Origin of the sequence: Limnohabitans curvus (assembly GCF_003063475.1) — a bacterium.
Classification (GTDB): Bacteria; Pseudomonadota; Gammaproteobacteria; order Burkholderiales; family Burkholderiaceae_C; genus Limnohabitans; species Limnohabitans curvus.
The window spans coordinates 227411-671430 of sequence record NZ_NESP01000001.1 but is presented as its reverse complement, the minus strand read 5'-3'; the positions used below and the strand labels follow the sequence as shown (position 1 = coordinate 671430).

Annotated in this window: 456 protein-coding genes, 10 tRNA genes, 1 other RNA gene, 5 pseudogenes and 3 riboswitches (2 of these 475 running past the window's edge); of the genes and pseudogenes, 240 read left to right on the top strand and 232 right to left on the bottom strand. The window is 55.4% G+C overall.

Annotation, left to right across the window (positions count from 1 at the left end; translation table 11 throughout):
• Positions 1-458, top strand: the end of a protein-coding gene (mutY, locus tag B9Z44_RS03280) for an A/G-specific adenine glycosylase (RefSeq protein ID WP_108401702.1). 592 nt of this gene lie to the left of the window's left edge; the window shows 458 of its 1050 coding nt (coding positions 593-1050); the start codon falls outside the window, past its left edge; the stop codon is at positions 456-458.
• Here mutY and rapZ read toward each other — a convergent pair.
• The 3 genes from rapZ to B9Z44_RS03265 are packed head-to-tail and all read right to left on the bottom strand — an operon-like array spanning position 455 to position 3896.
• Positions 455-1333 carry an RNase adapter RapZ gene (gene rapZ / locus B9Z44_RS03275; protein WP_108401701.1) on the bottom strand — a complete coding sequence of 293 codons (879 nt, stop codon included), beginning with the start codon at positions 1331-1333 and terminating at the stop codon, positions 455-457. The genes mutY and rapZ overlap by 4 nt on opposite strands.
• Positions 1330-3003: a DNA repair protein RecN gene (gene recN, locus B9Z44_RS03270; RefSeq protein WP_108401700.1), complete on the bottom strand. Its 1674-nt coding sequence runs from the start codon at positions 3001-3003 to the stop codon at positions 1330-1332. The genes rapZ and recN overlap by 4 nt, the downstream gene beginning before the upstream one ends.
• On the bottom strand, positions 3000-3896 hold the full coding sequence (locus B9Z44_RS03265; protein WP_108357941.1) for an NAD kinase: 897 nt from the start codon (positions 3894-3896) through the stop codon (positions 3000-3002). Before B9Z44_RS03265 ends, recN begins: the two co-directional genes overlap by 4 nt.
• A 39-nt stretch (positions 3897-3935) precedes the next feature.
• Here B9Z44_RS03265 and hrcA point away from each other — a divergent pair, with 39 nt between their 5' ends.
• Positions 3936-4937: a heat-inducible transcriptional repressor HrcA gene (hrcA, locus tag B9Z44_RS03260; RefSeq protein WP_108358446.1), complete on the top strand. Its 1002-nt coding sequence runs from the start codon at positions 3936-3938 to the stop codon at positions 4935-4937.
• 5 nt (positions 4938-4942) lie between these two features.
• Here hrcA and B9Z44_RS03255 read toward each other — a convergent pair whose 3' ends face one another.
• Positions 4943-5884: a DMT family transporter gene (locus tag B9Z44_RS03255; protein ID WP_108401699.1), complete on the bottom strand. Its 942-nt coding sequence runs from the start codon at positions 5882-5884 to the stop codon at positions 4943-4945.
• Between the two features lie 47 nt (positions 5885-5931).
• On the opposite strand from B9Z44_RS03255, the gene B9Z44_RS03250 reads away from it, so the two are divergent.
• The 7 genes from B9Z44_RS03250 (at position 5932) to greB (ending at position 9723) form a co-directional block, all read left to right on the top strand.
• Positions 5932-6008, top strand: a tRNA-Ile gene (locus B9Z44_RS03250).
• A 31-nt stretch (positions 6009-6039) separates the two neighbouring features.
• Positions 6040-6116: transfer RNA gene (locus B9Z44_RS03245), tRNA-Arg, on the top strand.
• Between the two features lie 195 nt (positions 6117-6311).
• Complete coding sequence (locus B9Z44_RS03240; protein ID WP_146179003.1) at positions 6312-6878, top strand: hypothetical protein; 567 nt, start codon at positions 6312-6314, stop codon at positions 6876-6878.
• Positions 6879-7007: 129 nt separating this feature from the next.
• Complete coding sequence (locus B9Z44_RS03235; RefSeq protein WP_108358445.1) at positions 7008-7985, top strand: tripartite tricarboxylate transporter substrate binding protein; 978 nt, start codon at positions 7008-7010, stop codon at positions 7983-7985.
• A 14-nt stretch (positions 7986-7999) separates the two neighbouring features.
• Positions 8000-8701 carry a molybdate ABC transporter substrate-binding protein gene (locus tag B9Z44_RS03230; protein WP_108357938.1) on the top strand — a complete coding sequence of 234 codons (702 nt, stop codon included), beginning with the start codon at positions 8000-8002 and terminating at the stop codon, positions 8699-8701.
• Positions 8702-8711: 10 nt separating this feature from the next.
• Positions 8712-9143: a hypothetical protein gene (locus B9Z44_RS03225; protein ID WP_108357937.1), complete on the top strand. Its 432-nt coding sequence runs from the start codon at positions 8712-8714 to the stop codon at positions 9141-9143.
• Between the two features lie 13 nt (positions 9144-9156).
• The gene (gene greB, locus B9Z44_RS03220) at positions 9157-9723 is read left to right on the top strand and encodes a transcription elongation factor GreB (RefSeq protein WP_108357936.1); all 567 of its coding nucleotides are present in this window, start codon (positions 9157-9159) and stop codon (positions 9721-9723) included.
• 3 nt (positions 9724-9726) lie between these two features.
• On the opposite strand, the gene B9Z44_RS03215 is transcribed toward greB, so the two are convergent.
• From B9Z44_RS03215 to B9Z44_RS03200, 4 genes are all read right to left on the bottom strand, one after another.
• On the bottom strand, positions 9727-11991 hold the full coding sequence (locus tag B9Z44_RS03215; RefSeq protein ID WP_108357935.1) for a RelA/SpoT family protein: 2265 nt from the start codon (positions 11989-11991) through the stop codon (positions 9727-9729).
• Positions 11992-12060: 69 nt separating this feature from the next.
• Positions 12061-12264, bottom strand: coding sequence for a DNA-directed RNA polymerase subunit omega (rpoZ, locus tag B9Z44_RS03210; protein ID WP_104798901.1), 204 nt, complete (start codon positions 12262-12264; stop codon positions 12061-12063).
• A gap of 16 nt (positions 12265-12280) precedes the next feature.
• The gene (gmk, locus tag B9Z44_RS03205) at positions 12281-12904 is read right to left on the bottom strand and encodes a guanylate kinase (RefSeq protein ID WP_108357934.1); all 624 of its coding nucleotides are present in this window, start codon (positions 12902-12904) and stop codon (positions 12281-12283) included.
• Positions 12904-13815 (bottom strand): YicC/YloC family endoribonuclease, encoded by a 912-nt coding sequence (locus B9Z44_RS03200; protein WP_108357933.1) that lies wholly within the window; start codon positions 13813-13815, stop codon positions 12904-12906. The genes gmk and B9Z44_RS03200 overlap by 1 nt, the downstream gene beginning before the upstream one ends.
• Positions 13816-13954: 139 nt before the next feature.
• Between B9Z44_RS03200 and rph the strand changes: the two genes are divergently transcribed.
• From rph to B9Z44_RS03170, 6 genes are all read left to right on the top strand, one after another.
• The gene (gene rph, locus B9Z44_RS03195) at positions 13955-14689 is read left to right on the top strand and encodes a ribonuclease PH (RefSeq protein WP_108402788.1); all 735 of its coding nucleotides are present in this window, start codon (positions 13955-13957) and stop codon (positions 14687-14689) included.
• Positions 14690-14711: 22 nt separating this feature from the next.
• Positions 14712-15329 (top strand): RdgB/HAM1 family non-canonical purine NTP pyrophosphatase, encoded by a 618-nt coding sequence (gene rdgB / locus B9Z44_RS03190; RefSeq protein ID WP_108401698.1) that lies wholly within the window; start codon positions 14712-14714, stop codon positions 15327-15329.
• 10 nt (positions 15330-15339) lie between these two features.
• A complete protein-coding gene (hemW, locus tag B9Z44_RS03185) occupies positions 15340-16554 on the top strand; it encodes a radical SAM family heme chaperone HemW (protein WP_108401697.1) in 1215 nt (404 codons plus the stop codon).
• A 51-nt stretch (positions 16555-16605) separates the two neighbouring features.
• Positions 16606-16695 (top strand) — tRNA-Ser (locus tag B9Z44_RS03180).
• A gap of 69 nt (positions 16696-16764) precedes the next feature.
• Positions 16765-17661 carry a recombination-associated protein RdgC gene (locus B9Z44_RS03175; RefSeq protein ID WP_108357931.1) on the top strand — a complete coding sequence of 299 codons (897 nt, stop codon included), beginning with the start codon at positions 16765-16767 and terminating at the stop codon, positions 17659-17661.
• 16 nt (positions 17662-17677) lie between these two features.
• The gene (locus B9Z44_RS03170) at positions 17678-17992 is read left to right on the top strand and encodes a DUF5710 domain-containing protein (protein ID WP_108357930.1); all 315 of its coding nucleotides are present in this window, start codon (positions 17678-17680) and stop codon (positions 17990-17992) included.
• 47 nt (positions 17993-18039) lie between these two features.
• On the opposite strand, the gene B9Z44_RS03165 is transcribed toward B9Z44_RS03170, so the two are convergent.
• The 8 genes from B9Z44_RS03165 to B9Z44_RS03130 form a co-directional block, all read right to left on the bottom strand.
• Positions 18040-18423, bottom strand: coding sequence for a hypothetical protein (locus B9Z44_RS03165; RefSeq protein WP_108357929.1), 384 nt, complete (start codon positions 18421-18423; stop codon positions 18040-18042).
• A gap of 117 nt (positions 18424-18540) precedes the next feature.
• Positions 18541-19854, bottom strand: coding sequence for a citrate synthase (locus tag B9Z44_RS03160; protein ID WP_108357928.1), 1314 nt, complete (start codon positions 19852-19854; stop codon positions 18541-18543).
• Positions 19855-19892: 38 nt separating this feature from the next.
• Positions 19893-20216, bottom strand: coding sequence for an FAD assembly factor SdhE (locus tag B9Z44_RS03155; protein ID WP_108357927.1), 324 nt, complete (start codon positions 20214-20216; stop codon positions 19893-19895).
• 31 nt (positions 20217-20247) lie between these two features.
• Positions 20248-20952, bottom strand: coding sequence for a succinate dehydrogenase iron-sulfur subunit (locus B9Z44_RS03150; protein WP_108357926.1), 705 nt, complete (start codon positions 20950-20952; stop codon positions 20248-20250).
• A gap of 13 nt (positions 20953-20965) precedes the next feature.
• Positions 20966-22762 carry a succinate dehydrogenase flavoprotein subunit gene (gene sdhA / locus B9Z44_RS03145; RefSeq protein WP_108357925.1) on the bottom strand — a complete coding sequence of 599 codons (1797 nt, stop codon included), beginning with the start codon at positions 22760-22762 and terminating at the stop codon, positions 20966-20968.
• Between the two features lie 3 nt (positions 22763-22765).
• Positions 22766-23131 (bottom strand): succinate dehydrogenase, hydrophobic membrane anchor protein, encoded by a 366-nt coding sequence (sdhD, locus tag B9Z44_RS03140; protein WP_108357924.1) that lies wholly within the window; start codon positions 23129-23131, stop codon positions 22766-22768.
• Between the two features lie 18 nt (positions 23132-23149).
• The gene (gene sdhC, locus B9Z44_RS03135; protein WP_108357923.1) at positions 23150-23581 is read right to left on the bottom strand and encodes a succinate dehydrogenase, cytochrome b556 subunit; all 432 of its coding nucleotides are present in this window, start codon (positions 23579-23581) and stop codon (positions 23150-23152) included.
• 85 nt (positions 23582-23666) lie between these two features.
• Positions 23667-24476 carry a GntR family transcriptional regulator gene (locus B9Z44_RS03130; RefSeq protein ID WP_108357922.1) on the bottom strand — a complete coding sequence of 270 codons (810 nt, stop codon included), beginning with the start codon at positions 24474-24476 and terminating at the stop codon, positions 23667-23669.
• A gap of 144 nt (positions 24477-24620) precedes the next feature.
• On the opposite strand from B9Z44_RS03130, the gene B9Z44_RS03125 reads away from it, so the two are divergent.
• From B9Z44_RS03125 to acnB, 4 genes are read left to right on the top strand one after another with little or no spacing between them, the layout of a single operon-like run.
• Positions 24621-25607, top strand: a complete 987-nt coding sequence (locus B9Z44_RS03125; RefSeq protein WP_108357921.1) for a malate dehydrogenase — start codon at positions 24621-24623, stop codon at positions 25605-25607.
• 19 nt (positions 25608-25626) lie between these two features.
• Positions 25627-26607 carry an HpcH/HpaI aldolase/citrate lyase family protein gene (locus B9Z44_RS03120; RefSeq protein ID WP_108357920.1) on the top strand — a complete coding sequence of 327 codons (981 nt, stop codon included), beginning with the start codon at positions 25627-25629 and terminating at the stop codon, positions 26605-26607.
• A gap of 12 nt (positions 26608-26619) precedes the next feature.
• Positions 26620-27183, top strand: a complete 564-nt coding sequence (locus B9Z44_RS03115) for a hypothetical protein (RefSeq protein ID WP_108358442.1) — start codon at positions 26620-26622, stop codon at positions 27181-27183.
• Positions 27184-27218: 35 nt separating this feature from the next.
• Positions 27219-29810 (top strand): bifunctional aconitate hydratase 2/2-methylisocitrate dehydratase, encoded by a 2592-nt coding sequence (acnB, locus tag B9Z44_RS03110; RefSeq protein ID WP_108357919.1) that lies wholly within the window; start codon positions 27219-27221, stop codon positions 29808-29810.
• A gap of 98 nt (positions 29811-29908) precedes the next feature.
• Here the strand turns inward: acnB and trhP are convergent, their stop codons facing one another.
• Both trhP and B9Z44_RS03100 read right to left on the bottom strand, forming a co-directional pair.
• A complete protein-coding gene (trhP, locus tag B9Z44_RS03105) occupies positions 29909-31276 on the bottom strand; it encodes a prephenate-dependent tRNA uridine(34) hydroxylase TrhP (RefSeq protein ID WP_108401696.1) in 1368 nt (455 codons plus the stop codon).
• A 33-nt stretch (positions 31277-31309) separates the two neighbouring features.
• Positions 31310-32284 carry a Bug family tripartite tricarboxylate transporter substrate binding protein gene (locus tag B9Z44_RS03100; protein WP_108402787.1) on the bottom strand — a complete coding sequence of 325 codons (975 nt, stop codon included), beginning with the start codon at positions 32282-32284 and terminating at the stop codon, positions 31310-31312.
• Positions 32285-32375: 91 nt separating this feature from the next.
• Here B9Z44_RS03100 and B9Z44_RS03095 point away from each other — a divergent pair, with 91 nt between their 5' ends.
• A complete protein-coding gene (locus B9Z44_RS03095; RefSeq protein ID WP_108401695.1) occupies positions 32376-33596 on the top strand; it encodes an FAD-dependent monooxygenase in 1221 nt (406 codons plus the stop codon).
• 6 nt (positions 33597-33602) lie between these two features.
• Here the strand turns inward: B9Z44_RS03095 and B9Z44_RS03090 are convergent, their stop codons facing one another.
• The 3 genes from B9Z44_RS03090 to B9Z44_RS03080 are packed head-to-tail and all read right to left on the bottom strand — an operon-like array spanning position 33603 to position 36042.
• Complete coding sequence (locus tag B9Z44_RS03090) at positions 33603-33908, bottom strand: YkgJ family cysteine cluster protein (protein ID WP_108401694.1); 306 nt, start codon at positions 33906-33908, stop codon at positions 33603-33605.
• Complete coding sequence (gene argF, locus B9Z44_RS03085) at positions 33908-34849, bottom strand: ornithine carbamoyltransferase (protein ID WP_108357914.1); 942 nt, start codon at positions 34847-34849, stop codon at positions 33908-33910. The genes B9Z44_RS03090 and argF overlap by 1 nt, the downstream gene beginning before the upstream one ends.
• Positions 34846-36042: an aspartate aminotransferase family protein gene (locus tag B9Z44_RS03080; protein WP_108401693.1), complete on the bottom strand. Its 1197-nt coding sequence runs from the start codon at positions 36040-36042 to the stop codon at positions 34846-34848. Before B9Z44_RS03080 ends, argF begins: the two co-directional genes overlap by 4 nt.
• Before the next feature lie 196 nt (positions 36043-36238).
• Here B9Z44_RS03080 and B9Z44_RS03075 point away from each other — a divergent pair, with 196 nt between their 5' ends.
• Positions 36239-36559: a DUF3579 domain-containing protein gene (locus B9Z44_RS03075; protein WP_108357913.1), complete on the top strand. Its 321-nt coding sequence runs from the start codon at positions 36239-36241 to the stop codon at positions 36557-36559.
• 106 nt (positions 36560-36665) lie between these two features.
• Here B9Z44_RS03075 and rpsT read toward each other — a convergent pair whose 3' ends face one another.
• Positions 36666-36965: a 30S ribosomal protein S20 gene (gene rpsT, locus B9Z44_RS03070; RefSeq protein ID WP_104801021.1), complete on the bottom strand. Its 300-nt coding sequence runs from the start codon at positions 36963-36965 to the stop codon at positions 36666-36668.
• A gap of 118 nt (positions 36966-37083) precedes the next feature.
• Between rpsT and murJ the strand changes: the two genes are divergently transcribed.
• Together murJ and B9Z44_RS03060 are read left to right on the top strand one after the other, a co-directional pair.
• Positions 37084-38649 (top strand): murein biosynthesis integral membrane protein MurJ, encoded by a 1566-nt coding sequence (murJ, locus tag B9Z44_RS03065; RefSeq protein ID WP_108357912.1) that lies wholly within the window; start codon positions 37084-37086, stop codon positions 38647-38649.
• 26 nt (positions 38650-38675) lie between these two features.
• A pseudogene (locus tag B9Z44_RS03060) lies at positions 38676-39395 on the top strand (SirB1 family protein); the annotation flags it as partial.
• 51 nt (positions 39396-39446) lie between these two features.
• On the opposite strand, the gene purM reads toward B9Z44_RS03060, so the two are convergent.
• A complete protein-coding gene (purM, locus tag B9Z44_RS03055) occupies positions 39447-40475 on the bottom strand; it encodes a phosphoribosylformylglycinamidine cyclo-ligase (protein WP_108401692.1) in 1029 nt (342 codons plus the stop codon).
• Between the two features lie 82 nt (positions 40476-40557).
• Between purM and B9Z44_RS03050 the strand changes: the two genes are divergently transcribed.
• The 8 genes from B9Z44_RS03050 to B9Z44_RS03015 all read left to right on the top strand — a co-directional run bounded on the left by B9Z44_RS03050 (position 40558) and on the right by B9Z44_RS03015 (position 47133).
• Entirely contained in the window at positions 40558-41631 is a 1074-nt protein-coding gene (locus tag B9Z44_RS03050; protein WP_108357909.1) for an AI-2E family transporter, read from the top strand.
• 6 nt (positions 41632-41637) lie between these two features.
• Positions 41638-42324, top strand: coding sequence for a DnaA regulatory inactivator Hda (hda, locus tag B9Z44_RS03045; RefSeq protein WP_108357908.1), 687 nt, complete (start codon positions 41638-41640; stop codon positions 42322-42324).
• The gene (locus tag B9Z44_RS03040) at positions 42324-42995 is read left to right on the top strand and encodes a histidinol-phosphatase (protein ID WP_108357907.1); all 672 of its coding nucleotides are present in this window, start codon (positions 42324-42326) and stop codon (positions 42993-42995) included. The genes hda and B9Z44_RS03040 overlap by 1 nt, the downstream gene beginning before the upstream one ends.
• A complete protein-coding gene (gene pcnB / locus B9Z44_RS03035) occupies positions 42992-44539 on the top strand; it encodes a polynucleotide adenylyltransferase PcnB (RefSeq protein ID WP_108357906.1) in 1548 nt (515 codons plus the stop codon). Before B9Z44_RS03040 ends, pcnB begins: the two co-directional genes overlap by 4 nt.
• 14 nt (positions 44540-44553) lie before the next feature.
• The gene (folK, locus tag B9Z44_RS03030) at positions 44554-45039 is read left to right on the top strand and encodes a 2-amino-4-hydroxy-6-hydroxymethyldihydropteridine diphosphokinase (protein WP_108357905.1); all 486 of its coding nucleotides are present in this window, start codon (positions 44554-44556) and stop codon (positions 45037-45039) included.
• A complete protein-coding gene (locus tag B9Z44_RS03025) occupies positions 45036-45398 on the top strand; it encodes a DMT family protein (protein ID WP_108357904.1) in 363 nt (120 codons plus the stop codon). The genes folK and B9Z44_RS03025 overlap by 4 nt, the downstream gene beginning before the upstream one ends.
• A 63-nt stretch (positions 45399-45461) precedes the next feature.
• Complete coding sequence (locus tag B9Z44_RS03020) at positions 45462-46109, top strand: DUF47 domain-containing protein (protein WP_108357903.1); 648 nt, start codon at positions 45462-45464, stop codon at positions 46107-46109.
• 13 nt (positions 46110-46122) lie between these two features.
• Positions 46123-47133: an inorganic phosphate transporter gene (locus B9Z44_RS03015; RefSeq protein WP_108357902.1), complete on the top strand. Its 1011-nt coding sequence runs from the start codon at positions 46123-46125 to the stop codon at positions 47131-47133.
• Here the strand turns inward: B9Z44_RS03015 and B9Z44_RS03010 are convergent, their stop codons facing one another.
• Positions 47134-47580, bottom strand: coding sequence for a TM2 domain-containing protein (locus tag B9Z44_RS03010; protein WP_108357901.1), 447 nt, complete (start codon positions 47578-47580; stop codon positions 47134-47136).
• Between the two features lie 107 nt (positions 47581-47687).
• Here B9Z44_RS03010 and rpsP point away from each other — a divergent pair, with 107 nt between their 5' ends.
• The 6 genes from rpsP (at position 47688) to B9Z44_RS02980 (ending at position 51524) form a co-directional block, all read left to right on the top strand.
• On the top strand, positions 47688-47942 hold the full coding sequence (gene rpsP / locus B9Z44_RS03005; protein WP_108358439.1) for a 30S ribosomal protein S16: 255 nt from the start codon (positions 47688-47690) through the stop codon (positions 47940-47942).
• An 18-nt stretch (positions 47943-47960) separates the two neighbouring features.
• Positions 47961-48524: a ribosome maturation factor RimM gene (gene rimM, locus B9Z44_RS03000; protein WP_108358438.1), complete on the top strand. Its 564-nt coding sequence runs from the start codon at positions 47961-47963 to the stop codon at positions 48522-48524.
• A gap of 23 nt (positions 48525-48547) precedes the next feature.
• Positions 48548-49309, top strand: coding sequence for a tRNA (guanosine(37)-N1)-methyltransferase TrmD (gene trmD / locus B9Z44_RS02995; RefSeq protein ID WP_108401691.1), 762 nt, complete (start codon positions 48548-48550; stop codon positions 49307-49309).
• A gap of 91 nt (positions 49310-49400) precedes the next feature.
• The gene (gene rplS / locus B9Z44_RS02990; RefSeq protein ID WP_108282983.1) at positions 49401-49796 is read left to right on the top strand and encodes a 50S ribosomal protein L19; all 396 of its coding nucleotides are present in this window, start codon (positions 49401-49403) and stop codon (positions 49794-49796) included.
• 57 nt (positions 49797-49853) lie between these two features.
• Complete coding sequence (locus tag B9Z44_RS02985) at positions 49854-50528, top strand: CoA pyrophosphatase (RefSeq protein WP_199220164.1); 675 nt, start codon at positions 49854-49856, stop codon at positions 50526-50528.
• 39 nt (positions 50529-50567) lie between these two features.
• A complete protein-coding gene (locus B9Z44_RS02980) occupies positions 50568-51524 on the top strand; it encodes a CobD/CbiB family protein (protein WP_108357898.1) in 957 nt (318 codons plus the stop codon).
• Positions 51525-51549: 25 nt separating this feature from the next.
• Here B9Z44_RS02980 and rsgA read toward each other — a convergent pair whose 3' ends face one another.
• Together rsgA and B9Z44_RS02970 are read right to left on the bottom strand one after the other, a co-directional pair.
• Positions 51550-52437 (bottom strand): ribosome small subunit-dependent GTPase A, encoded by an 888-nt coding sequence (gene rsgA, locus B9Z44_RS02975; RefSeq protein ID WP_108357897.1) that lies wholly within the window; start codon positions 52435-52437, stop codon positions 51550-51552.
• Complete coding sequence (locus B9Z44_RS02970) at positions 52434-53690, bottom strand: M48 family metallopeptidase (RefSeq protein ID WP_108402786.1); 1257 nt, start codon at positions 53688-53690, stop codon at positions 52434-52436. The genes rsgA and B9Z44_RS02970 overlap by 4 nt, the downstream gene beginning before the upstream one ends.
• Before the next feature lie 71 nt (positions 53691-53761).
• Here B9Z44_RS02970 and orn point away from each other — a divergent pair, with 71 nt between their 5' ends.
• Positions 53762-54352: an oligoribonuclease gene (gene orn / locus B9Z44_RS02965; RefSeq protein WP_108401690.1), complete on the top strand. Its 591-nt coding sequence runs from the start codon at positions 53762-53764 to the stop codon at positions 54350-54352.
• A gap of 216 nt (positions 54353-54568) precedes the next feature.
• Positions 54569-56509, top strand: a complete 1941-nt coding sequence (locus B9Z44_RS02960; RefSeq protein WP_108401689.1) for a DEAD/DEAH box helicase — start codon at positions 54569-54571, stop codon at positions 56507-56509.
• Between the two features lie 125 nt (positions 56510-56634).
• On the opposite strand, the gene B9Z44_RS02955 is transcribed toward B9Z44_RS02960, so the two are convergent.
• Genes B9Z44_RS02955 through B9Z44_RS02945 form a run of 4 tightly spaced genes read right to left on the bottom strand, consistent with a single transcriptional unit; the run spans position 56635 to position 58221 of the window.
• Positions 56635-57234, bottom strand: coding sequence for a 2-hydroxychromene-2-carboxylate isomerase (locus tag B9Z44_RS02955; protein ID WP_108357894.1), 600 nt, complete (start codon positions 57232-57234; stop codon positions 56635-56637).
• A 19-nt stretch (positions 57235-57253) separates the two neighbouring features.
• On the bottom strand, positions 57254-57388 hold the full coding sequence (locus tag B9Z44_RS15400) for a hypothetical protein (protein WP_281258791.1): 135 nt from the start codon (positions 57386-57388) through the stop codon (positions 57254-57256).
• A 4-nt stretch (positions 57389-57392) separates the two neighbouring features.
• A complete protein-coding gene (locus B9Z44_RS02950) occupies positions 57393-57608 on the bottom strand; it encodes a SlyX family protein (protein ID WP_108357893.1) in 216 nt (71 codons plus the stop codon).
• A gap of 13 nt (positions 57609-57621) precedes the next feature.
• Positions 57622-58221: a hypothetical protein gene (locus B9Z44_RS02945; protein WP_108357892.1), complete on the bottom strand. Its 600-nt coding sequence runs from the start codon at positions 58219-58221 to the stop codon at positions 57622-57624.
• 97 nt (positions 58222-58318) lie between these two features.
• On the opposite strand from B9Z44_RS02945, the gene B9Z44_RS15150 reads away from it, so the two are divergent.
• Positions 58319-58489 (top strand): hypothetical protein, encoded by a 171-nt coding sequence (locus B9Z44_RS15150; RefSeq protein ID WP_170108465.1) that lies wholly within the window; start codon positions 58319-58321, stop codon positions 58487-58489.
• Between the two features lie 87 nt (positions 58490-58576).
• Here the strand turns inward: B9Z44_RS15150 and minE are convergent, their stop codons facing one another.
• Genes minE through minC form a run of 3 tightly spaced genes read right to left on the bottom strand, consistent with a single transcriptional unit; the run spans position 58577 to position 60434 of the window.
• Positions 58577-58828, bottom strand: coding sequence for a cell division topological specificity factor MinE (gene minE, locus B9Z44_RS02940; RefSeq protein WP_108357891.1), 252 nt, complete (start codon positions 58826-58828; stop codon positions 58577-58579).
• Between the two features lie 3 nt (positions 58829-58831).
• Entirely contained in the window at positions 58832-59647 is an 816-nt protein-coding gene (gene minD / locus B9Z44_RS02935) for a septum site-determining protein MinD (protein WP_108357890.1), read from the bottom strand.
• A gap of 40 nt (positions 59648-59687) precedes the next feature.
• Complete coding sequence (gene minC, locus B9Z44_RS02930; protein WP_108401688.1) at positions 59688-60434, bottom strand: septum site-determining protein MinC; 747 nt, start codon at positions 60432-60434, stop codon at positions 59688-59690.
• Positions 60435-60601: 167 nt separating this feature from the next.
• On the opposite strand from minC, the gene B9Z44_RS02925 reads away from it, so the two are divergent.
• Together B9Z44_RS02925 and B9Z44_RS02920 are read left to right on the top strand one after the other, a co-directional pair.
• Positions 60602-62647, top strand: a complete 2046-nt coding sequence (locus B9Z44_RS02925; protein WP_211308679.1) for a TonB-dependent receptor plug domain-containing protein — start codon at positions 60602-60604, stop codon at positions 62645-62647.
• The gene (locus B9Z44_RS02920) at positions 62644-63501 is read left to right on the top strand and encodes an alpha/beta hydrolase (protein WP_108401686.1); all 858 of its coding nucleotides are present in this window, start codon (positions 62644-62646) and stop codon (positions 63499-63501) included. Before B9Z44_RS02925 ends, B9Z44_RS02920 begins: the two co-directional genes overlap by 4 nt.
• A gap of 100 nt (positions 63502-63601) precedes the next feature.
• Here the strand turns inward: B9Z44_RS02920 and B9Z44_RS02915 are convergent, their stop codons facing one another.
• Positions 63602-64579, bottom strand: a complete 978-nt coding sequence (locus tag B9Z44_RS02915; RefSeq protein ID WP_108401685.1) for a GMP reductase — start codon at positions 64577-64579, stop codon at positions 63602-63604.
• Between the two features lie 148 nt (positions 64580-64727).
• Here B9Z44_RS02915 and B9Z44_RS02910 point away from each other — a divergent pair, with 148 nt between their 5' ends.
• Positions 64728-67139 (top strand): UvrD-helicase domain-containing protein, encoded by a 2412-nt coding sequence (locus B9Z44_RS02910; RefSeq protein WP_108401684.1) that lies wholly within the window; start codon positions 64728-64730, stop codon positions 67137-67139.
• A gap of 6 nt (positions 67140-67145) precedes the next feature.
• Here the strand turns inward: B9Z44_RS02910 and B9Z44_RS02905 are convergent, their stop codons facing one another.
• Both B9Z44_RS02905 and B9Z44_RS02900 read right to left on the bottom strand, forming a co-directional pair.
• Entirely contained in the window at positions 67146-67922 is a 777-nt protein-coding gene (locus B9Z44_RS02905; RefSeq protein WP_108357884.1) for a BPSS1780 family membrane protein, read from the bottom strand.
• Between the two features lie 3 nt (positions 67923-67925).
• Positions 67926-68888, bottom strand: coding sequence for a homoserine kinase (locus B9Z44_RS02900; RefSeq protein ID WP_108401683.1), 963 nt, complete (start codon positions 68886-68888; stop codon positions 67926-67928).
• A 351-nt stretch (positions 68889-69239) separates the two neighbouring features.
• On the opposite strand from B9Z44_RS02900, the gene polA reads away from it, so the two are divergent.
• Positions 69240-72032, top strand: coding sequence for a DNA polymerase I (gene polA, locus B9Z44_RS02895; RefSeq protein ID WP_108401682.1), 2793 nt, complete (start codon positions 69240-69242; stop codon positions 72030-72032).
• 116 nt (positions 72033-72148) lie between these two features.
• On the opposite strand, the gene B9Z44_RS02890 is transcribed toward polA, so the two are convergent.
• The 3 genes from B9Z44_RS02890 to B9Z44_RS02880 form a co-directional block, all read right to left on the bottom strand.
• Positions 72149-72802, bottom strand: coding sequence for a GIY-YIG nuclease family protein (locus B9Z44_RS02890; protein ID WP_146180582.1), 654 nt, complete (start codon positions 72800-72802; stop codon positions 72149-72151).
• A 109-nt stretch (positions 72803-72911) separates the two neighbouring features.
• Complete coding sequence (locus tag B9Z44_RS02885; RefSeq protein ID WP_245912754.1) at positions 72912-73103, bottom strand: hypothetical protein; 192 nt, start codon at positions 73101-73103, stop codon at positions 72912-72914.
• 62 nt (positions 73104-73165) lie between these two features.
• Positions 73166-73807, bottom strand: a complete 642-nt coding sequence (locus B9Z44_RS02880; RefSeq protein WP_108401679.1) for a nucleotidyltransferase domain-containing protein — start codon at positions 73805-73807, stop codon at positions 73166-73168.
• Between the two features lie 17 nt (positions 73808-73824).
• Here B9Z44_RS02880 and B9Z44_RS15455 point away from each other — a divergent pair, with 17 nt between their 5' ends.
• Positions 73825-74019 (top strand): hypothetical protein, encoded by a 195-nt coding sequence (locus B9Z44_RS15455; RefSeq protein ID WP_425437144.1) that lies wholly within the window; start codon positions 73825-73827, stop codon positions 74017-74019.
• Here the strand turns inward: B9Z44_RS15455 and B9Z44_RS02870 are convergent.
• Complete coding sequence (locus B9Z44_RS02870) at positions 74016-74456, bottom strand: MarR family winged helix-turn-helix transcriptional regulator (RefSeq protein ID WP_108401678.1); 441 nt, start codon at positions 74454-74456, stop codon at positions 74016-74018. The genes B9Z44_RS15455 and B9Z44_RS02870 overlap by 4 nt on opposite strands.
• 126 nt (positions 74457-74582) lie before the next feature.
• Between B9Z44_RS02870 and B9Z44_RS02865 the strand changes: the two genes are divergently transcribed.
• Positions 74583-76493 carry an FAD-dependent monooxygenase gene (locus B9Z44_RS02865; protein WP_108401677.1) on the top strand — a complete coding sequence of 637 codons (1911 nt, stop codon included), beginning with the start codon at positions 74583-74585 and terminating at the stop codon, positions 76491-76493.
• Positions 76494-76575: 82 nt separating this feature from the next.
• Positions 76576-77379, top strand: coding sequence for a ZIP family metal transporter (locus B9Z44_RS02860; RefSeq protein ID WP_108401676.1), 804 nt, complete (start codon positions 76576-76578; stop codon positions 77377-77379).
• 2 nt (positions 77380-77381) lie between these two features.
• Here the strand turns inward: B9Z44_RS02860 and B9Z44_RS02855 are convergent, their stop codons facing one another.
• Genes B9Z44_RS02855 through B9Z44_RS02845 form a run of 3 tightly spaced genes read right to left on the bottom strand, consistent with a single transcriptional unit; the run spans position 77382 to position 80287 of the window.
• Positions 77382-78239, bottom strand: coding sequence for a sulfurtransferase (locus B9Z44_RS02855; RefSeq protein WP_108402785.1), 858 nt, complete (start codon positions 78237-78239; stop codon positions 77382-77384).
• An 11-nt stretch (positions 78240-78250) separates the two neighbouring features.
• A complete protein-coding gene (locus B9Z44_RS02850; protein ID WP_108401675.1) occupies positions 78251-79147 on the bottom strand; it encodes a DMT family transporter in 897 nt (298 codons plus the stop codon).
• 9 nt (positions 79148-79156) lie between these two features.
• Positions 79157-80287, bottom strand: a complete 1131-nt coding sequence (locus tag B9Z44_RS02845) for an aromatic ring-hydroxylating oxygenase subunit alpha (protein ID WP_108401674.1) — start codon at positions 80285-80287, stop codon at positions 79157-79159.
• 167 nt (positions 80288-80454) lie between these two features.
• On the opposite strand from B9Z44_RS02845, the gene B9Z44_RS02840 reads away from it, so the two are divergent.
• The 4 genes from B9Z44_RS02840 to B9Z44_RS02825 all read left to right on the top strand — a co-directional run bounded on the left by B9Z44_RS02840 (position 80455) and on the right by B9Z44_RS02825 (position 84748).
• Complete coding sequence (locus tag B9Z44_RS02840) at positions 80455-80700, top strand: exodeoxyribonuclease VII small subunit (RefSeq protein ID WP_108357874.1); 246 nt, start codon at positions 80455-80457, stop codon at positions 80698-80700.
• On the top strand, positions 80685-81629 hold the full coding sequence (locus B9Z44_RS02835) for a polyprenyl synthetase family protein (RefSeq protein ID WP_425437142.1): 945 nt from the start codon (positions 80685-80687) through the stop codon (positions 81627-81629). Before B9Z44_RS02840 ends, B9Z44_RS02835 begins: the two co-directional genes overlap by 16 nt.
• Before the next feature lie 6 nt (positions 81630-81635).
• Complete coding sequence (gene dxs, locus B9Z44_RS02830; RefSeq protein ID WP_108357873.1) at positions 81636-83492, top strand: 1-deoxy-D-xylulose-5-phosphate synthase; 1857 nt, start codon at positions 81636-81638, stop codon at positions 83490-83492.
• A 176-nt stretch (positions 83493-83668) separates the two neighbouring features.
• Positions 83669-84748: a TRAP transporter substrate-binding protein gene (locus B9Z44_RS02825; protein WP_108401673.1), complete on the top strand. Its 1080-nt coding sequence runs from the start codon at positions 83669-83671 to the stop codon at positions 84746-84748.
• Positions 84749-84821: 73 nt separating this feature from the next.
• Here B9Z44_RS02825 and B9Z44_RS02820 read toward each other — a convergent pair whose 3' ends face one another.
• From B9Z44_RS02820 to B9Z44_RS02805, 4 genes are all read right to left on the bottom strand, one after another.
• Positions 84822-85337, bottom strand: coding sequence for a hypothetical protein (locus B9Z44_RS02820; RefSeq protein ID WP_108401672.1), 516 nt, complete (start codon positions 85335-85337; stop codon positions 84822-84824).
• Positions 85338-85410: 73 nt separating this feature from the next.
• Positions 85411-86931: a TRAP transporter large permease gene (locus B9Z44_RS02815; protein WP_108357870.1), complete on the bottom strand. Its 1521-nt coding sequence runs from the start codon at positions 86929-86931 to the stop codon at positions 85411-85413.
• A 12-nt stretch (positions 86932-86943) separates the two neighbouring features.
• Positions 86944-87483, bottom strand: coding sequence for a TRAP transporter small permease subunit (locus B9Z44_RS02810; RefSeq protein ID WP_108401671.1), 540 nt, complete (start codon positions 87481-87483; stop codon positions 86944-86946).
• 117 nt (positions 87484-87600) lie between these two features.
• Positions 87601-88722, bottom strand: coding sequence for a substrate-binding domain-containing protein (locus B9Z44_RS02805; RefSeq protein WP_370444560.1), 1122 nt, complete (start codon positions 88720-88722; stop codon positions 87601-87603).
• Between the two features lie 61 nt (positions 88723-88783).
• On the opposite strand from B9Z44_RS02805, the gene B9Z44_RS02800 reads away from it, so the two are divergent.
• The 4 genes from B9Z44_RS02800 to B9Z44_RS02785 are packed head-to-tail and all read left to right on the top strand — an operon-like array spanning position 88784 to position 91311.
• Positions 88784-89521: an ABC transporter permease gene (locus tag B9Z44_RS02800; protein ID WP_108357867.1), complete on the top strand. Its 738-nt coding sequence runs from the start codon at positions 88784-88786 to the stop codon at positions 89519-89521.
• Entirely contained in the window at positions 89518-90219 is a 702-nt protein-coding gene (locus tag B9Z44_RS02795) for an ATP-binding cassette domain-containing protein (RefSeq protein ID WP_108401670.1), read from the top strand. The genes B9Z44_RS02800 and B9Z44_RS02795 overlap by 4 nt, the downstream gene beginning before the upstream one ends.
• On the top strand, positions 90216-91037 hold the full coding sequence (locus B9Z44_RS02790; RefSeq protein WP_108401669.1) for an ABC transporter substrate-binding protein: 822 nt from the start codon (positions 90216-90218) through the stop codon (positions 91035-91037). The genes B9Z44_RS02795 and B9Z44_RS02790 overlap by 4 nt, the downstream gene beginning before the upstream one ends.
• A 28-nt stretch (positions 91038-91065) precedes the next feature.
• Positions 91066-91311 carry an oxidoreductase-like domain-containing protein gene (locus B9Z44_RS02785; RefSeq protein WP_108401668.1) on the top strand — a complete coding sequence of 82 codons (246 nt, stop codon included), beginning with the start codon at positions 91066-91068 and terminating at the stop codon, positions 91309-91311.
• A gap of 16 nt (positions 91312-91327) precedes the next feature.
• Here B9Z44_RS02785 and B9Z44_RS02780 read toward each other — a convergent pair whose 3' ends face one another.
• The 12 genes from B9Z44_RS02780 to gyrA form a co-directional block, all read right to left on the bottom strand.
• The gene (locus tag B9Z44_RS02780) at positions 91328-91675 is read right to left on the bottom strand and encodes a ComEA family DNA-binding protein (protein WP_233246809.1); all 348 of its coding nucleotides are present in this window, start codon (positions 91673-91675) and stop codon (positions 91328-91330) included.
• Positions 91676-91684: 9 nt separating this feature from the next.
• Positions 91685-92683: an ADP-glyceromanno-heptose 6-epimerase gene (gene rfaD / locus B9Z44_RS02775; protein ID WP_108401667.1), complete on the bottom strand. Its 999-nt coding sequence runs from the start codon at positions 92681-92683 to the stop codon at positions 91685-91687.
• A gap of 26 nt (positions 92684-92709) precedes the next feature.
• Positions 92710-93642 (bottom strand): D-glycero-beta-D-manno-heptose-7-phosphate kinase, encoded by a 933-nt coding sequence (rfaE1, locus tag B9Z44_RS02770; protein ID WP_108401666.1) that lies wholly within the window; start codon positions 93640-93642, stop codon positions 92710-92712.
• Entirely contained in the window at positions 93639-94790 is a 1152-nt protein-coding gene (gene lapB, locus B9Z44_RS02765; RefSeq protein WP_108401665.1) for a lipopolysaccharide assembly protein LapB, read from the bottom strand. The genes rfaE1 and lapB overlap by 4 nt, the downstream gene beginning before the upstream one ends.
• A complete protein-coding gene (locus B9Z44_RS02760) occupies positions 94780-95079 on the bottom strand; it encodes a lipopolysaccharide assembly protein LapA domain-containing protein (RefSeq protein ID WP_211308678.1) in 300 nt (99 codons plus the stop codon). The genes lapB and B9Z44_RS02760 overlap by 11 nt, the downstream gene beginning before the upstream one ends.
• Positions 95080-95139: 60 nt before the next feature.
• The gene (locus B9Z44_RS02755; protein ID WP_108357859.1) at positions 95140-95457 is read right to left on the bottom strand and encodes an integration host factor subunit beta; all 318 of its coding nucleotides are present in this window, start codon (positions 95455-95457) and stop codon (positions 95140-95142) included.
• The gene (gene rpsA / locus B9Z44_RS02750; protein WP_108357858.1) at positions 95457-97136 is read right to left on the bottom strand and encodes a 30S ribosomal protein S1; all 1680 of its coding nucleotides are present in this window, start codon (positions 97134-97136) and stop codon (positions 95457-95459) included. The genes B9Z44_RS02755 and rpsA overlap by 1 nt, the downstream gene beginning before the upstream one ends.
• A gap of 188 nt (positions 97137-97324) precedes the next feature.
• Positions 97325-99316 carry a bifunctional 3-phosphoshikimate 1-carboxyvinyltransferase/cytidylate kinase gene (locus B9Z44_RS02745; protein WP_108401663.1) on the bottom strand — a complete coding sequence of 664 codons (1992 nt, stop codon included), beginning with the start codon at positions 99314-99316 and terminating at the stop codon, positions 97325-97327.
• Complete coding sequence (locus B9Z44_RS02740) at positions 99317-100216, bottom strand: prephenate dehydrogenase (RefSeq protein WP_108357856.1); 900 nt, start codon at positions 100214-100216, stop codon at positions 99317-99319.
• The gene (pheA, locus tag B9Z44_RS02735; RefSeq protein WP_108357855.1) at positions 100213-101313 is read right to left on the bottom strand and encodes a prephenate dehydratase; all 1101 of its coding nucleotides are present in this window, start codon (positions 101311-101313) and stop codon (positions 100213-100215) included. Before pheA ends, B9Z44_RS02740 begins: the two co-directional genes overlap by 4 nt.
• 7 nt (positions 101314-101320) lie before the next feature.
• Complete coding sequence (serC, locus tag B9Z44_RS02730) at positions 101321-102427, bottom strand: 3-phosphoserine/phosphohydroxythreonine transaminase (protein WP_108401662.1); 1107 nt, start codon at positions 102425-102427, stop codon at positions 101321-101323.
• A 7-nt stretch (positions 102428-102434) separates the two neighbouring features.
• Positions 102435-105122: a DNA gyrase subunit A gene (gyrA, locus tag B9Z44_RS02725; RefSeq protein ID WP_108401661.1), complete on the bottom strand. Its 2688-nt coding sequence runs from the start codon at positions 105120-105122 to the stop codon at positions 102435-102437.
• 216 nt (positions 105123-105338) lie between these two features.
• Between gyrA and ompA the strand changes: the two genes are divergently transcribed.
• From ompA to B9Z44_RS02690, 7 genes are all read left to right on the top strand, one after another.
• Entirely contained in the window at positions 105339-105923 is a 585-nt protein-coding gene (ompA, locus tag B9Z44_RS02720) for an outer membrane protein OmpA (protein WP_108357852.1), read from the top strand.
• Positions 105924-105992: 69 nt separating this feature from the next.
• Positions 105993-106712 carry a bifunctional 2-polyprenyl-6-hydroxyphenol methylase/3-demethylubiquinol 3-O-methyltransferase UbiG gene (gene ubiG / locus B9Z44_RS02715; RefSeq protein WP_108401660.1) on the top strand — a complete coding sequence of 240 codons (720 nt, stop codon included), beginning with the start codon at positions 105993-105995 and terminating at the stop codon, positions 106710-106712.
• Positions 106712-107377, top strand: a complete 666-nt coding sequence (locus tag B9Z44_RS02710) for an HAD-IA family hydrolase (protein WP_108357850.1) — start codon at positions 106712-106714, stop codon at positions 107375-107377. Before ubiG ends, B9Z44_RS02710 begins: the two co-directional genes overlap by 1 nt.
• 12 nt (positions 107378-107389) lie before the next feature.
• Positions 107390-107764: a transfer-messenger RNA gene (gene ssrA / locus B9Z44_RS02705) on the top strand.
• 605 nt (positions 107765-108369) lie between these two features.
• Positions 108370-109326, top strand: a complete 957-nt coding sequence (locus B9Z44_RS02700; protein WP_108401659.1) for a PDDEXK family nuclease — start codon at positions 108370-108372, stop codon at positions 109324-109326.
• Positions 109327-109679: 353 nt separating this feature from the next.
• On the top strand, positions 109680-110444 hold the full coding sequence (locus B9Z44_RS02695) for a Hachiman antiphage defense system protein HamA (protein WP_108401658.1): 765 nt from the start codon (positions 109680-109682) through the stop codon (positions 110442-110444).
• Complete coding sequence (locus tag B9Z44_RS02690) at positions 110444-113962, top strand: DEAD/DEAH box helicase (protein ID WP_108401657.1); 3519 nt, start codon at positions 110444-110446, stop codon at positions 113960-113962. The genes B9Z44_RS02695 and B9Z44_RS02690 overlap by 1 nt, the downstream gene beginning before the upstream one ends.
• A 274-nt stretch (positions 113963-114236) precedes the next feature.
• Here B9Z44_RS02690 and B9Z44_RS02685 read toward each other — a convergent pair whose 3' ends face one another.
• From B9Z44_RS02685 to B9Z44_RS02660, 6 genes are all read right to left on the bottom strand, one after another.
• A complete protein-coding gene (locus B9Z44_RS02685; RefSeq protein ID WP_003049965.1) occupies positions 114237-117152 on the bottom strand; it encodes a Tn3-like element IS1071 family transposase in 2916 nt (971 codons plus the stop codon).
• A gap of 496 nt (positions 117153-117648) precedes the next feature.
• Complete coding sequence (locus tag B9Z44_RS02680; RefSeq protein WP_108401656.1) at positions 117649-118041, bottom strand: tautomerase family protein; 393 nt, start codon at positions 118039-118041, stop codon at positions 117649-117651.
• A gap of 45 nt (positions 118042-118086) precedes the next feature.
• Entirely contained in the window at positions 118087-118503 is a 417-nt protein-coding gene (locus B9Z44_RS02675; protein ID WP_108401655.1) for a MarR family winged helix-turn-helix transcriptional regulator, read from the bottom strand.
• Positions 118504-118579: 76 nt separating this feature from the next.
• Positions 118580-119335: a DUF2971 domain-containing protein gene (locus tag B9Z44_RS02670; protein WP_146180581.1), complete on the bottom strand. Its 756-nt coding sequence runs from the start codon at positions 119333-119335 to the stop codon at positions 118580-118582.
• Between the two features lie 35 nt (positions 119336-119370).
• A complete protein-coding gene (locus tag B9Z44_RS02665; protein WP_108401653.1) occupies positions 119371-120204 on the bottom strand; it encodes a nucleotidyl transferase AbiEii/AbiGii toxin family protein in 834 nt (277 codons plus the stop codon).
• Positions 120201-120803: a type IV toxin-antitoxin system AbiEi family antitoxin domain-containing protein gene (locus B9Z44_RS02660; protein ID WP_108401652.1), complete on the bottom strand. Its 603-nt coding sequence runs from the start codon at positions 120801-120803 to the stop codon at positions 120201-120203. Before B9Z44_RS02660 ends, B9Z44_RS02665 begins: the two co-directional genes overlap by 4 nt.
• A 195-nt stretch (positions 120804-120998) precedes the next feature.
• Here B9Z44_RS02660 and B9Z44_RS02655 point away from each other — a divergent pair, with 195 nt between their 5' ends.
• The 10 genes from B9Z44_RS02655 (at position 120999) to B9Z44_RS02605 (ending at position 128773) form a co-directional block, all read left to right on the top strand.
• On the top strand, positions 120999-121271 hold the full coding sequence (locus tag B9Z44_RS02655) for a helix-turn-helix transcriptional regulator (protein ID WP_108401651.1): 273 nt from the start codon (positions 120999-121001) through the stop codon (positions 121269-121271).
• 10 nt (positions 121272-121281) lie between these two features.
• Positions 121282-121767: a hypothetical protein gene (locus tag B9Z44_RS02650; RefSeq protein WP_146180580.1), complete on the top strand. Its 486-nt coding sequence runs from the start codon at positions 121282-121284 to the stop codon at positions 121765-121767.
• Positions 121768-121803: 36 nt separating this feature from the next.
• The gene (locus B9Z44_RS02645; RefSeq protein ID WP_108401649.1) at positions 121804-122514 is read left to right on the top strand and encodes a hypothetical protein; all 711 of its coding nucleotides are present in this window, start codon (positions 121804-121806) and stop codon (positions 122512-122514) included.
• 18 nt (positions 122515-122532) lie between these two features.
• Complete coding sequence (locus B9Z44_RS02640; RefSeq protein ID WP_211308677.1) at positions 122533-122976, top strand: DUF6511 domain-containing protein; 444 nt, start codon at positions 122533-122535, stop codon at positions 122974-122976.
• 106 nt (positions 122977-123082) lie between these two features.
• The gene (locus B9Z44_RS02635; RefSeq protein ID WP_108360354.1) at positions 123083-123388 is read left to right on the top strand and encodes a hypothetical protein; all 306 of its coding nucleotides are present in this window, start codon (positions 123083-123085) and stop codon (positions 123386-123388) included.
• Positions 123381-125699, top strand: a complete 2319-nt coding sequence (locus B9Z44_RS02630) for a phage/plasmid primase, P4 family (protein ID WP_108401646.1) — start codon at positions 123381-123383, stop codon at positions 125697-125699. The genes B9Z44_RS02635 and B9Z44_RS02630 overlap by 8 nt, the downstream gene beginning before the upstream one ends.
• A gap of 188 nt (positions 125700-125887) precedes the next feature.
• Positions 125888-126124, top strand: a complete 237-nt coding sequence (locus B9Z44_RS02625) for a hypothetical protein (RefSeq protein ID WP_108401645.1) — start codon at positions 125888-125890, stop codon at positions 126122-126124.
• Positions 126084-126521: a DUF6362 family protein gene (locus B9Z44_RS02620; protein ID WP_245912753.1), complete on the top strand. Its 438-nt coding sequence runs from the start codon at positions 126084-126086 to the stop codon at positions 126519-126521. Before B9Z44_RS02625 ends, B9Z44_RS02620 begins: the two co-directional genes overlap by 41 nt.
• A 666-nt stretch (positions 126522-127187) precedes the next feature.
• Complete coding sequence (locus B9Z44_RS02610; protein ID WP_108401642.1) at positions 127188-128435, top strand: site-specific DNA-methyltransferase; 1248 nt, start codon at positions 127188-127190, stop codon at positions 128433-128435.
• Positions 128436-128461: 26 nt separating this feature from the next.
• On the top strand, positions 128462-128773 hold the full coding sequence (locus tag B9Z44_RS02605) for an HU family DNA-binding protein (RefSeq protein ID WP_281258815.1): 312 nt from the start codon (positions 128462-128464) through the stop codon (positions 128771-128773).
• A 214-nt stretch (positions 128774-128987) separates the two neighbouring features.
• Here the strand turns inward: B9Z44_RS02605 and B9Z44_RS02600 are convergent, their stop codons facing one another.
• The 3 genes from B9Z44_RS02600 to B9Z44_RS02590 form a co-directional block, all read right to left on the bottom strand.
• A complete protein-coding gene (locus B9Z44_RS02600; protein WP_108401641.1) occupies positions 128988-129347 on the bottom strand; it encodes a hypothetical protein in 360 nt (119 codons plus the stop codon).
• Positions 129348-129354: 7 nt separating this feature from the next.
• Positions 129355-129846: a DUF3489 domain-containing protein gene (locus B9Z44_RS02595; protein ID WP_108402782.1), complete on the bottom strand. Its 492-nt coding sequence runs from the start codon at positions 129844-129846 to the stop codon at positions 129355-129357.
• A gap of 109 nt (positions 129847-129955) precedes the next feature.
• Positions 129956-130171 carry a DUF6900 domain-containing protein gene (locus tag B9Z44_RS02590; protein WP_108401640.1) on the bottom strand — a complete coding sequence of 72 codons (216 nt, stop codon included), beginning with the start codon at positions 130169-130171 and terminating at the stop codon, positions 129956-129958.
• Between the two features lie 171 nt (positions 130172-130342).
• On the opposite strand from B9Z44_RS02590, the gene B9Z44_RS02585 reads away from it, so the two are divergent.
• From B9Z44_RS02585 to B9Z44_RS02480, 19 genes are all read left to right on the top strand, one after another.
• Positions 130343-130894, top strand: coding sequence for an elements of external origin (locus B9Z44_RS02585; RefSeq protein WP_245912752.1), 552 nt, complete (start codon positions 130343-130345; stop codon positions 130892-130894).
• A gap of 11 nt (positions 130895-130905) precedes the next feature.
• Complete coding sequence (locus B9Z44_RS02580; RefSeq protein ID WP_108402780.1) at positions 130906-133050, top strand: phage terminase large subunit family protein; 2145 nt, start codon at positions 130906-130908, stop codon at positions 133048-133050.
• A complete protein-coding gene (locus B9Z44_RS02575; protein WP_108401639.1) occupies positions 133050-133259 on the top strand; it encodes a phage head-tail joining protein in 210 nt (69 codons plus the stop codon). Before B9Z44_RS02580 ends, B9Z44_RS02575 begins: the two co-directional genes overlap by 1 nt.
• A complete protein-coding gene (locus tag B9Z44_RS02570) occupies positions 133259-134767 on the top strand; it encodes a phage portal protein (RefSeq protein WP_108401638.1) in 1509 nt (502 codons plus the stop codon). The genes B9Z44_RS02575 and B9Z44_RS02570 overlap by 1 nt, the downstream gene beginning before the upstream one ends.
• Positions 134768-134800: 33 nt before the next feature.
• Positions 134801-136237: a S49 family peptidase gene (locus B9Z44_RS02565; RefSeq protein WP_211308676.1), complete on the top strand. Its 1437-nt coding sequence runs from the start codon at positions 134801-134803 to the stop codon at positions 136235-136237.
• Positions 136238-136246: 9 nt separating this feature from the next.
• The gene (locus tag B9Z44_RS02560; protein WP_108360338.1) at positions 136247-136624 is read left to right on the top strand and encodes a head decoration protein; all 378 of its coding nucleotides are present in this window, start codon (positions 136247-136249) and stop codon (positions 136622-136624) included.
• A gap of 3 nt (positions 136625-136627) precedes the next feature.
• Entirely contained in the window at positions 136628-137632 is a 1005-nt protein-coding gene (locus B9Z44_RS02555) for a major capsid protein (protein WP_108360337.1), read from the top strand.
• Between the two features lie 11 nt (positions 137633-137643).
• Positions 137644-137964, top strand: a complete 321-nt coding sequence (locus B9Z44_RS02550; RefSeq protein ID WP_108401636.1) for a head-tail joining protein — start codon at positions 137644-137646, stop codon at positions 137962-137964.
• Between the two features lie 2 nt (positions 137965-137966).
• Positions 137967-138614: a DUF6441 family protein gene (locus tag B9Z44_RS02545; RefSeq protein WP_245912751.1), complete on the top strand. Its 648-nt coding sequence runs from the start codon at positions 137967-137969 to the stop codon at positions 138612-138614.
• Between the two features lie 29 nt (positions 138615-138643).
• Positions 138644-139093 carry an acyl-CoA transferase gene (locus B9Z44_RS02540; RefSeq protein WP_108401635.1) on the top strand — a complete coding sequence of 150 codons (450 nt, stop codon included), beginning with the start codon at positions 138644-138646 and terminating at the stop codon, positions 139091-139093.
• Between the two features lie 25 nt (positions 139094-139118).
• A complete protein-coding gene (locus tag B9Z44_RS15145; RefSeq protein ID WP_170108463.1) occupies positions 139119-140063 on the top strand; it encodes a phage tail tube protein in 945 nt (314 codons plus the stop codon).
• Between the two features lie 23 nt (positions 140064-140086).
• On the top strand, positions 140087-140437 hold the full coding sequence (locus tag B9Z44_RS02525; protein WP_108401632.1) for a hypothetical protein: 351 nt from the start codon (positions 140087-140089) through the stop codon (positions 140435-140437).
• Positions 140438-140592: 155 nt separating this feature from the next.
• Entirely contained in the window at positions 140593-140757 is a 165-nt protein-coding gene (locus B9Z44_RS15140; RefSeq protein WP_170108462.1) for a DUF7697 family protein, read from the top strand.
• 1 nt (position 140758) lies between these two features.
• Positions 140759-143380: a phage tail tape measure C-terminal domain-containing protein gene (locus B9Z44_RS02515; RefSeq protein WP_108401630.1), complete on the top strand. Its 2622-nt coding sequence runs from the start codon at positions 140759-140761 to the stop codon at positions 143378-143380.
• Positions 143377-143865 (top strand): hypothetical protein, encoded by a 489-nt coding sequence (locus B9Z44_RS02510; RefSeq protein WP_146180578.1) that lies wholly within the window; start codon positions 143377-143379, stop codon positions 143863-143865. Before B9Z44_RS02515 ends, B9Z44_RS02510 begins: the two co-directional genes overlap by 4 nt.
• Positions 143866-143896: 31 nt before the next feature.
• Positions 143897-146527 (top strand): hypothetical protein, encoded by a 2631-nt coding sequence (locus B9Z44_RS15025; RefSeq protein ID WP_146180577.1) that lies wholly within the window; start codon positions 143897-143899, stop codon positions 146525-146527.
• Positions 146528-146552: 25 nt separating this feature from the next.
• Complete coding sequence (locus B9Z44_RS02490) at positions 146553-147152, top strand: hypothetical protein (RefSeq protein ID WP_108401625.1); 600 nt, start codon at positions 146553-146555, stop codon at positions 147150-147152.
• Positions 147153-147163: 11 nt separating this feature from the next.
• On the top strand, positions 147164-148006 hold the full coding sequence (locus B9Z44_RS02485; RefSeq protein ID WP_108401624.1) for a hypothetical protein: 843 nt from the start codon (positions 147164-147166) through the stop codon (positions 148004-148006).
• A complete protein-coding gene (locus B9Z44_RS02480) occupies positions 148003-148614 on the top strand; it encodes a hypothetical protein (protein WP_108401623.1) in 612 nt (203 codons plus the stop codon). The genes B9Z44_RS02485 and B9Z44_RS02480 overlap by 4 nt, the downstream gene beginning before the upstream one ends.
• Positions 148615-148981: 367 nt before the next feature.
• On the opposite strand, the gene B9Z44_RS02470 is transcribed toward B9Z44_RS02480, so the two are convergent.
• The 15 genes from B9Z44_RS02470 to B9Z44_RS02400 all read right to left on the bottom strand — a co-directional run bounded on the left by B9Z44_RS02470 (position 148982) and on the right by B9Z44_RS02400 (position 160215).
• Positions 148982-149110 (bottom strand): DUF2789 family protein, encoded by a 129-nt coding sequence (locus B9Z44_RS02470; RefSeq protein WP_108401621.1) that lies wholly within the window; start codon positions 149108-149110, stop codon positions 148982-148984.
• Positions 149111-149386: 276 nt separating this feature from the next.
• Positions 149387-151768: a heavy metal translocating P-type ATPase gene (locus B9Z44_RS02465; RefSeq protein ID WP_108401620.1), complete on the bottom strand. Its 2382-nt coding sequence runs from the start codon at positions 151766-151768 to the stop codon at positions 149387-149389.
• Between the two features lie 19 nt (positions 151769-151787).
• Complete coding sequence (locus B9Z44_RS02460; RefSeq protein WP_108401619.1) at positions 151788-152288, bottom strand: TPM domain-containing protein; 501 nt, start codon at positions 152286-152288, stop codon at positions 151788-151790.
• 2 nt (positions 152289-152290) lie between these two features.
• Positions 152291-153151 (bottom strand): TPM domain-containing protein, encoded by an 861-nt coding sequence (locus tag B9Z44_RS02455; protein ID WP_245912749.1) that lies wholly within the window; start codon positions 153149-153151, stop codon positions 152291-152293.
• On the bottom strand, positions 153148-153780 hold the full coding sequence (locus B9Z44_RS02450; protein WP_108401618.1) for a LemA family protein: 633 nt from the start codon (positions 153778-153780) through the stop codon (positions 153148-153150). Before B9Z44_RS02450 ends, B9Z44_RS02455 begins: the two co-directional genes overlap by 4 nt.
• Before the next feature lie 34 nt (positions 153781-153814).
• Complete coding sequence (locus B9Z44_RS02445) at positions 153815-154108, bottom strand: heavy-metal-associated domain-containing protein (RefSeq protein WP_108402777.1); 294 nt, start codon at positions 154106-154108, stop codon at positions 153815-153817.
• A gap of 57 nt (positions 154109-154165) precedes the next feature.
• Positions 154166-154822: a methyltransferase family protein gene (locus B9Z44_RS02440; protein WP_108401617.1), complete on the bottom strand. Its 657-nt coding sequence runs from the start codon at positions 154820-154822 to the stop codon at positions 154166-154168.
• On the bottom strand, positions 154819-155088 hold the full coding sequence (locus B9Z44_RS02435; protein WP_108401616.1) for a DUF2933 domain-containing protein: 270 nt from the start codon (positions 155086-155088) through the stop codon (positions 154819-154821). Before B9Z44_RS02435 ends, B9Z44_RS02440 begins: the two co-directional genes overlap by 4 nt.
• 24 nt (positions 155089-155112) lie before the next feature.
• Positions 155113-155556, bottom strand: coding sequence for a hypothetical protein (locus B9Z44_RS02430; RefSeq protein ID WP_108402776.1), 444 nt, complete (start codon positions 155554-155556; stop codon positions 155113-155115).
• 87 nt (positions 155557-155643) lie between these two features.
• Positions 155644-155988: a copper-binding protein gene (locus B9Z44_RS02425; RefSeq protein WP_108401615.1), complete on the bottom strand. Its 345-nt coding sequence runs from the start codon at positions 155986-155988 to the stop codon at positions 155644-155646.
• A 7-nt stretch (positions 155989-155995) separates the two neighbouring features.
• Positions 155996-156478 carry a DUF411 domain-containing protein gene (locus B9Z44_RS02420; protein WP_245912748.1) on the bottom strand — a complete coding sequence of 161 codons (483 nt, stop codon included), beginning with the start codon at positions 156476-156478 and terminating at the stop codon, positions 155996-155998.
• A 26-nt stretch (positions 156479-156504) separates the two neighbouring features.
• Entirely contained in the window at positions 156505-156993 is a 489-nt protein-coding gene (locus B9Z44_RS02415; protein ID WP_108401614.1) for a cupredoxin domain-containing protein, read from the bottom strand.
• 27 nt (positions 156994-157020) lie between these two features.
• On the bottom strand, positions 157021-158433 hold the full coding sequence (locus B9Z44_RS02410) for a multicopper oxidase family protein (RefSeq protein WP_108402774.1): 1413 nt from the start codon (positions 158431-158433) through the stop codon (positions 157021-157023).
• Between the two features lie 16 nt (positions 158434-158449).
• Complete coding sequence (locus B9Z44_RS02405) at positions 158450-159883, bottom strand: TolC family protein (RefSeq protein WP_108401613.1); 1434 nt, start codon at positions 159881-159883, stop codon at positions 158450-158452.
• Complete coding sequence (locus B9Z44_RS02400; RefSeq protein ID WP_108401612.1) at positions 159880-160215, bottom strand: hypothetical protein; 336 nt, start codon at positions 160213-160215, stop codon at positions 159880-159882. Before B9Z44_RS02400 ends, B9Z44_RS02405 begins: the two co-directional genes overlap by 4 nt.
• 284 nt (positions 160216-160499) lie before the next feature.
• On the opposite strand from B9Z44_RS02400, the gene tnpA reads away from it, so the two are divergent.
• From tnpA to B9Z44_RS02385, 3 genes are all read left to right on the top strand, one after another.
• Positions 160500-160874 (top strand): IS66-like element accessory protein TnpA, encoded by a 375-nt coding sequence (gene tnpA / locus B9Z44_RS02395; RefSeq protein WP_146180576.1) that lies wholly within the window; start codon positions 160500-160502, stop codon positions 160872-160874.
• Positions 160875-161142: 268 nt separating this feature from the next.
• Positions 161143-161826 (top strand): heavy metal response regulator transcription factor, encoded by a 684-nt coding sequence (locus B9Z44_RS02390; protein WP_108401610.1) that lies wholly within the window; start codon positions 161143-161145, stop codon positions 161824-161826.
• Complete coding sequence (locus tag B9Z44_RS02385) at positions 161827-163221, top strand: heavy metal sensor histidine kinase (RefSeq protein WP_108401609.1); 1395 nt, start codon at positions 161827-161829, stop codon at positions 163219-163221.
• A 47-nt stretch (positions 163222-163268) separates the two neighbouring features.
• Here the strand turns inward: B9Z44_RS02385 and B9Z44_RS15330 are convergent.
• Positions 163269-163415 (bottom strand): annotated as a pseudogene (locus tag B9Z44_RS15330) (YnfA family protein); the annotation flags it as partial.
• Here B9Z44_RS15330 and B9Z44_RS02375 point away from each other — a divergent pair.
• Positions 163381-163878, top strand: a complete 498-nt coding sequence (locus tag B9Z44_RS02375) for an ankyrin repeat domain-containing protein (protein WP_108401607.1) — start codon at positions 163381-163383, stop codon at positions 163876-163878. The pseudogene B9Z44_RS15330 and the gene B9Z44_RS02375 overlap by 35 nt on opposite strands.
• A 223-nt stretch (positions 163879-164101) precedes the next feature.
• Positions 164102-165231 (top strand): IS3 family transposase gene (locus B9Z44_RS02370; RefSeq protein WP_369910052.1). Its coding sequence is split into 2 segments (ribosomal slippage): positions 164102-164363 and positions 164363-165231, totalling 1131 coding nucleotides; the frame shifts between segments, so codons are not numbered across the junction.
• 210 nt (positions 165232-165441) lie between these two features.
• On the opposite strand, the pseudogene B9Z44_RS15325 reads toward B9Z44_RS02370, so the two are convergent.
• From B9Z44_RS15325 to B9Z44_RS15250, 6 genes and pseudogenes are all read right to left on the bottom strand, one after another.
• A pseudogene (locus B9Z44_RS15325) lies at positions 165442-165630 on the bottom strand (YkvA family protein); the annotation flags it as partial.
• Between the two features lie 15 nt (positions 165631-165645).
• Positions 165646-165951, bottom strand: a complete 306-nt coding sequence (locus tag B9Z44_RS02360) for a TMEM165/GDT1 family protein (protein ID WP_211308675.1) — start codon at positions 165949-165951, stop codon at positions 165646-165648.
• Positions 165911-166083, bottom strand: a riboswitch (yybP-ykoY riboswitch). Its footprint overlaps the gene before it by 41 nt.
• A 144-nt stretch (positions 166084-166227) precedes the next feature.
• On the bottom strand, positions 166228-166638 hold the full coding sequence (locus tag B9Z44_RS02355) for a hypothetical protein (RefSeq protein ID WP_108401605.1): 411 nt from the start codon (positions 166636-166638) through the stop codon (positions 166228-166230).
• On the bottom strand, positions 166635-167969 hold the full coding sequence (locus tag B9Z44_RS02350) for a recombinase family protein (RefSeq protein WP_342748889.1): 1335 nt from the start codon (positions 167967-167969) through the stop codon (positions 166635-166637). The genes B9Z44_RS02355 and B9Z44_RS02350 overlap by 4 nt, the downstream gene beginning before the upstream one ends.
• On the bottom strand, positions 167956-168453 hold the full coding sequence (locus B9Z44_RS02345; RefSeq protein ID WP_108401603.1) for a DUF2924 domain-containing protein: 498 nt from the start codon (positions 168451-168453) through the stop codon (positions 167956-167958). Before B9Z44_RS02345 ends, B9Z44_RS02350 begins: the two co-directional genes overlap by 14 nt.
• Positions 168450-168689: a hypothetical protein gene (locus B9Z44_RS15250; protein WP_146180575.1), complete on the bottom strand. Its 240-nt coding sequence runs from the start codon at positions 168687-168689 to the stop codon at positions 168450-168452. The genes B9Z44_RS02345 and B9Z44_RS15250 overlap by 4 nt, the downstream gene beginning before the upstream one ends.
• Before the next feature lie 290 nt (positions 168690-168979).
• Between B9Z44_RS15250 and B9Z44_RS02335 the strand changes: the two genes are divergently transcribed.
• The 4 genes from B9Z44_RS02335 to B9Z44_RS02320 all read left to right on the top strand — a co-directional run bounded on the left by B9Z44_RS02335 (position 168980) and on the right by B9Z44_RS02320 (position 173005).
• A complete protein-coding gene (locus B9Z44_RS02335; RefSeq protein WP_245912747.1) occupies positions 168980-170221 on the top strand; it encodes a hypothetical protein in 1242 nt (413 codons plus the stop codon).
• A gap of 10 nt (positions 170222-170231) precedes the next feature.
• On the top strand, positions 170232-171212 hold the full coding sequence (locus tag B9Z44_RS02330) for a hypothetical protein (RefSeq protein ID WP_108401601.1): 981 nt from the start codon (positions 170232-170234) through the stop codon (positions 171210-171212).
• A 96-nt stretch (positions 171213-171308) separates the two neighbouring features.
• A complete protein-coding gene (locus tag B9Z44_RS02325) occupies positions 171309-171749 on the top strand; it encodes a helix-turn-helix domain-containing protein (RefSeq protein ID WP_108401600.1) in 441 nt (146 codons plus the stop codon).
• Complete coding sequence (locus B9Z44_RS02320; RefSeq protein WP_108401599.1) at positions 171746-173005, top strand: HipA domain-containing protein; 1260 nt, start codon at positions 171746-171748, stop codon at positions 173003-173005. The genes B9Z44_RS02325 and B9Z44_RS02320 overlap by 4 nt, the downstream gene beginning before the upstream one ends.
• Positions 173006-173250: 245 nt before the next feature.
• Here B9Z44_RS02320 and cadR read toward each other — a convergent pair whose 3' ends face one another.
• The gene (gene cadR / locus B9Z44_RS02315; protein WP_108401598.1) at positions 173251-173700 is read right to left on the bottom strand and encodes a Cd(II)/Pb(II)-responsive transcriptional regulator; all 450 of its coding nucleotides are present in this window, start codon (positions 173698-173700) and stop codon (positions 173251-173253) included.
• Positions 173701-173797: 97 nt separating this feature from the next.
• On the opposite strand from cadR, the gene B9Z44_RS02310 reads away from it, so the two are divergent.
• From B9Z44_RS02310 to B9Z44_RS15020, 3 genes are all read left to right on the top strand, one after another.
• Positions 173798-176026 carry a heavy metal translocating P-type ATPase gene (locus tag B9Z44_RS02310; RefSeq protein ID WP_108401597.1) on the top strand — a complete coding sequence of 743 codons (2229 nt, stop codon included), beginning with the start codon at positions 173798-173800 and terminating at the stop codon, positions 176024-176026.
• A 61-nt stretch (positions 176027-176087) separates the two neighbouring features.
• The gene (czcI, locus tag B9Z44_RS02305) at positions 176088-176459 is read left to right on the top strand and encodes a cation efflux protein, CzcI family (RefSeq protein WP_104801837.1); all 372 of its coding nucleotides are present in this window, start codon (positions 176088-176090) and stop codon (positions 176457-176459) included.
• A gap of 136 nt (positions 176460-176595) precedes the next feature.
• A complete protein-coding gene (locus tag B9Z44_RS15020; RefSeq protein ID WP_146180574.1) occupies positions 176596-177339 on the top strand; it encodes a TolC family protein in 744 nt (247 codons plus the stop codon).
• On the opposite strand, the gene B9Z44_RS02295 is transcribed toward B9Z44_RS15020, so the two are convergent.
• A protein-coding gene (locus B9Z44_RS02295; RefSeq protein ID WP_369910052.1) for an IS3 family transposase occupies positions 177336-178465 on the bottom strand; the annotation gives its coding sequence in 2 pieces (ribosomal slippage) (positions 177336-178204 and positions 178204-178465; 1131 coding nt in all). The genes B9Z44_RS15020 and B9Z44_RS02295 overlap by 4 nt on opposite strands.
• A gap of 69 nt (positions 178466-178534) precedes the next feature.
• On the opposite strand from B9Z44_RS02295, the pseudogene tssF reads away from it, so the two are divergent.
• From tssF to B9Z44_RS02280, 3 genes and pseudogenes are all read left to right on the top strand, one after another.
• Positions 178535-179485 (top strand): annotated as a pseudogene (tssF, locus tag B9Z44_RS02290) (type VI secretion system baseplate subunit TssF); the annotation flags it as partial.
• Positions 179482-180531, top strand: coding sequence for a type VI secretion system baseplate subunit TssG (tssG, locus tag B9Z44_RS02285; RefSeq protein ID WP_211308674.1), 1050 nt, complete (start codon positions 179482-179484; stop codon positions 180529-180531). The pseudogene tssF and the gene tssG, both read left to right, overlap by 4 nt.
• Positions 180532-180537: 6 nt before the next feature.
• The gene (locus tag B9Z44_RS02280; RefSeq protein WP_108401595.1) at positions 180538-181605 is read left to right on the top strand and encodes a type VI secretion system protein TssA; all 1068 of its coding nucleotides are present in this window, start codon (positions 180538-180540) and stop codon (positions 181603-181605) included.
• On the opposite strand, the gene B9Z44_RS02275 is transcribed toward B9Z44_RS02280, so the two are convergent.
• The 4 genes from B9Z44_RS02275 to B9Z44_RS02260 all read right to left on the bottom strand — a co-directional run bounded on the left by B9Z44_RS02275 (position 181565) and on the right by B9Z44_RS02260 (position 186078).
• Entirely contained in the window at positions 181565-183799 is a 2235-nt protein-coding gene (locus B9Z44_RS02275) for an OsmC domain/YcaO domain-containing protein (RefSeq protein ID WP_108401594.1), read from the bottom strand. The two genes, B9Z44_RS02280 and B9Z44_RS02275, sit on opposite strands and share 41 nt — an antisense overlap.
• Positions 183800-183961: 162 nt before the next feature.
• Entirely contained in the window at positions 183962-184840 is an 879-nt protein-coding gene (locus B9Z44_RS02270) for a pirin family protein (RefSeq protein WP_108401593.1), read from the bottom strand.
• A 73-nt stretch (positions 184841-184913) separates the two neighbouring features.
• A complete protein-coding gene (locus tag B9Z44_RS02265; protein WP_108401592.1) occupies positions 184914-185516 on the bottom strand; it encodes a histidine phosphatase family protein in 603 nt (200 codons plus the stop codon).
• Positions 185517-185559: 43 nt separating this feature from the next.
• Positions 185560-186078, bottom strand: coding sequence for a DUF2878 domain-containing protein (locus tag B9Z44_RS02260; protein WP_170108460.1), 519 nt, complete (start codon positions 186076-186078; stop codon positions 185560-185562).
• A 167-nt stretch (positions 186079-186245) separates the two neighbouring features.
• On the opposite strand from B9Z44_RS02260, the gene B9Z44_RS02255 reads away from it, so the two are divergent.
• Complete coding sequence (locus B9Z44_RS02255; protein WP_108360030.1) at positions 186246-186482, top strand: DUF2789 domain-containing protein; 237 nt, start codon at positions 186246-186248, stop codon at positions 186480-186482.
• Positions 186483-186492: 10 nt separating this feature from the next.
• Here B9Z44_RS02255 and B9Z44_RS02250 read toward each other — a convergent pair whose 3' ends face one another.
• Positions 186493-187275: an IclR family transcriptional regulator domain-containing protein gene (locus B9Z44_RS02250; protein ID WP_233246948.1), complete on the bottom strand. Its 783-nt coding sequence runs from the start codon at positions 187273-187275 to the stop codon at positions 186493-186495.
• A 138-nt stretch (positions 187276-187413) separates the two neighbouring features.
• Between B9Z44_RS02250 and pobA the strand changes: the two genes are divergently transcribed.
• From pobA to B9Z44_RS02230, 4 genes are all read left to right on the top strand, one after another.
• Positions 187414-188598 (top strand): 4-hydroxybenzoate 3-monooxygenase, encoded by a 1185-nt coding sequence (gene pobA, locus B9Z44_RS02245; protein WP_108360028.1) that lies wholly within the window; start codon positions 187414-187416, stop codon positions 188596-188598.
• 180 nt (positions 188599-188778) lie between these two features.
• On the top strand, positions 188779-189294 hold the full coding sequence (locus tag B9Z44_RS02240) for a TRAP transporter small permease (RefSeq protein ID WP_108360027.1): 516 nt from the start codon (positions 188779-188781) through the stop codon (positions 189292-189294).
• Positions 189291-190613: a TRAP transporter large permease gene (locus B9Z44_RS02235; protein ID WP_108360026.1), complete on the top strand. Its 1323-nt coding sequence runs from the start codon at positions 189291-189293 to the stop codon at positions 190611-190613. The genes B9Z44_RS02240 and B9Z44_RS02235 overlap by 4 nt, the downstream gene beginning before the upstream one ends.
• Before the next feature lie 19 nt (positions 190614-190632).
• Positions 190633-191667 (top strand): TRAP transporter substrate-binding protein, encoded by a 1035-nt coding sequence (locus tag B9Z44_RS02230; RefSeq protein ID WP_108360025.1) that lies wholly within the window; start codon positions 190633-190635, stop codon positions 191665-191667.
• A 63-nt stretch (positions 191668-191730) separates the two neighbouring features.
• On the opposite strand, the gene B9Z44_RS02225 is transcribed toward B9Z44_RS02230, so the two are convergent.
• The 6 genes from B9Z44_RS02225 to queE are packed head-to-tail and all read right to left on the bottom strand — an operon-like array spanning position 191731 to position 195863.
• The gene (locus tag B9Z44_RS02225) at positions 191731-193005 is read right to left on the bottom strand and encodes an Hsp70 family protein (RefSeq protein WP_108401590.1); all 1275 of its coding nucleotides are present in this window, start codon (positions 193003-193005) and stop codon (positions 191731-191733) included.
• Positions 193006-193013: 8 nt separating this feature from the next.
• Positions 193014-193724: a YebC/PmpR family DNA-binding transcriptional regulator gene (locus B9Z44_RS02220; RefSeq protein WP_108360023.1), complete on the bottom strand. Its 711-nt coding sequence runs from the start codon at positions 193722-193724 to the stop codon at positions 193014-193016.
• A 33-nt stretch (positions 193725-193757) separates the two neighbouring features.
• A complete protein-coding gene (locus tag B9Z44_RS02215; RefSeq protein ID WP_108360022.1) occupies positions 193758-194162 on the bottom strand; it encodes an RNA-binding S4 domain-containing protein in 405 nt (134 codons plus the stop codon).
• On the bottom strand, positions 194162-194857 hold the full coding sequence (locus tag B9Z44_RS02210; RefSeq protein WP_108360021.1) for a haloacid dehalogenase type II: 696 nt from the start codon (positions 194855-194857) through the stop codon (positions 194162-194164). Before B9Z44_RS02210 ends, B9Z44_RS02215 begins: the two co-directional genes overlap by 1 nt.
• Before the next feature lie 2 nt (positions 194858-194859).
• Complete coding sequence (locus B9Z44_RS02205) at positions 194860-195231, bottom strand: 6-pyruvoyl trahydropterin synthase family protein (RefSeq protein WP_108401589.1); 372 nt, start codon at positions 195229-195231, stop codon at positions 194860-194862.
• Positions 195228-195863: a 7-carboxy-7-deazaguanine synthase gene (gene queE / locus B9Z44_RS02200; protein ID WP_108360019.1), complete on the bottom strand. Its 636-nt coding sequence runs from the start codon at positions 195861-195863 to the stop codon at positions 195228-195230. The genes B9Z44_RS02205 and queE overlap by 4 nt, the downstream gene beginning before the upstream one ends.
• A gap of 94 nt (positions 195864-195957) precedes the next feature.
• Between queE and B9Z44_RS02195 the strand changes: the two genes are divergently transcribed.
• Entirely contained in the window at positions 195958-196605 is a 648-nt protein-coding gene (locus B9Z44_RS02195; protein WP_108401588.1) for a trimeric intracellular cation channel family protein, read from the top strand.
• A 58-nt stretch (positions 196606-196663) separates the two neighbouring features.
• Here B9Z44_RS02195 and B9Z44_RS02190 read toward each other — a convergent pair whose 3' ends face one another.
• The 13 genes from B9Z44_RS02190 to B9Z44_RS02130 all read right to left on the bottom strand — a co-directional run bounded on the left by B9Z44_RS02190 (position 196664) and on the right by B9Z44_RS02130 (position 209580).
• Positions 196664-197755, bottom strand: coding sequence for an SMP-30/gluconolactonase/LRE family protein (locus B9Z44_RS02190; protein ID WP_370444604.1), 1092 nt, complete (start codon positions 197753-197755; stop codon positions 196664-196666).
• Between the two features lie 58 nt (positions 197756-197813).
• Positions 197814-198692, bottom strand: coding sequence for a 2-hydroxy-3-oxopropionate reductase (locus B9Z44_RS02185; RefSeq protein WP_108401587.1), 879 nt, complete (start codon positions 198690-198692; stop codon positions 197814-197816).
• A 22-nt stretch (positions 198693-198714) separates the two neighbouring features.
• A complete protein-coding gene (locus tag B9Z44_RS02180; RefSeq protein WP_108401586.1) occupies positions 198715-199653 on the bottom strand; it encodes a 2-hydroxyacid dehydrogenase in 939 nt (312 codons plus the stop codon).
• Between the two features lie 16 nt (positions 199654-199669).
• Positions 199670-200632: a Bug family tripartite tricarboxylate transporter substrate binding protein gene (locus B9Z44_RS02175; protein WP_108402770.1), complete on the bottom strand. Its 963-nt coding sequence runs from the start codon at positions 200630-200632 to the stop codon at positions 199670-199672.
• A gap of 32 nt (positions 200633-200664) precedes the next feature.
• Complete coding sequence (locus B9Z44_RS02170) at positions 200665-201453, bottom strand: HpcH/HpaI aldolase family protein (protein WP_108401585.1); 789 nt, start codon at positions 201451-201453, stop codon at positions 200665-200667.
• A 20-nt stretch (positions 201454-201473) separates the two neighbouring features.
• Positions 201474-202805 (bottom strand): glucarate dehydratase, encoded by a 1332-nt coding sequence (gene gudD, locus B9Z44_RS02165; protein ID WP_108401584.1) that lies wholly within the window; start codon positions 202803-202805, stop codon positions 201474-201476.
• Between the two features lie 25 nt (positions 202806-202830).
• The gene (locus B9Z44_RS02160; protein WP_108401583.1) at positions 202831-203793 is read right to left on the bottom strand and encodes a Bug family tripartite tricarboxylate transporter substrate binding protein; all 963 of its coding nucleotides are present in this window, start codon (positions 203791-203793) and stop codon (positions 202831-202833) included.
• Positions 203794-203832: 39 nt separating this feature from the next.
• Positions 203833-204825, bottom strand: coding sequence for an SMP-30/gluconolactonase/LRE family protein (locus B9Z44_RS02155; protein ID WP_108401582.1), 993 nt, complete (start codon positions 204823-204825; stop codon positions 203833-203835).
• Positions 204826-204829: 4 nt separating this feature from the next.
• Positions 204830-206113: a TRAP transporter large permease gene (locus B9Z44_RS02150; RefSeq protein WP_108360010.1), complete on the bottom strand. Its 1284-nt coding sequence runs from the start codon at positions 206111-206113 to the stop codon at positions 204830-204832.
• Complete coding sequence (locus B9Z44_RS02145) at positions 206104-206592, bottom strand: TRAP transporter small permease (RefSeq protein ID WP_108360009.1); 489 nt, start codon at positions 206590-206592, stop codon at positions 206104-206106. The genes B9Z44_RS02150 and B9Z44_RS02145 overlap by 10 nt, the downstream gene beginning before the upstream one ends.
• Before the next feature lie 9 nt (positions 206593-206601).
• The gene (locus B9Z44_RS02140; protein WP_108360008.1) at positions 206602-207582 is read right to left on the bottom strand and encodes a TRAP transporter substrate-binding protein; all 981 of its coding nucleotides are present in this window, start codon (positions 207580-207582) and stop codon (positions 206602-206604) included.
• A gap of 26 nt (positions 207583-207608) precedes the next feature.
• Entirely contained in the window at positions 207609-208418 is an 810-nt protein-coding gene (locus B9Z44_RS02135; protein WP_108401581.1) for an NAD-dependent epimerase/dehydratase family protein, read from the bottom strand.
• Positions 208419-208530: 112 nt separating this feature from the next.
• Positions 208531-209580: a LacI family DNA-binding transcriptional regulator gene (locus tag B9Z44_RS02130; RefSeq protein WP_108401580.1), complete on the bottom strand. Its 1050-nt coding sequence runs from the start codon at positions 209578-209580 to the stop codon at positions 208531-208533.
• 98 nt (positions 209581-209678) lie between these two features.
• Here B9Z44_RS02130 and garD point away from each other — a divergent pair, with 98 nt between their 5' ends.
• From garD to B9Z44_RS02115, 3 genes are read left to right on the top strand one after another with little or no spacing between them, the layout of a single operon-like run.
• On the top strand, positions 209679-211223 hold the full coding sequence (gene garD, locus B9Z44_RS02125) for a galactarate dehydratase (protein WP_211308673.1): 1545 nt from the start codon (positions 209679-209681) through the stop codon (positions 211221-211223).
• 24 nt (positions 211224-211247) lie between these two features.
• Positions 211248-212228 carry a Bug family tripartite tricarboxylate transporter substrate binding protein gene (locus B9Z44_RS02120; RefSeq protein ID WP_108401578.1) on the top strand — a complete coding sequence of 327 codons (981 nt, stop codon included), beginning with the start codon at positions 211248-211250 and terminating at the stop codon, positions 212226-212228.
• Positions 212229-212274: 46 nt separating this feature from the next.
• Positions 212275-212916 carry a glutathione S-transferase gene (locus B9Z44_RS02115; RefSeq protein ID WP_245912744.1) on the top strand — a complete coding sequence of 214 codons (642 nt, stop codon included), beginning with the start codon at positions 212275-212277 and terminating at the stop codon, positions 212914-212916.
• On the opposite strand, the gene B9Z44_RS02110 is transcribed toward B9Z44_RS02115, so the two are convergent.
• Positions 212913-213779, bottom strand: a complete 867-nt coding sequence (locus B9Z44_RS02110) for an alpha/beta fold hydrolase (RefSeq protein WP_108401576.1) — start codon at positions 213777-213779, stop codon at positions 212913-212915. The genes B9Z44_RS02115 and B9Z44_RS02110 overlap by 4 nt on opposite strands.
• A gap of 25 nt (positions 213780-213804) precedes the next feature.
• Between B9Z44_RS02110 and B9Z44_RS02105 the strand changes: the two genes are divergently transcribed.
• From B9Z44_RS02105 to ntrC, 10 genes are all read left to right on the top strand, one after another.
• Positions 213805-214548: a pseudouridine synthase gene (locus B9Z44_RS02105; RefSeq protein WP_108402769.1), complete on the top strand. Its 744-nt coding sequence runs from the start codon at positions 213805-213807 to the stop codon at positions 214546-214548.
• A 125-nt stretch (positions 214549-214673) separates the two neighbouring features.
• Complete coding sequence (locus B9Z44_RS02100; RefSeq protein ID WP_425437137.1) at positions 214674-215657, top strand: YVTN family beta-propeller repeat protein; 984 nt, start codon at positions 214674-214676, stop codon at positions 215655-215657.
• Between the two features lie 8 nt (positions 215658-215665).
• Positions 215666-216439, top strand: a complete 774-nt coding sequence (locus B9Z44_RS02095; RefSeq protein WP_108402768.1) for a polysaccharide deacetylase family protein — start codon at positions 215666-215668, stop codon at positions 216437-216439.
• Entirely contained in the window at positions 216427-217440 is a 1014-nt protein-coding gene (locus tag B9Z44_RS02090; RefSeq protein WP_108401575.1) for a sterol desaturase family protein, read from the top strand. Before B9Z44_RS02095 ends, B9Z44_RS02090 begins: the two co-directional genes overlap by 13 nt.
• Before the next feature lie 34 nt (positions 217441-217474).
• Entirely contained in the window at positions 217475-218344 is an 870-nt protein-coding gene (locus tag B9Z44_RS02085; protein WP_245912743.1) for an EI24 domain-containing protein, read from the top strand.
• A complete protein-coding gene (locus B9Z44_RS02080; RefSeq protein ID WP_108359998.1) occupies positions 218310-219164 on the top strand; it encodes a competence/damage-inducible protein A in 855 nt (284 codons plus the stop codon). Before B9Z44_RS02085 ends, B9Z44_RS02080 begins: the two co-directional genes overlap by 35 nt.
• Before the next feature lie 226 nt (positions 219165-219390).
• Positions 219391-220806 carry a type I glutamate--ammonia ligase gene (gene glnA / locus B9Z44_RS02075; RefSeq protein ID WP_108401574.1) on the top strand — a complete coding sequence of 472 codons (1416 nt, stop codon included), beginning with the start codon at positions 219391-219393 and terminating at the stop codon, positions 220804-220806.
• Between the two features lie 71 nt (positions 220807-220877).
• Positions 220878-221405, top strand: coding sequence for a hypothetical protein (locus tag B9Z44_RS02070; RefSeq protein ID WP_108401573.1), 528 nt, complete (start codon positions 220878-220880; stop codon positions 221403-221405).
• A complete protein-coding gene (gene glnL / locus B9Z44_RS02065) occupies positions 221402-222475 on the top strand; it encodes a nitrogen regulation protein NR(II) (protein ID WP_108359995.1) in 1074 nt (357 codons plus the stop codon). The genes B9Z44_RS02070 and glnL overlap by 4 nt, the downstream gene beginning before the upstream one ends.
• Positions 222476-222516: 41 nt before the next feature.
• Entirely contained in the window at positions 222517-224052 is a 1536-nt protein-coding gene (gene ntrC / locus B9Z44_RS02060; protein WP_108360052.1) for a nitrogen regulation protein NR(I), read from the top strand.
• A gap of 19 nt (positions 224053-224071) precedes the next feature.
• Here ntrC and xth read toward each other — a convergent pair whose 3' ends face one another.
• Genes xth through B9Z44_RS02045 form a run of 3 tightly spaced genes read right to left on the bottom strand, consistent with a single transcriptional unit; the run spans position 224072 to position 226228 of the window.
• Positions 224072-224836, bottom strand: a complete 765-nt coding sequence (gene xth / locus B9Z44_RS02055; RefSeq protein ID WP_108401572.1) for an exodeoxyribonuclease III — start codon at positions 224834-224836, stop codon at positions 224072-224074.
• Between the two features lie 47 nt (positions 224837-224883).
• Positions 224884-225372 carry a dihydrofolate reductase gene (locus tag B9Z44_RS02050; RefSeq protein WP_108359993.1) on the bottom strand — a complete coding sequence of 163 codons (489 nt, stop codon included), beginning with the start codon at positions 225370-225372 and terminating at the stop codon, positions 224884-224886.
• A gap of 16 nt (positions 225373-225388) precedes the next feature.
• The gene (locus tag B9Z44_RS02045) at positions 225389-226228 is read right to left on the bottom strand and encodes a thymidylate synthase (protein ID WP_211308718.1); all 840 of its coding nucleotides are present in this window, start codon (positions 226226-226228) and stop codon (positions 225389-225391) included.
• 147 nt (positions 226229-226375) lie between these two features.
• Between B9Z44_RS02045 and B9Z44_RS02040 the strand changes: the two genes are divergently transcribed.
• From B9Z44_RS02040 to B9Z44_RS02030, 3 genes are read left to right on the top strand one after another with little or no spacing between them, the layout of a single operon-like run.
• Positions 226376-227320: a helix-turn-helix domain-containing protein gene (locus B9Z44_RS02040; protein ID WP_108401570.1), complete on the top strand. Its 945-nt coding sequence runs from the start codon at positions 226376-226378 to the stop codon at positions 227318-227320.
• A gap of 35 nt (positions 227321-227355) precedes the next feature.
• Positions 227356-227709, top strand: coding sequence for a bactofilin family protein (locus B9Z44_RS02035; RefSeq protein WP_211308672.1), 354 nt, complete (start codon positions 227356-227358; stop codon positions 227707-227709).
• The gene (locus B9Z44_RS02030; RefSeq protein WP_108401569.1) at positions 227693-228373 is read left to right on the top strand and encodes a response regulator transcription factor; all 681 of its coding nucleotides are present in this window, start codon (positions 227693-227695) and stop codon (positions 228371-228373) included. Before B9Z44_RS02035 ends, B9Z44_RS02030 begins: the two co-directional genes overlap by 17 nt.
• On the opposite strand, the gene B9Z44_RS02025 is transcribed toward B9Z44_RS02030, so the two are convergent.
• Positions 228344-229768: an FAD-binding oxidoreductase gene (locus B9Z44_RS02025; RefSeq protein WP_108401568.1), complete on the bottom strand. Its 1425-nt coding sequence runs from the start codon at positions 229766-229768 to the stop codon at positions 228344-228346. The two genes, B9Z44_RS02030 and B9Z44_RS02025, sit on opposite strands and share 30 nt — an antisense overlap.
• Before the next feature lie 8 nt (positions 229769-229776).
• Positions 229777-230193, bottom strand: coding sequence for a DUF2069 domain-containing protein (locus B9Z44_RS02020; protein ID WP_108359987.1), 417 nt, complete (start codon positions 230191-230193; stop codon positions 229777-229779).
• A 22-nt stretch (positions 230194-230215) separates the two neighbouring features.
• Between B9Z44_RS02020 and B9Z44_RS02015 the strand changes: the two genes are divergently transcribed.
• The gene (locus B9Z44_RS02015; RefSeq protein WP_233246945.1) at positions 230216-231436 is read left to right on the top strand and encodes a YihY family inner membrane protein; all 1221 of its coding nucleotides are present in this window, start codon (positions 230216-230218) and stop codon (positions 231434-231436) included.
• A gap of 16 nt (positions 231437-231452) precedes the next feature.
• Here the strand turns inward: B9Z44_RS02015 and B9Z44_RS02010 are convergent, their stop codons facing one another.
• On the bottom strand, positions 231453-232292 hold the full coding sequence (locus tag B9Z44_RS02010; protein WP_108401567.1) for an alpha/beta fold hydrolase: 840 nt from the start codon (positions 232290-232292) through the stop codon (positions 231453-231455).
• Positions 232293-232304: 12 nt separating this feature from the next.
• Entirely contained in the window at positions 232305-233630 is a 1326-nt protein-coding gene (locus B9Z44_RS02005) for an O-acetylhomoserine aminocarboxypropyltransferase (protein ID WP_108401566.1), read from the bottom strand.
• Between the two features lie 77 nt (positions 233631-233707).
• Between B9Z44_RS02005 and B9Z44_RS02000 the strand changes: the two genes are divergently transcribed.
• From B9Z44_RS02000 to B9Z44_RS01990, 3 genes are read left to right on the top strand one after another with little or no spacing between them, the layout of a single operon-like run.
• Positions 233708-234175 (top strand): CBS domain-containing protein, encoded by a 468-nt coding sequence (locus B9Z44_RS02000; RefSeq protein WP_108359983.1) that lies wholly within the window; start codon positions 233708-233710, stop codon positions 234173-234175.
• 36 nt (positions 234176-234211) lie between these two features.
• A complete protein-coding gene (gene aroC, locus B9Z44_RS01995) occupies positions 234212-235312 on the top strand; it encodes a chorismate synthase (protein ID WP_108359982.1) in 1101 nt (366 codons plus the stop codon).
• Positions 235313-235333: 21 nt separating this feature from the next.
• Positions 235334-236536, top strand: coding sequence for an MFS transporter (locus B9Z44_RS01990; protein ID WP_108401565.1), 1203 nt, complete (start codon positions 235334-235336; stop codon positions 236534-236536).
• Positions 236537-236545: 9 nt separating this feature from the next.
• On the opposite strand, the gene B9Z44_RS01985 is transcribed toward B9Z44_RS01990, so the two are convergent.
• The 19 genes from B9Z44_RS01985 to B9Z44_RS01895 all read right to left on the bottom strand — a co-directional run bounded on the left by B9Z44_RS01985 (position 236546) and on the right by B9Z44_RS01895 (position 251272).
• Positions 236546-237574 carry an acyltransferase family protein gene (locus B9Z44_RS01985; RefSeq protein WP_170108458.1) on the bottom strand — a complete coding sequence of 343 codons (1029 nt, stop codon included), beginning with the start codon at positions 237572-237574 and terminating at the stop codon, positions 236546-236548.
• A 36-nt stretch (positions 237575-237610) separates the two neighbouring features.
• Positions 237611-238579 carry a cell envelope integrity protein TolA gene (gene tolA, locus B9Z44_RS01980; protein WP_108401563.1) on the bottom strand — a complete coding sequence of 323 codons (969 nt, stop codon included), beginning with the start codon at positions 238577-238579 and terminating at the stop codon, positions 237611-237613.
• 10 nt (positions 238580-238589) lie between these two features.
• The gene (locus B9Z44_RS01975; RefSeq protein ID WP_108359978.1) at positions 238590-239021 is read right to left on the bottom strand and encodes a biopolymer transporter ExbD; all 432 of its coding nucleotides are present in this window, start codon (positions 239019-239021) and stop codon (positions 238590-238592) included.
• 15 nt (positions 239022-239036) lie between these two features.
• Complete coding sequence (gene tolQ / locus B9Z44_RS01970; protein WP_108359977.1) at positions 239037-239723, bottom strand: protein TolQ; 687 nt, start codon at positions 239721-239723, stop codon at positions 239037-239039.
• Entirely contained in the window at positions 239720-240118 is a 399-nt protein-coding gene (gene ybgC / locus B9Z44_RS01965; protein WP_108359976.1) for a tol-pal system-associated acyl-CoA thioesterase, read from the bottom strand. Before ybgC ends, tolQ begins: the two co-directional genes overlap by 4 nt.
• Before the next feature lie 3 nt (positions 240119-240121).
• Entirely contained in the window at positions 240122-241306 is a 1185-nt protein-coding gene (locus B9Z44_RS01960; RefSeq protein ID WP_108360051.1) for a pyridoxal phosphate-dependent aminotransferase, read from the bottom strand.
• The gene (nusB, locus tag B9Z44_RS01955) at positions 241306-241830 is read right to left on the bottom strand and encodes a transcription antitermination factor NusB (protein ID WP_108359975.1); all 525 of its coding nucleotides are present in this window, start codon (positions 241828-241830) and stop codon (positions 241306-241308) included. Before nusB ends, B9Z44_RS01960 begins: the two co-directional genes overlap by 1 nt.
• Entirely contained in the window at positions 241827-242300 is a 474-nt protein-coding gene (ribH, locus tag B9Z44_RS01950) for a 6,7-dimethyl-8-ribityllumazine synthase (protein WP_108401562.1), read from the bottom strand. Before ribH ends, nusB begins: the two co-directional genes overlap by 4 nt.
• Positions 242301-242321: 21 nt before the next feature.
• A complete protein-coding gene (gene ribBA, locus B9Z44_RS01945; RefSeq protein WP_108401561.1) occupies positions 242322-243467 on the bottom strand; it encodes a bifunctional 3,4-dihydroxy-2-butanone-4-phosphate synthase/GTP cyclohydrolase II in 1146 nt (381 codons plus the stop codon).
• A complete protein-coding gene (locus B9Z44_RS01940; RefSeq protein WP_108359972.1) occupies positions 243464-244144 on the bottom strand; it encodes a riboflavin synthase in 681 nt (226 codons plus the stop codon). The genes ribBA and B9Z44_RS01940 overlap by 4 nt, the downstream gene beginning before the upstream one ends.
• A gap of 30 nt (positions 244145-244174) precedes the next feature.
• Positions 244175-245278 carry a bifunctional diaminohydroxyphosphoribosylaminopyrimidine deaminase/5-amino-6-(5-phosphoribosylamino)uracil reductase RibD gene (gene ribD, locus B9Z44_RS01935; protein WP_108401560.1) on the bottom strand — a complete coding sequence of 368 codons (1104 nt, stop codon included), beginning with the start codon at positions 245276-245278 and terminating at the stop codon, positions 244175-244177.
• A gap of 51 nt (positions 245279-245329) precedes the next feature.
• Positions 245330-245740, bottom strand: coding sequence for a type IV pilin protein (locus B9Z44_RS01930; protein WP_108359970.1), 411 nt, complete (start codon positions 245738-245740; stop codon positions 245330-245332).
• Between the two features lie 7 nt (positions 245741-245747).
• Positions 245748-246386, bottom strand: coding sequence for a pilus assembly PilX family protein (locus B9Z44_RS01925; RefSeq protein ID WP_108401559.1), 639 nt, complete (start codon positions 246384-246386; stop codon positions 245748-245750).
• Positions 246383-247135, bottom strand: a complete 753-nt coding sequence (locus tag B9Z44_RS01920) for a PilW family protein (RefSeq protein WP_108401558.1) — start codon at positions 247133-247135, stop codon at positions 246383-246385. The genes B9Z44_RS01925 and B9Z44_RS01920 overlap by 4 nt, the downstream gene beginning before the upstream one ends.
• On the bottom strand, positions 247132-247632 hold the full coding sequence (gene pilV, locus B9Z44_RS01915; RefSeq protein ID WP_108401557.1) for a type IV pilus modification protein PilV: 501 nt from the start codon (positions 247630-247632) through the stop codon (positions 247132-247134). Before pilV ends, B9Z44_RS01920 begins: the two co-directional genes overlap by 4 nt.
• Positions 247623-248144 carry a pilus assembly FimT family protein gene (locus B9Z44_RS01910; protein WP_108360050.1) on the bottom strand — a complete coding sequence of 174 codons (522 nt, stop codon included), beginning with the start codon at positions 248142-248144 and terminating at the stop codon, positions 247623-247625. Before B9Z44_RS01910 ends, pilV begins: the two co-directional genes overlap by 10 nt.
• Before the next feature lie 53 nt (positions 248145-248197).
• Complete coding sequence (gene nrdR / locus B9Z44_RS01905) at positions 248198-248647, bottom strand: transcriptional regulator NrdR (RefSeq protein ID WP_108359966.1); 450 nt, start codon at positions 248645-248647, stop codon at positions 248198-248200.
• Between the two features lie 369 nt (positions 248648-249016).
• Entirely contained in the window at positions 249017-250261 is a 1245-nt protein-coding gene (gene glyA / locus B9Z44_RS01900; RefSeq protein WP_108359965.1) for a serine hydroxymethyltransferase, read from the bottom strand.
• Positions 250262-250288: 27 nt separating this feature from the next.
• A riboswitch (ZMP/ZTP riboswitch) is annotated at positions 250289-250418 on the bottom strand.
• Positions 250419-250447: 29 nt separating this feature from the next.
• Complete coding sequence (locus B9Z44_RS01895) at positions 250448-251272, bottom strand: lytic transglycosylase domain-containing protein (protein ID WP_108401556.1); 825 nt, start codon at positions 251270-251272, stop codon at positions 250448-250450.
• Between the two features lie 89 nt (positions 251273-251361).
• On the opposite strand from B9Z44_RS01895, the gene B9Z44_RS01890 reads away from it, so the two are divergent.
• Entirely contained in the window at positions 251362-254133 is a 2772-nt protein-coding gene (locus B9Z44_RS01890) for a DUF349 domain-containing protein (protein WP_108401555.1), read from the top strand.
• Between the two features lie 109 nt (positions 254134-254242).
• Here B9Z44_RS01890 and B9Z44_RS01885 read toward each other — a convergent pair whose 3' ends face one another.
• From B9Z44_RS01885 to B9Z44_RS01870, 4 genes are read right to left on the bottom strand one after another with little or no spacing between them, the layout of a single operon-like run.
• Positions 254243-255061 (bottom strand): UDP-2,3-diacylglucosamine diphosphatase, encoded by an 819-nt coding sequence (locus tag B9Z44_RS01885; protein WP_108401554.1) that lies wholly within the window; start codon positions 255059-255061, stop codon positions 254243-254245.
• A 6-nt stretch (positions 255062-255067) separates the two neighbouring features.
• Positions 255068-255574 (bottom strand): peptidylprolyl isomerase, encoded by a 507-nt coding sequence (locus B9Z44_RS01880; protein WP_108359961.1) that lies wholly within the window; start codon positions 255572-255574, stop codon positions 255068-255070.
• 36 nt (positions 255575-255610) lie between these two features.
• The gene (locus tag B9Z44_RS01875) at positions 255611-256213 is read right to left on the bottom strand and encodes a peptidylprolyl isomerase (protein WP_108359960.1); all 603 of its coding nucleotides are present in this window, start codon (positions 256211-256213) and stop codon (positions 255611-255613) included.
• Positions 256210-256860 (bottom strand): tetratricopeptide repeat protein, encoded by a 651-nt coding sequence (locus B9Z44_RS01870; protein WP_108401553.1) that lies wholly within the window; start codon positions 256858-256860, stop codon positions 256210-256212. The genes B9Z44_RS01875 and B9Z44_RS01870 overlap by 4 nt, the downstream gene beginning before the upstream one ends.
• A 102-nt stretch (positions 256861-256962) precedes the next feature.
• On the opposite strand from B9Z44_RS01870, the gene cysS reads away from it, so the two are divergent.
• From cysS to B9Z44_RS01835, 9 genes are all read left to right on the top strand, one after another.
• Entirely contained in the window at positions 256963-258336 is a 1374-nt protein-coding gene (gene cysS, locus B9Z44_RS01865; RefSeq protein ID WP_108401552.1) for a cysteine--tRNA ligase, read from the top strand.
• A gap of 6 nt (positions 258337-258342) precedes the next feature.
• Positions 258343-258984, top strand: a complete 642-nt coding sequence (locus B9Z44_RS01860) for a DNA-3-methyladenine glycosylase family protein (protein ID WP_245912742.1) — start codon at positions 258343-258345, stop codon at positions 258982-258984.
• A gap of 21 nt (positions 258985-259005) precedes the next feature.
• On the top strand, positions 259006-259980 hold the full coding sequence (locus B9Z44_RS01855; RefSeq protein WP_108359957.1) for an acetyl-CoA carboxylase carboxyltransferase subunit alpha: 975 nt from the start codon (positions 259006-259008) through the stop codon (positions 259978-259980).
• Positions 259946-260911 (top strand): tRNA lysidine(34) synthetase TilS, encoded by a 966-nt coding sequence (tilS, locus tag B9Z44_RS01850; protein WP_108401551.1) that lies wholly within the window; start codon positions 259946-259948, stop codon positions 260909-260911. Before B9Z44_RS01855 ends, tilS begins: the two co-directional genes overlap by 35 nt.
• 35 nt (positions 260912-260946) lie before the next feature.
• Complete coding sequence (locus B9Z44_RS01845) at positions 260947-262215, top strand: aspartate kinase (protein WP_108359955.1); 1269 nt, start codon at positions 260947-260949, stop codon at positions 262213-262215.
• A 24-nt stretch (positions 262216-262239) separates the two neighbouring features.
• Positions 262240-262332: transfer RNA gene (locus tag B9Z44_RS01840), tRNA-Ser, on the top strand.
• Positions 262333-262509: 177 nt separating this feature from the next.
• Positions 262510-262743 (top strand): hypothetical protein, encoded by a 234-nt coding sequence (locus B9Z44_RS15015; RefSeq protein ID WP_146180573.1) that lies wholly within the window; start codon positions 262510-262512, stop codon positions 262741-262743.
• A 62-nt stretch (positions 262744-262805) separates the two neighbouring features.
• Positions 262806-262994, top strand: coding sequence for a S8 family serine peptidase (locus B9Z44_RS15450; protein ID WP_425437136.1), 189 nt, complete (start codon positions 262806-262808; stop codon positions 262992-262994).
• 152 nt (positions 262995-263146) lie between these two features.
• Positions 263147-264547 (top strand): EAL domain-containing protein, encoded by a 1401-nt coding sequence (locus tag B9Z44_RS01835; protein WP_108401550.1) that lies wholly within the window; start codon positions 263147-263149, stop codon positions 264545-264547.
• 18 nt (positions 264548-264565) lie between these two features.
• Here B9Z44_RS01835 and B9Z44_RS01830 read toward each other — a convergent pair whose 3' ends face one another.
• The 6 genes from B9Z44_RS01830 to B9Z44_RS01800 all read right to left on the bottom strand — a co-directional run bounded on the left by B9Z44_RS01830 (position 264566) and on the right by B9Z44_RS01800 (position 271739).
• Positions 264566-264877 (bottom strand): hypothetical protein, encoded by a 312-nt coding sequence (locus tag B9Z44_RS01830; protein WP_108359947.1) that lies wholly within the window; start codon positions 264875-264877, stop codon positions 264566-264568.
• Between the two features lie 146 nt (positions 264878-265023).
• On the bottom strand, positions 265024-266103 hold the full coding sequence (locus B9Z44_RS01825) for a S8 family serine peptidase (protein ID WP_108359946.1): 1080 nt from the start codon (positions 266101-266103) through the stop codon (positions 265024-265026).
• A 554-nt stretch (positions 266104-266657) separates the two neighbouring features.
• Positions 266658-268898, bottom strand: a complete 2241-nt coding sequence (locus B9Z44_RS01815) for a CHASE2 domain-containing protein (protein ID WP_108401549.1) — start codon at positions 268896-268898, stop codon at positions 266658-266660.
• Positions 268895-270193, bottom strand: coding sequence for a FecR family protein (locus B9Z44_RS01810; protein ID WP_108401548.1), 1299 nt, complete (start codon positions 270191-270193; stop codon positions 268895-268897). Before B9Z44_RS01810 ends, B9Z44_RS01815 begins: the two co-directional genes overlap by 4 nt.
• Positions 270186-270893 carry a response regulator transcription factor gene (locus B9Z44_RS01805; RefSeq protein ID WP_108401547.1) on the bottom strand — a complete coding sequence of 236 codons (708 nt, stop codon included), beginning with the start codon at positions 270891-270893 and terminating at the stop codon, positions 270186-270188. The genes B9Z44_RS01810 and B9Z44_RS01805 overlap by 8 nt, the downstream gene beginning before the upstream one ends.
• Positions 270894-270902: 9 nt before the next feature.
• Positions 270903-271739, bottom strand: coding sequence for a shikimate dehydrogenase (locus B9Z44_RS01800; RefSeq protein ID WP_108401546.1), 837 nt, complete (start codon positions 271737-271739; stop codon positions 270903-270905).
• Positions 271740-272006: 267 nt separating this feature from the next.
• On the opposite strand from B9Z44_RS01800, the gene B9Z44_RS01795 reads away from it, so the two are divergent.
• From B9Z44_RS01795 to B9Z44_RS01780, 4 genes are read left to right on the top strand one after another with little or no spacing between them, the layout of a single operon-like run.
• A complete protein-coding gene (locus B9Z44_RS01795) occupies positions 272007-272378 on the top strand; it encodes a bactofilin family protein (protein ID WP_108359940.1) in 372 nt (123 codons plus the stop codon).
• A gap of 15 nt (positions 272379-272393) precedes the next feature.
• The gene (locus tag B9Z44_RS01790; RefSeq protein ID WP_108359939.1) at positions 272394-273434 is read left to right on the top strand and encodes a M23 family metallopeptidase; all 1041 of its coding nucleotides are present in this window, start codon (positions 272394-272396) and stop codon (positions 273432-273434) included.
• Positions 273403-273894 (top strand): bactofilin family protein, encoded by a 492-nt coding sequence (locus B9Z44_RS01785; RefSeq protein WP_108359938.1) that lies wholly within the window; start codon positions 273403-273405, stop codon positions 273892-273894. Before B9Z44_RS01790 ends, B9Z44_RS01785 begins: the two co-directional genes overlap by 32 nt.
• A 32-nt stretch (positions 273895-273926) precedes the next feature.
• The gene (locus tag B9Z44_RS01780) at positions 273927-274625 is read left to right on the top strand and encodes a helix-turn-helix domain-containing protein (protein WP_108401545.1); all 699 of its coding nucleotides are present in this window, start codon (positions 273927-273929) and stop codon (positions 274623-274625) included.
• A gap of 45 nt (positions 274626-274670) precedes the next feature.
• Here B9Z44_RS01780 and hemH read toward each other — a convergent pair whose 3' ends face one another.
• On the bottom strand, positions 274671-275768 hold the full coding sequence (gene hemH / locus B9Z44_RS01775) for a ferrochelatase (protein WP_211308670.1): 1098 nt from the start codon (positions 275766-275768) through the stop codon (positions 274671-274673).
• 21 nt (positions 275769-275789) lie between these two features.
• On the opposite strand from hemH, the gene B9Z44_RS01770 reads away from it, so the two are divergent.
• Complete coding sequence (locus B9Z44_RS01770; RefSeq protein ID WP_108401544.1) at positions 275790-276485, top strand: HAD family hydrolase; 696 nt, start codon at positions 275790-275792, stop codon at positions 276483-276485.
• On the opposite strand, the gene hpnE is transcribed toward B9Z44_RS01770, so the two are convergent.
• From hpnE to B9Z44_RS01755, 3 genes are read right to left on the bottom strand one after another with little or no spacing between them, the layout of a single operon-like run.
• Entirely contained in the window at positions 276426-277712 is a 1287-nt protein-coding gene (hpnE, locus tag B9Z44_RS01765) for a hydroxysqualene dehydroxylase HpnE (RefSeq protein WP_108401543.1), read from the bottom strand. The two genes, B9Z44_RS01770 and hpnE, sit on opposite strands and share 60 nt — an antisense overlap.
• An 18-nt stretch (positions 277713-277730) precedes the next feature.
• A complete protein-coding gene (hpnD, locus tag B9Z44_RS01760) occupies positions 277731-278570 on the bottom strand; it encodes a presqualene diphosphate synthase HpnD (RefSeq protein ID WP_108359934.1) in 840 nt (279 codons plus the stop codon).
• A gap of 47 nt (positions 278571-278617) precedes the next feature.
• A complete protein-coding gene (locus B9Z44_RS01755; protein WP_108401542.1) occupies positions 278618-279397 on the bottom strand; it encodes a squalene/phytoene synthase family protein in 780 nt (259 codons plus the stop codon).
• Between the two features lie 95 nt (positions 279398-279492).
• Between B9Z44_RS01755 and B9Z44_RS01750 the strand changes: the two genes are divergently transcribed.
• From B9Z44_RS01750 to B9Z44_RS01700, 11 genes are all read left to right on the top strand, one after another.
• The gene (locus B9Z44_RS01750; protein WP_108401541.1) at positions 279493-280584 is read left to right on the top strand and encodes an efflux RND transporter periplasmic adaptor subunit; all 1092 of its coding nucleotides are present in this window, start codon (positions 279493-279495) and stop codon (positions 280582-280584) included.
• A gap of 7 nt (positions 280585-280591) precedes the next feature.
• Complete coding sequence (locus B9Z44_RS01745; protein WP_108401540.1) at positions 280592-283711, top strand: efflux RND transporter permease subunit; 3120 nt, start codon at positions 280592-280594, stop codon at positions 283709-283711.
• 52 nt (positions 283712-283763) lie between these two features.
• A tRNA-Leu gene (locus B9Z44_RS01740) sits at positions 283764-283850 on the top strand.
• Between the two features lie 61 nt (positions 283851-283911).
• The gene (gene tig / locus B9Z44_RS01735) at positions 283912-285222 is read left to right on the top strand and encodes a trigger factor (protein WP_108401539.1); all 1311 of its coding nucleotides are present in this window, start codon (positions 283912-283914) and stop codon (positions 285220-285222) included.
• Between the two features lie 20 nt (positions 285223-285242).
• Positions 285243-285851: an ATP-dependent Clp endopeptidase proteolytic subunit ClpP gene (gene clpP / locus B9Z44_RS01730; protein WP_108359930.1), complete on the top strand. Its 609-nt coding sequence runs from the start codon at positions 285243-285245 to the stop codon at positions 285849-285851.
• Between the two features lie 35 nt (positions 285852-285886).
• Positions 285887-287152, top strand: coding sequence for an ATP-dependent Clp protease ATP-binding subunit ClpX (gene clpX, locus B9Z44_RS01725; protein ID WP_108359929.1), 1266 nt, complete (start codon positions 285887-285889; stop codon positions 287150-287152).
• A 56-nt stretch (positions 287153-287208) separates the two neighbouring features.
• Positions 287209-289626, top strand: coding sequence for an endopeptidase La (lon, locus tag B9Z44_RS01720; RefSeq protein WP_108359928.1), 2418 nt, complete (start codon positions 287209-287211; stop codon positions 289624-289626).
• A gap of 57 nt (positions 289627-289683) precedes the next feature.
• Positions 289684-289759 (top strand) — tRNA-Gly (locus B9Z44_RS01715).
• 49 nt (positions 289760-289808) lie between these two features.
• A tRNA-Cys gene (locus B9Z44_RS01710) sits at positions 289809-289882 on the top strand.
• Between the two features lie 138 nt (positions 289883-290020).
• Entirely contained in the window at positions 290021-291412 is a 1392-nt protein-coding gene (locus tag B9Z44_RS01705) for a site-specific integrase (protein WP_108401538.1), read from the top strand.
• A gap of 15 nt (positions 291413-291427) precedes the next feature.
• A complete protein-coding gene (locus B9Z44_RS01700; RefSeq protein WP_108401537.1) occupies positions 291428-291922 on the top strand; it encodes a hypothetical protein in 495 nt (164 codons plus the stop codon).
• A gap of 337 nt (positions 291923-292259) precedes the next feature.
• On the opposite strand, the gene B9Z44_RS01695 is transcribed toward B9Z44_RS01700, so the two are convergent.
• Positions 292260-292988 (bottom strand): IclR family transcriptional regulator, encoded by a 729-nt coding sequence (locus tag B9Z44_RS01695; protein ID WP_281258785.1) that lies wholly within the window; start codon positions 292986-292988, stop codon positions 292260-292262.
• 238 nt (positions 292989-293226) lie between these two features.
• Between B9Z44_RS01695 and B9Z44_RS01690 the strand changes: the two genes are divergently transcribed.
• The 4 genes from B9Z44_RS01690 to B9Z44_RS01675 are packed head-to-tail and all read left to right on the top strand — an operon-like array spanning position 293227 to position 297267.
• A complete protein-coding gene (locus B9Z44_RS01690; protein WP_108401536.1) occupies positions 293227-294501 on the top strand; it encodes a Rieske 2Fe-2S domain-containing protein in 1275 nt (424 codons plus the stop codon).
• Positions 294502-294526: 25 nt separating this feature from the next.
• Positions 294527-295504 carry a Bug family tripartite tricarboxylate transporter substrate binding protein gene (locus B9Z44_RS01685; protein ID WP_108402764.1) on the top strand — a complete coding sequence of 326 codons (978 nt, stop codon included), beginning with the start codon at positions 294527-294529 and terminating at the stop codon, positions 295502-295504.
• 7 nt (positions 295505-295511) lie between these two features.
• The gene (locus tag B9Z44_RS01680; RefSeq protein WP_245912740.1) at positions 295512-296282 is read left to right on the top strand and encodes an SDR family NAD(P)-dependent oxidoreductase; all 771 of its coding nucleotides are present in this window, start codon (positions 295512-295514) and stop codon (positions 296280-296282) included.
• A gap of 19 nt (positions 296283-296301) precedes the next feature.
• The gene (locus tag B9Z44_RS01675; RefSeq protein WP_108401534.1) at positions 296302-297267 is read left to right on the top strand and encodes a PDR/VanB family oxidoreductase; all 966 of its coding nucleotides are present in this window, start codon (positions 296302-296304) and stop codon (positions 297265-297267) included.
• Between the two features lie 374 nt (positions 297268-297641).
• Here the strand turns inward: B9Z44_RS01675 and B9Z44_RS01670 are convergent, their stop codons facing one another.
• A complete protein-coding gene (locus B9Z44_RS01670) occupies positions 297642-298415 on the bottom strand; it encodes an IclR family transcriptional regulator domain-containing protein (RefSeq protein WP_108401533.1) in 774 nt (257 codons plus the stop codon).
• A gap of 113 nt (positions 298416-298528) precedes the next feature.
• Between B9Z44_RS01670 and B9Z44_RS01665 the strand changes: the two genes are divergently transcribed.
• The 5 genes from B9Z44_RS01665 to B9Z44_RS01645 are packed head-to-tail and all read left to right on the top strand — an operon-like array spanning position 298529 to position 303199.
• Positions 298529-299494 (top strand): Bug family tripartite tricarboxylate transporter substrate binding protein, encoded by a 966-nt coding sequence (locus B9Z44_RS01665; protein WP_108401532.1) that lies wholly within the window; start codon positions 298529-298531, stop codon positions 299492-299494.
• Positions 299495-299506: 12 nt separating this feature from the next.
• Positions 299507-300745, top strand: coding sequence for an aromatic ring-hydroxylating dioxygenase subunit alpha (locus B9Z44_RS01660; protein ID WP_108401531.1), 1239 nt, complete (start codon positions 299507-299509; stop codon positions 300743-300745).
• A gap of 8 nt (positions 300746-300753) precedes the next feature.
• Positions 300754-301227: an aromatic-ring-hydroxylating dioxygenase subunit beta gene (locus B9Z44_RS01655; RefSeq protein ID WP_108401530.1), complete on the top strand. Its 474-nt coding sequence runs from the start codon at positions 300754-300756 to the stop codon at positions 301225-301227.
• Positions 301227-302201: a PdxA family dehydrogenase gene (locus B9Z44_RS01650; RefSeq protein WP_108401529.1), complete on the top strand. Its 975-nt coding sequence runs from the start codon at positions 301227-301229 to the stop codon at positions 302199-302201. The genes B9Z44_RS01655 and B9Z44_RS01650 overlap by 1 nt, the downstream gene beginning before the upstream one ends.
• Positions 302198-303199 carry a 2Fe-2S iron-sulfur cluster-binding protein gene (locus B9Z44_RS01645; protein WP_108401528.1) on the top strand — a complete coding sequence of 334 codons (1002 nt, stop codon included), beginning with the start codon at positions 302198-302200 and terminating at the stop codon, positions 303197-303199. The genes B9Z44_RS01650 and B9Z44_RS01645 overlap by 4 nt, the downstream gene beginning before the upstream one ends.
• Before the next feature lie 92 nt (positions 303200-303291).
• On the opposite strand, the gene B9Z44_RS01640 is transcribed toward B9Z44_RS01645, so the two are convergent.
• Positions 303292-303864 (bottom strand): tyrosine-type recombinase/integrase, encoded by a 573-nt coding sequence (locus B9Z44_RS01640; protein ID WP_108401527.1) that lies wholly within the window; start codon positions 303862-303864, stop codon positions 303292-303294.
• Positions 303865-304461: 597 nt separating this feature from the next.
• On the opposite strand from B9Z44_RS01640, the gene B9Z44_RS01635 reads away from it, so the two are divergent.
• From B9Z44_RS01635 to B9Z44_RS01625, 3 genes are all read left to right on the top strand, one after another.
• Entirely contained in the window at positions 304462-306936 is a 2475-nt protein-coding gene (locus tag B9Z44_RS01635) for a YecA family protein (protein WP_108401526.1), read from the top strand.
• Between the two features lie 337 nt (positions 306937-307273).
• Positions 307274-307600 (top strand): DUF6876 family protein, encoded by a 327-nt coding sequence (locus tag B9Z44_RS01630; protein WP_108401525.1) that lies wholly within the window; start codon positions 307274-307276, stop codon positions 307598-307600.
• Between the two features lie 37 nt (positions 307601-307637).
• Positions 307638-308779, top strand: a protein-coding gene (locus B9Z44_RS01625) for an IS3 family transposase (protein ID WP_211308669.1) whose coding sequence is annotated in 2 segments (ribosomal slippage) — positions 307638-307884 and positions 307884-308779 — 1143 coding nt in all. Because the reading frame shifts where the segments join, the coding sequence is not laid out codon by codon here.
• A 7-nt stretch (positions 308780-308786) separates the two neighbouring features.
• Here B9Z44_RS01625 and B9Z44_RS15445 read toward each other — a convergent pair.
• Positions 308787-309062, bottom strand: a complete 276-nt coding sequence (locus B9Z44_RS15445) for a tyrosine-type recombinase/integrase (protein WP_425437192.1) — start codon at positions 309060-309062, stop codon at positions 308787-308789.
• Between the two features lie 104 nt (positions 309063-309166).
• The gene (locus tag B9Z44_RS01615) at positions 309167-309850 is read right to left on the bottom strand and encodes a GntR family transcriptional regulator (protein WP_108401522.1); all 684 of its coding nucleotides are present in this window, start codon (positions 309848-309850) and stop codon (positions 309167-309169) included.
• A gap of 153 nt (positions 309851-310003) precedes the next feature.
• Between B9Z44_RS01615 and B9Z44_RS01610 the strand changes: the two genes are divergently transcribed.
• From B9Z44_RS01610 to B9Z44_RS01560, 11 genes are all read left to right on the top strand, one after another.
• Entirely contained in the window at positions 310004-311467 is a 1464-nt protein-coding gene (locus tag B9Z44_RS01610) for an NAD-dependent succinate-semialdehyde dehydrogenase (RefSeq protein WP_108401521.1), read from the top strand.
• 38 nt (positions 311468-311505) lie between these two features.
• Positions 311506-312315, top strand: coding sequence for an HpcH/HpaI aldolase family protein (locus B9Z44_RS01605; RefSeq protein WP_108402763.1), 810 nt, complete (start codon positions 311506-311508; stop codon positions 312313-312315).
• A 38-nt stretch (positions 312316-312353) separates the two neighbouring features.
• Positions 312354-313535 (top strand): acyl-CoA dehydrogenase family protein, encoded by a 1182-nt coding sequence (locus B9Z44_RS01600; RefSeq protein ID WP_108401520.1) that lies wholly within the window; start codon positions 312354-312356, stop codon positions 313533-313535.
• Between the two features lie 11 nt (positions 313536-313546).
• Complete coding sequence (locus tag B9Z44_RS01595; RefSeq protein ID WP_108401519.1) at positions 313547-315313, top strand: FAD-binding protein; 1767 nt, start codon at positions 313547-313549, stop codon at positions 315311-315313.
• A gap of 29 nt (positions 315314-315342) precedes the next feature.
• Positions 315343-316596, top strand: a complete 1254-nt coding sequence (locus tag B9Z44_RS01590; RefSeq protein WP_245912739.1) for a CaiB/BaiF CoA transferase family protein — start codon at positions 315343-315345, stop codon at positions 316594-316596.
• A gap of 4 nt (positions 316597-316600) precedes the next feature.
• The gene (locus B9Z44_RS01585) at positions 316601-318286 is read left to right on the top strand and encodes a GMC family oxidoreductase (protein ID WP_108401518.1); all 1686 of its coding nucleotides are present in this window, start codon (positions 316601-316603) and stop codon (positions 318284-318286) included.
• A gap of 8 nt (positions 318287-318294) precedes the next feature.
• The gene (locus B9Z44_RS01580) at positions 318295-319194 is read left to right on the top strand and encodes an AEC family transporter (protein ID WP_170108454.1); all 900 of its coding nucleotides are present in this window, start codon (positions 318295-318297) and stop codon (positions 319192-319194) included.
• Between the two features lie 174 nt (positions 319195-319368).
• Positions 319369-320349 carry a Bug family tripartite tricarboxylate transporter substrate binding protein gene (locus B9Z44_RS01575; RefSeq protein ID WP_108401516.1) on the top strand — a complete coding sequence of 327 codons (981 nt, stop codon included), beginning with the start codon at positions 319369-319371 and terminating at the stop codon, positions 320347-320349.
• 72 nt (positions 320350-320421) lie between these two features.
• Positions 320422-321390 carry a sialic acid TRAP transporter substrate-binding protein SiaP gene (locus B9Z44_RS01570; protein WP_108401515.1) on the top strand — a complete coding sequence of 323 codons (969 nt, stop codon included), beginning with the start codon at positions 320422-320424 and terminating at the stop codon, positions 321388-321390.
• A gap of 85 nt (positions 321391-321475) precedes the next feature.
• A complete protein-coding gene (locus B9Z44_RS01565; protein WP_108401514.1) occupies positions 321476-322054 on the top strand; it encodes a TRAP transporter small permease in 579 nt (192 codons plus the stop codon).
• A 3-nt stretch (positions 322055-322057) separates the two neighbouring features.
• Positions 322058-323464, top strand: a complete 1407-nt coding sequence (locus tag B9Z44_RS01560; RefSeq protein WP_108401513.1) for a TRAP transporter large permease — start codon at positions 322058-322060, stop codon at positions 323462-323464.
• A 457-nt stretch (positions 323465-323921) separates the two neighbouring features.
• Here B9Z44_RS01560 and B9Z44_RS01555 read toward each other — a convergent pair whose 3' ends face one another.
• The 3 genes from B9Z44_RS01555 to B9Z44_RS01545 are packed head-to-tail and all read right to left on the bottom strand — an operon-like array spanning position 323922 to position 324879.
• On the bottom strand, positions 323922-324323 hold the full coding sequence (locus tag B9Z44_RS01555) for a hypothetical protein (RefSeq protein WP_108401512.1): 402 nt from the start codon (positions 324321-324323) through the stop codon (positions 323922-323924).
• The gene (locus B9Z44_RS01550) at positions 324320-324616 is read right to left on the bottom strand and encodes a DUF1330 domain-containing protein (RefSeq protein WP_108359926.1); all 297 of its coding nucleotides are present in this window, start codon (positions 324614-324616) and stop codon (positions 324320-324322) included. Before B9Z44_RS01550 ends, B9Z44_RS01555 begins: the two co-directional genes overlap by 4 nt.
• A gap of 11 nt (positions 324617-324627) precedes the next feature.
• Entirely contained in the window at positions 324628-324879 is a 252-nt protein-coding gene (locus B9Z44_RS01545) for a DUF3297 family protein (RefSeq protein ID WP_108360046.1), read from the bottom strand.
• Positions 324880-324926: 47 nt separating this feature from the next.
• Here B9Z44_RS01545 and B9Z44_RS01540 point away from each other — a divergent pair, with 47 nt between their 5' ends.
• Positions 324927-325382 (top strand): hypothetical protein, encoded by a 456-nt coding sequence (locus B9Z44_RS01540; protein ID WP_108401511.1) that lies wholly within the window; start codon positions 324927-324929, stop codon positions 325380-325382.
• A gap of 132 nt (positions 325383-325514) precedes the next feature.
• On the opposite strand, the gene B9Z44_RS01535 is transcribed toward B9Z44_RS01540, so the two are convergent.
• Complete coding sequence (locus B9Z44_RS01535) at positions 325515-326084, bottom strand: twin-arginine translocation signal domain-containing protein (RefSeq protein WP_233246952.1); 570 nt, start codon at positions 326082-326084, stop codon at positions 325515-325517.
• 163 nt (positions 326085-326247) lie between these two features.
• Here B9Z44_RS01535 and B9Z44_RS01530 point away from each other — a divergent pair, with 163 nt between their 5' ends.
• Entirely contained in the window at positions 326248-328176 is a 1929-nt protein-coding gene (locus B9Z44_RS01530; RefSeq protein WP_245912738.1) for a B12-binding domain-containing radical SAM protein, read from the top strand.
• Here B9Z44_RS01530 and mgtA read toward each other — a convergent pair.
• Complete coding sequence (gene mgtA, locus B9Z44_RS01525) at positions 328170-330743, bottom strand: magnesium-translocating P-type ATPase (RefSeq protein ID WP_108401509.1); 2574 nt, start codon at positions 330741-330743, stop codon at positions 328170-328172. The genes B9Z44_RS01530 and mgtA overlap by 7 nt on opposite strands.
• Positions 330744-330822: 79 nt before the next feature.
• On the opposite strand from mgtA, the gene B9Z44_RS01520 reads away from it, so the two are divergent.
• Positions 330823-330898 (top strand) — tRNA-Gly (locus tag B9Z44_RS01520).
• 63 nt (positions 330899-330961) lie between these two features.
• Complete coding sequence (locus B9Z44_RS01515) at positions 330962-331888, top strand: DUF535 family protein (RefSeq protein ID WP_108359923.1); 927 nt, start codon at positions 330962-330964, stop codon at positions 331886-331888.
• Between the two features lie 24 nt (positions 331889-331912).
• Here the strand turns inward: B9Z44_RS01515 and B9Z44_RS15245 are convergent, their stop codons facing one another.
• On the bottom strand, positions 331913-332290 hold the full coding sequence (locus B9Z44_RS15245) for a hypothetical protein (RefSeq protein WP_211308667.1): 378 nt from the start codon (positions 332288-332290) through the stop codon (positions 331913-331915).
• A 153-nt stretch (positions 332291-332443) separates the two neighbouring features.
• On the opposite strand from B9Z44_RS15245, the gene B9Z44_RS01505 reads away from it, so the two are divergent.
• Together B9Z44_RS01505 and B9Z44_RS01500 are read left to right on the top strand one after the other, a co-directional pair.
• Positions 332444-332533, top strand: a tRNA-Leu gene (locus B9Z44_RS01505).
• A gap of 28 nt (positions 332534-332561) precedes the next feature.
• Positions 332562-333191 (top strand): DUF6806 family protein, encoded by a 630-nt coding sequence (locus tag B9Z44_RS01500; protein WP_108359922.1) that lies wholly within the window; start codon positions 332562-332564, stop codon positions 333189-333191.
• 101 nt (positions 333192-333292) lie between these two features.
• Here the strand turns inward: B9Z44_RS01500 and B9Z44_RS01495 are convergent, their stop codons facing one another.
• Together B9Z44_RS01495 and B9Z44_RS01490 are read right to left on the bottom strand one after the other, a co-directional pair.
• A complete protein-coding gene (locus B9Z44_RS01495) occupies positions 333293-334843 on the bottom strand; it encodes a fumarate hydratase (RefSeq protein WP_108401508.1) in 1551 nt (516 codons plus the stop codon).
• A 144-nt stretch (positions 334844-334987) separates the two neighbouring features.
• The gene (locus B9Z44_RS01490) at positions 334988-335299 is read right to left on the bottom strand and encodes a c-type cytochrome (RefSeq protein WP_108359920.1); all 312 of its coding nucleotides are present in this window, start codon (positions 335297-335299) and stop codon (positions 334988-334990) included.
• Positions 335300-335478: 179 nt separating this feature from the next.
• On the opposite strand from B9Z44_RS01490, the gene ilvD reads away from it, so the two are divergent.
• The 6 genes from ilvD (at position 335479) to B9Z44_RS01460 (ending at position 342986) form a co-directional block, all read left to right on the top strand.
• Positions 335479-337335: a dihydroxy-acid dehydratase gene (gene ilvD / locus B9Z44_RS01485; RefSeq protein ID WP_108401507.1), complete on the top strand. Its 1857-nt coding sequence runs from the start codon at positions 335479-335481 to the stop codon at positions 337333-337335.
• 18 nt (positions 337336-337353) lie between these two features.
• Positions 337354-338169 carry a prolipoprotein diacylglyceryl transferase gene (lgt, locus tag B9Z44_RS01480; RefSeq protein WP_108359918.1) on the top strand — a complete coding sequence of 272 codons (816 nt, stop codon included), beginning with the start codon at positions 337354-337356 and terminating at the stop codon, positions 338167-338169.
• Positions 338170-338286: 117 nt separating this feature from the next.
• Positions 338287-338955, top strand: coding sequence for a GntR family transcriptional regulator (locus B9Z44_RS01475; RefSeq protein WP_108359917.1), 669 nt, complete (start codon positions 338287-338289; stop codon positions 338953-338955).
• 14 nt (positions 338956-338969) lie between these two features.
• Positions 338970-340412 carry a malonyl-CoA decarboxylase gene (locus B9Z44_RS01470; RefSeq protein ID WP_370444602.1) on the top strand — a complete coding sequence of 481 codons (1443 nt, stop codon included), beginning with the start codon at positions 338970-338972 and terminating at the stop codon, positions 340410-340412.
• Positions 340413-340444: 32 nt separating this feature from the next.
• Positions 340445-341437, top strand: coding sequence for a Bug family tripartite tricarboxylate transporter substrate binding protein (locus tag B9Z44_RS01465; RefSeq protein ID WP_108359915.1), 993 nt, complete (start codon positions 340445-340447; stop codon positions 341435-341437).
• Positions 341438-341450: 13 nt separating this feature from the next.
• Complete coding sequence (locus tag B9Z44_RS01460) at positions 341451-342986, top strand: malonate--CoA ligase (protein WP_108359914.1); 1536 nt, start codon at positions 341451-341453, stop codon at positions 342984-342986.
• 177 nt (positions 342987-343163) lie between these two features.
• On the opposite strand, the gene cphA is transcribed toward B9Z44_RS01460, so the two are convergent.
• Together cphA and B9Z44_RS01450 are read right to left on the bottom strand one after the other, a co-directional pair.
• Entirely contained in the window at positions 343164-345746 is a 2583-nt protein-coding gene (cphA, locus tag B9Z44_RS01455; protein ID WP_108401506.1) for a cyanophycin synthetase, read from the bottom strand.
• On the bottom strand, positions 345746-347959 hold the full coding sequence (locus tag B9Z44_RS01450) for a cyanophycin synthetase (RefSeq protein WP_108359912.1): 2214 nt from the start codon (positions 347957-347959) through the stop codon (positions 345746-345748). Before B9Z44_RS01450 ends, cphA begins: the two co-directional genes overlap by 1 nt.
• 195 nt (positions 347960-348154) lie before the next feature.
• Here B9Z44_RS01450 and B9Z44_RS01445 point away from each other — a divergent pair, with 195 nt between their 5' ends.
• Together B9Z44_RS01445 and B9Z44_RS01440 are read left to right on the top strand one after the other, a co-directional pair.
• The gene (locus B9Z44_RS01445; protein ID WP_108359911.1) at positions 348155-350440 is read left to right on the top strand and encodes a cyanophycin metabolism-associated ABC transporter; all 2286 of its coding nucleotides are present in this window, start codon (positions 348155-348157) and stop codon (positions 350438-350440) included.
• Entirely contained in the window at positions 350437-350916 is a 480-nt protein-coding gene (locus B9Z44_RS01440) for a cyanophycin metabolism-associated DUF1854 family protein (protein WP_108359910.1), read from the top strand. The genes B9Z44_RS01445 and B9Z44_RS01440 overlap by 4 nt, the downstream gene beginning before the upstream one ends.
• 17 nt (positions 350917-350933) lie before the next feature.
• On the opposite strand, the gene B9Z44_RS01435 is transcribed toward B9Z44_RS01440, so the two are convergent.
• The 15 genes from B9Z44_RS01435 to B9Z44_RS01365 all read right to left on the bottom strand — a co-directional run bounded on the left by B9Z44_RS01435 (position 350934) and on the right by B9Z44_RS01365 (position 367011).
• The gene (locus B9Z44_RS01435) at positions 350934-352583 is read right to left on the bottom strand and encodes a phosphoethanolamine transferase (RefSeq protein WP_108402759.1); all 1650 of its coding nucleotides are present in this window, start codon (positions 352581-352583) and stop codon (positions 350934-350936) included.
• Between the two features lie 33 nt (positions 352584-352616).
• Complete coding sequence (locus B9Z44_RS01430; RefSeq protein ID WP_108359909.1) at positions 352617-353981, bottom strand: MBL fold metallo-hydrolase RNA specificity domain-containing protein; 1365 nt, start codon at positions 353979-353981, stop codon at positions 352617-352619.
• Positions 353982-354027: 46 nt separating this feature from the next.
• Positions 354028-355167 (bottom strand): molecular chaperone DnaJ, encoded by a 1140-nt coding sequence (dnaJ, locus tag B9Z44_RS01425; protein WP_108359908.1) that lies wholly within the window; start codon positions 355165-355167, stop codon positions 354028-354030.
• Positions 355168-355269: 102 nt separating this feature from the next.
• Positions 355270-357216, bottom strand: a complete 1947-nt coding sequence (gene dnaK / locus B9Z44_RS01420) for a molecular chaperone DnaK (RefSeq protein WP_108359907.1) — start codon at positions 357214-357216, stop codon at positions 355270-355272.
• 71 nt (positions 357217-357287) lie between these two features.
• Entirely contained in the window at positions 357288-357866 is a 579-nt protein-coding gene (gene grpE, locus B9Z44_RS01415) for a nucleotide exchange factor GrpE (protein ID WP_108401505.1), read from the bottom strand.
• Positions 357867-358019: 153 nt separating this feature from the next.
• Positions 358020-358370, bottom strand: a complete 351-nt coding sequence (locus B9Z44_RS01410; RefSeq protein ID WP_108359905.1) for an FKBP-type peptidyl-prolyl cis-trans isomerase — start codon at positions 358368-358370, stop codon at positions 358020-358022.
• A 118-nt stretch (positions 358371-358488) separates the two neighbouring features.
• The gene (locus B9Z44_RS01405; protein ID WP_108359904.1) at positions 358489-359676 is read right to left on the bottom strand and encodes an ABC transporter substrate-binding protein; all 1188 of its coding nucleotides are present in this window, start codon (positions 359674-359676) and stop codon (positions 358489-358491) included.
• Positions 359677-359745: 69 nt separating this feature from the next.
• A complete protein-coding gene (locus B9Z44_RS01400; protein ID WP_108360499.1) occupies positions 359746-360450 on the bottom strand; it encodes an ABC transporter ATP-binding protein in 705 nt (234 codons plus the stop codon).
• A complete protein-coding gene (locus B9Z44_RS01395; protein WP_108401504.1) occupies positions 360447-361175 on the bottom strand; it encodes an ABC transporter ATP-binding protein in 729 nt (242 codons plus the stop codon). The genes B9Z44_RS01400 and B9Z44_RS01395 overlap by 4 nt, the downstream gene beginning before the upstream one ends.
• A gap of 60 nt (positions 361176-361235) precedes the next feature.
• A complete protein-coding gene (locus B9Z44_RS01390) occupies positions 361236-362216 on the bottom strand; it encodes a branched-chain amino acid ABC transporter permease (protein WP_108401503.1) in 981 nt (326 codons plus the stop codon).
• An 18-nt stretch (positions 362217-362234) separates the two neighbouring features.
• Positions 362235-363086 carry a branched-chain amino acid ABC transporter permease gene (locus tag B9Z44_RS01385; protein WP_108358871.1) on the bottom strand — a complete coding sequence of 284 codons (852 nt, stop codon included), beginning with the start codon at positions 363084-363086 and terminating at the stop codon, positions 362235-362237.
• A gap of 38 nt (positions 363087-363124) precedes the next feature.
• Entirely contained in the window at positions 363125-363943 is an 819-nt protein-coding gene (locus tag B9Z44_RS01380) for an SDR family NAD(P)-dependent oxidoreductase (RefSeq protein ID WP_233246868.1), read from the bottom strand.
• A gap of 189 nt (positions 363944-364132) precedes the next feature.
• Positions 364133-364471 (bottom strand): NIPSNAP family protein, encoded by a 339-nt coding sequence (locus B9Z44_RS01375; RefSeq protein WP_108358870.1) that lies wholly within the window; start codon positions 364469-364471, stop codon positions 364133-364135.
• Entirely contained in the window at positions 364468-366174 is a 1707-nt protein-coding gene (locus tag B9Z44_RS01370; RefSeq protein ID WP_108401502.1) for an FAD-dependent oxidoreductase, read from the bottom strand. The genes B9Z44_RS01375 and B9Z44_RS01370 overlap by 4 nt, the downstream gene beginning before the upstream one ends.
• A gap of 18 nt (positions 366175-366192) precedes the next feature.
• Complete coding sequence (locus tag B9Z44_RS01365) at positions 366193-367011, bottom strand: SDR family NAD(P)-dependent oxidoreductase (RefSeq protein ID WP_108358868.1); 819 nt, start codon at positions 367009-367011, stop codon at positions 366193-366195.
• Between the two features lie 111 nt (positions 367012-367122).
• On the opposite strand from B9Z44_RS01365, the gene B9Z44_RS01360 reads away from it, so the two are divergent.
• The gene (locus B9Z44_RS01360) at positions 367123-368025 is read left to right on the top strand and encodes a helix-turn-helix domain-containing protein (protein WP_108358867.1); all 903 of its coding nucleotides are present in this window, start codon (positions 367123-367125) and stop codon (positions 368023-368025) included.
• A gap of 3 nt (positions 368026-368028) precedes the next feature.
• Here B9Z44_RS01360 and B9Z44_RS01355 read toward each other — a convergent pair whose 3' ends face one another.
• On the bottom strand, positions 368029-368535 hold the full coding sequence (locus tag B9Z44_RS01355; protein ID WP_108358866.1) for a MarR family winged helix-turn-helix transcriptional regulator: 507 nt from the start codon (positions 368533-368535) through the stop codon (positions 368029-368031).
• A gap of 139 nt (positions 368536-368674) precedes the next feature.
• Here B9Z44_RS01355 and badH point away from each other — a divergent pair, with 139 nt between their 5' ends.
• The 14 genes from badH to arfB are packed head-to-tail and all read left to right on the top strand — an operon-like array spanning position 368675 to position 383749.
• Entirely contained in the window at positions 368675-369442 is a 768-nt protein-coding gene (badH, locus tag B9Z44_RS01350; protein WP_108402758.1) for a 2-hydroxycyclohexanecarboxyl-CoA dehydrogenase, read from the top strand.
• 32 nt (positions 369443-369474) lie between these two features.
• Entirely contained in the window at positions 369475-370257 is a 783-nt protein-coding gene (gene badI / locus B9Z44_RS01345) for a 2-ketocyclohexanecarboxyl-CoA hydrolase (RefSeq protein WP_108358865.1), read from the top strand.
• Between the two features lie 24 nt (positions 370258-370281).
• The gene (gene aliB, locus B9Z44_RS01340; RefSeq protein ID WP_108358864.1) at positions 370282-371439 is read left to right on the top strand and encodes a cyclohexanecarboxyl-CoA dehydrogenase; all 1158 of its coding nucleotides are present in this window, start codon (positions 370282-370284) and stop codon (positions 371437-371439) included.
• Positions 371440-371489: 50 nt separating this feature from the next.
• On the top strand, positions 371490-373133 hold the full coding sequence (gene aliA, locus B9Z44_RS01335) for a cyclohexanecarboxylate-CoA ligase (protein WP_108401501.1): 1644 nt from the start codon (positions 371490-371492) through the stop codon (positions 373131-373133).
• Between the two features lie 17 nt (positions 373134-373150).
• Positions 373151-373927, top strand: a complete 777-nt coding sequence (locus B9Z44_RS01330) for an enoyl-CoA hydratase (RefSeq protein ID WP_108401500.1) — start codon at positions 373151-373153, stop codon at positions 373925-373927.
• Positions 373928-373958: 31 nt separating this feature from the next.
• Positions 373959-375122 (top strand): acyl-CoA dehydrogenase family protein, encoded by a 1164-nt coding sequence (locus tag B9Z44_RS01325; protein ID WP_108358862.1) that lies wholly within the window; start codon positions 373959-373961, stop codon positions 375120-375122.
• Between the two features lie 34 nt (positions 375123-375156).
• Positions 375157-376344 (top strand): acyl-CoA dehydrogenase, encoded by a 1188-nt coding sequence (locus tag B9Z44_RS01320; RefSeq protein ID WP_108358861.1) that lies wholly within the window; start codon positions 375157-375159, stop codon positions 376342-376344.
• Positions 376345-376353: 9 nt separating this feature from the next.
• Positions 376354-377103: an electron transfer flavoprotein subunit beta/FixA family protein gene (locus B9Z44_RS01315; RefSeq protein ID WP_108359096.1), complete on the top strand. Its 750-nt coding sequence runs from the start codon at positions 376354-376356 to the stop codon at positions 377101-377103.
• A 36-nt stretch (positions 377104-377139) separates the two neighbouring features.
• Positions 377140-378072, top strand: coding sequence for an electron transfer flavoprotein subunit alpha/FixB family protein (locus B9Z44_RS01310; RefSeq protein ID WP_108401499.1), 933 nt, complete (start codon positions 377140-377142; stop codon positions 378070-378072).
• Positions 378073-378080: 8 nt separating this feature from the next.
• A complete protein-coding gene (locus B9Z44_RS01305) occupies positions 378081-380138 on the top strand; it encodes a 3-hydroxyacyl-CoA dehydrogenase NAD-binding domain-containing protein (RefSeq protein WP_199220191.1) in 2058 nt (685 codons plus the stop codon).
• 12 nt (positions 380139-380150) lie between these two features.
• A complete protein-coding gene (pcaF, locus tag B9Z44_RS01300) occupies positions 380151-381353 on the top strand; it encodes a 3-oxoadipyl-CoA thiolase (RefSeq protein WP_108358858.1) in 1203 nt (400 codons plus the stop codon).
• 47 nt (positions 381354-381400) lie between these two features.
• Positions 381401-382387: a Bug family tripartite tricarboxylate transporter substrate binding protein gene (locus B9Z44_RS01295; RefSeq protein WP_108358857.1), complete on the top strand. Its 987-nt coding sequence runs from the start codon at positions 381401-381403 to the stop codon at positions 382385-382387.
• Between the two features lie 12 nt (positions 382388-382399).
• A complete protein-coding gene (locus tag B9Z44_RS01290) occupies positions 382400-383350 on the top strand; it encodes an AEC family transporter (RefSeq protein WP_108401498.1) in 951 nt (316 codons plus the stop codon).
• 9 nt (positions 383351-383359) lie between these two features.
• Complete coding sequence (gene arfB, locus B9Z44_RS01285; RefSeq protein WP_108358855.1) at positions 383360-383749, top strand: alternative ribosome rescue aminoacyl-tRNA hydrolase ArfB; 390 nt, start codon at positions 383360-383362, stop codon at positions 383747-383749.
• 13 nt (positions 383750-383762) lie between these two features.
• On the opposite strand, the gene B9Z44_RS01280 is transcribed toward arfB, so the two are convergent.
• Both B9Z44_RS01280 and selD read right to left on the bottom strand, forming a co-directional pair.
• The gene (locus tag B9Z44_RS01280; RefSeq protein WP_108358911.1) at positions 383763-384104 is read right to left on the bottom strand and encodes a zinc ribbon domain-containing protein YjdM; all 342 of its coding nucleotides are present in this window, start codon (positions 384102-384104) and stop codon (positions 383763-383765) included.
• Positions 384105-384162: 58 nt separating this feature from the next.
• Positions 384163-385239, bottom strand: a complete 1077-nt coding sequence (gene selD, locus B9Z44_RS01275) for a selenide, water dikinase SelD (protein ID WP_108358854.1) — start codon at positions 385237-385239, stop codon at positions 384163-384165.
• A 111-nt stretch (positions 385240-385350) separates the two neighbouring features.
• Between selD and B9Z44_RS01270 the strand changes: the two genes are divergently transcribed.
• The 4 genes from B9Z44_RS01270 to B9Z44_RS15130 all read left to right on the top strand — a co-directional run bounded on the left by B9Z44_RS01270 (position 385351) and on the right by B9Z44_RS15130 (position 387727).
• Positions 385351-385764 carry a hypothetical protein gene (locus tag B9Z44_RS01270; protein WP_146180572.1) on the top strand — a complete coding sequence of 138 codons (414 nt, stop codon included), beginning with the start codon at positions 385351-385353 and terminating at the stop codon, positions 385762-385764.
• Complete coding sequence (locus B9Z44_RS01265; protein ID WP_108401496.1) at positions 385761-386690, top strand: CapA family protein; 930 nt, start codon at positions 385761-385763, stop codon at positions 386688-386690. Before B9Z44_RS01270 ends, B9Z44_RS01265 begins: the two co-directional genes overlap by 4 nt.
• A 106-nt stretch (positions 386691-386796) precedes the next feature.
• Positions 386797-387447, top strand: a complete 651-nt coding sequence (locus B9Z44_RS01260) for a Crp/Fnr family transcriptional regulator (RefSeq protein ID WP_170108453.1) — start codon at positions 386797-386799, stop codon at positions 387445-387447.
• Between the two features lie 124 nt (positions 387448-387571).
• Entirely contained in the window at positions 387572-387727 is a 156-nt protein-coding gene (locus B9Z44_RS15130) for a hypothetical protein (RefSeq protein WP_158268544.1), read from the top strand.
• A 52-nt stretch (positions 387728-387779) separates the two neighbouring features.
• Here B9Z44_RS15130 and B9Z44_RS01255 read toward each other — a convergent pair whose 3' ends face one another.
• Complete coding sequence (locus B9Z44_RS01255; RefSeq protein ID WP_108401494.1) at positions 387780-388310, bottom strand: porin family protein; 531 nt, start codon at positions 388308-388310, stop codon at positions 387780-387782.
• 251 nt (positions 388311-388561) lie between these two features.
• Between B9Z44_RS01255 and B9Z44_RS01250 the strand changes: the two genes are divergently transcribed.
• Positions 388562-388996 (top strand): Hsp20/alpha crystallin family protein, encoded by a 435-nt coding sequence (locus B9Z44_RS01250; RefSeq protein WP_108358848.1) that lies wholly within the window; start codon positions 388562-388564, stop codon positions 388994-388996.
• A gap of 79 nt (positions 388997-389075) precedes the next feature.
• Positions 389076-389537 carry a CBS domain-containing protein gene (locus B9Z44_RS01245; protein ID WP_108401493.1) on the top strand — a complete coding sequence of 154 codons (462 nt, stop codon included), beginning with the start codon at positions 389076-389078 and terminating at the stop codon, positions 389535-389537.
• A 20-nt stretch (positions 389538-389557) separates the two neighbouring features.
• Here the strand turns inward: B9Z44_RS01245 and B9Z44_RS01240 are convergent, their stop codons facing one another.
• On the bottom strand, positions 389558-390289 hold the full coding sequence (locus tag B9Z44_RS01240; RefSeq protein ID WP_211308717.1) for a class I SAM-dependent methyltransferase: 732 nt from the start codon (positions 390287-390289) through the stop codon (positions 389558-389560).
• Between the two features lie 445 nt (positions 390290-390734).
• On the opposite strand from B9Z44_RS01240, the gene B9Z44_RS01235 reads away from it, so the two are divergent.
• Positions 390735-391265 carry a hypothetical protein gene (locus B9Z44_RS01235; protein ID WP_211308666.1) on the top strand — a complete coding sequence of 177 codons (531 nt, stop codon included), beginning with the start codon at positions 390735-390737 and terminating at the stop codon, positions 391263-391265.
• A 1-nt stretch (position 391266) separates the two neighbouring features.
• Here B9Z44_RS01235 and B9Z44_RS01230 read toward each other — a convergent pair whose 3' ends face one another.
• The 24 genes from B9Z44_RS01230 to B9Z44_RS01120 form a co-directional block, all read right to left on the bottom strand.
• Positions 391267-391620, bottom strand: a complete 354-nt coding sequence (locus B9Z44_RS01230; protein ID WP_108401492.1) for a Mor transcription activator family protein — start codon at positions 391618-391620, stop codon at positions 391267-391269.
• Positions 391617-391919, bottom strand: coding sequence for a hypothetical protein (locus B9Z44_RS01225; protein ID WP_108401491.1), 303 nt, complete (start codon positions 391917-391919; stop codon positions 391617-391619). The genes B9Z44_RS01230 and B9Z44_RS01225 overlap by 4 nt, the downstream gene beginning before the upstream one ends.
• A gap of 148 nt (positions 391920-392067) precedes the next feature.
• Complete coding sequence (locus B9Z44_RS01220) at positions 392068-392391, bottom strand: hypothetical protein (RefSeq protein ID WP_108401490.1); 324 nt, start codon at positions 392389-392391, stop codon at positions 392068-392070.
• A gap of 2 nt (positions 392392-392393) precedes the next feature.
• Positions 392394-393332: a hypothetical protein gene (locus B9Z44_RS01215; RefSeq protein WP_108401489.1), complete on the bottom strand. Its 939-nt coding sequence runs from the start codon at positions 393330-393332 to the stop codon at positions 392394-392396.
• Positions 393333-393383: 51 nt separating this feature from the next.
• Positions 393384-393671, bottom strand: coding sequence for a hypothetical protein (locus tag B9Z44_RS01210; RefSeq protein ID WP_108401488.1), 288 nt, complete (start codon positions 393669-393671; stop codon positions 393384-393386).
• Positions 393661-394200 (bottom strand): terminase small subunit, encoded by a 540-nt coding sequence (locus B9Z44_RS01205; RefSeq protein WP_108401487.1) that lies wholly within the window; start codon positions 394198-394200, stop codon positions 393661-393663. Before B9Z44_RS01205 ends, B9Z44_RS01210 begins: the two co-directional genes overlap by 11 nt.
• Before the next feature lie 177 nt (positions 394201-394377).
• Positions 394378-394626, bottom strand: coding sequence for a helix-turn-helix domain-containing protein (locus B9Z44_RS01200; RefSeq protein WP_146180570.1), 249 nt, complete (start codon positions 394624-394626; stop codon positions 394378-394380).
• An 8-nt stretch (positions 394627-394634) separates the two neighbouring features.
• Positions 394635-395483, bottom strand: a complete 849-nt coding sequence (locus tag B9Z44_RS01195; protein WP_108401485.1) for a YdaU family protein — start codon at positions 395481-395483, stop codon at positions 394635-394637.
• Positions 395480-395719 carry a hypothetical protein gene (locus B9Z44_RS15010; protein WP_146180569.1) on the bottom strand — a complete coding sequence of 80 codons (240 nt, stop codon included), beginning with the start codon at positions 395717-395719 and terminating at the stop codon, positions 395480-395482. Before B9Z44_RS15010 ends, B9Z44_RS01195 begins: the two co-directional genes overlap by 4 nt.
• Before the next feature lie 11 nt (positions 395720-395730).
• A complete protein-coding gene (locus B9Z44_RS01190) occupies positions 395731-395976 on the bottom strand; it encodes a hypothetical protein (RefSeq protein ID WP_108401484.1) in 246 nt (81 codons plus the stop codon).
• A gap of 123 nt (positions 395977-396099) precedes the next feature.
• Entirely contained in the window at positions 396100-396669 is a 570-nt protein-coding gene (locus tag B9Z44_RS01185) for a hypothetical protein (protein WP_146180568.1), read from the bottom strand.
• 90 nt (positions 396670-396759) lie between these two features.
• Positions 396760-397011 (bottom strand): hypothetical protein, encoded by a 252-nt coding sequence (locus tag B9Z44_RS01180; protein ID WP_108401482.1) that lies wholly within the window; start codon positions 397009-397011, stop codon positions 396760-396762.
• Between the two features lie 26 nt (positions 397012-397037).
• Entirely contained in the window at positions 397038-398003 is a 966-nt protein-coding gene (locus B9Z44_RS01175; protein WP_108401481.1) for a tyrosine-type recombinase/integrase, read from the bottom strand.
• Positions 398004-398140: 137 nt separating this feature from the next.
• Positions 398141-398216, bottom strand: a tRNA-Asn gene (locus B9Z44_RS01170).
• Positions 398217-398250: 34 nt separating this feature from the next.
• A complete protein-coding gene (locus B9Z44_RS01165) occupies positions 398251-400350 on the bottom strand; it encodes a TonB-dependent siderophore receptor (protein ID WP_170108452.1) in 2100 nt (699 codons plus the stop codon).
• Between the two features lie 81 nt (positions 400351-400431).
• On the bottom strand, positions 400432-402576 hold the full coding sequence (locus B9Z44_RS01160; protein WP_108401479.1) for a TonB-dependent siderophore receptor: 2145 nt from the start codon (positions 402574-402576) through the stop codon (positions 400432-400434).
• A gap of 71 nt (positions 402577-402647) precedes the next feature.
• Positions 402648-402750: riboswitch (TPP riboswitch) on the bottom strand.
• Positions 402751-402773: 23 nt separating this feature from the next.
• Positions 402774-403814, bottom strand: a complete 1041-nt coding sequence (locus B9Z44_RS01155; RefSeq protein ID WP_245912737.1) for an NAD(P)/FAD-dependent oxidoreductase — start codon at positions 403812-403814, stop codon at positions 402774-402776.
• Between the two features lie 20 nt (positions 403815-403834).
• Entirely contained in the window at positions 403835-404161 is a 327-nt protein-coding gene (fdxA, locus tag B9Z44_RS01150; protein WP_108283995.1) for a ferredoxin FdxA, read from the bottom strand.
• Positions 404162-404260: 99 nt separating this feature from the next.
• Positions 404261-405559: a sulfate adenylyltransferase subunit 1 gene (locus B9Z44_RS01145; protein ID WP_108401477.1), complete on the bottom strand. Its 1299-nt coding sequence runs from the start codon at positions 405557-405559 to the stop codon at positions 404261-404263.
• A gap of 13 nt (positions 405560-405572) precedes the next feature.
• Entirely contained in the window at positions 405573-406502 is a 930-nt protein-coding gene (gene cysD / locus B9Z44_RS01140) for a sulfate adenylyltransferase subunit CysD (protein WP_108401476.1), read from the bottom strand.
• A 22-nt stretch (positions 406503-406524) separates the two neighbouring features.
• A complete protein-coding gene (locus tag B9Z44_RS01135; protein ID WP_108401475.1) occupies positions 406525-407280 on the bottom strand; it encodes a phosphoadenylyl-sulfate reductase in 756 nt (251 codons plus the stop codon).
• Between the two features lie 12 nt (positions 407281-407292).
• Complete coding sequence (locus tag B9Z44_RS01130; protein WP_108401474.1) at positions 407293-407664, bottom strand: DUF934 domain-containing protein; 372 nt, start codon at positions 407662-407664, stop codon at positions 407293-407295.
• Between the two features lie 24 nt (positions 407665-407688).
• Entirely contained in the window at positions 407689-409473 is a 1785-nt protein-coding gene (locus tag B9Z44_RS01125; RefSeq protein ID WP_108401473.1) for a nitrite/sulfite reductase, read from the bottom strand.
• A gap of 21 nt (positions 409474-409494) precedes the next feature.
• Positions 409495-410286: a sulfite exporter TauE/SafE family protein gene (locus tag B9Z44_RS01120; protein WP_108358838.1), complete on the bottom strand. Its 792-nt coding sequence runs from the start codon at positions 410284-410286 to the stop codon at positions 409495-409497.
• Positions 410287-410483: 197 nt separating this feature from the next.
• On the opposite strand from B9Z44_RS01120, the gene B9Z44_RS01115 reads away from it, so the two are divergent.
• Positions 410484-412715 (top strand): NADP-dependent isocitrate dehydrogenase, encoded by a 2232-nt coding sequence (locus B9Z44_RS01115; protein WP_108401472.1) that lies wholly within the window; start codon positions 410484-410486, stop codon positions 412713-412715.
• Between the two features lie 37 nt (positions 412716-412752).
• On the opposite strand, the gene B9Z44_RS01110 is transcribed toward B9Z44_RS01115, so the two are convergent.
• Genes B9Z44_RS01110 through B9Z44_RS01085 form a run of 6 tightly spaced genes read right to left on the bottom strand, consistent with a single transcriptional unit; the run spans position 412753 to position 417084 of the window.
• A complete protein-coding gene (locus tag B9Z44_RS01110) occupies positions 412753-414306 on the bottom strand; it encodes a cryptochrome/photolyase family protein (RefSeq protein ID WP_108401471.1) in 1554 nt (517 codons plus the stop codon).
• A 12-nt stretch (positions 414307-414318) separates the two neighbouring features.
• On the bottom strand, positions 414319-415905 hold the full coding sequence (locus tag B9Z44_RS01105) for a cryptochrome/deoxyribodipyrimidine photo-lyase family protein (protein WP_108401470.1): 1587 nt from the start codon (positions 415903-415905) through the stop codon (positions 414319-414321).
• A complete protein-coding gene (locus tag B9Z44_RS01100; protein WP_108401469.1) occupies positions 415902-416069 on the bottom strand; it encodes a DUF2256 domain-containing protein in 168 nt (55 codons plus the stop codon). The genes B9Z44_RS01105 and B9Z44_RS01100 overlap by 4 nt, the downstream gene beginning before the upstream one ends.
• Complete coding sequence (locus B9Z44_RS01095) at positions 416041-416388, bottom strand: hypothetical protein (RefSeq protein WP_108401468.1); 348 nt, start codon at positions 416386-416388, stop codon at positions 416041-416043. Before B9Z44_RS01095 ends, B9Z44_RS01100 begins: the two co-directional genes overlap by 29 nt.
• Positions 416385-416687, bottom strand: coding sequence for a 4a-hydroxytetrahydrobiopterin dehydratase (locus B9Z44_RS01090; protein ID WP_108401467.1), 303 nt, complete (start codon positions 416685-416687; stop codon positions 416385-416387). Before B9Z44_RS01090 ends, B9Z44_RS01095 begins: the two co-directional genes overlap by 4 nt.
• Positions 416688-416721: 34 nt before the next feature.
• A complete protein-coding gene (locus B9Z44_RS01085; RefSeq protein ID WP_108401466.1) occupies positions 416722-417084 on the bottom strand; it encodes a DUF2237 family protein in 363 nt (120 codons plus the stop codon).
• Between the two features lie 147 nt (positions 417085-417231).
• On the opposite strand from B9Z44_RS01085, the gene B9Z44_RS01080 reads away from it, so the two are divergent.
• Positions 417232-417990, top strand: coding sequence for a hypothetical protein (locus tag B9Z44_RS01080; protein ID WP_108401465.1), 759 nt, complete (start codon positions 417232-417234; stop codon positions 417988-417990).
• Here B9Z44_RS01080 and B9Z44_RS01075 read toward each other — a convergent pair.
• Positions 417987-418997, bottom strand: coding sequence for a MerR family transcriptional regulator (locus B9Z44_RS01075; protein WP_108358829.1), 1011 nt, complete (start codon positions 418995-418997; stop codon positions 417987-417989). The genes B9Z44_RS01080 and B9Z44_RS01075 overlap by 4 nt on opposite strands.
• A 118-nt stretch (positions 418998-419115) precedes the next feature.
• Here B9Z44_RS01075 and B9Z44_RS01070 point away from each other — a divergent pair, with 118 nt between their 5' ends.
• The 5 genes and pseudogenes from B9Z44_RS01070 to B9Z44_RS15440 form a co-directional block, all read left to right on the top strand.
• A complete protein-coding gene (locus B9Z44_RS01070) occupies positions 419116-419628 on the top strand; it encodes an RrF2 family transcriptional regulator (RefSeq protein ID WP_108401464.1) in 513 nt (170 codons plus the stop codon).
• A gap of 24 nt (positions 419629-419652) precedes the next feature.
• Positions 419653-419940: a TIGR03643 family protein gene (locus B9Z44_RS01065; protein ID WP_108401463.1), complete on the top strand. Its 288-nt coding sequence runs from the start codon at positions 419653-419655 to the stop codon at positions 419938-419940.
• A gap of 16 nt (positions 419941-419956) precedes the next feature.
• Positions 419957-420136: a hypothetical protein gene (locus B9Z44_RS01060; RefSeq protein ID WP_108358826.1), complete on the top strand. Its 180-nt coding sequence runs from the start codon at positions 419957-419959 to the stop codon at positions 420134-420136.
• Between the two features lie 19 nt (positions 420137-420155).
• A complete protein-coding gene (locus tag B9Z44_RS01055; RefSeq protein ID WP_108401462.1) occupies positions 420156-420536 on the top strand; it encodes a DUF2236 domain-containing protein in 381 nt (126 codons plus the stop codon).
• A pseudogene (locus B9Z44_RS15440) lies at positions 420529-421125 on the top strand (winged helix-turn-helix domain-containing protein); the annotation flags it as partial. The gene B9Z44_RS01055 and the pseudogene B9Z44_RS15440, both read left to right, overlap by 8 nt.
• Positions 421126-421205: 80 nt before the next feature.
• Here B9Z44_RS15440 and arsB read toward each other — a convergent pair.
• From arsB to B9Z44_RS01030, 4 genes are read right to left on the bottom strand one after another with little or no spacing between them, the layout of a single operon-like run.
• Positions 421206-422240, bottom strand: coding sequence for an ACR3 family arsenite efflux transporter (arsB, locus tag B9Z44_RS01045; RefSeq protein WP_108358823.1), 1035 nt, complete (start codon positions 422238-422240; stop codon positions 421206-421208).
• Positions 422237-422749, bottom strand: coding sequence for an arsenate reductase ArsC (locus tag B9Z44_RS01040; protein WP_108358822.1), 513 nt, complete (start codon positions 422747-422749; stop codon positions 422237-422239). Before B9Z44_RS01040 ends, arsB begins: the two co-directional genes overlap by 4 nt.
• 47 nt (positions 422750-422796) lie before the next feature.
• On the bottom strand, positions 422797-423306 hold the full coding sequence (locus B9Z44_RS01035; protein ID WP_199220189.1) for a DUF6428 family protein: 510 nt from the start codon (positions 423304-423306) through the stop codon (positions 422797-422799).
• Positions 423307-423324: 18 nt separating this feature from the next.
• Positions 423325-423666: an ArsR/SmtB family transcription factor gene (locus tag B9Z44_RS01030; RefSeq protein ID WP_425437128.1), complete on the bottom strand. Its 342-nt coding sequence runs from the start codon at positions 423664-423666 to the stop codon at positions 423325-423327.
• A gap of 108 nt (positions 423667-423774) precedes the next feature.
• Between B9Z44_RS01030 and pstS the strand changes: the two genes are divergently transcribed.
• The 7 genes from pstS to phoR all read left to right on the top strand — a co-directional run bounded on the left by pstS (position 423775) and on the right by phoR (position 430345).
• Complete coding sequence (gene pstS / locus B9Z44_RS01025; RefSeq protein WP_108401460.1) at positions 423775-424806, top strand: phosphate ABC transporter substrate-binding protein PstS; 1032 nt, start codon at positions 423775-423777, stop codon at positions 424804-424806.
• A 99-nt stretch (positions 424807-424905) separates the two neighbouring features.
• Entirely contained in the window at positions 424906-425898 is a 993-nt protein-coding gene (pstC, locus tag B9Z44_RS01020) for a phosphate ABC transporter permease subunit PstC (protein ID WP_211308665.1), read from the top strand.
• A gap of 9 nt (positions 425899-425907) precedes the next feature.
• Positions 425908-426762, top strand: a complete 855-nt coding sequence (gene pstA, locus B9Z44_RS01015) for a phosphate ABC transporter permease PstA (protein ID WP_108401458.1) — start codon at positions 425908-425910, stop codon at positions 426760-426762.
• Between the two features lie 18 nt (positions 426763-426780).
• Complete coding sequence (pstB, locus tag B9Z44_RS01010; RefSeq protein WP_108401457.1) at positions 426781-427557, top strand: phosphate ABC transporter ATP-binding protein PstB; 777 nt, start codon at positions 426781-426783, stop codon at positions 427555-427557.
• Positions 427558-427571: 14 nt separating this feature from the next.
• The gene (gene phoU, locus B9Z44_RS01005; protein WP_104797256.1) at positions 427572-428273 is read left to right on the top strand and encodes a phosphate signaling complex protein PhoU; all 702 of its coding nucleotides are present in this window, start codon (positions 427572-427574) and stop codon (positions 428271-428273) included.
• A 17-nt stretch (positions 428274-428290) separates the two neighbouring features.
• Positions 428291-428977 carry a phosphate regulon transcriptional regulator PhoB gene (phoB, locus tag B9Z44_RS01000; protein ID WP_108401456.1) on the top strand — a complete coding sequence of 229 codons (687 nt, stop codon included), beginning with the start codon at positions 428291-428293 and terminating at the stop codon, positions 428975-428977.
• Between the two features lie 18 nt (positions 428978-428995).
• Positions 428996-430345, top strand: coding sequence for a phosphate regulon sensor histidine kinase PhoR (gene phoR / locus B9Z44_RS00995; RefSeq protein ID WP_245912736.1), 1350 nt, complete (start codon positions 428996-428998; stop codon positions 430343-430345).
• A 226-nt stretch (positions 430346-430571) separates the two neighbouring features.
• Here phoR and B9Z44_RS00985 read toward each other — a convergent pair whose 3' ends face one another.
• From B9Z44_RS00985 to ppk2, 4 genes are all read right to left on the bottom strand, one after another.
• The gene (locus B9Z44_RS00985; RefSeq protein WP_211308664.1) at positions 430572-431843 is read right to left on the bottom strand and encodes a CorA family divalent cation transporter; all 1272 of its coding nucleotides are present in this window, start codon (positions 431841-431843) and stop codon (positions 430572-430574) included.
• A 119-nt stretch (positions 431844-431962) separates the two neighbouring features.
• A complete protein-coding gene (locus B9Z44_RS00980; RefSeq protein WP_108402753.1) occupies positions 431963-432661 on the bottom strand; it encodes a hypothetical protein in 699 nt (232 codons plus the stop codon).
• A 24-nt stretch (positions 432662-432685) separates the two neighbouring features.
• Positions 432686-433081: a diacylglycerol kinase gene (locus B9Z44_RS00975; RefSeq protein WP_108401453.1), complete on the bottom strand. Its 396-nt coding sequence runs from the start codon at positions 433079-433081 to the stop codon at positions 432686-432688.
• Between the two features lie 57 nt (positions 433082-433138).
• A complete protein-coding gene (gene ppk2, locus B9Z44_RS00970; RefSeq protein ID WP_211308662.1) occupies positions 433139-434023 on the bottom strand; it encodes a polyphosphate kinase 2 in 885 nt (294 codons plus the stop codon).
• Positions 434024-434179: 156 nt separating this feature from the next.
• Between ppk2 and B9Z44_RS00965 the strand changes: the two genes are divergently transcribed.
• Genes B9Z44_RS00965 through B9Z44_RS00955 form a run of 3 tightly spaced genes read left to right on the top strand, consistent with a single transcriptional unit; the run spans position 434180 to position 437868 of the window.
• Positions 434180-435031 (top strand): TRAP transporter TatT component family protein, encoded by an 852-nt coding sequence (locus tag B9Z44_RS00965; RefSeq protein WP_245912735.1) that lies wholly within the window; start codon positions 434180-434182, stop codon positions 435029-435031.
• 9 nt (positions 435032-435040) lie between these two features.
• The gene (locus B9Z44_RS00960) at positions 435041-436066 is read left to right on the top strand and encodes a TRAP transporter substrate-binding protein (RefSeq protein WP_108401451.1); all 1026 of its coding nucleotides are present in this window, start codon (positions 435041-435043) and stop codon (positions 436064-436066) included.
• On the top strand, positions 436063-437868 hold the full coding sequence (locus tag B9Z44_RS00955; protein ID WP_108401450.1) for a TRAP transporter large permease: 1806 nt from the start codon (positions 436063-436065) through the stop codon (positions 437866-437868). The genes B9Z44_RS00960 and B9Z44_RS00955 overlap by 4 nt, the downstream gene beginning before the upstream one ends.
• On the opposite strand, the gene B9Z44_RS00950 is transcribed toward B9Z44_RS00955, so the two are convergent.
• A complete protein-coding gene (locus tag B9Z44_RS00950; RefSeq protein ID WP_170108451.1) occupies positions 437858-438601 on the bottom strand; it encodes a lysophospholipid acyltransferase family protein in 744 nt (247 codons plus the stop codon). The two genes, B9Z44_RS00955 and B9Z44_RS00950, sit on opposite strands and share 11 nt — an antisense overlap.
• Positions 438602-438743: 142 nt before the next feature.
• On the opposite strand from B9Z44_RS00950, the gene B9Z44_RS00945 reads away from it, so the two are divergent.
• The 6 genes from B9Z44_RS00945 to lplT all read left to right on the top strand — a co-directional run.
• Complete coding sequence (locus B9Z44_RS00945) at positions 438744-439592, top strand: GNAT family N-acetyltransferase (protein WP_108401448.1); 849 nt, start codon at positions 438744-438746, stop codon at positions 439590-439592.
• Positions 439592-440362 (top strand): UDP-2,3-diacylglucosamine diphosphatase, encoded by a 771-nt coding sequence (locus B9Z44_RS00940; RefSeq protein WP_108401447.1) that lies wholly within the window; start codon positions 439592-439594, stop codon positions 440360-440362. Before B9Z44_RS00945 ends, B9Z44_RS00940 begins: the two co-directional genes overlap by 1 nt.
• Positions 440359-441426 (top strand): glycosyltransferase family 4 protein, encoded by a 1068-nt coding sequence (locus B9Z44_RS00935; RefSeq protein WP_108401446.1) that lies wholly within the window; start codon positions 440359-440361, stop codon positions 441424-441426. Before B9Z44_RS00940 ends, B9Z44_RS00935 begins: the two co-directional genes overlap by 4 nt.
• Positions 441423-441806 (top strand): hypothetical protein, encoded by a 384-nt coding sequence (locus B9Z44_RS00930; protein ID WP_108401445.1) that lies wholly within the window; start codon positions 441423-441425, stop codon positions 441804-441806. Before B9Z44_RS00935 ends, B9Z44_RS00930 begins: the two co-directional genes overlap by 4 nt.
• Positions 441807-441933: 127 nt before the next feature.
• The gene (locus tag B9Z44_RS00925) at positions 441934-443355 is read left to right on the top strand and encodes a UDP-glucose dehydrogenase family protein (protein WP_108401444.1); all 1422 of its coding nucleotides are present in this window, start codon (positions 441934-441936) and stop codon (positions 443353-443355) included.
• Positions 443348-444020 carry the 5' portion of a lysophospholipid transporter LplT gene (lplT, locus tag B9Z44_RS00920; protein ID WP_108401443.1) on the top strand. 533 nt of this gene lie beyond the right edge of the window, so the window shows 673 of its 1206 coding nt (coding positions 1-673); the start codon lies at positions 443348-443350; its stop codon lies off the right edge, out of view. Before B9Z44_RS00925 ends, lplT begins: the two co-directional genes overlap by 8 nt.

Below are 444020 nucleotides of genomic sequence, written 5' to 3'. Positions count from 1 at the left end.
GTACGCCTAAAAAACCGCAATGTGGGCAATGCCCCGTGGCAGATGCTTGCATGGCCAAGGCGCAAGGTCAGCCCGAAGCGTATCCCGTCAAAACACGCAAACTCAAACGCACGTCAGAGCAGTTGTGGTTGTTGCACGCCGTCACACGCGATGGTGATGTGTGGCTGATGCAGCGCCCACAAAAGGGTGTGTGGGCGGGTTTGTATTGCTTGCCGGTGTTTGAAAGCTTTGACACCTTGCTGGCTGCTTTGCCAGCCAAGTACCACGCGCAGTTGCAGGAGGGCGGGGTGTTCAAACATGTGCTGACGCACAAAGATTTGCATTTGCATCCGGTGCAGCTGAACTTACCCAATACCGTGAAATTGGGTGCTGCGATGGGTGAGGGGCAGTGGGTGGCAGGTGTCGATTGGCCCGCATTGGGGCTGCCCGCGCCTATTCGTAAACTGCTAACGCGTTAAGGCGCAACATCTAATTCGCGGTGACGTTTGAGCGTGACCCACTCAGCGGCAAATCGCTTGGATAGCAACTCCACCAAATACACCGAACGGTGTTGCCCGCCCGTACAACCAATGGCCACCGTCACATAGCTGCGGTGGTCTTGGTTGAGGTCAGGCAGCCAAGTGTTCATGAAATCGGTGATCTGGCTCGCCATTTTTTCTACCGCGCCGTGCTCGGCCAACCAATCGGCCACGGGGGCGTCGCGTCCAGTGAGCGGACGCAAGGCAGGTTCGTAGTGCGGGTTGGGCAGCATGCGCACGTCAAACACATAGTCGGCATGCACGGGGATGCCGCGTTTGAAGGCGAAAGATTCAAACATCAAGGTCAGCTGTGTGGCAGGCGCCGAGATGAGCGACTTGATATAGCCCTGCAACTTGCTGCTGCGCAACAAGCTGGTGTCGATGATGTGTGATTCCTCGCGCAACTCAGACAACAGCTCGCGTTCTAGCTCAATGGCTTCGACCAAATCGCGCTGCTGGTCACGAATCACGTCTTGTCCGTCTTGACGCGACAGCGGGTGACGGCGACGCGTTTCAGAAAAACGGTGTACCAAAATTTCAGTGGTGGCATCCAAGAACAGCAAGCGTACATCCACATCCATCAGGCGCAAATGGGCCAGCTGCGCAGGCACCAAAGGCAATGAGCTGGCGCTGCGCACATCCATCGCAATGGCGACTTTGCCGATGCTTTGTTGCTCTTCCAGCTGAACAAAGGGCAGCAGCAACTCAGGCGGCAGGTTGTCCACGCAGTAGTAGCCTGCGTCTTCCAGTGCGTTCAGGGCCACGGACTTGCCCGAGCCCGACATGCCTGTGATGAGCACCAGTTCTTGTTTCATTGTTTGCCAGTCTTTGCAGAAGTTTGAAGCATTTCACGTGCGTGGGCGAGGGTGGTGTCTGACACCTTTTCGCCGCCCAGCATGCGTGCAATTTCGTTCACGCGTGCATCGTCACTGAGGGCGGTCACTTGACTGGATGTGCCTTGTGCATCGCTGTGTTTGGAGACCACCAAGTGGTGGTCGGCACAGGCGGCGACTTGCGGCAAGTGGGTCACGGCCAGCACTTGGCGGTCAATGCCGAGTTGTTTCATCAACCGGCCCACGGTCTCGGCCACAGCGCCGCCCACGCCTGAATCGACTTCGTCAAAGATGAGGGTTTGCGCCGTGCCTAGTTCGCTGGTCGTCACGGCAATGGCCAAGGCAATGCGCGACAGCTCACCACCCGAAGCCACTTTGCCCACGGGGCGCGGTGTGCTGCCGGGGTGGCCTGCCACCAAGAAGGTGATGCCCTCTAGGCCGCTGGCCGTAGGTTGCTCAGTTTTTTCCAACTGCACCTCAAAGCGGCCGCCTTGCATGCCCAAGCCTTGCATAGCTTGGGTGATGGCGGTGGCTAGCTTGGGCGCAGCTTGTGTGCGAGCTTGCGAAACCTTGCGGGCTTGCGTTTGATACGCCGCTGCGGCTTTGGCTTCTGTGGCCTCAAGGGCTTCGAGGTCTGTGGCGGCATCGAGCTGCGTCAAACGGGTTTTCCACTCAAGGTACAGCGCAGGCAGTTCTTGCGGTGTGCGCTTGAAGCGACGCGCCAAAGACATCCACAGCGACATGCGGTCGTCCAGTGTTTGCAATCGCGCAGGGTCGAGCTCGGTGCGGCTCAAATAGGCGTTGAGCGAATGCGCCACATCGCCCGCTTGTGCAAGGCTAGAGGCCAGCACGTCCACCAGCGCGGTGAATTCGGGCTCCACATCGGTCTGGTCTTGCAGCGTGTCTTGGGCTTTGGTCAACAGGCGTAGTGCGCCGCTGTCGTCGTCTTCTAAGGCTTGGATGGCTGCCTGCGCGGCATCCATCAAGGCTCGTGCGTTCGAGAGGCGGGTGTGCTGGCTGTTGAGCTCATCCCACTCGTCTGCGGCGGGCGCAAGCTTGTCGACCTCGGCAATTTGCCACAGCAAACGCTCGCGCTCTTCTTGCAGTGTGGCCTGCGCGGTGCGCGCCTCGTGCAGGGCTTGGGTGGCTTGGCGCCATTGCGTCCAAGTTTGTGTCAGGCCCTGCAGGTTCACACCGGCATAAGCGTCGAGCAAGCCGCGTACTGCCTCGGGGCGGGTCAGGCTTTGCCACGCGTGTTGACCGTGGATGTCCAGAACCATGTCTCCCAAAGCGCGCAGCTGGGTGGCGGTGGCGGGACTGCCGTTGATCCATGCCCGGCTTTTGCCTTGCGCGTCAATGGTGCGTTTGAGCAGCAGGGGGTCAGTGGCAGTGATGTCAGCAAAACCTTCGTCGTCTAGCCATTGCAAGATGTCGGATCTGGTGTCGAACTCAGCGCAAATCTCGGCACGGGCGGCACCTTCGCGCACCACGCTGCTTTCAGCACGTGCGCCCAGCACCAGTTGCAAGGCGTCAATCAAAATCGATTTGCCAGCACCGGTCTCGCCGGTGAGCGCAGAAAAACCGCTCGACAAGTCGAGATCCAGCTCGCGCACGATCACAAAATCGCGCAAAACGATGTGCTGCAGACTCATGCCACACCCTCGTTCCAGTGCAGTTTTTGACGCAAGGTGTCGTAATAGCTCCAGCCGCGTGGGTGCAAAAAGGTGGCGTGGTAGTTGGAGCGCTTCACCGTGATGCGGTCGCCAATCAGCAGTGATGCGAGTGACTGCATGTCAAAGTTAGCACTGGCGTCACGGCCAGCCACCAGGTCAATCGTCACCTCGCCGGTGTCGGACAGCACGATGGGGCGGTTGGACAGTGTGTGCGGTGCAATCGGTGCCATGACCCAGGCCGGCAAGGACGGGTGCAGCAGCGGGCCGCCGACGGATAGAGAGTAAGCGGTAGAGCCTGTGGGCGTTGCAATGATGACGCCGTCAGCGCGCTGGTTCGCCACAAACCGGCCATCAATGGCGACGCGTACTTCCAGCATGCCGCTGGTGGCGCCACGGTTGACCACCACGTCGTTCAGGGCCAAGGCATTGAACACGCAATGGCCATCGCGCCATACCTTGGCGCGCATCAATGCGCGGCGGTCTTCCTCATAGCCGCCGCCCAGCATGGCGGTCAGTGTGTTTTTGACTTCATTCAAAGGAATGTCAGTGATGAAGCCCAAGCGACCTTGGTTGATACCAATGAGCGGTACGTTGTGTGGTGCCAGTTGGCGGGCGTAGCCCAGCATGGTGCCGTCGCCACCCAGCACAATGGCCAAGTCGCAAGATGTGCCAATTTCTTCGATGCCCATCACCGTGTAGCCACTCAGGCCCGAGCCGGCTGCTGTGTCATGCTCTAGGATGACTTCACAGCCCAGCGTGTGCAAGAACTGCGCAATTTCCTCTAGGGTTTTGCGGGAAGATGGGTTAGCGCTTGAACCCGAGTTCAAGTGGTATTTCCCAAGCAAGGCAATCTGACGAAACTTCGATTTCATAGGCAAATTACATCACTAAAATTCGACAACAGGATGACCATGCTAGACGATCGCGCCAAGTTATTGCTCAAAGCGCTGGTAGAGCGCTACATCGCTGACGGGCAACCCGTCGGATCGCGCACGTTGTCTCGCGCCACGGGCATCGAGTTGTCGCCCGCGACCATCCGCAATGTGATGTCGGATTTGGAGGAGTTGGGCCTCATTGCCAGCCCCCACACCTCAGCAGGGCGCATTCCCACGGCGCTGGGCTATCGCCTGTTTGTGGACACCATGCTCACCGCTGAGCGCAGCCACATGCAAACCCCGACGTTGGCCCCAGATCAGCCGCAAAAAGTGATCGCCAATGCCGCACATCTGCTGTCTGATTTGTCGCATTTTGTGGGGGTGGTGATTGCGCCGCGCCGCAGCTCGGTGTTTCGCCACATTGAGTTTTTACGTCTGTCGGACCGGCGTTTGTTGGTCATCATCGTGTCGCCCGAGGGCGATGTGCAGAACCGCGTGCTGTTCACCGAAACCGACTACTCGGCCTCGCAGTTGGTGGAAGCATCTAACTATTTGAACCACCATTTCGCGGGCATGGCGATTGAGCAGGTGCGCGAAAAACTCTTGGCCGAGGTGGAATCACTGCGGGGCGAAATTGCCACCTTGATGCAAGCCGCGGTGCAGGTAAGCACCGAGGCCTTGACCCAAGCGCAAGACAATGTGGTGGTCAGTGGCGAACGTAATTTGCTGTCGGTGAGTGACTTTTCCAGCGACATGGGCAACCTGCGCCGTGCTTTTGATTTGTTTGAACAAAAAGCACAGCTGGTGCGTTTGCTCGATAGCTCCGCTCAGGCCGAAGGTGTCCGTATTTACATCGGCGGCGAAAGCAAAATCGTGCCGATGGAAGAGCTGTCGGTGGTGAGCGCTCCCTACGAGGTAGACGGCCTCGTGGTGGGTACGCTGGGCGTCATAGGCCCCACGCGCATGGCTTACGACCGGATGATTCAAATTGTGGACATCACGTCCAAGTTGGTGAGCAACGCCCTCAGCCACAAATAGGGCGTTTAAGTTTTTGGCAAACGTACGCCAAACAAAATACCGCAAGTCACCAGGGCAAGACCTGCAATCAAGTTGAGGCTCATCGGTTCATTCAAAAACACCACCGCCCCCAGTGCTGACAAGCCCGGCACCAGCGCCGTGATCATGGTGGAGCGCACGGGGCCATAGTGACGAATCATCACGTTAAAGGTGATGCCTGAAATCACGACAGAACCTACGCCTTGGAATATGGCTTGAAACAACATCTCAGAAACAGGGGCTGTGTCTAAGTGTGTAGGCACCCAGCCTGCGTAAGCGGCCAAACCATAAACCGGCACAAAGCCCACGCAAGAAAAAGCCGTGATGGCGATGGTGGCGCGCACGGGCTCTAGCGCATGGCGGCGTACCAGCACGCTGTAGCAAGCCCAGCAAAAGGCTGCCGACATAAACATCACATCACCTTTCCAAACCTCGCCGCCATCCAATGCTTTGAGCAAACTTGTACCGCCCACCAACATATCGCCCAACACAATGCAAGCCAAGCCCATGGCGCGTGCGCGGGTGATGTGATCGTGTAGCACCACGAGGGCCAAGAGTGATGTCCACAGTGGCAAGCTGCCAGGCATCAGTACAGAAGCGTGTGCTGCAGGCGCAAAGAAAAAACCAGAATAAACCAACATTGCATAAAGCATGCTGCCGAAAAGCCCAGCCAAGACCGTGATGCGCAAGGGCAGTGGTGACAAACCCATCAGCGAACCCACGCGGTCACCCGAATGGCGCTGCGAACGCATCAGCCACCAGCCCCAAGGGAGCAGCACGCATCCCGCGCCGATGATGCGCAGAAAACCAATGTCGAGGGGAAGCAGGTGATGCGCAGCAGAGGCGCGCGCCACGACGATGAACGATGACCAAATCAACACCGTCACCACCGCTGCGGTGAGCCCGAGAGCTCTAGGAGAGAGTTTCATTTGAAGAATGATAGTTTGCATAGCCCCTACAATCTGTCGCTTCGGTTGGGGCGTTAGCTCAGTTGGTTAGAGCAGAGGACTCATAATCCTTTGGTCCACGGTTCAAGTCCGTGACGCCCTACCAAATATCTGTGATATACTTTCGGTTTTCCAGAGCGGCTGTAGCTCAGCTGGATAGAGTACTTGGCTACGAACCAAGGGGTCGTGGGTTCGATTCCTGCCAGCCGCACCAAACGTGAAGTCCTAGAACAGTAATGTTCTAGGACTTTTTCGTTTTTGCAGCTCTTTATGCCGATCTCGCTTGGTGGACATCCGGTGACCGTTTGGTAATTTATTTTCCTTGGGTCGAATTTATATTCATTAGGAATAAGCCAACTGCAAGCTTGGCATATCAATATGACGAAAATTTCTGAAAGAAGGAATTGTCGTGACTTATAAAAACCGGTTTTTCATTGTCTGTACCACGGCAATCGTTTATTTCGTTTTGTATCAAGTTAATTTGATACTGTTTAGCTCGCTCAATTACTCCCACCGAGTGGATTGGGTGTTTTTGCCAAGTGGCTTGCGGTTAACGTTTGTACTTTTATTTGCGCTGGACGGTGCCATCGGCATCATGCTTGCGTCGACCTTATTGACATATTTTCTATATTTCGATGGCAGCTATCTGAACCTTTTGATCGGTGGCTCGCTTGCTGGTTTTGCGCCTTTCATTGCACGGCAAATTGCGATCGATTACTTCAGACTCGATAAAAATTTGTTGAACTTGCGCGCTTTAGGGTTTTTCAAGATATCTGTTTTGTTTGCCATCATCAGTCCGTTGATTCATCAACTTTGGTATTTTTGGATTGGGCGGACCGAGAACTTTCTAACCAGCACCGCCGTGATGATGGTGGGCGATTGGTTTGGAACGGTCTTGGTTTTGGCTTGCTTTGGGCTGATGCTTCCCTGGCTGAAACCAGCCTTAACGTTGATCAAACCGAAGGCGATTGAATAGGCGGATGCCTCATTTTTTGTGTCCGAGGTCGATCGCGATTGCTTTACGTGACTGTGGTTTTTGGCGTTTTCTTCTTTAATGTGTTTGGAAGTGCGAGTCACTTCACAAAAACAAACAGGAGACGTCAGTATGAAAACCATTCGCACGCTGTTCAAGGTCGGTGTGACCTTCGCTTCGTTCTTCGCCACGTTCGCTGGACACGCCCAGCAAGGCTATCCAAACCGCCCCGTCAAAATCATCGTGCCGTTTGCCGCCAGTGGACCGGCTGACAACTACGCACGTTTCATGGCGCAGCGTTTGCAAGACGCCTTAGGGCAGCCTTTTGTGGTGGATAACCGACCTGGTGCAGGGTCAATCATTGGTACCGACGCTGCAGCCAAGGCACCTGCGGATGGTTATACCTTGTTGATGATGTCCAACGCACAAACGGTGAATGAGTCTTTGATTCCGAATAAGCCTTACAACTTGGTCAAAGATTTTGCGCCGATTGCCCCGATTAATTATTCCGATTTGGTCTTGGTGGTCAACCCCAACGTACAGGCCAACTCCTTGCAAGATCTCATCAAACTTGCGCGTGCGAATCCCGGCAAGATGAACTATGCCTCCTCGGGCAACGGCACGCCGTATCACATGGCGGGCGAGCTGTTCAAGTACATGGCCAATGTGCAAATGACGCATATTCCCTACAAGGGCAGTGCCGCTGCGCGAACCGATGTGTTGTCAGGCCAAGTCGACATGATGTTTGACGCGGTCACCACCATGTCTGAAAACATCAAAGCTGGCAAAGTACGCGGACTCGCCACCACGGGGCGTGTACGTTCTGCTGTCACACCTGAACTTCCGACGATGAGTGACGACGGGGTCCCCAAATACGAAGCCGTGATTTGGCTCGGCATGATGGCGCCTGTGGGCACGCCAGAGGCCATCGTGACCAAGCTCAACGCTGAAATCAACAAAATTGTGAACACGCCGGAGGTCAAAGTAACTTGGGCCAAGCAAGGAGCTGTGCCCATGTCGATGTCGGCCCCCGTCTTTGCGAAATATGTCACTGAGGATGTGGCGAAGTGGGCCACGATTGTGAAAGTTTCTGGCGCGAAAGCCGATTGATTCAAGGACGACACATGGAACTGCATATTTTGAGCGGCGGTGCTGCTGCCAGTTTGGTCAATTCGTTGAAGGCTGACTTTGAAGCAGCGCACGGCTGTCAAATTCACGGCACGTTCAGTGCGGTGGGGGCGATGAAAGAGAAGCTGCTCAACGGTGAGCGTTGCGATTTGCTGATCTTGACGCAATCTTTGATGGACGGTTTGATGGCTTCCGGGGAAGTTCGTCCTGGCACTCTGCGTGATCTGGGCGTGGTGAAAACCGGCATTGCGGTTAAGCACGGTAGCCCGCACCCAGCCATTGCCACGCGTGCAGATTTGCAAGCAGCCTTTCGCGCTGCCGAAGGGATTTACTTTCCTGATCCCCAACTCGCAACAGCGGGCATTCACTTTTTCAAAGTGTTGCAAACTTTGGGGTTGGATGTGGAGTTGGCTGATCGGTTTCATACCTTTCCAAATGGCACTACGGCCATGCATGCCATGGCGCAGGCCAAGGGTGCGCATGTGATGGGCAGCACGCAGGTCACAGAAATCAAATACACCCCCGGTATCGATTTGGTTGGGGTGTTGCCCCAAGAGTTTGAATTGGCCACCATGTATGTGTTGGGAATTCCCACGCGTGCGTGTGAGCCCGCACTGGCGCAACAGTTGGCTGATGTGTTGGCCAGTCACGAAACTCGTACCTTGCGCACATCGAGTGGGTTCGAGTTGAGAGACTAAAATTGGCATCATGAAATACCATGCCTCACCCTTATTGTTCTGTATCGCTGCCGTGTTGGCTGGCTGTGCTACGCCGTTGGCCAAGCCTGCGTTTTACCCAAACGCCCATTACCAATATGTGGGCCCAGCCCAAGCCCAGGCTGACACACAAGCGTGCGCCAATTTAGCGCAACAGTCGGATGTGGGTGCTGTGAACAAGGTCGACGCAGGCCGCGCAGCTGCCGCGGGTGCTGCCGGCGTGGGCACAGCAGGCGTTGTGGGCTCGTTGCTCAGTGGCCATAAACCTGATTTGAAAAATATTGCTGCGGGTGCGGCTGCCATTGGTGCGGGTGGCGCCGCCGCCACGGCCGCAGGCCAGTCGGTGGGAGGGAGCAGTTTGTATCGCCAGTTTGTGCAGCAATGTTTGGCTGAACGAGGCTACCAAGTAATTGGGTGGCATTGATTTTTAGCACACCATGAGTCAGGCGTTCACGCGCGAAACCGATGCGGATGATGACGACGACATCACCTTGCCCCCATTGCCTGCAGGCAGCAAGAACTACATCACGCCGCAGGGCTATGCGGTCCTTCGCGCCGAGTTGTTTGAATTGATCGACAACGAACGTCCACGCATGGTTGAAATCGTGCATTGGGCCGCCAGCAACGGTGACCGCTCAGAAAACGGTGATTACCACTACGGCAAAAAACGTTTGCGTGAAATTGACCGTCGTATTCGTTTTCTGACCAAGCGTCTAGAGATCGCGGAAGTCACCGATCCCAGTGTTCATCATGGCAGTGACCAAGTGTTCTTTGGTGCCACTGTCACGTATGTGGATGAGGCCGATGTCGAGCGCACTGTCACCATCCTCGGCATTGACGAGGCGGATAGTTTGAAAGCTCAAGTGACTTGGGTGTCGCCCATCGCACGTGCGTTGCTCAAAGCGCGCGAAGGCGATGTGGTGAAGTTGGTCACGCCGGTAGGTGTGCAAGACGTCGAGGTGGTCGAGGTGCGCTATCCGGCACCAGCCCCTGCGCAAGCTTAAAGCTTAGGCCTCGCGCCCCACGCCAGACACCACGCGTTGCGCTTGCAACACCGACGGCACACGGCGTAGATTGCCCAAAACGGTTTCTAGGTGCGCCTTGTCGCGCACCGTGAAGATAAAGCGTAAATCCGTCGCTTCTTGACCGCTCACCTCATCGGCCATCAATACGTGGGTAATGTCAGCTTCGGCACTGGTGATGGCTGAAGCCACGCGAGCCAGCACACCTTTGCCGTTGCTCACCGTCACCACCACAGCGACTTCAAATGTACGCGTGGGCTCATCTGCCCATTCGACGGCAATGAAGCGTTCGCTGTCTTTGTACTTCAAGCGCTGCGCCACGCCGCATTGGTCGGTGTGTACCACCAAGCCTTCGCCACGTCCCAAGTAGCCCACGATGGCGTCGCCTGGTACGGGGCGACAGCAGGTGGCGTATTGCACGGAAGCGTTTTCGCTGCCATCCACCGTCACGCTGCCTTGCGACACGTTCTCGTGCGCGGTGAAGCGCTCGCGGCTCAGTAGCAAGGCATCAGGCTTGAGGCCTGTGTCTGAGAGCAAGGTGGCCAGACGTTTGGCCACGATGCTGGCCACGCGCTTGCCCAAGCCAATGTCTGTTAACAATTCGGCCTGTGTTTTGCTGCCTGTGAAGTGCAGCAGCTTGTCCCACAGAGACGAATGTTCACCATCGCGGGCTGGCATTTTTTCAATGCCTTCGGCGCGGAGGGCTTGCGCCAATAGTTTCTCACCCAAGCCTTGTGACTCGGAATGGGCCATGGTCTTGAGGTGATGGCGAATCTTTGATCGAGCACGGCCCGTGCGAACAAAGCCCAGCCAAGCGGGGTTGGGCGAAGCGACTGCAGAGGTGATGACTTCGACGATGTCACCACTGCGTAGCTCGGTACGCAGCGGTACTTGTTCGCCGTTGACCTTGCCTGCCATGGTGCGGTCGCCCACATCGCTGTGCACGGCATAAGCAAAGTCGACGATGGTGGCGCCGCGTGGCATCGCCATGATCTTGCTTTTCGGCGTGAACACATAGACGGCGTCTGGGAACAAGTCGACTTTTACGTGATCCCAAAACTCGGTGGCGTCGCGCGTTTCGTCTTGGATGTCCAGCAATGATTGCAGCCACTTGTTGCCCAAGTTGGCATTGGCTTCGTTGCTAGCGCCTTTGTCTTTGTAGAGCCAGTGGGCAGCCACGCCTGTTTCAGCCACCAAGTGCATGGCTTCGGTGCGCATTTGAAACTCCACGTTCAAACCCGATGGCCCGACGATGGTGGTGTGCAGCGACTGGTAGCCGTTGAGTTTGGCAATGGCGATGTGGTCTTTGAACTTGCCCGGCACCGGTTTGTAGATCTGGTGCAGCACCCCCAAGGCGGTGTAGCAGTCAATGACTTCGGGCAGGATGAGGCGAAAACCGTAGATGTCAGTCACCTGCGCAAAGCTCAGGTGCTTGCCATCCATCTTTTTGTAAATGGAATACAGCGTTTTTTCGCGGCCCGAGATGCGCACCTTCAGGCCTGCTTTGGCGAAAGAGGCCTCTACTTCTTGCTCCACCTTTTGCATCAAATCGCGGCGACGGTGGCGGGCTTTTTGAATGGCTTTGCTCAGCACCTTATGGCGCCAAGGCCAGAGGTGTTGAAACGCCAGTTCTTGCAGTTCGCGGTAGGTTTGGTTCAAGCCCAAACGGTGGGCGATGGGGGCGTAAATTTCGAGCGTTTCGTTCGAGATGCGGCCCCACTTGGCACGAGGCATATCGCCCATGGTGCGCATGTTGTGGCTGCGGTCAGCCAGCTTGATGAGGATGACGCGCACATCGCGCGCCATGGCCAACAGCATCTTGCGGAATGACTCGGCTTGGTTCTCTTCGCGGGTGTTGAACTCCAGCTTGTCGAGCTTGGTCAGGCCATCCACCAAATCGGCCACTTGGATACCAAAGCGTTCGATCAAATCGGTTTTGGTGATGCCGCAGTCTTCCATCGCGTCGTGCAGCAGTGCGGCCGACAGGGCTTGTGCATCGAGCTTCCATTCCGCGCATTGCGCGGCCACGGCGATGGGGTGGGTGATGTAGGGCTCGCCGCTGTTGCGCAGCTGGCCCAAATGGGCTTCGTCGGCATAGCGGTAAGCGCGGCGCACCATGTCTAGGCCTTCTGCATTGAGGTAGCCTAGTTTTTCCGTCAACGCAGCAAAGCTCGCCGCTGCCGCATTGGCTGCAGCCGCGCTTCCAGATAGGGAAGCGGGGGGCTTTAACGTGGATTGGGTAACGCTCATACTGTTTACTTTACTCCCAATAAAAAAGCACCGACGCTGCGGTGCTTTTCAGATGGGGAAGACCCCGATTTAGCCGGGTACTTTTTTCAGCATCTCGATGCCGATTTGGCCAGCAGCGATTTCGCGCAAGGCAGTCACGCCTGGCTTGTTTTTGCTTTCAACCTTGGGTGTGTGACCTTGGCTGAGCATGCGAGCGCGGTAAGTGGCGCACAGCACCAACTGAAAGCGGTTAGGGATCTGCTCGAGGCAATCTTCAACAGTGATGCGGGCCATGTGGGTACTCCAGAATTCAGGTGATGTTCAGGGCTTGAAAGATATCAGCCCGAGCCCGGCGCTGTGCCAGGTATTTGAGGCGCTGTGCATGAACGATCGCTTTCAGGTCGAACAAGGCAGTCTCAAACAATTCGTTGATTATAACGTAGTCAAATTCTTTGGCCTGTGCCATCTCGTCTGCGGCGTTTTGCAGGCGCAGGTCAATGATGTCGGGGGCGTCTTCGCCACGGTTGTGCAGGCGAGACTTCAGCTCTTCCCAGCTGGGCGGCAAGATGAAGATCAGCACCGCGTTGGCAAACAGCTTCTTCACTTGAATGGCGCCTTGGAAGTCGATTTCCAAAATCACGTCTGCGCCTTGGGCAATGCGGTCTTCAATGGCTTTGCGCGAGGTGCCATAGCGTTGGCCGTGCACATTGGCCCATTCCAAAAACGCGTTCGATTCAACCATTTGGTCGAATTCAGGCAGCGATACAAAGAAGTATTCGCGGCCATGCTTTTCTTGGCCACGGGGTTGGCGCGTGGTGTGCGATACGGAGGGGCGCACTTTGGCGTCTAGCTCCATCAAGGCTTTGACGAGGCTCGATTTGCCAGCCCCGCTGGGGGCCGCGACCACAAAGAGGTTGCCGGGGAAGTTGTCCATTATTCGATGTTCTGTACTTGTTCGCGGAGTTGTTCGATGAGCACTTTCATGTCCACCGAAATACGGGTCATTTCCATGGTGGCTGACTTCGAGCCCAAGGTGTTGGCCTCGCGGTGCAACTCTTGAATCAGGAAGTCCAAACGCTTGCCCACACCTTCGGCCTTGCCGCCTTTGGCTAGCAAGTCGTCCATCTCGTCAAAGTGCGACACCAAACGGGTCAGCTCTTCGGCCACGTCAATGCGAATGGCAAAGGATGTGGCTTCGGTCAACGCGCGGTCTTGCGCGGCTTCGGGCAGGGCCGTGCCTTCGGTCAAGGCCATGGCTTCGCGCCAACGCTCTAAGAAGCGCAAGCGTTGTTGTTCGACCAGCTGGGGCACCAGCGGCGCGGCCTGTGTGGCCAGCACGCGCAATTGGCCAATGCGTTCGCGCAGGGTTTGGGCCAAACGTGCGCCTTCGCGTTCGCGGGCGTCGCTCAGTTGGGTCAGGGTGGTTTGGGCCAGCTTGAGCACCGCAGGGCCAATGTCGGCGGGCGCAGCAGATTGGGCCGTGGCCAAGCGCAGCACATCGGCCACCGACAGGCCATTGGCTTTGGGCAAGTGAGCGTGTATCAGCTCTTGCAGGCCCAGCAGGCGTTGCAGCAGGGCAGGGGTGGGCTCGGCAAAGCTGGTGTCAGCCGTGCTTTCAATGTTGGCGCGCACCTCGACTTTGCCGCGTTTGAGGTGTTTGGTCACCAGCTCGCGCATGGCCGCTTCGTGCTGGCGCAGCTCTTCGGGCATCTTGAATGTCAGGTCCAGAAAGCGGCTGTTGACCGAGCGAATCTCTAGCCCCAAGCGCAGGGCTGGGCTGTTGGCGGTGTCAGAAGTCAGCTCGGTTTGCGCACTGGCATAACCGGTCATGCTGTAAATGGGCATGGGGTGGCGTTTCGTATCAAAGACGAGATTATCTCAGGCTCTCAGCCGCACTTTTGGACGCGGGCAGGGGCTATGCAGATTGGCCGACAATTGACGGTTTACCGAACCCCTTAAACGCTTGATTCAAAGCTATAAAAAAATGACCAGCACCTTGCCCGCCTCTCGCCACACCCGTGCTGCCGACCAACTGCGCCCCGTGCGCATCACCCGTCACTTCACCATGCATGCCGAAGGCTCGGTGCTGATTGAGTTTGGCCACACCAAGGTGCTGTGCACCGCCTCCGTGGAAGAAAAAGTGCCTGGCCACAAAAAAGGCTCAGGCGAAGGCTGGGTCACCGCTGAATACGGCATGTTGCCCCGCGCCACCCACACCCGCAGCGACCGCGAAGCCGCACGCGGCAAGCAATCAGGCCGTACCCAAGAAATTCAGCGTCTCATTGGCCGCTCCATGCGCGCGGTGTTTGATCTGAAGAAGCTCGGCGAGCGTACCATCCATTTGGACTGCGACGTGTTGCAAGCCGACGGCGGCACACGCACCGCCAGCATCACCGGCGCGTTTGTGGCCGCGCAAGACGCGGTGAATAAGCTGATTGCCGCAGGCAAACTGACCGAGAGCCCCATCACCCAAGGCGTGGCCGCGATTTCGGTGGGCATGTTGGGCGATTTGCCCTTGCTCGATTTGGAATACACCGAAGACTCCACCTGCGACACCGACATGAACGTGGTCATGACCAGCGCAGGCCACTATGTGGAAGTGCAGGGCACCGCCGAAGGCCTGCCTTTCACCCGCGATCAAATGAACGCCTTGTTGGCCTTGGCCGAAAAAGGCGTGCGCGAACTCATCGCCATGCAGCAAGAAGCCTTGCAATCTTGATTCATCACCTCGGCTGAAATCTATGACATCGGCGTTGAAAAAAATCGTTCTGGCTTCCAACAACCAAGGCAAGCTCGCCGAGTTGCAAGCCATGTTTGCGCCGCTTGGCGTTGAGCTGGTGCGCCAAGGCGATTTGCACATTGGCGAAGCCGAAGAGCCGTTTCACACTTTCGTTGAAAACGCTTTGGCCAAAGCCCGCCACGCAGCGCGTGAGAGCGGCTTGCCCGCCGTGGCTGACGACGCTGGTCTGTGCGTCGACGCCTTTGGCGGCCTGCCCGGCGTGCAAACCGCCTACTACGCCACCCAGTTTGGCTACGAAAAAAGCGACGACAACAACGTGCGCGCCTTGCTGGAGCAAATGGCCAACATCGACAACCGCCGCGCAGCCTTGGTCAGCACTCTTGTGGCCGTGCGCCACCCTGACGACCCCGAACCACTCATCGCAGTGGGCCGCGCCGTGGGGGAAATCACGCGTGCGCCAGTGGGCGCCAATGGCTTTGGGTTCGATCCCATCATGTTCATCCCGCGCTTTGGCAAAACCTTTGCAGAGCTGCCCATCGATGTGAAAAACGCCAACAGCCACCGCGGCCAAGCCGCGCAGCAAATGCTGGCGCTCATGCGTGAGCGTTGGTTTGCTTAAAGCTTCTTTGATGACCCAAGACATTCAACACCTCATGCGCCCCGGCACGCTGTCTTTGAACAGCTTGCCACCGCTCTCGCTGTACGTGCATTTGCCGTGGTGCCTGAAGAAGTGCCCGTACTGCGACTTCAATTCGCACGAGCTCAACAGCAGCGTGGGCGGCGAACTGCCCGAGCAGCGCTACCTCGATGCCTTGTGCGCCGACCTAGAGCAGAGCTTGCCGCTTATTTGGGGCCGCAGTGTGCACAGCATCTTCATTGGGGGTGGCACGCCCAGCTTGTTTTCACCTGCTGCGATTGAGCGCCTCATCAGCGACATGCGTGCGCGTTTGCGTCTAGAGGCCGATTGTGAAATCACGCTAGAGGCCAACCCCGGCACATTTGAAAAAGATCGCTTCCGCGCCTTCCGCGCCGCAGGCGTCACTCGCTTGTCGGTGGGCGTGCAAAGCTTCAACGACCAACATTTGCAGGCTTTAGGCCGCGTACACAACCGCGCCCAAGCCATTGCGGCGATAGAAGAAGCGCGTGATGCGTTTGACACCTTCAACCTCGACCTGATGTACGCCTTGCCCGGCCAAACGCTGGCGCAGTTGGACGAAGATCTCGACATGGCTTTGTCTTTGCAGCCCCCGCATTTGTCGGTCTACCACCTCACCATCGAGCCCAACACCGTGTTTGCCAAATTCCCGCCCCAGGTGCCGGAAGACGACGACGCCTACGCCATGCTCGACCGCATCACCGAGCGCACCGCCGCCGTGGGCCTGCACCGCTATGAAGTGTCGGCCTACGCCAAAGACAACCACCGCTGCTGGCACAACACCAACTACTGGCAGTTTGGCGACTATTTGGGCATTGGTGCAGGCGCCCACAGCAAACTCAGCTTTGCCCACCGCGTGTTGCGCCAAGTGCGCAACCGCGACCCGCGCCTGTTCATGGACCACGCACTAGACAGCAGCCGCGCAGACCGCGCCGTGGCCCAAAGCACCGAGGTGGCACGCGCCGAACTGCCGTTTGAGTTCATGCTCAACGCCCTGCGCCTGCGCCATGGCTTCTCGCTGGCCGACTTCACCGACCGTACGGGCTTGCCCGTGACCGCCATTCAGGCCGCGTTAACTGAGGCCGAGGCCAAAGGCCTCATCACGCGGGACTTTCAGCGCGTGGTGCCCACCGAGCGTGGCTTTGATTTCTTGAGCGATTTGCAATCTTTGTTTTTGCCAGAAGCTTGAACTCGGAAAACCGCCCAAAGAACCATTACAATCTCGCCTGAATTTCAACTAGGAAGCTTGGCAGAGCGGTTGAATGCACCGGTCTTGAAAACCGGCGAGGGTGTGAGCCCTCCGTGAGTTCGAATCTCACAGCTTCCGCCAGTTTTAAAAACCAACTCATTGCAGTTGGTTTTTTTATTTCTGCAGTCGTAGAAAACATAAAGGCAGCCCGTGTTCAAAAACGTGATGGTGTATCGAATCGGCGAGGGCTGGAGCCCTAGCCTTGAGCAAATCGAACAGGCGCTAGACGCCGAGCGTTTTGTGCCTTGTGGTGCGAGCCAAGAAAAAGCCATCGGCTGGGTGGAACCACGTGGCGAAGCGCATGGACTATTGGTTGAGGCGGTGAGTGGTCAGCGTATTTTGAAACTCAAAATCGAGACCAAAGGCGTGCCCGGTTCGGTGGTCACCCGCAAGGCCAAAGAGCGCGGCGCGGTGATTGAAGCAACTGAAGGCCGCAAGCCCGGCAAGAAGGAGATGAAGGAAATCAAAGAAGACGTGAAGATGTCTTTGATGCCCATGGCCTTCAGCAAAGAGTCATCGGTGCTGGTGTGGATTGACCCCGCCACCAATCTGATGGTGATGGACGCAGGCAGCCAAGCCAAAGCGGACGAGGTGGTCACCATGCTGATCAAATCATTCGCGGGTTTGAGTCTGACTTTGATCAACACACAAATGTCGCCTCAGTCGGCGATGGCTTCGTGGTTGATCACCCAAGAGTCACCCGCGGCATTTAGCGTGGACCGCGAATGCGAGTTGAAAGCGGCTGATGAATCGAAGTCAGTCGTGCGCTACGTGCGCCACCCGCTGGATACCGACGAGGTGAAGCACCATGTGGAAGGCGGCAAGCTGCCCACGCGCTTGGCGCTGACTTGGGAGGGACGTGTGTCGTTCTCGTTGACTGAGGCCATGCACCTGAAAAAAATCACGTTTTTAGAAGGTGTGTTTGAAGGCACTTCTGCCGAAAAAGATGAGGGCTTTGACGCTGACGTGGCCATTGCCACGGGCGAGCTGAGTCAGTTGCTGCCCGATTTGCTCGAGGCATTGGGCGGCGAGATGGCGCTGGGCTAAACGCCAGTGGTGTGTGATGCGAATTAACCTTGTCACCCCATTTGCCGAGAAGGATGCGGCCAAGGCGCTAGGTGCGCGTTGGGATGCGGCCAGAAAGTGCTGGTACATCGTGGACGTGGATGACCTGACGCCCTTCATGCGTTGGATCCCAAATTTAGATGCAGCTCAAGATACGGGCGCTGCAGCGGCCACAAACCCCAAAGCAAGCGCCAAGGCTGCGGTGGTTAAGACAAAGCCCCCTGTGACTTCTAAGCCCGCCGTAGAGGTGCCACATTGCGGTTGCCACGTGTTGCCCTGGGAGCATTGCGAACATTCGCTGGCGAAGCACTAAACAAGCGCTGAAGCTTAGGCTTAAATACGCAATGGTGTTTGTGCTTTTCAGTCGGTAATCAACTCAGCGTTTAAACGACGCGCGCGGTGGTCGACGTAGTAGCCACCAAACTCGGTGTAGCGCAGCACGTGTTGTTGGCATTTGCTACAGGCGTTCACATCGCAGCGGTTGTAGGGGAAAAACTTCAATGCCACAGGCGCATCGGCTGATTCGTAGCGGGTGCCGTTTGGGTGCTGTTCTTCGAATGTGGGTTCATAGACATCGGGGTCGCGCAGGGTGGCCACCAGCGTCATTTGCTGTGCGGGCCAAGCGGTGTCGTTGACGCTTTCCCAGCCTGCGCAGTGTTGCAGGCTGCATTGGCAAGGGTTGTGGGGTTGGCTGGCCAGCTGGCGCAGGGCCTCGGGCGTGTTTAGAAACGGAACAGAACTCATAGCGGCAGAGCCTACCACTGCGCCGCCGTGTGAAAGCTTCTAAAACAAAAAAGCCCTGCACTGCAGGGCTTTTTGCTGTCGCGCACGAGTGTCGAGTCGCGACTAGGCTGTGTGCAATTACTTGCGCTTGGCCAATGGCTCCACGTTGCGGTGTGCATCGCCAGTGAACAATTGACGTGGACGGCCGATTTTGTACTCAGGGTCACTGATCATTTCGTTCAACTGAGCAATCCAGCCCACAGTGCGTGCCAAGGCGAAGATACCGGTGAACAAGTTCACGGGAATGCCGATGGCGCGTTGCACGATGCCAGAGTAGAAGTCGACGTTGGGGTAGAGCTTGCGGCTGACGAAGTATTCGTCTTCCAATGCGATCTTTTCCAAAGCCTTGGCCAGCTTGAACAAGGGGTCGTTCTCGAGGCCGAGTTCTTTCAACACTTCGTCGCAAGTTTCTTGCATCAACTTGGCGCGTGGGTCATAGTTTTTGTAAACGCGGTGACCGAAGCCCATGAGCTTGACGCCAGAGTTCTTGTCTTTGACCAGTTCCATGAACTCGCCGACTTTAGAAATGCCACCCATTTTTTGGATGTCTTCCAACATGTTCAAGCAAGCTTCGTTTGCGCCGCCGTGTGCTGGGCCCCACAAGCAAGCCACACCTGCAGCGATGGCTGCGAAGGGGTTGGTGCCTGAAGAACCGCACAAACGCACAGTCGATGTCGAAGCATTCTGCTCGTGGTCTGCGTGCAAAGTGAAGATGCGGTCCATGGCGCGCTCGAGCACGGGGTTGACCACGTATTCTTCGCATGGTGTACCGAACATCATGCGCAAGAAGTTACCTGCATAGCTCAGGTTGTTTTGTGGGTACATGTAAGGCTGGCCCACGCCGTATTTGTAGGCCATGGCTACCAAGGTTGGCATCTTGGCGATCAAACGGATGGCAGCGATTTCGCGGTGCTCTGGGTTGTTGATGTCGGTGCTGTCGTGATAGAACGCAGACAAAGCGCCCACCAAGCCAGTCAACACAGCCATCGGGTGAGCATCACGGCGGAAGCCACGCAAGAAGAATTGCATTTGCTCGTTGACCATGGTGTGGTTGGTCACGGTGTGCTCGAACTCGGCTTTTTGTGCGGCGTTGGGCAGTTCGCCCTTTAACAACAAGTAGCAAGTTTCGAGGTAGTCGCAGTTGGTGGCGAGTTGTTCGATGGGGTAGCCGCGGTACAGCAACTCACCTTTGTCGCCGTCGATGTACGTGATGGCCGATTGGCAAGACGCGGTCGACAAAAAGCCTGGGTCATAGGTGAACATGCCAGTTTGGCCGTACAACTTACGGATGTCGATGACGTCAGGACCGACGCTGCCGCTGTAGACGGGCATGTCGATGCTGGGGCTGCCGTTGCTGAACGACAGAGTGGCTTTGTTATCTGCAAGTTTCATGGTGATTCCTAAATGTCTTTTTAAAAGCGGTGTTCGGTTCAGTGTCTCAACATACTCAGCACTTCGAGTGCTTCTTCTGTCAGGGGTTTGTCTGGCAATTCTTTGCGTTGCAACAAGATGTCGAGCAAGTCGTTGTCAGACAAATCCATCAATTCATACATGCCTCTGGCGTGGCTCACAGTTAAGCGAGATTCATGCCGCTCGAAAAACTTTTTGATGAACAAATCGTTTTCGAGCAGGCCGCGCCGGCTACGCCAGTGCAGCTTGCTGAGGGCCCGTTCGCCAAGCGCTTGCTTGCCGTCTAAGCCGTCCAGCGTCGGGTCACCGACTGAGGTGTCGCGAAATGGTGCGTCCGCGTCCATCTTGGTGCTCCGTGTGATGTTTTGCCGCGCCTTAGATGGCGCGACGAACCATCAATTCTTTGATCTTGCCGATGGCCTTGGTGGGGTTCAAACCCTTGGGGCACACGTCGACGCAGTTCATGATGGTGTGGCAACGGAACAGACGGTAAGGGTCTTCTAAGTTGTCCAAACGGCCAGCGGTGTCTTCGTCGCGGCTATCGGCAATGAAGCGATAGGCTTGCAACAAACCGGCTGGGCCCACGAACTTGTCGGGGTTCCACCAGAACGAGGGGCAGCTGGTGGAGCAGCTGGCGCACAAGATGCACTCGTACAAGCCGTTCAACTCATCGCGCTCTTCTGGCGACTGCAGGCGCTCTTTGTCAGGCACTTGTGTGTCGTTGACCAAGTAGGGCTTGATGGAGTGGTATTGCTTGAAGAACTGGGTCATGTCCACGATCAAGTCGCGGATGACAGGCAGACCTGGCAGCGGTTTCAACACAATCACGCCGGGGAGGGTGCGCATGTTGGTCAAGCAGGCCAAACCGTTTTTGCCGTTGATGTTCATCGCGTCTGAACCGCACACGCCTTCACGGCATGAACGACGGAACGAAATGGTGGGGTCGACGGCTTTGAGTTTCATCAAAGCATCCAAGAGCATGCGCTCATTGCCATCCAATTCGACCTCGATGGTCTGCATGTAGGGCTTGGCGTCGGTGTCTGGGTCGTAGCGATAGATTTGGAACGTGCGTTTTGTCATGGTGTTTACCTGATCAGAAAGTACGGGTCTGCAGCGGGATGCTGTCGACAGTCAATGGCTTCATTTGCACGGGCTTGTAAGTCAGCTTGTTGCCTTCTTTGTGCCACAGGGTGTGCTTGTGCCAGTCTTGGTCGTTACGGCCGTTTGGATGCTCTGGGGTGTCGCCGTAATCGTTCACGGTGTGAGCGCCACGACTTTCGTGACGCGCAGCAGCGGACACGATGGTGGCTTGTGCGGCTTCGATCAAGTTTTCAACTTCCAGCGCTTCGATGCGTGCGGTGTTGAAGACTTTGGAGTTGTCTTTCAAGCCAATGTTGTTCACACGCTCGCGCAAGGCAGCGATTTGCTTGACGCCTTCGTCCATCAACGCCTGTGTGCGGAACACGCTGGCGTGTGACTGCATGGTGTTGCGGATGTCGTTGGCCACGTCTTGGGCGTATTCGCCAGTCTGGTTGGCTTCCAAACGAGCCAAACGCGCCAAGGTCACGTCAGCCGCGTTGGCTGGCAGAGGCTTGTGCTCTTTGTTCTTTTGGTTGAACTCAACAATGTGGTTGCCAGCTGCGCGGCCAAACACCAACAAGTCGAGCAAGGAGTTGGTGCCCAAGCGGTTGGCGCCGTGCACCGACACGCAAGAGCATTCGCCCACAGCGTACAAACCATTCACCACCACGCTTTCGTTGTTGGCGTTTTGCGTGACCACTTGACCATTGATGTTGGTCGGGATGCCGCCCATTTGGTAATGGATGGTGGGGATCACGGGGATGGGCTCTTTGGTGATGTCGACGTTGGCAAAGTTGTGGCCAATTTCGAACACCGAAGGCAAACGCTTCATGATGGTGTCAGCGCCCAAGTGGGTCATGTCGAGGTTGATGTAGTCCTTGTTAGGACCGCAGCCGCGACCTTCTTTGATCTCTTGGTCCATGCAGCGTGACACGTAGTCGCGTGGGGCCAAGTCTTTGTAGGCAGGGGCATAACGTTCCATGAAGCGCTCGCCATTGCAGTTACGCAAGATCGCGCCTTCGCCACGGCAACCTTCGGTCAACAACACGCCAGCACCGGCCACGCCAGTGGGGTGGAATTGCCAGAATTCCATGTCTTCCAAGGGGATGCCAGCGCGTGCGGCCATGCCCAAACCGTCGCCGGTGTTGATGAACGCGTTGGTCGATGCTGCAAAGATGCGGCCTGCACCACCGGTAGCCAACATCACTGTTTTGGCTTCCATGATGTAGAGCTCGCCTGTTTCCATTTCGAGGGCAGTCACGCCCACCACATCACCCGCGTCATCGCGAATCAGGTCGAGGGCCATCCACTCCACGAAGAAGCTGGTTTTGGCTTTGACGTTTTGTTGGTACAGCGTGTGCAACATGGCGTGCCCGGTGCGGTCAGCGGCAGCACACGCGCGCTCCACGGCCTTTTCGCCGTAGTTGGCGGTGTGGCCGCCGAAGGGGCGTTGGTAAATGGTGCCGTCAGGGTTGCGGTCGAAAGGCATGCCCATGTGCTCCAAGTCGTACACGACTTTGGGGGCTTCACGGCACATGTATTCGATCGCGTCTTGGTCGCCGAGCCAGTCGGAGCCTTTGACGGTGTCGTAGAAGTGGTAGTGCCAGTTGTCTTCGTTCATGTTGCCCAAAGAGGCGCCAATGCCGCCTTGCGCCGCCACCGTGTGTGAACGTGTGGGGAACACTTTAGACAAAACAGCCACGTTCAAACCTGCGCGAGCAAGTTGCAACGAAGCGCGCATGCCAGAGCCACCGGCACCGACGATGACCACGTCAAACTTGCGACGAGGGATAGAGCTTTTAACGGTCATGACTTAGAGCCTCCAGAGAACCTGAATGGCCCAGCCGAGACACGACACCAGCCAAACCAAAGTGAATACTTGCAGAACCAAGCGCAAACCCACGGGCTTGACGTAGTCCATCCAAATGTCGCGAACACCCACCCACACATGGATGGCCAACGCGATGAATACAGAGAAGGTCAAAGCCTTCATGAATTGGGTGCTGAAAATACCAGCCCATTTGTCATAGCTGATGTCGCCGCTGGTCAACAGCACTTGGCCCAAAACAGCCAAGGTGAACAAAACCATCAAAACACCGGTGATGCGCTGGGCGAGCCAGTCACGCAGACCGTAGTGCGCGCCCACGACGACGCGCTTGGAACCGTAATTCACGGACATGTTGTTGCTCCTAGGAAATCAGTAAAGGCCAAACAGCTTGGCACCCAAAGCGGCAGTCAGACCGAGGCTCACCACCAAGGTGAACACAGCGGAAGACTTGCCGAATTCTTTGGTCACCGCGTGGCAAACGTCCATGTAGACGTGGCGCACGCCAGCGATCAAATGGTGCAAGTAAGCCCAGATCAGACCTAACACCACAACTTTCACCAACACAGCAGGCACGAAGCCCAGACCAACGTTGAACGCGGCGCTGAATTTAGCGAAAGAAATCTCGGAAGACACAGAGGTGTCAAACATCCAAACGATGAGCGGCAACAGCAAAAACATGATCAAGCCGCTGATGCGGTGCAAGATCGACACAATGCCAGCCGCGGGGAGGCGGTAGGACGGCAGGTCAGTCAAGGCGTTGATGTTGCGGAACTCAGGCCGCTTTTTGGCAAGCTGGGTCATGTGGGGTCTTTCTTCGGGTTTATCTGCAAGTCAAAACAACTTTTCATTCTATTTCACTTCACCAAACTGACATGAGGGTTTCATGTCAGCTCAAAGCATTACGGTAGTGATGCGTGTCAGTTCTATAGAGACCGCGCCGCAATTCCATGGGGGTGTCGTTGTAGGTGTACGCCACACGCTCCACGCTCAGCAATGGCGCGGTGATCGGGACATTGAGTAGCTCGGCTTGCTCACTGTCTGGGTTGACAGCGCGGATGTTTTCGTCGGCCCGAACCATGCGTACGCCGAACTCAGTTTCGAACAGGGCGTACATCGGACCGTTGTAATTACTTAAGCGTTCGGCAGTCAGGCCTTTGAAGGGCGCGCCGGGTAACCACAGCTCTTCCAAAATGGTGGGCACGCCGGCATAAGCCAGCACGCGGCGCACTTGCAGCACGGGGTCGCCGCTGCGCAGGCTCAGGGCGCGGGCAATGTCGGCGCTGGCACGCAGGCGCTTGCAGTCGATGATGGTGCGCTCGGCAGGGCCTTCGCTTTGGGTGTCGCCGTTGTCGGGCTGCAGCTTCAAGAAGCGGTATTGCACTTGCTGTTCGGCATGGGTGGCCACAAAGGTGCCTTTGCCTTGGCGGCGCACCACCAAATTCTCGGCAGACAACTCGTCAATGGCTTTGCGCACTGTGCCTTGGCTGACGCGAAAGCGGGCGGCCAAATCCATCTCGCTGGGGATGGATTCACCGGGCTTCCACTCGCCCGATTGGAGGCTTTGCAGAATCAGCCCTTTGATTTGCTGATACAGCGGGCTGAAAGCGGGGGTCAAACCCAGCGCGCCCAATGCATCGCCAGCGGCGAGCTGCGATTGGGCGTTGGTGGTGTAGGGATGCGCTGGGTTGGATGCCATGTGTTTGTCATCTAGACGCAGTAGCGTCAGTTCTTTGTCAAGCTCGTATCATATCTTCTATAAGACATAAGACAGACCGTTTGCTGGTTTTCGCGGGTAAACTCTGTCATCAAATTTTTTTCATCACTACTTGGAGTTTTTCCCATGAGCAAGAAGCCTGTTCGCGTTGCCGTCACTGGTGCAGCTGGTCAAATTGGTTACGCACTGTTGTTCCGTATCGCCTCTGGCGAAATGTTGGGCAAAGACCAACCTGTCATCTTGCAATTGCTGGAAGTGCCAGTTGAAGGCCCACAAAAAGCCCTGCGCGGCGTGATGATGGAACTCGAAGATTGCGCGTTCCCCTTGTTGGTCGGCATGGAAGCCCATGGCGATCCCATGACTGCATTCAAAGACGTCGACTACGCTTTGTTGGTCGGTTCACGTCCACGCGGCCCAGGCATGGAGCGCGCTGAATTGCTCGCCATCAACGGCGCCATCTTCACCGCTCAAGGCAAGGCCCTGAACGCTGTGGCTTCACGCGACGTGAAAGTTTTGGTCGTGGGCAACCCCGCCAACACCAACGCTTACATCGCCATGAAAGCAGCGCCTGACCTCAAGCCAGGCAACTTCACCGCCATGCTGCGTTTGGACCACAACCGCGCTGCGTCACAAATCGCTGCCAAGACTGGCAAAGCCGTGGCCGACATCGAAAAATTGTGCGTGTGGGGCAACCACTCGCCCACGATGTACGCCGACTACCGCTTCGCCACCATCAAGGGCGAGTCTGTCAAGACCATGATCAATGACCAAGAGTGGAACGCCAACGTGTTCTTGCCAACCGTGGGCAAGCGTGGTGCCGCCATCATTGAAGCCCGTGGCTTGTCTTCGGCTGCCTCGGCTGCCAACGCCGCCATCGACCACATGCGCGATTGGGCTTTGGGCACCAACGGCAAGTGGGTGACCATGGGTATCCCATCACAAGGCTGGTACGGCATTCCAAAAGACGTCATGTTCGGTTTCCCCGTGACCTGCGAAAACGGCCAATACAAAGTGGTCGAAGGTTTGGAAATTGACGCATTCAGCCAATCTTGCATCGACAAGACGCTGAAAGAGTTGACCGACGAGCAGGCTGGCGTTGCCCACTTGATCTAATTCTCAACAGAGAAATAGAGTGAGCCATCCGCGCGACGTTCTGCTGGGAGCACAGGCCTCGGGGGTATCCCTTCCGGTCTGTGACCACTACAGCGGTGTCGAAGCGCGGATGCGCAAAAGCTTGCAGCTGCAAGCCGAAATGACGCAAGAGTTTGGAACCTGCGTCTTTGATGTGACCCTTGATTGTGAAGACGGTGCCCCCGTGGGCGGCGAGGCAGAGCATGCCGCGCTGGTCACCGAGTTGGCATTGAGTGCCGCACCCGAAGCCCGTGTGGCTGTGCGTGTGCACCCCGTGGATCACCCCAGTTTTCAAGCAGACATTGCCACGATTGCGGGCAAAGCTGCGAACCGCTTGACGCACATCATGGTGCCCAAGGTTGAGTCAGTGGCCGATGTGCAACTGGCCGAACAAGCCTTGGCTCAAGCGGGCGCCAAAGATTTGGCCTTGCATGTGTTGATTGAGTCTCCCGCTGCGGTGCACCGCGCGTTTGACATTGCCGCGCATCCGCGCGTGCAGTCGCTCAGTTTTGGTTTGATGGACTTTGTGTCGGCTCACGGTGGTGCGATTCCTGCACACGGTATGGGGGCACAAGGTCAATTCACCCACCCCCTGGTGGTGCGTGCCAAGCTGGAGATTGCCAGTGCCTGCCATGCCCACGGCAAAGTGCCCTCGCACTGTGTGGTGACCGAATTCAACGACACCGCCGCCATGCGCGCTGCAGCCCAGCGTGCTGCGCACGAATTTGGCTACACCCGCATGTGGAGCATTCACCCCGCGCAAATTCGCCCCATTCTTGAGGCCATGGCCCCAGATGCCGCCGCCATTGAAGTGGCCAGCGAAATTGTGTTGGCTGCGCGTGCTGCTCAGTGGGCGCCCATCAGCCACAAAGGTCAGTTGCATGACCGCGCGAGTTACCGCTTCTTTTGGCAAGTGTTGGAACGCGCGCACAGCACGGGCTGTAGCCTTCCCGCCGAAGTCCAGTTATTCTTCAAGGATTAACCGGAGATGCTCATGCAAAAGTTGATTACCGCTGTGGTTTCATTCACTTTATCGGGCTTGGCCTTGGCGGCCACGCCTGTTGACACAGCACACGCGAAAAAGAAGGCGCCAACCAAACAAGCGGTGAAGCCAGTGGCTGCGAAATCAAACACACACATTGCAAAAGCGGCGCCCTTGGTTGCCGCTGTGCCTGTCGTGGCGATGGCCGTTGCAGATCCCAAACAGCAAGACATCATTGCCGATCTGGTACACACCGGTCGCATGGTGTGTGAGCTGGGTAACTTTGTGACCGTGACACCTGACCCCGAATCGTCCACGCGTTTCATCGTGCAGATGAAAAAGAACACCTACCGCATGTCACCGGTGGAAACGACCACAGGTGCGGTGCGTTTGGAAGACGCACAAGCCGGTGCCATGTGGTTGCAGTTGCAGAACAAGTCGATGTTGATGAACAGCAAACTCGGCCAACGCATGGCCGATGAATGCCAAAGCCCCAACCAAATGGCGGTCGCCGAAGCAATGAGGCTGGCCCCGCCGCCCAGCTTGCTGGACGCCCCAACTTTCGCGAAAAAATAACCCCTCAATTTTGATTTGATAGACCGGAGAAAACCATGTTGAAAGCCTACCGTGAACACGTAGCCGAGCGCGCAGCGCTGGGTATCCCACCACTGCCTTTGGATGCCAAGCAAACGGCTGAATTGATCGAGCTGATCAAGAACCCACCTGCAGGCGAAGACGCAGCGTTGATGGACTTGTTGACCCACCGCGTGCCACCCGGCGTGGACGATGCGGCCAAAGTCAAAGCCTCTTTCTTGGCCGCTGTGGCACACGGTGAAGTCAAGGTTGGCTTGATCTCTAAGTCCAAAGCCACTGAGTTGTTGGGCACCATGGTGGGTGGCTACAACGTGCACCCCCTGATCGAATTGCTCGACGATGCCGAAGTGGCTGCTGTGGCCGGTGAAGCCTTGAAGAAAACTTTGTTGATGTTTGACTTCTTCAACGACGTCGCCGACAAAGCCAAGGCTGGCAACGCCAAAGCCAAAGAAGTCATGCAAAGCTGGGCCGAAGGCGAGTGGTTCACCACACGTCCTGAAGTCGAAAAGAAAATCACCGTCACCGTGTTCAAGGTGCCCGGCGAAACCAACACCGACGACTTGTCTCCCGCGCCTGACGCCTGGAGCCGCCCAGACATTCCATTGCACTACTTGGCAATGTTGAAGAACACCCGCGAAGGCGCAGCGTTCAAGCCTGAAGAAGACGGCAAGCGCGGCCCCATGCAGTTCATCGAAGACCTGAAGAAAAAAGGCCATTTGGTGGCTTATGTGGGCGACGTGGTGGGTACCGGCTCTAGCCGCAAATCAGCCACCAACAGCGTGATCTGGGCCACAGGCCAAGACATTCCCTTCGTGCCAAACAAGCGCTTCGGTGGCGTGACTTTGGGCGGCAAAATTGCCCCCATCTTCTTCAACACCCAAGAAGACTCTGGTGCTTTGCCCATCGAAGTCGATGTGACCCAACTCGAAATGGGTGACGTCATCGACATCTTGCCCTACGACGGCAAGATCGTGAAAAACGGCGCCACTGTGACTGAGTTCAAACTCAAGAGCGATGTGTTGTTTGACGAAGTGCGTGCCGGTGGCCGTATCAACTTGATCATCGGCCGCAGCTTGACCGCCAAGGCTCGTGAGTTCTTGGGCTTGCCAGCGTCTACCTTGTTCCGTTTGCCCACAGCGCCTATCGCCACCAAAGCTGGTTTCACATTGGCTCAGAAGATGGTGGGTCGTGCGGTGGGTTTGCCAGAAGGCCAAGGCGTTCGCCCAGGCACTTACTGCGAGCCCAAGATGACCACCGTGGGTTCACAAGACACCACAGGCCCGATGACACGCGACGAGTTGAAAGACTTGGCTTGCTTGGGCTTCTCGGCTGACATGGTCATGCAATCGTTCTGCCACACAGCGGCTTACCCCAAGTCTGTGGACGTCAAGACGCACCGTGAATTGCCAGCATTCATCAGCAACCGTGGCGGCGTGGCTTTGCGTCCAGGCGACGGTGTGATTCACTCTTGGTTGAACCGTTTGTTGTTGCCTGACACCGTCGGTACAGGTGGCGACTCACACACACGTTTCCCCATCGGTATCAGCTTCCCAGCCGGTTCAGGTTTGGTGGCGTTCGGTGCGGCCACTGGCGTGATGCCTTTGGACATGCCTGAGTCCATCTTGGTTCGCTTCAAAGGCGAAATGCAACCTGGCGTGACCTTGCGCGACCTGGTGCACGCGATTCCTTTGTACGCGATCAAGAAAGGTTTGTTGACCGTGGCCAAGGCCGGCAAGATCAACGAATTCTCTGGCCGCATCTTGGAAATCGAAGGCTTGCCAAACCTCAAAGTGGAACAAGCGTTTGAATTGTCTGACGCGTCCGCTGAGCGTTCTGCCGCAGGTTGCTCGATCAAGCTCAACAAAGAGCCAGTGGCTGAGTACCTCAAGTCCAACGTGGTTCTGATGAAGAACATGATTGCTGACGGCTACGCTGACGCACGCACTTTGGCTCGCCGTATCGAGAAGGTTGAAGCATGGTTGGCAGCGCCAACGCTGCTCGAAGCCGACAAAGATGCTGAGTACGCACACATCATCGACATCGATTTGGCCGACATCAAAGAGCCCATCGTGTGCTGCCCGAACGACCCAGATGACGCCAAGTTCTTGTCTGAAGTCTCTGGCACCAAGATCGACGAAGCCTTCATCGGTTCTTGCATGACCAACATCGGTCACTTCCGCGCAGCTGCCAAGTTGCTCGGCGGCCAACGCGACATCCCCGTCAAGCTGTGGGTTGCACCACCGACCAAGATGGATGAGAGCGAACTGATCAAAGAAGGTCACTACGCTGCGTTCGGCACAGCCGGTGCACGTACAGAAATGCCAGGCTGCTCGTTGTGCATGGGTAACCAAGCGCAAGTGCGTGAAGGCGCGACGGTGGTGTCTACCTCCACACGTAATTTCCCCAACCGTTTGGGCAAGAACACCAACGTGTACTTGGCTTCTGCTGAGTTGGCTGCCATCACATCCAAGATGGGCAAGTTCCCAACCGTGGCCGAATACCACGAAGCCATGGGTGTGGTGAACAGCGACGGCGCAGCCATCTACAAGTACTTGAACTTCAACCAGATCGACGAGTACGTTGAAACTGCCAAAGGCGTGACAGCGTAAGCTGCCTGCGTCTTCACCCAGCACCTCGGTGCTTGGGTGACAAAATAAAACCCCGCAAAGCGTGAGCCTTGCGGGGTTTTGTTTTGGGGCGATGCGGTTTAGAACATGCGTGCCAACAAACCACCTTCAACAGGACCATCGACAGGAATCCACACATGCGTGGGGCTACCTGCGGCCACGTCGATGGACGCGCCGTTTTTGTCTTTCATCTGCTCCAGCTTGACCTTGCGGTTGCCGCTGGGGTGAATGATCTCGATCGTGTCGCCGACTGAGAATTTGTTTTTGGTTTCAATCTCAGCCCAACCATTTGCCACGCCACGCACTTCACCCACAAACTGGCTGCGGTGTGCAATGGAGTGGCCGGTTTCGTAGTTTTGGTAGTCGTTGGCAGGGCGGCGGTCCATCAAGCCGGCGGTGTAGCCACGGTTGGCCAAGCCTTCGAGTTCGGTGATGAGCTCGGGGTTGAACGGGCGGCCTGCCACAGCATCGTCAATCGCGCGGCGATAGACCTGTGCGGTGCGGCTCACGTAGTAGAGCGACTTGGTGCGGCCTTCAACCTTGAGTGAGTCCACGCCAATTTTGGTGAGGCGCTCCACGTATTCGACAGCACGCAAGTCTTTGCTGTTCATGATGTAGGTGCCGTGCTCGTCTTCCATGATGGGCATGAGCTGGCCGGGGCGGCCTTTTTCTTCGAGCAAGTAAATGTTGTCTGCGGCAGGGTGGCGCTCGCCGTTGCCGCATGACGAGAAGCTGGACTCGGCTTCTTGTTGTGACTTGGCAAAGTCAAAGTCGCCTTGCATCTGAACAGCCATGGCTTCGCCCGTGTTGGGGTCGGTGGCGCTGGCTTGTGTGCCGTATTCCCAGCGACAGGCGTTGGTGCAAGTGCCTTGGTTGGGGTCGCGACGGTTGAAGTAGCCGGACAACAAGCAGCGGCCTGAGTAGGCAATGCACAGTGCACCGTGCACAAACACTTCCAACTCCATATCGGGGCACTCTTGGCGGATTTTTTCAATCTCGTCAAAGCTAAGCTCGCGTGACAGGATGATGCGCTTCACGCCCACGTTTTGCCAAAACTTCACCGCAGCCCAGTTGACCGTGTTGGCTTGCACCGAGAGGTGAATGTCCACCTCGGGCCACTTCTCGCGCACCATCATGATCAGGCCAGGGTCGGCCATGATGAGCGCATCGGGCTTCATGGCGATGATGGGTTCGATGTCACGCAAGTAGGTTCGCACCTTGTCGTTGTGCGGCAGCAAGTTGCTGGTCAAAAAGAACTTCTTGCCGCGTGCGTGAGCTTCGGCAATGCCGATGCCAATTTGCTCAAGGCGGAACTCGTTGTTGCGCGCGCGCAAGCTGTAACGGGGTTGGCCGGCATACACGGCGTCTGCGCCGAAGTCATAAGCTGCGCGCATTTTGTCGAGCGAACCTGCGGGGAGCAGGAGCTCGGGGGCTTTGAGTGTGGTCATAGGTAGTTGCTGCTTACAGGGCAGCTAAGAAAATCATTCAGGGTCGATTTTCGCATCCCGCACGACTTTTGCCCAACGTGGGGCTTCTGCCTTGATGAGTGCCGCAAATTGCTCGGGCGTGCCGCCACCCACTTCATTGCCTTGGCTCAAGATTTTTTCTTTCACCTCGGCCGTTTGCAGGGCTTGGTTGCACACCGTGTTGAGCTGCTTGACCAACTCAGGCGCCATGCCTTTGGGGCCAATCAAGCCTTGCCAGTTGAGCACTTCAACTTCAGGGAAGCCTTGTTCGGCCATCGTTGGCAAGCTGGGCAACAAGGGCGAGCGTTTTTTGCTGGTGATGGCCAATGCGCGCATGCGGCCACCTTGGATGGAGGGCATGGCGGCATACATCTGCTCAAACATCATGTGGACTTGGCCGCCCATCAAATCGGTGGCTGCGGCAGAGCCGCTTTTGTAGGGGGCATGAATCATGTCGATGCCGGCCGCGTGCTCAAACAAAGCACCGCTCAAATGGTGAGAGCCACCAATGCCGCCCGAGCCATAGCTGAGTTTGCCGGGAGATGCTTTGGCGGCGGCCACGAGGTCTTTCACCGTTTTGTAGGGCGAGTCGTTGCGCACCATCAAGATGAGGGGACCGCGCTCAATCAGGCAAATGGGGGTGAGGTCGTTCAGCGGGTCGAAGTTAAGCTTTTTGAACAAGGCCTGGTTGACAGCCAAGGGCGCGAAGTTGCCCATGCCCAAGGTGTAGCCATCGGGCTTGCCGCGAGCAATGGCTTCGGTGCCAATGTTGCCGCCTGCACCCGCTTTGTTGTCGATGATGATGGGTTGACCCAAGATGGTGCCCATGGCTTTGGCCACTTGGCGTGAGCGGCTGTCGGCGTTGCCGCCTGCAGCGTAGGGACAAATCCATAGGATGGTTTTGCTGGGGTTGGGGTACTTGTCTTGGGCCAGTGAGAAGGTGGACACGAGACTCAAGCCTGTGGCTTGCAGCAGTTGACGGCGTTGCATGGTGGTGGCCTCCTTGATTTTTTGAGATGCCACAAATCATAGGCTGACTTGCTAACTTTTTGCGGCCTGCAGGCATAGCACAATCACGTATATGAATCGAAATGTGTTGATTGCTGGTGGCGGGATTGCAGGCATGGCTGCGGGCTTTGCCGCTGCACGTGCAGGGTGGCGTGCCACGGTGTTTGAGCGAGCGCACGCGTTTTCGGAAGTTGGCGCTGGCGTGCAGCTAGGGCCCAACGTGACACGCATTTTGCAAGCATGGGGTTTGGGCGATGCACTTAAGCAAGTGGCGGCGTTTCCTGCGGGTTTACGTGCGCGCAGTATGAACACGGGTGAGGTGTTGGCGACCTTTCCTCTGAAAGATGCGGTGAGCAACTACGGTGCGCCCTACGTGACCCTCCACCGTGCTGACTTGCACGGCTTGTTGTTGCAAGCTGCTGCGCGTGAAGGCGTGCAAGTGCACAGCGATTCGGTGGTTCAGCGTGTGCACCAAACCCCAGATAGCGTCATGTTTGATGTGATGCAACACGGCCAGCTTCAACACCATCACGGCCCAGCAGCGGTGGCCGCCGATGGCGTGTGGAGCCCATTGCGTCAACAGTTGCTGGGTGATGGTTTGCCAGTTTTTACGGGGCACATCGCTTACCGCGCACTGGTGGCACAAGCCGACTTGCCCTTGCATTTGCGTAGCCAAGACGTGTTGGTGTGGATGGGCTCACAAGCCCATGTGGTGAGCTACCCCGTGCGCGGCGGCGATTACCTGAACGTGGTGTGTTTGGCCGAGGGGCGTTTGTTAGACGACGATGCCAATGACTTGCAGGCCTTGCAAACATGGAATGCGCAAAAGTCAGAAGCGCAAACCTTGGTCGAGCTGCACCACGCATTGCGCGGCGCGTGTGCGCCGCTGACTGACTTGATGGCTGCTTGCAGCGACTGGCGTTTGTGGCCCTTGTGCGGCAGGCCAGCCATGCAAGGCTCGCATCAGCATGCACAAGGGCGCGTTGCTTTGGTGGGTGATGCGGCCCACCCCATGCTGCCGTATTTGGCGCAAGGCGCAGGCATGGCGATTGAGGATGCCGCTGAGCTGGCTTTGCAGTTGGACCATGCCACGGCAGAAGATGTGTCTGAACGACTGCAGCAGTTCGCCCAAGCCCGTTGGCAACGCAACGCACGCGTGCAGGCGAGGGCCGTGCGCAACGGTCAAATTTTTCATGCCACGGGGCCGATGCGCCTAGGCCGCGACATGGGCTTGCGCCTGATGGGCGCGCGTTTGATGGATGTGCCGTGGTTGTATGGCTATGACCGCAACTAATATGAGTTAGTCAAGCGCAGGCAAACCTTGGCGCATCCGCGCTCGCTGGCACGCATCGCTGCCTTCTTCAAACTCTCGGCAAGGGGAGGGGCGCCATTCGTAAATGCCGCAGGTGGCTTTTTCGCCCACTTTGCCGCTCAGTGCTGCGCAGCGTGGGGGTGAATAGTCGGTGCCGCGCATGCGGCATAGGGTGGATGTGAGTTCTTGGCCCAAGCCTGTGGGCACAGAGCCACCATGCGTGTCCATTTCTTCCACGCTGAAATCGACCCGAAAACTGGCGCAGCACGCGCCGCAGCTGGTGCAGGCGGACATCACTGACGTCCGAGCAGCAGGTACTCCATGAGTGCTTTTTGCACGTGCATGCGGTTTTCGGCTTCATCCCACACCACGCTTTGTGGGCCGTCGATCACATCGGCCGACACTTCTTCGCCACGGTGTGCAGGCAAGCAGTGCATGAAGAGGGCGTTGGGTTTGGCCACGGCCATCATCTCGCTGTCGACACACCAATCGGCGAATGCTTTTTTGCGCGCTTCGTTTTCAGCTTCATAGCCCATGCTGGTCCACACGTCGGTGGTGACCAGGTCTGCGCCTTCGCAGGCTTGCATGGGGTTGGCAAATACTTTGTAGCAATCGGTGTTTTTCAGGCCCGCAATGGCGGGGTTCACCTCGTAGCCACTGGGCGTGCTGACGTGGACGGTGAAGCCCAGCATGTCTGCGGCTTGCAGCCAAGTATTGGCCATGTTGTTGCCGTCGCCCACCCAAGCCACTACTTTGCCTTTGAGGCATTCGAGCGGATGGACTGTCAAGCCGCGGTGTTCGACGAAGGTGAACAAATCCGCCATGATTTGGCAGGGGTGAAACTCGTTGGTCAATCCGTTGATGACGGGTACGCGTGAGTTGGCAGCAAAGCTGCTGATCTTGTCTTGGCCGTAGGTGCGAATCATCACCAAGTCGGTCATGCGGCTGATGACTTTGGCGCTGTCTTCAATCGGCTCAGAGCGGCCCAGTTGGCTGTCGCCCGTGGTGAGGTGTACCACTGAGCCGCCCAGCTGATACATGCCTGCCTCAAAGCTCACGCGGGTGCGTGTGGAGGCTTTTTCAAAAATCATGGCCAGCGTACGGTCAGCCAGCGTGTGGTGCTTTTCGTAGGCTTTGAATTTCTTTTTGATGAGCGCCGCACGCTGGAACACGTAGGCGTATTCGTCCGCCGACAAATCAGTGAATTGCAGGTAATGTTTCAGCGCTTGGGTCATGGGGCTTCTGCCAAGAATGTTTGGATGAGCGGCACGAGGATGGCGACCACTTCGTCAGCCTCTGCCTCGGTGATGATGAGCGGTGGCACCAAACGCACCACGCTGTCGGCGGTGACGCTAAGCAACAAGCCCGCATCAAGTGCGCGTTGCATCAGCACGCCGCATGGACGGTCGAGGTCAATGCCAATCATCAGGCCTTGGCCGCGAATTTCTTTCACGCCCTTCACGCCATCGAGTTCGCGATGCAGGGCCGCATGCAAATGCGCGCCAACCTTGAGCACGTTGTCGAGCAGCTTGTCTTCTTCCATGATGCGAATGGTTTCTACCCCGGCGCGCATGGCCAAGGGGTTGCCGCCAAAGGTGGTGCCGTGGTTGCCGGGTTGAAAAATGTGAGCTGCTTTGGGGCCTGCTACCACTGCGCCAACCGGCACGCCAGAGCCCAAACCTTTGGCTAAGGGCATCACGTCAGGCACGATGCCTGACCATTGGTGTGCAAACCATTTGCCGGTACGGCCCATGCCGCATTGCACTTCGTCAATCATCAAAAGCCAATCGCGTTTGTCGCAGAGTTGGCGGACTTGTTGGAGGTAGTCCGTATTCATCGGCTTGACGCCACCTTCACCTTGAATGGTTTCAAAGAACACGGCCGCCACATTGGGGTTGCCTTCGGTGGCTTTTTTCAAGGCCTCGATGTTGTTGACGGGCACGCGGATGTAGCCCTCCATCATGGGGCCAAAGCCTTCTTTGATTTTTTCGTTGCCGGTGGCCGCGAGGGTCGCCAATGAGCGGCCATGAAAGGCTTTTTCGTAAACCACGATTTCAGGCTTCTCAATGCCCTTCATGTGGCCAAACTTGCGTGCCAATTTGATGGCGGCTTCGTTGGCTTCCAAACCGCTGTTGCAGAAGAACGCGTTGGTCATGCCTGACAGCTCGACCAACTTGGCTGCCAGTGCTTCTTGCAGGGGGATGTGGTAGTAGTTGCAGCTGTGGATCATCTTGCCCACCTGGTCTTGCAAGGCAGGGGTGAGCTGGGGGTGGGCGTGGCCCAAGGTGTTGACGGCGATGCCAGCCAAGGCGTCAAGGTAGGCCTTGCCGTTGGTGTCCCACACGCGCAAACCTCGGCCATGCGTCAAAGCCACGGGCAAACGGCCGTAGGTGTTCATGCAATGGGGGGATGCTGCGGGCGTGGTCATGTCAACTCCAAAAATAAAAACGACTCAACGAAGGTTGAGCCGTTGACATGAGATTTTAGAGGCAGTGATGTGACAAATCAGTTGCAGCTTGATGTTCACGAAAATGCCACAAGTCTTATATAAGATAGAATACCAGTCACCCGAGCGACTGAGGGAGATCCCCCTTCGCCACGTCACCGTTTTCAGCCTCTACCCGATGGTTTCACACTCCGCCAAAGAAGTTTTTATTCTGGGTTTGACCCAAGAAGGACGCACGTTCCGCCCCAGCGACTGGGCCGAACGTTTGGCGGGCGTGATGAGCCAGTTCCGTCCGGGTGGCGCCACCCCCGGCAGCCATTTGAGCTATTCCCCTTGGTGTGTACCCAACACGCTGGACGGCAACAAATGCGTCATTGTTCACACCGATTTGCGCGACGAAGAGCCCATGGCCTGGAACTTCGTGATGAACTTCGCCAAGGACAACAACTTGCAAGTCGTGGAAGCCTGCTTGTTACCTGAGCACCCACCTGCTGCTTAACAACAAAAAACCCGCTCAAGAGCGGGTTTTTGCTTTTTCTTTGCTGACAGCGCACCCGTTACAAACGGCGGGCTGAACGTTCAGCCCGGGCTGGTTGCCTAATAAATTAGGCGGCGAGTGCCAAGGCTTTCACCTTGGTTGACAAGCGGCTCTTATCGCGAGCTGCTTTGTTTTTGTGGAAGATGCCTTTGTCAGCAATCGTGTCCACAACGGCTTGCATCTTGGCAAACAGTTCGGTAGCTTTGGTTTTGTCGCCAGCGATGACAGCTTTCTCGACGTTCTTCACCGCAGTGCGGTACTTCGAGCGCAACGAGGTGTTGGCAGCGTTGATTTTGATGTCCTGACGGACGCGTTTACGGCCTGATGCCAGGCGTGGGTTCTTTTTCTTGGGTTTGGCTGAAGCCATGATAATTTCCTTACGTGTCTGAGGATGATGTCAGCAAAGCCGACGATTGTAGCAAATCCCAAAACTGGGGCCGAAGCCCGCCCGAAAGGCCAGCCAAGGCCTCGCTACACTCCAAAGCGTGTCACTGTTCAAATCTGCCTCCATCGTCTCGGGCTTGACCCTGGTTTCCCGCATCACAGGCCTGATGCGCGAACTGCTGATTGCCTCGACTTTCGGGGCCAGCGCCCTGACCGACGCCTTCAATGTGGCGTTTCGCATCCCCAATTTATTCCGCCGCCTGTTTGCCGAAGGCGCGTTCAGCCAAGCTTTTGTGCCGGTGCTGGCCGCCAGTCGCCAGCAGCACGGCGACGAAGCGACGCATGTGCTGGTGAATCAAGTGGCCACGCTGCTGATTTGGGCTTTGCTCTTAACCAGTGTGCTGGGCGTAGCTGGCGCGCCGTTGTTGGTGTGGGCCATGGCCAGTGGTTTGAAGCAGTCGCCCGAGGGTTTTGAGGTGGCAGTGGTGATGACGCGCTTTATGTTCCCGTACATCGCCTTCATGTCGCTGGTGGCCTTGGCCGCTGGGGTGCTCAACACGTGGAAGCGTTTTGCCGTGCCTGCGGCCACGCCCGTGCTGTTGAACGTGGCCATGATCGCTGCGGCTTGGTGGGGTGGTCCGTGGTTTGGCACTTTAGGTGTGCCCCCGATTTATGCCTTGGCTGTGGGTGTGATGCTGGGCGGCGTGGCCCAGCTCAGTGTGCAGTTGTTGGCGTTGCGCCGTTTGGGCATGTTGCCCCGCGTAGGCCTGAGCTGGCGTGCCGTGCGCGAAGCTTGGGGCGCCGAAGGCCCCAAGCGCATCTTGCAGCTCATGGCCCCCGCTTTGCTGGGCGTGAGCGTGGCGCAGATTTCCTTACTCATCAACACACAAATTGCCTCGCAGTTGGCCCCGGGCAGCGTGAGCTGGCTGAGCTACGCCGACCGCTTGATGGAGTTTCCTACCGCCTTGTTGGGCGTGGCTTTGGGCGTGGTGCTGATGCCCCAGCTCTCGGCGGCCAAAGCGGCCAACGACACGGCCAAATATTCAGACATGCTTGATTGGGGCCTGCGTTTGGTGGTGGTCTTGGCGTTGCCGTGTGCCTTGGCCTTGTTGGTGTTTTCTAAAGCCTTGGTGGCCGTGCTCTACAACTACGGTGCTTTTAGCGCGCACGATGTGCAGCAAACCACGCTGGCGCTGATGGGCTATGGCGTGGGCTTGTTGGGTTTGGTGGCCGTCAAAGTGTTGGCCCCTGGTTTCTACGCCAGCCAAGACATTCGCACGCCGGTGCGTATTGCGGTGGCAGTGCTGGTGATTACCCAGTTGTTCAACGTGGCGTTGGTGCCCTTTTTGGCGCATGCGGGTTTGGCCTTGTCCATCGGCTTGGGCGCGTTGGTCAACGCAGCTTGGCTGCTGTGGGGTTTGCGAAAAAATGGAACGTATGTGATGAGCGCAGGCTGGACGCGCTTTGTGTTGCAAGTGTTGGTGGCGTGTGCGGTTCTGGGCGCTTGGCTGTGCTGGTCGGCACAATATTGGGATTGGACCGCCTTGCACGCCACGCCGCTGCTGCGCGTGGGCTTGATGACGGGTGTGCTGGCTGTGAGTGCGCTGCTTTACTTCGCCACACTCACCATCACTGGCTTGAAGTTGCGTGCGTTGTTGCGTCGATAAGCCAAAACAAAGAAGGGGACTGAGCCATGGATTTCAAACTCGAAGTACCCACCGCCTTGGAATACTTTGCCTCGTTGGTGCAAAGCGACGAACAGTTCCCCTTGCTCGAAGCCGCCACCAGCTTGGCCCAAGACGAATACCCAGAGCTAGACATTCAAGAGGTGCTGGACCTGGTGGACCAGCTCAGCAGTCGTCTCAAACAACGCTTGCCTGCTGATGCAGGGGCTTTACAAAAGCTGCGCTTGCTCAACAAGTTCTTCTTTGACGAGCTCGGCTTTAGCGGCAACCTCAACAACTATTACGACCCCGACAACAGCTACTTGCATGTCATGTTGCGCACACGCCGTGGCATTCCCATCAGCTTGGCGGTGTTGTGGTTAGAGCTGGCGCAAAGCATTGGGTTGCGTGCGCAAGGCGTGGGCTTCCCGGGGCATTTTTTGGTGAAAGTGCGTTTGCCTTTCCCCAACGAAGGGCAGGTGGTGATTGACCCGTTCACGGGTGAGTCGCTCAGCAAAGAAGAGCTGTCAGAGCGCTTGGTGCCACTGCATGCTGAGTCGGGCTTGTTGCGCGATGGCCATGTGTCGGACGAGTTGCTTAAGCACTATTTACGCGCCGCCACGCCGCGCGAAATCGTGGCGCGCATGTTGCGCAATTTGGAGGAGGTGTACACCTCGCACCAAGACCCAGAACGGTTGTTGTTGGTGCGGCAGCGGCTGATGGTGTTGTTGCCGCAAGTGCATGACGAAGAAGAATAAAAAAAGCACCCGAAGGTGCTTTTTTTATTGGGGCAAGGCGGTTTAAGCCACCACCACCGCAGCGCCGTCGCCACGCTCAGCAATCACGCCAATCGTGTGAACTTGCTCGCCGTGAGCGCGCAACACATCCGCACAAGCAGAGGCGTGGGCAGCGTCAATCACCACCACCATGCCAATGCCGTTGTTGAAGGTGCGGTTCATCTCGATGTCGTCGATGCCCGCTGTGCTTTGCAACCAAGCAAACAGCTCGGTTTGCGGCCAGCTGCCTTTGGTCAGATGAGCGGCCGTGCCTTCGGGCAACACGCGTGGGATGTTTTCCAGCAAGCCGCCACCGGTGATGTGGGCCAGCGCCTTGATCGGTGTTTCGGCCAAAGCGGCCAGCACGCTCTTCACATACAAGCGGGTAGGGGCCATGATCGCTTCTTTGAACGGCTTGCCGTCCAAGGTGGCGGGTGCGTTTGCACCTGCACGGTCAATCACCTTGCGCACCAACGAAAAACCGTTGGAGTGCACGCCAGCCGAAGCCAAGCCCAACACCACATCACCTGGCGTGACGTTTTGGCCGGTCAAGATTTTGGATTTTTCCACCGCACCCACCGCAAAGCCGGCGAGGTCGTATTCGCCATCGGGGTACATGCCGGGCATTTCAGCGGTTTCGCCGCCAATCAAGGCACAGCCTGACAGCTCGCAACCTTTGGCAATGCCACCCACCACTGCCGCGGCGGTGTCGATGTGCAATTTGCCGCAGGCAAAGTAGTCGAGGAAGAACAGGGGTTCAGCGCCTTGCACCAACACGTCGTTCACGCTCATGGCGACCAAGTCGATGCCGACGGTGTCGTGCATTTGCCATTCAAACGCCAGTTTGAGCTTGGTGCCCACGCCGTCGGTGCCGCTGACCAGCACGGGCTCTTTGTAGCGTTTGGGCACTTCAAACAAGGCACCAAAACCGCCGATGCCAGCCAACACGCCCTCGCGCATGGTTTTCTTGGCCAAGGGTTTGATACGTTCGACCAAGGCATCGCCTGCGACGATGTCGACGCCGGCGTCTTTGTAGGAGAGGGGTTTGTTCATAGTGAGGAGGTGCTGGGGCGTGCAGAAGATGCGCGCCGATAGAATCGAAGCTTAATTTTAAAGCCATCACCCGTCCCGCTGTATGCAATTCACTCCCGCTCAACAACAAGCCTTGGCTTGGACCGGCCTTTCGGGCGTGGTTGCGCTTGTGTTGTGGCTCTTGGGCCCTGTGTTGATGCCCTTTGTGGTGGCCGCCGTGCTGGCTTATGTGTTGAGCCCTTTGGTGCGCAGCCTGCAGCGTGCCTGCGGCGGGCGTTTACCCCGTTTGGTGGCGGTGGTGTTGGTCGAAGTGCTGTTTTTGTTGCTGTTGGTGGCTTTGTTCACCTTGTTGATTCCTATCTTGGCCAACGAGCTGCCACGCATGCGTGACCAGTTGCCAGTATTGGTCGAACGCCTGCAAACTGACATTGCGCCTTGGCTGCAAGCCAAAGGCATTCCTGTCATGTTGGACAGTGCCAGCATCAAGGCCTTTGTGCTGCAAACCTTCAGCACCTCATTTGACGATGGTTTCAAACAAGCCCTGACCTCGCTGCGCATTGGCGGCAGCGTGGCTCTTGCGGTGGTGGGTAACTTGGTGTTGATTCCCGTCGTGCTGTTTTATTTGTTGGTCGATTGGCAACGCTTTGTGCGCCACGTGGAGGCTTTGGTGCCCATGCCCGCACGCGATGCTTACGACAGCTTTGTGAATGAATGCGACGAAGTGCTGGGTCAATACCTGCGCGGCCAGTTGTCGGTCATGGCGTTGTTGGCGGTGTACTACAGCGTTGCTTTGTGGGCCTTTGGTTTGGAGCTGGCGTTCCCGATTGGCGTGTTCACCGGCTTGGCGGTGTTTGTGCCGTATGTGGGTTATGGCGTGGGTTTGGCCTTGGCCATTCTGGCGGGTGTGCTTCAGTTTGCGCCCAGCGAGGCGCTGTTGATGGTGGCGGTGGTGTACGGCTTAGGTCAGCTCATCGAGAGCTTTGTGCTCACCCCTCGCTTGGTGGGCGAACGCATTGGCCTGCACCCCTTGCATGTGATTTTTGCTTTGATGGCCTTTGGCCAGTTGTTTGGTTTTGTGGGCGTGTTGGTGGCCTTGCCTGCCAGCGCGGTGTTGCTGGTGGCGATTCGCCGCTTGCGCGCGCAGTACCAAGCCAGCGCCTTGTACCGTGGTGTTTGAGTGCAGATGAAGCAAATCGCGCTCGACATTGGTTTGGCCCCCGGCCCAACACTCAAAAACTTTTTCGCAGGTCCAAACCTTGCTGCCTTGCAGCATTTGCAACTGTGGGTGGGTAACGACAAACGCTCACCCGTGCCTACGTATGTGTGGGGCGAGGGCGGCAGCGGCAAAACCCATTTGCTGCGCGCCGCACAAGCCAGTTTGCGCGACCAAGGCTGCCCCGTGGGCTGGATGGATGCCACGGTAGCTGAGCCGACTGCTTTCAATGACGCTTGGCGTGTGGTCATCTTGGACGATGTACACCTTTACACCGCTGTGCAGCAGCACGCTGCATTCAACTGGTTTGTGAATGCCACCACACCCAGCGATGGCCAGCAGCGTTGGGTGTTGGCTGCAGGCAGCGTGCCCCCCAGTGACTTAGGCTTACGCGAAGACTTGCGCACCCGTTTGGGCTGGGGTCATATTTTTCAATTGCAGGTGCTCAGCGAGCCTGAGCGCCGTGCCGTGTTGCGACAACAGGCCGATGACCGCGGTGTGTTCTTGAGCGATGAGGTGATGGACTTCATGCTCAACCGTTTCAGTCGCGACCTCAGCAGCCTCATTCAACTCCTCGACCAACTCGATGGCTACGCCTTGCAAACGCAACGCGCCATCACCATCCCTTTGATCAAAGCCATGCTGGAAGCCATGTGATGAAACTCGCCTTATTTGACCTCGACCACACTTTGTTGCCGATTGACTCTGACCAATCGTGGGGCGAATTCACTGTGCGTTTGGGCTGGCATGCGCGTGACACATTCATCCAACGCAATGACGAGTTTTATGCCCACTACCAAGCGGGCACGTTGGATATTCATGAGTACGTCCGCTTTGCCGCTGAAGCCTTTTGCCAGCGCGGTCCAGAAGTGGCAGCCGATGCCCATGCGCAATTCATGCGCGACGTGGTTCAGCCGGCCATTCGCCCCGAGGCGCTGGCCTTGGTGCAAAAACACCGCGATGCAGGCGAGCGCGTCATCATCATCACCGCCACCAATGAGTTTGTGACCCGTCCGATTGCCAAAGCCTTTGGCGTAGACGACTTGATTGCGGTGGAACTGGTGCGTGACGCCAACGGCTGGTTTACCAACGAAATCAGCGGTGTGCCCACCCTGCGCGAAGGCAAAGTGCAACGTCTGCAACAATGGCTCATACGCGAAGGCTTGGACTGGGCTGATGTAGACACCACGTTCTACAGCGATTCCCGCAACGATTTGCCCCTGTTGGAGCGCGTCAACCACCCCGTGGCGACCAACCCCGACGACACACTGCGCGCCGTGGCCCTAGAAAAGGGCTGGCCGATTTTGGAACTCTTCCCAAAACAATGATCAAACAATTCATCAACAAGCTGATGGGCAAAGCACCCGTTAGCAGCAAGACCAGTTTGGGCAAACGCCATGTGGTGCCTGCCAAAGTGCACGGCATCAACGTCGACTGGGTCGACGAGCGTGCCTTGAACGTGGTGCGCACCCTGCAAGACCGTGGTTTTGAGGCCTATATCGTGGGTGGTGCTGTGCGCGATTTGCTGTTGGGCTTGAAGCCCAAAGACTTCGACGTGGCCACCAATGCCACACCCGAGCAGGTCAAAGCAGCGTTCCGCCGTGCTTTCATCATTGGCCGACGCTTTCGCATCGTGCACGTGGTGTACGGCCGAGGTCGCGAGCATGAGGTGATTGAGGTGTCCACTTTCCGTGCGCACCTTGACAACGCCGACGCCGAACAAGTCAAAGGCAACGAACGCAGCAGCAAGCAAGAGCTGGCGAATATGAAGCACGCAGTCGATGCCAGCGGCCGCGTATTGCGCGACAACGTGTGGGGCCCGCAAGACCAAGACGCGGCACGCCGCGATTTCACCATCAACGCCATGTATTACGACCCCGAAACGGGCAACGTGATTGACTACCACGGCGGCATTGCCGATGCGAAGAAAAAAGTCATCCGCATGATTGGCGACCCCGCTTTGCGCTACCGCGAAGATCCCGTACGCGTCATTCGCGCGGTGCGTTTTGCAGCCAAACTTGCAGGTTTGGGCTTCAAGATGGAAGCCAAAACGGCTGCGCCTTTGAAGCGTGCCGCCAAGCTGCTGGCCGATGTGCCGCAAAGCCGCTTGTTTGATGAAATGCTCAAGCTTTTGCAAACCGGCCATGCGCTGGCCAGCATTGAGCAGCTCAAGCAGCACGGGTTGGCCAAAGGTATTTACCCCTTGCTCGACATCGTGGTCGAGCGTGCCAACGAACAGTTTGTCACCACTGCGCTGAATGACACCGACCGCCGCGTGGGCGAGGGCAAGCCTGTGGCGCCTAGCTTCTTGTTGGCTTGTGTGTTGTGGTCGGATGTGCGCGAGACTTGGGCGCATCGCAGCGTCAAACAGCCCTCATTCCCAGCGCTGCAAGACGCGATTGACGAAGTGTTTGACTCCCGCATTGGCGATGTGTCGGGTCGCGGCAAGCTCGGCGCAGACATGCGCGAGATTTGGATGATGCAACCCCGTTTTGAAAAACGCACGGGCAGCGGCCCTTGGACCTTGGTGGACCAAGCGCGTTTCCGTGCCGGCTTTGACTTCATGCGCTTGCGCGCCGATGTGGGCGAGGTGGACGAAGCCTTGTCGGATTGGTGGCAAGAATTCAGCATTGCCAGTGACAGCGAGCGCGAAGACCTGCTGCAGCAAGTGCGCCAAGAACAACAAAAAGCCCAGCGTGCGCCCCGCGTGCATTCGGTGCGTCGCGCGCCAAAGCCTGAGGGCGAAGACCCACGTTTCCGCGAGGTTGAGCCCGAAGGTGAAGAGGGCGCCGCCGCATCGCCAGCTAAAAAACGCCGCCGTCGCCGTCGCAAACCAGGTGGTGAGGTCGACAGCGCACCTGCCGCCGAGTAAACGGAGCCTTCGCCATGTCAACGTCCCCCGTCATGGCGTGCGTGGCCCTTGGCGCCAATTTGGGCGATGCAGTGGCCACCGTGCAGCAAGCCTTGCGCGATGTGGCGGGTTTGCCCGGAACGCAACTCCTCAAAGCCTCGTCGCTGTACCGCAGCGCTCCATACGAGGCCCAAGGCCCAGACTTCATCAACGCTGTCGCATTGATACAAACGCAGCTTGGCCCGCTGGCGTTGTTACATGCCCTGCAAGCGCTCGAGCTGCAAAGCGGCCGTGAGCGCCCCTACAAGAATGCACCGCGCACACTGGATTTGGATGTGATCTTTTACGGCGATGTGTCGCTAGAGAGCCCAGAGCTGACCTTGCCGCACCCTCGGTGGCAAGAGCGCGCATTTGTGCTGCAACCTTTGGCTGAAGTTTGGCCCGAACGTGTGAGCGCCTTGCAATTGGCTGCCGTGCAAGACCAAGCCATTCAGCACATCAATCCGCAGGATTTACCATGAACTTTTCTGCCATCCCTTTGGCTTTGCAAGCGGTGTTGTTGCTGATTGCGGCCAATGTGTTTATGACGTTTGCTTGGTACGGACATCTCAAGAGTCTGGCCAACTCACCTTGGTACACCGCTGCTTTGGTGAGCTGGGGCATTGCGCTGATGGAGTATTTACTCCAAGTGCCTGCCAATCGAATTGGTTTTCATGAGGCTGGGTTAGAAGTCGGACAACTGAAAATCATTCAAGAAGTGATCACCTTGGCGGTGTTTGTACCGTTTTCAGTCTTTTTCTTGAACGAACCACTCAAGTTGGATTATGTTTGGGCTGGTTTGTGCATGGTGGGGGCGGTGTATTTCGTCTTTCGCGGGTGAGACGCGATTACACTTTGTCCCGTCATCTAACTGTCATAAATAAGTCATCCACAGGAGCTCCAAATGCTATTTGGAAAGTTGTTGCCCACTGAAGGCAATTTTTTCGTCATGTTCAACCAGCATGCAGATCGCATCGTAGAAGCTGCACATGCTTTCTCAAGCTTGGTCGCTAATTACAACGACCCCATCTTGCGTGACAAATACAACCAAGAAGTGGACAACGCCGAACGCGGTGCAGACCGTGTCACGCACGAGTGCAATGTGGCCATCCACAAGACCTTCATCACGCCCATTGATCGCGAGCAAATCCACTCCTTGATCAACACCATGGACGATGTGGCTGACTTGATTCAAGACACCGCCGAAACCATGGCTTTGTATGACGTGCGCGTCATGAACGAAGAGATCGTGCGTTTGACCGACTTGAGCGTGAAGTGCTGCGAGCGCTTGCGCGATGCCGTGTACATGTTGGAAAAAATCTCCGACCACGCCACCGCCGAAGCCGCGTTGAAGACCTGCGAAGAAATCGACAAGCTCGAATCAGATGCTGACCGTGTGATGCGCAGCGCCATGAGCAAGTTGTTCCGCGAAGAGCCCGATGTGCGTGAAGTGCTCAAGCTCAAAGCCATTTATCAGTTGTTGGAAACCATCACTGACAAGTGCGAAGACGTGGCCAACTTGATCGAGGGCATCGTCCTCGAGAACTCTTAATCACGAGTCCCGTATGGAAACCGTACAAACCGCCTTTTGGGTGGTCGCCTTGTTGGTCGTGTTAGCCCTCATGTTCGATTTCATGAACGGCTTTCACGATGCAGCGAACTCCATTGCCACGGTGGTTTCCACCGGTGTCTTGAAGCCCGCTCAGGCGGTGCTGTTCGCGGCCTTTTTTAACTTCGTGGCGATTTTTATTTTCCACCTCAGCGTTGCTGCTACGGTGGGCAAAGGCATTGTGCAGCCAGGCATTGTGGACACGCATGTGGTGTTTGGTGCCTTGTTGGGCGCCATCACTTGGAACGTCATCACTTGGTATTACGGCATCCCCAGTAGCTCGTCGCACGCCTTGATTGGCGGCATTTCGGGCGCTGTGATTGCCAAGGCTGGTACCAGCGCCTTGGTGGCGGCTGGTATTTTGAAGACGGTAGCCTTTATCTTTGTGTCGCCTTTGCTGGGCTTCACATTGGGCTCGCTCATGATGGTGGCTGTGGCTTGGATTTTCCGAAGCTTCCGCCCTTCGCGTGTGGACAAATGGTTCCGTCGTTTGCAGCTGATTTCTGCTGGTGCTTACAGCTTGGGTCACGGCGGTAACGACGCGCAAAAAACCATTGGCATCATTTGGATGTTGCTTTTGGCCACTGGCTACGCTTCGGCTGAAGATAAATCACCACCTAGCTGGACCATCGTGAGTTGCTACATGGCGATTGGCTTGGGCACCATGTTTGGTGGCTGGCGCATTGTGAAAACCATGGGCCAAAAGATCACCAAGCTCAAGCCCGTGGGCGGCTTTTGTGCTGAAACCGGCGGCGCCATGACCTTGTTCTTGGCAACGGCTTTGGGTATTCCAGTGTCTACGACGCACACCATCACCGGTGCCATCGTGGGCGTGGGATCTACGCAGCGTGCCAGTGCCGTGCGCTGGGGCGTGGCGGGCGGCATTGTGTGGGCGTGGATTTTGACCATTCCTGCCAGCGCGTTTGTGGCTGGCGTGGCTTACTGGATCAGTCTGCAGCTTTTCTAATCACTCAGACAGCTTTCGCGCCTCCTCGATTTGGTATTCGAAGTAGCGCTGAAAGCTAAACACGATGCTCGACATGAGTACCGTGGTGCCAATCAATAAGGCAAGTGCAACCGCACCGATGGTCAACCAATTGGTTTGACCAGCCGGTGCGTCGTTGTTTTCGGTTGCGTTGAAACGTGCATTCCAAGCCTCCGGCGTCATCAAACCATAAACGATGGCGTTCAAGGCGCAGGCCGCAAATGTGAAGCCTGCAATAGGGATGAGCCACCAGCTCAGCATGTCGTCCAAGCCGTATGCCTGCACGCGCTCAATGCCGTAGAACCCCAGGGCAGTAGGGATAGGCAGCAGCCAGCCCAAGGTGTCCCAGAGACCAAACAGGTAAAAACGGTGAAGCCCAAAAGGGCCGCCCAAGAAGGCCAACCAGGCCGCGATGGTTTTGTTTTTCATGGCTTGAGTGTAGAGCGCTATAATGACAGGCTTTTCAGCGTGTCGCAGGCCGGGTGGCTTAGCGCGTGTCTCAAACGTTGAAAAAAATTCCACCCGAAGGATTCATCATGGTCGTCATCCGACTTTCACGCGGCGGTTCTAAAGCCCGTCCGTTTTTTAACATTGTTGTAGCCGACAAGCGCGATCGTCGCGACGGCCGCTTCATCGAGCGCATTGGTTTTTACAACCCAATCGCCAAAGGCCAAGCAGAAACCTTGCGCGTTGCGCAAGACCGTTTGACTCATTGGACCAGCGTGGGCGCTCAATGCTCTCCTACGGTGATCCGTTTGATCAAGCAAGCTGCTAAAACAACTGCTGCTTAATTGAACAAAGGCACTGCCATGACGCTGGACCTTGAGTCCGCAGAACTTCCTGCGGACGCCATCGAAGTCGGGCGCATTGCAGATGCTTGGGGCATCAAAGGCTGGTTCAAGGTCTTGCCCTATAGCGCTTCTCCGGAAGCGCTTTTTTCTTCCAAGCGTTGGTTTTTACAACCCGCTGAACGTGGTGCCAAAACCTTCTCTGGCACCGTGCTTCTGAAAATCAAAGAAGCCAAAGAACATTCAGACTCTGTGGTGGCCACGTCAGTCGCGGTGCCAGACCGCAATACCGCAGAACTGCTCAAAGGCGCACGCATTTTTGTCTCGCGTGCCAGCTTTCCTACCCCCGAAACAGACGAGTACTACTGGGTCGACCTGATTGGCCTTGATGTGGTCAACCGTGAAGGCGTGGCCTTAGGCGCTGTGCGCGAGTTGCTGCACACCGGCCCACAAACCGTGTTGGTGCTTGCTTACGAGGAAGAGGGCAAAGCCAAAGAGCGCATGATTCCGTTTGTGTCGGCCTACATCGACACCGTGGACTTGGCAGGGCGCCGCATCACCGCCGATTGGCAATCCGATTACTGACGTGATCAGCCCAAGGCCTAGCCGTGCGCTTTGACATCATCACTCTGTTTCCCGAGCTGTTTGAGCCGTTTTTAAAAATCGGCATCACACGTCGCGCCTATGAGGCGGGCCTCGTGGACGTACGCTTGTGGAACCCCCGCGATTACGCCGAAGGCAACTACCGCCGCGTTGACGACCGCCCCTTTGGCGGCGGCCCCGGCATGGTCATGATGGCTGAGCCCTTGACGGCCTGCTTAACGGCCATTCGTGCTGACCGTGGCCAAGACCGCGATGTCGCCCCGCTGGTATTTTTCTCCCCTATTGGTGAAACCTTGCGCCATGCTGCTGTGCAGCGCTGGTCTGATAGCCAAGGCGCGGTGTTGCTGTGTGGCCGCTATGAGGGCATAGACCAGCGTTTCATTGACACGTACGTGGATTTGCAAATCAGCCTAGGCGATTTCGTGTTGTCGGGCGGTGAGCTGGCTGCCATGACTCTGCTTGATTCTGTGGCGCGCTTGCAGCCCGGTGTGCTGAACGACGAGGGCAGCCATCAATTAGACAGTTTCAACCCGGCCTTAGACGGCTTGCTCGATTGCCCGCATTACACCCGTCCCGAGCAGTGGGAGGGGCAGGGCGTACCGGCTGAACTGATGTCAGGCCACCACGTCAATATTGAGCGTTGGCGCCGCGACCAGCGTTTGCGGTTGACCGCCCGTCTGCGGCCTGAGCTGATTGATGCTGCCCGCGCGGCCGCCAAGCTGACACCGCAAGACGAGGCTATTTTGAAGGCTCAAAACTCGCTATAATTGTGGGCTTTTCGATCCTCTGGTCGGCCGCTTTGGGCAATGTGTCCCGAAGCCTTTTGTGTAGCGCGATCAAGATCTTTTAGAGGAAAACATGAACCTGATCCAAACTCTCGAGGCAGAAGAAATTGCTCGCCTCGGCAAAACAATCCCCGAATTCGCACCTGGCGACACAGTCATTGTGAGCGTCAACGTGGTTGAAGGTACACGCAAGCGTGTGCAGGCCTACGAAGGTGTGGTGATTGCTAAGCGTAACCGTGGCCTCAACAGCGGCTTCACAGTGCGTAAGATCTCTAGCGGCGAAGGCGTGGAGCGTACGTTCCAAACTTACAGCCCATTGATCGCTAGCATCGAAGTCAAGCGTCGCGGTGATGTGCGTCGTGCCAAGTTGTACTACTTGCGCGACCGTAGCGGTAAGTCTGCTCGTATCAAAGAAAAATTGGTCAGCAAGTCGGCCGCAGCTTCTAAAGCCGCAGCAGCCGCTCAATAAGCAGGTCACCCCTTGCTTAGAAGCCACCCCAAGTGAAAGCTTGCGGTGGCTTTTCTTATGTCTAAACCTCTCATTTTTGATCCTCAGCAAGTGCCCGTGTTCCAAGTGGACACGCACTTGGCGGCTGTGCCTGCGCAGCACCTCACGCCAGCTGCGTTGCAGGCGCGTTTTGCGAATCCCCCTTTGTGGCAGCCCGAGCTGGTGCGTGAGCGCAAGTTTTTAGACCGCGCACCTGCCCAAGCTGCAGTTTTGCTGGGCCTTGTCATGCGAGATGAACCCACGGTGCTCTTGACCCAGCGCCCGTCCCACATGTCCACACACGCGGGTCAAATTGCTTTTGCGGGTGGCAAAAGCGACGAGGCAGACGTGGATGCAGCCGCGACCGCTTTGCGTGAAGCGCATGAAGAAGTTGGCCTGGACGCGCGCCATGTCCAAGTGCTGGGCGTGTTGCCCGAGTACGTGACCGGCTCGGCCTTTCATGTGACGCCTGTGGTGGCCTTGATTTCCCCCAACATGGCGCTGCAACTCAATGCCCACGAAGTGGCCGATGCGTTTGAAGTGCCCTTGGCCTTTTTGATGAACCCAGCCCACCATCGCTGGCACCGTTACGAGTTTGAGGGCGTGACGCGTGAATGGCTGTCTATGCCTTACCAAGACGGCGAGCAGCTGCGTTTTGTCTGGGGTGCGACGGCAGGGATGTTGCGTAATTTTTACCGTTTTCTGCGTGCCTGATGCCGCTGAACGACGTGCACGGGCCGCTATCATCACGATATGAGTTTTCTTTCCCTGCTCCTCGCCCTGTTGATTGAACAAGCCCGCCCTTTGATGCCCGGTAATTGGGTGCATCGCACCGTGCGCGCGTGGGTGACTTGGATCAGCCAGACGCTGGATGCAGGGCACCCCCGCTTGGCATGGACCACGTGGTCCTTGGCGGTCGGGCTGCCTGCTGTCATCGCCACGGTGGTGCATTGGCTATTGATTGCGTTGTTTGGTTGGCCTGTAGCGATGATCTGGAGCATTGCGGTGCTCTATGCCACCTTGGGCTTTCGCCAGTTCAGCCACCACTTCACGGACATCCGTGATGCCTTGGATGTGGGCGATGAGCGCTTGGCTCGGGAATTGTTGGCTGAATGGCAGCACGTCGAAGTGGGGAGCTTGCCCCGCAGCGAATTGCTGCGCCATGTGATTGAACACTCGGTGCTCTCGGCGCATCACCATGTCTTTGGCGTGTTGAGTTGGTTCTCTGTGTTGGCTGCTTTGGGTTTTGGCCCCGCCGGTGCGGTGGTTTACCGTATGAGCGAGATGGTGTCACGTGTTTGGTTGGCATCGCCCAAGCCGTCCAAAGGCTGGGTGAGTGACACCTTGCAAGCTGCCGCGCGCAGTGCATGGCGCCGTGTCGATTGGTTGCCTGCGCGCTTGACCGCGGTGGCATTTGCGGTGGTCGGTAACTTTGAAGAAGCCATCGATTGTTGGCGCAACCATGCCCAACGTTTCCCAGATGACAACGACGGCGTGGTGCTGGCTGCCACCGCTGGCGCGTTGAATGTGCGATTGGGCGGTGAAGCTTTGCGTGCAGACGACAGCGACGAGACCCAAGACAGCGAAAGCACTCCGGGCCGTGCGCCAGAGATGGCGCATCTGCCCAGCGTGGTGGGTTTGGTCTGGCGCAGCGTGGTGCTGTGGATGGTGTTGCTGGCCTTGCTGACCTTGGCCCGATTGTTGGGTTGAGGTTTGGGCTAACCCAAGACGGGTTTCAGTAATTCACAGGCTGTGTGAGCTCGGCAAACAACATGCCGTACAGCTTGTAGCGCGAGGGGCTGATGGCGCCTGACGCCACCGCGTCTTGCACCCCGCACGAAGGCTCGTGCAAATGCGTGCAGTTGTAAAACTTGCAGTTGGTCACATGCGGTTTGAAGTCGGGCATGTAGGCTGCCAACTGCATGGCATCGATGTGATGCACCCCAAATTCTTGAAAGCCAGGTGAGTCAATCAACCCTGTTTTGCGCTCCGCATCCACCCAATGCCACGTGGTGGATGTGGTGGTGTGTTTGCCTGAGTTGAGAGCTTGCGAAATTTCAGCGGTAGCAACATTGGCGTTGGGAACCAAGGCGTTGATGAGCGTGCTTTTGCCTGTGCCTGAGGGGCCAAGCACCAAGGTGGTTTTGTCTTTCAAACGCTCGGGCAGGTCACCCAAGTCGCCTGTTTTAAACGCACCTTGAAGCACGGTGTAACCCATCTTCACGTAGGGTTCTAAGCGAGCAAAGGCGCGCGCATGCAGCTCGGTTAAATCGCGCTTGTTGAGCACGATGATGGGCGTGATGTGTTCTGCCTCAGCGGCGATCAAAGCGCGCGTGAGTTGCATTTCTGAGAACTCAGGCTCCGCCGCGAGCAAGATGAGCACTTGGTCTAAATTGGCTGCAAACGATTTGGTGCGAATCTCATCTTGTCGGTAAAACAAGTTGTGGCGTGGCTCTACTTTCTCGATGGTGCCTTCGTCGGTGCTGGCCAACCATTGCACGCGGTCGCCCACCACCACTTGGCTCTTCTTGCCACGCGGGTGGCAAATGCGGCGTTCGCCATCGGGTGTTTCCACCACGCAGTGTCGTCCGTGGCTGGCCACCACTAAGCCGCTTTGCTTCATGCGGCCATGCGCGCCAAACGCTGTGAGGCGGGCGGGTGCGAGTAGTAAAACGCCACATACCAAGGGTCTGGCGTGAGGGTCGACGCGTTGTCTTGGTAGAGCTTGAGCAGGGCGCTGGCGAGCGATTTGCCATCGCTGTTGGCCACGGCATACGCATCAGCTTCAAACTCAAATTTGCGCGAACGGTGTGCGGACAAGGGCGACACAAAGAAAGTGAACAAAGGCAACACCAACATGAACAGCAACAAGGCCAATGCGCTGTTGTTGCCATTCAAGTTAGGCATCACACCCAAGCCTGTGTAAAACCAAACTTGCTGAGACACCCAGCCCAGCAAAGCGAGGCCGGCGAGGCTGGTGGCAAAGCTGGTGGCCATCATTTTCAAAATGTGGCGGTGTTTGAAGTGGCCCAATTCGTGGGCGAGCACGGCTTCCATTTCATCGCCATTCAATTTGGCCAGCAACGTGTCGAAAAACACCACGCGCTTGGCGGCACCGAAGCCCGTGAAAAACGCATTCGAGTGGGCAGAGCGGCGGCTGCCGTCCATCACAAAAAAACCTTTGGCGGTGAAGCCTGAGCGTTTCATCAACGCGGTGACACGCTCTTTGAGCGTGGCGTCTTCCAGTGGGGTGAATTTGTTGAACAAAGGCATGATGACGTTGGGGGCAATCCACATCACAAACAGTTGGTACACCACCAAGGCGGCCCAGGTGTAGAGCCACCACAGCGCGCCGCCCGCCTGCATGAGCCACAACACCAACCAGAGAATGGGCAAGCCCAACACCATGCCCACCAACAAGCCTTTGAGCATGTCGCTCACCCACAGCTTTGGCGTGGTGTGGTTAAAACCAAAACGCTGCTCAATGCCGAAGGTTTGGTACAGCGACAAGGGCAGGCCAATCAAGCCACCAATCAAGGTGAAGCTCACCACTAAAGCCACATGTTGGCCCATGCCTTCGCCCATCCAATCTAGCGTGACTTGGTTGAGCAGGTCTAAGCCGCCGAGCAATGTCCAAGCCATCAAGGTGATGGCGTCTAGCCCCAAGTCCATCACCCCCACGCGTGCTTTGGCCAGTGTGTAGTCAGCTGCTTTTTGATGTGCGTCTAAGCTGATGGTGTGTGCAAATGCTGCAGGCACTTGCGCGCGGTGTTGCGCCACGTGACGCACTTGACGGCCGCTGAGCCAGAGTTTGGTGAGCAGGTTGGCCACCAGCAGGGCCGCCAGCGTCAAGGTCATCGCGAGAGAGGGGTTCATCATGGTGCAGGAGTTTAGATGAAGCGGTGCAACTGAAATTGCCTTTGGCGTGATGGGCGACAATCTGCCCCATGTCTGAAGTTGCTACCACTCCTGTTACCCCTGTCGTTCCCAAACTCGCCAAGTCAGACTTGAACTTGGTTTGGCTTGATTGCGAAATGTCTGGCCTTGACCCCGAGCGCGAGCGCTTGCTAGAGATTGCGGTCATCGTGACCAACCCCGATTTGTCGGTGCGCATTGAAGGCCCAGTGTTTGTGATTCACCAAAGCGACGAGTTGCTGGGCAAGATGGACGCATGGAATAAGGGCACCCACGGCAAGAGCGGCTTGATTGACAAAGTCAAAGCCTCCACCGTGACCGAGGAGCAAGCGCAAGAGCAACTCATTGCCTTCATGAAGCACTACGTGTCCAAGGGGGCCTCGCCCATGTGCGGCAACACCATTGGCCAAGACCGCCGCTTCTTGAACAAATACATGCCCAAGCTCGAAGCGTGGTTCCACTACCGCAACGTGGATGTGAGCACGCTCAAGGAGCTGTCACGCCGCTGGAAGCCTGAGGTCTTGAATGCCTTTAAAAAGGCTCAAAAGCACACGGCGCTGGCCGATGTGCATGAATCCATCGACGAGATGATTCACTACCGTGAACACTTTCTGAAACTGTGATTAGGTAAAAACCCGAATCCGTGCCATAATCGGGGTCTTCGCTACAAAGCCGTAGCGAATTTGTACATCTCCCTTCATTCACCGGGCTCGCTAAATGGGCCCCAAGCACTGAATAACCCCTAGCGGGTCAGAGCAGGTTCCGTTTGATGGTTGATGTTTTTTAACCTAGAACGGAGCAGCCGCACAACTTGCGGCGCTCACGTGCGAGAAAAAATCATGACTGACACTTTAAATGTGACAGGCGAATTTACGCCTGCCGAAACTATTTCTATTCCCGCTCAAGAAGCGGTTTCTACTGAGGGCGTTCACACACCCGAAGTCGCTCACGCTGAAGCTGATGCACCTCAAGTCGACGTGCCAGTTGATGTTCCTAATGGCTTCGTTGAACTGGGCTTGGCCCCTGAACTGGTGCAAGCCGTGGCCGACCTCGGCTACACACAGCCCACCACGGTTCAACTGAAGACCATTCCTTTGGCTTTGCCAAACGACAACGCCGATGCCAAGGCCGGCTTCATTGACTTGATGGTGTCTAGCCAAACAGGTAGCGGCAAAACAGCTGCTTTCTTGTTGCCCGTGTTGCACACCTTGATTCAACAACAAGCCCAAGCCGAAGCCGCTGACAAAGCGGCGTGGGACAAGCTCGTGGCTGATGCTGCGGCCAATGGCGAAGAGCCACCTAAGCGCGCCAAGCGCAAAGACCCAACCAACACACGCAACTTCAAAGCCCCAACCCCCGGCGCCTTGATCGTTTGCCCAACCCGCGAATTGGCACAACAGGTGGCACATGACGCCATCGACTTGGTCAAGCATTGCCGTGGTTTGCGTGTGGCCAACGTGGTGGGCGGCATGCCTTACCAGTTGCAAATCGCCAAGTTGCAAAACGCTGATTTGGTCGTGGCCACACCAGGTCGTTTGCTCGACCTGCAACGCTCCATGCAAATCAAGTTGGACAAAGTCCAATTCTTGGTGGTGGACGAAGCCGACCGCATGTTGGACCTCGGTTTCTCGGATGACTTGGCTGAAATCAACCAGCTCACCATCGACCGCAAGCAAACCATGATGTTCAGCGCCACATTTGCGCCGCGCATTCAACAGTTGGCCACACGCGTCATGCGTCAACCCCAACGCGTGCAAATCGACTCGCCTCAAGAAAAGCACAGCAACATTCGCCAAGTGCTGCATTGGGCGGACAACGCGCAACACAAGCGCCGTTTGTTAGACCACCTCTTGCGTGACACCACCATCAACCAAGCCATCATCTTCGCCAGCACCCAAATCGAGTGCGACGGCTTGGCCAATGACTTGCAACAAGAAGGCTTCTCCGCTGTGGCATTGCACGGCGCGTTGAGCCAAGGCTTGCGTAACCGCCGCTTGATGGCTTTGCGCCAAGGTCAAGTGCAGTTCTTGGTGGCCACCGACGTGGCTGCGCGCGGCATTGACGTGCCCACCATCACGCACGTGTTCAACTTTGGCTTGCCTATGAAGTCTGAGGATTACACCCACCGCATTGGCCGTACCGGTCGTGCTGGCCGTGATGGCTTGGCGATCACTTTGGCTGAATTCCGCGACAAGCGCAAAATTTATGACATCGAAGCCTACACACGCCAGCAGTTCACGGCTGAAGTGATTCCAGGCATGGAGCCCACACAACGCGTTGAACAACGTGGCGGTGCTGGCCGTGACTACGACCGCAAAGGCGGCGGCAAGTTTGGCGGCGGCGGTGGTCGTGGCGGCTTCGGCGGCGGCAACAAGTTTGGCGGCGGCGGTGGACGCTTTGAAGGCAATGGCCAAGGTCGCTTCGAGCCACGTGCAGAAGGTCGTTTCGAAGGTCGCTCTGAAAACCGTTTCGAAGGCCGTCAAGACAACAACCGTTTTGATGCACCTCGTGGCAACTCATTCGAGCCACGTCAAGGCGCCCCACGTGGCAACTTTGGCGAAGGCCAAGGTGCACCTCGCGGCAACTTCGGTGCCCCACGTAGCTTTGAAGACCGCGCACCTCGCAGCTTTGATGACCGTGCCCCAGCACGTGCCCCACGCGCCCCGTTTGAAGCAGGTCGTACACCGTTCGACAAACCAGCTCGTCCAGCTGCTGGCAAGTCGTTTGGTGGCGGTTTTGACGCCAAAAAACGTGCACCTAAGCCACGTACACCCCGTTAATTAGATGGTTTCACAGCTTTCGCTGTGAGCCCCTAACGGCATTCAGCCACCGCGTTGCGCCTTGTGTGCAACTTCGGTGGCTGAATTGTTTGTGGGTCTTGTTGGAGCACTGACTGGGTTTTGATTTAGCCCTTGAGCTTTTCCGCCACAAAGTCCAAACGGTCTTGGCCCCAGAACATCTCGCCGTCGATCACATAAGTGGGGGCACCAAACACTTGGGCATCCATTGCGCTTTGGGTGTAGCTGTCATAGCGAGCTTGCACTTCTGGTGCATTGGATAGCATCAAGCACACCGCATCCAGTTGGTGTTCGCTCAGCAAGACTGCTAGCGTTGCAGGATCGGCAATGTCACGTTCTTCGTGCCATACGGCCGACAACACAGCACCGGTGATGGCCAAGGCAGCATCCGCGCCGTGGTGCATGTCCACCGCAATGATGAGCTTGGCAGCAGGGTCACCCGCAACAGGAAAAAACTTAGGGTGCAGGTTGAGTGGCAAGTTGAGGGCTTGGCTAAAGCGCGTCAGTTCCACCAAGCGATACGCTTGACGCTGTGGCGCACGTTTGCCCAATGGCAAGCCCCCCGAGATGGGAAACACCTTGCCTAAGTCCATGGGTAGTACACGCACCGTGGCGCCTGCCGTTTTGGCGATTTGCACAAAACGTTGGTGACCCAAATAAGTCCAAGGGCTTTGTGGTGCCAAGTAGTAATCGACGGTTTTTGACATAGATGTCTCCTTTAGAAATTCAGATGAACACGATAGATAGCATGGCTGCGTCATCAATCAGGTTGATGACGGCATAAGCACTCAGCCGATAAAGCACCGAGAGCGCCAATTCGCGTAATTCGATGGGTGAAAGTTCTTGCACAGCCTCAGTCATGTGTTCAGTAATGGGGTGGCAACTCATCGCGCAAGCTTTGAAAGCCGCCGCTGCCACCATCTGGCGTTTGCTGGCGCAGTTGGCTGACCTCACGGATGAGAGCCTCAATTTGCTGCTGCTGTTGAAAGATGGTTTGGTTGAGTTGCTCCACCAAGTCTTCGGTAAAGCTGGCCTTGATTTCTAGGTCCATCAAGCGTTTGTCAATGTCGGCGTGTTGCATGTGTGCTTGCGTGTTATTCGTTTGTTTGATTGATTTCAGCCAACTGGGCGCGTAAATGTTCGAGCTCTTGTTTGTAGCTTTCGGCGTCACCAAAGTCCACAAAACCGGTGTAGTACGGGTGGGCTGCCATGATTTTTCGGGCATGCTTGATAGGGCACCAATACTGCTCGGTGCGTGCTACCACCTCGCGGCCATAGGCCATCAGACCGTTGCCATAGGAGCAATAGGCACAGTTGATTTTTTCAATCAAGTTCAGATAAGCCAAATGCGCGCGGTCGTACACAAAGTAATCGCTGCGCTTGACGCGGGAAATGCCGTAGGCTCTAAAACAAATCTGTTGATAGACCGTGATGAAAAGATCCAGCAGCAGCATGGGAAACAGCACCGAGTAAATCACAGGGGCCGTTAGCACACTCAGCAGGTTGGCTGACAGCATGTAAGGCAAGATGCCCGTTTTGAAGCGACGTTGCTGTTCCAGCACCTCATGCTCAAAACGAACGCGCGTTTCCTCAAAATCGGCTTGTAATTCAGCGCGCTTGCGCTTCATTTCCTGCTCAATTTCTAGCTCCATTTGCTGGATGCGAGCCAATAATTCGCTGATTTTTGGGTTCATAAATCACCTTCTTTGAGAGGATTATGAGTGGTTACATGCGAAAATACATCGAACCTGTGGCCTAATTAGGGGCTGTAACTTTTTATCTGGAAATTTCATGGGAAACAAAATCGTCACTGAAGCCGACCGCCAACGCGCACCAAAACCAATCCCCCTGCCAGGCACGATGCTGCGCACCGGTGGTCGTGGTCAACGTGTGAGTCTTGAGCGCGGTGTTGCGACACGTAGCAAAAAGAACCCTGGCAAGCGTTCAAACAAAGGCGGTTAATCCCCCTTTTGCTTGTGAAAGCCAAACAAAAAGCGACCCTCGGGTCGCTTTTTGTTTTGGCGGAGACTTCAACCGTTCATTCGCCATTCACTCGGGTAATTCGATTTTCACTTCGAGTACTTCGAGGTTGTCATGACGCTCCAGATTGACCTTGATGTCATCAGGATTAATCTTCACGTATTTAGAGAGTACGGCCACCAAATCACGCTGCAAAGCGGGCAGGTAGTCGGGCTGCGGGTTGCGGCCCGTGCGTTCGTGGGTGAGGATGAACTGCAAACGCTCTTTGGCAACGTTCGCTGTTTTTTTCTTCTCACCGAGTAAGAGAGAGAGCAACGACATGGCTTACTTCCCGCCAAAAATACGTTTGAACAAACCTGGCTTGACATGCTCGGTAAAGCGCATGGGCACGTCTTCGCCCAAGAAGCGGCTGATCACGTCTTTGTAGGCTTCGGACACATCTGTGTTTTCCAAATGAACCGCAGGCAAGCCTTGGTTCGATGCGGTCAACACGGTTTCTGACTCGGGGATCACACCGATCAAAGGAATGCGCAAGATGTCTTGGATGTCTTCGAGCGACAGCATATGGCCTTCTTCCACGCGGCTAGGGTTGTAGCGTGTGATGAGCAGGTGTTCTTTGATGGGGGTGTCGCCATCAATCGCACGTTTGGTTTTGCTGCTGAGCATGCCCAAGATGCGGTCTGAGTCACGTACCGAAGACACTTCGGGATTGGTGACCACCAACGCTTCGTCTGCAAAGTGCATGGCCATCATGGCGCCTACTTCGATGCCGGCAGGTGAGTCGCACACGATGTAGTCGAACTTCATACCTTTGAGTTCGTTCAAGACGCGCTCTACGCCGTCTTGTGACAGGGCATCTTTGTCGCGTGTTTGTGAGGCTGCCAACACAAATAAGTTGTCGCACTGTTTGTCTTTGATCAGCGCTTGGTTCAGCGTGGCTTCACCGTTGATGACGTTGATGAAGTCATACACCACGCGACGCTCGCAACCCATGATGAGATCGAGGTTACGCAAGCCGACGTCAAAGTCGATGACCACCGTTTTGAAGCCGCGCAACGCGAGGCCAGAGGAAAAACTGGCGCTGGTTGTGGTCTTGCCCACGCCGCCCTTGCCAGAAGTCACCACCACGATTTTTGTCATGAAGAAAGCCTTAGGTTGTTCTAAAAATTAATTCGCAATTTTACAGTGCTTGCATCACCAACTTATCGCCTTGAAGGCTGATTTGCGCGGCTTTGCCAGCCACATCCGCAGGCAACGGTGCGTCGCCGCTGGTGCGGTAGGTGCCAGCAATCGAGATCAACTCGGCCTCAAGGCACGAGGTGAAGATGCGCGCTTGTTCGTCGCCGCGTGCGCCTGCAATGGCTTTGCCACGCAGCGGGGCGTAGACGTGGATGTGGCCATCGGCCATGATTTCCGCACCTGGGTTGACCATGGCCAACACAATGAGGTCACGCCCCTTGGCATACACGTGCTGGCCAGAGCGCAGCGGCTTATCGATGACCATCGCTGCGCCACTGCCGGTTTGCACCTCGCGCACCACCTCGACTTCGCGAATCACTTCTTGCACCACGGTTTCAACGCGAGGGGCGGCAGGGGCTTGAATGCTCAAGTCGCTCGCTTCAAACAAGCCAGCTTTGCGTGCATTAGCTAATTGGTGTTCATTTGCACCACGTACCGCCACTGGCAGCATTTGGTGCGTGCGCAGCATCAGGCAAACCGAAGGGAGATCAAGCTGGTTGTTGGGGTCTTCCAACACGCTCAAGTCGATGACGACCGGGTCGTTGTCGAAGAAGCCGGGGGTGGTGCCCAAGCGACGGGCCATATCGGCTTGCAAGGCTGATGTGTCAGAGGTTTTGAGGAGAAAAGACACCAAGGGCAAGGAGGCACTTTTGATTTCGTAGGCGTGTGGCGCAGCAGCTTGGCTCATGGAACTTGCAGGAAAAATAAAACCTGAACTTTACACGGCAAGGGTATTGATACCTCGGTAAACTTTTTGATATGTATCCATCGACCTTTTATCGCGTGCTTTTCGTGCCTTTCGCGCTAAGTGCTACGGCTGTTTGGGCTCAACAAGCAGCGGCACCAGCAGCAGATATGGGGCGCGTTGAAATCACCAGTGGCCGTGACAACGACACGCAACAGCGCCGTGAGTCAACCGCCAGCAAAATCGTGATTGGTCGGGAAGAAATCGAACGTCAAGGCGACGCCAATCTAGGCGAAATTTTGAAACGCATGCCTGGCATCACCTTGGGTGGTGCGCCTGGACGCGGCGGCGGCATTCGCATGCGTGGCTTGAGTCAGGGTTACACACAAATTTTGTTGGATGGTCAACGCGTGCCGCCAGGCTTCTCGGTGGAGTCACTCACGCCTGAGATGATTGAGCGCGTCGAAATTTACCGCGCGCCTACCGCAGAAACGGGTGCACAAGCGATTGCAGGCACCATCAACATCATCACGCGTGAAGGCCGACGCGGTATGCCCACCGAGTTGAAAGTTGGCTCCTCATTTCAAGGTGGCTATGCATCGCCCACTGCCTCGTTGGTGAAGTACCACGATGCGGAGCAGTGGACAGCAAATTACACACTGTCGGTCAATCGCTATGCGGCGCCGGACCAAAGTGAAAACGACTTTACCAATGACGTCACGACGCGCCATCGTGTCAGCAACAGTCATTACGAGCGAGAAGGAATGAATGCAACGGCACGTTTGCAGCTTAAGGGTGACCCCGGTGAAACCTTCACGCTCATGCCGTTTGTTGCGCTTTCACAAGGCCGAACGCCTGGTTCTATACAGATTGATCAAACCTTACCCAGCGTGTCGTCAAGCAGTGCGGCAACAGAAAATAAAAACCATTTTGCGGTGGGGCGCTTGAATGGGCAATGGCGACGTAAGCTCTCTGCTGACAGCAGCATGGAGTGGAAGTTCAACGTTGGGGGTTGGAATAGCCACAACGAATATGCGCAAACTGTGGCAACGCCAACAGCCTATCTTCCCTACGTTTTAGAAAATTCACATGTGCAGGACCGTTCTGCCAATATCAGTGGCAAATACACCAATGTCATGGGTGGCGGGCACCAGTGGGTGAGTGGTACGGAACTCGAGTCTGTGCGACGAACGCAGGCGGTGGCTGGGCAATATCGAAACCAAACAGGTGATACAGACTACAAAGCCAACTCTTTGCGTTACGCCATGTACTCGCAAGACGAATGGCAACTCACGCCGCATTGGGCGACACATTTAGGTGCGCGCTATGAAGGGTTGATGACCGAAGGCAGCACGGCCGATGGCGATGTCTCTAATCGCAACAGCGTGTTTACGCCTTTGTTGCACGCCATGTGGAGGCCGGACCCAGACAGTCGAGACCAAGTGCGTATGAGCCTCACGCGTAGCTTTAAAACGCCGACGATGCCCATGTTGCTTGCGCGCCGCACGTACACCCGTGATGCTGAAAATACAAGGACGAATCCGGATGTCATGGGCAATCCGAACCTCAAACCAGAAATTGCGACAGGCCTAGATGTTGCGATTGAACGCTACTTGCCACAAGGCGGGGTGTTGAGCGCGAGTGCATTCCACCGTCGTGTGCAAAATTTGATTCGTTATGTGACACCAGATCAGCGAGATAGTTTGGGACGTTATGTGTCCAGCCCACAAAACATCAGCGAAGCCATCACCGAAGGCGTGGAGTTAGAAGCCAAGTTCCGCATGGACCAATGGATCGCGGATGCCCCACATGTGGACCTGCGCAGCAATGTGAGCTTTTACCGATCACGTGTACTGAGCATTGATGGCCCCAATAACCGGCTTGACCAGCAACCCGACATGACGGCTAACCTAGGCGCTGACTACCGACTCAAAGCCGTGCCACTGACTGTTGGCGGTAACCTCAACTACAACCCCGGCTACACCACGCGTTTAAGTGCGGAGCAGTTGACAACAATTTCGCAAAAGCGCGTGATGGATGTGTATGGTTTGTGGCGTGTCGATGGCAGCACGGCATGGCGCTTGACCTTGAGCAATCTCAATCCACGCAACTACAACACGAGCAGTGTGTACAGCAGTGCTGGCGTTGTTGAAAACAGCAGCACCCAAAACCGCAGCTGGACCAATGTACAAATTCTTCTCGAGAAAAAACTATGACGCAACGCGACGGCGCTTGGTATGACCGCATGTACAACAACCGCGCCTTAGTGCCTGAGCACGCAGCGCACTTTACCTATTGGCGCGAAACGTCGGCGCAGGTGCGTGCCACGCAGCGTTGCTTTCAAGACGTGGCCTATGGTCGTGGTTTGAATGAAACCTTAGATATTTTTCCCAGCGATACGGCCAATGAAAAAGCCCCCGTGGTGGTGTTCATCCATGGTGGCTTTTGGCGTGCATTAGACAAGTCTGACCATTCGTTCATCGCGCCAACTTTTACCGCACAAGGTGCGCATGTGGTGGTGCCCAACTATGCCTTGTGCCCCGCGGTGACGGTGTCTGACATTGCCCTGCAAATGGTCAAGTGCGTGGCTTGGGTGTGGCGCAACATCCATCGCTTCGGGGGGGACCCCAGCCGCATCACCTTGATGGGGCACTCTGCGGGAGGGCAGTTGGTCGCCCAGCTGTTGGCTTGCGACTGGCATGCTTATGCGGCTGATTTACCGCCACACTTGGTGACCAAAGCTTTGTCGATTTCGGGTTTGTACGAGTTGGAGTCGGTGCGCGCGACGCCGTACCTCAAAGACAGTTTGCGTCTGACCGAGCAAGAAGCAGTACGAAACAGCCCCGCATGGATGCCTGCGCCTCAACAAGCCACTCTTTACAGCGTGGTCGGTGACATTGAGAGCGAAGAGTTCTTGCGGCACAACCTCTTGATTCAACAGTCATGGGGCAAAGATCGTGTGCCCGTGGCCGAAGCTTTAGACGGCTTGCAGCACTTCAGCATCGTTGAAGCGTTGACGCAACCCGGCCACCGCTTGCATACGCTGGCGCTGGAGTTGTTGAACAAGTAAAACGCGTCAACACCAAGCGGCGTAAACGCAATAAAAAAGCCTGTCATGCATGAAGCAGACAGGCTTTTTTGCTTGGCCAAATTTGACCGAAGCGCGTGGTTTACATCAACAGATGCTCGCCCGCGTTGTCACCGCCCAAGATGACGTAGTTCACCTTGCGCACGTCCATCAGCTTGGTGCCGCCGGAATAGCTGATCGAGCTTTGCACGTCTTGCTCCATTTCAATGAGCGTGTTGGCCAACTTGCCTTTGACGGGCTCAAGGATGCGCTTGCCTTCGACGTGCTTGTATTCGCCTTTGTTGAAGTCAGACGCTGAGCCGTAATACTCTTTGAACAGCTCACCGTTGACTTCCACCGTTTTGCCGGGTGACTCTTCGTGGCCTGCAAACAGCGAACCAATCATCACCATGCTTGCGCCAAAGCGCACGCTCTTGGCGATGTCGCCGTGGCTGCGGATGCCGCCGTCAGCAATGATGGGCTTGGTGGCCACGCGGGCACACCACTTGAGCGCTGACAACTGCCAGCCGCCTGTGCCAAAACCCGTTTTGAGCTTGGTGATACACACCTTGCCAGGACCCACGCCCACTTTGGTCGCGTCAGCGCCCCAGTTTTCGAGGTCGATCACGGCCTCTGGTGTGGCCACGTTGCCCGCGATCACAAAGCTCTTAGGCAACTTGGCCTTGATGTAGCCGATCATGTCGCGCACGCTGTCGGCGTGTCCATGGGCGATGTCGATGGTGATGTATTCGGGTGTCAAACCCGCCGCAGCCAGTGTGTCCACGGTTTCGCGGTCAGGGGCTTTCACGCCCAAAGAGATCGAGGCGTACACACCCTTGGCGTGCATGTCTTTCACGAATTGGACGTTGTCCAAATCGAAGCGGTGCATCACGTAGAAGTAGTTGTTTTGCGCCATCCACAAGCAGATGCTTTCATCCACCACGGTCTTCATGTTGGCGGGCACGACGGGCAAGCGGAACTTGCGGCCACCGAGTTCAACACCTGCATCACACTCTGAGCGGCTTTCCACGCGGCACTTGCGTGGCAGCAACAAGATGTTGTCGTAATCAAAAATTTCCATATCCCAAGCTCCAGAAAATAACGTTCGAAGATTGAGCGCTTGGCTTGGCCGGTTTTTTCAGGCGCTTCATGTGCAAAAGGCAGGCCAAAAAAAACCGAGCGCAAGAATCTTGGGCCCGGTGGCTGATTCTAAACCCTAAAATTGACGCATGCATTTTTCACCCGATACCTCCCCCTTGCTCCAAGGCCTCAACAACGAACAAGCGGCGGCGGTGACGTTGCCTCAGGCGCATGCCCTGATCTTGGCGGGGGCAGGGTCGGGTAAGACGCGGGTGCTGACCACGCGCATCGCGTGGCTCATGCAAACCGGGCAGGTGTCGCCGGGCGGCATCTTGGCGGTGACGTTTACCAACAAGGCCGCCAAAGAAATGCTCACACGTTTGTCGGCCATGTTGCCTGTGAGTGTGCGCGGCATGTGGGTGGGCACGTTTCACGGGCTGTGCAACCGCTTTTTGCGGGCGCACTGGAAGCTGGCCAACTTGCCTCAGTCCTTTCAAATCTTGGACACCCAAGACCAGCTCAGTGCTATCAAGCGCTTGAGCAAACAGTTCAACGTGGATGACGAGCGTTTTCCACCCAAAGAAACCATGCGCTTCATCGCCGGTTGCAAAGAAGACGGCTTGCGCCCCAAAGACGTGGTGGCTCGCGACCCCGACGACCGCAAACGTGTAGAGCTCTACGAGTTGTACGAAGCCCAATGCCAACGCGAAGGTGTGGTGGATTTTGGTGAGCTCATGTTGCGCTCGTACGAGTTGCTGCGCGACAACGACCCACTGCGCGAACACTACCGCCGCCGCTTTCAGCACATTTTGGTGGATGAGTTTCAAGACACCAACAAGCTGCAATACGCGTGGCTCAAACAACTCGCAGGCCCTGTGGACCAAGGCGGTGGGGCCATCTTGGCCGTGGGTGACGATGACCAAAGCATTTACGCCTTCCGTGGCGCACGCGTGGGCAATATGGCCGACTTTGTGCGCGAGTACAACGTGATGCACCAAATCAAGCTCGAGCAAAACTACCGCAGCTTCAGCAACATCTTGGACAGTGCCAACCATCTGATCAGCCACAACAAAGGCCGCTTGGGTAAAAACCTGCACACCACGCAGGGCGCAGGCGAGCCCGTGCGTGTGTATGAATCCCCCACCGACTTTGCCGAAGCGCAATGGATGGTGGAGGAGATGAAGCAACTGTTGCGCGATGGCCAAAATGGTGATGGCACAAATGGCGTGCAACACCGCAGCGAAATTGCCGTGCTCTACCGCAGCAACGCACAAAGCCGTGTGATCGAAACCGCGCTCTTTAACGCCGCCATGCCGTACCGCGTGTACGGTGGTTTGCGCTTCTTTGAGCGCGCTGAAATCAAACACGCCTTGGCTTATCTGCGCTTGTTAGAAAACCCACGCGACGACACCAGCTTCATGCGCGTGGTCAACTTCCCGCCGCGTGGCATTGGCGCGCGCAGCATCGAACAGCTCCAAGACGCCTCGCGTGCCATGGGCTGCGCCATGAGCGATGCCGTCACGGCGGTGGCTGGCAAAGCTGGCGCCAACCTCAGCGCTTTTGTGGCCAAGATTGATGTGCTGCGCGAGCAAACACAGGGGCAAAATCTGCGCCAAATCATTGAGCTGTTGCTTGACCACTCAGGCTTGATCACCCACTACCAAGCTGAGCGCGAAGGCCAAGACCGCATTGAAAACTTGCAGGAATTGGTCAACGCTGCCGAGAGCTTTGTCACGCAAGAAGGCTTTGGCCGCGATGCCGTGGCCCTGCCGATTGACGAGCACGGTCAGCCTTTGGCGACAGACGCAACCGCGATGCCGAGCGAAGGCGAACTTACACGCCAAGCTGCACCCCAAACCATGATCAACGCCGACACCGGCGAAACCTTGTCGCCCTTGGCCGCTTTCCTCACGCACGCCGCGTTGGAGTCGGGCGACAACCAAGCCCAAGCGGGTCAAGACGCGATTCAGTTGATGACCGTGCATGCATCCAAAGGCTTGGAGTTTGACTGCGTGTTTATCACGGGCATGGAAGAGGGCTTGTTTCCCCACGAAAACTCGATGAACGATTTTGATGGTCTCGAAGAAGAACGCCGCCTGATGTATGTGGCCATCACGCGTGCGCGCAAGCGTTTGTACCTGAGCCATTCGCAAACCCGCATGTTGCATGGCCAAACGCGTTACAACTTGAAAAGTCGTTTCTTCGAAGAGCTGCCAGAGCACACGATGAAGTGGATCACGCCTGCGCGTTCAGCCTTTGCCGATGCCATGCCTTCGCGCCGCGATGCATGGCAGAACAACAACGGCTGGCAAAACAACGCATGGGGTGGCGGTGCGGCTACGGCCGTAGCGCCCAAGCCCGTGCCTCAGCGTGCAGCGCCTGTGACCAGTGGTCCTAACGCATGGGTGCGCAGCGGTGTGCAGGTGTTCCACACCAAGTTTGGCGAGGGTGCGGTGATCAGCATCGAAGGGGTGGGCGACGATGCTCGTGCACAAGTGAACTTCCCGCGTCACGGCACCAAGTGGCTGGCGCTGAGTGTGGCCAAGCTCACACAGGTGTGACGTACCTTACGCGTAAATCACGTCCGACGTGAAGCAGTCTTTGAAGCTGTAATACGTCGAGCAAAAAAACATGGCCGCCAGCATCAACATGGCGGGTAGCAAGGCCATGGCGGCAAAGTCGTTGTCGCCAAATGCGCCAGAGATCAGCGTGATGGCCAAGGTGGTACCCAAGAAGATGAAGGACCACATGAGTCCAAACACCAAAAAGGCGCGCCAGTTGCTTAGGCAGGCCACGGTGCTGAAGAACATGCTTTTCACCACAGGGACAGCGTGCCAATGTGTCAGTGCGGGCGCGTGCCAAAACACCATCGACAAAGGCAAATACAACATGAGCGAAAGCCACATGGCATTTTGAAACTCAGGTTTCATCAAGGTGTCCATCTCCAGCGAGCCGCCGACCAAGTACAACTTGGCAAAGTCACCGCCGTCGACCAGTGCGGACAAACCCATCACGCCGATGAAGCCCAAGGCGTAGAAAACGCCCAGCACCAACATGTTGCGTTTGCCGTCTTTACCCGTTGTGAAGCCTGCGGCCAAGATAAAAGGCATGGGAAATTTACCCAACTCCACCTCGCGCGTGGCTGCCATCAATCCCAGCGAAGCAGCGGGCAGCAACATCAAAGCCAAAAACCCGCCCAGCACTGGCACGATGGAGAGGATTGACATGCTGGCCATGAACATGAAGAACAAGCCGCTGAGTGCGAGGGGCTGCTTCCAAAAAGCGCGAATGCCTTGGCGCACCCAGAGTGAGCCAGTTTTTGCGGGGACAACGTTGAGTTTCATAGCTCAGAGTGTGACAGGGTGTGCCACACGTTGGCGCAACACACGCTCAAAGTGTGTCGGGTCGTGGGGTTGCAACATGCTGGCTTCGCGCGGCAGGTGGAAGTCCCACAGGCGCGATGTCCAAAAACGCAAAGCGCCCGCTCGCAACATGGGGTTGAGCAGTTGGCGCTCAGCTGGTGTGAAAGAGCGCACGCTTTGATAAGCGGCTATGAACGCCTTGGCTTTGGCCGCATCGTGTGTGCCATCGACGTGGGTGATGCACCAGTCGTTCAAACACACGGCCACGTCAAACAGCCAAGTGTCGACACCTGCAAAATAAAAATCGAAGAAGCCGCTCAGCTCGGGCGCTTCTGGGCTGCCATCAAACATCACGTTGTCGCGGAACAGGTCGGCGTGGATAGGGCCACGGGGCAGGGCGGCGTAGGCCGACGATGCGGCAATGTGGTTTTGGTGAGCCAGCTCGGTTTGAATCAGCGCGGCTTGTGATGCGTCCAAATACGGCAGCACCACAGGCACGGTCTCGTTCCACCAAGGTAGGCCACGCAAGTTGGGCTGCTGGCGGTTGTAGTCGCGGCCAGCTAGGTGCATGCGGGCCAGCATGTCGCCCACAGCGGCGCAGTGGGCGGCTGTAGGGCTGAGTTCGCTTTTGCCGCGCAAGCGGTTGACCACCGCAGCAGGCTTGCCTTCAACGGTGAGCAAGATATCGCCGTCTTGGTTAGACATGGGGTCTGGCACAGGAATACCGCCTTGTGCCAAGTGTTTCATCAGGTACAGATAAAACGGCAGTTGCTCGTGCGTGAGGCGCTCAAACAGCGTGAGCACGTATTGGCCTTCGCTGCTGGTGAGAAAGTAATTGGTGTTCTCAATGCCGCCTTGGATGCCTTTGAGTTCGACCAACTCGCCAAGCTTGAGTTGAGTGAGCAGTTCTTGCGCGGAGGACTCTGAAACTTCGGTGAAAACTGCCATGACTGCCAAGGGGTTAAAAAGTTCGCACATTGTAGTTGGCGGGCTTTGCTTCTTTTTGCTGGGCTCGCTTGGAGGTTGAGGGATGAGCGGGTTCCTCATGCTGGGGCACCAGAAATCGTCACCCGCTCATCCCTCAACCCCCAAGACTACGGCCTGCAGTGTTGTGGCTCCGCTGTCGCGATGGCCACATCACTTCGTGCTGCAGCAGACGTGCCAAAACCTATGCCGCAGACTGGGCGTGTCTGGTGGGCGTCGCCATGATTTCTGGTACGCCAGCATGAAGCAGCGACGCCCACCAGTCGCGCCCAGCGAGCCCAGCCAAAAAACACACACAAGGCACAATCACAACCTATGAGTGAATCCAAAACATTGCTGCTGGTCGACGGCTCCAGCTACCTCTACCGCGCCTTTCATGCCATGCCCGACCTGCGTGCTGTGCCCGGCGACCCAACGAGCGCCGCCACAGGCGCCATTCGCGGCATGATCAACATGATGCAGGCCCTGCGCAAAGAAGTGCCCACCCAATTGGCCGCTTGCGTGTTTGACGCCAAAGGCCCCACCTTCCGCGACGAGATGTACCCTGCGTACAAAGCCAACCGCTCGCCCATGCCTGACGACTTGCGCGCGCAAATCGAGCCCATCCACGCCATGGTGCGCATGTTGGGCTGGACCGTGCTCGATGTGCCTGGCGTGGAGGCCGACGACGTGATTGCCACCTTGGCCGTGACCGCGGCCCAGCAAGGCGTGACGGTGGTGGTGTCGAGTGGCGACAAAGACTTGAGCCAGTTGGTGAACGAACACATCACCATCATGGACACCATGAACGGCAAAAAGCGCGATGTGGCGGGCGTGACCGCCGAGTTTGGCGTGCCGCCTTCGCTGATGATTGACTACCAAACCTTGGTGGGCGACACGGTAGACAACGTGCCCGGCGTGCATAAGGTTGGCCCTAAAACCGCAGCCAAGTGGCTGATGGAATACGGCTCGCTCGACAACTTGCTGCAAAACGCCAGCGCCATCAAAGGCGTGGCCGGTGAGAACTTGCGCCAAGCCGTGGATTGGCTGCCCACAGGCCGCCAGCTGGTGACCATGAAAACCGATTGCGATTTGTCTGCCTACGTGCCCAACTTGCCTGCACTCGATGCGCTGCACTTGGCTGAGCCCGACAAGCCCGCCCTCAAAACGTTTTACGAAACCTATGGTTTTAAAGGCTTGGCCCGCGCCATCAGTGAAGGCACAGATACGCTGACATCGGCACCGGCTGGTGCCGCGCCTAAGCCGAAGTTTGAACCCAACTTGGGCTTGTTTGACGAACCCGAGCCCACCGTCTCGGCAGTCAGCGACAAAGCCTATGACTGCGTGCTGACGTGGGAAGCCTTTGACGTGTGGCTGGCCAAACTGCAAGCGGCAGAGTTGGTGGCGTTTGACACCGAAACTACCTCACTCGACGCCATGCGCGCCGAGATTGTGGGCTTGAGTTTTTCGGTCAAGCCGGGCGAGGCGTGCTACATCCCGCTCACCCACAGCTATGGCGATGCGCCCACCCAATTGCCCATCGACGAGGTGCTGGCCAAGCTCAAACCTTGGTTTGAAAACCCAGCCATCCACAAGGTGGGGCAGCACATCAAATACGACCGCCATGTGATGGCCAATCACGGCATTGAGGTGAAGGGCTACGCCCACGACACCATGCTGCAAAGCTATGTGCTGGAAGTGCACAAGCCTCATGGCCTGGCCAGCTTGGCCGAGCGTCATGTGGGCCGCAAAGGCTTGAGTTACGAAGACTTGTGCGGCAAAGGCGCGCACCAAATTCCGTTCTCGCAAGTGGACGTGGCGCGTGCCACCGAATACTCGTGCGAAGACTCCGACATGACGTTAGACGTGCACCAAGTGTTGTGGCCGCGCTTGCAAGCCGACGACAAACTGCGCTTTATTTATGAACTGGAAATTGATAGCAGCGAAGCGCTGTACCGCATCGAGCGCAACGGCGTGTTGATCGACGCGGCCACACTGGCCGCACAAAGCCACGCGCTGGGTCAACGCATCGTGCAGCTAGAAACCGAGGCGTATGAAATAGCTGGCCAACCATTTAACTTGGCTAGCCCTAAGCAACTGGGTGAAATCTTCTTTGACAAACTGGGCTTGCCCGTCATCAAAAAAACTGCCACGGGTGCACGCAGCACCGACGAAGAAGTGCTGGAGAAATTGGCCGAAGACTACCCACTGCCTGCCAAAATTTTGGAGCATCGCAGTCTTAGCAAACTCAAAGGCACCTACACCGACAAACTCGCGCTGATGGCCTTGCCACGCACAGGCCGCGTGCACACGCACTATGCGCAAGCCGTGGCCGTGACGGGCCGCTTGTCCAGCAACGATCCCAACTTGCAGAACATCCCCATTCGCACCGCTGAAGGCCGCAAAGTGCGCGAAGCATTTGTGGCCCCTGCGGGCTGCGTGATAGCCAGCGCCGACTACAGCCAGATCGAGTTGCGCATCATGGCGCACATCAGTGGCGACGAGGCTTTGGTCAAAGCCTTTCACGAAGGCTTAGACGTACACCGTGCCACCGCTGCCGAAGTGTTTGGCGTGGCCGTGGGCGACGTGAGCACCGAGCAGCGCCGCTATGCCAAGGTCATTAACTTTGGCCTCATCTACGGCATGAGCGCATTTGGTTTGGCCAAAGCGCTGGGCATCGACAACAGCGCAGCCAAGAACTACATCATCCGTTACTTTGAACGCTTCGCAGGCGTCAAGCGCTACATGGACGACACACGCGAACAAGCCAAAGCACAAGGCTATGTCGAAACCGTGTTTGGCCGCCGCTTGTACCTGCCCGAAATCAATAGCCCCAACGGCCCACGCCGCGCAGGCGCAGAGCGCGCCGCCATCAACGCGCCCATGCAAGGCACAGCCGCCGACCTGATTAAGTTGAGCATGGTGGCCGTGCAAAAAGCCATTGACCAGCAACAACGCCAAACCAAAGTCATCATGCAGGTGCACGATGAACTGGTGTTTGAAGTGCCCGAGTCAGAAGTGGAATGGGTCCGCACCGAAGTGCCACGCCTAATGGCTGACGTGGCGCAGCTGAAAGTGCCGTTGTTGGCTGAGGTGGGGGTGGGGCCGAACTGGGACAAGGCGCATTGAGATGACTGCAATCTGACTGTTTACCCATCGAGAGAGATTCGATTAAGACCTGATTTAGGCTGATTGCGGTCAATCAGATGGGTGAGATTAAATGGTCCACAAGCTCGAAACAGTTCTTACTCCTCATCGCCGTGAAATTCTTCGTAAAGGTCTGCCAAGGATTGGCCATTGATGGACCAATAAAACTTTGAGGCCACACCCCGGCCAACGATTTCAGGCATGAGCTTCAGTGATACGCGCTGCAAGGAGGACTCCTCGCCTTGGTAAATCACCGTGTGCGGCCCGGCAATCGTTGCGGTCGTGACACCATCCCTGAACGTAATGACGTCGCCGACCTTTAAGCCAATGGCTAAATAGTCAATCTTTGGACGCATCTTGCGCTTGTCCTTGGCTGCGGATTCAAGTGCTTCAGGATCTGTTTTGGCCTCAGCCTGTGCCTCAACCTGAGCCGTCACCACTTTGCCTTGGTGCAACAACTCCAGAATGGCAACGACCTGACTGGGTTTGGTTCTGAAAAACTCACGCGAAGGATTGATACGGTCAGGAGCAAACGCAAAGTGAAGTGCCTGCTCGACCTTTCTCGCGTCCGGAACATTGCAGGCATAGACGCAATCGAAGGGAAGTGGAACCGCACTGCTGCTGCCCAGGCTTGCGATGCGTTCGCCTGCATCCGAGGCCCGCGTCATGCCAATCTTGACGATACCGGGCATTGCCGGATTCGTAAGTACGTAGACTGTCTGAAGATCCTGCTGTGCGTTCGCTTCGTCCATTTTTATTCCTTCGGCATTCTCCAGCGTATTGTCGCAGCTCAAAAGTGAGCTCTACGTGCCGCTCACACTGATCTTTAATTGATGCAAGTCCGCAATTTCAGCCTACTCTTTACGATGCTTTTGTCATCGCCAATACATTAGCAATCAGCTCCGTCACCAATGCAAACAGTTGTGCAATCTGCGATTCCTCAATTTCTAAATAGCCTTCGTATTCAGCCAAGTTGCGTTTTTGGTGGGCCATGTCCAATGCACGCCATTGGTGTGCGGGCCAGTTCAGTGTGTGGGTGAGGCACTGAAACACGGTGTAGCGGTTTTCACTTCGGTAGCCGTCCCATCGCAGTGCGGCTAGGGCAGCGGCGTGGTTCAGCTTTGAGTTGGCCTATTCGAGCCAAGTTCTCCAGAGCGTTGGGTGGCATGCACATCTCCAATCAAAGGCAGCGTGGGCTGCGCCAAGATGCGGTTCACAAAAGAGTCCGGCTCTGCCAAACGCTTGGCGTATTCGCTAGGCGTGTAGCAGGTCGGATTTATTTTGCGGCCCAACAAGGTTTCGATTGGAAGTAACAGTTGAAGAATGTCACTCAGCACCAAGCCATCACCCACTATCAACACATCTACATCGCTGTTGGCGGTGTCGGTCCCTTTGGACACAGAGCCAAAGATGAAAGCGGTGCTGATGTTTGCGGCCATCGGTTGCAAGGCTTGCAGCACCAACGGTGCAGCGCCCATGGTTTTGCGGGTGAGGGCAACCAGCTCTTCGTAAACAGGGCTTTGCGGGTTGGCCTGAAAACAGCGCAGGTTGCCCACGCGTGTGGACTGCACCAGTTGCGACTCTTCTAAGCGGTTGAGCTCGCGCTGTAGCGACGCGCTGCCAAGTGCCGTGAGACGGCGTAACTCACTCAGGTGATAGCTGCCCCGGGCTGGCCAAACAGCCAAGGCAATAGGCGTGTTTGGCTGTCGCTGAACAGGGATGAGGCGATAGACATGGCTAGATATTAGCATGATCATGCTAATTATTGGCTTGATTGGACCGGGGATGGTTTCTAGAATGGGTTCACCAGCCCACCCATGCTGCCGATGCACCCGATCAGTCAGCCGTGCAGGCGGCTTTCTTGTTTGGTTTGCTGGGCTATTTTGCGGGCACGGTGGGGCAGTGGTTTGACCGCTTGGCCGGCATTATTTTTTGCGGCCTTGGCGCACGTTTGATTTTTATTTCTTAGGCCGCGTCGGCCGACTTGTCATGCCACACCACTTGGCGGGCCAGCTTGATGAAGCGCTCTTGCTCGGCTTGGCTCAAGGGATGAAGAATGTCAGCTTGCAGTTCGTGCACGATGGGCTGTAGGGCCAAATAAATCTTATTTCCTTTCGCTGTCAATGACAGCTCACGCGATCTGCGGTCTTGCTCGCTCACCACACGGCGTACCCAGCCCTTGGTGTCTAAACGCTCAATCACACCGCCAATCGTGGCGCGGTCGTAGCCAATGATTTCGGCCACGGTGGCTTGGTCGACATGCGGGTTGTTGGCGATGGCGTCTAGCGCGGCGTATTGCACCGAGGTCAGGTCATAGCCCGCGGCTTGTGTGCGCTGCGCAAAGATTTGAGTGGATTGCTGTTGCAGGCGACGTATCAAGTGCCCCGCCATGTCGTGGATGACCATGCCTGTGTCTCCGTGTAAATACCAATATGGTAATCATACATACCATATTGACGGATATTAGTAAGTACAGTTATCATTTGCTCAGTGCCGAGATTTCGGTGTTACTTAAATCATTGGAGACAAGACATGCAGTTCTACAAAAATGGATTCAGAGGCGGTAGCCCAGACATCAAGCCAGCCGCGCCCAACCGACGTAATCGGGGCATCAATGAGCCCTTGCCCGAAAAAGTGGATGTGCTGATTTCTGGCACTGGGCCAGCAGGCTTGTGCTTGGCGGCTCAGTTGTCTCAGTTCCCAGAGATCGAAACGATGATTACCGAGCGCATGCCCAGCAACATCATCAAGGGCAAGGCCGACGGCATCAACACACGCACCATGGAAATGTTCCAAGCGTTTGGGTTTGCCGACAAGGTCAAGCGCGAAACCTATTGGGTCAATCAAACAGCATTCTGGATGCCCGATCCCAAGAACCCAGAGCACATCAAACGCGTGGGCCGCGTGCAAGACGTGGCTGACGACAGCTCGGAAATGCCGCACATCTTGATCAACCAAGCGCGACTGCACGAGTTGTTTTTGGAGGTGATGAAAAACTCTCCCTCACGACTCGAGCCCGACTACAGCTGGGAAGTGGTGGGTTTGACGATTGATCCCACCACCGATGACCATCCTGTGACCGTCACCCTGCGCGACGCCAGCGGCGTGAACTGGGGTGCCACACGCACTGTGCGCGCCAACTATGTGGTGGGCTGCGATGGTGCGCACTCGGCCGTTCGCAAAGCGATTGGTGGCGAGCTGCACGGCGATGCAGCGCACCAAGCGTGGGGCGTGATGGACATCTTGGCCAACACGGATTTTCCCGATGTGCGCCAGAAGTGTTTGATTTCGTCTGCTACCGAAGGCAACGTGCTCATCTTGCCGCGCGAAGGTGGCTATGTGTTTCGCATGTATGTCGAGCTGGACAAACTTCGCCCCGACGAAAAAGCCGCACACCGAAAGTTCACCCAAGACGACATGATTGCCGCCGCCAATCGGATCATCAAGCCGTACTCGATTGACGTGAAAGAAGTGGTCTGGTGGTCGATCTATGACATTGGCCACAGCATCACCGATCGCTTTGACGATGTGCCCGAGGGCGTGGACCGCGATCCGCGCGTGTTTACCGCAGGCGATGCCTGTCATACACACTCACCCAAAGCGGGTCAGGGCATGAACGTGTCGATGCAAGACACATTCAATCTCGGCTGGAAGCTGGTGCATGTGCTGCAAGGTCGCGCCAACCCCAGCCTGCTGCGCAGCTATTCCAAAGAGCGTTTGACCGAAGCCAAACGACTGGTAGAGACCGATCACAAATGGTCGCGCGTGATGTCGGCACCGACCACGCAGGCGGAACGTGATGGCACGGAAGAGCCACGCATCATTCGCCAGTTCAAAGACAACTTAGAGTTCACCGGCGGCACCGCCGTGAAGTACGACACGTCTTATCTGTTCGCCGCCAGCACGCACCAGGCCTTGGCCAAAGGCGAAGAGATTGGCCGCCGTTTTCACTCAGCGCCTGTGGTGCGTGTGTCAGACGCCAAGCAAATGCAGCTGGGCCATGTGGCAGAGGCCGATGCACGCTGGCGCATCTATGCGTTTGCAGCTCAATCGGATAGCTCTAACCCAGGCTCAGCCATTCACAAACTGGCAGACTGGCTAGAAACCAATCCCAACTCGCCTATCGTCAAGCACACGCGCAAGGGTGAGGACATTGACACGGTGATTGATTTCCGTGCTGTGTTCCAACAAACCTTTGACCAGCTGGCCTACGAGAACATGCCTTCTCTGCTGAAGCCAAAAACGGGCAAGCTGGGGTTGCAAGACCACGAGAAAGTGTTCTGTGTCGATCACAAGGGCGTGGGTGACATCTTTGCCATGCGTGGTATCAACCGTGAGAAGGGCTGCATGGTCGTGGTTCGTCCCGATCAGTACGTGGCGCACGTTTTGCCGCTGGATGGCGTTGATGAATTGGCGGCTTATTTCGCGGGTGTCTTCCGATAATCTGTGTGCTTGATCAACCTGTGCCCAGCCCTGACAAACTCAGGTCGCTGGGCCTAGGCATTTCGCGCAGGATAATCAGCCCATGACCTTGATCTCAATTCTTGTTGGCACCTTAGTCGCTGGTATGGGCAGTGTGTGGCTGGCTGCCTTGTTGGCTTATGCACTGCTGTCGCGTTTTACCCAGCATTTGTTGAGTCTTGCGGCGGGTGCTTTGCTGGCAACGGCGTTCACACGCTTGTTGCCAGAGGCTTTTGAGCAAGCCATGCAGTCCGGTGTATCGGCGCAAGCTTTGTTTGCGGCACTGCTGGTGGGCTTGGTGTTTTTCTTTTTGCTCGACAAGGCCGAGCTCTGGCACCACGGGCACGAACATGGGCAAGACCATGACCACAGCGAACATGTACACCACACACACGACCACCATCACAGTCACAGCCACCAAAGCGGTGGTTGGGCGGTGTTGTTGGGCGACAGCGTGCACGCGTTTGGCGATGGTATTTTGATTGCGGCTGCTTTTGTGGCCGACCCACGTTTGGGTATTGCCGCAGCTTTGGCTGTGATGGCCCATGAGGTGCCGCACCATGTGGGCGACTTGGTGGTGTTGCGCCAAACGCTCAACGACCCACGCGCTGCGTTGTTCAAACTCACGCTGGCTGGTGGCGTGACGGCGATTGGTGGTGTGATGGGCTATTTGCTCGTGGGCGCGTTGCACGAGTACTTGCCGTTCTTCTTGGTGGTGGCCGCCAGCAGCTTTATTTATGTCGCGCTGGCAGATTTGATTCCACAATTGCAAAAGCGCCTCTCACCTAAAGAGACGGCGGCCCAAGTGACTTGGCTGTTTGCAGGCATTGCCTTGGTCGCCGCTTTAGGCGAGTGGGCGCAGCACTAGGTTCAAGATTTTTCGCAGGGCAGGCCGGGTGTGTTGCACCACTCGCTCCAGCTGCCCGCATACAAGGCCGTGCGCCCTAAGCCTGCCACTTCCATGGCCAGCACATTGGGCACAGCGCTCACGCCGCTGCCGCAGTGGTGCACCACTGTTTCAGGCTTAGCGCTGCCGAGCAAGGCTGTGAATTCAGTTCGTAATTCATCCGCATTTTTGAAAAAACCATCGGCGTTGAGGTTGTTGTTGAACGGACGGTTCAATGCGCCCGGGATGTGGCCGGCCACAGGATCGAGTGGCTCCACTTCGCCGCGGTAGCGCGGTGCACCGCGTGCATCGATGAGGGTTTGCGTGCCATCGTTCAGATGTGCAGAAACGGCAGCGGTCGTGACCAACTTCACCAAAGGTTCGCGCAATGCAAAGTTGCCTGGCGCGTGCGCCGCTTCTGCGCCAGACGCCAGCGCGCCGCTTGCGTTCATCCAGGCTTGCAAGCCGCCATCCAGCACAGCCACTGCGTCGTGTCCGCACCACTTGAGCATCCACCACAAGCGACCGCAGTAGTTCATGCCGTTGCGGTCGTACACCACCACTTGGGTGTCTTGGTTCACGCCCACGCTTTGTAACCATGCCGCGAAAACTTCGCGTTGGGGAAGTGGATGTCGTCCCCCGTTGACTCGCAGTGCGGGGTCATGTGTTGCGAGGTGTTTGTCTAAATCCGCGTGTTGTGCACCCGCGATGTGTTGTTCTACATACTGGGCATAGCCCGCAGGTGGGTTCATCAAATCAAAGGTGCAGTCCAAGACCAAGAGCGGTGCGCCGCTGGTTTGCATGCTTTGAAGTTGAGCGACAGAAATGAGGGTGGTGAACATGGTGATTTCCTTCAATGCTCTTCAGCAGGTGCGTTGGGTGCAGCGCGCGCGCGCAACAAGGTGGCGGCCATGCCGCTGACCACGATGAGGGCCATGCCAGCCCAGCCGATGAGGGGGATATCGTCCCCAAACAGCAGCAAGCTGTAGAGTGCGGCAAACACAATGCCCGAGTACTGCAAGTTGGCCACCACCAAGGTGGCGCCCTTGCTGTAGGCACGTGTCATGCACAGTTGACCCAGCGACGCAAACACACCCACAGGCAGCAGCCAAACCGCATGCTGCCAATGCCATTCGGACACACCGGCAAAGCCCATGCCGACAAGCCCCGCGAGGGTGGTGCCGATCGCAAAGTAAAACACAGTGCGCGTTTCGGGCTCACCGATGCGGCCCAAGGCCATCACTTGCATGTAAGCAAAAGCAGCGGCAAAGCCTGACATCAAACCAATGAGCCCCGCGAAGATTTGGTTTTGTTCGACGGTGGGACGCAACATCATCACCACGCCAGCGAAGCCTGCAATCACGCTCAAAGCCAACGGGCCTTGTGACCAAGGACTTTTATCTTCTTGCGGTTTCCAATTGATCAGTGCGCCGCCCACCAAGAAGGCTGCAATCCACACGCTGCTCATGTAATTGAGTGTCATGGCGGTGGCCAGTGGCAGTTTGGCAATGGCATAAAACCATGCGCTGAGCGACAACACCCCAATGGTGGAGCGCCACACGTGCATGCTGGTGTATTGCGTGCGCAGTGATACCTTTTGTTGTTTGGCGATGATGGCTAAAAACACCACGCCCACCACGCCGCGGTAGAACACCAGTTCAGCTGAATTGAAGTGCTCCGAACCAAACTTGACGCAAACGCCCATGGTGGCAAAGAAGGCTGCGCCCAGCAGCATCCACAAGGCTTGCATGCGGTGGCCTTAGGGGCTTGTGAAATTGAGTTTGCCGCGGTACCACTCGTGGAAGTGCTGCATGCCGTCTTCCATGGGGCTTTGGTAGGGGCCGACCTCGTTGTCGCCGCGTTGCATCAGGGCCTTGCGGCCAGCGTCCATGCGCTCGGCAATTTCGTCGTCCTCAATGCACGTTTCCATGTAGGCAGCTTGCTGGGCTTCGACGAATTCACGCTCGAAAGCGACGATTTCTTCCGGGTAATAAAACTCCACCCTGTTCAGTGTCTTGGTTGGGCTGATGGGGTGCAGTGTGGAGACTGTCAATACATGCGGGTACCACTCCACCATGATGTGGGGGTAGTAGGTGAGCCAAATGGCACCGCGCTCGGGCAGTTCGCCGTTGCGGTACTTCAGCAGCATGTCGTGCCATGTTTGATAGGTAGGCGACCCCGGTTTGCCAAAGCCTTCCGACACGCCCACGGTTTGCACCGAGTAGTTCTCTTTGAACTCCCAGCTCAGGTCATCGCACGTGACGAACTGACCGAGGCCTGGGTGGAAGGGACCTACGTGGTAGTCCTCAAGGTAGACCTCAATGAAGGTTTTCCAGTTGTAGTTGCATTCGTGCAGCTCCACGCGGTCAAGGGCGAAGCCTGTGAAGTCCAAGGCCGCGCGAGGGCCCATGTTGGCCAAGTCGGCTTCAATGTCCACGCCGTTGTCTTCAAACAGCAAGCCATTCCACTCGCGCAACTTGTAGTTGTTCAGGTTCAAGCACGGGTCGTGCGAAAAGTGGGGGGCGCCCAGCAATTCGCCTGAAGGGGCGTACGTCCAGCGGTGCAAGGGGCATACGATGTTGCCGCCCGCCGAGCCTGGGGCTTGGGTGTTCAAAGAGCCACGACCTTTGAGCATCACTGCTTGGCGGTGGCGGCACACGTTCGATACCAGTTCTACGCCTTTGGCCGAGCGCACGAGCGCACGCCCTTCGCCTTCGTGGGGCAAAGCGTAGTAGTCGCCCACATTGGGCACGGCAAGCTGGTGGCCCACATAACGGGGCCCGAGCTGAAAGATGGTCTCCAGTTCGCGCTGAAAAAGCGCCTCGTCAAAATAACTGGTAACTGGTAGTTGGCTGTGAGCCTGCTGCAGTTGAAGACTTAAATCAGACATGGGTGACCTGACCTAAAGACTCCCCACAGGGAGGTAAGTGGACAAAAATAAATCGGCCCGAAGGTCGATTGAAGGATGCCCATTGTACCCAAGGGGGCAAACTTTGCCCCGCGTGCAGCCTAAAATGGCAGGCTATTTGACCCACCTCAACACTGGATTGCGCACATATGCCCAAAGCAAAAATCACCCCAAGCAGCGCAGACACTGCGCCCGCCAGCTATGAGGCGGCTTTGAAAGAGCTAGAGGGCTTGGTGCAGCAAATGGAATCCGGCCAGTTGCCTTTGGCTGACTTGTTGTCAGGCTACCAACGCGGTGCTGAACTTTTGGGTTATTGCCGTGCTCAGTTGGACGCGGTCGAACAACAAATCAAAGTGCTTGACAACGGTGCTTTGAAAGCATGGACACCCACGTGAGCGCCTCCATGCCCCATGACATGACATCCACCGAACTCGACCAATGGAGCAACCACTGGTTAGCCGTCGTAGAAGAAGCTTTATCTGGCTGGATCAGCCCGCAAGCCCCTGCCGGCTTGGGCGACGCCATGCGCTATGCCGTGCTCGATGGCGGCAAACGTCTGCGCCCCCTGCTGGTGCTGGCGGCGCGTGAGGCAGTGGCCCACGGTTCAAAAGATGCGGCGTTAGATGAAGCGGCTTTGCGGGCCGCGTGTGCGGTGGAATTGATTCACGCCTACTCGCTGGTACACGACGACATGCCTTGCATGGACAACGATGTGCTGCGTCGTGGCAAACCCACCGTGCATGTGCAGTTTGGCGAAGCCCAAGCCTTGCTCGCGGGAGATGCTTTGCAGGCTTTGGCGTTTGAATTTCTCACGCCTGAGTCTTCAGCCATTCCCGATGGCGTACAAGCGCGTTTGTGTCGTTTGCTCGCCACCTCGGCAGGGCATGCAGGCATGGCCGGTGGCCAAGCCATTGACTTAGCCAGCGTGGGCGTGGCTTTGAACGAAGATCAGTTGCGTCAGATGCACCGCCTGAAAACTGGGGCCTTGTTAGAAGGCAGTGTCATGATGGGCGCGGCCTGCGGAGAGACCACACCACAAGCATTGAGCGGCCTCAAACGCTATGGTCAAGCCTTGGGCTTGGCCTTTCAGGTGGTGGACGATATTTTGGATGTCATCGCCGATTCAGCCACGCTTGGTAAAACCGCAGGCAAAGACGCTGCGAACGACAAACCCACCTATGTGTCCTTGTTGGGTTTGGAAGAAGCAAAGTCATATGCGCAGTCGTTGCTGCGCGAGGCGTTAGACGCCTTGCGCAGCACAGGCTTGACGCACACCCACACGCTGGCCGCCTTGGCTGAGCGTGTGGTGAACCGGAACACGTGAACCACCATGCCTAATTTGTTGCAAACCATCAACTCGCCTGCTGACCTGCGGGCTGTGCCGCGCCACCAGTTGCCTGCGCTGGCCGATGAGCTGCGTTCGTACCTGATTCAAAGCGTGGCCAAAACAGGAGGCCATCTCAGCTCCAACCTCGGCACAGTCGAGTTGACCGTGGCGCTGCACTATGTGTTCAACACCCCGCACGACCGCATCGTGTGGGACGTGGGCCACCAAACTTACCCCCACAAAATTCTGACCGGCCGCCGCGACCAAATGGGTACGCTGCGCCAACGCCACGGCCTGAGCGGTTTTCCTCGCCGTGACGAAAGCGAGTACGACGCCTTTGGCACCGCCCACTCGTCCACCAGCATTTCGGCCGCCTTGGGCATGGCCATTGCTGCACAACAAAAAGGCGAGCAGCGCCACGCCATTGCCGTCATTGGCGACGGCGCGATGACGGCAGGCATGGCCTTTGAGGCGCTGAATAACGGCGGTGTGTCTACGTCTAAGTTGCTCGTCATCTTGAACGACAACGACATGTCGATCAGCCCGCCCGTGGGCGCGCTCAACCGCTACTTGGCGCAGCTGATGAGTGGCAAGTTTTACTCGGCCGCCAAAGAGGTGGGCAAGCAAGTGCTCAAAGGCGCGCCACCTTTGTTTGAACTGGCCAAGCGTTTTGAAGAACACGCCAAAGGCATGGTGGTGCCCGCCACTTTGTTTGAAAAATTTGGCTTCAACTACATCGGCCCGATTGATGGCCATGACCTTGAGTCGCTCATTCCCACGCTGGAAAACATCAAGCACCTAGAAGGCCCACAGTTCCTGCATGTGGTGACCAAAAAAGGCCAAGGCTACAAACTGGCCGAGGCTGATCCCGTGGCCTACCACGGCCCGGGCAAGTTTGACCCCGCGGTCGGCTTGGTGCCCAGCACCGGCGTGTCCAAAACCACCTTCACCCAAGTGTTTGGCCAGTGGCTGTGCGACATGGCCGAGCACGACCCCTTGTTGGTGGGCATCACGCCCGCCATGCGTGAAGGCTCGGGCATGGTCGAGTTTCACAAACGCTTTCCTGAGCGTTACCACGACGTGGGCATTGCCGAGCAACATGCCGTCACGTTTGCCGCTGGCTTGGCGTGCGAGGGCGTCAAGCCCGTGGTGGCGATTTACTCCACCTTTTTGCAACGCGCCTACGACCAAGTGATTCACGATGTGGCGCTGCAAAAGTTGCCCATGGTGTTGGCGCTCGACCGCGCAGGCATTGTGGGTGCCGATGGCGCCACGCACGCGGGCTTGTACGACATTGCGTTCATGCGTTGCATTCCCAACGTCAGCATGGCGTGCCCTGCGGACGAAAACGAATGTCGTCAGCTCCTGACGACCGCTTACCAACAAGACCATTGCGTGGCCGTGCGTTACCCGCGTGGTGCAGGTGCAGGCGTGCCTGTACAGCCAGGCCTCCAGGCCTTACCGTTTGGCAAAGGCGAAGTGCGCCGCGAAGGCAAGCGCATTGCCATCCTCGCATTTGGCACGCTGCTCTATCCCGCGCTGCAAGCGGGTGAAGTGCTCAATGCCACGGTGGTGAACATGCGTTGGGCCAAGCCACTTGACACTGAGTTGCTTGCCCAAATTGTTGCCACGCACGATGCTTTGGTGACTGTGGAAGAGGGCGCTGTCATGGGCGGTGCAGGCTCTGCAGTGCTCGAAGCTTTGCAAGACCTGCAACAACCCAAACCCGTGTTGGTGTTGGGCATTGGCGATGTGTTCACCGAACATGGTGACCCAGTTAAGTTGTTGGCCGAGTTGGGTTTGGATGCTGCGGGCATTCAAGCGTCCATCGAAAAGCGTTTCTCAGCGCTTTTGAATTAACTTTCAGTTGAAGTAATTTCAAGCCCTCTGAAGAATTTTGAAATACAAGTTCTTCGGGGGTAAACCCGCGCATAAGAGCCCTTCACCAACTGCATACAATGCCCCACCGCTGAAGCTTGGCATTTTTAAAAGTGCGGCTTAACAGGATTTGTTTTAACAACTCATGGGAGTCTTTCATGGACCGTCGTTCCGTTATTAAAAACGCTGGCATTGCAGGTATCTTGGCTGCCGGTGCAGCCCCAGCAGTGCACGCACAAGCTGCTATCCGTTGGCGCTTGGCCTCGAGCTTCCCTAAGTCGCTCGACACCATCCACGGTGCTGCTGACACATTCGCCAAGGCTGTCAAAGCCATGTCGGGTGGCAAGTTCGAAATCTCGGTGCACGCAGCTGGCGAAATCATGCCTGCGTTTGGCGTGGTCGATGGCGTGCAACAAGGCTCCGTTGAAATGGCTCACACAGCCCCTTACTACTTCTTTGGTAAGGACGAAACATTTGCTTTGGGTTGTGCCATTCCTTTCGGTTTGAACAGCCGTCAAATGACTGCTTGGATGTACGAAGGCAACGGCTTGAAGCTGATGCGCGAGTTCTACGCCAAGTACAACATCGTGAACTTCCCAGGCGGCAACACAGGCGCTCAAATGGGTGGTTGGTTCCGCAAAGAAATCAAATCGTTGAATGATTTGAAGGGCTTGAAGTTCCGTATCGGTGGCTTCGGCGGCAAAGTGTTGGAGCGTTTGGGCGTTGTGCCACAAAACATTCCTGGTGGCGATATCTACCCAGCGTTGGAAAAAGGCACCATCGACTCAGCCGAGTGGATTGGCCCTTATGACGATTTGAAATTGGGCTTCAGCAAAGTGGCGCCTTTCTACTACTACCCAGGTTTCTGGGAAGGTGGCCCAGAGTTGGACTTCTTCATCAACGACAAAGCATTCGCTGCCCTGTCGCCTGAGAACAAGGCCATCGTGGAAGCCGCTGCTGCCATGGCGCACACCGACATGCAAGCCAAGTACGACGCACGTAACCCCGCTGCTTTGAAGCAGTTGGTGGGCTCTGGCACCAAGTTGCGCGAGTTCCCGAAAGACGTGATGGCTGCTGCCTTCAAAGAATCCATGGCTTTCTACGACGAAATCAGTGCCAAGAACCCCAACTGGAAAAAGGTCTACACCGACTACGCGAAGTTCCGTGGCGATTCCAACCTGTGGTTCCAATTCACGGAAGCCAAGTTCGACTCGTTCATGCAAAAGCAAAAGCTGTAATTCAGCCTTTATGCAGGAACAAAAAAACCGCGCTACGGCGCGGTTTTTTTATGGGCGTTTGCTTTAAGTCTTTTTAAAACTCGCGAAACGCCGCCAGCTCTGCACTCAGGCGTTCGCATTCGGCTTGCACCTGTGGGCTGCTGATGTAGAAAACGGCAAATTTGCCCATCAAGGTGCGCACATAAAAGCGTGGTGCCATGAACCATTCCAAGCCACGGATACGGATGAGCTTGGCATAGGCCAGCTCGTCGTAGCTCATGTGCTTGTCCCAAATCCAGGTTTGGTGAATGCCTTTGGCATCGAGTCGTGCACGGCTGTGCATGACATGCCACGTGGTCCAGGCGAGCAGGGCCCAACCCAGCACAAACCAACCCGCATTGCGCAAGCCATTGACGCTGGTGTCGCCGCCAAATTTTCCTTGTTGCCACAGGGTCAGCAGCCAGTAACCTGACCCGACCAAGGTGGTCCAGGTGATGGCTTGAAACCAGCGCGAGAAAGCTGGACCTTCAATGCCATCGTCGATGGAGGGGTGAAACACAAAGGGTGTTGGGCCTAATGCCGGGGTGGTAGTTTGTTCGGAGGTGGTCATCGGATAGGTGTGATGTGACTGGCAAGAAAAAGCCCCTCAGGCGTACCGGAGGGGCTGGTCGTCGTTGGAGACTTTATTTTTTGAACAAGTCTTCCATGCGCTTTTGCTCTTCGGCGGCACTTTCGCCTGCCGCAGGCTTGGCACCATCGAGTTTGAGTTCAGCTTCTGGCACCTCTTGCTCGGTGGGCATTTCAATGACCACTTTGTCGAGGTCGACCTTTTCTTCTTTGTCCAAGAACATGGTCACTGTCTCGGGCACGAAGATCACGATCACCACCAAGACCACTTGCATGATCACCCAAGGAATGGCGCCCATGTAAATGTCGTTGGACTTGACAGGTTTTTCGATGCGGCCTTCTTTGAACAGCGTGTCCGCAATGCCACGCAGATAGAACAGCGCAAAGCCGAATGGCGGATGCATGAAGCTGGTCTGCATGTTCACGCACAGCAGCACGCCGAACCACACCATGTCGATGCCCATCTTCTCAGCAACTGGGCCGAGCATGGGCAAGATGATGAAGGCGATTTCAAAGAAGTCTAAGAAGAAGGCCAAGAAGAAGATGAAGATGTTGACCACAATCAAGAAGCCCACCACGCCGCCAGGCAAACCTGTCAGCAAGTGTTCGACCCACTTGGCGCCGTCCACACCTTGGAACACCATAGAGAACACGCGTGAACCAATCAAGATGAACACAACCATCGCGGTGAGGCGCATGGTGCTGTGCATGGCTTCCCAAATCAGGTCTTTGTCCAAACGGTTATGAATGGCAGCCAAGATCAAGGCGCCCACGCAACCCATGGCACCGGCTTCGGTGGGGGTGGCGATGGCGGTGTTGATGCCTGGCAAACCGCCCATCGAGCCCAAGACCGCGAAGATCAAGAAGGCTGAAGGAATGATGCCGCGCAAGCACTTCATCCACAGGTGGAAGCCGTCGGCTGTGCGCGCTTCTTTAGGAATGCCTGGCACGTGATCGGGCTTGATCAGACCGAGGGCAAAGGTGTAGAGCGCGAAGATGCCGACTTGCAAAATCGATGGGCCCCAAGCGCCTTTGTACATGTCGCCCACAGAACGGCCGAGCTGGTCAGCCATCACCACCAACACGAGTGAAGGTGGCACCAGCTGGGTGATGGTGCCCGAGGCCGCCAGCACGCCGGTGGCGTAGCGCATGTTGTAGCCGTAGCGAATCATCACGGGCAGTGAAATCAAGGCCATGGCAATCACCTGGCCAGCCACCGTGCCGGTGATAGCGCCCAAGATGAAGCCCACGATGATGACCGAGTAGCCCAAGCCACCGCGCACGGTGCCAAACAGCTGGCCCATGGAGTCGAGCATGTCTTCGGCGAGGCCACACTTTTCAAGGATGGCACCCATGAAGGTGAAGAAGGGGATGGCCAGCAACAAGTCGTTGCTGAGAATGCCAAAAATGTTCAACGGCAAGTTGGACATGAAGCTCACAGGGAACCAGTCCATGCTGATGGCGAACAGGCCACAAGCCAAGCCCAAAAACGCCAGCGAGAACGCGACGGGGAAGCCAATCAACATCGTCAGCACAAGGCCGGCGAACATGATGGGTGCGAAGTTTTCCATTTGCATGATCGTGAGTCCTTATTGCACTGGCTTTTCGTAGTGCGTGTCCATTTCAAACTTGCCTTGCAAGTAAGCCACGCGCTTGATGATTTCACTCAAACCTTGCAGGAACATCCAAGCAAAGCCCAAGGGAAGGAGGAGCATGGCAGGCCAACGAATCAGGCCGCCTGCGTTGCTAGACATTTCGTTGGTGACGAGCATCTTGAGAAACAGAGGAAAGCTCAACCAAGCCAACATGCCCATCACGGGAAGCAAGAACACCACCAAGCCAAACAAGTCCACGTAGACGGGGGCGTTGTGTTTGAGCTTGCCGTAGAACAAGTCCACGCGCACGTGTTCGTTGAGTTTGAGCACCAAGGGTGCGCCCAACATGACTGTGGCGGCGAACAAGTACCACTGAATTTCGAGCCAGCCGTTTGAGCTGATGTCAAAGCCGTAACGGATGAATGCATTGCCTGCCGAGATGACAGCGGCAGCCAATACGCCGAATGCCGCCAAGTGACCAAACTGTTCACTGATGCGGTCAACGCCTAATGCAAATTTAAGAAGTTTTGACACTGAGTGCCTCCATTTTTTGCCAACCCGTGATGGTAACAAGACAAACGCTTGGCATGTCTTTGCTGAGTTGAAGTTTTCAGGAGACGCTTGAAATTAGTTCAGGTCAAACACAGGGTATTAACTAGTTTTCTTTGCCCGTTTAAAGGTCCACCAAGGCAGTTGTTGTCGCAGTGATTGCACTTGGCCGCTGTCTTGGGCTTGGTAGCCGGGGAGGGTGTTGAGTGCTGCGTGCCATGTTGCGTCTTGCAGCAAGTCCCGCAGGGCTTGCGTGGCGGGCGTGTCGAGGGCCGATTTGAGGCATACCAAATGAAACTGCTCCTGCACCAAAGGTACAAAACCGAGGCCCCGTGCGCGGGCCGTACTTTCGATGCCTAGGCCTACATCGCAGCGGCCGGACGCTATGGCCTCGGCCAAGGCCGTGTGTGAGGGCTCTTCATCTGGCCAGTTGTTCAAATCGGCATTGGTGAGCTGGTCTTTGGCCAATAAATCGTCCAACAGCACGCGGGTGCCCGTGCCGGGGCTGCGCTGCACAAAAATGGCTCGGCTGATCGCCACGTCAGTCAAATTGTGGAGCTGTTTGGGATTGCCGCTGGCGGTCATGAGACCTTGGGTGCGTGTGGCAAAGCCAATGATTTTGTGCAAACCCGGTTGCAGCAAATCGCGGTAAGCCTGGGCGGTGTGTGAATCTTGGTGGGGTTGCACTTGGGTGTGAAACCCTGCCAATGTGCAGCGCCCTTCGTTCAGGGCGCGAATGGCGTCCACGCTGCCGCAAAAGCGAATGTCTAGGTGCAAGCCCGAGCTGGCAGCTTGTTCCCGTAATCGGGGCAGCGCATCGTCGTGGCTGGCATAGAGCGTGAGCACATGGGCTTCGGGGTCAAACGCCACAGCAAAGGTGCGCTCCAGGTCGGCCCGCAGCGCTTCGAGCTGCGGGGCCAAACGGGCTTGGGTGAGGCGCTCAGCCCACATGAGCTTGTCGCCAAACTCGGTCAAGCGGGCCGATTGGCCTTTTTCCCAAATGATGAGTTCGTGGCCCAGCACTTCTTCCCAGCGTTTGAGTTCCCCCCACACATGTCGGTAAGACAAATCCATTTGTCGTGCGGCTGCTGAAATAGACCCTTGCTCTGCCACGGCCTTCAACAAGGCCATGAGCGGATGGCTGAGCAATGTCGCCTCTGGACTGACATGACTTTCGGCGTCGTTGCGGTGGCTGAGGGTGTAGTGAAGGTGAACGCTATGCACAACAGGACATATGGTGGGGTTTTAGGTAGCTGACTACGATAACTGAAGTTTTTATTCTTTTATGACCACGTTCACCGATACCACCCTGACGGCGCTCCACTTACTCACCGAACTTGACCCCTTGCTCTGGTCCATCGTGGGCCGCTCCCTCTGGGTGAGTGTGCTGGCAACGGCTATGGCGTGCAGTTTGGGCGTGGTGCTGGGCGCTTGGTTGGGCGTGGCGCGGTTTGCCGGGCGTGATGTGTTGTTGACCGTGTTGAACACCCTGCTGGCGCTGCCCTCGGTGGTGGTGGGCTTGCTGGTGTATTTGCTGCTTTCGCGCACAGGCCCGTTGGGCGGCTTGGGCTGGTTGTTCAGCCTCAAGGCCATGGTGCTGGCTCAAGCGGTGTTGGTGCTGCCTGTGGTGACGGCGCTGACGCGCCAATGTGTGGAGGATGCCGAGCGCAACCACGGCGAACAGCTGCAGTCTTTGGGGGCCAAGCCTTGGCTGCGCAGTGTGTTGCTGGCGTGGGACGAGCGTTACACCTTGCTCACGGTGCTGATTGCCGCCTTTGGCCGTGCCATTTCTGAAGTGGGTGCGGTGATGGTGGTGGGCGGCAACATTGAGGGCTTCACGCGGGTGATGACCACCGCCATTGCATTGGAAACCAGCAAGGGCGATTTGCCCTTGGCCTTGGCTTTGGGGCTGGTGCTGATGAGTGTGGTGCTGTTGCTGAATGTGTGCATTTCGGCGTTGCGTCGTTGGCGACAGCGCATGGACGGCTCTGGCACGGACCCTGTGCAAGGGGTGTTGGTATGAGCGCTGTTTTGAACCTGCGCGATGTATCGGTGCAGTTCGGTGCGCATTTGGCTTTGCAGGGCGTCAACGTGTCGATGCAAGCGGGCGAACGCGTGGCTTTGGTGGGAGCGAACGGCAGCGGAAAAAGCACGCTGCTGCGTGTGGCGCATGGTTTGCTCAAGGTGTCGCACGGACACGTGTCGGTGGCGACTGATGTGACCCAAGCCATGGCGTTTCAGCGCCCGCACATGTTGCGCAGTTCGGTGCTGCGCTTTGTGGTGTGGGGTTTGTGGCTGCAAGGCACGCCTTGGCGTGACGCGCATGTGCGAGCCATGCAGGCGCTAGAGCGCGTGGGCTTGCAAGATATAGCGCAGCGTTCAGCACGCACTTTGTCTGGTGGGCAGCAGCAACGTTTGGCGCTGGCCCGTGCGTGGGCTTTGCAGCCCAATTTTGTGTTGCTAGACGAACCCACGTCTAGCCTTGACCCTCACGCCAAACGCGAGGTCGAGCGCTTGCTGGCCGAGTGGGTGGCTGCAGCAGAAGTGAGCTTGCTGTTCAGCAGCCACAACCTGGGTCAAGTCAAACGCTTGGCCACCCGCGTGATTTATTTGGAGGCGGGTCGCGTGTTGGCTGACCTGCCTGTGGATGCATTTTTCAATCAACCTTTGGGTGAGAGTCACCCCGAGGCGCATTTGTTTTTAAAGGGAGAGTTGGGATGACACGACGCACACATTTGTTCTCGTTGGCCAGTTTGTTGGCTGTGGTTTTGACCGTGGGCAGCAGCGTTGCGCGGGCGCAAGCCCCCAGCATCGTGATGGCATCCACCACCTCCACCGAGCAATCGGGGTTGTTTGCCCACTTGTTACCTGCGTTCAAACAGGCGTCTGGCATTGACATCAAAGTGGTGGCTTTGGGTACGGGCCAAGCTTTGGACACAGGCCGTCGCGGTGATGCGGACGTGCTGTTTGTGCATGACCAAGCCGCCGAAGAAAAGTTTGTGGCAGAAGGCTTTGGCGTCAAACGTTACCCCGTGATGTATAACGACTTTGTGTTGGTTGGTCCTGCCAATGACCCTGCCAAAGTGCGTGGCAAAGACATCGTCTCGGCCTTGCAAAAGGTGGCGACTACGCAAGCCGGTTTTGTGTCGCGTGGCGACAAGAGCGGTACACATGCGGCTGAGTTGCGTTACTGGAAAGTCGCAGGCTTAGACAACAAAGGTGCTGGTTACAAAGAGTGCGGTTGCGGCATGGGCCCGGCTTTGAACATTGCCTCATCCACCGGTGCGTATGCGCTGACCGACCGCGGCACATGGTTGAACTTCAAGAATCGCCAAGACTTGCAAGTCTTGGTCGAGGGCGACAACCGCTTGTTCAACCAATATGGCGTGATGGTGGTCAACCCCGCCAAGCACCCCCATGTCAAGGCTGACTTGGCGCAGAAGTTTGTGGACTGGGTGATCTCGCCAGCAGGCCAATCGTCCATCAGCGCCTACAAAATTGGCGGTGAACAACTGTTCTTCTCGAACGCCAACAAATAGGCGTTGGCAGTGCGGCTAGGATTCGGGCATGAGCATCGAATCTTTAGCCGACATGCCTTTGAGCGATGGCCCAAGTGCGCAGGCCTTGTTCGCGAAGGCGCAAGCGCTCGCCTCGCAATGTGGTGTGAGCTTACGCACACCGCCATCTGAGCCCACCACGTGCTGTGGACGCGGCTGTAACGGCTGTGTATGGGAAGGGTTCTTTGCGGCGGCTACGTTCTGGCGCGAAGATGCGTTAGCGCTTTTGCAAGCTGCGCAATGGCCATCACGTTGATGTCATTGGGCTCTGTTTAGGGCTTGGCGCGGAATGCTTGGCCGTTGACAGTCAAGCCTTGTTCTGAAAAATGCAGGGCTTTGTTTTGGCGAATACCTGAGACGCGTTGCATCAGGTCGGACCAGTCTTTGAACGACCCCTGTGTGCGGGCGCTCAGCACCTTGGCGCTGAGCGCCGGGCCCATGCCTTTGACACTGTCTAACTCGGCCTCGTTGGCTTGGTTGATGTCTAGTGCCAGAACTGCGTCACAGAACATCAGCGCTACAACACTACTCAATAAGCCGCGCACAACACCACGCCACTTGCATCGCTTTAGCGCTTTGAACACCGCGCAAAAACCGAAGTTGTGATGCGGGGTGTTCATGGCGAGTGCTTATTTGCTCAAAGTCGCCATGTATTGCGTCACACCGCTTTGCACGTCGGCAAACGGGTGGTCACAGCCGCTGGCGCGCAGGTTGGTGAGGTCGGCCTGCGTGTAGCACTGGTATTTGCCACGCAGCGCATCGGGGAAGGGCACGTATTCAATCAAGCCCGCTTTGGCAGCACCTGCCAAATCAAGAGCGGCTTCACCTTTTTTAGCGCGCATCGCGTTGACCACCGACAAGGCCACATCGTTGAACGGCTGTGCGCGGCCTGAGCCGAGGTTGAAGATGCCAGATTTATCTGGGTTGTCTAAGAACCACAGGTTCACGGCCACCACGTCGTCGATGAAGACGAAGTCGCGCATTTGTGCGCCTTGGGCGTACCCGCCGTATTCACCAAACAACTTCACTTTGCCTTCAGCATTGAATTGGTTGAACTGGTGAAACGCCACGCTGGCCATGCGGCCTTTGTGCTGCTCGCGCGGGCCGTACACATTGAAGTAGCGAAAGCCCACCACTTGGCGCTTGAACTTCTTGAAGTTGTTATTGCATTCCAAACGCATGCGTTGGTCAAACAGCAACTTGGAGTAGCCGTACACATTGAGTGGCAGTTCGTACTCGGGCGACTCCACAAAGGTGTCGCTACCGCCGTAGGTGGCAGCGGATGAGGCGTAGAGCAAACGAGTGCCGCTTTGTTGGCAGGCGTTGAACAAACCACACGACAGGGTGTAGTTGTTGTCCATCATGTACTTGCCATCACTCTCCATGGTGTCGCTGCAAGCGCCTTCGTGGAACACGGCTTCGACTTTACCGAAGGCGTTTTCGGCAAAGAGTTCATAGAACACATCTTTGTCGAGGTAGTCGGCAATCTTTAAGTCAGCGATGTTGCGAAACTTGTCACCTTCAGTGAGGTCATCGACCGCAATGATGTTGGTGATGCCGCGGGCGTTCAGGCCCTTGATGATGTTGCTGCCGATAAAACCAGCGGCGCCTGTGACGACGATTTTCATAAATTCTCCTGATTCACTAAGGCTGTTTAGGCCATCAATTCTTCGTAGCTGACGGTGGCTGTACCAAACTTGCCCACCACCACGCCGCCCGCCTTGTTGGCCAATGGCATCGCATCGCGCAGGCTTAGACCCGCAGCGACCAAGGTAGCCAGAGTGGCAATCACGGTGTCGCCCGCGCCGGTCACATCAAACACTTCGCGCGCTTGGGCTGACACGCTCAACTCGCCTTGTGCATCAAACAAAGTCATGCCTTCTTCGCTGCGGGTGAGCAGCAGGGCGTCGAGCTTGAGTTCTTGGCGCAGGGCGTGGGCTTTTTGCTTCAGCTCGGCCTCGCTGGCCCACTTACCAATGACTTGTTCCAGCTCGGCGCGGTTGGGTGTGATGCAGGTCGCGCCTGCGTAACGCGAGTAGTCGCTGCCTTTGGGGTCAATCAGCACGGCTTTGCCAGCGGCGCGGGCTGCTGCAATCATTTGCGACACATGGGCCAAGCCACCTTTGCCGTAGTCGGAGAACAGCACCACGTTGTGGGCGGGCAGCAGTTGTAGAAATTGGTCGGTCTGCGAGGCCAGCACTTCGTTTTGTGGCGTGTTCTCAAAGTCCACGCGCAGCAGTTGTTGTTGACGGCCAATCACGCGCAGCTTGACGGTAGTTTTGAGCAGGCTGTCACGGCCCAAATGCGGCGCAATGCCGGTCTTGGCGACTAAGTCTTCCAGCAAGTGGCTGGCGTCATCGTCGCCCACGACAGACAAGAGCGAGGCTTTGGCACCCACGCTCACCACGTTGTAGGCCACGTTGGCGCAACCGCCCAAGCGATTTTCTTCGCGCGTGATGCGCACGACAGGCACGGGAGCTTCGGGGCTGATACGGTCAACCGCGCCATACCAATAGCGGTCGAGCATCACATCGCCGACGACCAAGACGTGGGCTTGGCTGAGTTGTTGTTTGGTGATGGTGGTCATAGTTCCTCCACGCGTCGAGCGGGGTAGCTGTCCCAGGCTTGGCAGCCAGGACATTGCCAAAAGTGTTGGGTGGCTTCAAAACCGCAAGCCGCGCAACGGTAACGTTGCAGTGGTTTGGCTGCACGCTCCAGCGCACGTTGCACCTGCGGGTGAAATTCTTCATGTTCGAATTTTTCGTTGGCAATCCACTGCGTGGCAGCAACCAACGAAGGTTCGCGCTCCAAGTGTTTGGCAAACAGACCGCCGGTATTGGTTTCGCCTTGCGCACGGCGCAGCGTGACGATGGCGTTGAGTACATCCAGCGAGGCGGTTTTGGTGTAGCTGGTTTCCAGCAAAGCCAAGGCCTTGGGCATGCAATTCAAGGTTTGAGCCAAAGCCGCGAGTTTGGGGGCCACCAAGGGCAAGGACGAGGGCACTTGCTCGGCCAAGTTGTCCAGCGTGGCATAGGCTTCGGATGCACGGTCAGTTTGTTCGAACGCTTTGGCCAACGCGATGCGCGCACGTGCATTTTGTGGCGCTGCGTCAGTGGCTTGTTTCAACAAGACGATCACTTGGGCGGCGTGTTGCGTCACGTCAAGGCTTTCAGCCTCTTCGCACAGGTAATGCGCCAAGCGACCTTGAAAACTGCCTTGGCCGCTGTTGCCCAATTTCTTGGCAATGACAGAGGCTTTGGCCCAATCACGTGAGCGCTCGTAAATGCTCAGCAAAGCCAAGTGCGCTTGTGCTTGGTGGGCCGTGCCTTCGAGTTTGGTCAGGGCGTCTTCTGCGCGGTCGAGCAAGCCTGCCTTGAGGTAATCCAAGGCAAGGGCGTGTTGGGCGCGGTCATGATCAGCTTGGCTTAAGTCACCTCGTGACAGCAAGTGCTGGTGCACGCGCACGGCACGCTCGTATTCGCCACGGCGGCGGAAGAGGTTACCCAAGGCAAAGTGCAGCTCTGACGTGTCGGGGTCGTGTTGCACGGCCTCGATGAATGCGTCGATGGCTTGGTCTTGCTGCTCGTTGAGCAAGTGGTTCAAGCCTTTGAAATACGCTTTTGGGGTTTGGCGGTTTTCAAGGCGCAGCTGGCGCAAGTCCATGCGCGAGGCCACCCAGCCCAAGATGAAGGCGAGGGGCAAGCCCAGCAAAATCCAGCTGAGGTCAAATTCCATGTGTGGGGTCCGCAGAAGAGGTGGCTGAAGGCGTGTTGTCGGGTGTCGACGGTGTGGCCAATTTGGCCAAGCGTCGGTGCTTCCACCAGCGCGGCACCATGCCAATCACGCCCACCGCCACGCCCATGACGAAGACGGTCAGCAACACCAACACCAACGGCGCGTTCCACGTGGTGCCAAAAAAGAAATGGACCACGGCATCGTGTTGGTTGTTCAGCGCAAAAGCGAACAGGGTAAAAAAAATGGCTGCTTTCAGTAACAACTGAAGCAGCCACATGAGGTTTTTCAAGTTAGCTCCTCTGTGACGAGGACCATTTTAGCCTTGCGGCTCCTTGAAATCACATCGAACTTAACCTTTGGGTGCAGACCCCGCCAACAATTCCTGGGTGCGTGTGTCCACTGCTTCGCGCAGGGCTTTGCCCGGCTTGAAATGGGGCACGCGTTTTTCAGGAATCGCCACGCTTTCGCCGGAACGCGGGTTGCGTCCCATGCGAGGCGGGCGACGGTTGATCGAAAAACTGCCAAAGCCCCGCAACTCAATGCGGTGCCCGCGCACCAGCGCGTCGCTCATCGCGTCAAGAAGCGTCTTGACAGCGAACTCGGCGTCGCGGTGCGTGAGCTGCCCAAAGCGGGCAGCCAGCTCTTCGACCAGGTCTGAACGGGTCATCAGTTGTTGTCGAGCTTAGCGCGCAACAAAGCGCCCAGGCTGGTGGTGCCAGCGTTTTCGCTCTTCGACTGTTGTGACAAGGAAGCCATGGCTTCTTGTTGGTCCACAGCGTCTTTGGCTTTGATAGACAACTGGATGTTGCGGGTCTTGCGATCCACGTTCACCACCACAGCAGTCACTTCGTCGCCGACTTTCAACACGTGGCTCGCATCTTCCACGCGGTCGCGTGAAATTTCGCTGACGCGCAAGTAGCCGACGATGTCTTCGCCGAGGTCGATTTCAGCGCCCTTGGCATCCACAGTCTTGACCTTACCGGTAACGGTTTGGCCTTTGTCGTTGATCGACACGAAGGTGGTGAAGGGGTCTGAGTCGAGTTGTTTGATACCCAAGCTGATGCGCTCGCGGTCCACGTCCACAGCCAAGACCAAAGCCTCAACTTCTTGACCCTTCTTGTATTCGCGCACGGCGTTTTCGCCGGTTTCGTTCCAAGACAAGTCAGACAAGTGAACCAAACCGTCGATGCCGGCAGCCAAGCCCACGAACACGCCGAAGTCGGTGATCGATTTGATGGGGCCCTTCACGCGGTCGCCGCGCTTGGTGTTTTGAGCGAAGTCTTGCCAAGGGTTAGCTTTGCATTGCTTCATGCCCAAGCTGATGCGGCGCTTGTCTTCGTCGATCTCGAGGACCATGACTTCGACTTCGTCGCCCAAGGACACGATCTTGGAAGGAGCGACGTTCTTGTTGGTCCAGTCCATTTCAGAGACGTGCACCAAGCCTTCGATGCCGGGTTCGAGTTCCACAAACGCGCCGTAGTCGGCGATGTTGGTGATCTTGCCGAACAGGCGAGTGCTTTGTGGGTAGCGGCGGTTGACACCCATCCAAGGATCGTCGCCCATTTGCTTGAGGCCCAAGGACACGCGGTTTTTCTCGGTGTCGAACTTGAGGATCTTGGCCGTGATTTCTTGACCCGCTGTGACCACCTCAGATGGGTGACGCACACGACGCCATGCCATGTCGGTGATGTGCAACAGGCCGTCGATGCCGCCCAAGTCCACGAATGCACCGTATTCGGTGATGTTCTTGACCACGCCGTTGACGATAGAGCCTTCTTTCAAAGTCTCCATCAACTTGGCGCGCTCTTCGCCCATCGAAGCTTCCACCACAGCGCGGCGTGACAACACGACGTTGTTGCGCTTGCGGTCGAGCTTGATGACTTTGAATTCCATGGTCTTGTTCTCGTAAGGAGACAAGTCTTTGATCGGACGTGTGTCGATCAATGAACCAGGCAAGAAGGCGCGGATGCCGTTGACCAACACGGTCAAGCCACCCTTGACTTTGCCGCTGGTCGTGCCAGTGACAAATTCGCCAGATTCCAGAGCTTTTTCCAAGCTCATCCACGATGCCAAACGCTTGGCAGTGTCGCGGCTCAAAATGGTGTCGCCGTAGCCGTTTTCAACGCTACCGATCGCAACTGACACGAAGTCACCCGCTTGGACTTCGAGCTCGCCCTTGTCGTTTTTGAATTCTTCGATTGGCACATAAGCTTCGGACTTGAGGCCAGCGTTCACGACGACGTGGTTGTGTTCGATACGAACCACTTCAGCGGTGATCACTTCACCTGTGCGCATTTCGGAGCGCTTCAGGGATTCTTCAAATAGGGCGGCAAAAGATTCAGACATTTATTTCCTTTGTCTTATCACGGGAAAGAGGGCAGCACGATTGCTGCGCCACATGAGGCCTGCGATAAGCGGTGGTGTGTGGCGTGAGCCACGGGTTAAGTTTTAGATCCGTTGGGCCAGTGCGCCAATGCAGCGCGAGAGGAGCCAAACGGGCCAAGGGCGCAGCCCTGTCAAAGAACTTTGCAGCTCTATAAAAAGGGTTGCTTTGCTTGCCACCACGTCAACACTTGGTCTACCGAAGCTTCGATAGAGAGCGAAGAGTTGTCGAGTTGGAAAGCATCTTGTGCCGCTTTCAAGGGTGCCACGCTGCGCGATGAATCGCGTGCGTCGCGTGCCTCTAAATCGGCGCGAAGACTGTCGAGTGTAGTCGAAATACCCTTTGAAATCAATTGCTTATGACGACGCTCGGCGCGCTGCGCGGCGCTGGCGGTCAAAAACACTTTCAAAGGCGCATCAGGGAAGATGACGGTGCCCATGTCACGGCCATCGGCCAAGAGGCCAGGCAGGCGCTGGAAGCTGTGCTGCAAAGCCACCAAAGCAGTACGAACAGCAGGTAAAACAGACACTTTAGAAGCATTCATGCCTGCTTGTTCGGTGCGAATGGCGTCGCTCACGTCTTCGTTACCCAACCACACGGTGTCGCCTTCAAAGCGCACGGGCAGGGTGCGGGCGAGGTCGGAAATGCGGGCTTCGTCGTTGGCTTCTAGCGACAGACCAGCTTTCAGCGCTGCATAGGCGGTCACGCGGTAGAGCGCACCTGAATCGAGGTAGTGGTAGCCCAAGGTCTGTGCCACGCGGCTGGCCAAGGTGCCCTTGCCCGAAGCGGTGGGGCCATCGATGCAAATGACAGGAATGTCTTGGGCGTTGGCGTGGGCGACCGAGAACAAGGCCTCAAAGTAATCGGGAAAAGTTTTGGCCACACACTTGGGATCTTCAATGCGAACCGGCACTTGGTCTGCATTGAAAGCAGCGAGCGAGAAGCACATGGCGACGCGGTGGTCGTCGTAGGTGTGGATGCTGGCGGCTTTCCATTCTTTGGATGGGAGCGGGTAAACCGTGATCCAGTCCGGGCCTTCTTCCACTGTCGCCCCGAGCTTGCGGCATTCAGTCGCCATGGCCACGATGCGGTCGGTTTCTTTCACACGCCAGCTGGCAATGTTGCGCAGCGTGGTGGGGCCGTCGGCATACAGGGCCATCACGGCCAAGGTCATGGCGGCATCGGGGATGTGGTTGCAGTCGAGAGTGATGCCTTTGAGTGGCCAAGCGCCACGCTTGATTTCAAGCCAATTGGGGCCGCTGGTGATCTTTGCGCCCATTTGTGCGGCGGCGTCCATGAAACGGATGTCACCTTGGATCGAGTCTGCGCCCACGCCTTGAATGCGGATGCCGTCACCCTCAGCGATGGCACCCAACGCGATGAAGTAGCTGGCTGAAGAAGCATCCGCTTCGACGTGAATCGTGCCCGGCGACTGGTAGCGACTGCCTGCCGGAATCACAAAACGCTCCCAGCCCTGGCGCTCGATGGCGATGCCGTAGCGTGCCAGCAGGTTCAAGGTGATCTCGATGTAGGGCTTGCTGATGAGTTCGCCCACCACTTCAATGGTGATGGCGCGGTTTTGCGCTGCCAGCGGCAAGGCCATCAGCAACGCTGTCAGAAATTGGCTCGACACATCGCCACGCACGGGGATGGGCTTGTCCAGTTGCAGTGCTGGGTTGCCGATGTGCAGGGGCGGGTAGCCCTCGTTGCCAAGGTAATCGATGGCGCAGCCCAGTTCGCGCAGGGCGTCCACCAAATCGCCGATGGGGCGCTCGTGCATGCGGGGCACGCCCTTGAGCGTGAAGTCGCCCCCTTGAACTGCCAGCGCTGCCGTGAGCGGGCGCATGGCCGTGCCGGCGTTGCCCATGAAAAATTCGATGGCCTCGGTGGGCCATGTGCGTCCGCCCAGACCGGTGATGGTCACGGTGGTGCCTTGCACGTCGACGCCGCAGCCGAGTTGACGCAGTGCGGCCAACATCACACGGGTGTCGTCGGAGTCGAGCAAGTCGTGGACCACGGTGGTGCCTTGGCACAGCGCCGAGAGCAACAACACGCGGTTCGAAATGCTTTTAGAGCCGGGCAGGGTGACGGTGCCAGAGGCGCCTTGCAGCGCGGGGAGGTCGAGGAAGGCGGTGGAGAACATCTATTTGTCTTCAGAAGCTGTGTTGCAAGCGTTGCCCGCTTGCAGCGTCCAAGCCGAGCGCACATCGCTGGCTTGTTGAATCAGGTGTTGCAAGGCTGCGGTGTCGCCTTGCTTCAAGGCGGTTTCAAACTGGTCAAGTGCCGTGCGAAAGTGTGCCACTTGGGTGAGCACTTCTGCATGGTTGGCACTCAAGATGTCGCGCCACACCGATGCGTCGCTGGCGGCGATGCGTGAGAAGTCTCTGAACCCTGGCCCAGCCATGTCCAAGAAGGCCGCACCCTGCGGCTGCGCCATGAGCGCATTGACGGCGGCAAAAGCCAGCATGTGTGGCAAGTGGCTGACGGCTGCAAACGTGGCGTCATGCGCCTCGGGCGTCATGGTGCTCACGTGGCTGCCCACCGCTGTCCACACGTCGTGCGCGGCTTGTAAACGATGGATGCCTGTTTTGGTAAGTGGCGTGAGGATGGTGCGGCGCTCTTGGTACAGCGTGCGTTCAGCGTGTTCGATGCCAGCTACTTCTTTGCCCGCAATCGGGTGGGCTGGCACAAAGCAACTCAGACGTTCGCCCAAGGTGGCTTGTGCGGCGGCAATCACATCGCATTTGGTGGAGCCCACGTCCATCAACAAGGTATTGGTTTGCAGCACATCGCGCATGGCGGCAAAGCTGCTGTGCATGGCACCCACGGGCACGGCGAGTAAGACAAGGTCTGCGCCTTGCACGGCTTCAGCCACACTGGCGCAGGCTTGGTCGATGACTTTGAGTTCAACCGCGCGTTGGCGGGTTTTGTCGGAGGCGCTGAAGCCAACGATGGTTTGCACCAAGTCTGCTTCGCGTAAGGCGAGCGCGAACGAGCCGCCCATCAGGCCACAGCCGATGAGGGCAAGCCGCTGAAACTTCATTCTGAGACGGGGTAAGAACCCAAGACTTTGTAAAACGCGCACAAGCCTTGCAGCTCTTGCAGCGCTGCCGCCACATGGGGCTGACTGACGTGGCCTTGGATGTCGATGTAGAAGTAGTACTCCCACTGACCCGATTTGGCGGGGCGTGACTCAAAGCGCGTCATGGACACGCCGTTGTTTTTGAGCGGCACCAACAAGTCGTGCACGGCACCCGGGCGGTTGGGCACCGACACCACCAAGCTGGTGCAGTCGTTGCCCGATGCGGGGGGCGTGGCCAAGGTTTGCGGCAGCGCGATGACGGCAAAGCGCGTGCGGTTGTAGGCCTCGTCTTGAATGGCATGGTGCACGATGTGCAAGCCAAACTGGCTGGCCGCACGCTCGCTGGCCAAGGCGGCCCATGTGGGGTTGGTGGCCGCCAAGCGCGCGCCTTCGGCATTGCTGGCCACGGCACGGCGTTCGACGTGCGGCAAGTGTTGCGACAACCAGCCTTGGCATTGGGCCAAGGCTTGCGGGTGGGCCATGACCACTTCGATGCCTGCGTCTGAGTTGATTTGACGCATCAAGTTGTGGCGCACCAGCAGGCTGACTTCGCCCACCACATGCACGGGCGAGCGCAAGAACAAATCGAGCGAGCGGGCCACCACGCCTTCGGTGGAGTTTTCCATGCCGACCACGCCGTATTGGGCTGTGCCTGCGGCGGTGGCGTGGAAGACTTCGTCGAAGTTGGCGCAGTAAATCAGGTTGGCGGCGCTGCCAAAAAACTCGATGGCGGCTTGTTCGCAAAACGTGCCTTGCGGCCCAAGCACCGCCACACGCTGGGGTGCTTCAAGGGCTAAACAAGCCGACATGATTTCGCGCCAGATGGACGCAATGTGCTCGTTCTTCAACGGACCTGGGTTGGCTTGGGTGATCTTGTCGATCACTTGTGCCACGCGGTCGGGGCGGAAGAAGGGTGAGCCTTCGGCGCGTTTGATTTCGCCGACTTGTTCTGCCACTTTGGCGCGGTCGTTGACCAGCTGCAGCAGTTGTTTGTCGAGCGCGTCGATTTGCACGCGCAACGCGCCGAGGGCGTCAGACTGAATGGGTTGTTGGCTCATGACGGTTTTAAGCTTGTGTTTTTTCAAACGCTTGCATGTAGCTCACCAGCGCTTGCACGCCTTCGATGGGCATGGCGTTGTAGATACTGGCGCGCATGCCGCCCACCGACTTGTGGCCTTTGAGTTGCAACAAACCTGCGGCTTTGGCGCCGGTCAAGAACGCGTCGTTGCGCGACTCGTCGGCCAAGAAGAAAGGCACGTTCATGCGCGAGCGGCAGTCGTGCGCGACCTTGTTGCTGTAGAAACTGGAGCTGTCTAAGAATTCATACAACAGCTTGGCTTTGGCGATGTTGCGCTGCTCCATGGCCGCCACACCACCTTGGCGCTTCAGCCACTGGAAGGTTAGGCCTGCCATGTAGATGCTGTACGTGGGCGGCGTGTTGTACATCGAGCCGTTGTCGGCCACGGTTTTGTAATTGAAGGCGCTGGGGCAAACTTTGAGCGCGTGGCCCAACAAGTCTTCGCGCACCACCACCAGCGTGACGCCAGCGGGGCCAATGTTCTTTTGTGCGCCACCAAAGGCCACGCCGACTCGTGCCCAATCGACGCTGCGCGACAGCACATGGGACGAGAAGTCGATCACCAGCGGTGCGTCAGAGCCCAAGGCTTTGAGGTCGGGCAGGGTGTGAAACTCCACGCCGTGGATGGTTTCGTTGGTGCACACATGCACGTATTGCGCGCCAGGGCTGAGCTGCCATTGCGCGGGGGCGGGCAGGGTGGTGAAGTGGGTGTCAGCACCGGTGGCGGCCAAATGCGGTGTGCAGTATTTGGCTGCTTCTTTGTACGACTTCTCGCTCCAACTGCCCGTCACCACCACATCGACGGTTTCGCCGCGTGAGAGGTTCAAGGGCACGATCGCGTTTTCAGCCAAGCCACCCCCTTGCATGAACAAGATTTTGAAATTGGCGGGCACAGCCAACAGCTCGCGCAGATCGGCTTCGGCTTGTTCGTAAATGCTGATGAACTCTTTGCCGCGATGGCTCATTTCCATCACGCCCATGCCCGAGGGACGGCCCTGAGCATCAGGCCAGTTGGTCATCTCAGAGGCCGCTTGCTGCAACACCTCCAGCGGCATCGCCGCTGGACCTGCAGAGAAGTTAAAGGGGCGGTTCATGCCTGAATCAACCTTCGTTGGGTGCGTCTGTGCCGCCTTCAACGCTGCCGTCTTCTGCGCCTTCGCTGAAGTGCGCGTTGGCATCGTTTTCGACAATGCGTTGCAAGCCGCTGAGCTTGGCGCCTTCGTCCAAACCAATCAAGGTCACGCCTTGTGTGGCGCGGCCCATTTCCCGAATTTCGGCCACTCGGGTACGCACCAACACGCCGGTGTCGGTGATGAGCATGATTTCGTCGTCGGCTTGCACCAAGGTGGCCGCCACAACTTTGCCGTTGCGTTCAGACTGCTGGATGGCAATCATGCCTTTGGTGCCACGGCCGTGGCGGGTGTATTCGCTGATGTTGGTACGCTTGCCGTAGCCGTTTTCGGTGGCGGTCAACACGCTGGCGCGTGCAATGCTATCGTCAACCACAGTGTTGGGATCTTCTTGCTCAGACACCAACATGGCGATGACGCTTTGTGATTCTTCAATCATCATGCCGCGCACACCGCGGGCGCTGCGACCCAAGGGACGCACGTCGTTTTCGTCAAAGCGCACGGCTTTGCCGCCATCGCTGAACAACATCACATCGTGTTTGCCATCGGTCAGGGCTGCGCCAATCAAGAAATCACCTTCGTCCAAGTTGACGGCGATGATGCCGCCCTTGCGTGGGTTGTTGAATTCGTCCAGCGAGGTCTTCTTGACCGTGCCCATGGAGGTGGCCATGAACACAAATTGGTCTTCAGGGAAGGTGCGTGCTGCGCCGGTGAGGGCCAAGACCACGTTGATTTTTTCGCCCTCTTGCAAGGGGAACATGTTGACGATGGGGCGACCGCGTGAACCGCGTGAACCCGCAGGCACTTCCCACACCTTGAGCCAGTACAAACGGCCACGGTTGGAGAAGCACAGCAAATAGTCGTGCGTGTTGGCGATGAAGAGCTGGTCCACCCAATCGTCTTCTTTGGTTGCCGTGGCTTGCTTGCCGCGACCGCCGCGTTTTTGCGCGCGGTACTCTGACAAAGGTTGGCTCTTGATGTAGCCGCTGTGGCTGAGCGTGACCACCATGTCGGTGGGGGTGATCAGGTCTTCGGTGCCCAAGTCTTGGGCGTTGTGCTCAATCACGCTGCGGCGTGCGCCAAGCTTGCTTTGGCCGAATTCGTTTTTCACCACTGTTAGCTCGTCACCAATGATGGTGGACACGCGCTCTGGCTTGGCCAAGATGTCGAGCAAGTCGTCGATCTCGGCCATCACGTCTTTGTATTCGTTGACGATCTTGTCTTGCTCAAGACCCGTCAAGCGTTGCAGACGCATCTGCAAAATTTCTTGGGCTTGGGTGTCGCTCAAACGGTACAGACCATCGCTGCCCATGCCGAATTCTTTTTCCAAGCCATCGGGACGGTAGTCGTCGGCGTTGATCACGCCGCCATCTGCACGGCTACGGGTGAGCATCTCGCGCACCAGTTGGCTGTCCCAAGACTTGGTCATCAACTCGGCCTTGGCCACAGGGGGCGTAGGCGCGTTGCGGATGATGCGGATGAACTCGTCGATGTTGGCCAAAGCCACGGCCAAACCTTCCAGCACATGGCCGCGCTCGCGGGCTTTGCGCAGGGTGAAGATGGTGCGGCGTGTGACCACTTCGCGGCGGTGACCCAAGAACACCGCAATCAAATCGCGCAAATTGCACAACTTGGGCTGGCCATCAATCAAGGCCACCATGTTGATACCGAAGGTATCTTGCAGCTGGGTTTGTTTGTACAGGTTGTTCAACACCACCTCAGGCACTGCGCCGCGCTTGAGTTCAATCACCAAACGCATGCCCGATTTATCGGATTCGTCTTGGATGTGGCTGATGTCTTCAATCTTCTTCTCGTGAACCAACTCGGCCATGCGTTCTTGCAAGGTCTTTTTGTTCACTTGGTAAGGCAGCTCGTCCACGATGATGGACTGGCGCTGGCCTTTGTCGATGTCTTCAAAGTGGCACTTGGCGCGCATGACCACGCGGCCACGGCCTGTGCGGTAACCGTCTTTGACGCCGCTAATGCCGTAAATAATACCGGCGGTCGGGAAGTCTGGCGCAGGGATGATTTCCATCAACTCATCGATGGTGGCTTCTGGGTTGCGCAACATGTGCAAACAGGCGTCCACCACTTCATTCAAGTTGTGCGGCGGGATGTTGGTGGCCATACCCACGGCAATGCCGGAGGATCCGTTGACCAGCAAGTTAGGAATCCGGCTTGGCAACACCAACGGTTCTTTTTCAGAGCCGTCGTAGTTAGGGCCGAAATCGACAGTTTCTTTGTCGATGTCGCTCAACATTTCGTGAGCGATTTTGGACAAGCGGATTTCCGTGTAACGCATGGCCGCCGCGTTGTCGCCGTCGACCGAGCCGAAGTTACCTTGGCCGTCTACCAACATGTGGCGCAACGAAAAGTCTTGGGCCATGCGAACGATGGTGTCGTACACCGCGCTGTCGCCGTGCGGATGGTATTTACCAATCACGTCACCCACGATACGGGCTGACTTCTTATAAGGACGGTTCCAGTCGTTATTGAGCTCGTGCATCGCGAACAGGACGCGGCGGTGTACTGGCTTTAAGCCGTCACGCGCATCGGGGAGGGCGCGGCCCACAATCACGCTCATGGCGTAATCTAGGTAGCTGCGACGCATCTCCTCTTCTAGGCTGATGGGCAAGGTTTCTTTGGCGAACTGGGTCATGAAAGAGGCCGTAAAGCAGGAAACCGAACATTTTAGGCTGATAAGTCGACCTCCCACTTGTGGCAGCCATGCAACAGCTTTCTGTTTACCTTGTTATGAGTAGAAGTAGTGTGTTTGGGTTATGGCACAATATTTCCAAGCGTCATAGGTAAAAGTACCTGGACTGCCTGAATTCGCAGAGTGGTCTGCGGCTTATAAATCCCTCAGAGGTGAATCATGAAAAACTTGAAGAACTTGGCAGCTTTTGTTGCTACCGCTGCTTTGGCAACTGCTGCTATGGCTCAAAACGTTGACAACTGGCGTAACGCTTCAGGCGACGTGTGGAAAAACTCCACAGGTTTGTGCTGGCGCGATGCCAACTGGACTCCAGCCACTGCCGCTCCTGGCTGTGATGGTGCTGTTGCTGCTACGCCAGCTACCGCTCCTGCTGCTCCTGTTGCTGCCGCTTCTAAAGTGACATACGCCGCCGACGCATTCTTTGACTTTGACAAGTCTGTGTTGAAGCCAGCTGGCAAGGCTAAGTTGGATGACTTGGTTGCTAAAGTCAAAGGTATCAATTTGGAAGTCATCATCGCTGTGGGTCATACTGACTCTATCGGTACAGACGCTTACAACCAAAAATTGTCAGTGCGTCGCGCTGAGTCTGTGAAGGCTTACTTGATCTCTAAAGGCATCGAGAAGAACCGCATCTACACCGAAGGTAAAGGCGAGAAGCAACCTGTTGCTAGCAACAAGACCAAAGAAGGTCGCGCTAAGAACCGTCGCGTTGAGATCGAAGTTGTGGGCACCCGCAAAAACTGATCTAACCTGATCTAAAAAAGAAACCCCGCCTCGGCGGGGTTTCTTTTTGCTTGAACGACAATACATGCCATGCAAACCTCTGCCACTCATACCAACGTTGATCAGGCCGAATTGGCCAAATTTTCAGATCTCGCCCACCGTTGGTGGGACCCTGAAAGTGAATTTCGTCCATTGCACCAAATCAATCCCCTCCGTCTAGAGTGGATCAACAGCATTGCTCCGTTACAAGGCAAAAAAGTGCTGGATGTGGGGTGTGGGGGCGGCATTTTGACCGACGCCATGGCGCGTTCGGGTGCTCAAGCTTTGGGCATTGATTTGGCGACCAAGTCACTCAAGGTGGCGCAGTTGCATGCTTTGGAAGCGCAAACGCCCAACGTGCAATACCGTGAAGTGGCCGTGGAGGCTTTGGCTGCCGAACAACCAGCAAGCTTTGATGTGGTGACCTGCATGGAAATGCTGGAACACGTGCCAGATCCATCGTCTATCGTGCGTGCCTGTGCGCGGTTGGTCAAACCCGGTGGCTATGTGTTTTTCTCGACACTCAACCGCAACGCTAAATCATTTTTGTTTGCCATCGTCGGGGCCGAGTATGTGTTGAACATGTTGCCTCGCGGCACACATGAGTACGCCAAGTTCATCCGTCCCAGCGAGCTGGCGCGTGATTGCCGCGAAGCTGGCCTTGAGTGGCAACACACCCGAGGCATGGAATACAACCCACTGACTCGCCGTTACTGGTTGAGCGCTGACACCAGCGTCAACTACTTGGTTGCCACACAAAGGCCTCTGTGATGCTGAAGAATATTCGTGCAGTGCTGTTCGATTTGGACGGCACTTTGATTGATAGTGCCCCAGACCTGGGCGCTGCTGCCGACAAAATGCGCACAGACCGTGGCATGCCCTCGCTGCCCTACGAGTTGTACCGTCCATTGGCTGGTGCTGGCGCACGTGGCATGCTCAAAGTGGCGTTTGACATGACGCCTGAGCATCAAGACTTCATGGTCATGCGCGAAGAGTTCTTCGCCAACTACGAAACAGCCATGACGGTTCGCACTTATGTGTTTGACGGCGTGGATGATTTGATCGAGCACATCCAGTTGCGCCAAATGCCTTGGGGCGTAGTGACCAACAAAATGGCACGCTTTACCGACCCGCTTACACAGGCCATGCCTTTGTTCGCCAGCGCACGTGCCATCGTGAGTGGCGACACCACACCGCACCCTAAGCCACATCCTGAACCACTGTTTGAAGCCGCACGTCGCTTGGGGCTCCCACCAGAAGTGTGTTTGTATGTGGGTGACGACGAGCGTGACATTGCTGCGGGTCGTGCCGCAGGCATGCCCACAGTGGCCGCCACCTACGGTTATTTGGGCGAAAAGACCGATATCAGCACGTGGGGTGCCGATTTACGCATAGATTCTCCAAATAAGCTCTTGCAATTGCTGGCAGAGGCCTAAAATAGGAGACTTGGGGCTGCACTGGTTTCGACATGGGTTCGGACGCGTGGCAGGGCATGTCGAGGTTCTGATCCTCGTTAATCTTCGGAAAAAAAACTAACTGCAAACGACGAACGTTTCGCACTCGCCGCTTAATCCGGTGAGCCTTGCAACAGTTGGCCGATAGGCTGGGTTAGGGGGTCGCAAGACTTCCTAGCTGCAAGGGAAAACATATGGGCTGGCATCACCTCGGGTACCTTGAGGTGGTGTGAGAAAAAAGGGTACTGGCTGGGTGCGTAGCGTGTCGCTGCGCGACGCACACGGCGAGACTCAAATCAGACGACTACACATGTAGAACTGTACGAAAAAGGCTTGTGGACGCGGGTTCAAATCCCGCCAGCTCCACCATACACGGGGGACAGAACTTTCTCTGTCCCCCTTTTTCTTTGCTTCAAAGCCCTGTATTTGCGGGCTTTCGGCTCATTGCTTGTGGACACACTCGGTCACGTTTCCGTGGTTTCTGGTCGTTACAGGTGAATTTCTCTCTCTTTTCTCTTCAAGCTTGTGGACGTGTCCATGAGCTGAGTCCAGCATTTATGCGGGTTTGAGTTGACGAGTTTGACCTTCTGATTGGTCGGGCAAAGGGGACTTAAAGGCAAGATAGAGAAATTTTTGGACTAAGATTTTTAGGCGAGGTTTCGACCTAAATCCGAGGTTGGACTTCGTGGTGCGCATGACCGCTTAGCAGCGATTGGAGCCGATGAGTTCTGCTAGGCGTCCTTACGCTGATTTCCCGAAAGCGGGCGTTGTGCGCGGCGACCGGTGCTGGTCTGTTTGGCGCCTGTGCGAGGTATAGAGGTCGTAGTACTTCTGCGACCCAGCAGGCGCCGCGCCACCGACCGCTTCCTCATAACCTAGACTAGTGGTCTCGAACTAGAGCGGGCGTCCAGAGGAACTGAGAAAGCCTTCGGCCCATAAAACCTCCTTCGCGTTCCGCCGCCTTAAACTAAAGCATGGCCGACGCGTATCACTATCCCCCAGAGCTTCTATCCCTTCTGGTCGACACTGTTCCTCTTCTCTGCAGAAGCAAGAACGATGTCATCGTTTTTTTCAGAGGTGCGGGCTCACCAGAAAATCTCCTGAAGCCTCTCGTAGATCAGCTTCGAGCTGATGCAAAGTCGTTAAACAAGTATCAGATTGCTCGAACGGTGATCGAGGGATTGAATGCCCGAGGTGATTCCACACTCGCACCTCGCCGTGAGGTCATCAAACGAGTGGTGGAGTTCGAAGACTTCACATCTTGTTGGCCCGAGGATCAACTTAAGGCAAAGGGCGCCGTCTCAGAGGTACGCCGCATCGTAAATGTCAAAGACTCGTTTACGCGCATGAAACAGGAGCGCGACAACGAGAAGTCAGAAGCGCTTGCGGCTGCGCAGGTAGCGCGTGCTGCTGCTCTCTCGCGCAAAAAGGCGATAGGGGAACTACGAGACCAGCTTTTCGCGCTGTTTGCGATGGACGATAAGCCACAGGTACGTGGAAAACAACTCGAACTTGTGCTCAATGGTCTGTTTCGCGCCTACGGCGTACTAGTGCACGAGGACTTCAAGAGACGAGACCCCGATTCAAGCACCGTTCTTGAACAGATCGACGGCGTTATCGTCTTGGATGGCACCATCCATCTTGTCGAAATGAAGTGGCTGAAAGATCCGGTGGGTATTGCAGACTTCTCGCCGCATTTAGTACGGCTTTTTGGTAGAGCCAGTGCAAGTGGGATATTCATCTCAAACAGCGATTTCACACAGCCTGTACTTAAGGAATGTGCGAATGCTCTGAACCAGCGAACGATGTTTCTTTGTTCGCTACAGGAAATTGTTATGCTTCTGCAAAACGAAGCCGATCTACTCGCCTTGCTTCGAAAAAAGTCGCAAGCTGCTGTTGTTGCAAAACAGCCGTTCCTTCGGGTCGTCTAGCGGTAAAGCCAAACTCGCTCAAGCGGCGCGCCAAGGGCAGGCCACCGAGTCCCGCTTTGCTCGAGCACTGAACTGCCGTTTCTCCGCCTGAGAATCGTCCGCTTCTGGCCGGGTCCTGGATTCCCAAGGGGGGCAGCAAGGTGCCGTTGGCCGGCAGGACCACCATGCTGAGCAGCATTGCATCCAAACTGCGAAGCTGAGTCCGAAGTCCCGGACTTCTGGTAGGTTATAAATGGTTCCCTTAGCCCCTCTGAGCGGTGGCATGGGCCCCGCCGTCATAGTTCATCCGCGCTGAGATCGGTCTAGCTGGCCGCGCGGGTGTGAGTATGTTCCGTAGTTGAAGGATATATCGCATGACGCGTTTCGCCGAATGGTGCACGGAGGTCGTTGTTGGGTGCAGTGCGCCGCATAGCCACACGATGCTGACCGCAGATGCATCGAAGTTTGATGCGTCGGTCGCCATCATGGCAGATGTGATGCCAGATCATTTTTTGCCGCCAAGCCGGCTGGCCGAGATGTTCGCTCGCCTGCAGCGGCACGAAGTTGCGGAGTTAATTAAGAACAGGCTGCCGGAAAGCGCGCAGCTCAAGTCTGGCGATCTCGGCGAGGTGTTGTGCACTACTTTCGTCCGTGAGAAGACGCCGTTTACGCTGGGCATCAACCGTCTTCAGTTCAAAGACCACCGAAACATGTCGATGCGGGGCGACGACATGTTGGGTTTTAACTTGAACCCCGTGACCGGCAAGCTCACTTTGCTGAAGGCGGAGTCCAAGAGCAATGCAACCATGCCTGCTGCCACCGTCGCGAAGGCACGAGAGGCGCTGTCTGGCTATGGCGAGCTGCCGTCGCCTCATTCAATGGGATTCGTTGCAGACCGGCTGACAAACCCTGCTGACAAGCCCTTGCGGGACGCAATCGACGACGCCCAGTTGAAGAAGTCGCTGAAGCCCAGCGATGTTACGCACATGCTATTCGCCTTCACGGGCAACGACACGACCACTCTGTTGCAATCCAACTTGAGCGGCTATGCCGGGGGCTCGGTCCAGCACTATGTCGGGCTACGGGTCGCTGAGCATCAGAAGTTCATCAAAGCCGTCTTCGCGGCCGCGGGGGCCTGATGGCATCGACATTGGAGGAACTGCGCTCCAACATTCGTGAAGCGGTTGGGGCGGGTTACCGTCAACAGTTGCTGGCCAGGGGACAGGCGCGCGGCATGATTTGGCGCACGGGGGAACTGCCTATAGATGCGCCGAATTTCAGCCCGCTCCTTTCGGAAGACCTTCTCTCGTTCGGCTACTCTCTGCTACTCCATGGCCTGCGGTATCTGGATCTGGGCGGCGACTTTGAGACTGCGCGCCAAGCCTTCGAGATTGCGGCGGAGTCGATCGAGGCGGTCGTCGCGCGAGGGCAGTTGGACGAGACGCGAGACTTCCACCGTCTAGTTGCAGGAAGCGCCTACCACCTGGGGCGGTTCTCGGCGCGCGCGTACTCACTCCTCAGGGCTGACTTCGAGCAGGCCAACCTGTCGGTTACTGAGCGATGCCTCGCACAACTGGTGCTGCGGGATCTTGCTGGGGTAAACCGCGCAGTCGCTGGCTGGTTTGAGTCGGGCGCGGGTTCCGACGAAAACATCGTTGGCGCGCTGGATCCCCGTTTCGAAGTAGACGGTCAGGGGGCGTCTCTGGAAGACGGCGAAGGTATAGCTGAGGCCCTCATGCTTGGCTTAGAAGGCAACTTCATGTCGGCAATGTCTCAGACGCTGCTCGCTCTGGAGCGGGGCGAACAGCATCTCATCGGCGAAGCACAGGCGCGTCTCAGGCAGGGTCTCTCCGTTGCAGGGGACATGAACTTCGTCAGCCAGTGGTGGGTTCATCGCTTGGCGCTTTACATCGTTGACAGCCTCTGGTCGAGCAGCTTTCACGCGATCCTGCCCATGTCCGGCCCTGATGGTGCAGTCATCGGCGATTGGGCATCGTTGCGAAAACTGTTCATCACCTCACTGCTTTGCCGAGGTCGGTCGGAGATTGAGCTCTGGCCGTCCCAAATTGAAGCGGCAAAGCGTGTGCTGGAGTACGACGCCAATCTTGTGCTGTCACTGCCCACAAGCGCGGGAAAGACGCGCATCGCAGAGCTGTGCATCCTCGCGTGCGTGGCGGCAGGCAAGCGAGTCGTTTTCGTCACGCCTTTGCGTGCGCTGTCCGCACAAACAGAGGTCTCGCTGCGCCGCACGTTTAGCGCGCTCGGCAAAAGCGTCTCAAGCCTCTATGGCAGCATTGGTGCCAGTAGTAGCGATGTCGACACGCTCAGGTCGCGCGACATCGTGGTGTCGACGCCCGAGAAGCTCGATTTCGCCCTTCGGGCCGACCCGACGCTCTTGGACAACGTGGGGTTGGTGGTCCTCGACGAAGGCCACATGATCGGGCTCGGCGAGCGCGAGGTACGCTACGAAGCACAGATTCAGCGGCTGCTTCGAAGGCCTGACGCAGCTTCCCGGCGCATCGTCTGCCTTTCCGCCATCCTGCCTGATGGTGACCAACTCGCTGACTTCACCGCGTGGCTCACCGCCGACCGGCCCGACGGCCTGATCAAGAACGGTTGGCGCCCGACTCGGCTTCGATTTGGTGAGGTTGACTGGAACCAAGAGACCAAGGTCGCGCAGCTGAACGTGGTGGTTGGGGACGAGCATCCGTTCATTCCCAAGTTTGTCGTCGGAAAGAGGACGTCCAATCGTGCAAACGCTGCTATCGTCCCCGGATCGCAGACCGACCTGTGCATTTTTACGGCGTGGCGTCTGATTGAAGATGGTCAGTCTGTGCTTGTATTCTGCCCGATTCGCGTGTCGGTTATGCCGTTCGCCAACCGCATCATCAAGCTAAGCCAAGGGGGTCTGCTCCCGCCGATCATGATGCCTCCGGCCGACGCTATCGCGTCCGCATTGGCCGTCGGTGCTGAGTGGTTCGGCTCGGATCACGATATCTTGAAGTGCCTTCGCATGGGCGTGGCTGTCCACCATGGCGAGTTGCCAACCCAGTTCCGCAAGGAAGTGGAGCACTTACTCAGGGAAGGCATTTTGAAGCTCACGGTGTCGTCACCGACCCTCGCCCAGGGGCTCAACTTGGCGGCCACCAGCCTCATCTTTCACGGGCATTCCAGGCACGGTGAGGCGATCGATGAGTCCGAGTTCCGAAATGTCGTCGGTCGCGCTGGCCGCGCGTATGTCGACATCGAAGGGTTGGTGCTCTACCCGATGTTCGACGAGCACGAGAAGCGGCGAGATGCCTGGAAGCGTCTGATCCGCGGCGACAAACAACGTGAGATGGAGAGCGGAATCTTCCGACTGCTTTACTGGCTACTGGATCGCATGGCCAGGAAGCTTGGGACCAGGGACGTCGATTCCTTGCTTACGTATGTGGCAGGTCAGGGCGCGTGGAGCTTTGCGGCGTTGCCCGGGGAGCGAAAAAGATTAGCAGACGCCGCGGTTGAGGACTGGCCGCGACATCTCACCAGCCTGGACACTGCCATATTCAGCTTGCTTGGAGACGCGCAAGTTGCTGATGAAGATCTCGAGTCAAAGATTGATGAGGTGCTAACGTCATCGCTGCTGATGCGCCGGCTCGCGCGACAGAGTGAAGGTGTTCAAAGGGCGCTGCTTTCTGGCTTGAAGGCCAGAGCGAAGTTGATCTGGACCGTTTCCACTGCGGCGCAACGGCGCGGTTATTTCCTCGCCGGCGTCGGGTTTGAAACGGGGAGAATGCTGGATGAGAAGGCCGATGAGCTTGAGTTCTTGTTGCTCATGGCGAATACCGCTGTAGACGGCGGTAAAGCCGATGAAGCTGTGAAGGCGATCATCGCTTTCGCCGAGATTGCCTTCGAAATCTCCCCGTTCAAGCCGAAGTCGTTGCCGCTAGATTGGCGAAAGTTTCTGGATCAATGGCTGAGGGGAGCGCCAGTTCACGAGTTGGGGGATGACGACGCCGACGATGCGATATCCCTCATCGAGCATGCATTCGTTTACAACTTGCCGTGGGCGATGGAAGCCGTGAGGGTCCGTGCGCAGGCCCATATGACTGTTGTGGATCCATTCGACCCAGACATCGACCTGCTGCCGAATCTGGGCAGCGGCAGCGCTGTAGCTGCAGTCGAGACGGGAACGTTGTCCATTCCGGCTGCGGTGCTGATCAAGGCCGGCTTCGCGTCGAGGCTTGGCGCCATCAACGCAGTGGTTTTTACGGCCGCGGATTTCGACGACGCCCAGGGCCTGCGCGCTTGGCTTGCCTCAGACGCTGTGCTGGCTTGGAGCGCCACTCCCACCTGGCCGACCGATAACTCGCACGAGTTGTGGAAGGAGTTCACTGCCCCGCATGGAGCAGGTAACGTAGCACCGTGGACTACGACGGGCTACACCGGACCGGTCCAGTGGAGCGGTGAAGTACCGATGCCGCCCGGGATGCCCCTGCGTATTGCCGGCTCCGGACCGAAGGCCGGCGTGATTTACAGCAGCGACTACCGAGAGTTGGGCAGAGTTCGCTATCACTTCAATCAGAAGGCCGTCGGCCTCACAGTGGCAACGTCGAACGGTGCAGCAGACCAGATCATGTTCGAATACATCGGACCGAATGACCTGATTCAGTCCTGATGTACCCGCGCCGGATCTAGACATTGGTGCTCGCAGCCATCAAGGAGCCGCGAGTAGCTGAGCCTCAACGGCACCATTTGTCCTAGTTTCTCTTGCATTATTCTTGCGCTGGTGCGGCTAGACCTTAATACGGGGTCTCCTCGTTTTCAGTGCAATAAGTGACGGTACGAAAAGCTAGCACTGGCGCGGAGGTGGTGTTGGTAGATCGTTGATTTCATTGACTTTCCTGTTCACTTTCAAATCTGCGATTCGTGGCGTCAAACCGTGGTCGGTTTCATCCATTGGTGCCAGTTATCGATGCATTTGGCCGCGAAGGCAGGATTTGGTCAGCATAGCGGTCAACCGGGAAGCGAAACACACCCCGCAAGTTGATGCTCTCCAGCCTGGTGGGCGCAATCTTCCCGATCAGTTCCGGTGGAATGACCTGGCGGCGGTTCGACCAGCGATCCAGGACCGCCTGCATCTGTGAGGTATTCCACGCCATCACGATGTTGGCCATCAGGCTCAACGCATCGGCCACAGCCTGCATTTCATCGACACGTTTGGCCTGCGCCGGGCTGATCCGGCCGGTATAAATGGCGCGCTTGAGGGCGTTAACAGCCTCGCCCCGATTGAGCACCCGGCGCAACTCGTTCCTGAAAGCGTCCTTGACAAAGTAGTCAGCCAAAAACGCCGTACGCAGCAACCGCCCCAATTGCACGCCAGCCTCATAGATTGGATCGCCCTGGGCGGCAGAACCGAACCGCGCAAGAGCTGCCACCGCACTGGCATGTCCGCTCATGACCGAGGCTGCCAGGTGCACCAGACTATCCCAATGCTTTTCGATCAAAGCGACGTCGACATTGGCTTCGCACACCGCAGCGATTTCTGCGGGCACTTTGGTGCCGCGTGGCACAAAGAGGTGGCGCTGTTTGAGTTCCTTCAACCGCGGGCAAAGATCAAAACCAAGCAAACGGGCATGTGACATGGCAAAGTCGGTGTAGCCATGGGTATCCACAGCAAGCTGGCTGGTCTCCAGCTTTTCTTGGCGGATGACACCTTCAATGGCCACGCCCGCCTGGCGCTCATTGAGCACAAAGGGCTGCGCATGGAAGATGCCCCACCGGTCTTTTACATGGGAGTAGATTCCAATGGAAGGTGTGTTGCGCCGAGGATCAAGCCGGGCTTGCCACACCCGTTTGGTGGTCTCCATGCTCATCATGTCAGAAGATGCCAAATCGGACCGCCCCCAGGTGGCGGCAATCGGGTGTCGCTGCATGAATTCCAGCACAGCCTGGCAGGCCTGGCTCAGACGCCGTTCGTCCCGCGCCCAGCGCATGGCCTGGCGAATGCTGGTGGCAGACAATTGCGGAATCATGCGCGCGCATTCGACCGCAGTCAGACTGGTGCCGTGGGCCATGATGCCGGCATAGACCATCAGCAGCTCGTCGGTAGAGCGCGGCTCACGTCCGAGCATGATCCAGCTAAAGCGCACCTGGGCGTCAACGGCCAGAATCACTTCCGGCAATTGAACCTCACCGATGCGGTGATCCAAAGCCGCGCGCAGCTTGGTCACTTCTGGGTCTTCGTCCTCTGCGGGCAATGGCGACAAATGGAGTTCATCATCCACGCGCAGTACGCCACTGCGGGCTGCAGCGGCCACCGCATCGACACCGGCAGTTACTCTGGCCAGCAAAGGCTTCAAGAAAGTGGCAGCCTTGCTGGGTAACGATAGACGGGCATAGTGTTTCTTGGACTCTGCCTGCCAACGCTCGTCCGTGAAGAACAAGCGCGCACGACCCCGAAAGCTCAGGCTGTGCTCAATCCAGACCGAGCCATTGCGCACCGCGCGGCGCAGGGCAAACAGGGTGGCCACCTCCAACGCCTGAAACGCCCGTTCCCGGTCTGGGCTGGAGATCGAAACCTGCCAGATCATTCCCAGACTTGGTGCCACCACTTCAACTGGCAGCTTTCTGGATCCTTTGAGATATAAAGCTTGCAGCTTGGCAAGGTACTCGATGGCAGGATGCTCGCCGGTGGCCTGCCAGGGCAGCTTTGCAATGGCGACGAGCAACGACCGCACGGGGCGAATTCCATCAATCAATCCCTCGCGGACCAGGGAGGCCCTGCTCGGTGGTTTGCGTTTCTGGGTTTCGGTGATCAAGGCTTCAAGACGGGCACGCAACTCAGCATCTGGCACCGCACCTTGCGCGCTCAAGGCAACAAGTTCGCCGAGCAGCGTTTTGTACATTGCGGCCCAATTGACGGTAGCGGGGACATCGGCGGCAGCCTGACGCCACAGATCGGCGATCCGGCGCTGCACCATAAGGATCAACTGGTCTGTGGTGGTGAACAGGCAATACCGAAGAAAGCATGCGACCTCCACGGTGCGCGCTGGCTCTTTGATCTTGGCTCCGGCTGAGGGCGGCCTGGAGACAAGTCGGCGCGCGTAGCGGCGCAAGATGAGATCGGGGATGTCTGCCAGGTGCTTATGAACGTCCAGCGTGTAAAGCAGGTCGATGCGCTCCAGTACCTCGCTGATTTGGCGGGTTGAGTGTTTCGCCGGTGCAGCCCATAGCCAACTCTGCTGGGTTTGTCCATCTGGGCGCAGCTCTGAAACTGAGGCTCGCCAGCGATCAAGTGTTGCTGGATCAACGCTGGCGGCGATGGCGGTGCCTGTTTCAACTTCAAGCTGGGCAAGTGCCGCCGCAATCAGTGTCCGAATTGCCCGCTCGTGCACGATCACCAGCTTGTTCTTGTACAGCCATTGACGCGCCCGCACGAGTAGCTGATCGCGGTCGGCGCAGCGCGCCACTTCGTCGCGCAGTTCACGTACCAGTGAGCGGCGCTGGTGCTCGCTCATCCACTGGAATCCAAGGACCGTGCAGGCTACTTGTTGGTGATCGAATAGCGTGCGCCCGCGTTCATACATGGCTCTCAGCGAGGCGACTTCTGGTGCTGCAATGCCAAGCTCGTTGCCAAGGTGGCGCCACAAGGCTACTGGAATTACCCGAAAGGCACCGAGCAAACGCCCACTCATGCGCAGGAAACCAATATGGAGCGCCAGACCAAGCTTGTGGGAATCACCTCGGCGTGCATTGATTGCGTCGCGCTCGGCACCATCGAAGGTGAAAAATGCCTTCATCTCGAAGTCGCTGATATCGCGGGGGAGCCCACGCATCCCCAAAAACGTTGTGTGCCAACCCTGCATCGTGAACCTCAAAAGTGGGAGGCCACCATACCCGTTTACAAAGCGAACAGGAAAGTCAATGAAATCAACGGTCTACCCAGACCACCCCCGCGCCAGTGCTAGCTTTGCGTACCGTCACTTATTGCACTGAAAACGAGGAGACCCCAATACGAGCGCTGAAGACGTAGCGCATAAGACCACCGCTTGTAGGGGCGCAACCGACCGCTTCCTGGTGGCGAACTCGTGAATGCAGTCGTTTAGAGCAAACATCACGTCCAACCATAGCCGACAGATTGGGCTGCTGTTGAAGGAACAGCAGCCGGTCAACGCTACCTTGCTCGAATGACCGCTAGCCGTTGCGGACCCATCGATGTGATCGATAGCGAATGGCTGTAATCAGCCTATTGCAGCCTTTTAGGCGAGTGAGCTGGAGACAGGTTTAGTCTGATCGCCATTATTGGAATTCCAACGGTGAATGTCTCTGAAGGGTTGAAAAATGGTTATCTAAATTAAGTCGTCATCCGTGGTGATAACGGTACTCCTGAGTGAGTCCACTGAACCCATAGGACGTAGCCCTCACATCCTGCACATAGATGTAACTTTCATTGTGCAAGTCACCAAGTAGCGTCGAAAAGGCATCAAACGCTTCCCGGATGTACTGAGCTTTTTCAGCTTTGGTGTTGGTTTCGTCGGTTACTTTGATATCAAAGTAAATACTGCTCTTGCCATGCTCCGCCAACGACTTGCCCGCAACAATCCAGTCTTCCGGGTGGACGTACTCTATGGCTATCGCGGTGACCTCCGGGTCCTTGCGCAAAATTCTGCTGGTAAGCTCCAAGAGGATTTTCGAGATACTCTTTGTCATCTCCTTTGACCGCTGGCCGCTGACTTTTACATTCAAGATTGGCATATGGACTCCTTTAATTAGCTATGCAACTATGTAAACAAAAAATGCTCATTCAAGGCCTGAACGAACACTACGAATCTTCGACACTGTTTCTCCAAATTCAGCCTCGCCCAGAAGCTTTTTGAGCTTGCTGGTCACTGTCCCGCTTGCCTTATTTAATGCAGCATGGATGGCAATGGCATTCTTTGTAGGTTGGATACAGACTTCTCGTCCATCTCCATCGCGCCCACGTCGCTCAATGAGCCCCTTCGTTTGCAGGAAGTCCAATGCGCGTGTCGCGGTAGGTCTGGCTATGGAGAGTTCATCTGCAAGTTCGCGCTGAAGCAATCCAGGTTTGGCAAGTATCACCCGCAGCATGAACGCTTGCGGCGGAGATACCCCAAACATCGAAAATGCTTCCGTCCATTCACGCTCAAGGCGACGAGCCAAAGCGGCGGTGTTGAAATATAAGCAATGATCAAACATCGTAGATAGAATACTTGATTTTGATTAGCTATGCAACTACTTGTTAATTCACCAATACCGTCATTTTTTAATACAGTTAACGCGGATATAGGAGAACCAAATCTGACTGTTGGCTCTTGGCCAAGAATGAGTGCATACGAAAACTTCCGTTCCCCATGAAACTAGGTGATTCAGTAAGCATGCTTAGGACGAAGTCTGCGGCGTTTGTTCCGAAGGTTTTCCATTGCTCATTGGAGATGAGGGTTGAGCGCGATACAGGTAGTTTTTTAAACCCATCAATCGAGCGAATCGCTTTAATCGCTGAGGATGACAAGCTGGAATTTAGCCATGGACTCAGCGACACGCTGCGAATGCACGATTGATTGATTGGTATATCGATGACTGCGCATTCTTCGTGCTGTGATTCATAAATGGCTCGAAATTCGCCCTCTGGTTTAAATCCAGATCTTTTGAGAAAGGGAAGACGGGGAACGGTGAATTCTCGTTTTTTTGCTTCGTTCAATGTGAGGTATTCGACTGTGTCGACAGAAATGCCGATTTGCTGGTTAAGAGCATTCAAAAGCTCTGCACGATCGAAGACGATACAAACTCCGGCAGGACCTTTCGAGAAAACATGCCAGTGGTGATATGTCTCAGGGACTTGTGAAAAACAAAGAGCAAGTAGCGTCGTTAGATTCTTTCGCGCTTTGTATTGCGACATGAAATATGCATCGTTGCGGTCATCCCAAGTTTTGGGATCTAGCAGCGTAATTTTCCTTGTGGAAAGCATGTGCAGCAATGCAGGAAGGTCGGTATAGCGCCTAAGATAATTGGGTACTTTGCTTGCCGCCATTGATTCACCTTGTCGATTTGATATGTAGCGAATCCTCAAAGAGGAGATAGTTTGATTTTTAGAAACTCAACTACCGTGTTTAAGTCTGGTGCATGCAGTTGATTTTTCCTGATGAACGCTTCCCATTGCTTGGTCTTTTGCGCATCTTGACCAAAGCTTGCCGTCAATCCAACTGGAGTGGTTTGGGGCGTTTGTGTATTGCGACGTGCGAATGTTGCGTCAATGGCTTCAGTGAGTACTGCTGAATCAAGCTCTGCGGAATTAAAGATGACCCACATGTCAAAGTAATCTTTGAGCCTTGTATTGACCATACCCAAAGAGACGATGGCTTCATACTTTTCCGCCACGACTGTGTATCTTGGATAGATTCGTAACTTTGGTGCGGGTAGACCTTCGAGCATTACAGGGTAGTCTGCATGTTCAGGTGCTGGAGTGACTGCATCCCCGTAGCCTATGTCGATTTGAACGGGGCATCGTGCTGAGTCAACGTGCCCGATTAAAGTAACTCTCAGGCCGGAGTAGTTGGCTTCTTTTCTGATTTCAGCGACCTTGATGCTGCCAATGTCAAATTGAATTCCGTCATCGCATTCAATGCCGCACATTTCTTGAAATGTGGCGAGTACCAGCGGCTCTTCGGCAAGACCAAACCCGAGCAAGTCGATGTCGCGGGTCGGTCTCATCGGGACATCAAACCACATGTCAAAGAGCAGTGCGCCTTTGAGCAAGAAGTTGTCCTTGTTGGTGGAGACGCTAAGACGATAGAGCATGCGCTCAAGCCCATATCGCGTTAGAACAAGCGAAAAGTCCTGATTCTCGGCCTTGGCTTTTGCGAGCAAGCGAGCGCGAACGGCAGCAGGTGAGTAGTTCATGAGGCAAGTGCTTCTAGGTAGGGGCGCATTACATTTTGTACACGGCACAGCTTGCTGAAGTGCCAAAGCTCATCCATCGTCACGCGCTTGGACGTCCAAGCTTCCTTTAGTGCCTCAAGTGCAACGTCCAGCCCAATTTTGTTCCTGAATTTAAAGCAATCTGCGATCGTTTTGGGAATGCTGGTGATCTTTATCTCAACGCCATCAATTTTCTGTTTCGTGACTCCGGCAGTCATTGTTTCCCCGCCGAAGCGAACGACATGTAGCGGTGGGTAAGACATTTTCGGAATGCGGTCCTTGTTGCCCACGGCAATCCACACCTCATGCGGGGCTTGTGTGGTCAGTCCGTGAAACGACAGGGCTGACAGCAGGCAGACGAGCGTTTTAGGGTGCTTGCTTGTTATTTCCGCAAGGCTTGAGAACTCAGTCTCTTTGCGTTGAGGTGTGGCATAGAGCCCACGGCTTACTTGATGAACGATTCCTTGCTTGGCTAGTCGGGCTAGATACACGCGTGAATAGCCACGTGCCACGGCGTCACTTGGGCGCAGTAGAGCACGACGTTTGATCAGACTAGCTATAGAGGATTGGCGGATCGTCATGGAAAGAATTATCACATAACGTCGGTATTTGTCAATAAATACCGACGTTATGTGACTTTCTTAAAAAGGAAGACCGGCACTACCCCAATGGCGAACTGGAGTTTTCGCATAAGTTCACCAATCAGTTCCTTATCAGTTCTCCATTGATTTCCTGAAATAGAGCCGTTGTCCCTCTACTAAATCAAAGGAGTAAATATGCGGTCTGCAACACCTGCCCGAACCGGGCGTACTTCCCCTCTCGGCATCCCTGGTCAAGAAGCTCTGCCTGCCGAGCGAATGGTCTTCACAGAAGCTGATCTGGCTTCTCGTTGGGGCATGAGTCCCAAAACCCTGCAACGCTGGCGTACTGAAGGTCGTGGTCCTCACTACCTGAAGCTTGGCAAGCGCGTGACCTACACCGTTAATGCGATTGAGGCGTACGAGAACTTCGTGCAACACATTTCGACTTCACAACGTGTCGCAAGCTGAGGAGCCAAACATGAACCACCTCCAACTCCACCAGGCCGCTTTGCCGGACCTCTCGGCCAACCAAATCAGCCGACTCCCCAAAGACCAACTGGCTCAGTTCAGCCATGCGGTGCAAGAACTCCATGACTGGAGTATCCAGATGCGTGGGCGTATTAACCGTGGGCTTGAACAGCGCTACGACGAGCAAATCCGACAAGCCAATAGCTTTGGTGAGGAGGAGTCTGCACGTTTCCGTATTGACGACGGGGACTTGCAGATTGATGTCTCGCAAGCAAAAGAGATCGTCTGGGATCAGGAGCACCTCACTCAAATCGCCGACCGCATGGTCGCAGCCGGGGACCGCGTGCAGGACTTCATGGAAGTTCACTTGTCAGTGTCCGAGGAGGACTATGCCAAGTGGCACCCATTACTGCGAGCAGCTTTCCAGCCCGCACGCCAAGAGCTTGTCATCGAGCCTCAATTCAAGATTCATTGGGTCGGCGAAGTCCAGCTCTGAATCTACCCCTCATTCACACATTCATTGGATTTACACATGTACCCAGAACAACACACCCAAAACGCTCCCAGCAGCTGGAATGATTTCAACGACGCCGAAGCCCAACAAAGTGGCTTTGACCTGATCCCCAAAGGCACCCAAGCTGTGATGCGCATGACCATCAAACCCGGTGGCTATGACGAGCCCGAGCGCGGATGGACGGGTGGTTACGCAACTGCTTCACATGAAACAGGCGCCGTTTTCCTGTCGTGTGAGTTTGTTGTGCTGCACGGCCAGTTCGCCAAACGCAAGATCTGGAGCAATGTTGGCTTGCACTCCAATAAGGGACCTACGTGGGGACAAATGGGGCGCAGCTTTATCAAGGCGGTGCTCAACAGCTCGCGCAACATCCACCCGGATGACAACTCACCTGAGGCGGCGCATGCGCGACAAATCCGAGGTTTTTCAGATCTAGATGGCGTGGAGTTCCCGGCACGCATTGGTGTTGAAAAAGACGGCAAGGGTGAGTTGCGCAACATCATCCGCATGGTGATTGAGCCTGATCACAAGGACTACTCCGATTTGATCTTGGCCAAAGCGCAGGCGATTGCTGGCCCTAGTGGTTCAAACGGAGGTGCCCCCGCTGCGGCGGTTCCTGTGTCGCATATTCCTCCTGCCAATTTGCCGCCATCGAATTACCCGCCCACGGGGTACTCAACCCAAACGCGTGTGCCAAGCACGCAGGGACGTCCTTCATGGGCTCAGTGAGTCAAGTTGTGACACATGGTGAGCAAACGCGCAGTCATGAAGTGTTGGGTGTGCGCACGGCAGGCCAGAGGCTTTGGACATACGGACATTCGATTCAAGGTCGGACGTGCCGCACGCTATCCCGTCGATTGGGTGTTTTGCTCGCAGCGTTGCCAGCGGTGTTTTCACAAACTCTACGAAGCGAGCGTGCGTTTGCTCAACCGTGGCGATGTACGCATCTCGGTGAAGGAGGGCGATGTGATTGATCCTTCCGAAGCTGAGATGGCCGCCATGCGTCGTTGCCTCAAACCCTTGGGCGAGGCAGCGAACGAAGTGGGCATGGACCGCGCGCTGAGTACTTACTCACAGGAGGAGGCCTTGCTCTTGATCAACGCTGTGGTCACCACCTATGTCGAAGCGATGGTGCAAGCGCATGAAGCGAGCAAGTACCCGCCCTTACGGATGCTTGGCCACGAGTCCTAGGCTAGACCTAGATCTAAGCCCCAGACGCAGTAAGAGCTGCTGCGTCTTATTCAATTTTCAAACCTGATGCTGACCACTGCGGTGGTTGGTAGGGAGAGCTTTTGCCATGACAAATCAAACACCACGAAATTCACACACCAACTCAAACTCCTTCGAGACCATGCTCTCGTCTGAGCAAGCTGCCATCGCGTTCAACCTGCCTTTTTACTTTTTCCGCAATCCCTATAAGCGCAAGAAGCTTCAGATCCCGCATTACTACATCAACAAGCTGGTGCGCTATCGCCTCAACGAGTTGCGGGTGTGGCATGCACAACTAGGTGAGCTACTGGCGGCGCAAGCAAAGGAGGCACAGGACCAACTGGCGTCTGAGCCATCTCGCCACTCTCAAGGAGGCGAGGCTGCACATGCTTGATTTCAATGACCCTGCCCAAGAGGCGTTTCGTAAAACGATTCCATCTAAAACGGATAGCTCGCGCGAGAAAGACGACATCCGACAAGCTTTGCTTGAGCACTTGAGCACACTCATTGCTGAGATTTGGCCAGCAGGCAAACGCCGCAACACCAAGTACTTGGTGGGCGATGTGATGGGCGGACCAGGTGACAGTTTGGAGTTGCTGCTCTCAGGCCCCAAGGCAGGACTGTGGACTGACCGCGCAACAGGTGAGGGTGGTGACATCTTCGATCTGATTGCGCGTCACTACCAGCTCAACATCCAGACCCATTTCCCCGATGTGCTCAAACGAGCCAAGGGCTTACTTGGGCGAGTGGATTCACTGCCGCAACGCCCCCCAAGTAAAGACAAAGTCAAAACACCTGCAGTCGATGAACTTGGACCTGCCACTGCTAAGTGGGACTACCAAGATGCATCAGGCAAGCTGATTGCGGTGGTCTACCGCTACGACCCCGAGCCCGGTAAGAAAGAGTTTCGCCCGTGGGATGTGAAGCGTCGCAAGATGGCTCCCCCTGACCCGCGTCCCTTGTTCAACCAGCCCGGTATCTCGTACTCAGAGCGAATCGTTCTGGTCGAAGGTGAGAAGTGCGCCCAAGCGCTGATTGAGTTGGGCGTGTGCGCCACGACTGCCATGCACGGTGCTAATGCGCCCGTGGATAAAACTGACTGGACACCACTTGCTGGCAAGCATGTGCTCATCTGGCCTGACCGCGACAAGCCTGGTTGGGACTATGCGGACCGTGCGTCACAAGCCATCCTGCTCGCGGGGGCACTCAGCTGCGCAATCCTCCAACCCCCTGAGGAAAAACCTGAAGGTTGGGATGTGGCCGATGCGCGCGTCGAAGGGTTTGATGTCGCTGGTTTTATCGCGGCGGGCGACCGCATGCCTGTTGTGCGTCAAGCCGACGAGAACATGGCAACAGACATCGTGGATGGACTGGACTACACCACTGAAGATGGCTTGGCCATGGCGTTTACGCGCCAGTTTGGTGAGGACTGGCGGTTTTGTTCACCATGGGGCAAATGGTTGGTGTGGAATGGCGTGCGCTGGAACATCGACAAGTCGCTCTACGTGCATCACCTGAGTCGAACGGTTTGTCGTGCCGCGTCCTATAAAGCAGACACGCCAAGACTCAAGTCCCGCTTGGCTGGCTCGAGCACCATGTCTGCGATTGAACGCATTGTTCGCACTGACCCACGTCACAGTGCGACCGTTGAGGAGTGGGATGCCGATCCTTGGTTGCTCAATACGCCTGGTGGAATCATTGACCTCAGGCGTGGCGGAATGGGGCCACACAGGCGCGATCGACGCATGACCAAGGTCACCACAGCCACACCCAAAGGTGAAAGCCCCGTGTGGGCTAATTTCCTTGAGAACGTCACAGGGGGCGACAAAGAGTTGCAGCTGTACTTGCAACGCGTGGTGGGCTACTGCCTCACGGGCGATATCAGCACGCACGCCTTGTTCTTCCTGTACGGCACAGGGGCTAACGGCAAGTCCGTGTTCGTCAATGTCATCTCAACCATCTTGGGTGATTACGCGGCCAACGCTCCCATGGACACGTTCATGGAAACACGCTCAGACCGTCACCCAACAGACCTCGCGGGCTTACGTGGTGCACGTTTCGTCTCGGCTACAGAAACCGAGCAGGGCAGGCGTTGGAACGAATCCAAGATCAAAGCCATCACAGGTGGTGACTTGGTGACGGCTCGACTGATGCACCAAGACTTCTTCACCTACCCGCCTCAGTTCAAGCTCTTGATTGCGGGCAACCACAAGCCAGCCATTCGAAACATCGATGAGGCGATGCGTCGTCGCATGCACTTGATCCCTTTCACGATCACGGTGCCTCCTGAGAAACGTGACCCCTTGCTCACGGAGAAGTTGCTCTCTGAGCGCGACGGCATCTTGGCTTGGGCGCTACAGGGTTGTTTGCTCTGGCAGCAGATCGGGCTCAAGCAACCTCTCTCGGTGACCAGTGCCACGGATGAGTATTTCGAGGGCGAAGACGCCATGGGGCGTTGGATGGATGAGCGCTGCAAGCTTGGAGCCAATGACAAAGCGCTGACGGTGACTCTCTTCAACGATTGGAAGCAATGGGCCGAGATGAGCGGTGAGTTCGTGGGCACTCAACGCCGTTTTTCTGATGCGCTCATCACGCGACGTTTCGACAAGTGGCGCAACTCCATGGGCGTTCGGGGCTTTGCGGGTATTGACATCAAACAGCCCACGAATTTCCCGAATCGCAGCTACCCCTACAACGATAACTAGGAGATAAAAATGAAACTAAGGAATTCAAAAATAGGTACTTTGACACTTGCGACACTACTTAACAGTAGTTCTCTACGCGTACGTACATACGCGCATAAAGAGAAGAAATGTTTTAAAACGTCAAATGCGTCATTTGACGCATTTGCCTCCCCATCGGCACATGGATATTTCACGATTGGAGGTGTTCAATGAACATTCCCCAACCGCACTATCCATCGCCCCTTGGGCGCATTCAAGCCAACCCCATGGATGTTGAAGCCACCAAGCGCCAAGGATGGCGAGAGCAACACATCTTGGTCATCTCTGAGCAAGACACACGTCTGAACTTTTTGGAGCGTCAACTCATTCGCAGCATTGGTGAGCGGCTCTACGGCCAATCACACCATGCCTCACCAAACTCACCCAAGAGAGGCCAGCATGGATGAGGTGTGGACGATTGATGTTGTGGCCGAGCGTTTCACGGAAGCGGCACGCACTGCGAGGCGACTGCCTCGAGTGACGGTGCAAGGCTACGTGAGCACTTGGCCTGTGGTCGCGCAAAGTGAACTCGAGGCATATCCCGATCGCGACAAGTTGTATCGATTGCCGCCACCTAGTCCCAAGGACGTGGACCTGATGCTTGAGGTCATGCAGTGGGTACAAGTCTTGGAGTTGGATGAGCGGCACTTGGTGTGGATGCGCGCCAAGCGGTACGACTGGCGAGAGATCGGTAAGCGCTTTGGCTGCGACCGCACCACAGCGTGGAGACGTTGGAAGAGGGACATTCAAGTCGTGACCGACAAGCTCAACGCCAAAGCAAAACCATCTGCGAACCGTTTGTGAGGGTTCTAGCGTGATTTGACGTGAGTAAGCGGCGCAGTTGAATGGGGAGAGGAAATGCGCGGCTTTTGAGCCCAAATCACGCTGCAACATTTCAGCGTTTTGAAGCTACATTTCTGTCTATGGTCGCGGCAGTTGTGAGTCAAGTGAACCCACACAGTGACCGTAAGTGGCTAAGTGAGAAAGAGTAAGTGACTCGTAGCGCGTGACCTCACGAATCCATGCGCCATCTCAGGCACAAAACGCCCAACCACTGGCGTCGATCAAGCCAAGTTACCCCCAACTTCCTGAATTCACGGGTCCTTCCTGGCGATAAACCTATGCGGGGGGCAAAGGCGCGAGATTTCGCTACCGACAGCCCTAAATTCGGGGTACGCAGTACGCACCGGGTACGCACCCAGTGCTCTTCTCAAATGATTTGAACGTCACCTAGCTTGACGTAGTGGTCGAGCTTATCGAGTGGCATGAACACGCTGTGCTCAGCATCTTTCTGGACTTCGAGTTGGCCGTCCTTGGCGGGGCCTGTGACCTCGTAAGTCCCTGCGACTAGTGGTGCAAAGCCTGCATCGCTTCCATCTTTATTTTTCTGACGGGCTAAGACCCCGTTTATGACTTTGATTCGCACTGCAGCTTTTCGTTGTTGTTTGTGAAATTTTACCCAAGGCCCCTATGACACCCGAGATTCGAATGATCGCGGTCGATACGCTCATCCCGTACGCCCGCAATGCCCGCACGCACAACGATGCGCAGGTCGCACAAATCGCAGCATCCATCGCCGAGTACGGCTGGACCAACCCCATCCTCACAGACGGTGAGCGGGGCGTCATTGCAGGCCACGGTCGATTGATGGCAGCCAGAAAGCTTGGCCTTAACGAGGTGCCAGTCATCGAGCTGGCCCACCTGACCCCTGAGCAAAAAAAGGCGTACATCTTGGCCGACAACCGCATTGCGGAAAACGCAGGTTGGGACCAAGAGCTTTTGAAGCTCGAGCTGGCTGAGTTGCAAGCAGCCGACTACGACCTCTCTCTCATGGGGTTTACGGATGACGAGATTGACGAGTTGCTCAATCCGCAAGATGAAGGCGGTGGTTTAACCGAGGATGATGCAATCCCAGAACCACCAGTAGATCCTGTTTCCAGACCTGGGGACTTGTGGATTCTCGGCAACCACCGCCTTCTTTGTGGTGACTCCACGGTGCTCTCGGATGTTGAGCGCCTCATGGATGGCCAGCTCGCAGATATGGCCTTCACAGACCCGCCCTACAACGTGGACTACGGCAACAGCGCCAAAGACAAGATGCGCGGCAAAGATCGTCGAATCTTGAACGATGCTTTGGGCGATGGGTTCTACAAGTTCTTGTACGACGCTTGCCTGAACCTGCTGATCATGACCAAGGGCGCGTGCTACGTGTGCATGAGCTCATCTGAGCTCCACACCTTGCAAAAAGCTTGGCTCGATGCGGGTGGTAAGTGGTCGACCTTTGTGATTTGGGCTAAGAACTCGTTCACGTTAGGACGTGCTGACTATCAGCGCCAATACGAGCCCATCCTCTACGGTTGGAAGCAGGGCTCAGATCATTTCTGGTGCGGTGACCGCGATCAGGCTGATGTTTGGTTTTACAACAAGCCCCGCGTCAATGACCTGCATCCCACGATGAAACCAGTGGAGCTGGTTGAGCGCGCCGTGAAGAACTCATCCAAGAGCCGAGACATCGTGCTCGACTTGTTCGGTGGCTCTGGCACCACAGCAATTGCTTGTGAAAAAACCAACCGACACGCCCGACTCATGGAGTTGGATCCCAAGTTCGTTGATGTGATCGTCAAGCGTTGGGAGGACTTCACGGGCAAGAAGGCAGTCCTTCACCGTGCAGATACGGCAGAGCTTGATACGCCTCAAGTTCTTGTCGAAAACCCTTGAGCGAGTTGACACATGGCCGTGTCAGAATCTCGACCGTTCATCAAAAGGAGAAAAAATTGAACAAGACTGAATTGATCGAGGCGTTGGCCCACGAAACCGAAATGTCAAAGGCCGCTGCTGGTCGTGCAATCGATGCATTGCTTGAAATCATCACCAAGTCTGTTGCTAAGAAGCAAGATGTCCAGTTGATTGGCTTTGGTACTTTCAAGGCCACCAAGCGTGCTGCACGTACGGGTCGTAACCCACGTACTGGCGAAGCATTGAAGATCGCTGCTGCCAATGTGCCTAAGTTCACACCTGGTGCAGCTTTCAAAGCAGCATTGAACAAGAAGAAGTAATCACTTCTCTTGTGCATCGCTCAAGGCGGCAAAGGTTCAGACCTTGCCGCCTTTTCTTTTTACAGCGCTATTGTTTGTGCATGCAATAAGACTTTTGGTGCAACTCTTTCGGTGTATTGCGTTTTGATTTCGTGTACGGTTTTCATGTTGTTTCTCCGTTTGCGTTGCGATGACTCTATGAACGCTCTACCTTGGGCAGAAGTAAAGCGATTCATCAGCCCAGACGTGCGAGGTAGCGAACGCTGTCTCCTCCGGATGGATCGATGAACAAGTAGGGCCTACCGGGTGCACGCACCATCACGCACAACCTGCCATCCCAGTATTCGCCCCCTTTGCCTTTCAGCCAGTCGCGAGATTTGCCTAAGTTCAATTTAAAGCCATCAAATTCTTCGGGATCCATATCCCGAATCTCGGTCACATAGACCGCCTCGACACCGCAAGCAGCAATGTCTTCGATATCTGTGGGCTTACGACCAAAGGGCAGTGGGATGCTGAGCTTTTGAACCTGCAATTCGCGATCATCGAAGTTGATGGTGATGGGCTTGGATTCAATGGTGATGGTGATGGGGTTCATGAGGTCCTCAAACGGTTGTGGTGGTGATGCGGTATTTACGTTCTTGACCATCTGTTTTGTCGGATGCGATGTTCAAGCCCAGTTTCTTTTTCAAAGCCCCGGCCATCGCGCCACGAACCGTGTGCGCTTGCCAGCCAGTGACTTCGACCAGTTGATTCAAGGTGGCTCCATCGGGGCGCTTGAGCAACTCAATCATTTGGGCTTGCTTGCTGTTTTCTCGTGTGCGAGGTGTTGTGGGATTCGCTGGCGCATCGGTGGTATCTGCCGTTGGCGCGTTGACTGCCCCCTTGCGTGGCACACCGAGCGCGTCGTAGCCCTCGGCTGCAATCAACCAGTTGCTGGCGCTCTTGGTGATGAGTGCGCGGTTGAACAATCCGTCGAGCACTTTCTGGCGCGCGCCGCCCTTGATGTTCTCGGGGAACCATTCAATCTTGCCAGCCGTGTGTTGGTGGGCGTGGGCAAGGATGGCTTGCTGGGTGGCTGTGAGTTGTGTGGTCATGTCTTTCATTCCTTTTTCAAATCTTTATCAGTGAGGTGCGTTATGAACGCTTCTATTTCCGATCGAGTCAAGCGAGTTGTGAATCTCTTGCTTGAACTCCTTGTGCTCTTTAAGCCTTCTTTGTCTTCTCCTTCAAAGCCGCCTGAACCCCTGCCTCAAACGCAGACTTCAGAGCCGACTCAATCGCCCAAACCGAAACGTCGTGGAAGTCCAAGCAGTCGCGGTTCTGTGTCTGCAGGGTCTGGACAAAAAAGTGTTTCAAAGCTATCTGCTCCAAAAGCGAAGAGGGCGCGGTGATCGCGTTAGTCGTGGTGTGGTGGTTCATCAATCGCTCCAAAAAAGTTAATCAAATGCGTTAGCGCATGTACGTATGAACGCTCTGTTCGTGAACAAGATCAAGTTGTTCTTTAAGTCAGACTGAACCACTTGGACATGAGTGCGCACTGGCACGCTTTAGTACGCTTATTCACCCGCACGCACTCACAGGACCTCATTCATGAGCCAAAACATGTCCATGCGCGCTTATGCCCGCTACCGTGGAATCTCCGAAGGCGCTGTGCGCAAAGCCATCAACTCAGGACGCATCACGGCCAATGCAGATGGCTCCATTGATGTGGACCGGGCAAACGATGAGTGGCGGCGCAACACCGATGCCGCTCAGCAACGCGGCGAACAACGCCCCGTACCCAACGAGGCGATTGCCAGCGTTCGGGAGACGTTAGGGGATTCATCTGGGGCGCAATCGCCTGCAGCGGGTGGCACCACCTTGCTGCAAGCGCGCACCGCCAACGAGGTACTCAAAGCTCAGACCAACAAGGTGCGTCTGGCGCGCCTGAAGGGCGACTTGGTGGACCGATCCCAAGCGGTGGCCCATGTCTACAAATTAGCGCGCACACAGCGCGATGCGTGGCTGAACTGGCCCGCTCGTGTCTCTGCACAGCTAGCGTCTGACTTGAACGTCGATGCTCACCAAATGCACCAGGTCTTGGAGAAGGCGGTGCGTGAGCATTTGCTCGACTTAGGTGACATGGCGGTGCGAATCGATTGAGGAACACCAATGTGTTTGAACACTACGACGGAATTGATACCATCGCTGAGGCATGGCGCGAGGGACTCACCCCCGACCCATTACTAAGTGTTTCTGAATGGGCTGACCAGTACCGCTTCTTGTCGGGTAAGTCAGCTTCTGAGCCTGGCCGCTGGCGCACGAGCCGCACGCCGTATCTCAAGGAGATCATGGATTGCCTTTCGCCCACCTCACCCGTGGAGCGTGTGGTGTTCATGAAGGGCGCTCAAGTGGGCGGTACCGAGTGCGGTAACAACTGGATTGGCTATGTGATTCACATGGCACCAGGCCCCATGATGGCCGTAGCCCCCACGGTGGAGATGGCCAAACGAAACTCCAAGCAGCGGATTGACCCGCTGATTGAAGAGAGCGAAACACTCTCAGCCCTCATCGCACCTGCGCGTGCCCGTGACTCGGGCAACACCATCCTTGCCAAGGAGTTCCGAGGTGGGGTGTTGGTCCTCACAGGGGCGAACAGCGCGGTAGGCCTGCGCTCCATGCCTGTGCGCTACCTCTTCTTGGACGAGGTGGATGGATACCCCGGTGACGTGGAAGGTGAGGGTGACGCCATCTCGCTGGCGGAGGCTCGTACCCGTACGTTTGCCCGCCGCAAGATTTTGATTGTGTCGACCCCGACCATCTCTGGTGCTTCTCGCATCGAGCGGGAGTTTGAGCAATCGGACCAACGCCACTTCATGGTGCCATGCCCCCACTGCAGGCATGAGCAACGCTTGCAGTTTGAGCGTTTGATTTGGGAGAAGGGCCAGCCGGACTCAGTGCGGTACCTTTGCACAGGATGCGAAGAGCCCATCTACGAACACGCCAAGACCCAAATGTTGGAGCTTGGGCGCTGGGTGGCAACCATTCCTGGTAACGGTCGCACGGCTGGTTTTCATCTGTCTAGTCTGTACAGCCCGGTGGGTTGGCGCAGTTGGGTAGAGATTGCACAGGCGTGGGAGCTGGCGCAAGGGTCAGCAACCGCATTGAAGGCTTTTAAGAACACCGAGCTGGGTGAGACTTGGGTCGAGCAAGGCGAAACGCCTGAGTGGGAGCGCTTGCTTGAGCGACGTGAGTCGTACCGCATGGGCACGGTGCCCTATGGCGCACTCCTGCTTGCAGGTGGCATCGACATTCAAAAAGACCGTATCGAAGTCTCCATCTGGGGCTTTGGTCGGGAGAAGCGCTCTTGGCTCATCGAGCACCGGGTGCTCGAAGGCGATACCGCCCGAGATGATGTCTGGCTGCGTTTGGGGCTCATGCTCCAAGAGAGCTGGACGCACATCAGTGGTGTGCCGATGCGCTTGGTGCGCATGGGGCTTGATACCGGCTATGCAACCCAAGAGGCTTATGCCTTTGTGCGTCGCCAGCATGACCCGCGCTTGTTGCCGATGAAGGGTGTGGCGCGTGGTGCAGCGTTGGTTGGTTTGCCTACTGCTGTGGACATGACTACCAATGGCAGGCGTCTGCGCCGAGGCCTGCGTGTCTATGCGGTGGTGGGTGGCATTGCCAAGTTGGAATTCTTCAACAACCTGCGCAAAACGATTGAGGTCACCGAAGACGGCGAGATTGTGTTCCCCAACGGGTACGTCCATTTGCCGCAAGTCGATGCCGAGTACGTCCAGCAACTGTGTTCAGAACAACTGGTCACGCGGCGTGACCGCAATGGCTTCTCGTTTCGCGAGTGGCAAAAAGTGCGTGAGCGTAACGAGGCCTTGGACTGTTACGTGTACGCACGTGCCGCTGCCAGTCTGGCGGGCTTAGACCGCTTTGAGGAACGTCACTGGTTGGAGCTTGAGCGCCAACTTGGCATTCCGCTGAGCGCTGAGCCACCGGAGTTGCGCATGGACGGACTGTTCCCAGTGCGTCCAGGTTTTGAAACGCCTGAGTTCTTGCAAGGAATTCAAGGTGTGCGGCCACCCAACGGTGACGTGGACTTTGTGGAAGCAGAGCCCAAGGTCGAAGTCCATGCCGAAGAGGAGGTGGACGAACTTGTGGACGACGTTCCATGGCGCAGCCCGCCAGCATTGCCAAACCCTTCAACGCCCACAACTCTCCCAGCCACCCCCGTCGGTGGCTTTTTTATGAACAAAGTCCCCCAGCTCGGCAGGAGGGTCATTCGCAGTAACTGGATGAAGTGATGACGAGCTATACCGAACAACACCTTCAGGCTTTGCGAGAGGCCTTGGCCAGCGGCGAGCATCGCGTGACGTATGACGGCAAGAGTGTCGAGTACCGAAGCGTGACCGACCTCAAGGCGGCCATTGCCGAAGTGGAGTCGAAGATCGCACGTGCAGCAGGTAAGCGCAAGTCGCGCCAGATTCGCATCACAACGTCTAAGGAGTTGTGATGGGCTGGATCAACACCATCAAACGCCGGATGTTTGGCAACACCCCGGTCTATGACGGAACAGGGATGGGGCGACGCGCACTGAAATGGAATCCGGGCAATCCGGGTGCTGTCTCAGCGCTGGCGCTTACCCAAGACCAGTTGCGCACCAAGAGCCGTGACCTTGTGCGTCGCAACGCTTGGGCCGCTGCAGGCATTGATGCCTTTGTGGCCAACGCGATTGGCACGGGCATCAAGCCGCAAAGCATGATTCAAGACCCACCCCAGCGCGAGGCAGTGCATGCCTTGTGGTGGAGTTGGTGTGAGGATGCCGATGCGGCGGGGTTGACAGACTTTTATGGCCTTCAAGGCTTGGCCACACGCGCCATGCTCGAAGGTGGTGAGGCGTTTGTGCGCATGCGCTACCGAAGAGCGGAAGACAACCTGTCGGTGGCTTTTCAGCTCCAAGTGCTCGAAGCAGAACACTTGCCCATCAGCTTGAATCAAGACTTGCCCAACGGCAATGTGATTCGAGCGGGCATTGAGTTTGATCTCTTGGGCCGACGCGTCGCGTACCACCTGTATCGCGCGCACCCTAATGACGGAATGCTTGCGCCTATGTCTGGTACCGGGAGTCTTGATCTGGTCCGGGTGGATGCGGCTGAAATCGTGCATCTGTACCGACCACTTCGACCGGGACAGATTCGGGGTGAGCCTTGGCTGGCAAGAGCGTTGGTCAAGCTCAATGAGCTGGACCAGTACGACGATGCTGAGCTGGTGCGCAAGAAAACGGCTGCCATGTTTGCAGGCTTCATCACCCGCATGGCCCCTGAGGACAACCTCATGGGCGAGGGTGATGCCGATGAAAGCGGTGTGGCCTTGGCAGGCATGGAACCCGGAACATTGCAGATCTTGGAGCCTGGTGAGGACATCAAGTTCTCTGCACCAGCAGATGTGGGTTCGAGCTATGCCGAGTTCATGCGTCAGCAGTTCAGAGCAGTGGCCGCAGCCATGGGCATCACGTTTGAGATGCTCACGGGCGACTTGACCCAAGTGAACTACTCATCCATCCGTGCAGGTTTGTTGGAGTTTCGGCGTCGTTGTGAGACCTTGCAGCACGGCGTGATCGTGCATCAGTTGTGTCGCCCGATCTGGCGCGCATGGATGCAGCAAGCCGTGCTCGAAGGCAAGCTCGATTTGCCCAACTACCGAACCAAAGCGCGCGAGTACCAAGCGGCCAAGTGGATCCCACAGGGCTGGCAATGGGTGGATCCCGAGAAAGAGTTCAAGGCCATGCAGTTGGCCATCCGCTCAGGGTTGATGAGCCGCTCAGAAGCTATTTCGTCCTACGGATACGACGCGGAATCCATCGACCGGGAGATTGCCGCAGACAACGCACGCGCCGACTCGCTGGGCTTGGTGCTCGACACCGACCCTCGCTTGGTCGCGCGCAACGGAGCTACCAACCAAGTGGCACCCACCTACCCACCAGATGTGCCTGATGCGCCGCTGGTGGACCAAGAAACCTAGACACGGTTTTTCATCTCTTAACTCAGAGGTCCTATGACAAATCTTCCGACGATGCCATATCTGGCTTCGCGGGTTTTTGGCACGCCTTTGCTCATTCATCCCCGCAAGCTTGAGGTCATCCTCTCGGTGGTGGGGTCACGAATGGGCATGGTCGTTCCAGAAACCTCAGCGCAGCAGTTAGCTCAATTTTCACCACCCGAGCGCGTGATGCGCACAGACCTTCAAGCGCCCAATATCGCGGTGATCAGTGTGCTTGGAACCCTGGTGCGACGCACGGGAGCCATGGACGCGGCATCGGGTTTGACGAGCTACGCCTCCATCAGCGCGCAAATCAATGCAGCGATCAACGATCCCAATGTGGATGCGGTGCTGCTTGATATTGACTCGCCTGGTGGTGAGGCGGGCGGGGCGTTCGATCTGGCCGATGAGATCGTGAGTGCGCGAAGCTCCAAACCGATCTGGGCTCTGGCCAATGATGATGCTTTCTCTGCAGCGTACGCAATTGCCTGCAGTGCTGAGCGCATCTATCTGACGCGCACAGGTGGTGTGGGCTCCATCGGCGTGATTGCACTGCACGTGGACCAGACGCAGCGCGATGCGCTCGATGGCTACCGATACACGGCCATCTACGCAGGTGACCGCAAAAACGACCTATCGCCGCACTTACCACTCTCCAACGAAGCGTCTACGGCGCTGCAAACGGAAGTGGATCGGCTCTACGAGATGTTTGTCTCGACGGTCGCGAGAAACCGAGGGTTGGATGCGCAGGTCGTGCGAGACACGCAAGCCGGACTCTTCTACGCGGGTGACGCGATTGAGGCTGGGTTTGCTGATGCCATTGGCACGGCAGACGACGCCTTGCGCGCGCTGGCTATGGAAGTTCAACAACGCAAATCTGCCATCGCGCGATCGTTTGGATCGGGGCGCGAGATGGAAGTCTCACTTCCCGATCCAGTTCTTTCCAAGGAGAAATTGATGTCGCAAACATCGCCGCCTGCATCTACCGCTTCGACAGAAGCTGTCCCTGTCACTTCCACCGTTGTGGTTCCTGGGGATGCAAATCCCCAAGAGCCTCATCAGGCCCCACATCAAGAGGTTGAGTTACCTGCTGGCGCTGGTGAACCAACGCAAGAGACCCCTGAGGTTAAGCCCGCTGTTGCCGCAGCATCTGCAGCCAGTCATGACATCCGTAAAGCCAGTGCCAACGTGCTGGCCGTGGCCGAGATGTGCTTGTTGGCTGGTAAGTCAGACATGACATTGTCTGCGCTGGAGCGTGGCTTGAGTGTGGAGCAAGTTCGCAATGAGCTGTTGGCCGCCAAAGCGTCCGATAGCCCCGAGATCAGCTCTCACATCTTGCCGCAAGCCGGTACCCAAACGACGACCAAGCCTGAGCAAAGCCCTGTGGTAATCGCTGCACAGCAGCGTGCCCAAAAACTCGCGGCCAATCGTCCTTCTTACAAATCCAACTAGGAGTTTTAAATGTCGGTTCTCACCAATGAGTTGACCTTGGGCGACTTGCTCAAGTATGAGGAAGAGTCCCTCTATTCCCGCGACCAAGTCACAGTCGCTGCAGGCCAGAACTTGCGCATCGGCACGGTCCTCGGACGCGTTGATGCCAACGGCAAGGTCAAAGCACTCGACCCCGCTGCCACCGATGGCACGCAAATCGCCACGGCTGTTTTGTTGCAGTCCGTGGATGCCACCACAGGCGACAAGTCCAGCGGCATCGCTGCGACACGCCAAGCCATCGTCGCGCACCACGCCCTCGTGTGGCCCGTCGCCATCACCGCCGAAGAAAAAGCGACTGCCACTGCGCAGCTCGAAGCCGTCGGCATTCTCGTTCGTCAAGGAGTCTAAGCAATGAACAATCCTTTCCAGTCCCCCGCGTTCTCAATGACCGCATTGACCGCCGCGATCAACATCTTGCCCAATCAGTTCGGCAAGATTGAACAGATCAACCTCATGCCTGCCAAGCCTGTGCGTTTTCGCCAGATTGCCATTGAAGAGCGTGATGGCGTGTTGAACCTCTTGCCCACATTGCCTGTGGGTGCCCCCGGTACGGTGGGCCAGCGCAGCCGTCGCAAGTTGCGTTCGTTCATGATTCCTCACATCCCACACGACGATGTGGTGTTACCCGAGGAAATTCAAGGTCTGCGCGCTTTTGGTTCTGAGACAGACACCGAGACCGTGGCCAATGTGATGACCGATCACTTGCAGTCCATGCGCAACAAGCATGCGATCACTTTGGAGCACTTGCGCATGGGCGCTCTCAAAGGCGTCATCTTGGATGCGGATGGTTCCGTGCTGTACGACTTGTTTGAAGAGTTCCAGATCACGCCTGCCGTGTTCAATTTCGAACTCAACAAGAAGGACACGGACGTCAAGAAAAAGTGTCTGGACCTGAAGCGCTACTTTGAGCTCAACCTCAAAGGCGAGTACATGACCAATGTGCGTGTGCTGGTGTCTTCGGACTTCTTCGATGCGCTCACCAGTCACCCCAATGTGATCCGTGCATATCAGCTCACCCAAGAGAGCGCCATGTTGCGCACGGACCAACGCTCTGGTTTCACCTTTGCAGGTGTGACCTTTGAAGAGTACTTGGGCCAAGCGACGGACATGTCGGGCAATCTGCGCCGCTTCATTGAGCCCGGCGAAGGTCAGGCGTTCCCTGAGGGCACGCTCGATACCTTTGCCACGTACTTCGCACCCGCCGACTTCAATGAGACGGTCAACACATTGGGCCAGCCGCTGTATGCCAAGCAAGAGCCGCGTGACTTCGGTCGCGGTACGGACTTGCACACGCAGAGCAACCCGTTGCCCATGTGCCATCGTCCGAGCTTGTTGGTCAAAGTCTTAGCCAGCTGAGGGGGTAGTTGATGAGTCGAGATCCTTTCGTTCAGCTCATCTCTCGGTTGTTTCTTCGCTTGGGGACCCCCGCTGTGTACATCACACAAGCGGGGGTCTCCCTCGATGTGCGAGTGATCGCCAAAGCGCCCGATGCAGTTCAAAACTTCGGTCAAACCCATCTGGTGGTTGATACCCAGCGTTTTGAGTTGATGGCATCCGAGGTCAAACAGCCAAGAGAAGGGGACCGATTGGTGTTGGGTGGGACGCGCTATGTCCTTCATGGGGAGCCGCTCATTGACCGTGAGCGGCTCGTCTGGACGGTGAGTGCGTCTATCTGGCCGGAGGATTGACCGTGTCTTCACGACTCGTTGCTGCGCTCAGTGGCAATCTGCAAAAACTCATGGCCGCTGAACTCAAAGCGGCCAGACATGCGGTGACCACAGGTGTGCGTGACGCCACCGAGGGCCTCAAAGGTGAGCTGCGCAGTCAGATCACTGGTGCAGGTCTTGGCGCGCGCCTTGCCAATACGTGGCGAGGTGAGGTGTATCCCAAGGGGCGTGAGAGTCTGGGCGCTGCAGGTTTGGTTTACAGCCGAGCGCCTGTGGTTGTGGCTGCCCATGACGAGGGAGCGTTGATTCGATCGAAGAACGGGTTTTGGCTCTCCATTCCATTGCCTGCGGCTGGCACGGGTCCACGCGGCAAACGCATCACACCGGGGCTTTGGGAGCGCATACGCGGCCAGAGACTTCGATTTGTCTACCGAGCGGGTAAGCCGTCACTCTTGGTGGCGGACAACCAACGTGCAAAAGCAGGCAAGCGGGGTGGTTTCACAAGCGCTTCTGCTTCGGCGCAGCAGTCGGGCAAGGGGCTGGTCAGTGTGCCGATTTTTTTGTTGGTGCCTCAGGCTCAGCTTAAGAAGAAGTTCGATATCAATTCAGCCGTTCAACGCTGGGAATCCCAGCTCATACAAAACGTTATCTCCAACTGGCCCGATGAATGAGGGCAGGAGTTGATTTACAGGAGCAGGCCATGGGCCTGTTTTTTATGTCCAAACGTGAAGAAGCCGTCGGGGCTTTGTTTCAGTTGTTGGGGCAGTTGCCCCTTGGTGGCAATGTCCCTAAGCGCAACAGTGCGCTGCCCGAGCGCATGACAGAGCACGCCATGGTGGTGCTGCGTGATGGCGACATGAATGAAGTCGAGGTGATGCTCTCGCCACTGACCTATCAGTGGGAGCACTCAGCCAATCTGGAGGTGTACGTGAGTCACCCCGATGGCGCGGAGCGAGACGCACGCATGGATGCGTTGCTCAAGCAGTTTTCTGCACTTGTCAGGGCAGACCGAACTTTGGGCGGCGTTGTGGAGTTCATCGAAATTCATCCCCCGAAGTTCGAAGACGTCGCACCCGATGGTGCGGTGGGCATCAAGGCCTGCACCTTGGATGTGGTGATGCATTACGCAAGCAGCGATCCGCTGGCTTGAATCTTTTTGAAACTGGAGAATAACTATGGCCCGTGCCTATGGCGCAAATGCCAGCTTGCTGGCTGCATTCGAACCTTCCTACGGAACGCACCCCAGTGGCACGACCGAGTACTGGAAGCTCCCCTTTGTGTCCACCTCATTGGGGTCTGAACAAGGCCTTATTGCCAATGACCTGATTGGACTAGGACGAGACCCTAGCGCACCCATTCGCGATGTCATCAAGGTCGAGGGCGACATGGTGGTCCCGATCGACTTGCGCAATTTTGGCTTGTGGCTCAAGGCGTTGCTGGGAGCTCCTGTTTCTACAGGCGATGTGGATTATCAGCACACCTTTGGGTCGGGGCAGCCTGTCTTGCCAAGTCTTGCGCTTGAGACGGGCTTGCCTGATATCCCGGCGTACTTTGAGTCGTCGGGCGTGATGGTCAACTCCGTTCAGGTCAAGTTCGCGCGCTCAGGTGCAGCGGATGCGACTCTGGGTTTGATCGCGCAAGGGGAAGTCAAGCAACTGGTGACAGTGGATGCAACGCCGCAAGCCTTAGGCATCACGCGGTTTAACCAGTTCCAAGGTTCGATCAAAAAGAATGGACAGGCGCTTGGCAACGTGGTCGCGGCGCAGCTCACCTATTCAAACAACCTAGCCCGCATAGAAACCATTCGTTCTGACGGAAAAATCGAAGGGGCTGATCCAACGGTTGCCAGTCTGACCGGAAACCTTGAGGTTCGGTTTGCGGACACCGACCTCATCGATGCGGCGACCAACAACGCACCGCTTGAGTTGACGTTCAGCTACGTCATTGATGCCACGAAGAGTTTGACCTTCATCGCGCATGAGGTGTACCTGCCAAAGCCCAAGCTCTCCATCTCTGGGCCTGGTGGCATTCAGGCCACCTTCAACTGGCAAGCCGCCAAGAACACCGCCGCAGGTCGGATGTTCACGGTCATTCTTCATAACGACGTGGCTAGCTATTGAGCCACTCCAAGAGATTCATTTCCATGCTGAAACTCAACTTAAAACGTGAGCCGTATTGGCTCGACTTGAACCATGGCGTACGCGTCAAGGTCAAACCCGCCACCACGGCGCTGGTCATGGCTGCGCGCCATGCGGCATCTGTCATCGATGGCAAAGACCATGCAGCAGCGGGGCAACGCACCGCGACGTTGATCACCGAACTTGCCAAGTTAGCAGTGCTCGCTTGGGAAGGTGTGGGTGATGAAAAGGGTAAGGCCACACCTGTGACCTCAGAGGGCATTGAAGCCTTGATGGAGCTGTGGCCTGTGGCCGATGCATTTGAACGTGAGTATCTGGCAGCGCTTTATTTGCTGGATGCAGAAAAAAACGTCTGAAGGCTCGCACCGAATGGCACTTCGGTGGCGGGCCCATGTACTGCAAAGCGTGCCCGACAACCTGCCCTGAGTGTCCGTACCGATTGAATGCGCCTCAGACCGAAGAAGGCTGGCAGGCGCTGTCGGTACTTGAAGTCTGTGCGGCTCAGCTTCGCATGGCTCAAAACACAGTCATTGGATTGGACTTCAACGCATGGAGGCATGCCAGTGAGGTTTTGGATGCTGATGTCAGTGCTATGTCGCAGCTTTTCCCAGCGATTGAAGCTGGTATCACGGCAGCCATGAATTCTTCAAGCAACGTATCAACAGCAGGTAACTGACATGGCTGAACGCAATCTCGCAATTCGACTCTCGGTGGTGGATGGCGGCAAGGTCAAGGCTGAGTTGTCTGATGTGGGCGAAGCCGGGGAGAAATCCCTCAAGCGTATTGAATCAGCTTCCCACCCCGCATCGTCGGGTTTACAGATCGTCTCCAAAGCTGCCAACGATGCATTCGCCCAAATGGAGGATGCAACGTCGCGTCTTGGCATGCTCGGTACCGTGCTGGGCAAACTCGGGCCCGCAGGTTTGATCGCTGGAGCATCCATCGCAGCCGCAGGCTACGGTATGCACCAGTTGATCGTGCCCGTGGCTGAGGTGGGCGAAGAACTTAACAAGTTGTCTCAAAAAACGGCTGTGTCCGTGGAGGCTTTGTCTGCGCTGCTATATGCGTCCGAGTTGTCGGACGTGAGCACGGAGAGTTTGACCAAGGCCTTGAAGTTCTTGTCGACCGCCATGTTTGACGCGAAAGTCAAAGGCGGCGAGGGCAGCGCAGCGTTACGCGCGTTTGGCATCTCTGCTGTGGATGCGCATAACCAGATTCGCCCGACTGAAGAAGTCTTGCTTGATCTGGCTGACAAGTTCTCTGCCATGCCTGACAGCGCCGAAAAGGCAGCATTGGCTGTGAAGCTTTTTGGCAAGAATGGTTTGGACATGATCCCGATGCTCAACCAAGGGCGTGAGGGCATTACGGCCATGATGGAAGAGGCCAAGCGCTTAGGTTTGGTGATGTCGGCAGATGCAGCCCGTGCATCAGAAGAGTTCAACGACAACCTCAAGCGACTGCACGCGGTCAACGAAGGTGTGCAGCGCCAAATTGGTTCAGCCTTCATTCCAATCTTGGCTGACCTGACTGAGCATCTCTTCATTGCTAAGACGGAGACTGGCGGTTTTAGCAGTGAGCTCATTGCTATCAGCAACAACCGCCAGCAAGTCCTCAACTACCTTGAAGACGTTGCCAAGGGGCTGGGCTTCATCGCCGAATCGGCAGTGCTGGCCAAGCGGGTGATCTCTCAGCCATTCGACAGTTTGTCGGTTGTGAGCAAGGACGTAGAGACTTGGATGAAGAGCGACATGCTGCGTTCGATGAAGTCCATGGGCTACAACGAACAGCAGATTGATGCAGAGATTGCCAAGCTGCAAAGCGCCCGTGACAAGTTTGTCGAATCTGCCAATGACCGGCTGGCACGTATCAATGAGAACCCGGGCTATGTGAACTCCATTGAGAAGTTCTTCGACGAGCAACGTAGAACCGTTCGGGTGATGGGACAGAAGTTTGTCCTTGATACAGCTGAGCAAGCTGCACAGGTCCAAAAGATCTATGACGAGTTCTTGCCAAAGATGCCCAGAAAGGCCCCCACGGGGATGGACCTCTCGGGTTTCGATAAGAACAACGAGGGCTTGCAATTCTTAAAGCAACTCGAGCAACGCTCACTGCGTGTGACGGGGGGTGAAGCCGCTGAGCTCAGAGCCAAAGCGCTGGACTTGGAGAAGAAGGGCTATGCGGGTGTTCGGGCTGAGGCCGAGAAGTACATCCAGGTCATTGAGGCCATGGAGAAACAAAAGGTCTCGGACAAGAAGTTCGATGAGTACGAGAAAGAGCTCCAAAAGGTCTATCAGATCACCGAAGGCTACATCGGCAACAACCGACTCAAACAAGAGGAGCTGGTACTCAAGCGTCAGATGCTTGATGTGGGTGAGGTCGAACGCGCGGGCATGCAAGTGCGCTTCGATTTGGAGAAAGCGGCCTACGCTGCGCGTAAGCAAGCGGATCAAATCACTGATCCGGGGCTTAAGGCCGAAGCCATCGAACTCATCAACCACGCGCTTTCTCGCCAGTTACCTGTGATTGTGGATTTGGCCCGTGCCAATGCGGAGTACCAACGCAGCTTTGATTACGGCATGCGCTCATCTGTTCGCAGCTATGTGGAAGATTCCACCAACGCTGCCAAGCAAGCTGAGCGGGCGGTGACTTCTGCTTTCAAGGGCATGGAGGATGCGCTGGTTCAGTTCGTGACCACGGGCAAGCTCGACTTCAGTAGCTTGGCCAACTCCATCATTGCTGACTTGGTGCGCATTCAGATCCAGCGCATGGTCACTTTGCCATTGGCTGGCTGGTTGGGAGGTTTTGGTTCAACACCTACGCCTGCACCCGGCGGCAGCATCGTTCCAATCGGGGCGACTGACCTAGTGAATCCCTTGGTCGCAGTGGCGCACACGGGTGGCTTGATTGGTTCGGACAGTTTGGCTTCTCGGTCTGTTGGGCTTCACAACTTCGCAGGTGCCACCCGCTATCACACAGGTGGTTTGGTCGATGGTGAGGTGCCCATCATTGCCCAGCCTGGCGAGGCTGTGTTCACGCCGGGGCAGATGCGCGCGCTGGGTGGGGCTCTCAATACCAAAAACCAACCCCAAGTGCGTGTTGCTGTGAACGTGATCAACAACGCTTCGGGCGTTGATGCACGAGTGCAGTCCTCACAACAAGCGGATGGTTCCATGCGTCTAGACATCATCGTTGAGCAAATTGAAGCCCGCATGTCCCGATCGATTGGTCAGGGCACGGGTATCGCGCCAACGCTTGAGCGTCGCTATGGCCTCAACCCTGCCGCAGGAGCAATGCGATGACCAGTAGTTATCCACAGTTCCCGGTGGAGAGGATCCCACTTCCTTCGGTGGATGGTTACACCATTTCACCCGGTGAGGCTGTCATTCGTACGGATATGGAATCGGGCGCAGCTAGATCGCGGCGACGGTTTAGTCAAACACCTGCGCGGGTGAGTGTTCGCTGGAACCTGCGGCCCCTGATCTATGCAATTTTTGAATCTTGGTTCAAGCACGAAATCCTTGATGGCGCTGAGTGGTTCGAGTTGCCATTGCTTGCGGGCATTGGCATGGCCACGACACAAGCGCGTTTTACGAAGGCCTATCAAGCCAAGCTGGTGCGGCGCAACCAATGGGAAGTCAGCGGTGAGCTGGAGATCCGAAATCGTCCTGTCCTGACCCGTGACGCGCTTGGAGTTCTTGTGAACTCTGACTTTGAAGCCTTGGAGCTTTCTATCGACTCGCTCGAATACCTCGTCCAACACCAACTGCCCTCAGAACCCTGGTAACTCAGGTCTGGGGGCTTTCTTTTGAGCCCCCATGAACCTGCAAGAACGCTTAGAAGCCACAGTCAACAAGGCCGAGGTCGATGTGTCTTTGTTACACCAAGTGGTGCACGGAGACAGCCAGACGGATGTTGTCACCGAGGGTGGTCTTGTCAAAACGGTGGCCAAGGCCATCCATCAGGTTGAACTTGATTTGGTGGCGTCCCGCACAGAGCTCACAGCTCAGGTGGGGGAGGCCACAAGGCAAGCTGGCATTTCCACGAGCAGTGCCAATCTCTCTACTTCCAAAGCAGCGGACGCGGCAGCAACGCTGACAGAGGTCAAGGCTAGGGCAGATGCGGCAACCAGTGCCGTGGTGATTCCCACCAAGACGTGGGTGGGAAACGGGACTCAGACAGACTTCGCGCTTGACTATGCGGTGGGTCATCCCGGTGCATTGCAAGTCACTGTGGCCAGTGTGTTGCAAACACCCGTGGATGCCTATTCGCTTTTTGATTCCAGAACGCTGAGGTTTGTGACAGCCCCCTTGAATGGGGTGAGCATCACCGCGCGGATGCTGGATAAAGAGAGCCAGACCGGTGCCGCCGCAGCTATGGATTGGGCGACCAAGACCACGGGGCCTGTGCAGGGCTCTGAGTATTCGGCGAAATACCAAGCGCAGGCAGCGGCCAGCAGTGCAAGCGCATCTAGTGCTTCAGCTTCTGCGGCTGCAACGAGTGCTTCAGCCTCTGCAACTTCCGCCTCCACATCTAGTACCAAAGCCAGTGACGCGGCTACGTCTGCGGGCAATGCAGCAGCTTTAGCTGCAACTGCAACGACACAAGCCAGTGCGGCTACTGGTTCTGCCAATAGTGCGGCTACATCAGCCACTGCTGCTGCCAGCTCCGCGACCACTGCAGCGTTTAAAGCCACCGATGCATCTAGCAGTGCATCGAATGCTTCGAGTTCAGCGAGTGCAGCTGCGACGAGTGCCAATACCGCGCAAGACTGGGCGACCAAAACAAGTGCGCCTGTCAGTGGCACTGATTACTCGGCCAAGTATTACGCCCAGTCCATCACGGCATCTGCGGCAACTGCCAGTCAAAAAGCGAGTGATGCGGCGACGAGTGCCACGGCTGCGGCAGGCTCGGCCACTACTTCTACGACCAAAGCCTCAGAGAGTGCTGCTTCCGCTGGTAGTGCGGCATCGTCAGCGACAACGGCAACGACGCAGGCCACTGCGGCGGCGACATCTGCCACCAACGCAGCATCTTCTGCAAGTGCTGCCTCAGGTTCTGCAAGTACTGCCAGTACCAAAGCAAGTGAAGCGTCTGCAAGTGCCACGGCTGCTGCAAGCTCTGCAACCAATGCAGGTTCTAGTGCAACGAGCGCTGCTGCATCCGCGAGTGCGGCAACAGGTTCTGCGACGATGGCAACGACCAAGGCCTCGGAGGCTTTGGCCAGTGCAAATGCTTCGGCATCCTCTGCGAGTGCTGCTTCAACCAGCGCAACAAGTGCAGCGAGTTCTCTGTCTTCCGCTCAAACGCAAGCCACCAAAGCAGCGGATTGGGCGGAGAAGACAGCGACCACGGTTGACGGAACGGGTTACTCAGCCAAGTACTGGGCAGCGCAAGCGGCAGGTTCTGCCGCAGCGGTGACCACCAACACCATCATTCCTGCTGAGACTTTCACGGGCAATGGTGTGGCGACGGACTTCGCGATCACTCGCGGAGTTTCTTATCCCGGTGCTTTGTTGGTCACGGTCGCGGGAGTGCAACAAGCACCAGTGGATGCGTACACCACGCCCACAACGACCACGCTTCGATTCAGCTCAGCGCCGGGCAATGGTGTTCTCATCAGTGTTCGGTATTTGGATAAAGAAGCTCAGTCGGGTGCCGCTGCTGCACAAGAGTGGGCAACGAAGACGACTGGCACGGTCTCAGGCTCGACGGAGTACTCAGCGAAATACCACGCAGGCGCAGCCGCTGCGAGTAGTGCTGTGGCAACCCAAAAGGCATCGGATGCTTCTGGGTCTGCGACTTCTGCTGCAGCCTCAGCCACGACGGCCACGACCAAGGCATCTGACGCTTCTGCTTCTGCCACTGCGGCTGCGAGCTCGGCGACAACAGCCACTACCAAAGCAGTTGAAGCAGCGGCGTCGGCAACGAGTGCCGCCTCGTCTGCGTCTGCTGCTGCGACTTCCGCAACCGCATCAGCTGCCTCTGCTGCAACGGCGACGACCAAAGCTTCTGATGCAGCAACGTCTGCGGCGACAGCCATAACTAAGGCAACAGAGGCCAGTAGCTCCGCAACTGGTGCTGCAAGTTCAGCAAGTGCAGCGAGTACGTCTGCTTCTCAGGCATCGACCTCGGCCACCAATGCTGCAACAAGTGCCACTGCTTCTTCCACCTCGGCAACCAATGCCCAGACCTATGCCACGCAGGCACAAGCTGCGGCAGCCAGTGCGCAAGGTTCGAGCGTTGCGCCGCAGGTGTTCACTGGAAACGGCAGTGCCACTGACTTTTCCCTCACCACGGCAGCGGCGAGTGTGACCAAGCTCATGGTGACCGTGGCCAATGTCATTCAAGACTCGTTGGACGCGTATGTGTTGGTCAATAGCGGTGCCACCTTGAGATTCACCTCTGCGCCCTTAAACGGGGTACGCATTGTTGTTCGTTATCTGTAGCGCATTCATTTGAAAGGAGGCCTGTGTGCCTATTACCCAAATTCCACCCGAGGGCCTGAAAGACTCGGGTGTATCTGCAGGAACCTATGGGTCTGCTTCGCAAATTCCCGTGGTGACGGTCAACAGCAAAGGCCAAGTGACCTCAGCAGGAACAGCAGCGCTGGACTTGTCGACCAAGATCAACAAGGCAGGCGACACGATGACAGGAACGTTGTCTGTTCCGCGTCTACAAGTCGCCTCCACGGCGAACTACATCGACATGGTCGATACGGACTGGGGCACGCGTTCGTTTCATCACAACCAGGGGCTCATGGGATTTTTGAAATCCGATGGCAACTGGGACATGTACATGAACAACGGTGGCCAGATGTGGACGGCTAACTACGGCTGGTTGCATGACTGCTTTTTCAGCAACGTGAGCAACTGCGTTCGCGTGAATAACAACCCATCTTCTGGTTGGCAAGGTGCCCCCAATTGCCAAATCACTGATAACTGTTACAACTGCGGGGATCAAGCTCCGTACAACTACTACAACTTGATCACCTTGTTTGATAACGGTGGCAACTTGCGGCTCGGCGCCTATGGGACTCGGTACAACTGCAATTGCGATTGCAATTGCTGCTAAGAGGTGAAAACATGAAACTTCACCTGACAACAAAAAACACACCCTTTGCGCTGGATGTCACCTTAGATGGTTCAGTGCTCTCGTTTCGAATTCGAAATGTCATGCAGCGAGAGTTTGTGGGTGATCCAACACAAGACCATGACAGCGGTGGCAAGTTCTTTGATGAATCACTGATCACCGAGTGGCGGGGAGATTGGGGTATTTTTGATGAAGGCGCCTACCAGCGCTCTCTGGACTTGGAAAAGCTCAAATCACATGCTGAGTTTGGCGACCATGCTTCTTTCATGTTGTACGCCCCCAAGGGCTGGGCATCAGAGGGTGCGCGTGAAAGTCTCTTTGATCACACGCCCAATCTGTATGTCGCTACCTTGGCGAGCAAGATGGATGCGCAGGCTTATCACGCCACAGTTGTTCAGGCTCACCCAATTGGCCACATCTTGGTGCCATTCAAAACATCGGAATTCACAGACTGGCTGCTTGGTTTCAATGTGTTCGATCCTGCGCTCGTCAAAACAGAAGGGGACTTGGATACCGAGCCTTGTGTGACATTGGCTTTGGCACGCATGGAGTCTTTACCTGTGGTTCGGTTCACACCCAGTGTTGAATCGGGTGAGGGGCTGATTGTCAATTTCAGACTGGAAGAGTCAGATGGCCAGCCCATTACCCATCACGAAGCGGAGATCTATTTGGATTCAACCGCTGGTTTCTTGCGCGACCGTCGCGTGATGACTGTTGAAGGGGCGGGTAGCACTGTTTTCAAAACAGATGGTCTGAGCTCTGGCGCCGAAGTCAAGATCAAAGTCGGCTTCAAGTACTTCAGTGGTACGGATGACTTGGTTGTGAGCGTCCCATGATCCTTGACCTTTTCCCTATTAAAACAGGGATCTGGTCACTTGGAATGGATGCGGCGTTTGATCAGGGGCTCTATGAAGAGCTCTTGCAATTGAACGCGAGCATGCAAACAGGCGATCAGATCTGGGAACGCAAGGACCACAACATCTTTGACGGACATTCACCGCGCTGCCAGACGTTGCAGACGGTAGTTTTGTCCAAGGTGCAGGAACTGCTTGGCCCAAGCGGGCGATTGATTCATGTGCAAGGGCGAGAGGTTGTTCGTTCTAGCGGCGTCGAAATCATGCCGCACAACGACGAAGACGAATGTGATGTGCAGGCCATCTACTTTCCGTTCGGCCCCGAGCTTGACGCGTCGCTTGGCTTGATGCCGCAGATCAATCAGTTCGCACCCAATGGCTTCGCCATTTGTAACCCCGCCTGGCGCTCGTCCGGGTTTGCTGGGTTGCTCATGCCTTGGGAGTCTCCATCCAAGTTCTGGATCAAACCTCATCGCGGTCTGTTGATCGCCTTTGATGCCAGAGCGATTCATTTTCAGAAACCCTACTTTGGGGAGCAACCGTTCATGAACATTCTTTTCAATATCAAAGTGGAGCGCATCCATGGCTGAGTTCCGTATCTATGTGATCAAGCCAGACGGCGCAGAAGACTCGCTGGTCTACAACAACCAGACTTCGAGTCTTGTTTGGAGCAATGGTCAGTCGGTCGTTCCAGTCAAAGCACGCGCTTGGCGTGATGCGACGGTTGTTGCCAAAGATCAACCTGGTCGCAAAGGTAATGTCCGAGTGCTCAAGATCAGCCTTGGCCTGCTTTGCAATTACGCCTGCACTTACTGCTCACAACGGTTTGTGCCGCATGCCGATCAAACGAATCCAGAAAATGTTGATGCATTTCTTCACTCTCTTGTCGATGCGCTGATTGAACCTCCAGAGCGCATTGAGTTTTGGGGAGGCGAACCACTGGTTTACTGGAAGACCTTAAAACCGCTGGCTGAGCGCTTGAGGGCGTTGACTGTGATTGTCCAAAAATCTTTGTATTTCATTTATATCAGAGGGCAAACCTAGCTGAAGAAAGAGCTCCGAAAATCGGTGGTAATTTGAATTCATTTCATGGTTCCCATTTTCTCAAATCATTCATAGGGCGTATCTATCTAAACCCACAAGGTTGCTTGAGAGTAAGAGATCATTATGTTTGTGCGTGGCTGTTACAAAGATGATGCGTAGATTATATTTTTGTAACCTAAGGGGCCAGTACCAGCTTGACTGAACTCAGCTCCATGTGTGCAGAGAGGCGGGCATAATCGTTAATGAAAGAGAACACCATTTTCGCCGGTGCGTCTAATGAGGTTATCGCTTCGCAATGGAAACGATAGAGGCCCACCGTCAATTACTACGCCTCAAGCGAAGAGCGTTCCCGATCACAGATGCCGAACTGAAGCTCATAGCAAGAGCTGCGATTAACGGAGACAGCAGCCACCCAGTCCAAGGGTACAAAACTCCAGCTGCAACAGGAATCCCCATTCCGTTGTAAAGAAAGGCGAACATCAAGTTTTGCTTCATGTTGCGCACAGTATCTTGTGAAAGCTTTCGAGCGACGGCAATACCGCGCAAGTCGCCCTTCACGAGGGTTACCTGAGCGCTGTTCATAGCAACGTCAGTACCAGTTCCCATAGCTATACCAACATCAGCCTTAGCTAGTGCAGGTGCGTCATTGATTCCATCGCCTGCCATTGCTACGACGCGCCCTTGCTTTTGCAGCTGCTCCACCAGCGCAAGCTTGTCAGCTGGCTTGACTTCTCCATGTACCTCGTCAATTCCAAGCCGAGCGCCAACGGAGCGAGCTGTGGTCAGACCATCGCCTGTTGCCATGACAATGCGCAGACCTGCCGCCTTCAGAGTTGCCAAGGCCTCAGGCGTGCTTGCCTTAATTGGATCAGACACTGCCAATAATCCCATCAACTGTCCATCGATGGCCAGATGCATCACGCTAGCCCCCTCTGCGCGAAGCGCCTCTGCCTGTGTTACCAATGAATGAACAGACACGCCAAGCTGATCCATCAAGGCTGTATTGCCTAATGCCAGCTGCCGACCGCCTACTTGACCACGCACTCCGATACCAGATCCCGACTCGAAGTTCTCGGGTTTCTCTAAAGACAAATTGCGTTCATGCGCAGCTCTAACGATGGCATCCGCCAGTGGATGCTCACTGCCTTGGTCTAAGCTGGCCGCAAGTCTTAGTACTTCGACGTCATCGAAACCTGATGCTGCGATAGCGCGGTCGAAAGCTGGCTTGCCTTCCGTTAGCGTTCCAGTCTTATCGATGATCAGAGTATCAATTTTTCTCAAGTTCTCAATGGCTGCTGCATCTCGAAAAAGCACCCCATGTGTCGCCCCACGACCAGTGGCGACCATGATAGACATTGGTGTGGCTAGACCTAAAGCGCAGGGGCAAGCGATGATCAAAACAGCCACAGCATTTATCAAGCCGTAGACCCAGCTTGGTTCTGGGCCGAAAACCCCCCACCCCAAAAATGTTAGGACTGATAAAGAAACAACAGCCATCACGAACCAGCCCGCCACGAGGTCAGCCATACGTTGCATAGGAGCCTTGGAGCGCTGTGCTTGAGCAACCATTTGTACGATCTGCGCCAACATAGTGGCCGAGCCGACCTTTTCTGATTGCATGACGAGTGCACCGTTGGTATTCAACGTCGCACCAATCACCTTATCACCAACTCGCTTAGATACTGGCACCGGTTCACCAGTCAGCATAGCCTCATCCACGGCGCTGCCGCCCTCCATGACTACACCATCTACTGGTACTTTTTCACCTGGACGGATGCGCAATAAATCGCCAACATGAACATGGGTCAACGGCACGTCCTCTTCAGTTCCATCGGGTTTGATTCGACGGGCGGTCTTGGGAGCAAGACCGAGGAGTGACTTAATGGCGGCAGAAGTTTGTGATCGTGCCTTTAGCTCTAGGACCTGACCTAAAAGGGTAAGAGAGATGATGACCGCCGTTGCTTCAAAATAGACGGCGACTCGTCCCATTGAGATGAATGATTCTGGAAAAACCTGAGGAGTGACCGTTGCGACCACGCTGTACATAAATGCAGCGCCGGTTCCTAAGCCAATCAGAGTCCACATGTTCGGACTGCGGTTCACAACGGATTGGAATCCGCGAGAGAAAAACGGCCATCCTGCCCATAACACTATTGGCAGTGAGAGCGCCATTTCTACCCAGCTTTGCACTGACATATCGAACCAGTTCAGCCGGTGACCTACCATCGCCAAAAATGTCACGATGACTGTCAGAGGAAGCGTCCACCAGAAGCGCCGCTGAAAGTCCTGTAGTTCTGGGTTTTCATCCTCCTCCAACTCGGGTATCAACGGCTCTAGCGTCATTCCACACTTAGGGCAATTGCCAGGATGGTCTTGCCGAATTTCAGGATGCATAGGACAGGTGTAGATCGCTCCTGCAGCCGTTGGTGATGGATTCACATTTTTAGTGTGCTCTCCCATGTACTGCATAGGATTTGCATCAAACTTTGTTTTGCATTTGGTACTGCAAAAATAAAATGTACCTCCCATGTGTGCTGAATGGTGTTTTGAATCTTCAGTGACTGTCATTCCACATACAGGGTCTTTCAAACTAGCAGACTCGAGGCTGCTGACGCTTGGATCTCGCTGTGAGTTCCCATGATCATGTGAGTGAATGTGGTCATGCGAATATCCGTGCTCGTCGTGTTGATGTGTGCTCATAATATTCTTGAAAAAGGTGTTAGGTCAGCATGACGGGGGCGTCAGATAGTTCGTTGGCAGACTTATCTTTTGAAGGAAAGTGATGGCCGATCACGCTAGCGAGCGCTTCAATTCCTTTCAACGCACCTTTCTCAAATTCAGACTTTGCAAAATTACTCTGCATGTCCTGACAAATGGTTAACCATGATTTCTCACCCGCCTTGGCATGAATGCCTCTGTCTGCAACGATCTCAACTGCGTGGTCTGCAAGTAAGACGTAAATCAATACGCCGTTGTTGCGTTCGGTGTCCCAGACTCGCATTTGAGAGAAGACTTCAATGGCGCGTTCGCGCGATGATTGACCTTTTAATAAATGAAGACTATTCAGGCTACCTTCTATGGCGAAACGAATCTCACCGTCATGAAGCTGTTCACTTTCATGAATGGCATTTTCTATTGCGTAAAGAGTTTTTTGGCTAAAGGCGCGACGCGTTTGCCAATCAGTGAAGAGCAAATGCTCAAGGATGCGTTTTGCATTCATAGTTACCACCTTCCCGAGGCGCCGCCACCGCCGAAACCGCCACCACCTCCTCGGAATCCCCCTCCGCCCGAACCATGTCGACCCGCTCCTGACATCCCGCCTAAGCCATGCAACACCGTTGCTGCGCCAATCAGAGTGGCGAACATGGCCGTAACACCTGCAAAAATGGAGAGGAGCAAGGAACCGACCACCAACCATGCAAGTCCTGTTACTACAGCGCCGGTGATCAGCGATCCACTAATTTTTCCGAACATATTACGTAGTACGCCACCAAGGCTTAACGACAATATGAACAGAAAAGGTAAGAATTGTCTAATGTTCGGGTCGCTACTTCTAGATTGCTTTTGCGGGGGCGGCAACGGCTCACCATCAACAACTCCAATAATTTGCTCAACTCCCGATTGAAGTCCGCCATAGAAATCTCCCTGCTTGAAACGGGGCACAATAAACTCAGTAATGATGCGTTTACTGACAATGTCTGAGAGTGCGCCTTCAAGGCCATAACCTACTTCAATACGCAACGTACGGTCATCCTTGGCTACTACCAAAACAACTCCGTCGTCCACCTTTTGTCGCCCCAGCTTCCATTGCTCAGCAACCCGCAGAGCATATTGCTCAATGCCTTCTGGTTGTGTTGTTGGAATTATCAGAACAGCCAATTGACTGCCATTTCGTGCTTCGAAAGCAGTCAGTAACTGTTCGAGTGTGGATTTTTGCTCTGTCGTAAGCGTACCTGTTTGATCGGTCACATGACCTACCAGAGGCGGTACTGCCACCTGTGCATTTGAAATACACGGAACGATTAGCGCAAGTGTGAGTCCGATGGCAGCGCACCAGCGCTTCATTGCGCCTTTAAAGATCATTTATTGACACCAGGTGCGGTGCTCAGAGGTGGAACAGGCGCATTGTCGAAACTCACAGCAGGCGGTTTAGAAATTTCTTTCTCGTTTTCGACTGTGAAATTAGCTTTCTCTTTGTAACCAAAAACCATAGCAGTAAGGTTCGATGGAAAGGACCGTACTGTCACGTTGTATTCCTGTACCGATTTGATATACCGATTACGCGCGACTGTGATGCGATTTTCTGTTCCTTCCAACTGCGCCTGCAGATCTCTGAATGCTTGGTTCGCTTTTAAATTTGGGTAGCTTTCTGACACAACCAATAAACGCGACAGCGCTCCAGTTAATTGACCTTGCGCCTGCTGAAACTTTTGAAACGCTGCGGGGTCATTGATCAGTTCAGGAGTAGCCTGAACAGACGTGGCCTTGGATCTCGCCTCAACAACCTTAGTAAGTGTGTCTTGCTCAAACTTAGTTTCTCCTTTGACGGTGCTTACTAAATTAGGAACTAGATCAGATCGACGTTGGTATTGATTCAATACTTCCGCCCAACTGGCTTTGATTTGCTCGTCTGTTGTCTGGAAAGTGTTATAGCCACAGCCTGTCAAGCTAAGAGACACGACAGACATAATCAGGATTAAAAGTTTGCGCATTTTGTTCCCTTGAAGTAAACGAGAAGTATCCGACTTAGCCGCAGCAACAGCCGCCGCCTTTAGTTGTCTGACGGCTATGGAAAGCACCACTCTGAATCGGCTGCTCAGACACCACATCTGTTGCGATAGTGGCTGTGTAGTCTTCTTTCGCCAGGGCAGCAATCAATAGCTCACCTCTAACTTGCAAGTCGCCATCTACACGAGCACGTCCGTTTGCAAGATCTACCTCCACATGGTCAACACCAGGAACGGCACCTAATGCTTGTTTGACATGCTTTACGCATTTTCCACAAGTCATGCCTTCGATTTTCAATTCAAGGGTGTTCATTTGCGCCTCCTTCGGAGTTGGATAGATGTTGCTGAACAATAGGCAGGTCGACAGGTTCTAGGGTTTTGATGCAGAAGTTGGCTGGCTGAGATATGGGAAAAAACGTGGTGTTTTTTCCGCATAACGTTCATAGATTTCACCAAATTGAGTTCGCATCTCAGCCTCCTCAGTTACCGCCAGACGACCATACATAAGCAGCAAAATTGGGAACATGGCGAGGGTCAACAATGTGGGCCATTGCAGGAGGAATCCAAGCAAAATCATGACGAAAGCAACATATTGGGGATGTCGAATGCGCGCATAAGGCCCCGCAGTTGCAAGAGAGTTTCGACGTTGGGCGTGATAAAGCACATTCCATGCGGCTGATAACAAGTAGAAGCCATATCCGAGGAAGATGTAACTAGCAATATGTAGGGCCCCAAAGTGGGGATCTCCTTTTTCACCAAGTAGCGTAGACCACAAGTGGCCTGAGTTGTGTGACAGTAGATCAAGACTAGGGAAGCGAGTTTGCAGCCAACCTGACAACAAATAAATCGTCAGGGGAAATCCATACATTTCAACAAACAAGGCTACAACAAATGCAGCAAACGCCCCGAAGGTTCGCCAGTCTCGTCCAGTATTTGGTTTAAAGAAACTGAAGGCAAACATGATGAAGATCGCCGAATTCAGGATTACCAATGACCATAGGCCGTAAGCTGATTCTGTATGGCTCATGATGGCTCTCCTGATTTCTTAGAGTCTGAATTATTTTGTGCATCCGAATTGTTGTGACCATGATGATGGCCATGCCCTCCATGCATGAAAACATGCATCAATGGACAAGCCAGCAACAGTAAAAACGGCAATGCACCCACGACGTGCGCCAAATGTTCTGTTAACAAAAAGTAAGCTGCTACACCGCCGATAACCAACAGTCCGATGGCGTAGCGTGAAGACCAATAGCTAGGTGGGGAGTCTTGCCCCTCGTGTTGGTGTGTCATGAAAACTCCCCTGTGTTGAACGGATTACTTAACTGGTGCGGAAGGCGTACGATCAATCATCATTTGCATCATGGACTCCATCATGTCCATTCGCTTTTCCATCATTTGTTGGCGATCGGCCATATTGCCGGTCATAGCCTTGCCGCCTTGCATGCCGCCCATTTCCTTCATCATGCCCATGCCATCCTGCATCATCTTCATATGTTCAGCCATCAATGCTTGACGCTCCTCTGGCGTTTTGGCAGATGCCATCTTTTCATGCATCGCTTGCATGGCTTTCATTTGCTTATCCATCGATGACATCTTGTCAGCACTCATGGAATTGGAGGGCGATTTCTTGATAGTTACAGCGGGTGAAGCTATCCCCGCTGGGTGGTGATCTTTATGCTCATCGGCGTTTTGAGCCATCGACGCCATCGAGGCGGTAGCCACACAAAGTCCAATTAGAGAGTTGCGAATGTTGAGCATGATTTTCTCCTTACCAAGTTTGAAAATAGCCACTTGCGCAAACCTGTTGATTGCTTAGGTAGCACCACACGTCGATCAAACGTGTTCTTACTGAACTGGCTGGATGTCAGTAACGATCATCTTGCCACCTTCATTGATCACCACAAACTTAATTTTTTCGCCCGGCTTGATGCTGGTCAATAAACTCTTATCTTTAGCAGTAAATACCATTGTCATTCCCGGCATATCCATATGTTTGATTTCGCCGTGTTTGATCGTGACCTTGCCAGTTTCGAGATCAATTTTCTTGACCTCCCCGTCGGTTAAAGACGGCGTCATTTGCGACATGTTCATCTTGCTGTGATCCATGGCAGCTTGGGAAAAACTGCTTAAGGGAAGAACCGCACCAATGGTCAACAGTGAAATTGCAATTTTCGTTTGAATGTTTTTCATATTTTCCTCATGAGTAAGAGTTAAAAACTTTTGATGATCCGTCTTTTTGGATTAGCAAGACTTGATACGCGTCGCGCCTTGCGCCGTAGACAGTACCGTCCATTCCAGGAGATCCGATAGGCATACCCGGAACGGCAAGACCTAACGCTTGTGGTTTTTCTTTGAGTAAACGTTGAATGTCTACGGCTGGCACATGCCCCTCAATCACATATCCACCGACCAGAGCCGTATGACATGAAGCGAACTTTTGAGGCATACCCAGCTGAGCCCGCGCTGCGTTGTTACCTTGATCGTGTACTTTCAAAGAAAAATTATTCTTTTCTAAATGAGCAATCCAGTCTTTGCAGCAGCCACAGTTAGGGTCTTTCCAGACTTGTATAGCTATAGCGTTTGGGCTGGCTGCAATGGCAATTGAGGACGAGCACATTGAAGTTATCCCCAACAATAGCAACCGCCTCATTGAATTTTTTGAACTGTTTTTTTTAGTCATTTCAGAAGCCCTTTCCTGTAATGAAATTACTTCTTGCCAACCTTAATCGCACCCTTCATCCCAGCTTCGTAGTGACCTGGCATCAAGCAGGCAAAATTTACGGTTCCAGTCTTCGTGAATTGCCAAACGATTTCGCCTTGCTGTCCTGGAGATAGTGTCACTTTGCTAGGTTCGTCATGTTCCATATCGGGGAATTTTTTCATCTGCTCCAGATGCTCAAGCAATTCCTTTTGCGTTCCTAAACTCAATTCATGTTTAACTTGACCATTGTTTTTGACGATGAAGCGCACTGTTTCACCCTGCTTCACTTGAATATCAGCAGGCGTGTAGCGCATGTTGTCCGTCATAACGACAGTTACGGTGCGATTTGCTTTTGAAACTACTCCGGGTTTTCCGATCGCCGTTTCTTCGTTGTCGTGGCTATGTCCGCCCGCATGATTACCTCCAGCAAAAGCAGCTCCAGAAAGGAACAGTGCTGAAAGTGCAATAAATTTATGAATGGTTGTGTATTTCATCTGCTTTCTCCGGTTTCAATTTTCAAACTAGTGGTCTTTGTGTGAAGTGGGCTTACGCACCTGAACTTCCGTGGGTTGGGCCGATTTCTGAATACGCGGCATAGATTGCCCGCCTTCGGCTTTGAACCGAGCTGGCTCAGTCAGTGGTCCGCTGTATTCATGCGCCACAGTACCTTTAGGGTGCTTGTACCAACCTGGGTCTTTATAGTCACCAGGCTTTTGATCTTTGCGTACCTTCAAAACACTGAACATCCCGCCCATCTCAACAGATCCAAAGGGGCCCTCACCGGTCATCATTGGTGCAGTGTTGTCTGGAATAGGCATCTCCATTTCTGTCATATCTGCCATGCCTCTCTCCCCCATGACCATATAGTCAGGGATCAGTTTGTTGATCTTTTTTGCGATGCCAGTGTGATCGACCCCTATCAAGGTAGGTACGGCGTGCCCCATGGCGTTCATTGTGTGGTGGCTCTTGTGGCAGTGAAATGCCCAATCGCCTTCCTCGTCAGCGACGAACTCAATCTGTCGCATCTGTCCGACGGCAATGTCCGTCGTAACCTCTGGCCAACGAGTACTTTTTGGGGTGGGTCCCCCATCTGTGCCTGTGATAGTAAATTCATGACCATGTACGTGAATCGGATGATTTGTCATCGTCAGATTTCCAACACGAATTCGCACCTTGTCGTTTAAGCGCACGTTGAGCGTGTCAATGCCTGGGAATATTCGACTGTTCCATGACCAAAGGTTGAAATCAAGCATGGTCATGATCTTGGGGGTGTAGCTTCCAGGGTCAATGTCGTAGGCGTTGAGCAAAAAGCAGAAGTCCCGCTGTACTTCGTCAATCAAGGGGTTCTTTTCCTTTGGGTGGGTGACCCAAAAGCCCATCATCCCCATGGCCATCTGCACCATTTCATCGGCATGAGGGTGATACATGAACGTGCCCGGACGTCTGGCTACAAACTCGTAAACGAAGGTCTTTCCCGGTGCGATTGCGGGTTGATTCAGGCCTGCTACACCATCCATACCATTGGGCAGTCGCTGACCATGCCAATGTATGCTGGTGTGTTCAGGTAGTTTGTTCGTAACAAAAATCCGAATACGATCACCTTCGACCACTTCGATAGTTGGCCCAGGACTTTGTCCGTTGTAACCCCACAGGTGCGCCTTGAATCCTGGTGCCATCTCGCGCACCACCGGCTCCGCAACTAAATGGAACTCCTTGACTCCTTGGTTCATGCGCCAGGGCAAAGTCCAGCCATTGAGTGTGACGACTGGGTTATAAGGCCGACCACTGCTCGGCACTAAAGGCGCCATGGTTTGAGGAGATGTCTGGATAACAGGCTCTGGCAAAGCTGCCATGGCGACTCGACTCACGGCAGTGGCCGCTACAGCGCCACCCGCAATGCCTGCATATTTGAAAAACTCTCTTCTGGATGTCATTACATGGTCCTTTGAATCAATGACCAGCGCCACCAGCGCTTGGCGCGCTGGTTGTTACGGACAGTGAAGTGTTGGTGGGGCGGCCAATCAATGAGGCCTGAAGAGCAGCATCTGCCAACCAGAATTGCTGCTCAGAGTTGATTGCTGCTATCACTGTATTAATTTGGTCACGGGAATCAGCCAATAACTCAAATACTCCAATGATCATTCCGTTGTAACGAAGCTGGTTTTCTTCCGAAATAACCCTTCGCAGAGGTACTACTTCCTCGCGGTAATGCCGAGCTATTTCATATGAAGTTCGGTAGGCAGAATAACTCTCACGCAGGCTTGAACCTGCGGACCGAATCGTCGCTTCTAGCTGATTAGCTGCAGAGATGGTTCGAGCGTTCCATGCATCTCTCTGCATACCACCCCAATCGAAGATGGGCAATCGAATACCAATTTCATAACCACGAGGATCTGATCGGGTGCCTGTTGCATTGTCTATCTTGGTATTGCGACGAGCGGTCAACTCGATATCTGTAAAACTTGTGACATTGCTCAACCCTTGTGACTTCGCCGCTCCTTCCAAAGAGGTCTGGGCAAGTCTAATGTCAATTCTAGACTTGGTCGCTATTTTCCCCACAGCGCTAGGGTCAAGTGCTTGTTTTGGCAAATCAGGCAAGCGCTCTGGTAGCTGAAGCACTTGTGCTTGCGACTCATTCAAACCAAGTAACCGCACCAGCTCCTCTCGTGTTGATGTGGCCTGATGACTGGCTGTTGCCAACCGTGTGGCTGCGTCAGCGTAGAAGGCTTGCTCACGGGCTCGACTGATTCTGTTGAAGTTGCCCACCGACTGCATTCGACGTGCCAATTCAGCACTGGCCTCGGCACTCTCAAGAACCTGTTTTGCGTAGGCTAGAGATTGTTGGGCCGCGACTGCCCGCACCCAAGCTTGTCGTACGCGAGTGACATGATCAACTACTTCGCTGGTTAGGCGTAATTGGGATTGCTCAATACGACGCTCTGCAATTCCTTGGCGAGCGGGTATGGTCAGCACATCAAGGAGCCCAAAGGAAAGTGCGCGGCTTAACTCCAATTCATCACCCGCGACCATCCGCTCAAAGCTGAAAATTGGGTTGGAGATCCGCCCGCTTTGGGCCGCATCCGCTGATTCATACCATCCTTGTGCCAGTAGCGCTTGCAAAGAGTAGCTGTTTACCAAAGCAAGTTGGACGGCCTCTTTCTGTTTTACTGGAGCTGATAACAACTTTGCCGCAACCTCATTTCGCTTTGCGTGATCTTCAGCACTGCGAGCCAAAGCAAGTTGGCCGTCCGTAAACTCGGATGCTTCTTCATTTACCCGTTTGAGATTTTGCTCAACACTGACGCTCGCGCATCCAGCCAAAACAGCTACGGTTATTAGTGAAACGGCTAGTTTGATGCGTCGGGAGGATCTAGCGAGCTTCATGGCTTTCCTTCTTCATGATGACCAGAGTGGCTATCGGTTGATACAGGTGCCATATTCTTTATTTCGTCCAAGGAGGCTTCTTTGGCGTACGCACGCCAGCCTCCAATTTGTCCCACGCGGTCGTTGGCTTCGCGCCAAGACAGCACTTTTTGATCGGAATAGGACTTGTACCCGCTGATCGCAGATTGATAATGCAAGTTAGTAGGCAATGGGCCTCGGCCTGCCTCAGCAGTACTTACTGCGCCAGTCTGCGCCGAGGATATGGTCGCTAGCAAAGCCAGCGACCATAAAAACAACGATCTGGTGTTTTTCAATTCAATCGCGACATTCATAGCATCAGTGCCTTTCGTATTTCACGTGAGTAATTTTGAAGTTTTGTGCCTGACAAAAATCCGTCCAAAAGATTACATATTTGTTATCTTCATGTCAGGTAAGTAGTGTCCCAACGTTTTTCAGAGGAGCGAGAGCTGTTGAGGCTCAAATTCTGAATCTGTGTAGGATGTGTGTGGCGTAAGTAGTTGATTTATTGGGGTTGTTTCGTATCCGTCCGGCGAACCCATCTTGAGGATGTTTTGAGAAGCGGGCATCGTCGCCACGATGGAGGATCGTGGAGACGATGGAACAGTTTTCAATCGGAGCGCGGCCAGGCCGACGCGAGTACAGCAAAGAGTTCAAGGCGGAGCTGCTGGCCAAGTGCCAAGAGCCCGGTGCCAGCATCGGAGGGGTGGCGATCGCGCACGGCCTGCACCCGAACATGCTGCACCGCTGGATGCGGGAGGCCCGACTGGCACGAGCGCTGAGTTGCCGCGCGGATGCCGAGCCGCCTGCGGCGTTCGTGCCCATACCGCTGGCCGCAGTCATCACGCCGTGTGGCAGTGAGCCACCGGTGACAGAAGCGGTGCAGCTGAGGCTGCAGCGCGGCGAGGTGGTGGTGAACCTGCAATGCCCCCTGTCGCAGTGCGGGGCCTTGCTGCGCGAGATCCTGCGGTGACGCAACGACGAAAAGTGCTCAGGGGCAGGAACGCCATGAGTTGAGAGAAAACAAGCTTGCCTTGGTTCATGGCGGTCCTTTGCGTGAAGACGCAAAAGACCATAAGTCATGGAATCGACTTTCAAATCGAGACCAAACTGAAATGCCAAAAACTCAAGGTGAATCATTAACTTACGACATCCTGATGTGAAAACGTTGGGACACTACTGATGTCAGGTGCAAAAAAATTGTCACACTACAGGCTTGAAATGCTGAGGAGCGAAATAAAGTGAAGATTCTGATCGTCGAAGATGAACCTAAGACTGGCGAATACCTGAGACAAGGCTTACGAGAAGCTGGCTTTGTTGTGGATCTGGCGCAAACTGGAATAGATGGCCTACATTTGGCTGAGCAAGGTGACTACGAGTTAGTGATACTCGATGTGATGCTGCCAGGTATCAACGGATGGCAAGTGTTGGAGGCCTTGCGTCAGCGAGGCTTGAAAATGCCAGCTATGTTTCTGACGGCGAGGGATCAAGTTGAAGACAGGGTCAAAGGGCTAGAGCTAGGGGCCGATGACTATATTGTCAAACCGTTCTCTTTTGCAGAGTTGTTGGCGCGTGTTCGCGCCATCTTACGGAGAGGCAAAAGTGGATCTGAAAATACGACTCTGGGGGTGGCCGACTTGGAATTAGATTTGCTGCGCCGGAGAGTTACGCGAGCTGGCAAGCGAATTGACTTAACCGCAAAGGAGTTCGGATTGCTTGAACTCCTGATGCGAAGACAGGGAGAGGTTTTACCTAGATCCCTGATTGCCTCTCAAGTGTGGGACATGAATTTCGACAGCGACACTAATGTTATTGAAGTTGCCATGCGTCGTTTGCGTGTGAAAATTGATGAAGGACAAGAAGTTAAGCTGATTCAAACAGTGCGAGGGATGGGCTACGTAATAGAAGTTCCGGAGACCCATTAAATGTTCAGAAGCCTTTCACTGACAAGTCGTCTAACCATTTTCTTCACGTTGGTTGCAGCGGCAGTCGTTATGGGCCTCGGATGGCTATTAATGAGTGCAGCAGATCGACACTTTTTAGACCTTGATCGTGTTGCTTTGACCGATAAAAGGCAACTTATTGAAGGCATTCTTTCAGACGTGAATTCTGCGGAGGATGCACGCAGGCGACTTGGTGAATCGTTGAATCATCATCATGGGCTTCTTACTTTCATTAGAAGCTCAAGCGGCAAAACGTTATATCAATCTGATGGATTTAATCCTCCCGAAAAATCTCTGCAACATGCTCATACGAAAGACGGGCAAGAATTAAAAACTTGGAGAGATAAAACCACTGAATTTCACGCTGTTGAATTTCAAGCTAAGGCCAAATACGTTCAAGATGAAGATTTCGTGATTTTCTTGGCGATTGATGCCGAGCACCATCAGGAATTTATGAATGAACTAGAACGAAATTTAGCAATGTACGCTGTCTTGGCGACGGTTGTAAGTGGCTTTCTAGGCTGGATCGCGGCTCATCAAGGATTGGCACCACTGCGCGCGATGAAGGCGAGGGCAGCAGAAGTCACTGGCCAACAACTGCAAGAACGCATGCCTGAAGAAGCAGTCCCGATTGAGATGGCAGATTTGGCTCGTGAACTCAATCAAATGCTAGACAGGTTGCAGAATGACTTTCAACGTTTGTCAGAGTTCTCTTCTGATCTGGCTCACGAATTACGTACTCCGATCAGTAACCTGCTCACGCAAACGCAGGTGACGCTGTCAACTAAACGAGATGTAACTACTTACCGTGACGTTTTGGCTTCAAACGCGGAAGAGTTGCAGCGCTTGGGTCGGATTGTGTCCGACATGCTCTTTTTGGCAAAAACTGAGCGCAGTGTTGAATTGCCGCATAAGGAAAAATTTTCAGCCACGACCGAAATTTTGTCTCTGTGCGAATTTTACGAGGCTTTAGCTGAGGAGAAGCATATTTCTCTTTCAACGCATGGGGATAGGGAAATTCTGGGGGATCGGCTGATGTTCCGTCGCGCTATAAGCAATTTACTTTCAAACGCATTACGACACACTCCTGAAGGCGGAGTTGTGACGGTGTCAGTTGTTGATATGGGCTCTATCACAGAGGTAAGGGTTGAAAACACAGGGTCGGAGATCGATCCTCAAGTGCTTCCCCGTTTGTTTGACAGATTCTTTCGGGCTGATCCCGCACGTTCTCACCCCGAATCTGATGGCGCTGGGTTGGGTTTAGCAATCACAAAAGCCATTGCTGAAGTTCATGGGGGTACCGCGACGGTCACGTCAAATCACGGCAGAACAAGGTTTTCCCTTCAGTTTCCACATTTAATGAATGACGTCGGTTGAGCGTATTTGCCAATAATGGATCGAAGGTGGTTACATGCCAAGTGGGTTCCGTCGACCGCCCAAAACCAAATAATGGCCGTACAAATGTAGACCCCGCCATAGGCAGCATACACACGACCGGATGCAGCCTCATGCAGAGTTAAAACCATAGCTTTCTTGATGGGATGGACAAAGACAATGAGCGAAGCTACTGATCAAGATTTCGAAGATGATCCGCTGGACTTATCAAAATATCCATACCTTGGTGCGCCAGACGCACTCGTCATCGCCGCCAGCGACGGGAACGGGAGACTGGTGGATCACTTGCTTAAATCAGGGCATGACATCAATTTTCGTGATGACGAGGGACGCACTGCTTTATACGTAGCAGTTGATGAGACCTACTATGGACTGGCCATTTATCTGCTTGAACATGGCGCAGACCCAAACATTCCAGACAACGAGGGGGACTTCCCTCTAGATATCGCCAAGTACTCGCACCTTTACAGACGAAGTAACGATACAGAAATGGTCGACGCATTAATGAAGGCTGGAGGAAAGTGCAAGGATGGCCCGTCAGCCAGGGAGCCCCTTGATGACAAGATCTATGATGGATTTGCACACGCCAGCGCAATGAAGACCCTTTTTTCCCTGATCGATAAAGCGAAGAAGGATTAGATTCCCATCGATCCAGAAGTATTACCGACCGCACAAACGACAAAATGCCCGGCCTGTCCTAAGACAAGCCGGGCTTCTGTTTAAGGTTCAATTGCTGATTGTTTTTGGTACCACCGCTGCACCTCGAGGAGCATCAGAGTGGTTTGGGCAGCGTCTGACCTGCCCCCTCTGAGCCGTACCAAATCGATGGAACTAAGTTCGCTAATTTTGGAGAATGGCGGATATGAAGACCACACGATTTACCGACGAGCAGATCATCGGATTCCTCAAGCAAGCTGAAGCAGGCATGTCCATCAAGGACATTTGCCGCTCTGGCGGCTTTAGCCAGCCGACCTTTTACAAGTGGCGCTCGCGCTTTGGCGGCATGGAAGCCTCCGATGCGGCCAAGCTGCGCGACCTGGAAGCTGAGAACAACAAGCTCAAGAAACTGCTGGCCGAAGCGCACCTGGACATCCATGCGCTCAAAAGCGTCTTCGGCGTAAAGCGCTAGCCCCGCAGGTCAAACGCGAGGCCATCACCCAGATGATCCAGACCCATCTTCTGTCTGAGCGCCACGCGTGCTGCCTTGTGGGGCTAAGCCGAGACAGTTTTCGCCACCCGCCTAAGCGTGATGCGCTCACGCAGGCGCTGGGCGAACGTATCGTGGACATTGCCCACGTACGCCGAAGATTTGGCTACCGCCGCATCCACGATCTGCTGCGCCCGGAGTTTCCGGGCGTCAACCACAAGCGGATCTACCGCTTGTACAAAGATGCCAACTTGGCCGTAAGAAGGCGCAAGAAGGCCAAGCGCCCACCGTGTGAGCGGGTGCCCTTGCAACTGGCGCAAAAGGTCAACGATGTTTGGAGCATGGATTTCGTCTCGGACAGCTTGTCCAATGGCAGGCGCATCAAGTGCCTGACTGTGGCCGATGACTTCAGCCACGAGTGCGTGGACATTGCCGTGGACTACGGGATCTCGGGGCAATACGTGACACGCTTGCTCGACCAAGCGGCCACCTTCAGAGGCTACCCACTGGCCGTGAGAACGGACAACGGTCCAGAGTTCACAAGCCGGGCCTTTATGGCTTGGGCCACAGCACATGGCGTGCGGCACATCTTGACCCAGCCGGGCAGGCCGATGCAAAACGGCTACATCGAGAGTTTCAACGGCAAGTTTCGAGATGAATGCTTGAACGAGCAGTGGTTCTTGAGCTTGCCCCAAGCCAGGCAGTGCATTGCCGATTGGCGCCAGGACTACAACGAAGTCAGGCCCCACAGCAGCCTGGGCCGGATTCCACCGGCTCAGTTCGCGCAGCAGCAAAGGATTCAAACCAATGCCGCTGCAAATCTCAACCCTCAAGTTTTGGATTAACCTTGAACCCTTGGACTACTTCCGATTGATTGGTACGGCCAGAGGGGGCAGGTCACGTCCTTGCTCAACTGAGCGCAACTCACCGCCCCCGCATCTCCAGCGGTAAGAGATAGAGCGTCGGCGGGGGGGCTTGCAGCTCCTGCGGGAGCATCGGAAACTGTGGGCACACTCCCGGCACTGATTGGGGCGCTGCTGCACACCCCGACAGGGATCAAGATAACCCAGCACAGGAATAAAGTCTGGAATGAGGTCGATAGGACTCAGTGCATACGCCACCACAAACATACCCAAAAACTTTATCAATTTAGGCGTGCGGGGATGTTTTTCAGCGAACCATAGGGTCACGCTGTCTCTTTTGATTTTCTTTGCCCAAACTCGAATGGCCTGTAGAAATCTCATTGCCGATACCTAAACTTAGAACCCAAAACCTGAGCCAGCACCTAGCAATGTAGCGATACCCAACACAGCGAAAACACCAGCAGCAATGGAGTGAACAAGTCGCATTGGAATTCTGTCAGCGAGCTTATCGCCCACGAAGACAGCAGGTACATCCGCAATCAACATACCAAGCGTAGTTACAATTACAACCAACAGAGGTGTTGAATAGTGCGCTGCCATTGCCACTGTTGCGATTTGAGTTTTGTCACAACACCAGTAGAGACGAGAAGGGATTCCATAAAAGCTCCAAGGCTGGATCAAAGACAAATGACCACGACGCATCTCCAGCCTTATGGAGGCATCATGGTCAAAGGTCTTGCCAGGCTTTGGGCTGTTTACGCCATGACCGTATGGTCAAGTGTGTTGACGTAAGCCTCTTCAAAATGAGAGCGGCTACTCCCCAGTGACGCTGATAATCTTAACATCCAAGTCATCAGAAGCGCTGAGTACCAATCAGGTACCAGTTCGAATTAGGCCGCCCATGTACGCCCCGCAATCTCGAGGTCCGGATTACGCAAAGCACTGGGGCCGTTAGGTTTTATCTAATCTTGTCGAGTTCTAGTTGAACTGTTTCTGCCAAAGATCGGGCAGCGCATTTCGCGTAAACCACATCATGTTTACCTCCTGTGAATGCTTACCTTCCAAAATACGCTTAACAAGCAATGGATCTAAAAGCGTGATGCGTAGTAGCTCATTGACGGTGCTTGGATTGAGTCCTTCCAACTGGGCGATCTCGGTGCCACTCTTTACCTCACCAGCATCTAACAACCGCTGCCAGTAAAACGCCCGCGCTAACCCTTGCAGCAAAGGAATATTAATGCTGAAGTCGACAGCGTTGTCAGGAGTGCTTCCTCCGGCGAATTCAAGATCTTCCAGAATAGTTTTCCGACCTGGCCGACGTTTGAGCTTGAGCGAAATACGCGTTGTGATACGCAAAGGTGCTTCGGCCGTGGGAGTCATTTCGCTCATGCCAACATCTCCATTTCCAGTCGCTCAGCACCCACCGTTTTGGGTTTCATCGTCTCGAGCAATGGCAACCATCCTTCGGTGCGCCAGTTGATCGCAATCGAATCTTCTTCCAAGGTAACCCGCTCAACTAGGCTGCGAATGATGTTGCGTTTGATTTGATCAAAGAAGGTATCCCAGATATTGGCAGTTCGCTGCAAGATAAGCACCACAGCTTGAGGCTCTGGAATACCGGGGTTGAGTGCTTGGATCTGATGCCAATAGTTGTTGAGCATCGTTCCCGATCGCAAAAAATCAAGAACCTGTTCGGTCACCGCGTTCTCCACCAAATCGGCGGGTTGGTTTGGAATGTCGCTGTGACATGCACCAGAATTCACCTTTTTGTTGTGCACGTAGTAACGGTAAACCTTCCCCGATTTCTTCTGTGTTGCCACAGGTAGGTACAAATCTCCCTCTGGGCTGTAGATCAGGCCTCGTAGCAAGAATTCCGCTTGAGCCTTCTGCGACCAAGCCGACCTGGTGTTTTCTTCGCCGTCTTTTGTCATCAGTTTTTGAACATACTCCCAAGCAGCTTGATCGATCAAAGGTTCATGTGCACCCGCAAAGAATTGACCCTTGTGCTGCAGTTGGCCCAGATACACCCGGTTGTGCAGGACCTTGTAGAGCGCCTGCTTGCAAAAATGGCGTCCCGTCTTGGTCAAGATTTTTTGGTCCTTCATGTCTTTGACCATCAGTGTTGTGGAGTGGGTGCGTCTGTACGTGTCAAAGATCCACTTCACCGTCGCAGCTTCTTGTGGATCGACCAGCAATAAGCGGTTTTCAACCCGGTAGCCCAGAGGCACGGGCCCACCCATCCAGATGCCTTTGCGCTTGGATGCGGCGATCTTGTCGCGGATGCGCTCGCCGGTCACTTCACGTTCGAACTGAGCAAATGACAGCAGCATGTTGAGCATTAGCCGACCGGTGGAGGTGGCTGAGTTGATCTGCTGAGTGACCGAGCTAAAGCTGACCTGGTGCTTGTCAAAGACCTCCACCATCTTGGCAAAGTCAGCAAGCGAGCGAGACAGTCGGTCAATTTTGTAGACCACGATCATGTCCACCTTGCCTGCCTTGATGTCGGCCAGCAGGCGCTTCAAGCCGGGGCGCTCCATGTTGCCACCGGAGTAACCGGGATCTTCGTAGGTGTCTTGAACCGCAACCCAGCCTTCAGCGCGTTGGCTCATGACAAAGGACAGACCTGACTCGCGCTGCGCATCAATGGAGTTGAAAGACTGGTCCAGCCGTTCATCGGAGGAGACGCGGCAGTACACCGCACATCGTTTAAATGACGCCATGGTCATACAGCCCCTTGGATTTGAGGCCAAAAAAGGCCGGGCCGGACCACTGGGTTCCGGTGATGGTTTTGGCAATGGCAGACAGGCTGCGATAAATCTGGCCGTTGTACTCATAGCGGCCATCGGCCAGTACCTGCACCCGGTACTCTTTGCCATCAAACTCGCGCACCAGCATGGCACCGGGCATGGCCACGGCTTTGGCTGGGGTTTTGCTCTTGATCGATGAGAACTGTTGACCGTAGTTGGCCAACATATCACGGGTGGACTGAGGCAGGCTACCGAAGGTCAACTCCTGCAACCGGTATGCCAGCCGTGATGTCATGAATTTGCGATTGGGGTGAATTGGCCTGCGCGGGAAATGGTGATCCCACAGTTTCCAAAGCTCAGGCATCTTCATCTCATGCAAGGCTGTGACCTCGCTTTGAATGGCGTTGAGTTGGTCGATGCTGCGCTGCTCGCGCGGGGTGATGGATCGTGGCTTCATTGGCGAACTCCTTGTTCTGTAGACGGGTTCGTATTGACGCTCTGCCAGGCATGGAAGTCCACAAACTCATCTCTGTCAGTGGCGTAAAGCCGACTTTTATTTGCTTTAGTCAGTAACGCGTGTTGACTAACTGCTCCATGAGCCATCAGATTGCTGATCTGTTGCAGGGAGAGGTAGCCACTTTTCTCGGACCGCTTGCCGAGGGGCTTTGTGGATGGGTTTTGGGGTTGGGTCATGGATAGGCACTTATTGCAAAAACTGTCCATGAATCGTAAGAACGACCCCATTAAAAAGTAACGTGTTTTAGCGGCCCAAAGGGGGACAACTCTTTCTAAGGTCGCATGGTTGTTAGCTTTTTGGTAGGCCTGCCTGATGGAATCAGGCCTCTGTTGATGGTTTTGACAGATTTCCCAAATGCTGTATATTTATCCAGCAAACATGACATTTACCCATCAAAGCTCAAGTCCTCAAGGCCCTGAGTTGGGACGCCTCATTGCCGAAATAAAAACGATTAAAGGAGACAACTGTGAGCAAAATACAAAATTACGCAGACATTCTGATAAATCTTCCCATTGACGAGACGCTCAAAACGTTCTTGGAGAAGCACGCGCTGCCGTTGCCAGAGGGGTGGAGCTGGCAAGACAACACTTACACGTCACGCACACTGGTCAAGCTCATCCAGAGCTATCTAGATACGGTTAAGCGTGACCGCATCATTGCGGGCTTGCATGCAAGTTCAACACTTGCACACCCACTGGGAAAGCAGGCCATGTTTCAAGCAACCCATGACAAGCCCAGTGAGTTAGTCGGACTGATTGGTTGCAAAAACGATTTGCATCGCTCCTTCTGGCTCTACGTTAACCACCCCGCATTGTTTGAGGCTGCAGCTGAGATTGAATATTTGGACCAGCACAGCCAGCAGGCCCAACAGCATGATCTGGGGCTACGACGCGAGGTCAATCGTGACGAGCGTTCGATCACTGACTTCTGCGACGCGATCAAAGTCTTCTACCAACGCGAGTTAGGTTGTGGCGAGGTGTGTGTGGTCAATGTGCTGGATCGTTCGCAAGGTACTCAGTTGATCACGATTCACGCCAAAGATCTCGCTACTGCGCGTCTGGAGTTCGAGGGCTCTCAGTTGCAGCGCCGAGTGGGTAGTCCAAACATTCACATGGTGTTGGAGTACTCACAGATCACAGGCGTTGTAAGAACCATCATCAGGGGCGGGGCGAAATATCACGCCATGCTGTGTGAGGCTTTTGCCGCGCATATGTTGGGCGTCAGTGCCGAAGCCCAGCGCATTCAACGCCCAGTGTTGGATCTCTCAAGACTTCGCTTAGGGTTGCAAATTCCACAGGCATTCGAGGATGGTTTTGTGGGTTTGCAAGTTAAGAGCTTGCACTTGTTGAGCCCTTGTGAGCGGCTGAAAATTGAATGCTCGGCCAGTGGCTCAACAGACCGTCAATGTGTGACGGATTTGATTGGCGCGTACTTCCAAAATGAAAACCCACTCAGCCGTGGCTGGGAGATTCACGCTGCGACGCTGAATTTGTTCATGGCTCCAACACAGGGAAAGTCACGGTGTCCGCTCGTGAGCGTAGAGGTGACCAGCAAAGGACGTTTGAATTTACACAAGTTCGATGAGAAGCTGCGCACCCAGCTCGAGGGCTACCTTGTTCATCTTGCAATTCTTGAGCCTAAGCAGGCGCTTAACTTTCATGAAGCGGGGACAAAGGGGAATAGCCAGCCAATGAGCCTTTTCGAGTGAAGGAGATCAGATGCCTGCGAATAAAAAGGCGATGGCTTTGGCTTCGTTGCTCCTGACCCGTGGCGGGTATTCCTACGAGCGTTCTATTCCTAAAACGCAAGTTAATGGACTGAAGATCCTTATCGAGCTCAAGGCGGTGGTGCCAGGACCGTTGGATTCACGTTACGCGAGTTGTTCGTTTTGTGGCTTGCATCGAGGCCCTGTTTTTCGGTGCGATGGTGAGATGCATGTTCAATGCCCAGACTGCGGTCCTTACAAGGTAGATTTATCTGAGCAACGTAACTGGGCAATTGATACCGAATGGATGATCAGAAAACTCCGAGCTGCATTGAACATGCCTGCGCACATTGCTGTGCAAAAACTTCACGAAGGGGTGTGGCAGATCGGTGTCTACAAGAAACGAGCAGTCTTGCTGGCTCAACGGATTGAGCTTGTTGTGGCGAACGCGTTGCATCTGTTTCACGGTAAAACACTTCGTCCAGACAGTTGGGTGATCACGCCAAGGCCTCTGGGTCGAACCTCATCGGACCCACTCTCAGGCACCGCGATCTGGTGGCATCTTGAAGATCGCTTTGCGATTCACGGGAATGGGCTGCGGCTCGTGGGTGAGGGGAGCGATGAACTCAATCTTGCTGTACAACCCAAATCAGCTGCGGTGCATGGGCCGTTTTCTGAAACCTTTGAATGGGTTCATTTGCCAGATTGGTCGAGTGAGCCTGTTCGATTGACCGCGGCGCAAGCGGCAATATTTGCCGTGCTCTGGCGGTACCAAGGGCAGCCGCAGTCAGCTGAGATGATCATGAGCAAGGCGCATCTGTCTAGTGACAAGCTCATTGATGTGTTCAAGGTGAAGGCCGCGAACAAGGGCGATCCTTTGTACGAAGGGCCTATGTATGCGTATCAGTCCCTTGTTGTTCGAAGCCGTCGCTTAGGCATGTATTCCTTGGGAGCCATTTCAGTTAATTTTGACCCCTTGGGGGCAAAAAACTAAGTAATTCAGATGATTTGGCGAAATTTGACCTCATGGGGATAGATTATTGCGCAAACAGAGTTTTTATGACATGATGTGACCTCATGAGGTCAAAAAATGAGAATAGAAGAATCCCAACTCAGTAGGTTAGCCAAGGCTTTGGAGTCTGAGCGCAAACGTCAAAAGCTTTCTCGAGAGGAGGCTGCGTCAGTTTGCGGCGTCAGTGCTTCGTTCATTCGTGATGTTGAGGCGAATCCAGAAAACTGCAGTCTTGGAAAACTCGTAAAACTTATCAGTGGACTGGGGCTCAGTCTGAATGTCGCTGGGTTGCCTCAAATCGAAGAGCTAGAGAAGGAACGATTGCAGAAAGCTCAGAAGTTGGGTTTACATATTGAAACGAATCCCAAAACTCGCGCGGGGTTAGGTCTGCATATGATTCATCCGAGTAAGCGATCTGATTTTGGTGTGTCTGATGATCAAGTCGTAAACCCCAGAGGCCTTCGACAAGCGCTAGGCTTAGGCATTGCTTCTTTGGGTAAGGGTGGTGGTAAATCATGATTCGCTTACGTGTATGGGCGAATGCTCAGCCAATGGGGTGGTTTGGTCATGAAGCCGCACAGTATTTTTTCCAGTACGACGAACAATGGATTAAGGATGAGGCCGCATTTCCATTGGCGCCTCAATTTGAATTGCGATTGGAGCCCCACAGAGGGGATGCCATAAAAACGTTCTTTGCCAATTTATTGCCCGAGGGAACGCCGCTTGATGAAGTCCTGAATCAAATCCAGCTTCGCGATGCCAATACCTTTGAAATTATTGGAGAAATGGGTGCTGATCTACCAGGCGTGTTGTCTGTCCTGCCAGAGGGTAAGGAGCCAGACACTCAGCAAAAATACAGTGAGCTGTCCAAAGAAGAATTAAGTCAACGAGTCCAAGCGCGTGCCCAAAAGAAACCGCTGTTGACTTCCAATGAACAAACTCGCATGTCACTGGCTGGTGCGCAAGACAAAGTCGGGTTGCGGTACGACGGCAAGCGAGATCGCCTTTACGACAGTGTTGGGGGCTCGCCCACAACACACATCGCAAAACCAGACTCGAGGTTAGAGAAGTATCAACCTAGTGCAATCAACGAGTACCTCTGCATGAAGTTGGCTCATGAAATGAGACTTTCGGTGCCGCGCGTTGATTTGATACAGGTGCCTGAGACACTTTATGTTGTGGAGCGATATGACCGCGCTGTTGTCAAAGGAGAGATCGTTTGCTTGCATCAAATTGATGCATGCCAGCTTTTAGGTGTGGGCGCTGATTGGAAATACGAGAGACAAGGTGGCTTGGTTAGTCTCAAAAAAATCGTGGATGCGTTTCGCGGCTTGATGCTTTCAGGTAAAGACTTGTTGTCAGTCCAGAGATGGGTCATGTTCAATTACTTGATTGGCAACAGTGATGCGCACGCCAAAAACATTTCATTGATGGTCAATAGCCAAGGCTATGAACTGGCGCCTTTTTATGACCTTCTGTGCGTGCAAGCCTATGGTGACAACGATTTGGCTCTGTTCATCGGGGATGAGAGTACCTACGATGCTGTTGGCTCTCACTCGTGGGAGGCTTTTTGTGAGGACTGTGGATTCGGTTTCAAACCGACGATGCGGCAGTTTAGAAAAATGGCCGAAGATATCGGAAAGTCTTGGGATAAAACTGTAGCCACTGCTATCAGTCAACATCAAATTAACGAATCGGAGAAGGCGCTTGTTGAGCGAATAGGTGCTGTTATTGATGCAAACAGCAAAGCTGCTCTTTCGATGACCGCAGCTTAAATCAACTCATCTTTTTTCTAAGCCCAGTCAGGCATGCCTGATTGGGCTTTTTCTTTGCCGCATCGCTCTCTAATCCTTGTCATTTCAGGCCTTGGCTAATTTAGAGCTATTTTCGCAAGCTGGTCTGATAAGATTTTTGGGGATGAGCAGCTACTTATTCCAGTTAAGTTGACTACTGAGTCCGGTAATGTGACCAGCCAGTACAGTGCTGTTGACCAAAATTACTAACGGGTCGTTCTCAAGTTTTATGCGTGTGTTCCAGAAATATGTCCGGCAATGCTTTTGAGAGCAGCAGATTTGCGTGGAGGCACAGACAGCTCAGCAAGAATGCCGCATTGATTTGTCTCTTTGGATTCTGTGCAAGTTTGTCTCAGCTCTTTAAGTTGACGCTCTAATGCTTTTAGTTCTTTAATCCTTGACGCAACGTGCGCTATGTGTGCGTCTACCAATTCATTGACGCCCGCGCAGTCTCCTTGTGGTGCATCCTTGAACGTCAATAAGGTGCGAATTTCGTTCAACGTCATATCTAGGCTTCGACAGTGGCGAATGAACGAAAGCCGTGTGGCGTGATCAGGGCTATAAACTCGGTAGTTGCCCTCCGTGCGAACCGTCTCAGGCAACAACCCTTCGCGCTCGTAATATCGAATCGTTTCCACCTGCGTATGAGTGGTTTTGGCTAATTCACCGATCTTCATCGTGGTTTTTCTCAACTAATTTGAAGACTTGTATTTTAAGTGGTTGACTCTGTAGCGGCTATAGGGTTTTTAATATAGGCAACTAGGAGTAATCGTCATGTCAGCCACTGAGCAAGTTCAGCCATCTAAAACTCAAACTTCCTGCGGATGCGGGACTGCTTGCGACACCACGCCTGTCACTTTTGAACAGACCAGTCCCGTTATTTCAAATCTTGATGGACAGAGGTTTCGCATTGCCAACATGGACTGCGCCTCAGAGGAATCAGAAATTCGCCATGCGCTGACAAATGTTGAAGGTATTCAAAGTCTGCGTTTCAATCTGACCGCTCGAGAGTTGACGATTGCGGCTGATGAACAGGTCGTTATAGAAGCGGTTAACGCCATTCGCAAGGTAGGCTTTAAGCCAGAGCCTTTAAATAGTGACAACGCAAATGATGGCAACGTTGTATCTCACAGCTTTTGGGCGTCATGGGGAAAATTGATTTGTGCATTGGCACTGTCTTTGGCCGCTGAGGGCCTGGCATTTGCCCTCCCTGATTACTTGCCAACAAAGATACTAGGCATGGCGCTTGCCGCTGGTGCAATCGCCTTGGCTGGGTTTTCTGTTTACGGCAAAGGTGTATCGGCTCTGATGCAGGCACGCTTGAACATGAACGCCCTGATGACGGTGGCTGTCACAGGTGCCTTCTTGATTGGGCAATGGCCTGAAGCCGCCATGGTGATGGCGCTGTATGCGATTGCAGAAGCCATTGAGGCCCGCGCAGTTGACCGTGCTCGTAATGCCATCAAAAGCCTTTTGGCACTTGCACCAGAGCAAGCCGAAGTTCTCCAAGCTGACGGTCAATGGCTGCAATGCCCCGTCAAAACCATTGAAGTAGGGGCGACTGTGCGTGTGCGTCCAGGTGAGCGCATTGCCCTTGATGGTGTTGTCACGTCGGGCATCAGTGCCGTCAATCAAGCCCCTGTCACTGGCGAAAGTCTTCCTGTTGATAAAGCAGCTGGTGATGAAGTCTATGCAGGCACCATCAATCAGTCGGGTGCGCTAGAAATTCGGGTCACTGCTTTGGCTTCGGACAGCACCTTAACTCGCATCATTCACGCCGTTGAGCAAGCTCAGGCTTCACGTGCGCCAACTCAACGGTTCGTCGATCAATTTGCGACCATTTACACCCCTGCGGTTTTTGTTTTAGCTGTTGCGGTTGCGGTGCTGATGCCTTGGCTCATGGATTGGACTTGGATGCAAGCACTCTACAAAGCCTTGGTACTTTTGGTCATTGCTTGCCCTTGTGCCTTGGTAATCTCCACGCCTGTCACTGTGGTCAGCGGTTTGGCAGCAGCGGCACGCCGTGGCATTTTGATTAAAGGCGGCGTTTATCTTGAAGAGGCCCGAAGCATCAAGGTGGTGGCATTAGACAAAACGGGAACGATCACACAAGGTAAACCCAAATTGGTAGCGTTTGAACCCATCGATACAAGCCTAGACCCCGCAATGATTCAATGCATCGCGAAAAGTCTTGCTGCTCGTTCAGATCATCCCGTGTCTAAAGCCATTGCCGAAGGTCTCACAGCAGATCTGAAAGACGTCAGCGATTTCCAAGCCGTTGTAGGACGAGGTGTTCAAGGTGTGATTGACACGCATAACTATGCGTTAGCCAATCACCGTTGGATTGAAGAGCGCGACCAATGCTCTGCTGAACTAGAAGCTCGCCTCAAAATTCATGAAGAAGCAGGACAAACCGTCACCATATTGACCAATGCCAATCGGGTGATGGCTTTGTGCGCTGTGGCTGACACGATTAAACCGTCATCTACACAAGCAGTGGCTGAGTTAAAAGCGATGGGCGTAACTCCCGTGATGTTGACTGGTGACAACATTGCCACGGCTCATACAGTAGCAGCCCAAGCAGGAATTGATGAGGTCAGAGGCAACCTTTTGCCAGAAGACAAACTAGAAGCGATTGCTGAGTTGCAGAAAAGATTTGGTGTCACTGCCATGACGGGTGACGGAATTAACGACGCACCAGCCTTGGCAAAAGCCAATATCGGTTTTGCGATGGGAGGCGCTGGCACACATACAGCGATGGAAGCGGCTGATGTGGTTGTGATGAACGATGACTTACGTCGCTTACCTGAGACCATTCACTTGTCTAAGAAAACACATGCCGTGCTTTGGCAAAACATCACATTGGCTCTAGGCATCAAGGCGGTGTTTTTGGCTCTGGCAATTTTTGGTGATGCATCCATGTGGATGGCAGTGTTTGCCGACATGGGGGCAAGTCTGTTGGTTGTCTTCAACGGTTTACGTTTGTTGAAAACCCCAAAGTGACTATGTTTATTCAGGGCGTAACTAACCTTCACTTTATTCTTTGCTGATAGACTCTAAAACAATGCAACGCTGGATAGTCATTCTTTTGCTGGTATTTACACCGCTGCAGCTCTCTTGGGCTGCAGTGAGTGGTTATTGCCAGCACGAAAGCAATACCAGCTCCCAAGCACAACATCCCGGTCATCACGAGCATGAGCACAAGTCTGGCGACTCCGCGTCCGATTCAAAAGTGCCCACCTCAAAGATGAACAATCTCGACGGTACTGATACAGATTGCGCCAGTTGCCACGCCGGTTGTTGTGCAGCACTGATTGTTCAAACTGAAATACCTTCATCCCAAGTGCCTCAGCACATGACGGCAACCCAAACCGAACTCTTCTTTCGTTCTGCTATCGAACGACCAGAACGACCTCAGTGGAACCACCTCGCCTGATCGGTGAGGTTTGTTCAATCCATCGCTTTAGCCTATTTCATAAGAACTGAACCTCAGTTCTGAAGTGGCTGCGCATGTCGATGCAGCGTCTTTACCGATCTCCAAGTCATGGTTTTTAACGACCTAGGAGAGTCGAATGTATCGAAGAGAAAAATGGAATTACAAAAGGCAGCTGTGTGCAGTAGCAGCCTTTTCAGTATGCAGTGTCATTAATGTATTTGCGCAAAATACCAATCAGCCAAGGCAAATTCAAAGCGTCAAAGATATTTTTGATGCCACTTGGTTACGTCAACCTGAAGCGCAAGCTTTAGAGTCACGGCAGCAAGCCTTGCAAGCTCAAAAGCGAGCGGCGGCAGCATTAACGCCAGAACCCGCAGCGGTAGAGCTGAACTCAAAATCTGATCAGTGGAACAGAAATTTGGGGGCACGGGAGGAACAAATCGCAATCGCAGTTCCGATGTGGTTACCTGGCGAACGAAGCAAAAGCTCTGCGCTTGCAGAAGCTCAAGCCAACGCTTTAGAGTATCAAATCAAAGCCAATCAACTGCGTGTAGCTGGAAAAATTCGAGAAGATTGGTGGAATTTACACCGTGCTCGCATTGAGCAAGAAGTCACTGCGGATCAATTGACCAATGCGCGACGCTTGGCTGATGATGTCGCAAAACGTGTGAAAGCAGGTGATTTAGCTCAATCGGATCAACACCAAGCCGAAGGTGCCGCTGCAGTGGCTGAATCTGCGTATGCCATGGCTCAAGCCAATTTAGAACTTGCTATTCAAATCATCCAATCATCGATTGGGGCAACAAGTTTCTCAATGCTGGTGACCTGCCCCCTCTGGCCGTACCAATCAATCGGAAGTAGTCCAAGGGTTCAAGGTTAATCCAAAACTTGAGGGTTGAGATTTGCAGCGGCATTGGTTTGAATCCTTTGCTGCTGCGCGAACTGAGCCGGTGGAATCCGGCCCAGGCTGCTGTGGGGCCTGACTTCGTTGTAGTCCTGGCGCCAATCGGCAATGCACTGCCTGGCTTGGGGCAAGCTCAAGAACCACTGCTCGTTCAAGCATTCATCTCGAAACTTGCCGTTGAAACTCTCGATGTAGCCGTTTTGCATCGGCCTGCCCGGCTGGGTCAAGATGTGCCGCACGCCATGTGCTGTGGCCCAAGCCATAAAGGCCCGGCTTGTGAACTCTGGACCGTTGTCCGTTCTCACGGCCAGTGGGTAGCCTCTGAAGGTGGCCGCTTGGTCGAGCAAGCGTGTCACGTATTGCCCCGAGATCCCGTAGTCCACGGCAATGTCCACGCACTCGTGGCTGAAGTCATCGGCCACAGTCAGGCACTTGATGCGCCTGCCATTGGACAAGCTGTCCGAGACGAAATCCATGCTCCAAACATCGTTGACCTTTTGCGCCAGTTGCAAGGGCACCCGCTCACACGGTGGGCGCTTGGCCTTCTTGCGCCTTCTTACGGCCAAGTTGGCATCTTTGTACAAGCGGTAGATCCGCTTGTGGTTGACGCCCGGAAACTCCGGGCGCAGCAGATCGTGGATGCGGCGGTAGCCAAATCTTCGGCGTACGTGGGCAATGTCCACGATACGTTCGCCCAGCGCCTGCGTGAGCGCATCACGCTTAGGCGGGTGGCGAAAACTGTCTCGGCTTAGCCCCACAAGGCAGCACGCGTGGCGCTCAGACAGAAGATGGGTCTGGATCATCTGGGTGATGGCCTCGCGTTTGACCTGCGGGGCTAGCGCTTTACGCCGAAGACGCTTTTGAGCGCATGGATGTCCAGGTGCGCTTCGGCCAGCAGTTTCTTGAGCTTGTTGTTCTCAGCTTCCAGGTCGCGCAGCTTGGCCGCATCGGAGGCTTCCATGCCGCCAAAGCGCGAGCGCCACTTGTAAAAGGTCGGCTGGCTAAAGCCGCCAGAGCGGCAAATGTCCTTGATGGACATGCCTGCTTCAGCTTGCTTGAGGAATCCGATGATCTGCTCGTCGGTAAATCGTGTGGTCTTCATATCCGCCATTCTCCAAAATTAGCGAACTTAGTTCCATCGATTTGGTACGGCTCAGAGGGGGCAGGTCATGATAAAGATCAATTCGCACTTTTTTGCACGCCCGTGATTAATCTGTTCCAACACCGTACAGATCGCATTGAAGTGGTGTCTGGTCAACCCGAATTCCATTTGGTGCCTGACAAATCAAGGCCTTTAGATTACGAAGTGTTCAGCGTTTCTGAGCTGGCGGGGCAAGTGGCCGGATCAACCGAGTCCAAAATATTCCGGCCCATGTATCAAACGCTCAACCAAGACGAAGGAAATCACGGTCGGTATTTTTCAGTTCGTCGAGAGCAGCGCATGGCTTCGGATTCTTCAAGAAAATACGGGACACGCACCCCTTATGTGGGCACAGAGCTGTTTCTCAGCCTAGTGGACCAGCATGAGGCACCGTATAGCCAAGAGTTGCGATACCTCTCGGTTCAGGCGCTTTTGACCAATCGTGACTTGCCTCGACTGGTTCCTCGGAATGGATATTCTGATTTAACGGTTGTGGACTCCGTGCCTGTGTGTGCTGTCGGGTTGATCCGTCCACCCTCTGCGCCGAAAGCGCCTTTTGCACAAGGTGAGTTAGCTTGGCGTTTGATTCGCCAGCTTGGGTTTAACTATTTGCCGTTGTCCGACATGCCTCACCGCGAAGGTGCACAAGCTTTGCGTGACATGCTTCGGCTGTTTGTGAATTCAGATGACTTGATTTCAAGCAAACACATTGATAGTTTGATCGGCAGTCAAGTGCGTCCTGTGACACGACGCCTCCCTGGCGCAGGTCCGCTGGTGTATGGCCGCGGCATGGAGTGCCATCTCAGTGTCGATGAAGACGGTTTTAGCGGCGTCAGTCCTTATCTTTTTGGCTTGGTGCTTGAGCACTATTTGGCACGACATGTCTCTATCAACACGTTCACGCAAACCAAACTTGAGTCCATGCAGCGCGGTCAAATTTGTATGTGGCCCGTTCGCATGGGTACCCGAGGGGGCGCATGATGCCGTCCTTTGACAAGTCTTCTCAGCCAAAAGATGTGATGTTGCTGGAGGCGCAACAACAGCCATGGCGACATGGCTTTTTGACACTGATGCGCATGTTGGATGCACATGCCAAAGATGCCCCTCACATTGGGCAAAGCCAAAGGCCTCAGCAAGATAATTTTCGATTAGGGCAGCAAGCCAGTCTTGCTTTTGCCCCTCGCGAAATTGCGCGTGTGGTCGAAAAAAATGGAACGCCACACATTTATCTCTTTGGTCTGGGCATGTTGGGACCGAATGGCGCACTGCCCATTCACTACACAGAGCAAGTGCGTGAACGGACCGAGGCGCGCCGTGACCAAACCTTAGCCAATTTTCTTGACATCTTTCATCACAGATCGTTCACCCATCTCTACCGCGCATGGGCGCAAAGCCAAGCGGCGGCAGGGCTGGATCGGGTTGAAGATGAAGCCTTCACCAACTATGTAGCCCGTTTGACGGGCGATGAACCAAGCGAGCTAAGACATAGCCCATTACCGCCCCATGCCAGATGGGCCAGTGCTGCGCACCGTGTACGTGGCCCGCGTGACCCTGAGGGTTTGGTCAGTTCCCTCAAGCGCTTCTTTGGCGTTCCCGTCAAATTGGATGAGTACCGATTGCAATGGATGCCTATTGAGCCGCAAGACAGGTGTCAATTGGGGATGTCCAATGAGTCTGCCATGCTAGGTTTGGGCGCGATGGTAGGTGAGAAGGTGCCTGATCGCCAAACACGATTTTGCTTGACCATCGGCCCATTGAATATGGATGCTTATTTGCGTCTAACTCCTCAAGGCTCTGCCAGCGGTAAAGACTTACCAGCCTTGGTTGAGCTGGTACGTTCTTTCATCGGTTTCGAATACGTATGGGAAGTTGAACTTTTGATTCGGAGCGATACGGCACCCGCAAGCACCTTGGGTGGTGGGACGCAGCTGGGGTGGTCCACTTGGATGGACCAACAAAAAACAACCACAACCAAAGCCATTACGGGCATGGTGCTAGAGCCAGAGAATTACGTGCTGAGCCACTGACAAATCATGACCTCATTCAAACAACTTTTGCAAACCATCATGGGCAGTGAAAAAAACATGGTGGACATTCAGATACCCCCCGAGTGGTTAGACCCTATCAATGCACAAGAGCCATGTGGTCCATCGTTAGATTACGACACTGAGTTTGCAGTTTTACAAACACGGCTAGCCCCTAAGGCCGATGTGCAATATGGAGATTTTTCTGCGCAACCACCAACGTTGGATTGGAAAGATATAGAGCGCGACAGTCGCCGATTGCTTTTACGAAGCAAAGACATTTCGGTGTTTATATGGTTCATGCGCGCACGTTGTCATGTGGCGGGGGCTATCGGCTTGTTGGAGGGGGTACTGGGCTTGCAGCAAGTGCTTGAAAAATTCGAGCAGCATGTTCATCCTCAACCCCACATTGAAGGCATGCATGACCCCGCCGTGAGAGCCAATGCCATAGAAGCCTTGTGTGACCCTGAGGGCCTACTGGGGGATATTCGTGATGTGGTGATTTCTGCATCCACCGCGTTGCGCCTTACCGTACGTGATGTGGAGCGCGCATTTGCATTACCAACGCCTGCTTATGCACTTGACACAGATATGGTTCACCGTCAGATTGAAGATTTGTATCAGAGCAAAGACACAACATTGTTGGCCCTAGTCGGTTGTACTCAAAGTATTGCACAAATCAACGCATGGGCGCAGCGCCATTTGAAAGAAGACGCTCCGAATCTTCAGCCAATTTTGAAGCTATTGCGTGTCTTGTTGCCTCAGAGTCAGAGACATACACAGGTTGAGCCCACACCCAGCCCTGTGTATCTCACGCCACAACAAAATCAGCCCCATACAGCGCTCATTCTGGAATCAAGCCCTGTCAGTCATGCATTGCCAGCTTTGAGTAACGCAGACCAACGTGAACAAATTCGACGCTCTTTAATCCAGGTGCGTGAATGGATTGAACGTAACGAACCCAGCAGTCCTGTTGCTGTTTTGCTCAAACAAGCTGAACGCATGTGGGGCAAACGGTTTTCTGAAGTGGCTCACATCATTCCGTCAGATCTTTTGCAGGCTTGGGATCAAGATTAAAAGCCTTGAATTTGGCGCGCGCCAGATGTAATTTCTTGTAGCTGTTGATCAAGCGGTGGTGCCTGTCAAGCCCTTCTAGTTTCATGCTGGTTGGCGTTAAACCGAAGAAACGCACGGTGCCATCCACAGATCCCATGACGGCGTCCATCCGGGTGTTGCCAAACATCCGGCGGAAATTGGCTGCATAGGCTTCCTGTTCTAGGTCTGGATCAAGCTGCACTTCCAACACCACGTTCAGAGCTTGGTAAAACAGTTTGCGTTCCACCGTGTTGTCGTTGTATTGCAGGAAGGCGCCTACAAGTTCTTGGGCTTCTTCAAATTGCTTCAAGGCGAGATGAATCAGCAGCTTCAACTCAAGCACGGTCAGCTGGCCCCAATCCGTGTTCTCATCAAACTCGATGCCGATCAACGTGGCAATGTCAGAGTACTCGTCCAGCTCGTTGTTCTCTAGTCGATCCAGCAGCGCAGACAAGTTGGCATCGTCCAAGCGGTGTAAGTTCAAAATATCAGCGCGGAACAACAAGGCTTTGTTGGTGTTGTCCCAGATCAAGTCTTCAACCGGATACACCTCTGAATAACCCGGCACCAAAATTCGGCAGGCGATGGTGCCCAACTGGTCATGCACTGCGGTGTAGACCTCTTTGCCCATGTCTTCGAGAATGCCAAACAAGGTCGAGGCTTCTTCTGCATTGGAGTTTTGACCTTGGCCAGAAAAATCCCACTCTACAAATTCGAAATCCGCTTTGGCACTGAAAAAGCGCCACGACACGATGCCACTCGAATCAATGAAGTGCTCCACAAAATTGTTGGGCTCGGTGACCGCATTGCTCTCAAATGTGGGCGGTGGCAAATCGTTCAGACCTTCAAAACTGCGCCCTTGTAGCAGCTCGGTGAGACTGCGCTCCAGTGCCACTTCAAAGCTGGGGTGTGCGCCGAACGACGCAAACACCCCGCCTGTGCGTGGATTCATCAAGGTGACGCACATCACGGGGTAGGTGCCGCCCAGTGAAGCGTCTTTGACCAATACCGGGAAGCCCTGTTCTTCCAGACCTTGAATGCCAGCCAAGATGCTGGGGTATTTGGCCAACACGTTTGCCGGCACGTCGGGCAAGCAAATTTCACCTTCCAAGATTTCACGCTTGACGGCGCGTTCGAAAATTTCGGACAAGCATTGCACCTGCGCTTCGGCCAGCGTGTTGCCCGCGCTCATGCCGTTGCTGACGAACAAGTTTTCGATCAGGTTGGATGGGAAGTACACCACCTCGCCATCTGACTGGCGCACGTAGGGCAGGGCGCAGATGCCACGTTGCGTGTTGCCAGAGTTGGTGTCGATCAGGTGCGAGCCACGCAGCTCGCCATCGGGGTTGTAGATGTTGAGGCAGTACGTATCCAGAATTTCTTTGGGCAGCGCATCCTTCTTGTTTGGCTTGAACCAACGCTCATTCGGGTAATGCACAAATTCTGAATTGGCAATGTCCTCGCCCCAAAAGGCACCCGCATAGAAATGGTTGTTGTTGAGCCGCTCGATGTATTCGCCCAGTGCGGACGCCAATGCGCTTTCTTTGGTTGAGCCCTTGCCGTTGGTAAAGCACATCGGCGAGTGCGCATCGCGGACATGGAGTGACCACACATTTGGAATGATGTTGCGCCACGATGCAATTTCAATCTTGATGCCCAAGTCCGCCAAGAGGCCTGACATGTTGGAGATGGTTTGCTCAAGAGGCAGGTCTTTCCCCGCGATGTAGGTGCTGGTGTCAGATGTGTGTTTCAGCGTCAGCAACGACTGTGCATCTGCATCCAAGTTCTCGACTTCTTCAATGACAAATTCAGGCCCTGCTTGCACCACTTTTTTGACCGTGCAGCGATCAATCGAATTCAAAATACCGCGGCGGTCCACCTCTTGGATGTCTGGCGGCAGCTCAACTTGAATCTTGAAAATCTGTTGGTAACGGTTCTCGGGGTCGACGATGTTGTTTTGCGAGAGACGAATGTTTTCGGTCGAGATATTGCGTGTGACGCAATACAGCTTCACAAAATAGGCCGCACACAAAGCCGATGAGGCTAAAAAATAATCGAAGGGGCCAGGTGCCGAACCATCGCCTTTGTAGCGAATGGGTTGGTCGGCGACCACTGTGAAGTCATCGAACTTGGCTTCTAGGCGAAGCTTGTCGAGAAAGTTGACCTTGATTTCCATGGGGGGTATTTGAAAAATAGTACTCAAAATGATGTGGCAGTCATCATTCGCCACCACGCAGGTACCCAGTATATAAAGCCGGACCCAAACAGCGATGGGTTGAGCAAGAACTGCATGCAACCCAATCACCCCACTGGAGGTTCAGATAAGCGCTGCCTATGCTCAGGCTTTTTCGCCCAAACGCCCATCGCGGAAGTCGCTCAAGGCTTGGTAAATCTCATCTTTTGAATTCATCACAAACGGACCGTATTGAACGATGGGCTCTTTGAGGGGTTTGCCGGAGATCAGAATCAGCTTGGCATCGGCACTGGCTTCGATGACCACGCTATCGGCCTGTGTTGTATTCGCCAAAATGGCCATGCGTTGCACGGGGACGGTTTGGCCGCCAATGGTGACTTCGCCACGGTACACATACAAAAATGCGTTGTGATCGGCTGGCAGCGTTTGCTCAAAGCGTGCGCCTTGGGGCATGTGCACATCCAGGTACAGCGGCTGGGTGATCTCACGGGTCACGGCACCCTGCACGCCGTGGCTGGCCCCGGCAATGACCGTCACTTCCACGCCGGCTGGCGTTTGCAGCTTGGGCAGCTGATCGTTTTGAAAATCGCGGTACCAAGGCGCGTTCATCTTTTCGGTGCTGTGCAGGTTCAACCAGAGCTGAAAGCCCTCCATCACGCCTTCTTCCTGTTGTGGAATCTCGGAGTGAATCACACCTTTGCCAGCAGTCATCCATTGCACGCCGCCGTTCTGCAGCAAGCCTTCGTGGCCGGCGCTGTCACGGTGCAACATGCGCCCGGCAATCATGTAGGTGACGGTTTCAAAGCCTCGGTGAGGGTGGTCAGGGAAGCCGGCGATGTAGTCATCGGGCTTGTCGCTGCCAAATGCATCGAGCATCAGAAAAGGGTCAAGTCGGTGCTGTAAGTCTTGCGTGAGCACACGGTTGAGCTTGACGCCTGCGCCGTCTGAGGTGGCCTGGCCTGTGACCAAACGTTCGACGGTACGAGAGACGGTCACTGCGTGTGTGGGGGTGCTGTTTGACATGGTGGACGGCCTTTGAAAATTGGATGAGCCTGTGCGGCTGCTTGGTCATAGTTTATTCATCACAGTCTGCTACTCATCCGTCGGTGGGTCTTGGGATGAGCTTATAAGAAACCATCTTTCCGCTCGCATTGACCTTGGCCAACACCAAATCACCAGAGGCGATGTTCTCACCCATGAACTCATAAATATTCACATGGTGAGTCACCAATATGAGTGCCTTGGCCCCTTTTGTTTTGACTTTTTCAGAGATGAAGCGCTCAAGCGCTTGCGTTGTGTCCTTGGCTTTGCGCATGTCATCAAAGAACGAGGCCAATGACGCTTCCACTTTGAAGCTGTCAAATTTCAAAAGTTCAGCGGTGTCTTTGCAGCGGCACCAAGCACTTGAATGCACCTCGGCCGCTTTGATGCCTTGTCTTCTTAACCAGTCGCCAATGGCCGCAGCGTGTTGGCGGCCTTCGGCACTGAGATTGCGCTGAGTTTTGCAGTCGTCTAGTGTGTAATTGCTAGGGTCTCCAATACCAGGGGCTCTGGTGTGTCGCATCAACAGGACGTAATCAGATGATTGCAGTTTTTCTGACAAGTCGCTGGCGTGCGAGCACAGAGATGCCAGTAAACACATGCCACTGACGATGATTTTTTTCCAGCGCATACCGTTTCCTATGTGGGTGTTATTCATGACCTGTACGTCAATGACCGTGTGACATTTCCCAATGGAAACCTCATTTGGTATTGGCTATTTTTTGGGCCATCAGGACCATCGCAGGCAAGGCGAGCATCCATGTGAATGCCAGCACAGATACATGGATGATCGAAATTTCGAATGACGCAGCGCCCAACTTTGTGCCTGCGTAATAAGAGAGTGGACCAAAAATTAATCCAACGAGCGCAGAAACAAGCAATGCCCTTACTTTCAAGAAAGCCAGGGAGACGTTCAAAGTCATGGCAAACATCACCCAAAGTGCCCATAGCCAAAACGGGCTGAGAGCCCCGAGTGACCAGCCGTAAAAATGGATCACTGAAAAATATTGCAACAGCGTGTCTATGGCGATGCCCATCACAAGCACGCCACTGGCGAGCTTCACTTCTTGCCAAGGGTGTTCAACGTAGAAGAGGTGGGCACATGCGAGTGCCATGCAAAAGACAAGCGCAGCTATTTCCATTCCTTGACCAACACTTGCGACACACGCCCACCAAGCGACTTGAAAACCGAGGGCATTTATTAGATATAGACGATGCATGCCAAATTCTAGAAAGACTTCGCGAGTTCTTCTGTCGCGTTTGAAATAAGGGTTCGCATCGCTCCGTGAGCGATTGCCGTTGCGTGGTACGTGCGCTAACCCCTGGCAGTGAAACCTGAGTTGCTGTACAAAGGACTCCTTCATTCTTCATACGACAAGGTGACTTTATGGACAACGCCATTCACCGTTTCAGTGAACTCTTTGCGCAACTGGGCTTGGCCAATGATGCGAAAAGCATTGCCAGTTTTTTGATAGAAAAAGCGCCGCTGCCTGGACACATCAGTCTGCCGGATGCGCCTTTTTGGTCTCATGCGCAGGCCTCTTTCCTGCGGGAAGCATTGGCTGACAACGCGGATTGGGCTGAGCTGGTGGATCAGCTGAATGAGGCTCTGCGCGCACCCTAAACGAGCAAGTTCAAATCAAAGGCCTGAGTGCTTGCGCTGTTTGTTGCAGCAAGGGCAGCCAGCGTGTCACCAAATCTGGCGCATGCGAGGTGGTGTGGCTGCGCACCAAGTTCAAGGCGGCGATGGTGTCGCCGCGTTCGTTGCGCAGAGGTACAGCCAAGGCTTCGACGCCTAGTTCATGCTCTTGGTCTGCGGCGCAATAGTCTTGCTTGGCAATTTGTTTCAGTTTTTTCACCAAGTCTTTCGGCTGGGTGGCCGTGTTGGCCGTCAATCGGCTCAAGGGGTTGGCTTTCATCCACGTTTGCAGTTGTGCCGGTGCCAGGTTAGCCAACAGTACCTGTCCGGTGGAGGTGGCGTGTGCGGGGAGTCGTGTGCCAACGTGTAGGCCGTAGGCCAAGACGTTGTGGCTGGCTTTGGTGGGCAAGTCCGGCCCTTGCCAGATCCCCCGTGCCACGATGATCACGGCATCGTTTTGCAGCACTGCGACCGAGCAAGAGAGCTGTGTGGCCAAGCTCAACTGATGCAAGGTGGGCTGCACCGTCCGCGGTAAGCGTGCGCCTGACAGATAGCTACCTGCAAAACCCAGCACCTTGGCTGATAGCCAGTAATACTGACCATCGGTTTCTAAGTACCCCAGGTGCGTCAGTGTGAGCAAATGCCGGCGTGCAGCGGCACGTGTGAGACCCGTGCGCTGCGCGGTCAAGGTGGCGTTGAGGCGTTGACGTTCTGTGTCGAAGCTTTCCAAAACGGCCATGCCTCGGGCCATGCCTTCAATCCAGTCGGCTTTGTTCATGGTGTTTGGGGTAGATGTAGGTTGCGCGATCATCGTGCATCTATTCTATTCATCGCGCAGGATTCCGTTTTGGGATTTGCGCTAGATCAAACGGGCCTTTAATCTCACGGCACTTCTAAACTCACAAGGATTTGAGACATGCGTACACAAGTGGTGATTGTTGGTGCAGGCCCATCGGGCTTGTTGTTGGGCCAGCTCCTGCACAAGGCGGGCGTGGATGCCGTGATTCTGGAGCGCCAAAGCCCAGACTATGTGTTGGGCCGTATCCGTGCCGGTGTGCTGGAGCAAGTGACCTTGGACGTGTTGGCGCAAGCCGGCGTGGACCAACGCATGAACAAAGAAGGCTTGGTGCATACTGGCTTTGATTTGTTGTTCAAAGGCGAGCGCCACCGCATTGACTTGTCGGGCCTCACGGGTGGGCAAAAAGTGATGGTTTATGGCCAAACCGAAGTGACCCGCGATTTGATGGATGCGCGTCAAGCGGCAGGCTTGACCACCATCTACGAAGCGGACGATGTGCAGATTCACGACTTCGACAGCGACCACCCCAGCGTGAGCTACAGCAAGAACGGTAAAACCCAGACCATCAGCTGCGACTTCATTGCCGGCTGCGATGGCTTCCACGGCGTGTGCCGTGCCAGCGTGCCGCGCAAATCCATTCAAGAGTTTGAGAAGGTCTATCCCTTCGGCTGGTTGGGCGTGTTGTCAGACACACCGCCTGTGCACGAAGAGCTGATTTATGCCAACAGCCCCCGTGGCTTTGCCTTGTGCTCACAGCGCAGCCTCACACGCAGCCGCTATTACTTGCAAGTGCCACTGACCGACAAGGTAGAGCAGTGGAGTGACGACGCATTTTGGGGTGAGTTGCGCAACCGCTTAGACCCAGAAGCGCGTGAGAACTTGGTGACTGGCACTAGCATTGAGAAGAGCATTGCACCGCTGCGTAGCTTTGTGACTGAACCTATGCGCTTTGGCACTTTGTTTTTGGCTGGTGATGCGGCCCACATCGTGCCACCTACAGGCGCCAAGGGTTTGAACTTGGCCGCTACCGATGTGAAGTATTTGTCAGATGCGCTCATTGAGGCGTGTGTCGAAAAATCACACGCAGGCATCGACCATTACTCCACGCGCTGTCTGGCGCGCATTTGGCGCGCCGAGCGCTTCTCGTGGTGGTTCACCAGCTTGATGCACCGCTTTCCTGATCAAGGTGAGATTGGTCAGAAGTTTCAAGAAGCTGAGTTGGACTACCTGATCCACAGTGAGGCAGGTTCGCGCACGGTGGCTGAAAACTATGTGGGTTTGCCGCTGAATTTTGGCGAATAAAGCCCCTTGAGCTAGGCGATGACAACTTTTGTTGTCGTCGCCTTTTTCTATTTCTAGTTATTTCTCGTCGTAAGTCATAACAGAATTGCATATCTGCTAGATTCTGTTTGTGATGCTGGAAGTCTGAATCCGTCGAGAAAATTAGCAAGCAAAATCAGAAGATCCAACAGAGGAGCATTTATGAATGAAAACAAGACGCCAACCCATGGCGTCGATCGTGTCTTGCAGCGCTTGTGCGATGCCAGCGCCACCATTGGTGGTGTTGTGCTGGTCGCCATTGCCTGTGTGACGGTCGTCAGCGTGATTGGTCGCGCCTTCTTCTCGCATCCCATCTTGGGTGACGTGGAGTTGGTTCAGTTGGGTTGTGCGGTGGTGGTGGCGTCGTTCTTGCCCTACACACAATTTCGCAACGCCAACATCATTGTGGATTTTTTCACCTCCAACGTGTCTGAGAACACCCAAACCAAACTCGATGCGTTTGGCACCTTGCTCTACACCTTGGTCATGGCCTTGGTTGCTTGGCGCGTGGCCGTGGGTGGTGTGGATATCCGCGCCTCCCAAGAAACGTCCATGCTGATGGCGTTGCCACTGTGGATTCCCTATATGTTGATGGTGCCAGGCTTGGTGCTGTGCTCGGTGATTGGGTTTGTTCAAACCCTGCAACACCTGGGTCTGATTGCGAAGGAAGAAGTATGAGCACGATGAGTATTGGTTTAGCCATGTTTGGCGCCATGTTGGTGCTGATGGCCGTTCGCGTGCCGATTGCGATTTCTATGTTTGTGCCAGGCGCGTTGGGCTACATGGCCTTGTCCGGCTGGTTGCCTTTGATGTCGCACCTCAAGGGCGCTGTTTACAGCCGTGTGTCGATTTACGACTTGTCGGTCATTCCTTTGTTCATGCTGATGGGCGCGTTCGCCGTGCACGGCGGCTTGTCCAAAGCCTTGTTTGACTTTGCCAACGCTTTGCTGGGTCGTTTCAAAGGCGGTATGGCCATGGCCGGGGTTTTGGCATGTGCCGCGTTTGGTTCGATCTCGGGTTCGACTGTGGCCACTACCGCCACGATTGCGCAAGTGGCGTACCCTGAGATGCGCCGCATCAACTACTCGGGTCGACTCGCGACTGCTGCGTTGGCCACGGGCGGCACGATGGGTGTGTTGTTGCCACCGTCTGTCACGTTGATGGTCTATGCCATCTTGACTGAACAGAACATCACCAAGATGTTCTTGGCTGCTTACATCCCAGCGTTGCTGGCGGCTGTGGGCTACCTGATCGCCATTGCGGTGATCGTTCGCATTCACCCCGACCAAGCGCCTCAAGCCAAAGCAGCCACAGCCAGTGAGCTGATGACCACAGCCCTGAACGTGTGGCCCATTGCTGCCATCTTCTTGGTGGTGTTCGGCGGCATCTACGGCGGTGTGTTCACGGCGACCGAGGGTGCGGCCATTGGTAACGTGCTGACATTTGCCATCACCTTGCTGCGCCGTGAGATGACGTTTGACAAACTGGTGGCCTCCATTCGCACCACTGCGCAGACCAGCGGCATGATCTTCTTGATCTTCATCGGTGCAGACATGATCAACGCCTCCTTGGCCTTGTCCCAGCTGCCCGCGCAGTTGGCCGACATGGTGGGTCACTTGCAGATCTCACCGTTGGTGGTGATGGCTGGCATCATGATTTTCTACATCATCCTCGGCTGTGTGATGGATGAGATGTCCATGATCTTGTTGACCGTGCCGACCTTGTTCCCCGTGATTTTGGGCATGGACTTCTTTGGTTTGAATCCTTCTGACAAGGCCTTGTGGTTTGGTATCCTGATCCTCACCGTGTGTGAGATCGGCATGATCTTCCCGCCTGTGGGTTTGAACGTGTACATCATGAATGGCTTGGCCAAAGATGTGCCCATGGTCGAGACCTACAAAGGTGTTGTACCGTTCCTCATCACAGACGGCATTCGTTTGGCGTTACTGATTGCGTTCCCTGCCATCTCGTTGTGGCTGGTGCACGCGCTGACTTAATTTTTAACTGGAGACAAAAATGAAAACTCGTTTTCTTAAAGTAGCCGCTGCTGCGTTGACCGCCGTCGCGCTCAGCCCCGCTGCCATGGCCCAAGATGTGACACTCAAAGTGCATCATTTCTTGCCTGCTTCGTCATTTGCACAAACCTTGTTCATTCAACCTTGGTGCGACAAGATCGCCAAAGAGTCGAACAACAAGATGAAGTGCCAAATTTATCCATCCATGCAACTCGGTGGTTCGCCCCCTCAGTTGTTTGAACAAGCACGTGATGGCGTGGCCGACGTGATTTGGACCTTGCCTGGCTACACCGCTGGTCGCTTCCCATCCATCGAAGTGTTTGAATTGCCCTTCATGATGCAAAGCCCAGAAGCCACTAGTAAAGCACTCTGGGACTATGTGGACCAATACGCCAAACCTGAATTCAAAGACGTCAAGCCTCTGGCTTTCCACGTCCACGCTGATGGCGTGTTTCACATGACCAACAAGCCCATCCGCACAGCGGCTGACTTGAAAGGCATGAAACTGCGCGCTCCCACACGCATGACGACCAAGTTCCTTGGCTTGTTGGGTGCTACTCCTGTGCCTATGCCAGTTCCTCAAGTGGGTGACGCACTCTCCAAAGGCGTCATTGATGGTGCGGCGCTGCCTTACGAAGTGATGCCTGCCATGAAGATTCAAGAGCTGGTGAAATTCCACTCGGAAACTGACCCTGCTGAACCTGCGTTCTACACGTCAACGTTCATCTTTGCGATGAACCAAGCCAAGTACGACTCTTTGTCGCCTGAGCTGAAAAAAGTGATTGACCGCAACAGCGGCCAATCGTTGTCGGGCATTGCTGGCAAAGCGTTCTTGCAAGCTGACATCGAAGGCAAGAAGCTCACCACCAAGAACACCACCAACGTGATTCCAAAAGCTGAATTGGAAAATTGGAAAAAGTTGGGTCAACCCCTCGCCGATGCTTGGGTGGCTGACATGAACGCCAAAGGCCAAAACGGCAAACAAATGCTCGAAGGTGCGAAGGCATTGATTGCCAAGCACGCTGCAGGCAAGTAAAGCGTTTCTCGCATGAAAAAAGGGCCGCAATTGCGGCCCTTTTTTCGTCTGTTCGGTTGGTGTTCAGTGACGGCTGTACACCAAGCCCGAAGCCACGCCGCCAAACAAATCGCCTTCTACCAATGGCACGCCCGCAAACTCAGTTTGCAGCGCTTGTTGAAATGTACGCAGCGCCGATGAGCCCCCCGTGAGGTAAATGGCATCAGGTTTTCCGTGTGTGAGTCCTGCGCGTTGCACGCACGCACGTGCGCACGCGACCGTGTTGGCCAGCAGCTGCGCCAAGTGTGCGTGTAGGTCGGATGTGCGCAGGGCGGAGGCCAAGCCTGTTTCGACATATGACAAGTCAATGCGTGTGTCGTGGTCGGTTTGTGAGCAACGAATTTTGGCTTGCTCCACATCGTGGGCCATGTGGTGACCGTAGCGCTCGGTCAGCACGCGCATCAGTCGGTCATGCAAGCGCACATCGCTGTAATTGACTTGCAAGGCTTTGGCTTGCGCCATGGCCTTGGGTTGGTATTGCCAGTTGATCAAGTGCCAGGTGGACAAATCAAAAAACACGCGGTTGGGCACTTCTCGGTTTTGCGGGCCCATGTGGCCGTAGCCCAGCAAGGGCATGAGTTGGCCGAGGCTGAGTTTTTGGTCAAAGTCTGTGCCGCCAATGTGAATGCCCGTCGTTGCCAACACATCGTCAGCACGGTTGGCTTGGTGCATGCGCTCAGGCCCTAGGCGCACCACGGTGAAGTCAGACGTGCCACCCCCAATGTCAGCCACCAGCACGGTGGTTTCGCGTGTGAGGCGTTGTTCGTAATCCAACGCAGCAGCGATGGGTTCGAGTTGAAACGAGACGTCGGTAAAGCCAACGCTTTCAGCCGCGTGGCGTAGTGAGGCTTCGGCTTGTGCATCACGTGTCGCATCGTCATCCACAAAATGCACGGGGCGGCCCATCACCACGCGTGTGGGGGCCACGCCTAAGTGACGGGTGGCACGTTCACGCAAAGTGGCCAGATACGTGGTGATGATGTCTTGGAAGCTCACCAGCTGGTTGTTGATGAGCGTGGTCTCCATCAGCAGCGGGCTGCCCAGCAGGCTTTTGAGCGAGCGCATCAAGCGTCCCTCGGTGCCTTCTAGGTAGTGCGTGATGGCTTCGCGGCCAAAGTGGGTGCTGTTTTCTTCGGCGTTGTAAAACACGGCCGTCGGCATGGCCAGCGCATCTCCCTCCAAGGGGATGGGTTGGGCTTTTCCTTGTGGCTCAGCCCAAGCGATGGCCGAGTTGGATGTGCCGAAGTCAATGCCTAAAGTGCCGAGCTTGCCTTGCTGCGCTTGCGTGATCACTGTCATGTATGAAGTTAACCCAGCAGCCCCACGTAGACGTTTTGGACATCGTCGTTGTCGTCGATGGCAGAAAGGAAGGCTTCGACTTCTTCTAAAGCTGCGGCGCTCAGGTTCGCTGGGTCAACGGGGTTTTTGGGTTTGTAGCCCAGCTTGGCTGACAACACATTGAAGCCGTGCGCGGGCAGGGCGCGGCTCACGAGGTCGAGGTCAGCGGGGTCGGTGATGAACACCGAGGTGCCTTCGTCGCCCGCTTCAAAGTCTTGCGCACCGGCTTCGATGGCGGCCATTTCGGCATCGGCATCGGGGGCGGTGGGTTCAGCTTCAATCAGACCAATGTGGTCAAAGTCCCATGACACTGAGCCTGATGTGCCGAGCTGGCCTTTGCGAAACAACACACGCATTTCGGGCGCGGTGCGGTTGACGTTGTCGGTCAAACACTCGACCATCACCGCCACTTGGTGTGGCGCGTAGCCTTCGTAAATCACGCGTTCAAACTGCACAGATTCACCTGTCAAGCCAGCCCCTTTTTTGATCGCGCGATCCAGCGTGTCTTTTGGCATAGACACTTTGCGGGCCTGCTCCATCACCATGCGCAGGCGTGCGTTGGCTGCGGGGTCTGCACCGTTGCGTGCCGCGACCATGATGTCCTTGGCCAGTTTGCTAAAAACGCGGCCCTTGGCGTTGGCGGCTAAGTCTTTGCCTTTGGCTTTCCATTGAGCGCCCATGTGTGTGTTCCTTTATGTTGTGTATTGATGTGTTTAGGTGTCGGTACTCGCGCTCCAGCGCTCGTTCCATGCGTGTTCGATTTGGCGACGGTCGCGCTTGGTGGGGCGGCCGTGCTCAATGCTGTGTGCAGGCTCTGCCGCCATGCGGTTTTGTTCAGCAAGCTTTGCGCGCAAAGCCATGCTCTCAGCTGTTTCTTCGTACAACAGTTGCGCCACGGGCGCAGAGCCACGTGCAGCGCTGATGCCTTTGACTTGAACAGTTTTGGTGATGTTGCCTTGGCGCACGGTGAGGGTGTCTCCCACTTTCACTTCGCGAGCAGGCTTGACGTCTTGGCCATTGATTTGCACGCGGTGTTTGGTCACTTCATCACACGCGAGGCTGCGTGTTTTGTAGAAGCGTGCGGCCCACAGCCACTTGTCGATGCGCAGGCTGTCCATCAGTGGTTGAACACGTCCAGCACGCGCGTCAGGTCGTGGCCGGTGTAGCTGGGGTGGGGGCCGATGGCTTCAAAGGGCAGCTGTTGGCGGTTCACCCACAGCGTGGTGAAGCCAAACCAAGTGGCACCCAAGGCGTCCCAGCCGTTGCTGGACACAAACAAAATATCTTGCTTCTCAGCGGGAATGGTTTGATGTACCAAGCCGTAGGCCTCGGGCGAAGTTTTGAACAGGCGAATGGGGTCCACCGAGATGACGTGGTCAATCAAATCTGTCATGCCTGCACTCGATACCGCCGTGCTGAGCATCTCAGGGCTGCCGTTCGACAAAATAGCCGTGGTGATGCCACGCTCTTTCAGGCTTTGCAACACACCCAAGTTCTCAGCAAAAGGCGTGAGCTTGGCGTATTGGCCCATCAACGCGTCCACATGTTCCGGCTTGGCATCGAGCTTGAAGCGTTCGAGTGTGTAGAGCAAGGCGCTGCGCGTGATGTTCCAAAACGATTGGTAGTAGCGGCTGCCTTCCGCGCGGTGCGGGTCAGACATCGTGATGAGCCGCGTGTAGTCAATCTGCTTGTCGCGCCACAGCACCGAGATGGCCGCACCTTGGCCGGGGTACAGCTGCTCGGCCAAAGCGCCAATCGAATACACATCGAACAGCGTGCCATAGGCATCGAATACCACCGCTTGGATAGACATGTTCAGTCCTCGTTGGGCAGCAAGCAGCAGGTGTCGCCGCTGGCGGGGCGCTCAATCTTGATGCAGTGGATGTTGGGCAACGTCGCTTTGAGGTCGTTGTAGATGAAGGCGCACAGGTTCTCGAGCGTGGCGGGGCCAATGCCTGGTACTTCGTCAAGGAAATGGTGGTCGAGCTTTTCGCGCACTTTCTCGACTTCTTGGCGCAGAAATGCGAGGTCCATCATCATGCCGGACTCAGGGTCAGGCTTGCCTGCAATGGTCACTTCGGCGTGGTAGGTGTGGCCGTGGATGCGCAGGCTGCCTTCCGAATCAATTTTGCGGCGCAAGGTATGGGCAGCTTCAAAATAGAAGCGCTGGCTAAGTTCATATTTCATCGGATGCCAATCAACTTATGGGTTTGCACGCTCAAACGCCAGCGCGGGTGCGCTTGGCAATAGGCCACGGCCGCAGCGGTGTTGGCTGCTGCGTTGGGCCCATCCATGGGCTGTAAATAAAAATTTTCAAAATTCAAAGATTCATACAGCGCGGGCTCGGCACCCACTTGTGGAAACACCAGCTTGAGTTCTTGGCCTGCTTCCACCACACGCTGGCTACCAGCCTTGGGGCTCATGCACAGCCAGTCAATGCCTTTGGGCGGTTGCACCGTGCCGTTGGTTTCCACCGCAATGGTGAAGTGAAGGGCGTGCAGGGCATCGACCAAGGCCTCGTCCACTTGCAGCAAGGGCTCGCCACCCGTCAGCACCACAAAGCGGTGCGCCGTGTCAGTGGCTGGCCAAAAGCTGGCAATGGCGGCGGCCAAGGCTTGGGCGCTGTCAAACTTGCCGCCGTGTGTGCCATCGGTGCCCACAAAGTCGGTATCGCAGAACTGGCAAATGGCCGAGCTGCGGTCAACTTCCCTGCCACTCCACAGGTTGCAGCCGGCAAAACGGCAAAACACGGCAGGTTGCCCGGCATTGGCGCCTTCACCTTGCAAGGTGTAGAACATTTCTTTCACGCTGTACGTCATGCCGCTATTTTCGCAGCAAGTGACGTGTCCCCCTAAAACGGCGATTGAAGGTGCGACACTTACCGTTTTGGTTGGCTAAATAGGGACTTAGGCGATGGACGTCTTGACGACGCAAACCCTCTCAGGGGTGCAAACAAGCATTGAAATTGCAGGCACGGTGGCCTTCGCCCTGTCTGGGGTGATGGAAGCTGCCCGCAAAAAGCTAGATGCCGTGGGCGTGTGTGCTGTGGCCAGTGTGGCGGCTTTTGGCGGCGGCACGCTGCGCGATGTGCTGCTGGACCGTCGCCCTTTGTTTTGGATTGAGCAGTCTTGGTATTTGTGGTCTGTGCTGGGTTTGTGCATTGCGGCCATGGTGTTGATGCGCGCCAAGCATTTCAAACCTACCGAGAAATCCATGCAATGGCCCGATGCTTTGGGGCTGGGCCTGTTTGCGGCCAGCGGTACGCAAATCGCGTTGGGTCTGCAAATGCCTGCGCTCATCGCTGTGCTGATGGGGGTCATCACTGCCACTTTTGGCGGCGTGTTGCGCGACATCGTGTGCAACGAAATCCCGACGGCCTTTCACGACCATCACCCCTACGCTGTGTGTGCGTTTGCCGGTGGTTGGGTGGTGGTGGTCTTGCATTACTTGGGCTTTTACCCCAATGCCGTGGTCGCCATTGGCGCGGCTACCGTCACGCTGTTGCGCTTAGCTGCCTTGCAGTTTGAATGGCGTTTGCCAACTTGGAAGATTGAAGACTGAGCGAGCGCGTTCTCCACAAAAAAACCCGCACTTGGCGGGTTTTTTAAGTTAAGGACGATTACACCGCGCCATGTGCTTCTACATACAAGGCATAAACCGAGTGGCTGCTTGTCATATACAAGCGGTTGCGCTTGGGGCCACCAAAGGTCAAATTGGCGCATCGCTCTGGCAGCTTGATGAACCCAATGGCTTTGCCTTGTGGGTTGAAAATCATCACACCATCTAAATCTTGCGATTTGGCTTTCAATTCGTAAACTTTGCGCACACCGTTGTCCGTAGGCTCAGCTTGTAATGCGCCATTGCTACCCCAGCCGCACCACAGGTTGCCATCGCGATCGATTCTGAAGCCATCCAATGCCCCTTGATCAGCTGCGTCAATTACTTTTGTTTTGTTGGATACGCTGCCATCAGCGTTGATATCAAAGCTCCAAATGCTACGGTTGGGCGTTCCTTTCCATTCGACCACATAGAGTTTTTTCTCGTCGGGAGAGAACGCTAACCCGTTCGGGTTGACGATGTCGGTGATCATTGCCGTCAACTTGCCGTCAGTACCAATGCGATACACATTGGTACTTGCTTGCTCGGACTTCGCACGGGAGCCCTCCCATTCGCCGTTGATACCAAAGAGTGGATCCGTGAACCAGATGGTGTCATCCGACTTCACCACAATGTCGTTGGGCGCGTTCAAGCGTTTGCCTTCAAAGCTGTCAGCCAAAACGGTAATTTTTCCATTCAGCTCAGTGCGTGTGACGCGACGTGTGATTGAGTGCTCGCATGTCAGCAAACGACCTTGTCGATCAAATGTGTTTCCATTGGCGTAGTTCGCTTTTTCACGAAAAACGGTGGTCTTTCCTGTTGCCTCATCAAACTTCATGATTCGGTTATTAGGAATGTCGCTAAACAACAGATAGCCGCCTTTGGCGTAATACGCCGGACCTTCAGCCCAGCGAAATCCCGTCGCAACTTGTTCAACAGAGCTGCTGTAGATGCGATATTTCGCAAAGCTCGGGTCTAGGATTTGAATGGCCGGATCTGGGTAGCGTTGGTTTGGCGTGAAGCCAAACGATTGCGCACCTGCCGCAGCGCTCATCACAGCTAGGCTGCTTCCCGCAGCCGTCTTGAGAAATTGACGACGTTCAATGTTCTTCATCTGTTGCATGGACTTGTCTCCTTGTTGTTCTCTGTTTGCGGCAACCGGCCGTACGGTATTACTTGCTGGCCACTTCGTGTGCGGCCATCAACTCCAGCGACTTCACCAAGGCCGAGTGGTCCAGTTGGCCCCAACCATTCGAGGCACACGCTTGCATGAGCTGTGCGGCCGATGCGGTTTGTGGCAGTGACACGCCAATGGCTTTGGCACCGTTGAGGGCCAAGGCCAAATCCTTTTGATGCAAGGCAATGCGAAAGCCAGGGTCAAACGTGCGTTTGATCATGCGTTCGCCATGCACTTCCAAAATGCGGCTGGATGCAAAGCCACCCATCAACGCGGCACGCACCTTGGCGGGGTCAGCACCGGCTTTGCTGGCAAACAGCAAGGCTTCGCCAACGGCGGCAATGTTCAAGGCCACGATGATTTGGTTGGCCACTTTGGTGGTTTGCCCGTCGCCATTGCCACCCACCAGCGTGATGTTTTTGCCCATCAATTCAAACAAAGGCTTGACGGTGTTGAACGTGGTTTCTGAGCCGCCCACCATGATGGTGAGGCTGGCGGCCTTCGCACCCACTTCGCCACCTGACACGGGTGCATCGAGGTATTCGCAGCCGAGGGCATTGATTTTTTGCGCAAAGGTTTTGGTGTCCATGGGCGAGATGGAGCTCATGTCCACCACGATCTTGCCTTGGCTCAAACCTTCGGCCACACCGTCTTTGCCAAACAGCACAGCGTCCACATCGGGTGTGTCGGGCAGCATCAAAAAGATGATGTCTGCATGGCGTGCCACGTCGGCGTTGGTGGCGCACACTTGTGCGGCACTGAGTGCCTCGGGCACTTTGCTGCGGGTGCGTACAAACATTTCGTGCCCAGCGGTGAGCAGGTGCTGCGCCATCGGTGTGCCCATGATGCCTAGGCCAATAAATCCAATTTTCATTTTTCTCTTTCTATGAGTTGTTTTAAGCTGCAGAAATTAAGCAACCGGCTTTGAAGAAACTGGTCAAGTTGTCAAACACGCGATCCGCCATGGCTTGTCGTGTTTGTTGTGTTGCGCTGGCGATGTGAGGAAGCATCACAATGTTTTCAAGATGCATCAATCTTTCCGGCACATGGGGTTCATTGGCAAAAACGTCGAGGCCGGCACCTGCAATTGTTTTTTTCTCGAGCGCCTCCATCAGCGCGATTTCGTCGACCACCGAGCCTCGCGCAACGTTGATGAGAAATCCTTGTGGACCCAGTGCCGACAGCACGTCGGCGTTGATCAAATGTTTTGTTTCTGCACCACCTGCTGTGATGACGATCAAAAAGTCGGACCACTTGGCCAATTCAAGGAGTGACGGTACATGCGCCCAAGTGACATCGGTCACAGGGTTGCGGGCGTGGTAACGAATTTCCATGTCAAACCCGGTGGCACGTTTGGCAATGGTTCGGCCAATGCGGCCCATCCCCACAATGCCCAGCTTGGCACCGCTGACTTTGAAGCCTAAGGGAAATGTGGTGTGGGTCCATTTTTGATCGCGAACAAAACGATCGGCCGCACTCAGGCCTCTGCCAATGTCCAGCATCAAACCAAAGGCGGTGTCGGCCACGCAGTCGTTGAGCACATCGGGGGTGTATCCCACCGCGATGCCACGCGCCTTGGCATACGCCACATCAATTTTGTCTAAGCCGACGCCAAAATTAGAAATCACACGCACGTGTGGCAGGCGATCAATCAAGTCATTGGACACGCCACTGGCCGCTGAGCTGACGAGGCCTGTGATGCTGGCCGCGTGGTCTGCCAAGAGTGCTTGCGCTGCCTCTGGGTTGGCAGGCCAGGTCAAAAGTTCGTAGGACTGCGCCAGTCTGGATTCCAGGGGACCAGGGAGTCGACCTACGTTGAGAAGTTTGGTTTTCATGTGTTGTGCCTGAAGATCAGTCGGCGGTGATGCCACGTTCTTTGATCACGGCGCTGTAGCGCTTGCGATCGTTGTCGATGAGTTTGCTGAAGTCAGCTGGTGTCGTGGCTTTGGGGATGCCGCCTAGATCAATCAAGCGATTCTTCACCTCGGGCGTCTCAATGATTTCTCGAACATCTACAGAAATTTTTTCCAGAATGGCTGCGGGGGTTCCCGCAGGTGCAACCAAGCCAATCCAGCTGATCGAGTTGAAACCCGGAATGCTGCCTTCGGCCAAGCTCGGCACATCCGGTAAGGCGCTCACACGCTGCTCGCTGGTGACGGCTAGGGCGCGGAGTTTGCCCGCTTTGATGTGGCCACTGGCTTCTAAAACAGTCATGAAAGAGAGTTGAACGTTGCCAGCCAACAAGTCGGTGATGGCCGGTCCGCCACCTCGGTAGGGCACGTGAACAATGAAAGTGCCAGTGGCATCTTTGAACATTTCTGCGGCCAAGTGCGGGCCGCCACCTGCGCCAGAACTGCTGTAGTTCAATTTGCCGGGTTGATTTTTTGCGAGTGCAATAAATTCTTTGGCTGATTTCGCCGGGACCGAAGGGTTGACCATCATCGCCAACGGCAATTCAGCCACCAATGAAATCGGCGCAAATGCTTTGTCTGGGTCGTAAGGCAGTTTTTTGTACAGCGCCGGGTTAATGGCTTGTGTGCCCAAGTTCCCCATGAGAAGGGTGTAGCCATCCGGTTTTGCTTTGGCAACAAAATCTGCGCCCACTTGTCCTGCCGCACCACCTTTGTTGTCGATGACGACAGACTGGCCCCATTTCAGACTTAACTTTTGTCCCACGATGCGGGCACCTGTGTCGGTGCCACCGCCAGGTGGGAAGGGAACCACGATGGTGACGGGTTTGTCGGGCCAAGCAAAAGCTGGCGCCGCACACAACACCGTCAAAGCCAGCGCAACCAAGGAACGTGAATAGGACATCATGATTTGATCTTTGTGATGTGGCCTAAGCCTCAGTAGCCGCCGCTTGCTTGGGGTGGTTGTGTGGTGCGCATTTTTGAAATGACTTGTTGCGCACCTGCAGCCATCAAGCGTGCATCCGAACTGACGGTGACGAATTGAAAACCTTTGGCGATGCGCTTGAGCGCAGACTCTGGCGTGCCGTTGTGAATGCCCGCCACCACGCCGTGCGCTTTGGCTCGCGCCAAGATGTGGTCCACCGCTTCGGCGGCTTTGGGGTCGAGGTCGTCAAAGGTGGGGTTGCAGCCCAAGGCCAAGGACAGGTCGGAGGGGCCGATGTAAATCGCATCCAACCCTTCCACCGACAAAATGTCGTCCAAGTTGTCGAGCGCGGCTGCGGTTTCAATCATGGCGAAGGTGACGATGGTGTCGTTGGCGTGCTTGGGGTAGTCAGCACCACCGTAGAGCAAGGCGCGCACAGGGCCAAAGCTGCGGGTGCCTTGGGGCGCGTAGTGGGTGTAGGCCACCAATTTTTGAGCGTCTTCTTTGGTGTTGACCATGGGGCAAATCACACCGTAGGCGCCTGCGTCTAAGGTCTTCATCAAGATGCCGGGCTCCAACCAAGGCACGCGCACCACAGGCACGGTGGCGGTGGTGGAGATGGCTTGCAACATGGTGACCATGGCTGGGTAGTCGACCACGCCGTGTTGCAAATCGATGGTCAGGGAATCCCAGCCTTGGTGGGCCATGGTTTCAGCGGAAAAGCTGTTGGGGATGGCGAGCCAGCCATTGACGACGGCTCCGCCTGCTTGCCAAATTTCTCGGATTTTGTTGGGGCGCATAAATGTCAGGGGTGAAGTTTTTATCGAACCATGCATGGGCGCTTGTGGTCAAACGTCCAGCCGGGGATGAGGTATTGCATGGCCATGGCGTCGTCGCGCGCGCCCAATCCGTGTTGCAAATAGAGCTGATGGGCTTTTTCAACTTCTGCCATGTCCAGCTCAACGCCTAAGCCAGGCTTTTTGGGCACTTCCACATGGCCGTTGATGATTTGCAAAGGCTCTTTGGTCAGGCCTTGGCCGTCTTGCCAAATCCAGTGGGTGTCGATGGCGGTGACTTTGCCGGGCGCTGCTGCTGCCACGTGGGTGAACATGGCGAGCGACACGTCGAAATGGTTGTTGGAGTGAGAGCCCCAAGTCAGACCCCAATCCCGGCAGGTTTGGGCCACGCGCACTGAGCCTGCCATGGTCCAGAAATGCGGGTCAGCCAAGGGAATGTCCACGCTTTGCAGCGAGAGCGAGTGCACCATTTGTCGCCAGTCGGTGGCCACCATGTTGGTGGCGGTGGGCAAGCCAGTTTCGCGGCGGAACTCGGCCATCACTTCGCGGCCACTGAAGCCTTCTTCTGCACCGCAGGGGTCTTCGGCATAAGCCACCACGCCGCGCATGTCGCGCATCAAACGCACGGCGTCTTTCAGCAGCCAGCCGCCGTTGGGGTCGAGCGTGACGCGTGCTTGTGGGAAGCGTTGGTGCAAGGCGGTGACGGCTTCAATCTCAGCCTCGCCCGCGAGCACGCCGCCTTTGAGTTTGAAGTCGTTGAAGCCATATTTTTCTCGTGCGGCTTCGGCCAAACGGACCACCGATTCGGGGGTCATGGCCTTTTCGTTGCGCAAGCGGAACCACGCGTTGTCAGCCTCGTGTTCGGTGCGATACGGCAGGTCGGTTTGGGTGCGGTCGCCGATGAAAAACAAATAGCCCAACATCTCCACCGAGCTGCGTTGTTGACCTTCGCCCAAGAGCGCGGCCACAGGCACGTTCAGGTGTTGGCCAAGCAAATCGAGCATGGCAGATTCAACAGCCGTCACGGCATGGATGGTGGTGCGCAAATCGAACGTTTGCAGGCCACGCCCGCCTGCATCGCGGTCTGCGAAGCGAGTGCGTAGGGTGTTCAGCACCGCTTGCACATTGCCAATGCTTTGGCCTACCACCAACTCGGTGGCGTCTTCCAATGTGGCGCGAATTTTTTCGCCGCCTGGCACTTCGCCAATGCCCGTACGTCCGGCGTTGTCGGTGAGGATGAGCAGGTTGCGTGTGAAGAAGGCACCGTGTGCGCCTGAGAGGTTCATCAACATGCTGTCATGTCCCGCAACGGGGATGACACGCAACTGTGTGATGACGGGAGAGGTGTGAGGCATGGCGTGAGGTCTAAGAGTGACCGACTTAGTCGGCTTTGATGTTGCGGGTTTCGATGAGCTTTTTCCAGCGTGCGAATTCAGCCGCTTGGTACGCGGTGAATTGCTCAGGCGTATTCGCCACGATTTCGAAGCCTAAATCCAGTAACTTGGTTTTGATTTGCGGGTCGTTCAAGCCAGCCACGATGGCGGCGTGCAGTTTGGCCTTGATGTCCGCAGGCAAACCTTTGGGGGCTGCAATGGCTTGCCATGAATACACATTGGCTTCTTTGATGCCCAGCTCTTCAAGCGATGGCACATTGGGTAACAGGGGCGAACGCTTGGCGCTGGTGATGGAGAGTGGGCGCAACTTGCCTGCCAAGATTTGCGGCATGGCGGTGTTGATGTTCATGAACGACGAGTCCACTTGGCTCCCTAGCAAATCGGTCATCACAGGGCCACCGCCTTTGTAGGGCACGTGGATGCCTGTGGTGCCGGTTTGCAGCCAAAACAACTCAGCGGTGAGGTGGTCGCTGCTGCCGTTGCCAGACGAGGCGAACGTCATTTTGTTGGGATTGGCTTTGAGAAAGGCAATCACATCGGCCATGGATTTGTGCGGCGAGTTGGCGGGCACCACCAACACATTGGGCGCTTGCACGGCAATGCTGATGTAGTCGAAGTCTTTCAACGCGTCATAGGGCACTTTGGCTAACAGATGCGGTGCAATCACATAAGGACCAAGGGACGACACCAACAGCGTGTGGCCATCAGCAGGGGCGCGTGCCACAAAGCCTGCGCCAATCGTGCCGGTGGCACCGGCTTTGTTGTCGGTGATGAAACTGCCGCCCAGTTTTTCTTGCAGCTTGGGTGCCAAGGTGCGCGCAATCAAATCGGTGGCGCCACCGGGTGGAAAGGGCACCACCAAGGTGACGGGTTTGTCAGGCCAAGCGTGTGCCGCGCCCATGAACAAGGCACTGGTCAGCATGGCTAAGAGCAGATGGCGTTTTTTCATTCTGTGTCTCCTCATTGGTATTTGTGTCACGTTTGGTGCTTAGGCTGCACCGCGTGTGTTGGTGTAAATGGCATACAGCGAATGGCTGCTGGCCATGAACAGTCGGTTGTGCTTGTCGCCGCCAAAGCACAGGTTGGCGCAGCGCTCGGGAAGATGGATGTGGCCAATGGCTGTGCCGTCGGGTGCGAAGACGCGCACGCCATCCAGTTCTTCGGGTTTTGCGTGTGCCGAGCCGTCGCTGCCCCAGCCGCACCAAATGTTGCCGTCGATGTCGACCGCGATGCCATCCAGCGCACCTGGACCCTGGGCATCAATGGCCAAACGCTTGTTGGACAAACTGCCTTGTGCATTCACGTCATACGCCCACACTTTGCGATGTGGCTTGGCACGGCTTTCCACCAAATACAACACCGACTCGTCGGGTGAGAAGGCCAAGCCATTGGGGCCTTGCACATCCGTCAACACCTGTTGCAATTGACCATCGCTGGGGTGGATGCGGTACAGCGCATGCGGCAACTCGGCTATCGCTGCGTCGCCTTCCCAGTCACCTGAAATGCCAAAGGGCGGGTCTGTGAACCACACCGCACCATTGCGTTGGCACACGATGTCGTTGGGCGAGTTCAAAGGTTTGCCGTCGAACGCATCGGCCAGCACGGTAATGGCCCCGTTGTATTCGGTGCGTGTGATGCGGCGTGTTTGGTGTTCGCAGGTGAGCAAGCGTCCTTGCGCATCACGTGCCAAACCATTGGCGTTGTGCGAGGGCTTGCGAAACTCGCTCACGTGGCCCGAGGCATCGTCCCACCGCAAGATGCGGTTGTTGGGAATGTCGGATACCAACAGACAGCGACCATCGCCAAACCACACGGGGCCTTCAGCCCAACGCATGCCCGTGGCCAGTTGCTCGACGCTGGCACTGAACAAGCGGAGTTTTAAAAAGCGCTCATCCAACACTTCAACGCGTGGGTCTGGATAGCGTGCGTTGACTTGAAAGGCAATGGCAGGTCCCAAAGCCGTGGCAGGTCTGTCAGTCATGGTGTTATTTCAAAATCAAATTGGGCAACCACATGGAGAACGCAGGCACATAGGTGACCAACATCAACGCAGCAATCAGACCGCCGTAGAACGGCCAAATGGTTTTCATCACCGTGCCCACCGACACTTCACCAATCGTGCAACCCACAAATTGGGTCGTACCCACGGGGGGGGTGTTCAAGCCCAAAGCGCAGTTGATGAGCATGACGATGCCGAATTGCTCGGTGCTCATGCCCATTTGTTGACAGATGGGCAAGAAGATGGGCGTGCAAATCAAAATCGTGGCCGCCATGTCGAGGAAGGTGCCCAGCACAAACAAGATGACGTTCACGCACAAGAAGATGACCCAAGGCGTGGCACTGATGCTCGACAGCATTTGTCCTGTCAATTCGGCTACGCCGTACAAGCCAATCAAGTAGCCAAACATGGAGCTGATACCAATCAGCAGCAGTACCGCGCCGGTACTTTTGACCGCTTTGGCTGCGGCTTTCAAAAACTGTTCACGGGTGAGCTTTTTGTACACCATCGTGGCCAAGAACAACGCCCAAATCACCGCCACAGAGGCTGACTCAGTCGCCGTGAACGCGCCCGACAAAATGCCCACGATGATGATGACCACCACCAACAGGCCTGGCAACGACTGCGCAAACGAATGTCCCACCACGGCCCAACCTGGGAAGGTGCCAGCAGGGTAGCCGCGCTTCACGGCCACGGCATAAGCCGCCACTAAGTTACAAATGGTTAACACAATGGCTGGCACGATGCCCGCCAAAATCAAGGCTGCAATGCTCACCTTACCGCTGGCAGCCAGCGTGAAGATGATGAGGTTGTGGCTGGTGGGCATCAAGGCGCCCACCAAGGACGCATGCGTGGTCACGTTGACCGCGTAGTCGGCGTCGTAGCCCTCTTTTTTCATTTGCGGAATCAGTACTGCGCCCATGGCTGATACGTCAGCGACAGGTGAGCCTGACACGCCACCAAACAAGGTGCAGGCGAGCACGTTGCTCATGCCCAAACCACCGCGTACATGACCTGCCAGCGATTTGGCGAAATCCACAATCTTGTCGGCGATGCCGCCGTACATCATGATTTCACCGGCAAAGATGAAGAAGGGAATCGCGAGGAACGAGAACGGGTTCATGCCCGAAATCATTTGTTGAAAACCCACCGCTAACGGTAGACCTTCAAACAACAAGGTTGCCAAAGACGACAAACCAATCGAGAACGCCACGGGCACGCCCAGCAGCAACAGCAGCGTGAAGCTCACGCACAAAATGGTCAATGCCATGATGGCTCCACCTCTTCACCGCGAATCAAAGCAATGATGTGTTCAATAGAAAACAAGGCAATCAACACGCCGGCCATGGCAGGCGGGACGTATTTGAAAGCCTCGGACAAGCCGAGGGTTGGGATTTTGTAATCCCACACGCTTTGTGCCAGCACGGCACAGTTGTAGGCCATCACCACGCCAAAGCCTAAAACGAGGACGTGGATGAGCAGCTCCATCTTCAGGCGCACGGCATCGGGCACGAGCACCAACAAAGATTCCAAGCCAATGTGGCCCGCATCGCGCACACCCACGGCCATGCCCAGCATGGTCACGTAGAGCACGAGCAACACGGCACCACTCTCGGCCCAAGTGGGCGTGTCGTTGAGCACATAGCGGCCAATGACTTGGTAGAGCACCGCGGCAATCAGCAGCACGAGACCGCCGACGCCGACCTTCAAACAAAGCCGCGCAAGGGCGGCACAAAAGCGTGTGTACATGGAGGGCTTTTATTTAACAGCGTTGATGCGTTTGACCATGTCTTGCAGCTTGGGGTCTTTCAAGAACTTGTCATACACAGGCTTCATCGCGGCTTGGAAGGGGGCTTTGTCCACGTCCACAATTTCAGCGCCGCCAGCTTTGACGATGGCCAATGATTTGGCTTCACGCTCGTCCCACAGCTTGCGCATGTAAGTTACAGACTCTTTGGCGGCGGCACGAATTTGTTTTTGCTCGTCAGCAGACAGCGTGTCCCACACCTTCTTAGAGAAGAGCAAGATTTCTGGCGCCATCGAGTGCTCGGTCTTGTTGTAGTACTTGGCGACTTCAAAGTGACGTGAGCTCTCATACGAGGGATAGTTGTTTTCCGCGGCATCGACCAAGCCGGTTTTCAGCGCGGTGTACACCTCGCCATAAGGCATCGGTGTGGCGTTGGCGCCCATGGCTTCGAGCAGGGACACCCACAAATCGCTTTGTTGCACGCGCACCTTCAAGCCTTTGGCATCGGCCAAAGTTTTGATGGGCTTTTTCACGGTGTAAATCGAGCGTGCGCCAGAGTCGTAAAACGCCAAGCCGATAAAGCCTTGGGCTTCGCAGTCTTTCAAGATTTCTTCACCAATCGCACCGTCCAGCACTTTACGCATGTGGTCGGTCGAGCGGAACAAGAAGGGCATGGTGGGCACCATGGTGGCGGCACAAATGTTGTTCATGGGCGCCACGTTCACGCGTGCCATGGCGATGGCGCCGAGCTTGGTTTGTTCAATCGTGTCTTTTTCGTTGCCGAGAGCAGACTTCGAGAACACCTTGATGCTGTGTTTGCCATTGCTGGATTTGTTCAGTATCTCGCCCATATGGCGCACGGCTTGCACGGTGGGGTAGTCGTCTGGGTGAATGTCAGATGAGCGGAATTCGGTGGCGTGTGCACCAAAAGCAAACAGCGAGGCGGCCGCCGTGGCTACCAAGGTCTTGAGCAAATTCGAACGTGCGTTCATGGGTGTCTCCTGTTGTGGTTAGAAATTTAAAAAGGACCGGCTTTGACAAAACCACCGCCTTGGTAAATCACGGCGGGGTCATTCAAATCGAGGGTGAGTTGCTTGGCTTCTACGGCAGCGCGGAATGGCTCAGAGCTGTCGAGCGGGCGGTAGCCAATGTGTTTGGCGGGGGTGTTGTCCCACCACACGTGGTGGTTGTCGGACATGCCGTAAATCACGCTGTAGCCGACGACGGGTGAGTTCAGGCTAGAGATGACCAAGCGCTCCAAGTCGTCGAAGCTCATCCAAGTGGCGAGCATGCGGCGGTCTTTGGGCTCTGCGAATGAAGAGCCAATGCGCAGGCACACGGTTTCAATGCCATAGCGGTCGAAGTAAAAGCGGGCGAGGTTTTCACCAAAGGCTTTGCTCAGGCCGTAGTACCCATCGGGGCGCACGGGCATGGTGGCATCGACCACTTCGTCTTGACGGTAAAAACCAGTGACGTGGTTGGAGCTGGCAAACACGATGCGGCGCGTGCCGTGGGTGCGGGCGGCTTCGTACAGGTTGTAGGCGCCAATGATGTTGGCTTGCACGATGTCGTCAAACGGTTGTTCGGTCGAGATCCCGCCCAAATGCACCACCGCATCCACGCCTTCGAGCAGCTTGAACACAGCAGGGCGGTCTTGCAAAGGGACGGGCATGATTTCTTCGCCAGCATGGGCAGTGCCCAAATCGCCCAAATCGCTGACACGCAGCACATCGCAACGTGCTTTCAGACGTGGGCGCAAGACGCGTCCGAGGCCACCGGCGGCCCCTGTCAACAGCAGGCGTGAGTACATGTGTGAGGAGGAGGCCATAGAGGTGACGTGAAGTTTGGGTTATATGAGATTTGCTTTTGGGTTCAATTTGGTAGCGCTACCAAATTGAGTGAACGGATGTTAGCCACGGTAAAACGGGCCGTCAATGCTTTTACGTCAGGGTTTTCGCTAGGGCTGTGCTGTCGCGCTCGATGATGGAAAAGCCCACATCCACAATGCGCGGATCCACCGTGCGGCCCTCGGCACGGTCCATCAAAAAGCGTGCTGCGAGCGTGCCAATTTGCCCGCCATTGATGCGCACGGTGGTGAGCGCAGGCACCATGTCGGCCACAAACGGCACATCGCCAAATCCCATCACGGCGATGTCGTCTGGCACGGTCAAACCACGAGCGCGAGCTTCGGTCATCACCCCCAAAGCCAGCAGGTCGGAGCTGCAAAAAACGGCTTGCGAATCTGGGGCTTCAGCCAATATGCGAGCCATGGCTTCGCGGCCACTTTTGAGTGAGCGCGAGGCGCCCACATTGGCGACAAACACAGGGGGCAAACCCAGTTGCGCCACGGTCTCTTGAAAGGCGACGGTGCGGCGGTCGGCGCGCTCATCTTCGGCGCGCACGATGGCAAATTTTGTGTAGCCTTTTCGGATCAGAAATTGGGCCACTTCACGGCCAATGTCCGAGTGAGAGAAGCCAATCAGCATGTCAATCGGTGTGGGGGTCAAGTCCCAGGTTTCGACCACCGGAATGCCCGAGGCCAGCAAGCGCGTGCGCGCCTTGCCTGGCGGCAAGATGCCGGTGATGAAAATGCCGTCGGGTCGGCGACCAATGATGGCTTCGAGCAGCAGCTCTTCGCGCTCGGCGGAGTAGCCCGATTGGCCCAGCATCAGTTGGTAGCCCGCATCAAACAAGGTGCCGTTCAAAGACTCGATGGTTTCCATGAACACCGACACCACCGTGCTGGGCACCACGGCTGCAATCAGGCGGCTGCGCGAAGAGGCCAAGCCACCTGCCATGCGGTTGGGCACGTAGCCGGTGCGTTGCACGGCCTCTTGCACCTTGCGCAACACATCGGGCGAGACTTGGTTGGGCGTGTTGATGGCCCGTGACGCCGTGATGGGGGCCACGCCCGCGAGCATGGCCACATCGCGCAGGGTGATGGCACCGCTGCTGCGGCGTGAGCGTTTGGGCTGTTCTTTGTCGGTCATGAAATTCTTTGGCGTGTCTACTTGCACGTTCGATTATGGTACCGCTATCATTGCGTTTGTAAAGGCTTTGAACCTGAGCCGAATGATAGGAGACCTTGATGACCCCACTCACCATCCGCATGCAGCCTCGAGACAACGTGGCGATTGTGGCCAACCACGGTGGTTTGCCCGCAGGCACCCTGTTGCCAGATGGCCTGTGCTTGCGTGACGCTGTGCCCCAAGGGCACAAGGTGGCGTTGGTCGATATTCCTGCGAACGGTGCGGTGCTGCGCTATGGCATTGCGATTGGCTATGCCTTGAAAGACATTCCTGCGGGCAGCTGGGTGCATGAGCGTTTGCTCCAAATGCCTTCCGCTCGCGAGTTGGACAACTTGCCTATGGCTACTGTGAAGCCTGAACCTTTGCCGCCGCTGGAAGGCTACACCTTCGAGGGCTACCGCAATGCCGATGGCTCGGTGGGTACGCGCAACATCTTGGCCATCACCACCACCGTGCAATGTGTGTCGGGCGTGGTTGAGTTTGCCGTGGCGCGCATCAAGGCCGAGTTGTTGCCCAAGTTTCCCCATGTGGATGACGTGGTGGGCCTTGAACACACCTATGGCTGTGGTGTGGCCATTGATGCCGATGGCGCAGAAATTCCCATTCGCACCCTGCGCAACATCAGCCTCAACCCCAACTTTGGCGGTGAGGTGATGGTGGTGAGTTTGGGCTGCGAAAAGCTGCAGCCCGAGCGCTTGATGCCACCCGGTGCCATCCCTATCAATGACCAACGTGGCGAAGCACTCGATGTGGTGTGTCTGCAAGACGATGCACATGTGGGCTTCATGTCCATGATCGACGACATCATGCAAACCGCCACGCGCCATCTCGAACGCCTGAACTTGCGCCGCCGCGAAACCGTGCCTGCCAGCGAACTGGTGGTGGGCGTGCAGTGCGGGGGCAGCGACGCGTTTTCGGGCGTGACGGCCAACCCTGCCGTGGGCTACTGCACCGATTTGTTGGTGCGTGCGGGCGCGAGCGTGATGTTCTCCGAGGTGACCGAAGTGCGCGACGGCATTGACCAACTCACCTCACGCGCGACCACACCTGAAGTGGCTGAGGCCATGATTCGCGAAATGGCTTGGTACGACGCTTACCTGGCACGTGGCCGCGCAGACCGCAGTGCCAACACCACGCCGGGTAACAAAAAAGGTGGCTTGTCCAACATCGTGGAAAAAGCCATGGGCTCGATCGTCAAGTCGGGCTCTGCGCCGATTTCGGGCGTGTTGTCGCCGGGTGAAAAGCTCAAACAAAAAGGCCTGATTTATGCGGCCACGCCTGCCAGTGATTTCATTTGCGGCACGCTGCAATTGGCCGCAGGCATGAACTTGCATGTGTTCACCACGGGGCGCGGCACACCTTATGGTTTGGCTGAAGTGCCTGTCATCAAAGTGGCCACACGCACAGACCTGGCCCGCCGTTGGCATGACCTGATGGATGTGAACGCCGGCACCATTGCCGATGGCACCAAGACGATTGAAGAGGTGGGCACTGAGCTGTTTCAGCTCATGCTCGATGTGGCCAGTGGCCGCAAAAAAACCTGGGCTGAACATTGGAAGTTGCACAACGCCTTGGTGTTGTTCAACCCCGCGCCTGTGACCTGAAGACAAAAACGAAGGAGACAAAACATGACACACACCACATCAAATCGTCGGCATTGGCTGGGCGCTCTGGGCTTGCTGCTTGGCAGTTGGTGCTTGGGCGTCAGTGCGCAAAGCTGGCCGAGCGGGCCCATCAAAATCATCGTGCCGTACCCGCCCGGTGGCTCGTCCGACATCATTGCGCGGGCCATCAGCCAGCCTCTGTCGGATGCGCTGAAGCAAACGGTGGTGGTTGAAAACCGTCCTGGCGCCAATGGCAACCTAGGCGCAGACGCTGTGGCCAAGTCCAAGCCCGATGGCTTGACGCTGTTGCTCTGCGACACGGGTGCTTTGGCCATCAGCCCCTCGGTGTACACCAAGCTCGCGTTTGATCCTTCCACCGACTTGCGCGGCGTCAGCATGTTGGCGTACTCACCGCACATGCTGGTGGTGCATCCGTCTGTGCCTGCGAATAATTTGCAAGAGTTGGTGGCCTTGTCCAAGAAAACGCCCATCAACTTTGCGGTGACGGCCATGGGCAGTGCGCCACATTTGGCGGGCGTGGCCGTGCAACGTGCCAGTGGTGCGTCATGGGTGTACATCCCTTACAAAGGTGGCGTGCAAGCTGTGACCGACACCATGGCGGGGCAAACCCAAGTGGTGATGAACGGTATGTTGGCCACCTTGCCGCATGTGCAAAGTGGCAAGCTCAAAGTGTTGGGCATTTCCAAAGGTTCGCGCATGCCCTTGGTGGGCCATATCCCCACCTTGGCGGAGCAAGGTTTGACAGGCTTTGAGTCGGGAACCTGGCAAGGTGTGTTGGTGAATGCCGCCACACCCAAACCGATCGTGGAGAAACTCCATGCCGAGTTGGTGAAGGTCATTCGCAGCCCCGAAATTCGCAGCCGCCTCACGGGCCAAGGCGCGGAAGTGGTGACCATGCGTCCCGACGAACAAGATGCGTTCTTCAAACAAGAGCGCTCGCGTTGGCAAAAAGTGGTGATGGAAGAGGGCATTCGTCTCGACTAAAGCCACCCCGGTGTCCGTGCTGACGCCAAGCTGCAACAATCTTGGCGTGATTCCCGTTCTCTATTCCTTCCGCCGCTGCCCCTACGCCATGCGCGCACGCTTGGCTTTGCGTGTGAGTGGTGTCGCCTATGAACACCGCGAAGTGGCGTTGAAAGCCAAGCCCGCCGACATGTTGGTGGCCTCGCCCAAAGGCACGGTGCCTGTGTTGTGTTTGCCAGCGGGCGAGGTGTTAGAGCAGAGCTTAGACATCATGCGCTGGGCGTTGCTGCAAAACGATGCCGAGGCTTGGTTGCCCAACTCGCCTGACGAATGGACATTCACCAACGCGGGCATTGCTTTGAACGATGGTGACTTCAAAGCCCATTTAGACCGCTACAAATATCCGCAACGTTTTGGCTTGATTGATGGCTTGCAGCACCGCGCACAAGGTGCCGAGGTCTTGATGCGGTGGCAAGTGCATTTGCAAACGCATGCGTTTTTGTCTGGCGACCGATGGGGCTTGCTAGATGCGTGCGTGGCCCCTTTTGTGCGCCAGTTTGCACGCACAGACCGTGCGTGGTTTGATGCACAGCCTTGGTCTCAGTTGGCGCAGTGGCTGGTGGCATTTGAAAACTCAGAGGCGTTTGCTGCCGTGATGCACAAGCACCCGCTGTGGGCGTCGTCGCAGCTTGAACGCTTGCCTGCTTAGCCAGCAGCTTTCAAAAAATCCATCACCAACTGCCACTGTGCAGGCACGTTCAACGCAGGCGCATGGCCGCAGCCCGCAATCTCCTCCGAACGCAACAAGCCTTTGGCGCCCGGGCCGCGCGTGTGCATGGTTTGGATGGTGTCTGGCGAAATTAAATCTGAGTTGGCCCCGCGCATCACCATCACGGGGATGTTCAGCGCGTCGTATTCGTTCCACATGGGGTACTCAGGCACTTCGCGGAAAAACTGTTGGGTGATGTTGGGGTCGTAGTGCGGCGTCACGCGGCCATCGGGCAGGCGGCGGGTCGAGGTTTCGGCGAGGTGAGTCCACTGCGCATCGGTTTGAAAGCCAAATGGTGCATAGGCTTGGCGGAAGAAGGCTTCCAACTCGGGCACCGTATCAAATGCAGGCGGTTGACCTGCGTAGGCTTTGATGCGGTCTACCGCCACGGCTGAAATTTCAGGGGCGATGTCGTTCAGCACCAAGCTGCGAATGCGGCCTTTGAAGGCGGGCACTTCTAACGCCGCAGCGCACACCAAACCCAAAGCGCCGCCCATCGAGGTGCCAATCCAGTGGGCTTGGGTGATGTGCAGCGCATCCATCAAGTCCAGCGTGATGCGGGCGTAGGTGGCAAAGCTGTAGTCGTTTTTGGGGGCGTGGCCCCACTGGCTCAGGCCTCGGCCAATGGTGTCGGGGCAAATCACGCGGTAGTCAGCGCTCAGCTGCTCGGCCAGCGCATCAAAATCGCGGCCTGTGCGTGCCAAGCCGTGCCAGGCAATGACCACGGGCAGCGAGGTGTCGCCCCACGCGGTGTAGTGGATGTTGAAGCCGTGGCATTGCAAATAGTGTGAGCTGGGTTTCATGGTGAGTTCAGTTTACGATTGCCCCATGCAATTGCAAGATATTTTGTATTCCCAAGGTTTTGGCACGCGCCGTATTTGCGCAGGTCTCATTCAACAAGGTTATGTGCAGGTCGATTTGGGCGAGGGCTTGGTCACCTGTGACGATGCACTGGAAGACATCGACGAGCACGAAGGCCTACCGTATTCCGTGCAAGGCGTGCTGTGGCCGTATCACGCCAAAGCCTACGTGCTGCTGCACAAGCCTGCGGGCTACGAGTGTTCGCACAAGCCTTCGGCGTGGCCCAGTCTGTACACCTTGCTGCCTCCCGCGCTGCGCCAACGCCCACAAAAAAGCGCGGTCCAAGGCGTGCAAGCGGTGGGGCGCTTGGACCAAGACACCACGGGCATGTTGGTGCTGACCGACGATGGCCCGCTGATTCACCGCATGAGTTCGCCTCGTCACCATGTGCCCAAGGTGTACGAGGTGACCACGGACGACCCGCTGGACGACAAACAAGTGCAACGCCTGCTCGACGGCGTGGTGCTGGACGATTCACCCAAGCCCGTCAAAGCCGCGGCGTGTGTGGCGGTGGCCGAGCACCACTTGCGCCTGACCCTGACCGAGGGCAAGTACCACCAAGTCAAACGCATGTTGGCGGCGGTGGGCAACAAGGTGGTGGGGCTGCACCGTTCTCAAATTGGCGCCATGCCATTGCCTGCAGATTTGGCGCCGGGCCAGTGGCGTTGGATCAGCGAAGACGAGCTGAAGCTGCTAGCTACAAACGCTTAATTTTTCCCCGCGTTCGTGGCTTGTTTGCGTTGGGTCAAACGGATTTCGTTTGAATTGACGCCCTTGGCATGTGTGGGCAAGGTCCTGCTCGTTACACTGGACGCAGATTTTTCAAGGTGTTTTTTGTGTTTTTGATTCAACGTTTGACGCTGGCTTTGGCCAGTGCGCTGCTGTTGGCAGCAGCCCCTGTCGCGCAGGCTGGCAACCCCATTTTTGTGCTGAACTCGCAAGATGCGAATGTGAGCGTGATTGACTCTGCGACGTGGAAAGAAACCCGTCGCATTGCCACCGGCAAAGAGCCGCACCACATCTACCTGACCCCCGATGAAAAATCGGTCATCGTGGCGAACGCGGGTGGCGACTCACTCACCTTCATCGACCCACGCACCGCTGACGTGCAACGCGTGGTGCGTGGCACCTTAGACCCGTACCAACTCCGTTTCTCGCCCGACATGAAATGGTTTGTCACGGTGGCCAACCGTTTGAACCACATCGACATTTACCGCTGGGATGGCAAAGAGCTGACGCTGGCCAAGCGCATCCCTTCCAGCAAAACGCCTAGCCACATTTGGATTGACACCAAAAGCACCACCGCTTACGCCACCATGCAAGACAGCAACGAGTTGGTGGCGGTCGATCTGGCCACGCAAACCTTGAAGTGGCGAGTCAAAACAGGCGAAATGCCTGCGGACGTGTTTGGAACGCCCGATGACAAACACCTGTTGGTCGGCCTCACGGGGGGTGACCATGTGGAGGTGTATGACGTCACCGGCCCACAAGCCAAGCTGGTGAAAAACATTCCCACCGGTGAAGGCGCACATGCCTTCCGTGCGCTGGGTGATGGCCGCCATGTGTTTGTGGGCAACCGCGTGGCCAACACGGTCAACAAGATTGACTACACCAAGCTCGAATCCGTGGCGCAGTTCAAAGCCCCAGGTGGCCCAGACTGCATGGAAGTGACAGCCGATGGCAAATTGCTGTTGGTCTCTTCGCGTTGGATTAAAAAGGTCAGCGTGATTGATATCGCCACAGGCCAACTGGTGCGTCAAGTCAAAGTGGGCAAATCGCCCCACGGCATTTGGACCCTAGACCACGCCAAGCGGTATTGATGATGCACATGCGTTGCTTAAGTTTTGGTTTCCTCGCCTCACTGAGCATCGCTGTACACGTGGCCCACGCGGCTGCGCCTTGCAGCAAGCCGCTTTACCTCACGTTTGATACCGGCCACATGGGCGTGGCCCCGCTGATTGCGGAGGTGCTGAACCGTCAAAACGTCAAAGTTACCTTTTTCGCAGCCAACGAGCCCACCAAAGAGGGCGATGGTTCGCTGGGCGACCATTGGGCACCTTGGTGGAAGGCCCGTGGCGCCGAAGGCCACGCCTTTGCTTCGCACACGTTTGACCATGTGTATTGGCGTTCTGACTTGCCGCGTGGCAGCTGGCAGATGCGCCCCACAGCTGGCGCTAGCAAGGGCCAAACCGAGGTGTGGACCAGCCAACGCTATTGCGACCAGTTGCAACTCGCCAACACGCGCCTTGAGCAAATCACGGGCGTCAAGCCCCTGCCTTTGTTTCGCGCACCTGGCGGTAAAACATCCCCCTCGCTATTGACCGCGGCCAAGCAATGCGGCTTTGCCCACGTCGGATGGGCCGATGCCGGCTTTTTGGGCGATGAGTTGCCCAGTGACAAATACCCCAATGCGCTGCTGCAACACCGAGCGTTGAGCAACATCCGTTCGGGTGACATCTTGATGGCGCACCTGGGCATTTGGTCGCGCCAAGACCCGTGGGCCCCTGCGGTGCTAGAGCCCTTGATTGAAGGCCTCAAAGCCAAAGGGTTTTGTTTCGCGACGCTCAAAGACCATCCACAATTCAAAACATGGACGCGTTAATCGACCTCTTTGCCAACACCCAAGCTGCTTTGTATGAAGACGTGATGCAGCCCATCGCGTTCGCGGTAGGCCTGGGTAACCGCTTGGAAGATGTGTTCGACGGCACAGGCTGGTTGCTGGTGGGCTTGCTTCAAATTGCCGTCATGTTGCTGGTCATTGGCCCCTTGCAACGCTGGCGTCCCGTGGAGGCGGTGACGAACAAGCGCGCCGTTTACACCGATGTGATTTACACCCTCATTCACCGTTTGGGTTTGTTCCGCATCGTTTTGTTTTTGTCGATCGAGCCTGTGCTGGACACGCTCATGGGCGCGTTGCGCGTGCAAGGCGTGGGCACTTTTCATTTGGAAGACCTTTGGCCGGGCGTGACCGATGGCCCGTTCACCAGCTTTGTGATTTATTTGGTGGTGTTTGACTTTGTCAATTACTGGTTGCACCGCGCCCAACACCAATGGCACTGGTGGTGGGCCTTGCACGCGGTGCACCACTCGCAGCGCCAGATGACGCAGTGGACTGACAACCGCAACCACTTGTTAGATGACTTGATCGGCGCCGTCATCTGGGTGTGCATCGCGCAGCTCATTGGCATTGCGCCCACGCAGTTTGTGGCGGTGGTGGCCATCACGCAGCTGTTTGAAAACCTTCAGCATGCCAATTTGCGTGTGACTTTTGGTAAGTGGGGTGAGCGCTTGTGGGTCAGCCCAAGGTTTCATCGTCTACACCACGCGATTGGTTTAGGGCATGAGTCCAAGCTGAAGCCAGTGGTGAGTGCCGCAGGTGAAGCGACCCGCGTAGGGGCCGCATTAGGCGGGCACAACTTTGGCGTCCTTCTGCCTTGGTGGGATGTGATGTTTGGCACCGCCAACTTCGATATGCGCTTCGAGCCCACGGGCATTCGCGACCAAGTGGAGCAGGGCGTGGATTACGGCGAAGGTTTCTGGTCGCAACAGCGATTGGGTATCAAACGCCTCATGCAGGCTTTGGGTTTTTCATCTGCACGTTAAATAGCTGCGGTATGCTTTTGGCATGCGTTTGTTTTTGGATTCTTTTTGGCGCGCACTGGCTTACTGCCTGATGCCGCGCGTGATCACCCTCTCTTTGCTGCCTCTCGCCATGCTCTTGGTGTTGTCGGTGAGTTGGGGGTATTTCTATTGGGCGCCCACACAAGAGTGGGTGCGCGAGATGCTGGCCTCTTGGCAAGTGCTGCAAAGCATGATGGATTGGCTGCAGGACAACGGTGCGGGTGAATTGCAAGCGGTGATGGTGCCGTTGGTGGTGATTTTTGCCATCACGCCTGCTTTGGTGGTGGTGTCTTTGTTGGCGGTGTCTTTGATGATGACGCCCGCGTTGGTGAATTTGGTGGTCCACCGTCGCTTTGAACACCTGGCGCTCAAGCATGGCGGCACCAACCTCACCAGCTTGGCTTGGACCTTGGGGTCTACTGTCATTGCGTTGTTGGCCATGCTGATTTCCTTGCCTTTGTGGGTGGTGCCGCCTTTGATGTTCATCGTGCCGCCGCTCATTTGGGGCTGGCTCAGCTATCGCATCATGGTGTACGACGCACTGATGTCGCATGCCAGCCGTGACGAGCGTTTGGCGCTTGGTCGCAAACACCGGGTTTGGCTGCTGTTGATCGGTGTGTTGACCGGCTACATGGGCGCGCTGCCCAGCTTGGTGTGGGCTTCTGGTGCTTTGTTTGCTGCTGCATTCTTGGTTCTGATTCCCTTGGCCATTTGGATTTATGCCTTGGTGTTTGCCTTTACCTCGCTGTGGTTTGCACATTACAGCTTGGGTGCGTTAGAAGCCCTGCGGGCGGAGTCGGACACTGTGGTGATGGGGGCCTCGGTGCCGCTACCCACGGTAGCATCGGCGGATGACTCACACACACCACAACTCCCCAGCGCCTAAAGCCCGACCTGAGTTCGGCCTCATCATCGTTGGCGACGAAATTCTTTCGGGCAAGCGTGCCGACAAGCACATGCCCAAAGCCATTGAGTTGCTAAATGCCCGTGGCCTGTCGCTCGACTGGGCGGATTACGTGGGCGATTCGCCTGAGCGCATCACCCGGACCTTGGCTCGCGCGTTTGAAAGCAACAGCATTGTGTTTTCCTGCGGCGGTATTGGTGCAACGCCTGACGACCACACACGCCAATGCGCAGGCAAAGCCCTGGGCCTTGACATCGTGCTGCACCCCGAAGCTGAAGCCCTGATTCGTGAACGCATGCAAGACACCGCCAAAGAGCAGGGCGTGCCGTATGAGCCTGATCGCCATGACAACGTGCATCGCCTCAACATGGGCGTGTTCCCCGTGGGCGCACGCATCATTCCCAATCCGTACAACAAAATCCCAGGCTTTACCTGCCAAGGTGCAGGCGGTGGCGTGGTGCACTTTGTGCCGGGCTTTCCGGTCATGGCTTGGCCCATGATGGAATGGGTGCTCGACACCTATTACCCGCATTTGTTTCAGAAGGCGGCTTGGATTGAAAAATCCATCGTCATCTACGGTTCCATGGAGGCCACGCTGACCCCCCTCATGGAGACCTTGGAGCGGGACCATCCGGGCGTCAAAGTGTTCAGCTTGCCGAGCGTGGACCACCCCGAGCATGGCCGACACATCGAGTTGGGCGTGAAAGGCTCGCCAGACCATGTGGCACTGGCGTACCCAGCCATGTTGTCAGGTCTCCAAACCTTTGGTTTGAAATTCGGCCCCGAATTGGTGCGCGAGTAACGTTGAACCATTTTGGTGCAAAATTGCACCAAAATAGAGCGTTCTGTTTTTCGGGGTTTAGCGCTTGGAATGCGCTTTTGCGGCCAATTTGATTCAATCTCGGTGCAAAATAGGCGCCTTGACGGTGAAGCCGGTGGCGGTCGCTGTGACGCATATGTTGGCACAGAAACTGCATCCTCAACCTCGAAACACTTTTTAACCCAACCTACCCTAGCAGGAGAACTTGATGGCCAAGACCGTCGCAGACGTAATGAAAATGGTGAAAGAGAACGAAGTTAAATTCGTTGACTTCCGTTTCACCGATACCCGTGGCAAGTGGCAGCACATCACTGCGCCCGTGTCGCAGTTTGACGAAAGCAAGTTCGAAGAAGGTCAAGCGTTTGACGGTTCTTCTATTGCTGGTTGGAAAGGCATTGAAGCCTCTGACATGTTGTTGATGCCTGATCCAAGCAGCGCCATCATCGACCCCTTCTTTGAAGAAATCACTTTGGTTTTGATCTGCGACGTGATCGAACCTACAGACGGCAAAGCTTACGAGCGTGACCCACGTTCGATCGCCAAGCGCGCTGAGTCTTTCCTCAAGCAATCTGGCGTGGGCGATACCGCTTACTTCGGTCCAGAGCCAGAATTCTTCTTGTTCGACGAAGTGCGTTGGAGCACTGAGCCCAACAACACGTTCTACGCCATCAACGAATACGAAGCCCCTTGGAACAGCGGCGAGAAAATCGAAGGCGGTAACCGTGGTCACCGCAACCGCGTCAAAGGCGGCTACTTCCCAGTGCCTCCCGTCGACAGCACACACGACATGCGCAGCGAAATGTCGTTGTTGCTCGAGTCCGTGGGCATCCCCGTCGAAGTGCACCACCACGAAGTGGCGGGCGCTGGTCAATGCGAAATCGGCACCAAGTTCTCTACTTTGGTCGAGCGCGCTGACTGGACATTGCTGCAAAAGTACGTGATCCACAACGTGGCCAACGCTTACGGCAAAACTGCCACGTTCATGCCTAAGCCTTACGCTGGCGACAACGGTTCGGGCATGCACGTTCACCAGTCCATCTGGAAAGACGGCAAGAACTTGTTCGCAGGCACTGGCTACGCTGGTTTGTCTGACTTGGCGCTGTACTACATCGGCGGCATCATCAAGCACGCCCGTGCTTTGAACGCCATCACCAACCCAGGTACCAACAGCTACAAGCGTTTGGTGCCTCACTTCGAAGCCCCCGTGAAATTGGCTTACTCGGCCAAGAACCGCTCTGCTTCGATCCGCATCCCCAACGTCGCCAGCGACAAGGGCCGCCGCGTGGAAGCGCGCTTCCCAGATCCATTGTGCAACCCTTACCTCGGCTTCGCAGCCTTGTTGATGGCTGGCTTGGACGGCATCGAGAACAAGATTCACCCAGGCGAAGCAGCGACCAAAGACTTGTACCACCTCCCTCCAGAGGAAGACAAGTTGGTGCCAACCGTGTGCTCTAGCTTGGACCAAGCTTTGGAAGCCCTCGATGCAGACCGCGCCTTCTTGACCAAAGGCGGCGTGTTCACCGACTCGTGGATTGACGCTTACATCGAATTGAAGATGCAAGAAGTGACCCGCAGCCGCGTGGAAGTGTCTCCTGTCGAATACGACATGTACTACTCGCTGTAATTCGTTGCAACGGCAAGTGCAATAAGAGGACGGCGCAAGCCGTCCTTTTTTGTTTCAACCAACACTTTTTCATGCGCCCACTTTTGTCCCTCCTCATTCGTGATCTTGCTTTGTTCAGCATCTGCTTGGTTGCGTGGCCAGCCGAGGCGACGTCTGAGCCGCAACGCATTTACCGTTGTGGCAATGCGTACACCAACCAGCCAGATCCAGCACTCAATTGCAAACCTTTGGCTGGCGGCAGCGTGACCGTGATCGAGGGCACGCGTGTGCAAGGCTCGCAAGCGGCGTCGCCTAGCGTGAGCAATGCTTCAACAGCCGTCAAAGTGGATGCCGCTGACCAGCGCCAACGGGACACACAGGCCCAAGCGGTGCTGCAAGCTGAATTACAAAAAGCGCAGAAGCAACATGCTGAGTTGCTGCGCGAGTGGAACAACGGCGAGCCCGAGCGGCGCGCCGATGAGTTTCGCCAACCCCAAAAATACCAAGATCGCTTGACACAACTGCGTGTTGCCTTGCAACGTGTGGAAGCCGATGTGGCGGGCTTGCAGCGCGAACTCTCACGCCAGCCCATGGCGTCACAAACGGGGGGCAAGCCATGACGTCTGTTTCTAAATTTCAACCCAATTACGCACAAGCCTTTGATTTGTTGGCGACTTTGGTCGCTGTTGTGCGCACCGATGGCGTAGTGGTGTTTGCCAATGCCGCACTCGAAGATGTGATGGGCGTATCGCGGCGAACCATCGAAGGGTCTGCGTTGGCAGGTTATTTCAGTGAAACGCAGTCGTTTCAAAACGCCTTGCAAGGTGCGCAGACCAACGCCTTTGCCACCATGCGTTATGACGCTCATTTGCGCCGCCCGCTGCAAGACCCCATGCCAGTCCACGTGATCGTGGCCCCCACGGATGTGGCGGGAGAAGTGCTGGTGGAGTTGTTGCCCCTAGAGCAGCAAACCCGCCAAGACCGCGAGGAACGCTTGATTGACCAAGCCCAAGCCAACAAAGAGCTGATTCGCAATTTGGCTCACGAGATCAAAAACCCTTTGGGTGGCATCCGTGGCGCAGCGCAGTTGCTGCAAATGGAGGTTGAAAGCAAAGACCTCATTGAATACACCCAAGTCATCATCCACGAAGCAGACCGCTTGCAAGTGTTGGTGGACCGTCTGCTGGCACCGCATCGCCGCCCGCATGTGGTGGGCGACGTCAACATCCACGAGGTGTGCGAGCGCGTGCGAAGCCTGATCTTGGCTGAGTTCCCCAAAGGTCTGCGCATGGTGCGCGACTACGACACGTCCATCCCCGAGTTTCGTGGTGACCGTGAGCAGCTCATTCAAGCGGTGCTCAACATCGTGCACAACGCTGCCCAAGCGCTGGCTGAGCGGGTGGCCGAGGGCGATGCAGAGATTGTTTTGCGCACCCGCATCAACCGACAAGTCACTTTTGGCAAACAACGCTATCGGTTGGCACTGGAATTGCATGTGATAGACAACGGGCCCGGCATTCCGGAAGAAATCAAGGACAGGTTATTTTTCCCCTTGGTTTCTGGTCGAGATGGCGGTTCGGGCCTTGGGCTGAATTTGGCACAAACATTTGTGCAGCAGCACCATGGCTTGATTGAGTGTGACAGTGTGCCGGGGCGAACAGATTTCAAAATTCTGATCCCGCTACCCTGAAGCCTCGCGTGGCCTCTAACTTAGAAACAGAAAGTGCCGAGATGAAATCGATTTGGATTGTGGACGACGACCAGTCAATTCGCTTCGTGCTGGAAAAAGCGCTGTTGCGCGAGAACCTGCCCACCCGCAGCTTCACCAGCCCCCGCGAGGTGCTGCAAGCGCTCGACTCGGTGAGCGAGGAGGACGGCCCGCAGATTTTGGTCAGTGACATTCGAATGCCTGGTGGTTCGGGCTTGGACTTGCTGACCAAGGTTAAGGAACGTTTGCCTGCGTTGCCCGTCATCATCATGACGGCCTTTTCAGATTTGGACAGCGCGGTGTCGGCCTTTCAAGGCGGTGCGTTTGAGTACTTGCCCAAGCCCTTTGACTTGCCCAAAGCGGTGGAGCTGATTCGCCGCGCCTTGGACGAAAGCCAACGCGAACAAGCGCAAACCGAGCAACAAGACGCCACGCCTGAGATGCTGGGCCAAGCGCCCGCCATGCAAGACGTGTTTCGTGCCATTGGCCGCTTGAGCCAAAGCAATGTGACGGTGATGATCACCGGCGAGAGCGGCTCTGGCAAAGAGCTGGTCGCACGCGCCTTGCACAAACACTCGCCACGTGGCGATGCGGGCAACAAAGGCCCATTCGTCGCGATCAACACGGCGGCGATTCCGAAAGATTTGCTGGAGAGCGAACTCTTCGGGCACGAACGTGGTGCATTCACCGGTGCGCAAACCACACGCCGTGGCCGCTTTGAGCAGGCCGAGGGCGGCACCTTGTTCCTTGATGAAATCGGCGACATGCCGTTTGATTTGCAAACCCGCTTGCTGCGTGTGTTGAGTGACGGCACGTACTACCGCGTGGGCGGCCACAACGCCATCAAAGCCAATGTGCGTGTGATTGCAGCGACGCATCAAGACTTGGAAAAACGCGTCAAAGACGGTGTGTTCCGCGAAGACTTGTTTCACCGCTTGAACGTGATTCGTTTGCGTTTGCCTGCTTTGCGCGAACGCCGCGAAGACATCCCCACGCTGACGCGCCACTTTTTGCAGCAGAGCGCACAACAATTGGGCGTGGAGCCCAAGCGCATTTCTGAATCTGCACAAACAGTGCTCAACCAGTTCTCGTTTCCCGGCAACGTGCGTCAGCTTGAAAACATTTGCCATTGGCTGACCGTGATGGCCCCTGCGCAAGTGATTGAGCCCAAAGACTTGCCACCTGAAGTGACCTTGTCTGCCGATGCGTTGGCAGCGTTGAGTCACACAGGGCAAGACACATCGGGTTTCAGTGCGCCTGTGGCTCAAGAGCTCAGCCATGCCGCACCTGTGGCGCATGCATCAGGGGAGGGCACGGCACCGGTGGTGCTCAACATGCCTGGTGCCGATTGGGAGCAGGGCTTAGAAGCCGAAGCCATGAGCTTGCTCGTGGCGGGCCGCACGGATGTGTGGGATGTGTTGGTCAACCGCTTTGAAGCACGGTTGATTCAAACCGCCTTGGTCAACACGCGGGGCCGTCGCATTGAGGCGGCGCAAAAGCTGGGCATTGGCCGCAACACCATCACGCGAAAAATTCAAGAGCTAGGCTTGGACGACTAAGAAACGTCCACGCGCGTGATCAGCCCAGCGTCACGATGACAGGCACGTGGTCGCTGGGGCGCTCGTTTTTGCGCGGCGCCTTGTCAATCACGCAGGCTTGAGTCGACGCTTTCAAGGCATCGCTGACCAAGATGTGGTCAATTCGCAGACCGCGGTTGCGACGGAACGCAAACTCGCGGTAGTCCCACCAGCTGTAGCTTTTCTCAGCTTGTTCAAACAATCGGAAGGCATCGTGTGTGCCCAGGTCAATCAAGGCTTGGAAGTGGTCGCGCTCTTCCACGGTGCAGTGGATGGTGTCTTTCAAGGCCACAGGGTCCCACACATCGCGGTCATCGACGGTGATGTTGAAGTCGCCCATCAATACCAACTTCGGGTGTTGTTTGAGTTCTTCGCGCAGCCAGTTTTGCAAGGCCTCAAGCCAACGCATTTTGTAAACAAACTTGTCGCTGTCAGGCGCTTGGCCGTTGGGGAAGTACGCGCCAACCACGCGCACGCCGTCGACCGTGCCTGCAATCACGCGGGCCATGTCGTCTTCAAAGCCGGGGATGTTTTTCACCACATCGGTGGCTTCGCTGCGCGAAAGTAGGGCGACGCCGTTGTAGGTTTTCTGGCCGAAAAATGCGACCTTGTAACCTGCGGCCTCAATGGCCTCATGCGGAAATTTGTCGTCTGTGGTTTTGGTTTCTTGCAGCACCAAAACATCGACGGGGTTGGCCGCCAACCAGTCCAGCACTTGCGGTAAGCGCACGGTGAGTGAGTTGACATTCCAGGTGGCGAGTTGCATGTGTGTGTGTTCTTTTGAGGTCAAGCGCAGCCCAAGCGGCGCGTGGCTTAACGGGTGCGAGCGAGGGTCACCAAGCTGTAGGTCAAGCCGTTGGCAGCCACGTGCGTGGTGCGTGCGGTTTCGTGCCAGTTGGCATCGAAGGTGGGGGCAAAGGCATCGCCTTCAAAGTCGGCATCGATTTCGGTGATGACTGCGCGAGAGGCCAAAGGCATGGCCTGTGCGTAGACCTCAGCGCCGCCAATCACCCACGCTTCAGCGTCCGCAGGGCAGTGCTGCACGGCTTCTTCGATGGAGTGAGCCACGACGGCGCCGTCGGCCTGCCAATCGGTTTGCCGTGTCACCACAATGTTGGTGCGGCCAGGTAGGGGGCGAAATTTAGGGGGCAAGGATTCCCACGTTTTGCGTCCCATCACCACGGGTTGCCCGAGTGTGGTTTGTTTGAAGTGGGCCAAGTCCTCAGGCAAGTGCCAAGGCAGGGTGTTGTCTTTGCCAATCACGCCGTTGCGCGCGCGCGCAAAAATCAAATTCAAAGCCATGCTTTAACCGCCGCGTTCACACCGCCACAGGGGCTTTGATGGCCCCGTGGCATTGGTAGTCCAACACCTCGAAATCTTCAAACTGGTAGTCGAAGATGGAGTCGGGTTTGCGCTTGATGTGCAGCGTGGGGTAGGCAAACGGTTCGCGGCTGAGTTGCAGCGCCACTTGCTCGTGGTGGTTGCTGTAGATGTGGCAGTCGCCGCCGGTCCAGATGAAGTCGCCCACATCCAAGTCGCACTGTTGGGCCACCATGTGGGTGAGCAGGGCATAGCTCGCGATGTTGAATGGCACACCCAAAAAGATGTCGGCGCTGCGTTGGTACAGCTGGCAGCTGAGCTTGGCTTTTTCGCCCGGGTTTTGCGCAGGCGCAACGTAGAACTGGAAGAACGCATGGCAAGGCATGAGGGCCATCTTGTCGAGCTCAGCCACGTTCCACGCACTCACGATGATGCGGCGGCTGTCGGGGTTGCTTTTGAGCGTGTCCATCACTTGCTGAATTTGGTCGATGTGGCCACCATCGGGCGTGGGCCAGCTGCGCCATTGCACGCCGTACACGGGACCGAGGTCGCCGTCTTCACGGGCCCATTCGTCCCAGATGGAGACGTTGCGTTCTTTGAGCCAGTTGTTGTTGCTTGAACCCGTCAGAAACCACAGCAGCTCTTGGATGATGGAGCGCAGGTGAACCTTTTTGGTCGTCACCAGTGGAAAACCCTCATTCAGGTCAAACCGCATTTGGTAGCCAAACACGCTTTTGGTCCCCGTGCCCGTGCGGTCGGTCTTGGCGACACCGTGGCTATCCACGTGTTGCATGAAATCTTCGTATTGACGGCGAATGGGGCGCATAGGGTAATTCAGTAAAAAACTCCACAGAGTTTAAATGGGTGAAGTCTTAATTGAGGTTAGTATTAAAGTTTTATACGCCAGCTGGCGTATTGACGACAGTTATACGCGCAGCGACAGTACCCTATTAATTTTTGATAAATTGTGACAAAACTGTCAATCATGACAACGAATCAACCCACAGAAACCAAGCGCAGTGTGTACGACACCTGTGATCCCCAGTACCTGCGTGCTTTGCGCGAGGCTGCAGGAATGGACTTGTTCGTACTAGCGCGCATTTCTTGTTTGTCGGTTGCTCAGCTGCGTCAGCTTGAGACCGATGCCAGCGACGGCTTCTTTTACTCTGATGCCATCAAGCGCCAAGCGTACAAAAGGTTGTTGATGATTTTGGGGGCTGAGCCGCCCACCGTGGAACTGCCCGAAGCCTTGCGCGATGCAACCCAAGTTGGTGATGCGCATTTGAGCACCTTGGACCAAATTGTGGCTATGAGTAAGCAGCCTTCGTTGCAACGCTCATCGTCAGACCTTGTGCGCGCCGGACTCGCCAAGTTGAATGTGCACAAACAGGCGCTGGGTGCGCTGGTGTTGTTGGTCATCGCCGTACTTTTGTTTCTTTTCAACAATCCCCAAAATTCGGGTCAGGCAGCGGCGACGCAGGCCACGCCTTCGCCAGTTCAACCTGTGCCAATTTCTTCTGCTGCAGAGCTGCCGCTCGCCGTGGTGGTGCCTGTGGCTCCCACGCCAGTGCCCTCAGCTTCTGCACCCGCGGCAGCTGCCGCTCCAAGCGCAGTCGTTCAGGCGGGAGCGTGCGCGTATTCCAGTGAGGCCATGCCACAGTTGACCCCATTTACGGCTCACAAAGAAGGCCGCTATGTCTACTTGGTGAGCACTGCAAATGCCGAGATTTGCGTGGTGGATGGCAATAAGCAAGCCACAGTTTTGCAGCTCAAAGCGGGTGAAAATCGTAGCGTTTACGGTGTCGCACCATGGCAAGTGTCGAGCGCGCATTTGCAAAAGCTTCAGATTTATTTCCAAGGCGGGCGCGTGTCCTTGCCTGATGCGGCAGTCAACCATGTGAAGTTGGTTGAGATTCCTGTCGCGCGATAAACCCCATGTTCAAAAGTATGAAGTTTAGGCAGCCTGTGTCAGGGGCCTCCACGGAAAGAACCATCATTGGCCAGTCGGCGGTGGTGGTGGGCAACATCGTGTCGCAGGAGTTGGTTCAACTCAAAGGCCACGTGGTTGGCAACATTGATGTGAACGGCAGCCCAAACGCTCAACTGTCCGTGCTTTCGCAAGCCCACGTTGAAGGTGACATCAGTGCGCAACAAGCGGTGGTGAATGGGGTGGTCACAGGCAACATCGAATCGACAGGGCGTGTCGAGCTGCACGCTGGCGCTGATGTCAAAGGCAATATTTCCTACGCCACCATGGCGATTGAGCATGGGGCAAAGCTGTACGGAATGATGAGTAACACCCATGCCAAACAGCACTGACACTTTGCAGTTCTTAGGACATGTCATCGTGATTGATGATGATGATGCGTCTGTGCGGCGCAGCTTGTCGACGATGCTGGAGCGCGTCGGTTACGAGGTGCGCTTATACGACTGCGCTGATACCTTTTTACTGAACCCAGTGGTGCCTTCGCCGGCTGTGATTTTGTTGGACATGCGCATGCCTGGCACAACGGGTGTGGGTTTGCAAACGCAACTTAAAACATTGGCACAACATGTTCCAGTGATTTTTGTCAGCGGCGATAGCCGTCCAGAAGAAATCATTATTGCGATGAAGCAGGGTGCGGTGGACTTTTTGCTCAAACCGTTCACGGCACAAGCCATGATGGATGCGATTCAGCGCGCCATGCACATGTCTGAGCAAGCGGTGGTCAATGCTGACAAAAACATGCAAGTGTCTGAGCGTTTAAAACGCCTGACACCGCGTGAAATGGAGGTTTGCCATTGGATGGTACGCGGGTATTCCAACCAGCAAATTTCCATCATTGATGGCGGTGCGTCTGCCACGATCAAACTGCACCGCGCCCGTGTGATGGACAAAATGGCCGCACGCACCTTGCCCGAATTGATTGACATGCTGATTGGCATGGATATCCCAGCGCCTCAGCGCCAAGCCTCAACGAACCACACGACCCGGGTTGAGTAAGCCCTGTGGGTCAAGTGCGCGCTTGATGTGTTGCATCAAGGCCAAGGCCACGGGGTCTTTGTAGTCGGGCAAGCTATCAACCTTCATACTGCCCACGCCGTGTTCGGCTGAGATGGAGCCGCCAAAGCGCTTCACCGATTGATAGACCCATGTGTTCACGCGGTCTTCGTTGTCGCGCAGAAATGCCTTGGTGTCGCAGTGCTCAGGTGCTTGCACGTTGTAGTGCAAATTGCCGTCGCCCAAGTGGCCAAAGTTGACCAAGCGAATGCCTGGAATTTCGCGCATGAGCAAGGCATCAGTTGCTTCGACAAAATTTGGAATCGACGAGATGGGCACCGAAATGTCGTGTTTGATGTTCAAGCCTTCTTCGGCTTGTGCCAGCGTGATGCTTTCTCGGATGTGCCACAGGTTGCGTGCTTGGCTCAAGCTTTCAGCCACCACGGCATCGCTGACACAGCCGTCTTCAAAAGCGAGTCCGAGCAAGTGCTCAAACCGTTCGCGAGCGTGGGCCTCAGATTCGGAATCTGAGTTTTCCAGCAAGACGCAGTAGGGCGTGTCTTGCCACAAAGGCACGCGCAGGTGTGGGTAGTGCTTGTCAACCAAGTGCAGGGCGAATTGGCCCATCATTTCAAACCCAGTGAGGCCCGCGCCCAAATGTTGGTGCGCCAAACCCAGCAGCTTGACCGCGCAAGCCACCGAGGGCACGGCCGCCCACGCGGTGAGGCTGACCGCGGGCATGGGGTAGAGCTTCATGGTGGCCGCCGTGATGATGCCTAGCGTGCCTTCGCTGCCAATCATGAGGTTGCGTAAGTCATAGCCTGTGTTGTCCTTGCGCAGGCCGCTCAAACTGTGCATGACCTCGCCTTGTGCCGTGACCACCTCTAGCCCCAAGCACAGCTCGCGTGCATTGCCGTAGCGCAGGACTTGTGTGCCGCCAGCGTTGGTGGCCAAGTTGCCACCAATCGTGCAACTGCCTTCGGCGCCCAAACTCAAGGGAAACAAAAACCCAGCTTGCTCAGCCGCTTGTTGCAGATTTTGCAAAACACATCCTGCTTCGACGGTGAGGGTGAGGTTGTCGGTGTCTACCGCGCGCACCGCGTTCATGCGCTGCAAACTCAGCAGCACTTGTGTGCCGGTGTCGTCTGGGATACCGCCGACCACCAAGCCTGTGTTGCCGCCTTGCGGCACGATGGATACGCCTGCTTTGGCACAGGCTTTGACCACCTCTGCCACTTCTTGTGTCTTGCTGGGGCGAACCACGGCCAAAGCTTTGCCGCGTGTGCGCTTGCGCCAGTCTTGTTCGTAGGCCGACAAGTCGCCCTCGGTCAATACATGGGCTTCGCCTAGAAGCTCGCGCAGGTGAGTCAACAAATCAAGCGAAGCGGCGTTGGGCATGACGGGCCTTACGTGTTGGGCTGTTCGATCAATGGGTTTTCTTTGGCGTGTTTTAACCGCAGGCGTACATGCAGGGCACACGCCACAAACAACACGACGCACAAAAATACCTCAACCATGGCAAAGTAGTTGCTGGGTGCGGCATCTCCCCACGCACGCACCACACCTTCTGTGAAGTACAGCCAAATCAGCAGGCTCAACCAGCGGTAGGTGTACATGCGATTTTTCAGCAAACCCGTGAGTGGAAAACACAGTGGCAGCACTTTGAGGGCCAGCAGCGTGCCGCCAGGTCGCAAGGGTGCGAGCCACAGCTCCCAAGCCAAGCCGAGCACGATGAGGCCCATCAAACTGCTCACAGCCATGAGGCGAGTGAACGTCACGTGACGGTGCGAATTTTCTTGGGGGGCGAGGGTGGAGTTGTGCATAGAAAGTGGGATGATTCAGCCCATGATTGTCCTGCAAGTCCATAACTTTTTTGAACGCCTCGCCCGATTCCCTTGGCGCAACACCGCACGCACTTTGCGCCAACGTTTTCGTGAAGACCGATTGGGCCAAACGGCTGGCAGTTTGACCTTCACCACCACCATTGCTTTGGTGCCGATGGTGACAGTGGCGCTGGCTGTGTTGACGGCCTTTCCTTTGTTTGGAGATTTCCAAACCGTACTGCAAAAACGTCTGGTTGAGAGTTTGGTGCCCGACAATATTTCACGCCAAGTGCTGGGCTACCTGACCATGTTCGCTAGCAAAGCCAGTCGTTTGGGGGCGGCAGGTGTCACCGCGTTGTTGCTGTCAGCCTTGGCCTTGGTCTTCACGATTGATCGCACGCTTAACGCGATTTGGCGGGTGCGTAAGCGTCGTCCGTTGGTGCACAGCATGTTGTTGTATTGGACGGCGATCACCTTAGGGCCCCTGCTCATGGGTGCGAGCTTGGTGATGATGTCTCAGTTTGTCGCGGCTTCGCGGGGGGTGGTGCCGGATGGTGTGGGCAACTTACGTTGGTTGTTCAGCACCTTAGAGTTTTTGCTTTTGGCTTGGGCGGTGAGTGCGCTTTACCGCTTTGTGCCTTACACCCAAGTGCGCTGGAGTCATGCGTTGGTGGGGGGCGTGTGGGTGGCGGCTGCGACTGAAATTGCCCGCAAAGTGTTGGCCTATTACTTTGGTCAGATGCCCACCTACTCGATGGTGTACGGCGCATTTGCGACGGTGCCAATTTTGTTGGTGTGGATTTATTTGGCTTGGTCCATTGTGTTGATTGGTGCGGTGTTCGTAGCCAACTTGCCCAGTTTGCTCGGCGGCATTTCGCGCGACGGCCGCAGCGTGGGCTGGCGTTTTCAGTTGGCCTTGGAAGTGTTGCAGCGCTTGCAGCTTGCGCGTCAAACCGACGACCATGGCGCGAGCATGACCACCTTGTGTGAAGACCTCGCCCTTGACCCTTTGCAAATCGAAGACGTGTTGGCCACTTTGGTGGATTTGGATTGGATTGCGCGTTTGAGCGAATCTGTCGATGCCAGACAAACCCATGTCAAAGAAGCCCGCTACGTGATGTTGGCGGATCCGCATCGCACACCGCTGGCACCGTTGATGGAGCGTTTGCTCTTGGTGCGCAGCCCTGAATCGCAAGGGCTGTGGATGAAATGGCAAGACTTGCGCCTGTGCGATGTGCTTTGATGCGGCGCAATTCGCGTCAAGTGGTCAAGCCTAAAAACGTTTTCAGGGCAGCCAAGGTTTCTTCGGGGGACTCGCTCATTTGATGATGCCCCATGGGGACTTTCACCACGCTGAATGTTTTGCCCTTAGCCTTGGCTTGGTCGATCAAACTCTTGGCGGCGCGTGGTGGGGTCATCTGGTCGCTTTCACCCAACACAAACAGCACGGGGCAGGTCACGTCGGTCATGGCTTCTAAACCATTGGCGTAGCTGTCACAAGCGACAAAACCACGGTGAAAGATATTGACCTGTGTGTTGCTGGCCAACACGCGTCGGCCCAACGCCATGGACGCACCGTACACCCAGGTCCCGGGGCCAAGCGCAGATGGCGGTGCCGCCAGCGTGGCGCGTGAAAACACATTCACCATCTGCAGCGCTTTCATAGGCTCGTTCAACGAAGCCTCAATCAAAGCGGGCGACACTTTCATGGGGAAGGCGGTGCCGACCAGCGCCAAGTGCGTGATGCGTTCTTTCAAACGCGCTGCGGCTTCAAGCGCGATCAACGAGCCCCAGCTGTGCCCCACCAAGCCTGCTTGGCGTACACCCGCCGCATCCAATAACGCTTCGATGAATTGCGCCGCTTCTTCGACGCTGGCGGGTGCCTCGCCACCGCTGCGTCCATGACCAGGCAAGTCAACGGCCAGGACATTGAAGCCGTGGTGCGCGAGGTAGCGTGTTTGCAAAATCCACACGCTGTGGTCGTTGAGCACGCCGTGGATGAACACCAGAGTGGGTTTGTTTGCATCAAACGCTTTGCCGCCTGTGTAGGCGTAGGCTTCGTAGGTTTGGCCCGCTGAGTTTTGGAGAGCGAATTTCATGTGGCTTGGTCCTCACGCCTGGCTGGCTTTGCTGCCCGCTTTTTCAGCAGCCTTCAAGGCGCGCTTCAAATCGTCAATCAAATCATTGGCATCTTCGAGTCCGATGGACAAGCGAATGGTGCCCGGGCCAATGCCTGCACCTGTCAATGCTTCGTCGCTCATGCGGAAGTGGGTGGTGCTGGCGGGGTGAATCACCAAGCTGCGGCAGTCGCCCACGTTGGCGAGGTGGCTGAAAATTTGCAGGGCTTCGATGAACGCCTTGCCTTGCGCGCGCGAGCCTTGAATGTCAAAGCTAAACACCGAGCCCGCACCGCGTGCGCCAAAACGCAACAGCTTCTCAGCCAGCGCGTGGCTGGGGTGACTCTCGATGAGTGGGTGGCCCACGCGGCTGACCAGCGGATGGCTGGCCAAGAACTGCACCACTTTTTCGGTGTTGGCCATGTGGCGGTCCATGCGCAGCGAGAGTGTTTCAATGCCTTGCAAAATCAGCCACGCACTATGCGGGCTCATGCAGGCGCCGAAGTCGCGCAGGCCTTCGCGGCGCGCGCGCAGCAAGAATGCACCAACTGTGCTTTCTTCGCTGAACACCATGTTGTGAAAGCCTTCGTAGCTTTGCGTCAGCTCTGGGAATTTGCCGCTTTTCTCCCAATCAAAACTGCCGCCATCCACCACTACACCGCCAATCACGGTGCCGTGGCCGCTGAGAAACTTGGTGGCCGAGTGGTACACCAAATCAGCCCCCAGATCAAAGGGTTTGACCAAGTAGGGCGTGGTGAGCGTGCTGTCCACCAACAGTGGCACACCCGCTTCATGGGCGATGGCGGAGAGGGTGGGAATGTCCAGCACATCCAAGCCAGGGTTGCCTACCGTCTCGCCAAAAAACAATTTGGTGTTGGGGCGCACGGCAGCGCGCCAGGCGTCGATGTCGTTGGGTTTGACAAAGGTGGTCTCAATGCCAAAGCGGCTGAGTGTGTAGTGCAGCAGATTGTGTGAACCACCATACAACGCCGTGCTGGCCACGATGTGCGAGCCCGCACCCATGAGCGTGGCAATCGTCAAATGCAAGGCCGCTTGTCCGCTGGCGGTGGTGATGGCGCCAATGCCACCTTCGAGCGCTGCCACGCGCTGCTCTAAGACCGCGTTGGTGGGGTTGCTGATGCGGCTGTACACATGGCCTGCGCGTTCTAGGTTGAACAGCGATGCGGCGTGGTCGCTGGACTCAAACACAAACGAGGTGGTGAGGTGAATGGGCACGGCGCGTGCGCCTGTGGCGGGGTCGGGTGCGGCGCCTGCGTGCAAGGCGAGCGTGTCAAAACTGGGATCGTTGTAGCCGGGCATGGTTTCCTCGGGTGTTTTGTCAGATTTCTTTGGGTCATTGTGGGCTATATTTCATGCTTCAGCGGAGGAGACAAACCATGAAAGTCAGCGATATCTTGCGAGTCAAAGACCAAGGCGGCGGCACCTTGTTCACCATCGACCCCATGGAGCCACTGGCTTTGGCCGTCAGCATCATGGCTGAAAAGGACATGGGCTCACTCTTGGTCATGGAACACGGCGACTTGGTGGGTTTGTTGACCTTTCGCGAGGTGATTCAAGCCCTCCACCGCAATGGCGGCGCGTTGGGTGACTTCACCGTTCGCAGCGCCATGGATGACCATCCGCTCACATGCTCGCCCGAAACCGCCATTGACGATGTGCGCCGCATGATGCTTGAGAGCCACGCGCGTTACATGCCCGTCATTGGCAATCGCCAACTGCAAGGTGTCATCAGCTTTTACGACGTGGCCAAGTCGGTGGTGGACAGCCAAAACTTTGAGAACAAGATGCTCAAGGCCTACATCAAAGACTGGCCCAGCGGCACGCCAGACCCAGACGACAAGTAAGCAGGGGCACTCGTGGTGGTGGGATAATCTCACCCCATGAGCGGCAATACCTTCGGAACCCTTTTCAGCGTCACCAACTTTGGTGAATCCCACGGCCCAGCCATTGGCTGCGTGATTGATGGCTGCCCTCCGGGCATGTCACTGTGCGAGGCAGACATCCAACACGATTTGGACCGTCGTCGCCCCGGCACCAGCCGCCATGTGACCCAACGCAACGAACCCGACCAAGTGCAAATCTTGTCTGGCGTGTACGAAGGCAAAACCACGGGTACCCCCATTGCCCTGTTGATTCAGAACACGGATCAGCGCAGCAAAGACTACGGCAACATTTTGCAAACCTTCCGCCCGGGGCACGCGGACTACACCTATTTCCAAAAGTTCGGCATTCGCGACCCGCGCGGTGGTGGTCGTTCTTCGGCACGTTTGACCGCACCCACCGTGGCTGCGGGTGCGGTGGCCAAGAAGTGGCTCAAAGAAAAATACGGCACCACGTTTCACGGCTGCATGACACAAATCGGCGAGTTGCCCATTCCCTTTGAGAGTTGGGACCACGTAGGCCACAACCCGTTTTACGCCCCTTGCGCTGATGTGCAAGCCTTTGAAGACTACATGGACAGCCTGCGCAAAGCGGGTGACTCGTGCGGCGCACGCATTCGCGTGGTGGCCACGGGCATGCCTGTGGGCTTGGGTCAACCGATTTACGACCGCTTGGATGCCAACATTGCTTACGCCATGATGGGCCTCAACGCCGTCAAAGGCGTGGAGATTGGCGCTGGTTTTGCCAGCGTGGCGCAACGTGGCACCACGCACGGCGACTCGCTCACACCTGAAGGCTTCCGCACCAACAACTCAGGTGGTGTGCTGGGCGGCATCAGCACCGGTCAAGACCTAGAGGTGAGCATTGCCATCAAGCCCACCAGCTCCATCTTGAGCCCGCGTGACTCGATTGACCAAAACAGCCAACCCACCGAGGTGGTGACCAAGGGCCGTCACGACCCTTGCGTGGGCATTCGCGCCACACCGATTGCCGAGGCTTTGTTGGCCTTGGTGGTGATGGACCACGCCCTGTTGCACCGTGCCCAATGTGGCGATGTGCAGGTGGCAATGCCGGCCATCCCCGGCCATATTGGTGCTTGATACATTGCACGTAGGTTTGCTTTGACATCTCCCACTTCAGAAGCGCGTTCGAGTAACGCGCTTTCTCGTTTTCAGCTCTTTCCTTTTGCGGCGTTGTCCGCCAGCTACTTCGCGCACATCGGGTTTTTCAACCCGTACTTGCCGCTGTGGCTCAAGGACTTAGGCTTCTCCATCACCATCATTGGTTTGCTCACCGCGGTGCAAGCGGCCACGCGTGTGCTGGCGCCGTATGGCTGGGGTTGGCTGAGCGACCACACCGGCGAACGTGTGAGGCTGTTGCGTTTCTGCGCGGGGGCTGCGCTCATTTGCTCTGCGGGTTTGCTGGTCGAAGGCAGTGTGGTGTGGATTGCTGTGGTGCTGTTGCTGATGTTCATTCACACCAGCGCCATGATGCCGATGAGTGAGGCCGCCTTGGCGCATTTGGTCAGCACCGACCAAGGCTTTGATTCACGTCGCTATGGCCGTGTGCGCTTGTGGGGGTCGTTGGGATTCTTAGTCACGGTGTTTGTGGCGGGCGCATGGTTTGAAGTGCAGGGCATGCAGAGTTTTCCGGCATGGTCGGTGGGCTCCTTGGTGTTGCTCAACTTGAGTGTGTGGTGGCTGCCCAACCGCAAAGAAGCGGTGCACCACGGCGAGGTGCGTCTCTCCGTCATGCCCGTGTTGCGCCAACGCAAGGTGCAGTGGTTTTTTGCCACGGTGTTTTTCCATGTGCTATCGCACATCGGCATCTATGTGTTTTTCTCGCTTTACCTTGATGAGCTGGGCTACAGCAAAACCATGATTGGTGTGTTGTGGGCGGTGTCGGTGGCAGCTGAAATTGTGTGGTTCTTCACGCAAAGCCGTTGGTTGCCCAAGTTCAGCTTGTCGATGTGGATGTTCATCTGCGCGGCGGCGATGGTGCTGCGCATGGCGCTCACCACATGGGCTGCAGAGTGGCTATGGGCATTGCTTTTTGCTCAGGTTTTGCATGCGCTCACGTTTGCCACGCAGCACACGGCGTGCATTGCTTTGTTGTCCCATCACTTTCCGGGGCGCTTACGGGGCAGGGGGCAGGCCTTGTACGCCTCAATCGGCTATGGCGTGCCAGGGGTGTTGGGTGCGTTAGGCGGCGGGGCTTTGAGTGATGTTTTGGGGCTGTCGTCTGTTTATGCCGTATCGATTGCGACGGCTGTGTTGGCCTGTGTGTGTGCATGGCAATGCACACGGCAACATGCCAAGCCTTAACTCGACGCGTTAGTGAGCGAAGCGTAAAAAGACTTCTTTGGATTTTTGCGATACCCAATGGTGGATCGGTACTTCGGCTTTTTCATGCAGAAATAAGCCAACGCCAACGCAGCACAACCAAGCAAAACTCGTCAGTGCGAAGGCCATATCTGGGTCATAGAAATGACTCTTATTCCACATGGCACTGAACAGCACGATGACCCCAAAGTGCGTCAAAAACAGCACATAAGCGCTGTTCGACAAGCGGTGGACCACCCGTTTCATTGGGGTCCAGTGCACCAGACCTTTGGGTTTGATCACCAACCAAACGGCGGTGACCAAGGCCAGCGTGAGGCGTGTGCGGTATTCGAACCACAAAGCACCAACAGCGAGCAAGGCTGTGATCCAAAACACCTGGGCGTCAAAAGTTGAACGTTTGGCCCATGCTGCCAACACGCCCAGACCATAGGCGGCGAAGTAATAGATGGCCCAGATGTCCAGTTTATCGACGCGGTTGAATTGCCACATCGATGCAATGCACAGCAACGCGATGCCGATGGATAAAGGTTTGCAGTTGTCTGTTTGTAGGGCGTGACAAAGCAGAATCAAGGAGGCATAAAGCTGGAAATCTACCGCCACATACCAAGCGCCGCTGGAGAGTGCTTCAAAACCAAGCAAGTCGTGGGCTAAGAAGGCATGGGCTAAAAATTGCCAAGCGGCGGGCTCGTTGGGTAACCAGTTGGCATGGATGGTCTCGCGCGACACAGCCACGGCCAAGCTGATCAGTGCCAACGCCAAAATATAGAACGGCACCAGACGCAGGTAGCGCTTCACGATGCTGACGACAGGGTGCTTGATGGGCTTGTTCATCACCGATTGCGCCGCCAAATAACCGCCGACCACCAAGAACACTTGCACGGCTATGCGTGCGTAGCGGTACAGCCATTCCATCAACGCTGGCCAAGCCAGGTTCATGGTGTCGGCCATCGGGCCGTAGGCCGAAAAGTGATGCCACACAATCAGTTGTGCAGCGACCACTTTGAGGACGTCAACAGTCAAGGAGCGTTCTAACAAACCAATTTATCCGTGTGTGGTTTAGTCGTTAGGACGGAAGACCAGCAACAGTGGCGAGTGCACACGGCCATCGGTGTCGCGCGGCAAGATTTCGGTCTTGTCGATGGCTTTGAGCACCGCGTTGTCCCAAGCTGAATTACCGCTGGACTTGGTGAGCTTGCGGCTCACGATGGTGCCGTCCGGTGCGCAGCGCACTTCCACTTCTGCCGCGGCGTTGCCTGACACAGAGCTGGGGTCAAACGTGATGTTGGGTTTGACGCGTGCGCGGATGCGACCGCCGTAGCTGTCAGACGGGCCTGAGGACTTCATGGCTGTGCCCGTGGCGTTTTCGCTACCGCTGGCGCCCGCCAGACCTGCGATGCGCTTCATGTTTTCTTTGCGGATGGCTTCTAGCTTTTTGGCTTCTTCAGCCGAAGCCTTGCTGTCTTTTTGTTCAGCTTGCTTCTTCGCTTCTTTTTCTTTACGTTCTTTCTCGGCTCGCTCTTTTTCTTTTTCCTTCTCTTGACGCTCTTTGTCCTTGCGCTCTTCTTCTTTCTTGGCTTCTAGTTTGCGCTTGTCTTCGTCGAGCTTGGCCTTGGCTTTTTTCTCGACTTCTTTTTTCAGCTCTTCTTTGCGGCGCTCTTCGGCACGCACGGCATCTTGAAGTTTTTTCTCTTCTTCGACTTTTCGTTTTTTCGCCAATGCAATTTCAGCATCACGGTTGGGAGCCGGTGGCTCAGGGGCTTTCACCACAGGTTTTGGCGCGGGTTCAGGTTTGGGCGCAGGCGGCGGGGGCGGTGCGTCGACCTCCACCAGCTTAGGCGCAGCCGCCATGGGCACGGCGGACCACAACTCGGCCTCCACCGACAAACTGTTGTCTTGTTTCCACTGAATGCCTGCCGTGAGTGCGACGATCAGCAAGGCATGAACGACCAAGGCTGCGCCCACTGAGCGGCCCGTGCCCTCCGGTGGCGGCGGTGCGAATTCAAGATGCTTGGGCAATGCGCTCATGGTTCAAAAATCAATCCACCAACTGAACCGACAGGCCCACGCGCTGCACGCCTGCGCGTTGCAGCGTGTCCATGGCCTTGACCACGGTTTCGTATTTGATGGTGCGGTCAGCAGTGATGACCACGGGGCCTTGTGAAGTTTCACCTTGCAGCTCTTGCACATCGCGGGCCAAGCCTTTGAGGGTAGAGCTGACCGACTTGTTCACTGTGCCCGTGCTTTTGACGGTGATGCGTTCTTCTTTGCTGATTTCGACGTGAATCACTTGGTCAGGCACGGTGGCGGCTTTGCCCACGCTGGGCAAATCAATCACGCTGGGCGAGATGAGCGGTGCGGTCACCATGAAGATGATGAGCAAGACCAACATCACGTCAATGAACGGCACCATGTTGATGTCGTTCATGGCGCGGCGGCCGCGTCCTGAGCGAGGGGCGATAGAAGCCATGCTGCGTCTTTCGGTTTAGTGGGTCATCGTGCTGGCGCTGTTGCGCTGCAAGATGTTGCTGAACTCTTCGATGAAGGTTTCCAACTTGATGGACACGCGGTCAATGTCGCGTGAGAAGCGGTTGTAGGCCAATACAGCAGGAATCGCAGCAAACAAACCAATGGCCGTGGCCACCAGTGCTTCGGCAATGCCGGGGGCCACTTTGGCCAAGGTCACTTGCTGCATACCAGCCAAACCTGTGAAGGCGTGCATGATGCCCCACACCGTGCCGAACAAGCCGACATAGGGAGACACCGAGCCCACAGAGGCCAGCATCGACAAGTTGGATTCAATGGCATCCATCTCACGTTGGTAGCTGGCGCGCATGGCGCGGCGTGCGCCGTCCATCAAAGCGCTGCTGTCGTTGATGCGGCGTTCGCGGAGTTTTTGGTACTCGCGCATGCCGCTGGCGAAGATGCGTTCCATGGGGCCAGAGGTTTTGGCGTTTTGAGCAGCCGCAGCAAACAGTTCGTTCAAGCTGGTGCCCGACCAAAAGTCGCGCTCGAACTCGTCGTTGAGTTCTTTGATGCGTTTGATCGAGCCGATCTTGCGAAAGATGGCGGCCCAACTCACGATGGAGACGCCCATCAGCATCAGCACCACAACTTGTACAACCCAACTGGCGTTGAGCAACAAATGAACGATGGAAAAGTCTTGTGTCATGTCAGGCGTTCCAATACAGAAGAGGGGATTCTCGCAGGCTTCATGGCGGCAGCATCGACCCAGCCGATACGGATGGTGCCTTCGCAAAGTAAAGTTTCGCCCAGCCATGCTTGTTGGGCAATGACGAGGCTGGCTCGACCACCTTCGGCCAAGGTGGCGGTGACGCGCAGTTGGTCGTCGAGCTTGGCGGGACGGTGGTATTTGATGGTGGTTTCACTCACCACAAACATGCCGCCGGTTTCCTCGCGCAGCGCGTGTTGGCCAATGCCAAGCGCGCGCAGCCACTCGGTGCGTGCGCGCTCGAAGAACTTGAGGTAGTTGGCATAAAACACAATGCCACCGGCATCTGTGTCTTCCCAATACACCCGAATGGGGTGTTCAAAAACGGTGCTCATGGTTTAGCCCAGAATTTTTTGTAAACGCCCAATCGCAGCTTGTAACTCAGGCAGCGAGCGGGCGGTGGAGAAACGTACAAAGCGAGACGTGTTGGCATGGCCAAAGTCGCGACCAGGGGTGATGGCGAGGTTGGCTTTATTCATCACTTCAAACGCAAAGTCCCAGCTGCCTTTGACGCCCAGTTTGTTGGCGGCTTGTGTGCAATCGGCCCATGCGTAAAACGCGCCATCGGGCATGACGGGCACGTTCAGGCCTAGTGCATTGAGCGCGGGCACAAAGTAGTCACGGCGGGCTTTGAACTCAGCACGACGTCGTTCGTACTCGGCCATGCTCTCAGCTTCAAAGCAAGCGAGTGCGGCGTGTTGGGCCACGGTGCTGGCACAAATGAACAAGTTTTGTGCCAAGCGCTCCACCACGGGCACGAGCGCATCAGGCACCACCAACCAGCCCAAACGCCAGCCCGTCATGTTGAAGTATTTGCTGAAGCTGTTGATGCTGATGATTTGGTCATCTAGCCCCAGCGCCGATTGGCCAAACTGTTCGTCGTAACTGAGGCCCAAATAAATTTCGTCAATCAGCGTGGTGCCGCCGCGTTGCGACACCTCGTTGTGAATGGCGCGCAACTCATCGGGATGAATCGAGGTGCCTGTGGGGTTGGACGGTGAAGCCAGTAACACACCACGTGTCTGTGCAGTCCAGTTTGCACGCACTTGTTCAGCGCTGAGTTGAAAGCGCTCAGCTGCGGTGGTTGGCACCAACACCGCACGTCCTTCTGCGGCGCTCACAAAGTGGCGGTTGCAGGGGTAGCTCGGGTCCGGCATCAGCACTTCGTCGCCAGCTTCAATCAAAGCTAAGCAAGCCAGTTGCAAAGCAGCAGATGCACCGGCTGTGATGACGATACGACGCGCAGGCACGTTCACGCCAAAACGTGTGCTGTACCAAGCGCTGATGCGTTCGCGCAATTCTGGAATGCCTAGTGCGGGTGTGTACTGCGTCACGCCGTCGTGTACCGCACGTGCCGCGGCTTCTTGTACCAAAGGTGGCGCTGTGAAATCGGGCTCACCGATGTTCAGAAAAATCATGGGCGCATCGGTGTGCGCCACTAAAGCGGCACGCTCGGCGGCGGCCTTAGCCACCTCCATCACATAGAAAGGCTCAATGCGTTGTGCGCGCTGGGCAATCTTCATCATCCCTCGCGCAGCTTGCCTTTGGCGCGGTCAGACTCGACTTCGAGTGCGCGCAGTTTGGGGGCCAAGCCGTTGAGCACGCCGTTGACGTACTTGTGACCATCGGTGCCGCCGAAGGACTTGGCAAGTTCGATGTATTCGTTCAGCACCACGCGCCATGGCACGTCGATGCAGTGTTGAAACTCATACGCGCCCATCCACATCACCGCGTGTTCGATGGGGGAGATTTCGTCGAGCTTGCGATCAAGCAAGGGCTCAATCAACGCATCCAAAATTTCGCGTTGTTCGATGCAGCCGTACAGCAGGGCGTCGTAATGCACCGAGTCAGATTTGTGAAAACCGCTCAAGTCACGGGTGAACATGTCAATGTCAGCCGCTTCGTTGTTACCCACTAAGAATTGGTAGAGGCCTTGCAGTGCAAATTCACGCGAGCGGCTGCGGCCAGATTTGGCTGCGCTTTTGGTGGTGCCGTTGCTGGCAGTTTTGCGTGGGGCCTTGTCGCCCGCGGTGTGGGTGTCGCTCATGCCAAGCTCTCCAACAACAAAGCCATTTCGACGGCCACGCGAGCGGCGTCACGGCCTTTGTCGGTTTGACGCGCCACCGCTTGTGGCATGTCTTCGGTGGTGAGGATGGCGTTGGCAATCGGCACGTGGTAGTCCATGCCCACACGGGTCACGCCTGCGCCCGATTCGTTGGCCACCAACTCAAAGTGGTAAGTCTCGCCACGGATGATGCAGCCCAGTGCGATGAGGGCGCTGAACGGTTCTGGGTCTTCAATTTGCGCGAGCGCAGCCAAGGCCAAGGGCACTTCGAGTGCGCCCGGCACATGCACGTGGGTGATGCGGTCATCGCTCACGCCCATGGCTTTGAGTTCAGCGATGCAAGCAGCAGCCAGTGCGTTGGTGATATCTTCGTTGAAGCGCGCCTGGACGATGCCAATTTTCAAAGCGCTGCCGTCGAGCGTGGTGGTGGAGCCGAGGTTGGAGACAAACATGGTTTTTATTCTTCGTTGGTTTTATTCTTTGGACAGGTAGCCCGTGATTTCAAGTCCGTAGCCCGTCATGCTGGGCATGCGGCGTGGGTTGCCCATGAGACGCATTTTGTGCACGCCGCAGTCACGCAAGATTTGCGCGCCCACGCCGTAGCTGCGCAGGTCCATGCGGCCGCGTTCGGGGCCGTGGGCGGAACGGGCGGTGCCGTCAAATTGATTGAGCAACTGTTGGCCGCTTTCGCCGCAGTTGAGCAACACGACCACGCCTGTGCCTTGGGAAGCGATACGCGCCAAGGCTGCATCTAACCCCCATGAGTGCATGACGCGGTTGGGTTCGAGTGCGTCGAGCACCGAGAGTGGCTCATGCACGCGGGCTAACACTTCGGCATCTGCGCTCCAAGTGCCTTTGACGAGGGCCATGTGGACATCGCCGCTGGTCATGTCTTTGTAGGCGTTGGCGGTGAACTCGCCGTGCGCGGTCTGCATGGTGCGCGAGCTGACTTTGTGAACGAGTGATTCGTTGCGGCTGCGGTAGGCAATGAGGTCAGCGATGGTGCCGATCTTCAAGCCGTGTTCGGCGGCGAAGATTTGCAAATCAGGCAAGCGGGCCATGGTGCCGTCGTCTTTCATGATTTCGCAAATCACGGAAGAGGGCGAGCAGCCCGCCATCGCGGCCAAGTCGCAACCGGCTTCGGTGTGGCCCGCGCGCATGAGTACGCCGCCATCCACCGCTTGCAGGGGGAACACGTGGCCGGGTTGCACCAAGTCGGTGGGCTGGGTGGCTTTGGCTACGGCCACTTCGATGGTGCGCGAACGGTCAGCGGCAGAGATGCCGGTGGTCACACCTTCAGCAGCTTCGATCGACACGGTGAAGGCCGTGCTGTAGACCGTGCCGTTGCGGGCAGCCATGGGCGGCAGCTTCAAGTATTCGCAGCGCTCGCGCGTGAGCGTGAGGCAAATCAAGCCACGGCCAAAACGGGCCATGAAGTTGATGGCTTCGGGGGTGACGTGGTCAGACGCCAGCACCAAATCGCCTTCGTTCTCGCGGTCTTCTTCGTCGACCAAGATCACGATGCGACCGGCCTTCATGTCGGCCACGATGTCTTCGACGGGGGAGATAGAAACAGGGGAAGCGACGGGGGCTTGGCCCGATGCGTTGGCAGTGCTCATGCGTTGGCTTTCAATGCGGCAGCGTCACCCAGCGTTGCGTCGACACGCAACATGCGTTCAACGTAGCGGGCAACGGTGTCAATTTCGAGGTTCACTGTGCTACCGGTTTTGAGCGAACCCAAAGCGGTGTTTTCAACAGTGTGAGGAATGAGGTTGATGCTGACTTCAGAACCGCGCAAGCCCAGTGGGCCGTCCGCGTTGAAGAAGTCTTGCACGCGGTTCACGGTCAGGCTCACCCCGTTGATGGTGATGGAGCCCTTGTAGGCCAAATACTTGGCGAGGTCAGTAGGGGCCATGATGCGCAGCTCCCAGCTTTCGCCGATTTGCGCAAAGTGGCTCACGTGCCCTGTGCCATCCACATGGCCCGACACGATGTGGCCACCTAAGCGGTCGTGGGCGCGCAACGCTTTTTCAAGGTTGACGCGGCCAAGCTCGCTTAAGCCACTGGTGCGAGCCAGTGATTCCACAGAGATGTCGATGGTGAAGGTGTGTGTGTCGAGATCGAAGCTGGTAACGGTCATACAAGCGCCGTTGAGCGCGATGCTGTCCCCCAGTGTGACGTCGTCGAGATACCCAGCAGGCGCTTCAATGATGAGACGCTTGCCGTGGTTTAAAGAGCTACCCAGGTCGTGGACAGCGGTGATGCGCCCCACGCCGGTGATGATTCCGGTGAACATGGGCGATATTTTCGCAGGTTTACACCCCGCTTACCGGCTCAGGCGCGCCAATATCCTTAAATCAGGACCGATTTGTGTCACTTCGTGAAACGCGAGGGCTTTTGCATCGTCCAAAGTCGTGAAAGGCCCTAAATTTGTCATGCCTCGGCCTTGGCCCATCAGTTTGGGCGCGAGGTAGGTGAGCAGCTCGTCTACCAAGCCTTCGCGCAACAAAGAGCCGTTGAGTTTGTGGCCGGCTTCTACGTGGACTTCGTTGATTTGCTTTTGGCCAAGGTCTTGGAGCATGGCCGCAAGGTCCACCTTGCCAGACGCATTGGGCAGGCACACCACTTGGGCGCCTTTGGCTTCAAGGGCTTGGCGGCGTTCCATGTCGTCTAGGGCGCAGTAAATCCAGACGGGGCGTTGTGGCTTGAATAGTTTGGCATTCAAAGGCGTTTCGAGTTGGCTGTCCATCACCACCAAAGCGGGCTGGCGTGGGGTAGGCACAGCACGCACATCGAGTTGCGGGTCGTCTTCCAGCACAGTGCCGATGCCCGTGAGCACGGCACATGCCCGGGCGCGCCATGCGTGGCCATCGTCACGTGCGGGGTGGGAGGTAATCCACTGGCTCACACCGTTGTTGAGAGCTGTTTGGCCATCAAGCGATGCCGCGACTTTCATCCGCACCCACGGTGTGCCGTGTGTCATGCGTTTGAAAAAGCCAATGTTGAGCTCGTGGGCCTCTGCGCCTAGCAAGCCCACATCCACTTGCATGCCTGCGGCGCGCAAACGTGCCACGCCTTGGCCTGCTACTTGTGGGTTGGGGTCACCTTCGGCCACCACCACGCGGGCCAAGCCTGCGTGGATGAGTGCGTCGCAACATGGTCCGGTGCGGCCTTGGTGGCTGCAGGGTTCAAGCGTCACATACGCTGTGGCGCCTTTGACATCGTTGTTTTTGGCTTGTGCATCGCGCAAGGCCATGACTTCGGCATGGGCTTCTCCTGCGCGTTGTGTGTGGCCGCTGCCCAGCACGGCACCGTCAGCGCCAACCATGACGCAGCCCACGCGGGGGTTGGGTGAGGTCAAGAACAAAGCCTCGCGCGCCAGGGCCAAGGCGCTCGTCATGTGGGGGGTGTCGTGCTCAGAAAAACTCATGGCGCAATTATGAATGGCGAGACCTGCAGTTCATGTGGCCATGGCGAAGGCCTATCGACTCCAGCACTGCGCCGCAGTTTGGCTGGCACCTTGCACGTTGCGCACGCCTAGGTGGTTCACTGTCAAAGTGCCGCAGACATCAGCGGCTTGAACACTCAAAGGTGTGGCGCTGAGGGTGTAACTTTGTGCCGTACTGGTGACGCTCATCTTGTATCGCTGACCTTCAATTTGCAACACGCTGATGGGAACTTCGGCTGCTGAGGGGTAGTTTCCATTCGCACTGGCCGCGCGCTCAAACCAATGCGCAGCTTGCAACAACGATGCGCGCGCTTGGGCGCGTTGGCTGCGCAAAATCAAACTTTGGTAACTGGGCCATGCGATGCTGGTGAGTGCGGCGATGCAGGCGAGCGTGATGAGCAGCTCAATGAGGGTGAAGCCCTGTGACGGTCGCGCGCGTGTCATGGTGTGTTCAGTCGTGTAGCAGGTGCCAGCTCCGCCACTGACCTGTGGTGGCGGTGTCGTCGCGTGTCCAAACGGCTTGCAACACGATGTTGCTGGACGTCACGCCGTTGGCGAGGGCTGTGATGCGATAGATGAAGCCGCTGGCGTTGGCTTGCGGAAAAATCTCGACCCAATACCAAGCCGCGTTCTCGCCATCGGGCGTGTCGTTGGCGCTGACGGTCATGGCTGTGGCCGTTTGTGTTTTCCAATAGCTTGCTTTGGTGGCGTTGACCTCTAACGTATTGGGGGCGCAAATGCCCGCGCTGCATGTGCTGATGCCTAGGCGCTGGCGCAGCGTGTCGTACTCAGACATCGAGGCAGGAAAGAAGACATGTGTTTGCGTGGTGTTGCCCATGGTGTGGCGCAAGTTGAGCGCCACTTCACCACTGCCACTTGTTGCATTTGTGGTGCCGATGATGTCAGCCAAGGCTGTGGCTAATACGGCTTGGGCTTTGTGTTGGGTGCGCAGTTGGTCTGCCTCTGCGTTGAGCAACTGCTCATTCACCCACAGGTTGCGCAAGGCCAGCAGCGTGGCGATGCTGGCGAGTGCGAGCATCGCCATTAAGGTGGGCAAGGCAAAACCGCTGTCATGTGTTTGGCGCTTCATGGCATGACGCTTTCTCGGTTGCGCAGTGCCATGATCCGTCGAAATACCCGTCGCGCGCGTCCATCTGCCGCCAGCACTTCGCCTTGGCAGCCTTTGTGACGGGGGTTGGGTTTTGTTTGGTTAATTGGGTGAATGCTGGCGACGCGCACACAAACTTCAATCGCCAGTACTTGCGACATGGCAGTGATTTCGTTGGCGCTTTTCCACTGAATGGTTTGTCGACTGGGGTTTGCTTCGGCGTAGCGGAGCTGAAAATCTTCGATGCCTTCGGCGAGTGCCTGGTAGGTGCTGTTGTTGAGATTCAGGTCTTTGCAGCTCAGCTCTTTGTTGGTGTTGAGCTTGTAGTCGTTACGCACGGTGCTGTGCGTGCTTCCTGTGTTGCCCTGGCAGTCTGTGGCATCTACCGCATGCCAATGCCCCAGAGTGATGCTCTCCACAGAGGTGCTGCCGTTGATGCCGCCTAGCGCGGGCTCGCCAACCTCTTCGCTTGTAGAAACATCGATGGTGATCTGCCCATCATTGCTGCTGGTCAGCTTCAGATACGCAGCCCCCGCCATGTAAGCTTGCTCGCGCACGTTGCGCAAGGCCACGCGAGCATTGGCGTGAACGGCATCGGCAGCGGCCATGGATGCCCAGGTTTGTTTGCTGGCCCCGTATGCCGCAATGGCTGCGGCGACGACCCCGAGTCCCAATGCAATGCCAATCAACAGTTCAGGCAAGGTGTGGCCCTGCTGCGCGGGGGCGTTCATCGTGTGGGCCTTATGAAAAGACGCCAACAGCTCATTTGTGCGGGGCAGGGTGGGGTGCCTGCTGCTGCATCGGTGCGATAGGTCTCTGTTGCGTCACGCCAAGCAATGGCGATGCCCCACCAGTTGCTCAGACCCGTTAAGGCAAAGACCGTTGCATCGCCTTCCGGAAGTTGACTGTTTAAGTTGGCTTGGAGTTGCTGCATGTCCCATTGCGCAAGCTCTGGGCGGCTGCACGCTGTGGCTGCGCAGTCAGGACCTGCATTGCTCGTGAGCGCGCCCCATGCTTTGGCATACATCGCATTTTGCGGGGCATTGAGCTGCATGCGCTCGGCCACATCGTCGGCGATGCCCATCGCGACCGAACGCATGAGTTGCTGTCGTTGCAGCGCCAAGGCTTGTTGGTGCATCCACAACAAGCCCAAGATGCCAAGCACTAAGACCAGCAGTGCTGCCATCGCTTCCATCAAGGCGAACCCTTGTATGCGCTTTAGCTGCATGACTCACCTGATTGCCAACGCAAGCGGCTGGCACTGCTCAAACACAGGGTGTTGGCGATGTTGAGGGCGATTTGTCGTGACTTGATGACCCAACGGTCGCCCACGGTGCCGAGGTCCCCGCGTTGGCTGATGTCGATGGGGTCTGACTTGGTAAATGTCACTTGCAGCGGCGTTGAGTTCTGCGACGTTTGCAACACGGTTTGGCTTGATTTCACGCGCAGTTCCCAGCCACAGCTCCAATCATTGTTGGCAGATGTGACCCAGGTGCAATCGCGCAAACGTGCGAGTTGCAAGGTTTCTCCGCGCTGCATGGCGCGAAGGCGGGCGCTTTGTAAATCGTTCACAAGTTGGTCACGCGTGGCCTCGACACGGCTGCGTTCTTGAAAGCGCTGCCAGTTGGGCACGGCCAATGCGGCGGTGACGGCCATGATGGCTAGGCACGCCAGCAGCTCAACGAGGCTAAACCCTCGCAGGTTAGGGCGTTGGAAAAATAAAAAACCCAGCGTTTGCATGGCGCAAATGCTAGGTTTTGAAGTGGTATCAGCGCATGGCTGAGACTCGAAAACTACTTGCGAACTTCGTCCACCAAGCTCTTGAAATCGTCGATGTCTTCAAAACTGCGGTACACGCTAGCAAAGCGGATGTAGGCGACTTTGTCGAGTTTTTTGAGTTCGCGCATCACCAACTCACCAATGCGGGTGGAGGGCACTTCGCGTTGGCCGAGGCTGAGTAGTTTTTCTTCAATGCGTTCGATGGCGTTGTCGACCTGTTCGGTGCTGACAGGGCGTTTGCGCAGGGCGAGGCCCATGGATTCGAGGAGTTTGTTGCGCTTGTAGTCGATGCGGCGACCGTCTTTTTTGACGATGTTGGGGAAGCTGACGTCGGGGCGTTCGTAGGTGGTGTAACGCTTTTCACAGGCGCCGCATTGGCGACGGCGGCGAATGGAGTCGCCGTCTTCGGACATGCGGGTCTCAACGACTTGGGTTTCTAGGTGGCCGCAGAAGGGACATTTCATTTTTTGTGCTCTCTTTTGCTTTTGTACTTTTTGCTGGGCTCGCTGAGGGTATTTGGTATTGGCCGCTTCCTCATGCTGGAGTAGCAGAAATCGTCAGCGGCCAATACCAAACACCCTCAGTCTGCGTCGTGCTTTGCTTCGCTCGCACATTTCACTCGGGTCATTCGTGCATCGACAAAGAGGAAATGCTCGAGAGAAACATTTCAAACCAAAACAGCGCGGGTTGCAGGTGCGGCGGGCGATGATTTCTGGTACCCCAGCATGAAGAGCCCGCCGCACCTGCAACCCGTGCCCTCTCCGGAGAGAAATCCTTACAACCGCAAACAAACAAAAAACCCCCGTCACGAATGAGCGGGGGTTGGCAAAAAGTTACTTGTAAACAGGGAACTTAGAAGTCAGCGCATGCACCTTGGCACGCACCGCCGCAATGTTGGCTTCGTCGTGTGGGTTGTCCAACACGTCAGCAATCAAGTTGGCCGTGATGCGGGCTTCTTCGTCCTTGAAACCACGGGTGGTCATCGCGGGGGTGCCAATGCGCACGCCGCTGGTGACGAAGGGCTTCTCTGGGTCGTTCGGGATGGCGTTCTTGTTGATCGTCATGTGCGCTGCGCCCAAAGCGGCTTCGGCTTCTTTGCCGGTGATCTTCTTGGAACGCAAGTCCACCAACATCACATGGCTTTGAGTGCCGCCGCTGACGATGCGCAGGCCGCGCGCTGTCAAAGTCTCGGCCACGATCTTGGCGTTCTTCACCACTTGGGCTTGGTACTCTTTGAAGTCAGGCTGCATGGCTTCTTTGAACGCCACAGCCTTGGCTGCGATGACGTGCATCAAGGGGCCGCCTTGCAGGCCAGGGAAGATGGCGCTGTTGATGGCTTTTTCGTGTTCGGCCTTCATCAAGATGATGCCGCCGCGTGGGCCGCGCAAGCTCTTGTGGGTGGTGGACGTCACCACGTCGGCGTGAGGCACGGGGTTGGGGTACTGGCCAGCGGCGATCAAGCCAGCGTAGTGGGCCATGTCGACCATGAAGATGGCGCCCACTTCTTTGGCGATCTTGGCAAAGCGTTCCCAGTCGATGTGCAAGCTGTAGGCAGAAGCGCCGGCCACGATGAGTTTGGGCTTGTGTTCGCGGGCTTTGGCTTCCATCGCTTCGTAGTCGATGGCTTCGTTGCTGTCCAAGCCGTAAGACACGACGTTGAACCATTTGCCAGACATGTTCAGGGCCATGCCGTGGGTCAAGTGACCGCCTTCGGCCAAGCTCATGCCCATGATGGTGTCGCCGGGCTTCAAGAACGCGAGGAACACGGCCTCGTTGGCCGATGCGCCGCAATGGGGTTGCACGTTGGCAGCGTCGGCACCGAAGATGGTTTTGATGCGGTCAATGGCCAGTTGCTCGGCCACATCCACGAATTCGCAGCCACCGTAGTAGCGCTTGCCGGGGTAGCCTTCGGCGTATTTGTTGGTCAGCTGCGAGCCTTGGGCTTGCATGACGGCGGGGGAGGCGTAGTTTTCGCTGGCGATCAGCTCAATGTGGTGCTCTTGACGGGCGTTTTCGGCTTGAATGGCGGCCCAAACTTCGGGGTCGGTCTGTTCGATCAAGATGTTGCGGTTGTACATACTGGCAGTCCTAGAAAAAGGTGGTTTTATGGCTGCCCAGGCGAACGGCAAAACACCTCTTAATTAAAGAGGCTGCGCGCTTCCCAGTGGTCATACATCCACGTCAGCGGTGCGGGGCAGATGCCTCGCACGCCTATCGCCAGTCGCGCGCGGATCAGAGTTTACCGCGCTTGGGCTGGCTGTCCCTTATTCCGCGTCATCCTTACCGAAGGGCGTCAAGCGCTGGGCTTTTTCCCACAAACTCTCCAAACGGGCGGTGGCAGCCTCAGCAGCGGTGGAGGGGGGGGGCGTGATGGGTACTTTGACGCCCTTGGCCACCTGTTGCAGGCGGGCGTTCTCGGCCATGACCTTGCTCGCATAGCCTTGGTCGTCCTTCATATTGCCAGCGCCCACATAGAGCTTGAGGCCACCTTCCAAGCTACCTGCCCGGTTGATGCACTCTTTGAGCACGTTGACGCCCACGCGCACGTTGGCCACGGGGTCAAACGCGGCCAACGTGCCACCAAAGCCTTGGTATTTCTGCTCGTGGACCTTGGTCATCACTTGCATCAGGCCTTGGGCGCCCACATGGCTTTGGGCAAAGGGGTTAAAGCCAGACTCCACGGCCATCACAGCCAAGATGAGGGTCGGCTCAATTTGGTTGCTGGGGCCCACGTCGTAGGCTTCTGAGACCAAAGCGCTCAAAGGTTCTGGCGCCACGCGGTATTTTTTGCTCAACCAATAGGCGAGGTTGGCTTGTTGTTTGGGCAGGTCGCGGGGGTCGGTGGCGGTGGCGCGGTCCACGGCATCGGCATCGGTGGCGATGCCTGTTTCGTCATACTGGCGTTCTTGCAGCCAGCTGATGACCTTGGCTTCGGTCACCACACGCAGGTCGGGGCGCACCGTCAGCGCCACGGCGAAAAAGAAGATGGACAAGCCCACCACGGCCAAGCCGTTGTGAGAAATGGCAAAAAAGCCTTGCGCCACGTCCGTTGCAAAGGTACGTAGACCTAGCTGTAATCTGGCGAACATAGGAATAGGCATAAATTTATAAATAACGAATAGGCCAAAATTTTAAAGCCTCGGCGACAATCGCCTCTAATTTACTGTGAGCCCTACTTGTGACTGATTCTTCGAACAAACCCCTCGACCTCGCCGCCTTAGACAAATTGACTGGCGGGGCCTTTACCGTTTCCACCTCGGCAGACCGCACCGCACGCCTGCGCGACTGGCTGGCTGGCCAGCCCACGTTGGAGCAACTGCAAGCCGTCTTCGACGAAATGAGCCACCGCGACAAGGGCGCCGCCAAAGTGCTGCGCGAGAAGCTCGACGAGCTGCGCCGCAGCAAAGACCAAGATGCGTTGGTGCAAGAGTGGGCCGCCAAAGGCGAAGCCCTGCGCGATGCGGCCCACATCAATTTGGGCGATGCCATGGGTTGGCAGCGCGATGCCGCCAAAGCCGGTGCCCCCTTGTCTCGCGAGCCATTGGCCGGTTTGAAAACCGCCTTGGCCGAGCGCGTCAAAGCCATTGAAGACCTGCAACACCAAACCCAAGTGCAGCGCGAAGCCGCTGTATTGTTGGCCCAGCGCATTGAAGTGTTGTCCACCAAACCTTGGCAAGATGCCTTGGCTCAACGCGATGCGCTGCAAGCCGACCTCGACCGTTGGGTGGCACAAGCCCAAGCCTTGGCGGCGGACGCCCAATGGCCCAGCGTCGACGCCAAATTTGCGCCTGCTTTGCAAACCAGCACCCAACAGGTGCAAGCCGTGTGGACCGCTTTCTGCGAGGCGCTGACACTGACCGAAGCCGCTGCCGCCGATGCCGCCGCGCCATTGCCCGCCGTGCCCGCATGGTCTGACCAAATTCGTGTGGCCCGTGGCGAAGTGTTGCCCCAAGCCGCTGCACCTGCCAAATCCCCCAAACCCGCCGCTGCTGGCGTGGATGCCACCCGCAAAGTCAAACCCACTGCCGACAAGGCTGTGGTGGACCAAAAGCGTTTAGAGCTGGCCATGCAAGCCGAGGCTTTGTTCAAGCCCGCGCCTGCGGCTAAGCCTGTGAAGGCTAAAGCGGCCAAGGCAGAGGACGCTGCGCAAGATGTTGTGGTGATTGAGCCTGCTGTTACAGAGGCACCTGTCACACCCGAAGTGGCCTCGGCTCCTGCCGCAGAAGTCGCCACAAGCGTCGCAGAAGCAGCGCCATCGGCTGAGACCGCCGCACCCGAAGCCACAACGCAAGCGGCGGAAGCTGAAAAACCAGCGGCCAAAGCCGACGACGTGGCGCGCATCCCCGCCATGGGTGGTCGCAAAATGCAAGAAACCTTGCGCAATTTGCGCGAGCAATGGAAAAAAATCGACAAAGAAGCCGCGCCCAACCCCGCGTTGTGGAAGCGTTTCGACTTGGCTTGTAACCGCGCCCACGAAGTGGTGGACGCCTGGCTCAAAGAAGCCCGCGCGCAAACCACCGCGCACAAAGCCCAGCGCTTGGCTTTGATTGAAGAAGTCAAAGCCTGGTCGGTTGAACACGCCAATGGCCCAGACTGGAAAGGCGTGGCGCGTCAGTTGCACCAGTTCGCCCAACGCTGGCGCGAGAGCGGCCACCTGAGCGAAAAAATGTTTGCTGAATTGCAGCCCGTTTGGAAAACCGCCATTCACGCCGCACACGAGCCATTGGAAAACGCACAAAAAGCCAGCTTGGCTCGCCGTCACGCCTTGATTGCCGAAGCCCAAGCCTTGGGTGCTGCCACCAGCTTGCGTGTGGACGCTGTCAAAGCGCTGCAACAGCGTTGGCAAGAAGAAGCCCACACCGTGGTGTTGGACCGCAAACAAGAACAAAAATTGTGGGACGCCTTCCGCCAACCGATTGACGAAGCCTTCGCCCGCAAGTCGTCGGTGCGCGAGCAATCGCAAGCCGCGCTGACACCGCACGACAAAGCCGTGCTTGACGCCGCCAAAGCGTTGGACTCTGCCACAGCCAAAGGCGACGGCGCGGCCATTCGTGCGGCCATGCAAACCCTAGAACAAATTTCACGGGGTGAAGTGGCGGCTAGCCCTGCTGCCTCAATCGAACAAGCCGCAGAAACTGCGACACCAAGCGATACCGCTGAAGCACCGGCGACACAAGCCGCTTCTGAACAGCCTTCAGAGGCCGCCCCCAGTGACACAAGTGTTAGCGAACCGACGGATGCCGCAGCCTCAGAAGATGCCGTTGCTGAACCTGTGGTTGAAGTTGCGCCCGCCAAGCCCAAAGCCCCCCCCCGTCCGGTGGTGGCTGTGCGTGGCGATGACCGCCCAGGCCAAAAGCGCACCGAAGCTGCACCTGCAGCGCGCGGTGGTCGCGATGGCAAGCCCGGTGGCAAGTTTGGCGACAAGCCTAGCTTTGGCCGTGATGGCAAGCCTTCACGCGACGGTGGTCGCGAGGGCTTTGCCCCGCGTGGCCCTCGTTTGGGTGATGCGGCTTTCCGCGCCCAACGTCACGCGTTGGAATCTGCGCAAGACGCCTTGCGCCGCTTGGCTGCACAAGCCCATGGCGAAGTGCTGACCCAGCTCATGCACGCGTGGGAAAAGCGCGATGCCGCGCAACTGCCAGCCGCACAAGCCATTGGCAGCAAACTGTCGCCCGCCCAACGCACACAATGGTCACAAGCCTTGTCCGCGCAGCCTAAGGGCGATGCAGTCACGCCGTTGTTGCGTTTGGAAGTGGCCGCTGACTTGCCCACGCCCGCTGCGCAGATCGATGCCCGCCGTGCTTTGCAGTTGCAAATGCTCACACGTCGCAACGACCCGTCTCCACAAATGACGTGGGCGGCCGACGCCGCGCAAGTGTTGGGTGGTGCGTATGACGAAGCGGCAGCACGTCGTTTGCAAGCTGCACTGAAAGTGTTGCTCAAGCGCTAAGCCGTTCGCAAACACAAGGGGCTTGGCTCCCATGTCAAACAAAAAACGGCGCTGAGAGGCGCCGTTTTTTTTATGTGTGCTGCGATAAGCAGCAAGCCTGAGTTGAGTTTTAGTTTGTATTCAAAGGCAATCGACGCAGCCCGTGCGTGGGGTTATACGCTTCTTCTCGTAACCAGCTCAGCACTTCCAAGCGAGGTGGTTGGCTATCCGCATGCCAATCGCTCAGTACCCAACGGCTCAAGCCGTCACCTAAGTCATGCACAGCAGGCTTGTGGGTGTGGCCGTGCAGCAGCACTTGGGCGTTCGTGGCCTTGAGCCATGCGATGGCGGCTTGGGTGTCTACATCTGCGTAATCAGCGTGGCTGCGTTTGAGCGCTTCGCTTTGGTTGCGCACGCTGCGCGCGTAGGCTTGGCGTTCAGCCAAAGGTTTGGCTAAGAAGGCGGCTTGCCATTCGGGTTGGCGCACTTGGGCGCGAAACGCTAAGTAATCGTGGTCGTCCAAACACAGCGCGTCGCCGTGGCTGAGCAAGATGCGCGTGGGTGTTGAATCACCCACAACCCCAAGGTCTAGCACCGTGGGGTCGCTCAGGCCTTGCATGCCCGTGGTGCTGAGCAACTCAGCGCCCACCAAAAAGTCGCGGTTACCGCACATGAAATACACAGGCATGCGCAACGCCGTGGCTTTGAGCACGGCCATGCATTGCAGGGCGAAGGGGTCTGGGTTGTCATCGCCCACCCACACTTCAAACAAATCGCCCAAGATGAAAAGGGCATCTGCTGGGGTGTGTGCCATGTGCTGGGCCCACGCCTGGAAGGTGGCAGGTTCGCCTGCATCTAGGTGCAGGTCGGAAATGAAGTCGATGCGCTGCCACGCGGGCTGGGCCCGCACACACGGTGTCTCGCTAGGCGCGGGTGGCAGATGCGTCATCCGTGATTAGAGCGCGACGGCTTTCTCAATCACCACGTCTTCTTTGGGCACGTCGTCATGGAAGCCTTTGCGACCGGTTTTGACGGCGGCGATTTTGTCGACCACGTCATTGCCGCTCACGACTTTGCCAAACACGGCATAGCCCCAACCTTGCATGCTGGGTGCTTTGTGGTTCAAGAATTCGTTGTCAGCCACGTTGATGAAGAACTGGGCGGTGGCCGAGTGTGGGTCAGACGTGCGGGCCATGGCCAAGGTGTAGTGGTTGTTTTTGAGGCCGTTGTTGGCTTCGTTTTCAATCGGGGCATCGCATTCTTTTTGCGTCATACCGGGCTCGAAACCGCCGCCTTGGACCATGAAGCCGGGAATCACGCGGTGAAAAATGGTTTTGTTGTAGTGACCTTTGTTCACGTAGTGCAAGAAGTTCTCTGTGCATTTCGGTGCTTTTTCAGCGTCGAGTTCGATGGTGATGACGCCGTGGTCCAAGATGTGCAGTTCGACTTGTGGGTTGCTCATGGTGTTTCCTTATGAAAGAGTGAAGCCAGCGCGTGCTCAGAGCACCGTGGCGGATTGAATGACGATGGGTGTGCGTGGCACATCCGAGGGGAAGGGGCCGCCGAAGCCAGTCTGTACGCTTTTGATCTTGGTGATGGTCTCCATGCCAGAGATCACTTTGCCAAACACGGTGTAGCCGGGTTGCTGGGGGGAGGGGTCTAGAAAACCGTTGTCCACCACGTTGATGAAGAACTGAGCCGTGGCTGAATTTGGCACATTGGTGCGCGCCATGGCAAGGGTGCCTACCGTGTTGCGGGGGCCACCTTTGGCCAAGGCTTCGCGGCCTTCGTGTTCAACAGGGGGACGTGTGCGGCGCTCAATGTAGCGTTGGTCATAGCCGCCGCCTTGCACCATGAAGTTGCCAATCACACGGTGAAAAATGGTGCCGTCGTAGTGTTTATCGCGCACGTATTGCAAAAAGTTGTCTGCAGTCTTGGGGGCTTTGTCTGGGTAAACCTCAACCACAAACTCGCCCGCGTTGGTGACGAACTTGACGCGGGGTGCGTCTTGGGCGATGGCGGCTTGCGCCAAACCCAACCAGGCGAGGGCGCAAAAACTGAGGCCACACAAGGTGCGGCGGTTCAACAATGAAAGTGTCATGGTTTGCCTTGGGTCATTGCGAGAACGGGTTTGAGCCGTTCCATTTTTTGAGTGAGATCACGCTGCTTAGGCTCAATGGCCAAAGATTGCGCATACGAATGGCGTGCCATGTTGACCAGCAGGTCTCCCATATTTTCGTGGGCTGCGGCGTAATTGGGGTTTGCACGCAAGGCCTTGTCTAAGGAGGCCTTGGCATTGGGGTAGTCGCCCTTGGCTGCGTAGATCACGCCCAAATTGTTGTGGGGCTCAGCCAGCTCGGGGTACTCTTGTGTGAGATCGATGTAGACCTTCAATGCCATTTCTGGCTGCCCCAGCTGCTCAAAAATATAACCCTGCCAAAACTGTATTTGTGGGTCACGTGGGTTGGCCGCCAAGCCTTTGTTGACCAGCAACAAGGCTTGCGGGTACTTGGCTTGACGCAACAGCTTGCGCACGTCGTTGTGGGGTGTGCTGATCACCGTGGGGAGGGTGGATTGGCCGGGCTGCCACTCTAAGGCCTCAACACTTTGCGCGGTCACGTTCAATGAACTGAAACCCAAAGCCAAACCCAAGGTCCATGCAGCCACCCATCGGGTTTGCGCGAAGGTTTGGCGAGCAGCAGGCAGTGCCAAAGACTTGGCTGAGGAGGGGGCGTGAGGGTTTGTCATGTGCTTTGTATACTGACGGCATTGTAAAACAGAGGGTCTGGACGACTCTTTGGCTTTCACCTCATTACCGACCCTTCATTGCGGTCTTCTCTCGATTAACTCATGACGCTTCGCATTCACAACACGCTCACGCGTGCGCTGGAAGACTTTTCGCCGCTCGAACCTGGCCATGTGCGCATGTACGTGTGTGGCATGACCGTGTACGACCTGTGCCATTTGGGCCACGCTCGCTCGATGGTGGCGTTTGACGTGGTGCAGCGCTGGCTCAAAGCCAGCGGCTACCGCGTGACCTACGTGCGCAACATCACCGACATTGACGACAAGATCATCAAGCGTTCGTTAGAAAACGGCGAAACCGTGCGCGGCCTGACCGACCGCATGATTGACGCTTTGCATCAAGACGCCGACGCGTTGGGCATCGAGCGCCCCACGCACGAGCCCCGCGCCATGGACTATGTGCCGCAAATGCTCTCAATGATTGGCACTTTGCAAGACAAAGGCTTGGCCTATCAAGCCAGCAATGGCGATGTGAATTACGCCGTGCGCAAGTTCCCTGGCTACGGCAAGTTGTCTGGCAAATCGCTGGACGAGTTGCAAGCGGGCGAGCGCGTGGCCGTCGACGATGGCAAGCAAGACCCGCTGGACTTTGTGCTGTGGAAGTCAGCAAAGACCAGCGAGCCCGACGAAGTGAAATGGGCCAGCCCTTTTGGCGCAGGCCGCCCCGGCTGGCACATCGAGTGCTCGGCCATGAGCTGCGAGATGTTGGGCCAGAGCTTTGACATCCACGGTGGTGGCGCGGACTTGCAGTTCCCACACCACGAAAACGAAATTGCCCAAAGCGAAGGCGCAACAGGTCACAAGATGGCCAGCGTGTGGATGCACAACGGTTTCATCAACGTGGACAACGAAAAAATGTCCAAGAGCTTGGGCAACTTCTTCACCATTCGCGATGTGCTCAAAGAATTTGATGCTGAAACCGTGCGTTTCTTTGTGGTGCGCAGCCACTACCGCAGCCAGCTCAATTACAGCGATGTGCATTTGAACGACGCTCGTGGTGCCTTGAAACGCTTGTACACCGCGTTGGGCACGGTCACGCCCGATGCCGTGACGATTGATTGGGCCGAGCCCCATGCCGCACGCTTCAAAGCTGCGATGGACGAAGACTTTGGCACGCCTGAGGCCGTGGCCGTGTTGTTTGAACTCGCCAGCGAAGTCAACCGCACACAGTCGGCGCAGACCGCTGGCTTGATGAAAGCCTTGGGTGGTGTGTTGGGTTTGTTGCAAGACGACCCCAAAGCCTTTGCCCAAGCCGGTGCTGGCGTGGACGAAGAAGCCATTCAGGCCCAAATCGCCGCCCGCGCGGCCGCCAAAGCGGCCAAGAACTTTGCCGAGGCAGATCGCATTCGCCAAGCTTTGGCTGCCGAGGGCATCGTGCTCAAAGATTCGCCCACGGGCACCACTTGGGAGCGTGGCTAAGTGATCGTGGGTCAAGACAAAGTCACCATCGCCACGCCCGAGTATTGGGCGGAGGCATGCAAACACCTGGTTAAAAAAGACCGGGTGATGAAGCGACTCATCCCTCAGTTTGGTGAGGCTTCGCTGCAGTCACGCGGAGATGCGTTTGTCACGCTGGCGCGCAGCATTGTGGGCCAGCAGGTGTCGGTCAAAGCCGCTCAAACTGTGTGGGACCGCTTTGTCAAGCTGCCTCGAAAAATCACGCCCGCCAATGTGCTCAAGCTCAAGGTGGACGACATGCGCGCAGCCGGTTTGTCGGCCCGCAAGGTGGAGTACATCGTTGATTTGGCGCTGCACTTTGACAACGGCGCTTTGCATGTGAAAAAGTGGTCCGAGATGACGGACGACGCCATCATCGAAGAACTGGTGGCCATTCGCGGCATTGGCCGTTGGACGGCTGAGATGTTTTTGATCTTTCACCTCATGCGCCCCAACGTGTTGCCGCTGGATGATGTGGGCCTGATCAATGGCATCAGCCACAACTATTTTTCAGGTGAGGCGGTCAGCCGCAGCGAAGCCCGAGAAGTGGCTGCGGCATGGGTCCCCTATTGCAGTGTGGCAACTTGGTATATTTGGCGCTCGCTAGATCCGCTGCCAGTGGAATATTGAGCAGCTAAGGAGTAATTAATTTTGGCTAAAAAAACCTTCCTCGACTTTGAACAACCGATTGCTGAACTTGAAGGCAAGATTGACGAGCTGCGCTATGTGCAAAGCGAGTCAGCAGTGGACATTTCGGACGAGATTGACCAGCTCAGCAAGAAAAGCTTGCAGCTGACCAAAGAAATTTACAGCGACCTCACGCCCTGGCAAATCACCAAGATTGCCCGCCACGCTGAACGTCCTTACACGCTGGACTACATCAACGAAATCTTCACCGACTTCGTGGAAATGCATGGCGACCGCCACTTTGCCGATGACTTGAGCATCGTGGGTGGTTTGGCCCGTTTCAACGGCAACGCCTGCATGGTCTTGGGCCAACAAAAAGGCCGCGATACCAAAGAGCGCGCTGCGCGTAACTTTGGCATGAGCCGCCCTGAGGGTTACCGCAAAGCCTTGCGCTTGATGAAGACCGCCGAGAAGTTCAAGCTCCCCGTGTTCACCTTTGTGGACACGCCCGGCGCTTACCCCGGCATTGACGCGGAAGAGCGCAGCCAATCTGAAGCGATTGGCCGCAATATTTTTGAAATGGCCCAGCTCGAAGTGCCCATCATCACCACCATAATTGGTGAAGGGGGCTCCGGCGGCGCATTGGCCATCAGCGTAGCTGACCAAGTGTTGATGCTGCAGTACTCGGTGTACTCGGTCATCAGCCCTGAAGGCTGTGCTTCGATTTTGTGGAAAACATCTGACCGTGCCGAAGACGCCGCCGAGCAACTGGGCATCACCGCCCATCGCTTGAAAGCCTTGGGCTTGGTCGACAAAATCGTGAACGAGCCCGTGGGTGGCGCACACCGCGACCCCAAGCAAATGGCGGCTCAGCTCAAACGCGGTTTGAACGATGCATGGCGCCAAGTGACGGACATGAAGGTCAAAGAGCTGCTCGACAAGCGTTACGAGCGTCTGCAAAGCTATGGCCGCTTCACCGACACCAAAGCTGAACGCTAATTTCCCGTCGCTGGACGCGCTCCAGCATTTAGGCCCATTCGCCGTTGCGCTCAGCGGCGGGGCCGATTCCACCGCTTTACTCATTGCCTGTGCCACGCGATGGCCGGGCAGGGTGCATGCTGTGCATGTGCACCACGGCTTGCAAGCTGCGGCGGATGGTTTTGAAGCGCACTGCGTGGCTTTGTGTGAACGCTTGCATGTGCCGCTGGTGGTGCAACGCGTCAACGCTGCACACGCCACAGGCGAAAGCCCTGAAGATGCCGCCCGTCAAGCCCGCTACCGTGCGCTGGCCGAGGCGTTGCAAAACAACTGGGGTGGACAGATGCAGCACATGGTTTTGGCGCAGCATGCGGATGACCAAGCGGAGACCTTGTTGCTGGCGCTTTCGCGTGGCGCGGGCTTGCCGGGGCTGGCGTGCATGCCTGCTGTGGCACAGCGCCAGGGTGTGATCTATCACCGCCCTTGGCTGGATGTGCCGGGTTCGCAACTGCGTGATGCATTGAAAGCCGCAGGCGAGACTTGGGTCGAAGACCCCACCAACACCGACACACGCTACACGCGCAACCGCATTCGTGCGACGCTGCTGCCCGTGATTGAGCAAGCGTTTCCATCATTCAGACAAACCTTTGCACGCAGCGCCTCACACGCGGCACAAGCGCAAACCTTGTTGCAAGAGGTGGCGGATCTTGATTTGCAGCTTGTGGGCAACCCGCCTGCTATCAAAGCCTTGCAGCAGCTGAGTCAGGCGCGGCAATCAAACGTGTTACGCCACTGGCTGGCGCTAGAACACTCACAAGCCAGTGCGGCTCAGCTGCAAGCGCTGCTGGTGCAAGTCAAGGCTTGCACCACACGTGGCCACCACATCGACATCAAGGTGGGGCGGGGGTTTGTGCGGCGCGATGGGGCGGTGTTGCGTTGCTACAATCTGTAGGTTTTTTGCCCATAACACAACACTTTTAAATAAATATGGCATTGATTGTTCATAAATACGGCGGTACGTCGATGGGCTCAACAGAGCGCATTCGCAACGTCGCCAAGCGCGTGGCCAAGTGGGCCCGTGCGGGTCACCAAATGGTGGTGGTTCCTTCCGCGATGAGCGGCGAGACCAACCGTTTGCTCGGCCTTGCCAAAGAATTGGCCCCCTCCAAAGCCGACTCGGCCTACAACCGCGAACTCGACATGCTGGCCTCCACAGGCGAGCAAGCGTCTTCGGCGCTGTTGGCCATCGCCTTGCAAGCCGAAGGCCAGCCTTCGGTCAGCTACGCCGGTTGGCAAGTGCCGATTCGCACCAACAACGCCTACACCAAGGCTCGCATTGAGTCGATCGATGACGTGCGCGTTCGTGCCGACTTGGATGCTGGCAAAGTGGTCATCATCACGGGCTTCCAAGGTAAAGACGAACACGACAACATCACCACCTTGGGGCGTGGCGGCTCTGACACCTCGGCTGTGGCCGTAGCAGCAGCCCTCAAAGCCAAAGAGTGTTTGATTTACACCGACGTGGATGGTGTGTACACCACCGACCCTCGTGTGGTGCCTGAAGCCCGTCGCTTAGAAACACTGTGTTTCGAAGAGATGCTGGAGATGGCATCTTTGGGCAGCAAAGTTTTGCAAATTCGCTCGGTCGAGTTTGCAGGTAAATACAAGGTGCCGCTGCGCGTGTTGTCCAGCTTCACCGCGTGGGACATTGACATCAACGAAGAAGCCAAATCAGGCACGTTGATCACCTTTGAGGAAGACGAAAAAATGGAACAAGCAATCGTATCGGGCATCGCTTTTAACCGCGATGAAGCCAAAATTTCTGTGGTCGGCGTGCCCGACAAACCAGGCATCGCGTACCAAATCTTGGGTGCTGTGGCCGAAGCCAACATTGAAGTGGACATGATCATCCAAAACATCAGCAAGGATGGCAAAACCGACTTCAGCTTCACCGTGCACCGCAACGACTACGCGCGCACCACCGATTTGTTGAAAGACAAAGTGTTGCCAGCCTTGGGCGCAAGCGATGTGCAAGGCGACACCAAGATTTGCAAAGTGTCTATCGTCGGTATCGGCATGCGCAGCCATGTGGGTGTGGCCAGCAAGATGTTCCGCTCATTGAGCGAAGAGGGCATCAACATCCAAATGATCTCGACTTCTGAAATCAAAACCTCTGTGGTGATCGATGAGAAATACATGGAACTCGCTGTGCGCGCGTTGCACAAAGCTTTCGATTTGGATCAGCCTGCGGCTTAAGTTGAGGCATAATACGCACCTGCTGGAAACGTGACCGAGTGGCCGAAGGTGCTCCCCTGCTAAGGGAGTATGGGGTGTAGAGCCTCATCGAGGGTTCGAATCCCTCCGTTTCCGCCAGCTAGTTTGAGCCCCTGAGTAATCAGGGGCTTTTTCTTTGGCAGTCCCACGCTGTGCGGGCTTGCGGCGAGGGATCGCTTTCACAGGGCTTTTTTCTATTTAGGCAATGACTAGCTTGCTCCCGACGGGCAGTCGGGGGCTTTGTCTCAACGTGGAAACCCTGCTACGATTCAAATTGTGAAAACCGTCAGATTTTTAGTGATGTGTCTGCTTGCTCTTGCAATTCCATTGCAAGGTATGGCTGCGGTTACTCAAATGTTCTGTCACGTTGGTACTGCTTCTTCGGTTGCCCAAGCAACTGTCGACCATTCGCATCATCAGGCTGCTGATCACCATCACGATCAAACCAAGTCTTCGGATCATCAAGCATCCAAAGCAGGGGTAGTGCCCCATGGCACAACAATAAATTAAAAATAGCGTCGTTTGATGTCAATCGCAAAGGCGATGAAACGCATTTGGGGGCTGACCGCGGCGTGGGGACCAGCTACGCTGCACCGCTGGTGTCTGGCTTTTTGTCCTTGTTGTTGTCGCAACGGCCAGAGATGAGTCCTGCAGAGTTCATGAGCGAGTTGCCGAAGTTTTCTCGCGCTGTGAATCCGACGGATAAATGTTTAGATTGCACGCCCAAAGGCTTGACCATGACACCTGTCACGCCTCAGTAATTGTTAACTCAACAAGTTCAACTTACTTTGGCTTTCATGTGAAAAAGTAAAATATAGTATTCTTTTTCGTCATTTTGACTTAACAAGATTTATCATTGTTACTACAAGTTGATTTCTAAAATTCTTCGAAATCGATTCGTTCGGAGAAGTTGATGAGCAAAAAAAATATGAAGTTGGCAGTCTTAGTGCCTGCTGTACTTGGCACTTTGGTAGTCATTTCGTTCCTGGTCTTCAATGCCGTGCGTCACTGCATCATTGAGCGCAACGAAGTCTTGGTTCATTCGGTTGCTCAAAATATCTTGCCTGCTTTATTGGTGAATGACACGCAGCAGGTTCAGATCCTGATGAAGGCCCTAGAGAGCTACCCAGGCGTTGAGTCGGCAGAGCTTTTGAGTGCCGAAGGCGCATCTATCGCCAGTTATGCAAAAGCCGGGAAGGCATTAGAGCCGATGTCCGCTTCATTTGAGCTGGCGTCAGCGGTCAGTGATCCAAACCAAGTGCATGTGATGGCCCCGATTACTTTTGATAGCTTGATCGTGGCCAATTTGCACCTCTCTGTCAATTTGTGGCCGATCTACTTGCGAATCATGACTTGGTTGGGCGTCTTGTTGATCGTACCTACCGTGATTTATGTACTCATCAAGCAGTTTCGCCTCAAGGTACGGTTTCAAAAAGTGCCGACCGACGGGGCTGATGACCAAGGTGTTGCTCCGTTTGATATGACGCATGCAGTGACTGTTGCCATGTTTGACGCAGATATCAGCCTGGAATACCAACCTATTCAACGCCTTAGCGATGGCGGTTTGTTTGGCATGGAAGTGGTGGTGTGTTGGCATCATCCTTCTGGACAGACGATGCACGTGTCGCCCGCAGATTTTGTGACGTTGGCTGAGAAGAATGGTATTTGTTTGCCATTCGAGGATTGGCTGCTGACAACTGCGTGTACGCAAGCTGAGGCTTGGCAGCATCAGTATGGGCCGTTGATTCTGACGTTCAATATCACCGCCGCTCAGTTTAAGAACCCAGTGTTTGCACAAAAGATACGCGCTGTCTGTGCACAAACTCAGTACCCCCATCAGTTGTTAGAACTTGAGGTAAATGAATCTGTTTTGAAACGCCATCAGCACAAGGCCATCGCGAATGTACGAGCCTTTGCCGAGCAGGGCTTGAGTGTGACGGTGGATCGATTTGGGTTGCTTCAAACGTCACTTGACTTACTGGCAGTACTGCCAGTGCACAAAGTGAAGCTAGACAGTAAATTGGTCAAACGCATGTGCCATGACGCGCAGGTTGATCAATTGGTTCACGCCACAATTACCCAAGCGTTGGCGCATGATGTTCAGGTGATGGCTGATGGGCTAGAGCTAGCGCAGCAGCGTTCATCACTTCAACGTATGGGTTGCATTTTCGGGCAAGGTTCTTACTTCTATTCGCCAATGACCGCTTCTGAGTTTGAGAATTTTTTGGTCGCTCGCCCGTTTGCAGCGTCAGCAGGTGATGCATTCAACATGCATGGCAATGGCAGCAAAGCGAGTGGATTTTCTGCGGCCTAAAGCCAGAAAGCGTTCTTTTTAGAAGCATGGTTGCAAGTCTTGAGTTTCGTGCGGCTCATCCAAGTACCCAACGGCAGGGAAATGTCGCGCAATACACGACAGCATTTGCGTGTCATTCGTCACAAGATGTAAGTTGCTTTGAATGATGGCGCTTCTTCTCGCCAAGGCTTGAATTGCAGCAGGTTGAAGTCCAAGTGATGTCAACGCGGCTGAGGTGAGGTTTTCATTGCCAGGCATGAAGCAAGCCGATAAAGGTAACCCACCGATGCGAACGGGGACGCCGGAATAGACGTCAATCAAGTCGCTGATGGACACGCCTATGACGTCCATGGATGAGTTGAATGAGGCTAATGAAAATTGATCCTCTTGCACAGTATTTGATGCTGCAGTCTCAGATGATGGATTACGTGAGCAGTGCCAAACAGGATCAGCTATAGCTGAGCAACTTATCAGGAGTGTGAGAAGTAATGGCCGTTTCATGGCTGTCTTATTCCTGCGTTGGCTGTCAGTCCTTTCGGAACGCATTCTGCACACTTGCTGAGTGGTTCAACTTGTCTTAGAAATTTAGGCAGTTCTCGATATAGGTCTGAGGGCTGCTTGTTTGGGTTGTAAGACAGCCATAGCGATATAAAGCCAGCAACCACGGGCGCCGCGAAGCTTGTGCCCACACCTCGCTCCAAAGCCGTTGATGTTTCTTTCCCTAAAAAATCTAAGTCGTATGTGGCAACCATTAATTTATTAACGGCCCAATAAGCTTCTGATGAGAGGTGCTTGCCACCGCCCGGTGCGTACAGAACCGTTCGTGGGTCTAGCGCAGAGTAAACCTCAATGTGGTTTTCTGCATCAAGCGCGCCGACCGAGATGACGCCATCGCAATTTGCGGGTTCAGGTAACGGTTTATGAAAGTTATTTCCCGCTGCTGCAACGACAAAGACTTTTTTTTCAATCACTCGGTTGATCAAGCGTTGCAAATCTGAACCGCAGACGGAAAGCCCACCGGCAATGCTCATGTTGATGATTTTTGCTGGGTTAGGGTTGTCTGGCACGCCAGTGACAGACAGCCCTGCGGCCCAGGCAATGGCATCTAATAAGTCCATGCGCGACATGTTGCATGCACCAAACAACCGGATAGGCAATATTTTGGCGGAGGGGTTCACGCCATAAGCCCCATAGATGCCGTTGGATGCAATCAGACTTGCAACCTCTGTTCCATGTGTTCTGAATGCGCCAGAGATCAGGCGTTGGCCACAGCGTGCATCGCGCTCATCTGGGCTGAAGTCTGCTGATCTACCTCCGCGTAAATTATTGGGGGCTGACAACATGTCGTACCCTGGCAAAAGTTGTCCGCTGAGGCTAGGGTGGCTGGCAAGGATGCCACTGTCGATGACTGCAACAACGATGGGGTGCGGGCCTGGAGGAATTTTGTTTGTGCCTATGGCCGAAGGGGCTGAGGCCTTGCTGTCGAGCGCACCCAAATGCCAAGGTAAATCTTGTGCTGCTCTCGTTGAGAATGCAGCGATGAGCAACGCTGCTGAAAAAAGACGTCTCAGAAGCACGGCCCTACAGTCTCGGTGTCAGTCGCTTTCGATAGATAACCCAGTGCGGGGTGGTGTTTGGTGATGCAAGTCAACATGGCGGATTCGCTGTGAACCACATGAATGTTGCTTTTCGTGATGGCACTTTGGCTCGACAGTGCTTTCATCGTCCCAGATGGTGAGCCAATGGATTGCAACGCTATCTTCGTCAGACTGGAGTCGTGATCGCCAATCACGCAGGCCGACAAAGGTATGCCTCCAGTTAATCGGACATGCGCGCCTTGGTAAACAGCGTACAAATCCCGCAGTGAGAGGCGAATGACCTCTCGCTCAACGGTCAAAGACGCCAGTGTGAAATTGTCGGACGCATCTGCAATCTGGATTTCGTTGCGAGAGCAATGCCAGATTGGGTTGGCCAAAGTCGCTTGACAAGCGAACACAGAGCCAAGCACAGCAATGACGCATTTTTTTAATATGTACGGATGCCATCTCATAAGGTTGGAGATTTTACCGTTTTAAATAAAAAATGAATACTTTAAAATTATTTTTTCTAATTTTTATTGTAAGGTGAATTCTTATAGGTGATGCGTTTGTGCTAGCGAAATTTCACAAGGAAGTGTAACTTGAACGGTTGCAACGCCATTGTTTGGAATATTTCTAGCAATCACACCATGGTGTTTGTGGATGACGTTGTCTACGAAATCAAGTCCTAAACCGAATCCGAGCATCAGCGGTACCAAGTCGTGGGCGTCGGCATTTGCCTCGACGGTGTTGGAGATGGTGATGGTGACTTGTGTACTTGACGTTTCCAAGCTGTGCTGAGCGCGCGATTGAACGCGAATGGCACTCTTTGTGGGGGCGAATTTGATGGCGTTAAACAATAAATTTACCAAAGCGCGCACCAGCAAACGCGTATTGGCCATCACGAAGATGTCAGAGATCTCGCTTTCGTCACGTAGTTTGATATCTTTGGCTTCAGCCAAGTCAGCGACTTGTTCCAAGCTGTCATTCAGCAAGTTGTCGAGCAAGACCGGCTGCACCTTGTATGTCGAGGCCTCTGCGGAGATGGTGAGGATGAAGTCATCCATCATTTGAAGCAGGGTGTGGGCGTGGCTGACTATTTTCTCGCGTGGCGTGTCTTCTGGGGTGTTCTCAGTGGTTGTGCGCGTCAGTGACAAGATAGATGCAATTGGCGTTCGCATGTCGTGTGACAAAAATTGCAGTGCACGATCACGTTGTGTTTGTGATTGCCTTAAGTCAGTGATGTCCGTGAAGATCAGCAACTGCAAATCACTGCGCGAAGGCGCGCGAAGCAGGGTGGTTTTGAGGAAGAAATCTCGCAATCCAAGCCGGGTGTTGAGTTGAAAGATCGTTTGTTGCGTGCTGTCTTGTGTTGCATCCGTCGCATTGGAGAATGCGCGCAGTGGTAGTTGTAAGCGCTTTGCAAACTCCGTCAGTTGGCAGTCGGTGATAAGGCTTGAATCGAACAGCTGTTGAGCTTTTCGGTTGCTCAGGAGTAATTGTCCTTGTGTATCAAAAATCAGGACCGTATCGGGCATCTCATCAATGACAACGGATAAAAAGTCCAGCTCGGAACGCGCGGATGCCACGGCGTGGTCAAGTAACTTGGCGTGTTGCAGCACAACTTCCCGCGATGCTTTCATCGCCGCACTGGTTCTTTCCGCGGGTTGAAACTGTCGCAGATCTGCTGCTTTGTCTTGCACCAAATTCACAATGGCTTCTAGTCTGCGCCATGCCCATAGGGGTTGAAGTAAGAGGGCAATCAACACAAACGGGACAGGGTCTACCCAATAGTCTGCAAACGTGAGCAAAGCATAGCTCGTGGTAATGCCGCTGATGATCAGCAGCACGGCCAATATCAGGGATTGGCGTGGGCGCAGCATGACCAGACTTTGAAGCATGAGGAGCATTGGAATGAGGGTCAATGCGAAGAGGGTCCACGGCGTCGCCTCGTCGATCAAGGCCTCATTCAACGAGGCGTTGAGTACGCTAGCCAACACGGCCACGCCCGGTGTGCTGGCGTTGTTTTTGCCAGAGTACAGGGTTGGATATCTGTCACCTAAGCTTGGTGCGGTGACGCCAATCAACACATATTTGTCTTTGAGTAATGTTCGACTGATGTTGTTCTCAAGGGCATCAGCAAGCGAAATCATGGGAAAACCAACGCGTGGATCGACCATACGAAAGCGGCGATAGTGCCCCGATTGGGCTGAGGTTGCGTTCTTGTTTTCTCCTTTTGCATGAAGTGCCAGTGCGAAGTGAGACCAGCCTTGTTCATGCGTGTGAATGCCCCGAATCACACCATCGGTGTCAAAAGATAGGTTGATGTGACCCAATGTGGCGGCTTCATTCAAGGGCGCGACTGGGTCGATGGCTTGCAGTGATGACGGGCTGTCCTCCTGTACCTTGAAGGCCAAAGGCAGCACCGCCTTGTGCTGTTTGATGGCTTCAGCAAGCGCCAGGTCATCGGAGCTTGGGTCTAAGAACAGCAAGTCCAAGCCAATGACTTTGGGGCGGCAACAGTTGTCGTCGAGGCGTTTCAACAATTCGGTGTATTGGCTGCGTTGAAGAGGCCAGCCTCCGAGTTCTTGCAGCGACCTGTCGTCTACCGCGATGATGACAATATTTTGGGTTGCTCTAAACCCCTGCAGGCGCATCAGGTGGTCATACAGCACGTTGCCCATGGGGCGAGCGAGGTCGCCCAATACAAGTAACGCCAACATAACCAACGCAACTGCTGTCGTGAGCCACCACTCACGACGTAGGCGTGCCTTGCGTTCGGTGTGTTTGTTCAAGGCGCTGTGGTGGTGAATGCAATCAGATCAAAGTAGCCCGATTGCTTGGTGGTGTTGTAGGACATGCTCCATGTGTAGCGCCCCGTTGGCAAACCTTCAATCACGAAGCGTCCGTTACGTGCTTGCAGTTGTTTGGTTGAGACCATCTCTTGCGCCGTTTCTGGCTCATGCTTGATGAGTGAGAAGGTGATGATTGCGCCATCTGCCAAAGGGGCTTCAAAGACAGCGCGGCAACGGCCTGACTTGGGCTCTCCAGAAACAGTGCAAAAGCCATATTGCCGAGGTGTACCCATCAGCCCGCTGTTAGAAACAGATGCGAATTGGTAAAAAGTGGCAACTTGGCTCAGATTCGATGCCATGATTTCTGGGGCTTTGAGGGTTTGGGCGTTTTGTTCTCCCAGCAGATTTGCACTCTTTGCACTCAGGACCACGTAGCGATTGGCCTGTGCATTTGCCGTCAGCTTGATGACATAGGACGCTTGTGTGTGATTGATAAGTTCTGCGCGTTCAAACGCAGGTGCCGTCAACAGTTGTTCCACGGGCATGGCTTGACCTGATTTGTCGAATGGTACGCCTTGCCCCTTGGTGATGGCTTGCGATTGGGTGTCGTTCACGCCCTTGGTGTCAACGACACCTCCGATGACCTCCAATTGGCCCACTTGATCGATGGGTGAGTAACCCACGCGAAATTCGGTGCCTCGTACGCCTGTGATGGACAGTGGCGTACGAACTTCAAAAGGTGTGGTTTTTGAGCGGCCTTTGTAGACCTCAAGCTCGACGCGACCACGTACCAAGTCGAGTTGCACTTCGGGGCTTGATTCCATCGCATTTTTGCGTAACACCGAAATTTTGATGGCGGCGCTAGACGGTAGTCGAATGATGGAACTGTCTTCAAGTCGCATCGCGACATGGCATTCGGCAGGGATGTCAATTACCACGCCTTCTTCCAAAACAGTGCCGATATAGATGGGCTTGAGCGGGCTACCTGCACGAATCATCCTTGCGCATGAGATGCTGATGATGGTGGCATGTGATGGGTCTTGTTTGACAGCCTCTCGAGGCACCTTGAGGAGTTCCCCCGCAGGCAGCAAGTCAATGCTGCGCAGATGATTCAAACTTCGAATTGCGGTAAGGTCTGCGGGCTGCCGCAAGTATTTCTGGGACAGTTGTGAGAGGGTGTCACCTGTTTGTATTTTGTAAACAATCAGGGGTTGTTCAACGGTCTTGTCTGGTTGTTGCGCATGCGCGGCTGTTAGCCAAATCGCGCTCATTAACAGTGCCCATGCTTTACGCATCAGGGGTTCCGTTGACTGCCATCAGTCGATAACCAAATCCGTAAATGGGTTTGAGCCGCAAGTGAGGCGATGTTGCTGCAAGATCGAGTTTTTTGCGCAGCCAAGAGACATGCACGTCGAGCGAACGGGAAAGTGCGTCACCTTCGCCATTCCAAACTTCTTGCATCAGTCTTTCGCGTGACACGGCGCGTTCATGGTTTTCAAATAGAAACAAAGCCAGTTTGAATTCTTTTTCTGACAAGCTGATGTGTTGGCTCTCGAAGTAGACAGAGTTGTCAAGCTTGTTGAAAACGTAGTTCAACACACGGCGTGTGGTGTCTTGGTCGTTGCGATCAGGGTAGGTGCGGCGCAACAAAGCGGTCACGCGAGCGAGGAACTCTTGGGGGCGAATTGGTTTTGTGCAGTAGTCATCCGCACCCGCATTGAGTGCTTCAATGATGTCTTGCTCATCTGTTCTGCTGGTGAGAAAGAGCACTGGCTCTTTCAGTCCTCGCACGTTGCGAATGTGCTTCAGCACCTCTAATCCGGACATGCGAGGCACTCGCCAGTCGAGCACAAACAAGTCGATGGTGTCACGGCCAATGGCTTTGACCATGTCTGTGCCATTGTTGAAAACGCTGGTGGTGTGGCCTGCATTCTCAAGAATTTCACAAACATGTTGTGCGAGGTGAGGCTCGTCTTCTAAAAGTCCGATGTACATAGATCAATTTTAGAAGGTTTTGATGATGGCTTGGTGTAGTTCGGGGGTCACTTCTGGCATGACGCCAAACCAAGCGCGGAACGCTGGTCGCGCTTGATGTAAGAGCATTCCGAGGCCATTCACCGTTGTGTTGCCACGCAATCGGGCCGTAGCAAGCAGCGATGTTTCCAAGGGGATGTAAATCGCATCGGACACCAAGGCCGTGGTTGGCAATTGCGTGAGCTCAATGTCCAATGCAGGCTGGCCATGCATGCCTTGGTTGGTCGTATTGATCAGCAAGGCGGCTCCCGTCAAGGCTTCATGGCGCTCGGACCAATCGTAAGCAGCGACGGGTGTACCAAATTCTTGCGCTAATTCGTCAGCTTTGCTGCGTGTGCGGTTGAGAAGTCGGATTTCCGTGGCGCCTGCATCCATAAGGCTCACCACAATGGCGCGTGCTGCACCACCAGCGCCCAAAATGACGGTTGGGCCAGCGCCTGCGTGCCAGCCTGGCTGAGCTTCGTGCAGACTTTCTAAGAAGCCAAACCCATCATTGTTGAAGCCGTGCAAGGCACCGTCGGGTTGCACCACGATCGTGTTGATGGCACCCATCCGTTGGGCAAGTGGGTCGACCCAGTCCATGAATTTCATCGCTTCCACTTTGTGTGGGATGGTGATGTTGCAACCTGCCAATCCCAAGGCTTGGATGCCTCGAATGGCAGCTTCGAGATGGTTGGGATTGACCGGAAATAGGCCGTAAGCGCCGTTTAAGTTGTATTGACGAATCCAGTGGTTATGAATGGCAGGGGAGCGAGAGTGAGCCACGGGCCATCCCATGACGCCCGCCATGGTGAATGTGTTGTTCATGGTGAATGATGAAAGCTGATACCCGATGGTAGCTAATGAACGCGTGTCTTTTGTTGCCGCTGGCACCTAAGTGTTCTGTGGTGAGTGCGGCTTCTATGCTTTTCATACTTATATCGAATTCCAGTTGCTCAAGAGTTAGGAAGCACATTCAAAAAATACGCTAAGTGGTTGCGTTCAATGAACTTTTCTTAACAAATAAACAACAATAAATTGGAATTAATGTAGTTTTTGGTGGTTTGTTTGCTAAAATTTGAGCAAGGAGTCCATATGTCTAATCAATCTGATTCGCTCGAAAGTGTTGTTATCGGTGACGGCGTTGTCGTCAAAGGTACGTTCACTGTTCCCTCAAAAGCCATCATCAATGGCGTGATTGAGGGAGATTTAACTGCAGAAGAAGTGTTGATCGGCCCAACGGGCAAGATCACAGGGCGAGTTTCGGCCAAGGTCATTGACGTGCGTGGTCAGCTCCACAACACCATCATTTCCGAGAAGAGCCTGATCGTTCGCTCCACCGGCAAGATCGCTGGCAAAGTTCAATATTCAGAAATTGAAATTGAAAAAGGCGGCGAAATCGAAGGCACCTTGAGTCAAGATGCCAACGGTCCCGTCGTACACGTTGGCGGCTCGACTGCTGCTTAACTGACTGCGGTTTAAATGTTGCGTCGACTCTTTTCCACTGTTCGCATGCTCCCTGGACTTGTGTCCAATGGGTGGGTGCGTCAGTATGAAGATGCGCGCATCATTCTTGAGCAAAACGGGGATCTTCACTACCTCAACGTCAGTGGTCGTATGCAGCGCATTTTGGTGCGTGGCGGCATTTTGGCGACGGGGGCTATGTTGGTGGCGATTGCGGTGCTGTTTGCAACCAGCATCAGTCTCATGTTGAGTCGAGCGAAGCTAGAGCGTTCGCACGAAGAGGTTTATCGCGCGTTGCTCAGCAGCGCTTCAGATTCGGAAGGTACCGACCAACTGAGTATGAGCGACGAGCAAATGGTGTCGTTGGCCCAGACCATCCGTGACCGAGACATGAGCATTCGTCGTTTTGTGGATACCTCAATGGTCGCGGTTTCTCAAGAAAACGTGACCATGAAGTCACAACTTGAGTCCTCTGGTTTGACGGAAAAAATTGTCAAAATCATTCAGCAGAATGCTGCAAATGGTGGTTTCAATTTGGAAGACGATGTCAAGAGCAATCCCTTGCTCCGCGGTAAAGTGGCTGATGAGTTGTCAACCAACCGCGGTTTGCGCGAAGTTCTGTACGCATTGCCTAGTGTGATGCCGGTGCCCAATTACAGCGTGACATCCGACTTTGGTGTTCGCCGTCATCCTATTTCTGGACAAACACACTTTCATACGGGGCTCGACTTGTTGAGTCAGACAGGTGATGAAAAAGTTCATCCTGTTAAACCGGGTGTTGTGGTGCTAGCTCAGTTTCATACGCAATACGGCAACACCGTGGTGGTTCGCCACACCAACGGTGTGGAGTCGCTCTACGCGCATTTGGCAAATATCGAAGTGAAGTTGGGTGACAAAGTCACTAACGAATCTGTGCTGGGTAATATCGGCAGTACAGGTTCTTCGTCGACAGGTAAGCACCTGCATTTGGAAATATTGATTGGTGGTTATCCAGTCAATCCACAAAAAGTTATACGGACGGCACAATATGTTCAACAAATCCAAAACCAACAACGTTAATTTGTCGCAAACCAATGCGTCTGCCGTCGACGACGAGCAAATTGAATCCGAGGTTGACGAGACTGTGTCGGAACAACAACCTGCAGTCGCAACGCCTACCCCTACATCTAACCAACGAACCAGCATGATGGACATGATTTCAACCACTGCCACCAAGCCCTCTATCCTGAGCGAAGGTTTCTCGTTCCGAGGTGAAATTGCCGCCAAAGGCGCCATTCACGTGGAAGGTGCCTTGAACGGCCAAATTCAAGTGGACGAGCTCACCATTGGTGCGCGCGGCCAAGTCGAAGGTGTTGTGACTTGCAGCAGCTTGCACATCAAAGGTAAGTTCTCTGGTACTGCAACTTGTAATGAGTTGATCGTGACTTCGTCTGCTTCTGTGGATGGTCATGTGGTGTACCAAACCCTGTCGGTTCAAAAGGGTGCGTCCATCAAGGGCGAACTCTTGTTGGTCAAGTAACTCACTGAGACGGCGTCACGCCTCGTGTGTTTATGAGCCAAGAAGAACTCTTCATCAACGGCGATTTGTTACGCCTTCGTCGCGAAACCCAAGGCTGGGCTGTGAGCGATATGGCGATCCGCTCTTGCATGTCGGTCAAACAAATTCGCCAGTTGGAAGAGGGCGGCATGAGTGCTTTTTACAGCGCTGCCGTGAAAGCAACCGCTGCAAAAAAAGTTGGCGCCTTGTTGGGTGTCTCGGCCGAAGAAGTCTTTGGCCGAGTGGTTGAACCGCTTGAAGCCGAAAGCGCACTTGAAGAGCCGTTGATTGCTGATGTTCCCGCTGTGCCCGTTGCGACAGCCGCGCCTGCACAGAACCCGATCGCTGAACCTGCCGAACCTTCTGCGCAAATCGCTGCCTCCGACAAAGAGCCAGTTGTTTTAGCTCAGCCAGAAGAAACAAAATCCAAAACATCACTTTGGGTCATTGCAGGTTTGTTTGCGGCAGCGTTGGCGGTGGCTGCTTACATGCAGCCACAAGACGAGTCCGCTGCTGAGCCTGCGCCACCTTTGCAAGTTGTTCCTTCCGAGGCAGCAGACGCTGCAAGCGCTGCAGAAGCGCCAGCCTCCAACGCCTCTGCTTCTATAGAAGCTGTGGTCGTCCCCACAGCTCAAAAACCAGCATCTTTGGTAAACCCACCTGTTGCTGTGGCGACGCCTGCACCCGCACCCGCAGCAAGTAAGGCGCCTTGATTCGCTTTGCCTTGCAATTCAAAAAGCCGCTTTTCAGCGGCTTTTTTAGTTTTTAGCGCCCAAGGTCAAAGCTTCTCGACGGCTGGTGGCTAATGGCTGAGCGTCTGGCGCTTGCATCGGCCATCCACCCATGTGTGTTTTGCTGAGTTCGTACAGGCCTTGCACCCATGTTGCGCTGTCGTTCAAACAGGGGATGTAATGGAACACCTCACCACCTGCGTGTAGATACGCTTCTTGTGCTTCTTGTGAAATTTCTTCCAAAGTTTCTAAGCAATCGCTGGTGAAACCTGGGCAAATCAGGTCCACCCGTTTCACACCTTGTTGTGCCAGTGCAATCAGGGTGGGCTCGGTGTAGGGCTCCAGCCATTTGGCTTTACCAAAGCGGGATTGGAAGGTCACCATGTATTGCGTTTTGCTCAGGCCCAGTGCCTCGCCCAATAGGCGTGCTGTTTTGTAGCACTCGCAGTGGTAAGGGTCGCCCAAGTGCAGGGTACGTTCAGGCACGCCGTGAAAGCTCATCACCAAACGCTCGGGTTGCCCGTGAGTCGCCCAGTGTGTACGCACGCGCTCTGCCAAAGCTTGGATGTAAGCGGGGTGGTCGTGGTAATGGTTGATAAAGCGGAACTCTGGCAACACGCGGCTGCGCAAGCCCCAGTGGTAGACCGCATCAAACACGCTGGCCGTGGTGGTGCCCGAGTACTGAGGATAGGCTGGCACAACCAAGATGCGGGTGAAGCCTTCAGCCTTGAGCGCGTCGAGTTGACTGGCAATCGATGGGTTGCCATAGCGCATGGCGTAACGCACGCTGACCGCTTCACCGTTGGCGCTGAACACGTTTTGCAGTGCTTGCGCTTGTTTGTCTGTCCACACCTTCAAAGGCGAGCCTTCTGCGGTCCAAATCGTGGCGTATTTGGCTGCCGATTTGGCTGGACGCACGCGCAAGATGATGCCGTGCAGGATGGCCATCCACACCAAACGGGGAATTTCAACCACGCGGTGATCTCCCAAAAACTCGGCAAGGTAACGGCGCACGGCGGGTACGGTGGGTGCATCGGGTGTTCCTAAATTGCACAACAGCACCGCGGTGCGAGGTGTTTGGCCGTGGGCAAAGGGCGGCTCGGGGTTGAAGGCAGGTTTGATCATGATGCGGTATTCTCGCCCAGCATGTTGAACCTTTCCAAAATCCAGGCCATAACCCTAGACCTTGACGACACCTTATGGCCGGTCTGGCCCACCATCGCGCGCGCAGAGGTGGTTTTGCAAGATTGGCTGGCGTTGCACGCCCCGCAAACTGCGTTGTTGTGCGCGCAGCCTGGCGTGAAGCAAGCGATCCGTGCGGCTATCAATCAGCGCCACGCCGACAAAGCGCATGATTTGACTTTTTTGCGCCGTGAAGCCATTCGCGAAAGCTTGCTGCGTGCTGGTGAAGCACCACATTTGGCGGATGCCGCCTTTGAGGTGTTTTTTGCGGAGCGCCAGAACGTGCAGCTGTATGACGGTGTGCAACCCGCGTTGGCACGCTTGGCGGCGCGTTACCCCTTGGTGGGGTTGTCAAACGGCAACGCCGATGTGTTTCGCACAGAGGCGGGACCGTACTTTCAGGCAGCGGTCAGCGCGCGAGTCTTTGGTGTGGCCAAACCTGATGCGCGCATTTTTCATGCGGCAGCGGCGCAGCTGAATTTGCCACCTGAGGCAGTGTTGCACTTAGGTGATGACGCCACGACCGATGTGTTGGGCGCCCTCCTTGCAGGCATGCAAACCGCGTGGGTCAACACCCAAGGCCACGATTGGCCGCATGATTTAGCCCAGCCGCTGACGGTCAGCCATTTGGCTGAGCTGTGTGACTACTTGTTGGCCTGATCGCACCGCACCTTCGAGGGTGGAGGGGTAGGGGCCGCAAATGTAGTCACCGCAGGCCCAAAGTCCTGGTGCGATGAAGGGTTCGGGCCGATTCAGCAGCGGCGTGCATGCCAGCGTCGCACGTTTTTCGACCACGGTTTGCACCACTTCCAGATTCGTCAGTTCAAGTTGCTCGCACACTTGGTCGTACACCTGTTCGGTCACTTCATCGCGCTCTGCCGAACAGGCACTGACGACGGCGGCCAATAAGCCAGGTTGTGCGGTCAATGCGCCACGGTCGAAGACAAACTGTGCAGGGGCTTGTGCATCGCTGTACAGCGCCATCATGGGCCTGGGGAGTCCCGCAAAACCAGCATCTGTGCAACGCAAATACACGGTGGCAATGGCGGTGTGCTGCAACTCCGCGCATGGGTAAGCCCACTTGGGTGCAAGGTCGGCGCTCAGGCGGGCTGCTTCCCACGGCGGGCAGGCCAAGAGGGTGGCTTGTGTGGGGGAGTTTGCATGAGTCAAGGCCTCCAGTGCGCCAGCTGTGATGCGCTGTCCTAAACGAATGTCGGCACCTTGTGTGCTGAGCCACTGCAAACAAGCATCTGGCAGCAAGGCCCCTAAATCGATGCGAGGCACAAGCAGGTCAGAACTGCCTGATCCACCCAGCAATGCATCTTGCAGCACGCGCAAATACACGGTGGCACTGGCTTGATGCAAGGGCGTGTTGAGCGCGGATAGACACAAGGGTTCGATCAACTGCTGCATCACGCGAGGGCTCAAGCGCGCATCTTCGCAAAGCTGCGCCACGGTCCATGTGTCGTCACATGTGAAGCCCGTGCGTTGCCAGTGCCATGAGGCTTGTATCAGGCTGGCTTTGTCTTTCAAGGACCAGCCATTTGCGCGGGCCACGCCTGCGAGCAGGTTGAATGGCAGGGGCCAATCGGGCAAGCTCAGGCCTTGTCCATCGGGGAAGCGCAGATCAAGTGGCAGGCGCTGTAGCAGGGCCTCGGGATTTAAGCCCACGGTTCGCATCAAGGCGAGGGTGTCGCGGTACGCGCCAATCAACACGTGTTGGCCGTTGTCCAGGGGCTTGTCTGCAAAGTTTTGTTGCAAGCTGCGAGCGCGACCGCCCGCGAGCGGTGCGGCTTCAAACAGCGTGACCTGCCAGCCCGCTTGGGTGGCGGCCACGGCAGCAGCCAAACCGGCCCAGCCTGCACCCACGATGGTCAGTTGCTTCATCACACGAGGCAGGGCGGTTTAGAAGCGGCCCAGCGCTTGCATCTTCCAAGCGAGCCAGAGTTTGCGCAGCGGGGTGAGGGCCACGCGTTGCTTGAGCACGGGAAATTTCTGGGCTTCGATCTCACGCAGCAAGGTGCGGTAGATGCTGGCCATCATCAAACCCGGTTTTTGATGCTTCCAATCGTTCGCGGGCAGCAGAGCCAAGGCTTCGTCGTACAAGGCGTGTGCGCGTGCGGCTTGGAATTGCATGAGTGCCTGAAAACGGTCCGAGTCCACGCGGTTCAAAATTTCGTGGGCTTTCACGTCGAACAGTTGCAGCTCGCTGACGGGCAGGTAAATGCGGCCACGCAGAGCGTCCTCACCCACGTCGCGCAGGATGTTGGTGAGTTGAAACGCTTGGCCCAACTTGTGGGCATAGGCGGTGGTGGTCGCCTCTGTTTGGCCAAAAATCTTGGCTGAGACTTCGCCCACGACCCCTGCCACCAAGTGGCAGTAGCGCGTGAGGTTGGGGTAGTCGAGGTAGCGGGTTTGCGTCAGGTCCATTTCGCAGCCATCAATCACAGATTGCAACGAGGCTTCTTCAATGCCGAACTCCGCCACCCAAGGCATCAGCGCTTGGGTCACGGGGTGGTTGGGTTTGCCTGCAAAGGCTTGGCGCACTTCGTTGTGCCACCACGCCAGTTTGCTGGCGGCGACGCCTGGGTCGGTCACCTCATCAACAACATCATCTACCTCACGGCAGAAGGCATAAAACGCCGTGATGGCGGCGCGGCGTGGAGGGGGTAGAAAAAGAAAGGCGTAATAAAAGCTGCTGCCCGAAGCAGAAGCTTTTTGCTGAACGTAGTCTTGAGGTGTCATGTGTGCCTGATTATCGGGCACGCCGATCAGGCATCAGTCGCCTGGCTTCACATGCGAATGCAACGCCAGAGGATGCGGAGGGCGTCTGTTTTTTGCAGCGTTGGGCGTTGAAGTTGTGTGTGGTCTGCGGTTTCAACGCGTGCATCCAGCTTGTCCAAGATGCGTAAGCCACCTTGCACCACGGCACGCAGCTCCCAGCCCGCACGTCCTTTGACGCGGTGGACCAGCGGCTCGCCCTCCCGCATCAACGCGCGGGCAAAGCGAAGTTCTTCTGCCAGCGTCTGGCCCAGCGGTAAATAGTCTCGGCCACGGCGCAGGTCTTCTGCACGGTCTTGCCAAAAGTTGATGAGTTGCAGTGCTGTGCAGATGGCGTCGCTTTGTGCCAGCGAGGTGTTGTCGCTCACGCCGTACAAGTGCAACATCAAGCGCCCCACGGGGTTGGCTGAGCGGCGGCAATAGTCCAGCAGTTCGCTGCGGTCTCGGTAGCCTTGACCGACGCTGGTGTAGACCACGTCTTGCTCAAAGGCGTCGAGCAGGTCGAACAAGGGTTGTGTTGGCAACTGGTATTGCTGCACGGCGCGTTGCAGTGGGTCAAAGACCTGGGGCCAGCGCTGGCTAGGCGTGGTGGCGCTGCTGAGGCTGTTGGCTAAGTCTGCGCGGTATTCTCCGAGCGCTTCAAGGCGGTGGTGCGCGGGGTCGTGGCCTTCGTCGGCCAAATCATCTGCTGTGCGTGCAAAGTGATACAGCGCTTGAACGGCGGGGCGCAAATGTGCAGGGCACAGCCAAGATGCGACGGGGAAGTTTTCGTAGTGCTCAATGCTTGACATAAGTAATACCTATTGTCGTTCCCCCTTGTAAATTAGGGGCGAATCCAAATCGGATACATTAATAACCAATCAGTCATTAACAAAACAAATACTTTATGTTGTCCCCATTTTTGCCTTCAAGACGCATTGCACTGGCTTTCTTTTTTTCTGTGACTTTGGCTGCATGCGGCAAAGGGCCAGCACCTCAAGAGCCTGTGCGGGCTGTGAAAGTGTTGACCGTGGGCGAATCCGGGTCGACGATGGATTTAGAGTTCTCAGGAGAGGTTCGCGCCCGCGTGGAATCGAGTCTTGGCTTTCGTGTAGCTGGCAAATTGCTGAGCCGCCCAGCCGAAATTGGCCAGCGCGTGAAGGCCGGTGAGTTGCTGGCGCAGCTCGACCCACAAGACTACCGCGTGACAGCCGATGCCGCTGCCGCCCAACTGGTGGCTGCCCAATCTAGCCGTGATGTGGCGAGTGCGGATTTCAAACGTTACCAAGATCTGCACGCGCAGGGCTTTATCAGCGTGGCCGAGTTGCAGCGCCGCGAGGCCGCCTACATCTCAGCCCAGGCCCAGTGGAAGCAAGCCCAGGCACAAAGCTCGGTGCAGGGCAATCAATCGGGCTACACCCGGTTGTTGGCCGATGGCGCAGGGATTGTGACGTCGGTGGACGCCAGTGCAGGTCAAGTGGTGGCTGCAGGCCAGCCCGTGGTGCGCTTGGCGCTGGATGGCCCGCGTGATGTGGTGTTCTCCGTGGCAGAAGACAAACTGGGTTTGTTGAAGACAGGCGCCAAAGTCAAGGTTCGACAGTGGGTAGACGGCAAACTTCTAGAAGCCGTGGTGCGCGATGTGTCAGCCAGTGCTGACACGGTGACGCGCAGCTTTCTGGTCAAGGCTGCCTTGCCAAAAGAGGCCACGCCTGTGCTGGGGTCTACCGTGACGGTCACGTTGTCGCTGGGGGATGCTGTGGCCGTGAAGTCGATCAAGTTGCCGACCAGCGCATTGCGTTTGGAAGCGGGCGCCACATCGGTGTGGCTGCTTGATCCCAACACCATGACCGTGAAGGCGCAAACCATTGAAGTCAACACCGCCGAAGGCAACGATGCCGTGGTCACGTCGGGCTTGCAAAACGGTGATCAAGTGGTGATTTCTGGCGTGCATGTGCTGACCGCAGGCCAAAAAGTGTCGATCTTTGGCGCGGCGAAGTGAGTTGAACATGGACGATAAATTCAACCTCTCCAAATGGGCGCTTGACCATCCTGCACTGACGCGTTATTTGATGGTCGTGTTGATGATTTTGGGCGTGGCCGCCTATTTCCAACTGGGCCAAGACGAAGACCCACCGTTTACCTTTCGCGCCATGGTGGTGCGCACGTATTGGCCAGGCGCAACCGCACAACAAGTAGCCGAGCAAGTCACGGATAAGCTTGAGCGCACGTTGCAAGAGGTGCCGCATGCCGACAAGATTCGCAGCTATTCCAAGCCAGGTGAATCGCAAATTATTTTTCAACTAAAAGATGCCGCTAAACCCAGCGATGTGCCTGGTGTTTGGTACGCGGTGCGCAAGAAGATTGGCGACATGCGCTACACCTTGCCGCCAGGCGTTCAAGGGCCGTTTTTCAACGATGATTTTGGTGACGTGTATGGCGTGATCTATGCGCTTGACGCCCCTGGCTTCACCCCTGCAGAGGTGAAGAAGTTTGCCGACGATGTGCGTCAGCAACTGCTGCGTGTGCCCGATGTGGCCAAGGTCGAGCAGTTTGGTGTGCAAGACGAAAAAATCTTCATTGAAATTCCACAAAAGCGCTTGGTTCAACTCGGTCTCGATGTGGGCGCGGTCTTGGCGCAACTCAGCCAAGAAAACGCGGTAGAAAACGCGGGCAGCGTGCAAGCGCCGCTGGATGTGCTGCAAGTGCGCATCGGTGGCCAGTTTGAAACCGAAGCTCAGTTGCGTGCCATGCCCATTCGCGGCAGTTCGGGCCAGCAACTCAAGCTGGGTGACATTGCCACTGTTACTCGCGGCTATGTAGAACCAGCCACCGTCAAGGTTCATCACCAAGGCAAGCCTGTCATTGCATTGGGCGTCTCGATGGCCAAAGGCGGTGACATCATTGCGCTGGGTAAATCATTAGAGGTCGCGACGGCACGCATTGAGAAAACATTGCCCATCGGCGTGAGTTTGGTGCAGGTGCAAGACCAACCCAAAGCCGTTGAAAAGTCGGTGGGTGAGTTTGTGCGAGTGCTGATTGAAGCGGTGTTGATTGTGTTGTTGGTCAGCTTCGTGGCCTTGGGTTTGCACAAAGGCGGACGCTACGGTTGGTATGTGGACATGCGCCCAGGCCTGGTGGTGGCGATCACGATTCCGTTGGTGTTGGCCATGACGTTCTTGGCCATGAACTATTGGGGCATTGGCCTGCACAAAATTTCGCTGGGGTCGCTCATCATTGCGTTGGGGTTGTTGGTGGACGACGCCATCATCGCTGTCGAGATGATGGTGCGCAAAATGGAAGAGGGCTACGACCGCGTGCGTGCCGCCACCTTTGCATATGAAGTGACTGCCATGCCCATGTTGACGGGCACGCTCATCACCGCAGCAGGCTTTTTGCCGATTGGCATGGCCAAGTCCACGGTGGGTGAATACACCTTTGCCATCTTTGCGGTGACGGTGATTGCGCTGGTGCTGAGCTGGTGGGTGTCGGTGTACTTTGTGCCGTATTTGGGCACTTTGCTGTTGCAGGTCAAACCCCATGGCGAGCACGGAGGTGAACACGAGCTGTTTGATGGCCCGTTCTACCGCCACTTTCGCACAGCAGTGACTTGGTGCGTGGAATACCGCTGGAAGGCGATTGGCATCACTTTGCTGATTTTCGTGTTGGGCTTGGTGGGCATGGGGCGTGTGCAGCAGCAGTTCTTCCCAGACTCTAGCCGCCCTGAAATTTTGGTGGACTTGTGGTTTCCTGAAGGCACGGCGTTCAAAGCCAACGAGGCTGTCACGCAGGCCGTGGAGCAGCGTTTACTCAAAGAGCAGGGCGTGAAAACGGTCAGCACATGGATTGGCTCGGGTCTGCCGCGTTTTTACCTGCCGCTGGACCAGGTGTTTCCGCAGAGCAATGTGTCGCAAATTGTGGTGATACCCGAGAGCTTGGAGCGCCGCGAGTCGTTGCGTTTGGCTTTGCCTGCCATGCTGGCGCAAGAATTTCCAGAAGCCCGTGCGCGTGTGAAGCTATTGCCCAATGGCCCACCTGTGCCATACCCCGTGCAGTTCCGCGTGGTCGGGCCTGATCCCAAAGTCTTGCGAGCACGCGCCGATGAGGTGAAGGCGCAAATGCGTGCCAGCTCATCCACGCGTGGTGTCAACGACAACTGGAACGAAGCGGTCAAAGTCGTGCGCTTGGAGGTGGACCAAGCCAAAGCGCGTGCCTTGGGTGTGACCAGTCAATCCATTGCACAGGCCATGCGCACCTTGTTGGTGGGCTCGACCGTGGAGCAGTTCCGCGAGGACAACAAGCTCATCGACATCGTGCTGCGTCAACCCCTCAATGAGCGTGATGCCATCAGTGACTTGACCAATGCCTACATCCCCACCGCATCAGGCCGCATGATTCCGGCCACGCAAATTGTGAAACCCGTGTTTTCTTGGGAGCCGGGCGTGATGTGGCGTGAAGGCCGTGAATACGCCATCACTGTGCAATGCGACATCATTGAAGGCCTGCAAGGCGCCACGGTCACGCAGCAACTGCTGCCAGACCTGAAGAAGCTGGAAGCCAAGTGGATGGAGACCGACACCCAGTCATACCGCATTGAAGTGGCGGGCGCGGTGGAGGAAAGCTCTAAAGGTTCTAGCTCTATCTCGGCAGGCATGCCGGTGATGTTGTTCATCACCTTTACTTTGCTGATGCTTCAGTTGCACAGCTTTAGCCGTGCCATGTTGGTGTTTTTGACCGGCCCGTTGGGTTTGGCTGGCGTGGCCGGTGCTTTGCTGGCGCTGAACCGCCCATTTGGTTTCGTGGCTTTGCTCGGCGTGATTGCCTTGATGGGCATGATCCAGCGCAATTCGGTCATCCTGATTGACCAAATTGAGCAAGACCGTGCCAGCGGCGTGCCCGCCTGGGAGGCGATTGTCGAGTCCGCTGTGCGACGCTTGCGTCCCATCGTGCTCACGGCAGCGGCGGCGGTGTTGGCCATGATCCCGCTCACACGCAGCGTGTTTTGGGGCCCGATGGCTGTCGCGATCATGGGCGGCTTGATGGTGGCCACCGTCTTGACGCTGCTTGCCTTGCCCGCTATGTACGCGGCGTGGTTTAAGGTCGAAAAGCCGTCTAAAATGCAAGGCTGACCGATTTCAAGCGGGTGGTCTACCCTGACCACCCGTTGTTATTTAGAAACCCGCGCGGGTGGCGAAATTGGTAGACGCACCAGGTTTAGGTCCTGACGTCCGCAAGGATGTGCGGGTTCGAGTCCCGCCCCGCGCACCATTTGATTGATAGCAAGCGGCCGCAAGGCCGCTGCTGACCATGCCAATTTAGGAGAAACCACATGGCCGTGACTGTTGAAACTTTGGAAAAATTGGAACGCAAGATCACCTTGTCGTTGCCTGTGGACATCATCACCAAGGAAGTGGACGTGCGTTTGAAGCGCGTGGCACGCCAAGTCAAGATTGACGGTTTCCGTCCAGGCAAAGTGCCGATGAACATCGTGGCTCAGCGCTACGGCTACTCCACCCAGTTCGAAGTGATGAACGACAAAGTGGGCGAAGCATTCCAATTGGCGACCAACGAAGCCAAATTGCGCGTTGCTGGCCAACCCCGCATCACTGAAAAAGAAGGTGCGCCTGAAGGTGAAATGCAATTCGAAGCCATCTTCGAGGTGTACCCAGAAGTGAAGTTTGCTGACATGGCCGGTGTTGACGTTGAAACCGTGTCTGCCGAAGTGACGGACGCTGCCATCGACAAAACCATCGACATCTTGCGCAAGCAACGCCGCACCTTCGCCCAACGTGGCTTGGACGGTGCCGCTCAAGACAGCGACCGCGTGACCATCGACTTCGAAGGCAAGATTGACGGCGAGCCATTCCAAGGCGGCAAAGCCGAAGACTTCCAGTTCTTGCTCGGCGAAGGCCAGATGCTCAAAGAGTTTGAAGATGCTGTGCGCGGCATGAAGTCAGGCGAAAGCAAGACTTTCCCCCTGAGCTTCCCCGCTGACTACCACGGCAAAGACGTGGCCGGCAAACAATCCGATTTCTTGGTGACTTTGAAGAAAGTCGAAGCCGCTCACTTGCCAGAAGTGACCGACGAATTGGCCAAGTCTTTGGGCGTGGCCGAAGCCACCGTGGCAGGCTTGCGCGCTGACATCAAGAAAAACTTGGAACGCGAAGTGAAGTTCCGTTTGTTGGGACGCAACAAGCAAGCCGCTTTGGACGCTGTGGCGACCAAAGCTGAACTCGACCTGCCAAACGCCAGCGTGCAAGCTGAACTCGACCGCATGGTCGAAGGCGCTCGCGCTGACCTCAAGGCCCGTGGCATCAAAGACGCGGACAAAGCCCCAATCCCTGACGACGTGTTCCGCCCACAAGCTGAAAAGCGCGTGCGCATGGGCTTGGTGGTGGCTGATTTGGTGCGCGCCAACAACTTGCAAGCCACCGCTGAGCAAATCAAAGCGCACATCGAAGAACTGGCCTCTAGCTACGAGAAGCCCGCCGATGTGGTGCGTTGGTACTACAGCGACATGAGCCGTTTGGGCGAAGTTGAAGCCATCGTCATTGAAGACAACGTGACTGACTTCATCTTGTCTAAAGCTAAGGTCACCGCCAAAGCGATTTCATTCGACGAATTGATGGGTCAAGCCTGATCCTCCTACAAGGAAACAACATGAGCGCACTGGATACACAAGCCTTGGGCATGGTCCCCATGGTCATTGAGCAGTCGGGCCGCGGCGAGCGGTCTTACGACATCTATTCACGTTTGCTCAAAGAGCGCGTGATCTTCTTGGTGGGCGAAGTCAACGACCAAACCGCCAACTTGGTGGTGGCGCAATTGTTGTTCCTTGAGAGCGAGAACCCCGATAAGGACATCTCGCTCTACATCAACTCCCCCGGCGGCTCGGTGAGTGCGGGTATGTCGGTGTTCGACACCATGAACTTCATCAAGCCTCATGTGTCCACGCTGTGTATCGGCATGGCCGCCAGCATGGGTGCGTTCTTGTTGGCAGCGGGCGAGAAGGGCAAGCGCTTTGCTTTGCCTAACTCCAAGGTCATGATTCACCAGCCTTTGGGCGGTACTCGTGGCCAAGCCACAGAAATCGAGATTCACGCCCGTGAAATCTTGAAGACACGCGACCAATTGAACCGCATCTTGGCTGAGCGTACCGGCCAGCCGCTTGAGAAAATCGAGCGCGATACCGAACGCGATTACTATCTGAGTGCCGACGAGTCCAAAGAGTACGGTTTGATTGATCAAGTGATCAGCAAGCGCGGCTAAACGACAGACAACGCACACACGAACATAAGCACGACATGGTTGATAAAAAAAGCGCTTCTGGCGAGAAAACGCTGTACTGCACCTTCTGCGGTAAGAGCCAGCACGAAGTCAAAAAACTCATCGCAGGCCCTTCGGTCTTCATTTGCGACGAGTGCATTGACTTGTGCAATGAAATCATCCGTGACGAGTTGCCAGGCCTAGAAGCCGCAAAAGAAAAGGGCAGCGACCTGCCCACGCCTGCGGAAATCAAAGCCAATCTCGACAACTACGTGATTGGCCAAGAGCCGGCCAAACGTACGCTGGCTGTGGCGGTGTACAACCACTACAAACGCTTGAAGCACAAAGAGTCGTCCAAGAAAGACGATGTTGAGCTGACCAAGAGCAACATCTTGTTGATTGGTCCCACAGGCTCTGGCAAAACTTTGTTGGCCCAAACCATGGCGCGCATGTTGAATGTGCCTTTCGTCATGGCCGACGCCACCACCCTGACCGAAGCCGGTTATGTGGGTGAGGACGTTGAGAACATCATTCAAAAGCTGTTGCAAACCTGCGAATACGACGTGGAGCGCGCACAGCGCGGCATCGTCTACATCGACGAAATCGACAAGATTTCACGCAAGTCTGACAACCCCTCCATCACCCGCGATGTGTCGGGTGAGGGCGTGCAACAAGCCTTGCTCAAGCTGATTGAAGGCACGATGGCGAGCATTCCACCCCAAGGTGGCCGCAAGCACCCCAACCAAGATTTCTTGCAAATTGACACGACCAACATCTTGTTCATTTGCGGCGGCGCGTTTGCTGGGCTTGAGAAAGTCATTGAAAACCGCACAGAAGCCTCTGGCATTGGCTTTGGCGCAACCGTCAAGAGCAAAGAGTCACGCAGCTTGTCTGAAGTGTTTGGCGAGGTTGAACCCGCTGACATCATCAAGTTTGGCTTGATTCCTGAACTCGTGGGCCGTATGCCTGTGGTTGCTACCTTGGCCGAATTGACCGAAGACGCTTTGGTACAAATCTTGACCGAGCCAAAGAACGCTTTGGTCAAGCAATACAGCAAGCTCTTGGCTATGGAAGGTGCTGAGCTCGAAATTCGCCCTGCAGCCTTGCGTGCGATTGCCAAAAAAGCGTTGGCGCGCAAAACAGGTGCACGTGGTTTACGGTCTATCCTTGAACAATCGCTGATCGACACCATGTACGAATTACCCAATTCGCCCAATGTCGAAAAGGTGGTGGTTGAAGAGGCCACCATTGACGAGAACAAGCCACCTTTGCTGGTGTACCGAGAAGCTGCCAAGAAAGCTTAAAGATTCACTCGGGGACGGTGCCTAGCACGCGTCCCTTTTTTACAGGAAGGCTGACCATGTCTGGACAACCCTTACTCCCCGCGACCCCTCTTGAGCTGCCCTTGTTGCCGTTGCGCGATGTGGTGGTCTTTCCGCACATGGTCATCCCCTTGTTTGTGGGACGTCCTAAGAGCATCAAAGCGCTAGAGGCGGCGATGGCTGCAGAGCGGCGCATCATGTTGGTGGCCCAAAAGGCCGCGGCCAAAGATGAGCCTGCTGTGACCGACATGTTTGAAGTTGGTTGCATCTCCACCATTTTGCAAATGCTCAAGTTGCCTGACGGCACCGTGAAGGTGTTGGTCGAGGGCCAACAGCGCGCCAAGGTGGATGGCATTGAAGATGGTGAATCTCACTTCACAGCCCATGTCACGCCCATCGAAGTCTTGCCCGCCGAAGCTGGCAGCGAAGTCGAGGCCTTGCGCCGTGCCGTGATGCAGCAGTTTGACCAATACGTCAAACTGAACAAAAAGATCCCACCTGAAATTCTCACTTCGATTGCCAGCATCGATGATGCTGGCCGTTTGGCAGACACCATTGCCGCGCACTTGCCCTTGAAGCTTGAGAGCAAACAAGTGGTGTTGGACTTGTCGCCCGTGCGCGACCGTTTGACGAACCTGTTTGAGCAAATCGAGCGTGAGGTTGAAATCCTCAACGTTGACAAAAAAATCCGTGGCCGCGTGAAGCGCCAAATGGAAAAAAACCAACGCGACTTCTACCTGAACGAGCAGGTCAAGGCCATCCAGAAAGAACTGGGCGAAGGCGAAGAGGGCGCGGACATTGAAGAGATCGAGAAAAAGATCAAAGCCGCGCGTATGCCTCAAGAGGCCCGCAAGAAGGCAGAAGCTGAGTTGAAGAAGCTCAAGCTCATGTCACCCATGTCAGCCGAAGCCACCGTGGTGCGCAACTTCCTTGATGTGTTGGTGGGCTTGCCTTGGAATAAAAAAACCAAAATCAAACACGACCTCGGCAATGCCGAAGACGTGTTGAACGAAGACCATTACGGCCTTGACAAGGTCAAAGACCGCATCTTGGAATACCTCGCAGTGCAACAGCGAGTGGACAAGGTGAAAGCGCCTATCTTGTGTTTGGTGGGGCCTCCTGGCGTGGGTAAAACTTCGCTCGGTCAATCCATTGCCAAAGCCACAGGGCGCAAGTACGTGCGCATGGCCTTGGGTGGTATGCGTGACGAAGCTGAGATTCGTGGCCACCGTCGCACCTACATTGGCGCGATGCCAGGCAAGGTGCTGCAAAGCTTGACCAAGGTCGGCACGCGTAACCCCTTGTTCTTGCTTGATGAAATTGACAAGCTCGGTATGGACTCGCGTGGCGACCCTTCCAGTGCTTTGTTGGAGGTGTTGGACCCCGAACAAAACAACAAATTCGCCGATCACTATGTGGAGGTCGATTACGACTTGAGCGATGTGATGTTTGTGGCCACCTCGAACTCGATGAACATCCCACCAGCTTTGCTGGACCGCATGGAAGTGATTCGTTTGTCGGGCTATACCGAAGACGAAAAAACACACATCGCCATGAAGTATTTGCTGCCCAAGCAAATGAAAAACAATGGCGTGAAAGATTTTGAGCTCTCAGTGGACGAAGCGGCTGTGCGCGACATCGTGCGCTACTACACGCGTGAAGCTGGCGTGCGCTCGTTAGAGCGTGAAATGTCCAAGATTTGCCGCAAGGTGGTCAAGGCTTTGCTGCTCAAGCAAATGACGCCACAGGTCAAGGTGACCGCAGATAACTTGCCCGACTTCCTTGGCGTGCGCAAGTACACCTACGGCCGTGCTGAGGCCGATAACCAAGTGGGTCAAGTCGTAGGCTTGGCTTGGACCGAAGTGGGGGGCGATTTGCTCACCATTGAGGCTGCCATCATGATTGGCAAGGGCACCATCACGCGTACGGGTTCACTTGGCGATGTGATGAAAGAGTCTGTCGAAGCAGCTCGCACTGTGGTGCGCAGCCGTGCACGTCGTTTGGGTATCTCGGAAGAGTTGCTCGAAAAGCGTGACATCCATATCCACGTGCCCGATGGCGCGACGCCTAAAGACGGTCCCAGTGCGGGTGCTGCCATGACCACAGCCTTGGTCTCCGCCCTGACAGGCATCCCTGTGCGTGCGGATGTGGCCATGACGGGTGAGATTACCTTGCGTGGCGAAGTCACAGCCATTGGCGGCTTGAAAGAGAAGCTGTTGGCAGCACTGCGCGGTGGCATCAAGACTGTGTTGATTCCAGAAGAAAACGTTAAAGACTTGCAAGAGATTCCAGAGAACGTGAAGAACGGTTTGGAAATCGTGCCAGTGCGTTGGATCGACAAAGTGCTGGAAATCGCGCTTGAGAAAATGCCCACGCCGTTGCCAGACGAAGTGCCTGTCGTTGCTGCAACACCTGCAGCTGTTGCGGGTGTCAAAGCCGAAGCGATCAAACATTAAGATTTTTCTAGCGCATGCCTAAACAGGCTGAAAAATGCGCTAGAATATGCGTCTTATGCGGGAATAGCTCAGTTGGTAGAGCGCAACCTTGCCAAGGTTGAGGTCGCGAGTTCGAGCCTCGTTTCCCGCTCCACATTCGATAAGGGAAGCACACCATGCTTCCCTTTTTCGTCAAAGCAGATGGCGCGATAGCAAAGCGGTTATGCACCGGATTGCAAATCCGTTTAGCCCAGTTCGACTCTGGGTCGCGCCTCCAGGATTTATCCTTATAAATCAAGCACTTAGCTCTCACGAGCTAGGTGCTTTTTTATTGTTTTAATCATTACACGGTTATTGCACGTTTTATTCGGTTCGTTTGGTTGCTCTTTTGCTCAAAGATCCGTAAACTGCACACATGAAGGAAAGAAGCCCTGAGACCGTAGTTGTGCGCGAAAACGAGATTCGTTTGGTGCGCCGACCTGATAGTGACCGCTGGCAAGCTCACTTCAAAGTTGAAGCCATTGGTAAGTGGATTCGCAAGGCTACGGGTACTGCTGACTTAGATAAAGCCAAGGCGTTGGCTGAAGAGCAGTGGTTCGAAGCCAAAGTGCTGGCCAAGGCTGGACACCCAGTAGTTTCCAAGAAGTTCAAGGCTGTGGCTGAGGTGGTGCAGCGTGACTTGGAAATTAAGGTCGCAGCAGACAAGACCAAGCGTGGCAGCAACAACGATTACATCAATTCGATTAAGACCTACTTGATCCCATTCTTTGGTGGGTACAACGTTGACCGCATCAATCAAACCGTATTCACAGAATTTTGTGAGTGGCGGCGGGTTAAGGTAGGACGTGAACTAAGTCACAGCGCACAGGCAAACCACAACGCCGCATTGAACCTAGTCTTTGATTACGCAATTGAGCGTGGCTACATGACTAGCCTTCAAAAGCCAGTTTTGAAGAACACAGGCGAGCAGGGTGGACGCAGGCCTGACTTTTCAGCCAGAGAGATTGAAGTGATTCTGGAAAAGCTGCCTGCGTGGGTTCAAGAGGGGCGAGTGGGTAGGACTCGTAATCTGCGAGAGCTCTTGTCTGTCTACGTGCCATTTGCCGCAGCCACGGGCATGCGACCAGGCACTGAGATGGAGTTCTTGGAGTGGCGTCACATTGAAGTCCATAACCTAGGCGAAGAGCCCGTTTTGTACGCGCACATACAAAAGGGTAAGACGGTCAAGAAAAACAAGCCTATGGGGGCTGTATTGCATCGTAGCTGCTGGCTTTACTTGGAGAAGCTGCGTCAAATGGCTCCAGAGTTTCAGGACAAGACCATCTACGAGGTTTTGGAGGGTAAGCACGAGGTGCGAATCTTCAGGGCTCGTGATGGCGTGCAGCCAGTGCACTTGATTGCTCAGTTCAAGCAGTTGTTGGAAGACTTAAACATGCTCAATTGCCCAACCACTGGCGAGGAACGTACCTTGTACAGCCTGCGTCACTTTGCCATTACGCAGATGGTGGCAAAAGGGCTGACAGCTGAACAAATTCAAAGCCAGGTGCGAACCAGTGCAACCATGATTGCCAAGTTCTACAACCACATGAAACCTTTGATGAATGCTGCTGCATTTACTGGTCAGAACGAAGCAGTGGGAGAAGATGCGGTGGCTCAACTTCTGAACAATACGCCCAACGACAACCTCATGCACTTTGCTGAACTCAGCACTGGTTTGAACCTTGCGCTGGTGATGCAGAACAAGCCCGCGTTTGAAGAGCTTAAGGAAGCCTTAGAGCAGGCCTCTTCGGCAGCAGCTCCCAACTAATCAAGGAATTTAGACATGACTACGCCTATAGCCACGACTGAATCCTCAAACCATCAGTTGGTCCTTGATTTTGAAAGAATTGCGCACCGTTCGTTTGAGCTGTGCATGCAGGCACTTATGAAAGTGGACTTCTATGCGGGCTTATTGCGCAGGTTGGAAGCAGGACACTCCATTGAAGATGAGCTACCAGTGGTTGCAACAATGAGTCCTGCGGTAGTAAAGCTGACTGTTCAGCGCCTTAAAAAACAAGCTGAGCTTGCAGCTAACGAAGCCTGGGAGTTGCCAAACGAATTGAAGGGCAGTTTCGTCACAACTGTTCATTCAACAATGACTCAAGGTGAGTTGATTCCTCAATACGATGTTGATTACATTGCTGAGACTAAGGTTGGACAGGTTCGCGTCGCAGCTAAGAATTGGCGACGTAACGTTACCGTTGAAGTGCAGGGTGCAACGGATGCGATTAAAGCTGCGTATGTGCAGATGGTGCTAGCAGGGCTTAAAGCTGATTAGAAGCGTTACAAGATGTAACGGAGCCACTCAGAGTTCCGGTATCAGTTCTACCAAACCCCACAGTCCCACTTCTGACGCCTGACGGCTAGGTTAAGTTACAGGTATTTGTCGCCCCCTTTTGGTGTTGGGGAGAATTTCTCGTAGATCTCAGGTATCAGCCGAATTGCCTAATTCATGGCTTAATTTTCAAGTCTTGTTTTTAGAGTCAATTTTGTGCAGATGTTGCTGCGTCAGTAAAAATCTAGTAGCGCCGAAATCAGCTTTTTATTTGCATCTGTTAACAGCGACCAATCGTGCAAAACTGATTCAGCTAATTGCAGTTCCGTGAGGATTCACATCAAAGGAAGTCGTTCTTGGCACCAAGTGCCGCAGATAGGAGGCGAGCTTCCGCGACGAGCAAATGTCCAGATTCAGACACTTGTTCATCCTTTAACCGGACGCTAGGTCCAAAGATGGCAATAGATCCCGCTACTTGTCCTGCACTATTGAAGAACGGAGCTGCGACAGCAACAGCACCTTCAATCAACTCATCGCGGCTTGTTGCGTAACCTTGTTTTTGAATCTTCGTTAGTTCAGAAGTTAGTAATTCGAGGTCAAGCTTGGTATTAACGGAATAGGCCTCTAAAGCATTACTTGTTTCATTTGCAAAAGCAAGTATCACTCTGCCACTTGCACCTAAAACTATTTGTTCTTGATAGCCCACGCCTCGTTTGAAGCTCAATGGATGAGCGCTAGGTAGTTCAGCAACACAGATCCGCAAAGCACCTTGTCTCAAAAATAGAGCCACTGTTTCTCCTGTTGCATTTCTCAAGCGATGCATCATTGGTTGTGCAACCACACCAATATCCAAGCTGGATGTCCACACATGTGCTAAGTGCCCGATAGATGGGCCTAATCGAAATTTTTGTGGTTCCCCCACTGATACAACAAAGCCACTTTGCTCAAGCGTGTTTAACAGACGATACAAAGTAGGGCGGCTCAACTCAACTCGCTTGAGTAAATCAGCAACAGAAAGTTCGTAGTCATTAGACGTAAACGCCATAAGGATCTCGAGAGCTCTGTCCACGGCTCGAACGCTATCAGCCACTTTTTCGTTTTGTATCAACTTATTGCCTTTTATAGATTCATTTAGTTCGCCTCTTATAGCGCGAGTAAATCTTAGATTTTACAGATGCTTAAGTGGATCTAAATTTTGTTGACATAGATCAAGCATGTCCGTATAATGAACACATGTCTCATCAGGCGGACATTCTGATTGAGTCGAACAAAGTAACAAAACACGTAAATCAAAGGAGATTGAAGTTATGAACAAAGAGATGTCAGAAACGTTGACGCAAACGAATGTCGGTACCCGGATGGGTAATCTGATGCGTCGGTATTGGGTACCTGCATTGATGTCGAGTGAGATTGCGGATGCTGATGGCCCACAAGTTCGAGTTGGATTGCTCGGAGAAAAGTTATTGGCATTTCGTGACAGCGATGGCAAAGCAAGGTTGATCGATGAGTTTTGCTCTCACCGCGGTGTCTCGTTGTACTTTGGCCGCAATGAGGAAAACGGTATTCGTTGTGCATATCACGGCGTCAAATTTGATGGCGATGGCAAGTGTGTTGATGTTCCATCGTCGCCACAAGCATGTGCACGAATGCACATCAAGGCCTATCCTTGTGTAGAGCGCGGCGGCATCGTTTGGGCTTACATGGGCCCCGCAGATAAGCAGCCGGAACCCCCGGAGTTGGAGTGGTGCAATTTGCCAGAGAACCATGTTTTTGTTTCTAAACGCATCCAATACTCCAACTATTTGCAAGCGATGGAAGGTGGAATTGACACAAGTCATGTGTCATTCGTGCACAGTTATGAAGTAGATGGCGATCCGATGCATCAAGGTGTTAAAGCGTTGGATTACATAAAAGCTGATGGAAATGTAATCTTTGAAATTGAAAAGAACCCATTTGGTTTGACGTTGTTTGGACGTCGTAACGGTGAACCTGATTCTTATTACTGGCGAGTGACTCAATGGTTATTTCCATGGTTCACTTTGATTCCTCCATTTGGGCATCATGCGTTAGGTGGGCACATTTGGGTGCCAATTGACGATCACAGTTGCATGGCATGGAGCATGAACTGGCATCCTGATAAGCCACTATCAGCAGAAGAGCGATCAGCGATGGTGGCCGGCAAAGGCATTCATGTTGAATATGAAGCACCTGGAAGTTTTGTTCCCAAAGCGAATCGCGATAACGACTATCTGATGGATCGAGTAGCGCAAAAAGATAAACGCGCTTATAGCGGAATTTTTGGATTTGCTGCGCAAGATTATTCTTTGCAAGAAAGTATGGGGCCCATTCAAAACCACGAGGCAGAGCAGTTGCTCCCTACTGATAAAGCTATTGTGATGGCACGACGAATGCTGCACGAAGCCGCTTTGGGTTTGGAGCAAGGAACTGAACCTCCGGCACTAAATGCTATTGAACAACGCGTTAGAGCGGCGGGTGTATTGCTTGATAGATCTGTTGATCCAGTTGAGTGGGCGCAAAAAAATCTTTCTGATGGTTTAGATCAACCGTTGTTTTCTATTTGAAAACGATTTTTAAATGGAGATAAAAATGAATATGAAACAAAAATGGAAAGCAACGATCTTCTTCTTGGTGTGGATAAGTATCAGCAATTCTGTGTTTGCAAAAGAATGGAGTCCATCAAAGCCTGTAAAGATCATCGTGCCAATTGTTGGAAGTACGAATGATGTGCTCGCGAGGATCGTTGCACCTAAGTTATCAGAAGCTATTGGGCAACCGGTCATTGTTGAAAACAAGCCTGGTGCTGGAGGGAATATCGGTGCCGATTTCGTCGCTAAAGCAACTCCAGATGGACACACACTTTTAGTTGGATATAACGGGCCACTTGCGATCAATGTAAGTTTGTTTGAAAAAATGCCCTATGACTCTGTTAAAGATTTGGCACCAATCACCTTGGCTGTTGCTGCACCTCAGTATTTGGTCGTGAACCCTGCTTTGCCCATAAAAAACGTACAGGAAATGGTTGCTTATGCCAAATCTAGTGGCGGCAAGATGTCGTACGCGTCAATTGCAGTAGGCAGCGCATCTCATTTGACGATGGAGATGTTCAAGCTTGCTGCTGGTGTCGAAATCACACACATTCCTTACCGTGGTGCAGGTCCAGCGATTACAGATTTGCTTGCAGGCAATGTAGATGCAGCATTTCTTGTGCCCGGCAATGTTCAGCAATTTTTAAAAGAAGGGCGCCTACGGTTGATTGCTACATCAGGTCAGAAAAGATTTCCAAGTACGCCAACAGTTCCAACATTGATTGAGTCTGGATATCCTGATTTTTTAGCAACGTCTTGGATTGGTTTCTTAACTACAGCTGGCACGCCAAAGCCAGTAATTGATCGATACAACAAAGAGCTTGTAAAAATTTTGAAATCTACGGAAGTTCGTGAAAAACTGGAGTCCATGGAGTTTGAGGTGATCGCTGGATCTCCCGATCAGTTCCGTAATTGGATTGGATCTGAGATACCACGCTGGGGCAAAGTAATCAAGGCTACTGGCGCAAAAGCCGATTGAGGATCATATGAGACTACTTAACAAAACTGCATTGATTACTGGTGGCGGTGCTGGCATAGGTGCTGCAACTGCACATTTATTTTGTCAAGAAGGGGCTTCAGTTGTCATTGTTGACTTTAACCAAGAGGCGCTATTGCGCACATCGGAGTTAATCAGGTCCGTTATTCCAAATGCTCGAATCGCTCAGTACGCTGCAGACGTTTCTGACGAGAAAGCTGCGTTTGATATCGTTGAAAAAGCATTGAATGACTTTGGAAGTCTTGATGTGTTGGTCAACAACGCTGCTATGCGTAATTACTCTCTACTGTCGGATGCCACACCTGCTGAATGGCATGCCATGGTCGATGTCAATTTTGTGGGGTGTGCAAATTACGCTCGTGCTGCGCTACCTGCTTTACGTCGAAGTGGTCGGGGAAGCATAGTGAACGTTTCGTCTTGTTACGCAGTGACTGGACGAAAAGGCATGGGGCTTTATGACGCAACAAAAGCGGGACAGTTAGCGATGACAAGGACGCTAGCGTTTGAAGAGGCGCCAAATGGTGTTCGCGTCAATGCCGTCTGTCCTGGTTCTACTTTGACTGACTTTCATGTGACACGTGCTCAGGCTGTAGGTAAGGATGTTGAAAAACTGAAGTCTGAACGTCAAAGTACTTCACTGCTTGGTCGTTGGGCTACACCTGCAGAAATCGCCGCACCAATTCTTTGGCTGGCTTCTGACGAAGCTTCGTTTATGACTGGTACATCAATCATGGTTGATGGTGGCCTTTCGATAATGTGATCTTGTTTGCGAAATATTTATGTCCTCACCTTTCTTGAATGCACTCGTTAAATCTATTACATGGGAGGCTGAGGGTGTAATTAGCATTGAGTTGCATCCTGCGCCTGGTAGTTCAGAGTTCGTCAATTTTGAGCCGGGTTCACACATTGATTTGAATTTACCTAATGGACTTGTACGTAGTTACTCTCTACTGAATGACTCTCGCGAATCGCACCGCTATGTGGTCGCCGTTTTGAAAGATGCAAAAAGTCGTGGGGGCTCAAAATTCATACATGAACAACTTCATGTTGGGACGACACTGCAAATCTCAAAGCCACGTAATAACTTTTCACTGGAATCATCAGAAAAGAGAAAAGTTCTAGTGGCTGGCGGCATTGGTGTTACGCCGATGTTGGGAATGCTGCGATATTTAAGAGCGCATGATGCGGAGGTTGATTTCATTTATTGTGCAAAGTCCAGAAAGCAAGCCGCTTTTCTTGCTGACATTGAGGCTCTTACAAATCATCGAATTCGCTTGCAATGCCATTTCGATGATGAGATGAACAGACCACCAGATTTAAAGAAATTGCTTGTTGGCTACTCTGGCGATACGCATCTTTATTGTTGCGGTCCGGTACCTATGCTCACTGCTTTCGAAGATGCTTGCAATCATCACGCGTATGAAAATTTTCATATTGAACGATTCAGTATCAAAGAGCCGGTGTCAACCGATATGAAATCAGGCTACACGATTGAATTAAAAAAGAGTGGAAAATTCATCGCTGTTGCTGCAGGGCAATCTGTACTTGATGCGCTGTTAGCAGAAGGATTGAATCCAGAGCATAGTTGCCGAGAGGGATTGTGCGGCGCTTGTGAAACTCGCGTTTTGTGTGGCGAAGTTGAGCATCTCGATAGCATCTTGACGAAGAAAGAGCAAATAGCTAACAAGTCAATGATGATTTGTGTATCGCATGGAAAAGGAGATGTTTTAGTCTTGGATATTTAAATATATGAAAGCTACGACACAGAAGGTGATTCTGGTTTTGAAAAGTTATTGCGAGGATGTTCTAAATTCTTGTGGATGATTGCATCTCTGTATTCTGAAATGCAGCGGGGTAATTGGTGCGAGCTTCTTGATGTGAATTCTTTTGCAAGGATTCACATTTGTGGCGGTCGCTGAAGCACTGATTTTCTTTGCTTGGGAGGCATCTTGCTCAACAAGTTTCAAGATGCTTCTCTAAAATGGGTTCCTATGTCGAATCGCAGCATTCGTAAATGCAAGGGTGTACGTTCGGAATTTGTGTGGATTTTTTATCCATTCGAACGCCGCGACAGAGTCAAGCTGGTAGCAGAAGGTAGTGATCTGCTTGATAGAAGATGTTAGATTCGTGATTGTGCCCAAGCTTGTGTTTTAAGCAAGATTGGCAAAAACTTACTAACCATGTCATTGCTAGTCATCCGGTCTGCGCGACTAGAAATACTTAGTGCGGCTATTACGTTTTGCTTTGAGTTAATTAATGGTACTGCAAGTGAACGCACGCCTAATTCAATTTCTTCATTGCTTATGCCATAGCCATTCAATCCACATTCAGTCAAAATTTTTGTCAACTTTAACAAGTTGGTTTCTGTGTGAGGCGTCATCTTCAGCAAGGTACTTTTTTTTAGCATGGCCTCACGTGTTTTTATGGGGTGAGCCGCGAGTAAAACACGGCCTGTCGCTGAACAATGCAAGGGAAGCTGCGACCCAACGCCTAATCCTACGGTCAAGCTGCGTTGGGCGGTAGAGCGTGCTGCAACTAAGACATATTGATTGTGCAGAACGGCAATTGATGCGGATTCACGTGTCCGCTCGCTCAAGGCATCCAAAGCCGGTTGGAGTAAACGCGGTAAACGCGTTGCGGAAGCATAGGCGTATGCCAACCGAAGAACACCGTGATCGGGCCAAAAATATTTGCCGTCTGTTGCTACATAACCTTGATCGCACAGCGTCAACAAACTACGACGTGCTGCCGCAGGCGTGATACCCACCAAACGTGCGGCTTGTGACTGGGTAAGACGCGTGTATGCCCCATTGAAGGCACTTAATATTTGAAGCCCTTTGGCTAAGCCTGCAATGTGGTTTTTATCGTTGGCAGTAGCTTTGGATGAATTCATGTGATTGATATGGCTCAATAAATATTCTTCTTATTTGCGATATGCGCAAATTCTAATAGACGCATCTTAGATAGGTTTTCAGAATCTATGCTTTCGATGAAAGAATTAATCAGATGAAAAAACTTTCCAGTTTGTTTGTGGTTGTCCCCATGTTGTTGGGTCTGCATGTGGCACAAGCCGCAGATTTTCCAACCCGTCCGATTCGAATGATCGTTCCTTTCCCTGCAGGAGGCACCGCCGATGTGTTGCCTCGCATCTTGTCAGACAAATTGCGCAAGCGTTTTCCTGAGGGCGTGGTGGTTGAAAACAAAGTAGGAGCCGGGGGAAATATTGGCGCTGAATTTGTTGCCAAGTCTGATCCAGATGGTCACACCTTATTAATGTCGCCCCCTGGTCCTATCGCTATCAATCAAAGCTTGTACCCCAAGCTCACTTACGACGCTACCAAGTGGGTACCCGTCACTGTGTTGGCTGCGGTGCCTAATGTTTTAGCCGTGAGCAACAAACTGCCAGTCAACTCGGTGCAAGAGTTGATTGCGTATGTCAAAGCAAATCCCGGCAAAGTGTCGTACGCCTCGCAGGGCAATGGTTCCACCTCGCACCTGACGGCTAACCTGTTTCAGTCGCTTACCAGCACGCAAATGCTGCACGTTCCCTACAAAGGAACGGCCCCTGCGCTGGCTGACTTAGCAGGCGGTCAGGTGGATGTGTTTTTTGACAATCTAAGCTCTTCAGCCGCTTTGCAAAAAGGCGGAAAAATTCGCATTTTGGCTGTAGCCGATACCAAGCGATCTCCCGCGTTGCCCAACGTGCCATCTTTTAATGAGGCTGGTATCTCTGGCATGGTTGCTGTGACATGGTTTGCGGCAGTGGCGCCTAGCGGTACGCCGCCGTCTGTTGTTCAGGCACTCAATGCCGCCATCGTGGAAGCCTTGCGCATGCCTGATGTGCAACAACGTTTTGCAGAGCAGGGCGCTGAAGTGGTGGCCAACACGCCTGAGCAAATGGGTCGTTTTGTGCGCGATGAAGCCGCTAAGTGGCAAAAAGTCATTCGCGATTCCAGCGTCACTGTTGATTAAAAAGAAATAAGTATGAGCGACTATCAACCTATTCACTGGTCCACGCCAAGCTACACACGCGTGCCTTATGCGGTGTACCAAAGTCAAGATGTCTTGGCCGAGGAACAAAAAAAGATTTACGAAGGCAATGCTTGGAGTTACCTTTGTCTGGATTCTGAAATTCCAGAGGCAGGAGATTACCGAACAGGCCATGTGGGCAGCGCTCCCGTGGTGGTGGTGAGAGATGACGATGGAGAAATCTACGCCTTTGAAAACCGTTGTTCACATCGCGGTGCTTTGATTTGCTTGGATCGTGCGGGCAAGACGCGTGACTTTCAATGTGTTTATCACGCTTGGACCTATGATCGACAAGGCAATCTCAAGGGCGTAGCCTTTGAGACGGGACTGAACGGTGCGGGCGGCATGCCTGAGCATTTTTGTAAAGAAGATCACTCACCGCGCAAACTCCGCGTGGCTGTTTTTTGTGGTCTGGTGTTTGTGAGTTTCAGCGAGGACGTTGATTCAATCGAAGACTATTTGGGTCCCGAAATTTGTTCTCGTATTGAACGCGTGCTGAACAAACCGGTGGAGGTGATTGGCCGCTTCACCCAAGTGCTGCCTAACAACTGGAAACTGTATTTTGAAAACGTCAAGGACAGCTACCACGCCAGTTTGCTGCATCTGTTCTTCACCACCTTCAAACTCAACCGTTTGTCGCAGCGCGGTGCGGTGATCGTGAGCGAATCAGGTGGTCATCACGTCAGTTATTCGATGGTTGATGCGCCTGATCAAGAAGCAGGCAAGCAATATCAAGATCAAGGTTTGCGATCAGACCAAGATGGCTATCGCTTGGCAGATCCGAGTTTGCTACAAGGTTTTAAAGAGTTTGAAGACGGCATCACGCTTCAAATCTTGTCGGTGTTCCCTGGCTTTGTGTTGCAACAAATTCAAAATTGTTTGGCTATTCGCCAAGTGCTACCTAAAGGCGTGGCGTCTACCGATTTGCATTGGACTTACTTAGGTTATGCGAACGACACACCCGAGCAACGCGAGGTGCGCTTGAAGCAAGCCAACTTGATTGGTCCAGCTGGTTTTGTGTCGATGGAGGACGGTGCCGTGGGTGGTTTTGTGCAACGCGGCATTGCTGCTGCTGGTGATTTGGAGGCCGTGATTGAAATGGGCGGCGAAAGCACCAGCTCCAGCCCCTCGCGCGTGACCGAGGCATCTGTGCGTGGCTTTTGGAAAGCCTATCGTCAACTTATGCAGGCTTAAGAAACATCATGTCAAATCTCTCACTACGCGAACGCATTGCTGACTTTCATGCGGCCTACATTCGTTGCATTGATCAAGATGCTTTGGAGCAATGGCCCGACTTTTTCGACGCGCAATGCCTCTACACAGTCACCACTGCTGAGAACGACCGTGCAGGTTTGGCTGCTGGCCTGATTTGGGCCAACAACCGCAACATGCTTCATGACCGTGTCTCTGCCTTGCGTCATGCCAATATTTATGAGCGTCAAAGCTATCGTCACATCTTGGGTTTGCCGTTCATCACGCACAGTACCCATGAGCAAGTCGATGTGGAAACGCCGTTTATGGTGGTGCGTATCATGCATGACGGACAAACCGATTTATTTGTCTGCGGCATATACCGCGATACGTTCATGCTTGACACTGAAAGCCTTAAGCTTAAATCGCGTCGAGTGATTTGCGACAGCAGTCGCATCGATACCTTGTTGGCGGTGCCGCTCTGATGGCTACTTCTCACGCTGTGGCGGTCACGCGGATTGCCCTTCCGATTGGCGACCCCAATGGCATTGGCCCCGAGATCGCCATCAAGACCGCCATCGCTTTGCGCCATGATGCACGTGTTCATCTCACGCTCTTTGGCCCACAAGAGGTGATGGAAGCGACCGCGCAGCAGCTTGGTGTTGAGGAAGTCTTCAAAAGTTTGAGTTGTGTTTTCACTGCTGCAATGCCCTTGGGCATGCACCGCCCCGGCGTGGTGTGTGCAGCAGCAGGTGACGCAACCATTGCTGCTGCAACCGAGGCCATCCACGCGACACAGCGTGGCGAGTTTGAGGCGGTGGTGGCAGCGCCGCATCACGAAACTGCGGTGCACCTTGCGGGCATCAAATTCAGTGGTTATCCCTCGTTGGTGGCCGCCGTCACAGGGCAGCCTGAAGACTCAGTGTTCATGATGCTGATGGGGGGCGACATGCGCATCGTGCACGTCACCTTGCACGAGGGGGTGCAGACAGCCTTGGACCACATCACACAAGATCGCATTGAGCGAGCTGTGTATGCTGGTATTCGTGCGTTGCATCGCTTAGGTGTTGCACGTCCGCACATAGGTATGTTTGGGATCAATCCCCATGCAGGCGAAAACGGTTTATTCGGGCAAGAAGATGAATTGATCAGCCGTCCCGCCGCAGAATGGCTGCGTGCACAAGGTTTGCTGGTCGACGGCCCGCAAGGCGCGGACACCTTACTTTCTGCGCGTGAACACGATTTGTATATCGCCATGTTCCACGATCAAGGACATATTCCCATTAAGCTGCTTTATCCGCATCGTGCGAGCGCTTTGTCGATTGGTGCTGACGTGGTGTTGTCGAGCGTGGGCCATGGCAGTGCCATGGACATTGCGGGTCAAGGGATTGCCAATCCCGAGGCGATGATTCGGACGGTGAGTTTGTTGGCTGGGATTCCTTTAGAAAGTCATGTGTGAGTTTCAAGATTCAAATTGAAGGCAGTGAGGCGGCGTTTGACTGCGCTGCCAACGAAAACTTGCTGGACGCAGCCATGCGCCAAGGCATTGAAATGCCTTACTCCTGCCGCAATGGTGTGTGTGGCAACTGCAAAGGCCGTGTGGTGCAAGGTGAGTTGGTGCCAGGCACGCAAGGCGGTTCGCACGAAGTTGGCATCTACCAGCATGATGAGCATCTGTTTTGCAAAGCACAGCCTGCCAGCGATTTATCTATCGCACCTAAAACTTGGCACCGCATTGACCCTACAGCGCGCAAGACCGTGCAAGCTAAGGTGTTCAAGAAAATTCAACTCGCACCTGATGTGACACAGCTACAACTGCGCTTTCCTGCGGGTGTGCGTGTGAAGTTCAAAGCAGGACAGTACCTGCAACTGCTGTTACCCGATGGACAACGACGCAGCTACTCCATGGCCAATGCACCGCACGAAAGTGATGCGGTTCAGCTGCATATTCGCAATTTACCGCAAGGACATTTCAGCGATGCAATGCTGAAAAACATTCAAGTGGGTGATCTTCTCAAACTTGAATTGCCTCACGGTGATTTTTGGTTGCGCGAAGACAGTGAGCGCCCCATGCTCATGGTTGCTGGCGGCACAGGCTTTGCTCCCATCAAATCCATCTTGGACCACATCGTGCGTCAAAAGCTACAACGTACTGTGCATCTGTACTGGGGCGCACGCACACAAGATGGCATTTATGCCGCTGATGTGTTGGTACGTTGGGCTCAACAGTCCCCAGGTTGGGTGATACATCCCTTGTTGAGCAATGCGACAGATGTCAGCGCATGGACTGGACGCGTAGGCTTTGTTCATGAAGCGGTACGCGCCGACTTTAAAGATTTAAGTGATTGGGATGTGTACGCTTGCGGGGGTATGCCCATGGTCACAGCCCTGCGTGAAGTGTGTTCTAAGTTGGGCTTATCCGATGAGAATTTTTACTCAGATGCGTTCGTAGGCTAATTGCAAGCTCTGATTTCTTCAGATGTATTGGATTGGGGCGTGTCCTAGATTCTGTGTAAACGGTTTCATGGCAGAAAACCTTTGAGGCTTAATCAAACCAACTCAACCACAGCCTTCAACTGGGCTGGACTGCTGTACAGGTACATGGCGGTTGTCTGGATGCTGCGATGTCCGGCGATTGTTTTCAGCAAGTGAATCGAAGTGCCTTTGTTAGCCAAGTTCGTTAAAAAGCTGCGACGACCGCTATGGCTACTAGCTCCTTCAAGCCCAGCGCCTTTGTAGAGTAGGGCGAGTGTTTGTGTGAGGCTGTTTGCTGAGAAACCGTGCTTGATGCTTTTCTGTGTTGCAAAGAATGCATAGCTGCGATCAACACACTTTGCGGTTGTTGCATAGGCTTCTAGTTCCGTTTTCAGTTTGCTGCTGACAAACACAGTACGTGCATGACGTCCTTTAGTCATGTCTGGCAATAAGCGAATTTCTTCTTTAACGCCACCGTCTTTGTTTGTGACATCTTGCCAACGCAAGCAAGCGACTTCACCAACGCGCAAACCCGCCAAGTGCGTAAGCATCAGCATTGCACGATTACGTGCTGCGTGTGCACGGTTTTCAACGTAAGCAAGAACTTGTTCGAAATCTTTGCTGCTAAGTGTTTTTGCTTGTGCCATTTGTGTTCTCCTGAAATCACTGTTTTCTGTTGCTTTTATTGTGTTTTCATAGGTTCAAAAGGTCGACCTGAAACCCGCCAAAGTGTCGGGTTACCAGCGTGATTTAGAGGCCTAGCAAAATCAATGACTTAGCTACGAAATCATTGAAAAGCATAGTTTTCTTATGTTTTTTGTGGATAACGGAGCAGGGCTGTGGACAACAGAACTACGAAGTAAATGCAGCCCTATAAGCGTTAAACATGGGAGCCAGCCACCCAAGTATTCGAACGGGTGAATCGGGAGTGCTGTAGCGTGTTTTAAGCATCTTTAGCCAGTGGTCGCAGTGTCCACAATATGGACGCACGAGCTAATCGTGGGATTTGCGTCACGAAAACTTCATGCTTTACATGAAGTTTGGAAGGGCAGGGTACGGTGGGCTGTGGCTGCTTTGCAGCGCTTGCTGTCGGTCGCCACTGACGGGCCTACGAGCGCTTTCTGGATGAATGCGGTCAGCCGTACCAAATGGACTCGTCATTTGCGCGCTTGCCTGCGACCCATTGATAGCCGATAAACGTCAGGCCGCTGGCCGCGCTGACGAAGGCATGGCACGATCAGCTGATGAAGAAAAGAAAACAGAAGAAACAGAACGCTCGATATGCTGTCCATCGGCCTGACGAGGAGTTTAGCGCTGGTCCATTAAACATGGCGCGCTTTGGACGTAATGTCGTCTCGGAGACCAATTGGCTGCCTGGCGAGTTCGAGAAGTTCCAGGATCGCCTTGTCGAGGGCTACGCTGAGGTGGTGCGGGATATCGATCGCGACATCGAGAGTGCTGCGGTCCTGGTGTCAAAGCTTGATCCGCTGTCGATGCTCCACCGAGCATGGTGGGAACGAAGCGCGGCAACTCTGGGGATGGAGAGCGAGGTCGAAGTCGGGCAGGAGCACGCCCATGCGGCAAGGATGATTGACTACGTTCAGAGCCTGGTGGCAGCGATACCGCGCGGTGCTGCTGACGCAGAAAAGCCTTCAGATGCCGACTGGACCCGATTGCAGGGACTGGTTGAATCGATCTTTCAGAAGCTGAACGCACGCTACTTCATATGCGCCACCGCTGAACGTCGGCGGAACAAAGCAGAAGTGGATGACGCATTCGAGGAGTTCCACTTCAGGGCGCAGCTCTACTGGTGCAACGTCACTGGCCAGCAGTACCAGAACCATCAAGTTCTGGCACTGCGCGAGTTGTTGGCACCGCAGACGGGATCAATCCAGCAAATCTACGGGTTGACCAGCGTACAACTCTGCGATGAGCTCGAGAAGATTTGGCATTCGCTGACCAAGGGCATCGGAGATGCCTACGAAGCAATGGACAACTTCCGAAAGGTGTCTCTGGAGGCCTTGGAGGCCGACGTCAGGGCTGGCCTCGTTACCGCCAAGGACCCTGCAGAGATGCTGAGGGAGTCCATCGCTAGGCACGGGTTTGAGGAGGAGCAAGGTCGGGCCATCGGACTCTTCCTTCTCTACGATCTCTTCGATCTGCAGAAAGTAACGAATCTGCCTCCTGCATTCCTCGAAGACTTTTCATGGGCGCCAGGCCAAGATGGCGAGTTCCTCGCAGATGGACCTTTGAAGGGGTGGCCGTTGCGCGTTTGGCCCATCTTCAAGCGCCCCTTCATCAAGCTCGATAGCAAATACTACTGTTTCGATCTGAGCGGCTTATTTGACTACTTCTATCGGCAACTTGAAAAGCGGGTGTTTGCCGAGAGTCAGGGCCACAAGCAAGCCTGGATCAATGCAAGAAAAGAGGTCACGGAAACCTTGCCGTTCGACTACTTGCGACGGCTTTTGCCAGGAGCGGTTTGCCACACCGAAATCTACTACTGGCTGGGCGAAGGAGGCGCGGCGGCACAGCGGTACGAGACGGACGGCATTCTTGTGTTTGATGACCACCTGTTCATTGTTGAGGTGAAGTCGGGATCGTTCACCTACACCTCGCCTGCCACGGATGTCGATGCTCACCTGCAATCGATCAAGAGTCTGGTGATTGCTCCCGCGAAACAGGGGAACCGATTCCTCCGGTATCTGCGAACGGCCGAAGAGGTCCCCTTGCTCGACCAGGAAGGAAAGGAAGCTGGCCGACTTCGGTTGCGGGACTACCGCCAGGTCACGATTTGCGCGGTCACGCTTGATCCGTTCACGGAAATCGCTGCTCAGGTTCAGCATTTGCCTGCCATCGGCGCCAGCGTCGTGGGCGAGTCCGTATGGTCGCTGTCACTTGATGACCTCCGTGTGTACGCGGATATCTTCGCCAACCCGCTTGAGTTCCTGCATTTTGTCCAGATGCGCAGGGATGCCCTGACATCGGATCATGTTCAGCTGGATGACGAGCTGGACCATTTGGGCATGTACCTGCAGCACAACCACTACCCCAAGCACGCGCTGGAACTCGTTGGTGGAAGGGCGGCGCATTTGCAGTTCGTCGGCTACCGGCAGGATATCGACAGGTTCTTCACGGCGCGCTTGTCGGAGCCAACCCTGCCTTCGCCACTGCGTCAAAAGATGCCCGTCGGCATGGCGGAAATACTCGACCTTCTCCGCACCAGCGAGAAGAAGGGGCGGTCGGCGATCGCTGCCTACCTGCTTGATGTGAGCGGAGACTGGCGAGACCGGATGTTCATCACGTTGAAGCAAGAGTTGGCTCGTGCGTCGACTGTGCGACCACGGCCGTTCTCGACCTTTGGTGAAGTGCGCCTGACGGCCTTCGTATCGGCACCCAACTGGGGCCGCTCTCCTGTGGACGAAATGCGTGACCACGCGAGGGCGATCATGGTGATGCACGATGAGCCAGAGCGAGTTCTTCTCGAGCTCACCTATGGGGAGGTGGGACAGCTCATCGATGTCGAATGGCAGTTCCTGCGTAGCGCAGACATTTCTGTCTTTGAACTCCCTGCGCTAAAGGCACGGGGGGAGGCGCTAAGAGAGGCCCGGCTTCACAAAGCTGTCGCCGCGGGTGGGCGCATTGGAAGAAACGATCAGTGCCCGTGCGGATCAGGTAAGAAATTTAAGAAGTGCTGCGGTCCAGAAATGCGGGCATAGCGGCATTTCCACTTATCCGGTCCGGCGCGAAAGCAGATCGTTCGCGCGATGCGTGTGCTCGAGAAGTCATGCCGGTATTAAAAAATCGGAATACAGGCGGCACCTCCGTTTCCACGCCGAGCGCTTGGCTCTGGTTTCAGAACGGGATAGCGAGTCCGCCGGAGACAGAGTGGCAGCTTGTGGCGGCCGGCGACGTTCGTAAATTACGGGCGAATGTCTCGGATCAGCCTAAAGAAGTCCTTCCATCGCACAGCAGGTAACCCGCCAAACCATCGGGTTTCAGGTCGCCCAAAACCTGATCTGAAAACAAACTGTAGTCATACACAAAGGACTATAGATGAAGAACTTCGATCCAAGCCAACTTATTCAATTCATCGGAACTGAAAAGTATTACCGCATCACCAACAAGCACTTGCTCACAGATGGCACCAAGTACCTAGCTGAAGAGGCAGAGTGCTTCTGGATGATGGATGCGATTGCAAGCCATCTGTCCGAAATTGGGACACAGGACTGGTTTGTGCAAGTGCGCATGACAGTGAATGGATACAAAGCTAAGTTGATCTATGAGGATGGCAGAGGTAAAGAATACGCACGTCAAGAGATCCCATACACAGACTTTCCTATGCACTCGATCGCACTGTTTGGCATTCCCCCAAATCAGTAGACAAATATGATGTCAAAACTGAAATGGAGAATTGCAAATGCAACGAGCGAAATATGCCCCTGAGTTCAAAGACGAGGCAGTCAAACAAGTCATCGATAAAGGCCACTCGGTTGTCGATGTAGCCAAGCGACTAGGCATTGCTGAAGGTGTTCTGTACACGTGGGTCAGTAAGTTCAAAAAGGCTGATGAACCATCTACCAACGATCTAAAGGTGCTGCAAGCCGAGATGGCCAAGCTCAAGGCTGAGCTAAGACGCACTACCGAGGAGCGCGATATCCTAAAAAAGGCCGCCGCGTACTTTGCAAAGCAGTCCGGGTGAAGTACGCATTTATTCAAGCCCACCGATCCGAATTCAAACTCACCAGCATGTGCCGCGTTCTCAAAGTTCACCGCAGCGGCTACTACGCTTGGCTGCATGAGCCGCTCTCAGCAAGGGCAAGAGCCAATGAGGTGTTGACGGCAAAGATCAAAGAGTTCTACGACCAGAGCATGGGCATCTACGGCAGTCCGCGCATCTTCTGTGACCTGCGTGAAGCTGGCGTGGCTTGTAGCGAAAACCGTGTGGCGCGGCTGATGCGTGTGGCTCAAATCAAATCAGTTCGAGGCTACAAACGCCCTAGGTACAAAGTGGGCAAGCCTTCATTGGTTGCGCCCAACCAGTTGCAGCGCCAGTTCCAACACGACGAACCCGACCAAGCTTGGGTGACGGACATCACGTATATCCGCACACATGAAGGGTGGCTGTATTTGGCGGCTGTACTAGATTTGCATTCGCGTGCGGTGGTGGGATGGAGTATGGGCCCACGCATGCAGACGAGCTTGGTGCTGGATGCATTGACGATGGCGGTGTGGCGCAGAAGGCCAAAGGACTCAGTGATCATCCATTCTGACCAGGGTAGCCAATTTGGCAGCGATGAGTTCAACCGCTGGTGCAAAGACAACCGACTGAGCCCGAGCATGAGCCGTCGAGGCAACTGCTGGGATAACGCGGTTGCTGAATCGTTCTTCAGTAATTTGAAGAGCGAACAAATCAAGAAGCGGATTTACCAAACTCGGGCTGAAGCTAAGTCGGACATCTTCGATTACATCGAGGGTTTCTACAATCGAGTTCGACGCCATAAGCACCTCGATCAACTCAGCCCCTATGAGTTCGAGCGGCAGCGTCAAACTGCGCTATGAAAAGTGTCTAGAGGTTTGGGGGAATGCCACACATGATCGAAGAGTCATCGAAGTACCTCTCGCCATTACCAGCGCTTGCATAGTGCCTCGTAAGCTGTTCTTCAAGGGTTTTGCGTATGGGGACTGTGCGATTCTTCCCAGACTTGCCCAAAGAGTATTGGATGGATTGATTTCTTACCTGTGAAGTTCGGAGCTGTTCTGCTTCACTCCAACGAGCGCCGGTCTCTAAGCAGACACGGGTAAGCATCCCCAGATGTTTGTTAGTTGATGCTATGTTGTAAATCCGTTTAGCCCAGTTCGACTCTGGGTCGCGCCTCCAAAAATCTTGCCGTTACTGCTCACGCAGTAGCGGCATTTTTTTTCATGTTTTTAGTACTGCAGCCTCGATCAGACCGCCGGTGCTGATCGCGTCACGGTATCAAGCATCCGCTGCTTGCCCGTGAGAATGTGGCTTTCAAATAAATCTGCGGTTTCTGCTATCTGGCCATTACGCAGCGCCTCAACAAGCCGCCCATGTTCTCCATGTGATTGTTGCATCTGAGCCATGGTGTAGACGCCCTTGCGCAAGTAAAGGCTTAGTTCTGCTTCAATCGTATTGTTGAGATCGATGAGCCGTGGATTCTTGGTGATTGCCATAAGCTGATCGTGGAACGTCTGATTTAGCTTGTGGTATGTGCCGCCGTCACGAGCCTTTAGCGCGACCTCCATTTGATCCATCAGGCTCAGCAAGATTGTTTCTTCTTCGTTTTCCAGTCGAGATGCGGCGAGCCGGCCAGCAGTTCGAGCGATGCTGGCACGCAAGTCGTACAGATCAAGTGCAGCCTCCAGGGACACCTTTCGTACTTCGGCGCCGCGATTGGGAACGATGCGCACCAGACCGCTGCGCTCCAAAGAGCGCAATGCCTCGCGCGCCGAATTACGACCAACGCCTAGTTGGACTGCCAGTGCCTGCTCATTAACGCGCTCTCCAGGTTGCAGCGTTCCGTCCGCGATCATGCTGCGCACCTTGTCCTGAATCTCGTCCAGCCTGGTGGCGATAACCTCGGCGTCTCTCAAAGGAATTTTGCTCATGTGGGGGGTTTTAAAAGTTTTTCTTGTTGTTAGTTTACAAGACATTCGAAAACAATTAAATGATATATGTAGGCAATAATTGTATAAGTGTTGACACATTTTGAAAAGTTGTTACACTTAAATTGTTTCAAGCCACTGCTTCACTAGGACCCTATGGAACTACAAGATCTCTATACCTCACACGGACAATTCATTAATGGCACTTGGCGCGCCGGTAGCGAGAGCGCTTCTGTCATGATTAATCCGGCCACCGAAATCTCACTGGGTGAAATGAAGCCCGCCGGTGCTGAGCAAGTCACCGAGGCAATTGCTGCCGCCTACGAAGCGCGGACGTCAATGCGTGCACTTACGGCATGGAACCGCTCGGCGCTGCTGCGCCGTGCGGCGACTTTCATCAACGAACGTGCCGAAATGCTGGGCCATCTGGTGGCTTTGGAGACTGGCAAGCCAATCCGGCAGGCCGTGGGCGAAGCCAAGGCATCGGCCGAGTCAGTCGACTGGTTCGCTGATGAGGCGCGTCGTGTGTTTGGCATGAGCTACGAAAGCCGCGTCAAGAGTGACCGTTACCTTGTGCACATGGAGCCACTGGGTGTCGTGGCCGCGTTTGTACCTTGGAATTTCCCGCTGTTACTACTGGCGCGCAAAATGGCACCTGCCTTGGCTGCAGGCAACACATTGGTGATTCGTCCGTCGAGCGAAGCAGCCGGCTCGACCATGGCGCTCATCAAATGTTTCGAAGATGCTGGCTTCCCTAAGGGCGTCGTCAACTTGGTGATTGGTCGTCCGGCGGAGATCACGCCGACGATCATGAACGACTCGCGCGTCGCCAAGGTCAGCTTCACCGGCTCGGTGCCGATCGGACGCCAGATCGTCGAGCAGTCAGCTATCACGTTAAAGCGGGTCAGCATGGAGTTGGGCGGCCATGCGCCAGTGATTGTGCATTCCGATGCCGACATTGACGCTTTCGCTGCTATGGCTGCACCCGGCAAGTTTCGTAACGCTGGTCAGGTATGCGCCTCTCCGACGCGCTTTTACGTGCATGAGTCAATTGCAAAGGAGGTCGAGGAGAAGCTGATCACTGCGACTCGCGCCCTTCGTGTTGGTTCCCCACTCGACGATGCTACCGACCTAGGCCCACTGGCCACCCGTCGCCGCCGCGACGCCATTGAGCAGTTGGTTGACAACGCTGTTTCCGGTGGCGCCAGGGTACTGTCGGGCGGTATGCGTCCACGACGCATGGACCGCGGCTACTTTTATGAGCCGACGTGGCTCACTCAATTACAACCCGACGCATTAGTTCTCAATGACGAACCTTTCGGTCCAATCGGCACACTGGCCACATTCTCGACACTCGACCAAGTCATCGCCGAGGCCAACCGTCTTCCGTTTGCACTTGCGGCCTACGTGTTCACGCGTTCGCTGACTAAAACGCATGCGACAGTCGATCGCCTGCAAGCTGGCGTCATCGGCGTCAACACCTTTGTGGCCGCAACGGCAGAAACGCCATTCGGTGGCTCAAAAGATAGCGGCTTCGGACGTGAAGGGGGTCCGCACGCCATTCGTGACTACCTCGACACCAAGTTTGTCAACGTCTCCATGCCGACAGATGCAGGGTGACCGGGCAAACGTATATAAGAAAATTGAAGGAGATACATATGAAAGTCATAGCCAACCGCGCAAAACAACGCATCTTGAACGGCGAACTTGCGCTAGGTATGGGCCTTCGTCAGGCACGAACAGTTGATATCGCACAAATCGCCATGAGTTGCGACTTCGATTGGCTGTTCATCGACATGGAACACAACTCGATGAGCATAGATGCCGCCGCCCAAATCTGTCAGGCCGCGCTTGCCGTAGGCATCACACCGATGATTCGAGTGCCAGCGCACGAGGCTTTCCACAGCACCCGGCTGCTTGACACGGGGGCTCAGGGTATTGTGATTCCACACGTCAGCACGGAGGAGCAGGCACGTGCTGTGGTTGACTTCTGCCGCTTTACGCCGCTTGGCCGTCGCTCGATTCCCGGTAGCCTTCCACAGACGCGCTTTATGCCGCTGCCGGTGCCAGAAACAGTGTCATTGATCAACGCTGAAACGCTGGTTGTGGCGATGATCGAAACGATCGAAGGACGCGACAACGTCGACGCTATCGCTGCCGTGCCTGGCATCGACGTGCTACTCGTTGGCTGCACCGACATGGCGGCCGAACTTGGTGTGCCAGGCCAACTCGGCCACGCGAGTCTGAAGGCAACGCTCGACACTGTATTCGCCGCCTGCGCCCGCCACGGCAAGGTTGCCGGCGTGGGGGGGGTGTACGACGAAGCACTGATGGCGGAGTACATCCACATGGGCGCACGACTGATCCTGAGCGGCTCCGATCTTGCATTTCTGATGGCCGGCGCTCGTAGCCGTTCCTCGGTGCTGCGCAGCATCTCGCTGAAAGGAAAGCTGGCTGCACAGGCCTAAAAAAGCTAACCACTTATCAACCCAGAAAAATCAATTCCATGAATCACGAATACACCCTGGCCATGCTCGAGCGCGCAGACTTACGTCCTTACCTGAATGACGAGCAATTCGAATTCCGCCGCAGTATCAACCGCGTGCTCACCAAGCATGCGAGCTCAGAATACATAGGCATGTGCGATGAAGAAAAGCGATTTCCAAAAGAGCTGATCGAGGTCGGCGTCGAACAAGGATGGTTCGCGCTCACGCTGCCAGAAGCTTATGGTGGCATCGGTGACTATATGGACATGACAGCGTTTCTCGAAGTTGCTGCCTATCACAGCATTGCGCTGAGTCGTTTCTGGAATGCAAACATCAACATGGTGGGTGGCGCAGTGGCGCGTTTTGCAAGCGAAGAGATAAAGGCTGAAGTTCTGCCCGCATTAGCCAACGGGCAAGGCTGGCTGGCTTTCGCGTTGAGCGAGAACGGCTCAGGGTCAGATGCCGCATCCCTCACCACACGTGGTGTGGCCGATGGTGATGACTTCATCATCGACGGTACCAAGATGTGGATTACCGGCGCGATGCAAGCCAAGTACATCCTCACCGCTGTGCGTACTGATAAAGAAGCCACCAAACACAATGGCATCAGTCTCTTTCTAGTACCAACCGATACGCCGGGTTTGGAAATCCGCCCGATTGACCTGCTTGGCGGCAGCGCCATCCGAACCTGTGAAGTCAACTATGTAGGCGTTAGGGTGCCCAAGCGTCTCGTAGTGGGCGAGCTGCACATGGGCTGGAAGCGTTTAACCGCCGTGCTAGCCAAGGAGCGCGTCGCCTTGTCGGCCATGTGTGTTGGCGCTGCGCAGGCTGCGGTTGATCTGGCACGCTGGTATGCGCTGGACCGCAAGCAATTCGGTCAGCCCGTGTTCGATTTTCAAGCGGTGTCGCACATGCTGGTTGACATGCAAACGCAGGTCGATGCGGCGCGCATGATGGCCTATCGCGCGGCCAAGTTGCTGGTCGATGGCCAGCCGTGTGATGCTGAGTCGTCACAAGCCAAGTACTTCGCGTCTGACGTGTACGTGAAGGTCGCCACTGACGGTCTCCAAATCATGGGTGCGAATGGCTACGCCATGGAGTACCCGATGCAGCGCCATTACCGCGAGTCAAAACTGTTTCAAATCTTTGGCGGCACCAACCAAGTCCAGCGCAACATCGTGGCGCGCGCTCTCAAGTCATAAGTAGTCGAATCATGAGCAATAACTTCGTCGAAGAACTAAATCGTCTGGGGCTTACTGTCGAGGAGCTGAACACCGATGTGGTGGTCGTGGGGGGGGGCGGGGCTGCGTCGCGCGCTGCGCTGTCCGCGCGATTGACCGGCGTCGACGTACTGATACTAGCCAAGGCACCTCTGGGCACGGGGGGAAGTACAGTGCACGGGGCCAGCGAAATCATGAGCATGGGCGCTTCTGGCTTCGGCGCAACGGCCGACAGCCCGGATGTGCATTACCGCGACACAATGGCGGCGGCCAGCGGCTTTATCGACCGCGACTTGGTACGCGTTCTTGCCGAAGACGCGCCCAAGCGCATCGGCGACCTAATTGCGTACGGTGTCGCTTTTGACCGAATGAAGGTCGAAAAGGTCACCCCGGGCAACGCCACGGACTACAAGCTGATACAGAGTGATTTCGGCAGCTACGCTCGGGCACTGGGCGTTTCAGGCAAGACCGGAAAGGCTTTCGTCACGGCGCTGAACGAACAGGCTGTCAAACTCGGCGTTAAAGTGCGCGCACCGGCTGGTCTCGTCGATTTGTTGCTCGATGCTCAGGGGCATGCAGCTGGCGTGTTGGCGTTTGATGCGTCGACCCATACCTGGCTGGTGGTTCATGCCAAGTCAGTGGTGCTGGGAACCGGCGGTGCACACGGTTTGTTCTCACAGCAGGTGTCAACGTCTGAGATGACGGGTGACGGGCAAGCCGTGCTGTACCGGGCAGGGGCTGAACTCGTCAACATGGAATTTCACCAATTTGGTCCGGCGCTGGTTCATCCCTACGTGCAGCTTTTTTCGAAGTCATGCTTCGTACTGCATCCGCGCATGACGAATTCGCAAGGCCACGAGTTTTTACCCGACTACCTACCAGAAGGCGTCAGTAAGAACGAAGTAATGGACGAGAAGGTATTTCCTTTCACAGTCAGCAACGTGTCGCGGTACATCGACATCTCGATCGCCTCGGAAATCGCGGCTGGCCGTGGTAATGCGCGCGGCACGATCAACTTCTCGCTGGCTCATGTGCCACCCGAGAAGCTGGAAGCGACCATTCCCAATACGATGCGTTGGATGAAGGCCAACGGCATCGACCCGCAAAAGGACTCGATGGACGTGGGCATTGCCTTCCAGTGCATGAACGGCGGCGTTCGCATGGTCGATGCCGATGCGCGTTCCACGATTCCTGGCGTACATGTCATTGGTGAGCTGGCTGGCGGCGTACGGGGCCCCGACCGACCCGGCGGTAACTCACTGGCCGAGGGGCAGGTGTTCGGACACCGGGCTGGTCATGCGGCGGGCCTGGCTGCTCGCGGCGGTTCTGTATCGCCCTCCGTTGTAGGCGATGCGGTTATCGGACGGCTGCAGCTTGCACTAACACCGAACCCTGCTTTCGACGTATCAAGCAGCGTTCAGCGGTTGCAAACCGCGATGCAGCAGCATGCGCTGGTCGAGAAGAACGAGGCTGGATTGAACGAGGCGCTGAACGTGGCGTTCGGCATCGAAGCGTCATTTGCCCAGGGCGGTGGGGCCACTCTGGCGACGCTACACAAAGTACTGACGATACAGAACATGGCGACGACGGCATCGATCATTTTGGAGGCGTGCTTGGAACGTCGCGAAACCCGCAGCGGCCATCTGCGTACTGACTACATGCAGCGCGATGACGCTACCTATGGCCACGCCTTTGTACAAAAGCGCGCGAAAGACGGCCGTAGCAAATTCACACCGCTGAAGTACCCGGCGGCCGATTGAGGCAACCCCACAAGTAACGAGACACCTCCATGAGCGAACAAACTAAACCAATGCCGTTGAGCGGCTACACCATCCTCGACTTGAGTGTCATGACGGCTGGCCCTGTCGGCACCATGCTGCTCGGCGATCTGGGTGCGGACGTTATTAAGGTTGAAGAGCCGGCACACGGCGATCTAGCACGCGACCTAGGCAACCAGTTCGTGAACGGTGAAAGCGTGCAGTTCATGTCGCAGAATCGAAACAAGCGAAGCCTACGGCTAGACCTAAAGTCGCCTGCTGGCAAGGCAGTTTTCTTGCGCATGGCAAAGACGGCTGACGTGATCGTCGAGAATTTCCGTCCCGGTACGGTGGATCGACTGGGCATCGGCTACGAAGCCGTGCGCGCCATCAATCCACAAATCATTTACGCAAGTGCCTCTGCCTTCGGGCAAAGTGGCCCTTTAGCGGCTTGGCCCGCAAACGACCCAATCGTGCAAGCGGTTGCTGGGTTGATGGATATGACGGGTGAGGCCGATGGCCTGCCAGTGCGCCTAGGTGCCCCGCTGCCTGATTTCGGTGCGGCCGCCATGATGGCGCTAGGCATTACCACGGCACTGCTGCATCGCGAACGCACAGGCATTGGTCAGCGGATCGATACATCTTTGCTAGCGGCCGCGCTGTTCAGCACCATTCCACGCGACGGCGAAACTATCCGCAGCGGCAAAGCACCTTCACGGCTTGGTAGCGGCCATCCGACGATGGTTCCCTATCGCAACTATGAAGGCGCGGATGGCAAATACTTCTTTGCCGCCTGCTTCACCGAGAAGTTCTGGACCAATCTGTGCCGCGTGCTCGGGCGAATTGATCTACTGACAGATGAACGCTTCATCAACAACACTCAGCGCACCGCCAATCGCCATCTACTTGATGCGATATTGGAAGACGCTTTCGTCAAGCAGCCGGCTGACTATTGGGTTAAAACGTTGTCCGAAGCCGACGTACCCTGCGCGGCAGTGCAGGATTACCACACAGCCCTCACGACTGACCCCCAGATCAAGCACACCGGTGCAGTTCTACATTTTGACCATCCGGTCGCCGGGCCGATGACCAACATAGCCAATCCGCTGACGCTACACGGCACGCCCGTGGAATTACGACGACCGCCCCCGGTGCTCGGTCAGCACAGCGAAGAAGTGCTACGCGAATACGGTTTTAGCGCCAACGAGATCGATGCGCTGATGAGCAATGGCGTCGTCAAAGGATCACGTCTGAAAGACGTCGCTGTGACCCAACCTGCAGAGTAACGTTATGAACCAGATCAAGGAAGAAATCGTTGCCGACTATGTGATCGTCGGTGCTGGCACGGCGGGCTGTGTACTCGCCAACCGGTTGTCAGCCGACGGCAAACACAAGGTGGTACTCATCGAGGCAGGCGGGCGCGATCGCCATCCATTGATTCACATTCCTGCTGGTTTTCTACGTTTGCTGGACCATCCAAGCATCACATGGGGGTTCAAGACAGCGCCCGAGGCGCAAGCGTGCGACCGCGAAATCTTGTTCCCGCGCGGCCGTGGGCTGGGAGGTTCCAGTTCAATCAACGGCCTGCTGTACGTGCGGCCCTTCGCCGCCGACATAGACGCATGGGAAGCGAGCGGCGCCGCAGGTTGGAATTTCGCCAACTGTCTGCCGTACTACTGCCGTTCCGAAACTTGGCAGGACGGGAAAGACCCACGTCGCGGTAGCGACGGTCCGATTCAGGTGACGCGCGTGGCTTCGCCACCAGCGGTTTGCGCCAAAGTGATCACGGCTGGAGAAGAGTTGGGACTAGAGATGGTTGAGGACCCGAACGTCACCACGCGAGGACCGTCTATCTGGTACTACCAACAAACGCGCCACGGCAGGATTCGCTCAAGTGCGGCGCGTGGTTATTTGTGGCCTGTCGCATCGCGCACCAACTTGAATGTGCACACCGACTTGTACGTGAAGCAGGTGATGATGCAAGGCGAGGGCGACCAGCGGACGGCCACCGGCGTCGAGTGCCGGCGTGAGAGCGGTCTGACCGTTTTCGTGAAGGCTCGCAAGGAAGTCATTCTCAGCGCTGGCGTCATCGGCACGCCGCGTCTGTTGGAGCTAAGTGGCATTGGCGATCCGCACGTTCTCGATAACGCGGGAATCCGCACGCAAGTGCCATTGCGAGGTGTGGGTAACAACCTGCAAGACCATTACGTGACAAGGTTGTGCTTTCGCATCAAGGACATTGCAACCGCCAATGAACGCTCACATGGCGCAGCCTTGGCCAAGGAAGTTGCGAAGTACGTGGTGTCAGGTGACGGTATCTTGACCTACAGCGCGGCTGTGATTGGTGCGTTCGCGTCGACGGGACTCACGACTCGGCCGGACGTGCAGTTTGTGATCGCGCCAGGCAGCTTTAAGGAAGGCCGCATCGGAGAACTGGAAGACGAGCCCGGTTTGTCGTTCGGTGTCTGGCAAATGCGCCCGCAAAGCCGCGGCCACGTCCACATCACGTCGAGCGATAGCACCAAGACACCCACCATAGCGCCGCATTATCTGAGTGACCCCTTGGACAGGCAAACGGTCATCGCCGGTCTGCGGATTGGCCGTGAATTGGCCAATCAGCCGTCACTCATACCCTACGTCGTTGGCGAAACCGTACCTGGCTCGCAGGCAGCCACCGACGAGGCGCTGCTGCAATACGCCCGCGACAACGGGTCAACCGTTTATCACGGCGTTGGTACATGCCGGATGGGCACAGACCCGACAGCAGGCTGCGTCGTCGATGCCCACTTGCGCGTGCATGGCGTGAAACGGCTGCGGGTGATCGACGGGTCTGTCATGCCTACCATGACGTCAACCAACACAAACGCCACCGTACTGATGATCGCCGAGCGGGCCGCCGATCTGCTGCTCAACGAGTTGCAAGGCGATGAGACGCTACAGCCGCCTGTGCGCAAGCAGGCACCACATACGGCATGACGGTTGGTATGTGGCTCGACATCTATGCCCATATCGCCACGCTTTTGCTGCCTGTCGTTTGCTGCGCGGGCATCGGTGCGGTTTGTGGTGTTCGCAAGCTCACCTATCCAGCGCAGTTCATCGCGATGCTCGCGACGACCATCAGCACGCCAGCGCTGGTGTTTTACACGCTAATGACGACAAGGCTAGACAACTTGCAGTTGCTGGAAGTCGGCTCTGCCACCTTGCTCGGACTCGGTCTTGCTGCCGTCTTTAGTGGGTTAGCCCTGCGCAGTCTCAACATGCCTGCGCGCACGCTCGGGCCCACGGTCACCTTTCCCAATACGGGCAATCTAGGACTTCCCATTGCGCAACTGGCGTTCGGTGACACTGGCTTGGCAGTTGCGGTCGCATTCTTTGCAGTCAACTCTCTCGTCCAGCACACGCTGGGTGTTTGGGTCATGAGCAGGGGCGGTAATCGCGGACAGCCTTTGCCAAAAGGCATCATGTACGCCTGCCTGCTGGTAGTCGTGCTGCGGGCGTCCGATATCGCAGCACCCGCACCCTTGCTCGAAAGTGCACGGTTGATTGGCACCCTCGCCGTGCCGCTAATGCTGCTGAATCTAGGGTATGCGCTCGCTACCGTATCGCGCACGGGTATTCGCCAAGGTGCCGTCGTTGGCGCCATGCGACTGTTGATCGGTCTGCTTGCCGGTGCGCTGGTCATTCACATGATCAATCTGCCGCCGCTAGTCGCCAGCGTGATGACGCTGCAATTAGCCATGCCGGTCGCGATCGTCAACTGCATCTACGTTCAGCGGTTCAGCACGTACGGCGACGTCGTGGCCGGCGCAGTACTGGTGTCGACCGCAGCGTTCGCTGTGCTGTGTCCGCTACTCATCTGGCTCGCGAACACCAACCGATTCTGATTCGCGGCGTCCTTCGCTGAACGCCAAACCTCTCAAACCTAATGTTGATGACTAATTCATTCTTAGAACTGGTAAAAACCCGAATGTGCATACATAAATTTAATTTAAATTGAATATTGACATCCAAGTGTCGACACATGTACTATTGTTGACGACACATAGAGAAAGATAAATATGCCATCTTATAAACAGCTGCTCGCATTGATCGCTGGTCTGGCCATTGCCATATCCGCTCAGGCGCAGAACTACCCAAACAAAGCAATCAAGATGATCATTCCGTTCCCACCAGGAGGGGCGACTGACATCGTTGGCCGTATCGTCGCCGAAGCGCTGAGTAAAGAGCTCGGCCAACCGGTCGTGGTGGACAACAAAAGCGGTGCAGGCGGGAGTATTGGCACCACGGCTATCGCAAGAGCAGCGCCCGATGGATACACGCTAGGTATTGCGACTGTCGGCACGCACGCGGCCAATCCGGCTTGTAATCCAAAAGGCGGCTACGACGCATTACAAGACTTTGCGCCCATCAGCAATTTGGCACGTACGCCCAACGTACTGTCCATATTTCCTGGCATTGGAGCTAAAAACTACCAAGAGCTGCATGCTTACCTGAAGAAGAATCCAGGCAAAGTCCGCTATGCCACCGGCGGTGCGTGTGGCGTACATCATTTGACTGGCGCACTCTTTACCTCGCTGACTGGCACGGACATCATTCATGTCCCGTATCGTGGTTCTGGTCCAGCGTTGACCGATGTGATGAGTGGCCACGTTGAGTTATTTTTTGATAGCTTGCCAGGTTCGCTCGCCCATATTCAAAGCAATCGGCTGCGCCCGATTGCGGTGGCTTGGGATAAGCGACTGGAATCATTGCCCAACGTTCCAACATATGCGGAGCTCGGCCTAAAGCCTATCAACGACGCTGTCTGGTACGGCTTGGTTGCACCCGCCAAGACGCCTGATGACATCGTCAAAAAGTTGAACGCCGCAACCCTCAAGGTGTTGGCATTGCCTGAAGTCAAAGAGCGCATCGTTCAAAGCGGCTCGGAGCCGGCTGGAACAACACCAGCCGAGTTTGGTGCAGAAATAAAAGCAGCTCTTGAGCGGATGAAGAACACAGTGAAAACACAAGGCATCACGTTCGACCCCTCGGGTTCTTGAACAACGTGCCGGTTCTAAAAAAGAAATAACCCAAGGTAGTCAGTTCAACAACTCAATCACTAGGAGACAGAAATGAAATTATGGAAAAAAGTGTTGCTCGCATCGGTTGTTGCGAGTTGTGCAAGTGGCGCATTCGCTCAAACCAAACTCAAGTGGGCCCACATCATGGAGACGTCTGAGCCGTTCCATATATGGTCAATGTGGGCAGCTAACGAACTCAATAAACGCACCAACGGTAAATACTCGGCCGATGTCTATCCGGCTTCGCAACTTGGCAAGGAAAATGATCTGAACCAAGGCCTGACACTTGGCACTGTTGACATCATCGTTACCGGAGCTGGTTTTGCGGCAAAGAGCTATGCCCCAATCGGCGTAACCTACTATCCCTATACCTTCCGGGATGTGGATCATTTGCTTAAATTTTTTAAGAGCGATGTCTACAAGGACCTGAATAAGGGTTATGCCGAGAAAACCGGCCACCAGATACTCGGCTCCATGTATTACGGCACGCGCCATACGACGGCCAACAAACTGATTACAAAGTGCGCCGACCTGAAGGGCTTGAAAATGCGTGTGCCCGATACCCCGGTTTACTTGGCCATGCCACGTGCCTGCGGTGCCAATGCGACGCCAATTCCCTTTGCAGAGGTATACCTTGCATTGCAAAACGGGACGGTAGAGGCGCAAGAGAACCCTCTTACCACCATCGAAGCAAAGAAGTTTTATGAAGTTCAGAAAAACATCATCCTCACTGGGCATATCGTTGAACACCTGAACATCGTGGTGGCAGGAAAGCTTTGGAAACAGCTGACCGATGCCGAGAAAAAGATCATGACCGACATCGCACAGGAGGCGTCGGAAAAAGCATCGGTCGACCTCGTGGCCCGCGAAAAACAAATGGTTGATTTCTTCAAGAAAAAAGGCTTGTCTGTGACTGACACAGATCGCAATGATTTCCGCGAGTCGGTACTCAAGAGTGTCAAATTTGAAGACTTCGGCTATCGCAAGGCCGACTGGGATCTCATCCAAAACATCAAATAAACGCGCCACTGTTGAGAACAAGTAGCCAGGGATCGGGTCAACCGTCCCTGACTCGCGCCCGCATTCTTTTATGAAGGTTTCCTGTATGGAACAAACACTCTCTCACGCCGCAGCCAGTGTCGAAGAGCTAGCCCACAGCTTTGATGAGGCCGACCACCATACCGCGGATTTGTCCGACTATCGTTTTGACGACTGGATTACGCTGGGTGTGTTCTGGATGATGGTGGTACTCGTCTTTCTCCAGTTCTTTACCCGTTACGCGCTCAACGACTCTCTGGCTTGGACCGAGGAGCTGGCCACCAACTGTCTGATTGCCCTTGTCTTTATCGGTGCGGCCACGTGTATCCGCAAGGACCGACATATCCAAGTTGATCTGCTGTATCGGTATCTACCGGTTTCAGTTTCTCGCGGATTGGCCACGTTGGTGGATCTGATTCGACTCGTGTTTCTTGCGTACCTGACTTATCTCGTATGGAAGTACATCGAGCTGGTCGGTGATGAACAAATGACCACCCTGAGATGGCCTAAAAACATCATCTATTGGCTGACCTTATTCGGTTTTTCAATGATGGTGATCCGCGCAGGGCAGATCACCTGGAGAAACGCAAAACTTGGTTTTTCAGCACTTGAGAAGCCCCAAGCTTACGACGGTTCAGAGGCATAACTCATGACAACACTTATTGGTTCTTTTCTTGGCTTGATGTTGATTGGGTTGCCAGTTGCCATGGCCATGGCGATCGCATCGCTCTTGTACATTTTGATCACCGGGTCTGTGCCGGATGTCATCGTGGCCCAGCGAATGATCGCAGGCGTTGAAAGCTTTCCACTTTTGGCTGTGCCGTTTTTCATACTTGCCGGTAATCTGATGAATATCGCCGGCATTACCGGACGCATTTACAAATTTGCAGTGGCCCTGGTTGGATGGATGAAGGGCGGTCTCGGGCAGGTCAATATTGTCGGATCAGTGATCTTCTCGGGCATGTCTGGCACCGCCATCGCAGATGCAGCTGGGCTTGGCACGATTGAAATCAAAGCGATGAAAGATCACGGGTACAGTCCAGAATTTGCAGTCGGCGTGACGGCTGCATCAGCCACGCTCGGTCCGATTTTCCCGCCATCGCTGCCTTTCGTGATTTACGGCATGATGGCCAACGTCTCAATCGGCGCGCTCTTTCTCGCTGGCGTGTTGCCGGGCGTGGTGATGATGCTATTTATGATGGCGACCGTGGCTTTTATTGCGCGCCGCAACAACTGGGGCGGCGACGTTCTGTTCTCATGGAAAGATTTGGGCAGCGCTGGGGTTGAAATTCTGGTCGTATTACTTTTCCCATTGTCGATTTGGCTTATGACATTGGTCGGTGTGTCGGTCAACTTTGCTGTGGGTGGCGCCATGGCCGCACTGCTGTTCGCTGACTGGTATTTCAAATTCTCTGCAGTGATGGCGCTGATGGCCCCAGTCATTCTGATCGGCGGCATGACCATGGGCTGGTTCACCCCCACTGAGGCTGCGATGGCGGCGGTTGTTTGGGCGCTGTTTCTAGGTCTGGTGCGCTATCGGTCGATGACCCTTAGCAGCTTGGCAAAGGCAACCTTCGACACGGTTGAAACCACTGCTAGTGTGTTGTTCATCGTGACCGCCGCATCAATATTTGCTTGGTTACTCACGACCAGCCAAGCAGCGCAAATACTGGCCGACTGGATCCTAAGCTTTACCCAAACCAAGTGGGTGTTTTTGATCTTGGCGAACCTGCTGATTCTGGTTGTCGGATGCTTCATTGATACGACTGCGGCCATCACGATCTTGGTCCCAATTTTGTTGCCGATCGTTTTGAAGTTAGGCATTGATCCAATTCATTTTGGTTTGATCATGGTGCTGAACCTGATGATCGGATTGCTTCATCCTCCGCTCGGCATGGTGCTGTTCGTGTTGGCACGAATCTCCAAGCTTTCGGTCGAGAGAACCACGGTGGCGATCATGCCGTGGTTGATCCCCTTGTTTCTGTCGTTGATCGCAATTACCTACATACCTGAAATTTCATTGTGGTTGCCGCAAATGATGCAAACTGCGAAGTAGCATTCAGTAGCATTACCCTAAATCAAACGTAAAAAATCGTTGCCAGCATGCTTAATATGACAGTGATTTGTCAATTCATCAAGCAGCGCGGTCGTCATCTGCGGGTCACACTTAATCACGCTACGTGAATCACTATTGGATGTAATGCAACATGTGGCCGCTGAGAAGAAGTTGTTTGATTGAGCAGAATTCATACTCACCCCAGATGCCGATTGCCGCAGTCTCTGGTCAAAGCTCGTTTAAAAGTTTGGAATGAAGGCTAAGTATCAATTACACGTTTTATTACACGGCTCAGGAATTAATTGATAACGCATTGATTTATATGGGTAAATTTAGACGTATATACGTTGCAAATCCGTTTAGCCCAGTTCGACTCTGGGTCGCGCCTCCAAATAAAAAGCCGTTACTGTTCGCAGTAACGGCTTTTTTCTTGCCTGTTTTGCCAGCTTGACGGTGCTTATCCAACGTCTCGGTTGAGGTAAGTATTCAAGCGGTAAAGGGCTGCGGCAAGCAGGTTAAAGAACAAGATAGAAAGTGCAAAGTTGCGATACCACTTGGTTTCATTGTTTGCTTTTTCTTGCGTTAACAAATCCATTGCATGATCCGTACGCGCATGGATGTCCGAACCTTGGTTGCAGATTTGATGCGTTGCATCGTATGGGTGTGCTTTGCCCTCGGCATTTTTTTCGCAATTGCTCAGCAGCTTGTCTGTGCTGAGGTGCAGTGCCTGCTCTTTGTTCAGCGTTTCGGTGAGGTTGGCTAAGTTTGCTTCGTAGCGCCAATTTGCAATCCAATAGGCTGGCAGTAGGGTGCAAACAAAGAAGACTAGGCCAATCTTTTGAATTCGTGCCAGCTTCATAGGTCGTAACCATCGACCAAAGCGAGCGCCCCTGTGGAGTTGTTGAGGCGGTGTTGAAGGATGGCTTGGTAGGCTTCGCTGTTGTACCAAGCTTCAGCAATTTCACGGCTCGGAAACTCCACCACCACGTTGCGTTCGCCTTGGGCTTGCCCCTCCAATTGAGTGGCATGGCCCCCACGGACCAAATATTTGCCGCCAAATGCCGCAATGGTGTGCGGTACTTGTGCGGAATACACCGCATAAGCTTGCGGGTTCGTGACCGTGATTTGGCCGATCAAATACGCCTTACTCATACTTGGTGTTTTTACTTGTAGAACGCTTCGACTTTGCCTTTGATTTTGATGAGCAGAGGTTTGCCTTTACGGTCGAGCGTTTTGTTGGCAGGAACTTTGACCCAGCCTTCAGACAGGCAATACTCTTCCACATCGAAGCGTTCTTTGTCGTTGAAGCGAATGCCAATCTCGTGTTCAAACACCGCAGGTGCATAGTGTGGGCTGCGTGGGTCGATCGACAGGTGGTCGGGCAGGGCGGGGCGTTGTGTAGTTGCGTCAGTCATGTGCATGATTTTCCACGATTTAGACCGTCATAAAATCTCAACACCTTATGCCTCAATATTTACTCATACTGTTCGTGATTGCCATGCAGCCCTCGGCTTGGGCCGGTTGGGTGTATTTCACGAACAACAACCACGCCTCGAACGAGTATTACTTCGCGCCTGTGGAGGACAAAGGCAAGGTGAAGGTGCTGCGCACGTTTTCGCAGCTGCCCGTCGATGCCAAGGTGCCCTATCACACGCCCAAAGCTGTGGTGAAAGTGACCTTGTACAACTACGCATCTGAGCAATCGACTTATGAGTTGAATTGCCAAGATCAAACGATTCAGTTGACCGAGCGTATTTTTTACCGCGATGGGGCAGGGAAGACACCGTTCATCACGCACACGATGAAAGACGCTTTCATTCAAGGCAGCAATTCAGAGTTTGCCAAGCAATTCATCAAAACGCCGCTGCGCTTCGATGACATCAAGCACTACCGCATCCATGAGGTGGCGTGCAAATAAAAGGGGACCGCTCTCGGCGGTGAATTGGAGTCCACACGCGTCCTCAAACTTCGGGCTGGTGGCGAGAGCGGTCATAAACCATAGCAACCTTGAACCCTCTATATCGGCGCAAGGTGCTAGGGCTTTAGCGGTTTAGCCAATCAAATCGACACGACCATCCAAGCTCATCACGCCTGTGATGACGCTTAGCTTGGGGTGGCGTTTTTGAACCTGGCGGCGGAACTCATTCAAGGCCTCTGCATGCGCTTCGGTTTCATCGTGCTTGTCTGCCACTTTGTCATCGCCGAACGCCAGTTTGGCAGCGCCACAATCGCGGTGGGTGATACCCACCACGCGCTTGATGTGGTGCAAGGAAACAGTGATGTCCAAGTTGTCCCAATACGCTTTGTGCCAAGCAGAGAACTTGGGGTGCACCGCGCCAATGGGGCCGCCTGCGATCACGAATTGGCTGTAGTTGTCTGTTAACTTGTCGCGGCTGATGCCTTGCAACAGGCCCATGTATTGCCAGCTCAGGGTGGTGAAGCGCGGGTCAATGCAGTTGACCAGCATGGCTTCGTAGTTGCCGCTTGCAGCTTGGGCTTGGAAGGGCATCATGCCCATCAAGCCGCCAGCCACCGTGGCAGCGCCGGCCGCTAAGAAGCCTCGGCGTGAGTGATTGCCGGCCAATTGAAGCGGGCCGCAGCAGGCGCAAGTAGGGGTCATGTGGCTCACGGTGGTGTCCTTGTTGAGTTTGAAAAAAGAGTTAGCCATTGGAGTTCGGCATCAAACCTATAACCTTGAGTGGTTTTGTAGGTTTTATTGATTTTTGCAGATATCCGATGGTGCCCGTGCGGCCAACAGGGGGCACCGATAATGGGTGCACATCATGTCTGAATCTCACTTGCCAGCCCCCACTTTTCGCGTTTTGAGCCTCATCCCTCCGATGACGCAGCTCAACACGCCTTACCCCTCCACCGCCTACCTGACGGGGTTTTTGCGTTCCCAGGGCGTGGATGCTGTGCAGGAGGATTTGGCCTTGGCCTTGGTGTTGGAGTTGTTCACGCCGAACGGGTTGGCCCAAGTGCGAGCGTCTGCCTTGGCGCAGCCAGAGGCCCAGCGCAGCGCCAGCGTGAATTACTTTTTAGACTATTTCGAGAGCTACCAATCCACCATTGCCCCCACCCTTGCATTTTTGCAAGGGCGTGATGCCACGTTGAGCCACCGCATTGCAGGCCGAGGCTTTTTGCCAGAAGGCCCGCGCTTTGCATCGCTGGACGCCTATGACGATGAAGGCAGTGGTGACCCCTTGGCTTGGGCCTTTGGGGCGTTGGGTCAACAAGACCGCGCACGCCACTTGGCCACGTTGTATTTGAACGACCTGGCCGATGTGCTGCGCGATGCGGTCGACAGCCGCTTTGAATTTGTGCGTTACGCCGAACAGCTGGCGGGCAGTCAAGCCACGTTCGAGCCCTTGGCCCAAGCCTTGGCCGCCGCCCCCACGCTGGTGGACGACACACTTCAAGCTTTGACGCTGGCGGTCATTGCCAAACACCAGCCGCAGTTGGTGTTGCTTTCCGTGCCTTTTCCTGGCGCGGTGTACGCAGCTTTTCGCATGGCGCAGACCATCAAGGCGCATCACCCACACATCCACATTGGCTTGGGCGGCGGGTTTGTCAACACCGAGTTGCGCGAGCTGACCGAGCCTCGCGTGTTTGACTATGTTGACTTCATCAGCCTCGATGCCGGCGAGCGGCCTTTGCTGGCTTTACTTGAGCACTTGCAAGGCAAACGAAGCGTGCAGCGGTTGGTGCGTACCTTTGTGCGCAACGATACGGGCGAGGTGCGCTTGATGAACTGGGCCGAGCCCGATGTGCCGTTTGAGGATGTGGGCACACCCACTTGGGATGGCTTGCCGTTGGACCGTTATCTGTCGCTGCTTGACATGCTCAACCCCATGCACCGCTTGTGGAGCGATGGCCGTTGGAACAAGCTGACGGTGGCCCACGGCTGTTACTGGAAGAAGTGCAGTTTTTGCGACGTGAGCCTTGACTACATCTCGCGCTACGAAACGGCTTCGGCAAGCACGCTGGTCGATCGGATTGAAAAAATCGTGGCCGAGACAGGGCAAACCGGTTTTCACTTTGTAGATGAGGCAGCACCACCCAAGGCCCTTAAAGCTTTGGCTGAAGAGCTGTTGCGCCGCAAGGTTCATATCTCTTGGTGGGGCAATATTCGATTTGAAAAAACCTTCACGCCCGAGTTGGCTGAATTGCTTGCGCAGAGTGGTTGCATCGCCATGTCGGGCGGTTTGGAAGTCGCCTCAGATCGGCTTTTGAGTTTGATGAAAAAAGGCGTCTCGGTCGAGCAGGTGGCGCAAGTCACCAAAGGCTTCTCGGAGGCAGGCATCTTGGTGCATGCCTATTTGATGTACGGCTTTCCGACGCAGACACTGCAAGACACCGTGGATGCGCTGGAGTACGTGCGTCAACTGTTTGAGAACGGCTGTATTCAAAGCGGTTTCTTCCATCGCTTTGCCTGTACCGTGCATTCACCTGTGGGTCAAAACCCCGCGGACTACGGTGTGCAAGTGGTGCCCCTGCCAGAGGTGAGTTTTGCGAAAAACGACATTGCTTTCATCGACCCAACCGGCACAGACCACGACACCTTAGGCCTTGGACTGAAGAAGGCCATTTACAACTACATGCATGGCGTGGGGGTGGAGGAGGATGTGCGCCAGTGGTTTGAGTTACCAAAGGCCAAGTGCCCCAAAACCACGGTGCCGCGTCATAAAATTGCCAAAGCCTTGGGCTATTGATGGGTCAGGGCGCGTTGGTAAAAAATGCGTTTCACCACTTCGACCACGCCCAGATAGGTGACCACCATCGCCCCCAAGATGCCATAAAAATACGCAGGGGGTGCCACAAAGCCCAGATGCGATCCCAGCGGTGTGAGCGGCAGCCCGATGGCCGTGGCCACAACCGCAATTGAGGTGAAGGCGAGCAATGGATGCGGCTTGCTCTTGAGTGGGTTACCGCGCGTGCGAATGATGAAAATCACCAACACCTGTGTGCAAAGCGACTCCACAAACCACCCGGTTTGAAACAGTTGTTCTTCGGCTTTCAAAACTTCCAGCAATACATAGAAGGTCAAGAAGTCGAACACCGAGCTGATGGAGCCGATGACCAGCATGAAGTTTCGAATGAAGTCGAGGTCGAGCACGCGTGGCTTGGCCGTCTCTTGCGCATCCACTTCATCCAATGGAATTGGAATTTCAGAGATGTCATACAGAATGTTGTTCAGCAAAATTTGCGTGGGCAACATCGGCAAGAAGGGTAAAAACAAAGCCGCTCCTGCCATGCTGAACATATTGCCAAAGTTCGAGCTGGTGCCCATCATGATGTACTTCATGATGTTGCCAAACGTCCGGCGTCCTTCCAACACGCCGGCGTGCAACACATTCAAATCTTGTTTCAACATGATGATGTCGGCGGCTGCTTTGGCCACATCAACGGCTGAGTCCACAGACAAGCCCACGTCTGCTGCGTGCAGCGACGGCGCATCGTTGATGCCATCGCCCATATAGCCCACCACATGGCCATTGCCCTTGAGCGCCAAGATGACACGCTGTTTTTGCCCGGGGTTCACACGACAAAACAGATTCGCAGTTTCTACGCGGCGTTGCAGCGCTTGGTTGTCGAGCTGGGCAATTTCTTTGCCGGTCAACACGCCTGTCACTTCAATGTTCAATTGCGCACACACATGACGCGTGACCAAATCACTGTCACCGGTGACCACCTTGATGGTGACGCCCGCTTGTTGAAGTTTCGCAAGGGCAGGGGCTGCGCTTTCTTTGGGCGGATCAAGAAAAGCGGCAAAGCCTGCCAACACCAAGGCCGATTCATCGTTCACCACGGCCATGGCGTGATCGCGCGGCACTTCGCGCCACGCCACACCGAGCACGCGCAAGCCGTCGCTTTCCAGTGCGTGGTAGCGATCACGAATCGCTTGCAAGCGAGCATCGTTGACTTCGCTGGGGGCGATGCAGCCCTCCGCGTTGATTTCTACATGCGTACATAAGCGAACAATGTCTTCGGCCGCACCTTTGGCGACCAGCCAGCGTTGCGTACCGTTATCGACCAACACCGAGACGCAGCGGCGCTCAAAGTCAAACGGTATTTCATCAATTTTTTGCCAAGCGCTGACGTCGATGGTTTGGTGATTCAGAATGGCTTCGTCGAGCGGGCTTTTCAAACCTGTTTCAAAAAAGCTGTTGATGTAAGCCAGCTCTAAAACACGGGGGCTGTCCTGGCCACTGAGGTCTAAATGGCGCTCAAGGCGAATCTTGGCTTCCGTGAGCGTGCCTGTTTTATCGGTGCACAGCACATCCATAGAACCCAAATCTTGGATGGCCGTTTGTCGCTTCACGATCATTTGGAGCTTGGCCAGTCGAATGGCGCCACGCGACAGCGTGACCGACACCACCATCGGTAGCAGCTCAGGCGTCAAGCCCACAGCCAACGCCACCGCAAACAAGAACGACTCCAACCAAGGTTTATGAAACCATGCGTTCACCAACAGCACAAACAACACCAACACCACGGTCAATCGCATGATGAGCATGCCAAAGCGGCGCGTGCCTATTTCAAACGAGGTGGCGGGCGTGGGCTTTTGAATGCTGTCTGCGATGTCGCCCATAGCCGTTTGCGTGCCCGTCTTGACGACCCACACACGCGCACTGCCACCAATGACGGAGGTGCCCATGAAAACGGCATTGCTGGCTTCTTGTAAGTCGGTGGACGTTGGGAGCAAGGTGCTGGGATGTTTTTCAACGGGGTAGGCCTCACCCGTGAGCAACGATTGGTTGACGAAGAAGTCATTGGCTTCTAACACCAAGGCATCGGCAGGCACCAAACTGCCGGCACTCAACAAGACCACATCGCCAGGGACCACATCGCGTACCGGTATTTCTACAGATTGGCCATCACGCAGCACCGTGGTTCGTACCGAAACCGATTGCCGGAGTTTGTCTGCTGCCGCATTGGCTCGGAACTCTTGCACAAAGTCCAAGGTGACGCTCAACAGCACGATGCCGCTGATGATGATGAAGTTTGTGATTTCACCCGTCAGTACCGACACGGAGCTTGCCAGCAACAGCACCACAACCAATGGATTTTTGAAGCGGGCGAGAAACTGGCGAATCAGCGACGGACCTTGATGGCTCGACAGTGTGTTGGGGCCAAAATTGCGGATGCGTTCCAGCGCTTCTGTCGATGACAACCCGAGACTTGCCGTTTTGGCTGTGTATTCGCTTGGCGTAGTTATCCACCAAGGCGCTGCATTGGCGCTGGTTTTTGGGCCGACTGAATCTTGGGGTATCACCATCTTTAAATTTTCTTGATCGTAGTTCTGAAATTGGGTGAATTTGAGATTAGAATTACGGCTTCGGAATTAAACACTCCACGCGGGAATAGCTCAGTTGGTAGAGCGCAACCTTGCCAAGGTTGAGGTCGCGAGTTCGAGCCTCGTTTCCCGCTCCAATTTCAAAGAGCCCCTGAAACAGATGTTGCAGGGGCTTTTTTGTATCTATCGAAGCAACACCAATGACCCACAGAAGTTTGGATGCACCCACCTCGCAAGAGTTATTTCGCCTGACCGACAACGGTTCTGGTGGATGGTTGCAGACTGCCAAGCGTCGGTTGAAATTTCGTTTGCGTTATTGGTGGTGCGAAGCACATTTGCGACGCATTCACAGCTTCTTCCAAGACCATGGATTGGCTGAACTCACGCACACCGAATTGCCGGTGATGTTGCGTCCCATGCGCCCTTATCTGTGGGGCGGTCTAGGGGTTGAAGCACGGACCAACGCCATGCTCGCGCATTTTGAGTGGTTGATGGCGCGTCACTCAGCCCAAGCGGTGGTTGATTTTTACAAGCGCGGTTCGTACACGTTCTTCAAACAAAGCTACCCTGAGGGTGATATCACCATTGATATCGAGCCTGGACGCGGTTTAGGGCGTGAAGGTGAGTTTGAGCTTCACCTCAAGTTCAACGGCGCTGCGGTGATGCGTGCTGCATTTAGTATCTTGCCTGCTCAGATGGTGGGTATGCAAGAGCCCGGTTTTGTCATGGCAATTGGGAACATGCAAGGCCAGCGTTTTTTGAATCAAGAAATCAAAATCGTCACGCAAAAAATGGAGCGCACACGTCCACAAAATATTTTGATGACTGCGTTGCAGGGCTTGGCTTCAGGCTGGCAATTAGTGGGGATGCTGGGGGTATCTGATGTCGCCCACGTTTATTCCGGTTATCGCAGTTTGTCTCAGCGTGTGGGCCAGAGCTACGACGGCCTGTGGGCAGAAATGGGCACCACGGGGGCTTTGTCTAAGGTGCATTGGAATTTACCGATCCAATGGGTCGCACGCTCAGAGCAAGATGTGCCTTCTAACAAACGATCGCAATTGCGCCGTAAAAACGAAATTCGCCAAAAGATTTTTGACGAAGTGGCACGCAACAGCGCAGGTCTTTGACCTCCTGCGCCGTGGACTTCGCGCTTACTTTTTAGGCAGTGCGCCGCCACTTTTCACACATTCATCCAGGGTTTTGAATTCGGTGAATTTTTTAGTGCGCTCGTAGCTGGTGCTGTTTTTGTCGTGACAAATGCCGGATTCCGATTTTTTCACAATCGGCTCAGCCGCTGCTTGACCGGCAACGGGACGGCCACCGCTCTTGATGCACTCGTCCATTGAGGCAAAGCCTGTAAATTTTTTGGTGTTACCAAAAGAGGCGCTGGTTTTGTCATGGCAGATGCCTGAATCTGATTTTTTAACCACGGGCTCTGCAGCTTCTTTTTTGTCAGCTGCATGTGACACGCTGAGGCACAAGCCCAGCAGGGTGGCCAGCAAAAGTCGGTGTGTGGTGCGCTGTGTCATGGATGCTCTCCTATAGGTTGTTTAGCGGTTTCCAGTTTTAAGCCATGCTTAAAAATTTCCAGTCCCAATATAGACTAAAAATATGAAAAATCAGCGTTGCTTAGCGCACGTCACAGAGGTGGCTGGCGTAAAATCAGCGCACACAACGACACTGCCCGAGTGGTGAAATTGGTAGACACAAGAGACTTAAAATCTCTCGCTTCCGTAAGGGGCGTACCGGTTCGATTCCGGTCTCGGGCACCATCAATAGGCACAAGGAAGGAGTTTCGTCATGGCACGCTACAACGCCGCGTATGAAATTCATGTGCATGGACTGATTCCCCTACAGGCCGAAGTTGGCCTGGAACAGTTGCAAGACGCGTTGCGCCCTTTGTGGCAATACGCAGGCGCCTCATCGCTCGAGGACGGCGCAAGCAGCTCATACCCCGAAGAGCCCGGTATTCGTTTCAACCCCGAAGAGCGCACATTGCAGATGTGCTGGACAGTCTCAGGCGATGACGATTTCCGTCAAAGCTTGGACGAAATGTGCATGAGCTTGAACGAGCTCACCGCCGCGGGTGCTCCCATTGAAGTCACGTTTTATGACAACGACTTTGACGAAGAAGACGAATCCCGTGGTCAAGACTCGCGTGATGATTTCATGATGCTGTTTGTGGGCCCTACACCTGCCGACATCATGCAAGCGCAACGCGACATGTTGGTCAACGACGTGATTCACCTGATGGAGCGCCACTTTGACGGCGCCGAATTGGGCGGCGTGGTCAATGAAATTGACAAGCTCTTTTCAGAGCGCTTTGACAACTTGGTGAACTCGCTCGATTTAGGGCGCCCTCCGCGTGGACCCAACGGCGGTCACGGTGGTGGCGGTCATGGTGGCCGCAAACCACGCCACTTGCACTGACACGCAAGACGACAAACCGAAGTGCCATTGCTTCGGATGTTTGAAACCATAAAAAACCGGCCTCTGCAAAGAGAGCCGGTTTTTTCTTAAGCGTTTCAGGCTCAGTTGGATTGGATGCCAATGCCTTTGAATTCGCCCGTGGCAATCCGCTTTTCCCACTCAGCAGGGCCTGTGATGTGAGCGCTGGTGCCGCCTGAATCCACAGCCACCGTCACGGGCATGTCGACCACGTCAAACTCGTAAATTGCTTCCATGCCGAGGTCGGCAAAGCCCACCACTTTGGCGTGCTTGATGGCTTTGGACACGAGGTAAGCCGCGCCGCCCACGGCCATGAGGTAGGCCGACTTGTGCTTCTTGATCGCTTCAATCGCGGTTGGGCCACGTTCGGCTTTGCCGACCATAGAAATCAAGCCAGTTTGCGACAACATCATCTCGGTGAACTTGTCCATGCGAGTGGCTGTTGTTGGGCCTGCGGGGCCAACCACTTCGTTGCCCACAGGGTCCACAGGGCCGACGTAGTAAATCACGCGGTTGGTGAAGTCCACGGGCAACTTCTCGCCTTTGGCCAACATGTCTTGGATGCGTTTGTGTGCGGCATCGCGGCCGGTGAGCATCTTGCCGTTGAGCAGAATAGTTTGGCCTGGCTTCCAGCTCGCCACTTCTTCTTTGGTGAGGGTGTTCAGGTCCACGCGCTTGCTCTTTTGTGTGTCTGGGGTCCAGTTGACATCGGGCCACAAGTCCAGCGAGGGCGCTTCCAAATACACAGGGCCTGAGCCATCCATCACAAAGTGGGCGTGGCGTGTGGCGGCGCAGTTCGGGATCATCGCAATCGGCTTGCTGGCCGCGTGCGTAGGGTACATCTTGATCTTCACATCAAGCACAGTGGTCAAACCGCCCAAGCCTTGTGCGCCAATGCCCAAAGCGTTGACCTTGTGGTACAGCTCCAGACGTAGTTCTTCGACTTGGCTGAGCTTCTCGCCCTTGCTCGATTTCTCCAGCAACTGGTACATGTCCAGGTCGTCCATCAAGCTTTCTTTGGCCATGAGCACAGCTTTTTCAGCGGTGCCGCCAATGCCAATGCCCAGCATGCCAGGCGGGCACCAGCCCGCGCCCATGGTGGGGACCGTTTTCAGCACCCAATCGACGATGTTGTCGCTGGGGTTGAGCATGTACATCTTGGATTTGTTTTCGCTGCCGCCGCCTTTGGCAGCCACGGTCACGTCCACTTTGTTACCGGGCACGATTTGCGTGAAGATGACGGCAGGGGTGTTGTCTTTGGTGTTTTTACGGGCGAACTGAGGGTCATCGACGACCGAGGCGCGCAACATGTTGTCGGGGTGGTTGTAGCCACGGCGCACGCCTTCGTTGATGGCGTCGTCCAAGCTGCCTGTGAAACCTTCCCAGCGCACGTCCATACCGATTTTCAAGAACACGTTCACGATGCCCGTGTCTTGGCAAATGGGGCGATGGCCCATGGCGCTCATCTTGCTGTTGGTCAAGATTTGCGCAATCGCATCTTTGGCGGCGGGGCTTTGCTCGCGCTGGTACGCGCTGGCCAAGTGGCTGATGAAGTCGGCGGGGTGGTAGTAGCTGATGTACTGCAGGGCAGCGGCGACCGATTCAATCAGGTCGTTTTGGCGGATCGTGGTCATGGATGAAGTCCTGAAAAAGGCCAGAGGTAATAACAGCGGGTGAGTTTACTCAAAGCCCCTGTCGGGATGCTGTCAGCTTGTGCGTGACGTTTGGGCATAAAAAAACCGCTGAGGTGCGCAGCGGTTTCTCATGGGGTGACGTCGTTACTTGATGGTCAAGACCCAAGCGGCCAATTTCTTGGCTTCTGCATCATTGACTTGTGTGTTCGCGGGCATAGGCACGGGGCCCCAAACGCCTGCGCCACCTTTTTGAATTTTGGTGGCTAGCTTGTCTGCGGCAGATTTGTCGCTGGCGTATTTAGCGGCCACATCTTTGAAAGCGGGGCCAACCAGCTTTTTGTCCGTGGCATGGCAGGCCATGCAGTTCTTGGATGTGGCCAAAGCTTGGTCAGCCCAAGCGGGGGCAGACACCGAGGTGACAGCGAAGGTGAGCAAAGTTAAAAGATTCTTTTTCATGTCGTAGCCCCTTCAATGCGTTAAGTCGTAGACATTGCGCCAGTTTATATCGGTCTGTAGACCGTCCATTTGTCCCCGCCCGGGGTGATGACTTGGCGTGTTGGCTTCGGGGAAGGCGTGATGCGTGGGCGATAATTAACCAAGACTTTTATTGACGCTTTTTTGACCGGAGCCCTCACATGCCTGCTTACCGTTCCAAGACCTCTACCGCTGGCCGCAACATGGCGGGTGCCCGCTCGTTGTGGCGCGCCACAGGCATGAAGGATGACGACTTCAGCAAACCCATCATCGCCATTGCCAACTCGTTCACCCAGTTTGTGCCAGGTCATGTGCATTTGAAAGACTTGGGCCAATTGGTGGCTCGCGAAATTGAAGCCGCGGGTGGCGTAGCCAAAGAGTTCAACACCATCGCTGTGGACGACGGCATTGCCATGGGCCATGACGGCATGCTGTATTCGCTGCCCAGCCGCGACATCATTGCGGATTCGGTGGAGTACATGGTCAACGCCCACTGCGCTGATGCGATTGTGTGTATCTCGAACTGCGACAAGATCACCCCCGGCATGTTGATGGCCGCCATGCGCTTGAACATCCCCGTCATCTTTGTGTCGGGTGGTCCGATGGAAGCTGGCAAAGTGCGTCTGGCCAATCCGCAAACGCAAGTCATGGAGTTCAAGAAACTCGATTTGATTGACGCCATGGTGATGGCGGCTGACGACAAAGTGTCAGACGCTGACTTGGCCGAGGTCGAGCGCTCAGCTTGTCCCACTTGTGGTTCGTGTTCAGGCATGTTCACCGCCAACTCCATGAACTGCTTGGCCGAAGCCTTGGGTTTGGCCTTGCCAGGCAACGGCACCGTGGTGGCAACACACGCTGACCGCGAACAACTGTTCAAACAAGCCGGCCGCACGATTGTGGATTTGTGCAAACGTTATTACGAACAAGACGACGCATCGGTCTTGCCACGCTCCATGGGCTTCAAAGCCTTTGAAAACGCGATTGCGCTTGACATCGCTATGGGCGGCTCGACCAACACCATCCTGCACATCTTGGCAATTGCCCAAGAAGCCGAGATTGAATTCACCATGGCCGACATCGACCGCATGTCGAAAATCGTGCCTCAGTTGTGCAAGGTCGCACCCAACACCAACAAGTACCACATCGAAGACGTGCATCGCGCCGGCGGCATCATGGGCATCTTGGGAGAGTTGGACCGCGCAGGCAAGCTGCACACCGACGTGGGCACCGTGTTGGGCAAGACCATGAAGGAGGTGCTCGACGAATGGGACATCGCGCGCAACCCCAGCGAGGCGGTCAAAAAGTTCTACATGGCAGGCCCCGCAGGCATTCCCACGCAAGTGGCCTTCAGCCAAAACACCCGTTGGCCTAGCCTCGACACTGACCGTTCCGAAGGTTGCATTCGCTCGCTCGACCATGCGTTCAACAAAGAAGGCGGCTTGGCTGTGTTGCGCGGCAACATCGCGCTCGATGGTTGCGTGGTGAAGACGGCTGGCGTGGACGACAGCCTGTTGGTGTTTGAAGGCCCTGCCCATGTGGTGGAAAGCCAAGACGAAGCCGTGGCAAACATCTTGAGCGACAAAGTCAAAGCAGGCGACATCGTCGTGGTGCGTTACGAAGGCCCCAAGGGTGGCCCCGGCATGCAAGAAATGTTGTACCCCACCAGTTACATCAAGTCCAAAGGTTTGGGCAAGGCCTGTGCGTTGTTGACCGATGGTCGTTTCTCTGGCGGCACTTCTGGTCTGTCGATTGGTCACTGCTCGCCCGAAGCGGCGGCTGGCGGCACCATTGGTTTGGTGAAGAACGGCGACCGCATTCGCATCGACATTCCGAATCGCAGCATCCATGTGTTGGTGAGTGATGAAGAACTGGCCAAGCGCCGTGTCGAGCAAGACAAGCTGGGCTGGAAGCCTGTGTTGGCGCGTCCTCGCAAAATCTCTGCTGCACTTAAAGCGTATGCCTTGCTGGCCACCTCGGCAGACAAAGGCGCGGTGCGTGATTTGTCTATGCTCGACTAATCAACAGGCTTAGCGCGCATGTTGATTCACCCGCAAATTGATCCGGTGGCGTTGGCTGTCGGCCCGTTGGCCATTCACTGGTACGGCCTGACTTACTTGGCTGCATTCGCTTTGTTTGTGGGTTTGGCACGCTTGCGTTTGACGCACGAGCCCTATGCCGCGCAAGTGGTGCTGGGGTCGTGGTCTAAACAAGACATCGAAGACATTCTGTTTTACGGTGTGATGGGCGTGGTCTTGGGCGGGCGCATTGGCTATTGCGTGTTCTACAACCCCGCGTATTACCTTGAGCATCCACTCGAAGTGTTGGCTGTGTGGCAAGGCGGCATGAGCTTTCATGGCGGCATGTTGGGTGTGTTTGTGGCCACGGCGGTGTTTGCGTGGCAGCGTCATCGCCCTTGGTTGTGGGTGACCGACTTCATTGCGCCTTGTGTGCCAACAGGCTTGGCCGCAGGTCGCGTGGGCAATTTCATCAATGGCGAGTTGTGGGGCAGGGCGGCTGACCCATCTCTGCCTTGGGCCATGGTGTTTCCGCAAAGTGGCAGCCTCATTCCGCGTCACCCTTCACAGATTTACCAATTCTTAGGTGAAGGCATTTTGCTGTTTGTGGTGCTGTGGCTCTACGCTCGCAAGCCACGTGCTGTGGGCGCTGTGTCTGGCGTGTTCATGATCGGCTACGGCAGCTTGCGCTTTATGGCCGAATACTTCCGCGAGCCCGATGCGCATCTGGGTTTGCTGGCACTGGGCATGAGCATGGGCCAATGGCTGTGCGTCCCCATGGTGTTGGTGGGTGTGGCCTTGTGGCTGCGCGCGGTGCGCCAAACAAATCCCGTTTAATTTTTTCGATTTAAGGGTTAATTCTTTGAGGGAAAGTCCCTGCGAATTAGGGCTGGTTTTTCGCTGTTTGAATCTCATAATTACGCGTAATTACAGAGATGCATCAACCCAAACCCAATGCGCACACTTCCTAGTTCCTTGCACGACGATGTGGCTTTGCAGCTGCGCAACTACATTTTTGACGGCCAGCTCAGGCCCGGCAGCTTCATTGACGAAGTGACTTTGTGTGAGCTGTGGTCCATCTCCCGCACGCCGTTGCGCGAGGCGCTGAAGGTGCTGACCGCCGAAGGCTTGGTGCGCCATGAACCGCGTCGAGGTTGCTTTGTGAACGAGGTGACCGAGCAAGACCTCGACGACATCTTTCCCGTCATTGCATTGCTTGAAGGCCGCTGTGCATTTGATGCCACCCAACGTGCCACGCCCGCCGATGTACAAGCTTTGGAGGTCTGGCATCAGCGCTTAAAGCAGCATGCCGAAGCAGGCCGCATCAACGACTATTACGAAGCCAATTTCGCCATTCACGAAGCCATCATCCAGCTGGCCAACAACAAATGGCTGGCGCAAACCATTGCCGACTTGCGCAAAATTTTGAAACTCGCGCGCTTGCAACAGCTGCACGCACCCGGGCGTTTGAAGCAGAGTTTGAAAGAGCATTTGGCGGTGTTCGCTGCACTCAAAGCCGGTGACGCTGCCGGGGCTGACGCCGCCATGCGCAATCATTTGTTGCAACAACGGGAGGCCTTGCGTGAGCTGGCCTTCGCCAAACGCAGTGTGTTGACGGCTTGATGCCAGAAAGAAAAATGGGAATGAACGCGACCACTTGGCTCAGCAGCAAAATCAACTTACTTCGAAACTCGGCCCCAGCTGCTGGCGAGGTGTCTAAGCCCGAAGACCGCTCCACGCGCGAGCGTTTGGATGCCACTTTGCGCCAAAAGAAAGAAGCCTTGTCACCGCGTTCATTGCGCCGCACGTTGACCCTGTTGCAAGCCGTGGTGGACCCACGCGTGAGCGAAGTGGAGGGCGGTCGCCGCGCCAAAGCTTTAGCAGATTGGTATGCCAAAGCCGACGCCGCAGAACGTCAAGATTTGTGGCTGCTCATTAGCGAGCAGTTCGGCCCAGATGCGGTGAAGGTGCGTGCCGCGCGTGATGATTACGACGCTGCATTGGGTACCGTGGACGAAGGCCCTGCTGAGATTCGTTTGCGTCGTGCCTTGGTCTCGCCTCGCACGCGCTTGTTGCAACGCTTTGCAGCCTCGGCAGGCGGCATGCGCTTTTTGGTGGACTTGCGTGCTGAGTTACTCCCACACCTCAAAGGCAACAAGCGGTTGTTGGCGCTGGACGCTGAGTTAGAGAATTTGTTCTCCACTTGGTTTGACGTGGCCTTTTTAGAGCTACGCAGCATCAGTTGGGATTCACCCGCTTCGCTGATTGAAAAGCTCATCAAGTACGAAGCGGTGCACGACATCCGCAGTTGGGCGGATTTGAAAAACCGTTTGGACAGTGACCGCCGCTGCTACGGTTTCTTTCATCCCAGCTTGCCCAACGAGCCTTTGATTTTTGTGGAAGTGGCCTTGCTGCACGAGATGGCAGACAACATCATGCCGTTGCTTGACGAATTGGCCGCACCGGAAGATTTGCAAAAGTCAACCGTGGCGATTTTTTATTCCATCAGTAACACGCAGGGTGGTTTGAAGGGGGTCAGCTTTGGCGACTCGCTCATCAAACGTGTGGTCGAAACTTTGCGTGGTGAATTCCCCAAGCTCAAAACCTTTGCCACGCTGTCGCCCATTCCTGGCTTGCGCCCTTGGTTGTCCAAGAATGTCGAGATGTTGCTGGGTCACCTGAATGAGAAAGAGCTGTCAGCTCTGGGGCGTGAAATCAGTTTTGAGCCACCGACAGCCAGCCATGTGTTGGCCGCCATTGAGCAGCCTCAAGTCCTCTCGGCGCTGTCAGCCAAATCGCCGTTGCGCCAGTTCCTCACGCGTGCGGGTGCGCATTACTTGGGCCAAGCCAAACACGGCGAGCAAGTGTTGGACCCCGTGGCACGCTTTCACTTGGGCAACGGGGCGCGCATTGAGCGCATCAACTGGTTTGCCGACCCTTCGGCCAAAGGCGTCAAACAATCGCACGGCTTGATGGTCAATTACCTCTACGATCTCAAGCGGTTAGACAAACATCGTCAAATGCTAGAAAAGGGCATTGCCCCTGCGTCTGGCGATGTGCAAGACATGTATTTCAAATGAGTCAGTGAACTAAAACCTTCAAGGAGACAAACATGAACCCTCTCAAAACCAACGCAAGCCGCCGACAGTGGATGGCGCTTACCGCCGCTGCATGTGCTGCATTCAGTCTCGGCGCGCAAGCGCAGACCACATGGCCTAGCAAACCCGTGACCTTGATCGTGCCGTTTCCTGCGGGCGGCGGCACTGACGCATTTGCCCGTCCGTTTTCGGCGCAGTTCTCTAAGCAATCAGGCAAAACGTTGGTCATCGACAACCGCGGTGGTGCGGGTGGCAACTTAGGCGCGGGTGTCGCTGCCAAAGCTGCACCCGATGGCTACACCTTGTTCATGGGGGCTGTGCATCATTCGATCGCACCGTCAATGTATGCCAAGCTCGATTACGACTTGGAGCGTGACTTTGTGCCGCTGACCATGATTGCCATGGTGCCGCAAGTGTTGGTGGTCAACCCCAAAAAAATCACAGGTGATTTCAAATCATTCTTGGCCGAAGTGCGCAAGAACCCTGGCAAATTCAACTATGGATCCGCGGGCGGCGGCACCTCGCACCACATGGCTGGCGAGTTGTTCAAGTTGCAAACCAACACGTTTATCACCCACATCCCGTACCGCGGTGCGGGGCCTGCGCTGCAAGACTTGATTGGCGGCAACGTGGACATGATGTTTGATGGCTTGGGCTCATCTGCACAGCACATCAAGGGTGGTCGTGTCCGTGCTTTGATGGTGTCTGGTAACAAACGCAACCCTGCATTCCCCGATGTGCCTTGCGCCGCTGAGCTGGGTTTGCCCGACTACACCGTCACCACTTGGTATGGCTTGTGGGCTCCCAAGGGCACGCCTGCTGATGTGCAAGCGCGCATCTTGGAAGAAGTGAAGAAGGCCTCTACGGGTGAAGAGCTCAAAGTGGCTTGGGCCAACAACGGTGCGGATTTCCCCAGCATGAGCAGCGCGCAATTCGGCAGCTTTGTGCACAACGAAATCAAGCGTTGGGCCACTGTGGTGAAAGCCTCTGGCGCCAAACTCGACTAACTGAAAACAGACGATGAATCACAACCTCTATGCGGCTTTGCGTGCCGCGTTTCCCAAAGACTTAAACGCAACCGCCATCGAAACAGACGATGGCTTGTTCTACAGCTGGTCTGACCTTGAGCGTGCCAGCGCGATGATGGCCAATCTGCTCGATTCATTGCACATCCCCAAAGGCTCACGCGTGGCGGTGCAAGTGGAGAAGTCGGTCGAAGCGGTCATGCTCTACCTCGCCACTTTGCGGGCGGGTTACGTGTTCTTGCCTTTGAACACGGCATACCAAAGCGCAGAGATTGAATATTTCATTGGCAACGCCGAGCCCGCCGTGGTGGTGTGCAGCAGCAAGAACTTTGGCTGGGTCAGCAAAATTGCTTTCAAGGCGGGCACGCAAAATGTGTTCACCTTGGACGACAACCGCACAGGTAGCTTGTTAGAGCGCGCCGCACATTGGTCAGACAAACACCAAGTGGTGCAAAACAAAGCCGATGACTTGGCCGCCATTTTGTACACCAGTGGCACCACAGGCCGCAGCAAAGGCGCCATGCTGTCGCACGGCAACATGCTCAGCAATGCCCAAACCTTGAAAAAATACTGGGGCTGGAAGCCAGGCGATGTGCTGATTCACGCTTTGCCCATCTTCCATGTGCACGGTTTGTTTGTGGCCATCCATGGTGCCTTGCTCAATGGCAGCAAGATGATTTGGTTGTCCAAGTTCGACCCAAAGCTCGTCATCGCCAAAATGCCAGAAGCCACCGTGTTCATGGGGGTGCCCACGTTGTATGTGCGCATGTTGGCAGAACCAAGCCTGACCAAAGCACAAGCGTCGAACATGCGTTTGTTCATCGCAGGTTCAGCGCCGTTGTTGCTGGAGACGTTCAACGAATGGCACGAGCGCACAGGTCAAACCATTCTCGAGCGCTACGGCATGAGCGAAACCGTCATGCTCACCTCCAACCCCTACGCAGCCGATGCGCGCTACCCAGGCCAAACCGAACGCCGTGGTGGCACCGTGGGCTTCCCACTCCCCGGTGTGTCCTTACGTGTGCAAGACGACCAAGGCCACGCCTTGCCCGTGGGTGAAATTGGCGGCATCCAAGTCAAAGGCCCCAACGTGTTTGGCGGCTACTGGCGCATGCCGGAAAAAACCAAAGAAGAATTCACTGCTGACGGTTACTTCAAAACAGGCGATGTGGGCAAAGTGGATGAGCGTGGCTACGTGGTCATCGTGGGCCGCAGCAAAGACCTCATCATCAGCGGCGGCTACAACGTCTACCCCGCAGAGATTGAGGGCTACATCAACGACATGCCCGGAGTGGCAGAAAGCGCCTTGATTGGTGTGCCGCACCCTGACTTTGGCGAAGTAGGCGTGGCGGTGGTCATTGCCAAGCCCGGTGCCAAGGTGGATGCCGATGCAGTGGTTGCAGCGCTCAAGTCCCAACTGGCGAACTTCAAAATTCCGAAGAAGTGTTTTGTGGTCGCTGAGTTGCCGCGCAACACCATGGGCAAAGTACAAAAGAACTTGCTGCGCGAGCAGTACAAAGGCTTGTTCTAAGTTTTGCTGCCAAGGTGAGTTTGAGTGCCCACCCTCGGATGTTGACGGGGCAGTGCGGCGGCTGACGATTTCTGGTACGCCAGCATGAGGAAGCCGCCGCACTGCCCCGTCAGCATCAGCGAGAGAGGAAAAAGAAAAGCCACTCAAACGAGTGGCTTTTTAATGGAGCGAGAAAACTTAGCCAGCCAAAGCCGCCGAGTTCACCCGCTGTGTGATGTGCGCCAAAGCCTCATCCACTTGGTCAATCAAGATCAAGCACAAGTCGCCCTTTTGCAAACGCTCCATCGCACGGTCAATCGCCAAAAACTCACCGTGAATTTCATCGATGTGCGTCGTGCGTTTTGCACCGTCCAAACCTTGGCGCAAAAGCTTCAACACCTCGCCATCCACACGGCCACGTTGGCATGCGTCTTGGTACAACACCACGTCGTCAAACGCTTCACCAATCAGACGCGTTTGTTCGCGAATGTCTTCGTCACGGCGGTCACCCGCACCGCTGATCACCACACTGCGGCGTTGTGCCGGCAGGTTGGTCACGGCTTGCACCAAGGCCTTGATGGCGTCTGGGTTGTGGCCGTAGTCGGCAATGACGGTGGCGCCTTTGTAGTCGAACACGTTGAAACGGCCGGGCACCGCATTGCTGTCGCTCACAAAGGTAGCCAAGCCTTTGCAGATGGTTTGCCAAGGCACACCCACCGCCCATGCCGCACCGATGGAAGCCATGGCGTTTTCAATTTGAAAGCCAATCGCACCACTGCGTGTGACCGGAATTTCCGACAAAGGAATACGCACCGAGTGGTGGCCTTGCATGGCCACAATTTGGTCGTCTTCTACAAACAACACGCGTTTGCCTTGCGCACGGTGTGTGGCAATGACGGGGTGGTGCGAGTCCAGGCCAAAGAAGGTCACTTGGCCGGGGCAGTTGTTGGCCATGGCGGCGACGATGGGGTCGGTCGCATTCAACACGGCCGTGCCTGACGCTGCCACGTTTTGCACGATGACGCGCTTCAACACGGCAAGGTCTTCGACGGTGGAAATGTAGTTCAAGCCGAGGTGGTCGCCCATGCCGATGTTGGTGACCACGGCCACTTGGCAGCGGTCAAAGGCCAAGCCTTCACGCAACATGCCGCCACGTGCGGTTTCGAGCACCGCCGCATCCACATCGGGGTGCGCCAACACGTTGCGCCCGCTGCGTGGTCCGCTGCAGTCGCCGCTGTCGGTTTGGCGGCCATTCACGTACACACCGTCGGTGTTGGTCATGCCCACGCGCAAGCCATTGGCGCGCAGCAGGTGAGAGGTCAAACGCACGGTGGTGGTTTTGCCGTTGGTGCCCGTGACAGCAATCACAGGAATACGACCATCGCCACCATCGGGGAACATGGTGGCCATGACAGCTTCGCCCACGTCACGGCCTTTGCCGAACGAGGGGCTTAAGTGCATGCGCAAGCCAGGGGCTGCGTTGACTTCGACCACGCCGCCGCTTTGTTCTTCGAGGGGGCGCAACACAGATTCGCACACCACGTCGACGCCACAAATGTCCAGGCCCACCATTTGCGCGGCTGCAATGGCACGCAAGGCAACTTCGGGGTGCACGTCATCGGTCACGTCGGTGGCGGTGCCGCCTGTGGAGAGGTTTGCGTTGTTGCGCAGAATCACGCGTGCGCCTTTGGCGGGCACGGAGTTGGCCTCAAAGCCTTGTTCTTTCAGGCGCGCAATGGCGATGTCATCAAAGCGGATTTTGGTCAGCGAGGTGGCATGGCCTTCGCCACGGCGTGGATCGGCGTTGACGATGTCAACCAGTTCACGCACGGTGTTTTTGCCGTTGCCAATCACCAACGGCGGTTCGCGTCGGGCGGCGGCAACGAGCTTGTTGCCTACGACCAGCAAGCGGTAGTCGCTGCCAGGCAAGAAGCGTTCAACCAATACCTCTTCACGGCAAGCGCGTGCCGCAAGGTAAGCGGCTTTGACGCCTTCTTCGGTGGTGACGTTGACAGAAATGCCTTTGCCTTGGTTGCCGTCGCGTGGCTTGACCACCACGGGTAAGCCAATTTCTTGTGCCGCAGCCCAAGCATCTTCAGGGCTGATAGCTGGGCGGCCCAAAGGCACGGGCACACCCGCTGCGTGCAGCAGCTTTTTTGTGAGCTCTTTGTCTTGCGCGATGGATTCGGCAATGGCACTGGTGGAGTCAATCTCAGCCGCTTGAATGCGGCGTTGTTTGCTACCCCAGCCCAGTTGGACCAAGCTACCTTCGGTCAAGCGACGGAAGGGAATACCACGTGCGATCGCAGCGTTAACAATGGAGGCTGTGGATGGGCCCAGGCGAATGTCTTCATCCAGTTCACGCAATTGGTGAATGGCGGCGTCCACATCAAAGCTGGTGTTGTTGAGGGCCGCGAGGCACAGCTCGTGCGCCAACTTGATGGCCATGATGCCCACTTGTTCTTCCGTGTACTCCACCGCGACCTGAAACAAACCGTGGTCGGTGGTGGCTGTGGTGCGGCTGAAGGTGACAGGGCAGCCGGCTTCAATTTGCAAATGCAAAGTGGCCGCTTCCAATGCATGTGCCATGCTGAGCTTGACCTTGTGGTCGGTGGGCTGCAAGTTGCCCACGCCTGGAAACAAGTTACGCAGGCGGTTTTCAAAGTCCGGGTGTTGGCTCAGGTCGACTTCACCCGCGTCACACGTGGCCATGGCTTCCACGGCAGTGTGACGGGTCCAGAGGTTGGGGCCGCGTAGGGCGCGGATACGAGAGACTTCCATTAGCCATTCATCCTTGCAACGTCTTTGGCAACATGTTGGTTTTGTTGCCCAAAATTTTTCAAACCAGCGCGAATCAGCAGTGGCGCGATGTCCAGCGACCAAGCGGTCGCCACAGCGGCCAGCAGTGTCGAAATGTGCAAACCGTCTTTGAGCAAGCGTGCAATCAACTCGAGATCGAGATGGAACAGCTGCGTTTCTTGGTCGCCGCGCGCCAAGGTGACGTGGCCGTCTTTGCAGAACACCGCACGACCGCCCGCTTGTAAATGGGCCATCAAGGTGGCGTTGTCTTGCTGTTTGGCGTAGTACACCACTTCGCCATCGCTCAGTTCGGCCAAGGTGGTGACGGCTTCTTCGTCGGCGTTGAGTACGGCGGCGCCTTCGGGCAACACCAAGTCGATTTGTGTGCGAACCACAGTGCGCATTTGTTCTGCGGTTTGAATGTCGTGCTTTTCAATCAGCACGTCATTCGTTGCAGGCATGTTGGTCACGACACCGACCAAGCAGCGGTCGTAGGCCAAGCCTTCGTCCAAGATGTGTGCCGGCGTGGTTTCGAACACGGCGGCGTCCAGCGCACGGTTGATGAGCAAGCGCTCCGAGGCTTCAAAGCCGCGCGAATCGGTTTTGCCCAAATGCTGCTGGTCCATGTACAGGCCGTCTTTGCAAGCCAGGCCGGTGCGTTTGCCAGAGAGGTGCAGCAACCAAGCGACGAGCTGAGACAGCTCGGTGGTTTGCTGGCTACCCGAAATGCCCACCACAGGGATGCGGCCAGATTCATTGGGGCCAAACAGGTGCTCGACGATGGCCTTGCCCACAGGACGGGGTTGACCCACCGCCGGTTTGACGTGCATCAGCAAGCCAGGGCCTGCATTGACCTCGATGATGGCGCCCTTGGTTTCTTCCAAAGGGCGAGAGATGTCTTGGGTGACGATGTCGATGCCGGCAATGTCCAAGCCAATCACGCGGGCGGCGAGGGTGGCTACGGCGGCGACTTCGGGGTGGACCAAATCGGTCACATCGTTGTTGAGGTTGCCGTTGCGCTGCACCACCACGATGCGGCCTTTTTCGGGCACGCTGCTGGGCTCAAGACCTTGGCGTTGAATTTCGAGCAACGACATTTCGCCGCGTGGGGTGTGCAAGCGAATCAGGTCGAGCGGGAAGCCTTCGGCAATGCCGCGACGAGGGTCGGTGTTGATTTGGCTGTCAATCAGTTGCTCCACGGTCGATGTGCCGTCACCGGTGATGTAAGCCGTTTCGCCACGGGTGGCCGCCACCACGCGGTCGCCCACCACCAAGACGCGGTGTTCATCACCGCGCACATAGCGCTCGATCAACACTTCGCTGCCTTCTTTTTCAGCCGCCACCCAAGCTTGGCGCACGCCTGCCTCGGTGTTCACGTCGAGGGACACGCCCCAGCCGCGGTTGCCGTCCAAGGGCTTGACCACCACGGGCAAGCCGATGTCTTGCGCGGCTTCCCAGGCTTCGTCTGCCGTTTTGACAATTTGGCCTTCAGGCACAGGAATGCCGCATTGCGTCAACAAGCGCTTGGTCAAGTCTTTGTCGCTAGAGATGCTTTCTGCGATGGCGCTGGTGCGGTCGGTTTCAGCAGTCCAGATGCGGCGCTGCTTGGCACCATAGCCCAGTTGTACCAAGTTGCCTTCGGTCAGCCGAATGAAGGGGGTTTTGCGTTCGACCGCTGCATCGACGATGCAGGCTGTGCTGGGGCCTAAACAACGCAAGTCAGCGATTTTCTTCAAACGCTCGACGGTGGCTGCGATGTCAAAAGGCTTGTTGTTGGCGGCGGCCATCACGAGTTCACGAGCGGCCAAAAAGCTCTCACGGCCCAGTTCTTCGTGCTCGGTGCGGAACACCACTTTATAGATACCGCGCTTGCTGATTTCACGGGCCTTGCCAAACTCAGCGCGCGCACCGGCCAAGAGCTGCAACTCGATGGAGACGTGCTCCATGATGTGGCCCATCCATGTGCCGCCAACCAAACGGGTCAAGAAACCACCACGGTGGCCCACCCCGCAATGGTGTTCGACCAAGCCGGGCAACCAAGCGTTGATGCGGTCATTGAAACCGTCAATTTTGTTGGAGGGGTGGTCTTCCATCTCGCCCAAGTCGATGAGCGCTTCGATGATGGGGCGGTAAGTCCAGATATTGGGCCCACGCAAGTAGTTCATGCGCAGGATTTGAATGTCTTTGAAGGCCATAAATTAGCGGAAGTTTTTAGCGGAGGTTTGGTGTGGCTGAAGCAGGGGGAGAACCGAGGTCACCACAGCGACCTCCGAGGCTGCGGCGATACAATCATTTGCATACGTGCGGGGGTACAACAAAGTCTTGGCTCCTGCTTTTATTTTTATCGCCGTCCATCGATTGACATCGGTTGAAGCAGCAAAATTCCAATAATGAATTCTTCTTTATCGGCTTCCGCCAAAGTTGTTTTGCCCGAGGGCTGGCAAACTTCAGCTTTTGCACAACTGTCTACTCATGAAAACGTTCTAGCCTGGCTAGAGGTTGACTTGAATGCCCAATTGCATTTTTCGCTAGGGCTACTAATTGTGACAGACCAAAGGGTGCTTTTTGGCTCTCAACAGGCTGGTTCAAGCCCTGTTTGGGACAGTTGGACATTGGCTGCAGGCATGAAGATGAAGCACACCGACCATGCGGGTGTGGGCACCTTGAGTTTGGTCGATGCCACGCACCGCATCGCCAGCTGGCGATTCACCCTGACGCACAACGTCACAGCCATGCGCCTGCAAGAGAAGTTTGCCGAACGCCTTGAGGTGTTGACCCATGGCAAATCGCTGGCTACATCGGCTCAGGCTCGTTGCCCTCAGTGCAAATTGCAACTCGAACATGTGGGCGATGAATGCCCTGTGTGCAGCCGCGAGCAGCACGCGCCGCTGTCTACCTGGGGCTTGTTCCGCCTCTGGCGCTTTGCTCATCCTTACCGCTGGCGTTTACTGGCTGGCTTTTTGTTGACGCTGGCGTCCACCGCGGCTACCTTGGTGCCGCCTTACCTGACCATGCCGCTGATGGACGATGTGCTGATCCCGTTCCAAAACGGCAAAGACATCGACCATGATTTGGTCTATATGTATTTGGGCGGCTTGCTGGGCGCCGCTTTGCTGGCCTGGGGCTTGGGCTGGCTCAAAACCTACATCTTGGCCTTGGTGTCTGAACGCATCGGCGCTGACTTGCGCACCACAGCCTACGAACATTTGATGCGCTTGTCGCTCGAATACTTTGGCGGACGACGCACGGGCGACTTGATGAACCGCATCGGCGCTGAGACCGATCGCATTTGCGTGTTTTTGTCCCTGCATTTGCTAGATTTCGCCACCGATGTGCTGATGATTGTGATGACGGCTTCCATCCTCATCAGCATCGACCCCAAGCTGGCTGCGGCCACCTTGCTGCCGCTGCCGTTCATTGTGTGGCTGATTCACACCGTGCGTGACAAGCTGCGCACCGGTTTCGAGAAGATCGACCGCGTCTGGTCGGAGTTGACCAACGTGCTGGCCGACACCATTCCTGGCATCCGTGTGGTCAAAGCCTTTGCCCAAGAGACGCGCGAAGCCAACCGTTTTCGCGATGCCAACAAACACAACTTGGCGGTGAACGACCGCATCAACTTTGTGTGGTCTTTGTTCTCGCCCACGGTCACGCTGATGACCGAGGTGGGCTTGCTGGTGGTGTGGGGCTTTGGCATTTACTTGGTGTCTCACCACCAAATTTCGGTGGGTGTGCTGGCCGCGTTCTTGGCCTACATCGGCCGCTTCTACACACGCCTTGATTCCATGAGCCGCATCGTCTCGCACACCCAAAAAGCGGCGGCAGGTGCCAAGCGTATTTTTGAAATCTTGGACCACGTGTCTAGCGTGCCTGAGACGACTCACCCACAAAAGTTGCCCACGCCTTTGCAAGGCAACATTGAAATTCAAGATGCCGGCTTTCGCTATGGCAACCGCGCCGTGATTCGCGGCATGAATCTCAGCATCCGCCCTGGCGAGATGATTGGCTTGGTCGGTCAAAGTGGTTCCGGCAAGAGCACCTTGGTCAACCTGATTTGCCGTTTCTATGACCTGAGCGAAGGCTCCATCAAGCTCGACGGCATCGACATTCGCAACATTGCCTTGTCTGACTTTCGCAGTCATATTGGCATGGTGTTGCAAGAACCATTTTTGTTCTTTGGCACGATTGCCGACAACATTGCCTACGGCAAGCCCGATGCCACACGTGAAGAAATTGTGTCGGCAGCGCGTGCAGCCCATGCGCATGAGTTCATCTTGCGTTTGCCGCAAGGCTATGACTCGTTGGTGGGCGAACGTGGCCAAGGTCTGTCGGGTGGCGAGCGTCAGCGCATCTCGATTGCGCGCGCCTTGCTGATCAATCCACGCATCCTCATCTTGGACGAAGCCACTGCGTCGGTGGACACCGAGACCGAGCAAGAAATTCAAAAGGCCTTGGATAACCTCGTGCAAGGCCGCACCACGATTGCCATTGCCCACCGCTTGTCTACGCTCAACAAAGCCGACCGTTTGGTGGTGATGGAGCAGGGCGTGGTGGTGGAAGAGGGTGACCACGACACGCTCATGGCGCGTCAAGGCGCTTACTACCGCTTGTACGAAGCCCAAGCGAAAAATGCAGAAGATGCCGTGGCGCGTGCTTCGACGAAGGAGTCTGTATGAGTACCGCCTTGAACTTGGGCTTCACGTTGGCCTTTGACCCCTTTGGCAAATTGGTGGTGACCTTGGCCGACGGCACACAACATGTGGGTGCGGTGGTGGCGCGTGCGTTCCCGATTGCGACGCCTGACCAATGCATTTCCATTTTGAGCGCCGAAGGCAAAGAGTTGGTTTGGGTTGAAAACCTCAACGATTTGCCCGTGAATGAGCGTGACATCGTGGCGCAAGCCCTGCAAGGCCGCGAGTTCATGCCCGAGATTTTGCGTTTGGACGGGGTCAACAGTTTTTCCACGCCCAGTATTTGGCGCGTGCAAACCAACCGTGGCCCCGCGCAGCTGGTACTCAAAGGCGAGGAAGACATTCGCCGCTTGAGCGCGAGCCGACTCATCGTGGCGGATGCCCATGGCGTGCAGTTCTTGATTCGGGATTTGCCGTCACTTGACCGTCACACCCGCAAGTTGCTGGACCGCTTTTTATAAAAAGCGGCCAGGTCGTTTCAGCGGCCTTCGCAGGTGGCAAACAGGTCTTGCTCGCGCTGGTAGACGGCGGTCTTCACGGCCATCAACCCCAACACCGAATGGAACAAGTTGTCGTGCGACAAGGGCTTGTGACGTTCGGCTTGCAAGCAGCGGGTGCTGACGCGGCTGAGCTGCTCAAACCCTGGGGACAACCACGTGATCAGTGGCACGGTCGTTTGTTCGGGGGGCGCCACGCTGTAGGGCAGGCCATGCAAATACATGTTCTTTTCGCCCAGCGATTCGCCATGGTCTGATACGTAGAGCATGGCCGTGGTGCTGGTTTTTTCTTGCGTTTTCAGCCAAGCAATGACGCGGGATACAAAGTGGTCGGTGTACACAATGGTGTTGTCATAAGCGTTCACCACCTGGGCACGGTCACATTGCGAGAGTGAGGTGTCGGTGCATTCTGGGGTGAAGGTTTTGAACTCGGCGGGTGTGCGCTTGAAGTAAGCCGGGCCATGGCTGCCCATTTGGTGCATCACCACCACGGTGCCGCGTGTGCGGCGTTCGGCGGGGAGTTTGGCCAATTCAGCTTCAATGCGTGCAAGCATCACCGTGTCACGGCATTCGTCTCCCGCACAGTGATCGGGCAATTTCAGGTCTGAGGTGTTCACATAAGGCACGCGTGCGCACTGGCCTTTGCAGCCCGATTGGTTGTCCATCCACAGCACCGCGTAGCCTGCGCGTTGCAGCACATCCAGCATGTTTTCAAATTCGTTGCTGCGCTTGGCGAAATCGGTGCGCCCTAAGTGCGAGAACATGCAGGGCAGCGACTCTGCTGTGCTGGTGCCACAAGAACTGACGTGGGTGAAACTGGTGACGTTTTCTTTGGCCAGTTGTGGGTTGGTGTCGCGGGTGTAGCCATTGAGCGAAAAGCTTTGGCTGCGCGCGGTTTCGCCCAGTACAAACACCAGCAGTGGTGGACGCTGAGGCGTGTGACCGGCGCGTGAGGCAATGCGCGCATCCAAGCCCAAACTTTGCATTGGCCCCCGAGGGCGCTCAGCGGGAATGACGGTCATGTCGAGCACCGCATAGATGCTGTTGAGCGGGTTGATTTGGTAACGCATCTCGGTGTAATTGCGCATGAGCGATGAGAAGTCTTGAAACACCAGCTGCGTGGTGCCAAATGCCAGTATGAGTGCGCCCGCAAACAACCCGCCATTGCGCAGTAGTTGTTGCGTGAACGGCTGCGTTGTCATGGGTTGTCGCCACAGCCAGATGATTGGCAATATCGCTAAGCCCATCACGGTTCCTAGCAACTGCCAGCTCAGTTGATCGCGCGCTTCGCGTGTGTCAGTTTGAAGCACGTTCACCAGCATGGGGGTGTCTACGACCACGCCGTACATCAGCATGTAATGCGTGGCGAAGGCCGCCAAAAGTAAAAGCAGCGTGATGACTGGTTTCAGCGTGAAACGCCAAGCGAATAGCGACAGCAAGGTTGTCACTACACACGCAATGATCAAGGCAAAGGCCACACCAAAGCCCACGCCATGCCAGCCGGTGAGGTCGGGTAAAACCAGTAAGTTTTTCCAGAGAGCCAAGTTGCCCAGAACAGCCAACCAAAGGCTAGCGACGATCACCAAAGTGGTGGCTGGGCGCGCAGGGCGGGCAGGGGAATTCAAAAACATGGTGCGCATATCGATGGGCGTGATTCACTGGGTTCAGGTTGGCCACGTGCTGCCGTGTTCCGGCACCACAGCACGCCAGCGCAGCTCGCGCTCAATGCGCTGACGCATGGCATCTGCGGCATCCAGCTCCCCATGCACCACATAAACCTGGCTGGGGGCGTGCTTCATGTGCTTGAGCCAGCTGATGAGCTGTGTGGCGTCGGCATGGGCGGACGACGATTCAAGTTGCACCACTTCGGCATTCACGGCCACGTCTTGGGCGTGGATGCGCACGGTGCTGTTGCCCTTAGCCAAAGTGTCGCCACGTGTGCCGGGTGCTTGATAACCGGTGAGGATGACCATGTTGCGGTGGTCGGGCAGGTAATGCGCCAAGTGATGCAACACGCGCCCGCCCGTGGCCATGCCGCTGGCGGACAAGATCACCATCGGACCGTGATGTTTGGCCAGCGCCTTGGATTGCTCGGGCGTTTCCACCATCGTGGCGATGTGCGCCATTTTGTGCAGCGCATGTGTATCCAAGCGCAGTGCATCAGGGTGACGCGGCAGTAACTCGGTGGTGTGTACCGCCATGGGGCTGTCCAAAAAGATGGGCAAGCTGCGCGGTATGTCGCCACGCTCTTTGAGAAGAGCAATGGCATGGAGCAGCGCCTGCGCGCGACCCACGGCAAACACCGGCACCACAGCCACGCCACCGCGTGAGGCCACGCGCTTCAAGGCCGGCGCCAACTCAGCCAGCACATCTTCTTTGGGATGCGTGCGGTTGCCGTAGGTGGATTCAATCAACACGGTGTCGGCCTCTGGCGGCAGATCAGGCGGGTTCATGACGAGGTCGTCAGGACGTCCTAAATCGCCACTGAACAAAATGCGACGGCCCGCAACTTCGAGCAGTATGCTGGCGGCACCCAAAATGTGGCCCGCAGATGAGAACGTCGCTTTCCACCCCGGGATGGGCGAAAAGGTTTTGCCAATGACCTCCGAGTGCAGCAAATTCAGGCTGACGATGGCATCGTGCTTGCTATACAGGGGCAGGGCGGGCGTGTGCTTGGAATAGCCATGGCGGTTCAAGAATGCGGCATCTTCTTCTTGGATGTGCCCGCTGTCGGGCAGCAAGATGGCGCACAAATCGCAGGTGGCAGGCGTTGCATGCACACGGCCGCGAAAGCCTTGGCGGTGCAGCAATGGCAAATAGCCACTGTGGTCTAAATGCGCGTGCGTCAAAAGCACGGCATCTATGTCAGCGGCTGCGATGGGCAAGGGGTTCCAGTTACGCAAGCGCAGCTGCTTGTAGCCCTGAAACAAACCGCAGTCGATCAGCAGTTGCTTGCCGTCGTGCTGAACCAAATACTTGGAACCGGTGACTGTGCCGGTGCCGCCCAAAAATGTGATGTTGACGCTCATGGGCGAAGTATCCCCTCTTTAAGTGAAGACACTTCGCTTGTGAGGATTAGTTGAAAAAACGCTTGAGTTTGTCCGCCCAGCCACCCTCGGCGGGTGAATGCTTGGCGCCGCCTTTTTTCAGCGACTCGTCTAACTCTTTGAGCAGCTTGCGCTGGTGCTCGGTGAGCTTGACTGGTGTTTCCACAGAGATGTGGCAATACAAGTCACCAGGGAAGCTGGAGCGGATGCCCTTCAAGCCCTTGCCACGCAAGCGGAACTGCTTGTCGCTTTGTGTGCCTTCTGGGATGTCAATGGCCGCTTCGCCTGCCAGTGTGGGCACGCGAATTTCGCCACCCAAGGCCGCGGTGGTGATGCTGATCGGCACCGAGCAGTGCAGGTCGTCGCCATCACGCTCGAAGATGTCGTGCTTCTTGACGCGAATCTCGATGAACAAATCACCGGGAGGGCCACCGTTGGTACCAGGCTCGCCGTTGCCAGTGCTGCGAATGCGCATGCCGTCGTCAATGCCCGCTGGGATTTTGACTTCCAGTGTTTTTTGCTTCTTGATCTTGCCTTGGCCGTGACACATATTGCACGGGTCGGGAATGATCTTGCCGGAGCCGCGGCAATGCGGACAGGTTTGCTGCACGCTGAAAAAACCTTGACGCATTTGCACCTGACCGCTGCCGTGGCAGGTGGTACAGGTTTTGACCGAGGTACCGGGCTTGGCACCTGTGCCGTCACAGGTTTCGCATTCGTCCCAACCAGGAATCTTCAGTTGTGCGTCTTTGCCGTTGGCTGCTTCTTCCAGCGTGATTTCCATGGCATAGCTGAGGTCGTTGCCACGGTAAACCTGACGGCCAGCGGGGCCGCGACGTTGTTGACCAAAGATGTCGCCAAAGATATCGCCAAAGGCTTCACCAAAACCCGCACCACCAAAGCCGCCAGGACCGCCGGGGCCGCCGCGCATATTCGGGTCCACACCTGCATGGCCGTACTGGTCATAGGCCGCACGCTTTTCGGGGTCTGACAGCATCTCGTAGGCCTCTTTGACCTCTTTGAACTGCGCCTCGGCTTCCTTGGCTTTGTCGCCTTGGTTGCGGTCGGGGTGGTGCTTCATCGCGAGTTTGCGATAAGCCTTTTTGATCTCGTCGTCGCTCGCGCCTTTGGCGACGCCGAGCACTTCATAAAAATCGCGTTTGGACATGGTTGGCAGTGCCGTTTTTTGTGGGGCTTCATCAAGACTTCGCCGCGTGTTCACCTTTTCAGGCGAAACGCGGCGAGGTCAGCTCAGAGGTGAGAAAAGGGTTTAGCCCTTTTTGACTTCTTTCACTTCAGCGTCGACCACATTGTCGTCGGCTGGTTTGGCTTGGTGGCCCGCAGCGCCAGCGCTGCTTGCGCCTTCTGCGCCGCCAGCAGCAGCTTGGGCTGCTTGCATGTCAGCGTAGACTTTTTCGCCCAGCTTTTGTGAGGCAGTCATCAACGCTTCGGTCTTGGCATCGATGTCGGCTTTGGCTTCGCCTTTCAATGCTTCTTCCACTGCTTTGATGGCAGCTTCGATGGCTTCTTTTTCGCCAGCGTCGAGCTTGTCGCCGTGCTCGCCCAAGCTCTTCTTCACGCTGTGAACAGCGGCGTCTGCTTGGTTGCGCGATTGCACGATTTCGAGCTTCTTCTTGTCTTCGGCGGCGTTCAACTCGGCGTCTTTCACCATTTGTTGAATCTCGTCTTCTGACAAGCCAGAGTTGGCCTTGATCGTGATCTTGTTTTCTTTGCCCGTGGCTTTGTCCTTGGCGCCCACGTGCAAGATGCCGTTGGCGTCAATGTCAAATGACACTTCAATTTGTGGTGTACCGCGAGCCGCAGGTGCAATGCCTTCGAGGTTGAACTCGCCCAAGCTCTTGTTGCCAGACGCCATTTCGCGCTCACCTTGGTAGACCTTGATGGTCACGGCAGGTTGGTTGTCGTCAGCGGTCGAGAAGGTTTGTGCAAACTTCGTGGGGATGGTCGTGTTCTTGGCGATCATCTTGGTCATCACGCCGCCCAGGGTTTCGATGCCCAAAGACAGAGGCGTCACGTCGAGCAACAGCACGTCGGTACGGTCGCCAGACAACACTTGACCTTGAATCGCAGCGCCCACGGCCACAGCTTCGTCAGGGTTCACGTCACGACGTGGCTCTTGACCGAAGAACTCTTTGACCTTCTCTTGCACCTTAGGCATACGGCTCATACCGCCGACCAAGATCACGTCGTCGATGTCGCTCACCGACACGCCGGCATCTTTGATGGCCATGCGGCAAGGGGCGATGGTGCGCTCGACCAACTCGTCCACCAGTTGTTCCAACTTGGCGCGGTTGAGCTTGATGTTCAAGTGCTTAGGACCCGAAGCATCGGCCGTGATGTAAGGCAAGTTGATGTCGGTCGATGTGGCCGATGACAACTCGATCTTGGCTTTTTCAGCGGCTTCTTTCAGGCGTTGCAAGGCCAACACGTCTTTGGACAAATCAACGCCAGATTCTTTCTTGAACTCGGTGATGATGAAGTCGATGATGCGTTGGTCGAAGTCTTCGCCGCCTAAGAAGGTGTCGCCGTTGGTCGACAACACTTCGAATTGCTTCTCGCCATCGACGTCGGCGATCTCGATGATGGACACGTCAAACGTACCGCCACCCAAGTCGTACACCGCAATCTTGCGATCGCCTTTTTCGGTTTTGTCCAAACCGAAAGCCAAAGCCGCAGCAGTGGGTTCGTTGATGATGCGCTTGACGTCCAAACCTGCGATGCGGCCTGCATCTTTGGTGGCTTGACGTTGTGCGTCGTTGAAGTAAGCAGGCACGGTGATGACGGCCTCGGTCACTTCTTCGCCGAGGTAGTCTTCGGCGGTTTTCTTCATCTTGCGCAGAATTTCAGCGCTGATTTGAGGCGGGGCCAACTTGTTGCCGCGCACTTCCACCCATGCGTCGCCGTTGTCGGCTTTGGCAATGGTGTAAGGCATCAGGTCGATGTCTTTTTGAACTTCTTTTTCCGCAAACTTGCGACCGATCAAACGCTTGACCGCGTACAGCGTGTTGCGTGGGTTGGTCACCGCTTGGCGTTTGGCAGAGGCGCCGACCAAGATTTCGCCGTCTTCTTGATACGCAATGATCGACGGGGTGGTGCGAGCGCCTTCGGCGTTCTCGATCACTTTGGTCGTGTTGCCTTCCATGATGGCCACGCACGAGTTGGTGGTGCCCAAGTCAATACCGATGATTCTTCCCATGTTCTTACTCCAGTGATTTTTAAAAATTCAGATGGGCAGTAGTTAAGGCTAACTCTGCCAATTTCAAGTGTTTATTTAGGTGCTGCGACGGTCACCAAGGCAGGGCGCAAAACTCGCTCGGCAATCAAGTAGCCCTTTTGCAGGACGGCGACGACGGTGTTGGCATCTTGATCGGCGGGCACCACGCTGATGGCTTGGTGTTGGGCTGGATCGAACTTGGCACCCGCGGCGGGGTCAATGGCCAACACTTTGTTGCGCTCCAACGCACTTTTGAGTTGGCGCAGCGTGGCTTCAGCGCCTTCGCGGATTTGCTCAGGCGTGGCGGTTTGCACAGCCAAACCGGCTTCGAGGCTGTCGAGCACGGGCAAGAGACTGTCAGCAAAGCTTTCCAAGGCGAACTTGCGGGCTTTGGAGACTTCGTCGTCCGCACGACGACGTGCGTTTTGCACATCGGCTTGGCCGCGTACATATTGGTCTTGCAGCTCAGCAGCTTTGGCTTGCAAAGCGGCGATTTCGGCTTGGGCAGCAGCCAAGGGGTCGAGTGCAGCCGCGGGTTCAGCAGATGTGGCTTCAGGGGCGGGGGCCATGCCGGCCATGTGGGCTGCCAAATGTGCGGCCGCTGTGTCTTGATTTTCTGTAGGTTCTGACATGCTTTGTAGGGCTTGTTGGATGGATATTCAGCGAAGCTGGGGGCATCCAACCCTATTTCAAGAGGGGTTTTGTAAAAAAAGGAACGGAACAAAACAAAGCGGGGCTAAGCCCCGCTGGATGACGGCAGTCAAAGGAACTGCCGTATCGCTTGTTTATTCGAGGCCGAGCAGCTCAACGTCAAACTTCAATGTGGCGTTAGGAGGAATCACACCGCCCGCACCGCGTGCGCCGTAGCCCAGCTCTGGCGGGATGATGAGGGTGCGTTGGCCACCAATCTTCATGCCTTGCACGCCTTCGTCCCAGCCCTTGATGACCATGCCTGCGCCCAGAGGAAAGTCAAACGGGTCATTGCGGTCGCGGCTAGAGTCAAATTTGGCGCCTTGTTCGCCATCTTTGTAGAGCCAGCCGGTGTAGTGCACGCTCACGTGCTGGCCAGCGGCGGCTTGGGCACCGTCGCCCACCACGTTGTCGATGTATTGCAGGCCGGAAGGGGTCGTGTTCATGGCAAATCCTTGAGGGGGTCTAAATTCGAAACCCTAGAGTGTACCGACCCCCGTTTTCAAAAGAAAAAGCCCCGATACCGAGGCATCGAGGCTTTGGGGGCCGTGCAATCGCGAGCGATTACATCTTGCACAAAGGCGAAGGTGGCGGTGTCAAAGACGCTGGGTAAGTGTCTTCAATCACAGGGCGCAGGGCACCGTCGACCATCTTCACGCGGCCTACGTAGTTAGGCAGCATCAGCTGGTTGTCGGCAGCACGCATGGTGACTTTGCCGTAGATGGTGTTGAGTTCTGCGCCGCGCAGGGCTTTGCTCACATCTTCAGGCTTCACGCTCTTGGCCAAACGCACGCCGTCAAACATGACTTGTGCGCCGTTGTAGGCCTGGCCTTCGGCATCGGTGGGCATGCGGTTGAACTTGGCTTTCCATGCGGCCACGAATTCTTTGTTACGTGGGTTGTTCAAGTCAGCGGCGTAGCCTGAGTTGCCGGGCACACCTTCGAGGTTTTTACCGGTGGCGTTGATGATGAAGTTGGAAATCAGCGCGTGACCAATCAAGGGCGTGTTGGGGATCAGGTTGAACTCACCGGCTTGCTTGACGAACGCCATGGCATCACGGCCCACTTCAGCCACCCAAATACCGTCCACGTTGGCGGCTTTGAGTTGGGCGATGTAAGGCGAGAAGTCCTTGGTGCCCATGGGAACGTACAAGGTCAATGGCACTTTCTTGCCTTGGGCTTCCATGGCTTTCTTGAACGATTCGCCAGAGTCGCGGCCCCACACATAGTCGGCCGCAATCACCGCAAAGGTGTTGCCTTTGATTTTCTTGGCCCACTCATTGATCATGGCGATGTCCATCGCGTCAGAGTGGTTGGTGCGGAAGCTGCGAGGTTTGCAGGTGTCGCCGGTCAGCTTGTCTGACTTGCTGGCTTGGATGAAGTAAGCCGCATCCCAGCGGTCCAGGTTTTGGGCGATGGCCAAAGAGATGGACGAGGGGACCGCACCGATCAACAGGTTGTGACCATCACGTGCCATTTTTTCAGCCACGCGGCGGCCGGCGTCTGGTGTGCTTTCGTCGTCGCCTTCTTGGACTTCCACTTTGCGGCCATCGATGCCACCTTTGCTGTTGGCTTCTTCAATCGCGAATTTCACCGCGCGCATGACTTCTTCGCCTTGCTCGGCGAACACGCCAGACTTGGACGACACCAAACCGACCTTGACCGGCTCTTTGCCTTGCGCCAAGGCGCTCAACGGCAGGGCTGTCACCAGCGCTGCACTGGCCAACAGTTGATAGATTTTTTTATATTGCATGCTTGTCTCCTAGGTATGAAGGATTGCCGGAATCGGTCCGGCGGCCGTTGGGAACTGGGGGCGATGGCCTTAGACCATCACATGGCTTTCTAAATCTTTGAGGCCTTCGGGCGAGTTGCTCACCACGCCTTGCGCCACCACCGAGCCCTTGGCCATGGCCAAGTAACGGTGGGCCACGCGTGCGACGAGGCTCATGTTTTGTTCGATCAACAACAGCGCCGTGCCTTCGTCCGCCACGCGGTTGAAGATGTCGGCGAGTTGGTCCACGATCACGGGCGCCAAGCCCTCGGTGGGTTCGTCCAACAAGATCAAGCTGGGGTTGGCCATCAACGCGCGGCCCACGGCCAACATTTGTTGTTGACCACCTGATAGCGCTGTGCCCGGTGTGTGGGCGCGCTCTTGCAAGATGGGGAAGAGCTTGTAAATCTCGGGCACAGACCATGGGCCTTTGCGGCCCACCGCAGCGCCGAGCAAGAGGTTTTCTTCCACGGTGAGGTTGGCAATGATGCAGCGGCCTTGCGGCACCACCACGATGCCGTGTTGTGCGGCCATGTAGGGGCGGGGCTTGATGATTTCGTGTTTGTCTAAATGGATGTGACCGGCTTTGAGGCTGGCCAATCCCAAGATGGTGTTGACCACCGTGGTCTTGCCCACGCCGTTGCGGCCAATCAAGGCCACGCGTTCGCCTGCGTTCACATGCAAGTTCAGGCCGTGCAAGATGTGTGCAGCGCCGTAGTAGGCGTGCACGTTTTTCAGGTTCAGTAAGGCGCTCATGCTGCACTCCCCAAATAAGCTTCACGCACACGCGGGTCAGCGCGCACGGCGGCCGGCTCACCACTGGCGATGACGCGGCCCAATTCAAAAACAGTGACCACATCAGAAATGCCAAACACCACATCCATGTCGTGCTCCACCAGCAGTACCGACACGTCCCAGCGTGAGGTGAGGGCTTTTAAGTGGTGCGCCAAATCGTGGGATTCTTTGACCGACAAACCGGCCATGGGCTCGTCCAGCAGCAGCACGCTGGGGCGCCCGACCAGGGCCAAGGCCAAGTCGAGGCGGCGTTGCTCGCCGTAGCCCAAGTCTTCGGCCATCACGTGGGCCATGCGGTCGAGCTCCAGCTCTTTGAGCACAGCATCTGCATCGGCGGCTGAGTCCTGCACGCCCATCTTGTGCGAGGCCAGTTCGACTTGTTTGCGAACGGGCATGCCACCAAAAATGCTGGTGCGCTGAAAACTGCGTGACAAGCCGAGCATGCGGCGCTCGACCACGCCCATCTCGCTCACATCGGTGCCACGCAGGGTGACTTTGCCGCGCGTCAAACGGCGACGACCGGTGATGGCATCGATGACGGTGGATTTACCAGCACCGTTGGGGCCGATCAGGCCGCGAATTTGGCCTTTTTCTAAAGTGAGGGACACACCATCAACGGCTTTGACGCCGCCGTAGTGGATGGCCACATCGTCGGCCTGGAGTACATAAGGGGAGGAGTTGCTCATAGGGGTTCCGTGTCTGTGTGTCGGTCTATTTAGCGTTCTGTTTTCGGCTCTGTTTGCCGTTTAATGCGCACCGGCTTTGGCGCGTGACGCTGAGGCGGGCTTGCCGCGCCAGAGGGCTTGCAAAGCGCCCGCGATGCCCGTGGGCGAGAACACGATGACGGCGATCAAGGCGACACCAAAAATAGACATCCAGTGGGTGGCGTAGTCGCCCACCACGTCTTTGAAGATGAAATACACCACCGCGCCCAAGGCGGGGCCCCACAGGGCTTTGAAGCCACCGACCACGACCATCATCAAGGCCATGCCCGACAAGCTCCAGTGCAAGCTCTCGGGAGAGACAAAGCCGGTGTTCAAGGTGGACAGCAAGCCCGCCACGGCGGTGACCACCGCAGACAAGGCGTAGATGGCAGCGCGTGGAATGACGGTGGAGATGCCAATGAAGCGCGCACGTTCTTCGTTGTCGCGCACGGCTTCGGTGATGGCACCAAAACGTGTGTTGAGCAACAAGGTCAGCAGCAACATGACGATGACCAAGGTCGTCCAGCAAATCAAAAATAGGGTGACAGGCTTGAGGATGGCCGATTGGCTAAAGCCAAAAATCGTGGCAGGCCAATCGACTTGCATGCCGTCAGCGCCACCCGTGATGCCGCGGGCGCGCGAGACCGACAAAAAGAACATTTGGCCAATCGCCAAGGTCAACATGCCAAACGCAATGCCGGGCACACGCACGATGATCAGGCCCACCACAAAGGCGGCGATGCCTATGCCCACCAAGGTGGCCAAGATGGCCCATTCGACGGGCATGAGTTGTTGTTGCAAGGTGATGCCGATGGCGTAACCGGCCACACCAAAATACAAGGCGTGACCAAAACTCACCAAGCCGTTTTGCTTGAGCAGCACGCCAATGCCCAAGGCAAAGACGGCGTACACCACGGCTTGGGTCAGCAGTGACAGCACGGTGTTTGAACTGATCACCGCCACCAAGCCCACGCCTGCGAGCAGGGCGGCGACAGAATAAGCAATAGCGCGAAGGGGGCTCATATCCAAGGTCCTCGGGAATTAAGTGCGGCTGCCAGCAAAACCTGCGGGCTTCCAAATCAAGATGGCGACCATGAACACAAAGGGCAGCAGCACCGATGCATCAGGCAAATACACCGCGCCAATGGCCTGCACCATGCCCAGCAGCAAGGCGGCAATGAAGGCCCCTGCAAGTGAGCCCAAGCCGCCAATCACGACCACCACAAAAGAGTCAATCAACACGTCTGAACTCATGGAGGGTGACAGCGACAAGAAGGGTGCAGCCACCACACCGGCCAAACCAGCCAACGCGGTACCCAAGCCCACCACACCAGCGCTCAAGGCATCGGTGTTGACGCCTTGCATGGCGGTGGTCACGGGGTCGGTGCTGGCAGCGCGCACAAACAAACCGACTTTGGAGTAGCGCAGCCACAGGCTCAGGCCCAGTGCCACAGCCGCACCCATCACGATGACGCCAATGCGGTAGGCGGGCACGGAGGTGCCAAACAAATCGACAGAGAAGTTCAAGGCCTCGGGGGCGGCGACAGAGAGGTTGCTCTTGCCCCAGACCGACTGCACCATGTCTTCGATGACGAGCAGCAAGCCGAAGGTGACCAACACGACCGTGAGGGGTTCACGGTCTTGGAGCAGGCGAAAACCGTAGCGGTCCAGCAGCACCCCAAAGACGGCCATCAAGGCGGGGGCGACGACCAAGGCGACCCAGAAGTTGCTTTGCAAGGCCACGGTGTAGCCGAGGTAGGCGCCCAACATGTAGAGCGAGCCATGGGCAAAGTTGACCACGCGGCGCAGGCCGTAGATCAAGGCCAGGCCTGAGCACATCACGATGAGCAATGCGCCGTAGACGAGGCCGTTAAAAAGGTTGATGGTCAACATGGTGTGAAAGTCTCCTGTGTTTTTGTGTGATGCGTTGTTCAGGCGTGTTCGATATCGCCCAGCGCCAAGTCGGGCGCACCCAGCACGCTCCAGCCGCCGTCCACAGCCAAGGTGGCACCCGTGACGTAGCTGGCGGCGGGGGAGGCCAAAAAGAAAATGGTTTCGGCAATTTCGGCTGGCTCGGCCATGCGTCCCAGCGGTGTGCGCTGGACGATGGCCGCTGCATTGATGGCCCCTTTTTCGGCCAAGTCAGCCACCAAGGCGGTGGCGACATAGCCAGGTGCCACGGCATTCAGGCGAATGCCCTTGCGCGCCCACTCGGTGGCGAGTGCGCGGGTCATACCCAAAATGCCTGCTTTGGCAGCGCTGTAGGCGTTGCGTCCAGGAATGCCGCTGGTGCTGGCGATGGAGCCAATGTTGACGATGGCACCACGGTTGCCTTTGGCATCGCGGCCTTGTGTTTGCATGTGTGCCAGCGCCGCTTGCGTCATCAAAAATGCGCCGCGCAAATGCACCGACAACACGCGGTCAAACGCATCTGCTGTTTGCTGCAAAGTGGGCACGGCTTGGTCGCCAATGCCTGCGTTGTTGATCAATGCGTCGAGGCGGCCCTGTTGTGCCACCACGTGCGCCATGGCTGCCGTGACCTGGGCTTCGTCGCTGACGTTGCACAAAATGCCCATGTGGTGATGGCCTAAAGCTTGTGCGCGTTCGCGCGCCTTGTCGCCATTCATATCAAGCAATGCCACACGCCAGCCACGCACCGCAAAGAGCTGGGCAGTGGCCCAGCCAATGCCGTCGGCAGCGCCAGTGATGGCGACAACCGGGTTGGACAATGAGGTGGCGTTGTGGTGCATGTGAGTTTGGTTTAAATACGTCAATGTATTTACGTTTATTATCTTGAAGCAGTTTCGAAATGGAAGGTGTTTTTTTTACTAAATCACTATCGTTTTCCCTGAATAATCAAGTCATTTCGTGTGATTTGAATTCCAATTCAATTTCTCTTATTGAGTCAATGTGTTGATTTAAATTTGAAGGTTTCTCACTCAGAGCGATGGCCAAGCGGGCATCCCGATGGCTTTGATGAGCCGTGTCTCTTGTGCGGTGATCAGATGTCCCGATGCGGCCAAGTACGCAGGAAAGTCGGGGTGGCTGTCGCGTGCTTTGCAGCGGCGTTCATAGTCCGCCAGATCGTCGTAGGCCCACAGGTGAATGAACTGGTTTTGTGGCCCCACCAAGCTGGTGTAGAACCCCACGGGGTGCCCCAATGTTTCCAGCAAAAGTGGCATGGCCAAGCGGTTGAACACTTCCACAAATTCAGGCATCTTGCGCAAGGCAATGGTGTAGATGCGGTGGTCGATGAGGGGTTTGTTCAAGTGGCTCATGCCTTCACTCCTGCTTTGTCTGCGATGTGGTTGCCGGTGACAAAACCAAAGGTCATGTTGGGGCCGTGCGTGATGCCTGCCGCGGGGTAGTTGCCACCCATGATGCTGGCTCGGTCGTTGCCCACGGCGTACAAGCCGCCAATGGCAGAGCCATCCTCTTTGAGCACTTCGCCCACCACGCTGGTTTGAATGCCGTCAAACGTGCCCAAGTCGCCCATGATCACTTTGACCGCATAAAACGGGCCGGTTTGCACCGGTGCCACGCAGGGGTTGGGTTTGTTCTCAGGGTCAGCTAAATAACGGTTGAAGGTGGTGGTGCCACGGCCAAACGCAGGGTCATTGCCTTTGACCGCGCCGACGTTGTACTCGCGCACGGTTTGTTCCAAGCCTGCGGGGTTGATACCTGCGTTGTGGGCCAGCTCAGCCAAGGTCTTGCCTTCGATGAGGTAGCCGTTGCGCAAAAAGCGGCCAATGGGCATGGGGGCAGGTTTGACAAAGCCGATGCCGTATTTACCGAGCGTGGTTTTGTCACACACCAGCCACATGGCGGTGTCTTTTTGGCCGTCGCAGGCGCGGATCAAATCAGCGCCAACGTCGTGGTACGAATTGCTTTCGTTGGTGAAGCGTTGGCCGTTTTTCAGCACGCCGATGATGCCGGGTTTGTAGCGGTCCAGCAGGTGTGGGAACACGCCGAACTCGCCATTGGCATAAGGCACATACGACACGGGCATCCAGGCTGCTGCGTCTTTGAAGCGAATCTCCACTTTGCCGCCCACGGCTTCAGCCATGTTCAAGCCATCGCCCGTGTTGCTGGTGGGGGTGGGTGACAAATGTTCGCCGCCACGTTGCAGGTGCGGATACGCTTTGGCGATGCGTTTGACATCGTGCGGAAAGCCGCCACATGCCAGCACCACACCGTGACGTGCGGTGATGAGTCGCTCACCACCTTCGCCGCCAGCACGTACGCCGGTGGCGTGGTCGTTCTTCATCAAGATTTCTTTGACAGGGCTGCTGGTGAAGATGGGGATGTTCAGGTCGAGTGCCGACTTGGCCAAGCGCGCTGCCAGCGCGTTGCCGCTGGTGACATTGATGCCGCGTTGGTACAGCACCAATTCTTTGATGTGTGTGACCAAGCGCTTGGCCACGTAAATGAACGAGGTCAGTGACTTGGTGGCTTGAAAGAAATGTTTCAAATCGGCGTTGGATGAGTTGAACATCATGCCGATGAAGGTGATGGTTTTGAGTGGCGGCTTCAACCGTGGCATGTCTTTGCCCAAGCCGCGAATGTCAAAGGGCGCGGCCAAGATGGAGCGGCCAATGTTCACCCCGCCTGCCACTGTGGGGTGGTAGTCGGGGTACATCGTGGGTACGAATTTCATCTCGGTGTCGCGCTCGAAAAACTCCACCATCTTGGGGCCGTTGTCGATGAAGGCATCCACAGCTGCGGCATCAAAGTAGCTGCCGGTTTCTTGCATCATGTAAGTGCGCACGGCCTCGCGGGTGTCGGCAGGGTTTTGCTTGCTGCCATGCTGATTCAGTGGAATCCACAACACGCCACCCGACAGCGCCGTGGTGCCGCCGAAGACGGGTTCTTTTTCAAGCACCACCACATCCAGGCCGCGTTTTTTGGCGGTGATGGCGGCAGACAAGCCTGCTGCGCCAGAGCCCACCACGATCACATCGCATTCAAAGTTTTGAGACATTGCGTTCTCCAAAGTAAATCAGTTTTGTACGGTTTTGTTGAAGCCTGGGCGCGGCACCATGTCCATCAACATTGAGGACATGCCACCGTCCACCACCAACTCGGCGGCGTTCACATACGCCGCGCGTGGACTGGCCAAGAAGGCGGCGACATCGGCAATGTCTTGTGGTTCGCCCACACGGCGGCTGGCCGTGACGGCGGCGCGTTTGGCTTCAAAGCCAGGCTCTTCGTAAAACTTGGCGGACAGCGGGGTGCGAATCATGCCGGGGCAAACGGCGTTGCTGCGCACGCCTTGTGGACCCCATTCCACGGCCATTTGTCGTGACATCAACAGCACGCCGGCTTTGCTTGCGCTGTAGGCGCCGCTGCTGGTTTGTGGAAACATGCTGGCGATGGATGCAATGTGTACCAACGCGCCCACGCCCGCTTCGCGCATGGGTTTGGCAAACGTGCGTGCGCACAGCAAGTAGCCGGTGAGGTTGACATTGAGCACGTGGTTCCAGTCGTCCAAGCTCACCTCGTCCAAGCCGCCCGAGCGTAACAGCCCCGCGTTGTTGATGAAGGCGTAGCAAGTGCCCAGCTCGTCGGCCACGCGTTGGGCCGCGGCTTTGACTTGGGATTCTTGGGTGGTGTCGCACGCAATCGAGATGGCGGTGGCGCCTTGTGCGGTGAGCTTGGCTGCCACGGCTTGAGAGCCTTCGAGGTTGCGGTCCAACAGCGCGACTTTGGCGCCTGCGTCGGCCAGTGCTTGTGCAATGCCTGCGCCAATGCCACTTGCTGCGCCTGTGACGACGCACACACGTTCTTGCAATCCCAGCCAATGTTTTTGTTCGTTCATCGTCAGCACCTGTTGAAGTGCTGGTAGTTTGTGTGCGCGGCTTATTTTTAAATTTGACGAATCCTGCAGTCACCAGGACAATTCATGCATACCGACCTAGGAATAACCCTGATGAAAAGCGCAATCCCCAGCTACGACTTGTACGGCGACCGGCAGCAAAGCGGCTGGACTAACTCGTTTCAGTTTGAATGGATTCCCGTCCGGTCATCCCCGTACAACTACGACATTCGCCCTCACAAGCATGACGCGTTCATTCAAATTTTGTACCTCACCCAAGGTGAGGGCGATGTGTTGATCAACGACGCACGCTACAAAGTCAGCAGTCCGGCCTTAATTCTTATACCGTCCCAAAACGTGCATGGTTTTCAGTTCAGTTCGAACATCGACGGCCCTGTGGTGACGGCGGCGCAAAAGTCACTCGAGTCGATGGCTGCCGTGGTGATGCCTGAATTGGTCTCGGTGTTGCGCAAGCCTGCCGTTTTGCATTTGGATGAATCGAGTCGCCATGCGGAAGCCTTGATGCCTTTGTTTTTGGGCATTGAGCGCGAATGGCGCGTGCATGCGGTGGGGCAGGTGGCGGCGGGCATGTCGCTGCTCATGGCCTTGTTGGTGCAGGTGGCGCGTTTGAGCAATGTGTTGGAACCTGCGCCCATGGCGCATAACTCACGCAAGGCGCAGCAGATTGAAAAATTTCGGGCCTTGGTGGATGCGCATTTTCGCGAGCGTCGCCCGATTGAAGACTATGCGAGCGAGATGGGGTTGACGGCGGGGCACCTGACGCGTTTGTGCCGTGAGGTGTTGAACGTGTCGAGCCAAGATGTGGTGAATGCGCGCATCTTGCATGAGGCGCAGCGTGAGCTGGTTTACTCAACCGATGGCATCAAGCAAATTGCCAATTTGGTGGGCTTTGTGGATGAGGCGTACTTCACGCGCTTTTTTAGAAAGCACATGGGCGTGACGCCTTCGGACTTTCGCGTGCGGGCGCTTCAGTCGATGAAGACCAAACTGGCTTGAGCCTCACTCATCTTCACCGCTAGGTTCGGCCGTTTGGTCAATTTTTTCCATGTTGTCCAGCAGCTTCAGCAGGTAGTGCAGGGTGTGGGTGAGGTCGCCGGTGGAGAAGTCGGTCAGCGCAGCTTCGTAGTACGCGCGAATTTTGGGTTGCGCATCTTGTTCCCAAATCTTGCGTCCGTGCTGGGTCATGGTCACGCGTTTGGCGCGGCGGTCGCGGGTGTCGGCCAGCAGTTCGATGTGGCCGTCGCGTTCCATGCGCCCAATTTGCCCAGACAGGTTTTGGCGGCTCACCTTTAAGTAACGCGCCAAGTCGCCCACGCTCATGCCGCCTTCAGCGTCTGAGCGCGAGAGGGCGCCCAAGACGGCCCATTGCTGGGTGGTGAGGCCTTCTTTCTCAACAGCGCGCGTGCCTGTTTTGTGCAACATGTTGGCGCATTGGTAAAGGCGGAAAAACAACCTGTTTGCCAATTCCATCCGTGCGAGATCGCTGTTTTCTTTAGGGTAAACCATGGTGTTTTGCTCGAAAAAATGCTTGCGAGGGCGTTTGTGTTTGACGTAATATACGTAAACACATTGACATATATGCGGTATCTCAAACTGCATGATGTTGATGCAAAGCATAACAACCTTGCCAACCATGGAGAGCAGCATGCCCAAATTGAAAGACAAAACCGTCATCGTCACCGGAGGTGCCGGTGGCATCGGTGGCGCCACTTGCCGTCGATTCGCCGCTGAAGGCGCGAAGGTCGCGGTGTTCGACATGAACATCGAGGCGGCTCAAAAAGTGGCCGATGGCATCAAGGCTTCGGGCGGCATCGCTGCCGCTTTCAAGTGCGACATCACGGACCGCGCCGCGGTCGATGCCGCCGTGGCTGCCACCATCGCGCAACTCGGCCCCATCGATGTGTTGGTCAACAACGCCGGTTGGGATGTGTTCAAGCCCTTCGTCAAAACCGTGCCCGATGAATGGAGCAAGTTGATTGCCATCAACTTGACCGGTGCCTTGCACATGTTGCACGCCGTGTTGCCAGGCATGGTCGAGCGCAATGCCGGTCGCATTGTGAACATCGCCTCCGATGCCGCGCGTGGCGGCTCATCTGGCGAAGCGGTGTATTCCGCTTGCAAAGGTGGCTTGGTGGCTTTGTCTAAAACTTTGGCGCGCGAACACGCGCGCCACAACATCACGGTCAACGTGGTGTGTCCCGGCCCAACCGACACCGCTTTGCTGGCAGGTGTGGCCGAAGGCGCACGCGATCCCGCGAAGTTGATCGAGGCCTTCCGCAGCGCGATTCCGTTGGGTCGTTTGGGTCAGCCCGACGACTTGGCCAATGCCATTGCTTTCTTTGGCAGCGACGACGCTTCTTTCATCACTGGCCAAGTCATCAGCGTGTCTGGTGGTTTGACCATGCACGGTTAATTTCACGCCTTCCCACTTATTTGGAGACACACATGCAATTCGAAGACATCCTTTACGAAAACCGCAACGGCGTGGCCTGGATCACGATCAACCGTGCCGACAAGATGAACGCATTTCGTGGCACCACCTGCGACGAAATCATCAAAGCTCTGAACAAAGCAGGCTACGACCGCAGCGTGGGCGCCATCGTGTTGGCGGGCGCTGGCGACCGTGCGTTTTGTACCGGCGGTGATCAATCGGCCCACGACGGCAACTACGACGGCCGCGGCACCATCGGCTTGCCCATGGAAGAGCTGCACACGGCCATTCGCGATGTGCCCAAGCCCGTGATTGCCCGTGTGCAAGGTTTTGCCATCGGTGGTGGCAACGTGTTGTGCACGATTTGTGACTTGACCATTTGTTCCGACAAAGCCGTGTTTGGCCAAGTCGGCCCCAAGATGGGTTCGGTCGATCCCGGCTATGGCACCGCCTTTTTGGCGCGTGTGGTGGGTGAGAAAAAAGCCCGCGAAATTTGGTACCTCAACCGTCGCTACACCGGCGCCGAGGCGGTGGCCATGGGCTTGGCCAACGTGTGCGTGCCACACGACCAGCTCGACGCCGAAGTGCAAAAGTGGGGCGAAGAAATTTGTGAGCGCAGCCCAACAGCCTTGGCCATTGCCAAGCGCAGCTTCAACGCCGACACCGCACACCAATCTGGCATCGCTGGTTTGGGCATGTATGCCCTCAAGCTGTATTACGACACCGAGGAGTCACGCGAAGGCGTGAATGCGCTCAAAGAAAAGCGCAAGCCCGAGTTCCGTAAATACGCCAAGTAATTCGCCCGACCAAGGAGCCCCGTGATGAATCCCAATCCCTACATTGACGAAGACCTGCAAGCGTTGGCCGAAACCGTGCGTCGCTTTGCCGACGAACGTGTGAAGCCTGGATTTTTAGAGCGCGACAAAACCCGCGTGTTTGACCGTGCGCTGTTGCGTGAAATGGGCGGACTCGGATTCATTTGCCCTGAACTGCCAGAAGAGTTTGGCGGTTTGGGCATGGGCTGCTTAGCGGCTGGTGTGATTCACGAAGAAATTGCCCGCGCTGATTTGAGCTTCTCTTACTTGAACTTGTTGGCATCGTTGAACGGCCAAATTTTGTCCAAGTACGGTAATCCTGAAGTGGTCGCCCCTTGGTTGAAAAAGCTCACCCAAGGCGAAGCCATCTGCGCGATTGCGCTGACCGAACCACGCGGTGGTTCCGATGCAGCCAATTTGCGTTTGCGCATTGAGCGTGACGGTGATTTTTATGTCATCAACGGCGAAAAAACCTCAATCTCTGCCGCTGACCAAGCCGACATCACCGTGGTGTTCGGTCGCACCGGTGCGCCAGAAGACGGCGCGCATGGCGTGACCGCCTTGTTGGTGCCCATGGACACACCGGGCCTGACCACCAACCGTTTTGATTGCCATGGCCAACGCGCCATTGGCCGCGGTTCTATCTTCTTTGAAAACGTGCGCGTGCCGGTGAACCACCGTTTGGGTGACGAAAACAAAGGCTTTGTGCAAGTCATGCATGGTTTTGATTTCTCGCGCTCACTCATTGGCTTGCAGGTGTTGGCCGTGGCCCGTGTGGCGTTGGATGAAACGTGGGAATACATCACCCAACGTCAGGCCTTTGGTCAGCCGCTGTCGGCGTTCCAAGGTGTGACCCATCCGCTCGCGCAATTCGACACCGAAGTCGAAGGCGCGCGTCTGTTGTGCTTGCAAGGGTTGTGGCTGAAAGATAAGGGTTTACCCCATACCGCAGAAGCGGGCATGGCCAAGTGGTGGGGCCCCAAGCTGGCCTACGATGTGATTCACCAGTGCTTGCTGTGCTACGGCCACGGTGGTTACGACCGTGGCTTGATGGAGCAACGCTTGCGTGATGTGTTGGGCTTCCAGATTGGCGACGGAACTGCGCAAATCATGAAGACCATCATTGCGCGCACGCGTGCAGGACGCAAGTTTGTTCCCGCCTAAAAGCTTGGTATTTAAAAAATAAAAAACCCATATCCACTGAGGAGACAACTATGGAATTCGATGCTGTTTTGATCCCATCACGTCGTGCACACAGCATTGCCAAAGGCTTTTGGCATGACCGCACCATCAACGATGACTTGGACGCTTGCGTGGCCACTTGCCCTGACAAATTGGCGCTGACGGCAGTTCAGGCCGAGAGCGGCAAAGTCACACGTTTCACCTACCGTGAGTTGTCCAACATGGCTGACCGCGTGGCTCTGGGTTTGACCAAGCTTGGCGTGGGTCAAAACGACATCGTGGCCTGCCAGTTGCCCAACTGGTGGCAGTTCACCATCACCTATTTGGCTTGTTCGCGCATCGGTGCGGTGATGAACCCGCTCATGCACATTTTCCGCGAGCGCGAGTTGTCGTTCATGCTCAAGCATGGCGAAGCCAAGGTGCTCATCATTCCGCAAACTTTCCGCGGCTTTGATTACGAGAAGATGGTCAACGAGATCAAGCCCAGCTTGCCTGACTTGAAGCACGTGGTGGTGGTCAATGGCGCAGGTGCCAACAGTTTTGAAGCCTTGCTCAGCGGCCCCGCGTGGGAAAAAGAAAGCAACGCGACAGCTGTGTTGACCCAACATCGCCCAGGTCCGGACGATGTGACCCAACTCATTTACACCTCGGGCACCACGGGTGAACCCAAGGGCGTGATGCACACCGCCAACACGGTGATGGCCAACATCATTCCTTATGCCGCACGTTTGCACCTCGATGCCAACGACGTGGTGTTGATGGCATCGCCCATGGCGCACCAAACCGGTTTCATGTATGGCTTGATGATGCCCATCATGCTCAAGTCCAGCGCGGTGTTGCTGGACGTGTGGGAGCCTTTGCGCGCCATTGATTTGATTCGCCACGAAGGCGCCACCTTCACCATGGCCTCGACCCCGTTCTTGACCGACTTGGCCAAAAACGTGGAAGAGTCTGGCAAGAAAGTGCCCACACTGCGCACCTTCTTGTGCGCCGGTGCGCCCATCCCCGGTCCCTTGGTTGAGCAAGCGCGCAGCGTCTTGGGCACCAAGATTGTGTCGGCTTGGGGCATGACCGAAAACGGCGCTGTGACGTTGATCGAACTCAACGATCCCGATGAGCGCGCCTTCACCACCGACGGTTTGCCGTTGCCCGGTGTGGAACTCAAAGTTGTGAATGACGACGGCGCGGTGTTGCCTGCGGGCGAAGCGGGTAAGTTGTATGTGCGCTCATGCTCCAACTTTGGCGGCTATTTGAAACGCGCACACCTCAACGGCACCGATGCCGAGGGCTGGTTTGATACGGGCGACTTGGCCCGCTTGGACGCGCAAGGTTATGTGCGCATCACGGGCCGCAGCAAAGACGTCATCATCCGTGGCGGCGAGAACATCCCGGTGGTGGAAATCGAATCCTTGTTGTATCGCCATCCAGCGATTGCCATGGCTGCCATCGTGGCGTACCCCGATGAGCGCTTGGGCGAACGTGCCTGTGCGGTGGTGGTTTTGAAGCCTGGCCAAAGTTTGGACTTGCCGGCTTTGGTGGATTACCTCAAGGCACAAAAAATCGCGTTGCAGTACATCCCCGAAAAACTGGAGATCCGTGACGCCATGCCTGCCACACCCTCCGGAAAAATTCAGAAATTCAAATTGCGCGAAATTCTGCGCGACGAGAAACGCTGAGCGAAAGAAGGGTGCACATGTCTCAACCCACCGTTTTGTCAGAGCGCCAAGGTCGCGTCGGGGTACTCACCCTGAACCGACCTGAACAACTCAATGCCTTGAACGACACCTTGATGGACGCTTTGGGCGCAGCTTTGCTGGCGCTGGATGCGGACGACGGCATCGGTGCCATCGTCATCACCGGCAGCGACAAAGCGTTTGCCGCAGGTGCCGACATCGCGGCGATGGCGGATTGGGGCTACATGGATGTGTTCAGCTCCGCGTTCATCACGCGCAACTGGGAAACCATTCGCCAAGTCCGCAAGCCTGTGATTGCGGCGGTGGCTGGGTTCGCCATGGGCGGTGGCTGCGAGCTGGCGTTGGCTTGCGATCTGATCGTGGCGGCAGAGTCGGCCAAGTTTGCTTTGCCTGAAGTCAAGCTGGCCATGTTGCCCGGTGCGGGTGGCACGCAGCGCTTGCCACGCGCCATTGGCAAAGCCAAGGCGATGGACATGTGTTTGTCCGCCCGCATGCTCAGTGCCGAAGAGGCTGACCGCTACGGCTTGGTGTCCCGTGTGGTGCCCAGCGACGCTTTGATGGCCGAGACCTTGAAGCTTGCCAACACCATTGCGGGCTTTTCTTTGCCTGCGCTCATCGCCATCAAAGAGTCGGTCAACCGCGCATGGGAAGGCTCGCTCACCGAAGGTGTCAAGTTTGAGCGCCACGCCTTGTACGCACGCTTTGCTAGCGCGGATGCACATGAAGGCATGCACGCCTTCTTAGAAAAACGCAAACCCACATTCCAGCACTGCTGACCCTTTCTCACCCTTTTAGGAAATCCCCTTCATGGCTCTCGACAAAGAATCTTTTGACCTCTTGCTGCCCACGCTGCAACGCTTCATTCAAGAGCGTTTGGTGCCTGCAGAAAACTACCTCGAAGAGCACGACGAGGTGCCCGCCGACATCGTCGAAGACATGAAAGAAATGGGCTTGTTTGGCCTGTCGATTCCTGAAGAGTTTGGTGGCATCGGTTTGTCCATGAGCCAAGAAGTGCAGGTCGCTTACGAAATTGGTCGAACCTCATTGGCGTTCCGTTCGGTGTTTGGCACCAATGTGGGCATTGGTTCGCAGGGCATCTTGATGGATGGCACGCCTGAGCAAAAAGCCAACATCTTGCCCAAGGTGGCCAGTGGTGAACTCATCATGTCGTTCGCCTTGACTGAGCCCGATGCAGGTTCGGACGCTGCCTCACTGAAGACCCGCGCTGATTTGGATGGCGACCACTACGTGCTCAACGGCACCAAGCGTTACATCACCAACGCACCACGTGCGGGGGCGTTCACCTTGATGGCGCGCACAGGGGGCCCGGGTGCAGGTGGCGTGTCGTCGTTCATCGTGCCGTCTGATTTGCCGGGCATCAAGCTGGGCAAGACCGACAAAAAAATGGGCCAACGCGGCACCAAAACCTGCGACGTGATTTTGGAAAACGTGCGTGTCCCTGCTGCCAACATCATTGGTGGTGTGCCTGGTCAAGGCTTTAAAACCGCGATGAAGGTGTTGGACCGTGGCCGTTTGCACATCTCTGCCGTGTCGTGCGGCATGGCACATCGCATCATCGAAGAGGCCACCGCCTATGCGCGTGACCGCAAACAGTTTGGCAAAGCGATTGGTGAGTTTCAATTGATCCAAGCCATGCTGGCTGACAGCCAGGCCGAGTTGCTGGCGGGTTGGTCCCTGGTGCAAGACGTGGCCCAACGCTTTGACGGCAAGCCTGCGCATGTGTCTGACCCCGACGTGTCCATGCGCGTGTCCTGCGCCAAGTTGTTTTGCACGGAAATGGTGGGTCGCGTAGCGGACCGCGGCGTGCAGGTTCACGGCGGTGCGGGCTACATCAACGAGTATCCTGTAGAGCGTTTTTACCGCGACGTGCGCTTGTTGCGTCTGTACGAAGGTACCACCCAAATTCAACAACTGATCATTGGCCGCGAACTCTTGCGCCAAGCCTCTTAAGTCATCTCATTTTTTTCAATTTCTAGGAGCCCTCATGTCCACTTCATCGACCAAATTTCACTGGGACGACCCCTTCATGCTCGACCTGCAATTGACCGACGACGAGCGTCAAGTCAAAGAGGCCGCAGCTGCTTATTGCCAAGAACGCTTGGCCCCGCGCGTGTTGGAAGCCTTCCGTCACGAGAAAACCGATGCTTCTATCTTTCGCGAAATGGGTGCGCTGGGCTTGTTGGGTCCCACCATTCCTGAAGCCTACGGCGGCGCAGGTATGAACTATGTTTGCTACGGCTTGGTGGCGCGCGAAGTTGAGCGCGTGGACTCTGGCTACCGCTCCATGATGAGTGTGCAATCGTCTTTGGTGATGGTGCCCATCAACGAGTTTGGCTCTGAAGCCCAAAAACAAAAGTATTTGCCCAAGCTCGCCACCGGCGAGTGGATTGGTTGCTTCGGTTTGACCGAACCCAACCATGGCTCTGACCCCGGCAGCATGATCACGCGTGCCAAAAAAGTGGCGGGTGGTTACTCGCTGTCTGGCTCAAAAATGTGGATCACCAACAGCCCGATTGCGGACGTGTTTGTGGTGTGGGCCAAAGACGATGCAGGCGCGATTCGTGGCTTCATTTTGGAAAAAGGCTGGAAGGGTTTGACCGCCCCTGCGGTACACGGCAAGGTGGGCTTGCGCGCGTCGATCACGGGCGAAATTGTGATGGACGAAGTGTTTGTGCCAGAAGAAAACGCGTTCCCTGATGTGCGCGGCCTCAAAGGCCCGTTCACGTGTTTGAACAGCGCACGTTACGGCATTGCTTGGGGCGCTTTGGGCGCGGCTGAAGACTGCTACCACCGCGCACGCCAATACGTGTTGGACCGTCAACAGTTTGGCCGCCCCTTGGCTGCCAACCAATTGGTGCAAAAGAAGTTGGCTGACATGCTGACCGAAATTTCTTTGGGTTTGCAGTCTTGCTTGCGTTTGGGTCGCATGAAAGACGAGGGCATTGCCGCGGTGGAAATTACCTCCATCCTCAAGCGCAACAGCTGTGGCAAGTCGCTCGACATCGCACGCGTGGCGCGCGACATGATGGGCGGCAACGGCATTTCTGACGAGTTCGGTGTGGCCCGCCATTTGGTGAACCTGGAAGTGGTCAACACCTACGAAGGCACGCACGATGTGCATGCTTTGATTTTGGGTCGCGCCATCACGGGCATCGCCGCCTTCAGCAACTAAGGAGTCATCATGAAAGTTTTGGTCGCTGTCAAACGCGTGGTGGACTACAACGTCAAGGTCCGCGTGAAGTCGGACAACTCGGGCGTTGACATTGCAAACGTCAAGATGAGCATGAACCCGTTTGATGAGATCGCGGTGGAAGAAGCCGTGCGCCTCAAAGAAAAGGGCGTGGTCACGGAAGTCATCGCGGTGTCTTGTGGCGTCGCGCAGTGCCAAGAAACCTTGCGCACCGCGATGGCGATTGGCGCAGACCGTGGCATCTTGGTCGAGACCGCTGAAGAGCTGCAACCCTTGGCCGTGGCCAAGCTCCTCAAAGCCTTGGTGGACAAAGAGCAACCTGGTTTGGTGATTCTGGGTAAGCAAGCGATTGACGACGATTGCAACCAAACCGGCCAAATGTTGGCGGCCTTGGCTGACATGCCGCAAGCCACCTTCGCTTCCAAGGTTGAACTGACAGCCGACAAAGCCAGCGTGACCCGCGAAGTCGACGGCGGTTTGGAAACCATTTCGATCAGCCTGCCAGCGGTCATCACGACCGATTTGCGTTTGAACGAGCCACGCTACGTGACCTTGCCCAACATCATGAAGGCCAAGAAAAAGCAACTCGATGTGTTCAAACCTGAAGACTTGGGCGTTGACGTGAGCCCCCGCATCAAGACCCTCAAAGTGGTCGAGCCTGCCAAGCGCAGCGCGGGCATCAAGGTGCCAGATGTGGCCACTTTGGTGGACAAGCTCAAGAACGTGGCAAAAGTTATTTAAGCCCGTCATCTCAACGAATACGCAGGAGAAACACACATGACATCCCTCGTGATTGCAGAACACGACAGCGCCTCGATCAAAGGCGCTACTTTGAACACCGTCACAGCCGCAGTCGCCATGGGCGCTGAGGTGCATGTGCTGGTCGCAGGACACAACGCCGGTGCCGCCGCTGCTGCAGCCGCGCAAATCGCGGGCGTGAGCAAAGTCATCCACGCCGACGGCGCCACACTGGAAGCGGGTTTGGCTGAGAACGTGGCAGCGCAAGTCTTAGCCATCGCTGGCAACTACACCCACATCCTGTTCCCCGCGACAGCGGCAGGTAAAAACGTAGCCCCTCGCGTGGCTGCCAAGTTGGACGTGGGCCAAATCAGCGACATCACAAAGGTGGACAGCCCAGACACGTTTGAGCGTCCGATTTACGCAGGCAACGCCATTGCCACCGTGCAATCCAGCGATGCTGTGAAAGTCATCACCGTGCGCACCACGGGTTTTGATGCAGCGGCTGCCACAGGTGGCGCGGCTCAAATCGAAACCACAGCAGCAACAAGCGACTCAGGCAAGAGCAGCTTTGTGGGCCGTGAAGTCACCAAGAGCGACCGTCCAGAGCTGACAGCAGCCAAGATCATCGTCTCCGGTGGTCGTGCCTTGGGCAGCTCAGAGAAGTTTGACGAAGTCATGACCCCACTGGCTGACAAGCTCGGTGCCGCGATTGGTGCTAGCCGCGCAGCGGTAGACGCAGGCTATGCGGCTAACGATTTGCAAGTGGGTCAAACCGGCAAGATCGTCGCGCCGCAGTTGTATGTGGCGTGCGGCATCAGCGGCGCGATCCAACACTTGGCGGGTATGAAGGACAGCAAGGTGATCGTGGCGATCAACAAAGACCCAGAGGCGCCGATCTTCAGCGTGGCCGACTTCGGCTTGGAGGCTGACCTGTTTGTGGCTGTGCCAGAGTTGGTCGCAGCGCTGTGAGTGCGGTGATGGATGCTGCTGCCTGCGTGCATATGGAGGCGAGGGGCGATGTGTGTGTCATCACCATCGACAACCCGCCCATCAACGCCACGTCCTTGGCGGTGCGTCAAGGTTTGATGGCGGCCATTTTTGATTTCAAAACCAATTCAGACTTTCAAGCTGCCGTCATCGTGGGGGCAGGTAGCACGTTTGTCGCAGGTGCTGACATCCGTGAGTTTGGCAAGCCCATGCAAGAGCCCATCTTGCCCGAGGTCATCCGTGCCATAGAAGATTGCGGCAAGCCCGTGGTGGCAGCCTTGCATGGTGCGGCATTGGGTGGTGGTTTTGAGTTGGCTTTGGCGTGTGATGCACGTGTGGCCGATGCCAAAACAGTGGTGGGTTTGCCCGAGGTGTCGCTGGGCATCATTCCTGGTGCAGGTGGCACACAAATGCTGCCGCGCCGCGTGGGGGTGTCACGCGCCATTCGCATGATTTGCGGCGCACAACGCATTTCAGCCAAAGAGGCCAAATCCCTCAACTTGTTGGACGAGGTGGTGGCCAGTGATGTGCTGGATGCCGCCGTGGCATTGGCCCGCCGTATGCAAGGCAAAAAGTGCCGCATTCGCGATGAAGCCGTGCCTGCAGAAGGTCCTGCACTGATTCAGCAAGCCGCAGAGGACGCGATGCGCGCAGGCAAACGTCGCCCTGCCGTCGAGGCCGCGATGGAGGCCATCAAATCGGCGGCGGTGTTGTCGATTGACGACGGCTTGGCCGATGAGCGCGCGGTGTTTTTGCAGCTGCGTTTGTCGCGTGAGGCCTACGCCTTGCGCCATGTATTTTTTGCCGAACGTGACAGTGCCAAGCTGCCTTCTGAGTTGAGTGCCACACCCATTCCGGTTGAAACCGTGTGCGTCATCGGTGCGGGCACCATGGGCACGGGCATTGCCATCAGCGTGTTGGATGCGGGCATGCAAGTCATCTTGCTTGAGCAAGATGCGGCGGCACTCCAACGTGGGCAAGACCGTGTGATTGCGCATTACCGTGACCGCGTGGCGGCACAAAAAATGAAAGCCGACGTGGCCCAAGCACGCGAAGCGTGTTTGCACAGCACGCTCGATTGGGCGGACATGGCCAAAGCCGATTTGGTGATTGAAGCCGTTTTTGAAGACTTGGCAGTCAAGCAAGAAGTGTTCAAAAAAATTGACCAATTTGCACGTGCAGGCGCAGTGCTGGCCACCAACACTTCTTACTTGGATGTGGATGCAATCGCGCAAGCCACCTCACGCCCGCAAGACGTGTTGGGGCTGCACTTTTTCAGTCCTGCCAATGTGATGAAGCTGCTAGAAGTGGTGCGCGGCAAAGACTCGCGTCCCGACGTATTGGCCACAGGCATGGCTTTGGGCAAGCGCCTGCGCAAGCTGCCGGTGCTGGCGGGCAACCACTTTGGTTTCATTGGCAACCGCATTTACAACGCGTACCGCAACCAATGTGAATTCATGTTGGAAGACGGTGCATGGCCCGAGGATGTGGATGCCTCGCTCAAACAGTTTGGCATGGCCATGGGGCCATTTGCGGTGGCAGATTTGTCAGGGCTCGACATTGCCTGGCGCATGCGTCAGGCGCAAGCCGCCAGTCGCGCGCCGGGCGTGCGCTACGTGGACATCTTGGATCGCTTGTGCGAAGCCGGTCACCTCGGGCGTAAGACCGGTGCGGGCTACTACACCTATGTGGATGGCAAGCAACAACCGACGACCGATGAGGCGGTGCGCCACATCATTGAAGATGCGTCGCAGCGTCGCGGCATCCAACGTCAGCCGTTGAACAGTGCCACGATTCAACGCCGCGCGTTGCTGACCATCGTCAACGAGGCTGCACGTTTGATGGGCGAGGGCGTGGCCAGTCGTGCCACAGACATTGACGTGGTGTTGGTGCATGGCTATGGTTTTCCGCGTTGGGAAGGCGGCCCCGTGTTTTGGGCCCGTCAACAAAACCGAGAAGCCTTGACCCAAGAAATCAAAGACCTCGCCAGCCAATGCGGCGATGGTTTTGTGTTGGCAGATTTATCTGTCTTGTTTGAAGATCAATAACGTTTACATCCTATGACACACGCTTTCATTTGCGATGCCATTCGCACACCCATTGGCCGCTACGGCGGTGCTTTGTCTTCTGTTCGCACCGATGATTTGGGGGCCATCCCCATCAAAGCGTTGATGGCGCGCAACCCCAACGTGGATTGGGCGCAAATCACCGATGTGCTGTATGGCTGCGCCAACCAAGCGGGCGAAGACAACCGCAACGTGGCCCACATGGCCAGCTTGTTGGCGGGCTTGCCCGTCGACGTGCCAGGCGCAACGATCAACCGTCTGTGCGGTTCGGGCTTGGATGCGGTGGGGACAGCCGCACGTGCCATCAAATCGGGCGAAGCGCAGTTGATGATTGCCGGTGGCGTGGAGAGCATGAGCCGTGCGCCTTTTGTCATGCCCAAAGCCGAGAGCGCCTTTAGCCGCAACAACGCGGTGTACGACACCACGATTGGCTGGCGTTTCATCAACAAGTTGATGAAAGAAAAATATGGTGTCGATTCAATGCCCGAGACGGCAGAGAACGTGGCCGTGGAGTTCAAGATCGAGCGTGAAGCCCAAGACCTGATGGCCATGAACAGCCAACTGCGTGCCGTTGCTGCACAGCAAGCGGGCCACTTGGCACGCGAAATCACACCCGTGCTGATTCCACAAAAGAAGGGTGAGCCCACGGTGGTGGACACCGATGAGCACCCCCGCGCCACCAGCTTGGAAGCCTTGGCCAAGCTCAAACCCATTGTGCGTCCCGATGGCTCAGTGACCGCAGGCAATGCCAGCGGTGTGAACGACGGGGCGTGCGCGCTGCTCTTGGCGAATGAAACCCATGCTGCCAAGAATGGTTTGACCCCCAAGGCACGCGTGGTGGGCATGGCCACGGTGGGTGTGGCGCCGCGCATCATGGGCATTGGTCCTTTGCCGGCCACGCAAAAAGTATTGGCGCAAACGGGCCTCACCATCGCCCAGATGGATGTGATTGAACTGAATGAGGCGTTTGCTGCGCAAGGCTTGGCCGTCACGCGCGCCCTGGGTTTGCGTGATGACGACCCGCGTGTCAATGCTTGGGGTGGTGCGATTGCGTTGGGGCATCCATTGGGTGCATCAGGCGCTCGCTTGGCGACCACCGCCGTGAACCGTTTGCACGCCACGGGCGGCCGTTACGCGCTGTGCACCATGTGCATTGGTGTGGGGCAGGGAATTGCACTGATTCTTGAGCGAGTTTGACGATCTAGGACAATCTGCGCATCAGTTCCCTTTTTTGGAGATGCGTTATGCCCATTCGTCGTTTGGTGTTGTCCCGTTTCGCAGCTGTTGCAGCGACTGCGTTTTGCGCCTTGGCTGCCGTGAGTGCCCATGGCCAGTCGTACCCCACAAAGCCTTTGCGCATCGTTGTGCCGTTTGGTGCAGGCGGTGTGGCTGACCTGACCGCACGTACGGTCGCACAAAAAATGTCGGAAGGTTTAGGCCAAGCGGTGGTCATTGACAACCGCCCCGGCGCCGGTGGCATTGTGGCGGCGGAGATCGTGGCCAAGTCCGAGCCTGACGGCTACACCATTTTGCTGATGTCCAACGCCAACGCGGTGAGTGCTGGTCTGTTCAAGGCTTTGCCATTTGACCCCGTGAAAGACTTCACGCCCGTTTCGCTGATGGGGACGTTTGACTTAGCTGTTGTCACCAGCGCTGATTCGCGTTTTCAATCGCTGCCCGAGTTGTTGACATGGGCCAAAGCCAACCCAGGGAAACTCAACATTGGCAGCATCAACATCGGCAGCACCCAACATTTGACGGCTGAGTTGTTTAAATCGGTGGCGGGCTTAGATGCCCAAGTGGTGCCTTTCAATGGCACCCCCGCTGTGATGAACGCGCTGCGCGGTGGACAAATTGATATCGCGGTGGAAGTGCTCAGCCCTGTGCTGCCGCAAATCAAGGGTGGGGCACTGCGTGCTTTGGCCGTGACAGGCCCAAAACGCAACACGGCTTTGCCACAAGTTCCGACAGCCAAAGAGGGCGGCGTGCCTAATTTCGTATCGACCTCGTGGAATGGTTTGGGCGTGCCAGCCAAAACACCACAAGCGGTGGTGGACCGTTTGAACAAAGAAGTGAACGCCGCGCTGCAAAACCCAGCCGTGCGTCAGAAGTTGCTGGACTTGAATGTCGAGCCGCATCCCAGCACGGTGGGGCAAGCACACGATTGGTTGCAAACTGAAATCAAGCGTTGGAGCGATGTGATTCAACGCGCAGGCATTCAAAAACAATAAGCCACAGACTCAATGCTCAACATCCTCACCATCACTGGCCCTATTTATTTGGTCATCGCGCTGGGCTTTGCGGCCACGTATCGCGGCTTGTTCAGCAAACTGGATGGCCAAGTGTTGGGGCGTTTTGTGCTGCACTTTGCGCTGCCTGCCATGCTGTTTAACACGCTGACGCAACGCGACTTTGCCGAGGTGATGAACCCAAGGTATTTGATTGCCTATGGCGTGGGGTCCGTATTTTCTTTTGCACTTGGCTTTGGTGTGTGGCGTGTGTGGCGCAAAAAATCGCTCACGCAAAGCAGCCTGGTGGCGATGGGGGTGAGTTCGGCCAACAGTGGCTACGTGGGCTATCCCATCTTGTTGCAACTCTTGGGGCCTGCTGCGGGTGTGGGTTTGGCCTTGACCGTGTTGGTTGAAAACTTGGTGACGATTCCGTTGGCGCTGGCTATGGCTGAAAGCGGTGAGACCGCCCATTTGTCATGGCGACACACCGTGCTTCAAAGCTTGAAGCGCATGGCCAAGATTCCCATGATGCAAGCGATTGTGTTGGGCTTTGCGTTCTCCATCTTGGGTTGGCACTTGCCAGAGGTGTTGTCGAAGACCGTGAACTTATTTGCCGCCTCCACTGCTGCGATTGCCCTGTTTGTGAACGGCGGCTCTTTGGTGGGTATGCGTGTGCTGGGCCTGATTCAAGAGGTGCGCTGGATTGCCATCGGTAAATTGGTGGTGCACCCTTTGGCTGTTGGGCTGATGTTGATGGTGGTGGGCCCGATGGAGCCCAGCCTCAAAATTTCTGCGGTGTTGCTGGCGGGGATGCCCATGCTGGGCATCTACCCCTTGTTGGCGCAACGTCACGGGGAAGAGGGGTTTTGTGCTGCCGCGTTGTTGGTGACCACTGTCGCGTCCTTCTTCACCGTCAGTTTGATTGTTTGGGCTATGGGCGAGTTGCCCGGCTGGCACGTCTAAGCACACACCATGCACATCAACGAGTCTGAAGTTGAAGTCACCGCAGTTCGCGCCCAAGGCGCGGGTGGGCAAAACGTCAACAAAGTCTCGAGTGCCATTCATTTGCGGTTTGATGTGATGGCGTCGTCTTTGCCAGATGATGTGAAAGAACGTTTGTTGTGCTTGCCAGACCACCGTATCACCAACGAAGGCGTGGTGGTGATCAAAGCGCAAGAACACCGCAGCCAAGACATGAACCGCATTGAAGCCTTTGCGCGTTTACTCGACTTGGTACAAAGCGTGGCCAAGCCACCCAAAAAGCGCAAGCCCACCAAGCCCACCTATGCGTCTAAGCTGCGCCGCTTAGACAGCAAAAAAAAGACCTCGGCGATCAAATCGAACCGAGGTCGGGTGCTTTAAGCGCTGCGCGTGTTTAGGCTTTGCGCAGGAAGCAAGCCTTCAACATGTAGTTGCCCACATCCATCTTGCAGTCCACTTCGTGGTCGCCGCCAACCAAGCGAATACTTTTGACCTTGGTGCCCATCTTGAGCGTGGTGGATGAGCCCTTGACCTTGAGGTCTTTGATGAGCACCACGGCATCGCCGTCTTTCAATACCGTGCCGTTGGCATCTTTCACCACCGCCTCGTCTTCGTCGTCTGCCGCAGCGGCAGCCACCATGGGCCACTCATGCGCGCAGTCGGCGCAGACATAGTTGTCGCCGTCTTGGTAGGTGTTTTCTTGGCCGCATTGGGGGCAAGCTGGAATGGTGGACATGTGGTTGTTTTCTTTCAAAGGAGAGCAGTATAAATTTACGATTTCAAGAGGCTGGTATTTAACGCACTTGCAGCTTGATGCCATCCGTTGAGGCGGCTTTGATTTCGCCCACTTCGCAAGCGCTGGCAAAGCCATGCGCGTGGAAGATGGCCAGTACCTCATCCACTGTCTCAGGGGTACATGCCACGAGCAAGCCGCCACTGGTTTGCGGATCACTCAGCAAGGCTTGGTCAACGGCGTTGCATCCAGGCGCGAGCTCAATCTCATGGCCGTAGGCAGACCAGTTGCGGCCTGATGCGCCGGTGAGCATGCCTTGCTCAGCCAGTGCGCGCACGCCGTGCAGCAGCGGCACTTTCTGCATGTGGAGTTGCACCGTGGTTTGAGAACCTCGCGCCATTTCTAAGGCATGACCCGCCAAGCCAAAGCCCGTCACATCGGTCATGGCGTGCACACCAGCCAAGGCGGACAGTGCCGCACCTGGTGTGTTGAGTTGCGTCGTGTTGGCAATCATTTGCGCATAGCCTTCGGTGCTGAGTGCGTTCTTTTTGAGCGCGGCAGACAACACGCCCACGCCCAGTGGTTTGCCCAAAATCAACCGGTCGCCCACGCGGGCATCTGCGTTGCGTTTGATGCGTTTGGGGTGAACCAAGCCCATGACGACCAAGCCGTAAATCGGCTCGACCGAGTCAATGGTGTGGCCGCCCGCGATGGGGATGCCCGCCTCGCGGCACACGCTTTGACCGCCGTCCAAAATTTTGCCAATGGTCTCGGGTGACAACACGTTGATGGGCATGCCCACCAAGGCCAAGGCCATGATGGGTGTGCCGCCCATGGCGTACACATCGCTGATGGCGTTGGTGGCGGCGATGCGACCAAAGTCAAACGGGTCATCCACGATGGGCATGAAGAAGTCGGTGGTGGCAATCAGTGCTTGCTCGTCGTTGAGCTGATAGACCGCAGCATCATCCGCGGTTTCAATGCCCACCAACAGCTGTGCAGGGATAGGCATCGCGTGGGTGCTTTTGAGAATTTCGCTCAACACGCCTGGGGCAATTTTGCAGCCACAGCCGCCGCCATGGGACAAACTGGTCAGGCGAGGCTGGGTAGGGAGGGGCGGTGTGCTTGAAGTGGTCATAAACATGCTTTTCGACGTAGACCTAGATTTTGCCAGTTACAAGGGGAAACCCACGGATCAACCCAGCGGGCCATCTTGTAGGCTGTACCGCAAACAGAAAGGGCGTGATGTATGGCGTGTTGGCGACGAGTGTGGGCTGCATTGTGTGTGTTCGGTGCAGTGGTTCCGATGGCGGCACAGGCCGTGCCTTTGCTGAAATGCCACTTTGAGGTCAATGCGTCGCGATCTGAGCACTCGTTCTCGCCAACCCATGACCCTTATGCGGTACGCAGTGTGGATTTGGAAAACCGGTTTCGTTTCAAGGCCGTGGTGCTGGGCAACGACACACAGGTGGACACCATCAACCTTTACGTGTCTTACCAAACCGAACGCCAGCCCATGGTGTTGCAGCACGTCAAGTTTGTGGCGCCTGTGGCACTCAAACAGCCAACCCCAGATGCCTTGACGGGGCGCGTCGCCTTGTATTCGCCGTTTTTAGGTAAAGAGCTGTTGTATGGCTGTGCTTTGCATGAGGTAACGCCATGAAATACCCACTTCAATTTCTTTCGGCATGGTGTTTGTCATGGTTTGTCGTGACGGTCTCTGCACAGACGTCCTCTGTGGAGCCGGTGGTGTCGGTGGTCTTTGCGGGCGACATCATGCTGGAAGGCGGTGCAGACCGCGCAATTCGGCGTGGACGCGATCCATTTGTAGGCGTGGCACATTTGTTTAAAAACGCCGACCTTCGTTTGGGCAACTTAGAGTGCGTGGTTGCCACCGTGGGTTCTGTGGAACCAGAAAAGCCCAACACGTTTCGCGTGCATCCTAGAGGGTTGACGTACCTGCGCCGTCACTTCGATGCGGTGGGTTTAGCCAACAACCATTCGGGCGACTTTGGCCCCAAAGCATTGACCCAAATGCTGGGCCTGCTCAAGCAGTCGGGCTTGGGGTACTACGGTGGCGGGCACAACTTGCAAGAAGCACACACGCCGTTGGTGATGGAACGACACGGGATTCGCATTGCATTTTTAGGCTACAACGAGTTTCAGCCACGTAATTTTGAGGCCGACCATGACCGCGCGGGCATTGCTTGGAGTGAAGACGAACAAGTGGTGCGCGATATTGCGCAAGCCCGCCATGTCTGGAAGGCGGATGTGGTGATTCCTGTCATGCATTGGGGCTGGGAGGAGTCGGTTGCCAATGCCCGACAACGTGAGTTGGCGCGTTTGATGATTGACGCCGGCGCTGACGCTGTCATTGGCGGGCATCCGCATCGCGTGCAAGACACAGAGCAGTACAAAGGCAAACCTATTTTTTACAGCTTAGGTAACTTTGTGTTTGACGGCTTTCCAGACAAGGTCAACAACATCGGTTGGGTGGTGCGCTTAGAGATAGATCGACGTGGTGTGCGAGATTGGAAAACGCATGAAGTCCGCATTGATCGTCAAGGCTTGCCGCACGCCCGCAAATAACGTTCTACCTGTTTGCGGGTAAGGATTTCATCAGGTTCGGGTATTGGTCATCCAACGTTTGAAAGCTATGCTTTTCAAACGGAATCATGGCTACACCGAGGTAAAGATGAGATCAGAAAAAGCAAAGGCAATCGACGTATCTAGCGTTCATGACAAGGTCGATGTGCAAGCCTTCGACACGCTTTATTTCATGAACCTTGGACTTCTGAAAAGAATCAACCTGATCGCCAACGGTCGCGAAAGCACCATTGACGTCATCTTCGATGGCGACTGGGTTGGGTTTGATGGCATCCCGATTGGCTGCTACAGCTGCACGGCGATTTCTTTGGGTTCAGGCAGAGCGTGGTCTATTCGTTATGACGATTTGTTGCGCGCAAGTGGTTACGAGCCTGCGTTGATTCAAGATGCTTTGACTGATTTCAGTCAGCAATTGCTAAGGCGGCGTCATTCGCCGGTTTCTGTGAAAGCACTGTCCAACGATGGCCGTGTGGCTGATTTTTTGCTGCAATGGGGGCAGTCTTTGGTGGCGCAGGGACGTGAGGCGGGGCCATTCACCATGCGTATGACGCGTGCCGACCTTGGGCTTTTGATGGGGCTGGACTTAGAAGCCATCAATCGTGCGCTGTCGAACTTGGCATTCCATGGGGCGATTGAGTTTGAGGGGGAAGACCGAAGTGACATCTGTGTGCCAAGTCTCACAGGGCTCAAAGGGTTCATTCAAAGCGACATCACATTCTCACGCGTTGTATGGCAATGACGATCGTTGAATTTCAAAGAGTGTCTGAGCGCGACATGATGTTTAAAAATCGAAGCTGGACTTACGTGTCACCCTATGCGGCCAGTCAAGGTGCAGAGCAGAGCCTCGCAGATTGATTTGTGCTGTGCCGGTTGCCTCACCTGAGGCTTTGTCGCGTGTGCGGCCTTTGGCAGATGACGTGGTTTGCCTGCATGCGCCTGCTGATTTTCATTTCATTGGCCAGTACTACCAAGAATTCAGCGAGGTGTCAGATGCGGATGTGATGGCACTGTTGTCGTGACGAAATCTGTCGAGGCATTAAAAAACGGCTGATGAGATCAGCCGCTTTGTATTTAGAACCGATATCCCAGTGAGATGCCGTAGCCTTGTGCTCGGATGCCATCCTTGTGGTAATAGTTCATATAGTCCACCTGTCCATAAATTGCTGGTGTGAACTTTGTTTGCAAACCCATGCCATAGCTGACATCTGCGCCTGTTCGTTCGCCGCCGGTGGTCGCTGTGATGTTTGAGTGCGAGAGCCCCACGCGTGCGAAAAGTTCGGTGCTGTCGGTCAATGCAACTTTGGGTTTGATGGCAATGCCGTAGTGGGTGATTTCTCCATCAAACAAAGTTTTGTTGTCTTTGGAAACCGTGGTTGTGTACATGGCTTCCACAGCCCAATTTTTATGTATTTCCTTACCAACGATCAATCGCATCGCCTGGGGGTTTGATGTTTCGCCACCATCTACTTTCAGTTCAATGGGGGTATAGGCAACTTCGCCGTAATAGCCAACATCTGAGGGGTAGATGCTGGTTTGCGCTTGGGCTGCGGTGGTGCCAAGCGTTGTCAAGATGCATGCCGCAAGAAGACGGTGGGGGGTCATAAAGAGTCCTTTCAAAAATGAAAGTGAATGATCTTTTCTTTTCCTTTTATCTTCTGTTCCATTTCACACATTGAAAGATGTGCGGTAGAGAACGTTAAAAATTTTTAAACCTTAATGCGCCTCTTAGCGTGTGTTTTGACACAAACGTACAAGCCGTTAACTTAGAAACTAGCGGATAGGCATCTTGCTTCAAGGTGCTATTTAGGTGGGGCATTAGGCGCCACGATTGATCAACATATGGAGAATTTCCCATGACTAACTTAGCCCGTTTCAACCCTTTTCGTGAATTGGCCGAACCATTCAGTGACGACTTTTTCAAAGGCTTTGCGCTTCGACCTATCTACCGTATGACGGATGATCATCCACAGATGAAGTTAGACCTGAACGAGGATGAAAAAACCTACTTCGTCAAAGCGGAAATGCCAGGTGTTCATAAAGACGAAATCAAAGTCATGATTGATGGCAATCAAGTGTCAGTGACCGCTGAGACAAAAAAACAAAAAGAAGAAAAAGAAGGTGCGAAGACGATTCGCAGTGAGCGCTATTACGGAAAGATTTTCCGCAGCTTCACTTTGGAACAAGCGATTGATCAGGCAACCGCTGTTGCCAAGTATGAAGATGGCGTGCTGGAGCTCACCTTGCCAAAGAAGCTTGGCAATCATTCAAAGCTGTTGAAGATTTCATAAGTTTGATACATCCAACCTCGACAAACCCGGACCTGTCGAGGTCGGATGCCTTGTTCGATTGACATCAAAGGAGCTTCCTATGGGCGAACGTTTAACGGTTGGCGAGATCTGCACGCGTGAAGTGACTTTTGCCGACAAAGATACAAATTTGGTCACCGCTGCACAGTTGATGCGCCGCGATCATGTGGGGGCCTTGGTGGTTGTGGACCATCTCAATGGCGAGCGCAAGGTTTCTGGCCTTCTCACGGACCGAGACATCGTGACGTGTGTGATTGCACAAGGGATTGACCCTGGTCCGTTATTTGTAGAAGACATCATGAGCGCGCCAGTGATCACCGTGCAAGAGGATGACTCGCTGATCGATTTAATGCGGACCATGCGTACCAACGGCATCCGTCGTGTCCCTGTGGTGAATGAGAAGCAAGATCTTGTCGGGCTTGTCACGCTCGACGATGTGTTGAGACTACTTGCGCAAGAGTTTGGTTTGTTGGTTGCGGCGATTGATAAAAGCACGCAGCGTGAAGTCAAACGTCGCCCCTGATGCTGTGGGAGGCTGGCTTCTCAACTGAGGCTTGAGCGATCTAGGGTCATGGCCCTGCTGATTGGGGCTAATGTCTTCAGCCATTTCTTTGCAGGCAAAGGCCAACGTGTTTGAATCGTTTGCGCCTGGGCCTGCAATGTGTTTGTGTCAAACACGCGAGGTGTACGCAAAGCCAGCACAATCGCATTGCCTGCTGGGGTGGGTTTGAATGCCCACACGGCGTCTTTGCCAAAAGCTGTTGTGATTTTTTTCAAGCTTTCGTCATAGTTGGAGGCTTGGCCAAATAAGTTCACCGCCATACAACCTTCGTGGGTGAGCAAGTTGCGGCAATCACGGTAAAAATCTTCGCTGTCGATCACTGGGCGGGCAGCATCTTGGTCATACAAATCAACTTGCAAAGCATCGATCTTTCCGCGCCATTGGTCGTCGCTTGCGATTTCGGCGGCGTCGCCCAATACCACCTGTAATTTGTCGTTGTCCTTGGGTAAGTTGAACCACTGCCTGCATGTCGTTATCACCTGTGGGTTTAATTCGATGGCGATGGTCCGCATCTTTAAATGCTGATAACAAAACTTGGTCAGTGATGCAGCGCCCAATCCCAGTTGCATGGCGTGTTTATGACTGACTTGATCTAAATCTGTGAATAACAACCAGCCCATCATGCGCTGTTGATATTCGAGGTGGATTTCAAACGGCTTGCTCACCTTCATAGAGCCCTGCACTGCGGGCGTTCCCAAATGCAAAAAGCGCATGTCGCCGTAGTCGGCAAAAGTGACCACAGGCAAATCGCCGTTTTGCCGCACCGTTTGATCTGCGTTGGCATGACTTTGATGGCTAAACGCACGCGCTTGTTTTTTTGCCATCCAAGCGCCAATCAGCATCGCCAAAATACAGCCGACTAAACCAAAAATCAGCTCAATGGGGGTCAAAACCATGTCCAATAATTCCTTCTAAAGCAAAGAAAAAGGGCCTTGCATCGCTGCAAGGCCCTTATTAATTGGCTCCTCGACCTGGGCTCGAACCAGGGACCTACGGATTAACAGAGGTCTCTGGGCGCCGCGAGAAGAACACCTGACGCGACTTTACACCATTTCTCGCCATGTTTACAAGAGGCATTAAGTGCGCTTGTCCGTTGGTATGGGATCACCCCTTTGGCCTAAGATGCACCAATACAAAATTGATTAGGTTGTGATTTTTATGACTGCTGCCGCACCTTACGCATTCAATTCGAACGAGTTGTGGACTCTTGGAATCGCAGCTTATGCGGCAATCGTTTCGACCTTCGTTCTTGGCTGGGATGCCTATAAATGGCTGGCTTCGGGAGCCAAAATTGATCTATCGGCCTCGACAGGAATGCAGGTTTATGGCGGTCTGGTGCCAGACCCCAAGACCTATGTTTCTGTTACAGCATGGAATGTCGGGGATCAACCGACGACCATCACCAATCTCGGCGGCCTTTATTTCGATTCATGGTGGCGGGCATACATAACCCGAAGAAAGTGGGCACGTGCGTTCATCATCACCGAACCATCGCAGGTTCAGCGCATACCTTACCGTTTCGAAGTTGGTGACCAATGGATCGGTATGGCCGAGCAGACAGAGGACATCACGCAGATGGCCAAGGACGGTTATTTGTTTTTCGTCCTGTACACGGCAAAAGGTGGGCGTGGCCAGCGTGTGCGCGTTAAGGTTCGCCCCAAAGAAAATGGAAGCACAGACAACGAATAGCTTACTTGGCCAGGACGTTACGCACCTGGCGTTCAGTTAGGCAAACCGCTTGGGCAATATTGCGGTTTGACATTCCAGCTTCTGCCATGCGCATCACTTCAGCGTTGCGGCGTGCGCGGTAAATCGCGCGGCATTTAGGCAAGATGATCGTTTGCCCGCCGTATGCTTTAGATAGCTTCACCGCTGCTGATAGCCCCACAAGGCTGACTAGGCACTGGCCATGGCGTGGGTGGATGGGGAAGTAAACCACACCAGTGCCATCGGTACCGTGTGCGTGTTCGACCAACATCATTGCCAGATCAAGGCCAATCAATGACGCTATTTTGGTTACCTGGGCGGGCAGCTTGTCATTCATGCGGCCACCCGATACGCACCGTTTTTAATCATGGCGCCAGCAGCGCGCGTAGCGGACTTTTTCGCCTGATAAGTTCGTGCCTTCACCGATTCATCGGCCACGGTGCGCGCAGCTTGCTTTAAAGCCACAGACAGATTTATAAATTCTTGGCCCAGCACACCCAGGTCGTGCGCCATCGTCATCGTTGCCATGCTGTCGGCAGCTTTCAGGCCGGGGAATGTGTGGCGTGCTTGTGTTGCGCGTTGCGTCAGGTTGCACAGTTCTGTGCGTAGTTGGCAAAGTGTTTCGTGTTCGTCCATTTTGTTACTCAAAAAAAAGGTGGCCCTTCAACTTTTTAGGGCATCCGGGCCACCCGTTTAAGCCCCCCGGGGGAAGGGCGAGGAAAGGCTGATTACTTCCGCCATCAGCCAAGGCGGTCACCGAGGAAAACTATTTGTCTGTGTCCTGCTAATAATTTGTGACCCAATTTTTTCGATTAATAGGTTTGTTCGGTTGTGTCGCTAGGCGCACGCGCGCTTCAAGGTAAGACACGCCACGTTTGACTTGGGCATCAGTCAGCCATGGCCAGCGCGCACGAATGCGTTTATCGGCTTCGGCGCGGCTGAAAATGAACATTCCCCGAATGGGGCCACCCATGGAAATTGCAAGGCGTGGCCCTGTTTCGGGGTCGCCTTCACGTTCAACGATGTGGGCCGCTTCAATGACGGCCGACACTTCATCGGGTAGAGCGGATTTGCCGCGAGTGATCGAACGAACCAGCTTTAAAAACATGGTCAGACCGTCCAGAAAACTGAAGGGTTGGGCAGCAAGGGGATCATGTTGGCGTGGGCTGTCAGCACCAGATCGCCTTTTGTGTTGCGGCGTTCGACGATCAGATCGATCGATTCGTGAATGGCAACACCAGCGCGGCCAAAGCTGCCAATCACTGTGCCTGCGGTGTCGGCAGTTGTGTCGGCAACGATGCCACCAGCCACAGCGAATGCACCATCGCCACGCCACCCAGCGCCAGCACCTTCAGTGCCCACCAAGCCGCGCAGTTCATCAATGCGCAAGCCTTTTGCAGCAACAGCGCCAGCCGTGAACGTGGCGGGGTTTGTTGCTTCAATCGCTGCCAGCAAAACGGCATCAGAAGCGCGGGCGAGACCCAGGACGAATGCCACCAGGACTTCATCGACGATTTGGTCGTGACCAATAAGGCGCTGCAATGAACGGGGAATTTCAAAGCGAACACTTTTCTGAATACTGGTTGACCAATCAATGGTGGCGCGACTAATTGGAAGATCAGACGCCTGCACATCGCTGTCGTCGTCTGTCGTTGTGAATGGAGCACCTTCGATCGTGCTGAAGAATTTGGCAATGCGTTCAAATGCCACGCCAGGATCACGAAGTCCGATTGCGCGGGCTTTGCTTGGGTCGGGGCGCGTGATGATCACAGAACCAGCTGCAGCGCAGCGGGAATTTTGAAGAATGCCTGCGTTCAGGGTTGCACGTTCGCCACCAGCTGTCGCGATCGGGGCACCGTACAAATTACCGTCAGCGCCAAGCATTCCCGGTAAGTAGCTGGTGGCCAGATTCAATGTGCCAGTGCTTGCGGGTTCTTTTGAAAAGTACGCAGTTGGTTCTGCGTAGCCAGGTGGCGTGTGCGAAACGAAGGCGGTTTGGTTTTGCGCATCAGCGAGTAAGGCGCGGATTTTGGTGCGTGCATCGGACATGTGTAGATTTCCTGAAAGTGATTTCGTGTCTAAGTCCGCAGTGTTGGTTGCCTAGCGAATCATTTCCTCTTGTGGGTTTTCCTGCTTGTCGGTTTTGCGGGGCAAAGCGCTTTTGAAAACATCCAAACGGTGCGCGATCGCGGCTACTTGGTCGGCTAAGTCTTGTCGATCGGCGGTGATCATCTGTCCAAGCGCTGCGCGCAAGTGCTGGCCAGCCGATTCAATGGACATGCGTGCAGCACACAGGGCAGCAGGGCGGCTTTGTTCATCGGCTAGTGGGCGAAGGTATTGCTGCGCGCGTTTTAGTGCGTTTTCCAAGGGGCTGTTTTCATGCTGCATTTGTTTCCTCGTCTTCAAATTCATCATCAATGCCAGATTCCAAGCGGGTAGAAAATTCATCTTCTGAGCATTGCGCCGCATCGGTCAGCGCGTGGTCTATTTCTCCGCCCATGATTTGCTTGAATCGGCGTTCGTCGGTTTCTCCGATCAGCTGGGGCGCGATTCGGCTGGGCAGCTGCCGCATTCGTTCGCGGGTCATCGCTGCAAATATGCTCATGGCCGCACGCATATGGGCCACTGGTGCAAGGCGGCGCAACTTTTCACGCAGTTCAGCTTCGATCAATGTGGTTTCAGCTTGCAGCTTTCGGCGGCGAAGTTCTTCCATGTCAGCGGTGACTGCATTGCCCTGTTGTTGGTCAATCTTCCAGCGCACGAACCAGTCCACCACGGCGGCGCTGTCGAACTTCCAGCCTTGCCCGCGTCCTGTTGATCGCTCTGCCACTGGACAGCCCAGCGTCACCCAGCGATCAATAGTGTTTTGTGATTTACCAAGTGCCGCGCACAGTTCGGTTTTGTTCATCATCGTCATGGTCGGCACCCAAGATATTCATATTCAATGCAGTTTTGGCGGGTCACGCAGATATGGAATGACGCGGCTGCCTGGCACCCGCAGTGCCCCCATGCGGGGAAGAACCTAAACACGGGAGGGGTGGGGGTAGGCCGCTTGCCTGGTCGCTGTGATGTGTGTGTCTGCATCGCTCTGCATTCACGCATCGCGCGCATTCACTGACGCCATGCAGTACTGCGCCACGCGTGCGCTGCCGCCGTTCCTTGTTCCCACGTCGATCAGTTCGGCATCGATCGCCATGCCTTGCTTACGCAGTGCGTGAATGGCACTTGCCAGACTCCAAAGTCCGAATCGGTTCAGCGCGTCCAATGGCGTCAGTCGTTCGCCACGCTCAAGCGCAGCACGCACTTGTTCGATTCCTGTTTCAGTAGAACGATTTGCTTTCATGTAGTCAGTCACAGCAACCCCCCTGGCCCGTATGAACGAGAACCGAAGTCGTCAGCAGCTGGGCGGCGCACTTGGATGGCTTTGTCTTTCAACCATTCAGCCCTGAAGCCTTGCCACCCACGCAAGCAGCATTCACGTAGTGCTTGTTCTAGGGTGATTCCTGCTTTCGTTGCTTCACCTTTAATGCCGTCTAGTGCTGTGTCAGTCAGCGGGGCGCGTTTTGCTTTTCTGATAGCCAGAAAATCAGCCCATATTTCAATGGGTACTTCATCAGGTCGAACAGCATCAACGCGCTTTCGCGTTTTATCTTCTGAACGAAGTGAAGAAGATATATCTGGTGCTTGGTGTTTGGTGTCTGGTGTATGGGTAGCCGTGTTGTCACGCGTGACAGGTTCCGTGACATGCGCGTGATCAGCATCATCGCTTGCACTTCTTAGCAGGGCGTGCAGTTGTTCCGTTGTGGCGTCCCAGGGCGCAGTGATGCCGTGTTCACGCAGTTCGCTAAACATTTCCCGGCGGCGTTCACGCGCACGATTTTGACGCTCTCGGTCATTCTCTTTGCGTGCTTCAACGCGCGGTTGCTTTGCCTGGTAGCGGTCGATTTCTGCATCGCATCGGTTATGGCGCCAGCCGTCTTTGTCTTTATAAAAAAACTCAGCCAGCACAGCCTGAACCGCATCGCGTTCCGGTTTGGTGTTTGCTCTCGCAAGGCGACAAACGTCCTTCAACTCACCAGGAAGCGGTTTTTCTCGAATGTAATACGCATCAATTAGGCGGCGATATGCCCCATCTTCAGCCATGGACAGGTGCGAAGTGTTTTTCGCATAGTCGCCCAGGTGATGTTCGTAGTAATTCACAGCATGCCCACCTGGCCCGAAGGCTGGTGCTGATCTGTGGCTTCCTTTTGATCTTGCATGGGGGCAACAAAGGCGCGTAGTGCGGCCACAGTTGGCTGGTAGTGCAGTTGGCCGTGACGTTCGGCAAAGAACACCACTGGGCCATCAGTTGCTTCACTTCTATGCAGGACACACCCGCGAATTGCAGCGTGTGCCCGCAAGGTCTGAAACTCTTTTTCAGTGATTGAATTGATCATCAGGCCCCCGTTCAGTGGGGCAGATATGTCAGAGCCTTTTCGCGCAGCGTGCGAATTACGGCATCGTCGAATTCAGGACGCACTAAGTGCCATTGCCCTCGAATCTTCAACAGCGCACCGGCTTGGATCAGACTGTCGCGGTTTTCTCGAATGAACCAGCGCAGAGATTCAAGGCCAGGGAATAGGCGCTTGCCATCAGTTGATTTGTGAAACTCTCGCCAGTTCTCGACTGCCGAAAGTGAGTTTTGTATTTGCATTCGCGTAATCTCCAAAGTTTTCCTTGTGTAGCCATGACTGTGGCGACATTTGGAGTTTCGGGATATGCGCTAAGTGTGAGTAGGGCAAGAAGTCGGCATATTTCTGCCACTTCCTGCCAGCCCTTATTCGGTAAAGGTTTTCAAGAATTCACGAATGTCGTGATCTGGGTCTGCATGGATATTGGCAGCCAAAAAAACAGCGGCGGTGATTTCTTGGAAGGCAGTGCTGTTGCGCGAAATCAGCACGCCAGCATCACGCGCAGCATTTGCCACATGAAACATCAAAGAGAAGCGTGAAACCTTATCGGGACTTCGTGGGCGGCTTTTTTTTGGTTTCAGATCGGCAGCGTTTTGTTCAGCAATAAGCACCAAGGCATCACCAGGTTCACCAGCGCCTGGGCCTAGTGCTTCGGTCAGCTGGTGCAATGGTTTGACCAGGCCTTCATCTGCTGCGTTTGATTTGAAAAATTCCCATGCATCGCCACCATCAGCGATGATTCGCACGATCGTTTGCAGCGCTTTGTGCAAGTCGTCGGCATCCTTTTTAACTTCGCTTGGAAGTTGCTTTGCCGCGCGTGCCATTGGCAGCATTTCGGCATAGTGTGTGATTGCCGCTTCAATCTGTCGCACGGCTTTGTCGCTGCCGTTTAGTAGGGCATGAAGCCTTAACCGTTCTCGTTCTTCTAGTTGCATCGTGCGCTCCCTTGCGCCCCTATTTGGGTGCCGCGCCAGCCCGGTAGGGTTCCGGGTTTTCGGGGATCAGCCTAGGCGCGACAAACTCTTTTAAGCCACTAACTTTGTGGGCTGGCTTGGTACAACATCAGCCCGCACCAAGGTGGCCGCGATACGTTCGCGTGCCACCAGCATCAGGCGGTTGATCCGGTCAATCACTTCAGCCCCTTGGTGTTCGCCCGTTGAAAAATCATACGCGGCTTGTTCAGCTGCACCCACCAGCGCGGCCAGGGTGTGCAGTTCGTCGATCACGTCAGTCAGGGCGGCTTCGTGGGCGTTGGTTTGGTTGGCTTGTTTGTTCATGGTTTTAATCTCCAAAGGTTTCAGGGTTAGGCGGCTGCTGCAAATACACGGGACAACATGGCGGCACGGCTATCGACGCAAAGGTGCGCGTATCGCTTCGTCATTTCTAGGGACTTGTGGCCCAAGCTGTCGGCAATGGCTAGCAGCGGGGCGCCTTGCTTGGCAAGCCAGCTGGCGTGCGTGTGGCGCAGGGTGTGAAAACACGCGCCTTCGATACCTGCATTGGCCATGGCGTTGTGATATGCCTTTTCGAAGTTCATGGGCTTGAATGGGTTGCGTCCGCAGAAAATCAATTCATCGGCAGCGGATGCACCGCGCAGGCTTTTGAGTTCTTTGGCCACATCGTCTTGCAGCACCAGCACGAAGGGTTCGCCGTTCTTGGTGCGCTCTGCGAAGGCACGTAGCCCCTCGATGTCCACATCAGCCCAGCGCAAGCCCATCAAGGTGCCGCGGCGTGCGCCAGTGGTCACGGCCAGTTTGATCAGCACGTGCAGCTTTTTCCAGTAGGACGCCTTGGACGCTTTGAGAAGTCGCAAATATTCGGCTTCGTTCAGGTAGCGCGTGCGCACGTTGTCTTCGGGCAGGCGTTCGGTGTCGGTCACCGGGTTCATCCAGCCTTTGGGCATCAGGCGGCGTTTGCGTCCCCAGGTCAGCAGCGCCTGGATGGTGGTGCGGTAGCGGTTGACGCTTGCGGGCTTCAGTGGCTTGTGAGTTTCGACCAGTGTGATGGCCTCACGGGAAGCGCCGCCACGATTGTGGACACGGCCACGCCTTTGCAGGGCGTCTAAAACGTCTTGGATGTCGTCGCCATCGATTTCGTGCGCAGCCTTGGTTCCAAGGTGCGTAACGAAGTAGGCCAAGCGGGTGGCCTGTTGGCGGTCACCCCCTTGGTAACAGGCCATGTATGTGTCGGCCAGTTCTTTGAGGGTGAAAATTTGTCCCCTAGTCAGGGGGACGATCACTGCACTTTTTTCGTCAGATATGTGTCGCATTTTTAGCTCCGGTCAAGTTTGAATACCAAAAACATTGGTGTTCTTCTTGCCGCCACTAATCATGGGCCACACAAGGAAATCTGAATCCAGAAACATGAACCGGATCAACAACTTACGTTATTGACCCGGTGCGTTTTTGGCTCCTCGACCTGGGCTCGAACCAGGGACCTACGGATTAACAGTCCGGCGCTCTACCAACTGAGCTATCGAGGAATACAAAAATTATAGCGCATTTTTTTCGCGTTTTTCAGAGGTGAAACTGAATTGTTGCGCGAATTGTGCGAGGTGCTCCTGGATAGAGAAAGTACTGCCCATATTGTTTGGGCGATTCCCGCCAATAGTGTTTGTTGGCCAAATTGTTGATGGCCAATGTCCAGGTGGATGCGACATGGTTGACTTTGGTGTCGTAGTGTGTGGTGGCGTCCACCGTGGTCCATGCGGGCAGCATGATGTCACCGTATTCGGTGACGTTGCGTTCGCCCTCGTGTGAAAGGCGAAGGCCAGAGCGCAATCCCACCATGCTGGCCGAGCGGTATTCAGCCATGCCGCGCAAGATGTACTTGGGCACGTTGATCGGGCGTTGGCCGTTCAGGTCTGTTTGGACGGTGGCATTTTCACGTTTGGCATCTAGCCATGTGGCGCTGCCCCCCATAGACCAGCGTGACAAATGACGCTGGGCGTTGAGTTCGATACCTTGGTGATGGGCTTGACCATCAATTTGCTGCGTGCAGCTGCCAGCGTTTGTGTTGCACACACCAGAATCTGAAATGGCGGGGCGTGTGATGTCAAACCAAGTGATTTGCCAGCTGTCGCGCGTGCCTTGACTTTTGATACCAACTTCGCGTTGGGTGCTGCGCAGCGCTGGCAAGGGTTGACCTGCGTTGGTGTAGTTGGGGGTGTTGGGCGTTGCACGTGCTTCTAGGCCCTGACCGTAGCTGGCATAGACCAAGTGATGCGGGGTCAGTTGATGGCTCAAAGCTAACCAAGGCGTGCTTACACCCCGTATGTCTTGCACAGCAGCACTGCCGTCGGTTTGTATGCTTTGGCGGCTCAGTTGGGTGTGACGCAGGCCAAACCAAGCTTGTGTGCGATCAGTTAATCGCACGCGGTCATTGACGGCCACTTCGGTGCTGTAGTCAGTGCTGCTGGTTTGTCGATACGTGTTGTCGTCGGGGGTTGGGGTTAAGCCCCCATTGATGTTGGTCATGCCCACGAGGTTGTCGCTGTACGAGTAGGGCATTTGGTTCATTTGGCGCTGTCGCATAAGGCTGAGCTGAACGCTGTGTTCCAGTCCACCCAATTGAACTTGACCGCGGAGTTCCGTTTGAATCGCGTCGCTCTTGCGTCGCTCGTTCTCGCTGGTGTAATCCCGAATTTCAAAATTACCCATCGGCGAAAGACAAAAGCTATCGCTGATGGCGCTGCTGCAACCGGATGCATAGGTCAGTCGGTCATCGGCACGCAAACGTTGCAAACCGTATTGCGTCTGCCACGTCCAGCCGTTGTTTAACTGATGTTTCAGACGCACCGTGCCTGTCAGACCATCGAACACGCCAGGTTGCGAGTTGGGCTGACGCGTGATGTTGCGTGTGCCATCCACGGTTGGCGGCAGTACCCTTTGAGTTGATCCGGATGACAGCAAGCTGTAAAAGTTCACCCCAATTTGCGTGTGGTGGCTTTGCTCAAACTCCCACTCCAAGCGGTTGCTGTTGTTGATGCGCCAGTCCATGGCCAAGGCCACCAAATTACGGTAACCCTTGGTGTCACGAATATAAGGATCAAGGTCTTCGTGAGCCACGTTGAACCTGTAGCCGAAATCAGCGTCTTGACCAAAGCGTCCGCCCAAATCTGCGGCTACCAAACGGTTGTTTCCAGGGCCGTAACTGAGCGTGACATCACGAATGTTTTTTTCTGCGCTGGTGGGTGCGCGTTTGACCAAGTAATTGACCAACCCGCCTGGCGAGCTGGTGCCAGACTGAATGCCGCTCGTGCCTTTGAGCAACTCAATGCGCTCTTTGTTGTCCATCGGAATGATGGTTTCGGCGGAGATGGGCAAACCTTCGCGGCGGTAGTTGTAGCGGTTATCAAGCGCAAAGCCACGCACGCTGAGCTTGTCCCAATAGGCGGGGAGGTTGTAGCTGTCGCTCACTGAGGCGTCTAAACGCAAAGCGTCGGTGACGCGCTGCGCACCAATGTCGCGCAAGGTGGCTTGGTTGATAGTGCTGACACTGATGGGCAGCTCTTGCAAGGGCGCACCATCAAAGCCGGATACCCGAATGGGAGGCTCGGCAGTGATGGTGATTTCCGTCGGATTTTGTTGCGCCCAGACTGAGGAAGTCGCCGTCATACAAAGTGCAACAGCACTTTGTATGCGAGAAACTCCCAAAAATCTAGACTTCCGACTCATGCCTTTGACTTTACTTGATGTTTAAAGACGGAATTGAACGCTGGCCCTTAAAGTGCGGGGGGCGCCTGGGTAGAGGTAGTAGTGGTCGTACTGTTTGGGGGATTCTCGCCAGTAGTGTTTGTTCGCCAGGTTGTCGATCGCCAATGTCCAGGTGGAGGCCACGTTGTTGACTTTTGTGTCGTAATGGGCAGATGCGTCGAGCGTGGTCCAAGCGGGGAGCTGAATATCGCCATTGCTTTGTTCCGTGACGCCACGTTTGCCTTCGTGGGACAAGCGCACCCCTGTGCGTAAACCAGGCACGCCGCTGTAGCGGTACTCCGCCATGCCACGCAAGATGTAGGCGGGGACGTTCAGAGGACGTTGGCCATTCACGGAGGTGTCAATCACTGCGTTTTGTCGTTTGGCATCTATCCATGTGAAGCCACTGCCGAGCTTCCAGTTTTGCACTGACGTGGTGCCACTGAGTTCGAGGCCACGATGGCGAGCTTCTCCATCCATTTGACGGTTGACTAAGCTACTGCTTGTCGGCGCATCGCCCGCAGTTGGGCGGGTGATGTCAAACCAAGTGACTTGCCAGTTGCTGGCAGTCGTTTGTCCTTTGACGCCCACTTCATGTTGGTAGCTACGCAGCACGGGAAGCGCTTGACCTGCGTTGGCGTAAGTGCCGGTTTTGTTGGGGGTGACTTCGGTTTCTATGCCCTGGCCGTAGCTGGCGTATACCGTGACGCTTTGGTCGAGAGCATGGCTAAAAGCCACCCACGGCGTTGTCACGTTGCGTGCGTCTTGAATAGGGCGACTGCCATCGGTTCTCACGCTTTGTCGGTTCATTTGGATCTGGCGCAAGCCAAGCCAAGCGGAGGTTTGTTGCGTGAGGTGTACGCGGTCTTTGAGGGCGAATTCGTTGGTGTAGTCGCTACGGTCGGTGTTCAAGTCTCCTGGCGTAGCCGCTGCAGTGCTGGTGCTCGTACCGTCGATATTGCCAGTACCCGCGGAGTTGTAAGCCTGCATCGGGGCTAGTCGGTTCAGTTGGCGATAGCGCATCACGGTGAATGTGAGGTCATGCTGAAGTCCTCCCATTAAGGCGTGTCCGCTTAGCTCAGTTTGTAGAGCTTCTGTGGTGCGACGTTCGTTTTCGCTGCGGTAGTCATAAAGGTCAAAGCCGCCATTGCTGCAGTAACGGTCATAAACGTTTTCAGTGCTGCATCCAAACGCAAATGACAAACGGTCATCCATCTTTAAACGTTGTATTGCGTATTGCGTCGTCCACAACCAGCCATTGTCTAAATTGTGTTTGAAGCGCACGCTGCCAGTGAGCGCATCAAATACGCCAGGCTGTGACCAAGGCTGGTAGGTGAAGTTCTTTTTGCCATCCACGGTGGGCGGGAGTTGACCACCAAGCAGGCTGTAGCCATTGACTCCGATTTGTTCACGGTGACTTTGTTCAAACTCCCATTCCAATTTGCTGTTGGCGTTGAGTCGCCAGTCTATAGCCAAGGCGACCAAATCGCGATGGCCGTTCGCATGTTTGATGTACGGGTCTAGGTCTTCATGGGCCACGTTGAAGCGGTAGCCAAAGTCAGCGTTTTCGCCGAAGCGTCCCCCTAAATCAGCAGCCACCAAGCGGTTGTTACCCTGCCCGTAGCTGAGGGTGATGTTGCGAATTTGTTGGTCAGCGTTGCTTGGCGCACGCTTGACCACGTAGTTCACCAAACCACCGGGTGCGCTGGTGCCAGCCTGCATGCCGCTGGTACCTTTGAGCAACTCGATGCGCTCTTTGTTGTCCATGGGAATCATGGTTTCCGCGCTGATGGGCAAGCCTTCGCGTTGGTAGTTGTAGCGGTTGTTGAGCGTGAAACCGCGCACGCTCAACATGTCCCAATAAGCGGGAGAGTTGTAGCTGTCGGTGACCGATGCGTCCAGGCGCAGGGCGTCAGAGACGCGTTGCGCGCCAATGTCTTTCAGCGTGGCACTGTCAATGGTGGTGGTGTTGAACGGGAGTTCGTGTGCGGGCACATCACCAAAGCCAGACACGCGTGCGGGCAGTTTGTCGGTGATGGTGATTTCGGTCGGGTTTTGTTGCGCCCAAGCGGACGCGCAAGATGCAATGCACAGTGCAACGGCCGCGTGAACGCGCGTTGCTTTCAAGAATGGCGAATGGTTTGCCATGACGTTTCCTTAAACGTATGACAGGTCGGCTGATTTCTAAACGAGTGTGTGCTCTTGTGAGTGAAGAGCCTCGTTGTAAGACCAAGCTTCCCTGCGCGAGGATTACCTCAATCAGGTTCAAAGGGACTTTCTCAGTCGAAGTCGGTGACGGCTTCAACACCCCTAGCGGATGCGTTATTGCTAACGCGATGTAGATTTTAAGCGATGCCTAGAAGGCGATGCAATTCGGTCGACGTTGTCGTGTATTGCAGCAGGGTTTTTCGTGCGGGATGCACGATAGCCGCTGCGCCAAAAGCGGCGAGCGTGGCTTCGTGAAAGCCGCACAAGATGAGTTTTTTCTTGCCGAGGTAGGTGTTGATATCGCCCACGGCAAAGATGCCTGGCACATCGGTGGCAAAGGTTTCTGTGTTGACCACCAGTTGCTTGCGCTCCATGGCCAAGCCCCAGTTGGTGATGGGGCCTAGCTTGGGTGAGAGGCCTAAGAACGCCAACACGTGTTGAGCAGGGCGCTCTATGGTTTGACCATCGGGCGTGGCCACTTGCACGGCGTGAAGCTGGTTCGATGTGCTTAACAAGGCAGTGGGCTGGCCAATTTGCAGTTGCAACCTACCGCTGGCAACCGCATCGCGCATGGCTTGCAAGAGCACAGGTTCGGCGGTGAACACATCGCGGCGGTGCATCAGCGTCACGCTGCGTGGTGCTTTTGTTTCAAGCGTGAGTTTCAACGCAGCCGCCACGGCAGACGCTTCGCCACCCAACACCACCACGTCTTGGCCCGCAAAGCGCGCGGCATCACCCAAGCGGTAATGCACGTGCGTGCCTTCGAGCTCTGCGGCACCTTCTACGCTCAGCTTGCGCGCTTGAAAAGCGCCCACGCCTGCGGCGATGACCAATACCTTGCAAATGAAATGCTGTTGCGCAGACGTGCGCACCGAGATAAGGCCGTCGTCTAAGCGAACAACTTCAGTCACTTCTTGGTTGAGGTGAAACGTCGGTGCAAAAGGTTGGATTTGGGTTTGCAGCTGCGCCACCAATTCACGGCCCGTGCACACGGGGATGCCCGGAATGTCGTAAATCGGTTTGTCGGCGTACAGCTCGACGCACTGGCCGCCCACATGGGGCAGTGCGTCGATGATGTGGCTGCGAATGTCTTGCAGCCCAAGCTGGAAAGCTTGAAACAGACCCACAGGGCCTGCGCCCACGATGACGGCATCGGTATGAGTCGTGGCTGCCGTCATAGGGGCTGTGTGCGTTGTGCTTAGCGCTTGAGTTCGGCGAGCTTGCCGGTTTTGTCTTTCCATGCGTCAGCATCGGCCATAGGCGCTTTGCGCTTGGTGATGCTGGGCCAACCGATCAAGGACAACTCAGCGTTGAGCTTGGTCATGTGTTCTTGGCCTTCTGGCACATCTTCTTCGGCGTAGATGGCGTTCACAGGGCACTCGGGGATACACACCGCGCAGTCGATGCACTCGTCTGGGTCGATGGTGAGGAAGTTAGGGCCTTCGCGGAAGCAGTCGACGGGACAAACGTCCACACAGTCGGTGTACTTACATTGGATACAGGCTTCGGTGACAACGTGCGTCATGACAATTCAATCGATGGGTAAAAAAGAGGGCGCAACAGCGGGAGCTGTGCGCCAAGCCTTTGATTTTAAACGGGATTCAATACGGGGCTAGAAGTTGGGTCAGTTCACCAACACAGCGCCCGAGGTTTTGTGGGTGGACGTGTCGACCAACACCAAAGCACCCAAGATGCGCGATTGGGTGAAAGGCAGCGTCACCAAAGGCTCTTGCAGCGCCAAAGTGACGTGGCCAATGGCGTTGGGTGCCAGCTCGGTGGCTTCTTCCTCGGCCAAGGTGTTGACGTTCAGGCGGTGCACCACGCGTTGCACTTTGGCTTTGACCCAACGGTGGCCGTGCAAAGCCCAGTACACGCGGCCCGCGACCAAGGGCTCATCGTCCATCCACGCGACGGTGGTGTTGAGCTGGCGCTGGCCTTCGGGGCTTCCCTCAGCGGCCAGCAGCCAGTCGCCACGTGACACGTCCACTTCGCGGTCCAGGACGATGCCCGCGCTGTGGCCTGCGGCTTTGTTTTGTGGCTCGCGTGTGGCCGACAGCACTTGCGACACCACCGCGGTTTGACCGCTTGGGAAGACTTTGATGGTTTGGCCTGGCTCGATGGTGCCTGTGGCCACACGACCCCAGAACACGCGGCGGCCTTGGGTGGTCACGCCGGAGTCGTGGAATTTTTCGACCCATTGCACGGGGAAGCTGAAAGCCACTTCGGTTTCGGCGGGCGTGTTGGGCAAATCTTCCAAGATGCTCAATAGGCTTTGGCCCGTGTAGCCGCACCAAGCGGCTTGATCGGCGTTGGTGGTGTCCACCACGTTCCAGCCTTTGAGGGCGGACACGGGGACCATGGCTGTGATGCGGATGCCCGCCTCAGTGGCGAATTTGCGCAACGCAGCTTCGATGTTTTGGTAGGCCAAGGCAGGGTCGTCCACCGCGTCGAGTTTGTTGATGGCAAACACGATGGAGGGCACGCGCAGCAGGTTGACCAACAGCGAATGGCGACGCGTTTGGGGCAGCAGCTCCAAAGCGGGGTTTTTCCAATCCAGCTTGATGGCATCGACCAGCACCACGGCGGCATCGGCGCTAGACGCAGCGGTCACCATGTTGCGGGTGTATTGCTCATGGCCGGGGGCGTCACCAATGATGAACTTGCGCGCTTCGGTGTTGAAGTAGCGGTAGGCCACGTCGATGGTGATGCCTTGTTCGCGCTCTGCCGAGAGGCCGTCGGTCAACAAAGCCAGGTCGGTTTCGCCTGAGCGTTGCACGCCCGCCAAATGGTCTTGCAGCACGGCTTTGGTGTCTACAAGCAAGCGGCCAATCAAGGTGCTTTTGCCGTCGTCGACCGAGCCGCAGGTGATGAACTTGAGGGCGCTTTGAACGTCATTTTTGGTAGTTGTATTTTTTGTCGTCATCTCATTCACCGTCTTAGAAATAGCCGTCTTTTTTGCGCTTCTCCATCGAAGCCTCGGAGGTTTTGTCGTCCATGCGTGTGGCGCCGCGCTCGCTGACATCAGCGGCCAACGTTTCGATCACGATTTGTTCAGGCGTGGCCGCATCGCTTTCCACAGGGCAAGTGCAGGTGATGTCGCCCACGGTGCGGAAACGCACGTCGCGAATCACCACTTCTTCGCCGTCTTTGGGGGGGGTGAGTTCGGTCACGGGTACCAGCAAGCCACGGCGGTCCACCACTTCGCGCTTGTGCGTGTAGTAGATCGAAGGCAGAGCGATTTTTTCGCGGGCGATGTATTGCCACACGTCCAGCTCGGTCCAGTTAGAGATGGGGAATACGCGAAAGTGCTCGCCGGGCTGCAACTTGTGGTTGAACAGGGTCCACAACTCAGGGCGCTGGGCCTTGGGTTGCCATTGGCCAAAGCTGTCGCGGTGGCTGAAGATGCGTTCTTTGGCACGGGCTTTTTCTTCGTCACGGCGGGCGCCGCCGATGAGGGCGTCAAAGCGGAATTCTTCGATGGCTTCGAGCAAGGTGACCGATTGGTGCACGTTGCGGCTTTCGCCAGGATGCGCCAAACGCACGGTGCCTTTTTTCATCGAGTCTTCCACGCTGCGCACGATCAACTCAGCACCCAACTCTTTGGCACGTGAGTCGCGGAAATCCGTCACTTCTTTGAAGTTGTGGCCCGTGTCGATCATCAACAGTGGGTAGGGAATACGGCCAGCACCAAAGGCCTTCTCAGCACACTTGAGCATGACCAATGAATCTTTGCCGCCCGAAAACAGCAGGGTGGGGCGCTCAAAAGCGGCGGCGACTTCGCGCAAGATGAAGATGGTTTCTTCTTCCAGCGCGTCGAGGTGGGTGTTGCTTAAGTGGTGCAACTCGGTTTGGGTTGTAGCGTTCATGACGTTTCTCGGTATCTAACTTTTATTTCTTCACGTGCAAGCCGCACTCTTTGGCGGCTTCGTCTTCCCACCACCAGCGACCGGCGCGAAACTCTTCGCCTAGGCTGATCGCACGGGTGCAAGGTGCGCAGCCTACGCTGGGGAAAAACTGGTCGTGCAGAGGGTTGTAGTCCACGTTGTTCGTGGCGATGTAGTGCCACACATCGCCCCATGTCCATTTGGCCAAGGGGTTGAACTTGCTCAAATTCTTCGTAGCCACTTCGCTGTCGTCTTGCAAGGGCACATCGGCGCGTGCGCTCGATTGCTCTTGGCGCAAGCCGGTGATCCAAGCGCGTTGGCCTTGGAGGGCGCGTGCGAGCGGTTCCATCTTGCGAATGCCGCAGCACTCCTTGCGCAGCTCAATGCTTTTGTACATCGCGTCTTGGCCTTGGTGGCGCACAAACTGGATGACCGATTCATGCACAGGGCGATACACGTTGATGGGCGCGCGTGAGGTGGCCTCGGTGCGCTCCAGCAAAGCCAAAGTTTCGGTGTGCAGCGCGCCGGTTTCCAGCACGAACACGGGAATATCGAGCTTCAAGCTGTTGATGAGGTGGGTGATGACCACGTCTTCTGCACCCAAGCTAGAGGCTTGCGTGACGGGCGAAAACTCAGCCGCTGCACGTTGCAGCAAGGCTTGGGTTTCGGCCAGTTTGGCGGCGAAGTCGTCGCTGGCGCGGGCGTTCAAGGTGGTGGCCTTGGATTGGCCGTTGGCAGACAAAAATGAACTGGAGCTCATGTTGCGACCTGCTTAAACCACGCGGGCAAATTTAGGTTCAGCGGTGACGGCATCGCCTTGGTAGAAGGCTTTGTAGTGCGTCAACAACTTTTCGCCGTGTGCCGCGTCTTGGTCGTCACGCAGCACCGCGCTAGAAAAACCACTGCGTTGCATTTGCAGCAATTGGTCAATCAACACATCGCCGTGGGCGCGGATGTCACCGCCAAAGCCGCGACGGCGCAATACAAATGCTTGGCTGAAAGCGCGGCCATCGGTGAACTTGGGGAAGTTCAAATCGATGCGCTCCAAGCCTTCGAGGTCCAAGGTTTGCACGTCCACGTCGTTCGCCAAAGCGCGGGCGTTGGCACCTTCAGAGGTGTGTTGGGTAATGATTTGCAGGCTCATAGGTATCTCGTATCGGGTTCAGACTTAAGCAGCACGTGCTGTGGTGTTACGGGCCGAGTTGGCTGCGGCTTTGAACACGTCAAAGCCCACGCGGTTCAAGGTGCGTGCAAAGGTTTCGTGGCCTTCGCGCTTGTCGCGGTAGGTGTCCAGCACGGCTTCCACCACGTCTACCACTTCGGCAGCGGCGAAAGATGGGCCCACCACTTTGCCTGCTTTGGATGGGCCGCTCAAGAACGAACCATCTGAGCCGCCGAGGGTGACTTGGTACCACTCTTGACCATCTTTATCGACACCCAAGATGCCAATGTGGCCGCTGTGGTGGTGGCCGCACGAGTTGATGCAACCGCTGATGTGCAAGTCAATCTCGCCCAAGTCAAACAACTCGTCGAGGTCTTGGTAACGCTCGGTGATGGCCGCGGCGATGGGCAGCGAACGGGCGTTGGCCAAAGCGCAGTAGTCGCCGCCGGGGCAGGCAATCATGTCGGTCAACAGGTGCACATTGGCGCGAGCAAAGCCAGCGGCTCGTGCCGCTTGGTACAGGTCTGCCAATTGGTCGATGCGCACCCAAGGCAGCACCAAGTTTTGGTCGTGGTTCACACGCACTTCGCCTGAGCTGAACTTGTCGGCCAAGTCAGCGGCTGTGGCCAGTTGGTCGGCGGTGGCGTCGCCTGGGGCTTGGCCCAAACGTTTGAACGACAAGGTCACCACGCGCAAGCCAGGGTTTTGGTGGCTGGTCACGTTTTGTTGCAACCAGCGGGTGAATTCTTTGTCGGCCTTGGCTTGTGCCAGCAAGGCTTGCTCTGCAGCCTCTTGGGCTTCGTCCGAGACAACGTCCACGGGAGGCAGCACAAAGCAGGCGCTCACGCGGTCGAGCTCGACTTGCGGGATGGTGTGGTGTGCGCCGCTTTCCAAGATGCGGTCAAACTCTTCATTGACTTCGTCAAAATAGCGTTGGCCTTCGGCCTTCACCAAAATTTTGATACGCGCTTTGTAGATGTTGTCGCGACGGCCCCAGCCGTTGTACACGCGCACCACGGCTTCGAGGTAGTTGATGATTTGGTTCCAAGGCAAGAACTCACGAATCACGGTGCCGGTGATGGGCGTGCGGCCCATGCCGCCACCCACGAAAATTTTGAAGCCCACATTGCCTTCGTCATCACGCAGCAAGCGCAAGCCAATGTCGTGCCATTCAATGGCGGCGCGGTCTTCGGCGGCGCCGGTGATGGCGATTTTGAATTTACGGGGCAGGTAAGCAAACTCAGGGTGCAAGGTGCTCCACTGGCGCAGCACTTCGGCGTAGGGACGTGGGTCGACGTCTTCGTCCACCGCAATGCCGGCGCGCTCGTCGCTGGTGATGTTGCGAATGCAGTTGCCGCTGGTTTGAATGCCGTGCAGGTTGACGCTGGCCAACAACTCCATCACATCGGCGCTTTTCTCCAACGGAATCCAGTTGAATTGGACGTTTTGGCGGGTGGTGAAGTGGCCGTAGTTGACCGTGAGCTTGGGGGCGTCAATGCCGCCAATTTTGTCCTGCGTGCTTTGCGCGCGGGCCAGCAGCTCAGCCGAAGGCGTGTCGTAGTCGCGAGCGATTTGGGACAACACGCGCAGTTGCGCACTGTTGAGTTCACCGTAAGGCACGGCCACGCGCAGCATGGGGGCGTAGCGTTGCACGTACCAGCCGTTTTGCAAACGCAAGGGACGGAAATCGTCGTCGGCCAATTTGCCAGCCAAGTTGCGGGTGAGTTGGTCGCGGTACTGCGCAGCGCGTGCTTTGACAAACTCTTGATCGAAGGCGGTGTATTGATACATCTAAGAACTCAAACGAAAAAATTAAGCAAAAACCAACTTGCTGCCAGCCCAAGCCAGCAACACAGAAAGAATCGAACGAATCACACGCTCAGGCGTTTTGTGCATCAGGCGAGTGCCTAACCAAATACCAGGCAAGGAGCCTGCGAGCAGCAAGCTCAACAAAGACCAATCGACCGAGCCCAAGGAGGCATGACCCAAGCCAGCCACCATGGTCAGCGGCACGGCATAGGCAATGTCAGCCGCCACGATGCGTGACAGCGGCAACTGTGGGTACAGGATCATAAGCACCGTCACGCCAATCGCGCCTGCGCCCACCGAGGTGAGGGTCACCAAGGTACCAATCGCCGCACCAAACAACACGGGCAGGGCCCAATGGCCGGGCTGTGTGGCTTGGCGCAAGTTCTCTTCGGCCAACACCACTGGGACTTGTTTGCCGCGGATGACCTTGTACAGCATGGCGCTGGCTGTCAGCAGCAGAGCGAGGCCCAAAGTGAGCTTCATCACTTTTTCAACGGTGGGGTCGGAAGGGCCAATGTTGTGCAACACCCAAAGCGTGGCGCCTGAGGCGGGAATGCTGCCAGCGCACAGGGCCATCACCACGCGCCAAGGCACGATGCGCTGGCGTGCAAAGCTGAACGTGCCGCCCGCTTTGGTGAAGGCTGCAAACAGCAGGTCAGTGCCCACGGCCATATAGGGCTTGACGCCGAAGAAGAAAATCAAAATGGGCGTCATCAGCGAGCCGCCGCCCACCCCGGTCAAACCCACGACCAAGCCCACAAAAAAGCCAGCGAATACGAAACCAAAATCTTGCATAGGCGTGGACTGTAGGTGGTCTTTATGCCAAAACAAACGATTTGTTTGTTCTACATATATTCCAATTAGGAATAAAGGTTTTCATGGCAGGGTGGGCGTAAGCCAAGCGCAGGGGGAGGAGGCTAAAGTGCCGTGGATAATGTGGGCTTCAACCTGTATTTCTTTCACCCTATCCAAACAAAGACTGAGACCTAGCAATGGCTGCTGAAAAATCCAAAATTGTTTACACCCTGACTGACGAAGCGCCTTTGTTGGCGACGGCTTCGTTCTTGCCAATCATTCGTACCTTTGCTGCACCCGCAGGCATTGACGTGGTGTCGAGCGACATCTCTGTGGCAACCCGCATCTTGGGTGAGTTTTCAGACCTGTTGCCAGAAGCTCAGCGCGTGCCGCACAACTTGTCCGAACTCGGCAAACTGACTCTGAAGCCAGAAGCCAACATCATCAAGCTGCCCAACATCAGTGCCTCCGTGGGCCAGTTGACCGCCGCCATCAAAGAGTTGCAGTCCAAAGGTTACGCCTTGCCTGACTACCCAGAGTCAGCCACCAGCGACGAAGACAAAGCCATCAAAGCCCGTTATGCCAAGTGCATCGGTAGCTCGGTGAACCCTGTTTTGCGCGAAGGTAACTCTGACCGCCGCGCCCCCCGCGCTGTGAAAGAGTTCGCACGCAAGAACCCACACAGCATGGCTGAGTGGAGCCAAGCCTCTCGCTCGCACGTGTCACACATGCACCACGGCGACTTCTACCACGGTGAAAAATCTTTGACCTTGGACAAAGCCCGTGACGTGAAGATGGAACTCATCACCAAGAGCGGCAAAACCATTCTGTTGAAGCCAAAAGTTTCTTTGCTCGACAAAGAAATCATCGACAGCATGTTCATGAGCAAGAAAGCGCTGGTCGAGTTCTATGAAAAAGAAATCGAAGACGCACACAAAACAGGCGTGATGTTCTCCCTGCACGTGAAGGCCACCATGATGAAGGTGTCTCACCCCATCGTGTTCGGCCACTGCGTGAAAATTTTCTACAAAGAAGCGTTCGCCAAGCACGGTGCTTTGTTTGAAGAGTTGGGCGTGAACGTGAACAACGGCATGGCTGACCTTTACAACAAGATCGCCGCCTTGCCTCAATCTAAGCAAGACGAAATCAAGCGTGACTTGCACGCGTGCCACGAGCACCGCCCAGAGTTGGCCATGGTCGACTCTGCCAAAGGCATCACCAACTTCCATTCGCCCAACGACATCATCGTGGACGCTTCCATGCCCGCCATGATTCGTAACGGCGGCAAGATGTGGGGCGCCGATGGCCGCTTGAAGGATGCCAAGGCCGTGATGCCTGAGTCGACTTTTGCCCGTATCTACCAAGAGATGATCAACTTCTGCAAGTGGCACGGCAACTTCGACCCCAAGACCATGGGCACCGTGCCTAACGTGGGTTTGATGGCCCAACAAGCCGAAGAATACGGTTCACACGACAAGACCTTTGAAATTCAAGAAGACGGCGTGGCCAACATCACCGACTTGGCCACAGGCGAAGTCTTGTTGAGCCAAAACGTCGAAGAAGGCGATATCTGGCGCATGTGCCAAGTCAAAGACGCTGCCATTCGTGACTGGGTGAAGCTGGCCGTGACCCGCGCACGCAACTCAGGCATGCCTGCCATCTTCTGGTTGGACCCCTACCGTCCCCACGAGAACGAGTTGATCAAGAAGGTCGACCTTTACTTGAAAGACCACGACACCAAAGGCCTGCACATTGAGCATATGTCTCAAGTGCGCGCCATGCGCTACACCTTGGAGCGCGTGAGCCGTGGCTTGGACACCATCTCGGTGACCGGCAACATCTTGCGTGACTACTTGACCGACTTGTTCCCCATCATGGAACTCGGCACCTCAGCCAAGATGCTCTCCATCGTGCCTTTGATGGCCGGTGGCGGTATGTACGAAACAGGCGCGGGTGGTTCTGCTCCTAAGCACGTGCAGCAGTTGGTGGAAGAAAACCACTTGCGTTGGGATTCACTGGGTGAGTTCTTGGCCTTGGCCGTGTCTTTCGAAGACATGGGTCTGAAAAACGGCAATGCCAAAGCCACCGTGTTGGCCAAGACTTTGGATGCAGCGACAGGCAAATTGTTGGACACCAACAAAAACCCATCGCCCAAAACAGGTCAGCTCGACAACCGTGGCAGCCAGTTCTACTTGGCCATGTACTGGGCCCAAGAGTTGGCAGCGCAAACCGAAGACAAAGACTTGGCTGCCAAGTTCGCGCCTTTGGCTAAGAACTTGACCGACAACGAGAAGAAGATCGTGGACGAGCTCAATGCCGTTCAAGGCAAGCCTGTGGACATCGGCGGTTACTACCTGCCAGATGCCAAGAAGCTCGAAGCCGTGATGCGTCCAAGCGCCACATTCAACGCGGCTTTGGCTAGCGTCTAAGCCTCTGGTCGCTTAGCGATCAAAGCCCTCCAAGCCTTCAAGCTTGGGGGGCTTTTTGTTGGGCGCGATGTGTTTGTGCCTGCGTGGCAATCGCCTCGCGTTGCTCAGGCGTGAGTCGGTTGAGGTTCTTCAGTTGCATCAACATGCGCGGGTTTTTGGCCAGCATGTCGGCGTGACGGCCTAGGTAATCCCAATACAAGGTGGTGAAGGGGCAGGCTGTGTCGCCCGTGGATTCGGCAGGGTTGAAGCGACAGCCTTTGCAATGGTTGCTCATGCGGTCGATGTATTTGCCACTGGCCACATAGGGCTTGCTGGCCATCAGGCCGCCGTCGGCAAATTGGCTCATCCCGAGTGTGTTGGGTAGCTCCACCCATTCCACAGCGTCCACGTACACACCGAGGTACCACTGGTGCACTTGCTTGGGTTCTACGCCCAGCAGCAAGGCGTAAAGACCGGTCACCATCAAGCGTTGGATGTGGTGCGCGTAGCCGTGTTGCAAGGTTTGTGTGATGGCATCGCGCAAACAGGCCATGTCGGTATCGCCTGTCCAGTAAAACTCGGGCAGCGCTTCGTGCGCTTGCTGGGCATTGCCCTCGGCGTAGTCGGGCATCTGGGTCCAGTAGATGCCGCGCACGTATTCACGCCAGCCCAAAATTTGCCGCACAAAGCCTTCCACAGCTTCCAGCGGGGCGTGGCCTTTGTGAAAGGCAGCCTCTGCAGCAGCCAGCACCTCACGCGGGTTGAGCAGCTTCAAGTTCAACGCGCACGACAGGTGCGAGTGGTACAGCCACACTTCGCCTTCCCACATGGCGTCTTGGTACAAGCCAAAGCTGGGCAGTCGATGTGTGATGAATTCATCCAGCGCCACCAAGGCCTGTGCGCGCGTGACCGGCCAACCAAACTGCGTGATAGAGCCGGGGTGGTGCGCCAGTTTGTCGTTGACCAAACGCATCACGTCTTGGGTGATGGTGTCGGGCGCTACACGCGTAGGGGCGGGCAGCAGGCCCGGGCCTTGTTTGCCAAAACTGCCTCGGTTGTCAGCATCAAAGTTCCACTGGCCTCCGATGGGTTTTTTGCCCTCCATCAAGATGCCATTTTTCTGGCGCAGCTCGCGGTAAAAATATTCCAAACGCAACTGTTTGCGGTCTTTGGCATGCGCGGCAAAGTCGCGCACGGTGCTGAAGAAGTGCGTGTCGTCTTTGATCTCTAGCGGCAAGTCGTGTTGTTGCGCGACAGCGCGAAGGCTTTGCAACACACGCCAGTCGCCGGGGGCTGTCATCACCAAGCGCTGGGGCTTCAATTGGGCAATGGCCTTGCTCAGCTCACCGGCCAAGGTGCCTGTGTTGTTCGCGTCATCAAGCTGGCTGTACATCAGCGGCCAGCCCCGTGCTTGCAGGTGTTCGGCGAAGTGCCGCATGGCGCTTAAGAAAACCGTGGTGCGTTGTTTGGACGAGGGGATGTGCGTGGACTCTTCCAGCACCTCGGCCATCCACACGGTGTCGTGCGCTGGGTCGAAGTCGGTCAGGGCGGAGGCGTCTTCATCCAGCTGGTCACCCAGGATGAGGATCAGGCGTTTGCGTGGGGGAGTCATGTGAGGCGCTTTTTAAAAATCAAAACCGAGCTGTTGTTTGTCGGTGGGTGTGGCAACTGATGTGCGGCGAGCGCTTGGTCGTTTGCCCCAATTTTTGCGCGAGGCGTGCTTGTCGACCACGGCTTTTTTGGCTGCTTTGACTTCGTCGGTTTGGCGTCGGCTGTGCAGCAACTGTTTGGCTTCGCGTGTGGCTTGGGCCAAGTCGACCACGGGCTGTGGCAACGCGCTGTTCATGTCGCCACCCACAAACACGCCGAGGTGCGTTTGCATCGTGTGCGGCATGAGCCACGGCTCAAACAGCCAAGTGTCCGGCACTTGCCGCAACGCAGGCAGCCACTGCCGAACAAAGCGACCATGTGGGTCGTGGTCTTGGGCTTGTTTGATGGGGTTGTACACGCGCGTGGTGTTGATGCCCGTAGTGCCTGATTGCATTTGCAACTGGCTCCAGTGGATGCCGGGCTCGTAGTCTAAGAACTGCGTGGCCAGCCATTCGCCCACGGGGCGCCAATGCAGCCACAGCGGATAGGCCGCCACCGACACCAGCATGGCGCGCATGCGAAAGTTCAGCCAGCCGGTTTCGCGCAACATCGTCACACACGCGTCCACCATAGGCCAGCCGGTGCGTGCGGCTTTGAGGGCTTCAAAGTGTGCTTCGTTGAAATCGTGTTCGCGCAAGCCGTCGTAACCGCGGTGCATGTTTTGCCATTCGATGGCGGGTTCACTCTCGAGCTTTTGGATGAAGTGGCAGTGCCAATACAAACGGCTGATGAAGGCTGTCAAGCCCGCACGATGGCGGCTGGCCTGTGGCGGCAGCTGAGCGATGTGTGCGCGCGTGTGTTGCACCACCTCGCGCATGCTGATGCAGCCCCACGCCAAGTAGGCCGACAAACGCGAGCACGCATCGGGTGCCGACAACGGCGACGAAATGCCGCCGCGATAGCCCAAGCTGCGTGCGTGCAAAAAACTGTGCAAGGTGTCTAAGGCCAAGTGGCGGCCACCGCGTTGGCGCATAGGCGGGTTGTGTTGCAGGTGCTCGGGGGCTTGCATCTGCGAGGGTGTGCACCAAGCGCTGCGCACTTCAGTGGGTGTCTCGTTGCGGGATGCGCGTTGCCGCCAAAACCGCAACTCGCCCACATCCTGCACAGGCTCCGCCATGTGCCGCTCCCAAGCGGGTTGCCACAGGTTGCGGTTCTTCAACACACGCACCACGCCAAACTGTGGGTACTCGTGCCAACCCACGTTGTGCGCTTGGCACCATGCGCCCACCCTCAGGTCGCGTGCGTAGGTAAATCCGTTGCCCGTTTCTTGATGTGCATGCAGTTGGCGAAAGGGCGCTTCGCTCCAAATGCGGCTCAGCACATCGGGCAGCTCACCCGTGTGGACTTCCACACAGCCACCTTGCAAACGCAGCGCGTCGTCGAGGGCTTGCAACGATTCGCGCACAAACTCAAAGTGCTGCAAGGCGGCATCGGGTTGCAACCACAGCTCGGGCTCCACCACGTAAATGCATCGCACAGGTCCGTGTTGTGCCGCTTGAGCCAGTGCTGCGTGGTCTTGCCAGCGCAGATCCCGCTTGAACCAAACCAGGTCGTAACTCATGGGGGTGTGGGCGATTTGTTTTTGCGGCAAGCGTCCGAGCAGTACAACACCTGCTCCCAGTTTTTGGCCCAAGCTTTGCGCCACGTCATGTCACGCCCGCAGGTTTTGCAGGGCTTGCTGGGCAGGCTTTGCTTGTTACCTTTGAATGTGTTTTTCTGAGCCAAGGGGCAGCTCCTCCATCTCGTAGGCGTCAGCCACGTAGGCAGGGCCTTTCATCAACATCACGATCACGCAACCAATGGCCAGTGTCAGCACCAGTGTCCAGTGCAGCATGACGACGCCAAGCATCACATAAAAAAACTGTTCCACCGCGCGTGCGTTTTGTGTGGCGGAATCCAGCCCATCCAACACATACGCGCCAGCACTGGCCAGCAGCGGTAGGGCTGTGCCCACGACCAAAATGATGTGCAATTTTTTCCAAATTTGCCACTCCAGGCCTGCGGGTGAGCGTTGAAAGCCATCGAGTTTTTTGAGGTACTTCATGGGGTGGTGCTCAGTTGGTCGATGGCTTGGGCGAGGGTGAAGTCTTTGTGCGTCAGGCCTGCCGCATCATGGGTCCAAATGCGCACCTGCAGCTGCGTGTAGCTCGACAGCACCTCTGGGTGGTGGTCTTGTGCTTGCGCCAGTTGGGCGATTTGGTTGAACCGGGTTACTGCCGCCTCAAAGCTGGGCAGGGCCCAACTTTTGGACAGGCAGGGCGTGTGGTGTTGTGCGTGGGTATCTAGCGTCCAGCCCGTGAGGGAGGTCATCGCCAGTTGCACGTCGGTGGGTTGAAGTTTCATTGCGTCTGAATAGCAAAGCGAGCAAGGTGTGTGTTCAAGCGCATGACTGCAATTGCTCCAGCGTGACAAATTCAAGGGCTTTGGCGTGCGTGCATTCCAGCACCACAGGCGGGGCCACACCGGCCTCAAAGGCTTCTTGCCAGCGACGGGCACACAAGCACCAGCGGTCGCCGGCTGTGAGGCCCGCAAAGCGGTATTCGGGGCGCGGAGTGATTAGGTCGTTGCCCCGTTGCAGCGAGAAATCTAAAAACGCTTGCGTGACTTTGGCGCACACCACATGGCTGCCCTGATCGTTTTCGTCCGTGTTGCAACAGCCGTCCCGGTAGTAGCCCGTGAGCGGGTCGTAAGAGCAGGGCACCAGGGCAGTGTCCAAAACGTTGCGTGCTTCGGTGGTCATGGTTGGACTTTCGTTCGGTTTATCGCCAGTGTTCACGGTAGGTCATCTTTTGATTTTAGAAATGCATTCCAACCTTTGGTTGGCAATGGCTATCGCAAGGCTCTAGGATCGCGGCTGTTTTAAAAGCGCTCAAGAAACGGACACCGCATGGCAGAGGATTTGAAAATGGTGCTGCTCATTGGCAGTGCACCCGACGCCGTGCAGGCCAAAGACTGGGACTTGTCGATCTTTACCCAGCGCGTGGTCATCAACAACGCATGGCAAATCACGCCTGACTGGGACTACTTGGTGTACCCCGAAGACTTTGCGCCCGAGCGCTTGCCGCCCACGCCGTTGAAGCCCTCGCAGCAACTGATTGCCGCCCCCGAATTTGTGCCGCAGCAAAACAACTTTGGTGGTTTTGTGTATGCGGGCGGCACCATGGCGTTCACGGCAGGGTATTGGGCCTTGGGTGCTTTGAAGCCTGACCTGATCGCTTTCCTAGGATGCGACATGGTGTACGGCACAGCCACGGGCGAGAGCAGCCACTTTTATGGCCAAGGCACACCAGACCCTTTACGGGTGGATGTGACCCTGCAGTCGCTTGAAGCCAAGTCGGTGCGCTTCATGGCGTTGGCGCAGGCGCACCGATGCGCGGTGGTGAATTTGTCAGAGCTGTCCGAGTCGCGTTTGTTGTTTCCGCGTGTGTCTGGGATTGCGTTGGGCACGCCTTCTGTGTGTCAGAACCGCTTGCAACGACAGGGTGAACTGCTGAATGCCGAAGGCGTAGCACGCGCGTTGCAGGCTGAAAAAGACTTGGGCTACATGGTCGCATCGGGGCGCTATTGGGAGCACGCGGCTGAGTTTGATAAAACTAAACTCAGTGACATCGACAGCTTGTGGTTGCAGGCGATGCGGGCGGCTTAGACGGCCCCTTGGCGTTGATTGGTGGCTGCGCCTTCGCGCAGATCAATCCCCTCATGGGCCGCAATTTTTTCTAAAGCGTTTTCAAACAACGAGCGTGCTGAGCCCGAGATGGAGCGAAGGTAAGCGTGCAAATGCGCGTCTTCTGCATTGCGGTTGAGGCATTCTTGGCTGTATTCCTCAAAGCTGGCCAGCTGGGCAATTAATTCGGCCACATGGCGCGGGCACTCGCACAGCACGTTGGTCGAAATGCCTGCTACCCGGCTGAGAGTGGCGTCTGAATATTTACGGGCTGCAATCACGGCACCCTTGGTGCCAAACTCTTGCGCACGTGCAGGGTCGACAAACAACACCGACTGCAGCAATTCGGCCAGCTCGATGTCCGAGATGGGCTCGCGCCGCACGATGAGGCCCGAGAATTTCATGGCTTGCACCACGCTCTCGGGCGCGAAGTTGTACACCACGATGGTTTGTGCAAATTGATGCGTGTTGATCAGCGCCTGAATGTCGGTGTGCACTGCCGTTTGCAAGGTGTTCACCTTGACCAACAAGACCTGCGGTTGCTGTGCCAATTCAGCGTTGGCCGCGGTGGCCAAATCAACCAACACATCGGTCACTTTGATTCGGTTTTGCTTCAAGCCTGCTGCAAATTTTTTGGACTCAATGCGATTGGCCATGCTCAGCCCCACCACCGCCAGTGACACGGGCTGGCCTGGCACGGCCAAGCTTTGGGGCGTGGGGTGCGGCTGGTTGTTCATGCGGCGCAGTTGCGCAAGGTCGAGGTTGGCAATGGTGCTGATGGCGTGCCCGTTTTGCGAAAGCTGTTTGAGCAGCAAGGCTTTTGACACATCGTGTTCGGCAAACAGCCGCTGCTTGCCCTCGGTCTTGACGGGGGTGAATGCGCCGTAGCGGGTTTCCCAAATGCGCAAGGTGGACACAGGGATACCCGTGGTTTTAGACACTGCACCAATGCGGTACAGGGCAGTCGAAGTGAGGGCGCTGGTGTTCAAAAGTGGCTTTTTGAGTAGGAGTTGCGTAGATTATGTGTCGAAAAATAGAAATTATCAAATTAAATGAACTATTGAGTAGATTACTGCGTCAAAATTCTACGCAATAGGAGTTTGAACCATGATCTCAAAGAAAACCATCAACGCGATCGAGGTCTGTGTGTATTTGGCAGGCCAACGCCACGCAGGCTACGTCACCACCACCGAAATGTCGCCCAGACTCGATTTGTCGATCTCCTACCTCGAAAACATTCTCAAGCCGCTGAAAGCCCACCACATCGTGAGCGCCATGAAAGGTCCAGGCGGTGGCTACATGATTCAGGGTGACATGTCACTGATTTCCATCTGGGATATCACCTCGGTGTTGGAGTGCACGCTTAACGCCTCGCCCTCTGAAGACGCGGACATGTGTGATGACACATCAACGCCCGCCAGCTACGAGCTGGGCCTAGAGCAAGTCGTCAAGACAACGCTCAGCAACTTCACGCTGGCCGATTTTGTGGACGAATCGCGCGACCAAGAAGCCCGCTCGTTTGTGCAAACCATGGGCCGTTTCAAGTTCAAACCCATGGTGGCGCCGCTCATGCCCAAGGCGCCTAACTCGGTGTTTCAGTTGTCCATGATGATGGCCTGAAGCGCTTCACGCAGGACCCATCCCATGCAACTCAGTTCTAGCCAACGTCTTGCCAGCTTGAGTTCAGGCGATGTGTCTGCGGTGATTCAAATGGCGTGGGAAGACCGCACCTCGTTTGAAACCATCTTTGAGCGCGTGGGCCTGACCGAACCGGAAGTGATCCGTCTCATGCGTGCCGAACTCAACCCTAGCGCGTTTCGCTTGTGGCGCATGCGCGTGCGGGGTCGCACCACCAAACACCGTGCGCTGCGCAGCCCCGAGATGAAGTTTGATGACCACGCCATTGCCGATCACCGCCGCGCCAACTGCTAAACCCTGAAGGATTTGTATGAGTGAAGACCCAAGGTGCTGCGGCACCGGAACCTGCATCATCAATGCCGATGGCATGTGCTGGTGCGGCCAACGCTGGGATGGTGAAAAGATGTGTTTTCCAAAGTTAGATGCATCGCCTGTTGAAAAAGCCAATGCGTCACAAGCGCCAGACATTTCATCTGACCACCGGCCATGATTCGGTCACTTTAAAAATCATGTCTTTCGCCCAAGCACTCAAAGCCTTGGCGCTCAACGCCATTCTCCGCGTGAACACCATTCACGCCAATATTCGTGGCACCGACCTGCAAGGTCGGCCCTACGCCGCCGCGCAGGCCGAGTTGCTGGGGTTTGCCGATGCGCTCAGCTTTGACGCGCGAGCCGAAGAAATTTTGCAACGCATTCAGGCTTACCCCGTGGATGTGTTGGATAAGCCGTGGATGGCGCTGATGGGCCAAGCACCTGCGTGTGCAGTACAGAAACAAGCCACGCGTTTGGCGGTGCAGTTGTCGGCTGAACCGGTGCAATGGATGCTCAACCAACAAGGCGTGTCAGCCATTGCACGCCAGCGTGTGCAGGGAGGCTGCCAGCATGCTTGATGCAGCCCTCTTTGTGCAAGACGACTTGCTGGCGCACAAGCTGCGCCATACCCTCGAAGGGCTGGGGGCGAGGGTGGCGCGCTACGCAACCTTGTCGGATGACGCGGGTTCATGGCAATCGCGAAAATTTGATTTGATGGTCGTTCATCAATCGCCGTCTGTGATGGACTTAGGCCACACCCTGATGAACGTCAAATGCGAGCCATTTTTCAGGGCAGCCTTGGTGCTTGTGCCTGACAACCACATGGCCTTTGCGCCCGCCTTGTTAGACGCAGGGTTTGATCGGTGCTTGCCTATGTCCTTGGACGAGGCGAGTCTTTGTGCCGTGCTACGTGCTTTGACACGACGCTGGCAAGGCATGACAGCTTCGGTGTCTCACTACGGTGCGTTGAGCTTTAACCACGTCACTCAGCAAGCGTGGATCTCGGGTGTTGTCTTAGATCTGACACTTCGTGAGGCGCAGGTCTTAGAGATACTGCTTAAGCGCGCGGGACAAATCATTTCCAAAGAACGCATCATTCAAGACATCGCGCCAGACAACATGGCCTTGAACACCACGGCTGCCGAGGTCTACATTCACCGGCTGCGCAAAAAGATCAGCCACGACTTGCTCCCCGTTAGGAACATCAAGCGCTGTGGGTATTTGTTGCCGCGTTATGTTCACACCCATCAGGTCCGTTCGGATGGTGTGCGCTCGTACCAACCTTTGCTGCGGTTGACCACATGCACCACCAGCAACATCACCGGCACTTCAATCAGCACGCCCACCACCGTGGCCAGTGCGGCGCCGGATTCAAAGCCAAACAGGCTGATGGCCGCAGCCACGGCCAGCTCGAAAAAGTTAGACGCGCCAATCAGCGCCGAAGGGCAGGCCACGTTGTGTGCTTCGCCCACTACGCGGTTCAGGTAATAAGCCAAGGCCGAGTTAAACAACACTTGGATGAGGATGGGCACAACCAGCAAGGCAATGACCAAAGGCTGTTTCAAAATCGCTTCGCCTTGAAACGCAAACAACAGCACCAGTGTGGCCAGCAAAGCGGCGATAGACCATGGGCCAATTTGCGCCATGATGGCGTCAAATTTTTCAGTGCCTTTGGTGAGCAAGGCTTTGCGAATCAGCTGCGCCAAGATCACGGGAATGACGATATACAACACCACCGAGGTGATGAGTGTGTCCCACGGCACGATGATGGCGGATAGCCCAAGCAAGAACGCGACCAGTGGTGCAAACGCCACGACCATGATGGCGTCGTTCAAGGCCACTTGTGACAAGGTGAACAAGGGGTGGCCGTGGGTGAGGCGGCTCCACACAAACACCATGGCGGTGCAGGGCGCAGCAGCCAACAAAATCAGGCCTGCGATGTAGCTGTCAATCTGGTCGGCTGGTAGCAGCGGTGCAAACAAATAGCGAATGAAAAACCAGCCCAGCAACGCCATGGAAAACGGCTTGACCAACCAGTTCACAAACAGCGTCACGCCAATGCCTTTGATGTGCTGACGCACTTCGTGCAAGGCACCAAAATCCACCTTGACCAGCATCGGGATGATCATCACCCAAATCAGCAAACCCACAGGCAAGTTCACTTGCGCGTATTCCAGACTACCAATGGCTTGAAACAGTTCAGGTTGCCACTGGCCCAGTGCAATACCGACGACGATGCACAAGGCCACCCAGGCGGTGAGATAGCGTTCAAAGAAATTCATGCGTGGCCCTGGCTGAGTTCGCGTGCGGTGTGTTGCAACATGGTTTTTTGTAGCTTGTCGGCGGGCAAGTCCACCAGCAGTTGCAAACGTTTCTGAATCATGTAGAGCGTGTTGCGAAATGCAACCAGGCGGTCTTCATCACTGCCTTCTACCGCAGATGGATCGGCATAGCCCCAGTGCGCCGTGGCGGGTTGGCCTGGCCAATAGGGGCACACCTCACCCGCTGCGTTGTCACAGACGGTGATGACCAAGTCCATGTGTGGCGCATCGGGCTTGGCAAATTCATCCCAGCTTTTGCTGCTGAGGTATGAGGTGTCAATGCCAGCGGACTTCAACACTTGCAGGCCCAGTGGGTTGGGCTGTTGGTTCTCGCGTGGGCTGCTGCCCGCCGAAAACGCTTTGAAGCGAGTGCCACTGGCGCCTGTGGCCATGTGGTTGAGCAAGGCTTCCGACAAGATGCTGCGCGCAGAGTTGTGCGTGCACAAAAAGAGAACGTTCAAAGTAGTCATGATGCGAGAGGGTGTTGGTGGATATGAAGTTCGATGTGGGTCAGTGATCAGCAGCAGCCGCCACCAGGCGTACAGCACGAGCCTGCTTTGATGCGCGGTTTCTCGGCGGTGGTCAGTGGCGCAGCGCCCTCGGCGGCAGGGGCAGGTGCGCAGCACACGTCCATGGCTAAGCACGCGGTGTGTTTGAGGCCTGTGTTTAAGGTCAAGGTGTGGCCATCACTGCTGCCTGCGGTGACGGGGTATTGCGACACCACACCCGCTTCGTGCTCAATCTCTACGGGCAAGTCGAGCGAGGGCAGCACATCACCTGCGATGCGCAAGATGTTGGCGAGCTTGCTGGTTTCTAAGCGGTGGTCCACATCGCTGTGCACCCAGGTTTGCAGCAGGCAACTCTCTTGGCTGCGCTTTGTTCCGCCGCAGTCGAGAAAGTTTTTGGTGACATGGCCCACTTCGGTGATGTGAAAGTGCGGGGCCACCGCTTCGCCGTTGGGCAACACAATGCGCAGGGCTTGGTGTGGGTGGGCTTCTAAAAGGCCTAAAAATTGATCAACATTCATGGCGTTTCCTTTGAAAAATTAACAACAGGTTTTCGATGTCTCGGGCACCACGGCGCACGATTGGCCTTGGCAGCAGTCTTGGGTGAGGTAGGTCAGCAAGTCGTTCATGCGTGCAAACTCGGCACGGTAAATCAGGTTGCGACCACTGGCCTCCGCGCTGACCAAGCCTGCATGGCTCAGATTTTTAAGGTGAAAGGACAAAGCGCTGGGTGCGATTTGCAACAAAGCGGCAAGCGCGCTCGGTGTCAATCCTTCCTTGCCAGCGACTACCAAAGCGCGAAATGCCCGTAAACGCTGGCCCTGTGCCAGCGCTGCCAAGGCTTCGACCACTTGTGTCTCGAGAATCTTTTGCTTTTTCATGTTTCAATAATACTTGAAATATTGAATTGATTAAGCGTCATATTTGTCACAGTTTCGTCACAATGGCTAGCTAAAGTCACAGCTGTTCTAACCAATTGAAGGAATCACATGAACACGAAACGCACATTCATCAAATCCGTGGCCGCTGCTGCTTTTGCCACTTTGGCCATGGGTTCTGCCTTCGCTGCCGACATCACTGGCGCAGGCGCAACCTTTCCATTCCCTATCTATGCCAAGTGGGCTGAAAGCTACAAAGCCGCTACAGGTAACGGTTTGAACTACCAATCCATTGGTTCTTCTGGTGGTATCCGCCAAATCAAAGCCAAGACCGTGACTTTTGGTGCAACTGATGCACCGATGTCCGGTGAGGACTTGGACAAAGAAGGCTTGGTCCAGTTTCCTGCCATCATCGGCGGCACTGTGCCAGTGGTGAACTTGGAAGGCTTCAAGCCAGGCGAATTGCGCATCACGGGTGTGGTGTTGGCCGACATGTTCTTGGGCAAAGTTGCCAATTGGAACGACCCAAAAATTGCAGCTTTGAACCCCGGTAAAAAATTGCCTGACCAAGCCATCACCATCGTGCATCGCGCTGACGGCTCTGGCACGACGTTCAACTTCACCGACTACTTGACTGCAGTCAGCAAAGACTGGTCTTCTACAGTGGGCAAGGGCGCTGCTGTCAAGTGGCCAGCTGCTTCCTCTGTGGGTGGTAAAGGCAACGAAGGTGTGGCGGCAAACGTCAACCGTGTCAAAGGTTCTTTGGGTTACGTGGAATACGCTTACGTGAAAAAGAACAACATGACTTTCATGCAGTTGCAAAATGCCGATGGCAAGTATGTGGCACCCGATGATTTGACATTTGCTGCGGCTGCGGCTGGTGCTGACTGGATGAGCGTGCCTGGTATGGGCGTGTCGATGGTCAACGCCAAAGGCGCTAACAGCTGGCCGATCAGCACAGCCTCATTCATCTTGATGTACAAGCAACCCACTGACAAAGCGGCTGCCGCTGAAGCTGTCAAGTTCTTTGATTGGGCGTTCACCAACGGCAAGAAGATGGCACAAGACCTCGACTACGTGGCTTTGCCAGATAGCTTGACGACTCAAATCCGCGCCAAGGTGTGGACACAAATTCAAAAGTAATTTGAATTGAGCTAATCAATTCCGTCGGCTTGGTTTGTACATGCCGACGGATTTTTAGTTTTTAAGAAGTAGGGTGTTTCTATGAGTCTAGGGTCCGTCATGAGCTCACACAATTTTCTAAAAGAAGAATCAGGTCAAGCCGTGAGTGCTGACATGGTGGCAGTTGCCAAGAAGCAGCGCACGCAAGATTTCTTCTTTCACCGCATCACGCAAGCGTTTTCATTGCTTGTGCTGGCGGCTTTGTTGGGCATCATCATTTCCTTGTTTGTGAATGCATGGCCCACCTTCCAAAAATTTGGTTTTAAATTTTTATGGCATGTCGAGTGGGACATCATCAATGAAGATTTTGGTGCCGCCATTGCCATCGTTGGCACCATGGCCAGTGCAGGCATCGCGCTGTTATTGGCCGTACCTCTGGCGTTTGGCGTGGCCGTATTTTTGACCGAGACATGCCCAACTTGGTTGCGTCGCCCGCTGGGTACTTCGATTGAGTTGTTGGCGGCCGTGCCCTCCATCATCTACGGTATGTTTGGTTTGTTTGTGTTTGCCCCTTTGTTTGCGGACTACGTGCAAGTGCCGCTGCAGCAAGTGTTGGGCGGCATGCCTTTGGTGGGATTTTTGTTTGGCGGTGCGACCAACGGCATGGGCATCTTGGCGGCGGGCATTGTGCTGGCTTTCATGGTGTTGCCGTTTGTCGCAGCGGTGATGCGCGATGTGTTTGAAATCACACCGCCCATCCTGCGTGAGTCTGCTTATGGTTTGGGTTGCACCACATGGGAAGTGGTGCGCCAGGTGGTGTTGCCCTACACACAAAAAGGTGTGATCGGCGGCATCATGTTGGGGCTGGGTCGTGCTTTGGGTGAAACCATGGCCGTGACCTTTGTGATTGGCAACGCCAACCGCATGCCCACCTCGTTGTTTTCTCCCGGCACCTCGATTGCCTCTGTTTTGGCCAACGAGTTCGGTGAAGCTGAGGCCTTGCATTTCTCCACCTTGTTTGCACTGGGCTTCTTGCTTTTTGTCATCACCTTTGTGGTGTTGGCCATGGCCAAGATGATGATCCTGCGTGCTGAAAAAGCCAAAGGCAATTAAGAGAACCCTATGGAAATGAACAATCAACTTTATACAAAACGCCGCATCACCAGCATGCTCGGCTTGGTGTTTTCCATGGCCGCCATGGCCATTGGCTTGGCCGTCTTGTTGTGGATTCTTTATGTGTTGTTTGCCAACGGCCTCTCGGCATTGGATGCGAACTTGCTGACCAGCGACACGCCAGCACCTGGCACCGAAGGCGGTGGTTTGCGCAACGCCATTGTTGGCAGTTTGATGATCGTGGGTTTGACCGTCTTGGTCTCTACCCCCGTAGGCATCTTGGCGGGGGTGTACTTGACCGAGTACGGTGACGAGAGCAAAACCGCTGAGCTCACCCGCTTTGTGACCGACATCATGTTGTCAGCGCCATCTATTGTGCTGGGCTTGTTTGTGTACGCGATTGCAGTGGCCACGGTGGGTAACTTTTCAGGCTACGCCGGTAGCTTGGCTTTGTCACTCATTGCTGTGCCCGTGATCATGCGCACCACCGAAAACATGTTGCGCTTGGTGCCTGGCAGCTTGCGCGAAGCCGCATTTGCTTTGGGCGCGCCGCGTTGGAAGGTCTCTACCTTCATCACTTTGCGCGCGGCCAAGAGCGGCGTGATGACGGGTTTGTTGCTGGCGGTGGCCCGCATCAGCGGTGAAACAGCGCCTTTGCTGTTTACCGCTTTGAACAATCAATTCTTCAGCACCAACATGGGGGCACCTATGGCCAACTTGCCAGTGGTGATTTTCCAGTTCGCCATGAGCCCCTATGACAACTGGGTTCGCCTTGCTTGGGCTGGTGCGTTGTTGATCACCTTGACTGTGCTTGTACTCAACATCTTGGCACGTGTGTTTTTCCGCGACAAAGTCAGCGCTTAATTTCAATTGGATTTACAAATGTCTGAAATCAAAACAGCACCCAAAAACGCCATCGAAGTTCGCGACTTGAACTTCTTCTATGGCAAGTTTCAAGGCTTGCGCAATGTCACCATGGACATTGCTGAGCGCAAGGTCACCGCGTTCATCGGTCCATCCGGTTGCGGTAAATCTACTTTGTTGCGCACCTTGAACCGCATGTACAGCCTGTACCCAGGTCAACGTGCCGAAGGTGAAATCAACTTTTACGGCCAAAACATTTTGGATGCGAAGCAAGATTTGAATTTGCTGCGTGCCCGCATTGGTATGGTGTTTCAAAAGCCTACCCCGTTCCCGATGACGATTTACGACAACATCGCTTTTGGCGTGCGTTTGTATGAAAACCTCAGCAAAACTGAGATGGATGAGCGCGTTGAATGGGCCTTGACCAAAGCCGCGTTGTGGACCGAGGTCAAAGACAAACTCGGCCAAAACGGCTTGTCACTCTCGGGTGGTCAGCAGCAGCGTTTGTGCATTGCGCGCAGTGTGGCGGTGAAGCCCTCGGTGTTGTTGTTGGACGAGCCAACCTCGGCGCTCGACCCCATTTCGACGGGCAAGGTGGAAGAGTTGGTGCATGAGCTCAAAGCCGACTACACCATTGCCATCGTGACCCACAACATGCAGCAAGCCGCGCGTTGTAGCGACTACACGGCTTATATGTATTTGGGCGAATTGGTCGAGTTTGGCGAGACCGAACAAATCTTCTTCAAACCCAATAAAACTGCCACAGAAGACTACATCACTGGCCGCTTCGGCTAATAGGAGAGATCACCATGCCAGAAAAACACCTGTCCTCACAATTTGATTCCGACCTCAATAACATCTCTTCACACGTGATGGAGTTGGGTGGTTTGGTCGAGTCACAAATTCGCCAAGCCGTGTTTGCTTTGTCTCAGTTCAGCCCTGAAGCGGCTGACGATGTGTTGGTGACTGAAAACAAAGTTAACAGCTTAGAGGTTGAAATCGACCGCGAAATCGCCTCAGTCATTGGCCGTCGTCAACCCACTGCACGCGATTTGCGCTTGCTCATGGCCATGTCTAAGACTACCGCCAACTTGGAACGCGTCGGCGACGAAGCGGCCAAGATTGCTCGCATGGTCAAGTCCATCATTGAAGGCTCTGCACCACGTTCCTTGCCATCCAGCGATTTGCGTGTTTCGGCTGATTTGGCTTCAGGTTTGTTGCGCAAAGCACTGGATGCCTTTGCACGCTTGGATGTGCCGATGGCGGTGAGTATCTTGCGCGAAGACAACGAAATTGACAAAGAGTTCGACGGCTTTGTGCGCAAGCTCATCACCTACATGATGGAAGACCCACGCACCATCTCGGCCAGCTTGGATTTGCTGTTCATTGCCAAAGCGATTGAGCGCATTGGTGACCACTCCAAAAACATTGCCGAATTCATCATCTACATCGTCAAGGGCGAAGACGTGCGTCATACCCCATTGGCCGATGTTGAATCCTCGATGAGCTGATTGAAAGTTTTTTGAAGATGAAAGTTGCACGCGTTTTGGTGGTTGAAGATGAGTCAGCGATTGCTGAACTCATTTCGATCAATTTGCGCCACAACGGCATGATGCCGATGTTGGCGGGTGATGGTGTGGCTGCGCAGAAGCACATCGACGAGGTGTTGCCCGATGTGATCTTGTTAGATTGGATGTTGCCTGGTCAAAGTGGTTTGGAGTTGGCCCGCCGTTGGCGTGCCGACCCACGGACCAAGACCACGCCCATTTTGATGCTCACCGCCCGTGGCGATGAGCCCGACAAAATTGCAGGTCTTGATGCCGGTGCGGATGACTACATCACCAAACCGTTTTCTACCCAAGAGCTGCTAGCGCGCATTCGTGCCGTGTTGCGACGCCGCGCCCCTGAGCAAGCCAGTGATGTGGTGCGCATTGGCGGCTTGCAATTGGATGGTTCGACACACCGTGTCAGCTTCAACGACCAAGGCATCAAGCTGGGCCCTACCGAATTTAAGTTACTCAACTATTTGATGCACCACGCTGAACGTGTGCACAGCCGCAGTCAGTTGCTGGACCGTGTGTGGGGTGATCACGTGTTCATCGAAGAACGCACGGTGGATGTGCATGTGAAGCGTTTGCGTGAAGCTTTAGGTGCAGCGGGTAACATGGTAGAGACTGTTCGTGGCGTAGGCTACAGAATCACTCATCAGTCCTAAAGCACCTGCAAGGTTTATGTGATCAGTCGATTTCTTTCATTTTTCTCTCTCTTAGCCTTTGGTGCCGCTATCGGTTTTGCATGGGCTGTGATCGGCGACAAGCCGCAACCTGTCATTTATCTGTTGGTTGGGGCGTTGACTGCAGGTGTCATCTGGATGCTGGTTGACGCGTGGCGTGGTTACCGAGTGCGCTCTTGGTTACGTCATGGTGATTTGGGCATCGTGCCGCAAATGTCTGGCTGGTGGGGGGTGGTCTTAGAGCGTGCGCGCAAGCTTTTACGCGAACGTGAACGCAGCATTGATGCTGGCGAGCAACGCTTGAAAGATTTCTTATCGGCTATTCAAGCTTCACCCAATGGCGTGGTGATGCTGGATGCCAATGCGCAAATTGAATGGTGCAATCAAACGGCAGCATCGCAGCTGGGCATTCACCCCGAGCGCGATGTCATGCAACGCATTGGCAATTTGCTGCGTGATCCGGTGTTCACTGCGTATATGGCAGTTGAGCAGCCCAATGAGCCTATCGTGATGGCGGGTCGCAAAGACCGGGTTGAACGTCCAGTGCGCATTTCCGTGCAACGCCATCGTTATGGGGAAGGTAAGCAGCTGTTACTCACCCGCGATGTCACGATGTTGGAGCAAGCTGAGGCCATGCGCCGTGATTTTGTGGCTAATGTGTCGCACGAAATTCGAACCCCGTTGACAGTGATGTCTGGGTTTGTCGAAACATTGCAAACGCTGCCATTGAGTGTCGAGGAGCAAAAGCGCTACCTGGCCTTGATGGCGGTACAAGCCATTCGGATGCAAGGTTTGGTGGAGGACTTGCTCACGCTCTCGCGTTTAGAGGGCAGCCCCATCCCTAATTTTTCTAACACGATGCGCGTGTCGAACTTGGTGCAGACGTGTGAATCAGAGGCGCGTGGTTTATCGGATGCAATTGCTCAGGGGGCTGCAGCTCAAATCATCCAATTTGAGATGAATCCTTTGCTTGCCCAAGCATCACTGATGGGGGATCCACGTGAACTGCAAAGTGCTTTGTCAAATTTAGTGAGCAACGCGGTCCGTTACACCCCGGCAGGGGGACATATCTATGTCAACGTTGATCAAGGTGTGGATGGCAGTTTGTTGATCTCAGTGCGTGACACGGGAGCGGGAATTGCTGCAGAGCATTTGCCGCGCTTGACCGAGCGTTTTTATCGTGTAGACCGAAGCCGTTCGCGCGAATCGGGTGGCACAGGCTTGGGGTTGGCGATCGTTAAACACGTGATGCAGCGCCATGGTGGTAGCTTGTCTATCACCAGTGAAGTGGGGCAGGGTTCGTGCTTTAAATTGGTATTTCCATCGACCCGGTGGCGCCTACCCGCTTAAGCTGGAACCGCGCGGCATTCTCCGCAAAAAAAATGGTTGGCATTTAAAAAGCGTCGAAATGAGCCGCTAGATCTTGGCTTGTGCGTGCCGCATTTGATGCAGCTCATCATCTCACCGGTTCTGCCTGTGCCTTCAAAAGGAGAGCCATTTTTCTTTTTGCTGTAACGCAAGCCATCGTCTTTGATTTCAGAAGATTCGTGTTTGTGATAAGTCATAGCTGTGTTTCTCATTGTTTTTTAAGACGTCGTTTCTCGAAATGCTTGAGCAACACATACGTGATCAAACCGATGAATGCAGAACCTAATAAAAACCCACCATATGCCAGCGGCCAAGGCGTACCTTCCGTCATCATGGAAAACTCAGACATGCCACCCACGCCAGCCAAGATGTTGATAGGCATGAACACCACACTGAACACAGTGAGCTGATTCACGCGTTTGTTTTGGTTGATATTGATGAAACCAATCGTGGCATCCATCAAGAAGTTGATCTTGTCAAACAGGAAAGCCGTGTGGCTGTTCAACGAATCAATGTTGCGCAAAATTTGCTTGGCATCTGAAATCTGATCCGGTGTGAGCAATCGACCGCGCATTAAAAAACTCAAGGCCCGTTGTGTATCAAGAATGTTGCTGCGAATGCGACCGTTTTGATCTTCTTCTTCTGCGATGTCGGCCAAGATTCCGGCAGCCTCTTGATCGGTGATAGCTTCACTGAGTACATGTCTGCCTACCACGCCTAGCTTTGCATAGATGTTTTCCAAAGAGTCTGCTGATATCTCAACATCTGCACCGTAGAGGTCTAATAACAAGTCAATGCAGTCAGTGACGTAATTAGGCTGCGTGAGGGCGCGTCGGCGCTGTAGCCTAAATACAGAAAGTTCTTCGTTGCGTAAAGAAAATAAAATTCCACCATGCAAGATAAAAGCAACCGGAACGCTTCTAGAGTTGCCATCACGGTCCAATAAAAAGTTGGAATGCAAGTGAATGTCGTCATTTTCTTCAACGTGAAATCGAGCGCTTACCTCCAAGTCGGTGGCTTGAATAGGGTCTGGTAATTCAACGCCAAAATGCGATCCAACAAATACACGTTCAGCTTTGCTGGAGTTGACCAAATCAACCCAAATTGGTTTTGCACCCTCTAGGTCTTTGCGGCCAGACAGTGGAATACTTTTGAGTCGACCGTCAACAAGTTGATAAACATTGATCTTGCTGTCTTCAAAACCAGGTTGTCGATCGCCTGCAATGTCGATGCGGCGTTCGTCCGAGATTTCCCACAGCACATCGTTTTCACGCTCTGCGGGAATCTTGTGCCAAAGTTTTTGTGCTTCTTCGAGCGGTAATGCGTCAAGATAGCTGCCGATTTCGGTGGCACTTTGCTTGGCAATAAAGTTTTGCAGTTCTGCATCGTGTTGTTTTTGAAGCAAGGATTCAACAAAGTCATGCTTGTGCATGTGTTGGCTGTGGACCATGCCATCGACTAACTTTTGTTTGTTCAACATATCGATTAAATTTTTCAGTGACATGCAACGTAATGACAGGTTTATTTACCTGACGAATTTATTAAATTTTTATGACATGGTGATGAATATTGGGACTTATAGCGTCCTCATCCACAGGATCAAAATATTTTCTCGGGTGTAATCCTCAGCCCAAACGAAATCCAACGTGTGTCGTTGGTGCTATTGAATTGACGGCCCATGGTGGTGTCGAGTTGAAACAAATGAGGAATGATGGTGTAGCGTGCGCCAATTTGCCAATAAGGTGTGCTCTTGTTGTCGCCAAATGATTCGGCGATGAACAAGAGACGTGATGTGGCTTGCACCTCTGCACCCCCACCCCAAGTCGCGCGGTTTTCAGCGGTTGCTTTGTCTCTTAACCAACCCATATTGGTATGAAAAATCACCTTGTCGTCGAGCGTCGAAAATGACACGGGAATATAGGCGTATGTGTTGCCCAATAAGTTTGGCCCAGGTGCAATGTCAGGGTGGTTCACTTTGCCGAGAGCAAGGCCCCACCCCCATCCGTTGGTGGTGAGTTCGCGAAATAGGGTCTTGCCTTGAAGGATGAAATCTTGCGTGGCAATGCCCCCCTCATTTTTTGCTGTTCCTGTGCCTGCCGTGATCTCAAAGTTACCCGTCAAATTACAAGCGGGAAGTATCCAGAATTCATGGCTTTTTTGGTAAGAACGCGACCAGCTTTCGAGTTGACAGCTTTCAGCGCTGGTTAATCTTGCGTCATCGGTGACGAATGGTCTGGCTGCAAAACTTGGCTCAGAGGTTGTGAGAAGCAGTCCCAGTAATAAACGACGAATGCTCATGAAGGCCATCACGCGTGAGCTTTTCTAAAAGTATTGTGAAAACTTCAAGAAAAGTGCGGTGAGCCAAATGCTCATGCAAAGCAGAATGCTAAGCAGCACAGCGGCGCTTCCTAAGTCTTTGCAACGCTTAGAAAGATCGTGCCACTGTGGGCCCACACGATCGATGGCAGACTCTAAGCCTGTGTTTAAAAGTTCGACTGTCAAAACAAAAATCACCGATCCTGAAAGAACTGAAATTTCAACCCAGTTGCTACCTAAAAAAAACGACAACGGAATTAATACGAAAGCAAGATAAGCCTCTTGCTTGAACGCGGGTTCATGCATGGCAGCTTGCAAACCTTGTATGGAATAGCCAAATGCATGGATGACGCGGTTCAAGCCACGTCTTTGCTTTTGCAGGTTTTCATGAATCTGATTCATGGTTTGTTAATTTACAAATGATTTGTGACGTTGGCGTGAAATTCAGACAGTTGCTGGTCATCCATAGATTTCTGGGACAACCATGTCGTCTGGTACGGGATGGCGGATGTAGTCCGGATTCCTCACGCGCGCAGGCAAGTCAATTTCTGGATGCGCGATTTCGTGGTAGTTGAAATGCGTGAGCAAGTGGTGAATGCAATTCAGACGTGCACTCTTCTTGTCCACCGCTTGCACCACCCACCATGGCGATTCGGGTGTGTGTGTGCGCTCGATCATGGTTTCTTTGGCGACCGTGTAGTTTTCCCAACGGCGACGGCTTTCTAAATCCATCGGGCTGAGCTTCCACTGCTTCAGGGGGTCGTGAATACGACCTAAGAAGCGCGCGTGTTGTTCATCGTCGGTGATGGAGAACCAATACTTGATGAGTGTGATGCCGCTGCGCGCCAACATTTTTTCAAACTCAGGCACGGTGCGGAAAAACTCTTCGTACTCGTCGTCGTTGCAAAACCCCATCACACGTTCGACGCCTGCGCGGTTGTACCAGCTGCGGTCAAACAACACAATCTCACCAGCAGCGGGCAAATGGGCTACGTAGCGCTGAAAGTACCACTGCGTTCGCTCGCGGTCGTTGGGGGCGGGTAGGGCAGCCACACGACACACGCGTGGGTTGAGGCGTTGGGTGATGCGCTTGATCACACCGCCTTTGCCTGCGGCATCACGACCTTCAAACAAGATCACCACTTTTTGCTTGGTGGCCACCACCCAGTCTTGCAGCTTGACCAATTCGCCTTGCAAGCGCAGCAATTCGCGGAAATATTTCACGCGGTCTGTGTTGCTGCCTTCTTCGTCGATAGACATTTCAAGCTCTTCGTCCAGCGTGTCCAAAAGGTCATCGCGCAGGCGTTGAATTTGTTCTTCATTCAGTTGGTGTTTGTCAGCCATGGTCATTTCCTTTATGCACATCATGGCTATGCACTGTTTCAGTTTGATGACGCAATGTCATCGAATATTCACATGACAGATTTACATTTTTTGAATTCTGTTCTTCGCCAACTCTGAAGAGGTGTTCTTATTACTTACTACCGCCTAATTCCACTTTTGGCTCTTTCACTCTTGTTTTCAGGATGTGCTGTTCGTCCGTTTGTGGTGGACCAAACGGCGCAAGCCTTATCGGCACAACCCATGTCCAGCGAAGATGATTTGCAACTCGCACGTGAGGCCAGTGCTTTTTATCTCAAATTTTCAGAGTCGGTTTTGAAAGAAACACCGGGGCATTTGAAATTGGCGGAGTCGGTGTCTGCGGGGTTCACCCAATACGCTTATGCCTTCGTCGCTTTCGATGCCGAAAAGATAGATACAAAAAATCCGAAAGTGGCGGCCCAGATGCGCGAACGTGCTGCACGTTTGTATGCACGTGCACATCGCCACGCGATGGTGGCGCTTGAGCGCAGTCACCCAGGTTTTGGGGATGCCTTGCGAAAGCCCGATACCAAGAACCCATTGCAATTGACGAAGACGCAAGTGCCTTTGGCTTATTGGGCGGCAGCCTCTCTCGGTGGCTGGATTTCAATGTCTAAAGACGCCCCAGATTTGGTGGCTGATTTGCCACTGTCCATGCGATTGGCCGAGCTGGCTTGGCAAACCAACCCCACGTATGGGCAAGGTGCGTTGGCAAGTTTGATGGGCACTTTAGAAGCGGCCAAGGTGGGCGGTTCACGTCCAAAAGCACAGGCTTATTTCGACCAAGCCATTGCCTTGAGCCAAGGCAAAGAGGCGGGGCCACTCGTGGCCAAGGCCGAGGGTGTGGCGCTGCCCGCTGAAGACCGAAAGCAGTTTGAACAGTTGCTGCAACAAGCGCTGGCGATTAGCCAAGCGCACCGCAGTTTGCAAAACGAAGTGATGCGCGAGCGTGCGCAATGGTTGCTCTCATCTGTCGATGAACTTTTTTGAAAGCCTTGAATGTCTCCATTGATTAAATCGTTTTTACAAGTGTGTGTTGCCGCAAGTTTTCTGTGCGGCCAAACTGTGTCATGGGCGGCACCTGACAAACAGTTACGTTTAGGAACTTTGGCTCCTAAAAATTCGCTGTACCACCGCCAATTGATGGAGGTAGGTGAGGCGTGGCGCGCTGCGCAAGGTGGCAATGCCAAGTTTGTCGTGTACCCAGATGGCAGCCAAGGCGGTGAGACCGAGTTGGCACGCCGCATGCGCATTGGTCAGTTGCAAGGCGCTTTGTTGTCGGTGGTGGGTCTGCGTGAAATTGAACCGTCGATTGCGGCTTTGCAATCCATGCCCTTGTTGTTCAAGTCGTGGGAAGAGGTGGACTATGTGCGCGAAAAAATGCGCCCTGCCATGGAGAAAAAATTTCTCGACAAAGGTTTCGTGGTGTTGGCTTGGGGTGATGCGGGTTGGGTGCGTTTCTTTTCAAAGGACCCAGCCTTCAAACCTGAGGACTATCAAAAAATGAAATTCTTCGCGTGGGGTGGTGAGGCCGACCAGCAAGAAATCATGAAGAGCATGGGTTACACGCCTGTGCCGCTAGAAACCAGCGACATCTTGCCTTCGGTGCAGACGGGCATGATCAATGTGGTGCCATCCACACCTTACTTTGCTTTGGCCAGTCAGGTCTACACCATGGCCCCCAATATGCTGGAAATCAACTGGGCCCCGATCGTCGGTGCGCTGGTGATCACCAAAAAATCGTGGGACGACATGACGCCCGAAACACAAGCTGCCGTGCGTGCAGCCAGCGACAAAGCAGGGGCACAAATTCGCACCAAAGCGCGTCAAGAAGTGGAAGAGGCTGTGGATGCGATGAAAAAACGTGGCTTGGTCGTCAACAAACCCAATGCCGAGCAAATGCGCGCTTGGAACGACTTGGCCGAAAAACTCTACACACGCATTCGCGGCACCTTGGTGCCCGCCGAAACCTTTGACGAGGTGTTTCGCCACTTGAAGGCATACCGCGCAGGAAAAACCAAATGATGAGTCGACTGCTTCGTGGCTTGACGCAGGCCGATGCCGGTTTGGCTGCTTTGGCTTTGGTCTTGATGGCGGTGATTCCGTTGGTCGAAATTTTGTCTCGGCCTTTGATGGGCAAGGGCATTGACAACGCACCGGTGGTGGTGCAGCACTTGGGTTTGCTGATGGCCATGTCCGGTGCGATTGCCGCTGAGCGCTTTGGACATTTGACGAGCTTGGGTGTGATGGTGCCTCGTTTTTATGTGCTGGGACAGTTTGGTGCTGCCGCTGTGTGCGGCGTGTTGGCTTGGGCGAGTGGTGCATTGGTGTTCAGCGAAATGTCCGCTGAACAAATGTTGGCTTATGGCATGCCTGTGTGGTGGTTTCAAGCCACCATGCCTGTGGGGTTTGCGCTCTTAGGGCTGAAGTTGGGGGCGCGTTGCAGCCAGCAGATTGGGGCTAAGTTCTTATTCGCGCTGAGTGCGCCTGTGTTGGGCGCTTTCCTGGCGTACAGCTTCGATGGTGACGCGTTGCCATTGTGGCCCTGGGTGATTGGCTTGGTGTTGATGCTGTCGTTTGGTGCACCTATTTTTGCGGTGTTGGGTGGTTTGGCCTTGGCGCTGTTTTGGCAAGAAGGTTTGCCATTGGCATCAATTGCCTTGTCGCATTACCAAATCACGGTCAACCCGTCATTGCCAGCGTTGCCGCTGTTCACGTTGGCTGGGTTGATATTTGCAGGCACAGGGGCTGCGCAGCGTTTGGGTGCTGTGTTTGTCGCGCTATTTGGCGGTGGAAAAACAGGAACGGTCATTGCTGCCACGGTCTTGTGTTCGTGTTTCACGGCGTTCACGGGCGGCAGTGGGGTGACGATTTTGGCTTTGGGTGGTTTGTTGTTGCCTTTGCTGCAAGGCGTGGGTTACCCAGAGCGCAAAGGCATCAGCTTGGTCACCAGTGCCAGTGCGCTGGGCGTGTTGTTGGCGCCCTCGGTGCCACTCATCATGTACGCCATCATTGCGCGTGTACCGATCAACACCATGTTTTTGGCGGGCATCGTGCCAGCGGTGGTGATGGTGGTGTGCTTGCTTATTTTTGGTGGTTATTTACGCAACGATGGCAATCGTCAAGAGTCCACAGCGGGACCTGCGTTCAACATGGCTGGGTTGCGTCATGCCGCTTGGGTTGCGAAATGGGAGCTGTTAGCACCTGTGGTCGCAATTGGCTCTTTGGGCACTGGCTTTGCCACGCCAACCGAGAGCGCCGCGCTCACCGCGATTTATGCCGTGCTCACGCAAGCGTGGGCACATCATGAGTTGGATGCCCAAAAGCTCGGCGCGTGTTTGTCGCAATGCACCCAAATCATCGGCGGCGTGATGTTGATTTTGGGCATGGCGTTGGGCTTGACCAATTATTTGGTGGATGCTGGCATTCCAGACTTGGCCACCGAATGGGTGCAAAGCGTGACGCAAAACAAGTGGGTGTTCTTGTTGGCGCTCAATGTGTTTTTGTTTGCTGCAGGGGCGTTGATGGAAATCTATGCCGCCATTGTGGTGCTGGTGCCTTTGTTATTGCCTTTGGCCATCAGCTACGGCATTGACCCAGTGCACTTTGGCATCATCTTTTTGGCCAACATGGAGATGGGCTTCTTGTGCCCACCTGCCGGGATGAACATTTACTTTGCATCGGCGGTATTTAAGCAACCCATTCGCACCGTGGCCGCTTCGGTAGCTCCTGCATTGGTGGCTATCTTTGTTGGAACCTTGATGATTTCATGGCTCCCATTACTGGCGACAGGGCTGCCAAGTTTGATGGCTTCATTTATGCGCTGAGCAATTCCAATTGGCTGCTGACGCTTTTGTGCGACAGATGCGCCAAGGTTCTGCGAGAGTGTCCTTCGGGGGAGAGGGTCGTGCCCACATGAACCTTGGCGTGAATGCCAGAGGATGCCATGACTTGGTGAAGGGATTGGACAAAACCAATGTCACCGATGAAGGCCGCTTTGAGACACAGAGCACCCGTTTGTGGGTTGGTGTAGCGGATGGCCAGAGGTTGTACTTGAATGTTGTGATTGATGGCGGCTTCAAACAAGTTGGCATGAAACAAGCTCACCACATGGCCTTCGCTGCTCGTGCCTTCAGGAAACCCAGCCACGCAATAGCCGTGATGCAGCGCACTCGACACATCGTCCACCATGCGTCGTGCAGAACTGGGTGAGCCGCGATCGACAAAGACAACACCACAGGCTTTGGCAATGCTGCCCACGATGGGCCAGCTTCTCACTTCAGATTTGGCGATAAAGATGCTGGGTTGAATGGTTTGAATGATCAGCGCATCCACCCACGACACATGGTTGGCCACCAGCAACCGCGGGATGTTGATGTTCTCTGTCGGAGGGGGGATGGCTTCGTGTACCACTTGGATGCCGATGATGTTCAGCGTCTTTTGAGACCAATCTTTGATCGCTTGAAGCTTTCGCTCCTTGCTGAGTTTTGGGAATTTGATCCACAAAATCCAAAAGGCGTGACCAAAGGCGTGAATGAGTCTTAAGTATTTCAGCAGCATAGTTGGCGGGTAAGCATAGACATGCTGCATGACAGATTTGTGAACATCATGACGGAAGTTGTCACGAATATTTCACACAATCTTCGCGGTTAATTCACATGCCCTGATAAGAATCTATGCATTGAATTACCAAGGAGCAACCATGAAAGAACTGCCAAACCCAACCATGCCGCTGTCGTTCATCGATATGCCCCGGGGGTCACTTCATCGAAACGATCTTGACGCTCAAAAAGTTTCTATCTCGCCCCAAAAAACTGAAGCTCGCTCAGCCCTGATTGTTGAATGGGCCAAGCACCAAGACGAGGTGCGTGAAGCACAGCGCCTGCGTTATGACGTGTTCGCCACCGAGATGGGCGCACGTTTGAAAGACAGCATTCCAGGTCATGACATTGATTTGTTCGATGATTTTTGCGAGCACCTCATCATCCGTGACGATGTGACCGAGCAAGTGATTGGCACCTACCGCGTGTTGACACCTGCACAAGCCAAACGCATCGGCAGCACCTATTCAGATTTGGAATTTGATTTGACCCGCTTGCGTCAATACCGCGAACGCATGGTTGAGTTGGGCCGCAGCTGCGTACACCCAGAGCATCGCCATGGTGGTGTCATCATGGCTTTGTGGGGCGCCTTGGCTGAATTCATGGTGCGCAACAAGTTGGATGTGATGATTGGCTGTGCCAGCATTCCCATGCTTCACCAAGGCGTGGTGAGCGGTGAAGTGGCCGCCAGCATTTGGCATCAGCTGAAGAAAACACATTTGGCGGGTGTCGAAAACCAAGTGACACCACGTTTAGCCTTGCCTGTGGATCAATGGGAAGTGAACCCCGCTTTCGAGCCACCCGCTCTGATCAAAGGTTATTTGCGCTTAGGTGCCAAAGTGTTAGGTGCACCCGCATGGGACCCAGACTTCAACACCGCTGATTTACCCATGTTGATGAAAATCAACGACATGCCACCGCGCTATCGCAAGCACTTCTTGGGCGCTTGATGCATTACAGAGCCATCTTCATCTCTGATTTGCACTTAGGCACGCCCGGTTGTCAGGCAGACGCGTTGTTGGATTTTTTGAAAGAAAACACCAGCGACTACTTGTACCTTGTGGGCGACATCATCGATGGTTGGCAATTACGTCGCCGTTGGTATTGGCCTCAAGCACACAACGATGTGATTCAAAAGTTGTTACGCAAAGCACGCAAAGGGTGTCGCGTGATTTATGTGCCAGGCAACCATGACGAATTTGCACGCCATTTTTTAGACCACCATTTTGGTGGCATTGAAGTGGTGGAGGAAGCGGTTCACAAAACGGCCGATGGCCGTCAGCTGTGGGTGATTCATGGCGATTACTTTGATGCCGTGGTGCAGCAAGCCAAGTGGCTCGCGTATGTGGGTGATTATTTGTATGAGTTCACGCTCAAGCTGAACCGTTACTTAAACAACATGCGCGGTCGATTGGGGTTGCCGTATTGGTCGCTCTCGGCCTACTTAAAGCACAAGGTGAAAAAGGCCTTGAACTACGTCACTGACTTTGAAAACGCTGTGGCGCATGAAGCTGCTAAGCACGGCTACCAAGGCGTGGTGTGTGGCCACATTCACCGCGCTGAAATTCGCGATGTGAATGGCGTGTTGTATTGCAACGATGGTGACTGGGTAGAAAGCCGAAGCGCCTTGGTGGAAAACGAGCAAGGGGAGCTGTCCTTGCTGTACTGGCAGACAGAGCCCGTGGTCATTGCTAAACCTCAGTTGGTCAAAGTCGCATGAAAATTGCCCTCATCACAGACGCTTGGCGTCCTCAAATCAATGGGGTCGTGACGACCTTGGTCGAACTGGTGGAGCAGCTCAATGCCAAAGGTCATGTGGTGGAGGTGATTCACCCTGACTTATTCAAAACGCGTCCATGTCCTGGTTATGCGGGCATTGATTTGGCTGTCAAACCTTACCCACAATTGGCGCGTCAGTTGGATGCGTTTGCTCCTGATGTGATTCATGTGGCCACAGAAGGACCATTAGGCTGGGCTGCGCGAAAGTATTGCTTGAAGCACAGTTTGCCATTCACCACGGCATTCCACACCCGATTCCCAGAAGTCTTGAAAGCGGCTTTACGTATACCGCTTTGGATGGGTTATGCCATCTTTCGTCACTTTCACAAACAATCAGCTGGGGTATTGGTTCCTACGCAAGGTGTGATGCGTTTGTTAGATGGTTGGGGTTTCAAAAATTTACGCAGCTGGACGCACGGTGTAGACATGCGTTTGTTTGGCTATGCAGACACGGTTGCTCAACATCCTGACCTCAATGATTTGCCACGCCCGATCGCCTTGTATGTGGGACGTGTGTCGTATGAGAAAAATATCGACAGTTTTTTGGCAATGCCTTGGCACGGCAGCAAAGTGGTATGCGGTGTGGGGCCTCTTGAGAAAGAACTGAAAAACAAGTTTCACCACGTGCGTTGGTTAGGGGTATTGTCCCGTGATGAACTGGCTCGTGTGTACGCCAGTGCTGATGTGTTCACGTTTCCCAGTCGCAATGAAACCTTTGGCTTGGTCATGCTCGAAGCCATGGCCTGCGGCACACCTGTGGCCGCTTACCCTGTAGATGGCCCCTTAGAGGTGTTGCGTCCTGATGCGGACTACCCGCACCAACGCAAGGGAGGTGTGTTGCACGAAGACTTGGCTTATGCCAGTTTGGAAGCTTTGAAAGTGCCACGCTCAGAAGCGCGTGTTCAAGCGCTCTCTTTCAGTTGGGATGAGTCAACGCGACTGTTTGAGCAGCATTTAGTTCGAATCCGCCGCAACATTTGTGTGGGCGAGGAGGTTCATCCGTGAGCCCCCTCTATTTTTTACCCAACAGCATCAGCGACCCTAGCTTTGAAACTTATTTGCACGACACGCATCGCTTGATGGATTACCGCGATGTCAAAGAGCAGTTGCTACCCAAGCTGATCGAATCTATCGATGCTTTCTCTCAGCACATGCATTGCCGGTTTACTTGCACCAATCGCTTTGAGGGGCAATTCCCTGCCATACGCATTCAGTCGCCTGTGGGCTTTGTGCCAGATGTGATTCATATTAAGTTTCCACACCGTCACGAATCGTTCGTGGTCAAGCAAGCCGGTCAAGAATCGAAGCTGCAGGGGATGGAAAACTTAAGCAATCACTTGCGTGTCATTCTGATGATGGGGCTTGCACATTGGCAACCGACGTGAATAACTACTCAAATGCCGCATGACTCTTGGAGTCATTTTTTTTGCCTGAACGTCATTGAATTGACTTCATTTCTTCTTATTCCTTTCATCATGTTCTGCAACGATGAACGCATTCAGGAGGAAATTTATGCGAGTCACCGTCATCGGTTCTGGTTATGTGGGTTTGGTCACAGGCGCATGTCTGTCTGACCTAGGTTTCAAAGTGGTATGTCTTGATAAGGACGAAGACAAGGTCAAGATGCTGCAAGCTGGCGAGGTGCCTATTTACGAGCCTGGCTTGAAAGAGTTGCTGTCACGCAATCATGCAGAAGGTCGAATTCGTTTCACCACCGATGCGCAGCTGGCCATTGACCATGGCGATATTTTGTTCATCGCGGTGGGCACACCCGCACAAGAAGATGGTTCAGCAGACTTGGCGCATGTGCTGTCTGTGGCTGCCATGGTGGGACGCAATCTCAAAGACTTCAAGCTCATTGTGAACAAATCGACCGTGCCCGTTGGTACAGCTGACCGTGTGCGTGCTGCCGTGAAACACGAGTTGACACAACGCGGCATGTCCAGCGAAATGTTTGATGTGGTGTCTAACCCTGAATTCTTGAAGGAGGGCGCAGCCATTGATGACTTCATGCGTCCTGATCGCATCGTGGTTGGCATTGATGATGGCATTCATCACGAAAAAAGCCAACGGATGATGGGCGATTTGTACGCCAGCTTCAACCGTCACCATTCACGCACGGTGTGGATGGATGTACGCAGTGCAGAGCTCACCAAGTACGCCGCCAATGCCATGCTGGCCACACGCATTTCTTTTATGAATGAGATTGCCAATTTGGCCGATGCACTGGGTGCCGATGTGGACCAAATTCGTCGTGGCATTGGTGCAGACAACCGCATTGGTTACAGCTTCTTGTATGCGGGCTGTGGTTATGGTGGCAGCTGCTTCCCCAAAGACACACAGGCCTTGGTCAGCACGGCACAGGCACACGGTCAACTCATGAGCGTGGTCAACGCCACCGAGCAAGTGAATGAACGTCAAAAGACATTGCTTGTAGATCGTTTGGTCAAACGCTTGGGGGATGACTTGACCGGTCGAAAAATTGCTGTTTGGGGCTTGGCTTTCAAACCCAACACCGATGACATGCGCGAAGCACCGAGCCGTGTGGTCATCAAGAGTTTGTTAGAGCGTGGTGCTCACGTCACGGCCTATGACCCTGTGGCAGGTCACGAAGCGATGGTGGCTTTGAAGCTGGACTGTGCAGGTCAAGAGGCCTTGTTGAACAACTTCAACTTGGTGGCGCATGACATGGATGCTTTGCATGGTGTGGATGCTTTGATGGTGTTGACCGAGTGGAAAAATTTCCACAATCCAGACTTTCAAGCCATGAAGTTGAGCATGCGCACGCCGTACATCTTGGATGGTCGTAATTTGTACAACCCCGATGCCTTGGCTGATTTAGGTATTGCGTACCAAGGTATCGGGCGTCGCAATGAGTTGATCAACCTCAGCGTTGAACCTGTGATGCTGGAGACGCCCGCACTCAATGCCTAAAGGCTTTTACTTTTTAATTGGTGCCCAGTTCGCCTCTGGCCTCGCCGACAACGCACTGCTCATCCTAGGCATTTACTTTTTGAATGAGCAAGGCTACCCAGGGTGGTGGGCACCTTTGTTGAAGTTCTCGCTGACATTGGCGTATGTGCTCTTGGCCTCCGTGGTGGGGCCTTTGGCAGATGCGTTTTCTAAAAGCCGTTTGATGGCGTGCATGAACGCACTCAAGATGGCTGGCGTGTTGCTGCTGTTGGCGGGTGTTCACCCCTTGTTCGCTTTTGCATTGATCGGGCTTGCCGCATCGGTGTATGCGCCTGCAAAGTATGGATTGGCCACCGAGGCTGTGCCTGCACGTTTGTTGGTACGTGCGAATGCGTGGATAGAAGTGTCGATGGTGCTGTCGGTTATTTTTGGCATTGCCTTAGGCGGCGCATTAACGGGTTTGTCTGAGGTGAGTGCACCGATAGTTTTTGTGGTTTCCACCCAAACATGGCCTGCCATGGCGGTAGTGATTGGCGTGTATCTGACAGCTGCCATGTTGAATGTCGGGCTCATACCCATGGATAAACGTGGGCCTATCGAGCCGTTGACATGGCATGCGGTGCGAATCGGTACGTTTTGGAAATCCAATCAAAAGTTGTGGCGTGATCCACTCGGAGGTGTGTCGT

Coding starts and splice junctions, on each gene's coding strand:
- B9Z44_RS01405 (WP_108359904.1), bottom strand. CDS start 359,676: ATGCAATATAAAAAAATCTATCAACTGTTGGCCAGTGCAGCGCTGGTG.
- B9Z44_RS02385 (WP_108401609.1), top strand. CDS start 161,827: ATGTTCAGAAGCCTTTCACTGACAAGTCGTCTAACCATTTTCTTCACG.
- B9Z44_RS01060 (WP_108358826.1), top strand. CDS start 419,957: ATGAGTGAAGACCCAAGGTGCTGCGGCACCGGAACCTGCATCATCAAT.
- B9Z44_RS02970 (WP_108402786.1), bottom strand. CDS start 53,690: ATGAACCCCTCTCTCGCGATGACCTTGACGCTGGCGGCCCTGCTGGTG.
- B9Z44_RS03125 (WP_108357921.1), top strand. CDS start 24,621: ATGAGCAAGAAGCCTGTTCGCGTTGCCGTCACTGGTGCAGCTGGTCAA.
- B9Z44_RS01795 (WP_108359940.1), top strand. CDS start 272,007: ATGTCTAATCAATCTGATTCGCTCGAAAGTGTTGTTATCGGTGACGGC.
- hda (WP_108357908.1), top strand. CDS start 41,638: ATGAAGCAAATCGCGCTCGACATTGGTTTGGCCCCCGGCCCAACACTC.
- B9Z44_RS01500 (WP_108359922.1), top strand. CDS start 332,562: ATGGCACGCTACAACGCCGCGTATGAAATTCATGTGCATGGACTGATT.
- B9Z44_RS02865 (WP_108401677.1), top strand. CDS start 74,583: ATGCAGTTCTACAAAAATGGATTCAGAGGCGGTAGCCCAGACATCAAG.
- B9Z44_RS02985 (WP_199220164.1), top strand. CDS start 49,854: ATGTCTAAACCTCTCATTTTTGATCCTCAGCAAGTGCCCGTGTTCCAA.
- B9Z44_RS01800 (WP_108401546.1), bottom strand. CDS start 271,739: ATGAACAACACATTCACCATGGCGGGCGTCATGGGATGGCCCGTGGCT.
- B9Z44_RS02415 (WP_108401614.1), bottom strand. CDS start 156,993: ATGAAATACACAACCATTCATAAATTTATTGCACTTTCAGCACTGTTC.
- B9Z44_RS02350 (WP_342748889.1), bottom strand. CDS start 167,969: ATGGCGTCATTTAAACGATGTGCGGTGTACTGCCGCGTCTCCTCCGAT.
- B9Z44_RS02260 (WP_170108460.1), bottom strand. CDS start 186,078: ATGCATCGTCTATATCTAATAAATGCCCTCGGTTTTCAAGTCGCTTGG.
- minE (WP_108357891.1), bottom strand. CDS start 58,828: ATGTCGTTGCTCTCTCTCTTACTCGGTGAGAAGAAAAAAACAGCGAAC.
- hpnD (WP_108359934.1), bottom strand. CDS start 278,570: ATGACACCTCAAGACTACGTTCAGCAAAAAGCTTCTGCTTCGGGCAGC.
- B9Z44_RS02540 (WP_108401635.1), top strand. CDS start 138,644: ATGGGCCTGTTTTTTATGTCCAAACGTGAAGAAGCCGTCGGGGCTTTG.
- B9Z44_RS02180 (WP_108401586.1), bottom strand. CDS start 199,653: ATGAAAACCAAACTTCTCAACGTAGGTCGACTCCCTGGTCCCCTGGAA.
- B9Z44_RS02130 (WP_108401580.1), bottom strand. CDS start 209,580: ATGACCGACAAAGAACAGCCCAAACGCTCACGCCGCAGCAGCGGTGCC.
- dnaK (WP_108359907.1), bottom strand. CDS start 357,216: ATGGGAAGAATCATCGGTATTGACTTGGGCACCACCAACTCGTGCGTG.
- B9Z44_RS02650 (WP_146180580.1), top strand. CDS start 121,282: ATGAACCACCTCCAACTCCACCAGGCCGCTTTGCCGGACCTCTCGGCC.
- B9Z44_RS02610 (WP_108401642.1), top strand. CDS start 127,188: ATGACACCCGAGATTCGAATGATCGCGGTCGATACGCTCATCCCGTAC.
- B9Z44_RS02325 (WP_108401600.1), top strand. CDS start 171,309: ATGAGAATAGAAGAATCCCAACTCAGTAGGTTAGCCAAGGCTTTGGAG.
- B9Z44_RS01155 (WP_245912737.1), bottom strand. CDS start 403,814: ATGACGGCAGCCACGACTCATACCGATGCCGTCATCGTGGGCGCAGGC.
- B9Z44_RS01055 (WP_108401462.1), top strand. CDS start 420,156: ATGTCTTTCGCCCAAGCACTCAAAGCCTTGGCGCTCAACGCCATTCTC.
- clpP (WP_108359930.1), top strand. CDS start 285,243: ATGAGCGCACTGGATACACAAGCCTTGGGCATGGTCCCCATGGTCATT.
- argF (WP_108357914.1), bottom strand. CDS start 34,849: ATGACCCAAGCGCTGAAACATTACCTGCAATTCACTGATTTGTCGGCG.
- ppk2 (WP_211308662.1), bottom strand. CDS start 434,023: ATGGCTGACAAACACCAACTGAATGAAGAACAAATTCAACGCCTGCGC.
- B9Z44_RS02210 (WP_108360021.1), bottom strand. CDS start 194,857: ATGTCTATCCAAGCGGTGGTATTCGATGCCTATGGCACGCTGTTCGAT.
- B9Z44_RS01210 (WP_108401488.1), bottom strand. CDS start 393,671: ATGCAGCATGAAAACAGCCCCTTGGAAAACGCACTAAAACGCGCGCAG.
- rfaE1 (WP_108401666.1), bottom strand. CDS start 93,642: ATGACCACCATCACCAAACAACAACTCAGCCAAGCCCACGTCTTGGTC.
- polA (WP_108401682.1), top strand. CDS start 69,240: ATGAGTGAATCCAAAACATTGCTGCTGGTCGACGGCTCCAGCTACCTC.
- B9Z44_RS02555 (WP_108360337.1), top strand. CDS start 136,628: ATGAACAATCCTTTCCAGTCCCCCGCGTTCTCAATGACCGCATTGACC.
- B9Z44_RS01325 (WP_108358862.1), top strand. CDS start 373,959: ATGGCTCTCGACAAAGAATCTTTTGACCTCTTGCTGCCCACGCTGCAA.
- B9Z44_RS02070 (WP_108401573.1), top strand. CDS start 220,878: ATGCGCCCACTTTTGTCCCTCCTCATTCGTGATCTTGCTTTGTTCAGC.
- B9Z44_RS01465 (WP_108359915.1), top strand. CDS start 340,445: ATGAACCCTCTCAAAACCAACGCAAGCCGCCGACAGTGGATGGCGCTT.
- B9Z44_RS01160 (WP_108401479.1), bottom strand. CDS start 402,576: ATGGCAAACCATTCGCCATTCTTGAAAGCAACGCGCGTTCACGCGGCC.
- B9Z44_RS02700 (WP_108401659.1), top strand. CDS start 108,370: ATGGCCGACGCGTATCACTATCCCCCAGAGCTTCTATCCCTTCTGGTC.
- B9Z44_RS01495 (WP_108401508.1), bottom strand. CDS start 334,843: ATGACCACGATCCGCCAAAACGACCTGATTGAATCGGTCGCCGCTGCC.
- B9Z44_RS02355 (WP_108401605.1), bottom strand. CDS start 166,638: ATGAGCGAAATGACTCCCACGGCCGAAGCACCTTTGCGTATCACAACG.
- B9Z44_RS00980 (WP_108402753.1), bottom strand. CDS start 432,661: ATGAGCATTCGTCGTTTATTACTGGGACTGCTTCTCACAACCTCTGAG.
- B9Z44_RS01640 (WP_108401527.1), bottom strand. CDS start 303,864: ATGGCACAAGCAAAAACACTTAGCAGCAAAGATTTCGAACAAGTTCTT.
- B9Z44_RS01145 (WP_108401477.1), bottom strand. CDS start 405,559: ATGACGACAAAAAATACAACTACCAAAAATGACGTTCAAAGCGCCCTC.
- B9Z44_RS02660 (WP_108401652.1), bottom strand. CDS start 120,803: ATGACGATCCGCCAATCCTCTATAGCTAGTCTGATCAAACGTCGTGCT.
- rpsA (WP_108357858.1), bottom strand. CDS start 97,136: ATGTCTGAATCTTTTGCCGCCCTATTTGAAGAATCCCTGAAGCGCTCC.
- B9Z44_RS01535 (WP_233246952.1), bottom strand. CDS start 326,084: ATGACCCCTACTTGCGCCTGCTGCGGCCCGCTTCAATTGGCCGGCAAT.
- pcnB (WP_108357906.1), top strand. CDS start 42,992: ATGATCAAACAATTCATCAACAAGCTGATGGGCAAAGCACCCGTTAGC.
- B9Z44_RS02450 (WP_108401618.1), bottom strand. CDS start 153,780: ATGCGCAAACTTTTAATCCTGATTATGTCTGTCGTGTCTCTTAGCTTG.
- pstA (WP_108401458.1), top strand. CDS start 425,908: ATGGAAATGAACAATCAACTTTATACAAAACGCCGCATCACCAGCATG.
- B9Z44_RS03080 (WP_108401693.1), bottom strand. CDS start 36,042: ATGACCACGCCCGCAGCATCCCCCCATTGCATGAACACCTACGGCCGT.
- B9Z44_RS01780 (WP_108401545.1), top strand. CDS start 273,927: ATGAGCCAAGAAGAACTCTTCATCAACGGCGATTTGTTACGCCTTCGT.
- rimM (WP_108358438.1), top strand. CDS start 47,961: ATGACGCTGGACCTTGAGTCCGCAGAACTTCCTGCGGACGCCATCGAA.
- B9Z44_RS01430 (WP_108359909.1), bottom strand. CDS start 353,981: ATGAGCGTCAACATCACATTTTTGGGCGGCACCGGCACAGTCACCGGT.
- B9Z44_RS02685 (WP_003049965.1), bottom strand. CDS start 117,152: ATGCAGGGTTGGCACACAACGTTTTTGGGGATGCGTGGGCTCCCCCGC.
- B9Z44_RS02460 (WP_108401619.1), bottom strand. CDS start 152,288: ATGAATGCAAAACGCATCCTTGAGCATTTGCTCTTCACTGATTGGCAA.
- B9Z44_RS02440 (WP_108401617.1), bottom strand. CDS start 154,822: ATGAGCCATACAGAATCAGCTTACGGCCTATGGTCATTGGTAATCCTG.
- B9Z44_RS01745 (WP_108401540.1), top strand. CDS start 280,592: ATGGACGATAAATTCAACCTCTCCAAATGGGCGCTTGACCATCCTGCA.
- B9Z44_RS01130 (WP_108401474.1), bottom strand. CDS start 407,664: ATGAGCCTGCAAATCATTACCCAACACACCTCTGAAGGTGCCAACGCC.
- B9Z44_RS01165 (WP_170108452.1), bottom strand. CDS start 400,350: ATGACGGCGACTTCCTCAGTCTGGGCGCAACAAAATCCGACGGAAATC.
- nrdR (WP_108359966.1), bottom strand. CDS start 248,647: ATGAAATGTCCCTTCTGCGGCCACCTAGAAACCCAAGTCGTTGAGACC.
- B9Z44_RS01885 (WP_108401554.1), bottom strand. CDS start 255,061: ATGACGCATCTGCCACCCGCGCCTAGCGAGACACCGTGTGTGCGGGCC.
- B9Z44_RS01270 (WP_146180572.1), top strand. CDS start 385,351: ATGGCGTGTTGGCGACGAGTGTGGGCTGCATTGTGTGTGTTCGGTGCA.
- B9Z44_RS02235 (WP_108360026.1), top strand. CDS start 189,291: ATGAGCACGATGAGTATTGGTTTAGCCATGTTTGGCGCCATGTTGGTG.
- B9Z44_RS02145 (WP_108360009.1), bottom strand. CDS start 206,592: ATGTACACACGCTTTTGTGCCGCCCTTGCGCGGCTTTGTTTGAAGGTC.
- B9Z44_RS02695 (WP_108401658.1), top strand. CDS start 109,680: ATGACGCGTTTCGCCGAATGGTGCACGGAGGTCGTTGTTGGGTGCAGT.
- B9Z44_RS01615 (WP_108401522.1), bottom strand. CDS start 309,850: ATGAGCAAAATTCCTTTGAGAGACGCCGAGGTTATCGCCACCAGGCTG.
- B9Z44_RS02570 (WP_108401638.1), top strand. CDS start 133,259: ATGGGCTGGATCAACACCATCAAACGCCGGATGTTTGGCAACACCCCG.
- sdhD (WP_108357924.1), bottom strand. CDS start 23,131: ATGTCCGTGAATTACGGTTCCAAGCGCGTCGTCGTGGGCGCGCACTAC.
- B9Z44_RS02470 (WP_108401621.1), bottom strand. CDS start 149,110: ATGAATTCAAATTACCACCGATTTTCGGAGCTCTTTCTTCAGCTAGGT.
- nusB (WP_108359975.1), bottom strand. CDS start 241,830: ATGAGCGACACCCACACCGCGGGCGACAAGGCCCCACGCAAAACTGCC.
- lapB (WP_108401665.1), bottom strand. CDS start 94,790: ATGGAATTTGACCTCAGCTGGATTTTGCTGGGCTTGCCCCTCGCCTTC.
- B9Z44_RS02950 (WP_108357893.1), bottom strand. CDS start 57,608: ATGCAACACGCCGACATTGACAAACGCTTGATGGACCTAGAAATCAAG.
- B9Z44_RS02560 (WP_108360338.1), top strand. CDS start 136,247: ATGTCGGTTCTCACCAATGAGTTGACCTTGGGCGACTTGCTCAAGTAT.
- B9Z44_RS01700 (WP_108401537.1), top strand. CDS start 291,428: ATGACTACGCCTATAGCCACGACTGAATCCTCAAACCATCAGTTGGTC.
- pstS (WP_108401460.1), top strand. CDS start 423,775: ATGAACACGAAACGCACATTCATCAAATCCGTGGCCGCTGCTGCTTTT.
- cysS (WP_108401552.1), top strand. CDS start 256,963: ATGACGCTTCGCATTCACAACACGCTCACGCGTGCGCTGGAAGACTTT.
- B9Z44_RS00925 (WP_108401444.1), top strand. CDS start 441,934: ATGCGAGTCACCGTCATCGGTTCTGGTTATGTGGGTTTGGTCACAGGC.
- B9Z44_RS01830 (WP_108359947.1), bottom strand. CDS start 264,877: ATGGACGTCATAGGCGTGTCCATCAGCGACTTGATTGACGTCTATTCC.
- B9Z44_RS01115 (WP_108401472.1), top strand. CDS start 410,484: ATGGCTGCTGAAAAATCCAAAATTGTTTACACCCTGACTGACGAAGCG.
- B9Z44_RS02020 (WP_108359987.1), bottom strand. CDS start 230,193: ATGCACAACTCCACCCTCGCCCCCCAAGAAAATTCGCACCGTCACGTG.
- xth (WP_108401572.1), bottom strand. CDS start 224,836: ATGCAACTCGCCACCTGGAATGTCAACTCACTCACCGTGCGCTTACCG.
- ribBA (WP_108401561.1), bottom strand. CDS start 243,467: ATGAGCACTGCCAACGCATCGGGCCAAGCCCCCGTCGCTTCCCCTGTT.
- rsgA (WP_108357897.1), bottom strand. CDS start 52,437: ATGAAGCAAAGCGGCTTAGTGGTGGCCAGCCACGGACGACACTGCGTG.
- B9Z44_RS02240 (WP_108360027.1), top strand. CDS start 188,779: ATGAATGAAAACAAGACGCCAACCCATGGCGTCGATCGTGTCTTGCAG.
- B9Z44_RS02845 (WP_108401674.1), bottom strand. CDS start 80,287: ATGTCTGATTTAAGTCTTCAACTGCAGCAGGCTCACAGCCAACTACCA.
- B9Z44_RS01380 (WP_233246868.1), bottom strand. CDS start 363,943: ATGCACCACAACGCCACCTCATTGTCCAACCCGGTTGTCGCCATCACT.
- clpX (WP_108359929.1), top strand. CDS start 285,887: ATGGTTGATAAAAAAAGCGCTTCTGGCGAGAAAACGCTGTACTGCACC.
- B9Z44_RS02550 (WP_108401636.1), top strand. CDS start 137,644: ATGAGTCGAGATCCTTTCGTTCAGCTCATCTCTCGGTTGTTTCTTCGC.
- gudD (WP_108401584.1), bottom strand. CDS start 202,805: ATGCCTCACACCTCTCCCGTCATCACACAGTTGCGTGTCATCCCCGTT.
- lgt (WP_108359918.1), top strand. CDS start 337,354: ATGTTGATTCACCCGCAAATTGATCCGGTGGCGTTGGCTGTCGGCCCG.
- B9Z44_RS01540 (WP_108401511.1), top strand. CDS start 324,927: ATGCCTCAATATTTACTCATACTGTTCGTGATTGCCATGCAGCCCTCG.
- B9Z44_RS02255 (WP_108360030.1), top strand. CDS start 186,246: ATGGACAACGCCATTCACCGTTTCAGTGAACTCTTTGCGCAACTGGGC.
- rpoZ (WP_104798901.1), bottom strand. CDS start 12,264: ATGGCCCGCATCACTGTTGAAGATTGCCTCGAGCAGATCCCTAACCGC.
- rpsT (WP_104801021.1), bottom strand. CDS start 36,965: ATGGCTTCAGCCAAACCCAAGAAAAAGAACCCACGCCTGGCATCAGGC.
- aliA (WP_108401501.1), top strand. CDS start 371,490: ATGGAATTCGATGCTGTTTTGATCCCATCACGTCGTGCACACAGCATT.
- B9Z44_RS02680 (WP_108401656.1), bottom strand. CDS start 118,041: ATGCCAATCTTGAATGTAAAAGTCAGCGGCCAGCGGTCAAAGGAGATG.
- B9Z44_RS02860 (WP_108401676.1), top strand. CDS start 76,576: ATGACCTTGATCTCAATTCTTGTTGGCACCTTAGTCGCTGGTATGGGC.
- B9Z44_RS01365 (WP_108358868.1), bottom strand. CDS start 367,011: ATGAACGAACAAAAACATTGGCTGGGATTGCAAGAACGTGTGTGCGTC.
- B9Z44_RS01930 (WP_108359970.1), bottom strand. CDS start 245,740: ATGACACGCGCGCGACCGTCACAGGGCTTCACCCTCATTGAGCTGCTC.
- B9Z44_RS01385 (WP_108358871.1), bottom strand. CDS start 363,086: ATGTTGACCATCAACCTTTTTAACGGCCTCGTCTACGGCGCATTGCTC.
- B9Z44_RS02670 (WP_146180581.1), bottom strand. CDS start 119,335: ATGGCGGCAAGCAAAGTACCCAATTATCTTAGGCGCTATACCGACCTT.
- B9Z44_RS02915 (WP_108401685.1), bottom strand. CDS start 64,579: ATGGAAATTTTTGATTACGACAACATCTTGTTGCTGCCACGCAAGTGC.
- B9Z44_RS01095 (WP_108401468.1), bottom strand. CDS start 416,388: ATGAAGTACCTCAAAAAACTCGATGGCTTTCAACGCTCACCCGCAGGC.
- B9Z44_RS02135 (WP_108401581.1), bottom strand. CDS start 208,418: ATGGCCTCCTCCTCACACATGTACTCACGCCTGCTGTTGACAGGGGCC.
- B9Z44_RS03225 (WP_108357937.1), top strand. CDS start 8,712: ATGAAATACCATGCCTCACCCTTATTGTTCTGTATCGCTGCCGTGTTG.
- B9Z44_RS02820 (WP_108401672.1), bottom strand. CDS start 85,337: ATGACCACCTCCGAACAAACTACCACCCCGGCATTAGGCCCAACACCC.
- pstB (WP_108401457.1), top strand. CDS start 426,781: ATGTCTGAAATCAAAACAGCACCCAAAAACGCCATCGAAGTTCGCGAC.
- B9Z44_RS03130 (WP_108357922.1), bottom strand. CDS start 24,476: ATGGCATCCAACCCAGCGCATCCCTACACCACCAACGCCCAATCGCAG.
- B9Z44_RS15140 (WP_170108462.1), top strand. CDS start 140,593: ATGGCTCAAAACACAGTCATTGGATTGGACTTCAACGCATGGAGGCAT.
- B9Z44_RS01240 (WP_211308717.1), bottom strand. CDS start 390,289: ATGCGCTTTTTGCATTTGGGAACGCCCGCAGTGCAGGGCTCTATGAAG.
- B9Z44_RS03215 (WP_108357935.1), bottom strand. CDS start 11,991: ATGAGCGTTACCCAATCCACGTTAAAGCCCCCCGCTTCCCTATCTGGA.
- B9Z44_RS01490 (WP_108359920.1), bottom strand. CDS start 335,299: ATGAAAAAGAATCTTTTAACTTTGCTCACCTTCGCTGTCACCTCGGTG.
- B9Z44_RS01390 (WP_108401503.1), bottom strand. CDS start 362,216: ATGAGCCCCCTTCGCGCTATTGCTTATTCTGTCGCCGCCCTGCTCGCA.
- queE (WP_108360019.1), bottom strand. CDS start 195,863: ATGACGTACAGCGTGAAAGAAATGTTCTACACCTTGCAAGGTGAAGGC.
- B9Z44_RS03230 (WP_108357938.1), top strand. CDS start 8,000: ATGGAACTGCATATTTTGAGCGGCGGTGCTGCTGCCAGTTTGGTCAAT.
- tolQ (WP_108359977.1), bottom strand. CDS start 239,723: ATGACACAAGACTTTTCCATCGTTCATTTGTTGCTCAACGCCAGTTGG.
- czcI (WP_104801837.1), top strand. CDS start 176,088: ATGCAACGCTGGATAGTCATTCTTTTGCTGGTATTTACACCGCTGCAG.
- folK (WP_108357905.1), top strand. CDS start 44,554: ATGTCAACGTCCCCCGTCATGGCGTGCGTGGCCCTTGGCGCCAATTTG.
- B9Z44_RS01090 (WP_108401467.1), bottom strand. CDS start 416,687: ATGAAACTTCAACCCACCGACGTGCAACTGGCGATGACCTCCCTCACG.
- B9Z44_RS01940 (WP_108359972.1), bottom strand. CDS start 244,144: ATGTTCACCGGAATCATCACCGGCGTGGGGCGCATCACCGCTGTCCAC.
- B9Z44_RS02425 (WP_108401615.1), bottom strand. CDS start 155,988: ATGAAAAACATTCAAACGAAAATTGCAATTTCACTGTTGACCATTGGT.
- B9Z44_RS01925 (WP_108401559.1), bottom strand. CDS start 246,386: ATGAAGCGCCAAACACATGACAGCGGTTTTGCCTTGCCCACCTTAATG.
- B9Z44_RS01395 (WP_108401504.1), bottom strand. CDS start 361,175: ATGAGCAACTCCTCCCCTTATGTACTCCAGGCCGACGATGTGGCCATC.
- B9Z44_RS01225 (WP_108401491.1), bottom strand. CDS start 391,919: ATGGACGAACACGAAACACTTTGCCAACTACGCACAGAACTGTGCAAC.
- B9Z44_RS03155 (WP_108357927.1), bottom strand. CDS start 20,216: ATGGACGCGGACGCACCATTTCGCGACACCTCAGTCGGTGACCCGACG.
- B9Z44_RS01190 (WP_108401484.1), bottom strand. CDS start 395,976: ATGCAAATACAAAACTCACTTTCGGCAGTCGAGAACTGGCGAGAGTTT.
- B9Z44_RS02435 (WP_108401616.1), bottom strand. CDS start 155,088: ATGACACACCAACACGAGGGGCAAGACTCCCCACCTAGCTATTGGTCT.
- B9Z44_RS01180 (WP_108401482.1), bottom strand. CDS start 397,011: ATGAACAAACAAGCCAACCAAACCAACGCCCACGAAGCCGCCCTGACT.
- arsB (WP_108358823.1), bottom strand. CDS start 422,240: ATGAATTTCTTTGAACGCTATCTCACCGCCTGGGTGGCCTTGTGCATC.
- B9Z44_RS01790 (WP_108359939.1), top strand. CDS start 272,394: ATGTTGCGTCGACTCTTTTCCACTGTTCGCATGCTCCCTGGACTTGTG.
- B9Z44_RS03075 (WP_108357913.1), top strand. CDS start 36,239: ATGGTTTCACACTCCGCCAAAGAAGTTTTTATTCTGGGTTTGACCCAA.
- B9Z44_RS03015 (WP_108357902.1), top strand. CDS start 46,123: ATGGAAACCGTACAAACCGCCTTTTGGGTGGTCGCCTTGTTGGTCGTG.
- B9Z44_RS02595 (WP_108402782.1), bottom strand. CDS start 129,846: ATGACCACACAACTCACAGCCACCCAGCAAGCCATCCTTGCCCACGCC.
- B9Z44_RS02620 (WP_245912753.1), top strand. CDS start 126,084: ATGCCTCACCAAACTCACCCAAGAGAGGCCAGCATGGATGAGGTGTGG.
- B9Z44_RS02675 (WP_108401655.1), bottom strand. CDS start 118,503: ATGTTTGATCATTGCTTATATTTCAACACCGCCGCTTTGGCTCGTCGC.
- B9Z44_RS02105 (WP_108402769.1), top strand. CDS start 213,805: ATGCAATTGCAAGATATTTTGTATTCCCAAGGTTTTGGCACGCGCCGT.
- B9Z44_RS00985 (WP_211308664.1), bottom strand. CDS start 431,843: ATGTTGAACAAACAAAAGTTAGTCGATGGCATGGTCCACAGCCAACAC.
- B9Z44_RS02485 (WP_108401624.1), top strand. CDS start 147,164: ATGAAACTTCACCTGACAACAAAAAACACACCCTTTGCGCTGGATGTC.
- B9Z44_RS01355 (WP_108358866.1), bottom strand. CDS start 368,535: ATGGTTTACCCTAAAGAAAACAGCGATCTCGCACGGATGGAATTGGCA.
- B9Z44_RS01305 (WP_199220191.1), top strand. CDS start 378,081: ATGGATGCTGCTGCCTGCGTGCATATGGAGGCGAGGGGCGATGTGTGT.
- B9Z44_RS03115 (WP_108358442.1), top strand. CDS start 26,620: ATGCAAAAGTTGATTACCGCTGTGGTTTCATTCACTTTATCGGGCTTG.
- B9Z44_RS02030 (WP_108401569.1), top strand. CDS start 227,693: ATGCCAAACAGCACTGACACTTTGCAGTTCTTAGGACATGTCATCGTG.
- B9Z44_RS02175 (WP_108402770.1), bottom strand. CDS start 200,632: ATGTCCTATTCACGTTCCTTGGTTGCGCTGGCTTTGACGGTGTTGTGT.
- B9Z44_RS15245 (WP_211308667.1), bottom strand. CDS start 332,290: ATGACACAGCGCACCACACACCGACTTTTGCTGGCCACCCTGCTGGGC.
- B9Z44_RS01330 (WP_108401500.1), top strand. CDS start 373,151: ATGTCTCAACCCACCGTTTTGTCAGAGCGCCAAGGTCGCGTCGGGGTA.
- B9Z44_RS01120 (WP_108358838.1), bottom strand. CDS start 410,286: ATGCAAGATTTTGGTTTCGTATTCGCTGGCTTTTTTGTGGGCTTGGTC.
- B9Z44_RS03165 (WP_108357929.1), bottom strand. CDS start 18,423: ATGAGTTCTGTTCCGTTTCTAAACACGCCCGAGGCCCTGCGCCAGCTG.
- B9Z44_RS01185 (WP_146180568.1), bottom strand. CDS start 396,669: ATGCAACTAGAAGAACGAGAACGGTTAAGGCTTCATGCCCTACTAAAC.
- B9Z44_RS02920 (WP_108401686.1), top strand. CDS start 62,644: ATGACGCAACGCGACGGCGCTTGGTATGACCGCATGTACAACAACCGC.
- B9Z44_RS03255 (WP_108401699.1), bottom strand. CDS start 5,884: ATGAAACTCTCTCCTAGAGCTCTCGGGCTCACCGCAGCGGTGGTGACG.
- B9Z44_RS01655 (WP_108401530.1), top strand. CDS start 300,754: ATGTCAAATCTCTCACTACGCGAACGCATTGCTGACTTTCATGCGGCC.
- pobA (WP_108360028.1), top strand. CDS start 187,414: ATGCGTACACAAGTGGTGATTGTTGGTGCAGGCCCATCGGGCTTGTTG.
- B9Z44_RS01600 (WP_108401520.1), top strand. CDS start 312,354: ATGAATCACGAATACACCCTGGCCATGCTCGAGCGCGCAGACTTACGT.
- garD (WP_211308673.1), top strand. CDS start 209,679: ATGACCCCACTCACCATCCGCATGCAGCCTCGAGACAACGTGGCGATT.
- B9Z44_RS02320 (WP_108401599.1), top strand. CDS start 171,746: ATGATTCGCTTACGTGTATGGGCGAATGCTCAGCCAATGGGGTGGTTT.
- B9Z44_RS02010 (WP_108401567.1), bottom strand. CDS start 232,292: ATGAAATTCGCTCTCCAAAACTCAGCGGGCCAAACCTACGAAGCCTAC.
- cphA (WP_108401506.1), bottom strand. CDS start 345,746: ATGGAAGTCTCTCGTATCCGCGCCCTACGCGGCCCCAACCTCTGGACC.
- B9Z44_RS02190 (WP_370444604.1), bottom strand. CDS start 197,755: ATGAAGAACATTGAACGTCGTCAATTTCTCAAGACGGCTGCGGGAAGC.
- B9Z44_RS02025 (WP_108401568.1), bottom strand. CDS start 229,768: ATGCCCAACGCCGCTTCGCTTGATTTGTTGACTCACCTGCGCGAGCTT.
- B9Z44_RS02155 (WP_108401582.1), bottom strand. CDS start 204,825: ATGACTGACAGACCTGCCACGGCTTTGGGACCTGCCATTGCCTTTCAA.
- B9Z44_RS02250 (WP_233246948.1), bottom strand. CDS start 187,275: ATGAACAAAGCCGACTGGATTGAAGGCATGGCCCGAGGCATGGCCGTT.
- B9Z44_RS01370 (WP_108401502.1), bottom strand. CDS start 366,174: ATGTCTCAAAACTTTGAATGCGATGTGATCGTGGTGGGCTCTGGCGCA.
- B9Z44_RS02375 (WP_108401607.1), top strand. CDS start 163,381: ATGGGATGGACAAAGACAATGAGCGAAGCTACTGATCAAGATTTCGAA.
- B9Z44_RS01685 (WP_108402764.1), top strand. CDS start 294,527: ATGAATATGAAACAAAAATGGAAAGCAACGATCTTCTTCTTGGTGTGG.
- lon (WP_108359928.1), top strand. CDS start 287,209: ATGTCTGGACAACCCTTACTCCCCGCGACCCCTCTTGAGCTGCCCTTG.
- B9Z44_RS01785 (WP_108359938.1), top strand. CDS start 273,403: ATGTTCAACAAATCCAAAACCAACAACGTTAATTTGTCGCAAACCAAT.
- greB (WP_108357936.1), top strand. CDS start 9,157: ATGAGTCAGGCGTTCACGCGCGAAACCGATGCGGATGATGACGACGAC.
- ybgC (WP_108359976.1), bottom strand. CDS start 240,118: ATGAGCACCGTTTTTGAACACCCCATTCGGGTGTATTGGGAAGACACA.
- B9Z44_RS01445 (WP_108359911.1), top strand. CDS start 348,155: ATGAATTCTTCTTTATCGGCTTCCGCCAAAGTTGTTTTGCCCGAGGGC.
- B9Z44_RS02050 (WP_108359993.1), bottom strand. CDS start 225,372: ATGGCTTTGAATTTGATTTTTGCGCGCGCGCGCAACGGCGTGATTGGC.
- B9Z44_RS01035 (WP_199220189.1), bottom strand. CDS start 423,306: ATGAATGTTGATCAATTTTTAGGCCTTTTAGAAGCCCACCCACACCAA.
- B9Z44_RS00945 (WP_108401448.1), top strand. CDS start 438,744: ATGAAAGAACTGCCAAACCCAACCATGCCGCTGTCGTTCATCGATATG.
- rfaD (WP_108401667.1), bottom strand. CDS start 92,683: ATGAAAATCGTCGTCACAGGCGCCGCTGGTTTTATCGGCAGCAACATC.
- hemW (WP_108401697.1), top strand. CDS start 15,340: ATGACCCAAGACATTCAACACCTCATGCGCCCCGGCACGCTGTCTTTG.
- B9Z44_RS01675 (WP_108401534.1), top strand. CDS start 296,302: ATGTCCTCACCTTTCTTGAATGCACTCGTTAAATCTATTACATGGGAG.
- B9Z44_RS01135 (WP_108401475.1), bottom strand. CDS start 407,280: ATGAGCTCCAGTTCATTTTTGTCTGCCAACGGCCAATCCAAGGCCACC.
- ilvD (WP_108401507.1), top strand. CDS start 335,479: ATGCCTGCTTACCGTTCCAAGACCTCTACCGCTGGCCGCAACATGGCG.
- B9Z44_RS02980 (WP_108357898.1), top strand. CDS start 50,568: ATGAGTTTTCTTTCCCTGCTCCTCGCCCTGTTGATTGAACAAGCCCGC.
- B9Z44_RS01410 (WP_108359905.1), bottom strand. CDS start 358,370: ATGAACACGACCCCTTCCGGCCTGCAATACATCGACAACGTGGTGGGC.
- B9Z44_RS00950 (WP_170108451.1), bottom strand. CDS start 438,601: ATGCTGCTGAAATACTTAAGACTCATTCACGCCTTTGGTCACGCCTTT.
- B9Z44_RS02590 (WP_108401640.1), bottom strand. CDS start 130,171: ATGAACCACCACACCACGACTAACGCGATCACCGCGCCCTCTTCGCTT.
- B9Z44_RS01220 (WP_108401490.1), bottom strand. CDS start 392,391: ATGTTTTTAAAGCTGGTTCGTTCGATCACTCGCGGCAAATCCGCTCTA.
- B9Z44_RS02000 (WP_108359983.1), top strand. CDS start 233,708: ATGAAAGTCAGCGATATCTTGCGAGTCAAAGACCAAGGCGGCGGCACC.
- B9Z44_RS02345 (WP_108401603.1), bottom strand. CDS start 168,453: ATGAAGCCACGATCCATCACCCCGCGCGAGCAGCGCAGCATCGACCAA.
- B9Z44_RS01755 (WP_108401542.1), bottom strand. CDS start 279,397: ATGTCAAGCATTGAGCACTACGAAAACTTCCCCGTCGCATCTTGGCTG.
- B9Z44_RS01245 (WP_108401493.1), top strand. CDS start 389,076: ATGGGCGAACGTTTAACGGTTGGCGAGATCTGCACGCGTGAAGTGACT.
- cadR (WP_108401598.1), bottom strand. CDS start 173,700: ATGAAGATCGGTGAATTAGCCAAAACCACTCATACGCAGGTGGAAACG.
- B9Z44_RS02585 (WP_245912752.1), top strand. CDS start 130,343: ATGAGCCAAAACATGTCCATGCGCGCTTATGCCCGCTACCGTGGAATC.
- B9Z44_RS03150 (WP_108357926.1), bottom strand. CDS start 20,952: ATGACAAAACGCACGTTCCAAATCTATCGCTACGACCCAGACACCGAC.
- ubiG (WP_108401660.1), top strand. CDS start 105,993: ATGCAAACCTCTGCCACTCATACCAACGTTGATCAGGCCGAATTGGCC.
- B9Z44_RS02420 (WP_245912748.1), bottom strand. CDS start 156,478: ATGACTAAAAAAAACAGTTCAAAAAATTCAATGAGGCGGTTGCTATTG.
- B9Z44_RS03200 (WP_108357933.1), bottom strand. CDS start 13,815: ATGCCCATTTACAGCATGACCGGTTATGCCAGTGCGCAAACCGAGCTG.
- B9Z44_RS15020 (WP_146180574.1), top strand. CDS start 176,596: ATGTATCGAAGAGAAAAATGGAATTACAAAAGGCAGCTGTGTGCAGTA.
- B9Z44_RS01705 (WP_108401538.1), top strand. CDS start 290,021: ATGAAGGAAAGAAGCCCTGAGACCGTAGTTGTGCGCGAAAACGAGATT.
- B9Z44_RS01070 (WP_108401464.1), top strand. CDS start 419,116: ATGATCTCAAAGAAAACCATCAACGCGATCGAGGTCTGTGTGTATTTG.
- B9Z44_RS01280 (WP_108358911.1), bottom strand. CDS start 384,104: ATGTCCACCATTCCAGCTTGCCCCCAATGCGGCCAAGAAAACACCTAC.
- B9Z44_RS02525 (WP_108401632.1), top strand. CDS start 140,087: ATGCTGAAACTCAACTTAAAACGTGAGCCGTATTGGCTCGACTTGAAC.
- rph (WP_108402788.1), top strand. CDS start 13,955: ATGACCAGCACCTTGCCCGCCTCTCGCCACACCCGTGCTGCCGACCAA.
- B9Z44_RS02510 (WP_146180578.1), top strand. CDS start 143,377: ATGACCAGTAGTTATCCACAGTTCCCGGTGGAGAGGATCCCACTTCCT.
- B9Z44_RS01030 (WP_425437128.1), bottom strand. CDS start 423,666: ATGAAAAAGCAAAAGATTCTCGAGACACAAGTGGTCGAAGCCTTGGCA.
- B9Z44_RS01295 (WP_108358857.1), top strand. CDS start 381,401: ATGCCCATTCGTCGTTTGGTGTTGTCCCGTTTCGCAGCTGTTGCAGCG.
- B9Z44_RS02515 (WP_108401630.1), top strand. CDS start 140,759: ATGGCTGAACGCAATCTCGCAATTCGACTCTCGGTGGTGGATGGCGGC.
- B9Z44_RS02150 (WP_108360010.1), bottom strand. CDS start 206,113: ATGGCATTGACCATTTTGTGCGTGAGCTTCACGCTGCTGTTGCTGCTG.
- B9Z44_RS02005 (WP_108401566.1), bottom strand. CDS start 233,630: ATGCCCGGCTACAACGATCCCAGTTTTGACACGCTCGCCTTGCACGCA.
- B9Z44_RS01835 (WP_108401550.1), top strand. CDS start 263,147: ATGAGCAAAAAAAATATGAAGTTGGCAGTCTTAGTGCCTGCTGTACTT.
- B9Z44_RS02635 (WP_108360354.1), top strand. CDS start 123,083: ATGACAAATCAAACACCACGAAATTCACACACCAACTCAAACTCCTTC.
- B9Z44_RS02835 (WP_425437142.1), top strand. CDS start 80,685: ATGGACACCCACGTGAGCGCCTCCATGCCCCATGACATGACATCCACC.
- B9Z44_RS02330 (WP_108401601.1), top strand. CDS start 170,232: ATGCCTGCGAATAAAAAGGCGATGGCTTTGGCTTCGTTGCTCCTGACC.
- recN (WP_108401700.1), bottom strand. CDS start 3,003: ATGAGTCTGCAGCACATCGTTTTGCGCGATTTTGTGATCGTGCGCGAG.
- B9Z44_RS01580 (WP_170108454.1), top strand. CDS start 318,295: ATGTGGCTCGACATCTATGCCCATATCGCCACGCTTTTGCTGCCTGTC.
- B9Z44_RS03090 (WP_108401694.1), bottom strand. CDS start 33,908: ATGTCCGCCTGCACCAGCTGCGGCGCGTGCTGCGCCAGTTTTCGGGTC.
- dxs (WP_108357873.1), top strand. CDS start 81,636: ATGCCTAATTTGTTGCAAACCATCAACTCGCCTGCTGACCTGCGGGCT.
- B9Z44_RS02205 (WP_108401589.1), bottom strand. CDS start 195,231: ATGAAATATGAACTTAGCCAGCGCTTCTATTTTGAAGCTGCCCATACC.
- B9Z44_RS01230 (WP_108401492.1), bottom strand. CDS start 391,620: ATGAATGACAAGCTGCCCGCCCAGGTAACCAAAATAGCGTCATTGATT.
- B9Z44_RS03050 (WP_108357909.1), top strand. CDS start 40,558: ATGCAATTCACTCCCGCTCAACAACAAGCCTTGGCTTGGACCGGCCTT.
- B9Z44_RS02960 (WP_108401689.1), top strand. CDS start 54,569: ATGACTGACACTTTAAATGTGACAGGCGAATTTACGCCTGCCGAAACT.
- B9Z44_RS02275 (WP_108401594.1), bottom strand. CDS start 183,799: ATGGAAATCAAGGTCAACTTTCTCGACAAGCTTCGCCTAGAAGCCAAG.
- B9Z44_RS01910 (WP_108360050.1), bottom strand. CDS start 248,144: ATGCAAACGCTGGGTTTTTTATTTTTCCAACGCCCTAACCTGCGAGGG.
- B9Z44_RS02310 (WP_108401597.1), top strand. CDS start 173,798: ATGTCAGCCACTGAGCAAGTTCAGCCATCTAAAACTCAAACTTCCTGC.
- hpnE (WP_108401543.1), bottom strand. CDS start 277,712: ATGAAGCAACTGACCATCGTGGGTGCAGGCTGGGCCGGTTTGGCTGCT.
- B9Z44_RS01805 (WP_108401547.1), bottom strand. CDS start 270,893: ATGTACATCGGACTTTTAGAAGACGAGCCTCACCTCGCACAACATGTT.
- mgtA (WP_108401509.1), bottom strand. CDS start 330,743: ATGGTGATACCCCAAGATTCAGTCGGCCCAAAAACCAGCGCCAATGCA.
- minD (WP_108357890.1), bottom strand. CDS start 59,647: ATGACAAAAATCGTGGTGGTGACTTCTGGCAAGGGCGGCGTGGGCAAG.
- B9Z44_RS15010 (WP_146180569.1), bottom strand. CDS start 395,719: ATGATCAATTCAATCACTGAAAAAGAGTTTCAGACCTTGCGGGCACAC.
- B9Z44_RS01450 (WP_108359912.1), bottom strand. CDS start 347,959: ATGGCCTTCAAAGACATTCAAATCCTGCGCATGAACTACTTGCGTGGG.
- badI (WP_108358865.1), top strand. CDS start 369,475: ATGCAATTCGAAGACATCCTTTACGAAAACCGCAACGGCGTGGCCTGG.
- B9Z44_RS01555 (WP_108401512.1), bottom strand. CDS start 324,323: ATGAAGCTGGCACGAATTCAAAAGATTGGCCTAGTCTTCTTTGTTTGC.
- B9Z44_RS01750 (WP_108401541.1), top strand. CDS start 279,493: ATGTTGTCCCCATTTTTGCCTTCAAGACGCATTGCACTGGCTTTCTTT.
- purM (WP_108401692.1), bottom strand. CDS start 40,475: ATGAACAAACCCCTCTCCTACAAAGACGCCGGCGTCGACATCGTCGCA.
- B9Z44_RS01375 (WP_108358870.1), bottom strand. CDS start 364,471: ATGAGCCACTTGAACAAACCCCTCATCGACCACCGCATCTACACCATT.
- B9Z44_RS02430 (WP_108402776.1), bottom strand. CDS start 155,556: ATGCTCAACATTCGCAACTCTCTAATTGGACTTTGTGTGGCTACCGCC.
- B9Z44_RS03160 (WP_108357928.1), bottom strand. CDS start 19,854: ATGAAACTTGCAGATAACAAAGCCACTCTGTCGTTCAGCAACGGCAGC.
- hrcA (WP_108358446.1), top strand. CDS start 3,936: ATGCTAGACGATCGCGCCAAGTTATTGCTCAAAGCGCTGGTAGAGCGC.
- arfB (WP_108358855.1), top strand. CDS start 383,360: ATGCACATCAACGAGTCTGAAGTTGAAGTCACCGCAGTTCGCGCCCAA.
- B9Z44_RS02880 (WP_108401679.1), bottom strand. CDS start 73,807: ATGATCATGCTAATATCTAGCCATGTCTATCGCCTCATCCCTGTTCAG.
- tig (WP_108401539.1), top strand. CDS start 283,912: ATGGCCGTGACTGTTGAAACTTTGGAAAAATTGGAACGCAAGATCACC.
- B9Z44_RS02120 (WP_108401578.1), top strand. CDS start 211,248: ATGACACACACCACATCAAATCGTCGGCATTGGCTGGGCGCTCTGGGC.
- B9Z44_RS01400 (WP_108360499.1), bottom strand. CDS start 360,450: ATGAGCGCCTTACTGAACCTGAAAAACGTGCACGCCTACTACGGCGCT.
- B9Z44_RS02160 (WP_108401583.1), bottom strand. CDS start 203,793: ATGAAAAAACGCCATCTGCTCTTAGCCATGCTGACCAGTGCCTTGTTC.
- tilS (WP_108401551.1), top strand. CDS start 259,946: ATGGCCGCTTCACCGACACCAAAGCTGAACGCTAATTTCCCGTCGCTG.
- gyrA (WP_108401661.1), bottom strand. CDS start 105,122: ATGACCCAGTTCGCCAAAGAAACCTTGCCCATCAGCCTAGAAGAGGAG.
- B9Z44_RS03235 (WP_108358445.1), top strand. CDS start 7,008: ATGAAAACCATTCGCACGCTGTTCAAGGTCGGTGTGACCTTCGCTTCG.
- B9Z44_RS00940 (WP_108401447.1), top strand. CDS start 439,592: ATGCATTACAGAGCCATCTTCATCTCTGATTTGCACTTAGGCACGCCC.
- B9Z44_RS01630 (WP_108401525.1), top strand. CDS start 307,274: ATGAAGAACTTCGATCCAAGCCAACTTATTCAATTCATCGGAACTGAA.
- B9Z44_RS02465 (WP_108401620.1), bottom strand. CDS start 151,768: ATGAGCACACATCAACACGACGAGCACGGATATTCGCATGACCACATT.
- B9Z44_RS03265 (WP_108357941.1), bottom strand. CDS start 3,896: ATGAAATCGAAGTTTCGTCAGATTGCCTTGCTTGGGAAATACCACTTG.
- minC (WP_108401688.1), bottom strand. CDS start 60,434: ATGAGCCAAGCTGCTGCGCCACACGCCTACGAAATCAAAAGTGCCTCC.
- B9Z44_RS01290 (WP_108401498.1), top strand. CDS start 382,400: ATGCTCAACATCCTCACCATCACTGGCCCTATTTATTTGGTCATCGCG.
- pstC (WP_211308665.1), top strand. CDS start 424,906: ATGAGCTCACACAATTTTCTAAAAGAAGAATCAGGTCAAGCCGTGAGT.
- B9Z44_RS02220 (WP_108360023.1), bottom strand. CDS start 193,724: ATGGGCGCTCAATGGAAAGCCAAAGGCAAAGACTTAGCCGCCAACGCC.
- B9Z44_RS02785 (WP_108401668.1), top strand. CDS start 91,066: ATGAGCATCGAATCTTTAGCCGACATGCCTTTGAGCGATGGCCCAAGT.
- B9Z44_RS00955 (WP_108401450.1), top strand. CDS start 436,063: ATGATGAGTCGACTGCTTCGTGGCTTGACGCAGGCCGATGCCGGTTTG.
- pheA (WP_108357855.1), bottom strand. CDS start 101,313: ATGAGCCAACAACCCATTCAGTCTGACGCCCTCGGCGCGTTGCGCGTG.
- B9Z44_RS02890 (WP_146180582.1), bottom strand. CDS start 72,802: ATGGACGAAGCGAACGCACAGCAGGATCTTCAGACAGTCTACGTACTT.
- B9Z44_RS01870 (WP_108401553.1), bottom strand. CDS start 256,860: ATGACAAACCCTCACGCCCCCTCCTCAGCCAAGTCTTTGGCACTGCCT.
- gmk (WP_108357934.1), bottom strand. CDS start 12,904: ATGGACAACTTCCCCGGCAACCTCTTTGTGGTCGCGGCCCCCAGCGGG.
- B9Z44_RS02870 (WP_108401678.1), bottom strand. CDS start 74,456: ATGGTCATCCACGACATGGCGGGGCACTTGATACGTCGCCTGCAACAG.
- B9Z44_RS02360 (WP_211308675.1), bottom strand. CDS start 165,951: ATGCGTCGTGGTCATTTGTCTTTGATCCAGCCTTGGAGCTTTTATGGA.
- B9Z44_RS02825 (WP_108401673.1), top strand. CDS start 83,669: ATGGACCGTCGTTCCGTTATTAAAAACGCTGGCATTGCAGGTATCTTG.
- B9Z44_RS03095 (WP_108401695.1), top strand. CDS start 32,376: ATGAATCGAAATGTGTTGATTGCTGGTGGCGGGATTGCAGGCATGGCT.
- B9Z44_RS02185 (WP_108401587.1), bottom strand. CDS start 198,692: ATGAAAATTGGATTTATTGGCCTAGGCATCATGGGCACACCGATGGCG.
- serC (WP_108401662.1), bottom strand. CDS start 102,427: ATGAACCGCCCCTTTAACTTCTCTGCAGGTCCAGCGGCGATGCCGCTG.
- B9Z44_RS02790 (WP_108401669.1), top strand. CDS start 90,216: ATGACACGACGCACACATTTGTTCTCGTTGGCCAGTTTGTTGGCTGTG.
- B9Z44_RS02455 (WP_245912749.1), bottom strand. CDS start 153,151: ATGATCTTTAAAGGCGCAATGAAGCGCTGGTGCGCTGCCATCGGACTC.
- badH (WP_108402758.1), top strand. CDS start 368,675: ATGCCCAAATTGAAAGACAAAACCGTCATCGTCACCGGAGGTGCCGGT.
- B9Z44_RS01105 (WP_108401470.1), bottom strand. CDS start 415,905: ATGAGTTACGACCTGGTTTGGTTCAAGCGGGATCTGCGCTGGCAAGAC.
- fdxA (WP_108283995.1), bottom strand. CDS start 404,161: ATGACGCACGTTGTCACCGAAGCCTGTATCCAATGTAAGTACACCGAC.
- ntrC (WP_108360052.1), top strand. CDS start 222,517: ATGAAATCGATTTGGATTGTGGACGACGACCAGTCAATTCGCTTCGTG.
- B9Z44_RS02800 (WP_108357867.1), top strand. CDS start 88,784: ATGACCACGTTCACCGATACCACCCTGACGGCGCTCCACTTACTCACC.
- B9Z44_RS02850 (WP_108401675.1), bottom strand. CDS start 79,147: ATGCAAGCCTTGTGGATGCTGCTGGGCGCAGCCTTCTTTGCCACCATG.
- B9Z44_RS01920 (WP_108401558.1), bottom strand. CDS start 247,135: ATGAACGCCCCCGCGCAGCAGGGCCACACCTTGCCTGAACTGTTGATT.
- glyA (WP_108359965.1), bottom strand. CDS start 250,261: ATGTACAACCGCAACATCTTGATCGAACAGACCGACCCCGAAGTTTGG.
- B9Z44_RS02945 (WP_108357892.1), bottom strand. CDS start 58,221: ATGAACCCAAAAATCAGCGAATTATTGGCTCGCATCCAGCAAATGGAG.
- B9Z44_RS00960 (WP_108401451.1), top strand. CDS start 435,041: ATGTCTCCATTGATTAAATCGTTTTTACAAGTGTGTGTTGCCGCAAGT.
- B9Z44_RS02665 (WP_108401653.1), bottom strand. CDS start 120,204: ATGAACTACTCACCTGCTGCCGTTCGCGCTCGCTTGCTCGCAAAAGCC.
- B9Z44_RS15400 (WP_281258791.1), bottom strand. CDS start 57,388: ATGACTGAGGCTGTGCAAGAACTTTCACCCATCGAATTACGCGAATTG.
- B9Z44_RS01770 (WP_108401544.1), top strand. CDS start 275,790: ATGTTGAACCTTTCCAAAATCCAGGCCATAACCCTAGACCTTGACGAC.
- B9Z44_RS01125 (WP_108401473.1), bottom strand. CDS start 409,473: ATGTATCAATACACCGCCTTCGATCAAGAGTTTGTCAAAGCACGCGCT.
- B9Z44_RS02780 (WP_233246809.1), bottom strand. CDS start 91,675: ATGAACACCCCGCATCACAACTTCGGTTTTTGCGCGGTGTTCAAAGCG.
- B9Z44_RS01470 (WP_370444602.1), top strand. CDS start 338,970: ATGGGAATGAACGCGACCACTTGGCTCAGCAGCAAAATCAACTTACTT.
- tssG (WP_211308674.1), top strand. CDS start 179,482: ATGATGCCGTCCTTTGACAAGTCTTCTCAGCCAAAAGATGTGATGTTG.
- B9Z44_RS02840 (WP_108357874.1), top strand. CDS start 80,455: ATGCCCAAAGCAAAAATCACCCCAAGCAGCGCAGACACTGCGCCCGCC.
- B9Z44_RS01590 (WP_245912739.1), top strand. CDS start 315,343: ATGAGCGAACAAACTAAACCAATGCCGTTGAGCGGCTACACCATCCTC.
- B9Z44_RS02910 (WP_108401684.1), top strand. CDS start 64,728: ATGCATTTTTCACCCGATACCTCCCCCTTGCTCCAAGGCCTCAACAAC.
- B9Z44_RS01610 (WP_108401521.1), top strand. CDS start 310,004: ATGGAACTACAAGATCTCTATACCTCACACGGACAATTCATTAATGGC.
- B9Z44_RS02170 (WP_108401585.1), bottom strand. CDS start 201,453: ATGCGCCCCAACAAAATCCGAGAAATTTGGCAAGCAGGCGGAGCCGTC.
- sdhC (WP_108357923.1), bottom strand. CDS start 23,581: ATGACCCAGCTTGCCAAAAAGCGGCCTGAGTTCCGCAACATCAACGCC.
- B9Z44_RS01875 (WP_108359960.1), bottom strand. CDS start 256,213: ATGACACTTTCATTGTTGAACCGCCGCACCTTGTGTGGCCTCAGTTTT.
- tolA (WP_108401563.1), bottom strand. CDS start 238,579: ATGAGCGCATTGCCCAAGCATCTTGAATTCGCACCGCCGCCACCGGAG.
- B9Z44_RS01110 (WP_108401471.1), bottom strand. CDS start 414,306: ATGACTCCCCCACGCAAACGCCTGATCCTCATCCTGGGTGACCAGCTG.
- B9Z44_RS01205 (WP_108401487.1), bottom strand. CDS start 394,200: ATGACGATGATGAACAAAACCGAACTGTGCGCGGCACTTGGTAAATCA.
- B9Z44_RS02655 (WP_108401651.1), top strand. CDS start 120,999: ATGCGGTCTGCAACACCTGCCCGAACCGGGCGTACTTCCCCTCTCGGC.
- B9Z44_RS02565 (WP_211308676.1), top strand. CDS start 134,801: ATGACAAATCTTCCGACGATGCCATATCTGGCTTCGCGGGTTTTTGGC.
- B9Z44_RS01895 (WP_108401556.1), bottom strand. CDS start 251,272: ATGTTCGCCAGATTACAGCTAGGTCTACGTACCTTTGCAACGGACGTG.
- B9Z44_RS01250 (WP_108358848.1), top strand. CDS start 388,562: ATGACTAACTTAGCCCGTTTCAACCCTTTTCGTGAATTGGCCGAACCA.
- ompA (WP_108357852.1), top strand. CDS start 105,339: ATGAAAAACTTGAAGAACTTGGCAGCTTTTGTTGCTACCGCTGCTTTG.
- B9Z44_RS01175 (WP_108401481.1), bottom strand. CDS start 398,003: ATGCGACACATATCTGACGAAAAAAGTGCAGTGATCGTCCCCCTGACT.
- B9Z44_RS01435 (WP_108402759.1), bottom strand. CDS start 352,583: ATGTTTTTGAATTCCCCTGCCCGCCCTGCGCGCCCAGCCACCACTTTG.
- trhP (WP_108401696.1), bottom strand. CDS start 31,276: ATGACCACACTCAAAGCCCCCGAGCTCCTGCTCCCCGCAGGTTCGCTC.
- B9Z44_RS02110 (WP_108401576.1), bottom strand. CDS start 213,779: ATGAAACCCAGCTCACACTATTTGCAATGCCACGGCTTCAACATCCAC.
- B9Z44_RS00975 (WP_108401453.1), bottom strand. CDS start 433,081: ATGAATCAGATTCATGAAAACCTGCAAAAGCAAAGACGTGGCTTGAAC.
- phoB (WP_108401456.1), top strand. CDS start 428,291: ATGAAAGTTGCACGCGTTTTGGTGGTTGAAGATGAGTCAGCGATTGCT.
- B9Z44_RS01530 (WP_245912738.1), top strand. CDS start 326,248: ATGTCTGAATCTCACTTGCCAGCCCCCACTTTTCGCGTTTTGAGCCTC.
- grpE (WP_108401505.1), bottom strand. CDS start 357,866: ATGTCAGAACCTACAGAAAATCAAGACACAGCGGCCGCACATTTGGCA.
- B9Z44_RS02400 (WP_108401612.1), bottom strand. CDS start 160,215: ATGAATGTCGCGATTGAATTGAAAAACACCAGATCGTTGTTTTTATGG.
- B9Z44_RS01960 (WP_108360051.1), bottom strand. CDS start 241,306: ATGAAGATTGCCCAGCGCGCACAACGCATTGAGCCTTTCTATGTGATG.
- B9Z44_RS02230 (WP_108360025.1), top strand. CDS start 190,633: ATGAAAACTCGTTTTCTTAAAGTAGCCGCTGCTGCGTTGACCGCCGTC.
- cysD (WP_108401476.1), bottom strand. CDS start 406,502: ATGAACGCTACAACCCAAACCGAGTTGCACCACTTAAGCAACACCCAC.
- B9Z44_RS01665 (WP_108401532.1), top strand. CDS start 298,529: ATGAAAAAACTTTCCAGTTTGTTTGTGGTTGTCCCCATGTTGTTGGGT.
- B9Z44_RS01545 (WP_108360046.1), bottom strand. CDS start 324,879: ATGACTGACGCAACTACACAACGCCCCGCCCTGCCCGACCACCTGTCG.
- orn (WP_108401690.1), top strand. CDS start 53,762: ATGTCTGAAGTTGCTACCACTCCTGTTACCCCTGTCGTTCCCAAACTC.
- rdgB (WP_108401698.1), top strand. CDS start 14,712: ATGACATCGGCGTTGAAAAAAATCGTTCTGGCTTCCAACAACCAAGGC.
- B9Z44_RS03100 (WP_108402787.1), bottom strand. CDS start 32,284: ATGCAACGCCGTCAACTGCTGCAAGCCACAGGCTTGAGTCTCGTGTCC.
- B9Z44_RS01845 (WP_108359955.1), top strand. CDS start 260,947: ATGGCATTGATTGTTCATAAATACGGCGGTACGTCGATGGGCTCAACA.
- B9Z44_RS01975 (WP_108359978.1), bottom strand. CDS start 239,021: ATGGCTTCTATCGCCCCTCGCTCAGGACGCGGCCGCCGCGCCATGAAC.
- B9Z44_RS02690 (WP_108401657.1), top strand. CDS start 110,444: ATGGCATCGACATTGGAGGAACTGCGCTCCAACATTCGTGAAGCGGTT.
- B9Z44_RS01660 (WP_108401531.1), top strand. CDS start 299,507: ATGAGCGACTATCAACCTATTCACTGGTCCACGCCAAGCTACACACGC.
- B9Z44_RS03025 (WP_108357904.1), top strand. CDS start 45,036: ATGAACTTTTCTGCCATCCCTTTGGCTTTGCAAGCGGTGTTGTTGCTG.
- B9Z44_RS01635 (WP_108401526.1), top strand. CDS start 304,462: ATGAAGAAAAGAAAACAGAAGAAACAGAACGCTCGATATGCTGTCCAT.
- ribD (WP_108401560.1), bottom strand. CDS start 245,278: ATGAGTTTTTCTGAGCACGACACCCCCCACATGACGAGCGCCTTGGCC.
- B9Z44_RS02095 (WP_108402768.1), top strand. CDS start 215,666: ATGCGTTGCTTAAGTTTTGGTTTCCTCGCCTCACTGAGCATCGCTGTA.
- B9Z44_RS02405 (WP_108401613.1), bottom strand. CDS start 159,883: ATGAAGCTCGCTAGATCCTCCCGACGCATCAAACTAGCCGTTTCACTA.
- B9Z44_RS15250 (WP_146180575.1), bottom strand. CDS start 168,689: ATGACCCAACCCCAAAACCCATCCACAAAGCCCCTCGGCAAGCGGTCC.
- B9Z44_RS02795 (WP_108401670.1), top strand. CDS start 89,518: ATGAGCGCTGTTTTGAACCTGCGCGATGTATCGGTGCAGTTCGGTGCG.
- B9Z44_RS01320 (WP_108358861.1), top strand. CDS start 375,157: ATGTCCACTTCATCGACCAAATTTCACTGGGACGACCCCTTCATGCTC.
- B9Z44_RS01310 (WP_108401499.1), top strand. CDS start 377,140: ATGACATCCCTCGTGATTGCAGAACACGACAGCGCCTCGATCAAAGGC.
- B9Z44_RS02280 (WP_108401595.1), top strand. CDS start 180,538: ATGACCTCATTCAAACAACTTTTGCAAACCATCATGGGCAGTGAAAAA.
- glnL (WP_108359995.1), top strand. CDS start 221,402: ATGACGTCTGTTTCTAAATTTCAACCCAATTACGCACAAGCCTTTGAT.
- B9Z44_RS02905 (WP_108357884.1), bottom strand. CDS start 67,922: ATGAAACTCAACGTTGTCCCCGCAAAAACTGGCTCACTCTGGGTGCGC.
- B9Z44_RS00935 (WP_108401446.1), top strand. CDS start 440,359: ATGAAAATTGCCCTCATCACAGACGCTTGGCGTCCTCAAATCAATGGG.
- B9Z44_RS03010 (WP_108357901.1), bottom strand. CDS start 47,580: ATGAAAAACAAAACCATCGCGGCCTGGTTGGCCTTCTTGGGCGGCCCT.
- B9Z44_RS01460 (WP_108359914.1), top strand. CDS start 341,451: ATGAATCACAACCTCTATGCGGCTTTGCGTGCCGCGTTTCCCAAAGAC.
- B9Z44_RS02625 (WP_108401645.1), top strand. CDS start 125,888: ATGAACATTCCCCAACCGCACTATCCATCGCCCCTTGGGCGCATTCAA.
- B9Z44_RS01080 (WP_108401465.1), top strand. CDS start 417,232: ATGGCAGAGGATTTGAAAATGGTGCTGCTCATTGGCAGTGCACCCGAC.
- B9Z44_RS02925 (WP_211308679.1), top strand. CDS start 60,602: ATGGGGCGCGTTGAAATCACCAGTGGCCGTGACAACGACACGCAACAG.
- B9Z44_RS02410 (WP_108402774.1), bottom strand. CDS start 158,433: ATGACATCCAGAAGAGAGTTTTTCAAATATGCAGGCATTGCGGGTGGC.
- B9Z44_RS01440 (WP_108359910.1), top strand. CDS start 350,437: ATGAGTACCGCCTTGAACTTGGGCTTCACGTTGGCCTTTGACCCCTTT.
- B9Z44_RS01880 (WP_108359961.1), bottom strand. CDS start 255,574: ATGAGCAACCCACAAGTCGAACTGCACATCTTGGACCACGGCGTCATC.
- B9Z44_RS02140 (WP_108360008.1), bottom strand. CDS start 207,582: ATGAACGCACGTTCGAATTTGCTCAAGACCTTGGTAGCCACGGCGGCC.
- B9Z44_RS01260 (WP_170108453.1), top strand. CDS start 386,797: ATGAGATCAGAAAAAGCAAAGGCAATCGACGTATCTAGCGTTCATGAC.
- B9Z44_RS15150 (WP_170108465.1), top strand. CDS start 58,319: ATGGGAAACAAAATCGTCACTGAAGCCGACCGCCAACGCGCACCAAAA.
- B9Z44_RS03040 (WP_108357907.1), top strand. CDS start 42,324: ATGAAACTCGCCTTATTTGACCTCGACCACACTTTGTTGCCGATTGAC.
- B9Z44_RS01670 (WP_108401533.1), bottom strand. CDS start 298,415: ATGAATTCATCCAAAGCTACTGCCAACGATAAAAACCACATTGCAGGC.
- B9Z44_RS02265 (WP_108401592.1), bottom strand. CDS start 185,516: ATGAATAACACCCACATAGGAAACGGTATGCGCTGGAAAAAAATCATC.
- B9Z44_RS01265 (WP_108401496.1), top strand. CDS start 385,761: ATGAAATACCCACTTCAATTTCTTTCGGCATGGTGTTTGTCATGGTTT.
- sdhA (WP_108357925.1), bottom strand. CDS start 22,762: ATGACCGTTAAAAGCTCTATCCCTCGTCGCAAGTTTGACGTGGTCATC.
- dnaJ (WP_108359908.1), bottom strand. CDS start 355,167: ATGTCCAAACGCGATTTTTATGAAGTGCTCGGCGTCGCCAAAGGCGCG.
- B9Z44_RS02215 (WP_108360022.1), bottom strand. CDS start 194,162: ATGGACAGCCTGCGCATCGACAAGTGGCTGTGGGCCGCACGCTTCTAC.
- B9Z44_RS02855 (WP_108402785.1), bottom strand. CDS start 78,239: ATGTTCACCACCCTCATTTCTGTCGCTCAACTTCAAAGCATGCAAACC.
- aliB (WP_108358864.1), top strand. CDS start 370,282: ATGAATCCCAATCCCTACATTGACGAAGACCTGCAAGCGTTGGCCGAA.
- tnpA (WP_146180576.1), top strand. CDS start 160,500: ATGGAACAGTTTTCAATCGGAGCGCGGCCAGGCCGACGCGAGTACAGC.
- B9Z44_RS01315 (WP_108359096.1), top strand. CDS start 376,354: ATGAAAGTTTTGGTCGCTGTCAAACGCGTGGTGGACTACAACGTCAAG.
- B9Z44_RS01065 (WP_108401463.1), top strand. CDS start 419,653: ATGCAACTCAGTTCTAGCCAACGTCTTGCCAGCTTGAGTTCAGGCGAT.
- rapZ (WP_108401701.1), bottom strand. CDS start 1,333: ATGAAACAAGAACTGGTGCTCATCACAGGCATGTCGGGCTCGGGCAAG.
- B9Z44_RS01515 (WP_108359923.1), top strand. CDS start 330,962: ATGACCCACAGAAGTTTGGATGCACCCACCTCGCAAGAGTTATTTCGC.
- B9Z44_RS01680 (WP_245912740.1), top strand. CDS start 295,512: ATGAGACTACTTAACAAAACTGCATTGATTACTGGTGGCGGTGCTGGC.
- B9Z44_RS02755 (WP_108357859.1), bottom strand. CDS start 95,457: ATGACCCGTTCAGACCTGGTCGAAGAGCTGGCTGCCCGCTTTGGGCAG.
- B9Z44_RS02600 (WP_108401641.1), bottom strand. CDS start 129,347: ATGAACCCCATCACCATCACCATTGAATCCAAGCCCATCACCATCAAC.
- B9Z44_RS01810 (WP_108401548.1), bottom strand. CDS start 270,193: ATGCGTAAAGCATGGGCACTGTTAATGAGCGCGATTTGGCTAACAGCC.
- aroC (WP_108359982.1), top strand. CDS start 234,212: ATGAGCGGCAATACCTTCGGAACCCTTTTCAGCGTCACCAACTTTGGT.
- B9Z44_RS01565 (WP_108401514.1), top strand. CDS start 321,476: ATGGAACAAACACTCTCTCACGCCGCAGCCAGTGTCGAAGAGCTAGCC.
- B9Z44_RS02815 (WP_108357870.1), bottom strand. CDS start 86,931: ATGCAAATGGAAAACTTCGCACCCATCATGTTCGCCGGCCTTGTGCTG.
- B9Z44_RS03020 (WP_108357903.1), top strand. CDS start 45,462: ATGCTATTTGGAAAGTTGTTGCCCACTGAAGGCAATTTTTTCGTCATG.
- B9Z44_RS02900 (WP_108401683.1), bottom strand. CDS start 68,888: ATGGCAGTTTTCACCGAAGTTTCAGAGTCCTCCGCGCAAGAACTGCTC.
- B9Z44_RS02015 (WP_233246945.1), top strand. CDS start 230,216: ATGATTGTCCTGCAAGTCCATAACTTTTTTGAACGCCTCGCCCGATTC.
- B9Z44_RS01235 (WP_211308666.1), top strand. CDS start 390,735: ATGACTGCTGCCGCACCTTACGCATTCAATTCGAACGAGTTGTGGACT.
- rplS (WP_108282983.1), top strand. CDS start 49,401: ATGAACCTGATCCAAACTCTCGAGGCAGAAGAAATTGCTCGCCTCGGC.
- acnB (WP_108357919.1), top strand. CDS start 27,219: ATGTTGAAAGCCTACCGTGAACACGTAGCCGAGCGCGCAGCGCTGGGT.
- B9Z44_RS15025 (WP_146180577.1), top strand. CDS start 143,897: ATGAACCTGCAAGAACGCTTAGAAGCCACAGTCAACAAGGCCGAGGTC.
- B9Z44_RS01585 (WP_108401518.1), top strand. CDS start 316,601: ATGAACCAGATCAAGGAAGAAATCGTTGCCGACTATGTGATCGTCGGT.
- B9Z44_RS02575 (WP_108401639.1), top strand. CDS start 133,050: ATGACGAGCTATACCGAACAACACCTTCAGGCTTTGCGAGAGGCCTTG.
- rpsP (WP_108358439.1), top strand. CDS start 47,688: ATGGTCGTCATCCGACTTTCACGCGGCGGTTCTAAAGCCCGTCCGTTT.
- B9Z44_RS02630 (WP_108401646.1), top strand. CDS start 123,381: ATGCTTGATTTCAATGACCCTGCCCAAGAGGCGTTTCGTAAAACGATT.
- B9Z44_RS01040 (WP_108358822.1), bottom strand. CDS start 422,749: ATGACTACTTTGAACGTTCTCTTTTTGTGCACGCACAACTCTGCGCGC.
- B9Z44_RS01200 (WP_146180570.1), bottom strand. CDS start 394,626: ATGAAAGCAAATCGTTCTACTGAAACAGGAATCGAACAAGTGCGTGCT.
- B9Z44_RS02480 (WP_108401623.1), top strand. CDS start 148,003: ATGATCCTTGACCTTTTCCCTATTAAAACAGGGATCTGGTCACTTGGA.
- pilV (WP_108401557.1), bottom strand. CDS start 247,632: ATGCAGCTAAAGCGCATACAAGGGTTCGCCTTGATGGAAGCGATGGCA.
- hemH (WP_211308670.1), bottom strand. CDS start 275,768: ATGATCAAACCTGCCTTCAACCCCGAGCCGCCCTTTGCCCACGGCCAA.
- B9Z44_RS01570 (WP_108401515.1), top strand. CDS start 320,422: ATGAAATTATGGAAAAAAGTGTTGCTCGCATCGGTTGTTGCGAGTTGT.
- B9Z44_RS03170 (WP_108357930.1), top strand. CDS start 17,678: ATGCGAATTAACCTTGTCACCCCATTTGCCGAGAAGGATGCGGCCAAG.
- B9Z44_RS01690 (WP_108401536.1), top strand. CDS start 293,227: ATGAACAAAGAGATGTCAGAAACGTTGACGCAAACGAATGTCGGTACC.
- glnA (WP_108401574.1), top strand. CDS start 219,391: ATGGCCAAGACCGTCGCAGACGTAATGAAAATGGTGAAAGAGAACGAA.
- B9Z44_RS02645 (WP_108401649.1), top strand. CDS start 121,804: ATGTACCCAGAACAACACACCCAAAACGCTCCCAGCAGCTGGAATGAT.
- selD (WP_108358854.1), bottom strand. CDS start 385,239: ATGACCACTTCAAGCACACCGCCCCTCCCTACCCAGCCTCGCCTGACC.
- B9Z44_RS01560 (WP_108401513.1), top strand. CDS start 322,058: ATGACAACACTTATTGGTTCTTTTCTTGGCTTGATGTTGATTGGGTTG.
- B9Z44_RS01360 (WP_108358867.1), top strand. CDS start 367,123: ATGAAAAGCGCAATCCCCAGCTACGACTTGTACGGCGACCGGCAGCAA.
- B9Z44_RS01085 (WP_108401466.1), bottom strand. CDS start 417,084: ATGACCACCGAAGCACGCAACGTTTTGGACACTGCCCTGGTGCCCTGC.
- B9Z44_RS02090 (WP_108401575.1), top strand. CDS start 216,427: ATGGACGCGTTAATCGACCTCTTTGCCAACACCCAAGCTGCTTTGTAT.
- B9Z44_RS01550 (WP_108359926.1), bottom strand. CDS start 324,616: ATGAGTAAGGCGTATTTGATCGGCCAAATCACGGTCACGAACCCGCAA.
- B9Z44_RS02710 (WP_108357850.1), top strand. CDS start 106,712: ATGCTGAAGAATATTCGTGCAGTGCTGTTCGATTTGGACGGCACTTTG.
- B9Z44_RS01215 (WP_108401489.1), bottom strand. CDS start 393,332: ATGTCCGATGCACGCACCAAAATCCGCGCCTTACTCGCTGATGCGCAA.
- B9Z44_RS02080 (WP_108359998.1), top strand. CDS start 218,310: ATGACTCACACACACCACAACTCCCCAGCGCCTAAAGCCCGACCTGAG.
- B9Z44_RS01595 (WP_108401519.1), top strand. CDS start 313,547: ATGAGCAATAACTTCGTCGAAGAACTAAATCGTCTGGGGCTTACTGTC.
- ribH (WP_108401562.1), bottom strand. CDS start 242,300: ATGTTTGTCTCCAACCTCGGCTCCACCACCACGCTCGACGGCAGCGCT.
- B9Z44_RS02040 (WP_108401570.1), top strand. CDS start 226,376: ATGACAACGAATCAACCCACAGAAACCAAGCGCAGTGTGTACGACACC.
- phoU (WP_104797256.1), top strand. CDS start 427,572: ATGCCAGAAAAACACCTGTCCTCACAATTTGATTCCGACCTCAATAAC.
- B9Z44_RS02225 (WP_108401590.1), bottom strand. CDS start 193,005: ATGACAGTGATCACGCAAGCGCAGCAAGGCAAGCTCGGCACTTTAGGC.
- B9Z44_RS01650 (WP_108401529.1), top strand. CDS start 301,227: ATGGCTACTTCTCACGCTGTGGCGGTCACGCGGATTGCCCTTCCGATT.
- B9Z44_RS02955 (WP_108357894.1), bottom strand. CDS start 57,234: ATGTCAAAAACCGTCGATTACTACTTGGCACCACAAAGCCCTTGGACT.
- B9Z44_RS02745 (WP_108401663.1), bottom strand. CDS start 99,316: ATGTTCTCCACCGCCTTCCTCGACCTCCCCGCGCTGCAAGGCGCCTCT.
- pcaF (WP_108358858.1), top strand. CDS start 380,151: ATGACACACGCTTTCATTTGCGATGCCATTCGCACACCCATTGGCCGC.
- B9Z44_RS01475 (WP_108359917.1), top strand. CDS start 338,287: ATGCGCACACTTCCTAGTTCCTTGCACGACGATGTGGCTTTGCAGCTG.
- B9Z44_RS01605 (WP_108402763.1), top strand. CDS start 311,506: ATGAAAGTCATAGCCAACCGCGCAAAACAACGCATCTTGAACGGCGAA.
- B9Z44_RS02270 (WP_108401593.1), bottom strand. CDS start 184,840: ATGTCAAACAGCACCCCCACACACGCAGTGACCGTCTCTCGTACCGTC.
- B9Z44_RS02445 (WP_108402777.1), bottom strand. CDS start 154,108: ATGAACACCCTTGAATTGAAAATCGAAGGCATGACTTGTGGAAAATGC.
- B9Z44_RS01575 (WP_108401516.1), top strand. CDS start 319,369: ATGCCATCTTATAAACAGCTGCTCGCATTGATCGCTGGTCTGGCCATT.
- B9Z44_RS02195 (WP_108401588.1), top strand. CDS start 195,958: ATGGACGTCTTGACGACGCAAACCCTCTCAGGGGTGCAAACAAGCATT.
- B9Z44_RS01255 (WP_108401494.1), bottom strand. CDS start 388,310: ATGACCCCCCACCGTCTTCTTGCGGCATGCATCTTGACAACGCTTGGC.
- B9Z44_RS02740 (WP_108357856.1), bottom strand. CDS start 100,216: ATGAAGTTTCAGCGGCTTGCCCTCATCGGCTGTGGCCTGATGGGCGGC.
- B9Z44_RS15145 (WP_170108463.1), top strand. CDS start 139,119: ATGGCCCGTGCCTATGGCGCAAATGCCAGCTTGCTGGCTGCATTCGAA.